The sequence below is a fragment of the Streptomyces sp. NPDC006140 genome (assembly GCF_040628815.1).
Classification (GTDB): Bacteria; Actinomycetota; Actinomycetes; order Streptomycetales; family Streptomycetaceae; genus Streptomyces.
On the sequence record NZ_JBEXTS010000004.1, the window covers coordinates 1 to 461,373 of the forward strand.

At 72.2% G+C, this 461,373-nt stretch carries 361 protein-coding genes and 8 pseudogenes (1 of these 369 only partly in view); 175 read left to right on the forward strand and 194 right to left on the reverse strand.

All coding sequences use genetic code 11. The features are described 5' to 3' along the window. The 6 genes and pseudogenes from ABZ386_RS12845 to argG form a co-directional block, all read left to right on the forward strand. Positions 1 to 330 (forward strand): annotated as a pseudogene (locus ABZ386_RS12845) (ABC transporter); the annotation flags it as partial. Further along, positions 327 to 1,139: an ABC transporter permease gene (locus ABZ386_RS12850; RefSeq protein WP_358964727.1), complete on the forward strand. Its 813-nt coding sequence runs from the start codon at positions 327 to 329 to the stop codon at positions 1,137 to 1,139. The pseudogene ABZ386_RS12845 and the gene ABZ386_RS12850, both read left to right, overlap by 4 nt. A gap of 166 nt (positions 1,140 to 1,305) precedes the next feature. Then, on the forward strand, positions 1,306 to 3,117 hold the full coding sequence (locus tag ABZ386_RS12855; protein WP_358964728.1) for a methylmalonyl-CoA mutase subunit beta: 1,812 nt from the start codon (positions 1,306 to 1,308) through the stop codon (positions 3,115 to 3,117). Further along, positions 3,114 to 5,306, forward strand: coding sequence for a methylmalonyl-CoA mutase (scpA, locus tag ABZ386_RS12860; protein ID WP_358964729.1), 2,193 nt, complete (start codon positions 3,114 to 3,116; stop codon positions 5,304 to 5,306). The genes ABZ386_RS12855 and scpA overlap by 4 nt, the downstream gene beginning before the upstream one ends. Continuing rightward, positions 5,303 to 6,298 carry a methylmalonyl Co-A mutase-associated GTPase MeaB gene (meaB, locus tag ABZ386_RS12865; RefSeq protein ID WP_358964730.1) on the forward strand — a complete coding sequence of 332 codons (996 nt, stop codon included), beginning with the start codon at positions 5,303 to 5,305 and terminating at the stop codon, positions 6,296 to 6,298. Before scpA ends, meaB begins: the two co-directional genes overlap by 4 nt. A 71-nt stretch (positions 6,299 to 6,369) precedes the next feature. Next, positions 6,370 to 7,824, forward strand: coding sequence for an argininosuccinate synthase (argG, locus tag ABZ386_RS12870; RefSeq protein WP_351335195.1), 1,455 nt, complete (start codon positions 6,370 to 6,372; stop codon positions 7,822 to 7,824). A 75-nt stretch (positions 7,825 to 7,899) separates the two neighbouring features. On the opposite strand, the gene pntB is transcribed toward argG, so the two are convergent. Both pntB and ABZ386_RS12880 read right to left on the reverse strand, forming a co-directional pair. Further along, positions 7,900 to 9,333 carry a Re/Si-specific NAD(P)(+) transhydrogenase subunit beta gene (gene pntB, locus ABZ386_RS12875; RefSeq protein ID WP_351335192.1) on the reverse strand — a complete coding sequence of 478 codons (1,434 nt, stop codon included), beginning with the start codon at positions 9,331 to 9,333 and terminating at the stop codon, positions 7,900 to 7,902. 6 nt (positions 9,334 to 9,339) lie between these two features. Further along, the gene (locus ABZ386_RS12880; RefSeq protein WP_351335189.1) at positions 9,340 to 10,896 is read right to left on the reverse strand and encodes a Re/Si-specific NAD(P)(+) transhydrogenase subunit alpha; all 1,557 of its coding nucleotides are present in this window, start codon (positions 10,894 to 10,896) and stop codon (positions 9,340 to 9,342) included. A 297-nt stretch (positions 10,897 to 11,193) separates the two neighbouring features. On the opposite strand from ABZ386_RS12880, the gene ABZ386_RS12885 reads away from it, so the two are divergent. After that, positions 11,194 to 12,723: an MFS transporter gene (locus ABZ386_RS12885; RefSeq protein WP_358964897.1), complete on the forward strand. Its 1,530-nt coding sequence runs from the start codon at positions 11,194 to 11,196 to the stop codon at positions 12,721 to 12,723. A 134-nt stretch (positions 12,724 to 12,857) separates the two neighbouring features. After that, positions 12,858 to 13,847 (forward strand): Lrp/AsnC family transcriptional regulator, encoded by a 990-nt coding sequence (locus ABZ386_RS12890; RefSeq protein WP_358964731.1) that lies wholly within the window; start codon positions 12,858 to 12,860, stop codon positions 13,845 to 13,847. Here the strand turns inward: ABZ386_RS12890 and ABZ386_RS12895 are convergent. Genes ABZ386_RS12895 through ABZ386_RS12910 form a run of 4 tightly spaced genes read right to left on the reverse strand, consistent with a single transcriptional unit; the run spans position 13,844 to position 18,717 of the window. Further along, complete coding sequence (locus ABZ386_RS12895; RefSeq protein ID WP_358964732.1) at positions 13,844 to 15,508, reverse strand: alpha-amylase family glycosyl hydrolase; 1,665 nt, start codon at positions 15,506 to 15,508, stop codon at positions 13,844 to 13,846. The two genes, ABZ386_RS12890 and ABZ386_RS12895, sit on opposite strands and share 4 nt — an antisense overlap. Before the next feature lie 31 nt (positions 15,509 to 15,539). Further along, positions 15,540 to 16,373: a carbohydrate ABC transporter permease gene (locus ABZ386_RS12900; RefSeq protein WP_358964733.1), complete on the reverse strand. Its 834-nt coding sequence runs from the start codon at positions 16,371 to 16,373 to the stop codon at positions 15,540 to 15,542. Next, positions 16,370 to 17,404, reverse strand: a complete 1,035-nt coding sequence (locus tag ABZ386_RS12905) for a sugar ABC transporter permease (RefSeq protein WP_351335178.1) — start codon at positions 17,402 to 17,404, stop codon at positions 16,370 to 16,372. The genes ABZ386_RS12900 and ABZ386_RS12905 overlap by 4 nt, the downstream gene beginning before the upstream one ends. Before the next feature lie 11 nt (positions 17,405 to 17,415). Then, positions 17,416 to 18,717 carry an ABC transporter substrate-binding protein gene (locus ABZ386_RS12910; protein WP_351335175.1) on the reverse strand — a complete coding sequence of 434 codons (1,302 nt, stop codon included), beginning with the start codon at positions 18,715 to 18,717 and terminating at the stop codon, positions 17,416 to 17,418. A 286-nt stretch (positions 18,718 to 19,003) separates the two neighbouring features. On the opposite strand from ABZ386_RS12910, the gene ABZ386_RS12915 reads away from it, so the two are divergent. Both ABZ386_RS12915 and ABZ386_RS12920 read left to right on the forward strand, forming a co-directional pair. Then, positions 19,004 to 20,065, forward strand: coding sequence for a LacI family DNA-binding transcriptional regulator (locus ABZ386_RS12915; RefSeq protein WP_358964734.1), 1,062 nt, complete (start codon positions 19,004 to 19,006; stop codon positions 20,063 to 20,065). A gap of 65 nt (positions 20,066 to 20,130) precedes the next feature. Beyond that, the gene (locus ABZ386_RS12920; RefSeq protein WP_351335170.1) at positions 20,131 to 20,943 is read left to right on the forward strand and encodes a class I SAM-dependent methyltransferase; all 813 of its coding nucleotides are present in this window, start codon (positions 20,131 to 20,133) and stop codon (positions 20,941 to 20,943) included. On the opposite strand, the gene ABZ386_RS12925 is transcribed toward ABZ386_RS12920, so the two are convergent. Further along, positions 20,830 to 21,405, reverse strand: a complete 576-nt coding sequence (locus ABZ386_RS12925; RefSeq protein WP_114256113.1) for a transcriptional repressor — start codon at positions 21,403 to 21,405, stop codon at positions 20,830 to 20,832. The genes ABZ386_RS12920 and ABZ386_RS12925 overlap by 114 nt on opposite strands. 261 nt (positions 21,406 to 21,666) lie before the next feature. Here ABZ386_RS12925 and ABZ386_RS12930 point away from each other — a divergent pair, with 261 nt between their 5' ends. The 3 genes from ABZ386_RS12930 (at position 21,667) to ABZ386_RS12940 (ending at position 24,476) form a co-directional block, all read left to right on the forward strand. Beyond that, the gene (locus ABZ386_RS12930) at positions 21,667 to 23,082 is read left to right on the forward strand and encodes a family 43 glycosylhydrolase (RefSeq protein ID WP_351335252.1); all 1,416 of its coding nucleotides are present in this window, start codon (positions 21,667 to 21,669) and stop codon (positions 23,080 to 23,082) included. Positions 23,083 to 23,161: 79 nt separating this feature from the next. Further along, a complete protein-coding gene (locus ABZ386_RS12935) occupies positions 23,162 to 24,070 on the forward strand; it encodes a polysaccharide pyruvyl transferase family protein (RefSeq protein ID WP_351335167.1) in 909 nt (302 codons plus the stop codon). Positions 24,071 to 24,155: 85 nt separating this feature from the next. After that, positions 24,156 to 24,476, forward strand: coding sequence for a DUF3040 domain-containing protein (locus ABZ386_RS12940; RefSeq protein ID WP_114256110.1), 321 nt, complete (start codon positions 24,156 to 24,158; stop codon positions 24,474 to 24,476). 22 nt (positions 24,477 to 24,498) lie between these two features. Here ABZ386_RS12940 and ABZ386_RS12945 read toward each other — a convergent pair. The 11 genes and pseudogenes from ABZ386_RS12945 to ABZ386_RS12995 all read right to left on the reverse strand — a co-directional run. After that, positions 24,499 to 25,101, reverse strand: a pseudogene (locus tag ABZ386_RS12945) (glycosyltransferase family 2 protein); the annotation flags it as partial. A gap of 66 nt (positions 25,102 to 25,167) precedes the next feature. Beyond that, entirely contained in the window at positions 25,168 to 26,145 is a 978-nt protein-coding gene (locus ABZ386_RS12950; protein WP_355725678.1) for a glycosyltransferase family 9 protein, read from the reverse strand. 59 nt (positions 26,146 to 26,204) lie between these two features. Next, complete coding sequence (gene rfaE2, locus ABZ386_RS12955) at positions 26,205 to 27,569, reverse strand: D-glycero-beta-D-manno-heptose 1-phosphate adenylyltransferase (RefSeq protein ID WP_358964735.1); 1,365 nt, start codon at positions 27,567 to 27,569, stop codon at positions 26,205 to 26,207. Position 27,570: 1 nt separating this feature from the next. After that, complete coding sequence (locus tag ABZ386_RS12960; RefSeq protein WP_358964736.1) at positions 27,571 to 28,173, reverse strand: SIS domain-containing protein; 603 nt, start codon at positions 28,171 to 28,173, stop codon at positions 27,571 to 27,573. Then, on the reverse strand, positions 28,173 to 29,390 hold the full coding sequence (locus tag ABZ386_RS12965; RefSeq protein WP_351335155.1) for a glycosyltransferase: 1,218 nt from the start codon (positions 29,388 to 29,390) through the stop codon (positions 28,173 to 28,175). The genes ABZ386_RS12960 and ABZ386_RS12965 overlap by 1 nt, the downstream gene beginning before the upstream one ends. After that, complete coding sequence (locus tag ABZ386_RS12970; RefSeq protein ID WP_358964737.1) at positions 29,387 to 30,337, reverse strand: glycosyltransferase; 951 nt, start codon at positions 30,335 to 30,337, stop codon at positions 29,387 to 29,389. The genes ABZ386_RS12965 and ABZ386_RS12970 overlap by 4 nt, the downstream gene beginning before the upstream one ends. Next, positions 30,334 to 31,323, reverse strand: a complete 990-nt coding sequence (locus tag ABZ386_RS12975; RefSeq protein WP_356499740.1) for a glycosyltransferase family 9 protein — start codon at positions 31,321 to 31,323, stop codon at positions 30,334 to 30,336. Before ABZ386_RS12975 ends, ABZ386_RS12970 begins: the two co-directional genes overlap by 4 nt. After that, positions 31,320 to 31,925 carry an HAD-IIIA family hydrolase gene (locus ABZ386_RS12980; RefSeq protein ID WP_351335147.1) on the reverse strand — a complete coding sequence of 202 codons (606 nt, stop codon included), beginning with the start codon at positions 31,923 to 31,925 and terminating at the stop codon, positions 31,320 to 31,322. The genes ABZ386_RS12975 and ABZ386_RS12980 overlap by 4 nt, the downstream gene beginning before the upstream one ends. After that, the gene (locus ABZ386_RS12985; protein WP_358964738.1) at positions 31,922 to 32,920 is read right to left on the reverse strand and encodes a glycosyltransferase; all 999 of its coding nucleotides are present in this window, start codon (positions 32,918 to 32,920) and stop codon (positions 31,922 to 31,924) included. The genes ABZ386_RS12980 and ABZ386_RS12985 overlap by 4 nt, the downstream gene beginning before the upstream one ends. After that, positions 32,917 to 34,575, reverse strand: a complete 1,659-nt coding sequence (locus tag ABZ386_RS12990) for a carbamoyltransferase C-terminal domain-containing protein (RefSeq protein ID WP_358964739.1) — start codon at positions 34,573 to 34,575, stop codon at positions 32,917 to 32,919. Before ABZ386_RS12990 ends, ABZ386_RS12985 begins: the two co-directional genes overlap by 4 nt. A gap of 148 nt (positions 34,576 to 34,723) precedes the next feature. After that, positions 34,724 to 35,686: an NAD-dependent epimerase/dehydratase family protein gene (locus tag ABZ386_RS12995; protein WP_358964740.1), complete on the reverse strand. Its 963-nt coding sequence runs from the start codon at positions 35,684 to 35,686 to the stop codon at positions 34,724 to 34,726. Between the two features lie 151 nt (positions 35,687 to 35,837). Between ABZ386_RS12995 and ABZ386_RS13000 the strand changes: the two genes are divergently transcribed. The 4 genes from ABZ386_RS13000 to ABZ386_RS13015 all read left to right on the forward strand — a co-directional run bounded on the left by ABZ386_RS13000 (position 35,838) and on the right by ABZ386_RS13015 (position 39,169). Continuing rightward, positions 35,838 to 36,725 carry a virginiamycin B lyase gene (locus ABZ386_RS13000; RefSeq protein ID WP_358964741.1) on the forward strand — a complete coding sequence of 296 codons (888 nt, stop codon included), beginning with the start codon at positions 35,838 to 35,840 and terminating at the stop codon, positions 36,723 to 36,725. A gap of 37 nt (positions 36,726 to 36,762) precedes the next feature. Then, a complete protein-coding gene (locus ABZ386_RS13005) occupies positions 36,763 to 37,203 on the forward strand; it encodes an SRPBCC family protein (RefSeq protein WP_351335134.1) in 441 nt (146 codons plus the stop codon). Positions 37,204 to 37,272: 69 nt separating this feature from the next. Further along, complete coding sequence (locus ABZ386_RS13010) at positions 37,273 to 38,079, forward strand: helix-turn-helix domain-containing protein (protein ID WP_358964742.1); 807 nt, start codon at positions 37,273 to 37,275, stop codon at positions 38,077 to 38,079. A 58-nt stretch (positions 38,080 to 38,137) separates the two neighbouring features. Continuing rightward, positions 38,138 to 39,169 (forward strand): methyltransferase, encoded by a 1,032-nt coding sequence (locus tag ABZ386_RS13015; protein WP_358964898.1) that lies wholly within the window; start codon positions 38,138 to 38,140, stop codon positions 39,167 to 39,169. 7 nt (positions 39,170 to 39,176) lie between these two features. On the opposite strand, the gene ABZ386_RS13020 is transcribed toward ABZ386_RS13015, so the two are convergent. From ABZ386_RS13020 to ABZ386_RS13040, 5 genes are all read right to left on the reverse strand, one after another. Then, the gene (locus tag ABZ386_RS13020; protein ID WP_356499748.1) at positions 39,177 to 40,328 is read right to left on the reverse strand and encodes an XdhC/CoxI family protein; all 1,152 of its coding nucleotides are present in this window, start codon (positions 40,326 to 40,328) and stop codon (positions 39,177 to 39,179) included. 41 nt (positions 40,329 to 40,369) lie between these two features. Further along, on the reverse strand, positions 40,370 to 41,827 hold the full coding sequence (locus ABZ386_RS13025; RefSeq protein WP_351335126.1) for an NCS2 family permease: 1,458 nt from the start codon (positions 41,825 to 41,827) through the stop codon (positions 40,370 to 40,372). A gap of 282 nt (positions 41,828 to 42,109) precedes the next feature. Next, a complete protein-coding gene (locus ABZ386_RS13030; RefSeq protein WP_351335124.1) occupies positions 42,110 to 44,497 on the reverse strand; it encodes a molybdopterin cofactor-binding domain-containing protein in 2,388 nt (795 codons plus the stop codon). 2 nt (positions 44,498 to 44,499) lie between these two features. Next, a complete protein-coding gene (locus ABZ386_RS13035; protein WP_351335121.1) occupies positions 44,500 to 45,081 on the reverse strand; it encodes a (2Fe-2S)-binding protein in 582 nt (193 codons plus the stop codon). Next, positions 45,081 to 45,971 (reverse strand): xanthine dehydrogenase family protein subunit M, encoded by an 891-nt coding sequence (locus tag ABZ386_RS13040; protein ID WP_356669904.1) that lies wholly within the window; start codon positions 45,969 to 45,971, stop codon positions 45,081 to 45,083. The genes ABZ386_RS13035 and ABZ386_RS13040 overlap by 1 nt, the downstream gene beginning before the upstream one ends. Positions 45,972 to 46,347: 376 nt before the next feature. Between ABZ386_RS13040 and ABZ386_RS13045 the strand changes: the two genes are divergently transcribed. Continuing rightward, a complete protein-coding gene (locus ABZ386_RS13045) occupies positions 46,348 to 48,021 on the forward strand; it encodes a PucR family transcriptional regulator ligand-binding domain-containing protein (RefSeq protein ID WP_358964743.1) in 1,674 nt (557 codons plus the stop codon). A 149-nt stretch (positions 48,022 to 48,170) separates the two neighbouring features. After that, positions 48,171 to 48,959: a hypothetical protein gene (locus tag ABZ386_RS13050; protein WP_114257689.1), complete on the forward strand. Its 789-nt coding sequence runs from the start codon at positions 48,171 to 48,173 to the stop codon at positions 48,957 to 48,959. A 64-nt stretch (positions 48,960 to 49,023) separates the two neighbouring features. On the opposite strand, the gene ABZ386_RS13055 is transcribed toward ABZ386_RS13050, so the two are convergent. Beyond that, positions 49,024 to 49,995 carry an SDR family NAD(P)-dependent oxidoreductase gene (locus ABZ386_RS13055; RefSeq protein ID WP_358964744.1) on the reverse strand — a complete coding sequence of 324 codons (972 nt, stop codon included), beginning with the start codon at positions 49,993 to 49,995 and terminating at the stop codon, positions 49,024 to 49,026. 54 nt (positions 49,996 to 50,049) lie between these two features. On the opposite strand from ABZ386_RS13055, the gene ABZ386_RS13060 reads away from it, so the two are divergent. Continuing rightward, positions 50,050 to 50,472 (forward strand): MerR family transcriptional regulator, encoded by a 423-nt coding sequence (locus ABZ386_RS13060; protein ID WP_351335113.1) that lies wholly within the window; start codon positions 50,050 to 50,052, stop codon positions 50,470 to 50,472. 46 nt (positions 50,473 to 50,518) lie between these two features. Here the strand turns inward: ABZ386_RS13060 and ABZ386_RS13065 are convergent, their stop codons facing one another. Beyond that, positions 50,519 to 51,331 carry a GntR family transcriptional regulator gene (locus tag ABZ386_RS13065; protein ID WP_351335110.1) on the reverse strand — a complete coding sequence of 271 codons (813 nt, stop codon included), beginning with the start codon at positions 51,329 to 51,331 and terminating at the stop codon, positions 50,519 to 50,521. Between the two features lie 163 nt (positions 51,332 to 51,494). Here ABZ386_RS13065 and ABZ386_RS13070 point away from each other — a divergent pair, with 163 nt between their 5' ends. Continuing rightward, complete coding sequence (locus ABZ386_RS13070; protein WP_355720777.1) at positions 51,495 to 52,346, forward strand: (2Fe-2S)-binding protein; 852 nt, start codon at positions 51,495 to 51,497, stop codon at positions 52,344 to 52,346. Positions 52,347 to 52,650: 304 nt separating this feature from the next. Beyond that, a complete protein-coding gene (locus ABZ386_RS13075; protein WP_351335105.1) occupies positions 52,651 to 53,691 on the forward strand; it encodes a DUF2637 domain-containing protein in 1,041 nt (346 codons plus the stop codon). A gap of 57 nt (positions 53,692 to 53,748) precedes the next feature. Here ABZ386_RS13075 and ABZ386_RS13080 read toward each other — a convergent pair whose 3' ends face one another. Beyond that, positions 53,749 to 54,180, reverse strand: coding sequence for an ATP-binding protein (locus tag ABZ386_RS13080; RefSeq protein ID WP_355720781.1), 432 nt, complete (start codon positions 54,178 to 54,180; stop codon positions 53,749 to 53,751). A gap of 488 nt (positions 54,181 to 54,668) precedes the next feature. Then, positions 54,669 to 55,292: a hypothetical protein gene (locus tag ABZ386_RS13085; RefSeq protein ID WP_355720784.1), complete on the reverse strand. Its 624-nt coding sequence runs from the start codon at positions 55,290 to 55,292 to the stop codon at positions 54,669 to 54,671. 228 nt (positions 55,293 to 55,520) lie between these two features. Between ABZ386_RS13085 and ABZ386_RS13090 the strand changes: the two genes are divergently transcribed. The 4 genes from ABZ386_RS13090 (at position 55,521) to ABZ386_RS13105 (ending at position 59,521) form a co-directional block, all read left to right on the forward strand. Further along, positions 55,521 to 56,879 (forward strand): helix-turn-helix domain-containing protein, encoded by a 1,359-nt coding sequence (locus ABZ386_RS13090; protein WP_358964745.1) that lies wholly within the window; start codon positions 55,521 to 55,523, stop codon positions 56,877 to 56,879. A gap of 83 nt (positions 56,880 to 56,962) precedes the next feature. Then, positions 56,963 to 57,610 (forward strand): sigma-70 family RNA polymerase sigma factor, encoded by a 648-nt coding sequence (locus ABZ386_RS13095; protein ID WP_351335096.1) that lies wholly within the window; start codon positions 56,963 to 56,965, stop codon positions 57,608 to 57,610. Then, a complete protein-coding gene (locus tag ABZ386_RS13100; protein WP_358964746.1) occupies positions 57,607 to 58,188 on the forward strand; it encodes a hypothetical protein in 582 nt (193 codons plus the stop codon). Before ABZ386_RS13095 ends, ABZ386_RS13100 begins: the two co-directional genes overlap by 4 nt. Before the next feature lie 4 nt (positions 58,189 to 58,192). Then, positions 58,193 to 59,521: an acyltransferase gene (locus ABZ386_RS13105; RefSeq protein ID WP_358964747.1), complete on the forward strand. Its 1,329-nt coding sequence runs from the start codon at positions 58,193 to 58,195 to the stop codon at positions 59,519 to 59,521. Here the strand turns inward: ABZ386_RS13105 and ABZ386_RS13110 are convergent. Both ABZ386_RS13110 and ABZ386_RS13115 read right to left on the reverse strand, forming a co-directional pair. Further along, positions 59,403 to 61,145: a pyruvate dehydrogenase gene (locus ABZ386_RS13110; protein ID WP_358964748.1), complete on the reverse strand. Its 1,743-nt coding sequence runs from the start codon at positions 61,143 to 61,145 to the stop codon at positions 59,403 to 59,405. The genes ABZ386_RS13105 and ABZ386_RS13110 overlap by 119 nt on opposite strands. A gap of 66 nt (positions 61,146 to 61,211) precedes the next feature. Beyond that, the gene (locus tag ABZ386_RS13115; protein ID WP_358964749.1) at positions 61,212 to 62,402 is read right to left on the reverse strand and encodes a protein phosphatase 2C domain-containing protein; all 1,191 of its coding nucleotides are present in this window, start codon (positions 62,400 to 62,402) and stop codon (positions 61,212 to 61,214) included. A gap of 379 nt (positions 62,403 to 62,781) precedes the next feature. Between ABZ386_RS13115 and ABZ386_RS13120 the strand changes: the two genes are divergently transcribed. Together ABZ386_RS13120 and ABZ386_RS13125 are read left to right on the forward strand one after the other, a co-directional pair. Further along, on the forward strand, positions 62,782 to 63,315 hold the full coding sequence (locus ABZ386_RS13120) for a hypothetical protein (protein ID WP_358964750.1): 534 nt from the start codon (positions 62,782 to 62,784) through the stop codon (positions 63,313 to 63,315). A gap of 240 nt (positions 63,316 to 63,555) precedes the next feature. Further along, positions 63,556 to 64,038, forward strand: coding sequence for a DUF456 domain-containing protein (locus ABZ386_RS13125; protein WP_114256071.1), 483 nt, complete (start codon positions 63,556 to 63,558; stop codon positions 64,036 to 64,038). A gap of 22 nt (positions 64,039 to 64,060) precedes the next feature. Here ABZ386_RS13125 and ABZ386_RS13130 read toward each other — a convergent pair whose 3' ends face one another. The 6 genes from ABZ386_RS13130 to ABZ386_RS13155 form a co-directional block, all read right to left on the reverse strand. Next, positions 64,061 to 64,555 (reverse strand): methylated-DNA--[protein]-cysteine S-methyltransferase, encoded by a 495-nt coding sequence (locus tag ABZ386_RS13130; RefSeq protein WP_351335086.1) that lies wholly within the window; start codon positions 64,553 to 64,555, stop codon positions 64,061 to 64,063. Next, the gene (locus ABZ386_RS13135; RefSeq protein WP_351335084.1) at positions 64,555 to 65,967 is read right to left on the reverse strand and encodes an AlkA N-terminal domain-containing protein; all 1,413 of its coding nucleotides are present in this window, start codon (positions 65,965 to 65,967) and stop codon (positions 64,555 to 64,557) included. Before ABZ386_RS13135 ends, ABZ386_RS13130 begins: the two co-directional genes overlap by 1 nt. 74 nt (positions 65,968 to 66,041) lie before the next feature. Then, positions 66,042 to 67,148 carry a ribosome small subunit-dependent GTPase A gene (gene rsgA / locus ABZ386_RS13140; RefSeq protein ID WP_351335081.1) on the reverse strand — a complete coding sequence of 369 codons (1,107 nt, stop codon included), beginning with the start codon at positions 67,146 to 67,148 and terminating at the stop codon, positions 66,042 to 66,044. A 205-nt stretch (positions 67,149 to 67,353) separates the two neighbouring features. After that, complete coding sequence (locus ABZ386_RS13145) at positions 67,354 to 68,847, reverse strand: cellulose-binding domain-containing protein (RefSeq protein WP_358964751.1); 1,494 nt, start codon at positions 68,845 to 68,847, stop codon at positions 67,354 to 67,356. Between the two features lie 231 nt (positions 68,848 to 69,078). Beyond that, positions 69,079 to 70,407: a radical SAM protein gene (locus ABZ386_RS13150; protein ID WP_351335075.1), complete on the reverse strand. Its 1,329-nt coding sequence runs from the start codon at positions 70,405 to 70,407 to the stop codon at positions 69,079 to 69,081. A 138-nt stretch (positions 70,408 to 70,545) separates the two neighbouring features. Next, a complete protein-coding gene (locus ABZ386_RS13155) occupies positions 70,546 to 71,553 on the reverse strand; it encodes a hydroxyacid dehydrogenase (RefSeq protein WP_358964752.1) in 1,008 nt (335 codons plus the stop codon). Positions 71,554 to 71,710: 157 nt separating this feature from the next. On the opposite strand from ABZ386_RS13155, the gene ABZ386_RS13160 reads away from it, so the two are divergent. Next, positions 71,711 to 72,967, forward strand: a complete 1,257-nt coding sequence (locus ABZ386_RS13160) for a D-arabinono-1,4-lactone oxidase (protein WP_358964753.1) — start codon at positions 71,711 to 71,713, stop codon at positions 72,965 to 72,967. A gap of 33 nt (positions 72,968 to 73,000) precedes the next feature. Here ABZ386_RS13160 and ABZ386_RS13165 read toward each other — a convergent pair whose 3' ends face one another. Further along, entirely contained in the window at positions 73,001 to 73,366 is a 366-nt protein-coding gene (locus ABZ386_RS13165; protein WP_355721555.1) for a helix-turn-helix domain-containing protein, read from the reverse strand. A 219-nt stretch (positions 73,367 to 73,585) separates the two neighbouring features. Here ABZ386_RS13165 and ABZ386_RS13170 point away from each other — a divergent pair, with 219 nt between their 5' ends. From ABZ386_RS13170 to ABZ386_RS13215, 10 genes are all read left to right on the forward strand, one after another. Further along, positions 73,586 to 74,329: an ANTAR domain-containing protein gene (locus ABZ386_RS13170; protein ID WP_351335065.1), complete on the forward strand. Its 744-nt coding sequence runs from the start codon at positions 73,586 to 73,588 to the stop codon at positions 74,327 to 74,329. A 204-nt stretch (positions 74,330 to 74,533) separates the two neighbouring features. Further along, complete coding sequence (locus ABZ386_RS13175) at positions 74,534 to 75,781, forward strand: ROK family transcriptional regulator (protein WP_351335062.1); 1,248 nt, start codon at positions 74,534 to 74,536, stop codon at positions 75,779 to 75,781. 220 nt (positions 75,782 to 76,001) lie between these two features. Then, a complete protein-coding gene (locus ABZ386_RS13180) occupies positions 76,002 to 77,267 on the forward strand; it encodes a sugar ABC transporter substrate-binding protein (protein WP_355721560.1) in 1,266 nt (421 codons plus the stop codon). A gap of 20 nt (positions 77,268 to 77,287) precedes the next feature. Continuing rightward, positions 77,288 to 78,253 (forward strand): sugar ABC transporter permease, encoded by a 966-nt coding sequence (locus ABZ386_RS13185; protein WP_351335057.1) that lies wholly within the window; start codon positions 77,288 to 77,290, stop codon positions 78,251 to 78,253. Beyond that, the gene (locus ABZ386_RS13190) at positions 78,250 to 79,131 is read left to right on the forward strand and encodes a carbohydrate ABC transporter permease (protein WP_351335054.1); all 882 of its coding nucleotides are present in this window, start codon (positions 78,250 to 78,252) and stop codon (positions 79,129 to 79,131) included. The genes ABZ386_RS13185 and ABZ386_RS13190 overlap by 4 nt, the downstream gene beginning before the upstream one ends. A gap of 12 nt (positions 79,132 to 79,143) precedes the next feature. Further along, positions 79,144 to 82,017, forward strand: a complete 2,874-nt coding sequence (locus ABZ386_RS13195; RefSeq protein WP_351335052.1) for a glycoside hydrolase family 2 TIM barrel-domain containing protein — start codon at positions 79,144 to 79,146, stop codon at positions 82,015 to 82,017. A 168-nt stretch (positions 82,018 to 82,185) separates the two neighbouring features. Beyond that, entirely contained in the window at positions 82,186 to 83,181 is a 996-nt protein-coding gene (locus tag ABZ386_RS13200) for an ATP-binding cassette domain-containing protein (protein ID WP_358964899.1), read from the forward strand. A gap of 1 nt (position 83,182) precedes the next feature. Then, the gene (locus ABZ386_RS13205; protein ID WP_351335050.1) at positions 83,183 to 83,986 is read left to right on the forward strand and encodes an ABC-2 family transporter protein; all 804 of its coding nucleotides are present in this window, start codon (positions 83,183 to 83,185) and stop codon (positions 83,984 to 83,986) included. 1 nt (position 83,987) lies between these two features. Next, positions 83,988 to 84,794, forward strand: coding sequence for an ABC-2 family transporter protein (locus tag ABZ386_RS13210; protein ID WP_351335047.1), 807 nt, complete (start codon positions 83,988 to 83,990; stop codon positions 84,792 to 84,794). Between the two features lie 379 nt (positions 84,795 to 85,173). After that, entirely contained in the window at positions 85,174 to 86,172 is a 999-nt protein-coding gene (locus tag ABZ386_RS13215) for a helix-turn-helix domain-containing protein (protein ID WP_351335044.1), read from the forward strand. 18 nt (positions 86,173 to 86,190) lie between these two features. Here ABZ386_RS13215 and ABZ386_RS13220 read toward each other — a convergent pair whose 3' ends face one another. Next, positions 86,191 to 87,477, reverse strand: a complete 1,287-nt coding sequence (locus ABZ386_RS13220) for an MFS transporter (protein WP_358964754.1) — start codon at positions 87,475 to 87,477, stop codon at positions 86,191 to 86,193. Between the two features lie 197 nt (positions 87,478 to 87,674). On the opposite strand from ABZ386_RS13220, the gene ABZ386_RS13225 reads away from it, so the two are divergent. Further along, on the forward strand, positions 87,675 to 88,442 hold the full coding sequence (locus ABZ386_RS13225; RefSeq protein ID WP_351335038.1) for a hypothetical protein: 768 nt from the start codon (positions 87,675 to 87,677) through the stop codon (positions 88,440 to 88,442). Positions 88,443 to 88,448: 6 nt separating this feature from the next. Here the strand turns inward: ABZ386_RS13225 and ABZ386_RS13230 are convergent, their stop codons facing one another. Together ABZ386_RS13230 and ABZ386_RS13235 are read right to left on the reverse strand one after the other, a co-directional pair. Further along, the gene (locus ABZ386_RS13230) at positions 88,449 to 88,976 is read right to left on the reverse strand and encodes a hypothetical protein (RefSeq protein WP_351335036.1); all 528 of its coding nucleotides are present in this window, start codon (positions 88,974 to 88,976) and stop codon (positions 88,449 to 88,451) included. Beyond that, on the reverse strand, positions 88,958 to 90,664 hold the full coding sequence (locus ABZ386_RS13235) for a PHP domain-containing protein (protein ID WP_358964755.1): 1,707 nt from the start codon (positions 90,662 to 90,664) through the stop codon (positions 88,958 to 88,960). Before ABZ386_RS13235 ends, ABZ386_RS13230 begins: the two co-directional genes overlap by 19 nt. 247 nt (positions 90,665 to 90,911) lie before the next feature. On the opposite strand from ABZ386_RS13235, the gene ABZ386_RS13240 reads away from it, so the two are divergent. Continuing rightward, positions 90,912 to 92,231: a jacalin-like lectin gene (locus tag ABZ386_RS13240; RefSeq protein ID WP_358964756.1), complete on the forward strand. Its 1,320-nt coding sequence runs from the start codon at positions 90,912 to 90,914 to the stop codon at positions 92,229 to 92,231. Positions 92,232 to 92,236: 5 nt separating this feature from the next. Here ABZ386_RS13240 and ABZ386_RS13245 read toward each other — a convergent pair whose 3' ends face one another. Further along, complete coding sequence (locus ABZ386_RS13245) at positions 92,237 to 92,938, reverse strand: CPBP family intramembrane glutamic endopeptidase (RefSeq protein WP_356616856.1); 702 nt, start codon at positions 92,936 to 92,938, stop codon at positions 92,237 to 92,239. Between the two features lie 102 nt (positions 92,939 to 93,040). Between ABZ386_RS13245 and ABZ386_RS13250 the strand changes: the two genes are divergently transcribed. Continuing rightward, entirely contained in the window at positions 93,041 to 93,628 is a 588-nt protein-coding gene (locus ABZ386_RS13250) for a TetR/AcrR family transcriptional regulator (RefSeq protein ID WP_351335025.1), read from the forward strand. Then, positions 93,621 to 94,607 carry an aminoglycoside phosphotransferase family protein gene (locus ABZ386_RS13255; RefSeq protein ID WP_355726915.1) on the forward strand — a complete coding sequence of 329 codons (987 nt, stop codon included), beginning with the start codon at positions 93,621 to 93,623 and terminating at the stop codon, positions 94,605 to 94,607. The genes ABZ386_RS13250 and ABZ386_RS13255 overlap by 8 nt, the downstream gene beginning before the upstream one ends. Here the strand turns inward: ABZ386_RS13255 and ABZ386_RS13260 are convergent. Together ABZ386_RS13260 and ABZ386_RS13265 are read right to left on the reverse strand one after the other, a co-directional pair. After that, positions 94,604 to 95,095, reverse strand: coding sequence for a nitroreductase/quinone reductase family protein (locus tag ABZ386_RS13260; RefSeq protein WP_351335019.1), 492 nt, complete (start codon positions 95,093 to 95,095; stop codon positions 94,604 to 94,606). The two genes, ABZ386_RS13255 and ABZ386_RS13260, sit on opposite strands and share 4 nt — an antisense overlap. Continuing rightward, positions 95,092 to 96,642, reverse strand: coding sequence for a GMC family oxidoreductase (locus ABZ386_RS13265; RefSeq protein WP_358964757.1), 1,551 nt, complete (start codon positions 96,640 to 96,642; stop codon positions 95,092 to 95,094). The genes ABZ386_RS13260 and ABZ386_RS13265 overlap by 4 nt, the downstream gene beginning before the upstream one ends. Before the next feature lie 55 nt (positions 96,643 to 96,697). Here ABZ386_RS13265 and ABZ386_RS13270 point away from each other — a divergent pair, with 55 nt between their 5' ends. Genes ABZ386_RS13270 through uppS form a run of 4 tightly spaced genes read left to right on the forward strand, consistent with a single transcriptional unit; the run spans position 96,698 to position 100,991 of the window. After that, a complete protein-coding gene (locus tag ABZ386_RS13270) occupies positions 96,698 to 98,143 on the forward strand; it encodes a cytochrome P450 (protein WP_351335013.1) in 1,446 nt (481 codons plus the stop codon). Further along, the gene (locus tag ABZ386_RS13275) at positions 98,133 to 98,735 is read left to right on the forward strand and encodes a DUF6230 family protein (protein ID WP_351335010.1); all 603 of its coding nucleotides are present in this window, start codon (positions 98,133 to 98,135) and stop codon (positions 98,733 to 98,735) included. The genes ABZ386_RS13270 and ABZ386_RS13275 overlap by 11 nt, the downstream gene beginning before the upstream one ends. Continuing rightward, the gene (locus ABZ386_RS13280) at positions 98,732 to 99,124 is read left to right on the forward strand and encodes a DUF6114 domain-containing protein (RefSeq protein WP_358964758.1); all 393 of its coding nucleotides are present in this window, start codon (positions 98,732 to 98,734) and stop codon (positions 99,122 to 99,124) included. Before ABZ386_RS13275 ends, ABZ386_RS13280 begins: the two co-directional genes overlap by 4 nt. A 1-nt stretch (position 99,125) precedes the next feature. Then, positions 99,126 to 100,991, forward strand: coding sequence for a polyprenyl diphosphate synthase (uppS, locus tag ABZ386_RS13285; RefSeq protein WP_358964759.1), 1,866 nt, complete (start codon positions 99,126 to 99,128; stop codon positions 100,989 to 100,991). Positions 100,992 to 101,000: 9 nt separating this feature from the next. On the opposite strand, the gene ABZ386_RS13290 is transcribed toward uppS, so the two are convergent. After that, positions 101,001 to 102,692 carry a DUF2264 domain-containing protein gene (locus tag ABZ386_RS13290; protein WP_358964760.1) on the reverse strand — a complete coding sequence of 564 codons (1,692 nt, stop codon included), beginning with the start codon at positions 102,690 to 102,692 and terminating at the stop codon, positions 101,001 to 101,003. Positions 102,693 to 102,761: 69 nt separating this feature from the next. Further along, the gene (locus ABZ386_RS13295) at positions 102,762 to 103,805 is read right to left on the reverse strand and encodes a rhamnogalacturonan acetylesterase (protein WP_358964761.1); all 1,044 of its coding nucleotides are present in this window, start codon (positions 103,803 to 103,805) and stop codon (positions 102,762 to 102,764) included. A gap of 192 nt (positions 103,806 to 103,997) precedes the next feature. Here ABZ386_RS13295 and ABZ386_RS13300 point away from each other — a divergent pair, with 192 nt between their 5' ends. Next, positions 103,998 to 105,659 carry a rhamnogalacturonan lyase B N-terminal domain-containing protein gene (locus ABZ386_RS13300; RefSeq protein WP_358964762.1) on the forward strand — a complete coding sequence of 554 codons (1,662 nt, stop codon included), beginning with the start codon at positions 103,998 to 104,000 and terminating at the stop codon, positions 105,657 to 105,659. Positions 105,660 to 105,665: 6 nt separating this feature from the next. On the opposite strand, the gene ABZ386_RS13305 is transcribed toward ABZ386_RS13300, so the two are convergent. Then, the gene (locus tag ABZ386_RS13305) at positions 105,666 to 107,078 is read right to left on the reverse strand and encodes an RICIN domain-containing protein (RefSeq protein WP_351334990.1); all 1,413 of its coding nucleotides are present in this window, start codon (positions 107,076 to 107,078) and stop codon (positions 105,666 to 105,668) included. 1 nt (position 107,079) lies between these two features. Continuing rightward, a complete protein-coding gene (locus ABZ386_RS13310) occupies positions 107,080 to 108,177 on the reverse strand; it encodes a glycoside hydrolase family 43 protein (RefSeq protein WP_358964763.1) in 1,098 nt (365 codons plus the stop codon). A 163-nt stretch (positions 108,178 to 108,340) separates the two neighbouring features. Here ABZ386_RS13310 and ABZ386_RS13315 point away from each other — a divergent pair, with 163 nt between their 5' ends. Both ABZ386_RS13315 and ABZ386_RS13320 read left to right on the forward strand, forming a co-directional pair. Further along, positions 108,341 to 108,526: a DUF1737 domain-containing protein gene (locus ABZ386_RS13315; RefSeq protein WP_351334985.1), complete on the forward strand. Its 186-nt coding sequence runs from the start codon at positions 108,341 to 108,343 to the stop codon at positions 108,524 to 108,526. A gap of 46 nt (positions 108,527 to 108,572) precedes the next feature. Further along, entirely contained in the window at positions 108,573 to 110,687 is a 2,115-nt protein-coding gene (locus ABZ386_RS13320; protein WP_356616869.1) for an autotransporter-associated beta strand repeat-containing protein, read from the forward strand. A 66-nt stretch (positions 110,688 to 110,753) separates the two neighbouring features. Here ABZ386_RS13320 and ABZ386_RS13325 read toward each other — a convergent pair whose 3' ends face one another. Continuing rightward, entirely contained in the window at positions 110,754 to 111,872 is a 1,119-nt protein-coding gene (locus tag ABZ386_RS13325; protein WP_358964764.1) for an aminoglycoside phosphotransferase, read from the reverse strand. A gap of 9 nt (positions 111,873 to 111,881) precedes the next feature. Next, the gene (locus ABZ386_RS13330) at positions 111,882 to 113,270 is read right to left on the reverse strand and encodes an amino acid permease (RefSeq protein ID WP_355721131.1); all 1,389 of its coding nucleotides are present in this window, start codon (positions 113,268 to 113,270) and stop codon (positions 111,882 to 111,884) included. Between the two features lie 130 nt (positions 113,271 to 113,400). Between ABZ386_RS13330 and mmuM the strand changes: the two genes are divergently transcribed. Then, the gene (gene mmuM, locus ABZ386_RS13335; protein WP_351334973.1) at positions 113,401 to 114,312 is read left to right on the forward strand and encodes a homocysteine S-methyltransferase; all 912 of its coding nucleotides are present in this window, start codon (positions 113,401 to 113,403) and stop codon (positions 114,310 to 114,312) included. Positions 114,313 to 114,661: 349 nt separating this feature from the next. Then, positions 114,662 to 115,720: a LacI family DNA-binding transcriptional regulator gene (locus ABZ386_RS13340; RefSeq protein ID WP_351334971.1), complete on the forward strand. Its 1,059-nt coding sequence runs from the start codon at positions 114,662 to 114,664 to the stop codon at positions 115,718 to 115,720. An 11-nt stretch (positions 115,721 to 115,731) separates the two neighbouring features. Here ABZ386_RS13340 and ABZ386_RS13345 read toward each other — a convergent pair whose 3' ends face one another. From ABZ386_RS13345 to ABZ386_RS13390, 10 genes are all read right to left on the reverse strand, one after another. Beyond that, positions 115,732 to 116,577, reverse strand: coding sequence for a hypothetical protein (locus ABZ386_RS13345; RefSeq protein ID WP_356616871.1), 846 nt, complete (start codon positions 116,575 to 116,577; stop codon positions 115,732 to 115,734). 473 nt (positions 116,578 to 117,050) lie between these two features. Further along, positions 117,051 to 118,196 (reverse strand): FAD-dependent monooxygenase, encoded by a 1,146-nt coding sequence (locus ABZ386_RS13350; protein ID WP_356499805.1) that lies wholly within the window; start codon positions 118,194 to 118,196, stop codon positions 117,051 to 117,053. Between the two features lie 7 nt (positions 118,197 to 118,203). After that, a complete protein-coding gene (locus ABZ386_RS13355; protein WP_355719987.1) occupies positions 118,204 to 121,206 on the reverse strand; it encodes a LodA/GoxA family CTQ-dependent oxidase in 3,003 nt (1,000 codons plus the stop codon). A gap of 108 nt (positions 121,207 to 121,314) precedes the next feature. Next, positions 121,315 to 122,898, reverse strand: coding sequence for a carboxylesterase family protein (locus ABZ386_RS13360; protein ID WP_358964765.1), 1,584 nt, complete (start codon positions 122,896 to 122,898; stop codon positions 121,315 to 121,317). 138 nt (positions 122,899 to 123,036) lie between these two features. Then, positions 123,037 to 124,287, reverse strand: coding sequence for an alginate lyase family protein (locus tag ABZ386_RS13365; RefSeq protein WP_351334958.1), 1,251 nt, complete (start codon positions 124,285 to 124,287; stop codon positions 123,037 to 123,039). 25 nt (positions 124,288 to 124,312) lie between these two features. Continuing rightward, positions 124,313 to 127,654 carry an alginate lyase family protein gene (locus tag ABZ386_RS13370; protein ID WP_358964766.1) on the reverse strand — a complete coding sequence of 1,114 codons (3,342 nt, stop codon included), beginning with the start codon at positions 127,652 to 127,654 and terminating at the stop codon, positions 124,313 to 124,315. A gap of 26 nt (positions 127,655 to 127,680) precedes the next feature. Next, positions 127,681 to 129,213 (reverse strand): glycosyl hydrolase family 28 protein, encoded by a 1,533-nt coding sequence (locus tag ABZ386_RS13375; RefSeq protein WP_356499809.1) that lies wholly within the window; start codon positions 129,211 to 129,213, stop codon positions 127,681 to 127,683. A gap of 34 nt (positions 129,214 to 129,247) precedes the next feature. Then, positions 129,248 to 130,111 (reverse strand): carbohydrate ABC transporter permease, encoded by an 864-nt coding sequence (locus ABZ386_RS13380; RefSeq protein WP_351334949.1) that lies wholly within the window; start codon positions 130,109 to 130,111, stop codon positions 129,248 to 129,250. Further along, positions 130,108 to 131,103, reverse strand: a complete 996-nt coding sequence (locus ABZ386_RS13385) for a sugar ABC transporter permease (RefSeq protein ID WP_351334946.1) — start codon at positions 131,101 to 131,103, stop codon at positions 130,108 to 130,110. Before ABZ386_RS13385 ends, ABZ386_RS13380 begins: the two co-directional genes overlap by 4 nt. After that, positions 131,100 to 132,449, reverse strand: a complete 1,350-nt coding sequence (locus tag ABZ386_RS13390) for an extracellular solute-binding protein (protein ID WP_358964767.1) — start codon at positions 132,447 to 132,449, stop codon at positions 131,100 to 131,102. The genes ABZ386_RS13385 and ABZ386_RS13390 overlap by 4 nt, the downstream gene beginning before the upstream one ends. A gap of 631 nt (positions 132,450 to 133,080) precedes the next feature. Between ABZ386_RS13390 and ABZ386_RS13395 the strand changes: the two genes are divergently transcribed. The 10 genes from ABZ386_RS13395 to ABZ386_RS13440 all read left to right on the forward strand — a co-directional run bounded on the left by ABZ386_RS13395 (position 133,081) and on the right by ABZ386_RS13440 (position 144,814). Beyond that, a complete protein-coding gene (locus ABZ386_RS13395; protein WP_351334940.1) occupies positions 133,081 to 134,094 on the forward strand; it encodes a hydroxyacid dehydrogenase in 1,014 nt (337 codons plus the stop codon). Positions 134,095 to 134,541: 447 nt separating this feature from the next. Further along, on the forward strand, positions 134,542 to 135,630 hold the full coding sequence (locus tag ABZ386_RS13400; protein ID WP_114256024.1) for a LacI family DNA-binding transcriptional regulator: 1,089 nt from the start codon (positions 134,542 to 134,544) through the stop codon (positions 135,628 to 135,630). A gap of 383 nt (positions 135,631 to 136,013) precedes the next feature. After that, a complete protein-coding gene (locus ABZ386_RS13405; protein ID WP_355725315.1) occupies positions 136,014 to 137,351 on the forward strand; it encodes an extracellular solute-binding protein in 1,338 nt (445 codons plus the stop codon). 8 nt (positions 137,352 to 137,359) lie between these two features. After that, positions 137,360 to 138,244, forward strand: a complete 885-nt coding sequence (locus ABZ386_RS13410; RefSeq protein WP_351334934.1) for a sugar ABC transporter permease — start codon at positions 137,360 to 137,362, stop codon at positions 138,242 to 138,244. Continuing rightward, positions 138,244 to 139,158, forward strand: a complete 915-nt coding sequence (locus ABZ386_RS13415; RefSeq protein WP_351334931.1) for a carbohydrate ABC transporter permease — start codon at positions 138,244 to 138,246, stop codon at positions 139,156 to 139,158. Before ABZ386_RS13410 ends, ABZ386_RS13415 begins: the two co-directional genes overlap by 1 nt. A 90-nt stretch (positions 139,159 to 139,248) precedes the next feature. Continuing rightward, entirely contained in the window at positions 139,249 to 140,850 is a 1,602-nt protein-coding gene (locus ABZ386_RS13420) for a glycoside hydrolase family 43 protein (protein ID WP_356671905.1), read from the forward strand. A gap of 185 nt (positions 140,851 to 141,035) precedes the next feature. Further along, entirely contained in the window at positions 141,036 to 142,079 is a 1,044-nt protein-coding gene (locus ABZ386_RS13425) for a substrate-binding domain-containing protein (RefSeq protein WP_351334926.1), read from the forward strand. A gap of 186 nt (positions 142,080 to 142,265) precedes the next feature. Beyond that, on the forward strand, positions 142,266 to 143,522 hold the full coding sequence (locus ABZ386_RS13430; protein WP_358964768.1) for a hypothetical protein: 1,257 nt from the start codon (positions 142,266 to 142,268) through the stop codon (positions 143,520 to 143,522). A 106-nt stretch (positions 143,523 to 143,628) separates the two neighbouring features. Further along, complete coding sequence (locus tag ABZ386_RS13435) at positions 143,629 to 144,051, forward strand: Rid family hydrolase (protein ID WP_358964769.1); 423 nt, start codon at positions 143,629 to 143,631, stop codon at positions 144,049 to 144,051. A gap of 343 nt (positions 144,052 to 144,394) precedes the next feature. Beyond that, complete coding sequence (locus ABZ386_RS13440; RefSeq protein WP_351334918.1) at positions 144,395 to 144,814, forward strand: helix-turn-helix transcriptional regulator; 420 nt, start codon at positions 144,395 to 144,397, stop codon at positions 144,812 to 144,814. A 38-nt stretch (positions 144,815 to 144,852) separates the two neighbouring features. Here ABZ386_RS13440 and ABZ386_RS13445 read toward each other — a convergent pair whose 3' ends face one another. From ABZ386_RS13445 to ABZ386_RS13485, 9 genes are all read right to left on the reverse strand, one after another. Next, entirely contained in the window at positions 144,853 to 145,392 is a 540-nt protein-coding gene (locus tag ABZ386_RS13445; protein ID WP_358964770.1) for a peptidoglycan-binding domain-containing protein, read from the reverse strand. 219 nt (positions 145,393 to 145,611) lie between these two features. After that, entirely contained in the window at positions 145,612 to 146,289 is a 678-nt protein-coding gene (locus tag ABZ386_RS13450) for a ThuA domain-containing protein (RefSeq protein WP_355714317.1), read from the reverse strand. 141 nt (positions 146,290 to 146,430) lie between these two features. Next, positions 146,431 to 149,769 carry an aminotransferase class III-fold pyridoxal phosphate-dependent enzyme gene (locus ABZ386_RS13455; protein WP_358964771.1) on the reverse strand — a complete coding sequence of 1,113 codons (3,339 nt, stop codon included), beginning with the start codon at positions 149,767 to 149,769 and terminating at the stop codon, positions 146,431 to 146,433. Positions 149,770 to 149,987: 218 nt separating this feature from the next. Then, positions 149,988 to 154,052, reverse strand: a complete 4,065-nt coding sequence (locus ABZ386_RS13460) for an SDR family oxidoreductase (RefSeq protein WP_358964772.1) — start codon at positions 154,050 to 154,052, stop codon at positions 149,988 to 149,990. Then, on the reverse strand, positions 154,045 to 155,895 hold the full coding sequence (locus ABZ386_RS13465; protein ID WP_358964773.1) for a condensation domain-containing protein: 1,851 nt from the start codon (positions 155,893 to 155,895) through the stop codon (positions 154,045 to 154,047). Before ABZ386_RS13465 ends, ABZ386_RS13460 begins: the two co-directional genes overlap by 8 nt. Further along, positions 155,892 to 161,246 carry a type I polyketide synthase gene (locus ABZ386_RS13470; protein ID WP_358964774.1) on the reverse strand — a complete coding sequence of 1,785 codons (5,355 nt, stop codon included), beginning with the start codon at positions 161,244 to 161,246 and terminating at the stop codon, positions 155,892 to 155,894. The genes ABZ386_RS13465 and ABZ386_RS13470 overlap by 4 nt, the downstream gene beginning before the upstream one ends. Then, complete coding sequence (locus tag ABZ386_RS13475) at positions 161,243 to 161,518, reverse strand: phosphopantetheine-binding protein (protein WP_086558383.1); 276 nt, start codon at positions 161,516 to 161,518, stop codon at positions 161,243 to 161,245. Before ABZ386_RS13475 ends, ABZ386_RS13470 begins: the two co-directional genes overlap by 4 nt. 47 nt (positions 161,519 to 161,565) lie before the next feature. Continuing rightward, positions 161,566 to 162,312, reverse strand: coding sequence for an SDR family oxidoreductase (locus ABZ386_RS13480; protein ID WP_351334896.1), 747 nt, complete (start codon positions 162,310 to 162,312; stop codon positions 161,566 to 161,568). Beyond that, positions 162,309 to 163,664, reverse strand: coding sequence for a class I adenylate-forming enzyme family protein (locus tag ABZ386_RS13485; RefSeq protein ID WP_351334893.1), 1,356 nt, complete (start codon positions 163,662 to 163,664; stop codon positions 162,309 to 162,311). Before ABZ386_RS13485 ends, ABZ386_RS13480 begins: the two co-directional genes overlap by 4 nt. Before the next feature lie 254 nt (positions 163,665 to 163,918). On the opposite strand from ABZ386_RS13485, the gene ABZ386_RS13490 reads away from it, so the two are divergent. Next, the gene (locus ABZ386_RS13490; protein ID WP_351334888.1) at positions 163,919 to 164,650 is read left to right on the forward strand and encodes a class I SAM-dependent methyltransferase; all 732 of its coding nucleotides are present in this window, start codon (positions 163,919 to 163,921) and stop codon (positions 164,648 to 164,650) included. A 146-nt stretch (positions 164,651 to 164,796) separates the two neighbouring features. On the opposite strand, the gene ABZ386_RS13495 is transcribed toward ABZ386_RS13490, so the two are convergent. From ABZ386_RS13495 to ABZ386_RS13505, 3 genes are all read right to left on the reverse strand, one after another. Beyond that, the gene (locus tag ABZ386_RS13495; RefSeq protein WP_358964775.1) at positions 164,797 to 165,510 is read right to left on the reverse strand and encodes an LmbU family transcriptional regulator; all 714 of its coding nucleotides are present in this window, start codon (positions 165,508 to 165,510) and stop codon (positions 164,797 to 164,799) included. A 435-nt stretch (positions 165,511 to 165,945) separates the two neighbouring features. Continuing rightward, a complete protein-coding gene (locus tag ABZ386_RS13500) occupies positions 165,946 to 170,283 on the reverse strand; it encodes an amino acid adenylation domain-containing protein (protein ID WP_358964776.1) in 4,338 nt (1,445 codons plus the stop codon). Next, positions 170,283 to 172,754 carry a beta-ketoacyl synthase N-terminal-like domain-containing protein gene (locus ABZ386_RS13505; RefSeq protein ID WP_358964777.1) on the reverse strand — a complete coding sequence of 824 codons (2,472 nt, stop codon included), beginning with the start codon at positions 172,752 to 172,754 and terminating at the stop codon, positions 170,283 to 170,285. The genes ABZ386_RS13500 and ABZ386_RS13505 overlap by 1 nt, the downstream gene beginning before the upstream one ends. Before the next feature lie 278 nt (positions 172,755 to 173,032). On the opposite strand from ABZ386_RS13505, the gene ABZ386_RS13510 reads away from it, so the two are divergent. Beyond that, complete coding sequence (locus tag ABZ386_RS13510) at positions 173,033 to 173,665, forward strand: class I SAM-dependent methyltransferase (RefSeq protein ID WP_351334878.1); 633 nt, start codon at positions 173,033 to 173,035, stop codon at positions 173,663 to 173,665. A 38-nt stretch (positions 173,666 to 173,703) separates the two neighbouring features. After that, on the forward strand, positions 173,704 to 173,976 hold the full coding sequence (locus ABZ386_RS13515) for a phosphopantetheine-binding protein (RefSeq protein ID WP_355714344.1): 273 nt from the start codon (positions 173,704 to 173,706) through the stop codon (positions 173,974 to 173,976). Positions 173,977 to 174,049: 73 nt separating this feature from the next. On the opposite strand, the gene ABZ386_RS13520 is transcribed toward ABZ386_RS13515, so the two are convergent. Further along, a complete protein-coding gene (locus ABZ386_RS13520; RefSeq protein ID WP_358964778.1) occupies positions 174,050 to 175,873 on the reverse strand; it encodes a condensation domain-containing protein in 1,824 nt (607 codons plus the stop codon). A 517-nt stretch (positions 175,874 to 176,390) separates the two neighbouring features. Here ABZ386_RS13520 and ABZ386_RS13525 point away from each other — a divergent pair. Then, entirely contained in the window at positions 176,391 to 178,250 is a 1,860-nt protein-coding gene (locus ABZ386_RS13525) for an ABC transporter ATP-binding protein (protein ID WP_351334870.1), read from the forward strand. After that, positions 178,247 to 180,073: an ABC transporter ATP-binding protein gene (locus tag ABZ386_RS13530; RefSeq protein ID WP_358964779.1), complete on the forward strand. Its 1,827-nt coding sequence runs from the start codon at positions 178,247 to 178,249 to the stop codon at positions 180,071 to 180,073. Before ABZ386_RS13525 ends, ABZ386_RS13530 begins: the two co-directional genes overlap by 4 nt. On the opposite strand, the pseudogene ABZ386_RS13535 reads toward ABZ386_RS13530, so the two are convergent. Together ABZ386_RS13535 and ABZ386_RS13540 are read right to left on the reverse strand one after the other, a co-directional pair. Then, positions 180,061 to 180,340, reverse strand: a pseudogene (locus ABZ386_RS13535) (hypothetical protein); the annotation flags it as partial. The gene ABZ386_RS13530 and the pseudogene ABZ386_RS13535 overlap by 13 nt on opposite strands. Before the next feature lie 72 nt (positions 180,341 to 180,412). Next, entirely contained in the window at positions 180,413 to 181,354 is a 942-nt protein-coding gene (locus ABZ386_RS13540; RefSeq protein ID WP_351334864.1) for an AraC family transcriptional regulator, read from the reverse strand. A gap of 81 nt (positions 181,355 to 181,435) precedes the next feature. On the opposite strand from ABZ386_RS13540, the gene ABZ386_RS13545 reads away from it, so the two are divergent. Further along, entirely contained in the window at positions 181,436 to 182,335 is a 900-nt protein-coding gene (locus ABZ386_RS13545) for an NmrA family transcriptional regulator (RefSeq protein ID WP_355725302.1), read from the forward strand. 12 nt (positions 182,336 to 182,347) lie between these two features. Here ABZ386_RS13545 and ABZ386_RS13550 read toward each other — a convergent pair whose 3' ends face one another. Then, positions 182,348 to 183,499, reverse strand: a complete 1,152-nt coding sequence (locus ABZ386_RS13550) for a YihY/virulence factor BrkB family protein (RefSeq protein ID WP_114256000.1) — start codon at positions 183,497 to 183,499, stop codon at positions 182,348 to 182,350. Between the two features lie 109 nt (positions 183,500 to 183,608). Between ABZ386_RS13550 and ABZ386_RS13555 the strand changes: the two genes are divergently transcribed. From ABZ386_RS13555 to ABZ386_RS13625, 15 genes are all read left to right on the forward strand, one after another. Next, entirely contained in the window at positions 183,609 to 185,243 is a 1,635-nt protein-coding gene (locus tag ABZ386_RS13555) for an acyl-CoA dehydrogenase family protein (RefSeq protein ID WP_355725299.1), read from the forward strand. Between the two features lie 246 nt (positions 185,244 to 185,489). After that, complete coding sequence (locus tag ABZ386_RS13560; RefSeq protein ID WP_356616896.1) at positions 185,490 to 186,767, forward strand: GAF domain-containing protein; 1,278 nt, start codon at positions 185,490 to 185,492, stop codon at positions 186,765 to 186,767. Positions 186,768 to 186,998: 231 nt separating this feature from the next. Further along, positions 186,999 to 188,312, forward strand: a complete 1,314-nt coding sequence (locus tag ABZ386_RS13565; RefSeq protein WP_358964780.1) for a hypothetical protein — start codon at positions 186,999 to 187,001, stop codon at positions 188,310 to 188,312. A 271-nt stretch (positions 188,313 to 188,583) separates the two neighbouring features. Beyond that, a complete protein-coding gene (locus tag ABZ386_RS13570) occupies positions 188,584 to 189,156 on the forward strand; it encodes a GNAT family N-acetyltransferase (protein ID WP_351334849.1) in 573 nt (190 codons plus the stop codon). Positions 189,157 to 189,282: 126 nt separating this feature from the next. Next, positions 189,283 to 189,366 (forward strand): putative leader peptide, encoded by an 84-nt coding sequence (locus tag ABZ386_RS13575; protein WP_311241247.1) that lies wholly within the window; start codon positions 189,283 to 189,285, stop codon positions 189,364 to 189,366. Positions 189,367 to 189,497: 131 nt separating this feature from the next. Beyond that, entirely contained in the window at positions 189,498 to 191,195 is a 1,698-nt protein-coding gene (locus ABZ386_RS13580) for a nitrite/sulfite reductase (protein WP_356520046.1), read from the forward strand. Beyond that, on the forward strand, positions 191,192 to 191,371 hold the full coding sequence (locus ABZ386_RS13585; protein ID WP_351334843.1) for a hypothetical protein: 180 nt from the start codon (positions 191,192 to 191,194) through the stop codon (positions 191,369 to 191,371). Before ABZ386_RS13580 ends, ABZ386_RS13585 begins: the two co-directional genes overlap by 4 nt. Continuing rightward, positions 191,368 to 192,078, forward strand: coding sequence for a phosphoadenylyl-sulfate reductase (locus tag ABZ386_RS13590; RefSeq protein WP_358964781.1), 711 nt, complete (start codon positions 191,368 to 191,370; stop codon positions 192,076 to 192,078). Before ABZ386_RS13585 ends, ABZ386_RS13590 begins: the two co-directional genes overlap by 4 nt. Positions 192,079 to 192,104: 26 nt before the next feature. Continuing rightward, positions 192,105 to 192,641, forward strand: a complete 537-nt coding sequence (cysC, locus tag ABZ386_RS13595; RefSeq protein WP_351334837.1) for an adenylyl-sulfate kinase — start codon at positions 192,105 to 192,107, stop codon at positions 192,639 to 192,641. Then, the gene (gene cysD, locus ABZ386_RS13600) at positions 192,638 to 193,576 is read left to right on the forward strand and encodes a sulfate adenylyltransferase subunit CysD (protein ID WP_351334835.1); all 939 of its coding nucleotides are present in this window, start codon (positions 192,638 to 192,640) and stop codon (positions 193,574 to 193,576) included. The genes cysC and cysD overlap by 4 nt, the downstream gene beginning before the upstream one ends. A gap of 2 nt (positions 193,577 to 193,578) precedes the next feature. After that, entirely contained in the window at positions 193,579 to 194,913 is a 1,335-nt protein-coding gene (locus ABZ386_RS13605) for a GTP-binding protein (protein ID WP_351334833.1), read from the forward strand. A 222-nt stretch (positions 194,914 to 195,135) separates the two neighbouring features. Further along, positions 195,136 to 196,239: an aliphatic sulfonate ABC transporter substrate-binding protein gene (locus ABZ386_RS13610; protein WP_356669728.1), complete on the forward strand. Its 1,104-nt coding sequence runs from the start codon at positions 195,136 to 195,138 to the stop codon at positions 196,237 to 196,239. A gap of 36 nt (positions 196,240 to 196,275) precedes the next feature. Further along, the gene (locus ABZ386_RS13615; RefSeq protein ID WP_355715567.1) at positions 196,276 to 197,064 is read left to right on the forward strand and encodes an ABC transporter ATP-binding protein; all 789 of its coding nucleotides are present in this window, start codon (positions 196,276 to 196,278) and stop codon (positions 197,062 to 197,064) included. Beyond that, positions 197,051 to 197,944, forward strand: a complete 894-nt coding sequence (locus ABZ386_RS13620; protein ID WP_351334825.1) for an ABC transporter permease — start codon at positions 197,051 to 197,053, stop codon at positions 197,942 to 197,944. The genes ABZ386_RS13615 and ABZ386_RS13620 overlap by 14 nt, the downstream gene beginning before the upstream one ends. Positions 197,945 to 197,947: 3 nt before the next feature. Further along, the gene (locus tag ABZ386_RS13625) at positions 197,948 to 198,688 is read left to right on the forward strand and encodes a sirohydrochlorin chelatase (protein ID WP_351334822.1); all 741 of its coding nucleotides are present in this window, start codon (positions 197,948 to 197,950) and stop codon (positions 198,686 to 198,688) included. Between the two features lie 40 nt (positions 198,689 to 198,728). Here ABZ386_RS13625 and ABZ386_RS13630 read toward each other — a convergent pair whose 3' ends face one another. The 4 genes from ABZ386_RS13630 to ABZ386_RS13645 form a co-directional block, all read right to left on the reverse strand. Then, positions 198,729 to 199,553, reverse strand: a complete 825-nt coding sequence (locus ABZ386_RS13630; protein WP_358964782.1) for a GvpL/GvpF family gas vesicle protein — start codon at positions 199,551 to 199,553, stop codon at positions 198,729 to 198,731. Positions 199,554 to 199,795: 242 nt separating this feature from the next. After that, on the reverse strand, positions 199,796 to 200,170 hold the full coding sequence (locus tag ABZ386_RS13635; protein ID WP_355715560.1) for a DUF4440 domain-containing protein: 375 nt from the start codon (positions 200,168 to 200,170) through the stop codon (positions 199,796 to 199,798). Next, the gene (locus ABZ386_RS13640) at positions 200,163 to 200,711 is read right to left on the reverse strand and encodes a DUF1697 domain-containing protein (RefSeq protein ID WP_358964783.1); all 549 of its coding nucleotides are present in this window, start codon (positions 200,709 to 200,711) and stop codon (positions 200,163 to 200,165) included. The genes ABZ386_RS13635 and ABZ386_RS13640 overlap by 8 nt, the downstream gene beginning before the upstream one ends. A gap of 197 nt (positions 200,712 to 200,908) precedes the next feature. Beyond that, a complete protein-coding gene (locus tag ABZ386_RS13645; RefSeq protein ID WP_157993187.1) occupies positions 200,909 to 201,229 on the reverse strand; it encodes a hypothetical protein in 321 nt (106 codons plus the stop codon). Positions 201,230 to 201,432: 203 nt separating this feature from the next. Here ABZ386_RS13645 and ABZ386_RS13650 point away from each other — a divergent pair, with 203 nt between their 5' ends. Continuing rightward, positions 201,433 to 202,383: a zinc metalloprotease gene (locus ABZ386_RS13650; RefSeq protein ID WP_358964784.1), complete on the forward strand. Its 951-nt coding sequence runs from the start codon at positions 201,433 to 201,435 to the stop codon at positions 202,381 to 202,383. Positions 202,384 to 202,398: 15 nt separating this feature from the next. Here the strand turns inward: ABZ386_RS13650 and mgt are convergent. The 4 genes and pseudogenes from mgt to ABZ386_RS13670 form a co-directional block, all read right to left on the reverse strand. Continuing rightward, positions 202,399 to 203,668 (reverse strand): annotated as a pseudogene (gene mgt, locus ABZ386_RS13655) (macrolide-inactivating glycosyltransferase). Further along, positions 203,658 to 204,950 (reverse strand): sugar ABC transporter substrate-binding protein, encoded by a 1,293-nt coding sequence (locus tag ABZ386_RS13660; RefSeq protein ID WP_356616902.1) that lies wholly within the window; start codon positions 204,948 to 204,950, stop codon positions 203,658 to 203,660. Before ABZ386_RS13660 ends, mgt begins: the two are co-directional and overlap by 11 nt. Next, positions 204,950 to 205,783, reverse strand: coding sequence for a carbohydrate ABC transporter permease (locus ABZ386_RS13665; RefSeq protein ID WP_351334805.1), 834 nt, complete (start codon positions 205,781 to 205,783; stop codon positions 204,950 to 204,952). The genes ABZ386_RS13660 and ABZ386_RS13665 overlap by 1 nt, the downstream gene beginning before the upstream one ends. Beyond that, positions 205,780 to 206,733 (reverse strand): sugar ABC transporter permease, encoded by a 954-nt coding sequence (locus ABZ386_RS13670; RefSeq protein WP_358964785.1) that lies wholly within the window; start codon positions 206,731 to 206,733, stop codon positions 205,780 to 205,782. Before ABZ386_RS13670 ends, ABZ386_RS13665 begins: the two co-directional genes overlap by 4 nt. A 160-nt stretch (positions 206,734 to 206,893) precedes the next feature. Between ABZ386_RS13670 and ABZ386_RS13675 the strand changes: the two genes are divergently transcribed. Continuing rightward, positions 206,894 to 207,757, forward strand: coding sequence for an aminoglycoside phosphotransferase family protein (locus ABZ386_RS13675; RefSeq protein ID WP_358964786.1), 864 nt, complete (start codon positions 206,894 to 206,896; stop codon positions 207,755 to 207,757). Positions 207,758 to 207,775: 18 nt separating this feature from the next. Here ABZ386_RS13675 and ABZ386_RS13680 read toward each other — a convergent pair whose 3' ends face one another. From ABZ386_RS13680 to ABZ386_RS13695, 4 genes are all read right to left on the reverse strand, one after another. After that, positions 207,776 to 208,501, reverse strand: coding sequence for a 3'-5' exonuclease (locus ABZ386_RS13680; RefSeq protein WP_351334797.1), 726 nt, complete (start codon positions 208,499 to 208,501; stop codon positions 207,776 to 207,778). A 131-nt stretch (positions 208,502 to 208,632) separates the two neighbouring features. Next, positions 208,633 to 209,904 (reverse strand): SAV2148 family HEPN domain-containing protein, encoded by a 1,272-nt coding sequence (locus tag ABZ386_RS13685; protein WP_355715583.1) that lies wholly within the window; start codon positions 209,902 to 209,904, stop codon positions 208,633 to 208,635. Positions 209,905 to 209,976: 72 nt separating this feature from the next. Further along, on the reverse strand, positions 209,977 to 211,311 hold the full coding sequence (locus ABZ386_RS13690; RefSeq protein WP_358964787.1) for a copper amine oxidase: 1,335 nt from the start codon (positions 211,309 to 211,311) through the stop codon (positions 209,977 to 209,979). A 61-nt stretch (positions 211,312 to 211,372) separates the two neighbouring features. After that, positions 211,373 to 212,173 carry a Tat pathway signal sequence domain protein gene (locus tag ABZ386_RS13695; RefSeq protein ID WP_355715537.1) on the reverse strand — a complete coding sequence of 267 codons (801 nt, stop codon included), beginning with the start codon at positions 212,171 to 212,173 and terminating at the stop codon, positions 211,373 to 211,375. Between the two features lie 181 nt (positions 212,174 to 212,354). On the opposite strand from ABZ386_RS13695, the gene glgX reads away from it, so the two are divergent. Both glgX and treY read left to right on the forward strand, forming a co-directional pair. After that, a complete protein-coding gene (gene glgX, locus ABZ386_RS13700) occupies positions 212,355 to 214,496 on the forward strand; it encodes a glycogen debranching protein GlgX (RefSeq protein WP_358964788.1) in 2,142 nt (713 codons plus the stop codon). 115 nt (positions 214,497 to 214,611) lie between these two features. Further along, complete coding sequence (gene treY, locus ABZ386_RS13705; RefSeq protein ID WP_356673195.1) at positions 214,612 to 216,981, forward strand: malto-oligosyltrehalose synthase; 2,370 nt, start codon at positions 214,612 to 214,614, stop codon at positions 216,979 to 216,981. 2 nt (positions 216,982 to 216,983) lie between these two features. Here the strand turns inward: treY and ABZ386_RS13710 are convergent, their stop codons facing one another. Continuing rightward, positions 216,984 to 217,922, reverse strand: coding sequence for a LysR family transcriptional regulator (locus ABZ386_RS13710; RefSeq protein ID WP_358964789.1), 939 nt, complete (start codon positions 217,920 to 217,922; stop codon positions 216,984 to 216,986). Between the two features lie 111 nt (positions 217,923 to 218,033). On the opposite strand from ABZ386_RS13710, the gene lpdA reads away from it, so the two are divergent. After that, positions 218,034 to 219,452 carry a dihydrolipoyl dehydrogenase gene (lpdA, locus tag ABZ386_RS13715; RefSeq protein ID WP_351334781.1) on the forward strand — a complete coding sequence of 473 codons (1,419 nt, stop codon included), beginning with the start codon at positions 218,034 to 218,036 and terminating at the stop codon, positions 219,450 to 219,452. A gap of 185 nt (positions 219,453 to 219,637) precedes the next feature. Continuing rightward, the gene (locus ABZ386_RS13720; RefSeq protein ID WP_351334778.1) at positions 219,638 to 220,888 is read left to right on the forward strand and encodes a M14 family zinc carboxypeptidase; all 1,251 of its coding nucleotides are present in this window, start codon (positions 219,638 to 219,640) and stop codon (positions 220,886 to 220,888) included. Between the two features lie 46 nt (positions 220,889 to 220,934). On the opposite strand, the pseudogene ABZ386_RS13725 reads toward ABZ386_RS13720, so the two are convergent. Both ABZ386_RS13725 and ABZ386_RS13730 read right to left on the reverse strand, forming a co-directional pair. After that, positions 220,935 to 222,288, reverse strand: a pseudogene (locus tag ABZ386_RS13725) (M14 family zinc carboxypeptidase). Between the two features lie 176 nt (positions 222,289 to 222,464). Further along, complete coding sequence (locus tag ABZ386_RS13730) at positions 222,465 to 223,016, reverse strand: DUF1707 and FHA domain-containing protein (RefSeq protein WP_351334775.1); 552 nt, start codon at positions 223,014 to 223,016, stop codon at positions 222,465 to 222,467. A gap of 173 nt (positions 223,017 to 223,189) precedes the next feature. Here ABZ386_RS13730 and treZ point away from each other — a divergent pair, with 173 nt between their 5' ends. Continuing rightward, complete coding sequence (treZ, locus tag ABZ386_RS13735) at positions 223,190 to 224,935, forward strand: malto-oligosyltrehalose trehalohydrolase (RefSeq protein ID WP_356499854.1); 1,746 nt, start codon at positions 223,190 to 223,192, stop codon at positions 224,933 to 224,935. A 31-nt stretch (positions 224,936 to 224,966) separates the two neighbouring features. Here the strand turns inward: treZ and ABZ386_RS13740 are convergent, their stop codons facing one another. Both ABZ386_RS13740 and ABZ386_RS13745 read right to left on the reverse strand, forming a co-directional pair. Further along, positions 224,967 to 225,959 carry an aminoglycoside phosphotransferase family protein gene (locus tag ABZ386_RS13740; RefSeq protein WP_358964900.1) on the reverse strand — a complete coding sequence of 331 codons (993 nt, stop codon included), beginning with the start codon at positions 225,957 to 225,959 and terminating at the stop codon, positions 224,967 to 224,969. A 47-nt stretch (positions 225,960 to 226,006) separates the two neighbouring features. After that, positions 226,007 to 227,134 (reverse strand): aminopeptidase P family protein, encoded by a 1,128-nt coding sequence (locus ABZ386_RS13745; RefSeq protein WP_356499856.1) that lies wholly within the window; start codon positions 227,132 to 227,134, stop codon positions 226,007 to 226,009. Positions 227,135 to 227,318: 184 nt separating this feature from the next. On the opposite strand from ABZ386_RS13745, the gene ABZ386_RS13750 reads away from it, so the two are divergent. After that, positions 227,319 to 228,074 carry a phosphodiesterase gene (locus tag ABZ386_RS13750; RefSeq protein ID WP_356670725.1) on the forward strand — a complete coding sequence of 252 codons (756 nt, stop codon included), beginning with the start codon at positions 227,319 to 227,321 and terminating at the stop codon, positions 228,072 to 228,074. Here ABZ386_RS13750 and ABZ386_RS13755 read toward each other — a convergent pair. From ABZ386_RS13755 to ABZ386_RS13780, 6 genes are all read right to left on the reverse strand, one after another. Next, positions 228,067 to 228,630, reverse strand: a complete 564-nt coding sequence (locus tag ABZ386_RS13755) for a PDZ domain-containing protein (protein WP_351334766.1) — start codon at positions 228,628 to 228,630, stop codon at positions 228,067 to 228,069. The two genes, ABZ386_RS13750 and ABZ386_RS13755, sit on opposite strands and share 8 nt — an antisense overlap. 184 nt (positions 228,631 to 228,814) lie before the next feature. Then, positions 228,815 to 230,683, reverse strand: coding sequence for an O-aminophenol oxidase PhsA (gene phsA, locus ABZ386_RS13760; protein WP_356670074.1), 1,869 nt, complete (start codon positions 230,681 to 230,683; stop codon positions 228,815 to 228,817). A 124-nt stretch (positions 230,684 to 230,807) separates the two neighbouring features. Next, positions 230,808 to 232,973, reverse strand: a complete 2,166-nt coding sequence (gene cyc2, locus ABZ386_RS13765) for a germacradienol/geosmin synthase Cyc2 (protein ID WP_351334763.1) — start codon at positions 232,971 to 232,973, stop codon at positions 230,808 to 230,810. A gap of 106 nt (positions 232,974 to 233,079) precedes the next feature. After that, on the reverse strand, positions 233,080 to 234,270 hold the full coding sequence (locus tag ABZ386_RS13770; protein WP_351334760.1) for a damage-control phosphatase ARMT1 family protein: 1,191 nt from the start codon (positions 234,268 to 234,270) through the stop codon (positions 233,080 to 233,082). Positions 234,271 to 234,320: 50 nt separating this feature from the next. Then, the gene (locus ABZ386_RS13775; protein ID WP_037759049.1) at positions 234,321 to 234,968 is read right to left on the reverse strand and encodes a ScbR family autoregulator-binding transcription factor; all 648 of its coding nucleotides are present in this window, start codon (positions 234,966 to 234,968) and stop codon (positions 234,321 to 234,323) included. A gap of 300 nt (positions 234,969 to 235,268) precedes the next feature. After that, on the reverse strand, positions 235,269 to 237,068 hold the full coding sequence (locus tag ABZ386_RS13780; RefSeq protein ID WP_351334755.1) for a S8 family serine peptidase: 1,800 nt from the start codon (positions 237,066 to 237,068) through the stop codon (positions 235,269 to 235,271). Between the two features lie 360 nt (positions 237,069 to 237,428). Here ABZ386_RS13780 and ABZ386_RS13785 point away from each other — a divergent pair, with 360 nt between their 5' ends. Beyond that, positions 237,429 to 238,253, forward strand: coding sequence for a lytic polysaccharide monooxygenase (locus tag ABZ386_RS13785; RefSeq protein ID WP_351334753.1), 825 nt, complete (start codon positions 237,429 to 237,431; stop codon positions 238,251 to 238,253). Positions 238,254 to 238,271: 18 nt separating this feature from the next. Here ABZ386_RS13785 and ABZ386_RS13790 read toward each other — a convergent pair whose 3' ends face one another. Further along, positions 238,272 to 238,913 carry a Tat pathway signal sequence domain protein gene (locus tag ABZ386_RS13790; protein WP_351334751.1) on the reverse strand — a complete coding sequence of 214 codons (642 nt, stop codon included), beginning with the start codon at positions 238,911 to 238,913 and terminating at the stop codon, positions 238,272 to 238,274. 621 nt (positions 238,914 to 239,534) lie between these two features. Between ABZ386_RS13790 and ABZ386_RS13795 the strand changes: the two genes are divergently transcribed. Both ABZ386_RS13795 and ABZ386_RS13800 read left to right on the forward strand, forming a co-directional pair. Continuing rightward, positions 239,535 to 240,206 carry a DUF6230 family protein gene (locus ABZ386_RS13795; RefSeq protein WP_351334748.1) on the forward strand — a complete coding sequence of 224 codons (672 nt, stop codon included), beginning with the start codon at positions 239,535 to 239,537 and terminating at the stop codon, positions 240,204 to 240,206. Continuing rightward, positions 240,206 to 240,646: a DUF6114 domain-containing protein gene (locus ABZ386_RS13800; RefSeq protein WP_351334746.1), complete on the forward strand. Its 441-nt coding sequence runs from the start codon at positions 240,206 to 240,208 to the stop codon at positions 240,644 to 240,646. Before ABZ386_RS13795 ends, ABZ386_RS13800 begins: the two co-directional genes overlap by 1 nt. A 43-nt stretch (positions 240,647 to 240,689) precedes the next feature. On the opposite strand, the gene tatA is transcribed toward ABZ386_RS13800, so the two are convergent. Beyond that, positions 240,690 to 240,905, reverse strand: a complete 216-nt coding sequence (tatA, locus tag ABZ386_RS13805; RefSeq protein ID WP_351334743.1) for a Sec-independent protein translocase subunit TatA — start codon at positions 240,903 to 240,905, stop codon at positions 240,690 to 240,692. Between the two features lie 78 nt (positions 240,906 to 240,983). Here tatA and ABZ386_RS13810 point away from each other — a divergent pair, with 78 nt between their 5' ends. Next, entirely contained in the window at positions 240,984 to 242,540 is a 1,557-nt protein-coding gene (locus tag ABZ386_RS13810; protein WP_351334740.1) for an LCP family protein, read from the forward strand. On the opposite strand, the gene mgtA is transcribed toward ABZ386_RS13810, so the two are convergent. Together mgtA and ABZ386_RS13820 are read right to left on the reverse strand one after the other, a co-directional pair. Beyond that, on the reverse strand, positions 242,531 to 245,011 hold the full coding sequence (gene mgtA / locus ABZ386_RS13815; RefSeq protein ID WP_351334738.1) for a magnesium-translocating P-type ATPase: 2,481 nt from the start codon (positions 245,009 to 245,011) through the stop codon (positions 242,531 to 242,533). The two genes, ABZ386_RS13810 and mgtA, sit on opposite strands and share 10 nt — an antisense overlap. After that, the gene (locus ABZ386_RS13820; RefSeq protein ID WP_351334736.1) at positions 245,001 to 245,348 is read right to left on the reverse strand and encodes a metalloregulator ArsR/SmtB family transcription factor; all 348 of its coding nucleotides are present in this window, start codon (positions 245,346 to 245,348) and stop codon (positions 245,001 to 245,003) included. Before ABZ386_RS13820 ends, mgtA begins: the two co-directional genes overlap by 11 nt. Positions 245,349 to 245,741: 393 nt before the next feature. Here ABZ386_RS13820 and ABZ386_RS13825 point away from each other — a divergent pair, with 393 nt between their 5' ends. The 5 genes from ABZ386_RS13825 (at position 245,742) to ABZ386_RS13845 (ending at position 250,700) form a co-directional block, all read left to right on the forward strand. Further along, complete coding sequence (locus ABZ386_RS13825; protein ID WP_351334733.1) at positions 245,742 to 246,746, forward strand: substrate-binding domain-containing protein; 1,005 nt, start codon at positions 245,742 to 245,744, stop codon at positions 246,744 to 246,746. Positions 246,747 to 246,937: 191 nt separating this feature from the next. Continuing rightward, a complete protein-coding gene (locus ABZ386_RS13830) occupies positions 246,938 to 249,322 on the forward strand; it encodes a nitrate- and nitrite sensing domain-containing protein (RefSeq protein ID WP_351334731.1) in 2,385 nt (794 codons plus the stop codon). Positions 249,323 to 249,336: 14 nt separating this feature from the next. Then, positions 249,337 to 249,768, forward strand: a complete 432-nt coding sequence (locus ABZ386_RS13835; protein WP_010034179.1) for a roadblock/LC7 domain-containing protein — start codon at positions 249,337 to 249,339, stop codon at positions 249,766 to 249,768. A gap of 1 nt (position 249,769) precedes the next feature. Next, entirely contained in the window at positions 249,770 to 250,129 is a 360-nt protein-coding gene (locus tag ABZ386_RS13840; RefSeq protein ID WP_114257676.1) for a DUF742 domain-containing protein, read from the forward strand. Then, on the forward strand, positions 250,116 to 250,700 hold the full coding sequence (locus tag ABZ386_RS13845; protein ID WP_351334726.1) for an ATP/GTP-binding protein: 585 nt from the start codon (positions 250,116 to 250,118) through the stop codon (positions 250,698 to 250,700). The genes ABZ386_RS13840 and ABZ386_RS13845 overlap by 14 nt, the downstream gene beginning before the upstream one ends. A gap of 10 nt (positions 250,701 to 250,710) precedes the next feature. Here ABZ386_RS13845 and ABZ386_RS13850 read toward each other — a convergent pair whose 3' ends face one another. The 7 genes from ABZ386_RS13850 to ABZ386_RS13880 all read right to left on the reverse strand — a co-directional run bounded on the left by ABZ386_RS13850 (position 250,711) and on the right by ABZ386_RS13880 (position 257,534). Beyond that, entirely contained in the window at positions 250,711 to 251,637 is a 927-nt protein-coding gene (locus tag ABZ386_RS13850) for a hypothetical protein (RefSeq protein ID WP_356672594.1), read from the reverse strand. Between the two features lie 124 nt (positions 251,638 to 251,761). Further along, a complete protein-coding gene (locus tag ABZ386_RS13855; protein WP_355723712.1) occupies positions 251,762 to 252,718 on the reverse strand; it encodes an ABC transporter substrate-binding protein in 957 nt (318 codons plus the stop codon). Positions 252,719 to 252,797: 79 nt separating this feature from the next. Beyond that, on the reverse strand, positions 252,798 to 253,463 hold the full coding sequence (locus ABZ386_RS13860; protein WP_358964790.1) for an ABC transporter permease: 666 nt from the start codon (positions 253,461 to 253,463) through the stop codon (positions 252,798 to 252,800). Beyond that, a complete protein-coding gene (locus ABZ386_RS13865; RefSeq protein ID WP_358964791.1) occupies positions 253,460 to 254,173 on the reverse strand; it encodes an ABC transporter permease subunit in 714 nt (237 codons plus the stop codon). Before ABZ386_RS13865 ends, ABZ386_RS13860 begins: the two co-directional genes overlap by 4 nt. Then, on the reverse strand, positions 254,170 to 255,300 hold the full coding sequence (locus tag ABZ386_RS13870; RefSeq protein ID WP_358964792.1) for an ABC transporter ATP-binding protein: 1,131 nt from the start codon (positions 255,298 to 255,300) through the stop codon (positions 254,170 to 254,172). Before ABZ386_RS13870 ends, ABZ386_RS13865 begins: the two co-directional genes overlap by 4 nt. A gap of 81 nt (positions 255,301 to 255,381) precedes the next feature. Beyond that, entirely contained in the window at positions 255,382 to 256,839 is a 1,458-nt protein-coding gene (locus ABZ386_RS13875; RefSeq protein ID WP_356673507.1) for a HAMP domain-containing sensor histidine kinase, read from the reverse strand. Further along, complete coding sequence (locus ABZ386_RS13880) at positions 256,836 to 257,534, reverse strand: response regulator transcription factor (RefSeq protein ID WP_355723719.1); 699 nt, start codon at positions 257,532 to 257,534, stop codon at positions 256,836 to 256,838. Before ABZ386_RS13880 ends, ABZ386_RS13875 begins: the two co-directional genes overlap by 4 nt. A gap of 206 nt (positions 257,535 to 257,740) precedes the next feature. Here ABZ386_RS13880 and ABZ386_RS13885 point away from each other — a divergent pair, with 206 nt between their 5' ends. The 4 genes from ABZ386_RS13885 (at position 257,741) to ABZ386_RS13900 (ending at position 261,571) form a co-directional block, all read left to right on the forward strand. Further along, a complete protein-coding gene (locus ABZ386_RS13885) occupies positions 257,741 to 259,027 on the forward strand; it encodes a ferredoxin reductase family protein (RefSeq protein WP_358964901.1) in 1,287 nt (428 codons plus the stop codon). A 13-nt stretch (positions 259,028 to 259,040) separates the two neighbouring features. Beyond that, entirely contained in the window at positions 259,041 to 259,463 is a 423-nt protein-coding gene (locus ABZ386_RS13890) for an FMN-binding protein (protein ID WP_351334706.1), read from the forward strand. Between the two features lie 3 nt (positions 259,464 to 259,466). Then, positions 259,467 to 260,195, forward strand: coding sequence for an FAD:protein FMN transferase (locus tag ABZ386_RS13895; protein WP_358964793.1), 729 nt, complete (start codon positions 259,467 to 259,469; stop codon positions 260,193 to 260,195). A gap of 365 nt (positions 260,196 to 260,560) precedes the next feature. Continuing rightward, positions 260,561 to 261,571 (forward strand): lysylphosphatidylglycerol synthase transmembrane domain-containing protein, encoded by a 1,011-nt coding sequence (locus tag ABZ386_RS13900; RefSeq protein ID WP_351334700.1) that lies wholly within the window; start codon positions 260,561 to 260,563, stop codon positions 261,569 to 261,571. A 3-nt stretch (positions 261,572 to 261,574) separates the two neighbouring features. Here the strand turns inward: ABZ386_RS13900 and ABZ386_RS13905 are convergent, their stop codons facing one another. The 4 genes from ABZ386_RS13905 to ABZ386_RS13920 all read right to left on the reverse strand — a co-directional run bounded on the left by ABZ386_RS13905 (position 261,575) and on the right by ABZ386_RS13920 (position 266,708). Next, positions 261,575 to 263,149, reverse strand: coding sequence for an ATP-binding cassette domain-containing protein (locus ABZ386_RS13905; RefSeq protein WP_358964794.1), 1,575 nt, complete (start codon positions 263,147 to 263,149; stop codon positions 261,575 to 261,577). Beyond that, positions 263,146 to 263,961, reverse strand: coding sequence for an ABC transporter permease subunit (locus ABZ386_RS13910; RefSeq protein WP_351335231.1), 816 nt, complete (start codon positions 263,959 to 263,961; stop codon positions 263,146 to 263,148). Before ABZ386_RS13910 ends, ABZ386_RS13905 begins: the two co-directional genes overlap by 4 nt. Positions 263,962 to 264,171: 210 nt before the next feature. After that, entirely contained in the window at positions 264,172 to 265,170 is a 999-nt protein-coding gene (locus ABZ386_RS13915) for an ABC transporter permease (RefSeq protein ID WP_358964795.1), read from the reverse strand. After that, a complete protein-coding gene (locus tag ABZ386_RS13920; protein ID WP_358964796.1) occupies positions 265,155 to 266,708 on the reverse strand; it encodes an ABC transporter substrate-binding protein in 1,554 nt (517 codons plus the stop codon). Before ABZ386_RS13920 ends, ABZ386_RS13915 begins: the two co-directional genes overlap by 16 nt. Before the next feature lie 312 nt (positions 266,709 to 267,020). On the opposite strand from ABZ386_RS13920, the gene ABZ386_RS13925 reads away from it, so the two are divergent. From ABZ386_RS13925 to ABZ386_RS13945, 5 genes are read left to right on the forward strand one after another with little or no spacing between them, the layout of a single operon-like run. Then, positions 267,021 to 268,010 (forward strand): TauD/TfdA family dioxygenase, encoded by a 990-nt coding sequence (locus ABZ386_RS13925; protein WP_351334688.1) that lies wholly within the window; start codon positions 267,021 to 267,023, stop codon positions 268,008 to 268,010. Between the two features lie 37 nt (positions 268,011 to 268,047). After that, positions 268,048 to 269,037 (forward strand): ornithine cyclodeaminase family protein, encoded by a 990-nt coding sequence (locus tag ABZ386_RS13930; RefSeq protein WP_358964797.1) that lies wholly within the window; start codon positions 268,048 to 268,050, stop codon positions 269,035 to 269,037. Beyond that, positions 269,028 to 270,386: a Y4yA family PLP-dependent enzyme gene (locus tag ABZ386_RS13935; protein WP_358964798.1), complete on the forward strand. Its 1,359-nt coding sequence runs from the start codon at positions 269,028 to 269,030 to the stop codon at positions 270,384 to 270,386. Before ABZ386_RS13930 ends, ABZ386_RS13935 begins: the two co-directional genes overlap by 10 nt. A 26-nt stretch (positions 270,387 to 270,412) precedes the next feature. Then, positions 270,413 to 271,441: a cysteine synthase family protein gene (locus ABZ386_RS13940; RefSeq protein WP_351334682.1), complete on the forward strand. Its 1,029-nt coding sequence runs from the start codon at positions 270,413 to 270,415 to the stop codon at positions 271,439 to 271,441. A 14-nt stretch (positions 271,442 to 271,455) separates the two neighbouring features. Continuing rightward, complete coding sequence (locus ABZ386_RS13945; protein ID WP_358964799.1) at positions 271,456 to 272,862, forward strand: MATE family efflux transporter; 1,407 nt, start codon at positions 271,456 to 271,458, stop codon at positions 272,860 to 272,862. Between the two features lie 7 nt (positions 272,863 to 272,869). Here ABZ386_RS13945 and ABZ386_RS13950 read toward each other — a convergent pair whose 3' ends face one another. From ABZ386_RS13950 to ABZ386_RS13975, 6 genes are all read right to left on the reverse strand, one after another. Beyond that, on the reverse strand, positions 272,870 to 273,808 hold the full coding sequence (locus ABZ386_RS13950; protein ID WP_351334677.1) for a Dyp-type peroxidase: 939 nt from the start codon (positions 273,806 to 273,808) through the stop codon (positions 272,870 to 272,872). A 127-nt stretch (positions 273,809 to 273,935) separates the two neighbouring features. Next, entirely contained in the window at positions 273,936 to 275,996 is a 2,061-nt protein-coding gene (locus ABZ386_RS13955) for a beta-galactosidase (protein WP_356499888.1), read from the reverse strand. Positions 275,997 to 276,024: 28 nt separating this feature from the next. Next, on the reverse strand, positions 276,025 to 276,843 hold the full coding sequence (locus tag ABZ386_RS13960; RefSeq protein WP_358964800.1) for a carbohydrate ABC transporter permease: 819 nt from the start codon (positions 276,841 to 276,843) through the stop codon (positions 276,025 to 276,027). Continuing rightward, the gene (locus tag ABZ386_RS13965; RefSeq protein ID WP_358964801.1) at positions 276,843 to 277,781 is read right to left on the reverse strand and encodes a sugar ABC transporter permease; all 939 of its coding nucleotides are present in this window, start codon (positions 277,779 to 277,781) and stop codon (positions 276,843 to 276,845) included. Before ABZ386_RS13965 ends, ABZ386_RS13960 begins: the two co-directional genes overlap by 1 nt. A 115-nt stretch (positions 277,782 to 277,896) precedes the next feature. Next, positions 277,897 to 279,246, reverse strand: coding sequence for an extracellular solute-binding protein (locus ABZ386_RS13970; RefSeq protein WP_356615383.1), 1,350 nt, complete (start codon positions 279,244 to 279,246; stop codon positions 277,897 to 277,899). 180 nt (positions 279,247 to 279,426) lie between these two features. Further along, complete coding sequence (locus tag ABZ386_RS13975) at positions 279,427 to 280,446, reverse strand: LacI family DNA-binding transcriptional regulator (protein ID WP_358964902.1); 1,020 nt, start codon at positions 280,444 to 280,446, stop codon at positions 279,427 to 279,429. 325 nt (positions 280,447 to 280,771) lie between these two features. On the opposite strand from ABZ386_RS13975, the gene ABZ386_RS13980 reads away from it, so the two are divergent. After that, positions 280,772 to 283,873: a beta-N-acetylglucosaminidase domain-containing protein gene (locus tag ABZ386_RS13980; protein WP_358964802.1), complete on the forward strand. Its 3,102-nt coding sequence runs from the start codon at positions 280,772 to 280,774 to the stop codon at positions 283,871 to 283,873. 59 nt (positions 283,874 to 283,932) lie between these two features. Here the strand turns inward: ABZ386_RS13980 and ABZ386_RS13985 are convergent, their stop codons facing one another. After that, a complete protein-coding gene (locus tag ABZ386_RS13985) occupies positions 283,933 to 284,697 on the reverse strand; it encodes an SIS domain-containing protein (protein ID WP_351334660.1) in 765 nt (254 codons plus the stop codon). A 137-nt stretch (positions 284,698 to 284,834) separates the two neighbouring features. Here ABZ386_RS13985 and ABZ386_RS13990 point away from each other — a divergent pair, with 137 nt between their 5' ends. From ABZ386_RS13990 to ABZ386_RS14015, 6 genes are all read left to right on the forward strand, one after another. Further along, entirely contained in the window at positions 284,835 to 285,719 is an 885-nt protein-coding gene (locus tag ABZ386_RS13990; protein WP_351334658.1) for a MurR/RpiR family transcriptional regulator, read from the forward strand. 108 nt (positions 285,720 to 285,827) lie between these two features. Beyond that, positions 285,828 to 290,039, forward strand: a complete 4,212-nt coding sequence (locus tag ABZ386_RS13995; RefSeq protein ID WP_358964803.1) for an NEW3 domain-containing protein — start codon at positions 285,828 to 285,830, stop codon at positions 290,037 to 290,039. Continuing rightward, entirely contained in the window at positions 290,036 to 290,674 is a 639-nt protein-coding gene (locus ABZ386_RS14000; protein ID WP_358964804.1) for a peptidyl-prolyl cis-trans isomerase, read from the forward strand. The genes ABZ386_RS13995 and ABZ386_RS14000 overlap by 4 nt, the downstream gene beginning before the upstream one ends. A 155-nt stretch (positions 290,675 to 290,829) precedes the next feature. Beyond that, positions 290,830 to 292,203, forward strand: coding sequence for a sugar ABC transporter substrate-binding protein (locus ABZ386_RS14005; RefSeq protein ID WP_358964805.1), 1,374 nt, complete (start codon positions 290,830 to 290,832; stop codon positions 292,201 to 292,203). A gap of 2 nt (positions 292,204 to 292,205) precedes the next feature. After that, positions 292,206 to 293,240 (forward strand): sugar ABC transporter permease, encoded by a 1,035-nt coding sequence (locus tag ABZ386_RS14010; RefSeq protein ID WP_358964806.1) that lies wholly within the window; start codon positions 292,206 to 292,208, stop codon positions 293,238 to 293,240. Next, entirely contained in the window at positions 293,237 to 294,115 is an 879-nt protein-coding gene (locus ABZ386_RS14015; protein WP_114255918.1) for a carbohydrate ABC transporter permease, read from the forward strand. Before ABZ386_RS14010 ends, ABZ386_RS14015 begins: the two co-directional genes overlap by 4 nt. On the opposite strand, the gene ABZ386_RS14020 is transcribed toward ABZ386_RS14015, so the two are convergent. Next, complete coding sequence (locus ABZ386_RS14020) at positions 294,079 to 296,370, reverse strand: glycoside hydrolase family 3 N-terminal domain-containing protein (RefSeq protein ID WP_358964807.1); 2,292 nt, start codon at positions 296,368 to 296,370, stop codon at positions 294,079 to 294,081. The two genes, ABZ386_RS14015 and ABZ386_RS14020, sit on opposite strands and share 37 nt — an antisense overlap. After that, positions 296,367 to 297,686: a BadF/BadG/BcrA/BcrD ATPase family protein gene (locus tag ABZ386_RS14025; RefSeq protein WP_358964808.1), complete on the reverse strand. Its 1,320-nt coding sequence runs from the start codon at positions 297,684 to 297,686 to the stop codon at positions 296,367 to 296,369. Before ABZ386_RS14025 ends, ABZ386_RS14020 begins: the two co-directional genes overlap by 4 nt. An 8-nt stretch (positions 297,687 to 297,694) precedes the next feature. Between ABZ386_RS14025 and ABZ386_RS14030 the strand changes: the two genes are divergently transcribed. Then, positions 297,695 to 298,963, forward strand: coding sequence for a glycosyl hydrolase (locus ABZ386_RS14030; protein ID WP_358964809.1), 1,269 nt, complete (start codon positions 297,695 to 297,697; stop codon positions 298,961 to 298,963). A 4-nt stretch (positions 298,964 to 298,967) separates the two neighbouring features. Here the strand turns inward: ABZ386_RS14030 and ABZ386_RS14035 are convergent, their stop codons facing one another. From ABZ386_RS14035 to ABZ386_RS14055, 5 genes are all read right to left on the reverse strand, one after another. After that, positions 298,968 to 300,431 (reverse strand): glycoside hydrolase family 3 N-terminal domain-containing protein, encoded by a 1,464-nt coding sequence (locus ABZ386_RS14035; RefSeq protein WP_358964810.1) that lies wholly within the window; start codon positions 300,429 to 300,431, stop codon positions 298,968 to 298,970. Positions 300,432 to 300,487: 56 nt separating this feature from the next. Next, positions 300,488 to 300,898, reverse strand: coding sequence for a peptide-methionine (R)-S-oxide reductase MsrB (gene msrB, locus ABZ386_RS14040; RefSeq protein WP_351334633.1), 411 nt, complete (start codon positions 300,896 to 300,898; stop codon positions 300,488 to 300,490). A gap of 14 nt (positions 300,899 to 300,912) precedes the next feature. After that, a complete protein-coding gene (gene murC, locus ABZ386_RS14045) occupies positions 300,913 to 302,304 on the reverse strand; it encodes a UDP-N-acetylmuramate--L-alanine ligase (protein ID WP_351334630.1) in 1,392 nt (463 codons plus the stop codon). Positions 302,305 to 302,385: 81 nt separating this feature from the next. Beyond that, positions 302,386 to 302,859 (reverse strand): indole-3-glycerol phosphate synthase, encoded by a 474-nt coding sequence (locus ABZ386_RS14050; protein WP_198678320.1) that lies wholly within the window; start codon positions 302,857 to 302,859, stop codon positions 302,386 to 302,388. Between the two features lie 138 nt (positions 302,860 to 302,997). Continuing rightward, positions 302,998 to 303,828 carry a pyrimidine reductase family protein gene (locus ABZ386_RS14055; RefSeq protein ID WP_358964811.1) on the reverse strand — a complete coding sequence of 277 codons (831 nt, stop codon included), beginning with the start codon at positions 303,826 to 303,828 and terminating at the stop codon, positions 302,998 to 303,000. A gap of 37 nt (positions 303,829 to 303,865) precedes the next feature. Here ABZ386_RS14055 and zapE point away from each other — a divergent pair, with 37 nt between their 5' ends. The 11 genes from zapE (at position 303,866) to ABZ386_RS14110 (ending at position 314,258) form a co-directional block, all read left to right on the forward strand. Then, on the forward strand, positions 303,866 to 304,963 hold the full coding sequence (gene zapE / locus ABZ386_RS14060) for a cell division protein ZapE (protein ID WP_351334624.1): 1,098 nt from the start codon (positions 303,866 to 303,868) through the stop codon (positions 304,961 to 304,963). 197 nt (positions 304,964 to 305,160) lie between these two features. Then, positions 305,161 to 305,589, forward strand: coding sequence for a hypothetical protein (locus ABZ386_RS14065; protein ID WP_114255911.1), 429 nt, complete (start codon positions 305,161 to 305,163; stop codon positions 305,587 to 305,589). Between the two features lie 77 nt (positions 305,590 to 305,666). Then, positions 305,667 to 306,248, forward strand: a complete 582-nt coding sequence (locus tag ABZ386_RS14070) for a carbonic anhydrase (protein WP_351334620.1) — start codon at positions 305,667 to 305,669, stop codon at positions 306,246 to 306,248. A 14-nt stretch (positions 306,249 to 306,262) separates the two neighbouring features. Further along, entirely contained in the window at positions 306,263 to 307,756 is a 1,494-nt protein-coding gene (locus ABZ386_RS14075) for a SulP family inorganic anion transporter (protein WP_358964812.1), read from the forward strand. A 166-nt stretch (positions 307,757 to 307,922) separates the two neighbouring features. After that, entirely contained in the window at positions 307,923 to 308,798 is an 876-nt protein-coding gene (locus ABZ386_RS14080; protein ID WP_351334614.1) for a slipin family protein, read from the forward strand. A 90-nt stretch (positions 308,799 to 308,888) separates the two neighbouring features. After that, the gene (locus ABZ386_RS14085; RefSeq protein ID WP_358964813.1) at positions 308,889 to 310,271 is read left to right on the forward strand and encodes a PhoX family protein; all 1,383 of its coding nucleotides are present in this window, start codon (positions 308,889 to 308,891) and stop codon (positions 310,269 to 310,271) included. Between the two features lie 89 nt (positions 310,272 to 310,360). Further along, the gene (locus ABZ386_RS14090; protein ID WP_358964814.1) at positions 310,361 to 311,065 is read left to right on the forward strand and encodes a polyphosphate kinase 2 family protein; all 705 of its coding nucleotides are present in this window, start codon (positions 310,361 to 310,363) and stop codon (positions 311,063 to 311,065) included. A gap of 68 nt (positions 311,066 to 311,133) precedes the next feature. Next, positions 311,134 to 312,651 (forward strand): FAD-dependent oxidoreductase, encoded by a 1,518-nt coding sequence (locus ABZ386_RS14095; protein ID WP_351334606.1) that lies wholly within the window; start codon positions 311,134 to 311,136, stop codon positions 312,649 to 312,651. An 80-nt stretch (positions 312,652 to 312,731) separates the two neighbouring features. Continuing rightward, positions 312,732 to 312,911 (forward strand): hypothetical protein, encoded by a 180-nt coding sequence (locus tag ABZ386_RS14100; protein WP_114255905.1) that lies wholly within the window; start codon positions 312,732 to 312,734, stop codon positions 312,909 to 312,911. A 53-nt stretch (positions 312,912 to 312,964) separates the two neighbouring features. Next, positions 312,965 to 313,726, forward strand: a complete 762-nt coding sequence (locus tag ABZ386_RS14105; RefSeq protein ID WP_358964815.1) for a peptidyl-tRNA hydrolase — start codon at positions 312,965 to 312,967, stop codon at positions 313,724 to 313,726. 70 nt (positions 313,727 to 313,796) lie between these two features. Then, a complete protein-coding gene (locus tag ABZ386_RS14110; RefSeq protein ID WP_351334600.1) occupies positions 313,797 to 314,258 on the forward strand; it encodes a hypothetical protein in 462 nt (153 codons plus the stop codon). Positions 314,259 to 314,275: 17 nt separating this feature from the next. On the opposite strand, the gene ABZ386_RS14115 is transcribed toward ABZ386_RS14110, so the two are convergent. Further along, the gene (locus ABZ386_RS14115) at positions 314,276 to 314,851 is read right to left on the reverse strand and encodes a potassium channel family protein (protein ID WP_358964816.1); all 576 of its coding nucleotides are present in this window, start codon (positions 314,849 to 314,851) and stop codon (positions 314,276 to 314,278) included. Positions 314,852 to 315,017: 166 nt separating this feature from the next. Here ABZ386_RS14115 and ABZ386_RS14120 point away from each other — a divergent pair, with 166 nt between their 5' ends. Continuing rightward, positions 315,018 to 316,409, forward strand: coding sequence for a DUF692 domain-containing protein (locus tag ABZ386_RS14120; protein WP_358964817.1), 1,392 nt, complete (start codon positions 315,018 to 315,020; stop codon positions 316,407 to 316,409). A gap of 138 nt (positions 316,410 to 316,547) precedes the next feature. On the opposite strand, the gene ABZ386_RS14125 is transcribed toward ABZ386_RS14120, so the two are convergent. After that, positions 316,548 to 316,733 carry an aldehyde dehydrogenase family protein gene (locus tag ABZ386_RS14125; protein WP_351334594.1) on the reverse strand — a complete coding sequence of 62 codons (186 nt, stop codon included), beginning with the start codon at positions 316,731 to 316,733 and terminating at the stop codon, positions 316,548 to 316,550. Positions 316,734 to 316,937: 204 nt separating this feature from the next. Between ABZ386_RS14125 and ABZ386_RS14130 the strand changes: the two genes are divergently transcribed. The 3 genes from ABZ386_RS14130 (at position 316,938) to ABZ386_RS14140 (ending at position 320,294) form a co-directional block, all read left to right on the forward strand. After that, positions 316,938 to 317,678: a DUF4142 domain-containing protein gene (locus tag ABZ386_RS14130; RefSeq protein WP_351334591.1), complete on the forward strand. Its 741-nt coding sequence runs from the start codon at positions 316,938 to 316,940 to the stop codon at positions 317,676 to 317,678. Between the two features lie 86 nt (positions 317,679 to 317,764). After that, positions 317,765 to 318,535: a TIGR04222 domain-containing membrane protein gene (locus ABZ386_RS14135; protein ID WP_351334589.1), complete on the forward strand. Its 771-nt coding sequence runs from the start codon at positions 317,765 to 317,767 to the stop codon at positions 318,533 to 318,535. Between the two features lie 115 nt (positions 318,536 to 318,650). After that, positions 318,651 to 320,294, forward strand: a complete 1,644-nt coding sequence (locus ABZ386_RS14140; RefSeq protein WP_356615405.1) for an alpha/beta hydrolase — start codon at positions 318,651 to 318,653, stop codon at positions 320,292 to 320,294. Here ABZ386_RS14140 and hemQ read toward each other — a convergent pair whose 3' ends face one another. Together hemQ and hemG are read right to left on the reverse strand one after the other, a co-directional pair. Further along, positions 320,295 to 321,038 (reverse strand): hydrogen peroxide-dependent heme synthase, encoded by a 744-nt coding sequence (hemQ, locus tag ABZ386_RS14145; protein WP_351334584.1) that lies wholly within the window; start codon positions 321,036 to 321,038, stop codon positions 320,295 to 320,297. A 5-nt stretch (positions 321,039 to 321,043) separates the two neighbouring features. Next, complete coding sequence (gene hemG, locus ABZ386_RS14150) at positions 321,044 to 322,519, reverse strand: protoporphyrinogen oxidase (protein WP_358964818.1); 1,476 nt, start codon at positions 322,517 to 322,519, stop codon at positions 321,044 to 321,046. Positions 322,520 to 322,675: 156 nt separating this feature from the next. On the opposite strand from hemG, the gene ABZ386_RS14155 reads away from it, so the two are divergent. Next, positions 322,676 to 323,713, forward strand: a complete 1,038-nt coding sequence (locus ABZ386_RS14155) for a DUF4349 domain-containing protein (protein ID WP_358964819.1) — start codon at positions 322,676 to 322,678, stop codon at positions 323,711 to 323,713. A 27-nt stretch (positions 323,714 to 323,740) separates the two neighbouring features. Next, the gene (locus tag ABZ386_RS14160; RefSeq protein WP_358964820.1) at positions 323,741 to 325,132 is read left to right on the forward strand and encodes an FAD-dependent oxidoreductase; all 1,392 of its coding nucleotides are present in this window, start codon (positions 323,741 to 323,743) and stop codon (positions 325,130 to 325,132) included. 103 nt (positions 325,133 to 325,235) lie between these two features. Here the strand turns inward: ABZ386_RS14160 and ABZ386_RS14165 are convergent, their stop codons facing one another. Beyond that, positions 325,236 to 325,565, reverse strand: coding sequence for a hypothetical protein (locus ABZ386_RS14165; protein ID WP_114255892.1), 330 nt, complete (start codon positions 325,563 to 325,565; stop codon positions 325,236 to 325,238). 134 nt (positions 325,566 to 325,699) lie between these two features. Here ABZ386_RS14165 and ABZ386_RS14170 point away from each other — a divergent pair, with 134 nt between their 5' ends. Then, positions 325,700 to 326,524 carry a rhomboid family intramembrane serine protease gene (locus ABZ386_RS14170; RefSeq protein WP_355717932.1) on the forward strand — a complete coding sequence of 275 codons (825 nt, stop codon included), beginning with the start codon at positions 325,700 to 325,702 and terminating at the stop codon, positions 326,522 to 326,524. Between the two features lie 83 nt (positions 326,525 to 326,607). Here the strand turns inward: ABZ386_RS14170 and ABZ386_RS14175 are convergent, their stop codons facing one another. From ABZ386_RS14175 to ABZ386_RS14185, 3 genes are all read right to left on the reverse strand, one after another. Beyond that, entirely contained in the window at positions 326,608 to 327,252 is a 645-nt protein-coding gene (locus tag ABZ386_RS14175) for a response regulator transcription factor (protein WP_358964821.1), read from the reverse strand. Beyond that, a complete protein-coding gene (locus ABZ386_RS14180) occupies positions 327,243 to 328,328 on the reverse strand; it encodes a sensor histidine kinase (protein ID WP_356615415.1) in 1,086 nt (361 codons plus the stop codon). Before ABZ386_RS14180 ends, ABZ386_RS14175 begins: the two co-directional genes overlap by 10 nt. Before the next feature lie 230 nt (positions 328,329 to 328,558). Next, the gene (locus ABZ386_RS14185; RefSeq protein WP_351334561.1) at positions 328,559 to 329,221 is read right to left on the reverse strand and encodes a DedA family protein; all 663 of its coding nucleotides are present in this window, start codon (positions 329,219 to 329,221) and stop codon (positions 328,559 to 328,561) included. Positions 329,222 to 329,531: 310 nt separating this feature from the next. On the opposite strand from ABZ386_RS14185, the gene ABZ386_RS14190 reads away from it, so the two are divergent. Further along, positions 329,532 to 330,722, forward strand: coding sequence for an AAA family ATPase (locus tag ABZ386_RS14190; protein ID WP_358964822.1), 1,191 nt, complete (start codon positions 329,532 to 329,534; stop codon positions 330,720 to 330,722). Between the two features lie 220 nt (positions 330,723 to 330,942). On the opposite strand, the gene ABZ386_RS14195 is transcribed toward ABZ386_RS14190, so the two are convergent. From ABZ386_RS14195 to ABZ386_RS14210, 4 genes and pseudogenes are all read right to left on the reverse strand, one after another. After that, entirely contained in the window at positions 330,943 to 331,164 is a 222-nt protein-coding gene (locus tag ABZ386_RS14195) for a hypothetical protein (protein WP_355717948.1), read from the reverse strand. 624 nt (positions 331,165 to 331,788) lie between these two features. Next, entirely contained in the window at positions 331,789 to 332,025 is a 237-nt protein-coding gene (locus ABZ386_RS14200) for a hypothetical protein (protein ID WP_358964910.1), read from the reverse strand. Between the two features lie 6 nt (positions 332,026 to 332,031). Beyond that, positions 332,032 to 334,120 (reverse strand): annotated as a pseudogene (locus tag ABZ386_RS14205) (RHS repeat-associated core domain-containing protein); the annotation flags it as partial. A 457-nt stretch (positions 334,121 to 334,577) separates the two neighbouring features. Continuing rightward, positions 334,578 to 335,747 (reverse strand): helix-turn-helix domain-containing protein, encoded by a 1,170-nt coding sequence (locus ABZ386_RS14210; protein ID WP_358964903.1) that lies wholly within the window; start codon positions 335,745 to 335,747, stop codon positions 334,578 to 334,580. Between ABZ386_RS14210 and ABZ386_RS14215 the strand changes: the two genes are divergently transcribed. From ABZ386_RS14215 to ABZ386_RS14230, 4 genes are read left to right on the forward strand one after another with little or no spacing between them, the layout of a single operon-like run. After that, positions 335,746 to 337,122 (forward strand): DegT/DnrJ/EryC1/StrS family aminotransferase, encoded by a 1,377-nt coding sequence (locus tag ABZ386_RS14215; protein ID WP_358964823.1) that lies wholly within the window; start codon positions 335,746 to 335,748, stop codon positions 337,120 to 337,122. The genes ABZ386_RS14210 and ABZ386_RS14215 overlap by 2 nt on opposite strands. A gap of 4 nt (positions 337,123 to 337,126) precedes the next feature. Continuing rightward, complete coding sequence (locus ABZ386_RS14220) at positions 337,127 to 337,990, forward strand: HAD-IIB family hydrolase (RefSeq protein WP_351334553.1); 864 nt, start codon at positions 337,127 to 337,129, stop codon at positions 337,988 to 337,990. A 58-nt stretch (positions 337,991 to 338,048) separates the two neighbouring features. Further along, on the forward strand, positions 338,049 to 339,122 hold the full coding sequence (locus tag ABZ386_RS14225) for a Gfo/Idh/MocA family oxidoreductase (protein ID WP_358964824.1): 1,074 nt from the start codon (positions 338,049 to 338,051) through the stop codon (positions 339,120 to 339,122). A gap of 49 nt (positions 339,123 to 339,171) precedes the next feature. After that, a complete protein-coding gene (locus tag ABZ386_RS14230; RefSeq protein WP_358964825.1) occupies positions 339,172 to 340,380 on the forward strand; it encodes an MFS transporter in 1,209 nt (402 codons plus the stop codon). A 13-nt stretch (positions 340,381 to 340,393) separates the two neighbouring features. On the opposite strand, the gene hemE is transcribed toward ABZ386_RS14230, so the two are convergent. After that, on the reverse strand, positions 340,394 to 341,461 hold the full coding sequence (gene hemE / locus ABZ386_RS14235; protein WP_351334545.1) for a uroporphyrinogen decarboxylase: 1,068 nt from the start codon (positions 341,459 to 341,461) through the stop codon (positions 340,394 to 340,396). Between the two features lie 102 nt (positions 341,462 to 341,563). Here hemE and ABZ386_RS14240 point away from each other — a divergent pair, with 102 nt between their 5' ends. The 3 genes from ABZ386_RS14240 to ABZ386_RS14250 all read left to right on the forward strand — a co-directional run bounded on the left by ABZ386_RS14240 (position 341,564) and on the right by ABZ386_RS14250 (position 344,701). Then, complete coding sequence (locus ABZ386_RS14240) at positions 341,564 to 342,238, forward strand: DUF3000 domain-containing protein (protein WP_114255884.1); 675 nt, start codon at positions 341,564 to 341,566, stop codon at positions 342,236 to 342,238. A 324-nt stretch (positions 342,239 to 342,562) separates the two neighbouring features. Next, positions 342,563 to 343,225, forward strand: coding sequence for a response regulator transcription factor (locus ABZ386_RS14245; RefSeq protein ID WP_003993737.1), 663 nt, complete (start codon positions 342,563 to 342,565; stop codon positions 343,223 to 343,225). A 186-nt stretch (positions 343,226 to 343,411) separates the two neighbouring features. Next, on the forward strand, positions 343,412 to 344,701 hold the full coding sequence (locus tag ABZ386_RS14250; RefSeq protein ID WP_351334541.1) for a ribonuclease D: 1,290 nt from the start codon (positions 343,412 to 343,414) through the stop codon (positions 344,699 to 344,701). 70 nt (positions 344,702 to 344,771) lie between these two features. On the opposite strand, the gene ABZ386_RS14255 is transcribed toward ABZ386_RS14250, so the two are convergent. The 3 genes from ABZ386_RS14255 to ABZ386_RS14265 are packed head-to-tail and all read right to left on the reverse strand — an operon-like array spanning position 344,772 to position 347,853. Continuing rightward, positions 344,772 to 345,602 (reverse strand): carbohydrate ABC transporter permease, encoded by an 831-nt coding sequence (locus ABZ386_RS14255; protein ID WP_355728311.1) that lies wholly within the window; start codon positions 345,600 to 345,602, stop codon positions 344,772 to 344,774. Then, on the reverse strand, positions 345,599 to 346,540 hold the full coding sequence (locus ABZ386_RS14260; RefSeq protein WP_351334536.1) for a sugar ABC transporter permease: 942 nt from the start codon (positions 346,538 to 346,540) through the stop codon (positions 345,599 to 345,601). Before ABZ386_RS14260 ends, ABZ386_RS14255 begins: the two co-directional genes overlap by 4 nt. Beyond that, the gene (locus ABZ386_RS14265; protein ID WP_358964826.1) at positions 346,540 to 347,853 is read right to left on the reverse strand and encodes an ABC transporter substrate-binding protein; all 1,314 of its coding nucleotides are present in this window, start codon (positions 347,851 to 347,853) and stop codon (positions 346,540 to 346,542) included. Before ABZ386_RS14265 ends, ABZ386_RS14260 begins: the two co-directional genes overlap by 1 nt. 164 nt (positions 347,854 to 348,017) lie before the next feature. On the opposite strand from ABZ386_RS14265, the gene ABZ386_RS14270 reads away from it, so the two are divergent. From ABZ386_RS14270 to ABZ386_RS14295, 6 genes are all read left to right on the forward strand, one after another. After that, a complete protein-coding gene (locus ABZ386_RS14270; RefSeq protein ID WP_358964827.1) occupies positions 348,018 to 350,390 on the forward strand; it encodes a glycoside hydrolase family 2 protein in 2,373 nt (790 codons plus the stop codon). Next, positions 350,387 to 351,433 (forward strand): LacI family DNA-binding transcriptional regulator, encoded by a 1,047-nt coding sequence (locus tag ABZ386_RS14275; protein WP_351334527.1) that lies wholly within the window; start codon positions 350,387 to 350,389, stop codon positions 351,431 to 351,433. The genes ABZ386_RS14270 and ABZ386_RS14275 overlap by 4 nt, the downstream gene beginning before the upstream one ends. A 100-nt stretch (positions 351,434 to 351,533) precedes the next feature. Then, positions 351,534 to 352,751, forward strand: a complete 1,218-nt coding sequence (locus tag ABZ386_RS14280; RefSeq protein ID WP_358964828.1) for an acetyl-CoA C-acyltransferase — start codon at positions 351,534 to 351,536, stop codon at positions 352,749 to 352,751. Then, positions 352,748 to 354,877, forward strand: coding sequence for a 3-hydroxyacyl-CoA dehydrogenase NAD-binding domain-containing protein (locus tag ABZ386_RS14285; RefSeq protein ID WP_351334521.1), 2,130 nt, complete (start codon positions 352,748 to 352,750; stop codon positions 354,875 to 354,877). The genes ABZ386_RS14280 and ABZ386_RS14285 overlap by 4 nt, the downstream gene beginning before the upstream one ends. A 162-nt stretch (positions 354,878 to 355,039) precedes the next feature. Then, positions 355,040 to 356,491: a cellulose binding domain-containing protein gene (locus ABZ386_RS14290; protein ID WP_358964829.1), complete on the forward strand. Its 1,452-nt coding sequence runs from the start codon at positions 355,040 to 355,042 to the stop codon at positions 356,489 to 356,491. Between the two features lie 17 nt (positions 356,492 to 356,508). Then, entirely contained in the window at positions 356,509 to 357,933 is a 1,425-nt protein-coding gene (locus tag ABZ386_RS14295; protein WP_351334516.1) for a polysaccharide deacetylase family protein, read from the forward strand. Between the two features lie 101 nt (positions 357,934 to 358,034). Here ABZ386_RS14295 and ABZ386_RS14300 read toward each other — a convergent pair whose 3' ends face one another. From ABZ386_RS14300 to ABZ386_RS14310, 3 genes are all read right to left on the reverse strand, one after another. Next, entirely contained in the window at positions 358,035 to 359,795 is a 1,761-nt protein-coding gene (locus tag ABZ386_RS14300; protein ID WP_358964830.1) for a glycosyltransferase, read from the reverse strand. Then, positions 359,792 to 361,063 carry a nucleotide sugar dehydrogenase gene (locus ABZ386_RS14305; RefSeq protein ID WP_358964831.1) on the reverse strand — a complete coding sequence of 424 codons (1,272 nt, stop codon included), beginning with the start codon at positions 361,061 to 361,063 and terminating at the stop codon, positions 359,792 to 359,794. The genes ABZ386_RS14300 and ABZ386_RS14305 overlap by 4 nt, the downstream gene beginning before the upstream one ends. A gap of 209 nt (positions 361,064 to 361,272) precedes the next feature. Beyond that, positions 361,273 to 362,292 (reverse strand): hypothetical protein, encoded by a 1,020-nt coding sequence (locus tag ABZ386_RS14310; protein WP_351334506.1) that lies wholly within the window; start codon positions 362,290 to 362,292, stop codon positions 361,273 to 361,275. 81 nt (positions 362,293 to 362,373) lie between these two features. Here ABZ386_RS14310 and ABZ386_RS14315 point away from each other — a divergent pair, with 81 nt between their 5' ends. Beyond that, the gene (locus tag ABZ386_RS14315; RefSeq protein WP_351334503.1) at positions 362,374 to 362,745 is read left to right on the forward strand and encodes an NTP pyrophosphohydrolase; all 372 of its coding nucleotides are present in this window, start codon (positions 362,374 to 362,376) and stop codon (positions 362,743 to 362,745) included. Between the two features lie 58 nt (positions 362,746 to 362,803). Here the strand turns inward: ABZ386_RS14315 and ABZ386_RS14320 are convergent, their stop codons facing one another. From ABZ386_RS14320 to ngcE, 9 genes are all read right to left on the reverse strand, one after another. Further along, a complete protein-coding gene (locus ABZ386_RS14320; RefSeq protein ID WP_351334501.1) occupies positions 362,804 to 364,303 on the reverse strand; it encodes an amino acid permease in 1,500 nt (499 codons plus the stop codon). Positions 364,304 to 364,450: 147 nt separating this feature from the next. Then, on the reverse strand, positions 364,451 to 366,382 hold the full coding sequence (gene dxs, locus ABZ386_RS14325) for a 1-deoxy-D-xylulose-5-phosphate synthase (RefSeq protein WP_355716497.1): 1,932 nt from the start codon (positions 366,380 to 366,382) through the stop codon (positions 364,451 to 364,453). Positions 366,383 to 366,571: 189 nt separating this feature from the next. Beyond that, entirely contained in the window at positions 366,572 to 367,870 is a 1,299-nt protein-coding gene (locus tag ABZ386_RS14330; protein WP_351334495.1) for a sugar ABC transporter permease, read from the reverse strand. After that, positions 367,867 to 368,658 carry an ATP-binding cassette domain-containing protein gene (locus ABZ386_RS14335; RefSeq protein ID WP_010033972.1) on the reverse strand — a complete coding sequence of 264 codons (792 nt, stop codon included), beginning with the start codon at positions 368,656 to 368,658 and terminating at the stop codon, positions 367,867 to 367,869. Before ABZ386_RS14335 ends, ABZ386_RS14330 begins: the two co-directional genes overlap by 4 nt. 184 nt (positions 368,659 to 368,842) lie before the next feature. Beyond that, entirely contained in the window at positions 368,843 to 369,943 is a 1,101-nt protein-coding gene (locus tag ABZ386_RS14340) for a sugar ABC transporter substrate-binding protein (RefSeq protein ID WP_351335224.1), read from the reverse strand. Between the two features lie 133 nt (positions 369,944 to 370,076). Continuing rightward, positions 370,077 to 371,288, reverse strand: coding sequence for an ROK family transcriptional regulator (locus ABZ386_RS14345; RefSeq protein WP_351334491.1), 1,212 nt, complete (start codon positions 371,286 to 371,288; stop codon positions 370,077 to 370,079). A gap of 541 nt (positions 371,289 to 371,829) precedes the next feature. Beyond that, on the reverse strand, positions 371,830 to 372,753 hold the full coding sequence (locus ABZ386_RS14350; RefSeq protein WP_351334489.1) for a carbohydrate ABC transporter permease: 924 nt from the start codon (positions 372,751 to 372,753) through the stop codon (positions 371,830 to 371,832). A 5-nt stretch (positions 372,754 to 372,758) separates the two neighbouring features. After that, on the reverse strand, positions 372,759 to 373,685 hold the full coding sequence (locus ABZ386_RS14355; RefSeq protein WP_355719541.1) for a sugar ABC transporter permease: 927 nt from the start codon (positions 373,683 to 373,685) through the stop codon (positions 372,759 to 372,761). 42 nt (positions 373,686 to 373,727) lie between these two features. Further along, complete coding sequence (gene ngcE / locus ABZ386_RS14360) at positions 373,728 to 375,182, reverse strand: N-acetylglucosamine/diacetylchitobiose ABC transporter substrate-binding protein (protein WP_351334483.1); 1,455 nt, start codon at positions 375,180 to 375,182, stop codon at positions 373,728 to 373,730. 406 nt (positions 375,183 to 375,588) lie between these two features. Here ngcE and ABZ386_RS14365 point away from each other — a divergent pair, with 406 nt between their 5' ends. Both ABZ386_RS14365 and ABZ386_RS14370 read left to right on the forward strand, forming a co-directional pair. Continuing rightward, positions 375,589 to 379,386, forward strand: a complete 3,798-nt coding sequence (locus ABZ386_RS14365) for a GH92 family glycosyl hydrolase (protein ID WP_358964832.1) — start codon at positions 375,589 to 375,591, stop codon at positions 379,384 to 379,386. 20 nt (positions 379,387 to 379,406) lie between these two features. Beyond that, positions 379,407 to 381,380: an alpha-glucuronidase gene (locus ABZ386_RS14370; protein ID WP_358964833.1), complete on the forward strand. Its 1,974-nt coding sequence runs from the start codon at positions 379,407 to 379,409 to the stop codon at positions 381,378 to 381,380. On the opposite strand, the gene ABZ386_RS14375 is transcribed toward ABZ386_RS14370, so the two are convergent. Genes ABZ386_RS14375 through ABZ386_RS14395 form a run of 5 tightly spaced genes read right to left on the reverse strand, consistent with a single transcriptional unit; the run spans position 381,374 to position 387,634 of the window. Next, on the reverse strand, positions 381,374 to 383,380 hold the full coding sequence (locus ABZ386_RS14375; protein WP_358964834.1) for a beta-galactosidase: 2,007 nt from the start codon (positions 383,378 to 383,380) through the stop codon (positions 381,374 to 381,376). The genes ABZ386_RS14370 and ABZ386_RS14375 overlap by 7 nt on opposite strands. After that, entirely contained in the window at positions 383,377 to 384,060 is a 684-nt protein-coding gene (locus ABZ386_RS14380; RefSeq protein WP_356499965.1) for a hypothetical protein, read from the reverse strand. The genes ABZ386_RS14375 and ABZ386_RS14380 overlap by 4 nt, the downstream gene beginning before the upstream one ends. Before the next feature lie 34 nt (positions 384,061 to 384,094). Continuing rightward, complete coding sequence (locus ABZ386_RS14385; RefSeq protein ID WP_351335221.1) at positions 384,095 to 385,750, reverse strand: extracellular solute-binding protein; 1,656 nt, start codon at positions 385,748 to 385,750, stop codon at positions 384,095 to 384,097. A 22-nt stretch (positions 385,751 to 385,772) separates the two neighbouring features. Continuing rightward, entirely contained in the window at positions 385,773 to 386,645 is an 873-nt protein-coding gene (locus ABZ386_RS14390) for a carbohydrate ABC transporter permease (RefSeq protein ID WP_351334470.1), read from the reverse strand. Beyond that, positions 386,639 to 387,634, reverse strand: a complete 996-nt coding sequence (locus tag ABZ386_RS14395) for an ABC transporter permease subunit (RefSeq protein ID WP_351334467.1) — start codon at positions 387,632 to 387,634, stop codon at positions 386,639 to 386,641. The genes ABZ386_RS14390 and ABZ386_RS14395 overlap by 7 nt, the downstream gene beginning before the upstream one ends. A 231-nt stretch (positions 387,635 to 387,865) precedes the next feature. Between ABZ386_RS14395 and ABZ386_RS14400 the strand changes: the two genes are divergently transcribed. After that, a complete protein-coding gene (locus ABZ386_RS14400) occupies positions 387,866 to 388,867 on the forward strand; it encodes an acetylxylan esterase (RefSeq protein WP_358964835.1) in 1,002 nt (333 codons plus the stop codon). Positions 388,868 to 389,023: 156 nt separating this feature from the next. Here ABZ386_RS14400 and ABZ386_RS14405 read toward each other — a convergent pair whose 3' ends face one another. Further along, positions 389,024 to 389,434 carry an MmpS family transport accessory protein gene (locus ABZ386_RS14405; RefSeq protein ID WP_356615442.1) on the reverse strand — a complete coding sequence of 137 codons (411 nt, stop codon included), beginning with the start codon at positions 389,432 to 389,434 and terminating at the stop codon, positions 389,024 to 389,026. 124 nt (positions 389,435 to 389,558) lie between these two features. Beyond that, positions 389,559 to 389,828 carry a hypothetical protein gene (locus ABZ386_RS14410; protein ID WP_351334458.1) on the reverse strand — a complete coding sequence of 90 codons (270 nt, stop codon included), beginning with the start codon at positions 389,826 to 389,828 and terminating at the stop codon, positions 389,559 to 389,561. Positions 389,829 to 390,173: 345 nt separating this feature from the next. Here ABZ386_RS14410 and ABZ386_RS14415 point away from each other — a divergent pair, with 345 nt between their 5' ends. Continuing rightward, the gene (locus tag ABZ386_RS14415; RefSeq protein WP_355726877.1) at positions 390,174 to 391,259 is read left to right on the forward strand and encodes a lytic polysaccharide monooxygenase; all 1,086 of its coding nucleotides are present in this window, start codon (positions 390,174 to 390,176) and stop codon (positions 391,257 to 391,259) included. A 170-nt stretch (positions 391,260 to 391,429) separates the two neighbouring features. On the opposite strand, the pseudogene ABZ386_RS14420 reads toward ABZ386_RS14415, so the two are convergent. After that, positions 391,430 to 391,586: pseudogene (locus ABZ386_RS14420) on the reverse strand (aminoglycoside phosphotransferase); the annotation flags it as partial. A 252-nt stretch (positions 391,587 to 391,838) separates the two neighbouring features. On the opposite strand from ABZ386_RS14420, the gene ABZ386_RS14425 reads away from it, so the two are divergent. The 5 genes from ABZ386_RS14425 to ABZ386_RS14445 all read left to right on the forward strand — a co-directional run bounded on the left by ABZ386_RS14425 (position 391,839) and on the right by ABZ386_RS14445 (position 399,319). After that, positions 391,839 to 394,670 (forward strand): SpoIIE family protein phosphatase, encoded by a 2,832-nt coding sequence (locus ABZ386_RS14425; protein ID WP_358964836.1) that lies wholly within the window; start codon positions 391,839 to 391,841, stop codon positions 394,668 to 394,670. An 86-nt stretch (positions 394,671 to 394,756) separates the two neighbouring features. Beyond that, entirely contained in the window at positions 394,757 to 395,839 is a 1,083-nt protein-coding gene (locus ABZ386_RS14430) for a substrate-binding domain-containing protein (RefSeq protein WP_358964837.1), read from the forward strand. 14 nt (positions 395,840 to 395,853) lie between these two features. Beyond that, a complete protein-coding gene (locus ABZ386_RS14435) occupies positions 395,854 to 396,633 on the forward strand; it encodes an ATP-binding cassette domain-containing protein (protein WP_351334451.1) in 780 nt (259 codons plus the stop codon). Further along, the gene (locus tag ABZ386_RS14440; RefSeq protein WP_351334449.1) at positions 396,630 to 397,901 is read left to right on the forward strand and encodes a sugar ABC transporter permease; all 1,272 of its coding nucleotides are present in this window, start codon (positions 396,630 to 396,632) and stop codon (positions 397,899 to 397,901) included. Before ABZ386_RS14435 ends, ABZ386_RS14440 begins: the two co-directional genes overlap by 4 nt. A 62-nt stretch (positions 397,902 to 397,963) precedes the next feature. Next, positions 397,964 to 399,319 (forward strand): sugar ABC transporter substrate-binding protein, encoded by a 1,356-nt coding sequence (locus tag ABZ386_RS14445; RefSeq protein WP_351334447.1) that lies wholly within the window; start codon positions 397,964 to 397,966, stop codon positions 399,317 to 399,319. Between the two features lie 113 nt (positions 399,320 to 399,432). On the opposite strand, the gene acnA is transcribed toward ABZ386_RS14445, so the two are convergent. Beyond that, the gene (gene acnA / locus ABZ386_RS14450; protein WP_356499975.1) at positions 399,433 to 402,150 is read right to left on the reverse strand and encodes an aconitate hydratase AcnA; all 2,718 of its coding nucleotides are present in this window, start codon (positions 402,148 to 402,150) and stop codon (positions 399,433 to 399,435) included. A gap of 264 nt (positions 402,151 to 402,414) precedes the next feature. Between acnA and ABZ386_RS14455 the strand changes: the two genes are divergently transcribed. Both ABZ386_RS14455 and ABZ386_RS14460 read left to right on the forward strand, forming a co-directional pair. Continuing rightward, the gene (locus ABZ386_RS14455; protein WP_114255848.1) at positions 402,415 to 402,615 is read left to right on the forward strand and encodes a DUF4236 domain-containing protein; all 201 of its coding nucleotides are present in this window, start codon (positions 402,415 to 402,417) and stop codon (positions 402,613 to 402,615) included. Positions 402,616 to 402,679: 64 nt separating this feature from the next. After that, a complete protein-coding gene (locus ABZ386_RS14460) occupies positions 402,680 to 404,209 on the forward strand; it encodes a UDP-N-acetylglucosamine 1-carboxyvinyltransferase (protein WP_355719217.1) in 1,530 nt (509 codons plus the stop codon). A 48-nt stretch (positions 404,210 to 404,257) separates the two neighbouring features. On the opposite strand, the gene ABZ386_RS14465 is transcribed toward ABZ386_RS14460, so the two are convergent. Together ABZ386_RS14465 and ABZ386_RS14470 are read right to left on the reverse strand one after the other, a co-directional pair. Beyond that, entirely contained in the window at positions 404,258 to 404,734 is a 477-nt protein-coding gene (locus ABZ386_RS14465; RefSeq protein ID WP_356499979.1) for a hypothetical protein, read from the reverse strand. 230 nt (positions 404,735 to 404,964) lie between these two features. Continuing rightward, positions 404,965 to 405,435 carry a cupin domain-containing protein gene (locus tag ABZ386_RS14470; protein ID WP_356499981.1) on the reverse strand — a complete coding sequence of 157 codons (471 nt, stop codon included), beginning with the start codon at positions 405,433 to 405,435 and terminating at the stop codon, positions 404,965 to 404,967. A 187-nt stretch (positions 405,436 to 405,622) separates the two neighbouring features. Between ABZ386_RS14470 and ABZ386_RS14475 the strand changes: the two genes are divergently transcribed. After that, a complete protein-coding gene (locus tag ABZ386_RS14475) occupies positions 405,623 to 406,210 on the forward strand; it encodes a DUF488 domain-containing protein (protein ID WP_358964838.1) in 588 nt (195 codons plus the stop codon). Between the two features lie 5 nt (positions 406,211 to 406,215). Here ABZ386_RS14475 and ABZ386_RS14480 read toward each other — a convergent pair whose 3' ends face one another. After that, a complete protein-coding gene (locus ABZ386_RS14480) occupies positions 406,216 to 406,854 on the reverse strand; it encodes a hypothetical protein (RefSeq protein WP_351334430.1) in 639 nt (212 codons plus the stop codon). A gap of 304 nt (positions 406,855 to 407,158) precedes the next feature. Between ABZ386_RS14480 and ABZ386_RS14485 the strand changes: the two genes are divergently transcribed. The 3 genes from ABZ386_RS14485 (at position 407,159) to ABZ386_RS14495 (ending at position 411,701) form a co-directional block, all read left to right on the forward strand. Continuing rightward, positions 407,159 to 409,105: a serine/threonine-protein kinase gene (locus tag ABZ386_RS14485; RefSeq protein WP_358964839.1), complete on the forward strand. Its 1,947-nt coding sequence runs from the start codon at positions 407,159 to 407,161 to the stop codon at positions 409,103 to 409,105. Between the two features lie 128 nt (positions 409,106 to 409,233). Beyond that, complete coding sequence (locus ABZ386_RS14490) at positions 409,234 to 410,016, forward strand: FHA domain-containing protein (protein ID WP_351334425.1); 783 nt, start codon at positions 409,234 to 409,236, stop codon at positions 410,014 to 410,016. A 2-nt stretch (positions 410,017 to 410,018) separates the two neighbouring features. Further along, complete coding sequence (locus ABZ386_RS14495) at positions 410,019 to 411,701, forward strand: hypothetical protein (RefSeq protein WP_358964840.1); 1,683 nt, start codon at positions 410,019 to 410,021, stop codon at positions 411,699 to 411,701. On the opposite strand, the gene ABZ386_RS14500 is transcribed toward ABZ386_RS14495, so the two are convergent. From ABZ386_RS14500 to ABZ386_RS14525, 6 genes and pseudogenes are all read right to left on the reverse strand, one after another. Further along, a complete protein-coding gene (locus tag ABZ386_RS14500) occupies positions 411,698 to 412,705 on the reverse strand; it encodes a tetratricopeptide repeat protein (protein WP_356499987.1) in 1,008 nt (335 codons plus the stop codon). The two genes, ABZ386_RS14495 and ABZ386_RS14500, sit on opposite strands and share 4 nt — an antisense overlap. Positions 412,706 to 412,731: 26 nt before the next feature. Continuing rightward, positions 412,732 to 415,236: an Hsp70 family protein gene (locus ABZ386_RS14505; RefSeq protein WP_356615457.1), complete on the reverse strand. Its 2,505-nt coding sequence runs from the start codon at positions 415,234 to 415,236 to the stop codon at positions 412,732 to 412,734. A 22-nt stretch (positions 415,237 to 415,258) separates the two neighbouring features. Then, on the reverse strand, positions 415,259 to 415,789 hold the full coding sequence (locus ABZ386_RS14510) for a hypothetical protein (RefSeq protein WP_351334414.1): 531 nt from the start codon (positions 415,787 to 415,789) through the stop codon (positions 415,259 to 415,261). Next, positions 415,786 to 417,057: a hypothetical protein gene (locus ABZ386_RS14515; RefSeq protein WP_358964841.1), complete on the reverse strand. Its 1,272-nt coding sequence runs from the start codon at positions 417,055 to 417,057 to the stop codon at positions 415,786 to 415,788. Before ABZ386_RS14515 ends, ABZ386_RS14510 begins: the two co-directional genes overlap by 4 nt. After that, complete coding sequence (locus tag ABZ386_RS14520) at positions 417,054 to 418,142, reverse strand: serine/threonine-protein kinase (protein ID WP_358964842.1); 1,089 nt, start codon at positions 418,140 to 418,142, stop codon at positions 417,054 to 417,056. Before ABZ386_RS14520 ends, ABZ386_RS14515 begins: the two co-directional genes overlap by 4 nt. Before the next feature lie 141 nt (positions 418,143 to 418,283). Continuing rightward, positions 418,284 to 418,355, reverse strand: a pseudogene (locus tag ABZ386_RS14525) (DNA-binding response regulator); the annotation flags it as partial. Between the two features lie 227 nt (positions 418,356 to 418,582). On the opposite strand from ABZ386_RS14525, the gene ABZ386_RS14530 reads away from it, so the two are divergent. The 6 genes from ABZ386_RS14530 to ABZ386_RS14555 all read left to right on the forward strand — a co-directional run bounded on the left by ABZ386_RS14530 (position 418,583) and on the right by ABZ386_RS14555 (position 424,245). Continuing rightward, on the forward strand, positions 418,583 to 420,049 hold the full coding sequence (locus ABZ386_RS14530) for a Y4yA family PLP-dependent enzyme (protein ID WP_351334408.1): 1,467 nt from the start codon (positions 418,583 to 418,585) through the stop codon (positions 420,047 to 420,049). After that, positions 420,046 to 421,365 (forward strand): pyridoxal-phosphate dependent enzyme, encoded by a 1,320-nt coding sequence (locus ABZ386_RS14535; protein ID WP_355725841.1) that lies wholly within the window; start codon positions 420,046 to 420,048, stop codon positions 421,363 to 421,365. Before ABZ386_RS14530 ends, ABZ386_RS14535 begins: the two co-directional genes overlap by 4 nt. A 5-nt stretch (positions 421,366 to 421,370) precedes the next feature. Further along, the gene (locus ABZ386_RS14540; protein ID WP_355725838.1) at positions 421,371 to 422,567 is read left to right on the forward strand and encodes an aminotransferase class V-fold PLP-dependent enzyme; all 1,197 of its coding nucleotides are present in this window, start codon (positions 421,371 to 421,373) and stop codon (positions 422,565 to 422,567) included. Between the two features lie 90 nt (positions 422,568 to 422,657). Then, a complete protein-coding gene (locus ABZ386_RS14545) occupies positions 422,658 to 423,422 on the forward strand; it encodes a class I SAM-dependent methyltransferase (protein WP_351334401.1) in 765 nt (254 codons plus the stop codon). Positions 423,423 to 423,569: 147 nt separating this feature from the next. Further along, a complete protein-coding gene (locus ABZ386_RS14550; RefSeq protein WP_114255832.1) occupies positions 423,570 to 423,869 on the forward strand; it encodes a hypothetical protein in 300 nt (99 codons plus the stop codon). Positions 423,870 to 423,933: 64 nt separating this feature from the next. Continuing rightward, positions 423,934 to 424,245, forward strand: a complete 312-nt coding sequence (locus ABZ386_RS14555; RefSeq protein WP_114255831.1) for a metalloregulator ArsR/SmtB family transcription factor — start codon at positions 423,934 to 423,936, stop codon at positions 424,243 to 424,245. A 6-nt stretch (positions 424,246 to 424,251) separates the two neighbouring features. Here ABZ386_RS14555 and ABZ386_RS14560 read toward each other — a convergent pair whose 3' ends face one another. The 8 genes from ABZ386_RS14560 to ABZ386_RS14595 form a co-directional block, all read right to left on the reverse strand. Continuing rightward, entirely contained in the window at positions 424,252 to 424,905 is a 654-nt protein-coding gene (locus ABZ386_RS14560; RefSeq protein ID WP_351334397.1) for an ATP-binding cassette domain-containing protein, read from the reverse strand. Continuing rightward, positions 424,898 to 425,824 carry an ABC transporter ATP-binding protein gene (locus ABZ386_RS14565; protein WP_356500160.1) on the reverse strand — a complete coding sequence of 309 codons (927 nt, stop codon included), beginning with the start codon at positions 425,822 to 425,824 and terminating at the stop codon, positions 424,898 to 424,900. The genes ABZ386_RS14560 and ABZ386_RS14565 overlap by 8 nt, the downstream gene beginning before the upstream one ends. A 62-nt stretch (positions 425,825 to 425,886) precedes the next feature. Next, positions 425,887 to 426,786, reverse strand: coding sequence for an ABC transporter permease (locus ABZ386_RS14570; RefSeq protein WP_356499995.1), 900 nt, complete (start codon positions 426,784 to 426,786; stop codon positions 425,887 to 425,889). Further along, complete coding sequence (locus ABZ386_RS14575; RefSeq protein WP_355725624.1) at positions 426,776 to 427,744, reverse strand: ABC transporter permease; 969 nt, start codon at positions 427,742 to 427,744, stop codon at positions 426,776 to 426,778. Before ABZ386_RS14575 ends, ABZ386_RS14570 begins: the two co-directional genes overlap by 11 nt. A gap of 20 nt (positions 427,745 to 427,764) precedes the next feature. Beyond that, positions 427,765 to 429,354 (reverse strand): ABC transporter substrate-binding protein, encoded by a 1,590-nt coding sequence (locus ABZ386_RS14580; RefSeq protein ID WP_355725627.1) that lies wholly within the window; start codon positions 429,352 to 429,354, stop codon positions 427,765 to 427,767. A 174-nt stretch (positions 429,355 to 429,528) separates the two neighbouring features. Then, complete coding sequence (locus ABZ386_RS14585) at positions 429,529 to 429,969, reverse strand: DUF6299 family protein (RefSeq protein ID WP_351334386.1); 441 nt, start codon at positions 429,967 to 429,969, stop codon at positions 429,529 to 429,531. A 105-nt stretch (positions 429,970 to 430,074) separates the two neighbouring features. After that, entirely contained in the window at positions 430,075 to 430,473 is a 399-nt protein-coding gene (locus ABZ386_RS14590; protein ID WP_351334384.1) for a RidA family protein, read from the reverse strand. Then, positions 430,470 to 431,597 (reverse strand): acyl-CoA dehydrogenase family protein, encoded by a 1,128-nt coding sequence (locus ABZ386_RS14595; protein ID WP_351334381.1) that lies wholly within the window; start codon positions 431,595 to 431,597, stop codon positions 430,470 to 430,472. The genes ABZ386_RS14590 and ABZ386_RS14595 overlap by 4 nt, the downstream gene beginning before the upstream one ends. Before the next feature lie 126 nt (positions 431,598 to 431,723). On the opposite strand from ABZ386_RS14595, the gene ABZ386_RS14600 reads away from it, so the two are divergent. Both ABZ386_RS14600 and ABZ386_RS14605 read left to right on the forward strand, forming a co-directional pair. Then, positions 431,724 to 433,322 (forward strand): AMP-binding protein, encoded by a 1,599-nt coding sequence (locus ABZ386_RS14600; RefSeq protein ID WP_358964843.1) that lies wholly within the window; start codon positions 431,724 to 431,726, stop codon positions 433,320 to 433,322. Positions 433,323 to 433,337: 15 nt separating this feature from the next. Continuing rightward, positions 433,338 to 434,150, forward strand: coding sequence for a PaaX family transcriptional regulator C-terminal domain-containing protein (locus tag ABZ386_RS14605; RefSeq protein WP_114255822.1), 813 nt, complete (start codon positions 433,338 to 433,340; stop codon positions 434,148 to 434,150). Positions 434,151 to 434,175: 25 nt separating this feature from the next. Here ABZ386_RS14605 and ABZ386_RS14610 read toward each other — a convergent pair whose 3' ends face one another. The 4 genes from ABZ386_RS14610 to ABZ386_RS14625 form a co-directional block, all read right to left on the reverse strand. Beyond that, a complete protein-coding gene (locus tag ABZ386_RS14610; protein WP_358964844.1) occupies positions 434,176 to 438,486 on the reverse strand; it encodes a trypsin-like peptidase domain-containing protein in 4,311 nt (1,436 codons plus the stop codon). Further along, a complete protein-coding gene (locus ABZ386_RS14615; RefSeq protein ID WP_351334372.1) occupies positions 438,476 to 438,847 on the reverse strand; it encodes a CU044_2847 family protein in 372 nt (123 codons plus the stop codon). The genes ABZ386_RS14610 and ABZ386_RS14615 overlap by 11 nt, the downstream gene beginning before the upstream one ends. A gap of 139 nt (positions 438,848 to 438,986) precedes the next feature. Then, positions 438,987 to 441,338 carry a bifunctional salicylyl-CoA 5-hydroxylase/oxidoreductase gene (locus ABZ386_RS14620; RefSeq protein ID WP_358964845.1) on the reverse strand — a complete coding sequence of 784 codons (2,352 nt, stop codon included), beginning with the start codon at positions 441,336 to 441,338 and terminating at the stop codon, positions 438,987 to 438,989. Beyond that, positions 441,323 to 442,150: an enoyl-CoA hydratase family protein gene (locus tag ABZ386_RS14625; RefSeq protein ID WP_356500009.1), complete on the reverse strand. Its 828-nt coding sequence runs from the start codon at positions 442,148 to 442,150 to the stop codon at positions 441,323 to 441,325. Before ABZ386_RS14625 ends, ABZ386_RS14620 begins: the two co-directional genes overlap by 16 nt. A gap of 320 nt (positions 442,151 to 442,470) precedes the next feature. Between ABZ386_RS14625 and ABZ386_RS14630 the strand changes: the two genes are divergently transcribed. Continuing rightward, the gene (locus tag ABZ386_RS14630) at positions 442,471 to 442,926 is read left to right on the forward strand and encodes an ATP-binding protein (RefSeq protein WP_356615470.1); all 456 of its coding nucleotides are present in this window, start codon (positions 442,471 to 442,473) and stop codon (positions 442,924 to 442,926) included. Here the strand turns inward: ABZ386_RS14630 and ABZ386_RS14635 are convergent. From ABZ386_RS14635 to ABZ386_RS14660, 6 genes are all read right to left on the reverse strand, one after another. Next, positions 442,883 to 444,313 carry an amino acid permease gene (locus ABZ386_RS14635; protein ID WP_355724094.1) on the reverse strand — a complete coding sequence of 477 codons (1,431 nt, stop codon included), beginning with the start codon at positions 444,311 to 444,313 and terminating at the stop codon, positions 442,883 to 442,885. The genes ABZ386_RS14630 and ABZ386_RS14635 overlap by 44 nt on opposite strands. 104 nt (positions 444,314 to 444,417) lie before the next feature. Continuing rightward, on the reverse strand, positions 444,418 to 445,425 hold the full coding sequence (gene argF / locus ABZ386_RS14640; RefSeq protein ID WP_351334359.1) for an ornithine carbamoyltransferase: 1,008 nt from the start codon (positions 445,423 to 445,425) through the stop codon (positions 444,418 to 444,420). An 86-nt stretch (positions 445,426 to 445,511) separates the two neighbouring features. After that, positions 445,512 to 446,735, reverse strand: coding sequence for an arginine deiminase (locus ABZ386_RS14645; RefSeq protein ID WP_351334356.1), 1,224 nt, complete (start codon positions 446,733 to 446,735; stop codon positions 445,512 to 445,514). A gap of 98 nt (positions 446,736 to 446,833) precedes the next feature. Beyond that, positions 446,834 to 448,531 carry an HEXXH motif domain-containing protein gene (locus ABZ386_RS14650; RefSeq protein WP_358964846.1) on the reverse strand — a complete coding sequence of 566 codons (1,698 nt, stop codon included), beginning with the start codon at positions 448,529 to 448,531 and terminating at the stop codon, positions 446,834 to 446,836. A gap of 424 nt (positions 448,532 to 448,955) precedes the next feature. Then, a complete protein-coding gene (locus ABZ386_RS14655; RefSeq protein ID WP_351334351.1) occupies positions 448,956 to 450,062 on the reverse strand; it encodes a caspase family protein in 1,107 nt (368 codons plus the stop codon). Continuing rightward, on the reverse strand, positions 450,059 to 451,156 hold the full coding sequence (locus ABZ386_RS14660; protein WP_358964847.1) for a hypothetical protein: 1,098 nt from the start codon (positions 451,154 to 451,156) through the stop codon (positions 450,059 to 450,061). Before ABZ386_RS14660 ends, ABZ386_RS14655 begins: the two co-directional genes overlap by 4 nt. Before the next feature lie 221 nt (positions 451,157 to 451,377). Between ABZ386_RS14660 and ABZ386_RS14665 the strand changes: the two genes are divergently transcribed. After that, positions 451,378 to 452,712, forward strand: a complete 1,335-nt coding sequence (locus ABZ386_RS14665; protein ID WP_351334345.1) for a cation:proton antiporter — start codon at positions 451,378 to 451,380, stop codon at positions 452,710 to 452,712. A 47-nt stretch (positions 452,713 to 452,759) separates the two neighbouring features. Here the strand turns inward: ABZ386_RS14665 and fxsT are convergent, their stop codons facing one another. The 4 genes from fxsT to ABZ386_RS14685 form a co-directional block, all read right to left on the reverse strand. Then, positions 452,760 to 457,328 carry an FxSxx-COOH system tetratricopeptide repeat protein gene (gene fxsT / locus ABZ386_RS14670; RefSeq protein ID WP_358964848.1) on the reverse strand — a complete coding sequence of 1,523 codons (4,569 nt, stop codon included), beginning with the start codon at positions 457,326 to 457,328 and terminating at the stop codon, positions 452,760 to 452,762. Further along, on the reverse strand, positions 457,329 to 458,471 hold the full coding sequence (locus tag ABZ386_RS14675; protein WP_356500019.1) for an AAA family ATPase: 1,143 nt from the start codon (positions 458,469 to 458,471) through the stop codon (positions 457,329 to 457,331). After that, positions 458,468 to 460,021: a hypothetical protein gene (locus tag ABZ386_RS14680; RefSeq protein WP_356669308.1), complete on the reverse strand. Its 1,554-nt coding sequence runs from the start codon at positions 460,019 to 460,021 to the stop codon at positions 458,468 to 458,470. The genes ABZ386_RS14675 and ABZ386_RS14680 overlap by 4 nt, the downstream gene beginning before the upstream one ends. A gap of 137 nt (positions 460,022 to 460,158) precedes the next feature. Next, a protein-coding gene (locus tag ABZ386_RS14685; RefSeq protein WP_358964849.1) for a polynucleotide kinase-phosphatase crosses the window boundary here: on the reverse strand, positions 460,159 to 461,373 show its final stretch. Its footprint extends 1,350 nt past the window's final position; only the last 1,215 of its 2,565 coding nucleotides appear in the window; its start codon lies off the right edge, out of view — the gene reads right to left on this strand; its stop codon occupies positions 460,159 to 460,161.

The following is a 461,373-nucleotide window of genomic DNA, read 5'->3' on the forward strand; positions in this document are numbered from 1 at the left end:
GACCAGCTCGCCGACCGCATCGCCGTCCTGCACGACGGAAAGATCGCCGCCGAGGGCACCGCCGAGGAACTGAAGCGCATCGTGCCCGGCGGACACGTCCGGCTCCGCTTCACCGACCCCGCCGCCTACCGCGCCGCCGCCTCCGCCCTGCGCGAGGCCACGAGGGACGACGACGCCCTCGCCCTGCACATCCCCAGCGACGGCAGCCAGCGCGAACTGCGCTCCCTCCTCGACTGGCTCGACGCCGCCGGCATCGAGGCCGACGAACTCACCCTGCACACCCCCGACCTCGACGACGTCTTCTTCGCCCTGACGGAGGCTGCCCGATGAGCACACCCACCGCCCCCGCCCGCCCGGCCCGGATCTCCCTCGCCGTGCGCGACTCCTCCACCATGCTGCGCCGCAACCTCCTGCACGCCCGGCGCTACCCGTCGATGACCCTGAACCTGCTGCTCACGCCGATCATGCTGTTACTGCTGTTCGTCTACATCTTCGGCGACACCATGAGCGCGGGCATCGGCGGCGGAGACCGCTCCGACTACATCGCCTACATCGTCCCCGGCCTGCTGCTGATGACCATCGGCAGCACCACGATCGGCACCGCGGTCTCCATCACCAACGACATGACCGAGGGCATCATCGCCCGCTTCCGTACGATGGCGATCCACCGCCCCTCGGTGCTCGTCGGGCACGTCGTCGGCAGCGTGCTCCAGTCGGTCATGAGCGTGGTCCTCGTCGGCGCCGTCGCCGTGGCCATCGGCTTCCGGTCCACCGACGCCAACGCCCTGGAGTGGCTCGCGGCCTTCGGACTGCTCGTGCTCTTCGCCCTGGCGCTCACCTGGATCGCGGTCGGCATGGGCCTGTCCAGCCCGAACGCCGAGGCCGCCGGCAACAACGCGATGCCGCTGATCCTGCTGCCGCTGCTGTCCAGCGCCTTCGTCCCGGTCGACGCGATGCCGGGCTGGTTCCGGCCGGTCGCCGAGTACCAGCCGTTCACCCCGGCCATCGAGACCCTGCGCGGCCTGCTGCTCGGCACCGGGATCGGCCACAACGGATGGCTCGCCGTGGCCTGGTGCCTGGGTCTCGCGGTGCTCGGCTGCTTCTGGTCGACCTCGAAGTTCAACGCCGACCCGAAGTGACCACCACGACGGCACGGACCGCTCCACGCCCGAGGGCGGCGCACACCGACATCCCGTCGGCGTACGCCGCCCCGGCGGCGTGTCGGCGAGGTCACATTCAGGGGGAGGGCAAGGTCACAGCCGCGCCCTCTGCTGCTCCTTCGTGCTCGTGTCCTAGCATCCGAGCATGACGGTCCTGCCTGACGACGGGCTTGAGCTGGCCGGCGAGTTCCCTGACGTTCCCCACGAGCAGTGGCAGCGCCTGGTTGCGGGTGTGCTGCGCAAGTCGGGCAAGGACGTCGAGGGGGCCGAGGCCGAGGAAGCCCTGTCCACCGCGTTGGAGGACGGGTTGCGCACCCGGCCCCTCTACACCTCGCACGACGCCGCGCCCGAGCCGGGGCTGCCCGGGTTCGCGCCCTTTGTGCGGGGCGGCCGGGCCGAGGGGAACACCGTCGGCGGCTGGGACGTACGGCAGCGGCACACGACGGCCGACCGCGACGCGGTCCTCGCGGACCTGGAGAACGGCGTCTCTTCGCTCTGGCTGACGGTCGGGGACGGCGGAATCCCGGTCGCGGAACTGGGCCGGGTCCTCGACGGCGTCTACCTCGATCTGGCCCCCGTCGCCCTCGACGCGGGACGCGAAACCGGGTCCGCCGCACGGGAGTTGCTGCGGCTGTACGAGGAGCGGGGAGTCGCCCGGGACGCGGCGCGCGGCAGTCTGGGCGCGGATCCCCTCGGGTACGAGGCCCGGACCGGGCAGCGGGCCGAGGCCGCGCCGGCCACGGAGCTGGCGCGGCTGTGCGCCGCGGAGTACCCGGGGCTGCGGGCGCTGACCGTGGACGCGCTGCCGTACCACGAGGCCGGTGGTTCGGCCGCGCAGGAGCTGGGCGCCTCGCTGGCGACGGCGGTGGCGTACCTGCGGGAGCTGACCGAGGCGGGCCTGAGCGTCGAACAGGCCTGTGGACAGCTGGAGTTCCGGTACGCGGCGACCGCCGACCAGTTCCTCACGATCGCCAAGCTGCGGGCCGCGCGCCGGCTGTGGGCCCGGGTCGCCGAGGTCTGCGGCGCCCCGCGCGCGGGAGCGCAGCTCCAGCACGTCGTCACCTCGCCGGTGATGATGACCCGGCGCGACCCGTGGGTGAACATGCTGCGCACCACCATCGCCACGCTCGCCGCGGGCGCGGGCGGGGCCGACGCGGTGACCGTGCTGCCCTTCGACCACGCCCTCGGCCTGCCCGACGCGTTCGCGCGCCGCATCGCCCGCAACACCTCGACGATCCTCATCGAGGAGTCGCACCTGGCCCGGGTGATCGACCCGGCGGGCGGCTCCTGGTACGTGGAGCGGCTGACGGACGAACTCGCCCACGCGGGCTGGGAGTTCTTCCAGCGCGTCGAGCGGCTCGGCGGCATGGCGGCCGCCCTGCGCTCGGGTGAGGTCGAGCGGGACCTCGCCGAGACCTGGCGGGCGCGGACCGCCAGGCTGGCCAAGCGGCGCGAACCCGTCACCGGTGTCAGCGAGTTCCCGTTCCTGGCGGAGAAGCCCGTGCTGCGCGAGAGCGCGCCGGAGCAGCCGTCCGGCGGGCTGCCGCGGGTGCGCCGTGACGAGGCCTTCGAGGCGCTGCGCGCCCGCTCGGACGCGCACCTGGCCGCGACCGGCTCCCGGCCCCGGATCTACCTGGCCGCGCTCGGCCCGGCCGCCGCCCACACCGCGCGTCTCACCTTCGCCTCGAACCTGTTCCAGGCGGGCGGCATCGAGCCGGTCACCGAGGGCACGTTCGCGGAGAGCGGCGCGAGCGAGGCCGTGCTGTGCTCCAGTGACGCCCTGTACGAGGAGCAGGCGGTGGTCCGGGCCGCGGAACTCAAGGAGGCGGGCGCCTCGCACGTGTTCCTCGCCGGGCGGCCCGGGGAGTATCCGGGTGTCGACGCGTACGTCTTCGCGGGCTGCGACGCCGTGGCCGTGCTGTCCGCGACCCTCGACCGCATGGGAGTGTCCCGATGACCGCCCCTTCCGGCCCGTCCGTCCCCGACTTCTCCGGGATCGAGCTGGGCGTCCCGGCCGCCGACGGCACGCCCGACGAGTGGCGCGCGGCGGTCAAGAACGCCTCCGGCGGGGACGACCTGCTGTGGGAGACCCCGGAGGGCATCGCGGTCAAGCCGCTGTACACCGGCCGTGACCTGGAGGGCCTGGACTTCCTGGACACGTACCCGGGAGCGGCGCCGTACCTGCGCGGCCCGTACCCGACGATGTACGTCAACCAGCCCTGGACGATCCGCCAGTACGCCGGTTTCTCCACGGCCGAGGAGTCCAACGCCTTCTACCGGCGCAACCTCGCGGCCGGGCAGAAGGGCCTGTCGGTCGCCTTCGACCTGCCCACGCACCGGGGTTACGACAGCGACCACCCGCGCGTGACCGGTGACGTCGGCATGGCGGGCGTGGCCATCGACTCGATCCTCGACATGCGGCAGCTGTTCGACGGGATCCCCCTCGACAAGATGACGGTGTCGATGACGATGAACGGCGCCGTGCTGCCGGTGCTGGCGCTGTACATCGTCGCCGCCGAGGAGCAGGGCGTACCGCCGGAGAAGCTGGCGGGGACCATCCAGAACGACATCCTCAAGGAGTTCATGGTCCGCAACACCTACATCTATCCGCCGAAGCCGTCGATGCGGATCATCTCCGACATCTTCGCCTTCACCTCCCAGCGGATGCCCCGCTACAACTCCATCTCCATCTCCGGCTACCACATCCAGGAGGCCGGTGCGACGGCGGACCTGGAGCTGGCGTACACGCTCGCGGACGGCGTGGAGTACATCCGGGCGGGCCGTGAAGCGGGCCTGGACGTGGACGCGTTCGCGCCGCGGCTGTCGTTCTTCTGGGCGATCGGCATGAACTTCTTCATGGAGGTCGCCAAGCTGCGGGCGGCGCGCCTGCTGTGGGCGAAGCTGGTGAAGCAGTTCGACCCGCGGAACGCCAAGTCCCTTTCCCTGCGTACCCATTCGCAGACCTCGGGCTGGTCGCTCACCGCGCAGGACGTGTTCAACAACGTCACGCGCACCTGTGTCGAGGCCATGGCGGCCACCCAGGGCCACACGCAGTCGCTGCACACCAACGCCCTCGACGAGGCGCTCGCCCTGCCCACCGATTTCTCGGCGCGCATCGCCCGCAACACCCAGTTGCTGCTCCAGCAGGAGTCCGGCACGACCCGGGTCATCGACCCGTGGGGCGGCAGCGCGTACGTGGAGAGGCTGACGTACGACCTGGCGCGGCGGGCCTGGCAGCACATCCAGGAGGTCGAGCAGGCGGGCGGCATGGCCAAGGCCATCGACGCGGGCATCCCGAAGCTGCGCATCGAGGAGGCCGCGGCCCGTACGCAGGCCCGGATCGACTCGGGCCGTCAGCCGGTCATCGGCGTCAACAAGTACCGCGTGGAGACCGACGAGCAGATCGACGTGCTGAAGGTCGACAACTCCTCGGTGCGCGCCCAGCAGATCGAGAAGCTGCGGCGGCTGCGCGCGGAGCGCGACGAGACGGCCTGCCGGGACGCGCTGGACGCGCTGACCCGGGCCGCCGCCGGCGAGGGCAACCTGCTGGAGCTGGCCGTGCACGCGGCCCGCGCCAAGGCCACGGTCGGGGAGATCTCCGACGCCCTGGAGAAGGTGTACGGCCGGCACGCGAGCCAGATCCGTACGATCACCGGCGTGTACCGCAACGAGACGGGAGAGTCCCCGAGCGTGGACCGCACCCGCACCCTGGTGTCCGCTTTCGAGGAGGCCGAGGGCCGACGCCCGCGCATCCTGGTCGCCAAGATGGGCCAGGACGGCCACGACCGCGGCCAGAAGGTGATCGCCACGGCCTTCGCCGACCTCGGTTTCGACGTGGACGTCGGCCCGCTGTTCCAGACGCCGGCCGAGGTGGCCCGGCAGGCCGTCGAGGCGGACGTGCACATCGTCGGCGTCTCCTCGCTGGCGGCCGGTCACCTCACCCTCGTCCCGGCGCTGCGCGAGGCGCTGGCCGGGGAGGGCCGGGAGGACATCATGGTCGTGGTCGGCGGGGTGATCCCGCCGCAGGACGTGCCGACGCTGCTGGAGATGGGCGCGGCGACCGTGTTCCCGCCCGGGACGGTGATCCCGGACGCGGCGTACGACCTGGTGAAGCGGCTGTCGGACGACCTCGGGCACGACCTGTGATCGATGTCGACGCGTATGTGAAGGGCGTGCTCGACGGGAAGCGGGCGATCATCGCCCGCGCGATCACGCTCGTCGAGTCGACCCGGCCGCAACACCGCGCGCTGGCCCAGGAGTTGCTGACGGCCCTGCTGCCGCACAGCGGCCGGGCCCGGCGCATCGGGATCAGCGGGGTGCCCGGCGTGGGCAAGTCGACGTTCATCGACGCCTTCGGCACGCTGCTGACCTCCCTCGGGCACCGGGTCGCGGTGCTGGCCGTCGACCCGTCCTCCAGCCGTACGGGCGGCTCCATCCTGGGCGACAAGACCCGCATGGAGCGCCTGGCGGTGGACCCGGCGGCGTTCGTGCGCCCCTCCCCCACGGCCGGGACGCTGGGCGGGGTCGCCAAGGCCACCCGCGAGTCGATCGTGGTGATGGAGGCGGCCGGCTACGACGTGATCCTGGTGGAGACGGTCGGTGTCGGCCAGTCGGAGACGGCCGTCGCCAACATGGTCGACTCGTTCCTGCTGCTCACCCTCGCGCGTACCGGCGACCAGCTGCAGGGCATCAAGAAGGGCGTGCTGGAGCTGGCGGACGTGATCGCCGTCAACAAGGCGGACGGGCCGCACGAGCGTGACGCCCGGGCCGCCGCGCGGGAACTGGCCGGCGCGCTGCGGCTGATGCACGGCAAGGACGCGTTCTGGACGCCGCCAGTGCTGCACTGCAGCGCCCGCGAGTCGACCGGCCTGGACGCGGTGTGGGAGCGCCTGGAGCAGCACCGCACGCTGCTGGACTCCACGGGCCGGCTCACCGCCAAGCGGCGCGACCAGCAGGTCGACTGGACGTGGGGCATGGTCCGCGACGAACTCCTCGGCCGGCTGCACGCCGACCCGGCGGTGCGGGCCCTGGCGCCCGTGCTGGAGCAGCGGGTACGGGACGGCGAGCTGACGCCGACGCTGGCGGCCGAGCGGATCCTCGGCGCGTTCGGCGGCGGCTCAAAGGCGGCGGATTCCTGAAGCGCAAGCGGTCCGAGCGCCGATTTCGCATACGGCTTGCATGACTATGCAAAGTGATACATACTCTTTCTATGTCCAAGGTCCTCACCTCCCTGCCCGCCGGCGAGCGCGTCGGCATCGCCTTCTCGGGCGGTCTCGACACCTCCGTCGCGGTCGCGTGGATGCGCGACAAGGGCGCCGTCCCGTGCACCTACACCGCCGACATCGGCCAGTACGACGAGCCCGACATCGCCTCGGTGCCCGGCCGTGCCAAGACCTACGGCGCGGAGATCGCGCGCCTGGTCGACTGCCGCGCGGCACTGGTCGAGGAGGGCCTGGCCGCGCTGACCTGCGGCGCGTTCCACATCCGCTCGGGCGGGCGGGCGTACTTCAACACCACCCCGCTGGGCCGCGCCGTCACCGGCACGCTGCTGGTGCGGGCGATGCTGGAGGACAACGTCCAGATCTGGGGCGACGGCTCCACCTTCAAGGGCAACGACATCGAGCGGTTCTACCGCTACGGCCTGCTCGCCAACCCCCACCTGCGGATCTACAAGCCCTGGCTGGACGCGGCGTTCGTGACCGAGCTGGGCGGCCGCAAGGAGATGTCGGAGTGGCTGGTCGCCCACGGCCTGCCCTACCGCGACAGCACGGAGAAGGCGTACTCCACCGACGCCAACATCTGGGGCGCCACGCACGAGGCCAAGACCCTGGAGCACCTGGACACCGGCATCGAGACGGTCGAGCCCATCATGGGCGTCAAGTTCTGGGACCCCGAGGTCGAGATCGCCACCGAGGACGTGACGATCGGCTTCGACCAGGGCCGCCCCGTGACGATCAACGGCAAGGAGTTCGCCTCCGCCGTCGACCTGGTCATGGAGGCCAACGCCATCGGCGGCCGGCACGGCCTCGGCATGTCCGACCAGATCGAGAACCGGATCATCGAGGCCAAGAGCCGCGGCATCTACGAGGCCCCCGGCATGGCCCTGCTGCACGCCGCCTACGAGCGCCTCGTCAACGCCATCCACAACGAGGACACCCTCGCCCAGTACCACACCGAGGGCCGGCGCCTCGGGCGGCTGATGTACGAGGGCCGCTGGCTGGACCCCCAGGCGCTGATGATCCGCGAGTCGCTCCAGCGGTGGGTCGGCGCGGCCGTCACCGGCGAGGTCACGCTGCGGCTACGGCGCGGCGAGGACTACTCGATCCTCGACACGACCGGCCCGGCGTTCAGCTACCACCCGGACAAGCTGTCCATGGAGCGCACCGAGGACTCCGCGTTCGGCCCGGTGGACCGGATCGGCCAGCTCACCATGCGCAACCTGGACATCGCCGACTCGCGCGCCAAGCTGGAGCAGTACGCCGGCATCGGCCTGATCGGCACCGGCAGCCCCACCATCGGCGCCTCCCAGGCCGCCGCGACCGGCCTGATCGGCACCATGCCGGAGCTGCCCGAGGGCGGCGCCGAGGCCATCGCCTCCCGGGGCGCGGTCTCGGAGGAGGACGCCTGGCTGGACCGCGCGGCGATGGAGTCGGGCAACGACTGACCTGTCCCGGTGACCACGGCGGAAGGGCCGGCCCGACAGTGTCGGGCCGGCCCTTCCCCTTGCGCGGCCGGTGGTTCAGCGGGAGGTGCCCGCCATCTCCGGGACCGGCGCGTCGAGGGCGTCCAGGCCGCGCAGGATGTCCTCCACCCGCTGCTTGGCGTCGCCGAAGAGCATCTGGGTGTTCTCGCGGAAGAACAGCGGGTTCTGCACGCCCGCGTACCCGGCGGCCATCGACCGCTTGAAGACGACCACGTTCGCCGCCTCCCACACATGCAGCACCGGCATGCCCGCGATGGGGCTCGACGGGTTGTCGGTGGCGGCCGGGTTGACCGTGTCGTTGGCGCCGATGACCAGGACGACCGAGGTGGCGGCGAAGTCGTCGTTGATCTCGTCCATCTCCAGGACGATGTCGTACGGCACGTTCGCCTCGGCCAGCAGCACGTTCATGTGCCCGGGCAGCCGGCCGGCGACCGGGTGGATGCCGAACCGTACCTCGACGCCCCGCTCGCGCAGCTTGCGGGCGAGTTCGGCGACCGGGTACTGCGCCTGGGCGACGGCCATGCCGTAGCCCGGGGTGATGATCACCGAGGAGGCGTTGCCGAGGAGTTCCGCGGTCTCCTCGGCGCTGATCTCGCGGTGCTCGCCCTGCTCGCCCTCGTCGGCCGCGGCGGCGGGAGTGCCGAAGCCGCCGGCGATCACCGAGATGAAGGACCGGTTCATCGCCTTGCACATGATGTACGACAGGTAGGCACCGGAGGAGCCGACCAGCGCGCCGGTGACGATGAGCAGGTTGTTGGCGAGCAGGAAGCCCGAGGCGGCCGCCGCCCAGCCGGAGTAGCTGTTCAGCATGGAGACCACCACCGGCATGTCACCGCCGCCGATCGAGGCGACCAGGTGCGCGCCCAGGGCGAGCGCGATCACGGTGACGGCGATGAGCAGGCCCATGTTCGGGCGGGCGACGAACGCGATGGTCAGCCCCACGAAGGCGACCAGCGCGCCGATGTTCAGCACGTGCTTGCCCGGCAGGGTCAGCGGGCGGGAGGCGATGCGCGCCGAGAGCTTCAGGTAGGCGACGACCGAGCCGGTGAAGGTGACGGCGCCGATGAACACGCCGATGAACACCTCGGCGTGGTGGATGCCGAGCAGCGAGCCGGAGAGTTCGGCGTCGACGTCGAGGTAGCCGTTCCAGCCGACGAACGCGGCGGCCAGGCCGACGAGGCTGTGCATGATGGCGATCAGCTCGGGCATACCGGTCATCTCGACGACCCGGGCCCGCCAGAGCCCGATGCCGGCGCCGACGGCGGTCGCGACGGCGATCAGCACCAGCCCGGTGGCGGAGATGCTGCGCGAGGCGAGACCGACGGTGGCGGCCAGCGCGACGACCATGCCGGCGATGCCCCAGACGACTCCGGAGCGGGAGGTGCGGTGCTGCGAGAGGCCGGCGAGGCTGAGGATGAACAGCAGCGCGGCGACGACGTAGGCGGCCTGGGCGGCCGTGTCTGTGGTCATCCCTGATCAGCCCTTCGAGAACATGCCGAGCATGCGGCGGGTGACGGCGAATCCGCCGAAGATGTTGATGCTCGCCAGCAGGATCGCGGCGAACGACAGCACGGTGACGGCGGTGTCCCCCTGCCCGATCTGGAGCAGCGCGCCGACCACGACGATCCCGGAGATGGCGTTGGTGACCGACATCAGCGGGGTGTGCAGGGCGTGGTGCACGTTGCCGATGACGTAGAAGCCGATGACGATCGCCAGGACGAACACCGTGAAGTGGCCGAGGAGTTCGCCGGGTGAGAAGGCCGTCACGAGGAACAGCGCGAGCGCCCCGGCGGCGACCAGGGCGTAGGAGGCCCACGCGGGCCGGGCGGGCTTGGCCGCCGCCTCGGGGGCGGGCGCCGCGGTGTCCTTCGCGGGGGCGGGGGCCGGTGCGGCGGACACCTGCACCGGGGGCGGCGGCCAGGTCTTCTCGCCCTCGCGGACCACGGTGATCGAGCGCTGCACCACGTCGTCGAAGTCGAGGACGAGCCGGCCGTCCTTGCCGGGCGTGAGGAGCTTCATCAGGTTGACGACGTTGGTGCCGTACAGCTGCGAGGCCTGGGCGGGGAGCCGGCCGGGCAGGTCGGTGTAGCCGATGATCGTCACGTCGTTGTCGGTGACGACGGCCTTGCCCGGGACCGTGCCCTCGACGTTGCCGCCCTGGGCCGCGGCCATGTCGACGATGACGCTGCCGGGCTTCATGCGCGCCACGTCCTCGGCGGTGATCAGCCTCGGCGCCGGGCGGCCGGGGATGAGCGCGGTGGTGATGATGATGTCGACGTCGGCGGCCTGCTCGGCGTAGAGCTGCGCGGCGAGCCGGTCGTAGTCCTCGGAGGTGGCCTTGGCATAGCCGTCGGTGCTCACCTCCTGCTCGGCGGAGACCGTCAGGAACTCGCCGCCCAGGGAGCGGACCTGCTCGGCGACCTCGGGCCGGGGGTCGGTGGCGCGGACCACGGCGCCGAGGCTGCGGGCCGCGCCGATCGCCGCGAGTCCGGCCACACCGGCCCCGGCCACCAGGACCTTCGCGGGCGGCACCTTGCCGGCGGCGGTGACCTGGCCGGTGAAGAACCGGCCGAAGGCGTGCGCGGCCTCGACCACGGCCCGGTAGCCGGCGATGTTCGCCATCGAGCTGAGGACGTCCAGGGACTGGGCGCGCGAGATGCGCGGCACGGCGTCCATGGCGAGCACGGTGATCGGCCGCCGGGCCAGCTCCTCGACCAGTTCCGGGTTGAGCGCGGGGCTGATCAGCGCGATCAGGGTCGCCCCGTCGCGCAGCCGGCCGATCTCCTCGCGGGAGGGCCCGTTCACCTTGAGCACGATCTCCGCCTGCCACGGGTCGCCGAGCCGGGCTCCCGCCTCCTCGTAGGCCTCGTCGGAGAAGCGGGACGAGGCCCCCGCTCCCGGTTCGACCACCACGTCGTACCCGAGTGCGGCAAGTCTCCCCACGGTGGCCGGCGTGGCCGCCACCCTGGTCTCGCCCGCAGTGGACTCGGCCGGTATGCCGATCCGCTGGGGTTCCGGTTCCGCTGGGACCATCGTCTGCCTCTCTCGTCGTTCGGGTGCCTGTTCTCCATCGGTGCCCGCATCCTGCACGCTCGACGCGGTATTGGCGGCGGGCCGTGGTCACATGGCCGAGGAGGTCGTCCTCACACCACCGAGGGGTTGCCGCGAGAGGCGTACGGGGGTATCGGTGTGCCGCCCGGGACGAGAGTGTGCTGTGATGCGGCCCGACAGGGCCGGGCGCAGACTGGGTTTGTGAGCAGCACGCGCCTGGGGCGCGGGACCGCGTCCCCTTCCCGAACCGCTCCGCAGCAGACCGTGGCGCTGGCGGCGATGATGTTCGCCGTCGCCATGACCTTCATCGACCAGACCATCGTGTCCATCGCGGCTCCGGACATCGTCCGCGAACTGGGCCTGTCGTCCTCCGGCATGCAGTGGGTGGTCAACGCCTACCTGCTGGTCCTCGCGGCGTTCTTCGCCCTCGGGGGGCGCCTCGCGGACCTCTACGGGCCGCGCCGGGTCGTCGTGACCGGCACGCTGGTGTTCGTCGTCTCGTCGGTGCTGTGCGGCTGCGTCCCCGCGGGCGGTGCGGCGCAGACCTGGCTCATCGTGTTCCGCGCCGTCCAGGGGTTCGGGGCGGCCCTGCTCTTCCCGGCGGCCCTCGCCGTGGTGGTGGCGGTCTTCCCGGTCGAGCGGCGCGGCCGCGCCCTCGCCCTGTTCTTCGGCGTCACCGGCGCGCTGACCGCCCTCGGCCCGCTGCTGGGCGGCTGGCTGACGAGCTGGACGTGGCGGGCCGTCTTCTGGGTCAACGTCCCGGTCGCGATCGTGGCGCTGGTGCTCACGGCCCTGGCGCACATTCCCGACCGGCGGCGGCCGGGCACGCTGGACGTGCGGGGCGCCGTCCTCGTCGCGGCCGGCATGGGCCTGAGCGTCCTGGGCTTCCAGCAGGCCTGGTCCTGGGGGTGGGACAGCTGGGCGACCTGGGTGTGCGTGGTGGGCGGCCTCGTGGTGCTCCACGGGTTCGTCCGCTACGAGCGGCAGCAGGCGCATCCGCTGATCGACCTGCGGGTCTTCCGGGACCGGGCGTTCACCGTGGACGCGGCGGTGCTGTTCTTCGCGATGCTCGCCTTCGTCCCGCTGTTCTTCTTCGCCTCCGTGTACGCGCAGGTGTCCCTGAGCGCCTCGCCGAACCAGGCGGCGCTGTTCCTGCTGTACTTCTTCGCGGGCTTCGCGATCGCCTCGCAGTGGGGCGGCCGGATCCTGGACAAGCAGGGCGCGCGCCCGGCCCTGAAACTCGGCACGGCGGTGGGCGCCGCCGGGTTCGCGCTGTGGGCGGGCGAGCTCACCGACCTGTCCATGCACGACCAGTGGCCGTACGCGGCCCTGGCCGGGGCAGGTATCGGCCTCGTCCTCGCGCCCGCCTCGACGGACGCCGTCAACCGGGCCATCGGGGCGTCCTACGGCGAGGTCACCGGCATCACCCAGACCGTGCGCAACTACGCGGCCAGCGTGGGCCTGGCCGTCTACGGCACGATCCTCACGCACGTCACGACCCGCAACGTGGTGAGCACCCTGGAGTCCCGGGGCGTGCCCGCCGGCGACGCGGACACCGTGGCACGTGACGTCACCGAGTCCGTCACGGGCAACGGCGACTCCCGGCCGCCCACCGGCACCGGCACCGCCGCCGAGGCGACGCGGGACGCGATGGCCGCCGTCCGCATGGACTTCGCCGAGGCCAACCAGTGGGTGTTCTACGGCATGGCCGTCGCCCTGGGCCTCGGTTTCCTGTGCGCCCTGCGCCACCCGGGCGGCAGGGCGGACGCGGCCTCGCGGGCGGCCGAACCGGCCGTGCGGGCCCACTGACCGCCGGACGAAGGCTCGTCGCGGAACCGCCCGGGCGTGCCGTGCGTCCAGCCCGCGGCCGGCTGCGCCACGACAGCCGCCGACGTGGTCTCCTTGCAGTCCGTGCGTGATCACGAGGCGAGGAGGAGACAGCGATGGAACCGGGCGCCGCCCTCGATCCGCTCGACCTGAAGCTGCTGCAGGCGCTCCAACTGGACGGGCGGGCGCCGTTCAGCCGGATCGCGCACGTGCTCGGCGTCTCCGACCAGACCGTCGCCCGGCGGTACCGGCGGCTGCACACCCGCGCCCGCCTGAAGGTGCTCGGTGTGGCCGACGAGAACCGCCTCGGCCGCAGCAGCTGGATCGTCCGGCTGCGCTGCACCCCGGACGTGGCCGAGCAACTGGCGGGCGGGCTCGCCCGGCGCCCGGACACCTCCTACGTCAGCCTGAACTCCGGCGGCACGGAGGTGATGTGCATGATGAAGCCGCGCAACCGGGAGGCCCGCGACGAACTCCTCCTCGACCGGCTCCAGCGCACCCCGCGCGTCACGTCGGTCAGCGCCCACTGCGTGCTGCACCCGTTCTACGGCGGCGCGCTCGGCTGGCTGAACAAGGCCGACGCCCTCTCCCCCGACGAGCAGGCGGCGCTGCGCCCGCCGCCCGTCGCGGCGCCCGCGGGCCCGGTCGCCCTGGACGCGGACGACGAGTCGCTGATCGACGTCCTGCGGCACGACGGCCGCGCCACGCTCACCGAACTGCAGTCGGCCACCGGCCAGTCGGAGTCCGTGGTCAAGCGGCGCCTGGAGTGGCTGCGGTCCACCGGCGTGCTCTACTTCCGCGTCCAGCACGACACGAGCCTGCTCGGCCACGAGGTGGAGTCCATCCTGTGGCTGACGGTGGCCCCGGCCGCCCTCGCTTCCGTGGGCCGCGCCCTCGCCGAGCACCCCCAGGTCCCCTTCGCCGCGGCCGTCACCGGCCAGGCCAACATCTTCGCCGCCAGCCTGCACCGCAGCGCCGGGGACCTGTACACGTACCTGAGCGAGAAGATCGGCGCCCTCGAAGGCGTCCAGTCCGTCGAGACCGCGCTGACCCTGCGCCGCATCAAGCAGCTCTCCTACGAACCCAGGCGCACCGGCTCCGCCTAGTGTTCGTCCACCGCCAGCCACACCGCCCGGTCCGGCTCCAGCACACCGTCCACCAGCGGGCCGCTGGAGAGGAGGACCGCGGAGTGGGCGGGCAGCGCGTACGGCTCGGGCGAGAGGTTGACCACGCAGGCGAAGCCCGGGTCGCGGCCGAAGGACAGGACCCCCTCCGGGGCGTCCCGCCAGGTCATGGTGCCGTCGCCGAGGGCGGGGTGGTCGCGGCGGACGCGCAGGGCCGTGCGGTACAGCTCCAGCATGGAGTCCGGGTCGCCGGTCTGCGCCTCGACGCTCAGCCCGGCCCAGTCGGCCGGCTGGGGCAGCCAGGGGGTGGCGCCGGCGGGGCCGAAGCCGTACGGGGGTGCCTGGCCGGACCAGGGGATCGGGACGCGGCAGCCGTCGCGGCCCCGGTCGGTGTGGCCGGAGCGTTCCCAGATCGGGTCCTGGAGGGCGGACTCGGGCAGGTCCTCGACCTCGGGCAGGCCGAGTTCCTCGCCCTGGTAGACGTAGGCGCCGCCGGGCAGGGCGAGCATCAGCAGGGCGGCGGCGCGGGCCCGCCGGGTGCCGAGTTCGAGGTCGAGGGGGCCTTCGGGTTCGTACCGCGCGTTGGCGAGCCAGCTCCGCGCGGCGCTGCGGCCGTAGCGGCTGGGGTGGCGCATCACGTCGTGGTTGGACAGGACCCAGGTGGCGGGTGCGCCCACCGCGCCGAGCATGGCGAGGGAGTCGTCGATGACGGCGCGCAGGTCCTTGGCGTCCCAGCCGCACATCAGGAAGTCGAAGTTGAAGGCCGTGTGCAGGCCGTCCCGGCGGACGTAGGCGGCGAGGCGTTCGGGGGTGTCCGCCCAGGCCTCGGCGACGAAGGAGCGGTCGCCGGGGAACTCGTCGGCGACCTTGCGCCAGGCGCGGTAGATCTCGTGCACCTCGTCCCGGTCCCAGTGCGGATGGTCCAGGTGCGGGCGGACCTCGTCGCGGCGGGTGAGCGGTCCCGCCACCGCCGGTTCCGCGCGGGGCGGCAGGTCGGGCAGCTCCGGGTGTTTGACCAGGCCGTGGGCGACGTCGATGCGGAAGCCGTCGACGCCCCGGGCGAACCAGAACCGCAGGATCGACTCGAACTCGGTCCGCACCTCGGGGTGCTGCCAGTTGAGGTCGGGCTGCTGGGGTGCGAAGAGGTGGAGGTACCAGTCGCCGTCGGGCAGCCGGGTCCAGGCCGGGCCGCCGAAGCAGGAGACCCAGTCGTTCGGGGGCTGCGCCCCGTCGGGGCCGCGCCCGGGCCGGAAGACGTAGCGCTCGCGTTCGGGGCTGCCGGGTCCGGCCGCCAGGGCCGCCCGGAACCAGGCGTGCTGGTCGGAGGTGTGGTTGGGCACGATGTCGGGGATGACGCGGATCCCGTGCGCGTGCGCTTCCTCGATGAGCCGCTCGGCGTCGGACAGGGTCCCGAACAGCGGGTCGATGTCCCGGAAGTCGGCGACGTCGTAGCCGTGGTCGGCCATGGGCGACCGGTACCAGGGGTTGATCCAGATGGCGTCCACGCCCAGCGACTTGAGATGGGACAGGCGGGCGCGCAGGCCGGCGATGTCGCCGACACCGTCGCCGTCGCCGTCGGCGAAGCTGCGGATGTAGACCTGGTAGATGACGGCGCTGCGCCACCAGGGTGCGGGACGGGGCATGGCACTCCTCACAAGAGGACGGGGGCGGTGGCTACTTGGCCGCGCCGGCGGTGAGCCCGGCGACGATCCGGCGCTGGAAGAGCAGCACCATGACCACCAGCGGGATGGTCACGACGACGCCCGCGGCCATCTGACTGCCGAACGGCGTCTGGTAGGTGGTGGCGCCGGAGAACTTGGAGATGGCGACGGTCGCGGTCTGCATGCCGGGCTTGTTGGTCATCGACAGGGCGATGAGGAACTCGTTCCAGGCGGCGATGAACGTGATGATCGCGGTGGTGAAGATGCCCGGCGCGGCGAGCGGCACGATGACCTTGCGGAATGCCTGGCCGCGGGTGCAGCCGTCGACCATGGCGGCGTGCTCCAGCTCGTCCGGCATCTGCCGGAAGAACGTGGTCAGGTTCCACACCGCGAGCGGCAGCGTGAAGGACATGCTGGGCACGATCATCGCCTGGTAGGTGTTGATCCAGCCGATGTCCGTGAACAGCTTCAGCAGCGGCACGACGATCGACACCACCGGGAACATCGAGGTGGCGATGATCAGCGTGAGGATCAGTCGCTTGCAGCGGAACTCCAGCCGGGCCATCGCGTAGGCGGTGAAGGTCGCCAGCAGCAGGGACAGCGCGGTGGTGACGCCCGCGACGATCAGGCTGTTGAGCAGTGCCCGGGTGAAGCCCTGGGCGGGGCTGAAGACCGAGCGGTAGTTCTCCAGGGACAGCGGGGAGGGCAGCAGCGAGGTGCTGAAGATGTCGCTGCTGCGGCGGAGGCTGGAGACCAGCATCCAGTAGAACGGGGCGAGGCAGTAGGCCACCACCGCGGCGATGCCCAGGTACGGCAGCCACTGCCGCCACTTGGCCGTGAGGATCATGCCGTCACCTCCCGTGCCTTGCGCGGCCTGCTCTTTCTCGCGCCGCCCACTTCTCCGATGAGGTCGGCGCCGAGCAGCCGGACGAAGGCGAGCGCGATGAGGAAGACGTAGAGGAAGAGCAGGACCGCGTAGGCGGAGGCCGGTCCGAAGCGGACGTTGGAGGCCTCGTTCTGGGCGAGCATGGACAGGGTCTCCACGGAGCCCTTCTGGGCGCCGATGAGGATGTAGGGCAGGTCGAACATCCGCAGTGCGTCCAGGCAGCGGAAGAGCACCGCGACCAGCAGGGCGGGTTTCACCAGTGGCAGGGTGATGCGCCAGAACTGCTGGAGGGCGCTCGCCCCGTCGAGCCGGGCCGCCTCGTAGACCTCCTTGGGGACGACCTGGAGGCCGGCCAGGACGAGCAGTCCGATGAAGGGGGCGGTCTTCCACACGTCGGCGATGACGACGGCGACCTTGGCGGAGAAGCCGTCGGCGGTCCACAGCACCTGGTGGCCGAGGAGGACGTTGGCGATGCCGTCGGCGTTGAAGATCCACTTCCAGAGGAGTCCGGAGATGGCGGTGGGGATGGCCCAGGGCACGAGGATGCTCGCCCGCACCAGGCCGCGGCCCCGGAACGCCTTGTGCATGATGAGCGCCATGGCCACGCCGATCACGGTCTCCAGCGACACCGTGACGACGGTGAAGAACGTGGTGTTCCAGAAGGCGTTCCAGAAGCGGTCGCCGGCCTGGGTGAAGATGTCGGTGTAGTTCTTCAGGCCGACGAACGGCTCGGTGTCGCTGATGAATCCGGTCCTGGGGTCCAGTCCCTTGGGCCCGTAGAGGGACTCGTCGAGCGCCATGAGCGTCGGGTAGAGGACGACGATCGTCAGTACGAGCAGGGTCGGGGAGACCAGCAGTGCCGCCAGCCGTCCGGAGCCGGCGGTGGCGCGGGAGCGGGGGCGCCGCGTGGCCGGGGACCGCCCGGCGCGGCGGGTGGCCGCCGCCCCGGGCACGGTCGCGGTGGCATCGAGCGGGATCGTGGTGTCGGCCATGATCCGCGCCCTCACTGGGCCGTCAGCTTCTGCAGGTCGGCCTGCAGGTCCTTGAGCGCCTGGGCACTGCTCTTCTTGCCGGTGAGGGCGGCGTAGACCTCGTTCTGGATCGCGGCGGTGACGTCGCCGTACTGCACGACGCGGGGGCGGGGTACGGCCTTGGTGATGGACTGCTTGAGGTCGGGCAGGTACGGATACTGCTTGTCCAGCGCGGCGTTGTCGTACAGGTCGGCGTAGGGCGGGGCGAGGGAGGCGTTCTTGAGGAAGTAGGTGGCGCTCTCCTCGCTGGTGAAGAACTTCATGAAGTCCAGGGCCGTGGCCTTGTGCTGGGCGAAGGACGACAGGGCCAGGTTCGAGCCGCCGAGGCTGGAGGCGCCGGGGCCGTTCAGGCCGGGCAGGGGCGCGACGGCGAACTTGCCCTTGATGGCGCTCTTCTGGGCCAAGGAGTACACGTAGGGCCAGTTGTTGAGGAAGACCAGCTTGCCGGACTGGAAGGCCTGGCGGCCGTCCTCCTCCTGGTAGGTGATGGCCTCCTTGGGGATCGTGCCGTCCTTGAAGGACTTGACGAGGAAGTCGAGGCCCTTCTTCGCCTGCGGGGTGTCGACGTCGGGCTTGCCGTTCGCGTCGGTGATCCGGCCGCCCGCGGAGTTCACGGCCTCGGCGAAGTTCACCGTGAGTCCCTCGTACTTCTGGAACTGCCCGGCGTAGCAGGACATGTTCTTCGCCTCGGGCAGCTTCTTCACCTTGGCGCAGTCGGCGGTCATCTGCGCCCAGGTGGCGGGGGGTTGCGTGATGCCGGCCTTCTTCAGCAGGTCGGTGCGGTAGAAGAGCAGGCCGCCGTTGGAGCTGGCGGGGACGGCGTAGAGCTTGCCGCGGTACTTGCCGGTCTCCACGACGGGCTGGAGCATCTTGCCGAGCGGGAACTGGTTCGCGGGCAGCGGCTCGATCCACTGGTGGGCGGCGAACTCCGACGTCCACACGACGTCGGTGGCGAGGACCGTGTAGGCGTCGGACTTCGTCTCCGCGTTCTGGATCATCTGCTGGCGCTGCGAGTCGGCGTCCGTGGGCAGCTGGATGAAGGTGACCTTCTCCTTGGGGTGGGCCTTGTTCCAGCGGTCGATGATGGTCTGGACGGTGCCCGTGGTGTCCTTGCCCGCGACGTAGGTGATGGGGCCGCGGCCGTTGAACTTCGCCGGCGCGGGCTGCGCGGAGCCGGAGCCGCTGCCGCCGGACGAGCCGCAGGCGGTGAGGAGGAGCCCGGCGGCGGTGAGCGCTGCGGAACACTGGATCGCTCTGGCGGTGCTGGTCTTCACTGTCTCTCCTGGTCGTGACGTACCGAAGTCGTGACGGTTCCCCCGGGATGGCTTTGGTCATGAGATTGCGTTGCCACGGCATTCCGCTGATAAAAAACGCAGGTCACAGCGGATGAGAGGCGTCCCTCCGGGGCGACTTCGATCCTGTCGAGACAACGTTTGCACGCTAGGAGCGCCCCGTCGGGAAGTCAATGTGCTCCAACGCCCCAAGAAGGCAAGAATCAGGTGAGACAGCGCTACCAGCACGAGCCGCGGAGCGCAGGGTGGCTGTGCTAGCGTCCGGCACATGTCACCAGGTCAGCGGCACCCCACGATGGCCGACGTCGCCGAGCGGGCCGGGGTCTCCGTCTCCACCGTCTCGCGCACCCTGCGCGGTCTGACCACCGTCTCGCCGGACGTCCGCGCCCGGGTCGAACAGGCCGCGCGGGAGCTGGACTTCGCGGCCTCCCGGCATGCCGCGAGCCTGGTCACGGGCAGGACGGGCAGCGTCGCGGTGCTGGTGCCCACGCTCTCCTCGTGGTTCGTGGGCGCGGCCCTGTCCGGTCTGGGTCTCGTCCTGCGGGCGGCCGGCATGGACCTGACGGTGTACGTGATCCCCGGCATGGCGGAGCGCAGGGCGTTCTTCGAGCATCTCCCGGCCCGGCGCAACGCGGACGCGCTGCTGGTGTTCTCCTTCGACCTCACCGAGGAGGAGACCGGGCGGCTGGACAAGCTCGGCATGCCGGTCGTCTACGTCAGCCAGCACGTCGACGGACGCCCGAGCGTCTACGTCGACGACGTGGCCGGCGCGCTGCGCGGCACCCGGCACCTCATCAACCTCGGCCACCGCCGGATCGCCTATGTGCAGACGGTGGGCACCGGCGGTTTCTCCTTCAGCTCGCAGGAACGGCTGGTCGGGTACCGGCAGGCCCTCACCGAGGCGGGCATCCCGCCGGACGAGGACCTGGTGGTGGCCACCCCGGCGGGCGACAAGCGGGGCGCCGCCGAGGCGGTCGGCAGGCTGCTGGGGCTGCGGGAGCCGCCCACCGCGGTCTTCGCCGAGCAGGACGAGGTGGCGGTCGCCGTGATCTGGACCCTGCGGGCGACGCGGATCGACGTGCCCGGGCAGGTGTCGGTCGTCGGCTTCGACGACCAGCCGGTGGCGCAGTGGTTCGATCTGACCACCGTGGCACAGTCGCCCTCGCGGATCGGCCGGGAGGCCGGCGAGCTGGCCCTGTCGCTCATCAACGACCCGGGCGCGGACCGCGAACGGCACCTCGTGCTGCCGACCCAGGTGATCCCCCGGGCCACGACCGCGCCGCCCCCTGCCCCACGCAGTGCGCCGGATCGCCAACTGCCGCCCGACTGAGGGAAATCACCACGCCCCGGGTGCGCCTGCTGCCTAGACTCGGCCGAAAACGAGGGGGCTGCCGTATGACCACCGGTCAGAACACCGTCGGAGACGTCTTCAGCGCGGGAGCGGAGGAGTTCCACCGCTGGTCCGGGGCGCTGTGGGACCCGGTCGGCGAGGCCACGGCGGAGGTGGCCGCCCCGGCCGTCGGGGAGTCGGTGCTGGACGCCTGCTGCGGGGCCGGGGCGTCGGCGCTGCCGGCCGCGCGGGCCGTGGGGCCGGCGGGCCGGGTGGACGCCGTGGACCTCGCGGAGGGGCTGCTGGCGATCGGCGAGCGCCGGGCGCGGGAGGAGGGCCTGGCCAACATCCGCTTCCACCACCACGAGGTGACCTCGTGGCCCGCGCCCGGCGACGGTTACGACGTCGTGCAGTGCGCGCTCGGGGTGTTCTTCTTCCCGGACATGGACCGGGACTCGGCCGCGCTTGCCGGGATGGTGCGCCCCGGGGGCAGGTTCGTCGTGACGGTCTGGGAGAAGGGCGCCCTCGGCGGCTGGCAGTCGGCGTTGTGGGACGCGGTCCGCACGGAGCGCGACCTGCCGCGTCCGCCGCAGCGGGAGCAGCTGGCCCGGATCGACTCCACCGACACCCTCGCGGCCTGGCTGACGGACCTCGGCGGCGGCGAACCCCGGGTCGTCCGGCGGCGGTTCGACACGCCGCTGACCCCGGAGACGGCCTGGGTCCTGGCCACCGGCAGCGGTACGCGCGGGATGTTCGCCGGGCTGTCACCGGCGGCCGTCGAGCGGGTGCGCGCCGAGTTCACCGCCCGGCTCACGGCGGACGCGGTCACCGACCTCGACGTACGCGTCCTCGTGGGCACGGCCCGCTTCACCGGCTGACCGGGCCGGCGGGCAGGCGGCCGGGGCCGGCTCGCGCCCGCACGGCCCGCAGACGCCGGTGAGTTCGAGGGTGTGCTCCAGTTCCGAGAAGCCCGTGATCTCGGCGAGCCGGGCGGCCCACTCCTCGACCGTCTCCGCGTCCACGGGCCGGCTGCGCCCGCAGCGGCGGCAGATGAGGTAGTGGCGGTGCTCACCGGTCGGCCGCCCCAGGTACAGCCGCTCACCGCCCTCGTCGCGTACGACGTCGACGAACCCGGCGCGGTCCAGTTCGCGCAGGGTGCGGTAGACGGTGGTGAGGCCGACGGTGCTGCCGGAGTCGGCCAGCAGGGCGTGCAGTTCCTGCGCGGAGACGAACTCGCGGCAGCGGCCCAGGGCGTCGAGCACGGCCCGGCGCTGCCGGGTGCTGCGCAGGCCCGGGGCGGGGACACGTCCCGCCGCCGGGCCCTGCTCCGCTTCGCCCATCAGGGGACTCCTAGGTCGACCGGGGTCTTCGTCGGCACCCCATGCTAGATGAACATGGTTTTCACGTCGATGAGCGACCCGGCCGTCTCGCGCGCCCTGCCTGTCCAAACCGTTGACGAGGGTAAGAGCCCCACTTATCTTCTGACCGAATTCATGGCCGAATTCACGAACTACGTTCGATATCACGGACAGAGGCGGCTCGCCCCACCTCCTGATCCCCTCCGGAGAGCTCCCTTGAGACGCACTGCCGTACGGCTCCTCATGGCCGTCCTGGTCGCCCTCGCGACCTGCCTCGCGGGCGCGCCCGCGCAGGCCGCCGTGCCCGACTCCCCCGCCGTCACGTACACCAACCCGATCGCGGAGAAGCGGGCCGACCCGCACATCTTCAAGCACACCGACGGCTACTACTACTTCACCGCGACCGTCCCCGAGTACGACCGCATCGTGCTGCGCCGGGCGACCACCATCCAGGGGCTGAGGACGGCCCCCGAGACCACCATCTGGACCAAGCACGCCAGCGGTGTGATGGGGGCCCACATCTGGGCGCCGGAGATCCACTTCATCGACGGCAAGTGGTACGTGTACTTCGCCGCCGGCGCCACGAACGACATCTGGGCGATCCGGATGTACGTCCTGGAGGGCACCGGCGCCAACCCCCTCACCGCCGCCTGGACGGAGAAGGGGCAGATCAAGACCCAGTGGGAGAGCTTCTCCCTGGACGCCACCACCTTCGTGGTCAACGGGGTGCGCTACCTGGCCTGGGCGCAGCGCGACCCGTCCGTGAACAACAACACCGACATCTACCTGGCGAGGATGGCCAACCCCTGGACGATCACCGGCACCCCGGTGATGCTGTCGCGGCCCACCTACTCCTGGGAGACCGTCGGCTACAAGGTCAACGAGGGCCCGGCCGTCATCCAGCGCGGCGGCAAGGTGTTCATGACCTACTCCGCGAGCGCCACCGACAGCAACTACTGCCTGGGCATGCTCACCGCCTCCGCGAGCGCGAACCTGCTCAGCCAGGCCTCCTGGAGCAAGAGCGCCACCCCGGTCTTCGCCAGCAGCGCCGCGACCAGCCAGTACGGCCCGGGCCACAACTCCTTCACCGTCTCCGAGGACGGCAGGAGCGACATCCTCGTCTACCACGACCGCAGCTACAAGGACATCAGCGGCGACCCGCTCAACGACCCCAACCGCCGCACCCGCGTGCAGAAGGTGTACTGGAACGCCGACGGCACCCCGAACTTCGGCATCCCGGTCGCCGACGGGGTCACCCCGCAGCGCTTCTCCTCGTACAACTTCCCGGACCGGTACATCCGCCACTGGGACTACCGGGCCCGGATCGAGGCGAACGTCACCAAGCTCGCCGACTCGCAGTTCCGCGTCGTGCCCGGTCTCGCCGGCAGCGGCACCGTCTCGCTGGAGTCGGCCAACTTCCCCGGCTCCTACCTGCGGCACAAGAACTTCGAGGTGTGGCTGGAGCGCGATGACGGCAGCGCCCAGTTCGCGGCCGACGCCACCTTCCACCGGCGCGCCGGGCTGGCCGACTCCGCGGGGGTGTCGTACGAGTCGTACAACTACCCCGGGCGATACGTCCGCCACTGGGAGTACCTGCTGAGCGTGCAGGCGGTGAGCACGGCCACCGACCGGGCGGACGCCACCTTCTACGCCCAGTGACCGAAGAGTAAATGCACGTAATGCCCTGATTGTCTCGCCGGTGGGCGGGCACTCAGGGCATGTGCAGACACGAGAGGGCATGCGACCGCGCAAGGTGCTGCTGACCGGGTGGTTCAGCTTCCGGGACGGGGAGGCGACCGCCGGGGACGTGCTGGCCCTGCGCCGGGTGGAGGACGTACTGCGGGGGACGGGCATCCCCTACGACATCGCCTGGAGTCCCGGCTTCCGTCCGGAGGCGCTGCATCTGGACCGGCTGTGGCCGAAGGACTACTCCCACCTGGTGTTCGTGTGCGGCCCGCTGCACGGGCCGCAGGTCGAGGAGCTGCACCGGCGGTTCGCGCACTGCGTGCGGATCGCCGTCGGCACCTCGGTGATCGACCCCGCCAGCGCGGCCGTGACCGGCTTCCACCGGGTGCTGCCCCGGGACGCGCCGGACAGCGAGCCGGTGGAGGACCTGGCGGCCCGCGCCCCCGAGGTGCCGGCCCGGCCGGTCGTCGGGGTGATCCTCACGCACGGGCAGGAGGAGTACGGCACGCTGCGGCGGCACGGGCAGGTCGCCGAGGAGGTGACGCGCTGGCTGGCCGGGAAGGACTGCGCCCGGCTGGAGCTGGAGACGCGGCTGGACACCCACGACTGGCATCTGAGCGCCACGCCCGCGCAGTTGCAGTCGGTGCTGGCCCGGCTGGACCTCGTCGTCACCGACCGGCTGCACGGGCTGGTGATCGCGCTGCGGGTCGGCACCCCGGTGCTGGCCGTCGACCCCGTCGAGGGCGGCGCGAAGATGACCGCGCAGGCCCGCGCCTGCGGCTGGCCCGCGCTGGTGCCCGCCGAGCGGCTGGACGTGCGGCAGTTGGACCGCTGGTGGGACTGGTGCCTGACCGGCGGCCGGGTGACCGCCCGGCAGATCCGCGACGGGTTCCGCGAGGGCACCGTCCCGGACAGCGCGGACCGGCTCGTGGAGGCGCTGGCGCGGCCCGTCCCCGGTTAGCTCCCGGGCCCCACGGGGCACCCGCTCTTACGTCCCCCCCTCCCCCGGAAGAGTGAGACGCTCCGGCCGCCCGGAAGGAGAGAGCGTGTCCATCGGCCGACTCCCCGAGAACGAGCAGCGCATCCTCGACGAGATGGAACGCGCCCTGCGCCGCGACCGCCGCCTCGACCGCCGGCTGCGCACGCTGCGGCTGAGCCGCCTTCCCGACCCGGCCCGTGTCCTGGCCCGGTTGGGCTCCTACCGTCCCCGGGGCTGGACCGTGGCGGTGCTGCTCGCGGTCTCGGTCGCCCTGATGGTGGCCGGGATCGTCACCTCCGAGCCGGGGGTGATCTGGGCGTTCGCCGCCGTCTGGCCGCTGACGCTGTTCGCGGTGTTCCGGCTGATGTGCCGGTGGTGCGGGAGCTGAGCGCCGGCCGCCCCGGAGCGCGTCAGCCGGTGTAGCGGCGGGCCTTCGAGGCCCGCTGGGCCGGTTCGAGCAGGCGCAGCCGGGACTCCACCCGGCGCGGGAGGACCCGGCGTTCGCGCAGCACCCAGGGGAGGGCGACCGCCGCCTCGGCGAAGGCGCGCAGGGACGCGGTGTCGCGCGGGACCGTGCGGGCCAGGTTCACGGTCCGGCGCAGCGCGGGACCGGCCGGGCGGCGCAGCCAGGTGAACCACAGGGTGTTGCGGATGCCGTGGGTCCGGCGCAGGGTGGCGTCCCGGGCGACGGACGGATGGTGGTGCACCGCCAGGTGGTCTGCGTACGTCAGCCACCAGCCGTCGGCCGCGAGGTCCGCGGCGAGCAACTCCTCCTCGCCGCCGAGCCACAGCCGGGGATGGAAGCCGCCCGCGGCCCGGAAGGCGTCGGTGCGCAGCACGGTCGCCGCCGCCAGGAACGAGCCCAGGGCCGGTCCCGGCAGCCAATCCGGCCCGGGCACGGGCGAGTTGCGCAGCTCCTCGACGATCGGGTCGTCGCCGCCGTCGGGTTCGACGACGATCCGGGCCGTGACCGAGCCCAGCGCCGGATGCCGGTCCAGCAGGTCGGCGGCCCCGACGATGCCGACGGGGCTCGGGTCCGGGTTCGGGACGGTCATCGTGGTCATCGTGCGGGGTGCCCCTCACGGGTGTCGGATGCCGGGCAGTTCGTCGACGGCGTTCAGGACGTCGTCGGGGGTGATGCGCAGCAGCGCGGGGTCGGGGCGGCGGCCGTGCGGGTCGCCCTCCGGGCCGTACCACAGCGCGCGGTGGCGCGGGCCGGGCGGCGGGCCCCAGCGGCTGGGGGCGACCGGGCCGAAGAGGGTGACGGAGCACGTGGCGTGGGCGACCGCCAGGTGGGCGATGCCGGTGTCGCCGCTGATCACGACGTGGGCGTCGGCGACGAGCGCGGACAGCCGGCCGAAGGGGAGGCCGCCGCCGAACACGTCGGTGTCGGGCAGGCCGGCCTGCTTGGCGAGCCGGGCCACGAGATCCCCCTCGTCGGCGCCGCCGGTCACCACGACGCGCAGGCCCCGGGCGCGCAGCCCGGCCGCGACGTCCGCGTAGCGCTCGACGGGCCAGCAGCGGGCCGGGGACCCCGCGCCGGGGTGCAGTACGGCCGCGCCGGGTGCCGGGGAGGCGGTGTGCGGGCGGGGCAGGAGCAGGTCGCCGGGGTCGGCGTCGATGCCGTACGCCTGGAGCAGGCGGCACCAGCGGTCGCGTTCGTGTTCCTCCGCGTACCAGGGCGGGCCGTCGACCTCCGGCGTGTCCGGATGGGCGAAGGCGAGCAGCTTCAGCGGACGCAGGTCCATGAGCAGCCGGTGGCTGGGCGGGCCGTTGCCGTGCAGGTCGACGGCGATCTCCGGGGGCGACCCGGTCCAGTCGAGCGACCGCGGCACGGCCCGCCCCGGCGCGGCGGCGGGCAGCAGCCGGTCCACGGCCCCCGTCACCGCGGCGACGGGCTCCAGTTCGGCGGGCGCGGCCAGCACGATCTCATGCCCCGGGTAGGCCCGCCGCAGGGCGCGCAGGGCGGGGACACCGGCGAGCAGGTCACCGAGGCCCAGGGCACGCAGGACGAGGAGGCGGGGTGTCGTCGCGTCGGGTGCCGTGTCCGGTGTCATGGCAGCAGACTGCCGCGTGCCCTCGGTGTCCGCCCCCGCGAGCGGGCTCATCGGGTGGGTCACCGCGCTCCCTCCGCCGCCCTTTCCAGCAGGGCCGTCGAGGAGCGGCCGTCGAGGTAGGGCAGCAGGACCGCCTGGCCGCCCCACTCCTGGAGGAGGGCGGCTTCGCGGAGGTCGGCGGCCGCGTAGTCGCCGCCCTTGACCCACACGTCGGGACGCAGGTCGGCCAGGAGCCGTTCGGGGGTGTCCTCGTCGAAGACGGCGACCGCGTCCACGCAGGCCAGGGCGCGCAGGACCCGGAGCCGGTCGGTGAGCGGGTTGACCGGGCGGCCGCCGCCCTTGCGGCGCCGTACCGAGGCGTCGGAGTTGACGCAGACGACGAGGCAGTCGCCGAGCCGCCGGGCGGCCTGGAGCAGGCCGACGTGGCCGGCGTGCAGCAGGTCGAAGCAGCCGCCGGCGGCGACGACGGTGCCGTGCGCGGCGCGGACCCGGGCGGCCAGGGCGTTCGGGTCGTCCTCGTCGGGCGGGAGTACCGGCGGGGTGTCCGCGCTCGGCAGCGCCGCCGCGCCGCCCGCCGCGACGAAGCCGGTCGCGGCGGCCACGGCGCCCTCGACGGCCTCGGCGGTCAGGACACCGTCGGCGAGCAGCCCGGCCGCCGTGGCGGCGAACCGGTCGCCGGCCCCGCAGCTGTCACCCGGGTGCGCGGCGGGGGCGGGGAGGAGCAACGGGTGCTCGCCGTAGGAGAGGAGGGCGCCGCGTGCGCCGAGGGTCACCGCGACGGCGGCGGCCCGCCAGTGCCGTACGAGGGCGGCGGCGCTGTGGGCGGCGGCGTGCAGGTCCCGGCGCGGTGTGCCGTCCTGCGGGGCGAGACCGTGGGCCTCCTTCTCGGCCGGGGTGACCAGCCGGGTGCCCGGCACGGGCGGGCCGCCGCGCGGGTGCGGGTCCCAGACCAGGGGCGGGCGGGCGGCGAGGTCGTCGCGCAGGGCGTCGGCGGCGCCGCGGCCGTAGTCGGAGACGAGAACGGCGGGCGCGGCGCGGACGGCCGCGCGGGCGGCGTCCGTGGCCTCGCGGGTGCGGCCGGCTCCCCGGTCCAGGCGGACCACCGGGCGGTCGTGTGCCAGGACCCGCGTCTTCTCGGACAGAGGGCCGGTCAGGGGCAGCGGGATCAGGGTGAGCCAGGGTTCCAGGAGGCGGCGCAGTTCGCGGCTCGCGGGGTCGTCGCCCACGCCCGCCACCAGCGTGACGTCCCGGCCGTCGCGGGCCGCGAGGTACGCGGCGAGGGCGGCGCCGCCGGGCCGGGTCCGCTCCCCGCAGTCGTCGACGACCGGCACGGGCGCGTCGGGCGCGAGCCGTTCGGCGCGGCCGGTCAGGTCCCGGTCCAGCAGGGCGTCACCGACGACGACCAGGGGTGCCTTGCCGCTCATGTCACCTCCCGCCGTCGCCGTCGCGCCGGCCACCGCGTGCCACCGCCGCGTCGAACGCCGCGCACACCATGTGCACCGCGACCAGGTGCAGTTCCTGCACGGTCGCCGCCGTCGGCGCCTCGACGCACAGGTACTCGTCGCTGCCCGCCATCAGCGGGTTGGGGGCGCAGCCGGTGAGGGCCCACACGCGCATCCCGGCAGCCCGGGCGGCGTCCGCCGCGGACAGCAGGTTGGCGCTGGCGCCGGAGGTGGACAGCAGCATCAGGACGTCGCCCGGGCGGCCGTGGGCGCGGACCTGGCGGGCGAACACCTCGTCCACGCCGTAGTCGTTGGCGATCGCGGTGGTGCTGGAGGTGTCGGCGTGCAGGGCCAGCGCGGAGAACGGCGGCCGGTCGTCGCGGTAGCGGCCGACGAGTTCGGCGGTCAGGTGCTGGGCCTGGGCGGCGCTGCCGCCGTTGCCCGCGGCGAGCAGCCGGCCGCCGCCGGTGAGGACGTCCGCCAGGCGCTCGCCCCACCGCTCGGTGATGTGCGCCGAGTCGCGGAACGCGGTCAGGGCGTCCGGGAGTTCGTCGCAGTGCCCGGTGACGGGCGGGTGCACGGTCATCACGCCACCTCCTTCTGCTGTGCGTGTCCGGCGAGGACCTGGCGGTGGACCCGCTCGACTCCGTCGGCGACGCGCCGCCAGGTGTAGTGGGTGAGGACGCGTGCGCGGCCGGCGCTGCCGTAGCGGCGGCGCAGGGCGTCGTCGGTGAGGAGTTCGCGTACGGTGGCCGCGACCGCCTCGGGGTCCTGCGGCGGGACGAGCCGGCCCGTGATGCCGTCGGCGACGCTGTCGCGGTGGCCGCCGACGTCGGTGGCGACGACGGGCACGCCGCAGGCCATGGCCTCCAGCGGCACGATCCCGAACGGCTCGTAGACGGGGGTGCACAGCACCAGGTCCGCGCTGCCGATGAGGGCGGGCATGGCGGCCGGGTCGACCGCGCCGAGCAGCCGCACCCGGTCGGCGACGCCGGTGCGTTCGGCGAGCCGCCGCAGCCGCCGGGCCTCCGGGTCGTCGTCCAGCAGGCCGGCCGCGGGGCCGCCCGCGATGAGGAGTTCGGCGTCGGGGACGCGGGCGAGGGCCCGTACGGCCTGGTCGTAGCCCTTGCGCGGGACGAGCCGGCCGCAGGCGAGGAGCCGGTGGGGCCGCCGGCGGGCCGGGACGCCGCCGGGCGGGACCCCGGGCCGGAACTGCTCCGCGTCCACCCCGCAGGGCACCACCGACACCCGCGAGCGCGGCACGCCCATCTCGGCCAGTTCGTGCACCTCGTCGCCGCAGGTGGCCAGGACGCGGGCGCAGCCGCGGCCGATCTGCCGCTCGATGCCGACCCGTTCGGGCGGGCTGGTGTCGCGCCGGCCCTGGTGGCGGCGCTTGACGGTGCCCAGGGCGTGGAAGGTCTGCACGACGGGCACGCCGTGCGGGTGGGCGCCGATCCGGGAGGCCATGCCGGACATCCAGAAGTGGGCGTGCACCACGTCCGGCCGCTCGCGGGCCCAGGCCCGGGCCAGCCAGGCGCCGAAGGCGGGCATGTGCGGGAACAGTTCGTCCTTGGGTACGGGGGCGGCCGGTCCGGCGGGCACGTGCTCGACGACGGCGCCGCCGGGCAGCGGTACGCGGTCGGGCAGGCCGGCCGCGTCGCGGCGGGTGTAGACTGTGACGTCGTGGCCGCGGCGGGCCAGTTCCTCGCTCAGGCGGGCCACGTACACGTTCTGGCCGCCGGCGTCGACGCCGCCGAGCGCGGCGAGCGGGCTCGCGTGCTCGGAGACCATGGCGATCCTCATCGGGCCACCTCCTTCAGCAGCCGCTCCCAGTCGTCCAGGAAGCGGGACAGCCCGTAGCGGGCGAGCGCCGCCGCCCGCGCTCCCTCGCCGACCATCCGCGCGTGCAGCGGGTCGACCATGAAGTCCCGTACGGCACCGGTCAGTTCCTCGATCCGGTTGGAGACCACTCCGGCGCCGGGCGGTACGGCTTCGGTGACCTCGGTGGTGGCGAGCGCGACCACGGGCATGCCCAGGTGCATCGCCTCCAGCAGGGACAGGCCGAGGGAGGTCCAGCGCACCGGGTGGACGTAGACGCGACGCCGGGCCATCGCCGTGTGCAGCCCGGCCTGGGTGAGTTCATGGCTGCGGCAGCGGTCGGCGGGGATGCCGAGCCGGTCCGCGAGGCCCTCGGTGCCCATGCCGAAGACGTCCAGCGGGGCGGCCTCGGCGAAGGCGGGCAGCAGGTCGGTTCCGGTGGTGCGGCCGCGCCGCAGGGGTTCGTTGACGGCGACGGCGGCGCGTTCCAGCTCCCCGGTCCACAGCGGGCCGGGGTCCACGATGCCGTGCTCGATGACGGTGCTGGGCGTCGAACCGGCGTCCCACATCAGCCGGTTGAAGTGCGTGACGTGGACGAGGGTGGCGCCGGGGATGTCCGCTGCGGGGTGGCGGGTGTCGGGTACCGAGCCGTGCGGGGCGTTGTGCTCCAGGTACACCAGCGGCGGGCGGCGGCCCAGCCACTCGTCGACGAGGGCGAGTTCGTGCGGGCGCTGCAGCACGACGGCGTCGATGTGCTCCTCGCGCAGCCGCTCGGGCGGCACTTCGACGACGGAGTCGGGCCAGTCCCAGGTGCGGGCGCGGCCGAGGCCGTCGGGGCCGCGGTCGGGGGTGACGGGGACGACGTAGGTGTGCGGGCCCTGCACGAAGGCCGTGGTCCACGATCCGTGCACGTGCCAGAGCAGGATCCTCATGCCTCCCCCCGCAGCTTCTCGACGGCGGTCACCACGTCGTGCGCGGTGACGGTGTCCAGGCAGGGGTGGCCGGGCACGGGGCACTGCCTGGCCCTGCTGTCCGCGCACGGCGCGTCCTGGTCGCCGAGCAGCACGTAGGGGACGCCGTACGGCCGCCAGCGTTCGGCGGGCACGACCGGCGCGAACAGGGACGCGACCGGGGTGCCGACGGCGGCGGCGAGGTGGGCGGGCCCGGTGTTGCCGGTGACGACGGCGTCGGCGCCCGCGAGGACGCCGGAGAGTTCGGCCGCGCCGGTGCGGCCGCCGAGGTCGAGGGCGTGCTCGCCCGCGACGTACGCGGTCAGGTCGCTCTCTCCCGCGTCGCCGGTCACCACCACGCGGTGCCCGGCGGCGGCCAGTTCGCGCACCGCCTCGGCGCAGCGCTCGGGGCTCCAGGCGCGGGCGGGGACGCTGGCGCCGGGGTGCAGGACGACGTACGGTCCCGGGCCGGTGAGTCCGGCGGTGGCGGGCGGCGGCAGCACCCGGAGCCGGGGGTCGTCGGCGGGCGGGAATCCGGCGGCCTCGGCGAGGTCGAGGGCGGCCTCGGCCTCGTGGGCGTGCGGGGCGCGGTGGTGGCGTACGTCGAGGAGGGAGCCGGGGTGGTCTTCGCTGTCGGCGGCGATGAAGCCGACGCCGGCCAGGCGCAGCAGCAGGGCGGCGGGCAGCGGCGACTGGTGGAAGGAGGTGAGGATCAGCGCGGTGTCGGCGTCGATGGTGTCGATGAGCTGCTCGACCTCGCCGCGGCCGACGGGCGGGGGTGCGAAGCCCACCCAGGGGGCGTCCCAGACGAGGATGTCGTCGACGCCGGGCAGCAGCCGGGCGGCGGGGGCGCCGCGCGGCCCGCACAGCAGGGTGACGGTGTCGGCGCGGGCGGCGACCGCGCGGATCGCGGGTCCGGCGAGCAGCACGTCGCCGAAGCTGTCGAGGCGGGTGACGAGGGCCTTCACCGGCACCTCCCCCGTCCCGGTCCGGGGCCGGTGGTGAAGGCCTCCTGAATGGGGCGTTCGTCGGCGAGGACGCGGCCCCGCGGCGGTCCGTCCAGCACCGCGCGGACGGCGGTGAGCAGGTCGGGGGCGACATGGTCGGCCGCCGCGGTCTCCTCGGGGCGGGTCTGCGCGGTGGGGACGAGGATGCCGTGGGCGCCGGCCCGGCGGGCGGCCTCCACGTCGGCGCCGATGTCGCCGATGACGACGAGGTCGGCGGGTGCGGTGCAGATCCGTCCGGCCGCCCACAGCACCATGCCGGGCTGGGGTTTGCGGCAGTGGCAGCCGTCGTCGGGGCCGTGCGGGCAGACGGCGAACACGTCGAAGGGGCCGAGGAGTTCGTCGACGCGGTGGTTGACGTGCCGCACGTCGGCGTCGGTGAGCAGGCCGCGTGCGACGCCGGACTGGTTGGTGACGACGCCGGTGCGGATGCCGCGTTCGCGCAGCAGGGCGAGGGCCTCGCGGGCGCCGTCGACGGGGCGTACGCGGTCGGGGTCGGCGTTGTAGGGGACGTCTTCGACGAGGGTGCCGTCGCGGTCGAACAGCACGGCCTTGACCGGGCTCATCGTGTCTCCTCCTGCCAGGCGTGGGCGTGGCGGTGGCGCCATTCGCCGGTCAGCCGGTGCCAGGTCGCGGCGGGTGGGATGAGCACGCTGGTCGCCAGCATGGTCGTCACCTCGCGGCGGGTGCGGGGGCCGGGGGCGATGCGGGCCCGGGCGAACTCGGCGGTGCCGGCGGCCCAGCCGAGCGCGCAGGCCGTGGCGGCCCGGGCGTGGCCGGTGGCGGCGAGGGCGCACGCGGCGACGCCCGCGGTGGTGATCGCGGCGTGCTTGCGGATCCGGCCGCGCGGCGCGACCGCCTTGTCCCACCAGTCGGGTCCGTGGAGGTGCCGCATGAGGGCGTCGTCGGCGTTGCCGCGCTGCTGGCGCACGGACACCCAGCGGTCGGCGGGGCGTACGGGGTGGCGGGTGGTGCGGCGGCCCTGGCGGATGCGCCAGCCTGCGTCGAGGACGCGCAGCGCGAGGTCGGCGTCCTCGCGGAAGGCCCGTCGGAAGCGTTCGTCGAAGCCGCCGACCTGTTTGAGGGCGTCCGTGCGGTAGGCCATGTCGGCGGTGATCCAGTGGGCCCGGGCGAGTCCGGCGGTGCCGCGTTCGAAGTCGGTGGGGCGGCGTTCGCCGGGCAGGGGCACGGCGATGACGCCCTGGACGCCCGCGATGTCGGGGGTCGTCTCGGCGAGGTCCTCGGCCAGCTGGTCGCACCAGTGGGGCCCGACCTGGACGTCGTCGTCGAGGAACACGGTCCACGGCGCGGTCACGGCCCGCAGCCCGGTGTTGCGGGCGGCGGCGGGCCCACGACCGCCGCCGCCCAGCACGGTGGTGCGCTCCCGCAGATCGCCGAGGACGCTCAACGGGTGCTCCAGCTTCCCGGGTTCGGGGTCGAGCCGGTCGTCGACGAGGACGATCTCCTCGGGGCGCGGCCCGGTCGCGGCGGCGAGGGCCGCGAGGCAGTCGGCGAGGGTGTCCCGCACGAGGGTGGGGATCACCACGGCGTACGGGGTCATGCGGCGGTCCTCCCTGCGTCGAACGCGCGGCCGCGGCGGACCGCGTAGGGCCCGATGGCCAGCAGGTCGACGGGCGCGGAGCCGAAGCACTCCAGGGCGTCGCGCGGGTCGTCGACCATGGGCCGTCCGGCGGTGTTGAGGCTGGTGTTGACGACGACGGGCAGTCCGGTGCGCCGTTCGAAGGCGCGCAGCATCCGCGCCACGAGGGGTTCCCGTCGTTCCTCGACGGTCTGGATGCGGGCGGTGCCGTCGACGTGCACGACGGCCGGGACGCGCTCGCGCCACCGCTCGGCGACGTCGTGCACGAACAGCATGTACGGGCTGGGGATCGGGCCGCCGGAGAACAGGTCGGCGGCGCGGTCGGCCAGCACCATGGGGGCGACGGGCCGGAACTCCTCGCGTCCCTTGACGTGGTTGAGGCGTTCGAGGTTCTCGGCGCGGCCGGGGTGGGCGAGCAGGGAGCGGTGGCCGAGGGCGCGCGGGCCGTACTCGCTGCGGCCCTGGAACCAGGCGACGACGCCGTCCTCGGCCAGTACCTCGGCGACGGTCTCGGCGATGTCGTCGGGCTTCTCGTACGGGATCGCCGCGGTGTCCAGCCGGGCGCGCAGTTCGTCGTCGCTCCAGCCGCGGCCGAGGTCGGCGCCGGGCATGGGGTCGGGCCGCCCGTCCCGCGTGGCGGCGAGGTGCAGGGCTCCGCCGAGGGCGGTGCCGGCGTCACCGGCGGCGGGCTGCACCCAGACGTCCCGGTAGGGCCCCTTGGCGGCGATCTTGGAGTTGGCGACGCAGTTGAGGGCGACGCCCCCGGCCATCGCCAGTGCCTCGCCGCCGGCCTCGCGGTGCAGCCAGTCGACGAGTTCCAGCAGGACCTCCTCCAGGACGGCCTGGGTGCCGGCGGCGAGGTCGGCGTGGTCCTGCGTCCAGGGCTCGCCCGGGGCACGGGGCGGGGCGAAGGACGCCCAGTCGACGCCGTGGGCGCGGAAGCCGCCGTGGCCGGTGGGGTGGACGTACTGGCGCAGCCCGGGCAGGAAGCGCGGGGTGCCGTAGGAGGCGAGGGCCATCACCTTGTACTCGTCGCTGCTGCGCAGGAAGCCGAGGTGGGCGGTGAGCTCCTCGTAGACCAGGCCGAGGGAGTCGGGCAGCGCCTGGGTGGCGAGGGTGTCGAGCGTGCCGTCGTGGTAGCGGCCGGCCAGGTGGGAGGCGGCCTCGCCGCGGCCGTCGAGGACGAGCACGGCGCTGTCGGGGTGGGGTGAGGCGGGCCCGGCGGAGGCGGCGTGGGCGACGTGGTGGGGGACGAAGACGACCCGTTCGGGGTCGAGGCCGGGCAGGGCCTCGGCGAGGAACTCGGGGGCGCGGCGGGCGTACTCCAGCCGCAGCGGGTCCCAGGGGTCGTCCAGGCCCATGTCGCGGGCGGGCCGGGCGAGCGCCGGGTCGAAGGAGTAGGTGACGGCGTCCAGGTCCTGGGGCCTGAGGCCCGCGTGCTCCAGGCACCAGCGGGCGGACAGCTCGGGCAGCTCCCACGCGGAGAACGGCAGCGGGCGCTTGCCGTGCTTGCGACGGCTGAAGCGCTCCTCCTCGGCGGCCGCCACCGTACGGCCGTCGATGACGAGAGCGGCGGCCGGGTCGTGGAACAGGGCGTTGATACCGAGGATGCGCATGGGGGCTGTGCTCCGTCCCGACGGCTGTGAGGACTACGGTGCTGGCGAGTGCCGCGGTGCAGCTGTCTCAAACACTTGGAGCCAACTGTCACCACAAGGCCGGATTTTTCACTTTATGTCGGGCGGAGATGACCGCTCGGTGACCGGCTCAGGCGGCGATGGCCCGCGAGAACCAGCCAATGGTGCGTTCCAGGCCTTCGCTCCAGCCGATCCGGGGGTGCCAGCCGAGCCGTTCCCGGGCCAGCCGGGTGTCGGGGCGGCGCCGGGCGGGGTCGTCGACGGGGCGGTCCACGAACCGGATGCGCGAGGCGGAGCCGGTGAGCCCGACGATCCGGCGGGCCAGCTCCAGCACGGTGATCTCGTCGCCGCCGCCGATGTTCACGGGGCCGGTCTCGGTGGAGGCGGCCAGTGCGAGCACGCCCGCCACGGTGTCGTCGACGTAGCACAGGGAGCGGGTCTGCCCGCCGTCGCCGGCGACGGTCAGGGGCATGCCGTCGAGGGCCTGCGCGACGAAGGTGGGGACGGCGCGGCCGTCGCCGGTGCGCATGCGGGGTCCGTAGGTGTTGAAGATGCGGACGATGGCGGCGTCGGTGCCGTGCACGCCGCGGTGGGCGGTGACCAGGGCCTCCGCGAAGCGCTTGGACTCGTCGTAGACGCTGCGCGGGCCGACCGGGTTGACGTTGCCCCAGTAGCCCTCGTGCTGCGGGTGCTCCAGCGGGTCGCCGTAGACCTCGGAGGTGGAGGCGAGGACGAGGCGGGCGCCGTCGGCGCGGGCCCGGTCCAGCGCGAGGCGGGTGCCCGTGCTGCCGACGTCGAGGGTCTCCAGCGGCAGCCGCAGGTAGTCGGCCGGCGAGGCGGGGCAGGCGAAGTGCAGCACGAGGTCGTACCGGCCGGGCAGGGCGCGCCACAGGGCCGGGTCGGTGGCGTCGCCGGGCACGAAGCGGAAGCCGCGCCGCTGCTCCGGTTCGGCCACGTTGGCGCGGGAGCCGGTGGCCAGGTTGTCCAGGCACACGACCTCCGTACCGGCGTCGAGCAGCCGCGCGCACAGATGGGACCCCACGAATCCGGCGCCACCGGTCACCAGGGCCCGGCGCCAGGCGTGACCGCCCACGGGGCTCTCCCTCCACTCGCTGTCACTTGCCTGACGGCGCGAGTAGCCAGAGGGGGAGCGGAGACACCAGGAACAGCACGCACAGTGCCGAAAAGGAGTTGCGTCCGCCGTCGGGCGCGGGGAGGGTGCGAGGGCGTCGAAGGGAGAACGCGTGTCCGACATCCCCGCCGTCCAGGAGTTCGCCGTCGCGGACCGGGACGCCGGCCCCTACGGCATCACGACCGGGCCCGACGGGGCCCTGTGGCTGACCTTCGTGCACGGCGGACGGATCGGGCGCCTCACCGTGGACGGCGGGCTCACGGAGTACCCGCTGGACTCGCCGTCCTGCCGCCCCGCGGTCATCACGCCCGGCCCGGACGGCGCCCTGTGGTTCACCCGCCTCGGAGACCACCGCATCGGGCGCGTCACGGTCGGCGGCGAGGCGGAGTCGTTCCGGCCGCCGACACCCGACTGCGGGCCCTACGGCATCACCGCGGGCCCGGACGGCGCGCTGTGGTTCACGCAGATGAACCGGGACCGCATCGGGCGGATCACGACGGAGGGCGAGTTCACCGAGTTCGCCCTGCCGGTGACGGGCGCCTACCCCTCGGCGATCACCACCGGCCCCGACGGCGCCCTGTGGTTCACCCTCAACCAGGCCGGCGCCATCGGCCGCATCACCGTCGAGGGCTCCGTCGACCTGCACCCCCTGCCCACCCCGGACGCCGCACCGGTCGGCATCACCAGCGACGGCACGGACCTGTGGTTCGTGGAGATCGCGGCGGGCCGGCTGGGCCGCATCTCACCGGCCGGCCGCATCGAGGAGTTCCCCCTCCCCGACCCCGCGTCCCGCCCCCACGCCCTCACCACCACCGGTCCCGGAGACTGCTGGATCACCCTGTGGGCCACCGGCCGCGTCGCCCACCGCACCCCCTCCGGCACCCTCACCGAACACGCCCTGCCGACCCCCTCCTGCGAACCCCACGGCATCACGGTGGGCCCGGACGGCGCCCTGTGGGTGGCCCTGGAGACGGGGGCGGTGGCCCGGGTGGCTCCGTAGGCGTCCCGGCCGTCGACCGGTTCCTTACGATCGTGGCGTGGTGGACATCCTGCTCGAACGTACGGTCCCGCTGCCCCTCGACGAGGCGTGGCGGCGGGTCACGCAGTGGCGGCGGCACGGGGACGTGGTGCCGTTGACGAGGGTCAGGGTGGAGCCGCCCGCGCCGACCCGCAGGGGCACGCTCGTCGTGGCCCGGTCGGGTGTCGGGCCGCTGGCCTTCGACGATCCGATGGAGATCACGGTCTGGCAGCCGCCGCAGGACGGGGCCGCGGGACTGTGCCGGCTGGAGAAGCGGGGGCGTGTCGTACGGGGCTGGGCGGAGCTGGAGGTGCGCCCGGGGCCGGGAGGCCGGGCCCGTGTGGTGTGGCGGGAGGAGATCCGGGTGCGTCCGCTGCCGTCGCTCTTCGACGGCGTGCTGCGGCGCTCGGCCCGGTATGTGTTCGGGCGGGCACTGAACCGCCTGCTCAGACAGGCCTGACGGCCCGGCCGCCGTTGGCGCGGAACTTTCTTCCAAGACAGCACCGCCGAAGTCGGCGACCGTGGACGCATGCGCAGTGACGAAGCGGAGGCCCGGCTCGGCTGGGAAGTCGCCCTCCCCCAGAGCGGCACGTCGCTCCACGGCGTCCGGATGGCCGGGTTCCGGGACCGGGCCGCCGTCGGACTGGACATGCACGTGCTCCCGCAGCCGGCGGTGATCGTCGTGCTCGGGCTCGGAGAGGAGCCGCTCTCGGTCGAGGACGCCACCGGCCACCGCCCCTTGCGGAGCCTCGTCGCCGCGCTGTCCCCGGGACCGGCCCGGATCCGCGGCGAGGGCGTCGAGTGCGTCGAATTGCGCCTGTCGCCCCGGGCCGCCTACGCCCTGCTGGGCGTGAGCCCGCGCGAGCTGGACGGATCCGTCACCGACCTGGAGGACCTCTGGGACCGGGACGGGCGGCGGCTGTGCGAGCGGCTGGCCGACGCCCCGGCCTGGCAGGAACGCCTCACGCTGGTGGACGCGTTCCTCACCGGACGGGCCGCGCGGGCACCGGCGATGGCGCCCGAGGTCGCCGCCGCCTGGAACACCATCGTGGCCCGCCGCGGCCGGGTACGGGTCGCCGACCTCGCCGCCTCCTGCGGCTGGAGCCGCAAGCGGCTGTGGGCACGGTTCGGCGACCAGATCGGCCTCACCCCGAAGCGCGCCGCCATGCTGGTCCGCTTCGACCACGCCGCCCGTGCGCTCAGCGCGGGCGCCCACCCCGTCGACGTGGCCCTGGAGTGCGGCTACGTCGACCAGCCCCATCTCCACCGCGACATCCTGGCGTTCGCGGGATGCACGCCCACCGCCCTGGCCGGCCGCGCCACCACCGCCGGCTGACCGGACCACACACCACAGGAGAAGCCCCGTGGCGAACACCCCTGCCCTGGCACCGGACATGACCGACCGCGACCTGCTCGTGCGCCTCGTCTTCGGCGGCATGGCCGCGCAGACCGTACGTGCGGCCGTCCGGCTGAGGATCGTCGAACTGATCGGCGACACCCCCCGCCCGGCCGCCGACGTCGCCATCGACGCCGGTGCCGAACCCCAGCCCATGACCCGGCTGTTGCGCGCCCTGGCGGGCCTCGGCCTGCTGCGGGAACACAGCTTCGGCACCTTCGCGGTGGCCCCGGCGGGCGCCCTCCTCGACCCGGCCCGCCCCGGCTCCCTCACGTCGTTCGTGCGGATGTTCACCGAACCGGAGATCACCCGCGCCTGGGAGCACCTGGACGACAGCGTCCGCACCGGCGACGTGGCGTTCGACGCCGTCTTCGGCACGGACTTCTTCAGCCATCTCGCCCGGCGGCCGGAGCTGTCCGCCGAGTTCAACGCGGCGATGAGCCAGGCCACCGGGGAGGCCGCGGCCGTCCTGCCGGGCGCCTTCGACTTCGGCCGGTTCGCCGCGGTCACGGACGTCGGCGGCGGAGACGGCACCCTCCTGGCCGCCGTGCTCGCCGCGTTCCCGGATCTCCGGGGCGTCGTCCTCGACACGGCCGACGGCCTCGCCCAGGCACCGGAGACCCTGCGCCGGCACGGGCTGGCGGACCGCTGCTCCCTGGTCGCCGGGGACTTCTTCCACTCGGTACCGGAGGGCTCGGACCTCTATCTCATGAAGAGCATCCTGCACGACTGGCCGGACGACCGGGCCGTCGCGATCCTGCGCCACTGCCGCGCGGCCCTGCCCCCGGGCGGACGGGTCCTGATCCTGGAACCGGTGCTGCCCGAGGCCGTGGCCGGCGGCTCCGGGGGCGTCGACGCGGCGGCCATCTACCTCAGCGACCTCAACATGCTGGTGAACGTGGGCGGCCAGGAACGCACCCGCCGGGACTTCGAGGACCTGTGCCGGGCCGCCGGCCTGTCGCTGCTCTCGGTCACCCCGCTCCCGGAGGCCGAGCCGTTCTCACTGCTGGAGGCCGCCGCGGCCGGCTGACTGGGTGTCAGGCCACCGACCCGATCCGCCCGACCTGCCGGGACTCCGGGTCGTGGTGGATCGGCGTGTGGGCCCCGGTCAGCGGCACCCCGCTGCCGCCGCGCCGGGCCGCGACGATCTCCGCCGCGATCGACAGGGCCGTCTCCTCGGGCGTACGGGCCCCGAGGTCGAGGCCGATCGGCGAGTGCAGGCGGCTCAACTCCAGGTCGGTGACGCCGACGTCGCGCAGCCGGGCGTTGCGGTCCAGGTGGGTGCGCCGGGAGCCCATGGCGCCGACGTACGCCACCGGCAGGCGCAGTGCGAGCCGCAGCAGCGGGACGTCGAACTTGGCGTCGTGGGTCAGCACGCACAGCACCGTGCGCGCGTCGACGTCGGTGCGCTCCAGGTACCGGTGGGGCCATTCGACGACGATCTCGTCGGCCTCGGGGAAGCGGGTCCGGGTCGCGAAGACGGGCCGCGCGTCGCACACCGTGACGTGGTAGCCGAGGAACTTGCCGACGCGGACCAGGGCGGAGGCGAAGTCGATCGCGCCGAACACGATCATGCGGGGCGCGGGGACCGAGGACTCGACCAGGACCGTGAGCGGTGCTCCGCAGCGAGAGCCCTGCTCCCCGATCTCCAGGGTGCCGGTGCGCCCGGCGTCCAGGAAGGCGCCCGCCTCGGCCGCGACCGTGCGGTCCAGTTCCGGGTGGCCGCCGAAGCCGCCCTCCCAGGAGCCGTCGGGGCGGACCAGCAGGGCGCGGCCCGTGAGGTCGCGCGGGCCCGACACGATCCGCGCCACCGCCGCCGCCTCCCCTCGGGCGGCGGCGGTGAGCGCGGACGCGACCACCGGGCGGACCGGATCGGCGGCCCGTACCGGGGTGACCAGGATGTCGATGACGCCGCCGCAGGTCAGGCCCACGGCGAAGGCGTCGTCGTCGCTGTAGCCGAAGCGCTCCAGGACGGTCTCGCCGTCGCGCAGCGCCTGCTCGCACAGTTCGTAGACCGCGCCCTCCACGCAGCCGCCGGAGACCGAGCCGATCGCCGTGCCGTCGGCGTCCACCGCGAGCGCGGCGCCGGGCTGCCGGGGCGCGCTGCCGCCGACGGCCACCACGGTGGCCACGGCGAAGTCACGGCCCTGCCCGACCCACCGGTTCAGCTCCTCGGCGATGTCCAGCATCTGTCTCGGTCTCCTTAAGGCTGCGGCGACAAGGCGGGGCGTCAGTGGACGCCCAGCCAGCTCTCGATCGGGTGGAGGGCGAAGTACACGAGGAACACCGCCGTGAGCACCCACATGAAGGCGCCGATCTCGCGCCACTTGCCCTGGGCGGTCTTGATGGCGACGTAGGAGATGACGCCCGCGGCGACACCGGTGGTGATGGTGTAGGTGAACGGCATCAGCACGACCGTGAGGAACACCGGGACGGCGGTGGCGCGGTCGGCCCAGTCCACGTGCCGGGCGTTCATCAGCATCATCGCGCCTATGACGACGAGGGCGGCGGACGCCACCTCCTGCGGCACGATCGCGGTGAGCGGGGTGAAGAACAGGCAGGCCGCGAAGAACAGTCCGGTGACGACCGAGGCGAGGCCCGTGCGCGCGCCCTCGCCGACACCCGTCGCCGACTCGATGAACACCGTCTGGCCGGAGCCGCCGGACACACCGCCGATCGCGCCGCCGGCCCCGTCGATGAACAGTGCCTTGGACAGGCCCGGCATGCGGCCCTTGTCGTCGGCGAGTTTCGCCTCGGTGCCGACGCCGATGATGGTGGCCATCGCGTCGAAGAACCCGGCCAGCACCAGCGTGAAGACGATCATGCCGACGGTCATCGCGCCGACCTCGCCCCAGCCGCCGAACTCGACGTCGCCGAAGAGCGAGAAGTCGGGCATGGACACCGCGCTGCCGTGCAGCTCGGGTGCCCCGGCCGCCCACTGCTTGGGGTCGACGACCCCGGCGGCGTTCAGGGCCGCGGCCACGACCGTGCCGCTGACGATGCCGATCAGGATGGCGCCCGGGATGTTCCGGGCCTGGAGCATGAAGATCAGCAGCAGCGTGCCGGCGAAGAGCAGGACCGGCCAGCCGGCCAGTTCGCCCGCCGGGCCGAGCGTGACGGGAGTGGCCTTCCCCTGGTGCACGAAACCGGACTTGTAGAAGCCGATGAGGGCGATGAACAGGCCGATGCCCATGGTGATGGCGTGCTTGAGCGCGAGCGGGATCGCGTTCATGATCATCTCGCGCAGGCCGGTGACGACCAGCAGCATGATGACGACGCCGTACATCACGCACATGCCCATCGCCTGCGGCCAGGTCATCTCGGGCGCGACCTGGGAGGCGAGGACCCCGGAGACGGACAGGCCCGCGGCCAGGGCGAGCGGCACCTTGCCGACGAAGCCCATCAGCAGGGTGGTGAGGGCCGCCGCGAACGCGGTCGCGGTGATCAGCGCCTGCTGGGCGAGCGTGGCCCCGGCCGCGTCCTTGCCGGACAGGATCAGGGGGTTGAGCAGAAGGATGTACGCCATCGCCATGAAGGTCGTGACGCCGCCGCGCACTTCGCGGGCGACCGTGGACCCTCTGTGGGATATGTGGAAGTACCGGTCGAGCCAGGACCGTCCGGCCGGGACGCGGGTGCCTTCGCCCGCGTCTTCGGCTGTGGTCCTCGGCTCTACTGACTGCTGGGTCATGTGGGCCTACTCCCAAGGTTCATAGGGGCACCCGCGGCTCGTCGGGACGACGTGCGGGATTTGGGAAGGTGCTGGGTCCTGTCGTCACATTCCTGTCGTCCGCCCGAAGGGCGGGCGCCGCCGGGCAGGCGGGAATGTGACGACAGGGCCTACAGGCCGCACGACCCGGGGGACGGCCCGAGACGAACGATCAGTCGGTCACCGGGGACCGCGAGCGGTGCGGTGCCCGGTCCTCCGGGCGGCGCGGAAGTGTGACGTTCCGGTGCGCCGCCCGGAGAGCTCTCACGCGGTGCCGGTCAAGTGCTCGGGGCGGACCGGCGTCCTGTTCAGCTCCAGCCCGGTCGCCGCGCGGATCGCCGCGAGCACGGCCGGCGTCGACGACAGGGTGGGTGCCTCGCCGATGCCGCGCAGCCCGTACGGGGCGTGCTCGTCGGCGAGTTCGAGCACGTCGACGGGGATGGTCGGCGTGTCGAGGATGGTGGGGATCAGGTAGTCGGTGAAGGAGGGGTTCTTGACCTTCGCCGTCTTGGGGTCGACGACGATCTCCTCCATGACCGCCACGCCCAGGCCCTGCGTGGTGCCGCCCTGGATCTGGCCGATGACGGAGAGCGGGTTGAGCGCCTTGCCGACGTCCTGGGCGCAGGCCAGCTCGATCACCTTCACCAGGCCGAGTTCGGTGTCGACCTCGACGACGGCGCGGTGCGCGGCGAAGGAGTACTGCACGTGCCCGTTGCCCTGGCCGGTGCGCAGGTCGAAGGGCTCGGTCGGCCGGTGCCGCCACTCCTCCTCGACCTCGACGGCGTCCTCGCCGAGGACGTCCACCAGGTCGGCCAGCACCTCGCCGCCGTCGGTGACGACCTTGCCGCCTTCCAGCAGCAGTTCGGCCGTCGCCCAGGCCGGGTGGTAGGAGCCGAACTTGCGGCGGCCGATCTCCAGCACCTTCTCCCGCACCAGCTCACAGGCGTTCTTGACCGCGCCGCCGGTGACGTACGTCTGCCGGGAGGCCGACGTCGAACCGGCGCTGCCCACCTGGGTGTCGGCCGGGTGGATCGTCACCTGCGTGACGCCCAGCTCCGTGCGGGCGATCTGCGCGTGGACGGTGACGCCGCCCTGCCCGACCTCCGCCATGGCCGTGTGGACGGTGGCGACGGGCTCGCCGCCCACGACCTCCATGCGGACCTTGGCGGTGGAGTAGTCGTCGAAGCCCTCGGAGAAGCCGACGTTCTTGATGCCGACGGCGTAGCCGACCCCGCGGACGACGCCCTCGCCGTGCGTGGTGTTGGACAGGCCGCCCGGCAGCTGCCGTACGTCGGCGCCCTCGCTGGACTCCCACTGGCGCTCCGGCGGCATCGGCATCGCCTTGACGCGGCGCAGCAGTTCGGCGACCGGGGCCGGGGAGTCGACCGGCTGGCCGGTGGGCATGAGCGTGCCCTGTTCCATGGCGTTGAGCTGCCGGAACTCCACCGGATCCATGCCGAGCTTCGCGGCGAGCTTGTCCATCTGCGCCTCGTAGGCGAAGCACGCCTGGACCGCGCCGAAGCCGCGCATGGCGCCGCAGGGCGGGTTGTTGGTGTAGAGGGCGATGGCCTCGATGTCCACGTCGTCGATCACGTACGGGCCGACGGACAGGGAGGAGGCGTTGCCGACGACGGCCGGGGAGGCGGAGGCGTAGGCGCCGCCGTCCAGGACGATCCGGCACTTCATGTGGGTGAGCTTGCCGTCCCTGGTGGCCCCGTGCTCGTAGTACAGCTTCGCGGGGTGGCGGTGGACGTGCCCGAAGAAGGACTCGAACCGGTTGTAGACGATCTTGACGGGCTTGCCGGTGCGCAGGGCCAGCAGGCAGGCGTGGATCTGCATCGACAGGTCCTCGCGGCCGCCGAACGCGCCGCCGACGCCGGACAGCGTCATCCGCACCTTGTCCTCGGGCAGGCCGAGCACGGGCGCGATCTGGCGCAGGTCGCTGTGCAGCCACTGGGTGGCGATGTAGAGGTGGACGCCGCCGTCCTCCTCCGGCACGGCGAGCCCGGACTCGGGGCCGAGGAAGGCCTGGTCCTGCATGCCGAAGGTGTACTCGCCCTCGACGATCACGTCCGCCCGCCTGCGGGCCTCCGCCACGTCGCCGCGGACGATCGGCTGGCGGTGCACGATGTTGGGGTGCGGGACGTGCCCGGCGTGGTGGTCGTCGCGGTTCTCGTGGACGAGGATCGCGTCGGGCGCGGTGGCGGAGGCCTCGTCGGTGACGACGGGCAGCTCGCGGTAGTCGACCTTGATCTTCGCGGCGGCGCGGCGCGCGGTCTCCGGGTGGTCGGCGGCGACGATCGCGACCGGCTCCCCGTGGTGACGGACCTTGCCGTGGGCGAGGACCGGGGTGTCCTGGATCTCCAGCCCGTAGTTCTTCACGTCGGTCGGCAGGTCGTCGTACGTCAGCACGGCGTAGACGCCCGGCAGGGCCAGGGCCTCGCTCGTGTCGATGGACACGATCTCGGCGTGCGCGACGGTCGACCGGAGGATCTGCCCCCACAGCATGTCCTCGTGCCACATGTCGGACGAGTACGCGAACTCGCCGGTGACCTTGAGGGTGCCGTCCGGGCGGAGCGTGGACTCGCCGATGCCGCCCTTGGTCTGCGAGCCCTGGGTGATCTTGGTGGGGGTTCCGTTGGGGGACGCCATGATCAGACCGCCTCTCCCTGCCGGGCGGCCGCCAGGCGGACCGCGTCCATGATCTTCTCGTAGCCGGTGCAGCGGCACAGGTTGCCCGAGAGGGCCTCGCGGATGTCCGCGTCGGTCGGGTTGGGGTTGCGCTCCAGCATCTCGTCGGCGGCGACCAGCAGGCCGGGTGTGCAGAAGCCGCACTGGACGGCGCCGGCGTCGATGAACGCCTGCTGGATCGGGGACAGCTCGGTGCCCTCGCCGGTCTGGGAGTCGGTGCTCTTGGCTTCCCACTGCTGCGCGTTCTGCAGGGACGTACCGCAGGCGCCGGACGCGCAGCCGCCCTCGGCGCGCTGCCTGGCGTAGTCGGCGAGGCCCTCGACGGTGACGACCTCGCGGCCCTCCACCTGCCCGGCCGCGACCAGGCACGAGCACACCGGCACACCGTCCAGGCGGACCGTGCACGAGCCGCACTCGCCCTGCTCGCAGGCGTTCTTGGAACCCGGCAGCCCGAGCCGCTCGCGCAGCACGTACAGCAGGGACTCGCCCTCCCACACGTCGTCGGCTTCCTGCGGACGGCCGTTGACCGTGAAGTTGACGCGCATCAGGCAGCTCCCTCGGTGGTGCGGCGGGCGCCGCGGTAGGACTCCCAGGTCCAGGTCAGCGTGCGGCGGGCCATGACGCCGACCGCGTGGCGGCGGTAGCTCGCGGTGCCCCGGACGTCGTCGATCGGGTTGCAGGCGGCGGAGCACAGGTCCGCGAACTGCTTGGCGACCGACGGGGTGATGATCTTCCCGTTTTCCCAGAAGCCGCCCTCCTCCAGCGCGGCGTTCAGGAACTCCTCGGCGGCCTTGGCCCGGACGGGTGTCGGGGCGGCGGAACCGATCCCGGTCCGCACGGTCCGCGACTCCGGGTGCAGGGCGAGCCCGAAGGCACACACGGCGATCACCATCGCGTTCCGGGTGCCCACCTTGGAGAACTGCTGCGGCCCGTCGGCCTTCTTCACGTGCACGGCCCGGATCAGCTCGTCGGGCTCCAGCGCGTTGCGCTTCACACCCGTGTAGAACGCGTCGATCGGGATGCGGCGCGAGCCGCGCACCGACTCGACCTCCACCTCGGCGCCCGCGGCGAGCAGGGCGGGGTGGGCGTCGCCCGCCGGGGAGGCGGTGCCGAGGTTGCCGCCGACGCCGCCGCGGTTGCGGATCTGCGGGGAGGCGACCGTGTGCGAGGCGAGGGCGAGCCCCGGCAGCTCGGCGCGGAGGTTCTCCATGATCTTCGTGTAGGGCACGGAGGCACCCAGCCGCACGCTCTCCTCGCCGACCTCCCACTCGGAGAGGTCGCCGATGCGGTTCAGGTCCATGAGGTACTCGGGCCGGCGGTGGTCGAAGTTGATCTCGACCATCACGTCGGTGCCACCCGCAATCGGCACAGCTGCGGGGTGCTCGGCCTTCGCGGCGAGCGCCTCCTCCCAGCTGGCGGGGCGAAGGAAGTCCATGACCGGCTCTCTTCTTCGTCTTCTCGTGGGGCGTTCAGATTGAGCCAATCCGTGTGCGGCGGTCCCGGCTCGTTCATGTGCTGTTCACGCGTAATGGACTCAGTACACAGCGCCGTGCTCCGCCGGGTCAGTCACGGAAACCATGAAGGAGTTGGCTGGCCAGGAGAGGCATCTTGTAGATTCGTATGAACGGAGGCCATCGGAAACCTCCTCGTTTTCCTGTGGAAACGCGCGACACAGCCGCGTGACCTGGGACACAGCCGGGACACATCCCGGGGACGGCGAGCCTCGCTCACCAGCCCCCCGAACAGGCGTTCACCCCGCGCCCCACCAAGATCCACCATAGATTTCGAGACAAAGAACGGCGGCGACGAGAATGCGGCTGCGCGCACTGCTGGACACGGACGCGCTGGGCCTCAAGCTGCTCGGCGGCGAGGACGAACTGGATCGCGCCGTGCGCGGTGTGATGACCACCGACCTGCGCGACCCCAGCCGCTACCTCTCGGGCGGCGAGCTGGTGCTCACCGGCCTGGCCTGGCGCCGGGACGCCGCGGACTCGGAGCCGTTCGTCCGCATCCTGGTGCAGGCGGGGGTGGCGGCCCTCGCCGCGGGCGAGGCGGAACTCGGCGACGTGCCCGACGACCTGGTCGCGGCCTGTGCCCGCCACCGCCTCCCGCTCTTCGCGGTGCACGAGTCGGTGGCCTTCGCGACGATCACCGAGCACGTCGTACGGCAGGTCTCCGGCGAGCGCGCCGGAGACCTCGCGGCGGTGGTCGACCGGCACCGCCGGATGATGACCTCGGGCCCGGCGGGCGGCGGCCCCGACGTGGTGCTGGACCTCCTGGGCTCGGACCTGGACCTGCGCGCCTGGGTCCTCTCCCCCACCGGCCGCCTGATCGCGGGCCCGAAGACATCGGGCCCGGCCCTGCCCCCCGAGGCCTGCGGCAGACTCGCGGCGGAACACCTGACCGCCACCCGCACGGGCCGCCGCGGCCCCCACCGCGTCATCCTGGGCGCCACCACCTACTCGCTCTTCCCGGTCCGCTCGACCGGCCGCTCCCCACAGACGCCCCGGGACACCCGCGAGACCGTCCTCTCCGACTGGCTGCTCGCCGTCGAGGCGGACGCCGGCGACTGGGCCGAGGAGCGCCTCGACCTGCTGCACGGCGTCACCCAGCTGATCGCCGTCGAGCGGGACCGCCGGGACGCGGCCCGCACGGTCCGCCGCCGCCTCGCCCAGGAGGTCCTGGAACTCGTCCAGGCGGGCGCGGCCCCCGCCGAGATCGCCGCGCGCCTGCGCGTGGCCGCCCCCGTCCTGCTGCCCGGCCTCGGCGCGGCGCCGCACTGGCAGGTGGTCGTGGCCCGCGTCGACTGGGACGGCGGCGACATCGAGGGCGGCCCGGTCGCCCAGGCCCTGCTGGAGGAGATCCTGGTCGACCCCCGGTCCGCCGGGCCGGAGCACTCCGACCGCATCGCGGTCGCCCACACCGGCGACGAGGCCGTCGCCCTGGTCCCCCTGCCCGCCGTCTCCGCGGAGCACGACGGCTCGGAGACCGGCGTCCTCGCGGACGCGCTCCTGGAGTCCGTACGGGCCCCCCTCACGGCCGGCCTCGACGGCGACGGCCGCCTCACCCTCGGCGTCAGCGCGGCCGTCCACTCGGCCGAGGGCCTGCGCGGCGCCCTGGAGGAGGCCCGGCACGCCCGCCGCGTCGCCGCGGCCAGGCCGGGCCGGGTCTGCGCGGCGGGCCACCAGGAACTGGCCTCCCACGTCCTGCTGCTCCCCTTCGTCCCCGACGACGTCCGCCGCGCCTTCACGGCGAGGCTGCTCGACCCCCTGCGGGACTACGACCGCCGCCACCGGGCCGAGCTCATCCCCACCCTGGAGGCCTTCCTCGACTGCGACGGCTCCTGGACCCGCTGCGCCACCCGCCTCCACCTGCACGTCAACACGCTGCGCTACCGGGTGGGCCGGATCGAGCAGTTGACGGGCCGTGACCTGTCGCGGCTGGAGGACAAGCTGGACTTCTTCCTGGCCCTGCGGATGAGCTGAGACCCGGGGTGTCCCGGCCCGAACACGGGGCGCCCCGGAGTCCCACGACTTTGTGAAATCCTTCACCCAGCCTCTTGGCCCGGCCCGCCGATTCATGCTGAGATGCCGCCACCACTCAACAGCTCGATGGCGTGCTCGGGGAGGGCAACGTGGCGCATACCGCCATGTCTGGTAACGGAACGACCGCCGGTGACGATCCCCTCCAGACCGCGGTATGGCGGCTGCGCTCGCGCGGGTGCTGGTCCGACGCGGCCGCCCTGCTGCTGCCGGACACCCCCGCGGCGGCGCTGCAACGCGCCGCGCTGCTGGTGGAACGGTGTCTCTACACCGAGCAGGGCTGGGAGGAGACCGAGGACGCGCTGCGCACGGCCGAGGCGCTGGCGCACAGCGACGACGAGCGGGGCGCGGCCGCTTGTGAACGCGGGTACTTGGCCTACGCGGCGACGCTGCTGGCGGTGCGCGACCGTGCCGACGAGGCGCGGGCGGCGCTGGGCCGGGCGGCGGCGCTCATCCCTCCGGGGGCTCCGGCCCGTGCCCTGCTGGACTTCCGGCGCGGCCTCCTGGCGGAGAACCTGACGCGCTCGCCCCAGGCCGCGCGCGCCGCATACCGCCGCGCCCACGCCGGGGCGACGGCCCACGCCGACCCGCTGCTGCTCTCTTTCACATGGCGGCACCTGGCGGGACTCGCCCTCCGGGACGGGGAGTTGGCGGAGGCACGGCACGGCTTCACCGAGTCCCTGCGGATCCGGGAGGAGCTGGGCTACCTGGTGGGCACGGCCCCGGCGCTGGTCTCCCTGGCCGACACGGAGACGGAACCGGAGGCGTCCCGGCTGCGGGAGGAGGCACGCCGGCTGTTCCGGCTGCTCGGAGGCGTGCCCACGTGGCTGGCCCGGCAGTTGACCCCGATGCCTCCGGCGGCGGGGGCGGCGACGGCGTAGCGGCGGATCGCGTTGCCGAGCCGGGTCGGGGCGAGCTGGTCGTCGTCCGCCGGGCAGCGGACCATCATCGCGGGACCGGGACGGCGCCGGTCGCCGCGACGGACAGGTCCCACAACCGTTCCGCTGCGCCGGAGTCGATGGCGTAGGCGCGCACTCCGCCGTCGTCCATGGGCGCGCCGGGGGCGGAGACGCGTGCGACGTCGCAGTCCTCGAGGTAGAGCCCGCCGCGGCCGTCGAGGAGGGGAGACGTGGCGGCCCACAGGCCGGTGGCGGCGCCTTGGGACGGTGTCTTGAAGCCGGCGCCGATGACGTCGCCGTGCTCGTCCACCCACCCGCGTTCGATCTGCTCCTGGAGCGTCATCTCCCGCTGGAGGCCGGTGATGATCTTGCCCGGGTGGAGGGCGAACGCCCGGACGCCGTCAGTGCGGCCGAGGGCGTCGAGCTGCACGGCGAACAGCGCGTTGGCGGTCTTGGCCTGGCCGTAGGCCAGCCACTTGTCGTAGCCGGTGCGGAAGTGCGGGTCGTGCCAGCGGATGTCGGTCAGGGCGTGCCCGGCGGAGCTGTTGACGACGACGCGCGCACCGCCGGCGGCGGCCAGCAGCGGGTAGAGCTCGCAGGCGAGGGCGAAGTGTCCGAAGTGGTTGACGGCGAGCTGGCTTTCCCAGCCGGGTCCCACGCGTCGCTCAGGGGTGGCCATGACGCCGGCGACGGCCATGAGGAGGTCGAGCCTGTCGAGGGAGTTGTTGAGCTGTACGGCGGCGGCGCGCACGCTGTCGAGGTCCGCCAGGTCCATGGGGATGACGTCACAACCGTCCACATCCGCGAGAGCGGCGCGGGCGACGCCGAGCCGACGTGCCGGAACGATGACCCGGGCCCCGGCGGCCGCGAGGCCCCGGGCGGTTTCCAGGCCGAGTCCGGAATACCCCCCGGTCACGAGGGCGGTCCTGCCCGAGAGGTCGAAGCCGGCCAGGACGTCCTCGGCGGTGCCGGCGGCCGAGAAGGGCGAGTCGAACGGCTGCTGATCAGAGATGGTCATGCCGACGACGCTAGAAGCTGGAGCGAGGTCTAGATCAAGTCCTAGGCTGGCGGCATGGCGACCACCGAATCCCGTGCGGAGTCACTGAGCATCGGCGAAGTGGCCGAGCGCACCGGACTCAGCGTGCACGCGCTGCGCTTCTACGAGCGCGAGGGCCTGCTGGTCGGGCCGGTCCGGCGCACCGCGGGCGGCCGACGGCGATATACGGCGGCCGATGTCGAATGGCTCCTGATCTGCGTCAAGCTGCGGGAATCCGGGATGCCGCTGGCCGACCTCAAGCGGTTCGCCGAGTTGGTGCGGCAGGGCCCCGGCAACGAAGCCGAACGGCTGCGGCTCCTCGACGCCCATCAACGGCGCGTCGAGGTGCAGATCCAGGCGCTGGAGGAGTGCCGCTCGCTCATCGCCTGGAAGGTCGGCGTCTACGCCGAGCACCTCGCCCGCGGCGAGGCCGGCGGACTGTGGGACCCGACGGCCTGAGGCAGCGCCCCGCTCAGCTACCCGACGGCCCGAGGCAGGGCCCCGCTCAGCCGCCCGCCGCCCCCGCGAAGTGCTCCCCCACCAGCACCCGCACCACCTCCAGATCCCGGGCGATCAACGCGTCCAGCAACGCCGTGTGCTCATGCGCGTCCGCCACCAGGTCCGCCCGCCCCCGCGCTCCCGGCCCACCCCCGACCAGCGGCCACTGCGCCCTGCGGTGCAGATCCTCCGCGATCTGGACCAGCTGCTCGTTCCCGGAGAGGGACAGCACGGCCCGGTGGAACCTCCGGTCGGTCTCCGCGTACGTGGCCCGGCAGCCGGTGGACGCCGCGCGGACCGTCGCCTCGGCGAGGGGGCGCAGCTCGGCCCAGCGCTCGGCGGGGACCGTACGGGCCAGCCGCAGCATCACCGGGACCTCGATTAACGCCCGCACCTCGGCCAGTTCCGCCAGCTCCCGCGCCCCCCGCTCGACCACCCGGAACCCACGGTTCGGCACGACCTCGACGGCCCCCTCCAGGGCCAGCTGCTGCATCGCCTCCCGTACGGGCGTCGCCGAGACCCCGAACCGCTCGCCCAGCACCGGCGCCGAGTACACCTCCCCGGGCTTGAGATCCCCCGCCACCAGCGCGGCCCGCAGCGCGTCCACGATCTGCCCGCGCACGGAGGCCCGCTGGACGACGGCCCGGACCCGCGGCGCGCACGGCGCGGACGGCTCGCTGTGCGTGTGCTCCCCCCGCACGGCCCCCGCCTGCTCCGGCACCCGGGCCTGCCCGGCCGGCACACCCGCCCCGGCACCGGCACCCGCCCCGGCACCTCGTGGAACCCCCGTCCCGGCGGAGCCCTGCGCGCCCTGCTTCAAGGGTCCTCCTCCGGACGTATCAGTACTTGGCGTCATTACGGCGGCTTGTTACTCGCCCGTCAAGCACCATAAGCGCACCGACCGTCAGTTCAAATCCCAGCGATCTTGGGTAAGGTAAGGCTTACCTCCAAACGCCCCTCAACAGACGTGGATCGGTGATCGCATGCCCGTGCCCCGTTCGGCCGTCTCCGGCGCCTACGCCCGCCTGGCCGAGATCCTCCCGGGGCTCGCCGTCACCGAACTGACCCCCGAAGAGGAGACCCCGCGCGGCGGCGGCTGGGTCACGGCCGCCGACCTCGCGGCCGCCGGCCCCGCCCTGGACGCGTACCTGGCCTGGGACGACGCCCAGATCGAACGGGACTACGACCAGCGGGCCCGCCCCGACGTCGTCGCCAGCTTCGGCCTGCACCGCTACGCCTGGCCCGCCTGCCTCCTGATCACCGCGCCCTGGTTCCTGCACCGCAGGGTCCCGCGCTACCCCGTGACGCACGTCTCGTACGACCGCACGGCCCCCGGCCACGCCCTCGGCCGCATGGCGGTCCGGCCGACCGGTTTCGCCTGCCTGCCCGACGACGAGGCCGCCGCGCTGCCCGGCGCCCGGGTCGTCCCGGACGAGGAGGCGCTGCGGGCCGAGGTGCGGTCGGCGGTCGCCGAGCACCTGGAGCCGGTCCTGACGGGTTTCGGCCCAAGAATGCGGCGCCGCGGCCGGGCCCTGTGGGGCATGGCGACCGACGAGATCGTCGAGGGCCTGTGGTACGTCGCCCAGCTGCTCGGCGGGATCGAGGAGCGGCGCGCCATGCGGGAGCTGGAGCTGCTCCTGCCGGGCGCGACGAAGCCGTACGTCGGCACGGCCGCGTTCCGGGAGCTGACCGGCCCGGGCGGGGAACCCCTGCGCACCCGGGACCGCGCGAGCTGCTGCATGTTCTACACCCTGCGCCCGGAGGACACCTGCGCCACCTGCCCGCGCACCTGTGACGCGGACCGGGTCACCAAGCTCCTGGCCACGGCCAGTTGACACTCTGTCGGACAACGCGCCTCCCGGCGTCCCGTAGGATCATCACGGAACCGGACACCCACACGCCCACAGGCGATTCACAACTTCCTCACGCGTCACGGGAACTTTCCGGAGAACCACCCGTACGGGTACTCTTGCTCGAACTCAACTCCCGCCCCTCAAGCGGCAGTTCGAGCAGAACGCCGCCCTGGGCATTCCCTTGCACTTCCTTGGCGGCCTCTTGCCCCGAAACCCCCTGAGGGCCGGTGGGATTGGGCCACTATGGCGGGCGTTACGCCCTATCCCAATGCAAGGGACCACCCAGATGAGACTGACCGACATATCGCTGAACTGGCTGCTTCCGGGCGCCGTGCTTCTCCTGGGCATGCTGGCGGCGGTGGCGGTGCTCGCGCGCGGCAAGCGCTCCTCGGTCAAGGACACGAGCGCGGACGATTCCTGGGAGCGCAGCGAGGAACGCCGCAGACGCAAAGAGGCCCTTTACGGCACCGTTTCCTACGTCCTCCTGTTCTGCTGCGCGGCCGTCGCCGCCGCCCTCTCCTTCCACGGCCTGGTCGGCTTCGGCGAGCAGAACCTCGGCCTGTCCGGCGGCTGGCAGTACCTCGTCCCGTTCGGCCTGGACGGCGCGGCGATGTTCTGCTCCGTGCTCGCGGTGCGCGAGGCCAGCCATGGTGACGCCGCGCTCGGCTCCCGGATACTGGTCTGGACGTTCGCGCTCGCCGCGGCCTGGTTCAACTGGGTGCACGCACCCAGGGGCGTCGGCCACGACGGCGCCCCCCACTTCTTCGCCGGCATGTCCCTCTCCGCGGCGGTCCTGTTCGACCGCGCGCTGAAGCAGACCCGCCGGGCCGCCCTGCGCGAGCAGGGCCTGGTGCCGCGCCCGCTGCCGCAGATCCGTATCGTGCGCTGGCTGCGGGCCCCCCGCGAGACGTACAAGGCCTGGTCGCTGATGCTGCTGGAGGGTGTGCGCAGCCTCGACGAGGCGGTCGACGAGGTCCGCGAGGACAAGCGCAAGAAGGACGCGGACCGGCAGCGCCGCCGCGACCAGCAGCGCGTGGAGCGGGCCCAGCTGAAGGCGATCAGCCGCGGTCACCGCGGCTACCTCGGCCGCGGCGGCGGCCGGCAGCTGGAGGTGCAGGTGGAGCGCGGCTCCTCGCAGGTCTCCGCGGAGCCTGCCATATCCGCGCCGGAACAACTGCCCGTCCGCTCGCGTCCCTCCCTGCAGCCCGTTCGCCACGGAGCTGACCCGGTGACCGTCGACCTCACCGCGGAGGACGACACCATGGCGCTGCCGCGCCTCGACTCCCTGGAGCGCAAGCTCAAGGACCTGGAGCAGCAGTTCGGCTGAGCGAGCCGCAGCGGAAGCGGAGGGGGCGTGGCCTGCGGGCCGCGCCCCCTTCGGTGTTCACGCCGCCTCGGCCGCCAGCTCGAACCAGACGGCCTTGCCCACCCCGTGGGCCCTGACCCCCCAGGCGTCCGCGAGGGACTGCACGAGGAACAGGCCCCGGCCGTTCGTGCCGTCGTCGGTGACCGGCAGGCGCAGCCGGGGTCTGCGGGCCACGAAGTCCCGCACCTCCACGCGCAGTCCGCGGGGGCCGACGGTGGCCGTCAGGACCGCGTCGTGGTCGGTGTGGACGATCGCGTTGGTGACGAGTTCGCTGGTGAGCAGTTCCGCTATGTCGGGAAGATCGGATCGCCCGGGCCTGCCCCACTGCCGGAGCAACTCCCGCAGGGCCCTGCGGGCTTCCGGTACGGCCCTGAGGTCCGCCCGCCCGAGTCTGCGCCTCAGCTGTGGCGCCGGCACCTGCTCCGTGACGTCGTCGGCCCTGTCCTCCACCGTTTTCGCCGAGAAGGCCCCTATCGCTACGGGACCGCCTCCTCGTGCCTGCCTCTCCATGACCCCCGCCCGCGCGCCGATGTCGGTTCCCCTCCTGCTCGAACACGTTCACGGGGATCCATGCCCCATCGGACACGCGACAGTCATGTCGAATTGTCAACGACCAGGTGTTCGGCCACGGGAACGGGGCCGACGGGCCGGGCGGAAGGCCCTTGAGCAGGACGACGGCACGGAGGAGGGGGACAAGAGGGTAGCCGGTGGGTGCCGTGCGGCGGATCCTGACCGCCGGAGATCGGACGATGGGCCGACGGCCGACTGCCGATCCCTGCGTACGCGGTGAAGGGCTGGGGCGGCGGGGCGGAGTGCGCGGTGCCGCGGTGAAGTTGGCCGAAGTACGACGGTCCGCAAGGCCGTCATGAGCAGGACGGGGCCGCCCTCCCCCACCCCCGTGGCGGGAGGACGGCCCCGGTCTTCCGGCGGACGCGCGGTCAGTACAGCTTGTTGACGGCGGTGGTCGTCGTCTTCTTGAAGGCCGCCACGGGAGCGTCGTCGAAGTCGCCCATCTGGCCCCACGACACGACGGTGACGGTCCTGCCGTCCCGTCCGACGGACAGCAGCGAGATGTCGGTGGCGCCCCAGGACGTCTCGGTGTGGAGGCCGCGGACGCGCGCGCCCTCCTCGACGGGCAGCGACCCGTAGTCGCGGCCCTCGGCCTCGACGACGTCCGGGTCGTTCTTCTCGATGCGGTCGGCGCAGGTGCGGATCAGGTCGTCGTAGTGCTTCGCCAGGGCCTTGGCCAGGGCGGGCGTGTCCGCCACGACGGTCAGCTGCACGGCGCTGGTCTCCAGGTCGGTCCGGAACTCCCGGTGCCGGTAGTCGTAGGAGGTCACGCCCTCCGTGTCGACGCAGCCGAGTCCCTCCGGGAACCCCTCGGTGACCGGGCCGGCCGTCCAGGCCGAGGTGGGGTGCGGCGGCAGCTCGGACGCCGACAGGAACGTGGGCGAGGCGGCCTTCGGTGCGGCACCGGCCGCCGGTGCCGTGAACATCGTGCCGGCCGTGAGGGCGGCGACGGCGAGTGCGGTGAGCGCGCCTGCTCGGATGCGCATGGACATGAGTGTTCCCCCGTGGGTGAGTGCGTGGATACCGGATGCCGCGGCGACGCCGGTGGTCGTCCGGCCTGGTCGGCGCGGCACCAGAAGCATCAGCCGTCACGGCAGGCGTGCGCAACAGCCGGCGCCCGGTCCGGCGGGGTGGAACCATCCCAGCCCCTCTGACGTGCAGGTACATGGGTGCCTGGGATGCCGTCCCGGGCGGGGGGACCACACGAGGACGGGGGAACGGTGCCGGCACACGACGAGGTCGACGACGTCGGGGAGTTCGCGGCGCGGTTGCGGGCGCTGAAGGAGCGCACGGACCGCAGTTACGGCTCGCTGGCCCGCCGTCTGGCCATGAACACCTCGACCCTGCACCGCTACTGCGCGGGCGATGCGGTCCCGCTCGACTTCGCCCCCGTGGAGCGTTTCGCGGCCCTCTGCGGGGCGTCCCCCGAGGAACGCCTGGACCTCCACCGCCGCTGGCTCCTGGCGGTGGCAGCGCGGCAACGGCCCCGCACGGCAAGCGCGACGGGCACGGCGGACACGGCGGGCACGGCCGAGGAGGGCGTGAGCGCCGCCGAGGCGGAGGAGGAAGCCCCGACCGGCACGACAGGCACGGCGGGTGACACCGCGCTCGGGCAGGAGACGGGCCCCTCCGGCGAGACCCCGCTCCCCCGTCGCCCCTGGTACCGCCGCAGACGCATCGCGGTCGGGCTGGCGGCCGCCTGCGCGTTGCTCGCGGCCCTCGGCAGCCTCTCCGCGCTGCCGGACGGCCGCCGGACACCCGCCGACGACCGTGCCCGTGCCGTCGGCCCGTCCGCGACCGGCACGCCGGAGGCCGGGGCAGCGGACCGCCGCACCGCCTCGCCCACGCCGGACAACTCGTCCACCACGGAACGGCCTTCACCGTCCGCCACCCCCAAGAAGAAGGAGCCCTCCCCCGCCCCCTCCTCCCGCACCACCCCGCCCACCGGCAAGGCGCCCTCCGGCCCGCCCCTCACCTGGTCCGCCGACTCCCAGGCCTGGAAGCTCGGCTGCGGTCACGACTACGTCGTCGCCAGGCCGCCGAGCCGGGTAGCCCCGCCCCCGCCCCCGCAGGACGCCGGCGCCTGGGCGGCGGCCCACGGCGCGGTGCACGGTGGTGAGACGCTCGTCGAACTGTCGGTGCAGGGGCGGTCGGACACGGCCGTGGTGCTGCACGCGCTGCGCGTGCGCGTGGTGGGGCGCTCGGCACCCGTCCAGGGCAACGCCTACGCCATGGACCAGGGCTGCGGCGGCTCCGTCACCCCGCGCCACTTCGCCGTGGACCTGGACAAGGACCGTCCCCTCGCCCACGCGGTCCCCGGCAGCGACGCCGGCACGCCGATCCCGGCCGTGCGCATGCCGTACCGCGTCTCGGCGCAGGACCCGGAGGTGCTGCTGGTCACCGCCCGGACGGCAGGCTGCGACTGCCGCTGGTACCTGGAGCTGGACTGGTCCTCCCAGGGCCGCCGGGGCACGGTCCGCATCGACGACGACGGCCGCCCGTTCCGCACCAGCGGCATCGAGGGCCTGCCCCGCTACATGTACGACACGTCCGCGCGCCAGTGGACGCCGTACAGCTGACCGCCTCCGCTGTCTCCCCTGTAACGCTTTCCGCGCCTCGTTCCAAGAACAGGTGACGTGCCTTCGACGACAAGGTGACACCTGTGGATGACGCGGAACGGTTACGGGGCGGGCCCGCCGCGGCGGTGCGGGACCCGCGGCTCTTCGAGGAGTTCTACCGGCGCCACGTTGACGCGGTGATGCGTTTCGTGGCCCGGCGGGTGGACGATCCGCACACGGCGGCCGACCTGACGGCCGAGATCTTCCTCGCCGTCCTCGACTCGGCCCACACCTACCGGCCGCGCCTCGGCAGCGAGACCGCCTGGCTGTACGGCATCGCACGCAACGTCGTGTCGTCGGAGCGCCGCCGGGTCGCCCGGGAGACCGAGCGCGATCTGCGCATCACCGGGCGGCGGTTGCTGGAGCCGGACGACATCACCCGCATCGAGGACAGACTCGACGCGGAGAGCCCGGGGCGGCGCGCGCTGGCCGCCCTGGCGAGACTCCCCGAGGGCGAGCGGGCCGTCATGGAACTGATCGCGGTGGACCAGCTGACGGTCACCGAAGCGGCGGCCGCGCTGGGCATCCGCCAGGTCACCGCCCGGGTCCGGTTGCACCGGGCGCGCAAGGCGCTGCGGGAGGAGTCCGCCGCCCGGGCAGCCGAGACGCCCCCTCCGGCCGTACCGGCACGTCCCACGGGGCCGGAGGCGCCGGACCCATCGCTGCTGCGCGTCGCAAGGGGAGAAGCATGAGCACGAGGACGACGTTCGAGGACCGGCTGCTGGACGGGCTGAAGCGGGAGATCGAGCAGCGCGGGGCCGGAACCGGGCGGGGCGGGGCGGGAGTTTCCCGGCGGCCCGGGTTCGCCCCGCGCCGGATCGCCGTCGTCGCGCTGGCCTGTGCGGCGGCCTGGCTCGCCACGGTGGCCGTGCCCGGCTCGCCGGCCGAGTCGACGGCGTACGCGGTGGCACCCCGCGGCGACGGCAGCGTCAGGCTCACCGTCAGGGACCAGGACATGAGTGTCGAGGCCCAGCGGGAACTCGCGCGGAAGGTGCGCGCGTGGGGCGTTCACGTGACGGTCGACGTGCTCCCCTCCGGCCACGTCTGCGAGCGCAGCAACGTCACGGGGATCCCGGCAGTCGACGAGCAGGGCAACCGCGTTGTCCTCATCCCCCTGAAGGCGCGCTGGGACGTCACCTTGCGTCGGGGCAACGTCCTGGCCTTCGAGAACATCAGGGGCGAATCCCGACCGCGCGCGGTCGAGTTCTACCGGACCAGGGCCGAGGCCGAGCCCTGCGTTCCGGTGCGGGTCGAGCTGCCGAAGGACTAGCCGCATGACCATCGCCACCGCCGGTCCGGCGCGGCTGGGCTGGCTGGACGCGCTGCGCGGCCTCGCGGCGCTCGTCGTGGTGTTCGACCACTCGGCGTACACCTTCCTGGCGGACTTCCGGCGGGAGCTGATGCCGCAGTTCAACACCAGTCGCTACGGCATCATGGTGTTCTTCCTGGTGAGCGGCTACATCATCCCCGCGTCGCTGGAACGCCGGGGCTGCGTCCGGACGTTCTGGATCGGACGGGTCTTCCGGGTGTACCCGCTGTGGGCGGCCGTCGTCACCGTGTACCTCGCCGTCGTTCTCCTGGGCCTCGCGGAGGGGCGTGACCTCGGCGGGCAGAGCGCGGCCGCGGTGGCCGTCGCCCATGTCACGCTGCTGCAGGAGCTGCTGGGGACGCCCAGTGTGCTGCTCGTCCTGTGGACCCTCTCGTACGAGATGTGCTTCTACCTGCTGGTCGTCGCCCTGTTCACGGTCCGTCGGCATCGCGGGTCCGCGTCCGCCGCCGTCGTCCTGGCCGTGCTCGCCGCGGTGAGCGTGGCGGTGGGAGCGGTGCCGCCGGCCTCCGCTCTGTCCGGCAGGGCCGGCACCGGCCCGCTGATCGCGTGCGCGTCGGTCGCCATGGTGGTCGCCATCGGCTGCGCGAGTTCCAGGTCTCCCGTGCTGCGGGCGTTCGGGGGCGTGCTGGGCGGGGTGCCGGCGCTGGTCCTGGTCCCGTTCAACGGCACGATCCCGCTGTGGGAGGGTCTGGTGATCCTCGCCGTGATGTTCCTCGGCACCGCCGTGCACCGTGCCGAGCACGGTCAGATCACCTGGCGGCGTGCGGCGGGCGCCGCCCTCGTGGTGGTCGCGTGTGCCGTGGCGAGTGCCTACCGGTACGGCGACGGCGACCACTTCACGCGGCGCGGCTGGATCACGGCGTTCCTGCCGGCCGTGCTCACCTTCGGCGCCGGGCTGGCCGCGCGCCGCCGGCGGATCCCGCGGGTGCTGACCGGCCTGGGAACGATCAGCTACTCGGTCTATCTGGTGCACCCGGTGCTGCTGGCGGTGATCGACGGCACGGTCGGCCGCCGCCGGCCGGACCAGCTCGCACTGCTGGTGGCGTTCTTCGCCGTCCTGCTGCCCCTGTGCGTGCTGACCCACCGGTACGTCGAGGCGCCGGGCCAGAACTGGGGCCGCAGGCTGGCCCACCGCCTGCGGGACCGCGACGCTCCTAAGGCCGCGGCACGTTGCGCAGGTTGGAGCGGGCCATCTGGAGCATGCGGCCCACGCCGCCGTCCAGGACGATCTTGGAGGCGGACAGGGCGAACCCGGTCACCATCTCGGCCTTGATCTTCGGCGGGATGGACAGGGCGTTGGGGTCGGTGACGACGTCGACGAGGGCCGGGCCCTTGTGTGTGAAGGCGTCCTTCAGCGCACCGGCGAGGTCCTTGGGCTTCTCGACGCGTACGCCGTAGGCGCCGCAGGCGCGGGCGACGGCGGCGAAGTCGGGGTTCTTGTTGGCGGTGCCGTAGGACGGGAGCCCGGCGACCAGCATCTCCAACTCGACCATGCCGAGGGAGGAGTTGTTGAAGAGGACAACCTTGACCGGGAGGTCGTACTGCACGAGCGTCAGGAAGTCGCCCATCAACATGGAGAAGCCGCCGTCGCCGGACATCGACACGACCTGCCGTTCTCGGTCGGTGAACTGCGCGCCGATCGCCATGGGCAGCGCGTTGGCCATCGAGCCGTGGGAGAAGGAGCCGATGACGCGGCGGCGGCCGTTGGGTGAGATGTAGCGGGCGGCCCAGACGTTGCACATGCCGGTGTCGACGGTGAACACGGCGTCGTCGGAGGCGACTTCGTCGAGCACGGACGCCACGTACTCGGGGTGGATCGGCACGTGCTTGTCGACCTTGCGGGTGTACGCCTTCACCACCCCCTCCAGCGCGTCCGCGTGCTTCTTCAGCATCCGGTCGAGGAAGCGCCGGTTCTTCTTCTCCTGGACGCGCGGGATCAGGCAGCGCAGCGTCTCCCGTACGTCGCCCCACACCGCGAGGTCCAGTTTCGAGCGGCGGCCCAGGTGTTCGGGCCGGATGTCGACCTGGACGATCTTCACGTCGTCGGGGAGGAAGGCGTTGTACGGGAAGTCGGTGCCGAGCAGGATCAGCAGGTCGCACTCGTGGGTGGCCTCGTACGCGGCGCCGTAGCCGAGCAGTCCGCTCATCCCGACGTCGAAGGGGTTGTCGTACTGGATCCACTCCTTGCCGCGCAGCGCGTGCCCGACCGGGGACTTGATCTTCGCGGCGAACTCCATGACCTCGGCGTGCGCGCCGGCCGTGCCGCTGCCGCAGAAGAGGGTGACCTTGCCGGCCTCGTCGATCATCTCGACGAGCCGGTCGATCTCTGCGTCGCCGGGGCGGACGGTCGGCCGGGAGGTGACGAGGGCGGTCTCGGCTGCCTGCTCCGGGGCGGGCCGGTCGGCGATGTCACCGGGCAGGGTGACGACGCTGACGCCGCTGCGGCCGACGGCGTTCTGGATGGCCGTCTGCAGCAGCCGCGGCATCTGCTCCGGGCTGGAGATCATCTCGCTGTAGTGGCTGCACTCGGCGAACAGCCGGTCGGGGTGGGTCTCCTGGAAGTAGCCGAGGCCGATCTCGCTGGAGGGGATGTGCGAGGCGAGGGCGAGGACCGGGGCCATGGAGCGGTGGGCGTCGTAGAGGCCGTTGATGAGATGGAGGTTGCCGGGGCCGCAGGAGCCGGCGCAGGCGGCGAGGCCGCCGGTGATCTGGGCCTCGGCGCTGGCGGCGAAGGCGGCGGTCTCCTCGTGCCGGACGTGGATCCAGTCGATGGCGGAGTTGCGGCGGACGGCGTCGACGACGGGGTTGAGGCTGTCGCCGACGACGCCGTAGAGGCGTTTGACGCCGGCGCGGGTGAGGATGTCGACGAACTGTTCCGCGACGTTCTGTTTGGCCATGGTTCTCGTCTGCCCCTTCGGTCTCCTGGGATCCCTCCGGGTTCCATCAAGTCACACCGGGCGCGGTCACGCCTCCCACACCGCCGCGGCTGTACGGTCGTCGGCATATCCCTTGACCCGGACTTGGGAGTCGGCGAGGAAGGCCGCGAGACCGGGCGGTTCGGGGCGGGACCACCGGTCGCCGAGGTACTCGCACAGTTCGGGTTCGCCGCGCAGCGGGTCGGCGAGGCCGCTGCTGCACATCAGGAGCGTGTCGCCCGGGCGGGCGACGGAGGTGCGGAAGCGGAAGGGTTCGCGGGGTGGTTCCGGGGCCGGTTCGTAGGGGCTCGGCGGGGTCGGGATGCCCAGGTCCATGGTGAGCCGGTCGCCCTCGGGGGTCTCGGAGGGCGGCGAGCCGAAGCCCAGGACCGGTTCGCCCTTGATGTCGGTGACCTGCGGTTCGATGTCCTGCCACTCGCCTTCGCGCAGCCGGAACAACCCGCCGGGTCCGACGCCGAAGAACACGCGCGTACGGCACTCGGGGTCGGCCGGCAGCAGCAGGCAGCGCAGGCCGGCCGCGTACTCCTCCGGGTCGACGCCCTGTTCGGCGGCGCTGGCGCGGAGTTTGCCGAGGCTGCGGTCGGTGAGGCGGTGCAGGCCGGACTTGAGGTCGCCCCGCCGGCCGGCCCTTATGTCCTCGACGAGCCGGGAGTGACTGCGCCCGACGGCCCGCCCGATCCAGTGGCAGGCCTCGGCGGCCGCCCGGTGCGCGCCCGGCGTGGCGCGGGCCCCGGTCGCCATCGCCACCAGCAGCAACGCGTGCTCGCCCGTCCCGAAGCGGGCGGTGAGCAGCGAGTCCCGGCGGGGCTCCCCGCGATACCGCGCGGAGTCCCCGCGCACCGACACGGCCCGCAGGGTGCAGGCCCCGTACCGCGCCCCGTCGAGCACGGTGTCCGCGACGAGGTCATCGAGATCATCGGGATCCGCGACCGGCAGGGCGGTGGGTTCGGCGTCGTAGGTGGGGGGCCGCGAACCGACGTACCCACGGGGCCGGGGGCCGGTCGCGGGGGGCTCGATCCGGGGGGTGGGGGCGTCGGACGGGGGCTCGGTGGGGGGCTGGGTGCCGAGGTACCCACCGGGCGGTGGGTCGGTCGCGGGGGGCTCGATCCGGGGGGTGGGGGTGTCGGACGGGGGCTCGGTGGGGGGCCGGGAGCCGACGTACCCGCCGGGCTGAGGGTCGGGGCGGTCGGACGGGGGCTCGGTGGGGGGCAGGGGCATGGGTGGCGGTGCCGCGGGCGGTGGGCCGGCGGCTGTGAGGAACGCGCTGCTGCCGGGCTCGGCGGCGGCCGTCGGCGGCGCGACCTTGTCAGACGGCGTCGGCGGCGCGCCCCCCTCGGGCCTTTCCTCCACCGCACCCGAGGGGTCCTCCCGGACCGGCCAGGACGGGGGGAGGGCGGGCGGCGGGGGCGTCCGCGGGGCGGGGGGCGTCGTCGCGGCGGTCTGCCTCGGGCTCTCCGAGGGCCTGGGGGGCTCGGGCGGCGGGGCGGGAGCCGGCGCCCCGGGCGCCTGCGGCGGTCCGCCCGCAGCATCGGACGGCGACTCGGGAACCCTGCCCCCGGGCGCCTCCCCCGGGCTCCCCGAAGGCCCAGGAGCCCCGGTGCCCGCCGACGAGGAGACGGAAGCCGCCCCCGCCGACGTCGCCCCCGGGTTCCCGGAAGGCCCGGGAGACCCTGAAGGCCCGGGCCGTGAGGACGTGCCGCCGGTGGGCGGGGGCTCGGGACGCCGCTCGGCGCGTCCCGGTGGCTTCGCGGGGGTCGGGAAGGTCACGGGGCCCGTCGGACGACCCGGCGGCGGTTCCCACGGCGCGCGCCAAGGAGCCCGGTCCGAGGGCCGGTCACGGGCCTGGTCGGGGGCCCGGTCGGCGGGACGCGCCCCCGGCGGCGTCTCCCTCGCCTCGTCCGCCCCGGCCCTCGGCATCGGGACGACCCGGTCCGTGTCCCTCCGGTACGGCCGGTCCGTCACCATGTCCGTGCCGGGAGCGGGCCGCTCGTCGCTCGCCGGGGAAACGCCCTGGTCACCCACCGCCCCCGCCGCCGAGGCGAAACGGTCGTCCAGGGAATCGGGGGCCGGTGCGGGGCCCGTGTCGCCGGTGGAGTCGTCGTACAACTGCCCCCACCAGTCGTCCTCGTGACCGGTGGGCCTTCCCCCCTGCTGGCTCATGCCCCTAATTGTCCACCGCACGAGCCGGATGAAAACGGTGCTTGGGGAAAAACCGGCCCGCCACCCCGAGACGAACGGCGCGTCGAGTGAGCCGTAGAACGGCCATGCGATACCGGGACGCCCCGGGTGCCGCACCCGGCTGACCTGCGCGTCTGGGCCGCCGCCACGCTCCTGACCTGCGTCTTCTCCCGGCTTCCGGCAGTCTGGTCAGATGGGAGTGTGGGACCTCCTGCTGGTCGGGCTGGTCATCCTGCTCGGTCTCTGCGGAGTGCTGGTGCCCGCGGTGCCCGGGTCACTGCTGGTGTGGGCCGCGGTGATGTGGTGGGCGCTGCAGGACCCGCAGCCCGTCGCCTGGTGGGTCCTGGTGGGTGCCACGGCCCTGATGTTCGTCTCCCAGGCCGTGCGCTGGGCGCTGCCGCCCCGGCGGCTGCGGGCGAGCGGCGCCAACCGCCGCATGCTGGCGTACGCCGGAGCGGGCTCCACCCTCGGCTTCGTCCTGCTGCCCGTGCTCGGCGCGATCCCCGGCTTCCTGGCCGGCATCTACCTCTACGAGCGTCTCCGCCTCGGCCGGCACACCGACGCTGTCGCCGCCCTGCGCACGGTGATGCGCGCGGGCGGCTCCAGCATCCTGGCCGAACTGTTCACCTGCCAGCTGATCGCGGCGACCTGGGTGGGCGCGGTCTTCTGGGGATGAGCCCTCACCGGCGACAGGGCCCTCAGGGGCGCAGCACACCCTCGTGCGTCAGCAGCCGCACCTTGCGGTCCAGTCCCCCCGCGTATCCCGTCAGCGCGCCGTCCGCCCCGATCACCCGGTGGCACGGCCGCACCACCAGCAGCGGATTGGCCCCGATCGCACCGCCGACGGCCCGTACCGCCGCCCGGGGGGCTCCGATCCGCGCGGCGATCTCGCCGTAGGTCGTGGTCGCCCCGTAGGGGATGTCGTCGAGGGCGGCCCAGACCTTCTCCCGGAAGGCGGTGCCCTCCGTGCGCCAGGTCAGCCGGAACTCCTTCAGCTCCCCGGCGAAGTAGGCGGCGAGTTGCTCCTCGGCCTCGCGGAACGGCCCGGGGTCCCGCCGCCAGTCGTCCCGCACCTCGCGCCCGCCCTTCTGCCCGGGCACGGACAGCGAGGTCAACTCGCCGCTCGGGGCGGCGGTGAGGAGCAGCGGCCCGAGGGGGCTGGGGACGCTCGTCCAGTAGGCCGGAGGGTTCATCAAAGCTCCAACTCCCCTGCTGCGCGCAGGTGGTTCAGGGCGTACGAGCGCCAGGGGCGCCAGCTGTCGGGGACGTCCGTGCCGGGCGGGGCCACGTCCGGGTCGCCGAGGGCGCGGGTGCGGATCGCGGCGACCGTACGGGCGTCCAGGCCGGGCACGGCACGCAGGGCGTCCTGCGCGTCGTCCCGGTCGGCGCCCGGGTCCAGGCGGACGGCGTGGTCGGCGAGGGCGGTGGCGAGCGCGCCGAGGGTGCCGTCGGGCTCGGCCCCGGCGAGGAGGGCCGGCTCGGGGAAGAGGTGGGTGAGGCCGCCGCAGGGGGCGTCGAGGGCCTTGCCGTAGCGGCGGACGAGCCGTTCCGCCTCCGCCCGGCCGACCAGGGCGCGCACGGCGAGTTCCTCCGGGTCGGCGGCGCCCGGCGAGCGCAGCCCGGGGCGGGCGGCGACCAGGGGCGCGAGGCGCGGGTCGGCGGCGAGGCGCTCGTCGACGGCGTAGGGGTCGGCGTCCAGGTCGAACAGCCGCCGCAGCCGCTGGACGGCGGTGGTCAGGTCGCGGGGGTCGGTGAGGTGCAGCCGGGCGTCGAGCCAGCCGCCGGGGTGGGCGCCGAGCCCGGTGCGCGCGCTGCCGGGCCGTTCCTCGACGGCGGCGATGCCGGTGCCGTACGGCAGGCGGAGCGTACGCCGGTAGGTGCGGGCTCCTGGTGGGCCGGTGACCTCCTCGATGCCGGGTACGGCCTCGCGTTCCAGCAGGTCGAAGACGGGGCCGGCCTGGTAGGGGCCGCGGTGGGCGAGCCGGAGCGGGATGCCGGCGCCCGGGGTGGCCGTGCGGCGGCCCCGGCCGGTCTTCGGCGCGGCGGCGCGCAGCTCGCTCGGGGTGGAGTCGTACACGGCGCGGATCGTGTCGTTGAACTGCCGCACGCTGGCGAAGCCCGACGCGAACGCGATCTCGGTGACCGGCAGCGCGGTGGTCTGGAGCAGGACGCGCGCGGTGTGCGCCCGCTGTGCCCGGGCGAGGGCGACCGGCCCGGCGCCGAGTTCGGCGGTGAGCTGCCGCTGCACCTGCCGGGCGCTGTAGCCGAGCCGGGCGGCGAGACCGGCGACTCCCTCGCGGTCGACGACGCCGTCGGCGATCAGCCGCATGGCCCGGCCCACCACGTCCGCGCGGACGTTCCACTCGGCGGAGCCGGGCACGGCGTCCGGGCGGCACCGCCGGCAGGCCCTGAAGCCCGAGCCCTGCGCGGCGGCGGCCGTGGCGAAGAACCGTACGTTGGCCCGCTTCGGGGTCACCGCGGGGCAGCTCGGCCGGCAGTAGATGCCGGTCGTTTCGACGGCGAAGAAGAAGGCGCCGTCGAAACGACCGTCACGGCTGCGTACGGCCTCGTACCTGGGGTCTTCCCTCGTGTCCTGGTCCCTCACGGTGTCCAGTCTCCGCCGTCGGCGGGGATGCCGCTGGCGGAAATCGGACACGGCGCTCGCGGGACACCGCGCGGTTACGAACGCCAGTGCGGGCCGCGCTTGGCCTCCATCGCGGCCCTGCCGATCGCCCCCTTCCGCTTCCAGTCCTTGCGGATCTCGGCCCGGAGCCGGGCGTCGGTCTTGGCGACGATGCGCTGGTTCTCCCGCAGCAGCTTGCGGTAGCTGTGCAGCCGCCGCTGCGGCAGCTCACCGGATGCGACGGCGGCCTGCACGGCGCACCCCGGCTCGGCCTCGTGGGCGCAGTCGTGGAAGCGGCACCGCTCGGCCAGTTCCTCGATCTCGGAGAACACCTGCCCGACGCCGCTCTCGGCGTCCCACAGGCCCACGCCCCGCAGTCCGGGCGTGTCGATGAGGACGCCCCCGCCGGGCAGCGCGAGCAGGTTGCGGGTGGTGGTGGTGTGGCGGCCCTTGCCGTCGACGTCGCGGGTGGCCTGGACGTCCATGACGTCCTCGCCGAGGAGCGCGTTGGCGAGGGTCGACTTGCCCGCGCCGGACTGGCCGAGCAGGACGGACGTACCGCCGCCGACGATCGCCGCGACCACCTCGAGCCCCTCCCCGTCCCGCGCGCTGACGGTCACCACCGGCACGCCGGGCGCGCTGGTCTCCACGTCCTGGACGAGGTGGGAGCGGGTGACGGCGTCCGGCACGAGGTCGGCCTTGGTGAGGACGACGACGGGCTGCGCCCCGGACTCCCAGGCGAGCGCGAGGAACCGCTCAATGCGGCCGAGGTCGAGTTCGAGGGCGAGGGACACGGCGACGACGGCGTGGTCGACGTTGGCCGCGAGGATCTGCCCCTCGGACCGCTGGGAGGAGGTGGAGCGGACGAACGCGGTGCGGCGCGGCAGGTACGCGCGGACGTAGCGCGGGTTCCCGCCGGGCTCGACGGCGACCCAGTCGCCGGTGCAGACGACCCGCATCGGGTCGTGCGGCGTGACGAACGCGGTGTCGGCGCGCAGCACCCCGCCGGCGGTGACGACGTCGCACTGCCCGCGGTCGACCCGGATGACGCGTCCGGGCAGGAGTCCTTCGGTGGCGTACGGGGCGAACGCGTCCGCCCATGCGTCGTCCCAGCCGTAGGGAGCGAGCGCGGAGAAAGCGGATGCGGCGGAGCTGGAAGTCAAGGGTGACCCTTTCCAAGGTCGGCCCCCGGCCCGACGGTCGGTCGGATCAGCCGGCGGCCATGGAGGTGGACGTGATGATCTGGATGCGGGCAGCGCTCATCGCAATGACAGCCATCGGTCAACACCTCCTCGATCCTCGACTCTTCGGGACGCCCCGGCACTCGGGGGAACCTCCGTCACGGTATCCCGTCACGGCACAGTCGCGTCAACCGCTTTTCGCGCAGTCGTCCCCGTTCAGCGCGAAGTCGTACGGCGGGGAGTTCTTGCCGCGCCAGGAGGCCAGGAAGCCGAAGGCCAGATTGCCGCCGGCGGGGACCGACTTGTTGTAGTCAGCGGCGGTGGCGGTGACGCGGGAGCCGTCCTGGGAGACGGAGGCGTCCCACATCTGGCCGACGTGCTGGCCGTCCCGGAAGGACCAGGACACCCGCCAGGAGTCGAGGGCCTTGCTGCTGGTGACGGTGACGGTGGCCTGGAAGCCGTCGGGCCACTGGTTGACCAGGTCGTACTCGACCCGGCAGGTGGGATCCGCGCTCTCGTCGGCTCCGGACCGGCCGGCGGGCGAGGAGGTGCCCTGCGGTGCGGTCCGGCGGCTGCTGCCCTCCGGCTTGCCGGGCTCGTCCGGCTGCTCCGTGTCCCCGGTGGCCCGGTCGGCCGGCTTCGAGGTCGCGGGCGGCAGGGAGGGAGCGGACGGCAGGGACGGGCCGGGGCCGGCCACCGGCTGCCGGCCGGCGTCGTCGCGGGCCCCGAGATCGCCGCCGGAGCCACCGAAGGGCATCATCGAGACGCCGAGGGCCAGGAGGGAGACCAGGACGGCGGCGACGAGCAGGCCGCTGCGGGCGACGCGCGCCTTCTGCGCCCCGTCCTCCTCTTCCGCGGCCGCCTGGTCCGGCCGGCCGGGCCGGCCGGCGCCGAGGCGCACCTCGGCGGCGCGGCGGCGGCGCTCCAGGTAGGCGAGACCGCCCCAGCCGATCACCCCGCCGGCCAGCGCCCCGGGCAGTCCGCCGCCGTGCAGGCGCAGGCAGGCGGCGGCCTCGGCGCACTGCACGCAGGTGGCGAGGTGCCGGGAGAGGTCGCCGGGGGTGTCGGCGGCGGAGGAGCGGGTGACGGCGTCCAGCAGCCGGGCGTAGCTGCGGCACCCGGCGTCCATCGGCGTGTCGAGGTGGTTGCGGTGGCAGCGGTCCCGGAACAGGGTGCGCACCTGCTGGAGTTCCTCGGCGGCGGTGGCCGGGTCGAGGCCCAGGCGGCGGGCGACCAGGGACAGCGGCAGCGCCTCCACCTCGGCGAGCCACAGCAGTTCGGCGTCCGCCTGCTGGAGGTCGCGCAGGCCGCGCAGCGCGAGCGGGCGCCGCAGCGGCGGGCCGGTGTAGCGGGCGGCCTTGTCCGAGTTGAGCCACAGGCGCAGGTCGGGGTCGAGTTTGTGGCCCTGCCCCTCCTCCTCCCAGGCCGCGGCCGTGGTGCGCACGGCGGTCAGCAGCAGGGGTATGCGGGGCAGCCGGGCGGGGCGGCGGCCGGTGGCGCGGACCGGCCCGGTCTCGGCGGCGCGGGCCTCGCGTATGCCGTGTGCGAACGCCTCGCGGCCGAGCTGTGCGGCGGCGGTGGAGCCGGACGTGCACAGGTCGGCGTACGCGAGGACCGCGTCCCAGCACTCGGAGAACAGCGCGGCCTCGGTGGCGTCCTGAGGGGTCGGCAGGTCGGGCATGGGTCTCCTGCATCCACAAGCGAGGTCAACTCACCGAATTGGCAGTGGAGTTGGGGGGAACCTCGGGGCAGGGCCAGAGCTTTTCACGCCTCCCACACAACTGACAAGCGCCCTGTTCAGATATCAGGACAGGGCGGCGCGCCCCCTGGTTCCGGCCTCCGTATGCCGTACGGACGCGGCCGCCCTGTGACTCAACGCCGTACCGCAATGATGGACGACGTCACCGAAGCGTTATACAAGCGGGGTGGGTTCGTCCGCCGGGAGGCTGTCCATGAAGGAGCTGACCGAGAAGACCGCGTTGCCGGCTCCGGGCGGGCCGTAGCCGGGGGGCGAGGAGAGGCCGAAGTCCTCCATCGTCTGCCGGTACGCCTGGAGCAGGCGGATGTGGTACTCCAGGGGCGCGCCCTGCGGGTTGGCCTTGCCGAGCGGGGTCGTGGGCTCCGGGCACCAGGTGGTGAAGCGGGGCGTGATGCCGTGCGACATGAAGAAGCGCAGGCCCTCGGTGGTGGAGGCGATGGCCTCGTCGACCGTCTTGAAGCCGAAGGGCTCGGCCATCTCGACTCCGGCGACGAAGTTCGGGATGACATTGCGCGCGCCGAAGACCTCGGCGGAGTCCAGGATGCGCTTGTGCCACTCGTCGCGGCCGACGTACCGCTCCTTGCCGGGGCAGTACATCTTGAACAGGTACTCGTCCCACACCTCGTAGTTGGGGTGGTAGATCTGCACGCCGTAGTCCTTGAACCGCTGGACGTCGTCGCGCGGGAGGGCCTGGGCGACGACCTTGCCGATCCAGCGGCCGGGGAAGCGCTCCTCGATGGCCTTGGCGTAGTGGCCGTAGAAGTCGGCCTCGTCGCGGCCGGAGACCGTCTTGGTGATGGCGCCGCCGGTGAGGGTGTAGGCGGTGGAGGCCTTGGCGGTGTCGTAGCGGTCGATGATCTCCAGGGCCTCGAGGACCTCCTCGACGTCCTTCACGCCCGTGTAGGGCCGGCCGGCGGCCTTGTGCTGGCGCCAGTTGTGGTTGATGTCGCAGTACTGGCACTCCTCCTTGGCGCCGAAGTACTGGCAGACCCGGAAGACGGTCAGGTAGATCAGGTAGCCCCACTGGATGGTGGGGGCGACCTCCATGACCGACTTCCCGTTGGACAGGGTGTGCCGGTAGTACTCGGGCATCGGCGGCACGCCGACGTCGGAGATCCGCCTGCCGTCGAGGTAGAGGCCGAGGACGCCGTCCTCGTTCGCGGCGACGCGGTAGGGCGAGGCGGGGTTCACCCGGACCGAGACGACCGTGCGGCGCAGGTCGTAGGGGCCGCCGGTGAGGATGATCTCCTCGGGCGGGCGGCGCAGCGCGGCCTCGCCCAGCTCGGGCAGGGTGCCGTGGTCGAAGGAGAAGATGAAGTACGACTTCGGCTTGACCTCGCCGCCCTCGTTGTCGCTGAGCGCGGACGGGTCGAAGGCCACGCCGCCGCGGAGCAGGTCCTCCTTGAAGACGGCCTCCCGCGGGACGTGCGGGAACCGCTCCATCAGATCCTCGACCAGCGCGGTACGGCTGCCGCTGCCCATCCCGTCTCTCCTCCCGGCTCGGACGTACGACTCCTCACGGTATGCCCATGGGTGCGCGGGGGCGGTACCGGGTCCCCCCGAGCCGGGGGAATGACGGGATCGTGGCGGTTTGCCGGGTTGCGGGTGGCGGTCGTCGCGTCAGGCCGCGTGCTCCAGCGCCGCCGGGTCGACGGCGTGCGCCAGTTCTCCCCCGGCCAGCAGCCGTTCGGCCTCCTCGGCGACCGCCAGGCCGAGCCGGGCCAGCTCGTTGCCCTGGGAGCCCGCGAGGTGCGGGGTGACGAAGGCCCCGGGCAGGTCGTAGAGGGGCGAGTCGGCGGGGAGCGGCTCGGGGTCGGTGACGTCGAGGACCGCGGTCAGGCGCCCCGAGCGCAGTTCGGCCACGAGGGCGTCGTGGTCGACCAGCGCGCCCCGGGCGGTGTTGATGAGCACCGCCCCGTCGGGCATCAGGGCGAGTTCGCGGCGGCCGATCATGCGGTGGGTCTCGGGTGTCTCGGGGGCGTGCACGGTGACGATGTCGCAGGTGCGCAGCAGTTCCTCGAGCGGCAGCAGGGGCACGCCCAGCGCGGCGGCCTCCTTCTCGTCGACGTACGGGTCGGTGAGCACCGGCCGCAGGTCGAAGGGGCGCAGCAGTTCCAGGACGCGGCGGCCGATGCGGGAGGCGCCGATGACGCCGACCCGGCGGCCGTGGTTGCCGATGCCGGGGATGACGCCCCAGCCGGCGGAGGCCCGGGTCGCGCGCAGCCGCTCGCGGGCGGCGAAGACGTCCTTCCCGGCGAGCAGGATCACGGCGAGGGTGTACTCGGCCACCGGCAGCGCGTTGGCGGCGGCGGCCGAGGAGACGGCGATGCCGCGCCGCCAGATCCCTGGCGTGGCGAAGGACTTGACCGAGCCGGCCGAGTGCAGCACCGCCCGCAGCCGGGGAGCCGCGTCGAGGACCGTCCCGTCGAGCCGGGGGCAGCCCCAGCCGGTCACCAGGATCTCGGCCCGGGCGAGCGCGTCGCGCACACGCGGGTCGGTGAAGTCCCCGGCCACGAGGGCCGGGTCGATGTCCACGGACGCCCGCAGCCGCGCCAGCACCTCGGGCGGGAAGACCTGCGGCACGTGCTCGGCTGCCATGGCGAACAGTGCCTGGGGGCGCTGGCTCAAGGAGGTGACCTTCCGGCTCGGCGAGACAGGTAGTAACCGCTCTCTACAGGGCGTCCACGGTATGCGGCCGGGGCGGCGACGGCAATGGACGAGAGGCCGGGGTAGGTTCCGGCGGGGGGCTCTGCCGGTCCCCGCTGCCTCGGGGAAGGACGACGCGATGAACGGCACCGTGACCAACTGGGCGGGCAACATCACCTACGCGGCCAAGGAGGTGCACCGGCCGGATTCGCTCGCCGCGCTGCGGGCGCTCGTCGCGGGCAGCGGCCGGGTGCGGGTGCTGGGCAGCGGGCACTCGTTCAACGGGATCGCCGATCCGGGCGCCGAGGGCGTCCTGTTGTCGCTGGCCGGCCTGCCCCCGGAGGTGGAGGTCGACACGGCGGCCCGTACGGTCCGGGTCGGCGGTGGCGTGCGCTACGCGGAACTGGCCCGCCGGGTGCACGCGCACGGTCTCGCGCTGCCCAACATGGCGTCCCTGCCGCACATCTCGGTCGCGGGGTCGGTCGCGACCGGCACCCACGGCTCGGGCGTGCTCAACGGCCCGCTCTCGACGCCCGTGCGCGAGGTGGAGCTGATCACGGCGGACGGCCGGGCGGTGGTCATAGGCCGGGACGAGGAGCGGTTCGGCGGGGCCGTCACCTCCCTGGGCGCGCTCGGTGTCGTCACCGCGCTCACCCTCGACCTGGAGCCCGCTTACGAGGTCGAGCAGTACGTCTTCACCGAATTGCCGTTCCACGGGCTGGACTCCGGCACGTTCGAGACGGTGATGGCGACGGCGTACAGCGTCAGCCTGTTCACCGACTGGCGGGCGCCGGGCTTCCGGCAGGTGTGGCTCAAGCGGCGCACCGACCAGCCGCTGCCCGCCTTCCCCTGGGCCGCCGCGGCCACCGAGAAGATGCATCCGGTGCCGGGCATGCCCGCGGTCAACTGCACCGAGCAGTTCGGGGTGCCGGGGCCGTGGCACGAGCGGCTGCCGCACTTCCGGGCCGAGTTCGTCCCGAGCAGCGGGGCGGAGCTGCAGTCGGAGTACCTGCTGCCGCGCGAGCACGCCGTGGGGATGCTGCACGCGCTCGACGCGATCCGGGAGACGATCGCCCCTGTCCTGCAGACCTGCGAGGTGCGCACGGTCGCCGGCGACGACCAGTGGCTGAGCCCGTCCCACGGCCGGGACACCGTGGCCGCGCACTTCACCTGGGTCGAGGACACCCGGGCGGTGCTGCCGGTGGTGCGGGAGGTGGAGGCGGCGCTGGCGCCGTTCGAGGCGCGCCCGCACTGGGGGAAGGTGTTCACCGTGCCGGCGACGGTACTGCGGGGGCTGTATCCGCGACTGGACGACTTCCGGGCGCTGGTGTCGGAACTGGACCCCGACGGGACGTTCGCCAACGCGTTCGTGCGGGATGTGCTGACCCGGGCGTGAAGGCGAGGCCGACCGGAGCGGACGGCCGGGCGGTCAGGTCGTGGCGTGCGGCCGGGCGGGGGGCGTGGTCTGCGGCCGGGCGGGGGGCAGAGTGCGGTCGGCCTCGTCCTGGACGAGCAGGGAGAGCAGCGCCGCCACCGTCAGACCGGCCTCGGCGGGGTGGCGCAGCACCTTGGCCGGGTCGATCCGGTAGGTGTTGGTGCGGCCCTCCCGGGTGTGCGAGAGATAGCCGTCCTGCTCCAGGTCGGCGATGATCTTCTGAACGGCGCGTTCGGTGAGCCTGCAGTGTGCGGCTATGTCCCGGATGCGGGCGCTGTGATTGTCGGCGATGGCCGCCAGCACCCGGGCATGGTTGGTGAGGAACGTCCATCCGGTGTGTGGCTCAGGCACTCCATCCATGGTCCCACTTTAGCGACCGGGCATTCACGCAATCAAAAACACGTACTGCGTTTCATGTATTGATTGACGTGTGTGGGGTAGAGGGGCAAGGCTTGAACCGGAGGCGGGCCGACAGACAGGGAGATCAGAGCCATGCCGGAGCCTGCGTACTCTGCGCCTCGGACGCAGGAGGGCGCCGCGCCCGCGGTGACGGACGCCGCACCGGCGGTTCCGCCCTGCATGGCGACCTTGGACGTCCTGCCGGACGGCGACCGGATGACCGTGACCCTGTGGGGCGAACTCGACCTGGGCAGCCGACGGCTCCTGCCCGACCTGTACGACGTCCTCGCGCTGTCGGGCAGCGGCGTCGACCTGCGCCTGGACTCGGTCGGCTTCTGCGACTGCTCGGGTGTCAACGTCCTGCTCGACCTGCGCGTGCGCGCCCTCGACCAGGGCAAGACGGTCGTGATCCGCTCCGCCGGCCTCGCGGTCGAACGCCTCCTCGACCTGACGGGCACGCGGGAGCTGTTCACGGACGCCGCACACACGGACGGCGGCACCCCTCGGACGGACACCCGACGAACGGACGGCGACGCCCCTCGGACAGACGCCGAAGACGCCGCACACGAAGACGCCACACACGCGGACGCCGAGCCCACCGACACCGACCGCGACCACCTGCTCGCCGAAGTCGCCCAGCTGCGGCGCGCGATGCAGACGCGGCCGACCATCGATCTGGCCCGCGGCATCCTGATGGCCTCCTTCAGCCTGAGCCCCGAGGCGGCCTGGAGCGTGCTCGTCAGGACCTCCCAGAACACCAACACCAAGCTGCACCAGCTGGCCCGGGAACTGGTCGGCACCGTGCACGGCAGCACGCTGCCGGAACAGGTGCAGCGACAGCTCGCCGCGGCGGTCGCCGGCGCGGGCGCCCAGGGCGGGGCGGCCCTGTGCCACACGGCCGGCGCGGCCGAGGACGAGGGCTGACGCACCCCGCTCACCCGTTCCGGGGCATCTCCGGGGCATCATGGTCCGGCCACGGCCGGGCACCACCGGTCCCCACCAGCGGCGCACTTTATAAAGCCCCTTTCCTAACCCCTTGTCGAAAGTCCCGGGAGCCCATAGCCTTGCGCCGCGCCGGTGCCGATGTCGACCCGGCCCTGGCCGGCCTGGGAAAGGATGGGCACTCCGGTGAAGCGCACATCACGTGACATCCGCACCGCGAACCGCTACGAGGTGCTGCGCCAGATCATCGCCGCGTCGCCCACCTCCCGGCAGGAGCTGGCCGCCGCCACCGGCCTCAGCCTCGCCACGGTCGCGACCCTCGTGGGCGAGCTGCTCGACCTCCGCATGATCACGGAGGTCGGCTTCGAGGACTCGGCCGGCGGCCGCCCCCGCGGCCTGGTGGCGGTCAACGCCTCGGGCGGCGCGCTGATCGGCGTCGACATCGCCGAGACGTACGTCCACGTCGAGCTGTTCGACCTGGGACTGAACGTCCTGGCCCGGGCCGAGGAGGACGTCCGGCCCAGCGAGAGCCTGCCCGAGCAGGTGGTCGCCCATGTCGCCACCGCCGTCGGCTCGGTGGTCGCCCAGGCCGGCATCGAGGGCGCCCGGGTGCTCGGGGTCGGCGTGAGCGTGCCGGGGCAGGTCGACCGGGCCACCGGCGTCTCGGAGTACGCGCCCAACTGGGACTGGCACGAGGTACCGCTGCTGGACCTGCTCACCGAGCACATCGCCTACCCGCTGTACCTGGACAACCCGCTGCGCGCCAGCGCGGTGGCCGAGCTGTGGTTCGGGGCCGCGCGCGGGCGCGGGAACGCCGTGGTGGTCAACCTCGGGACCGGGGTGGGCGCGGGGCTCGTCCTCGGCGGCGGGCTGCACCGCGGGGTGAGCAACAGCGCCGGGGAGTGGGGCCACACCACGATGGTGCTGGACGGGCGGCTGTGCCGCTGCGGCAACCACGGCTGCGTGGAGGCCTACGTCGGCGCGCGCGGCATCATGATGAACCTGCGCGAGGTCAGCCCCGACAGCGCCCTGCTGCACCCCGAGGACCAGACGGCGACCATCGGCGCCCTGGCGCGCGGCGTCGCGGCGGGCGACCCCGTGGCGCGCCGGGCCGTCCACGAGACCGCCCGCTACCTGGGTGCGGGCGTGGCCGACCTGGTCAATCTGTTCAACCCCGAGATCGTCGTGCTGAGCAGCTGGGTCGCCCTCGCCCTGGGCGAACCGCTGCTGCACGAGGTGCGCGAGGCCGTGACCCGGCACGCGCTGCCGCGGCCGCTGGCCGCCACCGAGATCGTCCTCTCCCCGATCCCCACCGATCCGGTGTGCCTGGGCGCGGCGACGTTCGCGCTGGAGGGCGCGCTCCAGATCGTCGGGCAGAAGAACGGCAAACGCACCACACCCGTGAGGAGCCGCACCGCCGCACCACCCTCGTGACGGCGGAAGCAACTCCTCCGCGAGACCCGCGTGTTCGAAATGACGAACCGGACGCAACGCTTCGAACAGACTTCGTCCAACCCCTTGCCGAAGCCTTAGTCGAAGCTCTAGCGTCCCGCACCGCACCTCTCTTTGAGCCAACCGGCGCGAGCCACCGGGCCCCGCGCCCTCAGGCAGTGAGCCGCAGAGCCGCAGCCGCACTCGAGACAAGGACGTCAGCATGTCGGCATCGAGCAACATGAACTGGGACCGCCGTACCGTACTGCGGGCCGCGATGGGCCTGGCCGCCGCCGGTGGACTGGCCGCGTGCGGCAGCAACACCGGCCGGGGCGGCGGCTCCGGGTCGGGCAAGGGCCTCGTCCAGTACTTCCACGCGTACGGCGAGGCCGGCGTGGAGCAGGCCGTCAAGCGTTACGCGAAGGCCTACAAGGAAGCCAACGTCACGACCCAGTGGATCACCGGCAACAACTTCGAGCAGAAGCTCTTCGCCGCGCTGCTCACCGAGAACGCGCCGGACGTCTTCGAGTTCCACCCGCAGATCCAGATGGTGAAGAGCGGTCAGGTGGCGGACCTGACCGACATCATCGACCCGGTCAAGGACGACTTCAACCCGGCCGACATCAAGTCGCACACGGTCGACGGCAAGATATACGGCGTCCGCATGATCGACGACCCGCAGTTCCTCTTCTACCGGCCCTCGCTGTTCGAGAAGGCGAAGATCGAGGTCCCCACCACGCTGGAGGAGCTGATCGAGGCCGCCGACAAGCTGACCACCAACAAGGTCAAGGGCATCTTCCTCGGTAACGACCTGACCTCGATCGACCGCCCGCTGATCTGGTCCGCCGGCGCCGACACCCTCACCGCGGACAACAAGCCCGCCTTCAACACCGACGCCGTCGCCGACGGCCTCAAGCAGCTGCGGGGCCTCTTCACCAGCGGCAACCTGCTCCTCGACGCCCCCGCCGACTCGTGGGACCCGTCGGCCTTCATCCAGGGCCTCACCGCGATCCAGTGGTGCGGCATGTGGGCCATGCCGGCCATGCAGAAGGCGCTCGGCGACGACATCGGCATCTTCCCGTTCCCGAAGGTCGGCTCGGCCGGCAAGCAGTCGGTCTACAACGGCGGCTGGTCGATGTTCGTCAACGCCAAGGGCAAGAACGTCGACGCGGCCAAGGAATACGTGAAGTGGCTGTGGATCGACCAGAAGCAGTACCAGGAGGACTTCGCCACCTCCTACGGCTTCCACATCCCGCCGCGCCTCTCGCTCGCGCAGTCCGCGGACAAGCTGAAGTCCGGCCTGCCGGCCGAGGGCGTCAAGCTCTTCAACGAGTTCGGCCACTTCGACAACATCGGCTGGACGCAGTCCATGATCGCCGCGTTCTGGGACGTGATCGCCAACACCGTCCGCAAGAACGGCGACCCGAAGGCCGCGCTCGACGCGTGTGAGAAGAAGGTCGACGCCGAGCTCAAGAAGCTCTTCGGATAGACCACCGGACGGATCTCGACATGTCGACCACCACCACACGCGGGGTCGCCTCCCCCGCCCCGGCCAAGGTCTCCAAGACCCGGCCGCGGCGGGGCCTGAGGGCGAACAGCACCTTCAACTTCTGGCTCTTCACCGGGCCGTTCCTCATCGGCCTGGTGATCTTCGTCTTCGTGCCCATCGGCTGGAGCATCTGGCTCAGCTTCTTCGAGGCACGCTTCACCGTCACACCGAGCGAGTTCGTCGGCCTCGAGAACTACAAGTCGATCCTGACGGACAAGGACTTCCTGAACTCGCTCGTCACCTTCACCGTGTTCGCCGCGTTCATCGTGCCCGCCACCTGGGCGATGTCCCTGGGACTCGCGCTCCTGGTGAACCGGCTGACGTTCATGCGGGCGTTCTTCCGGTCGGTGTTCTTCCTGCCCACCGCGGTCAGCTATGTCGCCGCCGCGCTGATCTGGAAGATGTCCATCTTCAACGGCGTCCGCTTCGGCATGGCCAACACCTTCCTCGGCTGGTTCGGCGTCGAGAACATCGCCTGGCTGGCCAACCCGGACCCGCCCTGGTATTGGCTGGTCATCGTGACCGTCCGCCTGTGGCTGCAGTCGGGCTTCTACATGATCCTGTTCCTGGCGGCGCTGCAGAACATCCCGCGGGAGCTGTACGAGGCCGCCGCCATCGACGGCGCCAAGCCGGGCTGGCAGACCTTCCGGCACATCACGCTGCCGCAGCTGCGGGCCACCTCCACCGCGGTGATCCTGCTCCTGCTGATCGCCGCCTACCAGGCCTTCGACGAGTTCTGGAACCTGCTGCCCAAGGCCACCTGGGGTCAGCCGCCGCTGGTCGAGCTGTACAAGATGGCCCTCGGCGAGAACCAGAACTACGGCGTCGGCAGCGCGGGCGCGGTCGTCCTGACCCTGCTCATCTGCGTCGTCACGCTGTTCCAGGGCAAGATCATGGGCTTCGGAAGGGGTGAGGAGTCCAAGTGACCACCACAGCACCCGACCTCGGGAAGGTCACCGAGCCGGCCAAGGCCAAGCGCGGCGGCGTGATGAGCAGCACCGGCCTGTACATCGCGACCGGCATCGCGGCCCTGCTCTTCCTGATCCCCTTCTACCTCATCGTCCGCAACGCGCTGATGACGGACCCGGAGATCACCGGGGAGAACTGGAAGTGGTTCCCCACCACCATCCAGTGGGGCAACTTCGCCGAGCCCTTCAACGACGTCACGGTCGACTTCGCCCGTTCCCTGTGGAACTCCGTGGTCGTCGCCGTCCTGCACACCGCCGGCATCCTGCTGATCTGCTCGCTCGCCGGGTACGGGCTCGCCCGCATCCCGTACAAGCACGCCAACAAGGTCTTCTACGCCGTCCTGGCCACCCTGATGGTTCCCACGGCAGTCACCTTCGTGCCGAGCTTCGTGCTGGTCTCGTCCCTCGGCTGGGTCGACAGTTACCGGGGTCTCATCATCCCGGGCCTCTTCAGTGGTTTCACCTGCTTCCTGTTCCGGCAGTACTTCCTCGGGTTCCCGAAGGAGCTGGAGGAGGCGGCACGCGTGGACGGGCTCGGCTACTGGGGCGCGTACTGGCGGATCGTCGTACCCAACTCGCTGAACTTCTTCGCGGCGATGGCCACGATCACCTTCATCAACGGCTGGAACTCCTTCCTGTGGCCGCTGGTCATCGGCCAGGACCCGAGCGCCTGGACGGTCCAGGTGGCACTGTCGTCGTACATGACCAACCAGACCGTCAACTACCACCTGATCTTCATGGCCACCGCCATCTCGATCCTGCCCCTGGTCTTCGTCTTCCTCTTCCTCCAGCGCTGGCTGGTGCAGGGGATCGCGCAGACCGGCATCAAGGGCTGAGCTAGGAGACCGATGTCTTTCCGCACCTCCCCATCCGCCGACTACGTCGAGGACGTCTCACCCGGCCGCGGGACCCTCCCGCCGCGGGCCTGGTACGCGACCTCGGACGCGCAGTCCCTGTCGCTGAACGGCACCTGGCGCTTCCGGCTGTCGGCCACGGCCGACGCCGAGGACGACTCGTTCGCCGAGGAGGGCTACGACGCCGGGGGCTGGGCCGAGGTCGCGGTCCCCGGCCACTGGGTCCTCCAGGGCGACGGGGCGTTCGGATCCCCCATCTACACCAACCACCTCTACCCCTTCCCGGTGGACCCGCCGCACGTGCCGACGGAGAACCCGACCGGTGACCACCTGCGCGTCTTCGACCTGCCGTCCGACTGGCCGTCGGACGGCGGGGCGGTGCTGCGCTTCGACGGCGTCGAGTCCTGTGCCCGGGTGTGGCTCAACGGCACGGAACTCGGCGAGTTCAAGGGCTCCCGGCTGCCGCACGAGTTCGCGGTCGGGCACCTGCTGAAGCCGGGCGGCAACGTGCTGGCCGTGCGCGTGCACCAGTGGTCGGCCGGGTCGTACCTGGAGGACCAGGACCAGTGGTGGCTGCCGGGCATCTTCCGTGACGTCACCCTGCTGCACCGCCCGGCGGGCGGCGTGGGCGACTTCTTCGTGCACGCCTCCTACGACCACACCACCGGCGAGGGCACCCTGCGCGTCGACTCCGACGTCGACGGGCGGGTGACCGTCCCGGCCCTGGGCATCGACGTCGCCACCGGCGAGTCGGTGACGGTCGCGGTCGAGCCGTGGACCGCCGAGACGCCGACGCTGTACGACGGCGTGCTGGCCACCGAGGGCGAGCGGGTGCCGCTGCGGATCGGCTTCCGCACGGTCGTCCTGGAGGACGGGCTCATCAAGGTCAACGGCAGGGCCGTCCTCTTCAAGGGCGTCAACCGGCACGAGTGGCACCACGAGCGGGGCCGCGCCCTCGACCTGGAGACCATGCGCGAGGACGTGCTGCTGATGAAGCGGCACAACCTCAACGCCGTGCGCACCTCGCACTACCCGCCGCACCCGGCCTTCCTCGACCTGTGCGACGAGTACGGGCTGTGGGTCATCGACGAGTGCGACCTGGAGACCCACGGCTTCACCGAGCAGGACTGGCGGGACAACCCGGTCGACGACGACCGCTGGACCCCGGCCCTGCTGGACCGGGCCGCGCGGATGGTCGAGCGGGACAAGAACCACCCGTCGATCGTCTTCTGGTCGCTGGGCAACGAGGCCGGCACCGGCCGCGGGCTCACCGCCATGGCCGAGTGGATCCACCAGCGCGACCCCGAGCGGCTGGTGCACTACGAGGGCGACTGGAACTGCCGCGACACCGACGTCTACTCGCGGATGTACGCCTTCCACGACGAGGTCGACAAGATCGGGCAGAAGCTCGACGGCGGCACGCACAAGCGCCGCGAGCTGCCGTTCATCCAGTGCGAGTACGGCCACGCGATGGGCAACGGCCCGGGCGGGCTCGCCGACTACCAGGAGCTGTTCGAGAAGCACGAGCGGCTCCAGGGCGGGTTCATCTGGGAGTGGATCGACCACGGCGTCAAGCACCCCGAGCTGGGCTACGCCTACGGCGGCGACTTCGGCGAGGAACTGCACGACGGCAACTTCGTCTGCGACGGGCTGGTCTTCCCGGACCGGACGCCGTCGCCGGGCCTGGTCGAGTACAAGAAGGTCATCGAGCCGGTCCACATCGAGGGCGACGGCGCCAACGGCATCGTCCGCGTCACCAACAAGCAGGACTTCGCCGACCTGTCCGCGCTGGCCTTCGAGTGGTCCTGCCAGGTGGACGGCGAGACCGTCGAGTCCGGCTCGCTCGCGGTGCCGGCGCTCGCGCCGGGCGAGAGCGCCGAGGTGAAGCTGCCCGAGCCGCCCGCCGACGGCCGCGGCGGCGAGCGGCAGTGGACGGTGCGGGCGCTGCTCGCGGACGACACGTCCTGGGCGCCCAAGGGCCACGTCGTGGCCTGGGGGCAGTTCGCCGCCGGGGCGCGGCCGCTGCCGACCTTCCCGGCCACCGACCGTCCGGTGCGCGAGGCGGACCGGGTCACGCTCGGCCCGGCCGCGTTCGACGCCCGGACCGGGGCGCTGCTCTCGATCGGCGGGGTGCCGGTCGGCGCGACGCCGCGGCTGGACGTGTGGCGGGCGCCGACCGACAACGACGACGGCGCCGAGTGGCAGACCGACACCCGCTACGGGATGCTGTGGCGCACGCTCGGCCTGCACCGCATGCGGCACCGCCTGGTCTCGGTCGAGGCCGGCGACGACGCGCTGACGGTCCGCACCCGGGTGGCGCCCGCCGCCCGCGAGGTCGGCCTGGACACGGTGTACCGCTGGACGTCCGACGGGGAGCGGCTGCGGCTGGCCGTGTCCGTGACGCCTCAGGGCGACTGGACGGTGCCGCTGCCCCGGCTCGGCGTCCGCTTCGGTCTGACGGAGGCCGACCGGGTGGAGTGGTTCGGCGGCGGTCCCGGCGAGGCGTACCCGGACACCAGGGCGGCGTCCATGATCGGCCGCTGGCAGTCCACGGTGGACGAGCTGCAGACGCCGTACCTCCGCCCGCAGGAGAACGGCGCCCGTGCCGACGTCCGCTGGGTGGAGCTCGGCGGGCTCAGGATCGAGGGCGACCCGGAGTTCTGGTTCACCGCGCGGCGCTGGACGTCCGAGCAGCTGGACGCGGCCCGGCACCGCACCGACCTCACGCCCGGCGACACGGTGTGGGTCAACCTCGACCACGGGCAGCACGGCATCGGCTCGCAGTCCTGCGGCCCGGGCCCGCTGCCGCAGTACTTCCTGAAGGCCGAGCCGGCTCAGTTCGCGTTCGTGTTCTCGACCACCGGCTGAGAAACCAAGGTGAGAAACCGAGGTAAGAAACCGAGGTAAGAAACCGATTTAATCGATTGACCGATTGATCGACATTCCGACAGTGTCGGGACGTCATCCGCGGCCGGTCGGCCCTCGTAGCCGACCGGCCGCAACTGCGTTCACCACGCACGGAAGTTGGTGGGTCAGTTGAGTGCCGCCATCGAGGTCCGCGGGCTGTCCCGCACCTTCCACACCACCGTCCGCCGCCCCGGGTTCCTGGGCGCCGTCCGCTCCCTGGTCAACCCCGAGCGAGTCGCCAAGCACGCCGTCACCGACATCACCTTCGACGTGGCCCCGGGCGAACTCCTCGCCCTGCTCGGCCCGAACGGCGCCGGCAAGTCCACCACCATCAAGATGCTGACCGGCATCCTCACCCCCACCTCCGGCGAGGCCCGGGTCGCGGGCGTGGTGCCGTACCGGGAGCGCGAGCGCAACGCCCGCAACGTCGGCGCGGTGTTCGGGCAGCGCACCCAGCTGTGGTGGGACCTGCCGGTGCGCGAGTCCTTCGCCATCCTGCGGGACATCTACGAGGTGCCGAAGGCCGAACACGCGGCCCGGCTGAAGGAGTTCGACGGCATCCTGGACCTGTCGTCGTTCTGGGACACCCGGGTCCGCCATCTCTCCCTCGGCCAGCGCGTGCGCAGCGATCTGGCCGCCGCTCTGCTGCACGACCCGCCGGTGGTCTTCCTCGACGAGCCGACGATCGGCATGGACGTGGTGGTGAAGGAGCAGGTGCGGGAGTTCCTGCGCCATCAGGTGGAGCAGCGCGGCCGTACGGTGCTGCTGACCACGCACGACATGACGGAGGTCGAGCGGCTCGCCGAGCGGGTCGTGCTGGTCAACCACGGCCGGCTGATGCTGGACGGCACCCTCGACGAGATTCGCCGGAAGTTCGGCTCGACCTGGCAGGTGCGGGCCACGCTCGCCGACCCGAACGCCGAGGTGGTGCCGCCGCCCGGCACCACGCTGCTGCGGCACACCGGCGCGCAGGTCGTCTTCGGCCCCGACGGGGCCGACGCCCCCACCGTCCACCAGGCGCTGAAGGCGGTGATCGAGCGGTTCGAGGTCACCGACATCGCCCTGGAGGAGGCGGACCTGGAGGACGTGATGCGGGCCGCGTACGTGCATTCCGGGGAGGTCTGAGGTGGCCGCCCCGCACGCCTGGCGCGCCGCCCGCGTCACCCCGCTGGGCGAGCTGAACGCCCCGCCCCGCATGACCGCCGTCGCGCTGCGGCTGGCCGTTCAGGTGGTGCTGGTCTGGTCGCTGTGGCGCGGCCTGTACGCGCAGACCGGCACGACGGCCGGCCTGAGCCGCGACCAGGCGGTCACCTACGCCGTGCTGGCCGTACTGGCGTCCCGGCTGCGGGAGCTGGACCAGTACGCGGGCCGGGACACGGTCCTGCAGCACATGCACTTCGGCACCATCGTCTACTGGTACCTGCGTCCGCTGCCGCCGCAGCGCTACTACGCCCTGCGGGCCGCCGGCGAGCAGTTGTACGGGCTGGCGTGGGCGCTGACGGGGTACGTGATCTGCCTGGCCGCGGGAGTCGTCGAGCCGCCCGGTTCGGCCGCCGTGGCCGGGGTGTTCGCGCTCAGCATGCTGCTCGGGCAGTGGGTGCTGTACTACGTGATGCTGGTGCTCGACCAGTTGTGCTTCTGGACGATCCGCAACACCGCCGCGATGCTGATCCTGCTGTTCGCGCAGAACCTGCTGTCCGGGGTGTACGCGCCGCTGTGGTTCTTCCCGGACTGGTTCGTGACGATGAGCGCCTTCCTGCCCTTCCAGGCCACGCTGAGCGTGCCGCTGTCGCTGTACGTGGGGCGGATCCCCCTGTCCGACGCGGCCTTCCAGCTGTCCGTCCAGGCCGCGTGGGTCGTGGTGCTGGCGCTGTTCACCCGGCTGCTGTGGCGGCGGGCCGCCCGGCGCGTGATCTCGCAGGGAGGCTGAGATGTCGCTGAAGGCACTGCGGATCGTGTGGCGCGTCACGGCGCTCAACTTCCGTGCGCAGATGGAGTACCGCACCGAGTTCCTGCTGATGATCGCGATCGGGGCGATCTGGCAGGTGTCGGTGATCGTGTTCGCGACGGTGCTGCTGTCCCGGTTCGCCGGGATGGGCGGCTGGGACAGCTCGGACGTGCTGCTGATCCCGGCGACGCGGATGCTGGCGCACGGTCTCTTCGTGCTGTTCCTGGGGCGGATGCACTGGGCGGGCCGGCAGATCCAGGAGGGCCGGATCGACATCTACCTGATGCGTCCGATGCCCGTCCACCGGCAGATCCAGCTGGCGTTCTTCCCCACCAACGCCATCGGGGACCTGACGGTCGCGGCCGGCCTGATGGTGGGGGCGCTGTCCCGCAGCGACCTGGACTGGACGGCGGGCCGGATCTCGTACCTGGTCGCGGCCGTCCTCGGCGGCATGCTGCTGGAGGCGGCCCTGTTCACGCTGGTGGCCTCCGCGGGTCTGCGGTTCCCCGCCGCCGACTACTGGGGCCGCTGGCTGGAGGAACTCCTCGGCACGTTCGGCAGCTACCCGCTGAACGTCCTGCCCCGGGCCGTGGGCGGCTTCCTGACGTACGGCCTTCCCCTCGCGTTCGTCGCCTACTTCCCGGCGGCGGTCCTGACCGGCCACGGCCACACCACCGGCGTGCCCTACTGGCTGGCGGCGTCCGCGCCGCTGCTCGGGCTGCTGGCGTACCTGGGGGCGCGGCTGGTGTGGCGGTGGAGTCTGCGGCACTACACCGGGATCAACGGCTGACGGTGGGAGATCCCGCCGATCGCCTGGAGGGCCCGCAGCCACCTGCGGGCCCTCCCTCCCGCGTGCCGGCACGCCCCCGCACAGCCTCCCCCGCGGCTGTGCCCCGGGTGTCGACGCGTCGGCCCCCCCGTCGGCCGACGCGTCGCCACTGCCCCTGCCCCTCGAGGGCGGTGGCGCGTCGGCACGCGGTATCAGCATGCCGCCGGGCCGCGGCCCTGTCGTTAGCGCTCAGTGCCTCCCTTCTTGGCGCTCAGCGCCAAGAAGGCTGACTTCCGACGGTTCTGCTCGGTGTAACCTCCGGCCGGCCGGGGATAGTTGACGCAGATGGTGCCTTTCCGTGCGATTGTGGTGACGCGGGCCGGGGATCGGCCCTGGGCTGTTGGGGACTGACCGGGGGCTGCTGGTGTTCAGGACGGTGCTGGATACGGACGGCCTGCTGCGGGACGAGAAGACCGCGGCGTGGATGGAGGCCGCGGCGCTGGCCTTGGTGCCGAAGCGCTGCCGGGTCGCCGAGCCCGAACGCTTCGCGGCGCGCATCTCTGTCATGGAGCTGGGGCCGGCCCAGCTCTCCGCGAACGTGTTCGCCCCCTTCTCCTGCTACCGCTCGCCCCGCCTGGTCCGGCAGTCGGACCCGGAGCTGTACCAGCTCGCCGTGATCACCACTGGGCGGCAGGGCATGGAACAGGCCGGTCACCGCACGTCCCTCGAACCGGGCGAGATGATCTTCTACGACAGTTCCCGGCCCTTCGAAGCCTCGGTCGGAACCGACGGGCGGGCAGGCGGCTCGCTCCTGGTGCAGTTTCCCCGGGAACTGATGCCGCTCCCCGAGAAGACGGTCGCCCCCTTGTGCGGGTCGAGCCTGTCAGCATCCGGCATCGGTCATGTCTTCCGGCAGACACTCAGAGCCCTGGCCGACACGGAGACCGACCTCACCGACCGGGATCGCGCCAGGCTCGGCACGACGATCGTGGATCTCGCGGCCGCTGTCGTCGCCCGGCAGTGCGAGCAGACGTCCGCGCTGACGCCGGAGGCACGCACCGAAGCCCTCTACCACGAGATCGTCGCGTTCATCCGCCGCCATGTGGACGACCCCGACCTCACGCCGCCCGCTGTCGCCGCGGCACACTGCATCTCCACGCGAACCCTGCACCGCATCTTCCAGGCGCGCGGTGAGACCGTGAGCGGAATGATCCGCGGCGAACGGATCAACCGCTGCCGCAGGGATCTGGCCGACCCCGGCCTGCGCGCCGTACCGGTCGGCAGTGTCGGTGCCCGATGGGGCTTTCCGCGGGCCTCGGACTTCACCCGCGCCTTCAAGGCCGCGACAGGCGTGACACCGACCGTGTACCGGGCCCGTCTGCTGGAACAGGGTTCCTGACCGCACCGGTGCGGTCCGTCAGCCCCGGCCCGCCCCCCGGACGGGGGTGAACAGCGCGGCCACGGCGATCAGGACGCAGGTCGCCCCGGCGGCCAGGGCGACCGGTGCCGTGCCCCGCTCCTCGGCGGCCCAGGTGAGCAGGGCCGCGCCGAGGGGTGCCGCCGCGTACTGGAGGGTCCAGAAGGCGGAGGTGACCCGGCCCAGGAGGTGTTCCGGGGTGACCTCCTGACGGAGCGACATCGAGCAGGTGCCCGCCATGCCGGCGCAGGCCAGGAAGGCGGCGCTCAGGGCGGCCACCACCGGCACGTCACGGGCCCAGCCGAGACCGGCGAAGGCGAGGCCGCACACCGCGACCGAGCCGGTCCACGTCGGTCCGAAGCCGAGACGGCGACGGACCCGGGCCACCAGCAGGGCGCCGGTGATGGTGCCGAGCGCGCCGACCGCCATGACGGTGCCGACCGTGCCGTCGTCATGGCCGAGGTCGTGCTTGAGGTGGTAGATGACCAGGTCGTTCAGGCCCAGGGTGAGGAAGCTGAACCCGAACAGCAGGACGGTGAGGGAGCGCAGGACGGGGTGGCCGTTGAGGAAGGCGATGCCGGTGCGCAGGTCCTGCCACAGTCCGGCGCGCTTGTCCGTCCGCTCGTCGCCCGGGCGGGCGCGGAACCGTACGAAGCACAGGCACAGGGCCGACACCCCGAAGCTGGCCGCGTCCACGCCGACCGCGGCGGCCGGGCCGGACCAGGCGGCGACCAGCCCCGCGCACAGGGGCCCGAGGACGCCCGCCGCCGCGGCGGTGGCGTTGAGGCGCCCGTTGGCCTCGGTGAGCCGCTCGGTGCCGACCAGGCCGCGCACGACCGTGACGTAGCCGACCGCGAAGAGCATGCCGAGGGCCTCGCACAGCGGCAGCACCGCGTACAGCAGCCAGGTCTGCGGGCCGAACAGCCACACCAGCGGGATCACCCCGTAGAGCCCCATGCGCGCCAGGTCGCAGGCGATGAGCAGCCGGCGCCGGTCCACCCGGTCCACCACCGCCCCGGCGAACACGGCCGCGACGACCGCGGCGGCCCCGCCCACCGCCGTCAGCAGGCCCATGCGGGCGACCGAGCCCGTGGCCTGAAGGACCAGCAGGGGCAGGGCGATCAGCGCGAAGGAGTCGCCGAGCACGGAGAGGGTCTGCGCGACCCAGAACATCCCGAAGTCCCGCTGCCGCCACAGCGGCCGGGCGCCGGGTAAGCCGCCGCCGGCACGGTCCGGGGCGGTGCCGCCGCCCGGCTCGTCCCCGCGCCGCGCCGCCTCGTGGCTCATGCCGCCTCCCCCGCGTCCCGAGTCCCGAGTCCCCGGCAACCTTATGGCGCGCTGCGCACCGAGCAGGCGTAATTCGTTACCGGTGGGCGGTGCGGGCGCAGTAGCGTCGGCACCGTGAGGTGGTCTCTCCCGCGGTGCCCGGACACCGCAGACGCGAACCCGATCCGCACCTTGACCTTCCGCACGGAGAGATCACCATGCACATCACCTTGGGCAGTACCCCCGACGACACCCTGGCCGCCTTCACCGCACGGGCGGCCGCCGACCCCGGCGTCGCCGGGCTGGTCCTCAGCGGCTCCCGGGTGCACGAGGGCATGCCGACGGTCCACTCCGACTACGACCTGCACGTGATCCTGAGCGACCGGCACGCCTCGCCGATCGCCGAGTTGGACTGGTTCCGTTCCGCTCACCTGGACCTCGTGGTCATCCCGCTGGCGGAGTTCCGCACGCGCGGGATGCCGGGCCGCCCGGACAGCTTCGCGCGGTACTCGTACGTCCACGCCGAGGTGCTGCTCGACCGGCTGGGCGGGGAGATCGCCCGGATCCTCGACGAGAAGCGGACGCTGGACGCCGAAGAGGCCCGGACCGCCGTCGACGGCTGGCTCGACGCGTACGTGAACCAGACCTACCGCTCCCTGAAGAGCTACCGCGACGGCCGCCCCGCCATGGGCCACCTGGACGCCGCCGAGACCGTCCCGTACGCCCTGGAGGTGCTCTTCGCGCTGCACCGCCGGGTCCGGCCGTACAACAAGTACCTCCAGTGGGAGCTGGAGCGGCAGCCGCTGGGCGAGCCCCGGTGGGACGCGAGCCGGCTCCTGCCGGTCCTGCGCCGCATCCTGGCCGACGGCGACCCGCCCACCCAGCGCGCGCTCTTCGCCGGCGTCGAGGAAGGGGCGCGCCGGGCCGGCCACGACCGGGTCCTCGACGCCTGGGGCGAGGACCTGAAGCTGCTGCGGCGGTCCTGACCGGCGTCAGTGGTCCGCGCAGCACGGTGTCGGGTTTGGGACCTCGAAGGGGACGAGGGCGCCGCCCGCGGCGGGCATCGCCGTCAGGACGAGCGCGCCGTCCTGCCACTGCGGACGTACGTGGTCCCGTGTCGCCAGCGGCGTGTCCGGGGCGGGTGGCTCCGGCGTGCCGAGGACGCTCACGCGGTCGATCGCGGACCGGGACAGCGTGTCCCCGACCGTCAGCGTGCCGGTGAGCGACGCGGCGCCCGGGTAGAGCACCGCGCGCCCCACCGGGTCCGGCACGCCGTACGCCACCCCGTGTCCCAGGGCCGCGAGCCGCTCCACGGCGGTGCGCTGGAGCGGCTCCGACGGCAGGGTGAGGGACACGACGACCCGCGGGCGTTCGCCGCGCACGAGGTGCGTGCAGCCGAACACGTCCTCGGGGAGGGCGAGTTCGGCGGCCAGGGTGTGCAGCAGGTGGTCGGCCGCGCGCAGTTCCCTGGTCCCCGTGTCCACGGTGAGGGCGTACGGCGTCACGAGGGCAGGACCCACACCGGGTTGGTGTAGAACCACAGGTCGCGCCATGGGTCGGCGTCGCCGGCGACGTCGAGTGCGGGGCCCGCCGGGTCGACGGCCGCGCCCATCGCGCCGACGGCGGAGCGGTTGCCGTCGGTGCCGCGCAGCCGGAGGTACACCGGCCGTTCCACGCGCCCGAGTTCGAAGGTGAGGCGGATGACGCCGGTGGCCTTGCCGACGTCGTACGCCTTGACGACCCTCGCGGTCGGGGCCGTGAAGGTGTCCCGGTCGGTGACCGGGCCCGTCACATCGCCCTGGATGACGTCCACCCGGGCCAGTTCGGGGACGAACCCGGCCCAGTTGGGGCCGCCGGCGGGGGCGACGTCGACGGTCAGCGTGACCTTGGTGCCCTTCCTCACGTGCAGCGCGCCGCCGAGCGTGGCCCAGCGGCCGCCGCCCGTCACGCGGACGTCCAGGGCGCTGACGAGCTGCCCGTGGTCGACCCAGATCCGGCCGGCGCGGATGCCGTCCATGACGGCGGCGTACGAGAAGCCGTCCGCGCCCACGTGGGTGCGGCTGTACTGGCCGGGCCAGTAGTCGCCCTGGGTGAGGTCGATCTTCCCGCCGTAGACCGGGTCGGTGTGCCTGCCGTTGGCGGCGTAGTCGCCGTCGGGGCCGCCGCGCACGGCCGTGTCGGCGTAGACCTGGTGGGAGTCGGAGTTGGCGGTGATCCACCAGGGCCTGCCCTCGGCGAGGAGGCTGTCCCACAGGCCGCCGACGGTGGCGGTCATCCAGTCGAATCCGCCCCAGGTGCGGTAGCTCTCCGGCGGGTAGCCGGGGAAGGAGTTGGCGCCGGGGTTGTTGTCGTAGAGGCCGCGGGAGCGGGCCATGCCGAGCGGGGCGGGCAGGCCGGCGGCCTGGTGGCCGGGGGCGCCCTCGAAGCCGACGGCGATCCGGTGCCGGGTGCCGGTGGCGTCGCGCCAGGCGCGGATCTCGTGCGGGGAGTCGACGCCGCGCCGCGCCGGGTGGTTGGCGAGCATCAGGGCGTCCTTGACCTTGCGCCGCCGGACCTGGTCGGCGAGGAAGTTCAGGCCCGCGACGGCCAGTGCCTCGTTGGCGGGCGTGGAGTCGGAGGCGCCCTTGACGCTGCCGTCGTAGTCGGTCTCGAACTGCTTGAGGACGGCGACCTCGTTCTTGCCGGGGTGCACGAAGACCGTGCCGTGTTCGGCGGCCGGGATGTTCCACTCCAGGCCCTGGAAGACGAGGGTGTCCTGGTAGGCCGACCGGGCGTCGCGGATGTCCGGGTTGACCTTCTCCACGCCGATCTTCGCGTGGGTGGCGTTGCCGTGGTCGGTGATGACCAGCCAGTCCATGCCGTGCCTGGCGCCCTGGCGGACCTGGTCGACGACGCGGTACTTGCCGTCGTTGCTGTACTGGGTGTGGATGTGGTGGTCGCCGGCCAGCCAGAGGAAGCCGTCCCGGCGTCGGCCGGAGGCGGAGGAGGCGGCGGCCGCGGCGGGCGTCGCCTGGCCGAGGACGCTCCCGGCCGCCAGGCCCGCGCCGAGCAGGCCGGCGCGGCGCAGCAGCGAGCGGCGCGAGCGCTGCTCCGGGGTGAGGGCCTCGTCGGGTACGGAGGTGTCGAAGGCGGCGGGCAGGGCCGGCGCGGCCTCGTGCTCGTGGTCGTGCCCGTGGTGGTGATGGCCGTGTGCGTGCCCGTGTCCCATGAAGCGCCTCCTGAGTGCCGCTGCCGTCCGCGGCCGCCTTCCGCGACGCGTGAACCGCGCCGCGTGTGGAGGATCAGGGCGAAACATGAACGTTGAACGACCAAGGGGTGATCGGCGGACGGCCCGGGCGCGGCAGCTCGCCTCATCTCTCACTGTTTCCTCAACTGACCTTGTCCGTCACACTCGTTGACATCGAATCTGAGCACCGTTCATGTTCTCGCCGCCTCCTCCGACCGGAGACACCCCCATGAGACGACTCCTCGGCACCCTCGCCGCTGCCACCCTGACCCTGACCGGACTGACCGCGGCCTCCTCGGCACCCGCGGCGGCCGCGGACTCCGGCTCCTTCGACGTCCTGACGTACAACATCGCGGGCCTGCCGCTCGGCCTCGGCGACAGCGACCCGGAGACCAACACCCCGCTGATCGGGCAGCGGCTCGGGCCCTACGACATCGTCAACGTGCAGGAGGACTTCAACTACCACGCCTCGCTGTACGCCAACGACAAGCACCCGTACCGCACGGCGACCAGCGGCGGCGCGGCCTTCGGCGACGGCCTCAACACCCTCTCGAACCACTCCTTCGAGGACTTCCAGCGGGTCAAGTGGAACCAGTGCACCGGCACCAACTGCCTGACACCGAAGGGCTTCTCGCTGGCCCGGGTGCGCCTGGCCGAGGGCGTGTTCGTCGACCTCTACAACGTCCACACCAACGCCGACTCGGACGACGCGGCCCTCGCCGCCCGCCGGGCCAACATCGAGCAGCTGTCCGACTTCATCCAGGCCAACTCCGCGGGCAACGCTGTGATCGTCATGGGCGACACGAACACCCGGTACACGCGCGCCGGCGACAACATCCGCACCCTGCTGGCGGAGAACGGCCTGAAGGACCCGTGGGTGGACCTGGTCAAGGGCGGCAGGCCGCCCGCGCAGGGCAGTGACGCGCTGGTCTGCGACGCGGCGGCGCCGACGAACGACTGCGAGGTCGTGGACAAGGTCCTCTACCGGGGCAGCAAGCTCGTGAACCTCACCGCCACCCGCTACAACAACGACTGGGCGTCCTTCCTCCGCTCCGACGGCAAGCACCTCTCCGACCACTTCCCGCACCGGGTCGACTTCTCCTACACGCTCGACTCCGCCCTGCGCGCGAGCGACTTCTTCGGCGGCCCGCACGGCACCGCGTTCAACGACGCGGACGACCTGCCGGCGACGCCCTCGCCCCGCACCCTCACACTGCGCGGCAGCGCCCGCCTGGACGGCGTGTCCCTCACCCACGACGGCGGCCCGACCCTGACCCACGGCGGCACCGGCGGCACGGCGACGTCCCTCACGCTGGCCCCCGGGGAGCACCTGACCTCGGTGAAACTGACGCAGGGCCAGAAGGACGGCCGCACGCGGATCTTCTCGGCGTCCTTCACCACCGACAAGGGCCGCACCCTGTCCGCGGGCACGCCCACGTCCGACGCGAAGACCTTCACAGCCCCGGCCGGCCGGCAGATCGCGGGCTTCACCGGCCGCGCGGGCGACGAGATCGACAAGCTGGGGGTGGTGTACGCGCCGATCCGCTGAACCGTTCAGCCGGCGAGCCACCACCGGTTCGCCGCCCAGGTGAAGGCGTAGCCGAAGCCGTTGACCGCCCAGTGCAGCGCCGCGGGCGCCAGCAGGCTGCCGGACCGGCGTCGCAGCTCGCACAGGACCGCCCCGGCGGCGATCATCGCCACGATCGCCGCCGTGACGGCCGGCGCGACACCCGCCGAACCGCCGCCGAAGACCTCGCCGACGGCGGCGTTGGAGCGGTTGAGGCCGCGCGAGGGCATGAGGTGCCACAGGCCGAACAGCAGCGACGACACGGCGGTGGCCCAGCCCGTTCCCCGCCGCCGCCGGATCATGGCCCAGAGCACACCGCGGAAGGCGGTCTCCTCCAGCAGCACGGTGCCGAGGGGCACCCGTACCAGCGCCCGCCACAGCACCTGTCCCAGGGACAGGCCGACCGCTCTGGCATCCCGGAACACGTCCTGGCCGGCCGGGACGGCGAGGAGGAGCACGAGGACGAGGAGGACGGCACCGGTCAGCAACGGCACCCACCGCAGCCCCCGGCGCACACCCGCCGCGTCCAGTCCCAGATCGGCCAGGGTGAGACCGTCCCACCGGGCGAGCAGCAGCAGGACGCCCGTGGCGGCCACACAGACGACGACGTACGCGACCTGCCCGCGCAGCAGCCAGTTGGTGAGCAGGTTCACGGCGGCCAGGACGGCGATGACGCAGACGATGGGCATGGTCGTTCCAGGATCCCTCTCGCGGGCAGCCGGGGGCTCACGGGACACGTACTAGGATTCCGCCTGGAAGTCCCAGGTCCGGCCGTGACGGAGGCGGATGCCATGCCGAGAGCCGGTCTCACGGCCGAGCGGGTCGTCGCGGCCGCCGCCGGCCTCGCCGACGAGATCGGTTTCGAGAAGGTCACCATCTCCGCGCTGGCACGGCACTTCGGCGTCAAGGACGCGAGCCTGTACTCGCACGTCCGCAGCCTCCAGGACCTGCGCACCCGCGTCGCTCTGCTGGCCGGGGGCGAGCTGATCGACCGCATCGCGGTCGCCGTCGCCGGGCGGTCCGGCAAGGACGCGCTGGCCGCCTTCGCCGCCGCCTACCGGGGTTACGCCCTGGAGCACCCGGGCCGGTACGCGGCCACCCAGATCCGCGTCGACCAGTCCCTTCTCGCCGATGCCCCCGCCCTGCGCCGCACCGCCGAGGTCACCTACGGTCTGCTCCGCGCCTACGGCCTGGAGGAACCGGACCTGACCGACGCCGTCCGCCTGCTGCGCAGCAGCTTCCACGGCTACTGCGCCCTGGAGTCCACGGGCGCCTTCGGCGCGCCCCGCGACGTGCAGGCGTCCTGGGACCGGGCGATCGACGCCCTGCACGTCCTGCTCCAGAACTGGCCCCGCGAAACGAGGACCTCCGATGCCTGACCCCGCACGCCCCGACGCCACCGCCCGCTCCATAGCGGAGGCCTACGCGCTCGGCGCCGGCCCCTGGACCATGGTGCCCGTCACCCGGGGCGCCCTGGGCCAGATCTGGAAGCTCTCCGGGAACGGCTCCTCCTGGGCCGTGAAGGAACTCCTCTTCGGCTGCGACGAGGACCAGGTCGACCGCGAGGCCGCGTTACGGGACACCGCCGCCGCGCTGGGCATCGCCTCCCCCCGGCTCTTCCGCGACCGGCGCGGCGCACCCGTGTGCCGGCCCCTCCCGGGCGGCTCCTGGGTGAAGCTGTACGACTGGGTCGACGGCACCCCCGCGGACCCTTCCGATCCGGACGTCCTGGACTGGTTCGGCCGGACCATGGCGCTGCTGCACCAGGCCGGCGAAGGGGCGGCCGGGACGCCGAACGACTGGTACGAGCGGTGTCCGGACGACTCCGACTGGGAGAAGCTGCTCCAGCGGGTGCGGGACGCCGGCCCGCCGTGGGCCGACGAACTGGGCCGGTTCGTCGCCGCGTCCGCGCCGCGGCTCGCGCGGTGGGTGTCCCCGTCCCCGCCGGGCGGCCTGGTGACCTCGCACCTCGACCTCCAGCCCCAGAACGTGCTGGTCGGCCCGGACGGCCCGGTCCTCCTCGACTGGGACAACGCCGGGCCGGTGGCGGCGGAACGGGAGTTCGCGCGTGCCGTCCACGTGTGGTCGGGCGGCAACGAGGTGAACGTCGACGCGGCCCGGCGCCTGGCACGGGCCTACCGCGAGGCCGGGGGGCCGGCCGTCGTCACGGGTCCCGAGTCGTTCTCGATGCTCTTCGCCACGGCCCTCAACTACATCCAGGTGCAGGCCGAGACGGCTGTCGATCCGGCCGTCACCGCCGCGCAGCGCGCGTTCGCGGGCGACGAGACCGTCAGGTGCCTGCGGACCGTACCGGACCTTGCCGGCGTCGCCCTGCTGGTCGAGGCGCTCGACATCTAAGGGCTGCCGTCCGGATCACGCCGCGGGCGCGGGGTGAGGCGGAAGACTCGGATGTCCCGGCCGGCCCGGGCGGCGTAGGTGTCGTAGAAGGGCACGGCCAGCAGGATGCGGTGGCGCTGCCGCTCCTTTTCCCGGGCGGTGAGTTGGCGGGCTGTGACCTGCCAGGACAGGCCTCGTGCGGTGACCGTGGCGTGGGGGCGGTGCAGGAGGTTGGTGCTCCAGGCCGGGTGCCGGGGCCGGCCGAAGTTGCTGCCGACCACCAGCCAGGTGCCGTCCGCCGCGCGGTGCGCGGCCAGGGGGGTGGCGCGTGGGGTTCCGCTGCGGTGACCGATGGTGCCCAGCACGATCGTGTCCAGGACGAGTCCGCTCGGCAGCAGCCGGCCCCGGGTCAGGCGGTGGACGAACAGGTCGCAGCGCGGCAGCACATGGGGGGCGATCCGGAGAACGGCACGGCTGGTGGCGAAGCGGACGAGCAGGGGGTGGGTCACAGGGCGTCCTCCGGCGTCGGGAGCGGTACGCGCCGGTACGGCTCGCCCTGGGCGGGGCGCCGGTCGGCGCGGCCGGCGGCGGGCCAGGCGGCGCAGGCCCGTTCGGCCATCGCGGTCACGGTGAGGGCGGGATTGACGCCGAGGTTGCCGGGGACGGCGGAGGCGTCGGCGATGTGCAGGGTCGGGTAGCCGTGGACGCGGTGGTAGAGGTCGGCGACGCCGGTGGCGGGGTCGCCGCCGATCGGGCAGCCGCCCAGCAGGTGGGCGGTGACCGGCAGGCGCAGGGTGGTGTTCCACGGCAGCGCGGCCCGGCCGCCGATGTGCCGGGCGTAGTGGTGCGCCACCGCCTCGGCGGCGGCGAGCCGCAGGGGTTCGGGCCGCGGGCTTCCCGGGTGGAGGGTCAGTCTTCCGCGCCGGTAGCGGCTGGTCAGGTGGGAGTCGCCCCGCTCCATGGCGAAGAGTACGGCGGTACGACGGCCGAAGTCCCGCCAGGAGAGGCGGGCCGTCGGTGTGAGCAGCGCGGCCGGATGGGAGCCCGGCCCGAGCCGGCACAGCTGGACCAGGAGGTCCGGGTGCGGTCGCAGCGCGGAGCTGATGGCGACGCCGGGCCCGACGTCGAAGCCGGCCGCGGACACGGCGGCGAACACTTCGCGGTTGGTGCGGGTGCGCGTGCCCAGCGCGGGTGACAGCCCGGGCAGGTGCGGCCGGGAGCGGTGCAGGAGTTCCGCGGTGCCCCAGGCCCCGGCCGCGAGCACGACCTGGTGCGCCGACAGCACGGCCCGGCGCCGGGCGGTGCCGGTGCCGTCGCGCGTGTGCACCTGCCAGGTGCCGTCGGGCTGCGGCACCAGTTCCCGGGCTTCGCACAGGGGCCGGATGTCGGCTCCGGCCCGTTCGGCGAGGTGCAGGTAGTTGTGGTCGAGGGAGTTCTTCGCGCCGGCCCGGCAGCCGAGGGTGCACCGGCCGCACTCCGAGCAGCCGGCGCGGGCCGGGCCCCGGCCGCCGAAGAAGGGGTCCGGCAGGGCCCGGCCGGGCGGGCCGAAGTGGATGCCGACCCGGGTGGCGTGGATGCCCCCGGGCACCCCGAGGGTGTCGGCCGCACGGCGCAGGGCGTCGTCCCCCGCCGCCTGCCGCGGGACGGGTGTGGTGCCCAGTATCCGTTCCGCCGACGCGTAAGCGGCGGCGAGTTCGCCCTCCCAGTCCACGGACGGATCCCAGCAGGGGTCGCGGAACACGCCCGCGTCGGGCCGGTAGTGCACCCCCGCGTAGACGAGGGAGCCGCCGCCGACCCCGATGCCCGTCAGCGCGGTCAGCCGGCGCCGTACCCGCAGGCGGACGATGCCGCGCCAGCCGAGCCAGGGCGCCCACAGCAGGCGGTGCGCCTGCCACGGGGAGGTGGCGAACTCCTCGGGCCGCCAGCGCCGCCCGGCCTCGACGACCGTGACGCGGTAGCCCTTCTCCGCCAGCCGCAGCGCCGCGACGCTCCCGCCGAACCCGGAGCCCACGACGAGCACCTCGTGCAGCACCACCCCACCCCAACCTTCCGTCACCGCAGGTACATTGGCGATCACAGTATGTGCACATGATCCGATGCAGAGAGGGCCCGTGGCTGCTTCCGTGCCTCCCCCCGCCGTCCCCACCGCCCCCGGAGCACTGCCCCTGCTCGGGCACGGCCTGAAGCTCCTGCGTGACCCGCTCGGCTTCATGGCGTCGCTCAACGAACTGGGGCCCCTGGTGCGGATGCGGGGCCCCGCCTTCACGCCCGACGTCTATCTGGTCAACTCGCCGGACCTCCTGCACCAGCTCCTGGTGACCGACGCCCGCAGCTACTCCCAGGCCCGGATCACCGCCGGAATCGGCTCCCAGTTCGGCATCAGCCTGGTGATGGACATGAGCTTCGAGGGGTTGACGCTCTTCGCCTCGCACCTGAGGCACCGTCGTGCCGTGCAACCGGCGTTCCACCCCCGCCGGATCGCCGCCTGGACACCGGCGCTCCGGCATGCCGTGCACGAGGCCGTCGCCGGCTGGACGCCCGGCACCACCCTCCGCGTGGACCAGGAGATGGCCCGCCTCGCCTACCGCGTCAACGCCCGCGCCGTCTGCGGCGACACACCGGCACTCGACCGGGTGACGGCCGGGCTCGCGGCCCTGAGCGCCCGCACCACCCCCGGGATGTACTGGCGCCTCGCCCTCCCGGGACTCGCCCACCTCCGGCACGTACCGGGCACCGGCGGGTTCCGGCGGGCGCTGTCCGGTCTGCGCGCCGCCGTCGCCGCCTCCCTCGCCCACCTCCGCGGCCAGGGCGCGACCGGCGACGACGTCCTCTCCCAGCTGCTGAGGGCCCGCTACTCCGACACGGACGAGCCGCTCGGCGACCGGCAGATCATCGCCGACACGCTGTTCCTGCTCTGGGCCGCCACCCACGGCCTGAAGGACGTACTGCCGCACGTCTTCCACGAGTTGGCGCTCCACCCCGACGTCGAGCGGCGGGTGCACGAGGAGATCGGCTCCGTCCTGCGGGGGCGGCCCGTGCGGGCCGAGGACCTGCCCGCGCTCGACTACACGCGGCGGGTCGTCAAGGAGACGCTGCGCCTGCACCCCGCCCCCTGGATGCTGGGCCGGCGCGCCCTCGTCCCCGTACGCCTCGGCACCACCGAACTCCCGGCCGGCACCGAACTCGCCTACTGCACCTACGCGCTGCACCGCAATCCCGAAGTCCACCCCGATCCGCTGCGTTTCGACCCGGACCGCTGGCTGCCCGAGCGCGCGAGGAGCCTGGCCCGCTGCTCCGACGTCGCCTTCGGCACGGGGGTACGCAAGTGCGTCGGCGACGCGCTGACCATGAACCAGATCCTCACGGCCGTGGCCACCATCGCCGCCCGCTGGCAACTGCGCGCCGTCCCCGGTCACCGCTACCGGCCGCGCGCCCGCATCGTCATCTCCCCCGGCCCGCTGCCCATGACGTGCCATCCCCGCGAGGTCCTATCAGCCGATGGTGAGCTTGGCGGTACTTCGGCCCGGGACGATCGTTGGGCCGGTCGTGATCGATGACGACGTCCCCATGAGGACATGCGGCGGGCGGACGAGCCGCCGACGGTTCGCTCTGGCGCTGGCTCCCCTGCTCGTCGGCGCGTGCGTCCTGCTGGCCGGGAGCGCCGCGGGCGCCGTCTCCGTGGCGTTCGCGGGAGAGGTTCCCGTCACGGTCCGTGCCGCGCGGGTCTCCGGGTCGGGCGTGTCGGCCTCCCCGGCCGCCTCGGGCCATGGCGGGCTGCTGCCCGCGCTGGCCACGCGGCTGGACCGGGCGACCGTGGAGGACGCCTGCGTCACCTCCACGGCCCGGCTGCCGCTCGTCGGAGCGGTGACGGCCGTCGTGCGGATCGAGCACGCCTCGGCCACGGGCCTGACGGTGGAGGCGGGCAAGGCCACGGCCGGGTCGGTGAAGCTCTCCGGCGCGACGTTCGGCACCCCGCGGGTCTCCCTGGACCGGCCCACGGGCCTGTTCACCGTCGGCGCGCGGGAGGTCAGCGGCAGCGAGGTGACCACGCAGCCGCACGCCTTCACGGCCGGGACGATCACGACCCGGGGTGTCGCCATCGACATGCGCCGGGGGAAGGGCGGCTGCGCGCCGGGGACCACCCGATGACGACGGCGGTGCGACCCGGTCGGCGCTCCGGGTGGCGGGGATGGCGCCGGAGCCGCCCGTTCACGGCGGGGCTGCTGCTGGGCCTCGGCGGACTCGAACTGATCTGCGTCTCCTGGGTGGGGCTGGGCTTCCTGCGGTTCACCGGCACCGCGGGCGCCGCCTCGTGGATCCTGGGCGCCCTGTTCGTGGTCGCCGGTGTGACGACGTGGCGCAACCCGGCCCTGCGCTACTTCTCCGGCGTCCTGGCCGCCGTGCTGTCCCTGGTCAGCCTGATCGCCGCCAACCTCGGCGGCCTGCTGCTGGGCTTCCTGCTCACCGCCGTCGGCAGCGCCCTGGCCCTGGCCTGGATCCCCCGGCAAGCACCTTCGAACCCGGAAGAGGAGGCGTGAGGTGAGTTCTCCCGCCGTGCCCCCCACCTGTGTCTACCGGCGCAGCGGCATCCACGACGCGGCCCTGCGCCGCGGCTACGAGGCGTGCCGCCGCGCCACCCGCGCGACGGGCGAGATCGAGTACGCCGTCTCGCTGCTGCTGCCACCGCCGCTGCGGATCGCCACCTGGGCGCTGTACGGCGCCGTCCGGGCCGTGGACGACCTGGCCGACGCGGTCGGGCCCGACGGCGCGGCGGACCCGGGGCGGGCCGGGCGGCTGGAGGCGTGGATCGCGGCGTTCGACGCGGACCTGCGCGCGGGACGCGGCAGCGACCCGGTGCGGCAGGCGCTGATCCACACCATGCTGACCTGGAACCTGCCGCCGGGGTTCCTGCACACGCTGTTCGAGGAGCTGCGCCAGGACGTGCACGGACGGCAGTTCGCCACCTGGCAGGAGTGGCGGCGCTACAACAGCCTGATCAACACCCCGCTCGTGCTGCGCGCCGGCTCGCTGCTGTTGCGGGCCGCGGGCGTGTCCGCCGAGCCGGAGGCGATCGCCGCGAACGTGCCGGACGTGGCCGTGCTGTGGCAGACCGCCGTGGAGGCGATCTACCTCACCGACGCCCTCGTCGACCTCTCCGACGACCTCGGCCGCGGCCATGTGCCGCTGCCGCAGGAGGCCCTGGACGAGGCCGGGGTGTGCCGGACGGACCTGCTGGCCCGGCGCACCACCCCGGAGTTCGAGGACCTCGCGCGCCGCCTGGCCGAGCAGGCGCGCACCTGGCTGGACCGCATGGCACTGCCGCCCGTGCTACACCCGGCGGTCGGTGTCGCGCTCGGCGCCTACACCGACCTGTACCGGCTGCGTCTGAAGGCCGCGGCCGATGCCCCCGCCGCGCTGCTGCACCGCCGCCCGGCCCTGCCGCGCGGCGCCCGGCTGCGCCTGCTGCTGCCGGCCCGGGCGAAGGCCGCGCTGTCCTGGGGCCTGTTCCCCTTCCCCGTCCAGCCCTGCCCGCCGGAACCCGCGCCGGCCGAGACGCCCGACGGTCCCGAGGAGGAGCGGCTGCAGGCCGCGCGGCGGCGCCCGGTCGTCCCTCCCCCTCCCCACCCCTCGGGCGCCCGCCCGCCCCGGCTGCCCGCCGAGGCCATGCCCCGCCACGTCGCGATCGTCATGGACGGCAACGGCCGCTGGGCCACCGCCCGCGGCCTGCCCCGCACCGACGGCCACCGGCGGGGCGTCGAGGCGCTGGTCGACGTCGTCCACGGCGCCCTGGAGATCGGCCTGGAGCACCTGACCCTGTACGCGTTCTCCACCGAGAACTGGAAACGCCCCGCCGACGAACTCCAGACCCTGATGTACGAGATCCCCCAGGTGGTACATCGTCTGGTGACCGAGAAAGTGGACGTCCGGGTGCGCTGGGCCGGCACGCCTTCCCGCCTCCCGGCCGACGTCGTCGAGAGACTCCTCGACGCCGAACGGGAAACCCGCGACCACACCGGACTGACCCTGACCATGTGCGTGAACTACGGCGGCCGCGCCGAGATCACGGCAGCCGCGGCGAAACTCGCCCAGGAAGCGGTCGCCGGGCGGGTCGACCCCGGCTCCCTCTCCGAGCACGCCTTCGCCCGCTGCCTGCACGTCCCCGAACTGCCCGACGTCGACCTGCTGGTGCGTACCGGCGGCGACCAGCGGACCTCCAACTTCCTTCCCTGGCAGGCCACCTACGCCGAGCTGCTGTTCCTCGACACCCCCTGGCCCGCGGTGGACCGCCGCACCCTGTGGGACTCGATGGAGCAGTACGCCCGCCGCACCCGCCGCTACGGCTCGGTCGCCCGCATCCCCGCCCAGGCATCCCCCTTGAGCGGCCGGGGAGCGCCGACGACGTGAGCCGGCCCGTCACTCCCCGGCCGTGACGTCCACCCCCGAACCGTCCAGCCGGACCCGAACCCCGGCCCCGTCGCTCCAGCGGACCTCCAGCTCCCCGGTCCCCTCCGCCCGTACGGAGACCAAGTCCGCGAGCGGGGCGGGGGCCGGGTCCGCCGTCAGGCGGGCGAGGGCGGCGAACAGGGTCGGGCCGCCGGTGGTGACGCCGGTGAGGTCGTCCCCGAGTCCGAGGGCGGGCAGCAGTTCCGCGCGGACGCCTTCCGCCGCGCTCCACCCGGTCACCCGCACCCGCGTCCCGGGCTCCGCCCCGGACACCAGATGCACGCGCACCTCCGCCGCCCCGCGCGCCAGCACGACACTCGTCACCCGCGCTCCCCCGCCCGCCGCATGCCGCGAGGCCACCCAGCCCTCGCCCGCGCCGAGCGGTTCGATGCCGGTGCGGCTCGGGTCGCCGCCCACGATCACGCTGTTGTCGTACGACGGCGCGGGCGCCGTGACCGTCGAGTAGGCGAGGCGCGTGTAGTACGGGTCGTAGCGGACGTCCTCGCTGCCGTGGTTGTGGAGGCGGACCACGCCGTCGGAACGGGTGGACTGCAGCAGCCAGTTGGGCGGGCCGAGCGGGGTGACGGCGTCCGCGCGTTCGGCCGGTCCGGGCTCCTCCGGCGCCGTCCACACCTCGTGGTCCGGCGGCAGGAGCAGGCCGAGGAAGCCCTTGCTCGCCCAGTACGGGGAGGCCGGGCCCGAGTAGCCCTGAAGGACGGACGCGTCGGGGCCGTGCCAGCCCAGGGAGAGCAGGCCCCGCTCGTCGACCGCGCCCCGGTCGAGGAAGTACCGCAGGGCCCCGGAGGCCAGGCGCCGCGTCTCCCCGGGCGCGAGGGGCGTACGGCCGGTCAGCGCGCCGAGCCACAGCGGGGCCGTGGTCGCGAAGCGGTAGGTCAGGGAACGTCCCTGGTGCATCGGGGCACCGTCGCCGCCGAAGAGCCGGGCGTAGTCGGCGAGATGCCGCTCCAGGCGGCCCCCGTACAGCTCCAGCAGCCGCTCGTCCCGTTCCAGCCAGGCGTGCAGCACCGGGTAGAGGTGCATCGCCCAGCCGTTGTAGTAGTCGTACTTGCGGCCGTCGCCGTCGGTGTACCAGCCGTCGCCGACGTACCACTGCTCGATCCGTTCCAGGCCGCGGTCGATCGCCGCGCGGGACGCGTCCGGCTCGTGGCCGATCTCGGCGAGGAAACCGCCCACGGTGACCGGGAACAGCTCCCAGTTGCAGGGCCAGGGTTCGGCCGTGAGCGCATCGGCCAGCCAGGCCGCCGCGCGCTGCCGTACGGCGTCGTCCAGGCGGTCCCACAGCAGGTCGCGGGTGAGCCGCAGGGCCAGGGCGACGGACGCGGCCTCGACCAGGGGCTGGCTGCGGTCCTCGATGCGGGGCCAGACGCCCGATACTCCGGCGGCCAGCCCGTCGGCATAACGCTCCAGGGCCTTCTCGTCGCGGCGGAAGGCGGCCAGCAGCAGGGTGCGGGCGTACCCCTCCAGGCCGTCGGAGAGGCGGCCCGACCAGCTGGTCCGGTCACCGGGCAGGTGGTACAGGGCGCGGTCGTCGCTCGCGTAGGGCTCGACGGCGGCGAGCAGGGCGTCGGCCGCCGCCTCCCAGTGGGCGCGGGTGTAGCCGGTGAAGGGGCTGGTCGTGCGGTCGGCGGGCGGCAGCTGCATCGGGTCTCTTTCGTGCTCGGACGGTTCGGACCTGAGGCGCCCCGGTTCCGGTCGGGGCGCCCCAGGGGCTCATCCCACCCGCACCTTGCCCTTCGGCACCAGATGCCGGGTGACGAGTTCGTCGCGGACCAGGCCCGCGTAGACGGTCGCACCGCGCACGGAGGTATGGGTGTTGTCCCGCGCCTCGTTGGTGAGGTAGAGCGCCTTGGAGCCTTCCACGCCCAGGGACTCCACCAGCGCCTTGGTCTTCGCCGTGAGGTCGATCAGCGGGACGCCCCGCGCGGCGGCGACGGAGCGGATGACCGCCGGGTGGTCGACGCCCAGGCCGTTGACCAGGAGCGCGGTTCCGTTGTTCAGGGTGCCGTCGGCGCTGAACCAGCGCCGCACGATGGGAGTGACAAGGACCGGCTGTCCGCCCCGCTCCCGGACGCCCGCCACGAGCTTCTCCAGGTTGGCCCGGTAGGTGGCCCCGTCCGTGGTCTTGTCGTTGTGGGCGAGTTGGACGAGGACCAGGTCACCGGGGCGGATCAGGGGCCGTACGGTGGCCCACAGTCGCGGGTTCCCCAGATACGAGACCGTACTCTCGCCGGAGTCGGCGTAGTTGGCGACGGACAGGCCCTTGCCGAGGTACTGGGGCAGCTGCTGGCCCCAGCCGGAGTAGGGGTCGCCGGGCTGGTCGCAGACGGTGGAGTCGCCGACCAGGAAGATCTGGCGGGCCTGCCGTGCCGGGGTGACCCGGATGTCGGCGAGGGCGGGCGCGGAGCCGCCGATCCGCAGGTCGAGGCCGGGGGTGCCCGCGGGGCCGGTGGGCTCGCCCTCGGGCGTGCGGACGTTCACGGTGAAGGTGCGGGTGACGCGCTCGCCCGCCGGTGCGGCCGTCTCCGGCAGGAGGGAGCGGCGGGTCTCGCCGCTGATGCTCGTGCGCGACGCGGCCGGCCCGCCGAGCGTGACCTGGACGTCGTACGTGCCGAGCGGCACGTCGAAGTGGCAGGTGCCGGCGGTGCAGCTCGCGAGGCCCAGGGCCGGGCGGCCCTGGTGTGCCTGCGCCGGTACGGACGACAACGCCGTTCCCAGGGTCACCGCCGCGACGACGGCGATGCTGAAACGTCTCACTCCGGGCTCCTCCCAGCGGACGACAAGACCTGGAGGGGGACCGTACCGCTCCGGACAAGCGCTTTCTAGACCTTCAGCAGCATTCACCAGATCTCCCGCCGCACATCGGTGAAAGCCCTTTCGCGAAATCGATTCAACTGTCACTCTCGCTCCCACCCGCGATTCCCCCCACCCTCGGCAGGAGGCACCCCCATGCCCGGACCCGCGACCGGATCCGTCGGCCGCCGCGCCGTCGTCCTCGGCGCCACCGCCGCCGTCGGCGCGGCCCTCACCGGCACGGCGCGCGCCGCCGGTTTCGGCTGGACCGACGACGGCTCGAACTACGTCATCGACACCGGCGCCCAGCTGGTCCTCAAGGTGAGCAAGTCCACCGGCGACCTGACGTCCCTGGTCCACCGGGGCACGGAGTACCAGGGCTACGGCGGCATGAACTCGCACATCGAGTCCGGCCTCGGCGCCTCCACGGTGGGCATCAGACAGTCCGGTTCGACGATCCTGGTCTCCGTCACGCACGGCACGCTGCGGCACTACTACGCGGCCCGCAGCGGCGAGAACAACGTCTACCTGTGGACGCACAAGGCCGACACGTCCGTCCCCGCGAGCCGGTACATCGTGCGCGTGAAGAAGGGCGCCTTCCTCAACGACGAGCCCGACTCCTACGCGTACGCGCCCACCGCCATCGAGGCCTCGGACGTGTTCCGGAAGTCCGACGGCCAGACCCGCTCGAAGCACTACGCCCGGCGGCGCGTCATGGACTACGACTACGTCGGCTGGTCGGCGGGCGGCGTCGGCCTGTGGATGGTGCGCAGCAACCACGAGAAGGCCGCCGGCGGCCCCTTCTACCGCTCCCTGCTGCGCCACCAGAGCGCGGACGGCGGCGGCCTGTACGAGATCCTCCATTATGGCCAGAACCAGACGGAGGCCCAGCGGTTCGGCCTCCAGGGGCCGTACGTCATCGCCTTCACGGACGGCGGGGCGCCCTCCTCGGCCCTGTACCCGGGCACGCTGACCACGCCGTGGGCCGACTCGCTCGGCATCGCCGGGTACGTGCCGGCGAGCGGCCGGGGCAAGGTGGCGGGCGTCGGGATCTCCGGGCGGGACACGGCGTACCCGTACACGGTCGGGCTGGCCAACTCCGCGGCCCAGTACTGGGGGGCGGCGCGTTCCTCGGACGGCTGGTTCTCCCTCACGGGTGTGCTGCCGGGGACGTACACGCTGACCGTCTTCAAGGGCGAACTGGCCGTGTACACCACGTCGGTGAGCGTGTCGGCGGGTGCGACCACCACCCTGAACACGATCGCGATCCCGTCCTCCAACGACCCCTCGAACGCGAGCGCGATCTGGCGGATCGGCGACTGGAACGGCACACCGGCCGGGTTCAAGAACGCGGACCTGATGACGTACGCGCATCCGTCCGACGTGCGCGCCGCGCCCTGGACCGGGAACGTCGTCATCGGCGACGGCGAGACGGCGGCCTTCCCCTGCTACCTCTGGAAGGACGTCAACAGCGGCATCCTCGTGTACTTCCGGCTGACCGCCGCGCAGGCCGCGGCCGCGCACACCCTGCGCATCGGCGTGACGACGGCGTACGCGAACGGCCGGCCGCAGGTCACCGTGAACGACACCTGGACCTCGGCCATCCCCTCCCCGCCGACCCAGTCGGACACCCGGTCGCTGACCAACGGTTCCTACCGCGGCAACAACCACACGTTCACGTACAGCGTCCCCGCGTCCGCCTGGAAGACGGACACGGGGCAGTACAACGTGCTCAGGATCGACGTGGTGAGCGGGTCGGGGACGACCGGGTTCCTCAGCGCGGGGACCGCGGTCGACGCGATCGACCTGCTGGCGTAGCGCCGGTCAGGTCCCGCGCGTCCACTGCTGGTTGGTTCCGCCGTTGCACGTGTACGTGATGAGCGCGGCGCCGTTGGCGGTGGACGCGCCGTTCACGTCCAGGCACTCGCCGGACGCGCGGGACTTGACGTTCACGTACGAGCCGGTGGTGGTGAGCGACCACTGCTGGCTCGTGGCGGAGGCGTTGCAGTTCTCCTGCGTGACCGTGCTCGCGTTCTCCTGCACGCACAGCGAGCTGTTCCTGACCATCAGCTGGTAGTAACCGCTTCCGACGGACTTGAACCAGTACTTCTGGTTGGCGCCGCCGTTGCAGTCGTACTGCTTGATCTGGGCGCCCGGCCAGAGCGACTGACTCGTGACGTCCGCGCACTTGGCGGAGTGGCGGGCGATGAGCGTGTTGTACGTGGCGTTCGTGCCGCCGATGGTCCCGGCGGCCGTGTCGATGGTGACCTCCGGCGACCAGGACATGGACATGGTGGTCGAGTTGGAGAAGGTCAGCGGCAGCCACACGTACCGGGAGTCGTTGACGGTGCCGCCGAAGGAGTTGCCCCAGCGGTCGCCCATGTACAGGTACGAGGTGCCGGAACTGCCCTGCACCGGCAGGACGTAGGCGGTCTGCGAGCCGAACGTGGTCGAGTCGCCGATGTTCTTCATGGCCGACCAGGGGCCGGCGATGTTCGTGGCGGTGGCGTACTGCTGCTGGTTGGGGTTCCAGCCCGTGGCGCCCGAGGTCAGCATGAAGTACACGCCGTTCCGCTTGAACAGGGCGGGGGCCTCGCGGTGGCCGCTGGGCCAGGGGTTGGCGACCAGGCTCGCGATGCCGGTGTAGTCGGCGGTGAGGCGGTAGATCTGCAGGTCGTAGTTCTCCCGGGCGGCGGAGATCATGTAGCCGGCGCCGTCGGTGTCGGTGAAGACCGTGATGTCACGGGACATGTGCTGGCCGAGCGGCCGGAAGCTGCCCTTCCAGGTGTAGTTCCCGTCGACGGTGTCGGAGACGGCGACCGCGGCGCGGGCCTGGCTGTAGTCGACGCCGTTCTCCTTGTGCATCCACATCACGAACTTGCCGGTGGACGCGTTGTACATGACCTTCGGCCGCTCGATGTTGGCGGTCGCCAGCTCCGGGTCGCTGGCCTCGGTCAGGACGTGGTTGCGGAACTCCCAGTTCTTCAGGTCGGTCGAGCGGTAGGCGTCGACGTACCGGAAGGTGTTGTCGGCGTTGCGGTGCTCGCCGAACCAGTAGTAGTACGAGCCGACCTTGATGACCCCGCCGCCGTGGGCGTGGACGGGGTTGCCCGAGGTGTCCGTGAACTGGGTGCCGTTGGTGATGGTCTGGGGCGCGGCCTGGGCGGGCCCGGCGGTGGCGAGGGCGCCGAACACGCCCAGGCACAGGGCGAGGAGGATGGCGTACGCACGTCTCATGTCAGTCACCTGCCGTGGCCGTGTCGGCGACCGGTATGCCGAAGTCGGGGGTGCCGTCCGGCTTCCAGCCGAGCTTCTGGACGCGGGTGTGGCGGTTGGGGTCGTTCAGCGGGTCGCCGTTGATCTCCTTGTACTGGCGGGCGTGATAGACGAGGACGTCGGTGCGGCCGTCCTCGGCGACCGTGAAGCAGTTGTGGCCGGGGCCGTACTGCTGGGTGGTGTCGTTGCTGGTGAAGACCGGGGTCGGCGACTTGGACCAGCTCATGGGGTCCAGGAGGTGGCTGTCGGCGTCGGCCGTCAGCAGGCCCATGCAGTAGTTGGAGTCGGTGGCGCTGGCCGAGTACGTCATGAACAGGCGGCCGTTGCGCTTGAGGACGTACGGGCCCTCGTTGACCTTGAAGCCGATGCGCTCCCAGTCGTACTCGGGGGTGGAGAGCCGCACCTGCGGGCCCTTCAGGGTCCAGGGGTTCGCCATCTCGGACAGGAAGATGCCGGTGTTGTTGTCCATCCCGGGCTCGTGCTGCGCCCAGGCCAGGTAGCGCTTGCCCCGGTGGGTGAAGGTGGTGGCGTCCAGGGAGAAGGTCTCCCAGGCCGTCTTGACCTGGCCCTTCTCCACCCAGGTGCCCTTGAAGGGGTTGGGGTGGGCGTTCTCCAGCACCCAGATGCGGATCGCCCAGACGTCCTCGGCGGGCGCGGAGGCGAAGTAGATGTACCACTTGCCGCCGATGCGGTGCAGTTCCGGCGCCCAGATGTGCGCGCCCATCGGGCCCGTGGGGTGGGCCCGCCAGATCACCGACTCGGCGGCGGTGCCCAGGCCGTTCAGGGTGCGGGAGCGGCGCAGGATGATGCGGTCGTACTCGGGGGCGGTGGCCGTGAAGTAGTAGAAGCCGTCCTTGTGCCGGTGGATGTGCGGGTCGGCGCGGTTGCGGACGAGCGGGTTCACGAAGGGGGCCGGCTTCGGGCGCCCGGCCGGGACGGCCGCCTGGGCCACGCCCGGGGCGGCGGGGATGGCGGCGAGGGCACCGGCGGCTGCGGCGCCCTTCAGCAGCAGTCTGCGACTGGGGGGTTCGGGCAGAGCGGGGTCGCGGTCGCGGCTCATGCGGAGGGGCCTGCCTCTCACTGGGGGACACACGGCGTCATCTGATGCGTCGTCTGACATCTCGAACACCATCTGTCATTACGAACGCCGAAAAAGGTAAGGGGGTGGCACGGGGAGGTCAACGGGTCTGACGGGACCAACAGACTCTGCGATCCTGCTCCTTATGAGCACACCACCCGACGACCTGCCCCGTTACCGCGTCCTGACCGGACCGGACGACGCCGCGTTCTGCCGGCGGGTGAGCGAGGCGCTCGACCTCGGCTACGAGCTGCACGGCGGCCCCGCCGTCACCTTCGACGGGGAGCGCGTCATCGTCGCCCAGGCACTGCTCCGGCCGAGGCGGCCGTAGCGAGTTTTTCTGTTATCGGCGGACCTCGCGATCCGTCTCCGGTCACGTGCGCAGCCTCACCCACACCACAGCAGCGGCCGCGGGCGTCCTCGCGGCGGTCGCGTCCCTGCTCGCCGCTCCCCCGGCGGTGGCCGCCGGGCCCCGGGACGTCACGGCCGACGTGCTCGCCGACCGGGACGTGACCCTCGCCGGCGACACGGTCGTCACCGTGCCGCCCGGGACGACGACGTACGACGGCGTCTTCCGGGGCGAGGGCACGCTCACGGTACGCGGCACCGGGACCCTGGTCCTCACCAAGGACAGCGACTTCACCCTTCCCCGGTCCCGGCAGCGGCAGCAGGTGCGGACACGGGGCGGCAACCACCCGTACGTCACGGTCACCCGCCCCGACCCGCCCGCGGTCACGGTCGAGCACGGGGCGACGCTCCAGTACGGCAACGGCGGTACGACGGGCCTGATCGGCCACTTCCCGTACGACACCCCGGCGTTCCGCCTCAACCAGGACAACATCCGGGTCGACGGCACCCTCCGGCTGTCCCTCAGGAGCGCCTACAACCTCGGCACCATCAGCGGCTCGGGGCTGATCACCCAGCCGAGGTTCCTGTGGGGCACCTGGGACCTGTCGGGCACCCACCCCTTCTCCGGCGTCATCGACAACGGCACGCAGCTGAACGCCGGCCGCCCGGAGTACGCGACCTCCCTGCCCCGCGTCCGCAAGGTGCTCAACCAGGGCACCTGGACCGTCGACACCCCGCTGGGGCAGACCGTCACCCTGGGCATGGACTTCTACCAGCGCGAGTACGGCAGCGACATCAACGTGCAGTCCAGGCCGGGCGGCAAGGTGGTCCTGACCGGGCAGTACAGCTGGTCGGACCGGGGCGGCGACACCGACCCCTCGCTCAGCGACCCGGCTCTGAACTGGACGCCCGCGCGGAAGAACGTCAACAAGCGCGGCACCAACATCAAGGGCGCCGACGTCCGGTGGGGCGACGGCACCACGGACCGGATCTTCATGCCGGGCACCGCGGAAACCGTCTACATCAACCTGCTGGCGGCCCGCTCCCGGTCGCGCCTCACCTTCGACTACAACGGCCCGGTGACCCTGGGCGCCCCCATCGGCGGCGGCAGGTTCCACGACACGCTCTCGGCCCCCGGCGCCGGCGACGTCGTCATCGCCGGCACCCCCGGCAACGACGTGACCTTCGCGGCCGTGCAGTACTACGACGGCTCGACGACGGTCGAGAAGGGCGCGGTGCTGCGGCTCGGCAGCGGGAAGCGGGGCGGCGACGGCGGGCTGTACACCGCGGGCCCCCACTACAAGGTCGTCAACAACGGCTCCCTGGTGCTGCGCAACACCGGCCGGCCCCTCACCCTGTCCCGGATCGGCGGCAGCGGCTCGCTCACCCAGTCGGGAGCCGCCACGACGACGCTGACGGGCCGCGCGGTGACGTACACCGGGACGACCACGGTCGCCCGGGGCACGCTGGCCCTGCGCCGGGGCGCCACGCTCGACCGCAGCGAGGCGGTCCGGCTCACGTCGGCCGCGGCCCGGCTGGACACGGGCCGGGCAGGCCTGCACGTGGCGAAGTCCCTCACCGGCAAGGGCACGGTGCGCGGCCCGGTCACCAGCGACGGCACGGTCACCACCGGACTCACCGTGGACGGCGCCTACACGCAGAGCGCGCGGGGCTCGCTGGTGCTGCGGGACGGGCCGTTGAAGGTGACGGGGGCGGTACGGCTGGCCGGAGACCTCGACCTGTCGGCCGCCGGGGCGCCCGGCCGGAAACGACCCGCCCGTGAGATCACCGTGATCGACCACACGGGCCGCGGCGCACCGGCGGGGACCTTCACCGGTCTGGCGGAGGGCGCCCGACTGAAACTGGCCGACACGACCTACCGCATCAGCTACCGGGCCGGCGACGGCAACGACGTCGCCCTGACGGCGGTCACCGCCCCGGGCCCCTCCCCCACCGCACCGGCGGTGTCCGGGTCCGGCGGGGTGGCGCCCCGCAGCGCCGGCGCGTCGGCGGGCGTCGGCTTCGGCTGGTGGCCCTACGCCCTCGGTCTCGCCCTCGCCGTCAGCCTCGCCGTACCGGTGGCGACCCGGCGGGGCCGGGGAGGGCGGCGGGGCGGACGCCACGCGGTCCGGGCCCGGCGGTGAGCATCGGGGAACCCGGGCGCCGGTGTCCGGCCGCCGTCCCCACGCAGGTGTGAGCCCCGGCGGCGGTCAGCGGCCGCTCGGTGCCTCGGGGAAGCCGAGTTGCGGGGCCAGCAGCCGGGCCTCGGCGGCCCACTCGGCGAGGAAGGCGAGGGTCAGGCCCCGTTCGCGGTAGCGGACGGCGGCGGCGACCGTGCCCGTACCGCCGTAGCCGACCGGCTCCTCGTCCGCCCTGGCCAGCAGCAGCGCGGTGAGCCAGTCGTACTTCACCGCGGAGGCGCACACGGCGAGGCGTACGAGGCGTTCGTCGCCGTGCCAGCCGCTCTCGCGCAGGCCGTGGACGTAGGCGTCGTAGGCCGACTTCGCCAGGCCGTGCAGCTCGGCGGCGGGGACGAAGTGGTCGAGGACGGTGTCGGGGAGGTAGTTGCCGAGGTCCTCGCCGAGGGCGCCGTCACCGGCGAAGGCCCAGTCGAGCAGGGCGCCGGTGTCGGGGCCGTCGGAACGGAGGTTCGCCGGCCACTGGTCGAGGTGGCAGAAGGCGCGGGGCAGGGACTCCATGACCGTGAGGAGCCACTCGCGGTCGTGATGGAGACGGACCATGTCCTCGCGCAGGCCGGGCCGGAAGTGGGACCGGACCAGGGGGTGCCGCCAGGCCTCGTCGTCGTCGAGCAGGGCCGCGCCCGTCGTCTTCCCCGCCGTGTAGTCGCGCAGGAACCGCCGGGACAGCCACGGCCGGTCCTCCCCCGCGCCGACCGCGCCCTGCGCCGCGCCGAGGCGCCGGGCGTGCTCGACGTGCCGGGCCAGGGGCCAGGTCGTCGCCGGTTCGCCCGGCACGTCCTCCAGCCACAGCGCCACGTCGCCGCCGGGGCGTTCGGCGCACTCCAGCAGCCGGGGCGCCCGGATGCCGTGCCGCTCCCAGACCCGGGCGAGCCCGGACCGGTAGACGTACGCCTCGCGGCGCCAGAAGTTCCAGTGGCGGGGGTCGTTGGACGCCGCCCAGGAGACGCCGGTCTCCTTCGTCCGCGTCAGCACCTTCAGCACGGCCGAGCGCCCGCCGCCGGTGACGCGCCACACCCCCGCCGTGACACCGTTCAGCGGGTTGTGCGGCAGCGGCTCGAACACCGCCTCGTCCGCCGGGACTCCCAGGACTTCACGTACTTCGGCTTGCGGGGCAGCGACCTCGGGCATCCCCCGATGCTATGCCGACGCCTCGGTCCTGTCCCCGCGTCCCCGCAGCCACACGTACACCGGGATCCCGGCGAACAGGAACAGCACGCCCTGGTAGACGGCCGCGTACCCGGCGCCCGCGATCAGCCAGAAGGAGAAGCCGAACGACAGCACGGCGACGGTGAGGTCGCGGGCGAGTCCGGCGGGGCGGACCCGGTCGCGGGTGCCGCGCGCCAGCCAGTACAGCTGGGCCGCCGCCGACAGCAGGTACGGCACGCAGCCGGTGAACGTGGTGATCAGGACGAGGACACGGAAGGTGGTGTCCGGGCCGGCCGTGTAGTTGAGGGCGATGAGAAGCGTGCCGAGCACGGCGCACGCCCAGACGCCGAAGCCGGGGACGCCGCCCTTGCCGACGCGGGCGAACGGCGCGGGGAAGAGGCCGTCCCGGGCGGCGGCGTACGGCATCTGCGCGGCCATGAGGATCCAGCCGTTGAGGCAGCCGGTGATCGAGGCGACCGCGACCAGGGCGATGGCGGTGCCGCCCCAGCCGCCGCCCGTGATGGCGTTGACGGCGTCGGCGAACGGGGCGCCGGAGTCGACCAGTTCGCGGTGCGGGACGAGGCCGAAGACGGCGACCGTGCCGAGGATGTAGACCAGGGCGGAGGCGAGGGTGCCGAGGACGCTCGCCCGGCCGACCGTGCGCTCCGGGTCGCGGACCTCGCCCGCGCTGACCGCCGCCGACTCCACCCCGAGGAAGCTGTAGAGCAGCAGCGCGGCGGAGGCGGCCAGCGCGCCGGAGACGCTCTGCCCGGAGGCGTTGAACGGGCCGAAGTTGTCCGCGTCGACGAAGAAGAGGCCGACCGTGGCGAGCAGGAGCAGCGGCACGAACTTCAGGACGGTGGAGACGACCTGCACCGCGCCGACCCAGCGGGTGCCCGCGAAGTTGGCGGCGGCGGGCAGCCACAGGGCAGCCATGGCGACGGCGGCCTGGAGGGCGTGGTTGCCGTGCAGGGGTATCAGGACGTCGACGTAGCCGACGACCGCGACGGCCAGGGCGGCGATGCTGACCCAGCACATCGTCCAGTACGACCAGGCCGACAGGAACCCGGCGAACTCGCCGAAGGCGTCCCGGGGGTAGACGTACAGCCCGCCGGTGACCGGGCTGCGCCGGGCCAGCCGGCCGAAGAGCAGCGCGAGCAGCACGGCTCCGACGGAGAGCACGAGGAAGGCGAGCAGGCTGACCGTGCCGTAGGGGGCGACGGTGGCGGGCAGGGCGAAGATGCCGCCGCCGATGATGTTGCCCATGACGAGGGCCGTGGCGGCGGCGAGGCCGAAGGTGCGGCGGGGGGCGGGCGCGGCGGCCGTGGCGGGGGCCGGCCCGGTGGGTTCGGCGGCCTCGGCGGGGCGGGGGACGGTCATGAGTGTTCCTGTACGGGCGGAGGGGGAGGGCCGTGATCGTAACCCGCCATCCCACATGTTGGGCGACCTGTTCATGTACTGGACACATTCGACTGGGGTCCGCCACCGGACGTCGACTACCGTCACCCCTATGACGAGCACCCTCACCCTCGCCGAAGCCCTCGCCGCCGGGACGGTCGTCCTGGACGGCGGCATGTCCAACCAGCTCGAGTCGGCCGGGCACGACCTGAGCGACGAGCTGTGGTCGGCGCGGCTGCTCGCCGAACAGCCGGAGGCGGTCACCGAGGCGCACCTCGCCTACTTCCGGGCGGGCGCCGACGTGGCGATCACCTCCAGCTACCAGGCCACGTTCGAGGGCTTCGCGAAGCGCGGGATCGACCACGACCGGGCGGCCGAACTCATGGCGCTGAGCGTGGAGTTGGCCCGGGAGGCGGCCCGCCGCGCGCGCGTGGCCCGGCCCCTGTGGGTGGCGGCGTCGGCCGGGCCGTACGGGGCGATGCTCGCGGACGGCTCGGAGTACCGGGGCCGCTACGGGCTGACGGTGGAGGAGCTGGAGCGTTTCCACCGGCCCCGCCTGGAGGTGCTGGCCTCGGCCCGCCCCGACGTCCTCGCCCTGGAGACGGTCCCGGACGCCGACGAGGCCGCGGCCCTGCTGCGGGCGGTGCGCGGGCTCGGGGTGCCGGCCTGGCTGACGTACTCCGTCGCGGGCGGCCGCACCCGGGCCGGGCAGCCGCTGGAGGAGGCCTTCGCCCTGGCGGCCGACGCGGACGAGGTGATCGCGGTGGGCGTGAACTGCTGCGCGCCCGAGGACGTGGACGCCGCTGCGGCGACCGCGGCGCGGGTCACCGGCAAGCCGGTCGTCGTCTACCCCAACAGCGGCGAGACCTGGGACGCCGAGGCACGCACCTGGACCGGCCACTCCTCCTTCACCACCGACCAGGTGCGCGGCTGGCAGCAGGCGGGGGCCCGACTGATCGGCGGCTGCTGCCGGGTGGGACCGGAGGCGATCACGGGGATCGCCGGGGCGTTGAGCGCGGCCTAGACGAGGCCGACGCGGGGCCGCCGGCGGGGACGCGCCCGCTCGGCGACGCCCGGCACTCCCATCCGCCGCGCTGGGCGGACGCCGCGGCCTCACGGGCACCCCGTGGGGCCGCCGCCGACGGCCCACCTCGGCGACGCCCGGCACACCCGCTCTCGCCCCACCAGGCGGACGACGCAGCCGCGCGGACACCCCTCCGGCCGCCCCGGCCGGCCCCTCACCAGTCCGCGCACACCCCTCCTCCCCTCCCCTCTCCGCTGCTAGCCTCCGTGATGGGAACCGGTTGCTACGGCGTTGCCGCAGTTCCCGAGGGGGTGGGCGCGGACCGGTGCCCGGGAGAGACGAGGCAGGCATGACGAGGAAGAGCGGGGACGCGAGCCGCAGCACCATCCGGGACGTGGCGGCCCGCGCGGGGGTCTCGGCGTCGACGGTGTCCCGGGTGCTCGGCGGCGTCTACCCGGTGAGCGCGGCGACGCGCGGCCGGGTGATGCGGGCGGTCCGGGACCTGGACTACGTGGCCGACGCGCGGGCGAAGGCGATCGCGGGCGTCGGCACGCCCACCCTCGCCTTCGTCCTGGAGGACATCACCGGCCCGTCGTTCGCGCACATGGCGCACGGCGTGGAGCGCGAGGCGACCCGGCTCGGTCACCTCTGCCTGGTGTGCAGTACGGAGGGCGACGTCCGGCACGAGCTGGAGTTCGTCGAGATGATGCGGGCCCAGCGGGCCGCCGCCGTGATCCTGGTCGGCGGCACGGCCGACACCCCCGAGTACCGCGAACGCACCCACCGCATGGCCGACTCCCTCGCCTCGGCCGGTTCCCGCCTGGTCCTCTGCGGCCGGCCGCCGCTGGACCCCGGCGCCCCGGTGACGGTCATCGAGTACGACAACGAGGGCGGCGCCTACACGCTCGTCGCGCACGTCCTCGCCCAGGGCCACCGCCGGGTGCTGTTCCTCGGCGGCCGGGCGGACCACACCACGGCCCTGGGCCGCGAGCGCGGCTACCTCGCGGCTCACCGGGCCCGCGGCCTCACCCCCGACCCGTCGCTCCTGCTGCACGGCGACTTCACGCGCGACGCGGGCCACCGCCTGATGCAGCAAGCCCTCAAGGAGGGGCTGGAGTTCACGGCGGTGGTGGCCGCCACGGACATGGTCGCGGCCGGTGCCCTCACCGCCCTGCACGAGGCGGGCCTGACGGTGCCGGGCGACGTCTCCCTCGCCGGCTACGACGACATCCCCTTCGCCCGCGACCTGCACCCCGCCCTGACGACGGTCCACGTCCCCTACGAGGAACTGGGCCGCCTCGCCGTCCGCACGGCCCTGGAGCACACGCCGGGCGCGGCGGACGAGCATCTGCTGCTGGGCACGCATGTGGTGGTGCGGGACTCGGTGGCGGCGCCCGCGGCGCGGTAGTCCCGCTCCGCTCAGACGGGTTCCTGCTCGCCCGGAGTCAGGCCGATCCACGTGTTCGCGTCCTCGATGACGACGTAGATGGGGTCCCTGCGGGCGTCCCAGTCCGTCGGCACGACGAGGTAGCGGCCGTCGCGTTCCAGGAGCAGCCGCAGGTTGGTGTAGCGGTAGCGGTGACGCCAGCCCTCCCGCAGGTCCTCCGGCTGCACCGACCGGGTGGGGAAGGACAGTCGCTCGGTGCTGAGGATGACGACACCGGTCCAGCTGACGACGTCGCGCGCGTGCGTCCTCGCGTCGCGGTCGCCCAACTGCCAGGCGGCCTGGGTCAGGGTCCAGAACAGGAACGCCGCGGCCGCCAGGATCACCACGGACCGGCTGCCGGCCTGCCACGGCCGGCCGTCCCGGGCCGGTCGGGTCTGTCCGAGCAGGAGTCCCACCGCGATGGTGAGCGGGGCCGTCCACGCATAGGGGTGAATGCGCGACCACATCAACAGCAGAGCCAGCCCGGCCGCGACGACGACCAGGTGCCACCGCGCCAGCGCCTCCCCCGCCGTCCGCAGACCCCGCCGCAGCGCACCGGGAACGGGCAGGTGCCCGGGGTTCCTCGACGCCTCGAGGACGAGCAGCCCCACGACCACGACGACCAGGACCTCGAACCGCAGCAGATGGAGGCTCTGCAGCACCAGTTGGGCGAAACCGAAGCCGAGGAAGCTGAGCGAGATGTGGTAGTAGGCGTAGTAGGCACTGGTGTAGATCGCCCCCAGGTAGAACATCAGGGCGGCGATGAAGGACGCCTGGGCCACGACGGCCTTGCCCAGCGTCAGCGCGTCGGCGCCGGGCTTGTCCCACGGCTCCGTCATGTGGTCATGGGGCCCGGAGGCGAGTCGGGCACCGCCGGTGGAGGGGCGGTCTGGGTCGGGGCCAGAGAAGGTCCTGGAGTCGCCCTGCGCGTACGCGTCGGCGGAGGCGGGGGCGGCGGAAGCTCCGAGCTGCCGGAATCCGCCGTGGCGTTGGGACCGGTGGTCGCGGACGCGGAACCGGAGACCGTCGCCTCGGGGGTGCCGGAGGTCGTGGACGCGGTCGGGAGTGTCTCCGAAGGCGACACCGTCGACCGCGTCGGTGTGGGGGACGTGTCGCCGCCGGGTTCGGACGAGTCGCCGCACGAAACGAGGAGCAGAACGCTCCCCCACACACCGGCACCGGCGAGCAGTCGCCGCGTTCGTCCACGCATGTCGCACCTCCGTGGACACGGAGCGTAATCCCGCCCCCGCTGACGACCGGATTCCACACGCCGGGCGCGCGAGACCGCCCTCGAACGGCCGAACGGCGGTGGTCACACCCGGGTGCGGGCCTCGGCGGTGGCCGACGGCTCCCGGGGCGTGGGGCGCCGGCGTTCCCAGAAGGGGTCTTCCGGCCAGCGCCGCTCCTGGCCGTAGGTCTCGGTGTGATGCCGCTCGTAGGCGTCCGTGATCCGGTCCAGGAACAGGGCGTAGTCCGCGAGGGCGGACGTCTCGCCGGACAGGCACCGGTCGACGGTCCGGCCGGCGCGGGCTCCGGAGTGCAGGGCCGTGAGGATGCCCTGGGAGGAGAGCGGGTCGAAGGCGACGGCGGCGTCTCCGGCGGCGATCCAGCCGGGGCCCGACGCCGGGTGCAGACGCAGCCCGTGGGCCGCGGTCCAGCGGGGTGCCGGGGCGTGGGCCGGGTCGTAGCCGTCGAGGCGGGTACGGACGTGGCGGGTGTCCCGGGCCGCGCGGAGGAATCCCTCCGGGGTGCGCAGCGCGGAGTCGGTGAGGTCGGAGTCGGTGAGATGCGCGACCAGCCGCCCGGCCGGCACTTTGGCCGTGTACCACCAGCCGCCGGGGACCGCCTCCACGAGCGTGCGGAGTTCCGCGTCCGGGGTGGGCCGGCCGGGGAGCCGTCGTCCGAACAGGGCGTAGACGGCCGTGAGCCGGTCCTGCTTGCGGCGCCGGCCCCGGCGACGGCCGATCACGGCGCGGCGGCCGGTGGCGTCCACGACCCAGTCGCAGCGCACCTCTTCGGGCCGGCCGTCGCCGCGGATCAGTACGCAACGGTCGCCCGCGTGCGCGGGGCGCGGCACGGCCTCGGCCCGGCGCAGCTCGGCCCCCGCGGCTTCGGCAGCGCTCCGCAGGAACGCGTCGAACCGGGCCCGGTCGAGGTGCCAGCCGGGTCCGTGCGGGTCGTGGAGGTGGCTTCGGCCGTGGAGCCGCTCCGATCCCCAGGAGGCGTACGTCCCCACGCACCGCAGGTGCGGCCCCGCGGCGAACCCTGGCCACAGGCCCAGGTCCTGGAGCAGCGGCCTGGCCGCGGGCGGCAGGGTCTCGCCGACCCGGAACGGGGACGGCCCGGGGCCGTCCGCGCCCTTGTCGACCAGCAGGACCCGGCGGCCGGCCCGTGCCAGGACCAGCGCCGCGACGGCGCCCGCCGGGCCGCCCCCGGCCACGATCACCTCGTAGGTCACCGCTCGGTCACCGCTCCTCCGGGAAGCGGTCGACCTTCTCGAAGTAGCCCGCCATGACCTGCTCCTGAGGTACGTCCGTCCGGGCCACGGCCGCGGCCAGGGCGCCGCCGTCCGGCTCGGGATCCGCCGCCTCCGGCACATGCAGGCACCGCAGGTGCCGCAGGGCGGGCGGAGGCTGTTCGGGATGGAAGCCCACCGCGGTCTCCACGAACATCGTGGCGGGCAGCTCCGGGTCGTCGTCGGCACCCGGGCGCCGTTCGACGAGGCCCAGCCGGCCGAAGTCCTTGACCATGGCGTTCATCTGCTCGATACGGTCCTCGGGCAGCCAACGGTCCCACACGGCCCGGCGCTCGAAGGCGGCCCGGCGCTCCTCGGCGGGCCTGCCGGGGTCGACCGCCTCCTCGTAGTCCTGCTCCGTCAGGACGTGGTTCGGCACGCGCGCCGGCCAGAAGGTGGGCAGGTAGGGGTCGTAGCGCGGGCCGTACCCGAGGTAGTAGCCGGAGCGGCAGCGGGCGGTGTCGGTCTGCCAGGGCACCGCCATCCAGCGCGTCAGATCGCCCGGTCCCTGCCCGTAGAGGGGGCCGTCGACGCCGAGCGCCGTCTGCGGGGTGAGCACGCTGCCGTAGTCGGGTTCGGGTGTGCCAGGTGCGCGGTGCCGAACCCGGAACGGTGCCGCGTACAGGGTGCTGTGGCGCATCGGCCAGGACAGTTCGCACCCGGGGTGGAACGCGTCGGCCAGGCAGAACGACAGGGCCGCGCGGTCGAGCATGGCCGGCCGCTGCGGCAGCGGCACCTCGTCGAGGCTCCCGGGGGGCACTGCCACCGGGTCGTGGTCGGCGTCGAAGTCCCCCGCCGCCCACCGGGCCAGTGACCGGTACTGCGTCGGGGTCAGTGTCAGGTGCTGCCGCGCGGAGACCGGCCGCACGCTCATCGAGTCGCCGTAGAGCGGGGGCCACGGCACCGGTGAGAGCCCGTCACGGTCGAGGTCGCGCATCGTGGCCCAGATCTGCTGGCGCAGTTCCGCGTTGCGCGGCCCGGGGTCGGCCAGCCGGGCGAGCCGCCCGGGCGCCAGGAAGTGCTCCCGCCCGCCGTGCCCGAACAGCGTGGCGATGCCGCGGTTGACCCACTGGAGGTCGCACAGGCGCCGCAGGACCGGCAGGACGTCGCGGGTGAACGAGACGGTGTCCGGCGGCGGCAGGGTTCCGGCGGACACGAAGACGTCGCGCATCAGGTCGTACATCGTGCGTACGGACTTCAGCTCCGGCGCGAAGTTCGGCGGCGCCACCACGACCCAGGCCGGTTCGACGGGGACGGAACGGCCGCCGACACGGACGTGCGCGGTGACCGGGCCGTCGCAGATGTCGTCGTGCCAGCCGTCGTTGTTGGCGAAGTGCATGGCCTGGGCGTGTTCCACCGAGGCCGAGACGCCGTGCCCGCCGAGGAACACCAGTCGGCCGGCGCCGTCGGTGCGCACCTCGCCCAGCGGGACGGGCCTGCCGAGGAAGCAGCCGGTGTCGAACCGGTACTCGGGCCGGCCCGCGCGGTCCCGGCCTCGGATCGAGCGCGGGCCGGGGTCGATGACCAGCCGGCCCCGCTCCTCGGGGGGCACTTTGGCGTTGCGCAGCGCGCTGGCGGGGGCGCCGGCCGCCTCGGGGATGTCCAGGGCCAGCTGGAACTGGTACCAGGCGGCCTTCTTGTTGGCCACGTGCACGGTCCACCGGATGTCCGCGTTGTCCGCGGTCAGCTCGGCGACGGCCTCCCCGGCGGCGTTGTAGCCGTAGACGCGGAAGCGCGCCGCCTGCCGCTTCAGGGCGCCGGTCGCGTCCTTGTACGAGCCGGCGGGCAGCGGCGGTGGGTCGTCGACCTCGGGGGCGAGGAAGAACTCGTCGGCGCTGTCGCCGACGCGGGCCACTCCGATGGCGGGATGGATCGCGGCGCGCACGATCCGGGTGTCCCGCCCGTGGGGTTCGCCGGACGGCGGCCGTGCGGGGCCGGGTTCCGCGGCGGGGACGCCGTTCGCGTCGCGGCGCCGTGCGGCCGACGCGCGGTACACGGCCTTGCGGGCCTCGGCCATGCTGCCGACGGGCCGGTGTTCGGCCAGGCAGTGCCAGGGGTTGTAGGCCAGATTCTCGCCGTAGGCGTCCTGGCCGCGTGCCCTGACGTCCTGCTGATGCAGGGTCAGTCTCGCCACGCGGACGGGGGCGCTCAGCGACTCCTCCCAGCGGACAGTGGCGCGGTCCAGGGGCATCCGGTCCGCGTCCGTGCGGAACTGCACCGTCAGGTCGAAGGCGGCCTCACCCTCAACCAGCCGGTGCCGCAGGTCCTCCCGGAAGAAGGAGGGGTCCTCGTCCGGGGGCGTCGCCGCCGGGTCGCCGGGCGGGCAGGAGACCGGCACGAGCGAGTACTTCACATGGCGGTCGGGCCCGAACGCGTACGGCAGCACGCCCCAGTACCTGGCCGTCAGCGCGCTCTCCTCGGGCTTGCGCATGGCTTGCAGGATGGCGCGGGTCTCCGGATGCGCGTTCTGGTACGCGACCGGGTCCTGCTGGAACTCGCACATGTCCCGGGCGGTGTCGACGAAGAACACGTCGTGGTTCTGCAGCACGAGGTCCTGTGTGTCCGCCTGGCCCTCGTCCTCCAGCAGTTTCGGGCCGGGGACGCCGAACAGCTTGACGCCGATGCCGAGAGTGCGACGGAAGTCCGGACGGTCCGGCTGCGTGTCACTGGAGAAACGGACCCAGGCGGTCAGGCCGCCCTGACGGTCCCGGGCGGCCTTGAGGAAACCGATGCAGAGGTCCTCCGGCAGACCGGGGTCGACCGTGAGCACGCCCCGGGCGGTGCCGTGGTACTTGACGAAGACCGGCCGCAGCACCGGGTCCTGGCCCTGGGCGATCCGCTGTCCCATCCGCTTGTCCACGAATTCGGCCAGGATGCCGGCGATCGGCTCGGCCGCGCAGTCGGGCCGGGCCGCTCGCGAAGAGTTCTGGTGGGGGTCGGCTGTCCCGGTCATGGGCGCGCTCTCCTGCTGGTCGAGCTGATAGGGCGTTCCCTGCCATAGGTGGAGCAAGCCGGGAGAAAATATGCCTGAGTCGCCCGTTCGGAGGACCGCCCGCCGTGGTCAGTACCGGCGCAGTGCCCCGGATCGGCGCAGTCGGCGTACGACCGTGCGCACTTCGGTGGGTGACTCTTCGCGCGGGAGCTGAGGGTCCGGGGGGCGGGCGGCATCGGCGTGCCAGAGGGCGAGTTCGCGGTCTCGGGGGCCGTGGGCCGTGTAGGCGAGGCCGTCCTGCGCGTCCTCGGCGCGGTCTCCGAAGATCCGTACCGGGTGGTGGGCGTCCCAGCGTTCCCAGCCCGGGTCGCCGTCCGTGGCGAAGCGCACCCAGGCGGCGTGCATCTCGTCGGCCAGTTCCTGCGGGGCGCCCTCTCCGGCCAGTTTGCGGGCCTCCGGGACGTCCCCGGTGTCGAAGACGAAGCCGAGTTCCAGCGCGTGGCAGGCGCCGAGGCCGGGGAGGTTCGAGGGCCACGCGAACTCGTAGACGTACGACCGTTCCGGGCGGGCGTCGGCCAGGTGGTGCAGGGGGATGCGCAGGAGGTGGTCGGTGACGAGCTGGCCGACGATCTCCGCCGCCCCGGCCTCGGGGTGCAGGGCGCGGTAGCCGCGCGGCACCTCGCTGCCGCAGTGGCAGCGGGCCATGGCACCGGCCAGGGCGACGGCTCCGAGGCGGTCCACGCGGTCCAGCAGGCCGCCCGGGACCAGCCAGAGCCGGTACTCGTCTCGGGTCCAGCCCATCAGCAGGTCCACGCCCGGAGCGGCGCCCTCGACGAGCGCGTCCAGGGGGTCGCGGGGGACGACGTCGCCGTCGACGACGATGCCGAAGGCGGGGCCGCCGACCACCGGGCTGCTGAGCCGGCCCACCTCGGCCTGGGTGCGCAGCAGCAGGTCGCGGTCGACGGCGGCGAAGGCCTCGGCGGTGGCGGGGATCTTCAGCCGGCTGGCCATCCGGCGCACCATCCGCCGCACCTTGGCCCGCTCGGACGCCTCGGGCGGCCCGCTCTGCAGGACCGCCCGCCGGACCAGCCCCTGCGTCTGCGGGGCGGCGAGGAGGGCGCCGATGCTGATCGCCCCGGCGGACTGGCCGAAGAGGGTGATGCGGCCGGGGTCGCCGCCGAAGGCCTCGATGGCCTCGTGCACCCAGGTGAGGGCGGCGATCTGGTCGCGCAGGCCCGGGTTCGGGGGCGTGTCCGGGAACAGGCCGTAGCCCTCGACCCCGAGCCGGTAGTTGACCGACACGCAGACCACGCCGTCCCGGGCGAAGGCGTGCCCGTCGTAGACGGGGACGGCCGAGGAGCCCCGGGTCAGGGCGCCGCCGTGCAGCCAGACCAGGACGGGCAGGCGGGCCGCGGGGTCCGGGTCGGGGGTCCAGACGTTGAGGTTGAGGCAGTCGTCGCCGGGCACGACCGGGTCGGACAGGTAGTGGGCGAAGGCGTCGGAGTACGGGGGTTTGGGCGGGGTGGGGCCGAAGGCGCCCGCGTCGCGGACGCCTTCCCAGGGCTTGAGGGGCACGGGCGGGCGGAAGCGGCGGGGGCCGAAGGGAGGCGCCGCGTAGGGGATGCCGCGGAAGACCGCGACGCCGCGTTCGTAGCGGCCGCGCACGGCCCCGTACGGGCTCGTGACCACGGGGTCCGCCTGGTCTGCCGTCATCGCCCACCAGCCCTTCGCCGCGCTCGTGCACCGGGAACACCAGAGCACCACATCGCTCGCCGGTATTCCGGTGCACGAGCCGACTTGGCCGCTATTTGGCAGACACTTGGAACACGGGGCCCGCTATGTGGCGTACGTCTATTTGGCGTACATCAGCGTGCCGAAGCCGAGCTGGTCGAAGCCGCCGCTGGTGGTGCCGTAGTCACCTCCTCCGCCCTCGGGGGCGACGGAGAAGCACATCTGGGCGATGTACTTGTCGTCGAGGAGCAGGCGCCGCCCGTAGTGGTAGTGGAGCATCGCCCAGACCGGGCGGACCTGGCCGCGGGAGATGGAGCTGATCGCGGTGTGCGACTGCTGGGAGCAGTTCTGGCCGCTGCCCCAGGTGTAGGTGGTGAAGGGCACGTTCATGTTCAGGTTGTACTTGGCGACGTACTGGGCGGCCTTCATGAAGCGGCGGCCGTCGTAGGAGTACAGGTCGTCTCCCTGGTTCCAGGCCATCTCGCACAGGGCGCCCATCTGGCCCATGCCCATGACGGTGTGGCCCTGGTCGCGGCCGGACTCCTGCCACTGGCCTAGGTCGTAGCCCTCGACGCCCGGGTACAGGAACGGCACCGCCCGCTGGATCTGGCCGTTGCCGCCGCCGTTCTTGAAGTAGTTGACGGCCTGGTCGTACTTGGCGCCGTCGTCGCACAGGATCCCGATGGCCATGACCGAGGCCATGTTGCACAGGTCCCAGTTGGCCCAGTAGTTGGTGATGCAGGCGTCGTTGTGGTTCGTCAGGAAGCTGTTGTTCATGGGGTAGAACACGTTCAGCATCATCTGCTTGAACTTGTTCAGGTCGAAGCCGGCGTAGCCGCGCATGAGTTCGGCGGCGTTGGCGAACTGCCAGCCGTAGATGCCCGCGGCGAGGAACCGGTCGGCGGTGCCCTGGATGGACGTGAGCGTGTTCGCCCAGGCGTTGAGGATGCGCACGGCGCAGTCGCCGTTCGCGGCGGTGCCGGCGATCTGCCAGCGCAGGGCGTTCTGGTAGGCGGCGGCGATGTCGTTGTAGAGGAGCTGGTAGTTCTCGGGGAAGCCCGTTCCCCGGTAGACGACGGACTGGGGCCTGGCCGTCCAGGTGGACGCCGAGTGGGAGTTGGCGGTCAGTCTGCGCCAGCCGGAGGCCCAGGGGTCGTCGCCCGCGGCGACCCTGACCTTGGCGCGGTTGATGTCGCCGGCGTTGTGCAGCATGCCGGGGTGGGTGAAGGTCGCCGGGGCCGCGTCCGCCGTGGTGGCGGTGGCGGTGGCGCCGAGGGCGAGGGCCGCGGTGAGGCCGCCGGCGGTCTTGAGCAGACCGCGGCGGCTCACCTGGCCGCCCTCGTGGTGCGTGTGGGGGGAAGTGCGGCTCATGCGTGCTTCTCCGATCCGTGAAGTGCTACATGGGGGTGATGCTCACCTCGTCGAACTCGGTGGTGCTGCGGGCCAGGGGGTCGCGGGAGCAGACCACGAGGCCCACGTAGTAGGGGGCGTCACCGAAGCCGGGGATGTCTCCCTCGGCGAGGGGGGTCCAGGTGGCGCCGTCGTCGGTCGAGGCGAATGCGGTGAAGTGCGTCCCGGTGCGCTTCAGCCGCAGCAGGCAGCCGGCGGTGACCGCCGCGTTGCCCGTGAACGTGGACTTGCCGGCGACGGTCGGGCGCAGCATCAGCTGGGCGCTCGTGCCGCCGGTGACGATCGTCCCGGCCGCCTGGTCGAACGGGGACAGGGACTTGGCCATGAGCAGGCCGACCCGGTCGCCGGTGGCTCCGGCGCGGGAGAGCAGACGGGCGGTGACCTCGCAGTCACCGGTGACGGGCCGTCGGACGAACTGGCCGGTCATGCCCTGGTTGTTGACGGTGAGGTCGGTTCCGGCGCCCCGCACCACGAAGGTCCCGTCCTGGTGGGCGGTGCTGCCGGGGGTGCGGACGGCGACGACGCCGAGGGTGCCGTAGGCGCGGTCGTCGAGGACGACGTCGCCGAGGTCGCCGTAGGTCCAGGGCGCGGGCGGCGGCGTGCCGACGGTGAGGGTCAGGGTGCCGTTGGCGTCTCCGGCGGCGTTGCCCGCGGTGGTGGTGACCTTGAACTGGCCCGTCCGGGTGGGGGTTCCGGAGATCAGGCCGGTGCGCTTGTCGACGCGCAGGCCGTCGGGCAGTCCGTCCGCGGCGAACCGCACGGGTTCGTGCGTGGCGCGCAGGAGGTGCTTGAAGGGCACGCCCTGGTTGGCGAACGCCTCGGTGGGAGAGGTGAGTTGGGGCTTCGACGGCGTCGGCATCGGCGACGCGGCGGACGGCGACAGGGGGCCGCGTCCGGCGCGGTTGGTCTTGGCGACGGCGTAGTGGTACGTCGTGCCGGGGGTGCCGGTGGCGTCGGCGTACCGGATGCGGGTGCCGAAGCCGACCGGGCCGATGCCGGTGGCGATGGTCTCGTACGGGCCGTCGGCGGCGGTGGCGCGCAGCACCTTGTAGCGGGCCGCGAGGTCCGGATCGGTCCAGGCCAGTTCGACCGCGTCCGCTCCCGCGGTGGCCCGCAGGTCACCGGCGGCGCGGGCCGGGCGCGGCACGGACCAGATCTCGCCGGCGGTGCGGGAGACCACGCTGACGTTGTCGAAGGCGCCCGTGCCGGTCTCGGCGTACTCCTCGTCGACGCCGAGGCAGGAGGTGAGGGTGAGGCCGACGTACGCCGTGGCGCCGAGGTCGACGTCGGTGGAGCCGACCTCGGTCCAGCGGACGCCGTCCGGGGAGATGGCGCCGGTGCAGCGGTCGCCCCGGCGGGTGACGCGCACCCAGTAGGGCATGCGCAGCCGGTAGCCGTCGCCCGCGCCCTCGACGTACGGGGCCTGAAGCGGGGTCGCCGACTCGGGCAGCGCGCCGAGGGAGGAGATCGGGAAGGCCGCGCTCGTGGTGATCGTCTGCTGCTGGGAGGGCGGTACCGGGGTGCTGCCGGTCCCCCGCACCCGCTCCCCCGCCCTGGCCCGGACGGACCACACACCGCTCCAGGTGTGCAGCGGCAGGCCCTGGATCAGCATGGCGGCGTGGGCGGCGTCCGCGTCCAGGCCGGCCCGTACGGTGACGCCGATCTTCGAGTACTGGGAGCTGAGCGGATGGACGATCCGCGCGGTGATCGTGCCGTCGCCGCGCAGCGGCAGGTAGGCCAGGCGGTGGGTGTCGGCGGTGCCGGACGCCTCCAGCAGGAACCGTTCGCCGTCGAAGACCGCCGAGCCGGGGACGCGCACGTCCCCGACGTCCCGCGTCGCCCAGGGGTCGGGCAGCCCGGGGACCGCCGCCGCCCAGGGCGAAGGGGCGCTGGTGCCCTGGGCGTTGGTGGCGGTGACCCGGTAGTACGCCGCCTTGCCCGGGCGGGCGTCGCGGTCGGTGTACCCCGGGTCGCCGAGACCGGTCGCGATCTTCTCGTAAGGGCCGTCGGCGCTGCCGGCCCGCAGCACGGTGTACGACTCGGCCCACGCCGAGGGCAGCCAGGCCAGGGTGACGGACTTGCCGGTGCCGACCGCCGTGACACCGGCCGGTGCCGTGGGTACGGCCGGGGCCGGGGCCTTCGTGCCGGCGAAGGTGAGGGTGCCCCAGCTGGGCAGGTCGTCGTTGCTGCCCTCGACGACCCGGGCGCCGCCGGTGCCGCGGAAGACAGCCGCCTTGGTGTAGGGGGTGTCGAGGCCGCGGACGCCGGCGTAGTGCGCGTACGCCATCTCGTAGATCGGCGGGAGGTTGCCGCGTCCGACGGCCGACACGGTCTTCTTGACGTACTTGCCGGTGCGGTCGAGGTCGGGCACGAAGGGGACGTCGCCGCCGAGGTTGTAGCGGGCGGCGTACTCGACGTTCTTCAGCAGCCGGTTGTCGTCGAAGGCGTACAGGTCGACGCCCTGGTTCCAGGCGACCTGGGCGGCGTCCGCGAGCAGGCCGACGGCGAGCTGCTCGTGGCCCTGGTCGCGGCCGGACTCCTGGCCCTGTCCCGCGTCGGTGACGATGCGGTGGCGGACGCTGCCGTTGCCCGCGCCGGCGGCGGCGAAGCGGAGCGCGTCCTCGAAGAGGGTGGGCTCCTCGCAGAACACGCCGATGGCGAGGATCGACTGGACGGAGGTCAGGTCCCAGTTGCCGTTGGCGTAGAGCATGTAGCCGGAGATCGCCGGATACCAGACGCGCAGGAACGACTCCTCGCAGCGGGCGATGTCCTCCTTCGCCCAGCCGTCGTAGCCGCTGTGCCGGAGGAGTTCGGCGGCGTTGACGAACTTGAAGGCCTGGAGCCCGGCGCCGAGCGGCCCGTCCGCCCCGGTGACGGCTTTCAGGGACGCCGACCAGGCGTTGAGGATGTCCCGGGACTTGTCGGCGTACGCCCGTTCGCCGGTGACGCACCACATCAGCGCGGTCTGGTAGGCGGCGGCCGAGTCGGCGACGGCCTGGTTCTGGAAGTTGGTGGGGCCGCGGCCCCAGGAGGTGATCTGGCCGGTGTTCTGCACGGTGTACGTCGCCTTGGAGCGCGCGTGGGCGGCGAGGGCGAGGAAACCGTCGTAGACCGGGGACTCCTTCGCTGCGACCGCGGCCTTCATCCGGGCCAGGTCGTCGGCGCTGTGCAGCAGCCCGGGGTGGGTGAAGGCACGTGCCCCGGTGAGGTCCTGGGCGGCGGCCCGGGCGGTGCCGGACGCGAGCAGTCCGCTCGCGCCCGAGACCAGCAGCAGGGCGGCCGCGCCGCCGAGGAAGCCCCGGCGGCTGGGGGCGGATGTCGTTCTCATGGGCGTTGCTCTCAGGGGGTCGGCGCTCATGACGCGGCGGCCGCCGCGGCCTCGGCGGTGGTGAGGAACTTGAGGTTCGTCACGTGCTCGTTGACGAACATGGGCACGCCGTCCGAGGCCAGATACCACTTCGGCTTGCCCGTGCTGTCGGCGATCACCCTGCCGTTGACGCGGAGGTTCTCGAAGGTGACGTCCTTGATCGCGTGCTCCGCGTCGAGGCCCGCGATGATCGAGAGGTCGGCGTTCTTGCCGTTGTAGCTGAGGTCCTTGACGTAGACGGACTCGATGCCGCGGCCGGCCGACGTGTTGTACTTCGGGTTGTACTCGACCCGCATGTGGATGAGCTGGCCCCAGCGGAAGTCCTCCACCCGGATGTCGTCGAACCTGACGTCCCGGACGAGGTTGCTGTCGCCGACCATGAAGGCGATGGCGCCCTGGTAGGTCACCTGCGGCTCGCGGTGGTCGAGGATGTCGATGTTCTCGTAGCGCAGGTTCTCCAGCATCTCCGGGTTCTCGGAGTTGCCGTGCACGCCGATGTTGATCGGGTGGGCGACGTCGGCCCAGAGGGAGCAGTTCTTGACGGTGATGTTGCGGGTGTCGCCGTAGAAGTCCCAGCGGTGGGTGTAGAGGGCGACGCAGTCGTCGGAGGTGCGCAGGAAGCAGCCGTCGACCGTGACGTTCTCGGAGCAGTAGAGCTGGATGCCGTCACCCCAGCCCTGGTGGCTGAAGGCGCGCAGGTTCTTGATGGTGAGGTTCTGCGACTCGGCGACCCGGACGTTCTCGTACCGCGGGTTGAGGATCGTGATGCCGTCGATGGTGACGTTCTCGGTCTTGCGGATGAAGAGCGCCCCGTTGGGAGAGTTGTAGAGCACGCCGCGGCCGGTCAGCCGGGAGTTCTCCACGTTCTCGAAGATCACCTGCGAGGTGAGGACGGCGCCGGGGGCCAGGTAGACGGTGGTGCCGCTGGGCACCTTCAGCGTCCCGTCGGGGGTGGTGTGCAGACCGGGCCCGAAGTACATGACCTTCTTGTCGCCCTCGGCGGGCACGTCCTGCTCGATCGGGTTCGCGAACAGGTGCAGGCAGTCGAAGATCTTGTCGTCGATCTGGACGACGAGGTTGCGGGGCCGGTCCAGGGTGAAGCGCGCGGTGCTGCCGAGCACCTCGGGCTTGATGCCGTACGAGTCGGGGCGGATGCGGACCTGCTCGCCGCCGCCCGGGTTGTAGGTGACCTCGACCTCGACCGTGCCGGAGAAGTCGAAGGCGGCCCAGGAGGAGTTCTGGGCTCTGTTGCTGCCGGTGGTCGGGTCGATCAGTGCGAGCTTGGCGAGGTAGACGCCGAGCTTCTGCCAGGTGCCGCCGAGCGGCCGGACCTTGACGGTGAAGGAGTTGTTGACAGGCACCTTCGGAAGCGTCGGGTGGACGACCACGCTGTCGCCGGCGGTGCCGGTCTCCTCCGCCGCGGCGGCCTGTGCGGTTCCCGCGATGCTGCCGGCCAGGCCGGCGGCGGCGATGACACCGGCGGCCTGGAGGGTGGTCCGGCGTGACAGGGGCGTGTTCATGCGTAACTCCTTGCGGAAGGTTCGGTAAGAGGGGTCACTTCAGACCTGTGGTGGACATTCCGGCGACGAACCCGCGCTGGGCGATCAGGAAGATCAGCAGGATCGGCACGACGTACATCACGGAGGCCGCGGCCTGGAGGTTGGCGACGGGCGTGCCGGCCGACGTCACATAGGTGGTCATGACGGCGACGGCCAGCGTCGACTTGTCGGTCGACAGCAGCAGTTGCGGGGCGATGTAGTCGCCCCAGGACCAGGTGAAGGCGATCACGAAGCTCGCGGAGAGCACGGGCCAGGACTGCGGCAGGAAGATCCGCCAGAAGATCGTTCCGTAGCCGCAGCCGTCGACGATCGCCGCCTCCTCCAGCTCCCGGGGCAGGCCGGCGAAGAACTGCCGGAAGAGGAAGACCAGATAGGGGGCGGCGGCCAGCCCCCACAGCACCCATGGCCAGTACGTGTCGACCATGCCGAGCTTGGCGAAGATCAGGTAGGTCGGCAGCAGGGTGATCATCTGCGGCAGCATCATCGAGCCGATGAGGATGCCGAACAGCGTCTTCTTGCCGGGGGCGTCCAGCCGGGCGAAGCCGAAGCCGACCCAGGCCGAGCTGAGGGTGACGAGCGTGGCGTAGATGAGCGCGATGATCAGCGAGTTGCGGGCGTAGCCGAGGAAGTCGATCAGGTTGAAGGCGTCGGCGAAGTTGTGCCACTGGAAGTCGGCGGGCAGCCAGTGCACGGGCGAGGCGGCCAGCTCCGCCGGGGTCTTCAGACCGCTGAGGACCAGCCAGCCGAAGGGCCCGAGGAACAGCCCGGTGATGACGACGAGGACCGTGTAGAGGACCAGGCGGTTGACGCGGATCCGCACCCGGGGCGCGGAGTCGGGGAGCGGACTGGTCGCGGTCACTTCTTCGCCTCCGGGTCGACGTTGTAGAACACCACGCCGGACGTGAACCTGAAGATGAGCCCGGTGGCGATGAGGATCAGCACGAAGAGCACCCACAGCAGCGCGGAGGCGTAGCCGTAACGGCCGAGCGCGAAGTACTGCGAGAACACGTGCATCATGTAGAGGTAGTTCGACTGCGGCAGCGCGGTGACGCCGGCCGTGGTGCCGTCGGGGGTGAGCAGCAGCGGCATGATGGTCTGCACGGACGCGATCACGCCGGTGACCGTCTGGAACAGCAGCACCGGCGACAGCAGCGGCACGGTGATGCTGCGGAAGGTCCGCCAGGCGCTCGCCCCGTCGATCCGGGCGGCCTCGTGCAGTTCGCGGGGCACGTCCTGGAGCCCCGCCAGCGAGATGATCATGACGTTTCCGGCGGCCCACAGCACGCTCATCAGCAGCACGTAGCGGGCGTAGGGGTCGGCGAGCCAGCCGAGCGCGTCGAAGCCGAAGAGGGTGATGACGCCGTTGGCGGCACCGGAGTTCTGGTCGAAGAGTGCCTTGAAGGTGAGGCCGACGCCCACCGGCGGCACCACGGCCGGCAGGTAGAGCAGGGTGCGGAACAGCCCGCGCGCCTTGAGCGGCCGGTTGACCAGCACGGCGAGCCCCAGCCCGGCGACGATCGACAGCGGTACCGAGGTGAGCGCGAACAGGCCGGTGCGGCCCAGGGATCTCCAGGTCTGCGGATCGGCGAACAGCTCGCTGTAGTTGCCGAGACCGACGTACTTCCAGTGCGGGGAGATCCCGTCGTACGTGGTGAAGCTCAGCCACAGCGCGTACGCCATCGGAACGACGGTCAGCAGCAGGAAACCGATGATCCAGGGCGAGGTGAACAGGTAGAAGGCGCGATGCCTGCGACCGGTCATGGAGATCCCGGGCCGCCGTTCCGGCGTGGTGCGTCCGGTGCTCGCGGCCGGGCCGGTCCGGCCCGCGACGGATAGCTGGTCGACCGTCATCCCACCTGCTCCTTACCGCGCTTGAGCTGCTCGTTCATCAGCGAGTTCAGGCGGCCCGCCAGGGTGTCGACGGACATCCGGCCGTTCATCGCGGCCGGGGCCTCCTGGTTGAACAGGGCGTAGAGCGAGTCCGCCGTCGCGTACGGGGTGTAGGCGATCACCGAGAAGTGCTTCAGCTCGGCGTTCTGCACCTTCAGCACCCGCTTCTGGTAGTCCTCCTGGGCGGGCATCAGCGGGCGCAGCGACTTCAGGCTGGGGATGCCCCAGCCGCTGGAGGCGCGGGCCCTGGCCGGTCCCTCGCCGAAGAACCACTCGAAGACCCGCCAGGCGGCGTCCTTGTTCCGCGCCTTCTTCGGCATCCACAGGCCGGTGCCCGCCTGGCAGGGGCTGACCCGCCGGCCGCCCTCGAAGACCGGGGCCGGGGCGAGCCGGGCGTGCGGCGCCAGCTTCTTGTCGGCGTTGATCAGGCCGCCGAGCCAGTAGCCCGAGTTGGACATGGCCATCCGGTTCGCCTGGAAGGTGGGGCCGTCCCAGGTGTTGGGGTCCGGCTGGACGATGCTCGGGCCGACCCTGCTGCGGCCGTACTCGATGTACCAGGCCAGGGCCTTGCGGGCCTCGGGGGTGGTGAAGTCGATCCGGGAGAAGTCGTCGTTGAAGAGGCTGCCTCCGGCGGCGGCCGTCAGGCTCGCCAGGAGGTTCGGGGTGGACACGCCGTTGTAGCTGCCGCCGAAGACGGTCGTCTGGCCGCTCTTGCGCCGCGTGAGCCGCTTGGCGTTCTCCAGCCACTCCTCGTAGGTGACGGGCTCGGTCTCCGACGGGTGGTCGACACCGGCCCCGTCGAAGAGCGCGGTGTTGTACCAGTACATGGAGTCCTGGGAGAAGTCCTTGGCCATGCCGTAGCGGGGGCCCTTGCCCTGGGTGCGGCCGTCGTAGCGCCACAGGTCGTTGACCGGGTCGAGGTCGTCGGCCTTGAGGACGGTGCTCCGGGCGAAGTAGGGGTCCAGGTCCTCCATCACGTCCCGCGCCGCGAAGTAGGGCGCGTCCGTGGCGCCGACGCCGCGGACCAGGTCGGGCGGGGCGCCGTTGGTCATCATGCCGATCAGCTTGGTGATGTCGTACCGCACCGTGGTGATCTTGACGCCGATGTCCTTCTGGGCCTGCTGGACCAGCTCCGGGGAGATGTCGTCGGGCTTGACCATCAGCGTGACGGTCTCCCCGCCGCCGCTGACGCCGCTGGAGACCTGCATCGCGCAGCCGCTCAGCGACGCCGCGCCCGTGGCGGCGCCGGCGGCCGAGAGGGCGAGGAATCGGCGGCGGCTCAGGGAAGCACCAGCACGTGGGTGCATGAACGCACCACCTCCTGCTCTGCTGTTCGAAATACCGGCTCTGCGCCGGAGTGCCGACCGCGGGAGTCGGCTGGGCAACCGGTTGTTGTGCGTGGGGCAGAGCTTCTTCCGGTCAGGATGGCGCGTCAAGAGCCTCGGCGAACTTTCGAAAAACCTGTGTAACCTCGACTTCACGGGCCGAGCATCCGGAAAATCCTGGTTTCGGCTGCGGTAATCGGGCCGTGGGGCGGCAGCCGGACCGGCCGCGACCAGGGGCGAGCCAGGAGTTCGTTCGGCAACAGATGTGGGAACCGGTTGCTGAACTGGCCATCCGGGCAGTGATACCCCCGCGACGGCACCCGCCGGGCCGACTCCAAGCCGTCGAAACATCAGTAATCGATTTCCAGGAGGAGGGCAGGTCGAGGCCCCTCCACCCGGCCCCCGGCTGTCAGCGCCTGGCGACGGGCCAGGTGCCCCGCACGACCGCCCCGGCCTGCTTTCTCCCGCCACTACGTGCTCTTCAAGAGGTCGTTGCGCTGATCCGGCGGCTTCGGAGTTACCCCCGGCCCTGGCGATTGACCGCCGCTTCCCGACGGATCTACGGTAGAAGGCGCTTTCTGAAACAGTTTCCGTCCACAGCTCCAGGAGAGTCATGCCCAGCCCCCAGCTGCCGCGGGCCGTGTTCGCGATGGACCCGGTGCACCTCCCGCTGCTCTTTCCTCCGCCGCTGATGGAGCGGTTGAGGCGCACGGCCGACATCGACCCCGGGTTGGTGGTGCGGGACTTCGCCGACCCGGCCGCGGCCGCCACCCTGGCCTCCGCCGAGATGCTGATCACCGGCTGGGGCTGCCCGCACCTGGACGCCGGCGTCCTCGCCGTGGCCCCGAAGCTCGGCGCCGTCCTGCACGCGGCCGGGTCCGTCCGCTCCCTGGTCGGCGAGGCCCTGTGGGAACGCGGGGTCACCGTCTCCAGCGCGGTGACGGGCAACGCCCTGCCGGTCGCCGAATACACGCTCGCGATGATCCTGCTCGTCGGCAAGGACGCCTTCGACCACCGCGAGCGCTTCCGCCGCACCCACGCCTACCCGGGCCCCGCCGAGACCGCGTCGACCGGGAACCTCGGCCGCCGCGTCGGCGTCATCGGCGCCTCGCGCGTGGGCCGCAGACTGCTGGAGCTGCTGCGGCCGTTCGACCTCACCGTCCTGCTGCACGACCCGTACGTCAGCCCCGCCGAGGCCGCCGCCCTCGGCGCCGAGTCGCTGTCGCTGGAGGACCTGCTCCGGCACAGCGACATCGTGAGCCTGCACGCCCCCGACATCCCCGAGACCCACCACATGCTCGACCGCGACCGGCTCGCCCTGGTCCGGGACGGCGGCGTGCTCATCAACACCGCCCGCGGCGCGCTGGTCGACCACGAGGCGCTCACCGACGAGCTGGTGTCCGGCCGGCTGAGCGCGGTCCTCGACGTCACCGACCCGGAGCCGCTGCCCGCGGGATCGCCGCTCTACCACCTGCCCAACGTGTTCCTCACCCCGCACATCGCCGGGTCCCTCGGCAACGAACTGGAGCGGCTCGGCCGCATCGTCGTGGAGGAGCTGGAGCGCCTGGTGGCGGGCCTGCCGGCGGTGCACGAGGTGCGGCACGCGGACCTCGCGCGGGTGGCGTGACCCCGGGACGGACGGGCCGTCCGGCCCGGCGGCACGCGCGATCGGTCCCGACGGCGGGCCGGTGCCCCGGACCGTTGTCCACAGGCCCTCCGGCCTGGAGTGACGATGGGATACGGTTTCCGCACCGGCGCGGGCGCAGCCCCGGCAGCCGGCGCGACCGGGCAGGGAACTCCCGGACCGCGGCGGACCGGCGCACGACCGGACCGGGCGGCGCGGCGGACCGGCCCACAACCGGACCGGACGGCGCGGCGGAACCGGGCCACGCACCGGGTCGCGACGGGCCGGACCGCAACGGGTCGGACCGCCACGGTCCGGACCCGAAGGACCGGACCGTGGTCCGTCGGCGACGGTCCACCGGCCGCGACGGACCGGGGGCCTTGCCACCGGCCGGACCGCCACCGACCGGACCCCGACGGGCCGGGCCACTACCGTGAAGGAGCCGCAAGGGTGAGTCAGCGCAAGGCGACGAACGACGCCGGCCGGGCGACCATCCGCGACGTCGCGGAGCGCGCGGGCGTCTCCGTGGCCAGCGTCTCGCGGGTGCTGTCCGGCAACTACCCGGTGTCGGAGGAGCTGCGCCGCCGGGTGATGAAGGTGGTCCGGGACCTGGACTACGTCACCAACGCCCACGCCCGCTCCCTGGCCGGCGGCGGCACACCGACGGTGGCGATCCTCATCAACAACATCACCGGCGCCGCGTTCGCGCACGTCGCGAAGGGCGTGGAGGGCGCCGCCACGCTGCGCGGCTGGCTCTCCCTGGTCGGCACGACCGGCGACGACCCGGAGCGGGAGCTGGCCCTGGTCAACCTCATGCGCCAGCAGGGCGTGGCCGCCGTGATCCTGCTCGGCGGCGCCTACGACTACGACGAGTACCAGCTGCGCATGGCCCGCTTCGCCCGCTCCCTGGACGCGGCCGGCTCGCATCTGGTCCTGGTGGGCAGGCCCCCGCTGGAGGGCGACGTCCCGGCGACGACCGTCGACTACGACAACGAGGGCGGCGCCTACGCGATGGCCAGCCATCTGCTCTCGGCCGGCCACCGACGCGTCCTCGTCCTGCCCGGGCACGCCGAACTGACCACCGCCCAGGGCCGGTTGCGGGGCGCCCAGCGGGCGTTCGAGGCGTACGGGGTGCCGTTCGACCCGGGCCTGGTGCGGCACGGTCACTACGACTACGAGCACGGCTACGAGGCCGTCGAGACGGCGCTGCACGAGACGCCGGACTTCACCGCGGTGCTCGCCGGGACGGACGTCGTCGCCGCGGGCGCCATGCAGGCCCTGCGCGCGGCGGGCCTGCGGGTGCCGGAGGACGTCTCGATCGTCGGCTACGACGACATCCCGCTGGCCTCCCAGCTCACCCCCCAACTGACCACCGTGCACGTGCCGTACGAGGAGATGGGCCGGGTGGCGCTGCGGGCGGTGGCCGACCGGCGTGAGGGCGGCGCGGGCCGCCGCAAGAGCGCCGACGGCGACCACCTGGTGCTGGGCACGCATGTCGTGGTCCGCAACTCGGTCCGGCCGCCGGCTCAGCACGGATAACGGGCAGCGGTCGTTACGTAACCGTTTTCCGAGGTCTTTGCCGCCTGTTCGGGGTTTCGTCGCCGCGCCCGCCGAGCCCCGGGCCGACCCGCCTGACACCGCGTTGACCTGCACGTATACGGCCGCTCGTGCGTGAGTCCGCCGCATCCCCGCCGATAACCCGGCGGACAATCCGCCGTAACAAATTGCTGCGCACCTCTTGCTAAGAGCCGAGCTGCCCGCCTACCGTCCCAGCAACCGCTTACTACAGCTTCTGCTTCCGCTTGGCCGAACCCCCCGCAACCGCGAGCCGACGGTTTCCGGCCGCCGTTCCTGGCCAGCACCACCGAGCCGTCGCCGTCCTCTCGTCCTGAGAACGCCCTATTCCGAAGGATCACGGTCAGATGAACTTCACCAGCCCCCGGAGAAGGTTCGCCTCCGCCGCTGTCGCGGGTATCGCGCTGACAGGTCTGCTCTCCGCCTGCGGCGGATCCGGCTCGGGTGACGACGCCGCCGCGAACTCGGGCCCGGTCACCCTCCCCTTCTGGGGCTGGGCCAACGGCCAGGAGGCGGTCGTCAAGGCGTTCAACGCCTCGCACAAGGACATCCAGCTGAAGTACACCAAGGTCACCGACCAGCTGACCATGCAGAAGCAGCTGACCAACGCGGTGAAGGCGGGCAACGCCCCCTGCCTGGTGCAGAACACCGCCGAGTACGTCACCAGCTGGGTCTCGCAGGGCGCGCTCGCCGACATCACGCAGTACGTGGAGGGCGAGAAGGACAAGTTCAACACCGGCTCGTGGGCGAGCGCGCAGGTGCAGGGCAAGATGTACGGCGTTCCCACCAGCTCGGCGCCCCAGTTCACGATCTACCGCACGGACATCTTCCAGAAGTACGGCCTGAAGCCCCCGGCCACCTGGGACGAGTTCATCGCCGCGGGCAAGGAGCTGAAGAAGCACGGCATCAAGATCACCAACTACGCCGGTGAGGACCCGAGCACCCTGGAGGTGCTCGCCATGCAGGCCGGGGCCCACTGGTACTCGATCGACGGCGACGCCTGGAAGGTGAACTTCCAGGACGAGGGCACGCTGAAGGCCGCCAAGGTGATCCAGGAGATCATCGACAACGACCTGAACGCCAAGCTGTCCTTCGCCGACTACGCGGCCGTGCAGCGCAGCTACGACACCGGCGCCACCGCGACCCGGCAGATCTCCACCTGGCAGATGGCCGGCATGGTGCAGAACTTCACCAAGTCCTTCGGCGACTGGGCGCTGGCCCCGTGGCCGACGTACAAGGGGGAGCCCGCCAAGACGCCGGCCGGCACCAACCTGACCGGCAGCGTGACCCTGGTGACCAAGCAGTGCAAGAACCAGGAGCAGGCGGCCCGGGCGGCGCTGTGGATGTCGACGAACCAGGACGCGGTCAAGACGATGGCGAGCCCGGAGACCGGCAACGGCGTGATGCCGGCGCTGAAGGACAGCGACTCCTACGTGGGTGAGTCGATCTCGCAGAAGCTGCTCGGCAAGAACTACGAGCCGGCGCAGAAGGTCGTGACGGACAGCCTGGGCACCGTCACCACCGACTGGACCTTCGGCCCCAACTGGACCGCGATGTTCACCGAGCTGCAGGCGGGCTGGGCCAAGGTCGTCAGCAAGGAGCAGAAGGTCACCGACCTGCTCGCGCACATGCAGGAGTGGACGGTCAAGGACCTGAAGTCCCGCGGTATCAGCGTCAAGGGCTGAGGCATTCGATGATTCGCTCCATGCGCTGGAAGGGTGCCGCGTTCACGGTGCCCTTCCAGCTCGGCTTCGTCTTTCTCTATCTGCTACCCATCGGTTACGCCGTCTACGAGTCGCTGTACACGGAGAAGCAGTCCGGGCTGGGGCTCGGCGGCGCGACGACGGAGTTCGTCGGGCTCGACAACTACACCCAGGGGCTGACGGACTCGGCGTTCATGAACTCCATCCTGCGGGTGGTGCTCTTCGCCTGTGTGCAGATCCCGTTCATGCTGCTGATCAGCCTGCTGCTGGCGCTGTTCCTGGACGCGCTCACCTCCAGGGTGGCGAGCCGGTTCCGGATCCTGCTGCTGGTGCCGTACATGATCCCGGGCGTGGTCGCGGCGATCGTGTGGGTCAACCTCTACAGCCCGGACGTCGGCCCGCTCACCCCGATCGGCAAGGCGCTCGGCTTCGACTGGAACTTCTTCGCGCCGTCGATGGTGTGGCCGTCCATCGGCAACCTGCTGACCTGGCACGGCATCGGCTACAACATGGTGATCATCTACTCGGCGCTGCAGGGCGTGCCCCGCGAGCTGTTCGAGGCGGCCCGGCTGGACGGCGCCTCGGAGCTGCGGATCGCGCGCAGCATCAAGATCCCGTACGTGCGCGGGGCGCTGGTGCTGACGGGGCTGCTGTCGATCATCCAGATGCTGCAGATCTTCAACGAGCCGGCGCTGTTCCGGAACATCACCCCGCAGACGGTCAGCGACAGCTTCACCCCGATCATGATCATCTACAACCAGGCGTTCAACGCGGGCAACTACAACTACGCGGCCGCCCTGTCCGTGCTGCTGGCGTTGATCCTCGGCGTGGCCTCCTTCCTCTTCTACCGGCTCACCTCGAAGGAGGCCGACTGATGGTGCTGACCGAGCACACCACCGAGCGGCCCCCCGTCCGCAGCGTCCGGCGCCTGCACCGCCCGGACGCCGCCTCCCGCGGGCGGGGCGGCCAGCGCTTCCTGCTGGTCGGGCTGGTCCTGGCCAGCGTCTACAGCCTGTTCCCGGTGTGGTGGCTGATCGTCGCCGCGACCAAGGACCGCACGGCGCTGTACCAGAGCAACGGCCTGTGGTTCTCCGGCTGGCACCTGTGGGACAACCTGGAGCAGGTGTTCACCTACCAGGACGGCATCTTCCTGCGGTGGACGGCCAACTCGTTCCTGTACGCGGGCGTCGGTTCGCTGGGCGGCACGCTGATCGCGCTCGCAACCGGTTACGGCCTGGCCCGCTTCGACTTCCCCGGCCGGAACGTCATCTTCGCGTGTGTCGTCGGCTCGTTCCTCATCCCGATCGCGCTGCTCACGCTGCCGCTGTACCTGCTGTTCTCCGCGCTCGGCATGGTCGACACCCCGTGGGCGATGCTGATCCCCTGCCTGATCAACCCGTTCAGCGTGTACCTGGCCAAGGTGTACACCGAGGCGACGATCCCCTACGAGCTGCTGGAGGCGGCCCGGATCGACGGCGCCGGTGAGCTGCGGATCTTCTTCAGCATCGTGCTGCGGATGATGACGACGGGCGGCGCGACGGTGTTCCTGCTGGCGTTCGTGAACACCTGGAACGCCTTCTTCCTGCCGCTGACCGTGCTGCGCGGCAAGGAGAACTGGACGCTCAACCTGGGCCTGTACAACTGGACCGGCACCCGCCTGGAGTCCGGCATCGACCTGACGGGCCTGGTGCTGACCGGTGCGCTGCTGTCCATCGTGCCGATGGCGATCATGATGGTCGCGATGCGCCGCTACTGGCGGACCGGTGTGACGCTCGGCGCCCTCAAGTGATCCTCCTCGCCCTTCCCTGACTCCTGGGGGCCGCGGGTGCTCCTGACTCCCCGCGGCCCCCAGGGCGCCCACCTCCCCGGGAGTCCCCGCGTGACCGTCCTGCGCAACCCCGTCCTCCGCGGCTTCGCCCCCGACCCTTCCCTGATCCGGGTCGGCGACTGGTACTACGTGGCGACCAGTTCCTTCGAGTGGTTCCCGACGATCCCGCTGCACCGCTCCCGCGATCTGGCCCACTGGGAGTACGCGGGGCACGTCCAGGGGGCCGTCCCCGGGAACTCGCTGGCCGGGGTGCCCGACTCGGGCGGCGTCTGGGCGCCGTCGCTGAGCTGGGACGGGGAGCGGTTCTGGGTGACGTACACCGTCGTGCGCTCGGTCGGCACGCCCTACTTCGACCTGGACACGTACGTCTCGACGGCCGGCGCCATCGGCGGCGAGTGGAGCGCGCCGCGCCGGGTCGCGAGCCACGGTTTCGACCCGGCCCTGTTCCACGAGGACGGCCGGCTGTGGCTGCTGAACCTGCAGAACGACCACCGGCCGGGCGGTGCGCGGTTCGCCGGGATCGTCCTCACCGAGCTGGACCGGGAGACGCTGGAAACCGTGGGGGAAACGCACCTGCTGCTCCAGCACGACCGGCTGGTCGAGGGGCCGAAGCTGCTGCGGCGCGACGGCTGGTACTACCTGGTGCTCGCGGAGGGCGGCACGGGCTGGGAGCACGGGGTGCGGGTGGCCCGCGCCAAGGAGCTGACCGGGCCGTACGAACTCGACGAACTGCCCTTGCTGACGACCCGGGACGACCCGGGCGTGCCGTTGCAGAAGGCCGGGCACGGCGAGCTGGTCGAGACGCCGGACGGGCAGTGGCTGCTCGGTCATCTGACGGCCCGTCCGCTGCGCACCCCGCGGGGCCGCCGCTGCACTCTCGGCCGGGAGACCGCGGTCCAGGCCGTGACCTGGGACGCGGACGGCTGGCCCCGGCTGCGGCACGGGAGCTGGCATCCGGCCGTCGAGGTCGACGTCCCGACGAGTTGGCACCCCCTGCCGCCCGCCGGGCCGCCGGCGGAGCTGACCTGGCCGTGGAGCACCCTGCGCGAGCCGCCGGACCCGTCCTGGGCCGACACGGCGGTCCGCCCCGGCTGGATCCGGTTGCGCGGCCGGCACGGGCCGGAGTCCCGCTGGGCGGCGAGCCTGCTGGCCCAGCGCGTCACCGAGCACCGCGCGGAGGCCGAAGTGACCGTCGAGGCGCGGCCGGTCACCTTCACGCAGGCCGCCGGGCTGGTGCTCTGGTACAACCCCGAGGCGTATCTGAGTCTGGACCTGACGTGGGCGGAGCCCTGGGGCGAGCCGCAGCGCGGTCAGCAGTGGCGGGGCGCGGCGGGCGGGGGCGGCCGTACGGTGCTCAGTCTCGTGGAGCGGGACGAGGGGGGCCTGCGGCAGGTGGCGGTCGTGGACGTGGTGGCGGACGCGCCGGTGACGCTGGGGGTGACGGTCGAGGGCGCCGACGCCCGGTTCTGGTACATACGCGACGGGGCGCGCACCGCCGTCGGTCCGGCGCTCGACTTCAGCCGGCTGTCCGACGACCACGGCTCCCGGCTGCGGTTCACCGGCGCCATGGCGGGCATCCACGCCCGGGACCTCGTCGACGCGGCGTTCACGGCGGACTTCACGGGTTTTCGGCTGACCTGCACCCCCGACTGAGCCCGTTGTTCGGGGTTTCGAAAGTTTTGACCGGCGTGAACCCGTGAATTCATTTGTCTTCCCGCCGTCCTGCGCCCCACCTACAGTAGGAAGCGCTTTCTGTCCGGTCGGGCTTCGCGCCGCCGCGGGAAGCGCTGGTCGAAACTTTCCACGGCCCTCGGGCGGGCCGGAGAGGTGGGTTCCCGATGGTCCGTACGGCGAGTGCGAGCGCGGCGGCCGGTCCGACGCTGGCGGTCGTGGCCCGCGAGGCGGGGGTGTCGGTGCCGACCGCGTCGAAGGTGGTCAACGGCCGCGAGGACGTGGCGCCCGAGACGCGCCGCCGGGTCACCGAGGCGCTCGACCGGCTCGGTTACGTCCGCAGACCCCGCTTCGACGCGGCCAAGGCGCCCCGGCTGGTGGACCTGGTCGTGCACTCGCTGGAGAGCTCCTGGTCGGGCGCGGTGCTGCACGGGGTGGAGGAGGCGGCGCACGACGCGGGGCTGGAGGTCGTGGTGTCGGCGGCGCTGACCCGCTCCCGGGTGGGCCGCCCGGAGCGCGGCTGGCTGGACAAGCTGGTCGCGCGGGGGTCCTCCGGGGTGCTGTTCAACCTGGCCGAGCTGAGCGAGTCGCAGTACGCCTGGCTGGAGCAGCACCGCATCCCGTTCGTGATGATCGACCCCGTGCAGGAGCCGCCGGAGGGGGTGGCGTCGGTGGGCGCGGCGAACTGGCAGGGCGGTCTGACGGCCACCGAGCATCTGCTGTCCCTGGGCCATGAGCGCGTCGCCGTCATCGCCGGTCCCCGGCGCACGATGTGCAGCAGCGCGCGGGTCGCCGGGTACCGCTCGGCGCTCGCGTCCGCCGGGATCCGGCACCGCGCCGAGTACGTCCGGCACGCCGGCTTCGACGAGAGCCTGGCCCAGCGCCGCATGCTGGAGCTCCTCGACCTGCCCGAGCCGCCGACGGCGGTGTTCGTCTGCTCGGACCGGATGGCGCTGGGGGTGTACCAGGCCCTGGCCGAGCGGGGGTTGCGGGTCCCGGACGACGTGAGTGTGGTGGGCTTCGACGACCTGCCCGAGGCCCGCTGGGCCTCCCCCGCCCTGACCACCGTCCGCCAGCCGCTGTCGGAGATGGCCGCGACGGCCCTGCGGTCACTGCTGCGCATGATGGACGGCCACCACCCGGAGAGCACGCGGACGGAGTTGTCGACGCGGCTGGTGGAACGGGCGAGTACGGCGGCGCCGCGCTCGTAGCCCGCGAACGGGGGCCGCGCGGGCGCGGACGGTCGTAGCTCGCGGACGGGGCCCGCGCGGGCGCGGACGGTCGATCGCGCGTGCGGGTTGTACGGCGATGGGCCCATTGACCCGGGCCGGACGGGACCGTTGCATGGGTGCGGGCCCCTTGCCGCAGGGGCGGGGGACATTCGACCGGGGGGAAGAATGCGTTCTGCGTTACGGGCGGCCGTCGCCGCCGTGGTGGCATCGGTGTGCGCGGCGGCGGGTGCCGTGCCCGCCGGGGCGGCCGAGCCCAGACCGGGGCTGGAGTTCGTCGACGTCACGGCCGACGGCGTGAAGGGGAACGGCCATTCGGCGTACCCCGTGGTCAGCGCCGGCGGCAGGCATGTGGCGTTCCTGTCGTGGGCCACGAATCTGGCGCCCGGGGACACCGACAGCACCGCCGACGTCTATGTGAAGGACCTGCGGACCGGGGAACTCCGCTGGGTCAGCGACGTTCCCGGCGGCCAGGGCGAGGGGGTTGCGTTCGGGACGCCGTCGATCAGCGCCGACGGCACCCGGGTGGCGTTCGCGGCGCTGCCGCCCGACACCTGGCCGCCGCGTGATGTGAAGCTCCCGGCCTTCGTGTTCGACAGCCGGACGGGCCGGACCGAGCAGTTCGACGAGCGGACCGACCCCGCCCTGCGCAAGGTGTCGGCACCGGCCCTCAGCGGCAACGGACGGTACGTGGCCTTCACCGGCCGGCCGGCGGGCGAGCAGGGCGCGGGCTCCCGGGTCTACGTACGGGACCTGCGGCGCGACACGGGTTCCTGGATCGACCATCCGCTGCCCAGCGGTGAACAGGACCTCGGCTTCCCCACGTTGAGCCACGACGGCAGCCGGGTCGCCTACGGCGTGTGGGACACGGGCAACGATTCCGGCGAGGAGCACGAGGGCGTGTACGTGCTGGACCGGCGGACGGGCGAGCGGACGCGCGCGGACGCCGACTGCGCCGGGGACCCGGCGGAGAACTGGGTCGGCGACCCGGTGATCAGCGCCGACGGCCGGCATGTCGCGTTCCGCTGGAAGTGCCTCACGCGGCCGGAGGGGAGCACCAGCGACACCGGGGACGTGTTCGTCCGTGATGTGCGGCGGGGCACGCTGCTCCACATCCAGGGCTCGAAGGCCGGCTACGCCACGCACAGCGGCCAGCCGAGCGCGGACGCCCACCGGATCGTCTTCGCCGCGTTCGAATCGGGCGCCGATCACCCTCCGCGCCAGGTGGTGTACCTGCGTGATCTGCGCACCGGCCGGGTGGAGCTGGTCAGCGCGCGCCCCGACGGCACGGTGAACCGGCGGCCCGCGGCCCATCCGACCCTCGACGCCCGCGGCCGCGTCGTGGCCTTCGACGCCGACCGGCTGGACCTCCAGGGCGAGGACGGCCTCGGCGAGCGGCAGGCGTTCGTCATGCGCGTGCGCTGACGGGGCCGGCGTGCGGAATGCGCGTACGGGCGTGGGGAGTTGGCAATGGCGTCCGGGTCGTCGCCAGTGGGGCGGCGGCCGTACTCCGTGAAAGGACTGCCCGGTCATGACGCGCGACCCGCGCACGATCACCAACCCGGCCACGTTGCACGACCCCACGCCGTTCGGCTACAGCCACGCCGTGTCGGCCCCCGGCGAAACCGTCTACATCGGCGGCCAGTACGCCTCCGACGCCACGGGCACGCCCGTGCCGGGCGACTTCGCCGCGCAGGTGGAACTCGCCTTCGACCGGCTGCGGTCGGCGCTGGAGGGGGTCGGGCTCGGCTACGAGCACGTCGTACGCCTCGGCACGTTCATCGTCGACCACGACCTCGACAAACTGCAGACCCTGGGCAAGGCCCTGCACGCCCGCTTCGGAGACCGCCTCCCGGCCCAGACCCTGAGCGGGGTCGCTGCGCTGGCCCTCCCCGGGATGCTGTTCGAGGTCGACGCGATCGTGGTACGGCCCGCCGGGGCGGCCTCGGCCTGAGGGCCGGGGGCGGGTGGGGGCCGCGCGCCGACCGGAGGTCCGCGCGCCGGTAAGGGCCGGGCGCAGAGCGCGTGGCTGCGGCCCGCGGTCGCGGTCGCCGAGCGCCCCTGCGCTCGCGCCCTGGCGCCCCGCGCCCCGGGGTGCCGTCGTACACCTGCCGGCCGCCCACCGGGCGCGCCCCACGCCACCCCACCCCGCCCCAACCCCCGGCGCTGGCCCTTGGTTTCGCGCTCCTTGTGCGCGTCGCGCGCCCGGCCCGGGTGGGAACTGGCCGTGGCGGTGCGGCGTCGAACGATGCGGCGGGGCGGGGCGGGGCCCAGGGGTGGGCAGTTGGGGGACGACCATGACACGCTGGCGGCCGCTTCCGGACGTACTGCCGAGGGAGGCGCGGCACCTGGTCGAGCAGCTGCGGGCGCTGAAGGACCGCACGGGTCTGAGCCTCGCCGAGCTGGCGCGACGGACGGCGTACAGCAAGTCGTCGTGGCAGCGGTACCTCAGCGGGGCCAAGCAGCCGCCGCGAGGGGCGGTGCAGGCGCTGTGCCGGGTGGCGGGGGCGGACCAGGCGCGGCTGCTGGCGCTGTGGGACCTGGCCGACCCGACGTGGCCACGCGGCCTGCCGGATCCGGCCGGGCAGGCGGTGGACGCCGCGGCCCGCCCCGCCGCCGACTACCGGCGCTGGCGTGCGGCGGCGCTGGTCTCCTTCGCGGTCATCGCCGTGCTGCTGGCGGGGCTGCTGTGGGTGCTGCCCGCGCGGAGCGGGTGACCGCGACGGCCACCCGCTCCCGACGGACCCCGGCGGGCTCAGCCGACCGTGCGGTAGTGCGCGTACTTCCAGGGCCCGACCTTCTTGAGCTTCACCTGGTACTTGCCGCTCACGCGTTTGAAGTTGACGTTCCGGGCGATGCCCTTGTACTGGACGATGTTGGCCGGGAGGAGCTGCAGCCGGGTCTGCGCGAAGTCCCAGCTCTCGCTGACGACGGTGCCGTCGGTCTCGGGCAGGTTGTGCCGGCTCTGCCACCACTGCGTGGCCGACTCCGTCTCCGGCCCGAACGACCCGTCGATCTGGCTCTTCTTGAAGGGCCGCCACTCCCCCTCGTCGTCCTCCCACAGGGCGCCGTCCGCCCACAGGACGGTCTCCCACAGGGCGATGGCGTTGCCCTTGGAGTACGCCTCCACGCCGAGGTTCTCCTCGTCCTCCCAGTCGTTGGTCACGGCACCGCCGCCGTCGATGCCGAAGTACGCGGGAGCGGCGTTCGCGGACGGCGCCAGGGCGATGCCGGTGCCCCCGGCCCCCAGCAGCGCGGCCGTCACCATCGCCGTGGCCCGATTGCGCATGTTCATGCGGTCTTCCTTTCCGAACCGCCGTCCCCCGCGGGTCGCCCCTGGGGCGGCTCGTCTCGTCTGGCTCGGCACAGCCTCACGGCCCGGCGACACCCACGGCGAGCCCTGCCGCCGTACACGGACCGCCCAGGGACGGCTCAGGCCCGGGCCACCGGCGTCCCGGCCGCGGGTGGGTCGCGCCGGGCCCGCGTGGGCCGGGCGGCCGTGCGCGCCGGGGCGTCACGAGGTCCGGGGGCGGTGGTGCAGGGGCAGCGGGAGCGCGGCCGCCCAGAGGACGCCGCCCAGGAGGTGCGCCCGGAACGCCGGATCCGCGTAGGCCTCGGGGGCGTGGCCGAGCGCCGTGTAGAAGACGCGTCCCTCGCCGTGGTCGCGGCACCAGACCAGGGGGTGGTCGGCGCCCATGCCGCCGCCCTCGTAGGAGGACTCGTCGGCGGTGGCCAGGACGCGGACGCGGCCGCGCGGGTTGGTGCGGAAGTCGTACCACTCGTCGGTGAAGTCCCAGACGGCGGGCAGGTGCCCTGTCGCCGGATGGTCGTGGTCCTCGACGACGGCCTTGCCGGGCTGGTGGAGGGGGTGCCGGGCGAACCACGTGCCCAGCAGCTCGCCGTAGTACGGCCAGTCGTACTCCGTGCAGGCCGCCGCGTGGACGCCGACGAAGCCGCCGCCCGACTCCACGTACGCGGCGAGCCGCTCCCGGCCGGCCGGGGTGAGGACCTCGCCGCTGGTGGAGAGGAACACCACCGCCGCGTACCCGCCGAGGGACTGCTCCAGGGCCGCCGGGTCCTCGGTGGCGTGGACGTCGAAGTCGCCGAGGGTGCGCAGGGCGGCGACGCCGGCCGGGATGGACTCGTGCCGGTAGCCGGTGGTGCGGGTGTAGACGAGCAGTCGTGGTGCCATGGCATCCGACCCTAGGAGACCGGGGGCCGCCCCGGAGGAACCTCCAGTGACCGAAAAATTTCGGTCACCGTCCCCGGGGGAACCGCCCCCGACGGTGTTCCGCGGACGGGGGGGATGCCGCACGGCCTCGGCCCTTGAAGGTCAGTAGCTCCCGTCCAGGCCTTCTTCGCCTTCGTGGTCCAGCTCTCCCAACGGGCGCTCGTTGTTGGCGACCATAGCGCTGAGCAGGTTTCGGTAGTACCGCGGAAGGCGCTCGACGAGGTCGGGATCGACGATATCGACTGCGGCATCGAATTCACACCGGAACCCGTCCGCACTGTCCACGATGTTCAGCGCCAAGGGATTTCCAGTGTGGGTGATCGGCAACGAGTCGGCTTCTGAGACCGTGAGTCCGTCCATGGGGGGTACCGCAACCTGGCGGTAAAACGACATTGCCGTTGTGAACAACTTGCTTCGCAAGCCCGCCCCCGGCGGCGCAAAGTCCGTGATCAGTTCCGCGAAGGGGTAGTCCTGGCGCTCGAGCCCGGTGACCAATTGCATCAACACCCCGCCCACGTAGTCCGCGACCAACGTGTCATCAGGTCGGCGAAAGACCAACGGCAGCAGATTCGAGCAATATCCGACAGTCCGGTCCAGTTCCTGCGGGCGCCGGGCGGACGCGACCGGTACCAGAATTTTGTCCTGCCCCGTCAGTCGCTGTAGCAAGGCCCCCCAGGCCGCCACCAGATAGGCGAAGACCGTGACCCCCTCGTTGCGGGCGGTATCGCGCATCTGCCCGCAGAACTCGGGGTCGAGGAGAATACGGTGACGTACCGCGCGGTAAGGGAATTGGCTCAGCTTTCCCAACGACGGCAATTCCGGCGCGGGAACATCCTCCAGGAGAGAATGCCAGAAGTCACGGTGCTTGGCGGCGGTGGGTCCGGCAGTGATGCGCTCGTGCCAGGTGACATAGTCTCGGAACTGCACGGCCGGGGGCAGTTCGGGACTCGTGCCGCGGCACCTGGCGTTGTACATCGCGGCGAGGTCATCGAGCAGGACGCTGTAGGACCAGCCGTCCACTGCCGCGTGATGCACCGTTACCAGCAGCAGGTGCCGTTGGGGGTTGACCTCCACCACGGCGGCGCGGAACACCTCACCGTCCACCGGGTCGAGCGGTCGTTCGGCCCAGGTCCGCAGGAAGCGGCTGAGGTCGTCCTCGTCCCCACAGGTGTACTCGGTCAGGACGTCGCTCAGCGGCATCTCCCGTACGGGGTGGACGACAAGCGTGTCCCCGTCCGAACCGAACGTGGTCCTCAGCGTCTCGTGGCGGGCGACCAGGTCCTGCACGGCGGCACGCAGTGCAACGCGGTTGAGTGAGCCGTCCAGCCAGAACCCGACAGACATCTCGAAGGCGGGCACGCCGCCCCGGTCGAGGGCCCGTAGCTGCCGCTGCGCGTGGGTGCTGCGAGGCGCTGCCGCACGGGGCAGAGGGCCGGCTGGTTCGGTACGGCTGCTGCCGAGCATGCCGTGGTCCCGCAATTCTTCGACCGATTCACGCACCGCGGTGCGGATATGGTCGAGATCGTCCTGCTCATGCGCGGTGGAGAGGAAAAAGTTGCGCAACTCCCAGACGAACACACCACGGACGAGCAGATTGAAATAGAACGGATCCATGTTCGCCTGGTGCTCGAACTTGAACATCGAGGAGAACCGGTGGGCTTCGATCGGCACTTCGAGCTCGCGGAAGTCGGCGTTCAGCTGGTCCGTGAACATCGCAGTCTTACGGTCGAGGTTCCGTTGCAGATCGGGTCCCTCTGCACGGAGGTGGTCAAGGACCGCCTTGGCCGTCGCCATGGTGAGTGGATGCTGGTTGAACGTGCCGCCGAAGAAGGTGGATTCCACCCTCGGGCCGGAATCGTCACCGAAGTTCCAGACGCCGCCGTCGATCGAGTCCATGACGCCGCCGCGTCCGGCAATCACGCCGATCGGCATGCCGCCTCCTACGATTTTGCCGTAGGTGGCCAGGTCGGCCTCGATGCCGTACAGCCCCTGAACGCCTGCCGGATGACAACGGAAACCTGTCACCATCTCGTCGAAGATGAGTTTCGTACCGTGGGCCCTTGTGACCTCCCGGACCGCGCGCAGGAAATCAGGCTTCTGCACACCAGGAGTGCGCAGGGTCACCGGCTCGGTCAGAACTGCTGCGAGGTCCGCACCGTGCTTGTTGATGAAGTCGAGTGCCTCGTCCGTGCCGAACTCGAGTACGTATACGTTTTCCACCGCATGCGGGGAGATGCCGGGTGCGAGCGGCCGGGTGCCGAATACGCCGTTCTCATGGGCCGGCACAGCGAGCACACTGTCGAAGTGACCGTGGTATGCGGTGGAAAAGACCACTATCTTGTCGCGGCCGGTTGCTGCCCGTGCAAGCCGAACCGCAGTCATGACCGCTTCTGTGCCGCTGTTGAGGAAGGCGACGCGCTCCATGCCGGTGAGTTCGAGTACTCCGGCGGCGACTTCCTCGACCAGTTGAGTGCGCGGCCCGAGGCTGAAACCGACGTCCAGCCGCTCGCGAATTGCCGACATGACAGCCGGCGGATTATGACCGAGGAGGTGGACACCGTATCCCAGGGTGAGGTCGACATACTCGTTTCCATCGATGTCCCACAGCCGTGAGCCCTGCCCGCGTTCGGCGACGATCGGGTACAGCATCTCCTTGATCGAGGGGCGAAAGCCGACAGTGGACCGGCTGTCCGCGACCATCGTCCGGAACCGTTGGGCACATTCCTTCGAGCCCTTGGTCCGGGCACTGAGGCGGTCACCGAGTTTCTTCAGATAGCGGGTGCGCTCCGCGGTCTCCACGGGGCTGATCGCGCTGCTCCGCGCGCCGGGCGCGAGTGGCACCACGCTTCTCGCCGGCACCGGCCGCACCGGGGAGAGCGCCACAGGCGGCGAAGCACCGGCCCCGGACCCGGACCCCATGGCCGGGTCAGCCGCGGAGCCCGGCCCGCTGCCCGCCAGCAGCTGAAGCTGACGCTGCATGACCACGAGCTGTTCCTTGATCAGGTCCTGCACGGCCGTCGAGGCTCCTGGCGACAAGGCACTGTCCATCGACAACTCGGTTGACGGCGCTGCTGTGACGGGTGGCCGGCTGTCAATCGACTGCGGCAAGACCGGGGCCGGCGCCGAGCTCGCTACGGCATCGGTGCTGGAGGCAGTGGTGGTGGCCGTGGTGGCGGGCGATATGGCCTCTCCTCGCGGCAGCTTCTCCGTCGATGCGTGTGCGAGAAGATACGCAGCCAGATCAGGCAGAGTCTGGACGTCAGTGAAGAGTTGCCGAAGCGGCACTTTGCAGCCGTAGCGGTCCTCCAGACGCTGCGCCATGCCGAGCAGCGACATCGAGTCCCCGAGGTCCGCGAACGCGACGTCGGGGTACAGCCGTTCGGGCTGAACGTCGAAGTAGTCACCGACGATTGCGGCGATTTCCTGGAGCAGGGGTTCCACGGCGCTCTCCTCGTGGTCGAACAGTCGGGTAGCCGCCTCAGAACCGGACGTGCGGGTTGTCCCCGCGTCCGGCTCAAGCGGACCCCTCGGGCTGCTAGGGACGGTCATGCGTTCTTGGCCCTTTCGTGATCACCAGCGTGGTGCCGGCGGTGGCATGCGGCGTGTACGAGGCGAAGACTCAGCAACGCCGAGGAGTTGGCCCGCGCACGAAAAGGGCGTCACGAGAAGGCACTCCGCAGGCCACCGCCGTGAACGATCGAGACGGGGCCCAGGCTCGCCGCCAGGCGATCGATGGTCGGGTTCGCGAGGAGTTCGACAGCCGACAGCGGCACACCGAGCTCTTCCTCGATTCGCCGGGCGAGCCTGACCACGAGCAGCTCGTCGCCACCCACGTCGAGAATGCTCACGTCGTAACGGTTGATCTCCGTCCGCAGCACTTCGGACCACAGTTTCGCCAGAGCCGCCTTCAGCTCATTCCCGCGGAGCTGCTGCCTGGGGGAGGCGAGGGCGGGGCGGACTGGTTCCGGGAGAGCCCACTGCCCCTGGATGCGGTCTTCCGGGTTGGTGAGGGACACCGAGAGCAGAGACGGCATATCGGAGCGCAGTACAAAGTCGAGGACATCAGCGCGCTGCCCTGGTGACAGGGACTCGTCCCAGGTGACGGTGATCAGTCCGTCCACGCCCGACGCCTGTGCGTGAAGGAAGCCGTCGGCTGCCGAACGGCACGGGTCGCCTCCGCCCTGCACCGAGGTGAGTGAGCACATCATGACGCCGAAATCGACGAGGGTGTCACCGAAGATCTCGGCCAGCACCAGCGCTCCGCGGACCTTGGGAGCCAGGGCCTGCCGCCACGCGGCCCGGTCAGTGCGGTCGACCCGGCAAGGGGCCTGGTCGTGTGGTGCGTCGGCGCAGTGGAACCATCCGTCGATCCGGCCGAACCGCTGACGGGCGGTGCCGACCAGCTGCTGCATCGCTCCCGCGTCGGTAACGTCGACGGATTCCGCCATGACAGTGCCGCCGAGACGTTCGATGTCGCGGACGGCCTCGATCTTTCGGCTGACCGGGTGGGCTGTTCCGTACTCGGTGATCCATCGGTCGAACTCGCCGGGTCGCGGAAGCGGGGAGTCGCTGGTGAGTACCAGCTTGGCCCCGGCGACGCGGGCCAGGTGGCCGGCGAGGGCCAGCCCCATCCCTCCAAGACCGCCGGTGACAAGGTACACGCCACCGGGCCGCAGCCGACTGGCCGGGATCGACGGGCCGGGGGCAGCCGCTGCGGGAACGAACCGTTGCGTCCAACGGCGCCCGTTCCGGAACGCGATCGGCACGCCGGTCGGGGCGACGATCTCCGCGAGGAGGGCTTCCGGTGCGAGGGCGCTCCTGCCGATGTCGATGCTTCGGCAACGGAGCCCGGCGCATTCCTGGGAGACGAGGTTCAGTGCGGCGCCGGTCATCGCGGCGGCAGGCGCAAGGACTTCACCGCCTGTGATGTCGTGCACGTCACGGGCCACCACCGCGAGGTGCGCGCCTTTGCAGCCCGGACTGCGGCCGAGTTGCCTGGCGACGTCGAGCACGGAGAACAGCCCGATACCGCAGGCGTGATCCAGGCTGTCGGTTGCAAGGTGCCCTGGAGCGATGTCAAGGGACCAGAGGTGTACGACCCGCTCAGGAGTCAGCCCGTCCGTGGCCAGCGCGTCGAACAACTTCTCGTAGTCGCCGGAATCCACGGGATCGACGATGAAGGAAGTGGCGTCGGCTCGGCTGAAAGCACCGCCCTGACGCACCACCACCACCTCGGCGCCCTGTTCGCGCAAAGAGTCCGCCAGCGAGTCGCCGACCCCGCCGGAGTCCCCGAACAACAGCCATGGGCCGATGGGCAAGGCGCGCTCCGGGTGCCCGCCCGTCCCTGGGCCGAGGCGCTGCCATGACGGTGTATACAGCCACTCGGAGGGGTTCTGCCCACGGCTCTGCTCTTCCTGGACGGAGGCAGATGGCGGTTCGAGACGGAGGAAGGTGCGCTCCAGCGGGTGCACCGGCAGGGGGACGCGGTACTGATGCCCTCCGTACCAGGCAGACCAGTCCACCGGCACGCCTTCGGTCCACAGCCGTCCCGCGGCGGTCAGCAGCCGTTCCAAGGGTGGCAGGCCTTGTTCGTCGTCGAGGCCGGAGCCTGCCGGGAGCACTGGGGGGTTTCCTATGGCCACCACGGCCGCACCCTGCGCTGCCCGGCCGGAGAACGCCTCGGCCAGCCGGTCGCCCTCCCATATGTCTCGGGTCCAGTGCAGCGGGTCGAGCACCCGCGTCTGCGGCAGTTCGCCGCCCACGACGGCCGACAGGATGGGAATGTCCGGAACTCTCGGGCGCACTTCGGGGACCTGCGCGGCCATTCCTGCTCGCCAGGACAGCAGTGCCAGCGCGTCAGACGGTTCGAAGACCCCGGCGAAGCAAGCTGCGAGGAGTTCGCCCACCCCGGTTCCCCCGACCGCCGCCGGCCGAACGCCGGACTCCGTCCACAGCGTCGCGAGCGCCCGGCTCGCGGTCAGCAGAGCCGCCGACGGGTCGTCCGCGCTCGGGACGGCGCTCCCGGTGGACCGCTCCGCTATGTCGGCGACTGCGGACAGCCGTGCGGACAGCACACTGAATTCCTCGGCCGGGACGTCGCCGAACAGGAACGATACGGTCGGGGTGGTCTCTGCCACCCGTACGCCGGTGCTCTTGCCGTCGGTGAGCGCACGCAATCCGGCCGCGGCGCCGGCGCGGTCTGCCGCGGTGACGGCGTAGCGGTGCGAAGAGCCGCGTCGGCCCTGCCGCAGCGTGAAGGCCACGTCCACGAGGTCGGGCGCGTCCGGCTCCTCCAGTGCATCGGCCAACTGACGGGCCAGCTCGCGCAGGGCCATGTCGCTGTGGGCACTCACAGCAAGTGTCTGCGGGCCGCCGGGCCTCGCCGGCCGATCGGAGGGGGGAGGAGCCTCCTCGAGGACCACATGAGCGTTGGTGCCACCGATGCCGAACGAACTCACTCCGGCCCGACGGGGGGTTTCACCCGCCGGCCAGGCCATCGGCACGGTGTTGATGTAGAAGGGGCTGCCCACCAGGTCGATCTGGGAGTTGGGCCGGGTGAATGCTGGGTGCCCGGGGATTTCCCGGTGCCGCAGCGCCAGCACCGCCTTGATGAAGCCGGCGATTCCCGCCGCGGCGGCGACGTGCCCGATATTCGCCTTCACCGAGCCCAAGGCGCACTGGCCCGGCCGGGCACCTCCGTCGGCGAAGGCCTCGCTCAACGCGGCGAACTCGATGGGGTCGCCCAGAGCCGTGGCGGTGCCGTGGGCTTCGATGTAGGTGATGGTGCCGGCGTCCACCTCGGCCACCGCCTGCGCTTCGGCGATCACGGCCCGTTGCCCGCCGATGCTCGGGGCGGTGTATCCGATCTTGTCGGAGCCGTCGTTGTTGATCGCCGAGCCCTTCACCACCGCGAGGATCTGATCGCCGTCCTCGATCGCCTCGGCCAGCCGCTTCAAAGCGACGAGACCCACCCCGTCACCGAATGTCGTCCCTGCTCCGTCGGCATCGAACGGTCGGCACCGCCCGTCCGGGGAGAGGATCATTCCTTCGCTGAAGACGTAGCCCGGATAGTCGTTGGCGATGACCGACACTCCACCTGCCAGGGCGATGTCACATTCACCTGTGAGAAGGCTCTGCACGGCCATATGCACCGCGACCAGTGACGTCGAACAGGCGGTCTGCACATTGATGCTCGGCCCGGTGAGGCCCAGTTTGTACGAGATCCTGGTGGTCAGGTAGTCCTTGTCGTTGGCGATCATGAGTTCGGTTCCGTCGTAGCCCAGCGGGTCACAGGAACGAGCCACGACATTGGTCAGATACGTGTTCATCGACGCACCTGCGAACACACCGATGCCCTGAGCGTCCGTTCCCCCGGAGTAGCCGATGGTCTCGAGCAGCTCCCATGCGACCTCGAGCAGTATTCGCTGCTGCGGATCGAGCAGCTTCGCCTCGCGCTTGGTGAAGCCGAAGAACTCGTGGTCGAAGTCGAACGCGTCCGGCAGGGATGCGGCTCGCTTGACGTAGCCGGGATCGCGCAACACCTGCTCCGGCACCCCGGCGGCCGCGAGTTCGGCGTCTGTGAACGTGGTCAGCATGTCGTCTCCGGCACGCAGCCGGTTCCAGAACTGAGCCACACTCCCGGCGCCGGGGAACCGGCCGCACATGCCGATCACGGCCACGTCATTCGGCCGAGCCGTCGGATTGACCACGCTCCCGTCAGTCATCGTTGCCCCTGTCGGTATCCAGTTGGCGACGTTCTCGTGCGCGCAGGCGTGCGCTGCGGGCCGTTCCGTCCGCCAGTTGTGCCCGCCTGCTTGACGCCCGGCCTCGGTCAGGGGCCGGACCGGCCCCGGCGGCGGTCTGGCCGAGGCGTCGGGCCAGACTGGCCACGGTCGGGTAGCGGAACAATTCGTTGATCTTCAGCGGAGTGCCCGCGGTTTCGTCGGCGAGCATCTCGTGCACCCGCACCAGCAGCATGGAGTTGCCACCAAGGTCGAAGAAGTTGTCATCCCGTCCGATCCGCTCGCGCCCGAGCGCTTGCCGCCAGATGGCCGTGATCCGCTGCTCGATCCCCCGCAGCGCGGTGCCGCTCCGAGGGGCCGCGCCGGCGGACTCAGGGACCGCGGCCGTGCGCCGACTGGTGCCGGGGGTGACTTCGGACGCCATCGGCAGTTCCGCCACACTGCGGCCAGGGTCCGCGAGCGCGGCTTGCAGCAGTGCCAGATAGTTCTCGGCCACCTGACGAGCCGCCTGAGCCGAGAAGACGGACTTGCGGTACTTGAGCAGCCCGACGAGCCGGTCGCCGTCGTGCACGACCTCGAGTACGAGCTCGAGCTGGTCGTCCTGCTGGTCCAGCCGGAACGGCACCGCGGTCAGCCCCGCCCAGCCGACCGGGGCCGCGCCGTCGTCAGCCACGTAGAGACCGGCCAGCGCCGGGTACCGGCTGGGTTTCTGGTAGCTGAACATCGCCTGGAAGATCGGGTTACGGTCGTCCACCCGGCGCGGCGCCAGCTCGCCGACAAGCAACTCGAACGGGTAGTCCTGGTGCTCGAGCGCGTCGGTGACGGTACGGCGAGTACGGTCCAGCTGCTCCCGGAACGCCACCGCGTCGCTCAGATCGGCACGCAGCACGACGGGGTTGACGAAGTTGCCGACGCACTCGGCCATCGCCGGACTGGTCCGGCCGGCGAAGGGAGACCCCACCAGGACGTCGTGCCGCCCGGTGTAGCGGCCGATGAGGACCTGAAAGACGGTCAGCAAGACGCCGTAAGGCGTGGCCCCTTCCTCCTTGGCCAGCGCGAGCACACCGTCGACGAGCTCTGGGGCGATGGGGAACACGATCGATCCGCCCCCGTCGGTATCCGGGCCGAGTTCGCAGGGGGGCCATTCGGCCGGCTCGAGCCGGCCGGCGAGCTGAGCATGCCAATAGGCACGCGCTCTGCTGCCCTTCTCCCCTTGGATCAGCTCCTGCTGAGAGGCGACGAAATCGCTGTAGGGGACATTGCCTCCCGGCAGCTGGGACGGCCTCCGTTCCGCCTCCGCCAGGTAGAGCTGCTCGAGTTCCGCCACCATGACGCCGAGTGACCAGAAGTCGCACACCACATGGTGCACAGCCAGCAGCACCACGGCCTCTCCTGGCGCCACCGAATACGTCCGCACCCGGACCAGTGGTCCCGCTGACAGTTCGAACGGAGCGAGATAGGCACGGCGTATCGCGTCCTCGATCTGCTGCTGGTTCCACTGGCGGGCGTCCAGTTCGGCGAAATCGGGTTCGAGCCAACCGTGCACTGTCTGGCCGTCGGTGCCGCTGAAGGTGGTGCGCAGGGCCGCGTGCCGCCCGACCAGAGACGCGACCGCGCTGCCGAACGTGGCGGAGTCGAACCCGCCGGTGAACCGGGCGGTGAACCCGACGTTGTAGGACGCGCTGTCCGGATTCATCCGATGCAGCAACACAAGCGGGCGCTGGGCGTACGAGAGAGGATATTCGGTCCGCGCCTGACTGGCGCGCGACCGGAGTGTTGCCTCCAGCCTCTTCCGTATGCCCCAGTTCTGGATGTCGTCGGTCATGAGGGTCCGTCCTGATCGGCCAGCCAGGGCAGCAGTGCCTGGATCTGGTCCTCAGTCAGCGAGTCAAGGTTGGCCAGGAGGCGTGCCGCCTCCTCTGGTGAAAAGGGCTCCACGACGGTCGGCACGGCAGTGGGCACGACAGCTTGGACCGGGGCGTCGAGCGTCAGGCGTTCCGCCAGCTCATCGACGAGCAGGCGCAGGGCCTTGCCTTGGAGGAGACCAGTGAGCGGCAGGTCGACGTCCAGGTCGCGGAAGATCTGGCCGCGTACTTCGACAGCCACCAGCGAATCGAGCCCGGCTTGGTGGAGCAGGAGGTCCTCGTCGATGGCGGCCTCGGACATCCCGAGTCGCGTAGCCAGCATGGAGCGCAGGTATGCGAGCACCAGCTCTCGGCGACGTTCCGGCGTGGCGCCGAGCCAGTCCCGCCGCAGCCGCCTGCCCGCCTCTGCCCCGTCCCCGGCAGGCATTCCCTCGCCCATGACGACTGCTCGCCCGGTGGGAAACCGGTTCAGGTAGCGGGACCAGTCCACGGAGAAGACACCGTACTGACCACCGGGGCCGGCCAGGAGCCGGTCGAGTGCGGCGAATGCCGGACCGGCTTCCAGCGGAGTCAACCCGCCTTCCACGAGCCGGGTCTGCAGGCGTTCGCTCAGTTGCGCCGCCATACCCGCCTCCCACGGCCCCCAGCCGACACTGAGGGCGGGGAGTCCCAACCCGCGCCGGTAGTGGGCGAGTCCGTCGAGGAAGGCGTTGGCAGCCGCGTAATGGGCCTGCCCAGGCGCACCGAGCAGAGCAGCCGTGGAGGAGAAGAGGATGAAGTGCTCAAGGTCGAGATCCAGAGTGGCGCGGTGCAGGTGCCAACCACCGGCGACCTTCGGGTCCAGTACCGACCGGAAGCGGTCCCAGCTCAGCTGCGACAGCACCGCGTCATCGAGCACACCGGCCGCGTGGACGACCCCCCTGAGGCCGCCCGGCTCCCGGTGCACACGCTCGACGAGCCGGTTGACCGCGGCCTCGTCCGTGACATCCAGGCCGACCAGGGTGACCTTCGCCCCTGCCTGCTCCAGCTCGCGGATCTGTTCCTCGATCCGTACCTCATGTGCACGCCGCGAGGCGAGCACGAGGTGACGCACCCCGCGTCTGGCCAGCCACGCCGCGGTACGCAGACCGAGCGCTCCGGTCCCCCCGGTGATCAGGTAGCACCCGTGGGCGGCGAGCCGGCCAGGGCCTGTCGGCAGTGCCGACTCGCGGTGCAGCGTGGGCCGGTAGAGCTGTCCGTTGCGGATCGCGGCTTCGACGCCGGGCCATTCGGGCGGGACAACCGGCGCGCCGGTGAGGTCGCGTGGGTCCGCGTCGAGCAACCGCAGGTTCAGCTGAGGTGCTTCCATCGCAGCGCTCCGGCCAAGGCCCCACAGCATCGCCCCGTAAGGGTCGCTGACCTCCCCGGGCCCGTGCACGGCCACCGCTCCGCGGGTCAGCAGTACTACGGAATCGGGCGTCCGGTCCGCGCGCTCGGTGGCCTGCACGAGTGCGGGCACGCTGCCACAGGCGGTCCGTGTCTGCTGTGCGTCCAGGCCGAGGCAATGCAGTACGCTCGCCGGCCCGGTGTCGCGGAACAGTTGCGCCAGGTGTTCCGCGTCGGCGGGATCCAGCACGTATCGGTGATCGCCGAGGCGGGTGAAGGCCGTGCCCACCTCGGCGATCACACACCGGTTGCCGCTTGCCTCCAGTGCTGTGACCGCGGGACGCCAGTGACCCTGACGGTCGGCGAGCACAATCCACGTTCCGGTGGTGGGCGACGTGTCACCGGCCGCCTGGGCCAACTCCCATTTGTCCACGTGGATCTCGGCCTCGGGCGAACGGAAGGAGACCGCTCTCAGCTGGAGGCCGAACAGCTCGAGCAGCGGGTTTCCCTCGTGGTCGGTCAGGGAGACATCGGCAAGTGCTCCCGAGGCATCGGCCTCGCGGTGCCGGATGCGCGCGACTCCTGATTCCACCGCGTTGCGGGACGGGTGGAACACGGCCCGCTCGATCCGGAACGGCAGCAGCACGCCGTCCTCGGGGGCAGCGCGGACGATCCGTGCCGCGATGGCCAGCTGAACGCAGGAGTCAAGCAGTGCCATGGTGCGCTCCCGAGGCGAGTCTGCCGCGAAGCCGAGGTCGCCGGAGCTGTCCTCGCCGTCCAGCCGCAGCTCGTCGATCCACTGGAACGCCGGGCCGAACCGGAAGCCCGCCGCCTCGAACTGCGGGTAGAGCTCAGCCGGGGAAACCGGCCGGCCTGCGCGGTAGACAGACGGGTCCAGCGGCTGCGCGAGGGCGTCAGTCCGCTGGATCCGTCCCTCAGCGTGCACCTGCCAGGACTCGTCGGCCAGTGGATCGTCCGCATTCGCCAGACTGAGCGACTGTGCGACGAACCTGTGGTCCCCGGCCGGAGTGAGCACGAGCTGGAGCCGGTGTCGCGCCTCGTCGACCTCCAGCGCTCGCGGGAAGACCAGATCTTCGACAACCGCGGCGGAGTCGGCGGCCACAGCCTCCACCAAGCAGGCGGTGTGGTACGCCCCGGGCACGACGAGGCGGCCGGAGATCTCGTGATCGGCGAGCGCACGCGGAGCCCTCGCGGCCACCGTGGTCTCGTAGCGCCGCTGCGTGGACTGCGGCAGCGCGAGTCGGCTCAGCTCGGGCAGGTCTCCGGCCGGTTGCGCGGGCGGCTCTGCGCCGGAAGGCGCCGGTGCGGTCCAGTGCCGGGCCCGTGTGAAGGGATAGAGAGGAGCGGAAGCCCTGACCGCTTGCAAGGGCGCGTAGTACTCCGCCCAGTCGACCGGTATTCCTGCCCTGTCCAAACGCGCCAGGCGGGCGAGCACCGTGACGGGATCCGGGGTCCTGGGCTCCAGCCCGGGCAGCCAGACAACATCACCGTCGGACTGAGTACGGCCAGCGGTGGTAAGCGTCCGGCCTGGGCCGATTTCGAGGAAGACCGTGCATCCCCCGCCGAGGAGTTCGCGGATGCCGGGCGTGAACCTGACCGGTGAAGTGAGCTGCCGTCCCCAGTACTCCGCACCGATCTCCGCACGGCCCGCCCATGTGCCGGTGAGGTTCAGTGCCATCGGCAGGACAGGCTGCCGGTGGGTGATCCGGTCTGCGGCCTGGACGAGTGCGGGGACAGCCGGAGCGACCAACGGTGAGTGGAAGGCATGCGTCGTCTCCAGAGGGACGGTGACCCAGCCCCGCTGTCGGAACTCGGCTTCCAACTCGCCTGTCTCGGTGTCCGATCCGGAGACCGTGAACCGTTCCGGCGCGTTGTACGCGGCGATTGCCGCCGAACCGCCCTTGGCCCTGACCAGCCGTTCCAGCTCGGCCCCGTCGGTGCAGCCGACGGCGACCATCCGGCCGCTGCCAGGAACAGCCGCGAAGGCACGGCCGCGCGCGCAGACCAGCTCCAGTCCCTCTTCCACGCTGAACACGCCGGCCACGCAGGCGGCCGCATACTCGCCGAGGCTGTGACCGACCACTGCGTCCGGCCGCACCCCACACGAGGCCCAGAATTCCGCCAGCGTCACTTGCAGGAGGAAAACCGCCGGCTGAAGCAGTTCCGCCCGCAGCTGCGCCGTAGGGTCGGCGAACACCTCGAGGGGGCCGACTCCGGTGAGGCGGCGGAAGGTTTCCGCGTGCCGGTCCAGTGCGGCGCGGAACAGCGGATGCGCACGGTGGAGTTCGACGGCCATCCCGGCGTACTCGGAGCTCTGACCGGGAAAGAGGAACCCGACCCTCGGCTTGGCCCGCGCGGATTCCCCCTCGTCCGCTGCCCCGGTCCCATCCCTCAGCCACGCTTCGACGCGCTCGGCTGCCGCATCGCCGGTGTCGGCGATGACGCTGAGCCGGTGTCGCAGCGCGCGGCGACCGACCTGACTGGTATAGGCCAGATCTCCCAGGACCGCGTCCGGCTCGCGCAGGCGGTTCGCCCACCGGTCCGCCAGTCCCCGCAACGCGTCCGCGGTCTTGGCGCTGATCGTGACGAGCTCGTACCCCGGACGCCGATCCGCCCGTGTGAGTTCCGGTGCCTGTTCCAGCACGGCGAAGGCATTGGTGCCGCCGATGCCGAGGGAATTGACCGCGGCCCGGCGGGGAGATCCGGGCCAGGGCAGCGGCGCCGTATTGACGAACAAGCCTGTGTCGTCCAGTTTCAGCCGAGGACTCGGCGCCGTGAAATACGGGCTGGGCGGGATCTGTCCCCGATGCAGGGACAGAGCAGCCTTGATCAGGCCTGCTATGCCCGATGCCGCCTCCATATGCCCGATCAGCGCCTTCACCGACCCGATGGCGCAGGCATCGGCTCGTCCGAAGATCTGCTTGAGCGCGCCGATCTCGGTGGGATCACCGAGCGGTACCCCGGTTCCGTGCGCCTCGACGTAGCCGATCGTGGCGGGATCGACTCCGGATACCTGGAGCGCCTGACGCATCGCGGCCAGCTGGCCGGACAGGCTCGCGGCGCCGTAACTCGATTTGCCGCCACCGTCGTTGTTGACAGCGGTTCCAAGGACGGTGGCGTAGACGGTGTCCCCGTCTCGCAGCGCGTCGGCCAGGGGCTTGAGGACGACGGCGCCCACGCCGCTGCCGAAGATCGTTCCCTGCGAACTGACGTCGAACGGGCGGCAGCGCCCGTCCGGCGACAGGATGCCGCCCCGGCGGTGCCAGTACCCCGCGGCCTGGGGGAGCCTGATGTTCACGCCGCCGGCCAGTGCGGCGTCACACTCGCCGCGCAACAGGCTCTGGACGGCGAGGTGCACCGCGACCAGCGAGGTGGAGCAAGCCGTCTGCACCGTCAGACTGGGCCCGGTCAGATTGAACTTGTACGACACCCGGGTGGCGAGAAAATCCTTGTCGGTCCCGAGCTGCTCGAGGGAGGCTGTGGGATCTTCCAGTGGCCCGGCGCTGCTCAATACCTCGGGAAGGTAACTGGTGAGAACACCGCCGCTGCCGGCGAAGACACCGACCGACGTCCCGGTCCCGGCCGCTGTGCGCAGACCCGCGTTCTCGAGAGCATGCCAGCAGGTCTCCAGGAAGATCCGCTGCTGAGGGTCCATGACGGCGGCCTCGCGGCCGGAGATGTCGAAGAAGGCCGCGTCGAAGAGGTCGACGTCGTCGATCGAGGCGGTCGCCTTCACGTAATCAGGGTTCTTCAGCCACTCCGGGTTCGCACCACCACGGAGCAACTCCTCGTCAGCGAGGTCGCGTATCGCCTCGCGTCCGGCCACGATCGCGTCCCAGAACTGGTCCACGTCCGTGGCTCCGGGGAAACGGGCGGCCATGCCCACGATAGCGATCGGTTGCCCGTCTGGTTCGTGCTGTGTCATGACGGCTCGCCGGCACCGAGGCGAGGCAGGACGACCGGGTCGTACGCCTGCAGCAGGTCACCGACCGTGCGCACACTGGTGATGGGCAACGTGTCGGAGAACGGGTCGGTGTCCAGCTCCATCTCCAGTACGGCGACGAGCCGCGCGAGGTGCAGCGATTCCAGACCGAGCTGATCGACAAGGAGCTGGTCCTCGTCCAGGTGCTCGACCGGACCGGCCACCTCGTTCACGATCTCGAGCAGTGCGGCCTTGACCGTGTCCCGCTTGTTCATTGAAATCACACTCCGTTCGTACGCACACCGGCCCCCGTAACAGGGGTTCAGCAGGTGTAGCCACCGTCGACGGTGATGGTCTGGCCGGTGATGAAACTCGCCCCGGGCGAGGTGAGAAACCTGATGACGCCGAGCACGTCCTCTGTGGACCCGAGTCGGCCCAACGGTGTCCGGCGCTCGATGCGGCGGCGTTGGGCCTGGCTGATGCCCGCGGTCATCTCGCTGTCGAAATAGCCGGGAGCGACACTGATCACCCGGACCCCGGCAGGGCCGACCTCACGGGCAAGACCTCGAGTAAGCCCGTCGAGTGCCGCTTTCGCCGCTCCGTACACGGCGACGCCGGTCTGCCCGCGCAACGCGTTGATGGAGGACAGATTGATCACCACACCGGTCCGGCGGGCAAGCATGGGCTTGAGGCAGGCCCGGGTGAGCAGAACCGGCAGTGTCACGTTGGTCTGCAGTGCCGTGTCGATGGCCGTCGGGGCGGTCAGGGTCAGCAGGCCCTCGAGCCCGATCGCCGCGTTGTTCACCAGCACGTCGATGCGCCGGTGGCGACGCACGGCTGCACGGGCGAACTCTTCGACCGCCTCGGCGTTCGTTCCGTCGACCGAGGACCAGAACAGCGCGTCGGAAGAGGTCGATTCACGAAGCGCGGTGAGCTCGGCGGACTCGGTCCGGCTGAAGGTCTCCACGCGGTAACCGCGCTCCAGGAAGTCAGTCACCAGAGCCAGTCCCAGACCTCGGCTGCCTCCGCTGACGACCGCCACCGGACGCTGATCCATGGTGCGGTTCACACGGCACCCCCCATGCGCTTGAATCGCTCGCCGTGCAACGGAGCGTCCGAGACGGTGATGACGGCCGGAACCTTGTGAGGCGGTAGGTGTTCGGCACAGAACTGGCGCAGCCGACGGTTCAGCGCCCTCTTCTCCTCCGGCTCGACCAGCTCGACCGTGGCCGTGACGATCTGCCCGGTGACGGCGTTCGACCGTCCGGTCACGATGACGTCGGCGACATTGCCGGCCCGGAGCAGCACATCCTCGACCTCGGCCGGAGACACCTTCTCTCCACCTACGTTGATCAGCGTCGACAGCCGCCCGAGTACGCGGAGAGTCCCGTCCTCGGCCACTTCGACCGCGTCTCCGGTGTTGAGCCACCCTTCCTCGTCGAACGGACTGGGCGCGTTGAGATACCCGAGCATGGCGCTCGGCGATTTGATCCAGAGCACCCCGTCACGCACCTTCGTCCGGAATCCCCGCCCTCCGACGTCCATCTGCAACGAGTTCGACGAAAGCGATCGCGTGGGCAAGATGCCGGTCTCGGTGAGTCCGTAGGTCTGCTTGAACTGCACATGAGGGAACACTCGGGCCGCGTGCGCGAGGGTGATCTCGCGCATGGGCTCCGTGCCGTAGGTGATCAGCTCGAGCGAGGACAGGTCGTGATTCCGGTAAGCGCCGGAAAGCAGCAACATGTTGAGGAAGGTCGGCGTGGTCGGCAGAACCTGCACTCCATGACGCTGAATGGCCTCACACGCGTGCTGAGGGGTGCGTTGCGGCTCGGTGACCACCGTGCCGCCGCCGACGAGCGAGCGGAACAACGTATTGACTCCACCGATGTGGTCGAGCGCCATGAACTGCAGCGTTCGCCGAGGGCGCGACGACGCACGGAAGCCGTCGAGCAGCCGCGGAAGCGAGAGCAGGACAGCCTTGCTCTCGCCCGTCGAGCCTGAGGAGAACAGCAGCAGCCCAGCCTCTCCGCTGCCGGCGAGTTCGGCCAGAAGGCGTGGCGTTGGCGCGTCCGGTGCCACTACGGTCCGAACCATCCACTCATCAGGACCGCTGAACTCGACGACACGGGTCGCATGCGCAGCCGCGATCCGGCGCTCCCGCTGCTCCCTCGGCGGATCGGCGGGGGCGAGGGGAACCACGACAGCGCCTCGGACGGCGAGTGCCACGAAGAGCGCGACCATGTTCGGTGAGGCGTTCCCGACGACTGCCACACTCTCGCCTGCCGCCACTCCGAGCCGGGTCAGCTCGGCCAGCCAGCAGGCGGTCCGCTCCGCGAGTTCGGCGTACGTGACCCTACCGCCGTGCCCGACCATGGCCTCAGCGTCAGATCGACCCTGAAGTTGCGACAACAGCCAGTCCATCGCGCCTCCCCCATTGCCCGCCACCATCCAAAGCTGAAAATTTGCACGCCGTGTTCGAGGCATGAAATCGCTCCAGCAGAGCGGACATATCTAAGCGCGAACCGGCAGCGGAGGCTACAACTTGACACCATCACGCAGGGAGCGGCATGCCGAGCTTGTCCCGCCGGCGAGACAGCGATGAAGCGTGTTCATGCCGTCGGTTCAGGTCCATACTCGCCTTACCTTGCTCTGGGCGCGGACAGCAGGAGAGTGCAGTGACCGACAAAGACAAGCAGCAGAACTTCCTCGATTACCTGAAAACCAAGGAAGCATTCGACGCCAAGGTCGCCGAGATCGACCAGGTCGACAAATTCGACACTTCTTTCGGAGTTGAAACAAGCACTCCCTTCGAAAGCTGGGACGCCGGCAAGACCGATAATTTCGACCTGCTGAACAACTACCGATACTCCCCATCGCCCACCGGAACCCTAAGGGCGGTGATATCGCAGGTTCCCGTCGACTACGAGGAGGTGACGTTCATCGACTTCGGCTCCGGTAAGGGCCGTGCGCTTCTCGTGGCTTCTGAATTTCCATTCAAGAAGATCATCGGAGTCGAGCTTTCCGGGCACCTCTGCAATATTGCCACACAAAATGTGAGGCAATATGACTCCACTTCAAAGAGGTGCAACGACATCGAAATACGCCACCAGAGTGCCGAAGAATTTGAAATCCCGGACGATTCAGGCGTGTTCTACTTCTATGAGCCTTTTAGTTCGACTGTGACAGAACGGGTGCTGGAAAATATCGAGCGCTCCATCAGGCGCGTCCCGCGAGCGGCCGTCATCTGTCTGGTGGGGCGGGCTCTCGTTCCCGTCGTCGAAGGGCGAGCGCCGTGGGTGCCCTTCGGCCCCGTGGTGCAATCACCAGATGACCACTATTTCGACGCGCGCCTTTTCGCGGTCCACGTCGGTGGCGCGCATACATCTGGATCCGGCTCCGCTTCCTGAAACATCGGACACCCACCGGTCGACGATCGGTCCGCTGGTCGAGCGGACCGAGAACGGACCTGCGATGGCCGGCTACAGCGCCCCGGAGAACACCAATGGGCTTCTCCGCCAGCGCTTCCCCTGCGCCCCGGCAGTGGGTCAGAGCCTCAGGAACAGTCGATGGCGCGCCGTACGACCTTCGCCACCCAGGCCTCGACCGACTCACTGTCCCTCCTGGCGGCCCTCCCCATACCCGCCAGCTCATCGGCTGAGAATTGAAGTATCAGCGAGCGAGCTTCGGCCGTGGAGGTGGCGTCACGCCGGAGCAGCGTCGACGTCGACCCGGCTGCCGTCCGGGCGACGGCACTTGACTCCTCGTCACCCCCGGCGCCCGACTGCGTCAGCTCGCTCTGCCGCATGAGCAGACTGCTGCGAACTTCCCGACGCAGCTTGTTTCTGCTCCAGCCCAGTTCTTCCGCCTTCCGCAGCCAGTAGTCCTGCTCCGGTTCCTCCAGTGCCACAACTTCGAGGTGGTGGCTGAAGCTCAGACCTTGACGCCTGCGGGACAACGGAAACGCGCGCGCAACCCAGCTGTAGTTGCGCAGAGTCTGGTAACTGAGCGAGGTCCGCTTGATGGCTTCCTCGTAGCGGTCCTGGAATACGGACTCTCCATAGACCAGCCAATCGGCGATCCACCAGGTGGAGGAGTCGGCAAAAGAGAACAGTTCGGTACCGAGCTCTTCCCAGGTTCTGAAGCTCTGCTTGGCCGTGAACAGCAAGCCGGACTTGTACAGCTGAACACCTGAGCCTCGCGGCTGCCGCGCGGCTCCCGCTGCCATATGCCGCGCGGTCCGGCCTGCCGGACTGACCGTCTTACGCATTGCTACCCCCTGGGCTCTCTCCATGCATCGTCCGACTTTCGGGTGTCATTCAGAGCAGAGCGTTCGACCTCCGTACCGACAGGTCCGCACCTTTCGCCGCTCGAACTCCTGGCCACCGCGAGCCGTCGACCACCAGCCCTGCAACGGCCTCGTTCCCCGGGCTCGCAAGCGCTTGAATAGTGAAGCGGAGCCAGATTCACACCGAGGTTCAGGCTTGTCAAGGGGGACATTGCAGGCTTAACCGCCCAGTCTCACCACGCAAGTTGAACGACACGATCCTCAACTATCGATCAGTGTCGAAGCGCTTCAACTGGGGCAGGAATGAGCACCGGACGTGGGCGCGGCATCGTGCCGGCCATCGCCTGCCGTGGCACCCGCCGCGGCACTGGGTTGGCTACCTACTGCCGGGCGATCCGACTCGCCTGCTGCGCGCTCTCACTGCCGGCGGCGCTGCCGGCGACGCGCAGCTGTGGCATTTTGCGCACGAGGGCTTGCAGGCCGACCGTCGGAGTAGTGACGTTCCATATCCGGGTCGAGAGTTTGAGCGAGTGACGAGATCGTCGGATAGGCGAAGAAGGAAGTCAGTGGGATGTCGATGCCATGCCGATCACGGAGTTCCTGGCGTATCCGCACCACGAGCAGGGATGTGGTGCCGGCGTCGAATATGTTCTCCACGGCGCTGACTCGAGAGACGTTCAGCACTTCACACCAGATCTCGTGCAGAAGATTCTGAACAGGTCCACTCGGAAGGACGTGATCCGTACTGGATACCTGCTGTCGAGCGATGGCCTTCAAGGCGTTCCGGTCGGTCTTCCCGTTCGGGGTCAGCGGAAATTCCGGCAGGGTCAGCACCCGGTTCGGCACCATGTATTCGGGCAGGTTCTGCCGAAGGAAGGCTCGTGCACTGTGCTTCAGCACCTGCAGCCGAGCTCCCTGCCCAGGGTCGTTGCTCGTCGGCCCGTCGATCGTCGGCCGCTCGTGAACGAAGTGTCCGCTCCACCGGCTGCGGTGAGTGAAGCTCGTCCGAATGCGTCCTTGCTGCGGGAAGCGAGAGGACCAGGCGTGCCGAGTGTCCCAGCCGTGCCGAGCCGCCACTTCGTCAAGTTCCTCCGGCAAGCACACGAAGGGGGGCATCTCATCACCCGACGCGAGGTGGGCGAAGCGTGCGACGCGGGCATTCGGAATGCCGTCGACGACGACCGCGGCGGAACTCGACGCGCCGAGCAGTCTGTCCAGGCCCTCAAGGTCGGAGACCTCCTCCCAGCCGAGGTACTCACAGGGCTGTGGCCGATCCGGTACCTCCCCACCGATCTTCAGCAGGACGTCGTAGCGGAAACGCGTCAGCTCGTTGTCGTATCCGGGGGCCTTGAGCGATCCCTGAATCCCGGTCACCGCAGGAAGCGCGTCTTGAAGCTCTGCGAAGTACCCGGGGTCGATGAGGAGTTCATCGTCCTCCAGTGCGTGCCGTGCAGCGAGGGCGCGCAATTCTTCGGTTCCCAGTCGGTCATCCATTTCCAGCACACTGATATGGAACGCCTCTGCGAGTTTCAGGCTCCGCAGGTCGCCGACGTAGATATGTCCGCCAGGAACAACGATCTTGCTCGCTTCGGTCAGGACTTCCGTGAGATAGTCCCGGCCAGGGAAGTACTGGGCGACAGAGTTGATCACTACGCAGTCGAAGAGCTCCCCGTCGGCGACGTCCCCGATGTCCTGGGCAGCTGCCGTGGCCAACCGCACCCGGCCGGTGAGCCCTCGCCGGGCGACCGCGCTCTTCACATGACCAATGGCCTCTGCGGAGAAGTCGATACCCAGATAGCGGTCGGCCGCAGGAGCCAGGCGCAGCAGCAGCAGTCCGGTGCCGCAGCCGATCTCCGCGAAGGTGCGAGCGCCCGTTCCGGCGATTCTGTCAACGGTCTGCGTCACCCAGTCCCGCATCTCCGCCTCTGGCAGTGGCTGTTTGGAGTAGCTGCTCTGCCAGCCCTTCAGATTGAAGTCATCTTCTGCGGCGGGTTCGCCTTCGGCATAGGTGTTCTCCCAGATGGCACGCCAGTCTTCTGTGGTGCTATCGGCTTGATCCGCGCCCTTCTCCGGCGTCACGAAGGTGACCAGCTGCTCCTCTCCTGCGGAGGTCGTCACGGCCAGCGTGCCGGCGTCCCGGACGCCAGGGCACGCTCGGGCCACGGCATCGACTTCCCCGGGTTCCACTCGGTGCCCACGGATCTTCACCTGGTCGTCGAGACGCCCGAGAAACTCCAGATTCCCGTCGGACCGCCACCTGACGAGGTCTCCGGTGCGGTAGACGGGCAGCCCTTCGATATCGACAAACCGCTGTGCGGTCAGATCGGGGCGGCCGAGGTAGCCCAGCGCCAGCCCCGCACCGCCGATGCACAACTCTCCAGGTATCCCCATGGGAACCTGCAGGCCATCGGCATTGACGACGAACAGGCGAGTGTTGGAGATGGGCCGCCCGATTCCGGTGACGCTGTCGAGCCGCCGCAGCACTGCACGCGTCGACCATATGGTGGTCTCCGTCGGTCCATAGAGGTTGTGTACTTCAGGCCCCATCGCGGTCAGCGCCCGGGCGAGCGAGTGCGGCAAGTGCTCGCCACCACTCCATATCTGCCGTAGCGCAGGCGGCGCGACGCGGTGGGACGAGGCGTAGAGCTTCCAGGTCGCTGGAGTGGCCTGCACCACCGTGACTTTCTCGTCCGAGAGAAGTCGGTGCAGCCGCTCCGGGTCGCCGCCGACACCTGGCGGCCCGATGACCAGTGTTCCTCCGGCCAGCAGCGGGAGCCAGAGTTCCAGCCCTGCGATGTCGAAGGACAAGGATGTCAGTGCAAGCATCCGGTCGCGCGTGCCGAACCCGGACTCGGACATGAAGTCGTCCAGAAGGTTCCCGAGGCTCTTATGGCTGACCATCACCCCCTTGGGGCGGCCGGTCGAGCCGGAAGTGTAAATCACGTAGGCCACGTGATCGCCGCATGTCACGGGGGCCGGCTCCTCGGCTGGGAGCGGGAGAGCAGGTCCGTCCAACACCAGCACTTCGGTATCTGGGGGCACGGGGATGCGGTCCGCGAGGTCGCAAGTGCTCAGCAGGACCTTGATGCCCGCGTCCTGCGTCATGTGCTCCAGCCGGGCTCTGGGGTACGCAGGGTCAAGTGGTACGTAGGATCCTCCCGCGGCCCAGACGCCGAGCAGACCTGCCGGCAGGTCGCGGCCACGCGGCAGAGCTACGCCGACCAGATCGCCCGGCCGCAGCCCACGGGCCGTCAGCGCCGCACCGATCGCCTCCGCTCGCTCGATGAGCTGCGCGTAGGTGTAGGTGCCGTCGGATGCCTTCACCGCGACGGCGTCCGGTCGACTGTGCGCGGTCTCGGACAGCCTGGCGGGGAGCGCGCGGGGATCGACCGGGCGCGTGGGGCCCGTGCCGAGTGTGGAGAGCACGGCCCGCTCCTCCAGGTCTGCCAGGTCGATGCTCCCGACACCGGCATCCGGTCTGGCGGCGACAACCTCCCACAGCCGCCGCAGATGCCTGATGAACCGCTCCGCTGTGTCCTGGTCGAAGAGGTCGGTCGCATACTGAAGCCGGCAGTCCAGGCCGCCGCCGAGCGGGGTGACTTTGAGTACCAGGTCGAACTGCGAGGTTCCCGTCTGATGGTCGATCAGTTCCAGTTCGGCCTGGGGAAGTTCCGTATGAAGCACGGAGGCTTCCTCGAATGCGGCCATCACCTGCACCAGCGGGTTATAAGACAGGCTGCGCTCGGGCGCAACACCGTCGATAACCTCCTCGAACGGGACGTTCTCTGACGCAACTCTCCGGTGCGCGTCACGTACGCGCTCGAGGTACCCGGCGAAAGACGGGTCTCCAGCCATGTCTGCCGGGATCACGAGGGTGTTCTCGAAGGGGCCGACCAGCCGCTCGGTTTCGACCGACGAGCGGTTGGCCACCGGGGTCGCGACCAGTAGCCGTGACTGCCTCGACCAGAGACTCACCACTGCCGAGAACGAAGCCAGAACCATCGTCTCGAGGGTTGCTCCGTGCTCTCGCGTCACCTTCTCGAGCTCGCGTACCAGAGATGACGAGGCACGCCAGTGCGAAGACGCCACTGCAAACGTCTGCACGGCCGGCCGAGGGCGGTCGGCCGGGAGGTCGACCACCGCGGGGAATTCCGAAAGCTCGCGTATCTGTGCGGCCCGTCGTTCGATGGCCTGCGGCGTATTCACCCACTCACGCTGCCATGCCGCGAAGTCGACATAGCGGGTCGGCGGCAGATCAAGCAGGTCCGGGACGCCGCCCGCCCTGTCCTTTCGGTAAATCTCCATGACCTCACGCAGAAGGATGCCCAGAGACCGGACGTCAGCCACGACGTGGTGCAGCGCGAACACCAGAATCCTGGTGCCGCTGCCGCACTGCACCAGGCCTGCACGCACCAAAGGCGCGTCGCTCAGATCGAATGGCTCTCGGGCAAGTTCCGCGGCTTTGGCGAAGACAGACTCTTCGTCGGCTGCGTCAAGCTGTTGCACAGTGACCCGGGCCTGGTCCAGCACATCCTGGACGAGGGCATCACCCAGGATCCCGAATCTGGTCCTCAGGACCTCATGCCGTTCGATGACGTCGTTGACCGCGCGCTCGAGAGTCGGCACATCCAGCTCGCCGTGTACGACGAACTGCACACACAGGTTGTTCCTGGAGGTCCCGGGCAGCAACTGTTCAGTAAACCAAATCCGCTGCTGTGACAGAGAGGCCGGGTTTGCACTTCCCTGGAACGTCATCAGCTGACCCGCTTTCCCGAAAGTTCCGCCGGGTCGATCCCGGGGCAATGCTCCAGCAGTGAAGGGTGCACGTACGGGATCCGCCCGAAGGTCCGTGGCGCCACGTCGGCCCGGAGTGCGTGATCGCGCTCGGCATAGGCCTGCCAGTTGATCCGCACACCCTGTTCCCAGAGAGTTCCGACAGCCTGGAGCAGCGAGCACCAGCTGTCCGAGGCTTCTCCACCGGATGCCAGGGCCACGGCAGCGTCTTCAGGCACTCCCCCACGCTGTGCGGCCCGCAGCAGATTCGTTCCGCTGTTCAGCTGCAGATACACAGCCGCAGGGTGCTCGGACACCACAGAGCGCAGGGCCTCGTCGAAGGGGCCATGCTCACCCAGTTGCGCTCCCCAGTACCCAGGATCACACGCCTCCTCGCTGGTCAGCCATGCCCCCGAAACGCATGACAGCGTCGGCGTGGCAGGAGAGGTCAGCCGAACGTCGCGCATCCGGCGGGTGAAGCGGACAACGGCTTCGGTGTGTTCCGAAGGGGCTGCCATGGCCTGGCTGCGCCAGCACACCGCCCGCGCTGCGTCCTCGAACGAGAGGACACCGCTCAGCTGAGCGGCGGTCAGCTCGCCGACGCCCTGACCCACGAGCAAGTCCGGCCCGACTTCCAGGTCGCTGAGGAATGCGTGCTGTCCGAGGCCGAGCAGGTGCAGCACCGGCTGAAGCGCATGCGTTGCGACCGGATACCTACCGTGCAGGAACGCGTCGCGCACAGCCGAGAACATCTCAGGAGCCAGCACCTGTTTCATGATTGCGAGGCCCTCGTCCACGGTCGACCGGAAAGCCGGCTCTGCCCGGTAGAGAGCGAGCGCCACATCCGGTGCTCTCACCGCTTCGCCGGGGAGCAGGAAGACGAGTGTCGGCGGCACTTCGGGAACCGTGTGGAACTGCTCTGGCGACGGCCACTTCCCGCCGGCCGACCCGGCGTCGACCGGGATCAGCGCAGCTGCGCGTGTGGTGAGCTCCGGGCGACCGGTGCGCAGTGTGTGGCCAATGTCCTGACGAACCTCGGCCGAGGTTCCGTCCACTGCCACACGCACGGCATCGACGGTTCCGGAAAGGCGTTCCGGGTCGTCCGCGGACAGCGGAAGCAGTTGCCAGTACCGCCCCTTGCGGGAGGCAAGCCGCACATCCCGCTCGGCATCGCCGATGATGACATGCGCATTTGTTCCGCCCAACCCGAACGAACTGACCGCTGCATACCGGCCCTGGTCCGAACGCTGCCAGGCGATCGGCGTATCTGCCAGCTTGAACGGCGTGCCTACCAGATCGGTTGGCGGGGCTCCTTCCACCAGGGGAGCGTTGGGAGGAATCTGTCCATGCTGTAGGGCCAGTAGACAGCCGATGATGCTTGCTGCACCAGCCGCCGCGGTCAGATTCCCGATGTTCGCCTTGACGGAGTGGAGCCGACACTCATCGGCACTGGCTCCAGTGGATCGAAAGGCCTGGGTCGCGGCATCGATCTCCAGTGCGTCCCCGATGCTCGTGCCCGCACCGTGCCCCTCGAGCAGACCGATACTGGAGGCGCTCAACTCGGCGATGTCGAGGGCCTCTTCGATCAATTCGGACTGGCCGGCAACCCCTGGCGCCGTAAAGCCTGCACGCTCTCGGCCATCGTTGTTCACCGCGGTACCGGCGATGACGCCAAGGATCGGGTTGCCCTCGGCCAACGCCACATCCAACCGCCGCAGGAAAAGGACAGCGACGCCATTTCCCTCCACGGTGCCGTCGGCTGAGGCCATGTAGGGCTCGCACCGGCCTCGTGGCGAGTAAATTCCGCCTGCGGTGAACGTATAGCCCGCGTCCGTTACGTCCAAAGCGACACCGCCCGCCAGCGCCGAATCGCACTCACCTGCAAGGATTGCCTGGCAGGCAAGGTGCACCGCCACGCTCGAGGATGAACAGGCGGTCAGGACAGTCATCGACGGACCGGTAAGACCGTAGGTGTAGGAAATTCTGCTGGACAAGTAGTCGGGATCGTTCCCTATGGCAAGCCCGGCGAGATCCACATTTCTGCCGGCTGCGGCCGAGAGGTATTCGATCTGTGTACCGTAGCCACTCTTCCGCGATCCAACGAATACCCCGACGCGATCAGGCAGTGAACCGATGAAACATCCTGAGCTTTCCACTGCCCGGTAGCAGGCTTCCAACACTGCGCGATGCTGTGGATCGGTCAACTCTGCCTCGGATCCACCGAATCCGAATGCTTGAGGGTCGAACCCGAGGCAGTCATCCATGGAATACGTGACAGGCACATACGCCGGATCTTTATATGTGCGACTCGGAACCCGTCGCCGCACCAATTCCGTGGGATCGATTTCACGCCGTCCGGAACGTCCTGTGATCAGGAGACGCCAAAAGTCCGCCGCGCTCTGCACCTTGGCCGCGCGAATGGACATCCCGACCACGGCAACACGATCAGACATTGAACTGCCACCTCACACATAGCATCGACCAGGTTGGCTATACGGACAACTGCCGGTCCGGCTTGCGAGCTTGTCTCGCCAGCGAGACAAACGCAATAATCATCCCGCCGAGGAGCTCGGCTCGCGACAGTCACACCTGCGCCCCATTTCGGCGCTTTGCCGCCATGCCATGACCACGGCACGGCGACTGCTTGAGAATCTGTCCACGGGGTGTTGACAGTGCCGGCCAGGGCACGCTACCCCATGATTTGGAGACCGACATGGAAGAACGTCACTCAGTGAGCCTGCCCGACACGATCCGCACTTTCACGAAGGAAATCTGGGATCACGTACTGGCCAGCGACATATCGATCTCCGAGCTGTCATCGAGTGTGCCACAGCTGACATATCTCATGGAGCTGGTCCATACGGCCGAGGTGCGCACCGTCCTCGAGATCGGATTCAATGTCGGCTTCTCCAGCCACGCTTTCCTGTCCGCCTCGGACAACGTTCAGGTGGTGTCCTTCGATCTGCCGGAGAACAAGGCGGCATGGATCGGAAAGGAATTCATCGACCAGCGGTTCCCCGGCCGCCATCAGCTGATCATGGAGGACTCCCGCACCGCCCTGCCGAAATTCATCGAGGAGCACGGTGAGTCCCTGTTCGACCTTGCTTTCGTGGACGGCGGGCACGAGTACGAGGCCGTCAAGTCCGACATCGACTACTGCCGTGTGCTGTGCCGCCCCGGAAGCCTCATCGTCGTGGACGACCTGACCCCCTGGGTGCCTTGGGGGACGGGCCCCACCCGCGCCTGGACCGAGGTGTTGGAGACCGGGGACATCAAGCAGGAGCAGATCTACCGGGACGGCATCCTGGCCGACCGCATCGAAGGCCCCGCCGACCGTGTGTGGGCTCAGGGCCGTGTCAGGTAGGCAGGAGGCACAGGGGCGGATCCGGCCGGCAGGGAGACATGGTGACCAAGACCGACAGTGACATCCGCGGCACCGTCGAAGAGGCGTGGTACGCAGCACTCGGAGCGCAGGCCGCCGGCGACGAGGGAAACTTCTTCGCGCTCGGTGGCACCTCGCTGTCCGCGGTCGAATTCATGACCCGCGTGGAATCGCACCTGGGGATCGACTTCCCTCTGGAACTGCTGTTCCGCAGACGGGCCTTGCCCGAGATCATCGACGAATGCACGAGCAGGTACCGTGACCTCCATTCCCGTGGTGGCCCCTCTTCCTGACGCGGAGCCCCGGCGACAGCCGGGGTCGCCCGATCCTGGATGGACAGGACAGCGGCCCCCCTCCGGCTTGCGGTCACTCCTGGCTGCGGTGCAGCCGTCGGCCCAGACTGCGCAAGGACATCGGCAGGGTGAAGTCGTGCGGCCCGAGGCCGGTGCAGCCCTGTTCGGCGAGGTGATCGATGATCGCGGGGACGGCACCCAGCGCGCCGCCGTTCTCCGCGTAACTCCGGCCTTCGTCGACCGTGGACATCCCGTTGACTTCCAGGACCGCGGCGACCAGGGCGAGGACCGGCGGCTCGGTCCGGCCGGCTTCCTCTTCCGCCTGGCCCTCGATCAGGAAGCGAAGAGGGGCCACCGTCACCGCCCCGGGCCGCACCTGGCAGAGCAGATGCTCCCTCAACTCGGCCTCGCTGAATGGCTCTCCGCTCCCAGGTTCGCGGATCACCCGGCACTCGAGCCCCACCGTGCCATCGGTGCCGGGGGTCACGGCGGTGGAGGAGTCCCGCACCGCGGGGTGCGAGGCGAGCGCCTCGTCGACCCGCTCGGGCAGCACCAGATCGACTCCCACCACCGGGACGGCGGGCGGCGTCGGCGCGTAGGGGGCGCCGCTACGGGCAATCCGGCATATTCCGTCCCAGTCGAGGTCTCCTTGCAGGTGGGCGGCGAGCAGCTGTTCCGGGCCTATCAGCAAGGCCCGCATCTGCGGAGCGGTGAACACCGCGCCGTTGAAAGTGGCGGAGGTCACCGTGACGCCATCGGTGATCCGGGTCATGAGATAGGAGTCCAGCCCACGGTGGTCGGGCGTGGTTTCGTTACGGCCCATCAGCAGTTCGAGTTCACCGACGGCGGCGTCGGCCGCCGCCAGCAACTCCTCCTCGGAGCTGTGCTGCAGAGACGTGAAACCTTCATCGAAGGAGAAATTGACAATGGTGCCGTCGGCGATGGAAACCCCTCGTCGACGTTCTTCCGCCGAGATGAGCTGTCGAAGGGTCAGATAGCCGATCCGGTAACGGCTCTGAGCGCGCAGCGTCTGCATTGCCACCCGTTCGATGAGCGCGCCGAAACCGGGCCGGTCGGAGGTCGCCACGACCACGGGCAGGATGCAGTGAAAGCAGCCGATGGTCTCCGCCTCGGCATCCGTCCGGCCGGCGAAGTGACTACGCACGACACTGTGCGGTGCAGCGGAGAGCGCGGCGAGCAGCGCGTGCACGGTGGCGGCGTGGACGACGGCCGGGGTGGTCCGATGGCGCCTCGCGGCGAGTGCCAGGAGCGGCGCCAGGCGGTCCGTGCGGTACGTCGCCCCGTAGTGGTGCATCAGGTCGTCCTGGGCGGGGACGAACATACGGTTCGGGATTTCACGAACAGCCCTCGCCCAATGGGCAGTCGAGGCGGCTCGATGCTGCGCGAGCGGTCCGCTCTGCTCGGCGAGGGCAGAGTCGAGCGGCTGGTGCCGACGGCGGGGCGCTGCCGGCTCCGCGCCGAGTGCGACCTCGCGGACGGCGAGCGCGAACTCCGCCTGGAGCAGCGGGATGCTGTGCCCGTCGAAGACACAGTGGGAGATCACGAAGAGGAGTTCGGTCACCCGCTCCCCTGCGCGCACCGCCCCGACTCTCAGCGGGCCCTCCTGGGACAGGTCGAACTCGGTCTCACCGATGGCGAGTTCGAGGCTCCTGCGGCTGTCGGGCACTTCGTCCAGGACATGGAGGCCGTCCGGCGCAGGCGCATCGGTCCGCTGTTCGGGCAGGCCGTCGGGGCCTCGGACGATCAGCGTACGGAAGGCCTCGTGGCGGTGGACCAGAAGTTCGACGACTCGGCGGGCCTGGCCGAGCTCAAGGGGGCACTCGGGCGTCAGCCAGACCAGGGCGTTCGACCCCGCGCGCAGGCGGGTGTCCTGCATCTTCCACCATTCAAACTCCTGCGCGCCACCGAGCGGGCCCCTGCGAGCCGTCGACTTCCCACCGTCCAACGGTCCCGCTCCCCTTACTGCGCAAGCGCTTCAACAGTGAATCGGTGCCAGATTCACACCGGGATTCAGGCCTGTCAAGGTGGAACTCCATGCCGTCCCCGCCATGCTCCCCCCTCGATACGTCGAGTGCGTTGAAGCGCTTCGAATATGAGGAAGCACTCATGGGCCAAGCAATCAACGCCTGGCCATAGAAGGTCAGTTGTGCCGTATATGTGCCTTGTCGCGGAAGGGCTTTGGTGTTAGCTTCAGCGATCATTGGAGTCGAAGCGATTCGACGAAACAGACAATCCGCGCCCCGTTCCGCACTCCGTGCGCAGGTGCGACTGGAGTCGACGGCGTCTCTCACACCCACCGCGAGCGGTTCTCGAGAACGAGTTGCACCAAGCCTGGTCCTGGGCCACTCAGGGACCACCTCGGCCATGACCGGGCCGCACGGAGAGAGGATCACGTGACCCCCCTTGCCGACGGGCTCCACTTGTTGCGGACTCTCAGCTCCGCCAAGCGGTCCCACATCTGGCTGCTGGCCGTGCTGATGGGGCTGAGCAGGCTGCTCCCGGCCGCGACAGCCGTCATTCTGGCGGTATTGGTGCGGCGCTTCGAGACGGGGGGTACGACGCTGCCACCACTGACCGCGGCCCTGGCCCCGCTGGTGGCGTTTGTCGCTGTCCTCCTGCTCGGGCACGTCATGGACACCGTGCTGGAGCCACTGGGCTTCCTGGTCCAGGCCACCATCGACGGCGTACACAGGGCGTCGATCACCGAGCTGGTTTCGTCCACCCCGACGATCGACCGGTTGGAGACCCCGCAGGCGCGCACCCTGATCCGCGCGGCCAAGGCGGATCCGGAGAACTGGACGGAACACACTCCGGGTGAGGGCGCCGTGGCCCTCCTCCGCATCCTCACGGGCTTCCTCGGCGTCGCCGGATCCTGTGTGGTCCTCGCGGGGTACGCCTGGTGGCTCGTCCCAGTTGTGCTCGTGCCCGCTTTGATCAATTGGGCGCTGCGGCAGAGACAGGCGCTGCGGTATGTCGGGACGTGGCGCTCCGGCACTGTGGAGGGCGCGAAGGCGCAGATGTGGCAGGACTCGGCGATCTCCCCGGCCGAGGGCAAGGACATCCGTGTCTTCGGACTGGGTGGTTGGTCGGTCGAGCAGATTCAGCGGCACAGCCTGGCCATGGAGAAACCCATCTGGGCGGCGATCGGGCGGATGCTGCGCGCCGAGTGGAGCCAGCTTCTGCTCGTCGGCATCCCGCTGTGCGCCGTGTACGCCCTGGTGGCGCACAGCGCGGTGCGGGGGGAGACGACCATCGCGGTGGAAACGGCGGTACTCGTCACCGGGTGGACGGTGTTCCAGGCGCTTGGCTGGAGCGAGGAACTCAGGAGCGCGGCAGCTTCCGCCGAGTGCCTGCGCGCCACGCGGGAGCTGCGCGAGCTGCTCGCCCCGGAGGGAGCGGCGGTGCCCAGCCCCGACGGCCGTGGGGTACGGGAACCCGAGGACCTCGAGCGTCCACCGCTCATCCGGTTCGAGCAGGTCTCCTTCGCCTATCCGAAGACAGAACGCCAGGTTCTGGACCGTCTGGATCTGGAGATCCGTCCGGGCGAACTGCTGGCCGTCGTCGGACTCAACGGAGCGGGCAAGTCGACCCTGATCAAACTGCTCTGCGGGCTCTACCGGCCGACAGGCGGGGCCATCACCGCGGACGGGCGGGACATCGCCACGCTCGCCCCGGACGCATGGCGCCGCCGGATCGCGGTGGCCTTCCAGGACTTCGTGCGGTACCCCCTGTCCGTCCACGGCAACGTGGTCATCGGCAGGGCGGGCGGGCTCGCGGAACGGGCGGACGCCGAGGCCGCCGCCCGGGAAGCGGGGCTGGAAGCGGTGCTGGACGGTCTTCCGTCCGGCTGGGAGACCCCGCTGACCCGCGCCGCCAAGGGGGGCGTCGACCTCTCGGGCGGGCAGTGGCAGCATGTCGTCCTGGCCCGCGTCCTCTACGCGGTGCGCCGGGGAGCGAGGATTCTGGTTCTTGACGAACCCACCGCCCACCTCGACGTACGGACGGAGTTCGACGTCTTCGCAAGGCTCGGCGAGCGCAGGTCGGGTGCGAGCGTCGTCCTGATCTCGCACCGGCTGTCCACCGTGCGACAGGCCGACCGGATCGTCCTGCTGGAGGACGGCCGTATCACGGAGACGGGCACGCACGACGAGCTCATGGCGGCCGACGGCCGGTACGCGGCCATGTTCACGATCCAGGCCGCGCGGTTCAGGCGCGGCTTCGAGGACCGGCTGGAGGAGGACCAGTACCCATGACCGAGCTGGCCAGTGAGCAACCGATTCGCCGTCGGCGGTACTTCTCCCTCTGGTACGAACTGCTACGGCTGTCCTGGCGCCGTTCGCCGTTGCTGACGTCCCTGCAGTTCGTCATCCCCGCCCTGATGGTGGCGTCCGTCACGGGCAACGCCCTGGCCCTGCGCGGCGCGGTGGACGCGACGCTTCGCGGAGAGGTCTGGCCCGCTGTGGCCTGGGCGGCCGGGGCGGGACTCGCCGGCACCATGTTGATGGTGCTGGGGGCACTCGACGGCAACACCGCCGGCATCCTCATCGGCAAGGTCGCGGTGCTCGATGTGAATCCCGGTATCTACAGCGACATCGCGACCCTCGAAGGCCTGGAACACCTGGAGCGCACGGACTACCTCGACCGGCTGACCGTAGTACGCAATTCCGCGTGGGAAATCGTGCTCAGCCTGTGGTCGGCGACCGGTGTCCTCTTCATCGTCATCGAACTGGTCGTGGCCCTCTTCCTGCTGGGCACGATCAACCCCTGGCTGCTGTTGCTGCTCGTATGCGCGGCGCTGCCGCTCTGGTTCGACCAGAAGGGCAGCAACGCCATCATCCGCGCCGAAACCGCCACGGCCGAACCCTTCCGTCTCCAGCGCCAGCTCTTCGACCTCGGTACGGACGGAGCCGCGGGCAAGGAGATCCGCGTGTCGGGGGCGGGAACCGAGCTGGCCCGCAGACAGGCCGCCGCGTGGGACACAGCCATGGCCGGCCGCTACCGGGCGCGGCTTGTCGCGGCGGCCTGGAAGCTCGGCGGCTGGACCATCTTCACGCTCGGCTTCGGCGCCGGGCTGGCTCTGATCGTCGTTCAGGTGCTGCGTGGGCACGGCTCGGCCGGAGACATCGTGCTGGCGATCACCGTGGCGAGCAGCCTGCGCCAGTCGGTGTTCACGGGCGTGCACTACGCGGCGAACGTCGTCCGGGCAGGACGGCTCATCGAGCCCTACTTGTGGATGCGCGACTACACCGCGGCCGCACGGTCCGACGCGGCCGGAACGGAATCTCCGCCCCAGGTCCTGCGCGAGGGAATCACCTTCGAGAACGTCACCTACCGGTATCCCGGCTCTCGACGCCCCGCCCTGCACGACATCAGTGTCCATCTGCCGGCGGGCTCGGTGATCGCGCTGGTCGGCGAGTACGGGTCGGGCAAGACGACACTGGTCAAGCTCCTCTGCAAGTTCTACAGGCCCAGCGGTGGCCGCATTCTCGTCGACGGCGTGGACCTCGCCACCCTGGACACGGAGGGCTGGCGTGCGCGGTCGAGCGCGGCGTTCCAGGACTTCGGCCGGTTCCGTACGACCTTCGGGCAGAGCGTCGGCCTGGGTGACCTGCCGCACGCCAAGGATGCCCGAAGGGTCGGCCGGGCCGTGGCGGCAGCCGACGCCGAGCAGTTGGTCGAGGCGCTTCCCGACGGGCTGGAGACACAGCTCAGCCGGGACTTCGGGGGCGTCGATCTGTCCGAGGGACAGTGGCAGAAGGTCGCCCTCGCCCGGGCGTCGATGCGCCCCGGCCCCCTGCTGTTGATGCTGGACGAACCCACGGCATCTCTCGACGCCCCGAGCGAACAGCAGATCTTCGAGCGCTACATGGCCCGTGCCCGGGAGGTCGCCGGGCGGACAGGCGCCATCACGGTGATCGTCACCCACCGGTTCTCGACCGCCACCGGGGCGGACCTCATCCTCACCCTCGACAAGGGCCGGCTGATCGAGGCGGGCACCCATGACGAACTGGTCAGCATCGTGGGAGGCCGATACGCCGATCTCTACGGCATCCAGGCCGATGCCTACTCCGCATGACCGACCGGTGACGGGTCATCAGACGCCGCGACGGCGCCGCCGGCTCGGGCCGGCGCGAGGGCGCGGCGCAGCCGCAGGATGCGGGCCGGGGGCTTGGGGCCGTAGCCGAAGGCGGCGCGGCTCGCGCGGATGCGCCAGTGAGGGCGGTGCAACCGGCGGGCACCGAGGCCGAGTTGGTCGGCGATCGAGCAGCTCGTGCGCCGGTACGCCCAGGAGCGCCGGGGCCGTGCCCGGGCAGAAGCGGACCCCGGCCCACCGCCGCCCCGGCGAGCCGCGGCGCCCGCTCCGCGTACACAGGTACCGGGCTACGCCGCCGGGGGCCGGGGACGTGTGCGGGCGTCAGGCCCGGGCCGCCCGCCCCCGGTACTCCACGGGGCTCACCCCGTACACCCGCTTGAACGCCGTGGACAGGGCGAACGCGCTGCCGTAGCCCACCCTGCGGGCCACCGCTTCGAGGGTGTCGTCGGAGTCGCGCAGGCGGTCGGCGGCGAGGGCGAGGCGCCAGCCGGTGAGGTACGTCATCGGGGGCTCGCCCACCAGGGCGGTGAAGCGGCGGGCCAGCGCGGCCCGGGACACCCCCGCCTTCGCGGCGAGCGCGGCGACCGTCCACGGGTGGGCCGGGTCGTCCTGGAGCAGGCGCAGCACGCCGCCCACGACCGGGTCAGCCAGGGCCCGGTACCAGGCCGGCGCCTCCGCCTCCGGGCGGGCGAACCAGGCCCGCAGCGCGGCGATGACCAGCAGGTCCAGCATCCGGTCCAGGACGACCTCCTGGCCGGGGGCGTCCCGCACGATCTCCTCGGAGACGTACGGCGTGAGCGGGCAGTCCCACACGTCGGGGGTGAGGGTGAGCAGCGGCGGCAGGGCGTCCAGCAGCCGCCCGCCGATCTCGCCCCGCATCGGGTACGTGCCGATGAGCAGCACCGTCGCGCCGTCGGGCCGGTCGCCCCAGGTGCGGACGCCCAGGTCCATGGAGCCGTTGAGGGGCCGGCCGTCGGGGTAGCGGCACTCCTGGTCCGGCAGGATCAGCGCCTGCGGTGCCGTTCCGGGGTCGTCGGCGCAGGTGTACGGGTCGGGGCCGCGGGCGATGGCGAGGTCTCCGGCGCGCAGCCGCGTCCGCTCGCCCCCGTCGGGCAGGACCCAGGCGTCGCCGCGGACGACGAGCATCACGGTGAGCGGGGCCCGGTCCTCCACGCGGACCGCCCAGGGCGGGTCGAAACAGGCCCTGATCATGAACGCGCCGCGCGCGCGGGGGCCCTCCAGCAGGCCTGCGAGAGCGTCCATGGGACCAGCGTAGACGCGGTCGTATGGGAATGAGCCGTTCGGCGATGGTTCCGTGCCGCGCACGGCAGTTGACTCGACGGCATGACGAACACGACAGAGAAGACGAGCACGACAGAGAACACGACAGCGATCCCGGCAGGAAACACGACACGGGACACGCGGCACCTCACGGTGGTGGTGACGGGCGCCTCCGGCCGTACGGGTAGCCGGGTGGCGCGGGCCGCTCAGGCTGCCGGGCTCACGGTGCGGGCGGCGTCACGCGCGACCGGTTTCGACTTCCGGGACAGCTCGACCTGGGCCGGCACCCTGCGCGGCGCCGACGCGGCCTACCTGGCCCACCCCATGGACGTCGGCGCGCCGGGCGCCGCCGAGGTGATCGGCGCGGTCGCGCGGGAGGCGGTCCGGCTCGGCGTGCGGCGGCTGGTGCTGCTGTCCGCGCGGGGCGAGGACCAGGCCCTGCCCACCGAGGAGGCGCTGCACGCCTCGGGCGCCGACTGGACGGTCGTCCGGGCCGCCTGGTTCGCGCAGAACTTCAGCGAGGGGCCGCTGGTGGCGGAGCTGCGGGAGCGCGGGGAGCTGGTGTTCCCGGCCGACGGGGTGCGCGAGCCGTTCCTCGACGTGCGGGACATCGCGGACGTGGTGGTGACCGCGCTGACGGCCGGCGACCGGTACGCGGGACGGACGCTCGACCTCTCCGGGCCGCGGCTGCTGACCTTCGGGGAGGCGGTCGCGGAGATCGCCGGCGCGACGGGCCGCCCGCTGCGGTACCGGGCCGTGTCGACGCGGGACTACGGCGAGGCGCTGGCCGGCTTCGGGGTGCCCCGGGAGGAGGTCGCGGCCCTCACCGCGATCTTCGACACGCTCCTCGACGGCCGCAACGCGCACCTGTCCGACGGGGTGCGGGAGGTCCTGGGGCGTGCGCCCCGGGACTTCGCGGACTTCGTCCGGGAGGAGGCGGCGGCCGGCACCTGGACGGCGTGAGACGGACGCCGGTCACTTCTCGCCGGGCGGCTGTGTCTCCCCGTTGGTCTGGCCGCTCTTCGCGTGGGTGGACTTCACGTGCGTGCGCAGCCGGGCCGTGACGTCCTCCGGCGGCAGGAAGCGGGACCAGCGTTCCGGGAACTCCGAGGGCATGTCGGGGTCGGCCTCGCCCCGGGCGGCGGCGCGGGCCACGTACTCGGCGACCTGCGCCTGCCGCAGCCGCTCGTTGGCCTCGCGGGCCGCGGCCGTCGCGGCGGCCGGCCAGACCCGGTCGATGGCGGCGTTCACCGCGGCCCCGACGAGCACGGCGAACGCGGACACGCCGATCCACAGCAGCACGGCGACGGGCGCCGCGAGGGAGCCGTAGATCGTCGGGCCCTCGACCGTGCTGGTCAGGTAGATCCGCAGCAGGAAGCTGCCCAGCACCCACATGCCGAGGGCGACCAGCGCGCCGGGCACGTCCTCGATCCACGGGGAGCGGACCGGGACGGACACGTGGTACAGCGTCGTCAGGAAGGCGATCGACAGCAGGATGACCACGGGCCAGTACAGGACCTGCACGACCGTCGTCGACCAGGGCACGATCCGCACCACCGCGTCCGGCCCGGCCACCATCAGCGGCAGGGCGACGGAGCCGATCAGCAGGGCGACGATGAACAGCAGGAAGGCCAGCAGACGGGTCTTGACGATGCCGCGGACGCCGTCGAGGCCGTACATCACGGTGATGGTGTCGATGAACACGTTCACCGCGCGGGAGCCGGACCACAGGGCGAACAGGAAGCCGATGGAGATGACGTCGGGCCGGCCGCCCTTCATGACGTCGTGCAGGATCGGCTCCGCCATCTCCTTGACGCCCCGGTCGGACAGCACCGTGCGGGAGGCCTCCAGGATGTTGGTCTGGAGGCTCTGGATGGTGTCGGCGCCGGTCCAGGCGTCGACGTAGCCGAGCAGTCCGATCATGCTCAGCAGCAGCGGCGGCACCGACAGCAGCGTGAAGAACGCGGCCTCTGCCGCCAGGCCGAGGATGCGGTACTCGATGCAGGAGTTGACGGTGTCCTTGAGCAACAGCCAGGCGGTCCTGCGCTTGGAGACGTTCCGGTAGAGGGCACGCGCCCGGTGGAGGCGCCCGGAGGGTGTGTCGGGGGTTTCACTTGCTGGCTGCACCCCCTAACGGTATCCGTCGTGCCCGGCCCCACTCACCCACAGGCCGTCTCCGCGGCGCCCGGCCCGGTCCGCTGGTGACCGAGGTGGTACCGCGGGGTACGTTCGCAGCATGGCAGGCAGCACCCACTCCGTGACGAACCAGGTCCCGCCGCTGGTCGGGTACGACGTCTTCTCCGCCGACCGGGCCCTGGCCGCCGCGGTCGAACGGCATCTCGAACCGGATCTGCGGCCGGAGGTGCTCGGCGAGCTGTCGGCCCTCGGGCGGACCTCCGGCTCGGCCCAGGTGCAGGAGTGGGGCGCACAGGCCAACGACAACCCGCCCCGGCTGCGCACCCACGACCGGTACGGCCACCGCCTCGACGAGGTGGAGTTCCATCCGGCCTGGCACCGGCTGCTCGGCAAGGGCGTCTCGGCCGGCCTGACCGCGGCCTGGGGACGGCCGGCCGGGCATCTGCGGCGGGCCGCCGCCTTCGTGGTGTGGACGCAGGTCGAGGCCGGCAACGGCTGCCCGCTGTCGATGACGCACGCGGCCGTGCCCGCCCTGCGCGCGGATCCGGACCTGGCCGCCGAGTGGGAGCCGCGGCTGACGTCCATGGTCTACGACCGTGAGCTCAGGCCCGCGCACCTCAAGGCCGGAGCGCTGTTCGGGATGGGCATGACGGAGAAGCAGGGCGGCAGCGACGTACGGGCGAACACCACGGCGGCGCGGCCCCTCGCCGAGGCCGGGGCGTACGAGCTGACCGGGCACAAGTGGTTCTGCTCGGCGCCGATGTCCGACGGTTTCCTGGTGCTGGCGCAGGCCCCGGGCGGGCTGACCTGTTTCCTGGTGCCGCGGGTGCTTCCGGACGGCACGCGCAACGTGTTCCTGATCCAGCGGCTCAAGGACAAGCTCGGCAACCGGTCGAACGCCTCCGCCGAGGTCGAGTTCGCCGGCACCTGGGCGCGCCGGGTCGGCGAGGAGGGGCGCGGGGTGCGCACCATCATCGAGATGGTCGCGGCGACCCGGCTCGACTGCGTGCTGGGCTCCGCCGGGCTGATGCGCCAGGCCGTGGCGCAGGCGGTGCACCACTGCACCTACCGTGAGGCGTTCGGCGGGAAGCTCGTCGACAAGCCCCTGATGCGCAACGTCCTCGCCGACCTGGCGCTGGAGTCGGAGGCGGCGACCACGCTGGCGCTGCGGCTGGCGGCGGCGTACGACGACGACGGCGAGCAGGAGCGGGCGCTGCTGCGGATCGCGGTGCCGGCCGCCAAGTACTGGGTGACCAAGCGGTGTCCGGCGGTCGCGGTGGAGGCGGCGGAGTGCCTGGGCGGCAACGGGTACGTCGAGGAGTCCGGGATGCCCAGGCTGGTGCGGGAGTCGCCGCTCAACTCGATCTGGGAGGGCGCGGGCAACGTCCAGGCGCTCGACGTACTGCGGGCGTTGCAGCGGGAACCGGGCGCGCTGGACGCGTACCTGCGGGAGGTCGGACAGGCGCGCGGCGCCGATCACCGGCTCGACGGGGCCATCAAGAACCTGCTGACCGAACTGGCCGATCTGGAGGGCGTGGAGGGCCGGGCGCGGCGGCTCGCGGAGCGGCTCGCGCTGGTGCTCCAGGGGTCGCTGCTCGTCAGGTTCGCGCCACCGCAGGTCGCCGACGCGTTCTGCGCGGCCCGGCTGGGCGGCGACGGGGGCGCGGCCTTCGGGACACTGCCGCACACGCTGGACCTGGCGTCGGTGGTGGAGCGGGCCCGGCCGGTGGCCTGATCCGGGCAGGCGGGAGCGGGGGTGGTGCTGCGCCGACACGGCACCACCCCCGCCGCACTGGCCCGTTCGAGCCACTGAACGCCGCTCGGGACGGCGCCGCTCAAGTTTCAGCCACAGCCGGGCCGTCCACCAGGGTTGCAGGGGGTTGCAACTTGCTGCTGACTGTGGGCGGACTGTGGCACGCCTCCGCGGGGCAGGCGGCACTATGAGACACACAGTCAGAATCCAGTCGGGGGGCGCACGCGTATGGACGTCACGCACCTGGCCGCCGTGGACACCTCGCGGGCGGCCCGGGTCCTCAGCGAGGTCCGTTCCGCCCGGCTCTCCGGGCAGCCCGCCCCGGTGCGGCCGCGCCCCGTGATCGAGCAGTCCTGGGAGCGGATGCTGCGCAGCGGCGTCGACCCGGACCACGACTTCCGGGCGGATCTGCTCTCCCGCGAGGAGGTGCAGCGGCGGCGCGAGACGTCGGCGCTGCGCCATGTGCTGCCGGTGCTGCGGGAGGGGCTGCTGGCGGCCGCGGACATCGCCCACCACATCATGGTCGTGGCCGACGAGGAGGGCCGGGTGCTGTGGCGTGAGGGCAGTGCGCCGGTGCTGCGCAGGGCCGACGGGCTCGGGTTCGAACTCGGCGCGGACTGGCGTGAGGACGTCGTCGGCACGAACGGCCTGGGCACCCCGGCGGTGGTGCGCCGGCCCGTGCAGGTCTTCGCCTCCGAGCACTTCGTGCGCTCCCAGGCCGGCTGGACGTGCGCGGGCGCTCCGCTGACGGATCCGCGGGACGGGCGGCTGCTCGGCGTGGTGGACGTGAGCGGTCCGCTGGAGACGATGCATCCGGCCACGCTCGCCTGGGTCGACTCGGTGGCCAAGCTGGCCGAGGCCCGGCTGCGGGAGATGCACCTGGAGTCGCTGGAGCGGCTGCGCGCGGTGGCGACGCCGGTGCTGGCCCGTCTCGACGGGCGCGCCCTGGTCGTCGACCCGGACGGCTGGACCGCCGCGGTCAGCGGGATGCCGTACCTGCGACGCGTCGCCCTGCCGAAGTCGCTGTCGCCGGGGCGGAGATGGCTGCCGGGGCTCGGGGTGTGCTCGCTGGAGCCGCTGGCCGGGGGCTGGCTGGTGCGGGCCGCCGCCGACGAGCCGGCGCCGTGCCGGGCGACCAGGATCGTGCTGGACCTCAGACAGGCGCGCCGCTGGTCCGTGGCGGTCACCGGCGGGGCGGGCTCCTGGGCGCGGGAACTGAGCCCGCGGCACGCCGAGTTGCTGTACCTCCTCGCCCTCCACCCCGCCGGCCGCAGCGCGGCGGGCCTGGCCGCGGACCTGTTCGGGGACCCCGCCCGCACGGTCACCGTGCGGGCCGAGATGTCCCGGGTCCGGCGGTATCTGGGGGCGTTCCTGGAGCACCGGCCCTACCGGTTCGCCGAGGACGCCGAGGTCGAGGTGCTGCTCCCGGACGACCCGCGCGATCTGCTGCCGCACTCGACGGCCCCGGCGGTGACCCGGCAGCGCACGTCCGCACCGGCGACCTGAGGTTCCCGGAGCACCGCCCGCGCCTGCACCCCGAAGTCACTCCAGCCGTGCCCTGAAGGTCACCCGGCGTGCAGTTCGAGCCACTCCGCAGGGTGCGTCTTTCGCATATTTGCGGGGTCTTCGTCCGCCACCCCGCCCACCTGCCGTAGCATCCCCCTACGGGCCACCCCACCTGCTCCTCCGTCAACGTACGGACCAACAGGCGCAGTTGACCCGCCTCGGGAGGACGGTATGAAGCATCGCGGCAGACACCGGCGGCGCAGGCGGGGCAGGGCGCTGCGCGCGACCCTGGCCGGGACGGCCCTCGCGCTCACCGTCGCCGCCACCGCGATCAGCGCCTCGCAGGCCACCGTCGCCGACGCCGACGGGGCGCTGCAGCCGATCGGTGTGTCCACCGCGGCCGGGCGGCTGCCGCTGACCGAGCACCGGGTGCCCGAGCGGTGGCTGGACCGGCTGGCGTCGCAGATGGGCCGGCCCGTCGGCGTGGACGCGGTACTGGACGACGCCGACCGCCCGCTGCGGGACGCGGCCGACTGCCCGGCCGCCGACAAGCACACCCTGCCGGTCGAACCGGCGGCCACGCGGGCGTACTGCTTCGACGCCGCCGACACCCGGGGCTGGCGGCCCGGCGCGGTCACGACCTCGGGGGACGCGGACGACGACGGCCGCTGGGGCGAGCACCGCGTGATCCTGTCCGGCTGGACCCGCGGCGGCACCGGGGGCGGCTCGATGGACGGCCCGGCCCCCGAGCGGGGCCTGGCCAAGGTCGCCTTCGTCGACGCGGACGACTCCGCCCGGCTCCGCTACAGCTGGGCCCTGCTGGCCGTCCCGGTGGACGGCGGGCGGGACTACCGGGGGCTGGTGTCCCCGCTGTCCGGGATGGTCTGGTACCAGGACAAGCTGCTGGTGACGACCCGCGAGGGCGACCGGGACGCGCTGTACGTGTACGACATGGACCGCATCCAGCGCGCCACCGTCCAGTCCGACGCGGTCGGCCGGGTGCGCGGCGGCTGGGCGGCACACGGTTCCCGGTACGTGCTGCCCGCCGTGGGCTCCTACACCCTGCCCGGCGGCGACGGCGTGCCCCGCCCGGCGACCGTCTCCCTGGACCGCAGCACCTCCCCCGACAGCCTGGTCGCGAGCGAGTGGGTGCCCGCCGACGCCGACCGGCGCACCCGGCTGTGGCGCTACCCGCTGAGCCGGGACCCGGCCCGGGCCGGCCTGCTCGCCACCGGCTCCGGCGGCCGGGCGGAGCCGGTCGAGGCGTACGAGACGGGCACGGCCGATGTCCGGGGCGTGCTGGCGTACCGCTCGGGCTGGTACCTCGACCGCGCCCCGGGCACCCCGGACGGGCACGGGACGCTGTGGCGCCAGGACGCCGGGAGCGCGCGGGCGACGGAGTGCGGGACCGACGGCACCCGCCACTGTTGGAGCGACGGGTCCGGCTCCCTGTCCTACTGGGAGGAGACCGGGGAGGTCTGGTCCCAGTCCGGGCGGATGCTGTTCGCGCTGCCGCTGGCCTCGATCGACAGGGCGCTGGGCTGACCGGCGGCTGGACCGACCATCGGCAGACCGACGGCGGACCGGACCCCGGCAGACCAGCGGCAGGCCGGACCACCGGCAGACCGACGGCGGACCGGACCCCGGCAGACCAGCGGCAGGCCGGACCACCGGCAGACCGACGGCGGACCGGACCACCGGCAGACCAGCGGCAGGCCGGACCACCGGCAGACCGACGGCGGACCGGACCACCGGCAGACCGGCGGTGGGCCGGACCGATCGACAGACCGGTGGACCGGATGATTGTCTGACCCGCATGACCACCATCGCCGTGACCACTTGGTCCCTGGAGCAGACCGCCCCGACCGACCTGCTGCCGGCCGCCGCGCCGGAGGGGGACGTCCGGATCGTCCGCTCCGAGGTGCCCTCGCCCGAGTTCAGCCGGTTCCTGTACGCGTCGGTGGGCGGCGACATCCACTGGACGGACCGGCTCACCTGGTCGTACACCCGCTGGCTTGAGCACCTGCGGCGGCCGGGCGTGGAGACGTGGGTGGCCTACGACCGGGGCACGCCCGCCGGGTACGTGGAGCTGGAGGCGCAGGACGACGCGGTCGTGGAGATCGTCTACTTCGGGCTGGTCCCCGCCTTCCGGGGCCGGCGCATCGGCGGGCACCTGTTGTCGTACGGCACGGCCCGGGCCTGGGACCTCGCCGACCGGTGGGCGGGACTGACCCCGACGAAGCGGGTCTGGCTGCATACGTGCAGCAAGGACGGCGAGCACGCGATGGACAACTACCTGCGCCGCGGCTTCAAGCTGTTCGACACCAAGGTCGAGGAGGAGCCGGAGGCCGCCGCTCCGGGGCCGTGGCCTGGGGCGTTCCCTGCCTGACCTGCTCGGACACCCCTGAGCCGCCCAATGTGACCAAGGACACCCTTGTCTTGCTCTACGAGACAAGGGTGTCCGCATCTTGGACGAAGCTGGACTCTGTCCAGATCGCCGTGCCACGCTTCCGTCATGTCTGGAACTGGAATCGCCTTGGTGAGTCGACGGCACGTCGACCTCGGCCGCATGTCCAGCGCCATCTGTCCGGCGCACTGAGCACACTCAGCACGCGCCCGGCATCCCCCTTATCTCGCCTCATTCCCGCGCGATGACGCGCATGTATGCCCATGCGCCCGCACGCGCAGGTCAGAGCCGCTTTCCCGCCTGTCCCGAAGGACGTATCAACCATGGCCGCCACCCCGCAGAAGCCTGCCGCCGCGACTCCCCGCCGCAAGGTGAGCCGTCACCGCGGTGAGGGCCAGTGGGCCGCGGGGCACTTCACCCCGCTGAACGGCAACGAGCAGTTCAAGAAGGACGACGACGGTCTCAATGTGCGGACACGCATTGAGACGATCTACTCCAAGCGGGGCTTCGACTCGATCGACCCGAACGACCTGCGCGGCCGGATGCGCTGGTGGGGTCTGTACACCCAGCGCAAGCCCGGGATCGACGGCGGCAAGACGGCGATCCTGGAGCCGGAGGAGCTGGACGACGAGTACTTCATGCTGCGCGTCCGCATCGACGGCGGGGCGCTGACCACGCGGCAGCTTCGGGTCATCGGCGAGATCTCGCAGGAGTTCGCGCGCGGCACGGCCGACATCACCGACCGGCAGAACGTCCAGTACCACTGGATCCGGATCGAGGACGTGCCCGAGATCTGGAACCGGCTGGAGGGCGTCGGCCTGTCCACCACCGAGGCCTGCGGTGACACGCCCCGTGTGGTCATCGGCTCGCCGGTCGCGGGCATCGCCGAGGACGAGATCGTCGACGGCACCCCCGCCATCGAGGAGATCAACCGGCGGTTCATCGGCAGCAAGGAGTTCTCCAACCTGCCGCGCAAGTTCAAGACGGCGATCTCCGGCTCCCCCCTCCTCGACGTCGCGCACGAGATCAACGACGTCGCCTTCGTGGGCGTCCACCACCCCGAGCACGGCCCCGGTTTCGACCTGTGGGTCGGCGGCGGCCTGTCCACCAACCCCAAGATCGGCGTCCGGCTCGGCGCCTGGGTGCCGCTGGACGAGGTCCCGGACGTGTGGGCGGGCGTGATCGGCATCTTCCGCGACTACGGCTACCGGCGGCTGCGCACCCGCGCCCGCCTGAAGTTCCTGGTCGCCGACTGGGGCGCGGAGAAGTTCCGCCAGGTGCTGGAGGACGAGTACCTCAAGCGCAAGCTGGTCGACGGCCCGGCCCCCGCCCAGCCGCTCCAGCGCTGGCGCGACCACATCGGTGTGCACCGGCAGAAGGACGGCCGCTTCTACGTCGGGTTCGCCCCGCGCGTCGGCCGCGTGGACGGCACGACCCTGACGAAGATCGCCGACCTCGCCGAGGCGCACGGCTCGGGCCGGGTGCGGACCACCGTCGAGCAGAAGATGATCATCCTCGACGTCGAGGAGGCGCAGGTCGACTCCCTCGTCGAGTCCCTGGAGGCGCTGGACCTCACGGCCAAGCCCTCCCCGTTCCGGCGCGGCACCATGGCCTGCACCGGCATCGAGTACTGCAAGCTCGCCATCGTCGAGACCAAGGCGCGCGGCTCCCAGCTGATCGACGAACTCGAGCGCCGCATCCCGGACTTCGACGAGCCGATCACCATCAACATCAACGGCTGCCCGAACGCCTGCGCCCGTATCCAGGTCGCGGACATCGGTCTCAAGGGCCAGCTGGTCCTGAACGACCAGGGCGAGCAGGTCGAGGGCTACCAGGTGCACCTGGGCGGCGCCCTGGGTCTGGAGGCCGGCTTCGGCCGCAAGGTGCGCGGCCTGAAGGTCACCTCGGACGAACTGCCGGACTACGTCGAGCGCGTCCTGAAGCGGTTCCAGGCCGAGCGCGAGGACGGCGAGCGGTTCGCCACCTGGGCGGCGCGTGCCGACGAGGAGGCGCTGTCGTGAGCGAGCGCGCGGCCCCCTTCTACTGCCCCTACTGCGGCGACGAGGACCTGCGTCCCAGCGAGCAGGGGCACGGCGCGTGGGAATGCGCGGCGTGCAGTCGAGCCTTTCAGCTGAAGTTCCTGGGGCTGCTGGCCCAGGGAGTGAAGCGATCCGAGACCGGAGGGGCCCAGATATGACGACGGTTCAGCAAGAGCGCACCACCGGCGATCTGAAGGCGCTCGCCGAGCAGGCGGGCCGCGACCTGGAGGACGCCTCCGCGCTGGAGATCCTCCAGTGGGCGACCGAGACGTTCGGCAAGCGCTTCTGCGTGACCTCCTCGATGGAGGACGCGGTGGTCGCCCACCTCGCCTCCCGCGCGATGCCCGGCGTCGACGTCGTCTTCCTCGACACCGGCTACCACTTCGAGGAGACGATCGGCACCCGCGACGCGGTCGACGCCGTGATGGACGTCAACGTCATCACGCTCACCCCGCGCCAGACCGTCGCCGAGCAGGACGCGGAGTACGGGCCGAAGCTGCACGACCGGAACCCGGACCTGTGCTGCAAGCTGCGCAAGGTCCAGCCGCTGGAAGAGGGCCTGAAGGACTACCAGGCCTGGGCGACCGGCCTGCGCCGCGACGAGTCCCCGACCCGGGCGAACACCCCGGTGGTCGGCTGGGACGAGAAGCGGCAGAAGGTCAAGATCTCCCCCATCGCCCGCTGGACGCAGGACGACGTGGACGCCTACGTCGCCGAGCACGGCGTCCTGACGAACCCGCTGCTGATGGACGGCTACGCCTCCGTCGGCTGCGCCCCCTGCACCCGCCGGGTCCTGGAGGGCGAGGACGCCCGGGCCGGCCGCTGGGCGGGCCGGGCCAAGACCGAGTGCGGGCTGCACGGATGACGACTCAGACGATTCAGGAGACTCACGTGACGACCGGAGCCACCGTCTGGCTCACGGGTCTGCCGAGCGCGGGCAAGACCACCATCGCCCACGAGCTGGCCGGCCGGCTGCGCGCCGAGGGCCACCGCGTCGAGGTCCTCGACGGCGACGAGATCCGCGAGTTCATCTCGGCGGGCCTCGGCTTCAGCCGCGAGGACCGGCACACCAACGTGCAGCGCATCGGCTTCGTCGCCGAACTGCTCGCCCGCAACGGCGTGCTCACCCTCGTGCCGGTCATCGCGCCCTACCAGGACAGCCGCGAGGCGGTGCGCAAGCGTCACCAGGCGAATGGCACGCCGTACCTGGAGATCCACGTGGCGACGCCGGTCGAGGTGTGCAGCGAGCGGGACGTGAAGGGCCTGTACGCCAAGCAGGCCGCGGGCGAGCTGACGGGCCTCACCGGGGTCGACGACCCGTACGAGGCGCCCGCGTCGCCCGATCTGCGCATCGAGTCGCAGCACCAGACCGTGCAGGAGTCCGCGGCGTCGGTGTACGCCCTGCTCACCGAAAGGGGACTGGCATGACGACGACCGTCGCCACCGTGTCCGAGGAGACCGGCAGCCCGTACGCGCTGTCCCACCTCGACGCCCTGGAGTCCGAGGCCGTGCACATCTTCCGCGAGGTGGCGGGCGAGTTCGAGCGGCCGGTGATCCTCTTCTCCGGCGGCAAGGACTCCATCGTCATGCTGCACCTCGCGCTGAAGGCGTTCCGCCCGGCGGCGGTGCCGTTCTCGCTGCTGCACGTGGACACCGGGCACAACTTCCCCGAGGTCCTCGACTACCGCGACCGCACGGTCGCCCGGCACGGGCTGCGGCTGCACGTCGCCTCCGTGCAGGACTACATCGACCGCGGTGTGCTCAAGGAGCGCCCGGACGGCACCCGCAACCCGCTGCAGACGCTGCCGCTCACCGAGAAGATCCAGGCGGAGAAGTTCGACGCCGTCTTCGGCGGCGGGCGCCGCGACGAGGAGAAGGCCCGGGCCAAGGAGCGGGTGTTCTCGCTGCGCGACGAGTTCTCCCAGTGGGACCCGCGCCGGCAGCGCCCGGAGCTGTGGAACCTCTACAACGGCCGGCACGCCCCCGGCGAGCACGTGCGCGTGTTCCCGCTGTCCAACTGGACCGAGCTGGACGTGTGGCAGTACATCGCCCGCGAGGGCATCGAGCTGCCGGAGATCTACTACGCGCACGAGCGCGAGGTGTTCCGACGCGGCGGCATGTGGCTGACGGCCGGCGAGTGGGGCGGGCCGAAGGACGGCGAGACCGTCGAGAAGCGGCTGGTGCGCTACCGGACCGTGGGTGACATGTCCTGCACCGGCGCGGTGGACTCCGACGCCGACACCATCGAGAAGGTGATCGTGGAGATCGCCGCCTCCCGCCTCACCGAGCGCGGCGCCACCCGCGCCGACGACAAGATGTCCGAGGCCGCGATGGAAGACCGCAAGCGCGAGGGGTACTTCTAGAGATGAGCACGATCACGACCGAGGAGCTCTCGGCCACCACCCTGCTGCGGTTCGCCACCGCCGGCTCCGTCGACGACGGCAAGTCCACCCTGGTGGGCCGGCTGCTGCACGACTCCAAGTCGGTCCTCACCGACCAGCTGGAGGCCGTGGAGCGCGCCTCCGCGAGCCGCGGCCAGGACGCGCCGGACCTCGCGCTGCTGACGGACGGCCTGCGCGCCGAGCGGGAGCAGGGCATCACCATCGACGTGGCCTACCGCTACTTCGCCACGCCCCGGCGGCGGTTCATCCTCGCCGACACCCCCGGCCATGTGCAGTACACGCGGAACATGGTCACCGGCGCCTCCACGGCCGAGCTGACGGTGATCCTGGTCGACGCCCGCAACGGCGTCGTCGAGCAGACCCGCCGGCACGCCGCCATCGCCGCCCTGCTGCGCGTCCCGCACGTGGTCCTCGCGGTCAACAAGATGGACCTCGTCGGCTACGAGGAGAAGGTCTTCGCGGGCATCGCCGAGGAGTTCACGGCGTACGCGACCGAGCTGGGCGTCCCCGAGGTCACCGCGATCCCGATCTCGGCGCTGGTCGGCGACAACGTCGTGGAGCCTTCCTCGCACATGGACTGGTACGGCGGCCCGACCGTGCTGGAGCACCTGGAGACGGTGCCGGTCAGCCACGACCTGAGCCACTGCCACGCCCGGCTGCCCGTGCAGTACGTGATCCGGCCGCAGAGCGCGGACCACCCGGACTACCGGGGCTACGCCGGTCAGATCGCCGCCGGTTCCTTCCACGTCGGCGAGCAGGTCACGGTGCTGCCGTCGGGCCGCTCCACGAAGATCTCCGGCATCGACCTGCTGGGCGAGCCGGTCGACGTCGCCTGGACGACGCAGTCGGTGACCCTCCTGCTGGAGGACGACATCGACATCTCGCGCGGCGACCTGATCGTGCCCAGCAAGGACGCGCCGCCCACCACCCAGGACATCGAGGCGACCGTCTGCCACGTCGCGGACGCGCCGCTGACCGTCGGCCACCGGGTGCTGCTCAAGCACGGCACGCGCACGGTCAAGGCGATCGTCAAGGACATCCCGTCCCGGCTCACGCTCGACGACCTGTCCCTGCACCCGCACCCGGGACAGCTCGTCGCCAACGACATCGGCCGGGTGAAGGTCCGTACCGCCGAGCCGCTGCCGGTCGACTCCTACGCCGACTCGCGGCGCACCGGCTCGTTCATCCTGATCGACCCGAACGACGGCACGACCCTGACCGCGGGCATGGTCGGCGAGTCCTTCGCCGCCCCCGAGCCGGTCAAGGACGAGTCGGACGACGACGGGTGGGACTTCTGACATGACGTCCCCCGACTTCTACTCCATGTTCGCGAAGGAGGGCGGCCGCGTCGGCAGCGGTGCGCTCGGCAGCGGGCAGGGCGGAGTGGCGCGATGTGCGCGCTGACGTACGCGCACCGCTCGCGCGCCCGCACCCCCCACCGCCGTAGACGAAAACCCGCCGACCACCCGGCCACGGCCTGATCGGACCGTGACCGCCGGGCCTGTGAGAGGAACCCCTCCGTGCCTGCATCATCCGCCCTCCGCCGCGGCCTCGCGGTCGTGACCGCGCTGCCCCTGCTCACGCTGGCCGCCTGCGGCTACGGCTCCCAGGCCAAGGACGACGGCACCGCCAAGGTCGCCGCCGGGGCGAAGAAGATCGAGGGTCTCGACAAGGTCAAGATCGGCTACTTCGGGAACCTCACCCATGGCACGGCGCTGGTGGGCATGGAGAAGGGCTTCTTCCAGAAGGCCCTGGGCGCCACCGAGGTCGAGCCGGCCGTCTTCAACGCCGGTCCCTCGGAGATCGAGGCGCTCAACTCCGGTTCCATCGACATCGGCTGGATCGGCCCGTCCCCGGCGATCAACGGCTACGTCAAGTCGGACGGCAAGAACCTGCGCATCATCGGCGGTTCGGCCTCCGGCGGCGTGAAGCTCGTGGTGAACCCGGACAAGATCAAGTCGCTGAAGGACGTCAAGGGCAAGCGGATCGCGACCCCGCAGCTCGGCAACACGCAGGACGTGGCGTTCCTCAACTGGGCCGCCGAGCAGGGCTGGAAGGTCGACCCGCAGAGCGGCAAGGGCGACGTCACCGTCGTCCGCAGTGACAACAAGGTCACCCCGGACGCCTTCAAGGCCGGGTCGGTCGACGGCGCGTGGGTGCCGGAGCCGACCGCGTCGAAGCTGGTCGCCGAGGGCGGCAAGGTGCTGCTCGACGAGTCGACGCTGTGGCCGGACAAGAAGTTCGTGATCACGAACATCATCGTGCGGCAGGAGTTCCTGAAGAAGTACCCGAAGGTCGTCGAGGCCGTGCTCAAGGGCTCGGTCGAGACCAACAAGTGGATCAACGCCAACCCGGACGCGGCGAGGGAAGCGGCGAACAAGCAGCTGGAGCAGGTCTCCGGCAAGGCGCTGCCGGCCGACGTGCTGGACCCGGCGTGGAAGTCGATCCGGTTCACCGACGACCCGCTGGCCTCCACCCTCAACACCGAGGCGGAGCACGCGGTGAAGGCGGGGCTGCTGCAGAAGCCGGACCTGAAGGGCATCTACGACCTCGCCCCGCTGAACAAGGTCCTCAAGGCCGAGGGCGAGCCCACGGTCGACGACGCCGGTCTCGGCACCCGTTAAGCCCGCATCCCGATCAGTTCCCAGGAGGTGACGACCATGGCCACGACTCTCGCCAAGGCCGCCGACGGCACGGCGGCGGCCACGCACGCCGCCCGGATCGAGCACGTCTCGAAGTCGTTCGCGGGCCCCGCCGGGCAGCAGCTCGTCCTGGACGACATCACTCTCGATGTCGCGCCCGGCGAGTTCGTCACCCTGCTGGGGGCCTCGGGCTGCGGCAAGTCCACGCTGCTCAACCTGGTGGCGGGCCTGGACCGGCCGACCGCCGGCGAGATCACCACGGACGGCCGCCCGGCGCTGATGTTCCAGGAGCACGCGCTGTTCCCGTGGCTGACCGCGGGCAAGAACATCGAACTCGCCCTGAAGCTGCGCGGCGTGCCGAAGTCCGAGCGCCGGGAGCGGGCCGAGGAGCTGCTCGAACTCGTCCGGCTGAAGGGCGCGTACGGCAAGCGGGTGCACGAGCTGTCCGGCGGTATGCGCCAGCGGGTCGCGCTGGCCCGGGCGCTCGCCCAGGAGAGCCGGCTGCTGCTGATGGACGAGCCGTTCGCGGCGCTCGACGCCATCACGCGGGACGTGCTGCACGACGAGCTGACCCGCATCTGGCGCGAGACGCAGCTGTCCGTCCTGTTCGTCACGCACAACGTGCGCGAGGCGGTCCGGCTGGCGCAGCGCGTGGTGCTGCTGTCCTCCCGCCCCGGGCGCATCGCGCGCGAGTGGAGGGTGGACATCCCGCATCCGCGCCGTATCGAGGACACCGCGGTCGCGGAGCTGTCCGTCGAGATCACCGAAGAACTGCGTGGGGAGATCCGCCGTCATGGCCAGCACTGATTCGACGACCGTCGCCAAGGACGGCAACGATCTCGCCGGGCTGGAGGCGGGCCTCGACGCGCTGGAGACGCGGCAGACGAGCCGCAAGCCGTTCCGGCAGACCTTCACCGAGAAGATCCTGCCGCCCGTCCTCGCCGTCGCGCTGGTGCTGGCGGTCTGGCAGGCCCTGGTCTCGTTCAAGGTCGTCACCGACCCGACGAAGCTGCCCGCGCCGTCGGCCGTCTGGGACGTCGTCCACACGGCGTGGCTCCAGGGCGAGCTGCTCGGCTACATCTGGACCAGCGTCTCGCGCGGCCTGCTCGGCTTCTGCTTCGCGCTGCTGATCGGCACGCCGCTGGGCCTGATCGTGGCCCGCGTGAAGTTCGTCCGGGCGGCGCTCGGCCCGATCCTGTCGGGGCTGCAGTCGCTGCCGTCGGTCGCCTGGGTGCCGCCCGCGGTGATCTGGCTGGGCCTGAACAACTCGATGATGTACGCGGTCATCCTCCTCGGCGCGGTCCCCTCGATCGCCAACGGCCTGGTGTCCGGCGTCGACCAGGTGCCGCCGCTGTTCCTGCGCGCGGGCCGCACGCTGGGCGCCACGGGCCTGAAGGGCACCTGGCACATCGTGCTCCCCGCCGCCCTGCCCGGTTACGTGGCGGGCCTGAAGCAGGGCTGGGCCTTCTCCTGGCGCTCCCTGATGGCCGCCGAGATCATCGCGTCCTTCCCCGACCTCGGCGTCGGCCTCGGCCAGTTGCTGGAGAACGGCCGCAACGCCAGCGACATGGCGATGGTCTTCGAGGCGATCCTGCTGATCCTCATCGTCGGCATCGCCATCGACCTGCTGATCTTCAGCCCGCTGGAGCGGTGGGTGCTGCGCAGCCGTGGCCTGCTGGTGAAGTGACCCATGGTCCACAAGCCCGTTCTCCTCGTCATCGCCCACGGCAGCCGTGACCCGCGGCACGCCGCGACGGTGCACGCCCTGGTGCGCCGGGTGCGCTCACTGCGCCCCGACGTCCGGGTGGAGACGGGCTTCCTGGACTTCAACGTGCCGTCCGTGCACGGCGTGCTGGAGTCCCTGGCGGTGCAGGGCGTCCGCGACGTGGTCGCCCTCCCCCTCCTGCTCACCCGGGCGTTCCACGCGAAGGCGGACATCCCGGCGGTCCTCGCGGACGCGCCCCCGCAGCTGCGGATCCGTCAGGCGGAGGTCCTGGGCCCGTCCCCGCTGCTGCTGGCGGCCCTGGAACGGCGCCTGTACGAGGCGGGTCTGACACCCGCCGACAAGTCCTCGACCGGGGTCGTCCTGGCCTCGGCGGGATCCACCGACCCGGAGGCGATCGCAGTGATCGCAGAAATCGCGCGGGAGTGGCGGCACACCGGTTGGTGCGCCGTGCGACCTGCGTTCGCCTCCGCATCCCTTCCCCGCACGGAGGACGCCGTCCGCGAACTCCGCGCCCTCGGCTGCTCCCGCGTCGCCGTCGCCCCCTACGTCCTCGCCCCCGGCTTCCTGCCCGACCGCATCGCCCGGGGCGCGGCGGAGGCGGACGTCCTGGCGGACGTGCTGGGGGCGGCACCGGAGGTGGCGCGGGTGGTGCTGGAGCGGTACGAGGCGGCGGGGGTACCGGCGTTGGCGGCTGTGAGCGCCTGAACGCACGGCCGTCGCGGCGGGCATCGGGACGCGGTGACGGTCAGGCGGCGGGCTCCTCGTGCGGTTCCGGTTGGAGGGCGAAGGAGTACGGGGCCCAGGGGCCGGTGACCTCCACGCGGAGGCCGGGGACGCCCCGGGCTGCCGCCAGCAGGCCCGTGCGGAAGGCGTCGACGCGGTCGGCGCGGACGAGGTACGCGTCGTTGCCCACGTTGGTGCCGGGGGCCGAGCCGGCCAGGCTGCCGCGTTCGAGGGTGTGGGCGACACGGTCGACGGAGAGGGCGCCGGCGGTCTCGGTGAGGCGGACGGCGGCCTGGGCGACCGTACGCCAGGCTTCCTCGTTCCTGCGTTGTCTGCGGCGGCGGATCGACAGGTAGGCGCGGCCCGCACCGAGGCCGGTGGCCGGGTCCGGTGCGCTCTCTGTGCCGGGTTCGGGCGGGATGATGTCCGGGGTGGCGTAGATCTTGACGCCGAGTTCCACGTGGCCGGTGAGGCGGTCCAGCAGGGAGAGGAAGTACCCGCGGCGGGTGTCGAGGGCCCGGCGGGCGCTGTCCTCGTCGGGGTAGACGGTGGCGAGGCGCAGGGGCAGGACGGCGGCGCCGGAGGCGACCAGGGCGGCCACCACGGCGTGGTGGGAGCGGACCGTGGTCTCCAGCCAGTCCAGGTCGGCGAGGTGGGCCTCGAGGGGTGCCTCGTCGTAATCGGTGGCCGGGACGTGGCCGACGGCGAAGGCGAGTTGCGGCGTGGTCGTGGCGGGGTCCACCAGGCGGACGGGTTCTCCGGCGACCCCGCGCAGGGGCCCCACCGCCGCGCCGGCCTCGGGGGTGCGGCGCAGGACCGCGTAGGCGTAGACGAGGTCGACCGTCACGGTGCGTTCCTCTCGCGAGACTGCGTGCTCGTGCCTCCGGTAGGTACGGGCGCGGCGGCGGGAACGTTCAGCGAGGGGTTGGCCTTGCTGTCAGGGCAGGAGCGAGCGCCACGGGCTGGTCGCGAGCGCGGGGAAGGCCCGCTGACCGAACAGGGGGGCGCCCGAGGGGCGGTTCGTGGGGACGTGCCGGGACTTCTCGCTCCTGATCACCTCGTACTCGCCCTTCCTGGGCGAGCACCGGGTCACGTTGCCGGGTCGGTGAACGGCGTCGCCTGGTGGAAGTAGAGCAGCCAGGCGCCGTGCGTCCGCCGCCACAGTGAACTGCGGTGGGCGCGGCTGCCGTCGCGCTCCGTGTCGTAGGTGAGGTGGATCAGGTCGGGTGCGAGCTGTACGCCGCGCATCCCGGAGGCGACGGCGGGCGTCCCGTCCGGGTCGGTGGCCGTGGCCAGGAGGGCGATGATGCCGGCCCGGTCCCAGTGCCGCCCCGAGGCGCCGAACTCGTGGAAGTCGGGGTGCAGCAGTGCCGCGACCCGTTCGGGCGAGCGGCGGATCTCCGGGTCCAGCAGGGCCAGTTCGCCCTCGACGGCGGAGTCGACGTCTCGGCTGTGCTCAGGCACCGGTCATCTCCTTCAGCTTGACCACGGTGTTCCAGTTGCGGGTGGTGGCGATCACGCCCTTGGTGACGCGCGGCTTCGACAGCTGCTCGGCCAGCTTGGAGCGGCCGACGCCGTCGGGGGCGTACAGGTACAGGGCGCGGTCGCCGAGGCGGAACTCCTCGGGGAGGAAGGCCGCCTGGTCGATCGCCGCGAAGCGGTCGGGGGTGACGGGCGCGGAGAAGTAGGTGACGTGGAGCTGCTTGGGCTCCAGGTCGGCGGCCGGGAACGGGCACGCGTCGACGATCGACTCCAGGTAGGCGTGGTCGCGCACGATCACGTCGACGCCGAAGCCGAAGTGCTGCTCGACGGCGTGCGCGATCTCGGCGGCCAGGGACTCCTCGTCGCCGTGGTCCGAGGAGAAGACGGCCTGGCCGCTCTGGAGGTAGGTGCGTACCTTGTTGTAGCGGAGGTCCGTCAGGAGCGTGCGCAGGTCGGCCATGGGGACCTTTCTGCTGCCGCCCACGTTGATCCCGCGCAGCAGGGCCGCGTATGTGGTCGTCATCCGCTCACCCTAAGGCGGCCGTCGTGCCCCGTGGGGGTGGGCACGACGGCCGGTGGGCGGCTGCCCGGCCCCGTAAATTACTCATCGGTCATCGCGGGGCACAAGCGTCTGCTCAGGATCCACACACCGGGGAGTCCGCTATGTCTCTCGACAGGTGTAAGGACCACGGTCGGCGGGGCTCAGGCCCCGACAGGGCTTCAGGCGTGGGGCGAGCGCACGTGCAGCACGTCCTCGTCGCAGCGCAGGATTTCCAGCTCCCGGTCCGGGCGGGCGCCTTCGAAGGTGAGCACGACGTGACGGTCCGGGACGAACCGCCAGCGGCCGGGCACGGAGTCCGGGGCGTCACCGCGTCCGATGGGCTGGTCGACGAAGGTGCCGTCGGGCCGGAACTCCATGCCGCGGCGTCCGCGCGCCGGCGGGAAGGGGAAGTCGTCCGGCCGGTACACCCGTACGTCCTCGTGGTCCTCCTCGTGGGAGTGGACCCATGCGCGGAACAGCTCCGACGGGGGCTCTCGCATCGACCCGGCCACCTCGCTCCCCCAGCGTCATCCAAATTGCCGGTCTTATACCAGCATGACTAGGATTATCAGTGTATGGGTTCGGAGGGAACGGGCAACCGGCCGATCCGCCCGGTGCCGCCCGGCCCTCGCGGCGCGTCCCAGAGCGCGCAGTTCCGCCGCCGTGTCGCGCGGCACTCCCCCAGCTCCCCCGAGGGGCCGTCATGTCCGATGCGCAGTCCTATCTCCGTGCCACCTCCGCCGACTACAGCCGCTGGTGCGGTGCCATGGAGGTCGACCGCAGACTCCTCACCCTGAACCCCGAGTACGCCGAGAACCGGGCGCAGATCGAGAACACCGCCTTCACCTACGAGCAGTTGGAGCACGTCACCGGTCGGCAAAGTCTCGTCGACATCCCCGTCGTCGTGCACGTCGTGCACCACACCCCCGAGCAGAACGTGAGCGAGGCCCAGATCCACAGTCAGATCGAGGTGCTGAACCAGGACTTCCGCGCGAGCAACCCGGACGTCAACAAGGTGCCCGCGGTCTGGCAGGACCTGGTGGCCGACGCACGCCTACAGTTCCACCTCGCCCGCACCGACCCGCTGGGGCGCCCCACGGACGGCATCACGCGCACGGAGACCTCGGTCGTCGAGTGGGACACGGACGACCTGGTCAAGTTCACCCTGAGCGGCGGCCAGGACGCCTGGCCCGCCGACACCTACCTGAACATCTGGGTCTGCCGGCTGCGCCGGGGGCTGCTGGGCTACGCCCAGTTCCCGGGCGGCGCCGCCTCCACGGACGGGGTGGTCATCACCCCCACCGCCTTCGGCACCACCGGAACCGCCGCCGCGCCGTTCGACGGCGGCCGCACGACCGTGCACGAGATCGGGCACTGGCTGAACCTGCGGCACATCTGGGGCGACGACCAGGAGGGGTGCAGCGGCAGCGACTTCGTGGCGGACACCCCCAACCAGGCGGGGGCGAACCTCGGTTCACCCGACTTCCCCCATGTGACGTGCGGCAACGGACCGAACGGCGACATGTTCATGAACTACATGGACTACACCGACGACGCCGCGATGTTCATGTTCACCAAGGGCCAGTCGGCACGCATGGACGCCACGCTCGACAACGCCCGGCTGACCCTGACCCGCCAGGCCGTCGCCGTATGACGACGGCCCGGCGAACTAGCACTGACGGGATGACAGTTCGGCCTCGATGAGGTCGGCCGCGCGCCGGGTGCCGCCCTCCTGGGCCATCCCCGCCTGGATCTCCTTCAGGCGGCGGGCCACCTCGGGGTCGGCGACCAGGGCGAGAGCCGCCTCGCGCAGGGCTTCGGCGGTCGCTTCCTCCGTGGGCAGCAGCCGGGCGACACCGAGGCCCTGGAGCATGTCCGCGTTGCCGAACTGGTCGGCGGCCTGCGGTACGGCGATCATCGGCGTGGCCGTGGCCAGTCCCTCCTGGCTGCCGCCCGCGCCGGCGTGCGTGACGAACAGGTCGGCCTGCCTCAGGATGGCCTGTTGCGGCACCCAGGAGCGCACCTCGACGTTCGCCGGAACCTCCCCGAGTCCGGCCGGGTCGACGTGCTTGCCGACCGAGAGCACCAGGTGCCAGCCGGGCAGGTCGCCGAAGGCCTGCACGCACTCCCGGTAGAAGCCCGGCTGCTTGGTGAAGGCGGATCCGAGCGAGACCAGCGCGACCTTCTCGGCACCGGCCGGCCGCCGCCAGTCGCCCTCGGCGGCGCGGTCGCCCTGGCAGGTGCCGACGAAGGAGTACACGCTCTCGTCGACCCGGTCCGCGTTCGGCTGGAGCGCCCTGGGGATCAGGACGATCGAGCGGTCGGGCCGGCCCCCGAACGCGTCGGGGTGCAGGGTGATGCCGTTCTCCTCCAGCCAGGCGTGGAAGCGGGCGTAGTAGGCGCGGCCGCGCTCGGTCTTCTTCGGCTCCTCCCACAGGGGCCGGGCGACCTCCTCCTCGAACCCCTCCCAGGCGACCATGGCCGGTGAGAGGGAGATCGCGGGCACGCCCCAGCGGTGGGCGAGGACCCGGCCCGGATAGGAGGCGATGTCGTGCAGCACGAGGTCCGGCTCGTCGCCCTCGTACGCCTCGATCAGCTGCGGGAGGGCCTGGATCGCGTCGTCGAGGAACGGCTCCACGTTGTCCAGCAGCGTGCTCCCCCACGCCTCCGGGTCGTCGTCGGGCGAGGGCAGCGTCGAGGTCCAGGGCTTCACCTCCGCCCCGGTCTCCGCCACCTTGTCGGCGAGGACCGGCGGGATCGCGTAGGTCACCCGGTGGCCGCGCGCGACGAGCTCGCGGATCACCTCGAGACTCGGGTTCACATGGCCGTGGGCGGCGATGGAGAACATGGCGATGTGCGCGCGACTGGTCATGCACCCGACCCTACGCGAGACGAGACGTCTCGTGCAACTTGTTCGTCTGTGCGAGGTCAGCGCTGATAGCGGGCCAGCACCAGGTTGCCGTCCTCCTCCAGCCGTTCCCGCAGGTCCTGGAGGCCGATGGCGCCGCTGTAGTACTCCTGGAGGGCCGGCGTCGCCACCTTGTCCTTCCACTCGGGGTAGCCCCGCACCGTCTGCGCGGGTGCCGGGCGCAGGTGCTGCGCGAGGGCGGTGCCGGTCGCCCAGCCGTGGCGCGCGGTGTGCAGGGCGGGGTCCTTCAGCGCCTGGACGCCGGTGGGGAGCATCCAGTCGCCGAGGGCGAGTCGGACCATGTTCTTCGGTCTGAGGAGGAAGTCGATGAAGGCCACGGCCTCCTTCTTGTGCGGGCTGTCCTCGGCGACGGAGAGCGTCTGCGGACTGACGCCCTGGGCCAGGCCGCCGGTGCCCGCCGGGGCGGGCAGCACCCGCCAGTCGAAGCCCTCCGGGGCCTGCTGCACGATCTGCTGGCGGTAGGAGAAGCCGAGCGGGACCATCGCGTATCTGCCGCCGAAGAACCCGGGCAGGGTGTCGGAGCCGCCGCTGCCCAGGGTGGTGGGCGAGGCGCTGCGGTCGGTGCCCACCTGGTCGTGAATCGTGCGGGGCACCACCTGGTCGGCCGCCTCGAACCGGACCGTCACCTTGCCGTCCGCCCCGCGGTGGAAGAGCTGCCCGCCCGCCGACAGGGAGAGGTTGAGGGTGGCGGAGACCGGTTCCTTCAGGGGCCAGGCGACGCCGTACTTCCCCCGGCCGCTGAGGCGTTCGGTGATCCGGCGGAACTCGCTCCAGCTCCACGGCTGCTCCGGTGTCGGGATCCGCACGCCGGAGCGCTCCAGCCAGGTCGCGTTGGCGATCAGCACGCGCGGCTCCTGGAGGAACGGCACGCCGTAGACGCCGTCGCCGAAGGTGGTGGTCTCCCAACTGCGCCGCGGGATGTCCGCCTTGAGGCGCGCGGGCAGCAGGTCGGTGAGATCGGCGAGGTAGCCGCCGTAGGCGAAGTCCGCGAGGTCGTCGGAGGCGTCGTGGATGATGTCGGGTGCCTCGCCGCCCTCGAAGGCGGTGAGGAGCTGGTCGTGGACGCTGTCCCAGCTGCCCTGGACGTACTCGACCCGGACGTCCGGGTGGGTGGCGTTCCACTCCGCCACCAGCTCCCTGTTGGCCCGGACGGACTCCTCCTGCCAGGCCAGGGACTGGAAGCGCAGGGTGACGCGGCCGTCGTCGCGGATGCCGCCGGAGGAGCAGCCGGCGAGGAGCAGCAGGAGGATCAGGCCCAGCAGGCGGGCCCGCACCGGCTTTTCACGGCGCATCAGCTCTTCACCGCCCCGGTCAGCATGCCGCCCGTGATGCGCCGCTGGATGAGGGCGAAGACGACCAGCGAGGGCAGGGTGGCGAGGAACGCGGCCGCCGCGAGCGGGCCGAGGTCGGCGACGCCCTCGGCGCCGATGAAGTGGGTGAGCACCACGGGAAGGGTCTGTTTCTCCGGGGTCTTGAGCAGCACGAGCGCGAAGAAGAACTCGTTCCACGCGGTGATGAAGGCGAACAGCCCGGTCGCCACGATGCCCGGCGCGAGCAGCGGCGCGGTCACCGACACCAGCGTCCGCACCCGGCCCGCCCCGTCGACCGCCGCGGCCTCCTCCAGCTCGCGCGGCACGGCCCGTACGTATCCGGCGAGCATCCACAGCGCGAAGGGCAGCGCCCACACCACGTACACCAGCACCAGCCCGGTCACGGAGTTGATCAGCCGGAGGTTCTTCAGCACCAGGAACAGCGGGATGATCAGCAGCACGAACGGGAACGCCTGGCTGACCACCACCCAGCCCGTCACCGCCTTCGCGAGCCGGGTGCGGCGCCGGGCGACGACGTAGGCCGTCGGCGTGGCGATGAGCACGGCGATGAGGGCCGCTGCGAGCGCGGCCAGCAGGGAGTTGAGGGCCGCGTGCAGCAGCGGCTGCTCGTCGAAGGCCTGCCGGAAGTTGGCGAGGGTGGGGTTCTCGGGGATCCACGTCGGATGCAGGCTGCCCAGCTCGCGCGGCGGCTTGAACGCGGTGGAGACCAGCCAGAGGAACGGGAAGGCGAGGAAGACGAGGTAGGCGAGCAGCGCGGTGTACTGGCCGACGCGGGCCGGGGTGCTTGTCCTCACGCGTCGTCACCTCCCTTCAGGCGGCCGGCGAGGAACACGGCCAGCGCGATCGAGATCACGGCGACCATGACGCATCCCATCGCAGCCGCGTAGCCGAACTGCCCGTAGCGGAAGGCCTCTTCGTAGGCGAAGAGCATGGGCAGGCGGGTCCGGCCGCCGGGGCCGCCGTTGGTGAGCACGTAGACCAGGGCGAAGGAGTTGAAGTTCCAGATGAGGTTGAGCGCGGTGATGGCGAGGGCGATGGGCCGCAGGGCGGGCCAGGTGACCGTGCGGAAGCGGCGCCAGGCGCCCGCGCCGTCGACCGCCGCGGCCTCGTGGAGTTCGCGCGGGGTGTTCTGCAGCCCGGCGAGCAGCGCGACCGTCGTCTGGGGCATGCCCGCCCAGACGCCGACGAGGATCACGGCGGGCAGCGCGGTGGCCAGCCCGCTGAGCCAGTCCCTGCCGCTGCCCAGGCCCAGGTCGCGCAGGGTCTCGTTGAGGATGCCCGCGTCCGGGTTGTAGGCGAGCCGCCACATGATGCCGACGACGACCTCGGGCATGGCCCACGGGATGATCGCCAGGGCCCGGGCCAGCCAGCGCAGCCGCAGGTCCTGGTTGAGCAGCAGGGCGAGGCCGAGGGCGAGCAGGAACTGCGGCACGGTCACGCCGACCGCCCACACCAGGCCGATCCGGAACGACTCCCAGAACAGCGTGTCGTGCAGCAGGTCCCGGAAGTTGAGGCCGCCGATCCACTGGGTGGGCTCGGTGCGGCCCGACTGGGCGTCGGTGAAGGCCAGCAGGATGCCGTAGAGCAGCGGGCCGACGCTGAGGACGAGGATGGGGATCAGGGCGGGCAGCACCAGGAACCAGGCGCCGTGGTCGACGGCTCGCCGGGGCCGGTCCCCGCCGGGCTTCCGGCCGGCCGGTCTTCTCGGTGGCGAAGGTGGCGAGGCCTCGGTCACCCATGTCACGGAATCAGCCCCTTTGCACGGCTCGGGTGGCCACGTCATGCTCGTGAAGGGGGTGTGCCTCGTCAAGGCACCGCGCACGCACCGCGACCTGTGCCGATGCGACACTGACCGGCGGATGGCCGGAACACGACGGCACGGGCCGGGACGACGGAGGCGGACGATGGACGAGGCACGGGCGCGGGACGTACTGGCGGTGGCGGGGGTGCTGCCCGGCGCCGCCCGGGAGGCGCGGCTGCTCGCCCTGGGCGAGAACGCGGTGTTCGCCGCCGGTGACCTGGTCGTGAAGGTGGGCCGTGATGCCGAACTCCTCGACCGGGCGCGCCGCGAGCTGAACATCGCGGAGTGGCTCGCCGAGGCCGGGGTGCCGGCGGTGCGGGCGGCCGAGCCGAAGGCGCTGCTGGTGGACGGGCACCCGGTGACGGTCTGGCACCGGCTGCCGGAGGCCGTACGGCCCGCGGAGCCGCGGGATTTGGCCGAACTGCTACGGGTCGTGCACGCCACTCCTCTTCCCCCCTTCGAACTGCCGCCCCGCGATCTGCTGGGCGGTGTGGAGCGCTGGCTGCGGCTCGCGGGTGATGCGATCGATCCGGCGGACGCGGCGTATCTGCGCGCCCGGCGGGACGGGTTCGCCGCGCAGGCCGCCGCGCTGACGCCGCACCTGCCGCCGGGGCCGATCCACGGCGACGCGCTGCCGCGCAATGTGCACGTCGGGCCGGACGGGCCGGTGCTGGTCGACCTGGAGACCGTCTCCTCGGACCTGCGTGAGCACGATCTGGTGGTGATGGCCCTCTCCCACGACCGGTACGGGCTCCCCGAAGAGGCTTACGCGTCCTTCACCGAGGCCTACGGGTGGGACGTACGGGTGTGGGAGGGGTGCTCGGTACTGCGCGGGGCGCGGGAGACGGCCAGTTGTGCGTGGGTGGCCCAGCACGCGCCGGGCAACCCGAAGGCGCTGGCCGAGTTCGAGCGGCGGGTGAAGTCCTTGCAGGACGGGGACGAGTCGGTGCGCTGGTATCCGTTCTGAAGGCCGGGAAGCCCGCCGCTAGCGGACCGGCTCGTCCGCCCACTCCCGCAGCGGCCAGACCCCGTCGACCAGGGCCGTCGCGTCGCCCTTGCCGCGCAGGAAGCTCTGGAAGTCCGCCGCCCACTGCGCGTACCACTCGATCTGGCGGCGGTGCAGGGCCGCCGGGCCGAGGGAGGCGATCTTGGGGTGGCGGTCGGCTATCGCGGAGGCCAGGCGGGCCGCCGCGAGGGCGTCGGCCATGGCGTCGTGGGCGGATTCGAGGACCACGCCGTACTCGGCGCAGACCGCTTCGAGGTTGCGTTTGCCGCGGCGGTAGCGGTCGACCCAGCGGTCGATCGTGTACGGGTCGATGACCGGGGCGGGGTCCATGCCGCCCAGGCGGTCGCGCAGGGACGGCAGGCCGTACCTGCGCAGCTCGGCGGAGAGGAGGGTCAGGTCGAAGGCCGCGTTGTAGGCGACGACCGGTACGCCCGTCTTCCAGTAGGAGGTGAGGACGTCGGCGAGGGCGTCCGCCACCTGGTCGGCGGGCCTGCCCTCGGCCGCCGCCCGCTCGTTGCTGATGCCGTGCACCGCCACCGCGTCCTCGGGGATCGGCACCCCCGGGTCGGCCAGCCACTCCCGGCGCCCTATCGGCTTTCCGTCCCTGACCTCGATCACGGCGCCCGTGACGATGCGCGCCTCGCGCGGATCGGTGCCCGTCGTCTCCAGGTCGAAGCCGATCAGCAGCTCCCGGTGCCAGCCCATGGGCGGGCCCCCCTTCTTGTGGTGCGTTCCCCCAGTGGTCTCCACCCTCCCACGCACCACTGACAATCAGAGGATCGCGTTCCGCTTGTCCGCGACGCCGGCCGCGGAAGCACCGCCTGTCCGGGCACAGTTCACGACACCGGCCGCGAATCCGCCCACATCACCTCGAACTCCTCGCGATACGTGGGAAAGAGGCCACTTTCATCCACCTCGCCCGACTTGACCACCTTGCCGCTGTTGCGCAGGACGAACACCGGCGCCTCCATCCCGCGCGTCCGGCGCAGGTAGTTCTGCACGACCGCGATGCCGTCCGCGCCGTCGCCGTCGACCAGGTAGGCCGTGAAGCGGGGGGTCTCGTCGAAGACCTGGATCTCGAAGGCGCCCGGGTCGCGCAGCCGGGCCCGCACCCGGCGCATGTGCAGGATGTTCATCTCGACGGCCCGGCTCAGCTCGCCGCGCTTGATGCCGAGTTCGCGCTCGCGCCGCTTGACCGCGCTGGAGGCCGGGTTGAGGAACAGCAGCCGCACCCGGCAGCCCGACTCGGCCAGCCGCACCAGGCGGCGGCCGGAGAAGTTCTGCACGAGCAGGTTCAGGCCGATGCCGATGGCGTCGAGGCGGCGGGCGCCGCCGAAGATGTCCTCGGCCGGGAACTGCCGCATCAGCCGCACCCGGTCCGAGTGGACGGCGACCACGTCGGCGTACCGGTCGCCCACCAGGTCCTCGACCGCGTCGACGGGCAGCCGCCGCGCGGACGGCACGTCACCGCCCGCGCCGAGCATCTCCAGCAGCCGGGCGGAGGCCCGCTCGGCCTGGTTCAGCACGGCCTCGGACAGGGCCCGGTTGCGGGAGACCACGTTCCGGGTGACCTCCAGCTCGTCCAGGGCGAGTTCGACGTCGCGGCGGTCGTCGAAGTAGGGCTCGAAGCAGGGCCAGTGCTGCACCATCAGCTCGCGCAGTTGGGGCAGGGTGAGGAAGGACAGGACGTTGTCGTCGGCCGGGTCGAGCAGATAGCCCTTGCGGCGGCTGACCTCGCGCACCGCGACCGCGCGCTGCACCCACTCCTGCCCGGCGGGTCCGGCGGCGGCCACCACCCAGTCGTCGCCGTGGACGGGTTCGTAGACGGGGCGCAGTACGGCCGCCACGACCGCGCGCAGCCGCTGCTCGACGAGGTTCAGCCAGATGTAGGCCCGGCCGGCCCGCTGCGCGCGGGTGCGCACCTCGCGCCAGGCGTCGGCGCCCCAGTCCAGTTCCGGACCGATCGAGCCCGACGCGTCCATCGGCCGTGCCAGGGACACGGCACCGGTCGGGACGTCTGTGGAGTTCCCCTCGTGACCCTCGTCACCAGGGGGCAGCTCCAGCCCTCCCGAGCCCACCCGCGCACCGCCTTCCGCTCCCCTGAGCACTCCCCTTGTCAACGATCAAGGAAGGGTACTCCGGGAGCGGTCGGCGGTGCAGCCGGATGGGCAGGGTCGATCTCAACGGCGCGGCTCCCAGTGGCCGTTCTGCCAGCCGAGCCCGGCCGGAGTGAGCGGATTCATAGCGGTGACGTCGCGCGGGGCGATGGAGAATCCCTGCCAGTGCACGGGCATGGGCTGCTGGTCCTCGTCCCGGGCTATGTGGTGGAAGCCGATGTTCATCCAGACCACGGGGTGCTTGAGGGCCTGTCCGTTCACCCACTTGTCGACGGAGGTGCCGGCTCCGCGCCCGCAGTCGCCGGGGTTGTTGCTGGCGAACAGCTCGCACTTGTCGTACTGGGTGACGTACAGGTCGTGCTTGGTGAAGCCGCGGCCCGGGTACTTGGTGGTCGGTCCGGGGACGATCTCGTAGGAGCGGGGGTGCCCGTCCTTGTTCTTGCCGGCCGCGCTGACCACGCGCCACCAGCGGTAGTTCCTGCTGTCCCCGGCGAGTTCCCTGGTGATCCTGGTGCGGGTGGTCTTCGTGGTGGGGGCCTGCCGGCCCCGGGCGGGCGCGGTGACGGTGGAGTCGTACTGCTCGACGGTGTTCTTCGTGGAGCCGTCCAGTGCGAAGTCGAGCCGCCAGAAGGCGTTGTGGCTGTGGCTGGTGGCCTGGGCCTTCGCGCCCTTGCCGATCGGCCAGCCGCGGCCGTCGCCGGCGTCGTAGTCGTCCCAGGACAGGCTGCCGGTGGCGCCGACGTTCATGGTGATCGCGCCGTCGTCCTGGAAGCGCCACTCGGTCATGTACTCGTACCAGCCGACCTGGTTCACGGTGTAGACGAGGAGGTCCTTGCCCGCGGCCTGGTAGACCTGGTTCGCGGTGTCGCCCTGCATGCGGTAGGCGTGGCCGCGGGAGCGGGTGGTGGTGCACAGGCCCTTGATCGTCGGGGTCCCGTTGACGGAGTCGGGGACCTTGACCGTCTTGATGGTGCCGCCGGGGCACTCGCCGGGTGCCAGGTTCATCAGGCCCTGGGCGAAGTCGAAGCCGGTGAGGTCGTCGTATTCGATGGTGCCGTCGTCGTAGGGGACGTGGATCTGGCCGAGCCGGGCGCTGTTGAGGATCTTGATCGGCCTGCGTTCGCCCTTGGGCTGGTAGGAGATGTCCTCCAGGACGAGGCCGGCCTTGCTGTCGTGGCGCCAGCACATCCGCCAGGTGGTGCCGGTGGAGAGCTTCTGTTCGATGCGGTGGGCGGCGCCGCAGTAGGCCGCGGCCGCCGCGGGGGCGGCCTGCGGCCGGGCGGGGGCAGGTCCGGCGGTGGCCGGTCCGGCGCCGGCCGTGGCGCCGGCGGCGAGCGCGGCCACGGTCAGGCCCACGGCCGCCCGGGTGCGGGTCGTGCTGGTGCTGTTCACGCGCATGGCGAGGTGACTCCCTGACAGGAGGAGCGAGCGAGGTGGACTGGTGAGCGCAGGGGGCCGGTCAGCCGAGGCGGGCGACCTTGCGGGCGCTCAGGTCGATCACCAGCGACCTGGCGTCGACCCACGGCCCGTTCTTGATCTTCGGGAACAGCCGCACGCAACGGTGCTCGCCGCAGCGGTCGAGGGCGGCGGGCTGGGCGCCCGGCGCGGCCCGGTAGACGGCGCCGCTGAGCCGCAACTGGTCCGGGGAGGTGAGCTCCTTGCCGGTGGCGTCCCGGTAGTCGGCCTTCAGGTCGGTGCCCAGCGGGTCGGCGATCAGCAGGGCGGCCGCCTCGGCCTTCTCGGCACGGCTGAGGGGCGGCTGGACACCGCGCTGGGTGCCGGTCCGCACCACCTTGCCGGTGCCGAGGTCGACGGTCCGGGTGACGAGGGTGTCGTCCCGGTAGTCGTAGAACGTCACGTCGGCGCGCCGGGGCGCGTCCGGGTCGCCGACCTCGTCGGACTCCGGTTCGGCGAGGTCGACGCCGAGGCGCTGCGGGCCGCGGTCCCCGTCGACGCTCTCGCCGGCCTGGAAGAGCTGCCGGCTGAGGGCGATCTTCGCGGCCCGCTCCAGCTCGTCGTCGGTGAGCGGATCCCGGCCCTCGCCCTTCTCCTGGTCGGCCGGAGCCTGCTCGACGACCCCCGGGGCCACCGCCCGGCCCGGCGCGTCCTGCTGCCGGACGGACCGCGCCGCCCCGGTCCCCGTGTCGTCCGCCCCCGCCGTGCCCGGCAGGGTGATCCCTACCATCACGGCGGTCCCGGCCACCGCGACGGCCGTACCGGCCACCACCTTGCCCAGGTGGCGGTGCACTATGTTGCGCACAACTTCCCCCTGCTCCCCCAACAGCCCCGGGAGTGCGTGTTTGCCCCACTGGTTCGGCATACCGCGTATGCACTGGTCACTCGGTAAGAGGGAGATAAGTCATAGGAGGTTCCCTCACTTTCGGGGAGACTCGGGGCCCAGGCGTCCCCACCGGCGCCGCACACCTGAAAGAGTCGTATCCATGCAGGTCTGGCCTGGCGAGGCGTATCCACTCGGTGCCACGTACGACGGCGCCGGTACCAACTTCGCGGTCTTCACGGAGGCCGCGGACCGAGTAGAGCTGTGTCTGCTGCACGACGACGGCTCGGAGACGGCGATCGAGCTCCGCGAGAGCGACGCGTTCGTCCGGCACGCGTACGTGCCGGGCATCATGCCCGGGCAGCGGTACGGGTTCCGGGTGCACGGCCCGTACGCACCGGAGCACGGGCTGCGGTGCAACTCCGCGAAGCTGCTGCTCGACCCGTACGCGCGTGCGATCAGCGGCTCGATCCACTGGGGCGAGGAGGTCTACGGCTACCACTTCGACGATCCCGGCCGGCGCAACGATCTCGACTCGGCGCCGCACACCATGACCTCGGTCGTGGTCAACCCCTACTTCGACTGGGGCGACGACCGGCGCCCGCGCACCGAGTACCACCACACGGTGATCTACGAGGCCCACGTCAAGGGCCTCACCATGCGCCACCCGGGGCTCCCGGAGGAGCTGCGGGGCACCTACGCGGCCCTCGCGCACCCGGCGATCATCGAGCACCTCACCGAGCTCGGGGTCACCGCCCTGGAGCTGATGCCCGTACACCAGTTCGTGAACGACCACCGCCTGGTCGACATGGGCCTGAACAACTACTGGGGCTACAACACCATCGGCTTCTTCGCCCCGCACAACGCCTACGCCTCCTGGGGCGACCGGGGCCAGCAGGTGCTGGAGTTCAAGTCGGCGGTGAAGGCGCTGCACGAGGCCGGGATCGAGGTGATCCTCGACGTGGTCTACAACCACACGGCCGAGGGCAACCACCTGGGCCCGACCCTGTCCTTCAAGGGCCTGGACAACCCGCGCTACTACCGGCTGACCGACGACCCCCGCTACTACATGGACACGACAGGGACCGGGAACTCCCTGCTCATGCGCTCCCCGCACGTGCTCCAGCTGATCATGGACTCGCTGCGGTACTGGGTCACGGACATGCACGTGGACGGGTTCCGCTTCGACCTCGCTGCGACGCTCGCCCGGCAGTTCCACGAGGTGGACCGGCTGTCGTCGTTCTTCGACCTGGTGCAGCAGGACCCGGTGGTCTCCCAGGTGAAGCTGATCGCCGAGCCGTGGGACGTGGGCGAGGGCGGCTACCAGGTGGGCAACTTCCCGCCGCTGTGGACCGAGTGGAACGGCAAGTACCGGGACACCGTGCGGGACCTGTGGCGGGGCGAGCAGCGCACGCTCGCGGAGTTCGCCTCGCGGCTGACCGGCTCGTCCGACCTGTACCAGGACGACGGGCGCCGGCCGCTGGCCTCCATCAACTTCGTGACCTGCCACGACGGCTTCACGCTGCACGATCTGGTGGCGTACAACGACAAGCACAACGAGGCCAACGGCGAGGACAACCGGGACGGCGAGAGCCACAACCGGTCCTGGAACTGCGGGGTCGAGGGCGAGACCGACGACCCGGACGTGCTGCGGCTGCGGGCCCGGCAGATGCGGAACTTCATCGCGACGCTGATGCTGTCCCAGGGCGTGCCCATGATCAGCCACGGCGACGAGTTCGCCCGCACCCAGCGCGGCAACAACAACGCCTACTGCCAGGACAACGAACTGGCCTGGGTGGAGTGGCCGGAGGACGGCGAGGACGGCGAGGACGCCCAGGGGAGTCCGAGCCGGGAGCTGCTGGCCTTCACGCGCGCGATGGTGTGGCTGCGCAGGGACCACCCGGTCTTCCGCAGGCGGCGCTTCTTCCACGGACGGCCCGTGGAGGGCACCCACGACGACCTGTCCGACATCGCCTGGTTCACCCCGGAGGGCCGGGAGATGACCCAGCGGGACTGGGACTCGGCGCAGGCCTCGGCGCTGACGGTGTTCCTCAACGGCAACGCGATCTCCGAGCCGGACGCGCGCGGGGAGCGCATCACCGACGACTCGTTCCTGCTGATGTTCAACGCCTCGCCCAAGCCGCTGGAGTTCGTGGTGCCGGTCGACCACGGGCGGCAGTGGGAGGTCGTCGTGGACACGGCGCTCCCGGAGGGCGTGCCGGCGGACACCGGCCCGAAGGTGCAGGCCGGGGACCGGCTGACCCTGGCGGACCGGAGCCTGACGGTGCTCCAGCGGCCCGTGTGACCACCTCCTCGTGAGCCGTCGCGTCGTCCGGAAAGAGCCACTCGTCCGGGCGACGCGCGGCGCACCTGGCGCGAGGGATGACACGAACGGCGGTGGGGCGGGTACGTACGTTTCCATGACACCTGAGCGACCTGACCCGGTGGTGCCCACGGCCACGTACCGGCTGCAGCTGCAGCCCGAGTTCCCGTTCGGAGCAGCCGCGGCCGTCGTGCCGTACCTGGCCTCGCTCGGCGTCTCGCACCTGCACCTGTCCCCCGTCCTGGAGGCGGTGCCGGGCTCGACGCACGGCTACGACGTCGTCGACCACGCGCGCGTGCGCGAGGAGCTGGGCGGCGAGGAGGGGCTTCGGGCGCTGGCGCGCACCGCGCGCGGGCACGGACTCGGGCTGGTGGTGGACATCGTCCCGAACCACATGGCCATGTCCCCGCGCCACAACCGGGCCCTGTGGGAGGTGCTGCGCGAGGGCCCGAAGTCGCCGTACGCGCGCTGGTTCGACATCGACTGGGAGGCCCAGGACGGCCAGGTGCTGGTGCCGGTCCTCGGCGGACCGCTGGGCGACGTGCTCGGCGACCTGCGCGTCGACGGGGACGTCCTGCGCTACCACGACCACGTGTTCCCGCTGCGCGAGGGCACCGAGGACCTGCCGCTGCCGCATCTGCTGGACGCTCAGTGGTACCGGCCCGTGTGGTGGCGGCTGGCCCGGACCGAGCTGAACTACCGGCGGTTCTTCAGCATCTCGGAACTCATCGGGGTGCGGGTGGAGGACCCCGAGGTGTTCGAGGCCACCCACGACAAGATCCTCCAGCTCCTGCACGAGGGCGTGATCGACGGGCTGCGCATCGACCACCCCGACGGGCTGGCCGACCCCGACGGCTACCTCACGCGGCTGCACGAGGCGACGGGGGGCCGCTGGACGGTCGTGGAGAAGATCCTGGCCGACGGCGAGCACCTGCCGGCCTCCTGGCCCGTCGCGGGCACCACCGGCTACGACGCCCTGCGGCACGTGGACGGGGTCTTCACCGACCCGGCCGGATTCGGGGACCTCCTGGGGCAGTACCGGCGGTTCGCGGCCCCCCAGACGGACCGGGGCGGGCAGTGGGCGGCGACGGTGCGGCGGGCGGCGTACAAGGTCCTCACGCACGAGCTGGCGACCGAGACGGACCGGCTGGTGCGGGTGGTGGCCCGGCTGTGCGCGGCCTCGCCGGAGCCGGCGCTGCGCGACCGCGCGCCCTGGGCGCTGCGGACCGCGCTCCAGGAGCTGCTGGTGCGCCTGGAGGTCTACCGGCCCTACGAGTCGGTCGACGCGGCGGCCGTGGTCACCGAGGAGGCCGCGGCCGAGGCCCGGCTCGCCTTCGCCGTGCCCGAGGAGGCCGGCGCGGTGGACGTCGTACGGGACCTGGTACTGGGGCGGTACGGCGACGGGCCCGCGCAGGTGGAGTTCCGGACGCGGTTCGCGCAGACGTCGTCGGCGCTGCGGGCGAAGTCCGTGGAGGACACGGCGTTCTACCGCTATGTGCCGCTGCTGTCGGCCACCGAGGTGGGCGGCAACCCGGGGAGCCCCGCCCTGTCGCCGGAGGAGTTCCACGCGTACTGCGCGCGCGTGCAGCGGGACTGGCCGGTGACCGGGACGGTGGCCTCGACGCACGACACCAAGCGCAGCGCGGACGTCCGGGCGGCGCTGCACGTGCTCACCGAGTGCCCGGACCGCTGGGCGGACGTGCTCGCCGAGGTGACGCGCACCGGCGAGGGCGTGCCGGACGCGCAACTGGCGTGGGCGGCCTGGCAGACGGTGTTCGGGCTCGGCCCGGCGTCCGGGTCCGCCGAGCGGGTACAGGGCGCGCTGCTGAAGCACGTGCGCGAGGCGGGCCTGTACACGAGCTGGACCGAGCAGGAGCCGTCGTACGAGGAGGCGGTGGCGCGGTTCGTGGCGGCCGGTCCGTGCGGGGCGCCGGGTGAGCGGATCGCCGCGTTCCGGGACTCCCTGGAGCCGCACATCCGGGCCAACGTGCTGGGCACGGCCCTGGTGCAGCTGACGATGCCGGGGGTGCCGGACGTCTACCAGGGGACGGAGGCCGAGTACCGGGCGCTGGTCGACCCGGACAACCGGCGGGCGGTGGGCTTCCCGCCCGAGGAGGCCGGGGGCGGCTCCGCGGAGAAGGCGGCGGTGACGCGGGCGGCGCTCGGGCTGCGGGCCCGGCGGCCGGACGCGTTCGGCGACACGGCGACCTACATGGCGCTGCCGGCGGAGGGCGCGGCGGCTCGGCACTGCCTGGCGTTCGCCCGGTCCGGGGAGGTCGTGACGGCCGTGACCCGCCTGTCGCTGCGGCTCGCCGAGGCGGGCGGCTGGCGGGACACCGTGCTGCCCCTGCCGCCGGGCCGCTGGGCGGACGTGCTGGAGCCGGGCCGGGAGTTCACGGGGCACGCGCGCGTGGCGGAGCTGTTCGCGGGTCTCCCCGTGGCGCTGCTGGAGAGGGCGGGCGACTGAGCTCAGGCGACAGCCGGGCCGTCCTGGGGGCAGTCCTCGTACTCCCTCAGGGGGACGGGAAGGCGCGGCCACGCCGAGCGCAGCAGGTCCACGAACGCCTCCGCCGCGCCCGTCGGGGGGACGCGCGAGAAGACCGTGACCGTGCGCCGCCACGCCGGGTCGGGGGTGAGGACGACACCGCCCTCGCCGACCGCGTCCCGGACGAGGGGCGCGGGCGCGGCGCAGACGCCGACGCCCGCCGCTGCCATCCGTACCGCCGTCGAGGTGTGCTCGGTGAACACGGCGGTGCGCGGGGAGAAACCGGCGCGTCCGCACGCCCAGTCGAGGAAGCGCTCGCCGTGGACGACCGGTTCCATGGCGCAGCGCACCCAGGGGCGGTCGGCCAGCTCCGGCAGCGTCACCGTCGTACGGCCCGCGAAGCGGTCGTCGAAGGGCACCACGAGGACGATGTCCTCCTCGCCGACGGGTATGACGGTGCCCGGCCAGTCCACGGGCGCCGGGCCGACGGCGAGGTCGGCGGTGCCGCGCTCGACCTGCTCCTCCAGTGCCTGCGAGGTGGCGTACTCGTGGAGGTGCAGCAGCACGCGCGGGTGGGCGGCGCGCCAGCGCGCGAAGACGTCCGGGAGGACGCCGACGGCCACGGAGTGCACGGCGGCGACATGGAGTTCGCCGCCCTCCGCGCCGGCGGCGGCCCGGGCCGCGCGGCGGGCCTGGACGGCGCTGCGCACGGCCAGCTCGGCGTGCGGCCGGAAGGCGCGTCCCATCGGGGTCAGGCGCACGCCGCGCGGCATGCGCTCCAGGAGCGCGCCGCCGACCGCCCGCTCCAGGGCCTTGATCTGGTGGGACAGCGCGGGCTGCGAGACGTGCAGGACCTCCGCCGCGCGGGTGAAGGACGCCTCCTGAAGGACCGTCAGGAAGTACTCCATCTGCCGCAGGCTCAAGGCCCCTCCCCCAAGAACGCCTTCAAGGCCCCTCCCCCATAAACGCCCTGCATCGGTTCCACAAGAACATTGCCTTGGACTCATGGCAAGGGCCGGGCGGAGGCTGTGGGCATGGACTCACCCGACGTCATCGTCATCGGCGGCGGCACCGGCGGTTACAGCACCGCCCTGCGCGCCGCGGCCCTCGGTCTGCAGGTCGTGCTCGTCGAGCGGGACAAGGTCGGCGGGACCTGTCTGCACCGCGGCTGCATCCCGAGCAAGGCGATGCTGCACGCGGCCGAACTCGTCGACGGCATCGCCGAGGCGCGTGAACGCTGGGGCGTGAAGGCGACCCTGGACGCCGTGGACTGGCCGGCGCTGGTGGCCACCCGGGACGACATCGTGGCCCGCAACCACCGAGGGGTGGAGGCGCATCTCGGGCACGCGGGCGTGCGGGTGATCGCGGGGAGCGCCCGGCTGACGGGGCCGCGGTCCGTGCGCGTGGCGGGTGCGCACGGCGAACCCGGCGTGCAGGACCTCTCCGCGCGCCGTGGGCTGGTGCTCGCGACCGGCTCACGACCGCGCACGCTCCCGGGGCTCGAACCGGACGGGCGGCGCGTGGTGACAAGCGACGACGCCCTCTTCGCGCCCGGGCTCCCGGCGTCCGTGCTGGTGCTCGGCGGGGGCGCGATCGGCGTGGAGTACGCCTCCTTCCACCGCTCCCTGGGCGCCGAGGTCACCCTCGTGGAGGCAGCGGAGCGGATCGTGCCGCTGGAGGACGCCGAGGTGAGCCGTCATCTGACCCGCGGTCTGAAGAAGCGCGGCATCGACGTCCGGGCCGGTGCACGGCTGCTGGACGCCGAGGTCCTCGACGACGGGGTGCGCGCCCGGGTGCGCACGGACCGGGGCGAGACGCTCACGGTCGCGGCGGAGCGGCTGCTGGTGGCGGTCGGCCGGGCCCCGGTCACCGACGGCCTGGACGTGGCAGCCGCGGGCCTCGCCACGGACGGGCGCGGTTTCGTCGTGCCGGCCGACTGGGACCGGCTGGAGACGGCCGTGCCCGGCGTCCACGTCGTGGGCGACCTGCTGCCGCCGCCGTCGCTCGGACTGGCCCACGCCTCGTTCGCGGAGGGGCTGCTGGTGGCCGAGACGCTGGCCGGTGTGCCCTCCGCTCCGGTGGACTACGCGGCGGTGCCCCGTGTCACGTACTCGTCGCCGCAGACCGCGGCCGTGGGGCTGACCGAGGCCGAGGCACGCGCGCGTGGGCACGAGGTGGTGACCAACAGCATGCCGCTGACCGCCGTGGCGAAGGGCATGGTGCACGGGCGGGGCGGCCTGGTGAAGGTCGTCGCCGAGGCCGGCGGACGCGTGCTGGGCGTGCACCTGGTGGGCCCGCACGTGTCGGAGATGATCGCCGAGAGCCAGCTGGTCGTCGGCTGGGACGCGGAGCCGTCCGACGTGGCCCGGCACGTCCACCCGCACCCCACCCTGTCCGAGGCGGTCGGCGAGGCGTTCCTGACCCTGGCGGGACGGGGGCTGCACCAGCGGTAGTCGTCCCGTGCCGGTGGCGCGTCCGGTGCCGGTGGCGCGTCCCGTGCCGCCCGGGCCGGTCGCGCCGCCCGTGCCGCCCGGGCCAGTGCTTCCGGGCGCCCCCTGGAGCCTCCCCCGTCGCGCCCTTGACACCGCCCCATGGCCGTGGGGTACTGCGATTGCGAACTCGGGCGGATGTGACGGGGGTGAGTGTCCTGCCGGAGCTGCGCTACCCGACGGTGACCGAACTGGTCTCTGCTGCCCGGGCGTTGACCGCCCACCGCCCCGGTGTGTGCACCCTGCGGCAGGTGGGTTCCTCGCGGGCGGGCAGACCTCTGCACCTGCTGTCCGTGGGCCGGGCCCGCCGCGCGGTGCTGGTGGTCGCCGGCGCCCACGCCAACGAGCCGACCGGATCCTGCACCCTGCTCGCGGTCGCCCGGCGGGTGCTGGAGCAGCGGGAGCTGCGCGACGGCATCTCCTGGCACTTCCTGCTGTGCGCGGACCCGGACGGGGCGAGCCTGCATGTGACGCCGGCGCCGCGCAGCCTGTTCGACTACCACCTCGGCTTCTTCCGCCCCGCAGGGCCCGAGCAGCCGGAGTGGGCCCCGTCCGTGCTGCCGCCGGACCGGCTGCCGCCCGAGACCCGGGCCCTGACCGGCGTCATCGACGAGCTGCGCCCCTACCTCCAGGTGACCCTGCACGGCACGGACCTGGGCGGCAGCTGGGTGCAGCTGACGAAGGACGTGCCCGGGCTCGCCGAGCCGTTCGCCAAGTCCGCGGCCGAGCTGCACATCCCGGTGGAGACCGGCGCGTCGGACGCCGCGGGCTGGCCGGCGTCCGGGCCGGGCGTGCACGTGATGCCCGCGCCGGAGGCCGGACCGGCGTACCCGAGCCTGCCCGACGACGCGCGGCACAGCACCTGGTACCACGCCCACCGGTACGGCGGGCTGACCGCCGTGGTCGAGGTGCCGATGTGGGCGAGCGACCTGGTGGACGATCCGGCTCCGCATCCGGCTCCGGCGGCGGCGATCGGCCGGCTCGCGCGCCGGCTGCAGCGCGACGCGCTGGAGGTGACGCGCGTGCTCGACGGCGCGCTGCCCCGGCTGGCGGACCTGGACGGGCCGTTGCTGCGGGCCGCCCGGTGGGGGCTGGAGCTGGTGCCGGGGCTGGCCGCCGACTTGGTCCACACCCCGCCCGCCGACCGCACCCGGGCGTACGTGGGCAGCGTGGACGCGTTCGCGCGGCGGGTGCCGCTGCGGGCGGCGGCCATGCTGCGGCGGGCGCTGCGCGGGACCGACGACCGGGCGGCGGAACAGCTCGAGGAACTCGTCGCGATGTGGAGCGATGCTTTCGCGGAACGTTTCCGCGCCCGCTGGGTGCCCTTGCAGCACCAGGTCGAGCACCAGTCCCGCACGGTGGTCGCGGCGGCGCTGCACGCGCGCGAGGAGGCCGAATAGGGAGAGCCGGCCGTAGGAAGCCGAAGAGACGGGCCCCGTCAGGGCGTCATCCCCGCCGCGTCGGCGCCGCCGCCCCGCACCCCCACCCCGGGCTCCGCCGCACCGGAGCCCGCGCGCGGGTGCCGTCCGGCCAGCTCGAACGCGGAGAGCACCACGCGCGCCTGGTACTCCGCCTGGCGGGCCACCGGGATCCAGCGCGCCCCGCAGCCGTCGCGGTAGTCGGCGCACCACTCGTCGATCAGCAGGTCCAGCTCCGGCAGGGCCCCGGCCGGGTCGCGCCCGGCGGCCCGCACGAGCTGGTGCAGCAGTCCCGCGGTGCGCAGCGCCAGCCGTCGCCCGGAGATGCGCAGGGCGGCCAGGTGGGCGCTGCTCAGGGGCGGGAGGGGGTGGGCCGCGCCGTCGCCGGTGTCCGGGTCCCAGGCGTCGGCGAGGCCGGGGCAGACCAGTAAATAGTCGTCGACCGGGGCGAGCAGGCGCGCCGCGTCGGGCACGCCGGTGAGATGCGGCCGGATCCTGGTCAGCACCTGCCGCAGGAGGGCCGTGTCGCGGCGCAGGGCGCGGCTGACGGACCGCAGCACCGCGTCCCGGTCCGCGGACGGGGAGCCGTCCGAGACGGCCGCCACGCCCCACATGGGCGCCTCGACGACCGCGGTGACGGTGCCGTGCCGGTCCGGGTGGAACCACGTCGACTCGACGGCGGCCTCCGTGATGGCCGCCGCCAGGCCGGCCCGGCGCGGCGGCGGGATCAGGTAGACGGCGGGTCCGAGGCCGGGCCAGTACAGGGCGTCGTAGGCGCCGAGTTCGCGGGGGATGCCGAGCCGGGCGGCGATGCGGGTCAGGCGCCGGTCGAGTCCGGGCAGGTCGTGGGTGAGTTCGACGAAGCCGCCGCCGACGTCGACGCCGTGCAGGGAGCACTGGAGGAACGGCCGCAGTTCGTCCTGGACGTCGAGGAGGGCACGGGTCTCCGGCAGGGCGGCGCCGGCCGCGCCGTCGGGCAGCCACTCGGGCTGTTCCAGGAAGCCGGGCCGGAAGAAGTTCCGGAAGTACCGGCCGAGCGTGTAGGGGCCGGTCAGCCAGCCCTCGTTGCGGCGCGAGCCGTCCGGGTCGAGGCACAGCAGCAGGTTCCAGGTGGCGTCGGCGGCCTCGGTGAGCCGCGGGTCGGCCAGGGCCCGCTCGGCCAGGCGCAGCACGGTGGCACCGCCCACGGGTTCGTTGGCGTGGGGGCCCGCGACGACCAGGGCCTGGCGGCTGCCGTGGCCGACGGAGAGCAGCCACAGCGGTGTGCCCGCGCGGGAGGTGCCGACCCGGCGCAGCCGGGCGTCACGGGGACGGCGGGCGACGAGGGCGGCGGCCCGGGCGCCCAGTTCGTCGACGGTCGGGTAGCGCGGCAGGGGCGGCAGGGCACACCTCCCCCATGCGATGCCGTCGGTTCACCAGGTGTAGATGGCGTACGCACAGTCAGTCACGACTTCAGGGGTACGTCAACACCATGGAGGGCAAAGGCATTTGAGCCACGCCCCGGGCATCGACACCTGGTAATCCCCAGGCCAGGGCTGAGGTGGGGCTCACTTTCCGGTCAGTCGGCCGACAGCCGGAACATCATCCGCCCGAAGCCCACCTGGTCGCCCTCGCGGACGACGGCGGCGCCGACGACCCGCCGTCCGTTGACCGTCGTGCCGTTGGTGGAGCCGAGGTCCCGCAGGACCCACATGCCGCCCTGGTGGCGCAGTTCGGCGTGCACGCGGGAGACCGTCTCGTGGTTGAGGCGCAGTCCGCTGGCGGGGTCGCGGCCTATGCGCAGCGGGTGGCCGTGGGCCGGGTGGGGCAGCAGCAGTTTGGGCAGCTTCTCGGCCTGCCACGCCCTGCGCAGCCGTACGGTGAACCCGGAGACCGCCTCGACGGTGCCGAACACCACGCGGGAGAACCGGCTCTCCGTGGGCAGGTCGGCGGTGAGCACCGCCAGCTCGTCCGCGCGGCGGGCGGCGAGCGCCAGTTCCATGCGGCGGATGAACGTGTCGTGGGACAGGCGGCCCAGGGCGACGCCGTCGCGGAGCACCTGCAGCGCCCTGTCGCGCTCCGCGTCGGAGAGCCGCGCGGGGTACGTGTTGAACTCGAAGGACGACGTCACGCTCGTGATTGTCGGGCAGCGCGGCCGGGCTGTCCAGGAAACGGGAAAACGCCCGCCACGCACGCGTACCCGGCGAGACCCGCCGCAAATGGGTGGATGCGCCAGCGGATTGATCGCGTTTGACGCACCATGGACGGGCTACATCACGGTGAGCAGACGAAGGGGAACCGTCCGTGCAGTTCGAGGTGTGGGCACCGCAGGCCGGCCGAGTGACGCTCGAGTGCGACGGCGTCACGCGCGCGTTGGAGCGCGATCCGGAACGGGTGGGGTGGTGGCGGGGCGAGGCCGAGGCGCGCGACGGGTCCCGGTACGGTTTCGCGCTCGACGACGGTCCCGTGCTGCCCGATCCGCGCTCGCGCCGGCAGCCCGACGGCCCGGACGGGCTGAGCGCGGTCGTCGACCACGAGCGGTACGCGTGGCGCGCGGCGTGGCAGGGGCGGCCGCTGGCCGGGGCGGTGCTGTACGAGCTGCACGTGGGCACGTACACGCCCGAGGGCACCCTGGACGCGGCGGCCGAGCGGCTCGGCCATCTCGCCGAACTGGGCGTCACGCACGTGCAGCTGATGCCGCTGTGCCCCTTCCCGGGCACGCACGGCTGGGGCTACGAGGGCGTCTCGCTGTGGGCGGTGCACGAGCCGTACGGCGGGCCCGAGGCGCTGAAACGCTTCGTCGACCGGGCCCACGAACTCGGTCTGGGCGTGGTGCTCGACGTGGTGCACAACCACTTCGGCCCGTCCGGCAACTACCTGCCGGTCTTCGGCCCGTACCTCACGGACACGCACCACACGCCCTGGGGGGCCGCGGTCAACCTGGACGCGCCCGGCTCGGACGAGGTGCGCGGGTATCTGATCGGCAGCGCGCTGGCGTGGCTGCGGGACTACCGGCTCGACGGGCTGCGCCTGGACGCCGTGCACGCGCTGGTGGACACGCGCGCGTGCCACTTCCTGGAGGAGCTGTCGGCGGCCGTGGACGCCCAGGCCGCGGAGGTGGGCCGGCCGCTGTTCCTGGTCGCCGAGTCGGATCTGAACGACCCGCGGCTCATCACCTCCCGCGCGGAGGGGGGCCTCGGGCTGCACGCGCAGTGGAACGACGACTTCCACCACGCCCTGCACACCACGCTGACGGGCGAGTCGCAGGGCTACTACGCCGACTTCGCGCGCGCTCCCCTCGCCGGGCTCGCCAAGACCCTCACCGGCGGCTACTTCCACGACGGGACGTACTCCAGTTTCCGCCGGCGGCACCACGGACGCCCGCTGGACCGCACGCGCGTGGCCGGGCACCGGCTGCTCGGCTACAGCCAGACCCACGACCAGGTCGGCAACCGCGCCCAGGGAGACCGGCTTTCGGCCCTGGTCTCCCCCGGGCTGCTCGCCTGCGCGGCCACGCTGATCCTGACGGCGCCGTTCACGCCGATGCTGTTCATGGGCGAGGAGTGGGCGGCCGGCACACCCTGGCAGTTCTTCACCGACCACACCGACCCGGAGCTGGCGGACGCCGTACGGCGGGGCAGGCGGCGGGAGTTCGCCGCGCACGGCTGGAAGGAGGAGGACGTTCCCGACCCGCAGGACCCGGCGACCCGGGACCGCTCCTGCCTGGACTGGTCCGAGCCGGAACGCGAGCCCCACGCGCGCGTGCTGGCCTGGTACCGGCGGCTCCTCGCCCTGCGCCACGAGCAGGCCGACCTGACCGATCCCGACCTCGCCGACACCAAGGTCGCCTACGACGAGGAGCGCCGCTGGATCGCCTTCCGGCGCGGGGACGTCCTCGTGGCGGTGAACCTGGCGCCGGAGCCGGCCGCGCTGTCGCTCGGCGTGCCCCGCGCGCGCGTGCTGGCCGCCTGGGAGCCCGTCGAGACACCCGGGGACGACGGGGTGCTGCACCTTCCCGGCGAGTCGGGCGTGGTGCTCGTCCAGGACTGAGGCGTGTCACGGTGTTCCGCCGCCCGCCCCGCTACAGGGCGTCGTCGGTGTCCCTCAGGTCCGTCACCCGTTCCAGCAGGATCGGCTCCCAGGCGCGGCGCAGCCGGGTCCGCTGCAGGGTGGCGTCCTTGCCGGTGGTGAGGGCCTCGGCGAGGTGGACGACGGTGTCGCAGCGGGCGAGCCACAGGCCGCGCAGGCACGGCCGGGCGCCGTAGCCGGCGAGGGTGGCGGCGCGTACGGCGGCGGGTGAGCCGACGGCGAGGGCGAGGCCCGCGATGTCCTCGGCCGGGTCGCCGACGACCGCGCGGGCCCAGCCGAGGACGCCGCGCACCCGCCCGTCGGCGCTGACCACGAGGTGGCCGCCCGTCAGGGCGTGGTGGGTGAGGACGGCCGAGCCGGGCTGGGCGGCGAGCTGGGCCGCGCCGGGCGGGGTGAGCTGGTGCAGGCGGGCGGCGTCGAACTCGTCGGCCTCGGCGAGGCGTTCGGCGGCGCGTACGGCGGCCCGGCGCAGCGCCTCCAGGGACCGCGGCACGACGCGCGGCACGCCGAGGGTCTCGGCCTGCCGTACCGGCACCTCGCGCAGGCCGGTGAGCAGTCCGGCGAGGTCGGCCTCGCCGAGGGCGGACACGTCGTGCTCCTCGCCCGAGCCGCCCGGCACCTTGGTGTCCAGGGTGTAGCTCAGCCCGGTGGCCCACTCGCCGTGCGCCACGCTGGCCGGCACGGCCACCGGGACGTGCGGGCGGACGAGGTCGCGCAGGCGCAGTTCGCGGCGCTGGCGTGCGGTGGCCTCGCGGTCGGGGGCGAGGCGCAGCACGTGGCGGGTGCCGACCCACCAGGTGGCGGGTTCGGCGCCCTCGGTGGCGGGCCGGACGTCGGGGCCGCCGCTCGTCGCGGTCTCCCCGCCGCCCGCGCCGCGCTTGCCGTTCCTGCCGTTCCTGCCGTCCTTGCCGTCCTTGCTGTCTTTGAGCAGGGAGCGGACCAGTCGGCGGACGGTGTCCTCGGTGGGTGTGGGTGCCTGGGTCATGGTCGCGCCGTTGCCGTTCGGGAGGCGTGGTGGGGACATCGGTGGCGTCACTCCACTATGACCAGCTCGCGGGTGGTGGTGTTCAGGCGCCGCCCGCCGTCCTCGGTGACGGTCACGATGTCCTCGATGCGTACGCCGAACCGGCCGGGCAGGTAGATGCCGGGTTCCACGGAGAAGCACATGCCGGGGACGAGGGGCCGCTCCTCGCCCTCGATCATGTACGGCGGCTCGTGGGTGGTGACGCCGATGCCGTGCCCGGTGCGGTGGATGAAGTACGCGCCGTACCCGGCGTCCGCGATGACCGCGCGGGCGGCCCGGTCGACGTCCTGGCAGGCGGCGCCCGGGCGCACGGCGCGGAAACCGGCCTCCTGGGCGGCGCGCACGATGTCGTGGACACGGCGTTCCTCGTCGGTGGGTTCGCCGACGTGGACCGTGCGGGAGGTGTCGGAGCCGTAGCCGTCCTTCAGGCCGCCGAAGTCGAGGACGACCATGTCGCCGCGCTCGATGACGCGGTCGCCGGCCTCGTGGTGCGGGTTGGCGCCGTTCGGGCCCGAGGCGACGATGGTGAAGTCGACCTGCTCGTGGCCGTGCCGGCGCAGCAGCCGGTCGAGGTCCGCGGCCACCTCGGACTCCCGGCGGCCCGCGAAGGGGACGTTCCGGATCTCCTCGAAGGCCGCGTCGGCGGCGGCTCCCGCGGCCGTCATGAGCTCCAGTTCGGCCGCGTCCTTGACGGCGCGCAGCATGGGCAGGGCCTCGGTGAGCGAGGCGTACGAACTGCCGGGCAGGGCCTGCTGGAGGGCCAGCAGGTGCAGGGCCCAGGCGTTGTCGCTGATGCCGAACCGGCCGCGGGGGTCGAGGAGTGCGGCGGTCGCGGCGTAGGGGTCCTTGCCGTCGGTCCAGTCGCGCAGGGTCAGTGCGGGTGCCCCGGCCGCCTGCTGCGCGTCCGGGGCCTCCAGGGCGGGGACGACGAGGACGGGGTCCTGCCCGGCGGCGAGGACCAGCAGGGTGAGCCGCTCGGTGACCGCCGGTGGCGTGTAGCCGGTGAGCCACACCAGGTCGGGGCCGGGGGCCACCAGCAGGCCCGCGAGACCGGCCTCGGCGGCCGCCCGCGCGGCGCGCTCCAGGCGGGCCCGGTAGTCGTCGGCGGTGAAGGACGCGGCCGTGCTTCCGGTCATCCGGGCCTCCCAGGACGGACGAAGGGCTACGGGCAGCATCCTGCCCGGCCGGAGGGGGCGGCGCGAGCCGTCTGCGGGGATCACCCCCGCCTCTCCACGGACGGAAGAGGATTGCCCGGACGGCAAGGCTAATGCTTAGATTCCCTTCATTCATTAGATCCTCGAATCGAGAGGGCGTGCGACCGTGCTCGTACTCGCACACATCAGCGATCTGCATCTCGACGGGAGCGCGCGGGCGACGGAACGCGCCGAGCGGGTGCGCGACCGGCTGTGGGAGCTGCCGGGGCAGGTGGACGCGCTGCTGGTGACGGGCGACATCGCGGACCACGGCACGGAACCGGAGTACGAGGAGGCCGCCCGCATCCTGGGGCTGCGCGAGGGCGACGCGCCGTTCCCGGTGCTCACCTGCCCGGGCAACCACGACAGCCGCGCGCCCTACCGCAAGGGGCTGCTGGGGCTGCCGGGGACCGAGGAGCCGGTCAACAGTGTGCAGGTCTTCGACGACGGTGCCGTGCTGATGTGCGACTCCAGCGTCCCGGGCCGCGACGACGGGGAGCTGGACGCGGCGACGTACGACTGGATCGAGACGACCCTCGACGAACTCGACGGCAGCCTTCCGGCCCTGCTCGCCTTCCACCACCCGCCGGTGGCGCTGCACCACCCCCTGCCCGACGCCTACCCGCTGCGGGACCCCGGCCGGCTGGCCGGGCTGCTGGAGCGCCGGCCCGAGATCGTCGGGCTGGTCACCGGCCACGCGCACACCGCCGCCGCCACCTCGTTCGCGGGCCGGCCGCTGGTCGTCGGACCCGGTGTGACCTGGACGCTGCGGCTGCCCTGGGAGGGCGAGCAGGCCGCGGACCGGGAGGCGCCGCCAGGGCTGGCCTTCCACGTCCTGGACGACGCGGGGCGGCTCACGAGCCACTTCCGCGTGGTCACGTGACGACGGCGGGGACGACCGTCAGCTGCCGGTAGCCGCCGCTGCGGTGCCGCACCGTCAGCTTCACCTCCCGGCCCGGACGGGCCCGGGCGACGGCTCGCACCAGGTCGGCGGCCGTGTCGATACGGGTCGTGCCGAAGTTCAGCAGGACGTCGCCGCGCACCAGGCCCGCCTGCTGCGCCGGCCCGGGGACGTGCAGCCCGACCACCACGGCCCCGGGCTTGCGGGCGTCCATGACCTGCACGCCGAGGGTCACGGCGACGGGCGCGTGCCCGGACGCGGCGGCGGACGGCGAGGGACGGGTGAGCGGGGGCGTGTGCCACCCGCGCGGGTCGAGGACCGCCCTCTGGCCGGCCACCGTGGCGCCCATCGCTCCCAGGCCGATGCCGGACAGCACCAGGACGGCGCCGGCGAACCCGGCGAGCAGCACGTTGAGCAGCCGCCGCCCGCGCCGCCGGGCGGCGTGCGGGCGGCGGCGAGGCGGTCCGGACCCCGCCGCCGACGACGACTCGGGCTCCTGGCCCGGCATCGGCTTGGGTCGCAGCGCGGTCTGTTCCATGGCTCGCCTCCGGGTGGTGCCGATCGCCTCCGGCGGATGCCGGAACGATCTCGGCAGGTGCTCTACCCGGCCCGTCGGCGGCCGACGAGCCACGAACGAGTGAGACTGCGCGGCCCCGGACGAGTGACCCCGGGCCGGTGACCCCGGGACAGTGGCCCCAGGACAGTGGCCCCGGACGAGCGCTTCAGCCCGAATGCCCCTCCCCGTGCCCGCCGTGGGCCCCGCCGTGGTCGAACTTCAGCACCTGGGCGGGCATCACGACGAAGGGCCGCATCATGCCCATGTCCTCGTGCTCCAGCAGGTGGCAGTGGTACATGAACCGGCCGTGCGCGCCGTCGAACTTCCCCATGACGCGCAGCATCTGGTTCCCGGGCACCCGGAAGACGTCCTTCCAGCCGAGTTCGTTGGGCGCGAGGGGCAGCGGTGTGCCCGCGTCGTACCGGATCGGCGTGCGCGTGCCGCCCACCTCCGGGTCGAAGCCGGACACGTCGTACGCGTCGCGGCCGAGGAGCTGGAAGTCGGCCAGGTGGATGTGCATGGGGTGGACGATGGGCGCGAGGTTGAGGAAGCTCCACTGCTCGTGGCTGCCCTCGGCGAGGGTGTAGCCGAGGGCGTCGTTGAACGTCCGGGCCGTGCGCCGGTACGTCCGGGTCTTGTCGTCCGGGCCGGTGATCTGGATGATCCCGTCCGTCGGGACCCGGATGCCGCCCGCGTGCTTGACCTCGGTCATCTCCCACATCTCCGGGTGCCCGCCGGCGCCCTTGGTGGTGGGCGGCGTGAGGACGACCAGGCGGTGGCCGTGCCGGATGTCGTGGGTGAGGCGGCGGAAGGAGCCGGACAGCACCGTGGGCAGTTCGAAGGTGTCCGGCTCGCAGGACTCGCCGATCCGGAACTCCATGACGGCCGGGTACGGCACGTCACCCTGCGGGTCCGGCACGCCCGGCGGCTGGTTGCGGCCCTTGTTGACCAGGCGCAGCGTGCGGCCCGCCAGGCCCCGGAAGTCGGCCAGCAGGTCGAAGCGTTCGGCCGGGGCCGCGGTCAGGGCCGGCAGCGCCTCGTCGAAGTCGAGCGGGACGGGGCGCGGCAGCAGCCCGCCGTCGCTGCCGATCTGGCGCAGCACCCCCGGCACCGGGTTGTTCTCCTCGTCGACGAGGACGAGGTCGTAGATGCGCGCGTTGGAGGCGTTGACCAGCCGGAACCGGTACCAGCCGGCGTCCGCGTCGAGGTAGGGCCAGATACGGCCGTTGACCGTGCTGTACGGGCCGGTGAACGGGATGGAGACCGGCTTGCCCGTCTCCGGGTTCGCGTCCTGGACGATGACCGTCTTGTGCAGCAGCCGGCCGTTGAGCCGGCCGTCCTCGTCGGTGTCGAGGTTGCGGTCGGCGAGCAGCAGCGGGATCTCCCGCTTCCCGGACGGGAGGTGGAGGGCGTCCTCCTCGTCGTCGCGCACGAGGTAGGTGCCGTACAGGCCCGCCATCACGTTCCACCGGGTGATGTTCATGGCGTGGTCGTGGTACCACCACTGCACCGCCTGGTGGTCGTTCGGGTACTCGGAGAGCTGGGCGTCGCCGAAGGCGACCGCGTTGTCGGCCCAGCCGTCGTTGCCGCCGCCCGTCTGGGCGCCGTGCAGGTGGGTGACGGACCAGGCGGGCAGGGCGGCGACGTCCTTGTTCGGTTCGACTCCGCCGCGCCCCGGCTCGGTGTTCGCCTGGGGGCGGCCGTCCCGGCGCAGCTTCACCTCGACGGAGGTCACCGGGTACGCGCTGTCCTCGGGGATGCGGTTGGTCCAGGCGATGCGCACGCGCTGCCCGCGCCGGACCTCGATGGTCGGGCCCGGCACCTGGCCGTCGTAGCCCCACATCAGGGTCGGCGGGAGCTGCGGGTGCAGGCGCACCCAGGCAGGGCGCAGGGCGATCTCGGTCTCCCGCAGCACGTCGCCGGACGCGGGGCGCAGGACGGGCGGGACGGGCAGCGGCGCGACGTACGGCGCCAGTTCGGCCGGTGCGGGTGTCTGTGCTCGCGGCTCTGTGAGGTCGTCGGGCCTTTCGATGATGTCGGTCACAGTGTTCCCCCGTGTGGTGCGGTGTCTTTCTCTCCTCACCCTGGAAGACCCCCGGCTCGCCGCCGGGGGTTCCGTCCTGTCCCGTTCCGGGGTGATTTGGCTGGAAGTTGCGGTCTCAGCCGAGCGCGGGCACGGGTACGGCCGGCGGGCGGTCCGGCAGGAAGCCGTGGGCGCGCCGGGACAGCCAGGCGTCCTTGTAGCGGTCGACCTCGCGGTGCCAGTTCAGGATGCCGGACAGCCAGTTCCGCAGGTCCGCCACGTAGGTCGCCATGGCGGCCCGCGCCTCCTGCGTGAGCTGGAAGTCGTCGTACAGGATGGGCAGTTCATGCTCGACGACGTGCTCGAACTGCCGCATGCGCTGGCTCATCAGGTCGTGCACGATGCCGAGGCCGGTCGGGTAGTCGCAGCCGAAGAAGTTCTGCACGACGAGGATCGCGTTGTGGATCTCGCCCTCGAACTCGATCTCCTTCTGGTAGGAGAAGACGTCGTTGAGCAGGCACGCGAAGTCCATCGCGGCGTTCTCCAGCGACCGGACCGGGCCGCTGCGGTAGACCTCCGGCGGGATCGCCGGGCCGTGACCCAGCCGGCACAGGCTGAGGGTGAGGTCGGAGCCGAAGGTGGCCCGGCGCATCTCCAGGTAGTCGACCGGGTCGGGGATGCGGTTCTGGAGCTGGTTGGACAGCTCCCACACCCAGCTCTCGGTCATGACATTGATGGCGTCCTTGAGGGTGCGCCGCGCCGCGGGCGTCATCTCCGCGGTGGTGCGCAGCCACAGGTCGATCAGGCTGCGTTCCATGGCGTTGACCGGGACCGGCGGCTCGGCACCGTCGACCGGCATGCAGTCGGACAGGCGGGCCGTGGTCAGCCGGGCGGCGGCCAGGTCGCGGCGGTGGCCGTAGACCAGCGGGTAGTAGTCGTCGCCGTAGGTGCCCCAAGCGAGCCACTGGGAGCTGAGGTCGAGGGCCTCGGGGGTGGCGTCCGGGTCGAGGCCCGCGGCGCAGAGCGGCAGGTCGTAGGCCCTGAGCTTGTCCGCGTCCCAGACGCCCTCGGCGAGGATGCCCATCCGGGTCACCCAGTCGGTCAGGTTCCGGCGGGAGTTGTCGAGGTGCGGGCTGAGCTCCAGCGGGAACGGCATGCGGATGTCGGGGATCCGCGACGGTCCGACCTTCTGGTAGGGCACGTGCGTGTAGGAACGCAGCCGCTCGGCGCCGGCCGAGGCCAGCAGGGCGCGGACGTCGGTGCCCGAGGTGCCCATGCCGGTGAAGCCGGGCCAGGGGTTGCCCCCGCGCACGGCGTTCTCGTTCATGTAGCGGCTGGAGCGCAGATGCCATTCGTGGCCGCCGGACTGCCAGTCCTGCAGCCCCTTGGTGTACGCCGCCACGGCCGCGACCTCGTCCGGCCTCAGGCCCTTCTCCACGGCCAGCGCGGGCACTTCGGTGAACGCCGTGTGCTCGAACTGGTGGAGCCGGGAGGTGAGGACGTCGTTGACGATGTCGGCGGCCTCCTGGGTGGTGCAGCCGAAGAAGGTCTCCAGGACGAGCACGCCGTTGCTGTTCTCACCCTCCTCCTCGACCTCGCGCTGGTAGGAGAACAGGTCGTTGCGCAGGTGCACGGCGTCGGAGAACGTCTCCATCAGCACCCTGAGCGGCCTGGATCCGGCGACGGCGGCGGGCACTTCGGCGGTCGCGTACTCCACGAGCCCCGCCGACCAGGGGGCGCCGCCGACCTTGCGGCGCATCTCGATGTACTCGACGGGGTTGGCGATCCGCCCCTCGTTGATGTTGGACAGCTCCCACATCGACTCGTTCAGCAGGTGCTCGGTGGCCACGGCGAAGCGGCGGCGCCAGTCCTCGGACATCGCGGGCACCGTACGCGCCCACAGGTCGGCGAGGCCCGCCTCGACCGGGTTCTCCGGTTCCGGTACGGGGGTCGCGAGGTCCAGCGGCATGAACAGGGGCAGCCGGTCCAGGTGGGCCTTTCCGGCGGCGCGGTCCTGGCTGCGCTTGTACATCTCCAGGAAGTGGTCGTCGAAGAAGAAGACCCACACGTACCAGTCGGTGATGAGGGAGAGGGCGGGGCCGTCGCAGTCGGGGTGGGTGTAGGCGCAGAGCAGGCCGTAGTCGTGCGCGTCGAGGTCGGCCTGCTCCCAGACGCCGGATCCCTCCAGCATGCCCATCTCGCGCGCCCACTCGGTCGAGTGCGCACGGGCCTCCTCGACATGGGGGTTCAGCCGCGCGGGGTGCGGCATGTAGAAGTGCGGGAGTTCGAACGGCTGCGTCATGGCCGGGGCCCTACCCGGCACCCCGCGTCGGCATCCACGAGCCGGGACATGATCACACCATCGCGTGAATCGACGGCGTATGGCAGGACGCGCAGGTGGTCTGGCCCTAGCCAGGGGTGCTCACCTGGATCAGCGCGTGTGTGCCGCTGGTGCGCCAGCGCTGGTCCTCCGCCGCGACCAGGTCCGCCTCGACACGGCTGTCGAGGCCGGTGATCACGTCGGACTTCAGGGTGCGCAGGGCGGCCACCGGGCCGGGGAAGTACGCGGTGACGTCCGGGAACGGCGTGGTCGGCGCCCAGAGCCGGTCGCCCACCAGGCGACGGTAGTTGAGGTCGCCCTTGAGGAGGGTGAGGGTGGCCGAGGCGAACTCGGCGCGCAGATCGCCGGGCATGTCCGCGTAGGGCAGCGGGGCGCTGGAGAAGGGGTGGGCGCGCAGGGCGAGGCGGCCGTCGGCCAGGGCGGACCACAACTGCCGTCCGTACGCGGCGGCCGCTCCCCCGGCGGCGGTGAGCCGGCGCAGCGCGTCGACGACGTCGGCGGTCGTGGCGTCGGAGACGTAGTAGGGGTACGGCTTGACGTGCAGGACGGCCTGTCCGATGCGGCCGCTCGCCAGGAGGTGGGCGACGAGGAGCAGGTCGGGGACGAGTTCGCGGCCCGCGTTGTCCGCGACCAGGCACAGGGTGCCCGGGCTTCGGCCCGCGGTGTCGAGCAGTGACCAGAGCAGGTCGCTGTCGTCGGCCACGAGGCCGGGGGCGGCGTCCGCGTCCCGGGCGCCTTCGGCGGAGAGGCGGAAGCCGAGGTCGGCGCGGTTGCCCCAGAGGGAGCCGTGCAGCAGGGCCTGTTCCTGTTCGGCGGCGGGCCGGCCGGCGAGGTCGTCGAGCGCGGCCAGTTCCTCGTCGGTCTCGGCGGAGTCGAGTTCGGCCAGCTTGAAGGGGCGGAAGGGGTCGATGTCCTGCCAGGGGCCGGGGCCGAAGTAGCCGACGGCCTGGAGCAGTCGGCGGTAGAACCAGCTCTCGGCCCACAGCCACGGCACGTCGAACCAGGACCGGCCGGCGTACGCGCGCATCCCCCAGCTGTCCCAGCGGTCCCGGTCGTGCGCGTCGGCGGGGAGCGGTTCGATCTCGCCCTCGGTGCAGTTGGCCAGCAGCTCGTCGAGCGCGCGGTGCTGCCCGGGTTCGTACGGGAAGGCGTCGCGGACCTGGCGGATGATCGCGGGGTGCCGCTCGGCCAGCACGCTGTGGGGGAAGGAGCCCGGCCGGTTGCCGAGGAGCACGGGCGCGGAAGGGGTGTCGGGCATGTGCCTCACCGTAACGGGCGCGCCCCTCACCCCGACGGGAGCGCCCCCGGTCACACGGGCGCGATCTCCCGCTCCAGGCGGGCCGCCAGGCTGAGGTAGCGGGCGCGGCGGGTCACCGGGACCAGCCCGCGGATGAGTATGTTCCACATCTCGGCCGTCCGGCGGGGCTGGCGGGCGACGGGCTCGCGGGAGCGGCCCACGACCCGGGTGCCGACGAAGAAGCAGACCAGCGAGTGGGCCACGACGTCGATGTCGATGTCCGGGTGGACGTCGGACTCCTTGACCGCGCCGACGAGCCGGGCCGTGACGATGTCCAGCCACTCCGTGAACGGATGGCTCAGCGGCGGCCGGGGCCGGATGCCGCCGGTGGCGAGCCGCAGGCCGGCCCGCAGCACCGGGTCCTCGACGGACATGCGGGTGATGCCGAACGTGAGGCGCATCAGCGCCTCCAGGGACGTGTGGCCGCGGTTGTCCGTCTCCGTCGCCAGCCGACGGGCCGTATGCGACTGGAGTTCGAGGATCGCGTGGGCGAGATCCTCCTTCGCCGCGAAGTGGAAGTAGAGGGCGCCCTTGGTGACCTGGGCGTGCTCCACGATGTCGCTGAGACTGGTCGATTCGTAGCCGCGACGGTCGAACAGGTCAGCGGCGGCCGTGATGATCGTCGAGCGGGTCTGCTCGGCTCGCAACTGCCTCGCCATCGACTGAACTCTCCCGGGACAGAAATGAACGGGTCATGCCGTTTGTTTTTACCCCCCGTACACGATAACTCACCCTCAGACGGCGCTCACCACACCAGTGTGCCGGAGTGCGGGTGCACATCCGGCAAAACAAGCGCAACTGGTGAAAGAAAACAGCGCGTTCGGTATCTAACTGTGGGGGTTGTAGGGGCAGACGTGAAGGCGGGCCGGCCGGTGCCCCATCCGCACCGGCCGGCCCGCCCGTTCGCGGCCTGCCCCGTTCAGCGTTCCCGAGGGAGGATCAGACGACTCGGAAAGTCATCAGAAGGTCAGCTTCCAGCTGTTGAGCGTGCCCGTGTCCTGCGCCGCGGTGTCCTGGACGCGCAGCTTCCAGGTGCCGTTGGCGACCTCGCTGGAGGCGTTCACGGTGTACGTGGTGTTCACGTTGTCGGCGGAGTCCGACGCGGCCGACTTCAGGCGGTACGCCGAACCGTCCGGCGCGACCAGGTCGATGACGAGGTCACCGCGGTAGGTGTGGGTGATGTCCACGCCGACCTGGAGGGCCGAGGGGGCGTTGCCGCTGCGGCCGGTGACGCTGATCGGCGACTCGATCGCGGCGCCGTTGTCCGGGATGGCCACGGCGGTGGTGCTGGAGAAGGTCGTGCCGGTGGACGAACCGCCCTTGACGGCCTGGACCGTCTTGGCGGCGTCCGCGAGGCCGGCGCCGCAGCCGCCGGAGCAGGTGCCGGGCAGCGGACGGGCGTTGGCCTTGATGGCCGACTCGATCTGCGCCGGGGTGAGGGCCGAGTTGGCCGACTTCATCAGGGCGGCGAGGCCCGCGACGTGCGGGGTGGCCATGCTGGTGCCCTGGTAGTAGGTGTAGTTCTCGGTCGACGGCGTCTTCGTGCCGGAGTTCAGCGTGGAGAGGATGCCGTTGGCGGTCGTGGTGCGGGTCTCGCCGCCGGGGGCGGAGATGTCGACGACCGTGCCGTAGTTGGAGTACGAGGCGCGGCTGCCGGCGCGGTTGGTGGCGGCGACGGTGATGACGTTGCTGCAGTTCGCCGGGGACGAGCTGGAGGCGTTGGTGTTCTCGTTGCCGGCCGCGACGACGACCGAGGTGCCGCGGTTCACGGCGCCGTTGATGGCGCTCTGGGTGGCGGTGGAGCAGGCGCCGCCCCCGCCGAGGCTCATGTTGATGACCTTGGCGACGTTGGTGTTGGCGGGCACGCCGGAGACGGTGCCGCCGGACGCCCAGGTGATGGCGTCGATGATGTCGGAGTCGTAGCCGCCGCACTTGCCGAGGACGCGGACCGGGGAGATCTTCGCGCCGTAGGCGATGCCGGCGACGCCCTTGCCGTTGTTGGTGGCGGCGGCGATGGTGCCGGCCACGTGCGTGCCGTGCCAGGAGGAGGTGGACGCCGGGATGCCCGCGCCGCACTCGTTGGCGTTGTACCAGTCGCCCGGGTCGGCCGGGTTGCTGTCGCGGCCGTTGCCGTCGACGGAGACGGCCGTGTCGGAGATGAAGTCGTAGCCGCCGACGATGTTCGCCGCCAGGTCGGAGTGGGCGACGTAGCCGGTGTCGATGACGGCGACGGTGACGCCGGTGCCGGTGGTGGTGTCCCAGGCGGCCGGGACGTTCATGCCCGCGGTGGACTCGAACAGGTCCCACTGCTTGCTGTACTCGGTGTCGTTCGGAGTGACGGCCGTCGGCTTGTTCAGACGGTCCGGAACGACGTAGGCGACCTGCGGGTCAGCCTGGTACGCGGCGACCACGTCGGCGACGGACGCCCGGCTGGGGTCGGCGCCCAGCTCGACGAGGGCGGCACCGGTGCCGAGGCGGCGCTGGAAGTCGACGTCCTCGCCGGTCTTGTCGGCCTTGGCCGCGGCGTCGGCGGCGGCCGCCTTGTTGGACTTGGCCTCGGTGGCGCCCGACTTGTAGCCGACGATGAGCCGCTCGGCCGTGGTGCCGGGGGCGGCCTCGGTCTGCGCGGCCGGGACGGCGGCGGGGCTGGGCGCGGACTCCTGGGCGACGGCGACCGAGGCGGGTGCGGCGGTCAGCAGGGCGACGGAGACGGCGGCGACGGATATCAGCTTCCGTCTGAGCTCTGGGGAGGTACGCACGGTCGTTGCCTTTCGTGGCCGGACTCCGGGCTGGGCGGAGCGGCGGTGGAGTCGCTTCGTCGTCGAAGCGGAGGGGGGTGGTTCGAAAAGCGAAGAGCGACGCGATGGCCGGCCAGGCGCGAGTGGGGAGCGGACCGTTCGGGGTTACCTGTGGGTCAGCTGTGGTCGAACGATAGGCAAAGGGAAGGTCATCGGGATACGGGGGAAACCCTCGATCCGGCCGGCGTCCCACCCTCTATGGCGGGGGCGCCGGGCGTGAATGGCCCCTTTTCGAACGGCTCGTGGCGAGGTGAACGCGCCGGGCCGGTTTCCCGTACTGCATGACCGACTGCCCCATCCCGGCCGAGGAGACGCAGAGGCATGCCCCGTACGACCGCACACCGCACCGCGCTCGCGGCCGCCCTGCTGACTCCGCTGCTGCTGCCGCTGTGGGCGGCGGGCCCGGCAAGCGCGCACGGCGCGCCGACGGATCCGGTGAGCCGAGTGGTGGCCTGCTCCCCGGAGGGCGGTGACCGCGCCGACTCGGCGGCGTGCCGCGCGGCCGTCGCCGCGAACGGCGCGCCCTTCACGGCGTGGGACAACCTGCGGGTGGCGAACGTGGCCGGCCGGGACCGGCAGACGATCCCCGACGGCGAGCTGTGCAGCGGCGGCCTGCCCGCCTACCGGGGTCTCGACCTCGCCCGCGCCGACTGGCCGGCGACCGAGGTGGCGCCCGGCGCGACGCTGACCCTGCGGTACGTCTCGACGATCCCGCACAAGGGCACGTTCCGGATGTACCTGACGAAGCCGGGATACGACCCGGCCGGTCCGCTGTCCTGGGCCGACCTGCCCGAGAAGCCGTTCGCGGAGGTGACGGACCCGGCGTTGACGGACGGCGCGTACCGCATGGAGGTGACCCTGCCGTCCGACCGCGCCGGGCGGCACGTGCTGTACACGGTCTGGCAGAACAGCAGCACGCCGGACACCTATTACTCGTGTTCGGACGTGGTGTTCCCGGACACGGAGGACGAGAAGAAGAGGGAGAAGGAGGAGGCGGACGGGGCGGCTGCCCCTCCGTCGCCGCCGGCCTCCGCGCCCGGCCGTCCGGCCTCCGGTCCGTCCACGCCCATGCTGGCGGGCGGCGCCGCGGCGGTGCTGGTGCTCACCGGCGGCGCCGCCCTGGCCGTCCGTCTGCGACGGCGCTGAACTGTCCCTCCAGGACGGTCAGTTGACGTTGACGGCGACGCCGCCCTTCGTCACCGGGGCGTACTTGGCGGTGAAGAAGGCGTTGCTGAAGCACAGCGACGAACCGGACACCTTGGTGAACTGCTGGTTGCTGAAGGAGATGCTGTTGTCGGCGTTGTTGGCCGTGCCGGTGAGGCCGGGGGCCTGGTAGACGCAGGTGATCGTGCCGAGCAGGGTGCGCAGCTTGACCGTGGACTGGACGGTGGAGCCGGCGGCCGGGGTCACGGAGACGGTGCCGTCGGAGGACACGCTCGTGGTGTAGGGCAGGTTGTCGACGGTGATGCCGCTGACGCCGAGGACGCCCACGACGTTGGCGGTGCAGCCACTGGTGTCGAAGCTGTGCGAGGTGAGGGACTCGGTGGCGGTGCCGGGCGCGGCCGGGTTGTCGGTGACGGTGGCGGCGAACGCCGACTTGGTGCAGGAGATGCCGCTGGTGCCGGTCGCGCTGGAGTAGAAGGTGGCGGCGCTGCCGCTCGCCAGGGACGCGTCGAGGACGTCGCCGACCGCGACGGCCGCGCCGTCGGCGGTGGTCAGGACGGGGGTGTCGGCCGCCGAGGCGGGGGCGGCGAAGCCCAGGGCGGCCACGGTGGCGGCGAGAGCGACGAGGGTGCGCGTGCGCATGCGGGTGTACCTCTTCTCTGAAGCGGGGGGTGAGGGTGGCGGACGCGCGTCGGCGTCCGCCGTTGCCGGCCCGTCACGCCTTCTCCGTACGTGACGGGCCGGCAACGGCAGGCCGGTGACCGGCCGGAGGCAGGCACGGGGGCATGCCTCCGGCCGGGCCGGGCGGGGGGTGGCTGATGGCACGGTTTCCGTGCCCTGGAAGGGGACGCGGGCGAGGGAAAGCCCGTGCGGACGCAGCGGATTGCGAGAGGCCCGTGCGGGACGGGCGGTCCGGGACACGCGGACGGTGCCGCGCGGCGGATCCGGCGCCACGGATCCGGTGGAACGAGGAGAGTTGTAGACCTCGGCGTCCGTCAACGTCAAGACTCCGCAATGGAGTTGTGCATGTGGTGAGCCTTTCCGGGTGACGGCGACTCACATGCGGCGCACAATCGACACTCTTTGTTCACACTTCTCTTGACCCTTCATGTAACCCCCGGTAACTTCCTGGACGGCTACTGCGGCGTAGCGAGAAAGCCCTTGCGACCACCGGGAGTTGCGAGGAGACGTACGCCCGCGGTCGGTGTCCGCGCCAGGGCAACGTGCCACCCCGATCCGCACTCATATGCACCTGGAGCAGACATGACCTCCTCCGCCGAGCACACCTCCGAAAGACCGGAAGGCCCCGCCGCCACGGACGCCGGTGGCGCCCCCGCGCGGCGCGGGCGGGTCCGGGCGCGCCGGGCCGCGGTGATGGCGGTGCCGGCCGCCGCGGTCGCCGCGGGCCTCGCGGTCCTCACCGCCGAGGGGGCGCTGGGTGTGCAGTTCGCCATCTCCGGCATGCCGTTCACGGTCACCGCGACCGAGCTGAACGGCACCGGCTTCGCCCAGTTCGGCGGTCTGGACGAGATGGCCGAGGGCAGCCCGAACGCGGGTGACACCGGCGGTCAGGTGCTGGTCGTCACGTCCGTGATCAAGAACGCGACGCTCACCAAGCTGTGCCAGAGCGTGGACCTGGGCGGTACGAACCTGGTCATCCGGGCGGGAGAGGGCGCGCAGAAGGTCACCGCCAGCGATCTGACGACCGACTCGACCCAGCTGTCCGGCGACGCGGCGTTCAACAACATCGAGATCGGTAACGACGCCAGCACCCTCGACAAGGCCGGGCCGTTGGGCCGCGGCCCCAAGGGCGTCTTCAGCCAGCAGTCCGACACCGTGCACATCGCCAACCTGCGGCAGACCAACTACGCCACGACCGCCGGTGTGTTCAAGCTGCCCGGGCTGAAACTGGGCTTCAGCGGGTCGGGTTGCTGATGCCGCGCGGTCCGCGCGAGGGAGTCCGGCCCGCATTCCGGCAGTGGCGGGCCGGCCGGCCGTTCTGGGGCGGGCTACTGCTCGCCCTGGGCGGGACCGAGATCCTGCTCACCCTGAAGGCGTCCCTGGACGTCATCCTGCACGTCGGCATGCAGGGCCTGGCCGGCTATCTGCTCCCCGCCGTGATGCTGCTGTGCGGGCTGCTGGTCCTCTTCAACCCCGCCCAGCGCCTGTTCTACTCGGTCATCGGGGTGCTGGTCTCCCTGGGCACCTGGCTGACCTCCAACCTGGGCGGCTTCTTCGTCGGCCTGCTCCTGGGCGTGGTCGGCAGCTGCCTGACCTTCGGCTGGCTCCCGGACCAGAAGCCCCGCGTCAGCCGCCGACAGCGCCGGAAGGCGCCCCCGGCACCGCAGACCGCGACCCCCGCGCCGCAGCCCTAGGTGTATTGATCACGAGCGTTTACAACGCTCGTGATCAATACACCTAGTCGGCATCGACGGGCGCTGCGGACCGGGCCTGCCCCCCGGGTGCCGTGTCCGCAGCGCTCTCCTCCTTCAGTGCCCTGGCCTCGCTCTTGAGGATCCGCATCGAGCGGCCCAGCGAACGTGCCGTGTCCGGCAGTTTCTTCGAGCCGAACAGGACGATCACGACGATCGCCAGGATCAGCAGGTGCCAGGGCTCCAGTCCGTTGCGCAGCACGTCACTGCTCTCCCTCGTCTCGACAGTTGCTACATTGCGCAACTGTACAACCCCCGGGCGAGAGGCGAGCAGACGCCGATGACGGTGACCAGCAACCGCAGGACACAACCGCCGCGGCACCGGAACGGGGGTGCGGGCCGGGGCAGCCGGGCCGCACCCCGCGACCGGAGGCGGCGGCGCGGTCGCCGCAGCGGCGTGCGCACCGCGCTGCTGGTCTGCCTGGCGCTGCTGGTGCTCGTCGCGGGCGGCGCCGGCTGGCTGTACCTGAAGCTGGACGGCGACATCAGCACGTTCGACTCCGGGGGCCTGTCCGACAACCGCCCCGAGGCCGGCTCGTCGACCGGCGAGAACGTCCTGGTGATCGGCTCCGACACCCGCACCGGCGGCAACGAGGCCCTCGGCGGCGGCGACAAGGACGACGTCGGCCGCTCCGACACGGCGTTCCTGCTCCATGTCTACGCGGACCACCGGCACGCGATCGCCGTCTCCATCCCCCGCGACACCCTGGTCACCATCCCGCCCTGTCGGCTGCCCGACGGCAGTTGGACCAAGGCCCAGCCGGACACGATGTTCAACGCGGCGTACTCGGTCGGCCAGACCGCCAAGGGCAACCCCGCCTGCACCCAGAACACGGTCGAGCAGCTCACCGGGCTGCGCGTCGACCACACCGTGGTCGTCGACTTCAAGGGCTTCGCCCGGCTGACGGACGTGGTGGGCGGAGTGAAGGTGTGCCTGCCGCAGGACGTCTACGAGAACGACCTCAACCCGCACCTCACGGCTCCGGGCAAGCTGCTGTTCCACAAGGGCGAGCAGACGGTGTCGGGCCAGAAGGCCCTGGACTACGTGCGGATCCGGCACGGCATCGGCGACGGGTCCGACATCGGCCGGATCAAGCGCCAGCAGGCGTTCGTGGCGAGCCTGCTGAAAGAGGTGAAGAGCAAGGGCCTCACCCCGACGAACCTGCTGCCCCTGGCCGAGGCCGCCACGCAGTCGCTCACCGTCGACCCCGGCCTCGGCTCCGCCGACAAGCTGATCTCCTTCGCGATGTCCCTGAAGGACATCGACCTGCACAACACCGAGTTCGTCACCGTCCCCTGGCGCTACGAGGGGTCCCGGGTGGCGCTCGTGCAGCCGGACGCCGACGCGCTGTGGGCCGCGCTGCGGGCCGACCGCACCATCGACGGCAAGAACGCCGGCGGGAAGAAAACCGGATCGGCCGGTTCCAGCACGCCTTCCGCCTCTTCCGGGCCGGTCTCCGGCGACGGCATCGACGTCGCCGTCTACAACGGCACGTCGGTCCCGGGCCTGGCCGCCCGTGCCGCCGCCGCCCTCACCGCGGACGGCTTCACCGTCACGGGGACGGCGACGGCGTCCACCCAGGACCACACCACCACGCTGGTCGAGTACGGCCCCGGCCTGGAGGACGAGGCCCGGACCGTGGCGCGGGCCTTCCCCGGCGCCGCGCTCCAGTCGGTGACCGGCAGCGGGGTCAGCGTCGTCCTGGGCCGGTCCTACGCCGACACCCCGGCGGCCGGCGCGTCGGCGTCCCCCACCCCGACCGCGGTACCGTCCGAGGTCGCCGACGGGGCCCGGTCCGCGGCCGACAACCCCTGCTCGAACCTCACCTACGGCTGACGCCGCCGGTAGGCGGCCCGGGCCGCCGTCAGGGCCAGCGCGTACAGCCCCGGGACCACCGCCAGCAGCAGGTAGTACGCGGCGGGCAGGGCCGTCATGCCGAGGGCCCCGCCGAGGGGGCTCGGCGGGAGCAGCAGTCCGACGACGGCGAGTCCGGCCGCCGCCAGGGCGACCGGGCCCGGCGCGCGGCTGCCCCCGGCGCGCGGGCCGGTGCGCAGCAGCAGCATCACCACGGCCTGGGTGAGCAGGTTCTCGGTGAACCAGGCGGAGTGGAACACGGCCTCGTCGTCGACGGCGTCGGGGCCGTGCAGCGCGAGGGCGAGGACGGCGAAGGTGGCGAGGTCGGCGACCGCGTTGAGCACGCCGAAGGCGGTGACGAACTTCAGGAAGGAACGCGGCCGCAGCCCGGCCGGGCCGCGCAGCGCCGCCGCGCCGGGACGGTCGTGGGCGAAGGCGAGCTGGGCCGCGTCGAAGCACAGGTTCTGCGCGAGGACCTGGGCCGGGAGCATCGGCAGGAAGGGCAGCAGCAGGCCCGCGGCGAGCATGGCGACGACGTTGCCCAGGTTCGAGGAGAGCGTGACGCGCAGGTACGAGGCGATGTTGCCGCTCGCGTGCCGGCCGGAGGTGATCGCGTGGCCGATCGCCGTGAGGTCCTTCTCGGCGAGCACGACGTCGGCGCTGTCCCGTGCCACGCCGACGGCGGAGCGGGGCGCGATGCCCACGTCGGCCGTACGCAGCGCGGCCACGTCGTTCACGCCGTCGCCGAGGAAGCCGACGGTGTGCCCGGCGGCGCGCAGGGCGGCGACCACCCGGGCCTTGTCCTCCGGGGTGCAGCGGGCGACGACGGTCGCCGCGCCGGCGTCGTCCAGCTGTCCGGCGGTGCGTACCTCGCCCGGGTCCAGGCCCAGTTCCCGGCAGGCCCGGGCCGCCGTGGCCGGGTGGTCGCCGGTGAGGACCTTCACGGTGACGCCCCGGTCGGCAAGGCCCCGCAGGGCCGCGGCGGCGGTCGGGGCGAGGGCGTCCCGGAAGGCCACCAGGCCCCGGAAGGCCAGCCCGCGGGGGTCGGCCGGCGCGCCCGGGCCGGCGGGGCGGTCGGCCGTGGCGACGGCGAGCACCCGCAGCCCGGCGTCCGCCTCCCGGGCGGCGAGCGACAGCAGCCGGCCGTGCTCACCCGGCCGGGTCGCGCAGCGCTCCAGGACGGCCTCGACGGCACCCGTGACGACGACGGTGTGCCGCCCCAGGCCGCCTCGGACCACCGCCGTGGAGATCCGCCGTACGGGGTCGAAGGGCACGGCGTCCACCCCGTCGTACTCCTCGCCCACCGGGCCGGCCGCCTCCAGCAGGGCCTCGTCGAGGGCGTCGGGGGTGGGCAGTTCGGCGAGCTGGAGGGTCCACCAGGCGCCGACGGCGGCCCAGCGCAGCACCTCCGGGTCGTCCCGGCCGGCCGGGTCGAGGGACCGTTCGACGACCGGCCGGTCCTGGGTGAGGGTGCCGGTCTTGTCGACGCACAGCACGTCGACGGCGCCCAGGTCGTGCAGCGCGGGCAGCCGCTTGACGATCACGCCGTGGGTGCGGGCGAGGAGGGCGGCGCCCCGGGCCAGGCACGTCGTGACGATCACGGGCAGCATCTCGGGCGTCAGTCCGACGGCGACCGCGACGGCGAAGGGCAGTGTCTCCAGGCCGCGGTCGCGCAGCGTGGCGTTGGCCATGAGCACGAGCGGCGGCGTCAGCAGCATGAACCGGATCAGCACCCACGAGATCCCGTGCACGGACCGGTCGAAGGCCCCGCCCTCCCGGCGCGCGTCCGGCACCCGGTGGGCGGCGGCGAAGCGGGTCCCGGCGCCGGTCGCGACGACGACGGCGGTGGCGCTGCCGGAGGCGACGGTGCTGCCCTGGAAGCAGAGGTGCGACTCGTCGGCGGCACCGGAGTCGGCCGCCGTCTTCCCCACCGGCGCCGACTCCCCCGTCAGGGCGCCCTGGTGCACGGTGAGCCCCCGCGACCGGAGCAGGCGGACGTCGGCCGGGACCAGGTCGCCGGGGCCGAGGCGGAGGACGTCGCCGGGGACCAGTTCGGCGACCGGCACCTCCCGGGGCTCCGGCGGATCCGCCGCGTCGGCGCGGCGCAGCACCGTGGCGGTGCCGGCGACCAGTTCGCGCAGCCCGGCCAGGGACCGGTCGGCTGCGTGCTCCCCGCTCGCGCGCAGCACGCAGCTGACCGCGACGAGGGCGAGGATCACGACGGCGGTGCCCCAGGAGGCGACGGCGGCGGAGACCAGGCCGAGGCAGAGCAGGACGGCGGTGAAGGGGTCACGCAGGGCCCGGACGCACCGGCGGGGCCAGCCCGGCGTCCGCTCCTGGGGCAGGGTGTTCTCGCCGCAGGCGGCCAGCCGGGACGCGGCGTCCGTGTCGGTCAGCCCGCGCGGGCCCGACTCCAGCCGCCGCAGCACCCCCAGGGTGGTCTCAGAGGCCATGGAGGCGGCGGGGCGCGGGTGCGGCGCGGTCGGTGAGCCGGCCGACCAGGAGCCGTACGACGTCGACGACGTCCGGGTCGTCGACGTAGTACACCTGCCGGCGGCCTTCGCGGCGGGAGCGGACGAGCCCGGCCAGCTTCAGCTTGGTGAGGTGCTGGCTGACCGCGGGCAGCGCGCCGCCGACCCGCTCGGCGAGCCCGGTGACGTCGCTCTCGCCCTGGGCCAGCGCCCAGACGATGTGCAGCCGGGCGGGCGAGGCCAGCAGCCCGAAGGCCGCGGCCGCCTGGGCGAGCACGTCGGCGGACGGGTCCTCGAAGCCACTGCCGGCTGCCGCCACCGTCGCCGCCCTCCTGTCACCGCGCCCTGCCGTCCCGTGAGCCGCACCAGTCTAGACGCGGCCTTGTGGAGCCCGCGTCGGTCAGCCGCACAGGTGGCGTCCGAACCGCACGGACGGTATGGAAAGCGCAGGCCAGACCGTCCGTGACGAGGACATCGCGAGGTACGGGGCGGTGCCGCGCAAGCCGCAAGCGGAACCTCGCTGTTCGGCCGGTCGGACAGATCATCACGATGCGGCAGCATCAACTCACGGCATGTGGCCGCTCACTTGACGACCAGTGGTCACACACGGTTGGCTCCGGGCCAGCGAGAGTCATCCGGCCGGCGCCCACCCCGCGGCCCGCCCGCACTCTCCTCCTGCTCTTGCTCGGCCGCACAGCGAGGTCCGCCCCTCATGAACACTCCTCCCCCGCCGCACGCCTCCGGGAGACTCGCCCGTCTCGCGGCCCTGGCGTCCGCCGTGTGCCTGCTCGTGTCCGGCTGCTCCTTCCTCGGCACGGCCGGGGACGACGCGGACCCGGCCGGCGCGTCCGGCGCCGGGATGAAGGTCGCCCTGATCACGCACGGCGGCAAGGGCGACGCGTTCTGGGACCTGGTGCGCCGGGGCGCCGAGGCGGCGGCCGCCAAGGACGGCATCGACCTGACGTACGCCGGCGACGCCGACCCGCTCGCACAGGCCGACCTGGTGCGGGACGCCGTCCGCGACAAGGTCGACGGCATCGCGGTGACGCTGGCCAAGCCGGCGGCGATGCGCGGCCCGGTCGCCCAGGCCAAGGCGGCCGGCATACCCGTCGTCGGGCTCAACTCCGGTATCGACGCCTGGCGGCCGACCGGGCTCCTGGAGTACTTCGGGCAGGACGAGTCCGTCGCGGGCCGGGCCGTCGGCGACAAGCTGGACGGCCTGAGGGCCCAGCACGCCCTGTGCGTGGTGCACGAGCGGGGCAACGTGGCGCTGGAGGCCCGCTGCGCCGGAGTGCGCAAGACGTTCCGCGGCGACACCGACAACCTGTACGTGGACGGCAGCGACATGAACGCGGTGACCGCCACCATCGCGTCCCGGCTGCGGCAGGACTCGAGCATCGACGAGGTCGTCACCCTGGGCGCCCAGTACGGGCTCAGCGCCGTCGAGGCGGTGCGGCAGGCCGGCAGCAGGGCCAAGGTCGCCACCTTCGACCTCGACAAGGACGTGGTGCAGGCGGTCCGGCGCGGGCAGGTGCAGTTCGCCGTGGACCAGCAGCCGTATCTGCAGGGCTATCTGGCGGTGGACGCCCTGTGGCTGTACCGGACCAACGGCAACATCAGCGGCGGCGGGGTGTCGCCGGTGCTCACCGGTCCGGCCTTCGTGACCCGGTCGAACGTGTCCGCTGTGGCCCGGTTCGCCGCCGCCGGGACCCGGTGACCGGATCCTTCCTGTGACGGTGTCGCCAAAGATTCGGTCAGGCCCGGCCCGTACGTCCACTTGTACGGATAACATCCTGCGCATCCCATGTGCCGCGCCCGGCACGCCACCACCCCCGCGCCCGTCTCCCAGCCCGCACGACCGTTCCGCTTCCCCGTTCCTCGCTCCCCGCTGATCGCCCTAGGACGACGATGTCTCGACGGACAGGTGCCCGGCGCCGTCTCGGTTCCATACGGCTCTCCCTGGTCCTCCTGGCCCTGGTGCCCAGCGTCACCCTCGCCGCGATGTGGGGCGTGACGACGATCCAGATGTTCTCGGAGGGCCTCAGGCTGCGTGACCAGACGGAGCTGAGCCGGTCGACGGGTGCCATGGGCACCGACGCCACGCTCGCGCTGCAGCGGGAGCGCAGCCTGTCGGCGGCCTGGCTGGCCTCGCCGCACGGCTCCCGGGCCGCGCTCGACGCGCAGCGCGAGGAGACCGACAAGGCCGTCGCGAAGCTGGTCGGGCAGGCGGACGCGATCGAGAAGGCGCCCTCGCGCATCTCCGACCGGCTGTACTCGGTGCTGGGCTCGGTGGGCAGCCTGGAGTACTACCGGGACCAGGTCGACGACCCCACGGACATCACCCCGCAGCAGGCGCTCGACCAGTACTCCTCGATCGTCGACGACCAGATCCACGCCTTCCAGGAGCTCTCCCAGGTCGACGACGGCGACCTCACCTCGCAGGCCGGCCCGCTGGTCGCGCTGGAGCACGCGGCGGAGCTGGTCTCCCGGGAGGACGCCCAGCTCACCCTGGCCTGGCCGTCGGGGCATCTGGACGACGCGGCCTGGGTGCAGTTCGCCGAGCTGGTCAACACGCGGCGCTGGCTGGTCCAGGACCAGGTCGTGCCGCAGCTGACGGGCAGCGCCAAGACACAGACCGAGCGGATCCTGGCGAGCCGGGATTGGCAGACGCTCCAGTCCGTCGAGGACCAGGTGCTGGCGGCCCGCAACTCCAGTGCCGACGCGGACAAGATCGCCCTGCCGGACGCGCAGAAGCGGTGGAACGCCGCCATGGACAAGCTGTCCGAGCAGTACGCGGGCCTCATCCAGCAGCAGACGACGGCACTGCTCGAACGCAGCGCCGACAAGGCCGACGCCCTGCTGCTCAAGGCGGCGCTGCTGAGCGCCGGCGGGCTGCTCGCGCTGCTGCTGTGCGTCGGCATGTCCTGGCGGATCACCCGCTCGCTGTCCCGGCGGCTGCGCGGCCTGCGCCGGGCCGCCGTCAGCCTCGCGCAGGAGCGGCTGCCCGACGTGGTGGCCCGGCTGGAGCGGGGCGAGACGGTCGACCCGGAGTCGGCGACGACCCCGCTGGACTACGGGCACGACGAACTCGGGCAGGTGGCCCAGGCGTTCAACACCGCCCAGCGCACGGCCGTGCACACCGCGGTCGAACTCGCCGACACCCGGCGCGGCTTCCAGAAGATCATCCTGGGCATAGCGCGGCAGAGCCAGAACCTGGTCAACCTCCAGCTGAGCAAGCTCGACACGCTGGAGCGCGAGCACACCGACCCGGACATCCTCAAGGGCCTGTACGAACTGGACTCCACGGCCAGCCAGTTGCGCCGCTACGAGGAGAACCTCGTCATCGTCAGCGGCGAACGGCCGGGCCGCAGCTGGACCGAGCCGGTCGCGCTGATCGACATCCTGCGCGGCGCGGTCGGCGAGGTCGCCGAGTACCAGCGGGTGGAGGTGCACACCGAGGAGGAGGTGTACGTCGCCCCGCCCGCGGTGGCCGACGTCATCCACCTGCTGGCCGAGCTCATCGACAACGCGACCGCCTACTCGCCCGCCCCGAGCCCCGTCACCGTGCGGGCCGGGATGGTGGCCAAGGGCCTGGCCGTCGAGGTCGAGGACCGGGGCCTGGGGATGTCGGAGGAGGACTACGCGTCCTTCAACGAACAGCTGGCGGTGCCCCCGCAGTTCGACGTGGTGGCGCTCGCCGACGACCTGCGCCTCGGCATGTTCGTGATCGCCCAACTGGCCCACCGGCACGGCATCGCCGTCACCCTGCGCGCGTCGCCGTACGGCGGGACCACGGCGATCGTGCTGATCCCGCACGAGATCGTGGTCCGGGAGGTCCCGGACACCAGTGCGCCCGAGGCGCGGAACACGGAACCCATGACAGACACCGACGCCCCGCGGGGCACGGCCGTCGCCGGGGACGCCGAAGCCGCGGAGGGCGGCCCGGCGTCCGCCCGCGAGCCCCGGCCGCTCGTCACGGCCCGCACGGCCGCCGCCGCGCCCGTCGCCCGCACGGTCATCCCCCGCCGCGACGGCCTCGCCCCGCTCCCCCGCCGGGTGCCGCAGACCAGCCTGGTGGAGGAGCTGCGCGAGGAGGCCGCGCCCGCGGGCGACGACGGTTCCCTCGACGACTTCACCGCGGAAGCCGCCGCCTCCTCCCTGGCCGGCTTCCAGCGGGGCACGCTCCGGGCCCGTGACGACGACGCCGAGCCGCCGTCCGGTCAGGAGACGGCCGCACCACCCCGGCAGGCCGCCGCCGATCCGGCCCCCTCGACTCCGCCCGCCGACCGCTGACGAAGGACACCGCAATGACACGCCCCATCCCCGCCACGCACACCCAGCTCGACCAGCTGCTGACCGGACTCGTGGAGCGGGTCGCCGACGTGAACCAGGCCGTGGTGCTCTCCGAGGACGGCCTGGTGGTCAGCAAGTCCACCGGGTTCCTGCGCGACGACGCCGAGCGGCTCGCGGCGACCGCGTCCGGGCTGATGAGCCTCAGCAAGGGCGTCAGCATGGACTTCCGGGGCGGTCCGGTGCGCCAGGCGCTCATCGAGATGGCCAACAGCTACCTGATCCTGACCTCCGCCGGTCCGGGCGCCCATCTGGTCGTGCTGACCGGGCCGGGCGCGGACGTGGGCGTGGTGGCGTACCAGATGAACATGCTGGTGAAGAAGATCGGCGAGCACCTCAGCGCGGCACCGCGGGGTGTGGCCGGACCCGTCGTCGACCCCGGCGTGTGAGGTGGGCGGAGGCGATTCGGCGGGTCGGCTCGTACGGCCGTTCGCGCTGACCGGTGGCCGGACCCGGCCCAGCCGTGCCGACTTCACGCTCATCGCGACGGTGACCGCGGTCGATCCGCCGCCCGACACGGCGGCCCGGCCGCAGCCCGAGCACAACCGGATCCTCCGGCTGTGCGCCGAGCCGGTCGCGGTGGCGGAGCTGGCCGCCCGGCTCGACCTTCCGGTCAGCGTGGTCGTCATCCTGCTCTGCGACCTGCTGGAGGCGGGCCGGATCACCGTCCGCCCGCCGCGCCCCGTTTCCCGTACCGCTCCGGACCTGGACCTGCTGCAGAAAGTGAGGGACGGCCTTGGCCGGCTCTGACCCCGCCACTGACGCGCATTCGGCACCCGACACGGTCAAGATCCTCATCGCCGGGGGCTTCGGCGTCGGCAAGACCACCCTGGTCGGGTCGGTCAGCGAGATCGTCCCGCTGCGCACCGAGGAACCCCTGACCATGGCCGGTCTGGGCGTCGACGACCTCGACGGCATCGAGGAGAAGCGGGCCACCACCGTGGCCCTGGACTTCGGCCGCATCACCATCAGCCAGGACCTGGTGCTCTACCTGTTCGGTACGCCGGGCCAGCAGCGGTTCTGGTTCATGTGGAACGACCTGGCCCTCGGCGCGCTCGGCGCGGTGGTCCTGGTCGACGTGCGCAGACCCGAGTCCAGCTTCGCCGCGATCGACTTCTTCGAGCGCCGGGGCATCCCGTTCGTCGTGGGCGTCAACGGCTTCCACGGCGAACACCCCTACCCGCCCGAGGACATCCGGGAGGCGCTCGCCGTGCCGGAGCACGTACAGGTGCTGCTGTGCGACGCGCGGGACCGGGAGTCGTGCCGGGACGTGCTGATCGCCCTGATCGACCAGTTGATCGCGTCGGCGGTGCAGGCCTGAGCCGAGGGCGTCAGCTCCCGGGCCGGTCGGTGTACGGCACGGGGCGGCCCGTGAACGCGTCCAGGACGACGCGGTCACCGACCGGCCCGGCCAGCTTCACCGTCACCTCCTTGCCGCGCAGTTCACTTGTGCAGGGACCGTCCTCGACGCCGGTCACGGCGGCGGACAGCACGACGCTGCCGTCCGTCTCCAGCACGTCCACGACGGGGCCGTCGTCGCAGGAGCCGTGGTGGGCCAGCACGGTGACGGACCGGCCGTCGGCGGCGACCTCGGTCAGGCCGCCGAGCGGCGCCAGCACGTCGGTGGGCACGTTCTGCCCGAGCGGCCGGATCGGCGGCCTCGGGAGCTCGGACGGGCTCACGGCGGCGCGTTCGAGCGGGCTGTCGTAGCCCTCCAGTGTGAACAGCCAGGCGGGGACGGTCGCCGGGCCGCGGCTGGTGGCCACGGTCATCTCGCCCAGCTTCGCCCCCGTCACGGTCAGGCGCGGTCCGGGGCTGTCGGCGGTGTCCAGGGTCTCGTAGACCTGCTCGGCGTCTCTCAGCGGCATCGTGAGGGAGCCCCCGCTCCGCCAGGTCACTCGTCCGCTCCCGCCCGGCGCGGCGGGGAGCTTCCCCCGCAGGTCGAAGTTGCCGATGTCGTAGGCGCGCCGGTCGGCGGCGTCGCGCAGGGCGCCGTTCCCGGGCAGGTGGACGACCGGCCCCATGGGGTGGTAGCCCGCGCGCCACCGCGCGGCCGCCGGGGAGCCGTCCCAGGCCTCGGCGACCTGCTGGGCACGGTCGTCGGAGCGCGGGGTGCGGTCGTCGGAGCGCGGGGAGCGCGGGGCCGGTTGCGTGCCGCCGGTCTCCCCCGCGCCGCACCCCGCGGCGGCACCGGCTGCGGCGGCGGACAGGGCGAGGACGAGGAGGAGGCGGGCCGTGCGGGTCATGTCGGTGCGCATGACGCTCCCAGGGGTTCGCGGTGACCGGGGATGGTTCCGTCCCTGTGACGCCCCACCCCCGGCCCGCGTTCGGTCCCCTCAGGATCCGGCCGGGCCCGTTACCGCATCGTGACGGGCGGCGCGGTCAGGCCAGACCCGCCGACTTCAGCCACGCCTTGGCCACGTCCAGCGGGTCCTTCTTCTCCAACTGCACCTGCGCGTCCAGCTCCAGGAGCGTCTTCGTGTCCAGCTTGGCGGAGACGGCGTCGAGCGCGTCGGCGCCTTCCTTCGGCAGGCCGTCCTTGTGGACCAGCGGGGTCACGTTGGCGAACCCGAAGAGGTTCTCCGGGTCCTTCAGGACGACGAACTTCTCCTTCACGATGGTCGGGTCCGTGGTGAAGATGTCCGCGGCCTGCACGGTGTTCCGGGTCAGCGCCGCCTGGGTCAGCGGGCCGCCCGCGTCGAGCGCCTTGAAGGACTTGAACTCCAGGCCGTACACGGACTTCAGGCCCTCCAGGCCCTGGTGCCGGGTCTGGAACTCGGGCGAACCGCCGATCACCAGGTCCGGCGCGGCGTCCTTGAGGTCGGCGAGGGTGGAGGAGGACGTCAGCTTGTACTTCTTCGCGGTCTGCGCGTTGACCGTGACCGAGTCCTTGTCCTCGGCGGGCGAGGACCGCAGCAGCGTCAGGTTCTTGTCCAGCTTGGCCTTGACGGCCTCGTTGACCGCCTCGGCGGACTTCTGCTCGGCCTTGGGGTCCAGGTAGGCCAGCAGCGAGCCGTTGTACTCCGGCAGCACGGTGACGGAGCCGTTCTTCATCAGGCCGTACGTCGTCTCGCGGCTGCCGATGTTGTGCTTGTAGGTGACCTTGAGGCCCTTGGCCTTGAGGGCCTCGCCGTAGATGTCGGCGAGCAGGGTGCTCTCGGCGAAGTTGTTGGAGCCGACGACGACGGTGCCGGCCTTCGCCTCCTCGCCCGCCAGGGGGTTGTCGGAGGTGTCGCCGGACGAACAGCCCGCGAGCAGCGCCGCCGCGGCGGTGAGCGCGACGGCCGCCGCGCCGGTGTGCCTCGTCCTGGACCAGCTGCTCTTCGCGGTAGAAGTCATCCACCGATCCAATCCAGCCGCTTCACGGTCAGTCAAGGGCAGCCTGGTCACGGTTTCTTACAGACCTGCCCGGGTGGTCTCAGCGTCGGCGTACGCCCGGTGACACGGCCAGGCGGCCCGCCGCCCAGAACACCGCGAGCGTCACGAGCGCCAGGACGGCGACCAGGGTGGCGCCGCCGACGACCTTCTCGTAGTCGCGTTGGTAGAGCCCGTCGACGATGTACCGGCCGAGGCCGCCGAGGCTGACGTACGCGGCGATGGTGGCCGTCGACGCGATCTGGATGGCCGCCGAGCGCAGGCCGCTCAGGATCAGCGGCAGGGCGACGGGCAGTTCGACCTGGAAGAGGATCCGCGACTCGCGCATGCCCATGCCGCGTGCGGCGTCCACCGGGGACGGGTCGACGGAGCGGACCGCCTCGTAGGTGGTCACCAGGATCGGCGGGACGGCGAGGATGACCAGCGGGATCATCACGGGCATGAGGCCGAATCCCATGAGGATGACGATGAGCACCAGCAGGCCGAAACTGGGCAGCGCGCGGGCGGCGGTGGCGATGAACGCCAGCGCGTTGCCGCCCCGCCCGGTGTGCCCGGTCAGCAGCCCGACGGGCAGGCCGATCGCGGCGGCGAGGGCCAGCGCCAGAGCGGAGTACTGAACGTGTTCGAGGAGGCGTTGGGGGATGCCGTCGTAGCCGTGCCAGTGGGCGCTGTCGCTGAAGAAGGCGTTGACGAAGTTCAGTACGTTCACCGGATCACGTCCTCGGGCACGGGCCGTTGCCGCGCGGCCGTCCTCGGGCGCCGGCGGGTGCCGTTCGGCATCCAGGGGGTCAGCGCGACGCGGAGCAGGACCAGCAGGGCGTCGCAGAGGATCGCCAGGGCGGCCGTGGTGAGCACGGAGTTCACGGCCAGCTCGGGCCGGTCGTACTTCTGCGCGGCGGCGAGCAGGTTGCCGAGCGCGCCCTGGTTGCCGATCAGGGCGCCGACGCTGACCAGGGAGATGCTGGAGGCGGTGGCGACCCTGAGCCCGGCGAGGATGGCGGGCACGGCGATGGGCAACTGCACCTGGAGATAGCGGCGTATTGGCCCGAAGCCCATGGCGGTGGCGGCGGCCAGGGTCTCCTGCGGCACGGACCGCACCCCGTCGACGATGGCCGGGACGAGCACCACCAGGCTGTACACGGCCAGCGGGATCATCACGGTCAGCTCGGTCTGGCCGGTGTAGTCGATGAGGACGACGAAGAACGCCAGCGACGGCACGGCGTAGAAGACGGTGGTGGCGCCGAGGACGGGCGGGTACAGCCAGCGGAACCGGACGCACAGCTGGGCGAGCGGCAGCGCGAGCAGCAGCCCGGCCAGGACCGGCAGCAGCGCCTCGCGCAGGTGCAGCCCGATCAGGCCGAGCCAGCTGTGCTGGAGGTCGCTCGGGAGGTCGAAGAAGCCGTCGAGGAAGCCGTTCACGACGAGGCCCTGGCCGCGTCGGCGCCGGCCCCGGCGACGGCGTGGGCGCTGCGGATCGCCTCCCCGATGGTCTGCTGCGAGACCACTCCGGTCACCCGCCCGTCGGCGTCCACGGCGACGGCCCAGCCGGTCGGGGAGAGCACGGCGCAGTCGAGGGCGGCCCGCAGCGAGTCGGTGCCCGGCACGAACGGCCGCCCGTGGGGCAGCAGTTCAGTGGGCCGGATGGCGCCGGCCGTCAGGTCGCGGGGCGCGCCCCAGCCGAGCGGGCGGCCGTCCGCGTCGGTCACCAGGAGGTGGTCGGCGCCGGGGGCGGCGATCTGCTCGGCGGTGGCGTCGAGCGCGATCACCGGGGCGGTCGTCAACTCCAGCCGCGCGGACGGGAAGAACGACAGCCGCCGGATGCCGCGGTCGGCGCCGAGGAAGTCCTCGACGAAGGCGTCGGCGGGGGCGGCCAGCAGCTCGGCGGGCGGCGCGTACTGGGCGAGGTGCCCGCCGGTGCGCAGCACGGCGACCATCGTGCCGAGTTTGATCGCCTCGTCGATGTCGTGCGTGACGAAGACGATGGTCTTGCCCAACTCGTCCTGGATGCGCAGCAGTTCGTCCTGGAGTCCCTTGCGCACCACCGGGTCGACGGCGGAGAACGGCTCGTCCATGAGCAGCACCGGCGGGTCGGCGGCGAGCGCCCGGGCCACGCCGACGCGCTGCTGCTGGCCGCCGGAGAGCTGGTACGGGTACCGCTTGGCGAGCGCGGCGTCCAGGCCCACGCGCTCCATCAGCTCGGCGGCTCGCGCCCGGGCCTTCTGCTTGCCCCAGCCGAGCATGCGGGGCACGGTGGCGATGTTGTCGACGATCGTGCGGTGCTGGAAGAGGCCGGCGTTCTGGATGACGTAACCCATGGAGCGGCGCAGGGTGGTGACGGGCTGTCGCTGGATGTCCTCACCGTCGAGGAGGATCGTTCCCTCGGTCGGTTCGACCATCCGGTTGATCATGCGCAGGGTGGTCGTCTTGCCGCAGCCCGACGGTCCGACGAGGACGGTGATCGAGCGGTCGGGTATCTCCAGCGAGAGCCGGTCGACCGCCACCGTGCCGTCCGGGTACCGCTTGGTGACTGATTCCATCCGTATCAAGACGCCGGAGCCCTTCGGTGTGGCGGAGACTTTTGGCCATGGTCGTACGGGCTGTCGCCGGTCGAGTCTAGAGGGCCGTCGTCACCGGTCCGCAGGGCCCACACCGTTCCGGGGCAGGCACACGGTGAACACGGTCGCGCCCGGCTCGCTGTGCAGCTCGATGCGGCCGTCGTGGGCCCGGACCAGGGACTGGGCGACCGCCAAGCCCAGTCCGCTGCCGCCGCGGTCGCGGCTGCGGGCCTTGTCGACGCGGTAGAAGCGGTCGAAGACGCGGTCCCGGTCGTCGGGCGGGATGCCAGGGCCGGTGTCGGTGACCCGGACCTCGGCCGTGCCGGGCGTGACACGCACCTCGACGGACACCTTCGTACCGGCGGGGGTGTGCACGGCGGCGTTGGTCAGGAGGTTGTCGACGACCTGGCGGATGCGCAGCGGGTCCATCCGCAGCCGCACGGGACGCGGGCCCGCCTGCACGGTCAGCGGATGGTCGGGGCGGCCGGCGCGGAAGGCGTCGGCGGCCTGGCGCACCAGCTCCACCAGGTCGGCGTCCTGGAGCCGCAGCGGCGCCTCCACCTCGGCCGCGTCCAGCCGGGCGAGCAGCAGCAGGTCGTCCAGGAGGACGCCCATCCGGGCGGCCTCGGCGCGCAGCCGGGCCAGGTGCCGTTCGCGTTCCTCGGGGGCGTTGGCTGCGGCGTACTGGAAGAGGTCGGCGTAGCCGCGCACCGACATCAGCGGGGTGCGCAGTTCGTGGGAGGCGTCGGCGACGAACCGGCGCAGCCGCTGCTCGGCCTCGGCGCGCACGGCGAGGGAGTCGTCGATGTGCTCCAGCATGGTGTTGAAGGCGGTCCGCAGCTCGTCCACCTCGGGCCCGCCGTCCCGGCCGTCGGCGCGCAGCGGGAGCCGGGCGGCCGACTCGGTCAGGTCGTGCGAGGCGATGCCGTGCGCGGTGGTCGCCATGTCGCTGAGCGGTTTCAGGCCGCGGCGCAGCATCCGGCGGCCGAAGACGACCAGGGCGAGCAGCGCGAGCGCGAAGGTGACGACCTGGATGGTGATCAGCTGCCCGACCGTGTCCTCGATGTCCGCCATGGGTGCGGCGCTGACCAGGACCACCCCGGGCTCGACCTCGCAGGCGCGCAGCCGGTAGGTGCCGGCGCCCCTGAGGTGCTCGGTGCGCAGCAGCTCGGTGTGCGCGGCGGTCTGCGCGGAGGCCAGGGCGGTGAAGTCGTCGACGTCCTTCGGCAGGTCGGCCGGATCCTCGGGCCGGCGCAGCTCGGGCGGGCCGTCCTTCACGTCGTACACGGCGTAGAACCAGCTGTAGTACTTCTTGCCCGAGAGGGTGCCGTAGTCCGCGATGCTCTTGGACTGGGCGATCTGGGCCTGCGCCAGCTGCGTGTCGAGCTGGGCCGACAGGTAGTCCCGCATGTACGTGGTCAGGGCGGTGCCGACCACGGCGAACACGACCAGCGCCAGGGCGCCGAGGCCCAGGGCCAGCCGGGTGCCCAGGCGCATCCTGCGGTAGGTCCGCCTCAGCCGGGCGATCACTCGGAGGCCTGTCGCAGCACGTACCCGAAGCCGCGCACGGTGTGGATCAGCGGGGCGGCGCCGTCGTCGGTCTCGTCGAGCTTGCGGCGCAGCCGGCTCACGACCAGCTCGACGACGTTGGAGCGGCCGCCGAAGCCGTACTCCCACACGTGGTCGAGGATCTGCGCCTTGGTGAGCACGGTGGGCGACTTGCGCATCAGGTAGCGCAGCACCTCGTACTCGGTCGGGGTCAGCGACAGCAGCCGCTCGCCGCGCCGCACCTCGCGGGTGTCCTCGTCCATGGTGAGGTCGCCGACCTGGAGCACGGACCGCTGGAAGGCGGGTCCGGCGCTGCGCCGCAGCACGGTCCGCAGCCGGGCCATCAGCTCCTCCACGGCGAACGGCTTGACCAGGTAGTCGTCGCCGCCCCGGGTGAGGCCGGCGACCCGGTCGGCGACGCCGTCGCGGGCGGTCAGGAACACCACGGGCACCATCGTGCCGGAGGCGCGCAGCCGGTCCAGGACACCGAAGCCGTCCACGCCGGGCAGCATCAGGTCGAGCACCACGATGTCCGGGTGGAACTCGGCGGCCCGCTTCAGCGCGTCCTCGCCGGTGTACGCGGTGACCGCCTCCCAGCCCTCGTAGCGGGCGACGGTCGCGACGAGGTCGGCGATCGGCGGGTCGTCGTCGACGACGAGCAGTCGTACTTTTTCCACCCGCTCATAGTGCTTCACCTGTGCTGCCTCCCCCTAGCCGTCCGGCCCTCCGCCGCGGGATCGATAAACACTTGAAAGTTGAGCGACAGTATTCCGACAGCTCCCCGAGGCCAAGCTCGGTATCCCAGGATCCGATCAAGGAGCTGCCGACCGTGACGACCCTCCATCAACCTCCCGCGGCGACCCGCCCGGCGGTGCGGCCCAGAGTGGTGGGCCGCACCGGCCTGTACGCGGTGCTGCTCGCCAACGCGGTCGTGGTGACCGTCTTCTTCGTCCAGGCCGGTTTCGCGTCGAACGCGCTGATCGTGCTGGGCCGGCTGACGGGCCTGTTCGGGGCGCTGCTCATGGCGTTCCAGCTGCTGCTGGTGGCGCGGCTGCCGTGGTTCGACCGGCGGATCGGCATGGACCGGCTGACGTCCTGGCACCGCTGGACGGGCTTCTCGGTGCTGTGGCTGCTGCTGGCGCACGTCGTGTTCATCGTCTTCGGCTACGCCCAGGCCTCGTCCCTGGACCCGGTGAACCAGCTGGTGGACCTCGCCGAGACGGTCGAGGGCGTGCTGCGGGCGATCGTCGCGCTGGGGATCATCATCGTGGTCGGGGTGGTCTCGGCCCGCTCCGCCCGGCGCCGGCTGGCCTACGAGACCTGGCACTTCATCCACCTGTACACCTATGGGGCGGTGGTGCTGGCGTTCACGCACCAGGTCGCGGCGGGCACGACGTTCACCTCCTCGGCGGCGGCGAAGACGTACTGGTACGCCGTGTGGGGCGTGGCCCTCGCCTCGGTGTTCACGGGCCGGCTTGTGCTGCCGCTGTGGCGGAACTGGCGCCACCGGTTCCGTGTGACGGCCGTCGTCCCGGAGAACGACGACGTCGTCTCGATCTACGTCACGGGCCGCGACCTGGACCGGCTGCCCGCCCGGGCCGGGCAGTTCTTCCTGTGGCGGTTCCTGACGAAGGACCGCTGGTGGCAGGCGAACCCGTTCTCCCTGTCCGCCGCCCCCGACGGCCGTACGCTCCGGCTCACCGCCAAGCGGGCGGGCGACGGCAGCGCCGCCCTGCGGCACCTCAAGGTCGGCACGCGCGTCTTCGCCGAGGGCCCCTACGGCGCCTTCACCACCCTGCACCGCACCCGCCCGGACGCCCTGCTCATCGCCGGCGGCGTCGGTGTCACCCCGATCCGGGCCCTGCTGGAGGAACTGCACGGCCACGCGGTCGTGATCTACCGGGTCGCCACGGACCAGGACGCGGTCCTCTACGACGAGCTGCGCGATCTCGCCGTCGCCAAGGGCGCCGAACTGCACCTGGTCACGGGCCCGCCCGTGCCCGACCGGCTGGCGCCGGGGGAGCTGGCGCGGCTGGTGCCGGACATCGCCGAGCGGGACGTCTACCTGTGCGGTCCGCCGCCGATGATGAACGCGGTGCTCGGCAGCCTGCGCGAGCTGGGCGTGCCCAAGCCGCAGGTCCACTTCGAACGCTTCAGCCTGGCCGGATGACGAGGAGACTGTCGTGAAGCGAGCCCTACCCGTCCTCGTCCTCAGCGTCGCGGGCCTGATCCCGGTCTGGCGGTACGCGCCGTCGCACGACACCGGGTCGTCGTCGACCGCCACGGAGGCCGCCGCGCCGGCCTCGACGCCCTCGGTCTCCTCGTCCGGAGGGCCCGGCGGCACGACGTCCACGGTCGTGTCGGGGCCGACGATCGACACGGAGAAGGGGCCGGTGCAGGTCGAGGTCACCTTCTCCGGCGACAGAATCGCCGCGGTGCGGATGCTCCGGCAGCCGAACCATCCGCAGACCACGGCCGCCGTGCCGAAGCTGATCGAGGAGACGCTCCAGGCGCAGAGCGCCGACATCGACACGGTGTCCGGTGCCACGATCACCAGCGACGGCTACAAGGAGTCGCTCCAGGCCGCGATCGACGCGAAGGGCTGACGGATGCGGCGCGTCGAACACGTCATGGGGTTCCCGGTGTCGGTCCGGATCGACGACGAGGGCTTCCCCGGGGCGCCGGTGGACGATCTGTTCGCCTGGCTGCGGGAGGTCGACGCGCGGTTCAGCCCGTTCCGGCCGGACAGCGAGGTGTCGCGGCTGGCCCGCGGGGAGGTGACGGCACCGAGCCCGGACCTCCGCGAGGTCCTGGAGCTGTGCGAGGAGTACCGGACCGCGACCGGAGGCGCCTTCGACGTCCGGCTGCCCGGCCGGGGCCTGGACCCCTGCGCCGTGGTGAAGGGCTGGTCGGTACAGAAGGGGGCGGAGCTGCTGTCGGCGGCCGGGGCGCGGCGCTTCTGCCTCAACGCGGGCGGCGACGTGATCGCCGCCGGCGGTCCCTGGCGGGTGGGCGTCCGCCACCCGGAGCACGCCGACCGGCTGTGCGCGGTCCTGGACCTCACGGACCGGGCCGTCGCCACGTCCGCCCGCTACGAGCGCGGCGACCACATCCTCGACGGCCGCACGGGCCGCCCGGCGACCGGCCTGCTCAGCATGACCGTCGTGGCCCCGACCCTGACCGAGGCCGACTCGGCCGCCACGGCGGCGTTCGCCCTCGGCACGGAGGGCGTGCAGTGGGCGGCGGCCCGCCGGCACTGCGAGGTGTTCGCGGTGGACGCGGAGCGACGGGTCCTGCGCAGTCCCGGGTTTCCGGTGGTGGGGGTGGAGACGGCGTAGGGCCTGCGGGGCCCGGGGTTCCCGGCGGAGGCGGCGGAGGCCCTACGGAGCCCAGGCTGCCCGGCGGAGGCGGCGGAGGCCGTGCGTGGCGGTGCGGGGCGCCGGGGTGCGCATCGGTCCGGGCGGTGGCACGCGCCGGGCGGAGGGCGCAGCAGGGCGCCGGTGGTGTGTCGCGGCCGACCGGACCGCGTTTCCTCGGGCCCGGGCCCGCCCCGGATCGCGCCGTGTCGTTCTCCCGCCCGCCTCGCTTTTTCTGCCGGACACCGAGTCGTCACACCGGACGGGCACGTTTCCGCCGTCCCCCTGCCTCGCCCTGCATCCGTCCGCCCCGTCCCCGGGCGTGACGCGGAAGGACGACGTACGCCGTGTCCCAGCTCCAGCTCGAAACACTCCCCGCACCGCTCCCCGCCACCCCCTGCCCCGCCACCCCGCGCCGCTCCCCCGCCGCCCGCCTCGTCCGCCCGGCCCTGGTCCTGCTCCCGCTGCTGCTGGTCGGGGGGTGGGCCCTGGTCGACCGGCGGGCCGCCTACGCGGGTGCCGCGCGGCTGGCCGCCGCCGACCCCTGGTGGCTGCTCGCCGCGCTCTGCTTCACCTGCCTGACCTGGGTGGCCGCCGCCTGCGTCCGGCAGGGCGCCCTGCCGGAGCGGCTGCCGCCCGGCCCGCTGGTGGCCTCGCAGTTCGCCGCCGGTGCCGCGAACCAGGTGCTGCCGGCGGGCCTCGGCGCGCACGCCGTGACGCTGCGCTTCCTGCAGCGCCGCGGCATCGCCCTCCCCCGGGCCACCGCGTCGCTCGCCCTGTACTCCCTGGTCAGGCCGGTCGCCAGGACGCTGGTGCTGCTGGTGTTCCTGGTGGCGTTCCCGGACGTCCTGCGGCTCGGCGCGCTCCTCCCCGACGACCGCACGCTGGTCCTGGCGGCGGGCGCTGCCGTGCTCGCGCTCGCCGCGGGCACCGGGCTGCTGGTGACCGTACCGGCACTGCGCCGTCCCGCCCTCGGCTTCCTGCGCACCGCCCTGACCGACGCCCGCGAGCTGCACACCCGCCCCGCCCGCGTGCTCGCCCTGTGGGGCGGTGCGGCGGCCACCCCGCTGCTCCAGGGCAGTGTGATCGCCACGGTCGGATTCTCGCTCGGGCTGCCGCTGTCCTGGGCGCAGGTGGTCCTCGCGCTGCTGGTGGCGGGCACCGCGGCCGGGGCCGTGCCCGCGCCGGGCGGGATCGGCCCCGTGGACGCGGCGCTGGTGTTCACCATGGCCGCGTTCGGGGCGCCCGTGGGCACGGCCACGGCCACCGTCATCGGCTACCGCGTCCTGACGGTGTGGCTGCCGCTGCTGCCGGGCGCCCTCGTGCTGTCGGCGCTCCTGCACCGCAAGGTGCTCTGACCGCTATTCGACCCCCGCCGCCGAGGGGCTGGCGAGCCCCTCCTCCGGCGTACCGAGCAACCGCCGCGTGGGGCCGGCCTCGGTCACCCGGCCCTCGGACATGACGATCAGCTCCTCGGTGCGGTCGGCGACCAGGCGCAGGTCGTGGCTGACGAGCACCAGGGCCAGGCCGCGCCGGTCCCGCAGCTCCGTCAGCAGGTCCATCACGGCGACGGCCGTCTCCGCGTCGAGCGCGGAGGTGACCTCGTCGCAGAACAGCACGTCGGGGTCGGCGGCCAGGGCGCGCGCGATGGCGACGCGCTGGCGCTGCCCGCCGGACAGCTCGTGGGGGTAGCGGTCGGCGGCCGTCGCGGGCAGGCCGACCTGGTCCAGGAGTTCCCGCACCCGGGCGGGAGCCTCCGCGCGGCCGGTCCTGCGGTGCAGCAGGAGCGGGCGCCGCAGGGCGGCACCGACCGTGCGGCCCGGGTTGAGGGTGCCGAGCGGGTCCTGCGGCACCAGTTGGAGGCGGCGGCGCTGGTCGCGTGAGCGGCGGGACGCGCCGGGGGCGAGCGGCGTGCCGTGCAGGCTGACCGTGCCGGCCGTGGGGCGGTGCAGCCCTACTAGGGTGCGCAGCAGGGTCGTCTTGCCCGAGCCGGAGGCCCCGACGACGCCCAGGCTGCCCCCGGCGGCTAGCCCGAGATCGATGCCGTGCAGCACGGGGGCGCGCCGGCCGCGGTGGGTGTGGGCGGCGTGGAGGCCGGTCGCGGTGAGCAGGGGCGCGCCCCGGCCGGGGGCGGCCCCACCCCCCGCCGCAGATGACGCCCCGCCGGAATCGGGCCCCGTCGAGGACGACGCCTCTTCGACGGCCGGGCCGCTGCCCGCGGTCGGCCGGGGGCTCGTGCCCGTCAGGTCCACGACGTCGTCGGCGAGCCGGGTGACCAGGTCGGTGTCGTGGCAGGACAGCGCGACGGCGATCCGGTGCCGTTCGGCGAGGTGGCGCAGCAGGTCGGCGATCTCGTCGCGCAGCGCGGGGTCGAGCCCGGCGGTGGGTTCGTCGAGGAGCAGGACGGCGGGGCGGCGGGCCAGCGCGCGGGCGAGCGCCACGCGGCGTTGCTGACCGCCGGACAGCGCGCCGATCCGGCGGTCCGGCAGGCCGTCGCCGGTGGGCAGCCGCACCTCGTCGAGCTGCCGGAGAATCGCCCCGGGGCTCGGGTCGACGGCGACCTCGGCGAGCAGACGGCGCACCTTCATGCGGGGGTTGAGGGCGGAGCCCGGGTCCTGGGCGACGTAGGCGAGCCGGTCGCGGCGCAGGGCGCGCAGGGCGGGTGCGGGCAGGGTGAGCGGGTCCTGGCCGAGGACGGTGACGGTGCCCGCGGTGCGCCCGGTGCCCGGCGGCAGCGCACCGGTGACGGCCCGCAGCAGGGTCGTCTTGCCGCAGCCGGAGGGTCCGACGACGGCCGTGACACGGCCGGGGGCCAGCTCCAGGCCGGCCCCGTCCAGCAGGAGCCGGCCGCCGGGGGCGGAGACGGTCAGCCCGTGGATCCGTACCGTGTGCTCTCCCTCCGCCACGTCGCTCTGAGAGGTCCAGTGCTGGTTCACAGCGTGGGCACCGCCTTCCGGCCGGTCGCGGGGACGAGGGCGGCGGCCGCGAGGTTGACGCTCATGGCGAGCAGGCCCACGGCGACGCTGGGGGCGAGGACGGCCCAGGGGTTGAGGAGGATGCCGCCGGAGTTCTCCCGGATCATCAGCGCCCAGTCCGCGGCCGGGGGTTGCGGCCCGACCTGGAGGAAACCGGCGGTGGCGACGAGGTAGACGGCGGCGACGAAACGCAGCCCGAACAGGGCGAGGAGGGTGGCCCGCAGGTTGGGCAGCACCTCCCGGGCCACCAGGTACCACAGGCGTTCGCCGCCGACGGCCGCCGCCTCCACGTACCCGGAGGCCGCCACGGGCGCCGCCGCGCCGGCCACCAGACGCACCGCGTAGGGCACGCCGAGGACGACGGAGGCGGTGACGACGGCGAGCCGTCCGCCGTCCGGCCAGGACAGGGTGACGAGGAGGATGCCGAGCACGGCGGGCAGCAGCATCAGCACGTCACAGGTGCGCTCCACGATCCGCCCGACGGCCGGGCGCAGGGCGCTGACCGCGCCGAGGACGGCGGCCAGGGCGGTCACCAGGACGGCCACCAGCAGGGAGGTGACGACGAGTTCGCGCCCTCCGGCGAGGAGCCGGCTGAGGACGTCCCGGCCGAGCTGGTCCCCGCCGAGCGGGGCGCCGCCGCCGGGTTCCGCGTAGGGCGCGGCGACGGGGGCGTCGATGGCGTGCGGGGCGAGCCAGGGACCGGCCAGGGCGAGGGCGGTGAGCAGCAGGGCGGGCAGCACCCGCACGGCGACCCGGAGCCGGGCCCGCCCCACCCGCGCGACCGGAGCCGGCTCGATGGCGTCGACGACCGGGGTCACGTCCGGCCTCCCGGAATCCGGGCGCGTACGGCACCGGCGGTGTTCGGCATCATGCCCGGCCTCCCGTGGCCTTCCAGGTCCCAAGCGCGCACAGCGCCGACGAGGTTCGCCATCACGTCCGCCCTCCCGGGCCCCAAGCGCGAACAAAACCCATGAAGTCGGGCATCACGTCCGCCCTCCCGAAGCCCAGGTCCGTACGAGGTCGGCGAGCAGCAGCACTCCGGTGATCACGGCTCCCGTCACGGCGACGACCCCGGCGATGACCGGGCTGTCCCGGTCGGCGACCGCGCCCGCGAGGACGGAGCCGATGCCGGGGTAGTTGAAGATGGTCTCGACGACGACCGCGCCGCCGAGGAGCATGCCCGTGGAGGTGGCGACACCGGCCGCGATGGTCGGCAGGGCGCCGGGCAGCAGGTGGTGGACGAGGATCCGGTGCCGGGGCAGACCGTCGAGGACGGCGGTGTCGATGTGCGGTGCCCTGGCCTCGTCGGCGAGGGCGGCCCGCACGATCCGCGTGTTCCAGCCGATCTGCGGGACGGCCAGGGCGAGGACGGGCAGCACGAGCATCCGCCAGGAGGCGGGCGAGCCGTCCGAGTCGGTGAGGGTGACCGCGGGCAGCCAGCCGGTCCACAGCGCGAACACGAGGACGAGGGCCACCGCGACGACGAACTCGGGCAGCGCGAGGATGCCGGTGGCGCTCGCCGACACGGCCCGGTCGAGCGGGCCGCCGGGCCGGGCCGCCGCCCAGCAGCCGAGGGCGATCGAGGCGACGAGGGTGAGCAGCAGCGCGAGTCCGCCGAGCAGCAGGGTGTTGGGGAACGGCCGGGCGAGCAGGTCGGCGACCTGCTCACCGCGCGCCGAGGTGCCGAGGTCGCCGGTGGGCAAGCCGGTCATCCAGTCCCAGAACCGTTCCGCCACGGGCCGGTCCAGGCCCAGCAGATGGCGCCGCCGGTCGAGGTCGGCCGCGCTCTCCCCGCGTTCGGAGGTGGCGTCGGCGGCGTCCCCCGGCAGCAGCTCCACGGCGGCGAAGACGGCGGCGAGCAGCCCGGCCAGCAGCAGGAACCGGCGCGCGAGCACCCCGGCCGCGTACAGGGCGGTACGCCCCTGCCTCCGGGAGTCCGCCGCCGGTTCGTGCCGTGCCGTCGGGGTCAGCGTGCCAGCCATGCCCGCTCGAGCTGGACGCGCCCGTAGCCGGGCAGGGTGGGCAGGTTGCGCACGGCGGCGCCGGCCAGGTCGATGCCGTCGGCCATGCCCCACAGCAGGTAGCCGGACGCGTCGTGCTCGATCTGCTGGAGCTGGTGCAGGACCTTGGCGCGCTCCGCGGCGTCCTTGGTGGCCATGGCCTTGCGGTAGGCGGTGTCGAACTCCTTGTTCTTCCAGCCGGCCTCGTTCTGCCCGGAGTCGGAGACCATGGTCTTGCTGGCGAAGAACACCACGGAGTCGTTGGTGCCCCAGTAGGTGGTGTAGAGGTCGCCCTTGAGCCAGGTCTTGTCCCAGAAGGTCGCCGACTCCTGCCGGACGACCTCGACCTTCACGCCGGCCTCGCGGACCTGGGAGGCGAACAGCGTGGCCGACTCGGCGAGCCCGGCGATGTCCTCCGTGGTCAGCAGCTTGTACGTCTTCGAGGTGTCGAAGCCGGCCTCCTTCAGCAGCTGCTTGGCCTTGGCCAGGTCGCGGGTGCGCTGCGGGAGGTCCTTGGCGTAGGCGGGGTCGCCGGTGCCGAGGATGTCGTTGGCGACCGTGCCGTAGCCGGAGAGGACCTGCTTGACCATGGCCTCGCGGTCCACGGCCAGCCGCAGCGCCTCCCGTACCTTCACGTCCGCGAACGGTCCGTCGGCGGTGCGCATGACGATCGGCATCGCCATGTCGTTGGGGCGGCGCACGACCTGGACGTCGCCGCGCTTCTCGGCCGTACGGGCCGCCACCGCGCCGACGTTGGAGGCGACGTCGATCTGCCCGGCCAGCAGGGCGTTGGCCATCGCCTGGGGGCTTTCGAAGATCTTGACCTCGATGGCGTCGAGGTGCACGTCGCCGCCGTACCAGTCGGCGTTGCGGACCAGGCGGGCGTTGCCGGAGCGGAACCAGTCGAGCTTGAAGGGGCCGGTGCCGGGCGCCTTGCCGAGGTCGGAGTCCTTGGTGTCCTTCTTCAGCACGAACGTCGTCAGCCGGGTCAGCTGGGGCAGTTCGGCGTTGGGGTAGTCGGAGACCAGGACGACGGTGTCCGTGCCCTCGGCCTTGATGTTCCCGGCCTTGATGCCGGGCAGCCGGGAGGCGCCGGAGGGGGTGGCCCGCAGCCGCTTCAGGGACCAGACGACGTCCTCGGCGGTGACCGGGGTGCCGTCGTGGAACTTCGCACCCTTCGCGAGGGTGAAGCGCCAGGTCTTGAGGTCGTCCGAGGCCTGCCAGCTCGCGGCGAGGCGGGGGACGGTGTTGGGCTTGGCGCCGGGGACGGTCAGCGTGTCGTACACCAGCGAGATGATCAGGTAGTCGCTCTCGTTGGCCTGCGTGCCGTGCGGGTCGCGGGTGATGGCCGAGGCGCGGCCCAGGGCGCCGACCCGGAGGGTGCCGCCGCGGCGCGGCTTCTCGCCCTTGCCCGCCGGCGACTTGGCCGAGGTCTCGTCACCGCTGCCGCAGGCGGCGAGGAGCGCGGAAGCGCCTATCGCACCGCCGGCCCACAGCACTTGGCGTCTGTTCACGTTCACGTACGACCTCTTTCAGCCACGCGGGAGCATATTGCTTAGGCGTGCCTACCCTAAGAAGATCCCTCAGCGCAATGCCTGAGCGTTCACTGCCGGGGCGTCAAAGGGCGCACAGGCGCACGCATCACCCCTCTTGTTGCAAGAGATTCGCAACAGGAGCTGTTCGTTCTGGTGAGGATTGCCTTACCTAAATTCGCCTGTTAGGTTTCGGCAGCGATCACCGGCCGTCCCACAGGCACCACACAGGGTCGGCACTCCGAGCTCCATTCACCCCGCACCCGCACTCGCACCCGCCCCGGAACGGATGTCTGCGCCATGCCCACGGGAGCCGTACCCCTCCGCCAGTTCGCCCCGCACGACGTCGACGAGCTGACCGACACCGCCCACAAGATCCTTGCCGAGTCCGGCAGTTCGGCCGCACGGCCCGAGCTGCTCCGCCGGGTCGCGACCGCCGCGGCCCGCCTTGACGAAACGATCCTGCACATCTGCCGCCCCGTCGACACGGACGACGGCCTGTACGTCCTGCGCGGACTGCCCGTCGACGACGCCGGCATCGGCCCCACGCCCTCCGGCTGGGACACCGCCGGCGACCGTGCCGCCGCCTGGGACGTGCTCCTGCTGCTGCTCGCCACGGCCATGGGCCACCCCATCGCCTGGGAGGGCCAGCAGGAGGGCCGGTTCGTGCACAACATCGTGCCCTCGCCCGGCCACGAGCAGGAGCAGACGGGTGCCAGCAGCACCGTGCTGCTCAGCCCGCACACCGAGGACGCCTTCCACCCCGGCCGCGCCCATCTGCTGCTGCTCGCCTGCATGCGCAACCACGACGCCGTCGCCACCACCGCCGCCAGCATCCGCAAGGTGCGCCTCTCCGCGGACGACCTGGCGCTGCTGTCCCGCCCGGTCCTGCCGATCCTCCCGGACGACGCCTACGCCGAGGCGCGTTCCTTCGCCGGAGCACCTCCGAAGGTCCCGGCCCTGTGGCAGACCCAGGCCGGCCCCACCCTGCGCTACGACCCCGCCTACACCCCGCTCGACGAGGCACCGGCCGACTACCGCGCCGCCTACGACCGGCTCACCGCCGAACTGGAACGCGTCTCGGTCGCCGTCGCCCTGGAACCCGGTGACGTCCTGGTCGTCGACAACGACCTGGTCGTGCACGGCCGCGTGCCGTTCAAGGCCCGCTACGACGGCACCGACCGCTGGCTCAAGCGCGCCTCGGTGCGCGTGCCCGGCCGCCGCAGCCGCCCCCTGTCCGAGGCGGACGAGCACGGTTACGGGCAGGCCGCGCTGGTGGCCCACATCTGATCCGCCGCCCACCCACCCGCATTCGAAGGGAACAGCCGTGACCGCGGACGACAGGACCCTGCGCATCCTCAGCACCAGCGACATCGCCGGCATCGAGATATCACTGAAAGACGTGGTGGACGTCGTCGAGCAGGCCTACCGCACGCTCGCCGACGGCCGGTCGGCCAACCCCCGCAAGCTCACCGTCAAACCGGAGGACGGCCACTCCGTCTCGTACGCCATGCTCGGCCGGGACGGCGTCCGCGAGGTCGTCGCGATCAAGACCTCGTACAAGCACGGCCTGGACAAGTCGCGCGACGAGCAGCACTACTACACGACGCTCACGATCTACGACGACGTCACCGGGCTGCCGGTCGCGATGATGGACTGCGGCCGGATCGGTTCGCTGCGCACCCCGGCCGTCTCGGCGCTGCTGGCCCGGGAGTGCGCGCGGCCCGGCGCCCGCAGCGCGCTCGTCATCGGCACCGGCACCCAGGGCCGCCTGGCGCTGCCCTTCCTGCTCACCACGCTGCCGGACCTGGACCGGCTCATGGTGTACGGCACGCACCCGGACGGCCTCGCCGCGGTGCGCGAGCGGCTCCACCACTACTTCCCCGGGCGGGAGGTGGAGGTCGTGGACGACGTACGGGCCGCCGCAGCGGACGCCGACGTGGTGGTCGCCACGGCCGGACAGCACACGCCCGCCGCCGTCGAGGCCGCCGATCTGAAGCCGGGCGCGCTGTCGATCCTGGTCGGCCACGGCATCGCCCCGTCGACCCTGCACGAGGCGGACCGCGTGGTCGCCACCAGCGAGGCGCAGATGAAGGTCACCGGCACCGACATGGCCGACGCGGACGGCACCTTCCCGCCGGTGGACGCGGAGTTCCCCGAGGTCGTGGCGGGCCGGGTCGAGGGCCGGCGCTCCGCCGACGAGCGGATCTTCGCCTACAACAGCGGTCTGGTCGTCACCGACATCGCGCTCGGGCACCGCTTCGCGCAACTGGCCGTCGAACAGGGCCTGGGAACGCGGGTGTCGCTGTGGCAGTGACCCGCACGACCGCCGCCCCGCCGCTGCCCGCCCACCCGGATCCACGGCTCGAGGCGATCCTGGGCAGCGAACTGCCGCAGGAGCTGTCGTACGCGCTCGGCGGCCCCTTCCACCTGCTGCTGCCCGACCGCTTCGACGCCAACCTGGCCGCGTTCACCGAGGTGTTGCGCGAGGCCGGTGTGGACGGCCGCGTGTACTACGCGAAGAAGGCCAACAAGGCCGCCGTCTGGATGGACCGCTGTGCGCTGTCCGGCGCGGGCGTGGACGTGGCCAGCGCCGGTGAGCTGCGGGACGCGCTCGGTCACGGGGTGCGCGGCGAAAACATCGTGGTCACCGGGCCCGCCAAGGCCGAGGGGCTGCTGCGGGTGGCCGTGCTGCAGGGCTGCCTGATCGCCGTGGACGCGGCCGACGAACTGGAGCGGGTGATCGCCCTGGCGCAGGCGACGGCGCGCCCGGCGCGGGTGCTGCTGCGGCGCCTGCCGCCCGCCCAGCCGCACAGCCGCTTCGGCCTCGACGACGAGCAGCTGGAGTCGGCCCTCGCCCGCTGCGCGGAGGCCGGGCAGGCCGTGGACATGGAGGGCTTCTCCTTCCATCTGTCCGGCTACGACACCGGGCAGCGCGCCGAGTCGGCGGCCGAACTCGTCGAGCTGTGTCTGAAGGCACGGGCGCGGGGGCTGCGCGCGGACCGGATCAGCATCGGCGGCGGATTCGCCGTCGACTACACCGACGCCGGGCACTGGGCGCGCTTCCTGCGGGAGCAGCGGCCCGAGCAGTACCACGCGGGCAAGTCCTTCGCCCCGGCGGACTTCTACCCGTACCACTCCCCCGTCGCGGGCGCCGGCGCCCTGCGGGCCGTCCTGGCGGCGCACGACCTCGCCGGGCGGCTGCGCACGGCCGGGGTGCGGCTCCTGCTGGAGCCCGGCCGGGCGCTGCTGGACCGGGCCGGGTGCACGGTGTTCCGCGTCCAGGGCGTCAAGGACCGGCCCTCCGGATACGGCGTCGTCACCGTCGACGGCAGCAGCCTCAGCCTGTCCGAGCAGTGGTTCAGCAGCGAGTACCTGCCGGATCCGGTGCTGCTGCCCGCGCGGCCGGACGGCGCCGCCGGGCCGTACGCGGCCTGCGTCGGCGGCGCCACCTGCCTGGAGTCCGACATGCTCACCTGGCGCAAGGTGCTGCTGCCCGCCCGCCCGGCCCCCGGTGACCTGCTCGTCTACCCCAACACCGCCGGATACCAGATGGACTCCAACGAGTCCCCGTTCCACGAGCTGCCGCTCCCCCCGAAGGTCGTCGTCGACACCGACGGCGACGGCCGCACCCGCTGGCGGCTCGACCGCCACCCCCTCGCCTGACTCCCCACCTCCCCTGGAGCCATCCGATGGACAAGACGCTCACGCGTCCCGCCGTGGTCAGCCGCGTCTCCGACCTCATAGGCCACACGCCCCTGTTCGAGCTGTGCCGCACCGAGACGGGCAGCCGGCTGCTGCTGAAACTGGAGCAGTTCAACCCGACCGGCACCGCCAAGATCCGTATGGCCCGCCAGATGGTCCTCGACGCCGAGGAGCGCGGCCTGCTGCCCCCGGGCGGCCGGATCGTCGAGTCGACCTCCGGCAACACCGGGCTCGGCCTCGCCGTCATCGCCGCCGAGCGTGGCTACACCTTCACCGCGGTCGTCGACCACCACGCCTGCGCCGACAAGCTGCGCGGCATGAAGGCGCTGGGCGCCGAACTCCTCTACGTCGCCGAGGAGGGCGACGAGGAGCTGGCCACCGCCGCCCGCGAGGAGTTCGCCGAGAAACTGGCCGCCGAGGACGACACCGCCTTCTTCACCGAGCAGCACAACAACCCGGCCAACGCGGTCGGTTATTACGCCGTGGCCCATGAGCTGGACGCCGCCCTGGAGGGCCGTATCGACGTCCTGGTCGGTGCCGTGGGCACGGGCGGCGGGCTGTGCGGGACCGGGCGGGAGCTGCGGAAGACCGTGCCGGACGTGCGGATCGTGGGCGTCGAGCCGAAGGGGTCCATCGCGTTCGGCGGGCCCGCGCACGACTACTACCAGTCCGGCACCGGCACCCCTGAGGGCGCCACGATCGGCCTGCTCGTGGACTTCGACCTGATCGACGAGGGCGTGAAGGTCGGTGACGTGGAGGCGTTCGCGACCGCCCGGGTCGTCGCGCGCCGCACCGGGCTGCTGATCGGCGGCTCGGCGGGCGGGGTCGTGCACGAGGCGCTGACCCGCATGTCCGCGCTGCCGCCGGGCACGACTATGGTCGCCCTGGTCAACGACGGAGGCGAGAAGTACATGGACACGGTCTTCGACGACGACTGGATGACCGCCCGATCCCTCATCGACCCGGCCGTGGAGCGCGAGGTCGACGAGCTGCTGACGAAACTCCGCGAGAACTGACGAGACGCCCTCAGATGCCGACACCGCTCACCACCCTGCTCCGGGACAGCCGGGCCCTTGCCACCCTGGCCGTCCCGCTCGCCCTGACCCAGCTCGCCCAGGTCGCCCTCACCACCACCGACACGGTGATGATGGGCCTGATGGGCGCCGAGGCGCTGGCCGGCGGCGGCCTGGCGATGGTCGTGTTCAACCAGCTGCGGACCATGGGCGTCGGCCTGGTCACCGCGGTCGGCAACCAGGTCTCCGCCGCCTCCGCCCGCGACGACGACGAGGCGGAACTGTCCGAGGAGGCCGCCGAGGAGGTCCGGGACGTGGTCCGCGCCGCCCTGGCGCTGGCCACCCTGGCCGGCGTCGCCGGCGCCCTGGTCATCCTGCTGATCGGGCGCGCCCTCACCTACCTCGGTCAGGACCCCGAGGTGGTGGACACGGCCTGGCCGCTGCTGCTCGCGCTCGCCCCCGGCCTGGTCCCCTGCCTGTGGTTCCAGGCGATCCGCCAGTTCACCGTCGGCATGCGCCGCCCGCAGGCGCTGCTCCAGATCACGATCGCGTCGGTCGCCGTCAACGCGGGCCTCAACTGGGTCCTCATCCACGGCACCTGGGGCCTGCCGAAGCTGGGTCTGCCCGGCATCGGGCTCGCCACCTCGCTGGTGTACGCGCTGACCTGCGTGGCCCTGTACGTCTCCGCGCGCCGCGACCCCCGGCTCGCCCCGCTCCTGGACATCCGGTTCTGGAAGGCCCGCCCGGCGACCCTGCGCCGGCTGACCGGCCTGGGCGTGCCCATCGCCGCCACCTACGGCTCCGAGGCGGGCTTCTTCTCCGTCGTCGCCCTGCTCATCGGCACGTTCGGCAGTGCGGCGCTGGCCGCGCACACGGCCGTCAACCAACTCATCTACATCGTGTTCCAGGTCGCGGTCGGCCTGTCCCACGCCGCGTCCCTCAACGTCAGCCGGGAACTCGCCCTGGACCGGATCGCCGCCGCGCGGCGCATCAAGAACACGGCGCTGGCGTGCGCCGCGGCCGTGATGGCGGTGGTCGGGGTCGTCTACCTGACCGTGCCCGGACTGGTGCTGCGCCCGTTCATCGACCCGTCCGGGGCGGACGGGCACAGCGCGACGGACATCGCCACCGGCCTGCTGCTGGTCGCCGCCGTGCTCCAGTTCTTCGACTGCGCGCAGAACATCGGCGTCGGCCTGCTGCGCGGCCTCGACGACACGAAGAGCGGCTTCCGGATCACCCTCGTCGGCTACTGGCTGATCGGGCTGCCCGCCGCCTGGCTCCTCGGGCACCTCGCCGGCCTGGAGACCCTGGGCGTCTGGCTCGGCCTGCTCACCGGCCTCGCCGCGACCGCCCTGCTCCTGCTGCGCCGTTACGGCCGGGCGCTGTCCCTGCGGGCGGCGGACCGGCCGGCGGCCGTGGCCTGAGCGGGGGTCAGCCCTCGGGCAGCGAATCCAGGAAGTCCGCCGGCGGCACGAAGAACAGGCTGCCGGTGACGGCCCGCGAGTAGTCCAGCAGCGGGTCGGGTCCCGAGCCCGGCCCGCCCAGGAACATCTTGCGCAGCATCGTCTCGGGTATCTCCGGGGTGCGCGCGTAGGCCACGAAGTACGTGCCGAACTCCCCGTGCCCGGGCCGGCCGAACGGCATCGCCGAGCGCAGTATCTTCTGCTCGGAGCCGTCCGGGCCGAGGACGGTGTTGACGTCCTTGTGGGAGCCGGGCGCGTCCAGTTCGAGGTTGGTGAGCTTGGTGCGGCCTATCACCTTCTCCTGCGCCTCGACGGCGAGGGCCTCCCAGGCGTCCACGTCGTGCAGGTACTTCTGCACGAGCGCGTAACTGCCGCCGCGGAAGCCGGGATCCTCCTCGCCCACCAGGGCCGCGTCCGCCGCGGCCGGGCCGACGGGGTTCTCGGTGCCGTCGACGAAGCCGAGGAGATTGCGCGAGTCGAAGTAGGAGAACGCCTGCGTCTCGTCCCGCACGGTGACCGCGCCGCGCAGCCGCCGCACGATCTCGGCGGCGAGGGCGAAGCACAGGTCGGTGCGGGCGGCCTTGAGGTGGAAGAACAGGTCGCCCGGCGTGGCCGGGGCGTGGTGCCGGGGGCCGGCCAGTTCGCGGAAGGGGTGCAGTTCGGCGGGCCGCGGCCCGCCGAACACCCGGCCCCAGGCCCGGGACCCGACCCCGGCGACGCAGCCGAGACCGCCGTCGGGGCTGGGGAAGCCGACGGAGCGCACCAGGCCCGCGAGGGAGCCCAGCACCTCCCGGACGGCGGCCTCCCCGCCGGGGTCGATCGTGGCGACCAGGAACACCGCGACCGACGCCGGCGGGTTCAGCACCGGCTGCGACAGCGTCTCTCCCGAGGGCAGCGGTGACGTCATGGCTTCCCATCCCTTCGCCCGGCCCGTACGGCCCGCCCGCTCCCCCTCCGGGACGGCGCGGCCCACGCCCCTGACACGATGCCCAGCGAAGGGGCGGCCGGAACTCGACCGGCGGAACGGATGGTTGCTACTCGGCCTCCTCGCGGAGCACCTTGACGTCCCAGGGCCCGAGCGGCACCGCGTCGGCGTACACCGTCTCCGACAGCACGTCCCGCAGGGGGGAGGGCACCGGCACGGACACCTCCTGCCAGGACCAGTTGTGCAGGAACCGCACGCGGCGGCCGTCCCGGGCGGTCGCCGAGGCGGCCGTGACGCTCGGGTGCGCCGGGCGCCAGGCGCCGTCGGGCGCGTACCGGTCGAACAGGGCCCGGGCGAGGACCGGGTCGGGCACGGTCCCCACGTAGGTGACGCGCCCGGCACCGTGGCGGTGGGTGGTGACGGCGGGCCAGCGGCCGAAGTGCGGGTGCGCGTACGCCGCCAGCGTCTCGGCGCCCCGCGGCCGCAGCCCGTCCGCCCAGTGCAGGGCGTGCGCGTCGGCCGGCAGGGGGAGGGACTCCGTGCCGGTGACGGGCAGCGGGTCGCGCAGGTTGCTGAATTCGTCGTACGTCACCCCGGCCGCCTCCGTGAGCCGCCCCGGCTGGAGGTCGGTGCGGGCCCGGGCCTCGGTGTCGCCGTAGCCGGTGCGGGGGCCGAGGACGAGGTGGCCGCCGGCCTCGGCGTAGGCGCGCAGCCGGTCGAGGACGGTGTCGTCGGCGGCGTAGTAGGCGGGGACGACCAGGAGCGGCGGCAGTTCGGTGTCCGGGAGCTGCCCGGGGTGCAGCACGCGCGCCTGGAGCCCCGCGTCGAAGGCCCCTCGGTAGAAGGCGTCGAAGATCCTCTCGTACGACCGCCCGTCCGGGTTCCCGTCGGCGTCGGCCAGCGGCGGCTGCCCCTGGAGCGCCCACTTGCTGGGGCCGTCGTACAGGAACGCGACGTCGGCGTCCGGGGTGAGGGCCGCCACGAGACCCCCGGCCTTCTCCAACTCGGAGCCCAGATCGGACAGTTCGCGGTAGACGCGGCCGGGGCGCCCGTTGTGCGGGAGGATGCCGCCCCAGTAGGTCTCGGCGCCGAAGTGCAGGGTGTGCCAGTGCCAGTACTCGATCATCGACGCGCCCCGGGAGATCAGCGCCCAGGCGGCCTGGCGCCACTGGCCGTCGTAGGCGGGCCGGTTGTCCCAGGATCCGCTGATGGCCTGGGCGTTGGTCTCCGTCACCAGGAAGGGTTCCTGGCGGGAGGAGTACATGCGGTCGGCGCTGCGGTACAGCGCCCAGGTGCCGTTGGTCGTCCAGTTCTGGCCGTCGCCGCCGGTGTCCGGGAGGGCGAGGGCGTCCTGCATCGTGTAGTACGGGTTGCCGGCGGTGACGTCGAGGTGCTCGGTGAGCCGGTCGTCCTCGACGCCCTGGCGGTCGTAGGAGATGCAGGTGGTGACGAACTGGCCGGGGCGGGCGTACTCGCGCACGATGTCCGCCTGCCAGGCGATGAACTCGGTGACGAGCCGGGCCTGGAAGCGCCGCCACGCCAGGTCGTACTGCGGCTGGGCGTTGCCGTCCGGGGTCCACAGGTCGGCCCAGGTGGACAGCCGGTGCGACCAGTAGACCAGGCCCCACTCTCGGTTGAGGGTCTCCACGTCGCCGTACCGGGCGCGCAGTTCGTCGGTGAAGCGCTGGAAGACGCCGTGGTTGTGCAGCAGGTGCAGGCCGGGCTCGTTGTCGACCTGGTAGCCGATGACCGCGGGGTGGTCGGCGTACCGTTCGGTGATCCTGCGGATGATCCGCTCGGCGTGGAAGCGGAACGCCGGGTGGGTGAGGTCGACCTCCTGCCGGGCGCCCCAGCCGAGCCGCTCGCCGGTGCGGGTCTCTCCCGTGATCTCCGGGTACAGGCGGGCCAGCCACGGCGGCACCGCGTACGTCGGCGTGCCGAGGATCACCGAGATGCCCCGCTCGTGGGCGCCGTCCAGGACCGGCTGGAGCCAGTCGAGGTCGAAGCGGCCGTTCTCGGGCTCCCAGGTGGACCACACGGACTCGCCGACGCGGATCACCGTGAAGCGGGCCTCGGCCATCAGGTCGAGGTCGTCCTTGAGGCGGTCGTACGGCTGGTACTCGTGGTAGTAGGCGGCACCGAACAGGACACGTCGGGGCGGCTCGAACATGCTTCTCCTTCAGCTGAGTCGGCGGGTGTCAGCCCTTGACCGCGCCCGTGGACAGGCCTTCGAGGAGCTGCTTGCGCAGCAGCACGAAGAGGGCGACGGCGGGCAGGACGGCGAGGACGGATCCGGCGAGCACGAGGTCGTACTGCCGCTGCTCCGACACGAACAGCGTCTGCAGGCCCAGCGGCAGGGTGTACTGGGAGCTGTCGGAGACCAGCACCAGCGGCCACAGGAAGCTGTTGTAGCTCTGCAGGAACTGCCAGACGGCCAGGGCGCCCAGCGAGGGCCGCAGCAGGGGCAGCACGATGGTCCGGAAGATGCCGAACTCGCTCGCCCCGTCGATCCGGGCGGCCTCCAGCACCGAGTCCGGGATGGCCTGCACGATGTACTGCTGCATCATGAAGATCCCGAAGGCGGGCGCCACCCAGGGCACGATCAGCGCGAACCAGGGGCTGCCGAGGCCGGTCTTGACGAGGATCACGAACAGCGGCACGAGGATCACCGCGAACGGGATCGACAGCGAGCTGAACATGACGTCGAACAGCAGCCGCCTGCCGGCGAAGCGGAACTTGGCGAAGCCGTAGCCGGCGAGCGCGCAGACGAAGACGGACACGGTGGTGGCGACGACGGCGACGACCGTGCTCATCAGGAACCAGCGGCCGAAGGGCTGGTCGGTGAGCAGGGCGCGGTAGTTGTCGAGGGTGAAGGGGTCCGGGACGAGTTCCGGCGGGTAGCCGAAGATGTCGCTGCGCGGCTTGAGCGAGCCGCTCAGCGCCCACACCAGCGGGGCGAGGAAGCCCACGAACAGCAGGACCAGGAAGACGTACAGGGGCAGGCGGGCGCGGGTCATCAGGCGGCCCTCCCGATGCCGAGGAGACGGTTGACGAGCCGGCTGAGGCCGAAGACGACGACGAAGAGGACGACGGCGGCGGCCGCCGCGTAGCCGAACTGCTGGCGCTGGAAGGCGGCCCGGTAGATGAACATGGTCACCGAGAGGGTCGACTCGGCCGGCCCGCCGCCGGTCAGCAGGTAGGGCTCCTCGAAGATCTGGGCCGCGCCGATGAAGGACGTCACGACGACGAACGCCGTCACCGGCTTCAGCGCCGGCAGGGTGACGGTGGTGAAGGTGCGCAGCCGCCCGGCCCCGTCGAGGGCGGCGGCCTCGTACAGCTCCCGGGGCACGTTCTGGAGCCCGGCGAGGAAGAAGACCGTGAGGTAGCCGGTCCAGCGCCACAGCATGACCAGGGCGATGCTCACCTTGGCCAGGTCCGGATCGCCCAGCCAGTCCACGCCGCCGGTTCCGAACAGGGAGCGCAGCACCGCGTTCGCCAGTCCGAACTGCCGGTCGAAGATCAGGCCGAAGATCAGGGCGACCAGGATCGGGGAGACCACGATCGGCACGAAGTAGGCGGTGCGCCACAGGTCGCGCACGCGCAGGCCGCGGGTGCTGAGGGCCTGGGCGATCAGCAGCGCGAGCGGGACGACGAGGCAGGCCGCGACCAGCACGAAGACGGCGGTGTTGCCGAGCGCCCGGTGGAAGCTTATGTCGGTGGCGAGGAGCCGGTAGTTGCGCAGCCCCACCCAGTGCGGGGTACCGAGCCCGACCCACTCGGTGAGGCTCAGCCACAGCGAGACACCGACCGGGACCAGCATGAACAGGACGTAGAGGAGGTAGAAGGGCGAAATGAAGAGGTAAGGCGCCCAGACCTTGCGGGGGCGGTGTTCCTCCCGGCCCGGGGCGCTGTGCGCACGGGCGGCGCCGGGCGGCCCGGTGACGGTGGTGGTCATGATGGGTTCCTCCTGAACCGCTGGGTTCGGCAGCGCTTCCTCAGGGGCGCGGGGCTGTATCGATGTGCGGCTCCGCCGCGTGGGCGCGACACGCCACGACGCCGCCGCAGACGAACTACCGCCCGGCCTGATCACGAAAATCGGCCGCTGTCTGCTTCAACGCCTGACGTGGGGTCAGGTCGCCGTGGTAGGCGCGCAGCAGGTTCCCCCCGAGCACGTCGTAGAGGATCGACTGGTCGGGGCTCTGGTGGAACGGCGGCACGTCGGGCAGCAGGGAGCGGTAGAGGCGGAAGAGCCGCTGCCCGCCGCAGAAGTCGTCCGTGTAGGCGCCCAGGCGGGGATCGTCGAAGACCGAGCGGCGGGTGGGCAGATAGCCGGTCTCGGTGAAGCGGCGGACCTGGCCGTCGTGGGTGAGCCACGTCCGGAAGAGGAACTCCCTGGCCGCGCGGGTGTTGGCCTTGTCCTTGACGACGCCGAAGCCGGTGCCGCCCAGTGCCGCGGTCACCCCGCCGCCGCCTGCGAAGCGGGGCAGGGCGCGGACCCGCCATCTGCCCTTCTGCTCGGGCACGTTGGTGACCAGGCCGTAGTTCTTGTACCAGATGGCCATGGGCAGGCCGATGACCCGGCCCCGTTTCAGCGCGGTCTGCATGCCGGCCCCGTAGTAGTCGGAGACCTCGACGACGAAGCCGCTGCGCAGCCCCTCGCAGAGGAACCGCAGCACCTCCTCGGCCTCGGGCGAGTCCAGGCGCAGGTTCCCGGCGGCGTCGAAGAAGGTGCCGCCGCGCTGGTAGAGCAGCATCTGGAAGGACTGCACGACCTGGGCCGGGTCGCTGCCGACCGTGGAGACCACGCACATCGAGGCCCCGTGGTCCCGGTGCGCCCGGGCGCCGGCCTCGGCGAACTCCTCCCAGGTCGCCACGTCTTCGGGGAGGCCGTACTCCTCGAAGAGGTCGTGGCGGTAGAAGTAGACGACCATCGGGGTGTCCGAGTCGAAGGCGTAGACGCTGCCGTCCTTGCTGAAGGGGGCGGTCCGGGCCGGCAGCAGGTCGTCCTTGAGGCCGGGTACGGCCTCGATGTCGGGGGTGAAGTCGTACAGCAGCCGCTCGGCGATGTCGCCGCGCAGCATGCGCGGGAAGCTGGCGATCTCGAAGCCGACGAGGTCGGGGGTGCCGCGGCCGGCGACGGCCTGGGCGAGCAGCTTGGTGACGATGTCCGGGGCGCCGGCGCGGGTGACCTTCAGGTGGTAGCGGAAGGCGGTGGCGCGGTCGGCCTCCGGGACGCCCTTGGCGAAGAACGCCTCGTAGCCCGGGTCGTGGGTCCACAGGGAGAGGGTGACGTCGCCGGAGGTGCGGGGCGTGGTGCTGCCCCCGCCGCAGGCGGCGAGTGCGGCGGTGGTGCCGAGGCCGAGGGCTCCGCGCAGCAGGGCGCGGCGGGTCGGCGGGGCGGGGGGCGGTGGGGTGTACACACGTGGCTCCTCACGTGGTGCGGCTCGGGCCGGTGGGCGCCCGACGGGCGGGCGGCGCGTGCGGCGGCGGTCCCGGACGGCGCACGCGGGCAGGGCGCGCCGGGCCGGCGGCGGGTGCCGTGGCGGCCGTGGCGTCAACGGTCGGTGGGGGCGGGGCGGGGCGGTCGGGAGTGGAAGGGGTCAGGGGGCCGGGGCGGGGTGGGGCGCGGGGCCGGGGTCGCGTGCCGGCCCGGTCGAGGCCCGTACGGTCAGTTCGACCGCCAGGCCGGCCGGTGCGGCCGGTGCGGGGCGGCCCTCGATCAGGGCGATCAGTACGTCGACGGCGCGGTCGGCGACGGCGGCGAAGTTCTGCCGGACGGTGGTCAGCGGTGGGGAGAGGTAGGCGGCGGCGGGGATGTCGTCGTAGCCGACGACACTCACGTCGCCGGGGACGGCCCGTCCCGCGTCGGCGAACGCGCGCAGCGCGCCGATGGCCATGTCGTCGTTGGCCGCGAACACGGCTGTGACGTCGGAGAGTCCGGCGAGCTGCCGCCCCGCGGCGTAGCCGGAGGCCGGGCTCCAGTCGCCCGGTGACGGCAGGGGCGGCTCCGGAGCGCCGGCGGCGGCGAGGGCCTCCCGCCAGCCGCGCAGGCGGTCGCGGGCGGCCCACCAGTCCTGCGGCCCGGGGAGGTGCCAGACCGTGCGGTGGCCCAGGGAGAGCAGGTGCTCGGTGGCGATCCGGGCGGCCGTGACGCCGTCGGCGCCGACCACCGCGCTCGTGCCCGGTGTCAGCTCCACGCCCTCGCCGAGGCTGACCACCGGCACGTCCGCGCTCAGTCTCAACGGCGTGCCGTCGTCGATGGGCTCGGACAGCACGATCCCGTCCACGCCCTGTTCCAGCAGCGCGTCCACGGCCACCGAGACGCGCTGCCCCTCCAGGGTGCTGGCGAGGGCGACGGAGTACCCGGCGCGCTGCATGGCCCGCTCCAGGGCGATGAGCAGGGTCGACGGGCCGTAGAGCGAACTGCCGAGCGAGACCACGCCGATCCGGCGGTAGCGGCCGAGGAGCAGGGCACGGGCCGCGGTGTTGGGACGGTAGTCCAGGTCGCGGACGGCCCTGAGGACGCGGTCGCGCACCTCCGGGCTGACGTGCGGCTCGCCGTTGACCACTCGGGACACGGTCTTCTGCGACACCCCGGCGGCCCGGGCGACCTCGGTCATGCCGGGCCCGCGGCGACGACGCCCGCCGGCGGCCGGGCTGCCGTCGGCTCCGCTCGCGGTCATGGGCGCTCCCAGGAGATTCGGCGGGTCCGTCGATGTCGCTGTCCGACTACGTAGTCAGGCGCAGCTCGAAGAAGTTGCGGCCTCTGATGACTACGTAGTCAAGCCAGTCTGTGAGCCGGTGCGGGCCGCGTCAAGAGGCGCGGCGCGGACGATCCTCCGAACAGGCGGCATTGATTGATGCATTCAGCATATCTAGCATCACTCGGTGGCTCCATTCACCTCTTCCCTCACGGGCCGTTGACCCCGGCCGGAAGGAGCATCCGTGTTCCCAGCCACTCGTTTCAGACGGCTCGCCGTCGTGCCGCTGCTGGCCCTGGGCCTCACGCTCACGCCGGTGCCGCCCGCGGCCGCCGCACCGAACGAGCCCCCGAAGGGCCATCCGCCCCAGGTGTGGCCGCAACCGAAGAGCATGCACACCGGGCGCGGCCGGCTCACGGTCCCCGAGCGGGTCGTGGCGGTCGTCGGGCGCGGGACCGACCCGTCGGCCCGGCGGGTCGTCGAGGCCGTACTGCGTGACGCCGGCGCCCGGCGGATCGACACGGTCACCCGGCCGCCGGCCCGGGCCGCCTTCACGGTCTTCCTCGGCGGACCGGAGGAGAACACCGCGACGGCTCCGGCCCTGAGGCGCCTGAAGGCCCCGTCCCCGGCCGGACTGCCCTCCGGCGGTTACGTCCTCGCCTCCGGCCGCAGCGACGGCCGGACCCTCCTCGCCCTGTCCGGCACCGATCGCACCGGCACCTTCTACGCCGCCCAGACCCTGCGCCAACTGGTCACCCGGACCGTGCCCGAGGTGAGCGTCCGGGACTGGCCGACGGCGGCGCTGCGCGGCGTGATCGAGGGCTTCTACGGCACCCCCTGGTCGCACGCCGAACGCCTGAGACAGCTCGACTTCTACGGCCGCACCAAGCAGAACGTGTACGTCTACTCCCCCAAGGACGACCCGTACCTGCGCGAACGCTGGCGCGACGCGTACCCGCCCGCCGAACTGGGGCGGTTGAAGGAACTGGCCGACCGGGCCGCCGCCAACCACGTCCGCCTCACCTACGCCCTCTCCCCGGGCCTGTCCGTCTGCTACTCCTCGGACGCCGACCTCCAGGCCCTCCTGCGCAAGCTGGACTCGCTGTACGCGATCGGCGTGCGCTCCTTCGCGATCCCGCTGGACGACATCAGCTACACCAAGTGGAACTGCGCCGCCGACGAGCGGGAGTTCGGCACGGGAGGCGGCGCCGCCGGGACGGCCCAGGCCCAGCTGCTCAACCGGGTGTGGCGGGACTTCTCGGCCGGCCACCCGGGTCTGGAGCCGCTGGAGATGGTCCCCACCGAGTACTCCGACCTCGCCGACTCCCCCTACAAGAAGGCACTCCGGGAGAAACTCGACCCGTCCGTGGTCGTGGAGTGGACCGGCGTCGGTGTGATCGCCCCGGCCATCACCGCCGAGCAGGTCGCGCGGGCCCGCGAGGTCTACGGGCATCCGATCCTGATCTGGGACAACTACCCGGTGAACGACTACGTCACCAGCCGTCTGCTCCTCGGCCCCTACACCGGCCGCGAGCCCGGCGTGGCGAAGGCGGCGACCGGTGTGACCGCCAACCCGATGGTGCAGGGCGAGGCCAGCCGCATCGCCCTGTTCACCTCCGCCGCCTACCTGTGGAACCCGGACGCCTACGACCCGCGGGCCGCCTTCCTCGCCTCTGTCCGGGATCTCGCCGGGGCGGACGCCGCCCCGTGGCTGCGGATCTTCGCGGAGAACAACCACTCGTCCCAGCTCGACCCGACCGAGTCCCCCACGCTGAGCGCGCTGATCGCCCGGTTCCGCACGGCCTACGACGGCGGCTCCGGCCTGGACCGCGCCGCCGCCGCGCTCCGCTCGTACTTCGCCGGCATGGCGGCCACGCCCGCCGAACTCCGCGCCCGCCTCGACAACCCGGGCTTCCTCACGGAGACCGCGCCCTGGCTGGACAAGCTGGGCCGCTACGGCACCGCCGGGCAGACGGCCGTGGATCTGCTGCTCGCCGGCAGGCGGGGCGACACCGACGCCGTCACCACGTATTGGAACCGGCTCCGGGCCCAGCGCAAGGAGCTGGACGCGATACCCCAGCAGGTGGCCCCGGGCGTGATGGACCAGTTCCTGTACTCGGCGATGACCGAGAACGCGCCCGACCCGGGCGTGGACGCCGCGTTCGCGCCGGGATCCGTCAGCCTGAAGCCGGGCGGTTCCGCGCAGGTGACCCTCTCCTTCTCCGACGACGCCGACACCGACGCCCGGACGGTCGCCTGGAGACTGAGCGCCCCCGGCGGCGTCACCGTCTCGCCCGCCGAGGGGACCGTGACCGTCCCGGCCGGGGGCAGCTCGTCCGCGACGGTGACCGTGACCGCCGCGGCCGGTGCGTCCGCCGGTGTGCGCTCCGTCGTGGTGTCCGGCGACGGACTCGTCGGCCGCGCGCTGCCCGTCCAGGTCACCGACGGCACCGGCACGACGAGAGCGCTGACCGCCAACTTCAGTGGCGCGTCCGTCACTTCGATCGACCTGGGCTCGAAGCACACCACGGAGATCCCCGTGGGCGCCAACCCCGGCGAGGTGGTGACGAGTGCCGACGGGCGCACCGCCTACGCGGCCAACCAGGGCTCGAACGCGGTCAGCGTGATCGACGTGGCGCAGGGGAAGGTCACCGCCTCCGTCCCGGTCGGCAAGGTCCCCGCCGGGCTCGCCCTCACCCCGGACGGCGGCACCCTCTGGGTCGCCAACTACGGGGACGGCACGGTCCAGCCCGTCGACACGGCCTCCAACACCCCGGGCCCGCCCGTCCGGGTCGGCAACGGGCCCGAGAACATGGCCGTCACCCCCGACGGCCGCACCCTCTACGTGCCCAACATCAAGGACAACACCGTCACGCCGGTCGACCTGACCACCCGCAAGGCCCGGGCCGCCGTCCCGGTGGGCCCGAGCCCCTTCAACATCGTCGCCGCGCCCGACGGGAAGCGGGTGTACGTGTCCAACTCCGGTGGCTCGACGGTCACTCCGATCGACACGGCCACGCAGGACACCGAGCCGACGCTCCTGGTCTCCGGCCAGGCCTACGGTCTCGCCCTGTCGCCGGACGGCCGGACCCTGTGGGTCAGCCCGAGCACCGGCGACACCGTCACGCCCGTCGACACCGTCACCGGCGTCCCGGGCAAGAGGGTGACGGTCGGCAGGTCGGCCTTCGACGTCGCCCTGGACTGGAACGGCTCCACGGCGTACGTCACCACGGCCGACGCGGGCGAACTCGTCCCGGTCCACACGGGCTCCGGCACCGTCGGGACACCGCTGGCGACCGGCGCCTATCCGCTGGCCGTGGCGCTGACGCCCGTACCGGTGGGGTGACATGCAGCGGCCGGGGCCCCGACGAGGAGCCCCGGCCGTCCGGTCCGGGCGGGTCCGGCTCAGCTCGCCGTGCGGCGGATCCGGCCCGCGTACTTCTTCTCCAGCTCCAGGTTGCCCTCGAACCCGCCGGGCACGTTGGCCGAGACGTAGACCGGGGGGCGCTCCCCGGCGGCGAGGAGGCGGCCGGCCGCCTCGGCGACCGTCATCTGGACCAGCATCACGCCGGTGAGCGTGGACAGGGCGCAGACCGAGCCGCCGCCGGGCAGTTCGAGCAGGGAGTCGCCGCGCGGGGCCGCGTTGTCGAGGACGACGTCGGCGATGTCGGCCAGCTTCCGGCCGCTGGGATGGGCGGCGGGGACGGCCCGGGTGTGGGTGAGGGAGGTGAGGGCCAGGACGCGGTGGCCGCGCTCCTTGGCGTGCAGGGCCATCTCCACGATCACGTTGTTGACACCGGAGTTGGAGATGACGACGAACAGGTCCTCGGGGCGCGGGGCGGCGAGGTCGTAGAGCCGCGCGGCCACCCCGGCCCGGCGTTCGAGGAGCGGGTCGTCGAGGACGGACGGGTCCTCACCGCCGTAGAGGACGAGGTCGGCGATGCTCAGCCGGTTGGTGGGGACCAGTCCGCCGGCGCGGCCGGCGAGTTCGAGGACGAGGGCCTGCGAGTGGCCGGTGCCGAAGGCCTGGACGACCCCGTCGGAGCGCACGCACGCGGCGACCAGCTCGGCGGCGGCGGCCACGTCGTCGCGGGAGGACTCGATGACCTTCTGCAGGACGGCGAGGCTCTCCCGCGCGAACCCCTGGGCGCTCACAGACTCGACGGACACGCGACACTCCCCACTGATGGATTGAACCACCCTATACTTCTCCATCGATGAATCAATAAATCACAGCCCTCGGCCTGCGGGCAATCGGGTCCTGGTATTCAATCCGCGCCCCGAAGGGTGGCTGGTACCTTCTCCCCATGCCTCCCACGGACGTCACCACACTGATCCGCACCGAGCTGCCCCGGCTGGCGGGGTCCCTGCGGAAGGTCGGCGAGCTGATCCTGGAGGATCCGGCCGCCGTCACCCACTGCTCGGCCGCCGAGCTGGGCCGCCGCACCGGCACCTCCCAGGCGACGGTGACCCGTTTCTGCCGCGCCATCGGGCTCGACTCCTACCAGCACCTGCTGATCGAACTGGCCCAGGAGCGCGGCCGCGGCGAGGCCTCCGACTGGGGCACCGCCGAGATCGGCCCGGACATCTCGCCCGACGACAGCCTGGAGCGGGTCGTGCAGGTCGTCGGCACCGCGGACCTGCGGGCGGTACAGCAGACCATCGACCGGATCGACCTCGACGCGGTCGAGCGCGCGGCGCAGGCGACGGCCCGGGCCCGCCGGATCGACGTCTACGGTGTCGGCGGCAGCGGGGCCGTGGCCCAGGAGACCGAGACCCGGCTGTTCCGGATCGGCTGCGCGGTGCGCGGCTGGACCGAGGTGCACGCCGCGACGACCTCCGCCGCCCTGCTCACCCCGGCGGACGTGGCGATCGGCATCTCCCACTCGGGGGTGACGCGCGAGACCATCGAGCCGTTCGAGCTGGCCAAGGAGCGCGGCGCCACCACCGTCGCGATCACCGCCGACCCGCGCTCGCCGCTGGCCCGGGCCGCCGATGTCCGGCTCGTCTCCTCGTCCTCCGAGACCAGCTTCCGCACCGGCAGCATCGGCGCCCGCCACAGCGTGCTGGTGCTCATCGACTGCCTGTACGTCCGGGTCGCCCAGCTCTCCTACCAGCGGGCGAGCGCCTCGCTGGCGCTGACCGACCACATCGCCGGGCAGCATGCCGTGAGGTCCCGGCGGGGCAGGTGACCCTGGCCGGGCATGCATGGATGAACCACCAAGTTGACGCGAAGGTGGTTGTTTGAATCACTCCTGCCGTGCAGGATGGGGCTCCCCCAGAGCACTCGTAGGAGCCCCATGCGCGTCACCTCTGTCGAGTCGACCGAGCTCTTCACCGGGACCACCGAGCAGCCGCGCCAGGTGGTCGCCGTCGAGCTGAGCCACACGCCGGGCCGGACCGTCCGGCTCACCGTCGAGGGCCCGGGCCTCACCGGCACCACCGAGGCCACCGTCGGCGACGACGGCACGGCACGCGCCGAGATACCCGTGACCGGCGAGGACCTGGTCCCCGGCGACCGGCGGGAGATCACGGTCACCGCCACCGACGGCGACGAGTCCGCCTCCCGCACGGGCCTGTTCACGGCGGCCGAACCCGGCTGGACCATGTTCATGGTCAGCCACTTCCACTACGACCCCGTCTGGTGGAACACCCAGGGCGCCTACACCGAGACCTGGGACGTCGCCGACGACCCCGCCGCCACCGGCCTGCCCGCCCGGACCTTCGACTCGCGCGGCCAGTCCGGCATGAGCCTCGTGCGGGCCCACTGCGACCTGGCCCGGCGCGACCCGGCGTACACCTTCGTGCTCGCCGAGGTCGACTACCTCAAGCCCTACTGGGACGCCTTCCCGGAGGAGCGCGCCTTCCTGCGGCAGCTGATCCGCACCGGCCGCGTGGAGATCATGGGCGGCACCTACAACGAGCCCAACACCAACCTCACCGGCGCCGAGGCCACCATCCGCAACGCCCTGTACGGCGACGGCTTCCAGCGCGGCATCATCGGCGCGTCCCCGGAGACCGCCTGGCAGCTGGACGCCTTCGGGCACGACCCGCAGTTCCCGGGACTGATGGCGGACGCGGGGGTGAGCTCCAGCTCGTGGGCGCGCGGGCCGTTCCACCAGTGGGGGCCGACGCTGTCGGTCTTCGGCGAGGAGCCCCGGGACCCGAACCGGATGCAGTTCCCGGCCGAGTTCGACTGGATCGCCCCGTCGGGCCGCGGGCTGCTGACGGCGTACATGGTCAACCACTACGGCGCCGGCTGGGCGATCGACAACGCGCCCACCCTGCCCGCTGCGGAGGCCGCCGCGTACCAGCTCTTCCAGCGGCTCAAGCAGGTCGCCCTCACCCGCAACGTGCTGCTCCCGGTCGGCGGGGACTACGCGCCGCCGTGCCGCTGGGTGATGGACATCCACCGCGACTGGAACGCCCGCTACGTCTGGCCGCGGTTCATCAGCGCGATCCCCCGGGACTTCTTCGCCGCCGTCCGCGCGGAACTGGCGGCGGAGGGCCGCAGGGCATCGCCCCAGACCCGCGACATGAACCCGATCTACACCGGCAAGGACGTCTCCTACATCGACACCAAGCAGGCCCAGCGGTACGGCGAGACCCTCCTCGCCGACGCCGAGGCCTGGGCGACCCTCGCCTCGCTCGTCACCGGCCGGCCGTACCCCGACGCGGCCCTCGACAAGGCCTGGCGGCAACTCGTCTACGGCGCCCACCACGACGCCATCACCGGCTCCGAGTCGGACCAGGTCTACATCGACCTGATGACCGGCTGGCGGGAACTGCACGACCTGGCCGTGAGCGTGCACGCCGACGCCACCCAGGCCCTCGCCGACCAGGTCACCCCGGGCGACGGCCCCGACCTGGTCGTGTTCAACTCCGCGACCTGGACGCGGCAGGACGTGCTCACGATCGACGACCCGGGGCTCGTACCGGACGGGCTGCCCGCGGTCCGGGAGGACGGCCGGCTCCACGTCGTCGTCCCGGAATCGCCCGGCATGGGCCTCAAGGCGCTCCCGCTCACCGAGGGGACCGCCCCCGGCTGGACGCCCGGCGAGGGCCTCACCATCCGCAACGAGTTCTACGAGGTGACGGTCGACCCGGCGCGCGGCGGCGGCGTCAGCAGTCTGCGCGCGCTCACCGAGGGCGGCCGGGAACTGCTCCGGGACGGGGACATCGGCAACGAGATCGTCGTCCAGGAGGAGTACCCGAGGCACCCGCGCTTCGGGGAGGGCCCCTGGCACCTCACCCCGACCGGCACGACCGCCGCCCGCAGCCGGGACGTGACCGCCGAGGTACAGGTCGAGCACTCCCCCGCCGGTTCCCGCATCACCGTCACCGCCGACCTCGGCCTCTTCCGCTGCACCCAGCGGCTGACGCTGTGGCAGGGCGTCGACCGGCTCGACGTCACCACGACCGTCGACGGGTACGACGGCGCCGACCGGCTGATCCGGGTGCGGTGGCCGTCGGACGTGCGGGGCGGGCTGCCGGTGCACGAGGTGGCGGACGCGGTGATCGGGCGCGGCTTCGGGTTCGTGGAGGTGGACAGCGAGCGGTTCCCGTGGACGCTGGACAACCCGGCGAACACCTGGTTCGGCCTCGGCTGCACCGCCCGAGTCGCCGTCCACGACGACTCCGGCGCGCTCCTCGGGCATCGCGCGATCGGCGTCGCCGAACTCGTCTACCCCGACTGGGACAGCGCGGGCGACCTCGGCGCGCCGCTGGCGGCGGCACTGGTCCGCGCCGGGGTCACGGCGACCTCGACCGTCGCGGGCGGCCCCCGCTACGGCGACCTGGAGGTCGACTCCAACCTGCCCGACATCCGGATCGCCGTCGGCGGCCCCGACCGCAACGCCGTGGTCGCCGAGGCGCTCGGCTGGGACCCGGCGGCCGGCCGGGAACTGAAGCGCCAGCTCGCCGAGCGGGGCGTGGCCGCCGTGTGGGTCGCGCCGCGCGCCTGCCTGCGCGAGGAGTGGATCCCCGGAGCCGACCTGCGCGATCTGGAACGGCTGCCGCTGCTGGTGGTGGCGGGCGCCCGCCCCGAGGACGACGCCAAGGCGGTCGACGCGGTCGTCGCCGAACTGGACGACTTCACGGTGACGGCCACGGCCGCAGGCGGCGGCGAGGCCCTGCCGCCCGGCGACGCCTGGGACGGCCGGAGCTTCGCCATCCTCAACCGCGGCACGCCCGGCTGCGTGGTCACCGCCTCCGGCGACCTCTACATGTCCCTGATGCGCTCCTGCACCGGCTGGCCGTCCGGCATCTGGATCGACCCGCCGCGCCGGACCGCCCCGGACGGCTCGGGCTTCCAGCTCCAGCGCTGGTCGCACACCTTCGAGTACGCGGTCGTCGCGGGCACCGGCGACTGGCGCGACCTGCGGCTGCCGCAGGCGGGCCACGCGTACAACCACCCGCTCACGGCACGCGTCCGCCGTTCCTCCGACGGCTCGCTCCCCCGCAGCTCGGCCCTGCTGCGGCTGGAGCCCGCCGGCGAGGTGCTCCTCGACGCGCTCAAGCCGGCCGGGTCCCCGCTGGCCCGGGGCAGCGAGGCCGGCGTCGATCCGGGGCAGGGCGTCGTGGTCCGTGTGCACGAGGCGGCCGGCCGGCCCGCGACGGCACGGGTGACCGGGCCGGTGCCCTGGACGGCCGGCGCCCGCGCCGACGTCCTGGAGAGGCCCGGGGCGCCCCTCGCCCCGGAGGAGACCGGCGGCCTCGAAGCCGACCTGACCGGCTTCGAGGTCGCCACCCTCCTCGCCACGCCCGCCCGGCCGCCCCGACGGATGTCCGGGCCCGGCGTCGCCGCCCACGAGCCCGCCCAGCCGGTCGCCACCCGCTACTGGCTCCACAACTCCGGCCCCGCCCCGCGCGGCAACATGCCGGTCGCCGTGTACCTCTCCCCCACCACCCTCACCGCCGACGGCCCGGTCACCGCGACGGTCCGGGTCTCCTCGGAGCTGACCGACGCCCCGGCCTCCGGCACGGTCACCTTCGAGACACCTCCCGGCTGGACCGCCGAACCCGCCGAACTGCCCTACGCCCTCGCCCCCGGCGGCTTCACCCTCACGGACATCACGGTGACCCCGCCCCCGGACGCGACGCCCGGCCGCCACTGGCTCGCCGCGCGACTGTCGTACGGCGGCCAGACGTTCGAGGACGTGGTGGCCCTGGACGTGCCGGCCGGTCACACCGGCCCGACGCTCGTGGCGGACCTGGGAACCGACCGGATCTCCGTCCGCCGCGGCGAACGGGCCCGGGTCCCCGTGACCCTGCGCAACACCACCCAGGGCCCCGTCAACGGCACCCTGTGGGCCGTCTCCTCCTGGGGCACCTGGCCCGGCGTCACACCAGGCTGCCAGGGCTTCACGGTGCCCGGCGGGGAGCAGGTGGAGTCCGTGATCGAGGTGGACGGCACCGCGATCCCACCGGGTTCGTACTGGCTGCTGGCGAAGGTGGCTTGGCACGGCTGCGTGGCCTATACGAAGGCCATCGAGCTGGAGGTGACGCCATGACGGAGGACTACGCGGCAAGAGTCCGAGGCAAACCGATCCCCAAGCAGCACGTGGAAACGTTCCTCGGCACCAGTTCCCCTAGGGGCGCGGGGAACTGCGCGACCAGCCACGACGCAGCCGCACAAGCAAGACGACACCGCCAACAACGGCGCTGGGCGACGCAGGTCATCGTCACCGACGAACTCGCCCGCCGAGCCTGCGCGGAACGCGGCCTCACCCCACCACCCGACGCCCGGCCGATGCACCTCCTCACCATCCCCGAAACCGACGTCGCAGACCTCGGCAGCATCGTCGCGGCAGCCCTCGCCCACTCCCCCGCCGCCCAAGCCCTCCTCACCGCCCTGGAACGCGAACAGGAGGTCCCGGAGACGGCCGTACGGGACTACTACGACCGCAACCGGGACCGCTTCCTCACCCCCGACGCCCTGCGCAGAGGCGCGGACCCCTACGCGGAGCCCGCGGACATCCAGCCGTACGAGCACGTCCGCGACGGCATCGCCCAGGAACTACGCCACGCCGCGGCCCGCCGCGCGTTCTTCGACTGGCTGGACGCGGCCCGAGCCGATGTCGAGTACGCCGAAGGCCACGAACACCCCGGCGACCCGACCCACCAGGACCACGAACACCGGCACTGATCCACCCGCGCTGATCGCCGTACGCAATCGCCGTACGCAATCGAACAGCAACACGGCAAACCATTGACCTCCGATGAATTCTGGTCCACCTTTTCATCAATCGAAGTCCAACTTGGTGATTTGAGCCAGCACCGACTGGTCCCAGGAGGGCAGCAATGCACGCAAGAAGACTCACCGGATCCCTGACCTGTCTGGTCGTCCTGACGCTGACGGCCGCCGGCTGCGGCCTGTCCGGCGGCGGATCCGGCGGCGGTGACGCCACGGCCGGCGGCTGCAAGGTCGACAAGGGCAACGTCGGCTCCGGCAAGCTCTCCGGCGAGGTCAAGGGGAAGATCACCTTCCAGACCACCAACCTGAAGAAGGACTTCGGGAAGTACTTCAACGGCGTCATCGACGCCTTCGAGCAGGCGCACCCCGGCACCAAGGTCAACTGGATCGACGACCCGGGCGACGCCACCTTCACCCAGCGCCTGGTCGCCGACGCGCAGGGCTGCACGCTGCCCGACGTGGTGAACATCAACGTCAACACGGCGGTGGCGCTGACGAAGAACGGCTACCTGCTGAACCTGGACGACAAGGCCCCGGACGCGGGCAAGCCGTTCGTGCCCGCCTTGTGGAAGTCGAGCATGTACGCCGACGCGGACGGCAAGAAGGTGCACAGCGTCCTGCCCTGGTACTCCGGCGGCATCGTGCAGACCTTCAACACCGACCTGATGAAGAAGGCGGGCCTGGACCCGGCCAAACCTCCGACGACCGTCCTCGGGCTCTTCGACGACGCGGAGAAGATAGCCAAGGTCTCCGGCGGCAAGTACTACGCGTTCCTCGCCAACCCGCAGCTGCGCATCCCCGCCGACTGGCAGCAGATGGGCGTCAAGGTCCTGTCCGAGGACGGCAAGAAGTTCACCTTCGCCGACGACCCGAAGACGGTCCAGTGGGTGGAGGCGATGACGAAGCTGTACAAGGCCGGCGGCATGCCCCGCGACTCGCTGTCCTCCACGCAGGACCCGGCCAACGTCTACGGCCAGGGCAAGCTGGTCTACGGGCCCACCAACCCCAACTTCCTGCGGTTCATCCAGCAGAACAACCCGAGCGTCTACAAGAAGACCGGCGTGGCCCGCTACATGCTGGACGCCCTCGGTCACACCGTCGGCGCCCCGCAGTACATCGGCGTCGCTTCCACCAGCAAGAACGCGGCGACCGCGCTGGCCTTCGCGCGGTTCCTGACCAACACGGAGAACCAGCTGGAGTGGGCGAAGGACCCGAACGTCGTCATCTTCCCCTCCACCACGGCCTCCCTGAACGACCCGTTCTTCCAGTCGGTCAAGGGCGACGACCCCTTCGCCGAGGCCCGCAAGATCGTCGCCAGTGACCGCAAGACCGCCACGGCCGACGAGATCGCCCTGACGCCGGGCGAGCTGAACGCCATCTCGGCCCAGATCCAGCTGGCCATGCAGGGCAAGAAGAGCGCCGCGGACGCTCTGAAGGAGGCGCAGTCCAAGGCCAACCAGCTGATCGAGCAGGGCAGTTGAGGATGACCCAGCCGACCGTGCGCCAGGCGCCCGTCCCCGCTCCCCCGGGTGCGGGCGCCCGCCGCCCCGGCGCTTCCCCGTCGCCCGCGCCGGGGCTCCTGCGCCGCGCCCTCCGCTCCGTGACGCCCGGCCCGAGCGCGGACGCGGGGGGCGCGGCGCTCTACCGCCGCTGGTGGCTGCCCTGGCTGTGGATGACCCCGGCGATCATCGGCGCGACCGTGTTCGGGGTCTTCCCGTTCCTCAACACCGTCGTCGTCTCCTTCACCGACGCCAAGCCGCTCGGCGGCGCCTACGACGTCGTCGGCCTGGAGAACTACCGGCGGATGCTGAGCGACCCGGACTTCTGGCTCGCCACCCGCAACAGCCTGCTGTACGCGCTGATCGTCGTCCCGCTGATGGTCCTGCTGCCGCTGCTCCTCGCGATCCTGGTGGAGAAGAACCTGCCGGGCATCGGCTTCTTCCGCTCCGCGTTCTACACGCCGGTCCTCGCCTCCAGCGTGGTCGTCGGCCTGAGCTGGCAGTGGCTGCTGAGCGACCAGGGGCTGGTCAACACCTGGCTCCAGAAGGCCCACCTCATCCGCGACGCCATCCCGTTCCTGTCGGACTCGTGGCTGATCCTGCTCTCGGCGATGGGCCTGACGCTGTGGAAGGGCCTCGGCTGGTACATGATCTTCTACCTGGCCGCGCTCGGGAACGTCCCCAGGGAGCTGCACGAGGCGGCGGCCGTGGACGGGGCGGGCGCCGTGCGCCGCTTCTGGCACATCACCGTGCCCGGCGTCCGCCAGTCGATGATGCTGGTCGGCACCCTGACCGGCATCGGCTCGCTCAGGGTCTTCACCGAGATCTACATGCTCGGCGGGTCCACCGGCGGCCCCGGCGGCGCCGACCGCACGCTCCCCTTCTACATCCGCGACGTCGGCCTCGACCCGCTCACGGGCAACGCCGGCTACGGCGCCGCGGTCAGCGTCGCCCTGTTCGCCCTGACCCTTGGCCTCACGCTGCTCGCCCAGCGCCTGACGAAGGAGGACGAGGCATGACGACCGCCGTCGACAAGCGCCGCCGCCTGATGCCCCGCTGGCGCGACTACGGCCGCCCCCGCGAACTCGTCGTCCGCTACCTGCTGCTGGTGTTCGTCCTCTTCATCACCATCGGCCCGCTGCTGTGGCAGCTGCTGTCGTCCCTCAAGGGCGCGGGCGAGGACGTCTTCGGCGCGGGCGCCTCCCTGTTCCCGCACCACCCGTCGCTGCGCGCCTACCGCGAGGTCTTCGACCAGGTGCCGGTGTGGACGTACATCCGCAACAGCGTGTTCGTCGCCGCGCTGTCCATCACCAGCCAGCTCGTCTTCTCCACCATGGCGGGCTACATGCTCTCCAAGCCCGGCTGGAAGGGCCGCAAGCTGGTGTGGATCGTGCTGCTGGCGTCCATGATGTTCCCCTTCGAGTCGATCATGGTGTCGCTGTTCCTCAGCATCCGGGACATGGGCCTGGTCGACAACCTGGTCGGGGTGTGGCTGCCCGGCTTCGTCGCCGCGATCAACGTCCTGATCATGCGGGCCGCGTTCCTCGCCGTGCCGCGCGAGATCGAGGACGCGGCGATGCTGGACGGGGCGGGCGAGTGGAAACGCTTCCGGTACCTGTACCTGCCCTCCGCCTACGGCGCGATCCTCGTCGTCACCATCAACACCTTCATCAGCGCCTGGGACGACTTCCTGTGGCCGCTGATCGTGCTGCGCACCGAGGACCACTTCACGCTGACGCTGGGTCTGGCGCGGCTGCAGACATCGTCGTTCGGCTACGACCAGCGGATGGTGATGGCCGGTTCGGTGATCTCCGTGATCCCGGTGCTGGTGCTGTTCGTCATCACCCAGCGGTGGTTCTACAAGGGCGTCTCGTCCGGTGCCGTGAAGCTCTGACCGACGCGGAGCCCGACCGGTACGGCGGTCAGGGCCCGGCGCGCCGACTCCGCCACGCGGATCTCGACCGTGCCGGGCAGCACCGCCGTCTCCAGGTCCGCTCCCACCTGGGCGAGTTGCTCCGCCCCGAGCGGGAACACGACCGTGCGGCACTCGCCCGGGGCCAGGTCGACGGCCTGGAAACCCCGGAGTTCGAGCGTGCGCGGCCAGACGGGGGTGACGAGCCGGCGCAGGTACAGCTGCGCGACCGTACGCCCCCGCCGCTCGCCCGTGTTGGTCACGTCGACCTCGACGGTCCGCCCCGACAGCCGCGGCGGGCCGTAGGCGAAGCTCGTGTACGACAGCCCGTGCCCGAAGGAGTAGAGCGGTTCGGCGCTGTCGTCGGCGTAGCCGCCGTACTCGGTGTCCTTGTGGTTGTAGTGGACGGGCAGTTGCCCGGCCGAGCGCGGTACGGAGACCGGCAGGCGGCCCAGGGGTTCGGCCCGGCCGAGCAGCACGTCGGCGACCGCCTCGCCGCCCCAGGGGCCCGGGTACCAGGCGGTGAGCAGCGCGGCCGCGCGTTCGGCGGCCTCGGGGACGGCGTGCGGGCGCCCCTGCATCAGGACGACGACCGTGGGGGTGCCGGTCGCGGTCACGGCGTCGAGCAGGGCGTGCTGGGCGGCGCCGAGCCGCAGCCCGGCGAGGTCGACGCCCTCGCCGCAGGTCATCTCGGACACGACGGTGCGCGCGGCCCCGTTGGCGTCGAACTCCGTGTCCGGCGTCCGGGCGCTGCTGCCGCCCAGCACCAGCACGGCCGCGTCGCAGGCGGCGGCCTCGGCGACCGCCTCGGGGATGCCGGACAGGTCGTCGCCGGTGAGGGCGCAGCCGCGGGCGTGGCGTACGTCGGCGCCGGTGTGCCGGAGCGCGTCGAGGACGCTGGTGCCGGTGCCGGGGCGTTGCGGGGCGGTGTAGTCGCCGAGGTGGTGGGCGACGGTGTCGGCGTGCGGGCCCAGGACGGCGATCCGTGCGGCGCCCGGCAGGGGCAGCACGCCCTGGTCGTCGTGGAGGAGGGTGACGGCGGCGCGGGCGAGGGCGGTGCTCAGGTCGCGTCCGGCGGCGGGGTCCGGGAACGGGCCCGCGTCGTAGGGCCGTTCGAACAGCCCGAGGCGGAACTTGAGCCGCAGCACGCGTGCGACGGCCTCGTCCAGGGCCTCCTCGCTCACCAGGCCCCGCTCGACCGCCTCCTCCAGGCGGGTGAAGCCCTCGTCCCACAGGCTGAGGTCGACGCCGGCGTGGAGGGCGAGGGCGCCGGCGGAGACCGTGTCGCCGGTGACGCGGGCCAGCCGGTCCACGGCCAGTCCGTCCGCCATGACGAGCCCGTCGAAGCCCCAGCGCTCCCGCAGGAGCCCGGTGAGCAGGGCGCGGTTGCCCGAGCAGGGCATGCCGTCGACCTCGTTGTAGGCGGCCATGACGGCGGCGGCCCCGGCCCGGACACCGGCACGGGCGGCGGGCAGGTGGATCTCGTGCAGTTCGCGCGGCCCGAGTTCGGACTCGGCGGAGTTGCGTCCGCCGACGGTCGCGCCCTGCCCGGCGAAGTGCTTGAGGACGACGGGGGCCTTGTCGGGGGCGAAGAGCCCGTCCGGGCCCGGCTCCCCCTGCATGCCGCGGACGAGGGCCTCGGTGAGCCGGGCGGCCAGGTACGGGTCCTCGCCGAAGCACTCCTCGGTCCGGCCCCAGCGCGGGTCGCGGGCGATGTCCAGGGCGGAGACGAGCGCGACATGGCCGCCGCGGGCGCGCAGTTCGGCGGCGGCGTGGGCGGCGGCCCGCTCGTACAGTGCGGGGTCCCAGGTGGCGCCGACGGCCAGGTTGACGGGCAGGACCGTGCCGTCGAGGGCCATGTGGCCGTGCGGCACCTCCTCGACGAACAGCGCCGGTATGCCGAGCCGGCTGGTCTCGATGACGTGCCGCTGCACGAGGTGGGCCAGTTCCGCGCCGTCGGCGGCGCCGGACCCGCGGGCGTGGTCGACACCGGACCAGGCGTCGGCGCGCAGCAGCCCGTACAGGGCGCCGAGTCCGGCGAACCGCTCGGTCTCGGCGTACAGGGCGTCGGTGAGCTCGAAGCGGCCGTCGGGGGTGCGGCGGTAGGCGTCCCAGCCGTACATGCGCTGGTTGAGCTGGCCGGCCTTCTCGCGCAGGGTCATCCGGGAGAGCAGGTCGCGGACGCGGGCCTCGACGGGGGCTGCGGGGTCCCGGTAGAGGAGCGTGGTGACGGTCATGTGCGGTCCCGGTGGGCGAGGCGGGCCAGGGCGACGGCGCCCCGGCAGCCGTCGGGGACCCAGTCGAGGGTCAGGCCGAGGGCGTGCAGGCGCGCTTCGAGCCGGGAGGTGAGGGGCCCGTCGGGGCCGAGCAGTCCGCCGGTGGCGACGACCCGTTCCCCGGGGCGGGGCTCCAGGGCCCGGACCGTCTCGGTGAGATGGTCGGCGGCCTCGTCCAGGATGGCCAGGGCAACGGCGTCCCCGACCGCCCCGGCGACGAGCGGCGCGAGCCGCGCCAGCCGGACCGGGGGCTCGGCCATGACGGCGGGCAGCAGATGCCGTCGGTATGCCTCGCGGTGCGGGCGGGACCAGGGGGCGCCGGTGTGGGGCGGGATGCCGTACGCGGCGGCGCCCGGGGAGTCGCCCGGGCCACCGGCACGGGACGGGAGGCCGTACGCGGTGGGGCCGTGGGAGCCGCCCGGACCGCCGGTGCCGTGCGGACCGCCGGTGCCGTGCGGACCGCCGGTGCGCGTGGAGTCACCCGGGCCGCCAGTGCCCGGGGAGTCACCCGGGCCACCGGTCCCGTGCAGGCCGCCGGTCCCCGGGGGGTCTCCCGGGCCGCCGGTCCCGTGCGGGGCGTCCTCGCCGAGCGGCCGGACCACGACACCGCCGGCCGCGGCGAGTGACGGCCCGCCGGGCAGTACCTCTTCCGGCACCCCCAGCTCCCGCCCCACCGTCGCCGCGAGCACCGTCGCCGCTCCCCTGCCGTCGGCCATCCGCAGGGCGGCCCGTACCGCCGCCCGGCCGATCCAGAAGCCGCTGCCGTCGTCGCCGAGGAGCCAGCCGTCGCCGTCCACGGTGGCGGTGCCGCGGCGGCCGGTGATGCGCATGGCGACCGCGCCGGTGCCCGCCACCAGGGCGAGACCGTCGGCCGGTGCTCCGGGTGCGGAGGCGAAGGCCGCCTCGATGTCGCTGCTGATGGCGGGCGGACCGGCGTCGATGCCGAGCCGGCGCAGGGCGGCCGTGAGGGCGGCCAGGGCGTTGCGCCGCCCCGGCTCGTCGGCGGCGGCGTCCGTCGCGCCCGCGAAACCACCGGCCACGGCCACGACCCTGCCCCGGCACGGCTCGGGCACGGCCCGCGCGAGCGCCTCGGCGAGGTGCTCGGTGAGCCGCGGCCCGGGCACGGTCAGGGCGTTGCCCGGCCCGGCGGCGCCCTCGCCCAGCGGACGTCCGTCCCCGGCGTCCGCCAGGACCGCCCGGGTGCGCGTGCCGCCCGCGTCGAGACCGATCACCAAGGAGACGGCGCCTTGACACTCCTGGTTCAATTCATTACCCATCGCCGACTATGGTGATTGATGCATTCACGCAGGGCAAGACTCGACCCGGGGAGGATCCCATCCCTACACTCCGCTTCGGCGTCAACTACACGCCCCGCCGCGGCTGGTTCCACGCCTGGCACGACTTCGACCCGGCGCACGCCCGCGAGGACCTGGACCAGATCGCCGCCCTCGGCCTCGACCACGTCCGGGTCTTCCACCTCTGGCCGCTGCTCCAGCCCAACCGAACGTTCATCCGCCCCGCGGCGGTGGACCAGCTGGCCCGCCTGGTCGACCTGGCGGGCAAGGCCGGCCTCGACGTCCTGGTGGACGGCGTCCAGGGCCATCTGTCCAGCTTCGACTTCTACCCGGAGTGGACCCGCAGCTGGCACCACCGCAACGTGTTCACCGATCCGGAGGCCGTCGCCGCCCAGGCCGAGCTCATGCGGACCCTCTCCCGCGCCCTCGCCGGCCGTCCCAACCTCATCGGGCTCCAGCTCGGCAACGAGCTCAACAACCTGGTCGAGCACAACCCGGTGACCCCGGCCGAGGTCGACCACTACCTCGACACCCTGCTGGCCGCCGCCCGCGAGCACCTGCCCGAGGGCCGGCTCGCGACCCACTCCGCCTACGACGCCGCCTGGTACGGCGACGACCACCCCTTCACCCCCGAGGCCTCCGCCCGCAAGGGCGATGTGACGACCGTCCACCCCTGGGTGTTCTCCGGCGACTGCGCCCGCCGCTACGGCCCCCGCTCCCCACAGGTGCTGCACCTCGCCGAGTACGGCACGGAACTCGCCAAGGCCTACGCCGAGGACCCGGCCCGTCCGGTCTGGGTCCAGGAGATTGGCGCCCCGGAGCCCCACATCCCGGCGGCCGACGCCCCGGACTTCGCCCGGGCGACCGTGCGGAACGCGGCCGGGTGCGAGGGGCTGTGGGGCGTGACGTGGTGGTGCTCCCACGACGTGGACCGGTCCCTCGCCGACTACCCGGAACTGGAGTACACCCTGGGCCTGTTCGACTCCCGGGGCCGCGCCAAGCCGATCGCGACCGCGCTCGCCGAGACCGTCGCCGAGGTGCGCGCCGGGCAGCACCCGGCCCACCCCCGCGACACGGCCCTGGTCCTGGACTGCACGCCCTCCACCCGCTCCGTCTCCGGCCCGGGCGGCGCGTACTTCGAGGCGTGGATGGACCTGCGCGCGGCCGGTACGCGCCCGGCGGTGGTCCTGGCCGAACGGGCGGACGACGCCGCGTACCTGGCGGCGCGCGGCGTCAAGGAAGTCGTACGGCTGCCGTGAGCGGTCAGGCTCCGGCCAGCACCTCGGCGACGGCCCGCAGGTTCGCCCGCCCCCGCCCGTAGGAGCACAGCGCGCCGCCCTCCGGCAGCCCGGTGTCCACCGTCACGGCATCGGGCCGCCGGGCCAGCAGGGCGGCGCGCAGCTGCTCCTGCCAGGGGTGCAGTCCGGCGTCACAGGTGGCGACGACCAGCGGCGCCGCGCCCGAGGCGCGCAGGATCTCTTCGGCGACGGCGGCCGGTTCCGCCGGCTCCCCGGTGACCGCGGTCCCGGTGGCGGTGGGGTCGAGGGCGCGCACCTCGGTCAGCAGGTCCTCGCCGCCCCAGTTGAGGGCGGGGTGCGGCGGTGGGAACAGGTCGACGACGTGGGCGCCGCGCACGGCCGGCGGCACCGGACGCGAACGGACGGCCCGGCGCGCCGCCTCCAGCCCGGCTCCCGCGTCCCAGCCGTCGACCGTCCCGGCCGGGGCGGCGTACCGCTCGGCGAGGCGCCGCACCCGCCCGGCGGCCTCCCGCACCCGCTCCTCGGCGAGCACCCCGGAACGCAGCGCGTCGAGCACCGCGTCCCGGCAGGCCAGGGTGGTCTCCAGCTCCGGCACGGCGACGATGACCTGGTCGGCGCCCGCGGCGAGGGCGATCCGCGCCCCGCCGGCCTCGCCGTAGCGGTCGGCGATCGCCTTCATCTCCAGCGCGTCGCTGACCAGGACGCCGTCGAAGTCCAGTTCGTGCCGGAGCAGATCGCCGAGGATGCGGCGGCTCAGGGTGGCGGGCCGCTCGGGGTCCAGGGCCGGGAAGACGACATGGGCGCTCATGATCATCGGCACGCCCGCGCCGACGGCCGCGCGGAACGGTTCGAGGTCGGCGCGCAGTTCGTCGTACGGCCGGGGGTCGACGGCGACGTCGTGGTGGCTGTCCGTCTCGGTGCCGCCGTGCCCGGGGAAGTGCTTGGCGCAGGAGGCCACGCCCCGCCGTTCGGTGGCGGCGATCCAGGTCCGCAGGTGCCGGGCGGCCAGGGCGGGCTCGGCGCCGAAGGACCGGGTGCGCACGATCGGGTTGCGCGGGTGGTGCTGGAGGTCGGCGACGGGGGCGTAGGAGGCGGTGATGCCGAGGGTGGCCAGGTGCCCGGCGAGGGCGTCGGCGCAGCGGGCGGTGAGCGCCGGGTCGTCGGCGACGCCGAGGGCGTAGGAGCCGGGCACCTCGGGCGCGCCCGCGCCGACCAGGTGGCCGATGCCGCCGCCCTCGTTGTCGATGGCCACGATCAGGTCCGGCCGCAGGGCGCGCAGCGTGTCGGTGAGCTGTCGCACCTGCTGCGCGTCGCGCACGTTCCGGGTGAAGAGGATGACCCCGCCGAGCCCCCGGTCGATGAGCCGCTTGAGGGTGTCAGGGACGGTCGCGGTGCCGGCGAAACCGGCGACGAGGCAGCGGTGCGCGGCCTCGTCGAGGCCGGGGGGCAGGTGCGCGGAGTGGGTCACTCCGGGAATCCTCTGGCTCGTTGAGCCAAATGTCAACCGATTGCTGGATCAGCCATTCATCCAGTCTCCTCGGGCGTCAGCCGCAGCGCGATGCTGTTGATGCAGTACCGCTGGTCCGTGGGCGTCGGATACCCCTCGCCCGCGAAGACGTGCCCGAGGTGCGAGCCGCAGCGCGCGCACCGCACCTCGGTCCGCACCATGCCGTGCGAACGGTCCTCGATCAGCTCCACCGCGTCGGAGTCCTTCGGGTCGAAGAAGGACGGCCAGCCGCAGTGCGACTCGAACTTGGTGTCCGAGGTGAACAGCTCCGCGCCGCAGGCGCGGCAGGAGTAGACCCCCTGGGTCTTGGTGTCGGTGTACTCACCGGTGAAGGCGGGCTCCGTGGCCGCCTGCCGCAGGACGGCGTACTCGCTCGGGGTCAGCTCCGCGCGCCACTGTTCGTCCGGCTTCTCCACGTCGTACGGCATGAGCCTCCAGCCCCTCAGTTCGACAGACGGTCCAGGATCCGCGGGCCGAGGTCGGTGACGTCGCCCGCTCCCATCGTGAGAACGAGATCCCCCGGCTTCGCCATTCCCGCGATCACCGCGGGGGCGTCCGCCTTGTCGTGCACCGGCGTCACGTCCGCGCCCGCCGCCCGGGCCGCTTCGATGATCAGCTCGCTCGTCACACCCGGGATCGGGTCCTCACGCGCCGGGTAGATGTCCAGCACCACCGAGGCGTCCGCCAGGGCCAGCGACGCGCCCATCTCCTTGCCCAGCTCCTGCGTCCGCGAGAACAGGTGCGGCTGGAAGACGACCAGGATCCGGGCCTCGCCCGCCGCGGCGCGCATCGCCTCCAGGTCGGCGGTCATCTCGGTGGGGTGGTGCGCGTAGGAGTCGATGACCTGGACACCCGCGGCCTCGCCCGTCAGCTGGAGCCGCCGCTTCACACCCGTGTACGCCGCGAGCGCCCGGGCCAGCTCGGCCGCCGGGACGCCGAGGGCCACGCCCGCCGCCAGGGCGGCGACGGCGTTGTGCGCGTAGTGCCGGCCGGGGACGGAGACCGTGAAGGTCAGCTCCTCGCCCTCCAGCACCACGGTGACCTCGCTCTTCAGCCCCTGCGGCACGACCGACAGGACGCGCACGGCGGCGTCCTCCGACTCGCCGTACGTCACCACCCGCACCCCGCGCCCCGCGACCCGCCGGGTCAGCTCGCGCGCGCCCTCGTGGTCGGCGGCGATCACCAGCGTGCCGCCCTCGGTGATCCGGTCCACGAACGTCTCGAAGGACTCGTAGATCTCGTCCATGGACGCGTAGTTCGCGTGGTGGTCGAGTTCGACGTTGAGGACGATGGCGACCTCGGGCGCGTACTTGTGGAAGCTGCGGTCCGACTCGTCCGCCTCGGCGACGAAGATCTCGCCCTCGCCGTGCAGCGCGTTGGAGCCGGGCGCGTCCAGGTCGCCGCCGATCGCGTACGACGGCTTCAGCCCCAGCTCGCTCAGCGACACGGCGAGCATCGAGGTGGTGGTCGTCTTGCCGTGCGTACCGGCGACCGCGATCGGCCGCAGTCCCTCCATCAGGGCGGCGAGCGCGTCCGACCGGTGCACGACGGGAACGCCCAGCTCGGCCGCGCGGGCCAGCTCGGGGTTGTCCCGCCGGATCGCCGACGACACGACCACACAGCTGGCGTCGTCGGCCAGGTGCTCCGCGGCGTGCCCGATGTGCACGGTCACGCCCAGCGCCCGCAGCGCCTCGGCCGTCGCCGACTCCTTGGCGTCACTGCCCGCCACGACGGCCCCGCGCTGCGCGAGGATCTTCGCGATCCCCGACATCCCCGCCCCACCGATCCCGATGAAGTGCGGTCGGTCCATGGCGGAGGGAAGGCCGGGTGCCATGCGTGTCTCCCTGTGGGTGTGCGGAACGTTCAGCGGCACAGCCTATGCCGAAGCGTTTACAGACGTTGACACCGCCGACCGTCACGCCTTGCTGTGCGAGAACAGCTTCAGCACCGGCACCCCCACCTTGTGCCGAGCCCGGGAAGCCCAGTCCCGATGGAAGAACTCCTCCACGTAGTGGGGATCGGTCAGCACGATGACCTCGTCCGCGTCGACCTCCTCCACCAGCGACTTCAGCGCGTCCAGCGGATGATCCTCGATCAACCGCCCCTCGGCCCGGCTCCCGGAGGCCCGCAGCGCGGCGAGGGACACCTCCAGCGCCCGCTGCCCCACGCTCAGCGCCTCCTCCCCCTCCGGCGTCTCCCCCTCCCGCACGGCCTCGTCCAGTTCACCGAGGGCGACGTCGTCGATGGCCCGCAGCAGCCGGTCCGCCTGCTCGCCCCGCGGCTGGAGCAGCACCTCGAAGGAGACCGGCTCCTCCCCGTGCAAGGTCGTGACGAACTCCACGTCGGCGGACGTCAGGGCCTTCTCGATCATCAATACGCTTGTGAACACCAGGCGCCCCTTCTGCTCCGGGGGCCCGCGGCCCCACTCGTCCGTGGGCCGCGCCGGCCCTGCGGAAACCATCCTGCCCCGCGTTCGCACGGGTACAGCCGGATCCAGTGTGCCCTCATGTACCCCGCCGCCGCCGGTTCAGTGATCAGGCCCCCCGGGCCCCCCGTGCCGCCCGTACCGCGTGAAGAGGAAACCGTCCTCCTCCAGCATCGACAGCAGTGTGAAGCGGTGCGGGACCGTGACGGCGGGCCCCCCGGCGATGCGCTGCGCGTCACCCGCCGTGAGCATCGGGGAGACGGTCAGGCACAGCTCGTCGAGCACGCCGGCCGCCACCAGCTGGCCCAGCAGCCGCGGGCCGCCCTCGGTCAGCAGCCGGGTGTGGCCGAGGCCGGCGAGGGCCTGGACGGCGCGGACGGGGTCCACGCCGATGCCGTCCCCGGCGATCACGACCCGCGCGCCCGACTTCTCCGCGGTGGCGACGCGGTCCGGGGCGGCCGCGGCGCCCGTGAGGACCAGGGTGGGCACCAGGGGCGAGGTGAACAGCGGGAGCGAGAAGTCGAGGTCGAGGCTGGCGGTGACGACCGCGATCGCGGGGGCGGGCGCCTGCCCGGCCGCCTCCCGCAGCGCCGCGAAGTCGTCCCGCGCGCGGGCCGGCCGGTACCCCTCCCGGCGCACCGTCTCCGCCCCGACGACCACGACGTCCGCCAGGGCCCGCAGCGTGCCGAAGATCCGCATGTCGGTCGCGTTGGAGATGGGCTGCGACCGGCCGTCGTGCTGGGCGGCCCCGTCCAGCGTGGAGACCATGTTGGCCCGCAGATACGGACCGGACCGCCCGGGCCCCGGCTCTGGATAGGCGTACGCGGCGGCCAGCTCGGCGAGGCTCCACTCCCGCCCCGCGGCGCCCTCACCGGGCTCGCCGCCCGGGGCCGGAGCTGCTGTTTCATCGGTCACAGGGAACAGACGTCGCATGCCGTGCAGTGTTCCACGCGCCGTAGCATGGTGAACCGTGTCCTCTTCCCCCGCTCCCTCCGGTACCGGCCCCATGACCGACGCGGCCCCGCTCTCCCTGTGCGCGCGTGAGCCGCACGTCCCCGCGGACCGGCTGGTGGCCGAGATGGTGCCGCCGCCGCGGTTCGACTCCGTGCGGTTCAGCACGTACCTACCCGATCCGAACCAGCCGAGCCAGACCGAGGCCGTCGAGGTCCTGGAGGGCTTCGCGGCGGGGCTCGGCGGGCCGGCCGGCTCGGGCAGGCGGCGGCTGTTCGGTTTCGGCAGGCCGGCGAAGAAGGCCCCCTCCGGTCCACGCGGCGTCTACCTCGACGGCGGCTACGGCGTCGGCAAGACGCACCTGCTGGCCTCCCTCTGGCACGCCACCCCGGCCGAGCCCGCGCTCAAGGCGTTCGGCACGTTCGTGGAGCTGACCAACCTGGTCGGCGCCCTCGGGTTCCAGCAGACCGTGCAGACCCTTTCCGGCCACCGCCTGCTGTGCATCGACGAGTTCGAGCTCGACGACCCGGGCGACACCGTCCTGGTCTCCACCCTGCTCGGCAAGCTCGTCGACGCGGGCGTCGCGCTCGCCGCCACCTCGAACACGCTGCCCGGCAAGCTCGGCGAGGGCCGGTTCGCCGCGGCCGACTTCCTGCGCGAGATCCAGGGCCTGTCGGCGCACTTCCGCGCCCTGCGCATCGACGGCGAGGACTACCGCCACCGCGGCCTGCCCGAGGCACCGCCGCCCTACTCCGACGAACAGGTGACGCGGACGGCGCACGCCACCGAGGGCGCTTCCCTCGACGCGTTCTCGCCCCTCCTGGCGCATCTCGCCCGGGTCCACCCCAGCCGGTACGGCGCTCTGACCGACGGGATCAAGGCGGTGTGCCTCACCGGAGTGCGGCCGGTTCCCGACCAGTCGACGGCGCTGCGGCTCGTCGTCCTCGCGGACCGGCTCTACGACCGCGAAGTGCCCGTCATGGCCTCCGGCCTGCCCTTCGACCAGTTGTTCAGCGAGGAGATGCTGAACGGCGGCTACCGCAAGAAGTACTTCCGGGCCATCTCCCGGCTCACCGCCCTGGCCCGCGACGCGGGAAACCTGGCGAACGCCCGGTAACCACAACCCAATACCGCGCCGACTGCCGTACCGCAAGGACTGTTTCCAGCCACCGTGCCTACGGTTTTCAGGCTCTCTTCAGCTTGAAACGTTAAGTTAACCCTGCAAATGGCTTTGCAGGGTTAACGTGTTTCTTGACCAGCCATTGACCAACAGTTGGTCAGCGCTAGACGTGTCAATCACCTGAAGGGGGGCGCATGTTCCGAGGTACGAAGGCACGGACCGTGGTTTCGCTCCTCGCCGGCGTCCTGCTCGCCCTTCAGTTCTTCGCACCGACGGCATCCTTCGCATCCGCGCACACGCCCAGTCAAGCCGAGGCCAAGGCTCAGCCCGGAACCAAGCCCTCCGGCAAGTCCTCGCGCCCCGGTACCAAGTTCTCCGGCAAGGCACTGCGCGACGAGATCGCCACATGCCGCGCCGGTCACCACGGGGGCCCGACCGGTCCCCTGCGGACCCGCGACCGGTCCCACGCCGCCGACTCCGCGCCCTCAGCGCCCGAGCGGCCGCTGCTGAGGCACATCCAGCCGACGGCAGACGACTCGGTCAGACACGGCACCGCGCACCAACGCACGTCGAGATCCTCGGCGTCGCACACGCCGGCAGCACTGCAGGTCTTCCGCTGCTGAGCATCAGAGCAGTACCCCCCACCTCTGTCATGCCCGTCCGACGCGCCCCCACGCGCGCCAGGAGGAGTCACCACATCATGCAGCCCCTCATCGACAACGCCCGCATGTTCGGACAGCGCCCTGAGGAGTTCGCCCACCTCGCCAAGGGACAGTCCCCCGAGGTCCTGTTCATCACCTGCGCCGACTCCAGGGTCGTACCGGCCCTGATCACGGGCGCCCGTCCCGGCGAGCTCTTCGAGCTGCGCACCGCGGGCAACGTCGTCCCGCCGTACGCCTCCACCACCCCCACCGGTGAGGCGGCCACGATCGAGTACGCCGTGCAGGTGCTCGGCGTCCAGCACATCGTGGTCTGCGGCCACTCCCACTGCGGCGCCGTCGGCGCGGTCGTGCGCCACGACGACCTCTCCGCAGTACCCGCCGTGCGCGACTGGCTCGCGCACGCCTGTGACGAGCCCAAGTGCTCCGACCCCGCCGACCCGACGGTCGCCGAGGCCGTGCAGAACCACGTCCTCGCCCAGCTGGAGCGGCTGCGTTCCTACCCGTGCATCGAGAAGCGCCTCGAGGCGGGTGAACTCCAGCTGCACGGCTGGTACTACGAGATCCACACCGGCGTCGTGCGGGAACACCGCGCGCAGTCCGACACGTTCGAGACGCTCTGAGGGGGCTGGTGACCATGCTGTCCAAGTTCCCTTACCTGAGGCAGGACTTCCTCGCCTCGATCGTCGTCTTCCTGGTCGCCGTGCCGCTGTGCGTCGGCGTGGCGGTCGCCTCCGGCGTCCCCGCGGAGCTGGGTCTGATCACCGGCATCGTCGGCGGCATCGTCACCGGGATGATGCGCGGCAGCAGCCTTCAGGTCTCCGGGCCCGCCGCCGGTCTCACCGTGCTGGTCTTCGAGGCCGTCAGCGAGTTCGGGGTGGCCACGCTCGGCGTGATCGTGCTGTTCGCCGGTCTGCTCCAGCTCGCCATGGGCTTCTTCGGGATAGGCCGCTGGTTCCGGGCGATATCCGTGTCCGTGGTCGAGGGCATGCTCTGCGGCATCGGCCTGGTGATCATCGCCGGGCAGATCTACGCGGCGGCGGGCCTGAAGGCCCCGGAGTCCGGGATCGGCAAGATCGCGGGCCTGCCCGGGGCGTTCGCCGACGCCCTCGGCAACACCACGGCCCTGACCTCCCTCGCGATCGGCGCGGGCACCATCGCCGTCATCGTGCTGTGGAAGAAGCTGCCCAAGGCCGTCCAGACCGTGCCCGGCGCCCTCGCCGCGGTCGTCCTGGCGACGGTCGCCGCGCTCGCCTTCAGCCTGCCGGTCGCCACCGTCCAGGTGGAGGGTCTGCTCGGCGTCATCCAGGTGCCCGGGGCCGACGCCTTCGGCGAGCTGGCCAGCCCGGCCATCTGGGGCACCATCATCGCCTTCGCGCTGATCGCCTCCGCCGAGTCCCTGTTCAGCGCGGCCGCCGTGGACCGGCTGCACGACGGTCCGCGCACCGAGTACAACAAGGAGATGATCGCCCAGGGCGCGGGCAACACCCTGTGCGGTCTGCTCGGCGCGCTGCCGATGACCGCGGTCATCGTGCGCAGCTCCGCCAACGTGAGCGCGGGCGCCAAGACCAAGGCGTCCCGGGTGCTGCACGGCGTCTGGCTGCTGCTCTTCGCCGCCGCGATGCCGTGGGCCCTGGCCCTGATCCCGATCCCCGCCCTGGCGGGCATCCTGGTGCACGCCGGCTTCAAGCTGATCCCGTTCCGCCAGATCACGGCGCTGTGGCGGGCGCACAAGGGTGAGGCGCTCATCCTGGTCGTCACGGCCGTGTCGATCGTCGCGGTCAACATGTTCGAGGGCGTGCTCATCGGTCTGGCCCTGTCGGTCGTCAAGACCGCCTGGGAGGCCTCGCACGTCAAGCTGGAGGTCATCGACAAGGGCGCCGGTCCGATCCAGGTGTACCTGGCGGGCAACGCCACCTTCCTGCGGCTGCCGAAGATCCTCGACAGCCTGGAGGCGCTGCCCCAGGACCGCCCGGTCGAGCTGGACCTGTCGGGCCTGCACCACCTCGACCACGCCTGCCGTACGGCCCTGGAGAGCTGGGCCGAACGCCACAGCGCGACGGGCACCGAGCCGGTGAAGGTCACGGAGTCCGAGGCGTCGCCGGAGGGCGAGAAGGTCACCGCCGCCTAGCCGGACCACGAACAGGCGGCACCATCAGGGCCGGGGCGCGCACACCATGCGCGCCCCGGCCCTCGTGCGTCCGGCCCTCCCGGTCCCAGGGCATGGCCCCACACCCTGATCCAGGCATATCGTTACAGGAACAGACGAAACGGGACCTCTGGACGGGGAGGTCGGCATGGTCGAAGAGCTGATCGGGGCGGTGGCGGCGGTCGGCGCCGGCGGCCTGATGTATCTGGCCGCGGCGGCACGGGTCGTCAAGCAGTACGAACGCGGGGTCGTCTTCCGGCTCGGGCGCCTGCACGGGGAGGTGCGGCGGCCCGGGTTCAACCTCGTCGTCCCGGCCGTCGACCGGATGCGCAAGGTCAACCTGCAGATCGTGACCATGCCCATCCCCGCCCAGGAGGGCATCACCCGCGACAACGTGACCGTGCGGGTCGACGCGGTGGTGTACTTCAAGGTCGTGGACCCGGCGGCCGCGGTCGTCAACGTCGAGGACTACCGCTTCGCCGTCTCGCAGATGGCGCAGACCTCCCTGCGCTCGATCATCGGCAAGAGCGAGCTGGACGACCTGCTGTCCAACCGGGAGAAGCTCAACCAGGGCCTGGAGCTGATGATCGACAGCCCGGCCGTGGAATGGGGCGTGACCATCGACCGCGTGGAGATCAAGGACGTGTCCCTGCCGGACACCATGAAGCGCTCCATGGCCCGCCAGGCCGAGGCCGACCGCGAGCGGCGGGCCCGGCTGATCAACGCCGACGCGGAGTACCAGGCCTCGAAGAAGCTGGCCCAGGCCGCCCACCAGATGGCGGACACGCCCTCGGCGCTCCAGCTGCGGCTGCTGCAGACCGTGATGGCCGTGGCGGCGGAGAAGAACTCCACGCTGGTGCTGCCCATCCCGGTGGAGCTGCTCCGGTTCCTGGAGAGGGGCCCCGAGGCCCGCCGGCAGACCTCCCCGGAACACGCCGTCGCCGACTCCGCCGAACACGCCGTCGCCGACGCGGCACAGGCCAAGGAGGCCCTGGAGGAGCTGCGGCACGCCGTGGAGCAGTGACGCGTGCTACGCGCGTGGTTCACGCCATCCGCGCCAGGTGGTAGACACAGCGGGATCACAGTTCCTGTCCGCCAGCAGGAAGGTTTCCGCATGACCACGACCGGTCGTTCCGCCACACGACGTGAGGCCCTCGCCGGGGCAGGCGCCCTGGGCATCGGGATCGCGTTCTCCGGTGCCCTGTCCGAACTCTTCGCCGGTACCGCCGCCGCACAGGACCTCGGCCGCACCGGCTACGGCCCGCTCGTCCCCGACCCGAAGGGACTGCTCGACCTGCCGGAAGGTTTCTGCTACCGGGTCCTCTCCCGCGAGGGCGACCCGCTCCGCTCCGGCGAGGGCAAGGTCCCCTCCAACCACGACGGCATGTCGGCCTTCGCGGGCAGAGGCGGCCGGGTCCACCTGGTCCGCAACCACGAGAACCGCGCCGACGGCAAGGTCCCGGTCCCGGTGGTCGAGGGCCTCACGTACGACCCGGCGGGCAAGGGCGGCTGCACGGCCCTGACGCTGGACTCCCGCAACCACGTCCTGTCGGAACGCGTCGCGATCGCCGGCACGGCCGTCAACTGCGCGGGCGGGCCCACCCCGTGGGGCACCTGGCTGACCTGCGAGGAGACCGAGGACAAGGCGGGCACCAACGGCTACGCCAAGGACCACGGCTTCATCTTCGAGGTCGACCCGGTCGACCCGCGCCGCACCGGAGCCGTGCCGCTGACCGCGATGGGCCGCTTCCAGCACGAGGCGATCGCCGTCGACCCGCGGCGGGGCGTGGTGTACGAGACGGAGGACGCCTTCCAGAAGCCGTTCGGCCTCTTCTACCGCTTCCTGCCGGACCGGCCGCTGGGCGGCCGGGGTTCGCTGCGCGCGGGCGGCCGGCTCCAGGCCATGCGCGTGCCCGGCGTACCGGACCTGTCCTCGATCCAGGAGACCGGCGCCGCGTTCGACGGCGTCGAGTGGGTGGACGTACCGGACCCGCAGGCGGCGCGGACGCCGATCCGGCTGCAGGACTTCGGCCGCCGGGGCATCACGCACGCGCAGAAGCTGGAGGGCTGCTACTGGGGCGGCCGGTCGGTGTACTTCGTGTCGTCCTTCGCCCGCAGCGCGGAGGGCTCGGCGGCGGACCACTTCGGGCAGGTCTGGCGCTACGACCCGGACCGGCGGCGGCTGACCCTGGTGATCGTCTTCGGGCCGGACACCGACGTGCAACTGCCGGGCGAGTCGCCGGACAACATCTGCCTGGCCCCCAGCGGCGGCCTCATGGTCTGCGAGGACGGCGAGGGCGCCCAGCACCTGTACGGCGTGACCCGGCGCGGCGAGGTGTACGCGATGGCCCGCAACCGCCAGAACATCGGCACCCCGGAGGAGCCCGAGTGGGGTGAGTTCGCCGGGGTGGCCTTCTCCCCCGACGGCGACACGATGTACGTCAACTGCTACCGGCCCGGCACCACGTTCGCGGTGACGGGCCCCTGGCGCCGGTAGGCGCGAAGCCGCTGCCGGCGGGGCGCCGGGTGCGCGACCCGGCGCCCCGCCGGACCATCGAGGCACAGGCATCGGAAGGGGGCCCGGCGGTGCGGAAGGACAGGACCTCACTGCGGAAGCGGCTGCGCGTCCCCGTCGGCGAGCCGGTCGACCTGTCCGCCCAGGACGCCGCCGCCACCCCCGGCGGCCCGGACGGCAAAGCGGCGGGCAAGGCCGCCACGGCCAGGATCGGCGAGCGCCTCGCCGGCCTCCAGGAACGGCTGTGGGCCGCGAGCACCGCGGGCGACCGGCGCCGCGTCCTGCTGGTCCTGCAGGGCATGGACACCAGCGGAAAGGGCGGCACGGTCAAGCACGTCATCGGGCTGCTCAACCCGTCCGGCTGCCGGATCACCGCGTTCCGGGCGCCCACCGCCGAGGAGCGCGCGCACCCCTTCCCGTGGCGCGTCGAGAAGGCGCTTCCGCTCCCCGGCGAACTGGGCATCTTCGACCGCTCGCACTACGAGGACGTCCTCGTGGCCCGCGTCCGCGGCCTCGCCGACGACGGCGTGACCCTGGTCAAGTACTTCCTGCACCTCTCCTGCGAGGAGCAGCGCCGCCGGCTGCTCAAGCGCCTCGACAGGCCGGAGAAGCGCTGGAAGTTCGCGCCGTCCGACATCGACGACCGCGCCCTGTGGCCCGCCTACCAGGAGGCCTACGAGATCGCCCTGGAGCGGCTGCGGGAGCTGGACCCGCGGTATCCGGAGCCGGACTTCGACGTGGCGGAGTGCCGGAAGCGGCTGCTGCGGCAGTCCTGAACGCCGGTCCCCCTGCTCGGTGGGCATGCCGGACACTGAAGCGGTCGCACGGGGGTACTCGGTGGCCCATGAGCGAGAAGCAGCAGGTCAGCAGCTCGTACTGGCTTGAGACCGCCCCGGACGGCCACCACCCCGCGCTGGCGGAGGACCTGGATGTCGACGTGGCGGTGATCGGCGGCGGGATCGCCGGGCTGTGCACGGCGTGGGAGCTGACGCGGGCCGGCCGCAGCGTGGCGGTGCTGGAGGCCGGGCGAGTCGCGGCCGGGGTCACCGGGCACACCACCGCCAAGGTCACCGCCCTGCACACGCTCGTCTACGACAAGCTGCGGCGCACCCGCGGCCCCGAGGGCGCCCGGCTGTACGCCCGTTCGCAGTCCGAGGCGATCGAGCGCGCCGCCGGGATCGTCGAGGAGCTGGGCATCGACTGCGACTGGGAGACCCGGAGCGCCTACACGTACGCCTGCGATCCGGGCCGGGTCGACGAACTGCGCGCCGAGGCACGGGCCGCCGCCGAGGCCGGGCTGCCCGCCTCGTTCGTGGCGGAGACCGGGCTGCCCTTCCCGGTGGCGGGCGCGGTCCGGGTCACCGGGCAGGCCCAGTTCCACCCGCGCAAGTACCTGCTGGCCCTCGCCGCCGACCTGGCCGGACGCGGCGGGCGGATCTTCGAGGACACCACCGTCCTCGGCCTGGACGAGGGCGAGCCGTGCCGGCTGTCGACCACCACCGGGGCGACGGTCCGGGCCCGGGACGTGGTCGTCGCGACGCACTACCCGATCTTCGACCGGGCCCTGCTCTTCACCCGGCTGTCCCCGCGCCGCGAGCTGGTGGTCGCCGGGACGATCCCGGCGGAGCAGGACCCGGACGGCATGTTCATCACGCCCGACGAGGGCATCCGCTCGGTGCGCACCGCGCCCCACGAGGGAGACCGGCGCCTGCTCATCGTCACGGGCGAGCACTTCACGCCCGGCACGGGCGACCCGCGCGCCCGCTTCGAGCACCTCACCGCCTGGGCCACCGAGCACTTCCCCGACCTGGACGTCACCCACCGCTGGGCCACGCAGGACAACGACCCGACCGACACCGTGCCGATGGTCGGCCCCCTGCACCCGGGCGCCCGGCACGCCTACGTGGCCACCGGCTTCGGCGGCTGGGGCATGAGCGGCGGCATGATGGCGGGCCGCCTCCTCGCCGCGCAGATCACCGGCGAGGAGTGCGCGTGGAGCGGGCTGTACGACCCGCGCCGGCTGAAGCCCGCCGTGCGTGAGGCGCCGTCGTTCCTCAAGACCCAGGCCAAGGTCGCCGGGCACTTCGTGGGCGACCGGCTGCGGCCCTCACCGCCGGTGGAGTCCCTGCCGCCCGGCGAGGGCGCCGTGGTCCGCGCCGACGGCCACCGCCTCGCGGTCTACCGGGACGACGACGGCGCCCTGCACGCCGTCTCCGCCCGCTGCACCCACCTGGGCTGCCTGGTCGCGTTCAACAGCGCCGAGCGCGCCTGGGAGTGCCCCTGCCACGGCTCCCGTTTCGACACCGACGGCAAGGTGATCCAGGGCCCGGCGACCAAGCCGCTGGAGCAGCGGGACATCTGACGGCCGGGTGCCGCCTGCGCCCCCACGACGCCCGTTGCCCGGCCGTGGGCGATCGGCCCTGGCCGTCCTACGCTGGACATATGAGCGAGGACGACTACTGCCTGATCGACGCGGCGAGGCCGCCCCGGGCGGACGGACCTCCGTACGCGGAGTGCGTGCTGTGCCGGGAGCCGACGGAGTACCCGGAGTCGTACCGGGGCATCACGCTCTGCCCGGTCTGCGAGTGGCGGGAGGCGGAACGCACGTCCTGCTCGGGCTGACCGGCGGGGACGGGCCCGGTCCGGGCGATCTTCCGGCTGGCACACTGGGAGCCGTGAGCGCAGACCCCACACCCGTGAGTGACAGCCCCTTCCGGTCCGAGCCCTCGGCGCGCGACACGGCGCCGCAGTTCGTGCTGCCGCTGGTCGTGCGGATCGAGCGGGGTGCCCCGCCGGCGCGCACGGACGCGCTGGAGACGGCCGCCCGGGCCGTGCTGACGATCCTGGGCGACGAGCGGTCGGCCGGCGAGGGCGCGTGGGCGGGGGCGATGCGGGACTGGCAGGACGCCCGGATCCGCAAGGTGGTGCGGCGGGCCCGGGGCGCCGAGTGGCGGCGGGCCGAGGCCCTGCCCGGCATCACGGTCACCGGCAAGTCGGCCGAGGTGCGGGTCTACCCGCCCGTCCCGCTCGACGGCTGGCCCAAGGACCTCGCCCGGCTCCAGGTCTCCGGCACCGACCTGGACGACCCGGAACCGCCGCTGGACGCCGACTCGGCCGCCGCCGTGCTGTGGCTGAACCCCGACCTCGGCATGTCGGCCGGCAAGGCGATGGCCCAGGCGGGGCACGCCGCCCAACTGGCCTGGTGGGAGCTGTCCGACGCGGAGCGGACCGCCTGGCAGGAGGCGGGCTTCCCGCTCGCCGTACGGACGGCCGACCCGGCCCGCTGGTCCGCACTGACCGGCTCCGGGCTGCCGCTGGTCCGCGACGCGGGGTTCACGGAGATCGCGCCCGGCTCGTGCACGGTCGTCGCGGACCACCCGGCGCTGCGCCGGGAGCCGTACCGGAGCGGCGGCCCGGCGGCCACCCGTTCGGAGTAGCCGCGGGCGCGCCGGGCGTGGACGGGTGCTCCAGTGGGGTTACCGGACAACCTCGACCCAGGAGGCAGCCATGACCAGCGCCGCGCCCCCTCCCCCCGCCCCGCCCGCCCCCGACGACCGGTCGCCCGGCGACCGCGGCCCGGGCGGTCCCGGCGACACGTGGGCGGCCGGGGGCCTCGCTCTCGGCGGCACCCTGATGGTCGTCTACGGCCTCTTCGCGGTGCTCCAGGGCATCACGGCGATCGCCGACGACGAGGTGTACACGAGCTTCGGCGACTACGTCTTCGAGTTCGACCTGACCGCGTGGGGCTGGATCCACCTGGTCGTCGGCGTGCTCGTGGTGGTGGCCGGGTTCGGCCTGTTCAGCGGGGCGACCTGGGCCCGGATGGTGGGCGCGGTCGTGGTCGGACTGGCGCTGATCGCGAACTTCATGTGGCTGCCGTACCAGCCGTTCTGGTCGATCATCATGATCGTGACCGGCCTGTTCGTTCTGTGGTCGGTGTTCAACTACCGCTCCACCCGCGCGATGTAGGCGCCGCCCGGGGTCCGTCAGGACGGCGGCGGGCGCCGGTCGCGCGCGGCGACGACCGTGTGCAGCCGGCGCGTCAGCGCCGTGGCCGCCGCCGTGAGGAACACGAGCGTGTACAGGATCTGCACGACGGTCACCACGCGGGCCTCCTGCCCGCGCGGGGTGATGTCGCCGTAGCCGACGGTCGCCAGTGTGACGACGGTGAAGTACAGCGCGTCGACGCGGGTGCGCAGGCCCGTGAACTGGCCCGGCTGCTGGGCGAGTGCGTAGTAGCCGGACGAGAAGACCAGCACGGCCAGGCACATCAGCAGCGCGATCATGAGGCCCGAGCGGGTGTGCGGTTTCTCCAGCACGACGTCGCGCACCTGGCGCAGCAGCAGCGCGGCGACCAGTGCGAGGCACAGCACGAACAGCGGCCAGCCCAGCCAGGGGCGGTCGGCGCCGAGCCCCTCCAGGGGGAACAGGAAGTAGGCCGCGCCGACGGCCACGACCAGCGCCCCGGCACCGGCCCACAGCCGACGGACCGCGGCCGGAGCCCCCGGCTCCGGTCGCTGCTTCCGCGCGGGGCGGTGCGCCTGCTCGCTGCCTTCGCGCATAGGTCCGGTCTACGACGCATCGGGGGGCGGCGCGAGCCCGGCGCCTCCGTCGGTGGGGCCGAACCTCAAATGTTGCTCTGAAGGCGCCCCCCGCGGGGTTCGCGGGCGGGCGGCTGGGCCATACCCCCCTCACGTTCGAGGATCGCGCCGTGCGGAGGAGGGGACGATGGAGCGACTGGGGACGGGCATCGGGTGGCGACCGGAGATCGCGGACGCCGTGGAGCGCATGCCGGGCATCGACTGGGTCGAGGCGGTGGCCGAGAACGTCTGCCCCGGGCATCTGCCCGAGTCGCTGCGGCGGCTGCGCGAGCGCGGCATCACGGTCGTGCCGCACGGCGTCTCGCTCGGTCTCGGCGGCGCGGACCGGCCCGACGAGGGCCGCCTGGCCGCGCTCACCGAGCGGGTGGAGGCGCTGGGTTCGCCGCTGGTCACCGAGCACATCGCGTTCGTACGGGCGGGCGGCGCCCTGACCGCGTCCCCGCGCCTGGAGGCGGGTCACCTGCTGCCCGTCCCCCGGACCCGGGACGCCCTCGACGTGCTGTGCGAGAACGTGCGCATCGCGCAGGAGGCGCTGCCCGTGCCGCTGGCCGTGGAGAACATCGCCGCGCTGATCTCCTGGCCGGGCGAGGAGATGACGGAGGGCCAGTTCCTGTACGAGCTGGCCGACCGCACGGGCGTCCGCCTCCTCATCGACGTGGCCAACCTGCACACCAACCACGTCAACCGCGGCGAGGACCCGGCCAAGGCCCTCGCCGAGCTGCCGCTGGAGGCCATCGCGTACGTCCATGTCGCGGGCGGCTTCGAGCGCGACGGCGTCTGGCACGACAGCCACGCCCACCCCGTGCCCGCGCCGGTCCTCGACATCCTGACCGACCTCGCCTCCCGCGTGTCCCCGCCGGGTGTCCTCCTGGAACGCGACGAGAACTTCCCCGAACCGGCCGAGCTGGAGGGCGAGCTGGCCGCGATCCGGCGGGCCCTGGAGGCGGGAGCCGTCGAGCGCGTGAAGACGGAACTCCGTTCGGCGGGCCGGGCGGCCGTCCGAGGGGAGACGGACCTGCCCGGGGCATCGCGGGAGGGCGACGAGACCGGGGCGGCCGGGGCGACACGGGGCGCCTCCGGCCTGCCCCACCCGGAGGACGCCGGTGCCGCCCGGCAGCGGCTCGGGCTCGCGCAGGCCGCGCTGCTGTCGGCGCTGGTCGCCGGGACGCCCGTGCCCGAGGGGTTCGACCGGGTGCGGGTCGGCGTCCAGGCGCGGGCGCTCGCCGCGAAGCGGGCCGACGTCGTGGCGAAGGTCGCGCCCGAACTGCCGGAGATCCTCGGGGCGGACTACCGCCCGGCGTTCCTCGGCTACGCCCAGACCCATCCGATGACCGGCGGCTACCGCCGCGACGCCCTCACCTTCGCCGAGCACCTGCTGCACGCAGGACGGCCTCAGGACGCCCGGGTACGGCGGGCCCTGCGCCAGTGGTGGCAGGAGCGCTCGGGCCCCACCCCACGCTCCCAGCGCCCCACCCACCGCCTGGCCCACGCCACACGCAGGGCACTGCTCCGGCGTTGAGGACGTGACGTCCGAGGCGTGGCTGGAGCCTCACCGCAGGCCGGCCGTACCGCGCTCACCCTCGCCGGCCGCGCTCGGCTCCCGTCGGCCGCGTTCGCCCTCGTCGACGGCGGCCGTCGGACCGCGGTCGGGCAGTCGTCAAACGACGGTCACCCCGCGCGCCTCGGTGAAGGCGCGGCGGGCGGCGCGCACGGCGCGGTCCACGTCGGTGGCGTCGGCCTCGTCGACGGTGGTGACGACGGACGCGTCGTAGGGGTTGATCACGTCCCGGCGCCCGCCGGCCGCCACCGCTGTCCCCGTACCGTCGATGTACAGCTCATCCACCGCGAGGCCTCCTTCGCTTCCGGCCCGGGCCGATCGGCCCGACGGCGCCCGGCGAGTCCCCCTTCGCGTCTCCCCCAATCGTCCCGCCCTGCCCCCGATGCCACCCTTTGGTTCTGTACGGCAGTTGACGTAGACCGCCCAGTAACATGTCAACTCCGCACCCGAAGCGCACTAGCGTGCGGTGCCGTACCAGGAGGCACCACCATGCGACCGCGACCCCCCGTCAAGGGCCGAGGCATCGTCAGCGGCACCGGGCTCATCGTCACGTGCCTGACGGCGACGCTCGCCGCGCTGGTCTTCTCCCTCTGGTCCTTCACCGACCGGCCGGGAGCGGCACCGAGCGTGCTCAGCGCCCAGACACTGCAGACGAGTTACGGGCCCTTGTCCGCCCTCGACCAGGAATTCCTCGTCAAGGTGCGGCTGGCCGGGCTGTGGGAGCTGCCCGCGGGGCGGCAGGCGCGGGCGAAGGGGACCACGCCGGCCGTCCGGACGGCGGGCCGGCACCTCGTCGAGGGGCACCGGTTCCTGGACGAGCGGGTCCTCGACGTCGCCTCCCGGCTGGACCTCGCCCTGCCCGAGGAGCCCAGCGACGAGCAGAAGCAGTGGCTGGCCACCCTGGACGCGGCGCGGGGCGCGGAGTACGACCGCCGGTTCGCCAACATCCTGCGCATCGCCCACGGCAGGGTGTTCTCGGTCGTCGCGCAGGTCCGCGCGAGCACCCGCAACTCCCTCGTGCGGCAACTCGCCGACGACGCCAACACCACCGTCCTCGACCACATCAAGGTCCTGGAGGCCACGGGCTACGTCGACTTCGACTCGGTGGCCCGCGACCTGGCCGGCCAGAGCACGTCCGCGCCTGCGGCCCCGGTCCCGCCCGCCGGCCCGCTCCCCGGCTCGACCTATCCGCTCCCGCCGCCCGCCTACAGCCCGCCCCCGGAGCGGTGAAGCGGAACGTCACATACCGACAACACTCCGTCCGGATCGTGAACGAGGCATGGTGCTTTCACGACCGTGTCACATACAAACAACATATGCTCTGGGTTCTTTTCCTGCTGGCCGCCTGGGCCGTGGCTGGCACGGCGTGCACGCGCCTGTGCCTGGCGGCCGTGCGTGCCGCGGCCATCGACGCGGATACCGGCCGCGTCCGTGAACTCACGCTGTACGAGGCCGCGTTCCTCTCCGGCGGCCCCCGGCGGGTCGCCGACGTGACGCTCGTCGCCATGGCGCGCCAGCGCCGTCTGCTCCTGGCGCACACCGGCTGGGCGACGGTCGTCGATCCGCGCGGGCGGGACGAGATGGAGCGGTCGGTCATAGGGGCCATCGGCCCCGAGGGGCAGTCCCGTATCGCGCCGGTGCGGACCACCGCCGCCGCGGCGGACGCGGTGCGCGGGATCGCCGACGGGCTGGTGCGCGCGGGCCTGGCGGTGCCGGACAGCGCCCGTACGACGGTCGCGGCGGCGGTCCGGCAGGTGCGCGGGGCGGCGCTCGCCGTCCTCGGGCTGGGCGGGGCCGCGTTGCTGACGCCCCTCTCGCCGGACATGCCGCGGCACCTGGTCGCCCTGTGGTTCGCGCTGCCGCTCGCCCTGGCCCTGAGCTGCCTGGCGGTCGCGCGGATCGAGATCCACCCGTACTCGCGCTGGGCCTCCCCGACCGGTCAGCGGCTGCTCGGCGCGCTGACCCGGGACGCGGACGGCGCCGCCGACGACCGTACGTACCTCACCTCCGTGGCCGTGCGCGGCGTCAGCGCGATCGGCGAACCGGACCTGCGCGCCGCCTTCACGCACCGCGAGGCGCACGACTGACAGACCGGGGGCGCACTCGGGGCATTGGCGCCGACACCGGCGGACAGTGCTTGCCTTCCCCCTCCGCCGGACGAAGCATCCCTTCCGTCGCCACCGTGCACCGAAGGGATACGCGATGAGAGCCGCCCTCCTCTACTCGGCCGCCGGGTCCTTGCTGCTGAGCGCCCTCACCGCCGCCCCCGATGCCGCCCCGGGCGCCGCAGCGGACCGGTCGGGGGCGGCCGAGATGCGCGGCACCGCCGTGGCCGCGGCCCGCGCCAAGGCGGCCGGTGTCGACTTCGGCCCGTGCCCGGACGCGCAGGACCTGCCGGGCAGCATGCGCTGCGGCACGGTGACCGTCCCGCTGGACTACGCCCGCCCGGACGGCAGGCAGATCGAACTGACCGTCAGCCGGGCCCGGGCCACGCGCAAGGACCCGCACCACGGCACGCGCGAGGTCCCCCGGCAGGGCGCCCTCGTGTACAACCCCGGCGGACCGGGCGCCACCGGGCTGTACTTCCCGCTCATCGGGCTGCTCCCGGAGTGGAAGCGGATCGCGGCCGCGTACGACCTCGTCGGCTACGCCCCGCGCGGGGTGGGCCGTTCGGCGCCGCTGTCCTGCACGGACCCGAAGCAGTTCTTCAAGGGGCCCACGCAGGCGCCGACACATCCTTCCGAGGCGTACAAGAAGGAACGGATCGCGCAGGCGCGGGCGTATGCGCGCGGCTGCGCCGAGCGGGCCGGCGAGGCGCTGCGGCACTACCACTCGCTGAACAACGCCCGCGACCTCGACGTGCTGCGCGCCGCGCTCGGCGAGGAGCGGCTGACCTTCCTCGGCTCGTCGTACGGCACGTACTTCGGCGCCCTCTACGCGACGCTGTTCCCCGCGCACGTACGGCGGATGGTGTTCGACTCGGCCGTCGACCCCGACCCGGAGCGGATCTGGTACCGCAACAACCTCGGCCAGTCGGCGGCGTTCGAGGGCCGCTGGCTCGACTTCCGGAGGTGGATCGCCCGGCACCACGCCGTGTACGGGCTGGGCAGGACCGCGCGGGAGGTGCGGCGCAGCTACGAGCGGGCGATGGCACGGCTGGCCGCCGAACCCGCGGGCGGGAAGGTCGGACCGGGCCAGTTGCAGGGGGCGTTCCTCCAGGCCGGGTACTACGACGACCAGTGGCCGCACCGGGCGCACGCGCTGTCGGCGTATCTGAAGGGCGACCCCGGGCCGCTGGTCGAGCAGGCGGCCCGGCATCCGGAGGCCGCCGCCGAGGCGGAGAACGCGCGCGCGGTCTACGTGGCCGTCGAGTGCAACGACGCGCCCTGGCCGACGGACTGGGCGGTGTGGGACCGGGACAACACCCGGCTCGCGCGGGTGGCGCCCTTCGAGACCTGGCACAACGTGTGGACGAACCTGCCGTGCGCCTACTGGCGGGCGCCCCGGCAGCGGCCGCTGGACGTCTTCGCCGGGCCGGGCGAGCTGCCGCCGACGCTGATCCTGGCCGCCGAGCGGGACGCCGCCACGCCCTACGACGGCGCCCTGGAACTCCACCGCCGTCTCGCGGGCTCGGTCCTGGTGACGGAGCGGGACGCCGGCGCCCACGGCCTGGCGGGCGGGCCGAACGCCTGCGTCAACGGGCACATGGAGGCGTATCTGCTGCAGGGCCGGCTGCCGGGGCGGCGCGCGGAGTGCGCGCCGCACGCCGAGCCGAAGCCGGCTCCCGCGGCCGAGCCGCGACCGGCGGCCCCGGAGCGGGCCGGGACGGCCGGGGCGGCGCGCTGATCAGGCCAGACCGGCGACCAGCTCGGCGATGTCCTTGCGGCGGCCCGTGAAGAAGGGGACCTCCTCGCGGACGTGCCGGCGGGCCTCCGAGGCGCGCAGGTGGCGCATGAGGTCGACGATGCGGTACAGCTCGTCGGCCTCGAAGGCGAGGATCCACTCGTAGTCGCCGAGGGAGAAGGAGGCGACCGTGTTGGCGCGCACGTCGGGGAAGCCGCGGGCCATCTTGCCGTGGTCTGCGAGCATGCGGCGGCGGTCCTCGTCGGGCAGCAGGTACCAGTCGTAGGAGCGCACGAAGGGGTAGACGCTCACGTAGTTGCGCGGCGTCTCGTCGGCGAGGAACGCCGGGATGTGCGAGCGGTTGAACTCGGCGGGGCGGTGCAGCGCCATGTTCGACCAGACCGGCTCCAGGGCGCGGCCCAGCCGGGTGCGGCGGAAGAGGTTGTACGCCTCCTGCAGCGCGTCGCTGGTCTCCGCGTGCCACCAGATCATGAGGTCGGCGTCGGCGCGCAGGCCCGACACGTCGTACGTGCCGCGGATCGTCACGTCCTTCGCGGCGAGCTGGTCGAACAGCTCCTGGACCTCGTCGGCGTACCCGGCGCGGTCCTCGGGGAGCACGTCCTTCAGCTTGAAGACGGACCAGAGCGTGTAGCGGATGACCTCGTTGAGGTCCTTGGCCAGCTTGCCCTTGTTCGGGATGCGGTCGGGCGCGGTACCGGAGGGGGTGGTGGAGGCGTCGTCACTCATGCTCCTCATTCTCCCGCTCCGCCGTGCAGGCTCTGCACCGGGTGGGCGGTGAGTTCCTCCACACCGCGCAGGTCGCCCTGGATCTGGTCGACGGCGGCGTACGCGCTCGCGATGCAGGCCGGGATGCCGACGCCGTCGTACGGGGCGCCGCAGACGGCGAGCCCGGGCAGCCGGGCGACGTGCTCCCGGACACGGGCCACGCGCGCGTGGTGGCCGACCGGGTACTGGGGCAGGCCGTCGTCCCAGCGGGTGACGCGGGTGGCGACGGGGGTGGCGTCCAGGCCGGTCGCCGCCTTCAGGTCGTGCCGGGACACCTCCACCAGCTCTTCGTCGTCGCGCCGGAGGATGTCCGTCTCGCCGTACCGCCCGACGGAGGTGCGCAGGACGAGCAGGTCCGGGTTCTCCTCGGCGATCCAGCCCCACTTCCGGGAGGCGAAGGTGGAGGCCTTGATGGTGCGCCCGTCGACCGGCGGCACCAGGAAGCCGCTGCCGTCGGGCAGGGCCGTCCCGGCGCGGCGGTAGGCGAGGGTGACCAGGGCCATGGAGGCGTACTCGACGGTGTCGAGCTCGGCGGCGGCCCCGGGGCTCTCGGCGCGCAGCAGCCGGGCGGCGGCGGGCGCGGGGACGGCGAGGACCACCGCGTCGGCGTGCAGCACCCGGTCGCCGGCGATCACGCGCCAGGCCTCGCCGGCCGCGTCCTGCCGGGCCGCTCGGCGCAGCTCCGTCACCGGGGCGCCGGTGAGGATCTCGCCCCCGCGGGCGCGGACCGACTCCGCCACGGCGAGCGGCAGGGTGCCCACGCCGCCCTGGATGCCCATGAACACCGGGCCGGTCTGCCGGGCGGCGGCCGCGTTGGCCTGGATCTCGCGGACGCCCTCCGTCAGGGAGGCGTGGGAGCGGGCGGCCTGGTAGAGCTGCGGCACGGCCGAGCGCATCGAGATGCGGTAGGCGTCGCCCGCGTACACGCCGCCCAGCAAGGGCTCCACCAGGCGGTCGACGACCTCGCGGCCGAGGCGCGCCGCCACGTACTCCCCGACGGCCACGTCGTCGCCGACCTCCGTGCGGGGCAGCTCGGCGTCGCGCTCGATGCGGGCGAGGCCCTCGTCGGACAGCACGCCGGACAGGGCGGCGGCCGTCCCGGGCACGCCCATGACATGGCCCTTGGGCATGGGGCGCAGGGCGCCGCGCGTCCAGATCGAGGCCGTCGCGGTCGCGGGCGGCTGGAGGCGGTCGGCGAGGCCCGCCGCACGCGCGAGCGCCACCGCCTCGGGGCGGCGGGCCAGCATCGACTCGGCGCCGAGGTCCACGCGCGCGCCCGCGATCTCCCCGGGCAGCAGCTTGCCGCCGACCCGGTCGGAGGCCTCCAGCACGGTCACCCGCGCCCCGCGCTCCAGCAGCCGGTGAGCGGCGGCCAGGCCCGCGATGCCCGCCCCGATGACGACGACCTGCCCCGTGCCCGCACGGGCTTGAACTTCGCGCATGGCCCCAGCCTCTCAGACCCCACTGACAGCGCCGCCGCGGCCCGGTGTCCCGGCCGAGTCCCGACCGTGACCGCATCGGAACCGTCCTGGGCCAAACGTCCGGCGCCGCCCGGGCGTCGAAGAAGCGACAGCTGAATCGACCTGCGGGGGATGCCCATGCGCACACGACGATCCGTACGACGCCCCGTCCCGGCCCTGGCCGCGCTCTTCCTGGCCGCGTCCCTCGCCCTCACGGGGTGCAGCGCCGGGGGCGAGGACTCCGCCGGCAGCACCGCGGCCGACCGCGGCTACGCCGGCCCCGAGGCGGGGGCGAAGGAGGCCGCCCCGGGCAGCGCCGGAAGCGGGACCGGCAGCGGGGCCCGCAGTGGCTCCCGGGCGACCGCGCCGCCGAAGCTCACCGCGAGCATCATCCGCACGGCCTCGCTGACCGTGCAGGTCAAGGACGTCCCGAAGGCCCTGGAGGAGGCCCGCACCCGCACCGAGAACGCGGGCGGCTATGTCGGCAACGAGACCACCACCCGGGACGCGGAGGGCCGCGAACGCACCCGGGTCGTGCTGCGCGTGCCCGTCGAGAAGTACGACGAGGTCCTCGCCGAGCTGGAGGGCGCGGGCAAGCTCCTCGACCGCAGCGCGAAGGCGGAGGACGTCACCGACCAGGTCGTGGACGTGGAGAGCCGGATCACCTCGCAGCGCGCCAGCGTGGCCCGGATCCGCGAGCTGATGGACCGGGCCACCAAGCTCAGCGACGTGGTGACGCTGGAGGGCGAGCTGAGTTCCCGCCAGGCCGACCTGGAGGCGCTGCTGGCCCGGCAGGCGTCCCTGAAGGACCGCACGAGCATGGCCACCATCACGCTGTCGCTGTCCGAGACACCGGTGAAGAAGCCGGAGAAGAAGGAGGAGGGCGACCCGGGGTTCCTGGACGCGCTCGCGGGCGGCTGGAACGCGTTCGTGACGATGCTGCGCTGGCTCGCGGTGGTGCTCGGCGCGGTCCTGCCGTTCGCGGCGGTGGCGGCCGTGATCGTCCTGCTGTGGCTGCGTGTCGTACGGCCCCGCCTGCCGCGCCGCCCGCGACCCGCTTCCGCATCGGCTTCCGCTCCCGGTTCCGGTTCCGCCGGGAGCGCGCTGGGCCCGTTGCCGGTGGCCCGGAGCGCCCCGGAGTCCGCCCCTGCCCGGGAGTCCGGCGAGGAGGACTGAAGTGCCCTGCTCCCGTAGCGTGTTCGCATGAACATGAGCCGTACGCGCGGGGAGCGACTGGTCGTGATCGGCGGCGACGCCGCGGGGATGTCCGCGGCCTCGCAGGCGCGCCGTCTGAAGGGCCCCGACGAACTGGAGATCGTGGCGTTCGAACGGGGCCACTTCACGTCGTACTCGGCATGCGGCATCCCGTACTGGGTGGGCGGCCACGTCACCGACCGGGACCGGCTCATCGCCCGCACGCCCGAGGAGCACCGCGCGCGGGACATCGACCTGCGGCTGCGCACCGAGGTCACGGAGCTCGACCTCGACGGGCGGCGGGTCCGCGCCCGGGACCTCGACTCCGGCGCCGAGTCCTGGACGTCGTACGACAAGCTCGTGATCGCGACCGGGGCCCGGCCGATCCGGCCGGACATGCCGGGCATGGACGCCCCCGGGGTGCACGGCGTGCAGACGCTGGACGACGGCCAGCAGCTGCTCGACTCGCTGGCACGCACGCGTGGCCGTCGCGCGGTGGTCGTGGGGGCCGGCTACATCGGCGTGGAGATGGCCGAGGCGCTCATCAGCCGGGGCTACGAGGTGACGGTCGTCAACCGGGGCAGCGAGCCCATGTCGACCCTCGACCCCGACATGGGGCGCCTGGTGCACGAGGCCATGGAGGGCCTGGGCATCACGATGGTGAACGACGCCGAGGTCACGAAGATCCTCACGGGGGACGACGGCCGGGTCAGGGCGGTGGCCACCCAGGACCGCGACTTCCCGGCGGACGTGGTCGTGCTGGGCATCGGCGTGCGCCCCGAGACGGCCCTCGCGAGGGCCGCCGGCCTCCCGCTCGGCACCCACGGCGGGCTCCTCACGGACCGCTCGATGCGGGTGCGCGGCCACGAGAACATCTGGGCCGGGGGTGACTGCGTGGAGGTCCTCGACCTGGTCTCCGGCCAGGAGCGGCACATCGCCCTCGGCACCCACGCCAACAAGCACGGCCAGGTCATCGGCACCAACGTCGGCGGCGGCTACGCCACGTTCCCGGGCGTGGTCGGCACGGCGGTCAGCAAGGTCTGCGACCTGGAGATCGCGCGCACGGGCCTGCGCGAGAAGGACGCCCACCGCGTCGGGCTCCGCTTCGAGGCGGTCACCATCGAGTCGACCAGCCGCGCCGGCTACTACCCGAACGCCTCCCCCATGACGGTGAAGATGCTCGCCGAACTCCGTACGGGCCGACTCCTGGGCGTCCAGATCGTGGGCCGGGAGGGCGCGGGCAAGCGGGTCGACATCGCGGCGGTCGCCCTCACGGCGGGCATGACGGCGGAACAGATGACGACCCTGGACCTGGGCTACGCCCCGCCGTTCTCCCCGGTCTGGGACCCGGTGCTGGTGGCGGCCCGCAAGGCGGCGGCGAAGGTGCGCGGTTCTTCGTAAGGAACGGTCGGGCGTCAGGGGCGCGGGGCTGTATCGATGTGCGGCCCGCCGCGTGGGCGCGAACGGCCACAACGAGCCGCACCCGCGCCCCTGCGGCGAGACCCTACGCTGTCCCGGCCGTGCCGGTGATCCGGTCGATCGCCTGCCGCGCCTGCTCCGCCGGCGGCCGGGACGGCAACGACGAAACCGACGCCGAAGACGTCACGGCCGGCGGCTGCTCCCCCGCCGGCTTCGCATGCGCGGCCACCCGCGACGAACGCAGCCGATGGCTCACCGCCTCCTCCAGCGTCACCGGCCGCCGCATCTGGGACGCCAGCCGCCCGGCCTCCTGGCCGAGGCGCGCCACGTCCTCCCAGGGAAGCCGCACCACCAGCGTCAGCTCCGCCTCACCGTCCGGCAGCGCGTGCATCGGAGGAGTAACTCGGTCGTTCATCGCCTGATCCTCACGTCGGCCCCGCGACCCGCCTTCCCCGCGCCGCGGGCGGTTGCCGACACATACGCACGCCCGGACGGCTGCGTTCACCGGCCCCGCCGATTCACCGGCGGCGCTCGGGGCACAGGTGTGATGTGGTCATCCCCGTTCACGATGTCAACCCGGTGCGGCGTACCCCGTGGGTGACGTACGCCCTGATCGCGGCCAACTTCGTCGTGTTCCTGCGCACCCCGGGCCTGGCGGGCTCCCTCGCGGGCGAGAGCAGTCTGGCCCAGCTCTGCCACCTCCAGGCGTTCCTGGACCACTACGCGGCGGTACCCCAGGAGCTGATCCACCATCAGCTGCCGCGGCTGGTGCCCACGGGCGACATCGGCGTGGGCCCGCGGGGAGCGGGCTGCGTGGTCGGCCCGCCGCCCTACGACAAGTCCCCGGAGCTGAGCGTCCTGACGGCGATGTTCCTGCACGGCAGCTGGCTGCACCTGCTGGGCAACATGCTGTTCCTGTGGATCTTCGGCAACAACATCGAGGACCGCATGGGCCACATCCGCTTCCTGCTCTTCTACGCGGTCTGCGGCTACGCGTCCGCGTACGCCTTCGCCCTCGCGAACTCCGACTCGGGCGCCCCGTTGATCGGCGCCTCCGGGGCGATCGCCGGTGTCCTCGGCGCCTACCTCGTGCTGTACCCGAAGGCCCGCGTCTGGGTCCTGGTGCCCTTCCTGATCTTCCTGCCGCTCAGGCTGCCCGCGTGGATCGTCCTGGGGCTGTGGTTCGCCCTCCAGGCCGTGTACTCGTCCGGAGAGGCCGTCTCCGCCGCCGGCGACGTGGCCTATCTGGCGCACGTCGCGGGCTTCCTGGCGGGCATGCTGATCGCCTGGCCGCTGCGCCCCGGCACACCACCGCCCCCTGAACCGCGCGGCCTGCTGCTCGGCAGGCGGGCCCGGCCCCAGCGGCCGTGGTGAGAGCGCCTGCCTCACTGCCAGGAGGGTGCGTCAGCCAGGCTCGCAGCGGACTCAGTCGATCGTCTTGATGACGCCCGGCGTCCCTACGACTTCAGATACCTCAGGACCGCCAGAATCCGCCGGCTGTAACCGGTGGTACGGGTCAACTCCAGCTTGTCGAAGATCGCGTTGAGGTTCTTCTCCACCGCACTCAGTGAGATGTGCAGCTTCTGCGCGATCGCCGTGTTGGTATGCCCCTGGGCCAGGGTCTCGAGAACGCTGCGTTCGCGGGGCGTGAGACGGGTCAGCGGATCTGCGTGTGTCGTGCGGAGGACCAGTTGTCGCACCACCTCGGGGTCGATGGCAGCGCCCCCCGCCTGGATGCGTTCCAACGCGTCCAGGAACTCCTCCACCTGAGCGACGCGGTCCTTGAGGAGGTATCCCACCCGTTCAGCGTGGGAGGCCAGCAATTGCACCGCATAGTTGCGCTCGATGTGCTGAGACAGCACCAGCACGCCGACCTCCGGCCACCGCTCGCGGATCTCCAGCGCCGCGCGCAGCCCCTCGTCGGTGTGCGTCGGAGGCATCCGGATGTCGAGGACGATGACGTCGGGTCGCCGCGAGGCCACCTCCGCGAGCAGGAGATCGGCGTCGCCGAACGCGCCCAGGACCTCGTGCCCCTCCTCGACGAGGAGCCGGACCAGCCCCTCGCGCAGCAGGGTCGAGTCCTCGGCGATCATCAGGCGCATGGCAGCTCCGCGGTGATGGTGGTGGGTCCCCCTTCAGGGCTGTCGACGTGCAGGACGCCGTCGAGCGCGGCCGTCCTGCTGCGCAGTCCGCCCAGCCCACTGCCCGCAGGGTTCGCGCCGCCCTTGCCGTTGTCCTGGACCCGCACCGTGAGCACGCTGCCGCGGAGCACCACCCGCACGGAGACGGCCGTGGCACGGGAGTGCTTGGCCGCGTTGGTCACGGATTCCGACACCACGAAGTACGCCGCGGTTTCCACCGGTTGTGGCAGTGGCCCACCGACGTCGAACTCGATACGGACGGGGATGCCGCACCGCTCGGACACTCCTCCCAGCGCCTCCTCGAGCCCCAGACTGTCCAACGCCGAGGGGTAGACCCGCCAGGTCACCTCGCGGAGTTCCGCGAGGAGGTCCCGGGACTCCTCGTGCGCCTGGCGCAGCAGGGCGTCTGCTTGCTCGGGGCTGCGTCCCCGGCGTGCCCGTCCGAGCAGCATGCCCAGCGCCACCAGCCGCTGCTGGATGCCGTCGTGGAGGTCCCGCTCGATGCGCCGGCGTTCGGCATCCACCGCCTGCACGACCGCTGCCCGGCTGGTGGCCAGTTCATGGATGCGCCGCTCCAGCCGTTCCCGCTCGGAGGGGCCGAAACACTCGCGGGCGATGCGCGCGTCCAGGGTTGCGAGTGAGTGGAGCCCCTGGACGTCGAGGAAGAGCAGCACACTGCCGAGGAGCACCTGCATCACCAACTCGTCCCAGAGGACGGTTCCCTGCGCCAGCCCCCGCACGAGCAGCCCCGCCAGGACGATGCCGAAACCCAGCAGCCCGAGCACGACGCCGCACAGCAGTCCCGTGTAGCTGCGGACCGCCAGATAGCGAAGCAGCTTCGGGTCGGACGCCTTGTAGTGCTCGGGGAAGCGGTCGCCGAAGAAGACGGCCCGGCGGGTCCGCTCCAGGGCCGTCAGCCGACGGGCCCCGGTCATGAGGATGCCGAGGGCACTGGCGCGGGTGAGCGGCCACAGCAGGAAAGGGCCGAGGGCGGTGCCTACGAGGAGGAAGTAGAGGAAGCCGAGCCAGGCCGTCACGCAGCCGAGGAACGTACCGACGCTCCGACGCGGCCAGGAGGCCGACGGGACCGCTGCGTCGTCGCCCCCTCCGGCGTCGTCCTGGACCGGTAAGCGCGGCAGGTGATCGGCGGTGCTGCCTGCGGAATCCCCCTGCACGAGGGGAGAGCCTAGTGAGGCCGCACAGCCGGAGCAAGATCGCTCAGGCTGTGCGCTGGGCGGGGACACTGGGCGAGCCTGCCTTCGGCGGGTCAGGAAGTGCGGCGGTGCTGGGCCTGGTTGCGGCCCCGCAGCCGTACAGCCACGTAGCCCGCACAGGCGACGACCACCAGGACCAGCACCGCCTTGGAGAGGATCCCGACGTAGGTCTCCACCACCTCCCACTGGTCGCCCAGCCAGTAACCGGCCATCACCAGGACGGAGTTCCAGATCAGGCTGCCGAGCGTGGTCAGCATGACGAACACGGCCAGGGGCATGCGCTCCACCCCGGCGGGGACGGAGATGAGGCTGCGGAAGATCGGCACCATGCGGCCGAGGAAGACCGCCTTGGTTCCGTGCTTCACGAACCACCGCTCCGTGCGCTCCAGGTCGGAAGCCTTCACCAGCGGCAGCTTCGCCCAGATCGCGTGCATGCGTTCACGGCCGAAGAGCATGCCGACCCAGTAGAGGACCACGGCTCCTGCCACCGAGCCGAGCGTGGTCCAGAACAGCGCTGAGGCCAGGGTGAGAACTCCCTGCCCGGCGGCGAACCCGGTCAGCGGCAGGATCACCTCGCTCGGCAGCGGCGGGAAGAGGTTCTCCAGCGCGATCGCCAGGCCGGCTCCCGGACCGCCCAGGGCGTCGACGAGATCGGCGGCCCAGCCCGCGATGCCGTCGGCGGGCTCCTGCGGCAGGGCCAAGGACATGAGGCGCATACGAGTCTCCCAACTGGCGGGTGGGCCGGGGCAGGCACCCCGACTGCCCTCCAAGCTAGAAATCGCAGCTCAGCGGCGGTATGCGGATTGCCGTCCGGTCCGGTGGTGTTTTCCGCACCACTCACCCTGCGGAAAACCGCACCCGTGCGGACCGGGCGCGGCGCCGGCTGATCCTCGTGGGGGCGTTCGCGGGCGCCAAAATCTGTCGACAAGCACGGGCGCGACGGAGAGAATCCCGGGCCATGGTCTCTGTCAGCGAACTCGCGCTTCGCCGGCTCACGGCGCATCGCCCCGATCTGGCGGCAAGCCGGTGAAGGACGCTGTGTTCCCCGTGCTGTGGCTCTGCGGGCCGCCGGGAGTCGGTAAGACCACGGTCGCCTGGGAGATGTACTCCCACCTCATACGGACCGGGATCGAGAGCGGTTTCGTCGACATCGACCAGTTGGGGATCTGCTACCCCGAGCCTGCGGGGGATCCGGGGCGGCACCGGATGAAGGCACGCAATGTCGATGCGGTGCTGGCCGGTTTCCGCGCGGCCGGCGCCCGGTGTCTCATCGTTTCGGGTGTCGTCGATCCCGCGTGCGGAGTGCACGTCGACCAGATCCCGCAGGCCGCGGTGACGGTCTGCCGCCTGCGTGCCGACCGGGAGGTGCTTCGGCAGCGGTTCACCGGTCGCGGAGGGCCTGCCGAGTTGGTCGACGAGGTGCTGCGGGAAGCCGACGCCCTGGACGCGAGCACCTTCGCGGACGCCTGCGTCGACACCAGCGGACTGCTGGTGGACGAGGTGGCGCGGCGTGTCGGGGAGCGAACCGGCGGATGGCCGGCCTCGGCTCTCGACCGGTCGGCTGACGCGCCCGAGCCGTCGGCGGTCACCGCCGCGGGCAGGAGCGCGGCCTCGGCGCAGGCGGAGCCTTCCGCCGATCTTCCGGTTCTGTGGCTGTGCGGCGCGACCGGCGTCGGCAAGTCGACGGTCGGCTTCGAGGTCTACCGAAGAGTCCTGGGCGCTGGTGCCACCGCCGCGTATCTCGACCTCGACCAGCTCGGCTTCTGCGGTCCGATTCCGGATGCTCCCGCCGACCATCGGGTCAAGGCCCGCAATCTGGCCGCGGTGTGGCGGACTTACCGTGCGGCCGGGGCACAGTGCCTGATCATGTCCGGCCCGGTCGAGGACGAGGCCACGGTCAAGGCGTACGCCGAGGCGCTGCCCGCAACCGAGCTCACGCTGTGCCGACTGCACGCCAGACGGCAGCACCTGACGGAACGCATCATGTCCCGTGGCCAAGGCGGCAGTTGGACCCAACCGGGCGACCCGTTGCGGGGGCAGTCCGTCACACACCTGCGCCACGTCGCCGACCGGGCGGTGGCATCGGCCGCCGGCCTCGAAGACGCCGGGATCGGTGATCTGCGCATCGACACCGACGGACGTACCGTCGAACAGGTAGCCGACGCGATCACCGCCAATGCCGCCTTGTCGGGGCGGTTTCCCTTCGCGCCGTCATAGCCGCACGAGTCGCGACCGCCGGGGACCCACTGGTGTTGTCACGCCACTTCGTCCGTCACTTCTGCCGATCACGGAGCCGCCCTTTGACGACGAACTCCTTGCTTCTCCTAGCTGTTACGCCGCACCAGAAGAATCGTGATGATGATCGCGAAGAGCACCACCATTCCTATCGCCAGAATCGGGCTCCATGAGGGCCCTTTCGGCTTTGCCAGGAGGGCGGCTACTGGACTCCCAGGACACCCGTGAGTACGAGCACTCCGCACAGCGTCATACCGGCTCCGACCACCACGGGCATGACTCTGGCCATAGCGGGCTTTTCGCGATTGGCCCTACCGAAGACGTTCTCGTTCTTCATCGAGCGCCTGGCAAGGGCCTGACTTCCGAGCATCAGCACACTTCCGATGATCACCGCGCCGATTCCTACCAGGGTGCGCTCATTCATCGGTTTCTCCCATCGCCAGTAATAGTAATTCACCTCTTACGCAGGCGCCGTACAGCGATGATCACGGCGAAGAGCACTGCGACACCGATGAGGAAATACAGCAACGGCCCGGTCACCGGCTCCTTGCCCTCCGCAGCCAGCGTCCTGATGTCCCTTCTCTTTTCCTTTCACCGAAGGCCGTGGGTGGCCGGTGGCCGCCCACGGCAAAGTTGAAAGTGTCTTGCAGACCCGAACAACTTGCTGGCGACGCCGGCCTTCCCGCCGACGAAGCGGACTACGCCGGTCATCGCGATCTTCGACCCGCTTTAGCCGTTAGCCGTTGCTCCCGCCATCTCCAGCCCTGCCGAGGAGGCCGCGAGGCCACCCACTACGAGGGCGCCGCCGGAGATGAAGACAGAGGCGAGCCAAGCGGTAGAGGCCGGTGGCGTCGTGGTAGCCGCTGGCGAACTGCTACGCCTGCGGCTACTTCCTCTTCCGCGCTTGCGCGATGGCGAAGACAACGAAGGCGAGGATGGCTATTCCGAACAACAGCCACAGAGGGACACCATCAAGCCCCTTGTAGGCCATCACCGTCTTATCAGTAGCTGATCGCACGAGAAATCCTTCGGTAGAGGTTGTCTTGGTTCAGCTTGTTGCGTCTTCGTAGGCCGCCTCAGTTGCTTCGCCGACCGCCATTCCACCGACCGCGCAGGGGATCGCACCGGCGCCTCCGGTCAGGTAAGTGCAGCCGGCGGTGAACGCCTTGTCAGCGGCGAAGCTGAGCGCTGTTCCAGCTGCTGCCTTGTAGTCACCTGTCACCCACTGACCGGCGAATTCACCGACGGCTATAGCGTCCCCAGCCTTGCCGACGGCGTCCATCACGCCGTTGAGGCTGAGGGTGCCGTTCGGGTCGATGCGGTTGACGGGGTCGCCTTCGGCGTAGAGGTAGGGGTTCTTCTCCTGGCCGGAGGGGTCGGGGCTGGTGAAGCGGCCGATGTTGGGTCGTAGTAGCGGGCCGAGAAGTGGTACAGGCCGGTCGGGTCCTGGAAGCCGCCGGCGAACCGGTAGGGCTGGGAGACCTTTTCGGTGGTGGTGCCGCGTTCGACGCCGCGCGGGCTGTAGCCGTAGGTGTTCACCTTGGTGCCGGTCTCGTCGGCGAGCGCGACGACGGAGCCGATCGCGTCGGTGAGGTAGTAGTACGACTTACCCCCGGTCGTCATGGAGTTCAAGGTGCCCCCGGGTTCCCGGTTGAATCCCATGTCGACGCCGGCCGTGGTCTTGGCCGAAAGGCCGAGCGGACCGTTGTGGAAGAAGGTGTCACCGAGTTTGACGCGCTCGCTCTGGTCGGTGGAGCCGTACTGCCCGGCGTATGTCTTGCCGGCGACGGTGATCGACGTCAACTGGCTGTAGTCGGACCAGGTTTCCCCGGTCCGGGTGCCCTCGGGGGTCGAGGCACCGGCGGTCTCGTTGCCGGTCTTGTCGTAGGACCAGTTGGTGGTGGAGCCGTTCTTGGCGGTGATCTGCTGGGCGTCGTTGACGGTGTAGGTGGTGCCGCGCGGGCAGCCCTGCTCGACGCCCTGGCTGGTGAGGTTGCCGGCCTGGTCGTAGCAGTAACTGCCAGGAGGAGTTCAGCGTGGTGCCCTTCTCCTCCTTGGCGTAGGAGAAGCGGCCGGCGCTGTCGTAGGTGTACGTGGTCTTCAGTCCGGTGACGGCGTCGGTCCGGGTGCGGATCTTGGCGCCGTCCGTACCGGCGTGGGAGTAGGAGTAGGCGAGGTCGACCAGGGTGCCCTTGGGTGAGGTCGCCTTGATCTTCTCGGGCCGGCTGGACTTGTCCGGGGTGACCTCCTGAACCGTGCCGCCCGGGTAGGTCGCCGTGGTCCGGAAGTCGTTGGCGTTGTACTTGTACGTGGTGGTCCTGCCGGTCGGGTCCTTCAGCTCGGCGAGCTTGTTGACCTCGTTCCAGGTGAAGTCGGTGACGCCGGCCGGGTCCTCGTAGGTGTCGACGTTGCCGGCCGGGGTGTAGGTGAGCTTGGTCTGCGAGCCGTTCTGCAGGGTGCGGACCGTCTCCCTGGACAGCGGGTCGAAGTCGTACGTGGTCACGCCCGTGCCGTCGTCGCGCTGTCTGGTCGTCGTAGGTGAAGACCGTGACCCGTCCCTTAGGTGTCGTGATCTTCGTCAGGCGGCGGGAGGAGTCGTAGCCGAAGACGGTCGGCTTGCCCTCGGTGTCGGTGGACTTGGCCAGGTCGCCGGCCTCATTGAGGTCGAAGACGGCGGTGCGGCCGGTGTGGTCCTTGGCCTGCCACTGGCTCGCGTCCGTCCTGACCAGGTCGATCCAGCGGCCGGAGCGGGTCTCGGTGAGCTTGAAGCCCCTGTGCTCGGCTCCCTCGTCGTGCTGGTCGACGGTGATGGTGCCCTTGTTCCTGTCCGTGACCTTGGTCAGCGTGCCGTGCGCGTCGTAGGTGTCCTTCGAGCCGGACTTGCGGTCGGTCAGCGTGTAGGTGCCGTCGGCGTTCTCGGTGAAGCGGACCGTGGCCCCGGTGGCGTCGTAGAGGACGACCTCGTCGGTGAACAGGTGCAGACAGCGCTCGTACTCGTGCCACCACCGCTGGGACACCTTGCCCCACGGTGCGTCGAAGGAGTTGTACGTCCGCGCCAGACGCAGTTTCTTGCCCACACCCTCGATCTCGAAGTCGGTGGCGGCGAGCATCAGGTTGCCGGTGGAGAGATTGATCCTCGCCACCAGGGAGTCGGTGATCCGGAAGTCCGAGATCTTGTGCCAGGGCACCGCGCCCTGGTCCTCCGGGACGTACACGGTCGCCGCCGCAGCGGCCCCCGCCGAAGCGGACGGCGCCTTCGGCGGCTCGGGTGTCTCACCGGTACGCGCGCGTTCCTTCTGTTCCGCCCGCCACGCGGCCTGCTCCTTCGTCGGTTCGGCCTCAGCCACGCCGGGCACGGGCTGGGTCTTGCCGACCTTCACCGGCGGAACCTGGAAGTCGGTCTTCTTGCCCCACACCGACGTGGGCCCCGGATCCGCCGGCGACGGCGCGGCGAACACCGGCGAGGCCGGAGCGAGCAGCGACAGCGTTGCCAGCGCGGCTAAAAGTCAGTAGCGCACCGGTCTGCGGGCACGCCGGACAGGCGTGCCGGAAGCACGTGAGTGCATGCATTCCCCCACAGGAAGTCAGACCCGGAGACCCCTACGGTCACCGGGGCCCCACAACCTGTCACGAGAAGCACACAAACAGGCGTGCTGTGCCCGGAAAGTGCCGTCGCATGCGACGCGGAATCAGCCGCACCCCTTCCCCTGGTGCGCGCCCCCGCAGGTGTGAGAAAGGAACTGATTCCGGTGCGTTCCGGGGCTGTCCCGCGTCCGTCCACGCCTTGCGGATCGCCCGAAAGGGCTCACAAGTTGTCTCACGGCAAGGAAAACGGGTTCAGCTACCGTCCGGTTCGTCCTCCGTGGGCAGCAGCAGGACGTAGCGGAGTTCCTGTCGGTACGCGGGGAGCAGCACCTGCGACGTGACCTTGATGGTCTCCGGGCTGACGTGCGGCAGGCGCAGTTCGTAGCGGTGGCCGTGCCGGTAGGCGAGGACCTTGGCGCCGCGGTCCCACAGGTCGCGGCAGGCGCGGTCGGCCAGCACGGCGTCGCGCAGGGCGCCGAGGGCGGTGTCGTCGGGCCGGGTCACCAGCGCGAACCGCAGCAGGGCGAGGTACTGCGCGGCGTGCCGGGGCCAGTCCACGATCTGTTCGCGGGCCGCGTTCGTGGTCAGGGCCCAGCGCATCAGGTTGGCGTCCGGTTCCCGCACCCAGGGGAACCAACGGGCCATGGCGGCGTTGTGGTCGAGGACGTTCCACGCCTGGTCGGTCAGATAGCTGGGGAAGCCGATCCGCGCCGAGGTGAGGGCGGCCAACTCCTCGGTGGCGCCGCGCGGGTCCTGCTCACCGGGCTGCCGTCCGCCGGCACCGCCGAGGGCGTGGCCGTGCAGGGCCATGCGTTCGTCGGAGCCGAGCAGCAGGGCCCGGGAAAGACGTTCGAGGATTTCCATGGAAAGCGGGACGTGCGCCCCGGTCTCGAGATTCCGGTACCACCGCTCACTCACCCCCATCCGACGCGCCACCTCTTTTTGAGGTAACTGTCTTCCCCTGTTCATTTTGTTTCCCGCATCCATCCGCCAAGCGCGCAGCAGATCCGGCAGGGCTTCACGTGACACGGCTCGCACCCACTCCCTCTGCGTATCACCGGGGAAACACACCGTAACAAGGCCCGGCGGGGCCTGCGAAAGGGGGTGACATATGCCCTGGTCGCCGGGGTGGAGCTGGGGAACCGGCAGAATTATGCCGGTTGTCGACCGGTTGTCCGCCCCGTTTCCCAGGGACGGTTCCCGGGGTTTCCTGGGATTTCCGGGGGCTCCGGGCGCGGCAAAAAGATGCCGGTTGACGGAGCTTGTCGACCGCTGCCAGCATCGCCGACGTGTGCCGCCCCCCCATCCCTCGCGGAAATAGATTCGAGCACTATTCGGCAGCCATTCCCTCCGTATTCCCGATGCCCCTGCGCACGCGTCGGCGCAGTTTTTCTCCGCTCTTCGAACGCAAGGAGTACGCATGACCGTCTCCACCGCCGACCCCGCCACGACCACCGGCTCCACAGCCACCGGCTCCGCCCTCCTCGGGGACAGCCGCAGCCTGCACCGGGTGGTCGAGGACCTCGCCGGCGGCGTGCGGATCACCCACCCCGTGCGGGAGGCCCTCGCCAACCGGGAGCTGGCGAGCACCCTGTCGGCGTGGAACTCCGCTCCCGGGGACCCCGACCTGTTCGTCGCCTCCCTGTTCCCGGAGCCGGCGCAGGTCTCGCACGTCCCGTTCCTGCCGAAGGAACGGCTGCTGTCGCCCCGGGAGAAGAGCGCCGCCGCCGAGGCGTTCGCGCAGGTCCTGGAGAGCTGTGAGTTCACGAGCGGTCCGGCGGTCACCGCGTTCGAGGACGCCGTCGCCGACCTCGCGGGCATGAACTGCGCGGTCGCGACCGGCAGCGGGACCGACGCGCTCGTCCTCGCCCTGCGCGCGGTGGGCGTCGAACCGGGCGACGAGGTGATCCTCCCGGCCAACAGCTTCGCCGCCACCGAGAACGCGGTCTTCGCCTGCGGCGCGGTCCCCGTCCTCGCCGACGTGACCACCGACGGCAACCTGGACCCGGTGTCGGTGGCGGAGCAGGTCACCCCGCGCACCGTGGCGGTCCTGCCCGTCCACCTCTACGGCAAGCTCGCCGACATGGCCGGGCTGCGGGCCGTCGCGGACCGGTACGCGCTGCGGATCGTCGAGGACGCCTGCCAGGCGATCGGGGTGACCGGTGTCGGGCGGTACTCCGACGCGGCGGCCCTCAGCTTCAACCCGTACAAGAACGTCGGCCTGTGCGGGAAGGCCGGTGCCGTCGTCACCGACACGGCCGAGATCGCCGAGCGCTGCCGGGTGGCCGGCTACCACGGCTTCGCGCCGGGGCGGAAGAACGTCAAGTGCGAGGCGTACGGCCTCAACGCGCGCGTCGACAACACCATGGCCGCGATCGGCCTGGCCCTGCTGCCGTGGACGGGTCTGCGGGGGCTGCGGCGGACGTATCTCGCCCGGCGTTACGTGGAGGCGCTGCGCCCGCTGGCCGAGGAGAGCGTGCTGGAGACGCCCGTCTTCGCGCCCGACCACTCCTGGCACCTGTTCCCGGTGCTGGTGGACGGCGGTGCGCCGGCCCGCGACGCCCTGCTGGACGAGCTGGCGCGGCGGAACAGGGTGGAGACGGACGTCTACTACCCGGTACTGACCCACCGCCAGCAGACCCCGGTGCGCGAGCGGTTCTTCGGGCGGGCGCGGCTGCCGCGGACCGAGTGGCTGCACGACCGGGTGCTGCACCTTCCGCTGCACGCGGGGCTGTCCCTCGGCGAGCAGGACCGCGTGGTCGAGGCCCTGTACGCGGCGACGCGCCCGGGCCGGTGACGCCGTGACCGACACCCTGCCCCTCGACGGCGCTCCCGCCCCGTCGCCCGCGCTGCGGCTGCCGGACCGTGTCGGCTGGGCCGCGTTCTCCGACTTCGACGAGACCTACCTGGCCCACGCCGCCACCCCCGAACAGCGCGCCCACCTGGCCGCGTTGGAGGAGTACCTGCTGACCGACGCCGTGCGGCACGGTCTGCTGTTCGGCTGGGTCACCGGCAGCTCGGCGGCCTCCGTGCGGGAGAAGATGGCGCGCTGCGGCGCCCGCGTCCTGCCGCACTTCGTGGCCGGCGCCCTGGGCACCGAGCTGACGTTCTTCCCCGACGGCGTCGCCCGCCCCGACCCCGAGTGGCGGCAGGTGCTGCGGGACAGCGGCTTCGACCGGGCCCGGGTCGAACGGGCCGTGGAGCGGCTCGCCCGGCACGGCGTCGAACTGTTCCCGCAGGACACCGGCCACCGCACCGAGTTCCTCGTCAACTACTACTTCCGCTCCCTCGGCGACCCGCGGCGCGACGAACAGGGCCTCGGCCTGGTGCGCGAACTGGCCGCCGAGTACGGCATCGGCCTCAACATCAGCCGCTGCAACCCGGCCACCGGAGATCCCGCCGACTGCTACGACGTCGACTTCCTGCCGGCGGTGTGCGGCAAGCGCAACGTCGTGCGGCACCTGTGCGCCCGCTTCGGCGTCGACCCGGAGCGCACCCTCGCGTTCGGCGACAGCGGCAACGACCTGGAGATGCTGGGCGCCGTGCGGCACGGCTACCTCGTCGCCAACTGCACACCGGAGGCCCGGGACCGCTTCCCGCGGGTCTCGCCCCACCCGCACACCCAGGCCCTCCTGCACGCCTTCCGTCACCACCTCGGCCACTGAACCGCTCCTCGGGCCCGGCCGTTCCGGGCCCGAGGGCCGTCCCTGAAAGAGGAAGACCATGAAGATCGGAATCATCGGCGCCGGCGGCATAGCCCTCGCCCATCTGCGGGCCGCCGAAACTGTTACCGGCGTCGAGGCCGCCGGTGTGTACGACGTGATGCCCGACAAGGCCGCGGAGCTGGCCGGCCGCTTCGGCTGCGCCGCCTTCTCCTCCACGACCGAGCTGTACGAGCGGGTGGACGCGGTCGTCATCGCCTCCCCCAACCACACGCACGCCGACTACGCCGAGGACGCCGTCCGGCACGGCCGGCACGTGCTGTGCGAGAAGCCGATGACGACGACGGTGGCGGAGGCCGAGCGGATCACCGCGCTGGCCGAGGAGAGCGGCCTGGTGTGCGCCATGGGCTTCAACTACCGCTACCTGGACGCCATCGGCGAGATCCGGAACCTGGTGCGCGGCGGGGAGCTGGGCTCCGTCCTCTTCGCCGAGGCCGGTTTCCGGCGCGGCAGCGCCCTGACCCGCTCCCGCTTCACCTGGCGGGACAGCGCCCTGGGCCGGTCGACCAGCGGCTCCCTGGGTGATCTGGGCGTGCACCTGGTCGACATGCTGGACCGGCTCTTCGACAGCCCGGTCGACAGCACGAGCTGCCGCACCAAGCTCCAGGTGAACGTGCCGCAGAAGGAGGGCCAGGACGTCCAGGTCGACGACTACGCCTTCGTCAGCGGCCTGCTGGAGAACGGCACCTTCTTCAACCTGACGACCTCCAAGTCCTCGCTGCCGGAGGAGCTCGGCTTCTCCCTGAAGATCATCGGTGACCGCAAGGAGCTGTACTACCACTCCAAGGACGACACGACGTACTTCCTGAAGTCCCGTGTCACCTGGGAGCAGGGCACCTTCGCCCGCGAGGAGGTGCTCGCCTCGCCGCCGGGCGAGGTGCCCGGCTGGAGCGACACCTTCCGGCACCAGCTGCGGGAGTGGCGCGACGCGGTAACCGCCCGGGACGGCGGCGCCGGGCGGAGTGCCGACAGCGCCCTGGCCGGCTTCGGTGACGGGCTGCGCAGCCAGCGCGTCCTGGAACGCCTGCTGACCGGCGACCAGCGGTACGCGCTCGCCGCCCCGGTGAGCCGGTGACCCGGCGGCAGCGGCCCGTCGCACGCGACGCAGGGAAGAGGAACGCCCCTTGACCGGCACCTCCACGCAGGCCGCGCCGCCGGACACCACCGTGGCGCGGCCCCTGTTCAGCCCGTTCGCCGTCGTCGCGTCCTGCGTGGGCTTCGCCCTGATCGGGGCCCTCCAGGCGCTGTACGGCCCGGCGATCCCCGCGTTCCGCACGGAGTTCGGCCTGTCGCCGGCCGCCGCCGGGCTGAGTCTGAGCGCTCACTTCGTCGGCGGGGTGGCCGGGGTGCTGCTGCTGAACCGGGTGCACGGGCGGCTGGGCAACAGAACGCTGCTGTCCGCCAGTTACGCGCTGATGGCCCTCGGCGGGACCGGCTTCGCGCTGGCCCCCGCCTGGGAGTGGGCGCTGGCCTGCGCGATGGTGACCGGGGTGGGCTTCGGCGGCATCGACTACGGCCTCAACCAGCTGTTCTCGGTGGGGTTCGGCCGCCGCAGCCCGGCGATGCTCAACATCATCGGCGCCGCCTACGGACTCGGTGCCGTGGGCGGCCCGGCGCTCCTGGGTCTGCTCGGCCCGGGACGTTATCCCGCCGTCTTCGCGGGGTTCGCCGCGCTGTCCGCCGTCCTGGTGCTGGCGCAGCGCGGCGTCCGCGAGGGCGGGGAGACACCCGCCGAACCCGCCGAGGAGGCGGAGGAGACCGATGGGCGGGCGCCCGGTGTGCGCGCCTCGGCGGCCCTGGTCGTCACCGTCTTCATCGTGCTGTACGTCCTGATGGTGGCGGTGGAGACGGGGGTCGGCGGCTGGGAGCCGACGCATCTGGAGTCCGTCGGGCACGACGCGGCGACGGTGGCCACGGCCACCTCGGCGTTCTGGCTGATGGTGACGGTGGGACGGCTGCTGGTCGCACCGCTGACGCTGCGCTGGTCCGTGCAGACGATCATGGTGGTCAGCTCCGTCGGCATGGTGGCCTGCCTGCTGCTGGCCCTGATCCCGGCGGCGGCCCCGTACGCGTACGCCGGCGTCGGCCTCTTCCACGCGCCGATCTTCCCCACGGGCCTGCCGTGGCTGTCCCGGGCGGTGCCCCGGGCACGACGGGCGGGGGCCTACGTCATCGCCGCCTCGATGATCGGCGGGGTCGCCGCAGGGCCGGTCCTGGGCAAGGGCATCGAACTGGCCGGCGTCGACGCCGTGCCGGTGCTGCTGGCCCTGCCCGCGGCCGGCTGCCTGGCGGCGACCTGGTGGCTGATCCGGGCGACCCGCGTGAGGCCCTGAGACCAGGGAGCCGTCAGCGGGCGGTGCGCGTGTGGACGTACTCCACGAGCCGCGTCAGCGCGTCCGGGTCGGTGGACGGCATGACGCCGTGGCCGAGGTTGAAGACGTGGCCCTCCAGGCCCGCCGCCGAGTCCAGGACCTCCCGGGTCTTGGCCTCGACGGCCTCGGTGCCGGCGAACAGCACGGTCGGGTCGAGGTTGCCCTGGAGCGCCTTGCCCGGGCCGACGCGCCGGACGGCCTCGTCGAGCGGGACGCGCCAGTCGACGCCGACGACGTCCGCCCCGGCCTCGCCCATCAGGCCCAGCAGCTCGCCGGTGCCGACGCCGAAGTGGATGCGCGGGACGCCGTAGCCGGCCACGGCCTCGAAGACCTTCGCCGACGCCGGCAGCACCGAGCGCCGGTAGTCGGCGGGGGCCAGGGCACCGGCCCAGGAGTCGAAGAGCTGGACCGCCGAGGCGCCCGCCTCGATCTGCACCTTGAGGAACGCGGCCGTGATGTCGGCGAGGCGGTCGAGCAGGTCGGCCCAGAGCCCGGGGTCGCCGTACATCATCGCCTTGGCGTTCTCGTACGTGCGGGACGGGCCGCCCTCGACGAGGTAGCTGGCGAGGGTGAAGGGCGCGCCGGCGAAGCCGATCAGGGGCGTGGCGCCGAGCTCGCGGACGAGCAGGCCGATGGCCTCGGTGACGTAGGAGACGTCCTCGGGGGTCAGGTCACGGAGCTGCGCGAGGTCGGCGCGGGTACGGATCGGGCGCTCCACGACCGGGCCGACGCCGGGCTTGATGTCGAGGTCGACGCCGATGGCCTTGAGCGGGACGACGATGTCGCTGAAGTAGATCGCGGCGTCCACGCCGTGCCGGCGGACCGGCTGGAGGGTGATCTCGGTGACCAGTTCGGGCCGCATGCAGGATTCCAGCATCGGGACGCCCTCGCGCACCTTGCGGTACTCCGGCAGTGAGCGCCCGGCCTGCCGCATGAACCACACCGGTGTGTGCGGGACGGGCTCGCGCCGGCAGGCCTTGAGGAAGGCGGAGTCGTACGGGGCGGACGGCTGCGGGGCCCGGGGGGCGTCGTTGGCACTCACGGGCCCAAGTTTCGCACGCCGCCGGACAGCCCGATTCAGCCCCTGGGCAGGCGCGGGGTGTCTAGCCCGGCACCCGGGCTCCGGTCCCCGTAATCTTCCCGCATGGCTGCGGCTCAGGGACGACTGTCGGACGGCGCTGGCGGAATGGACGAAGCGAAGGACACCGAGAACGACCGGCGGGAGGCGGACTCCGCCCCGCTGCCCTTCCGGGCCGCCGTCGACGCGCTCAGGGCGGCGCGGCTGCGGCCCCAGATCGAGGTGGAGCCGACGCCGGCGCCCAAGCGGCTCGCCCCGTACTCCCACGCGCTGGAGGCCGCGGTCGTCGACGGCGACCAGGACCTGGCCGACGGCCGGCTGGTGCTGCTGCACGACCCGGCCGGGCACGACGCCTGGCAGGGCACGTTCCGGCTGGTGACGCTGGTGCGCGCGGAGCTGGAGCCGGAGATGGCCGCGGATCCGCTGCTGCCGGAGGTGTGCTGGTCCTGGCTGACCGGCGCGCTCCAGACGCGCGGGCTGACGTACGGGGAGCCGAGCGGCACGGTCACGCGTGCGAGCTCGCACTACTTCGGTGGGCTGTCGGCGCGGCCGGCCGCCTCGCAGATCGAGATCCGCGCGTCCTGGACGCCGCGCGAGGGCCTGGGCGGGGTCCCTGACACCGCCGCGCACCTCGCGTCCTGGTGCGATCTGCTCGCCCAGGTCGCGGGGCTGCCGCCGGCCGGGCCCGGGGACGCGTCGGTGGTCACGCTGCCGCAGCGGCGGGGGCCGCAGTCCCGCTGATCGAACCCGTTCCGACCCCGTACTGATCGAACCTGTACGGGGCGGTCAACCATGCCCTGTCGACGATCACACCTGCGTCCCCCTCTTGGCCGAATCACTTTGTCGATACGGCCACTTTCGACCGCGTAGCGACGCAGACCGAAACCGTTCGACCTTCGAATGATCGACCGCGTGTCCGAATTGCACGGATTGTTATCACCGAATCGTGATCATTCTCTAAAGGCGGACGGGTTCGGTGCCGAAGACGACTGTGACCTTGAAAGCACGGTTCGTCCCAGCTTCACCCCCCACGAGCCGGCCCCGTCCCGCACCCCAGGAGGCCTGGTGTCCGTTCTCCTCGAGCAGCCCGCAAGCCTGGTCGCCTACCGCCCGAACAAGCCGACCGCCATGGTGGTCGTGGCCGACCCCCGCGTCCGCTCCACCGTCACCCGCCACCTGTGGGCGCTCGGTGTGCGCGATGTCATCGAGGCCTCGTCCATCGCGGAGGCTCGTCCCCGCATCGGCAACCCCCGCGACATCTGCGTCGCCGACGTCCACCTGCCGGATGGCTCCGGCCTCACCCTGCTGTCCGAGACCCGCGCCGCGGGCTGGCCCAACGGACTCGCCCTCTCCGCCGCCGACGACATCGGCGCCGTGCGCAACGCGCTCGCCGGAGGTGTGAAGGGCTACGTCGTCACCGGCACCCGTACCAACGTCGGGCTCCCCACCCGGCCGGGCGCCGCCCCCATCGGCGCCGCCGCCGCGCGGCTGCACCGCCGCCCCCCGGGTGCCCCGAGCCACCCGGGCGGCTACCGCGAGCTGTCCGGCCGCGAGGTGGAGGTGCTGCGGCTGGTCGCGGAGGGCCAGTCGAACAAGGCGATCGGCGTCTCGATGGGCCTGTCCGCGCTGACCGTCAAGAGCCACCTCGCCCGCATCGCGCGCAAGCTCGGCACGGGCGACCGTGCCGGCATGGTCGCGGTGGCGCTGCGGACCGGGATCATCCACTGACCCGCCCCGCCATGAACCCAGCTGATCGTCCACTCATGTGAACGGGTCCGGCCGCCGGTCCCGTTCACGACACTCACGGCTCGCGAATCCGCCACTTCCCCGACATGACTGGTTTGCGACCCCCGGGCGCCCGTCGACGGAACGTTCCGTCGGCGGGCGCTGTCCATACATGGATACCCTTGACAGGTGACCGACGCCCACGACACCGCAGCAGACAGCTCACTGCGAACCACCGGAGGCGCCCCTCCGGACGACGGCGGATCTTCTGCTACGGAGGCGCCGATCCCCTTGTTGGAGCCGCGTGAGGGCATTCCGCCCGTGATCGCGGACGAGGCCGCCCTGGCCCGGACGATCGCCGCCTTCGAGGCGGGTTCCGGCCCCGTCGCCGTCGACGCCGAGCGGGCGTCCGGCTACCGCTACGGCCAGCGCGCCTACCTCGTGCAGCTGCGCCGCGAAGGCGCCGGGACGGCGCTGATCGACCCCGTGGCCTGCCCCGACCTGTCCGCGCTGGGCGAGGCCCTCTCCGGCGTCGAGTGGGTGCTGCACGCCGCCACCCAGGACCTGCCGTGCCTGCGCGAGATAGGCATGGTGCCGACGCGGCTGTTCGACACGGAGCTGGCCGGGCGGCTCGCCGGGTTCCCCCGGGTCGGCCTCGGCGCGATGGTCGAGGGCGTGCTGGGCTTCGTCCTGGAGAAGGGGCACTCCGCCGTCGACTGGTCGACCCGGCCGCTGCCCGAGCCCTGGCTGCGGTACGCGGCGCTGGACGTCGAGCTGCTCGTCGACCTGCGCGACGCGCTGGAGAAGGAGCTGGACCGGCAGGGCAAGCTGGAGTGGGCCCGGCAGGAGTTCGACGCGATCGCCTCGGCCCCGCCGCCCGAGCCCCGCAAGGACCCCTGGCGGCGCACGTCCGGCATGCACAAGGTGCGCAGGCGGCGGCAGCTGGCCGTCGTCCGGGAGCTGTGGCAGACCCGGGACCGGATCGCGCAGCGGCGGGACGTCTCGCCGGGCAAGGTGCTCGGGGACGCGGCCATCGTGGAGGCCGCGCTGGCCCTTCCGGCCAACGTGCACGCGCTGGCCGCGCTGAACGGTTTCGGGCACCGGATGGGCAAGCGGCAGCTGGAGCAGTGGCAGGCGGCGGTGGACCGGGCGAAGGTGCTGAGCGAGGCGCAGTTGCCGCAGCCGGGGCAGCCGGTGGCGGGACCGCCGCCGCCGCGGGCCTGGGCGGACAAGGATCCCGCGGCGGCGGCTCGGCTCTCCGCGGCACGGGCGGCGGTTTCGGCTCTGGCCGAGGAGCTCAACATGCCGCAGGAGAACCTGATCGCGCCGGACACCGTGCGGCGGGTGTGCTGGGAGCCGCCGGCGGTGGTGGACGCGGAGTCTGTCGCGGAGGCGCTGGCTGGTCATGGGGCCCGGGGCTGGCAGGTCGAGCAGGTCACGCCTGTTCTGGTGACTGCTTTGTCCGCCGAGGCGCCGTAGAGGGTCTTCTCGTGCGGCGGGTGCAGGTGGTTCGTGGTGGTTCGCGCAGTTCCCCGCGCCCCTCAGGTCCTCACCTGGTGGCCCCTCGGGTGAAGCCGTTGTAGATGTAGCGCTGGAGGCACAGGAAGACGATCAAAGTGGGGAGGATCACCAGGATCGCTCCCGCCGAGATGGTTTCCCAGTGGGCGCCGAAGGGGCCCTTGAAGCGGAACAGGGACGTCGAGATCACGCCAAGATCTTCCGACGGCATGTAGAGGAACGGAATGTAGAAGTCGTTGTAGGTGGTGATGCCCTTGACGATCACCACCGTGGCGACCGCCGGCCGCAGCAAGGGGAAGATGATCTTGCGGTAGATCGTGAACGCGTTGGCGCCGTCCAGGCGGGCCGCCTCGTCCAGCGAGGTCGGGATGGAGCGGACGAACTGCAGGAAGATGTAGATCGAGACGATGTCCGTGCCCATGTAGAGGGCGATCGGCGCCCAGAGGCTGTCGAACATGCCGAAGCTGTTGACGATCTGGAAGGTCGCCACCTGCGTGGTGACGCCGGGGACCAGCGCGGCGACCAGGAACAGCGCCACGACCAGCTTCCGGAAGCGGAAGGTGAACCGGTCGATCGCGTACGCCGTCATCGAGCCGATGAGGACCGTGCCGCCGATGGCGAAGAGCAGGATCACCGCCGTGTTGGCGAACGCCGGGAGCATCCGGCCGTCCTGGAACGCCGTGACGTAGTTGCCGAAGTTCAGCGGGTCGTCGGGGAGCGCGAGGGCTCCGCTGTCGTCCGCCATCTCCCGCTCGGACTTCAGGGAGGTCAGGAGCACGGCGGCCAGCGGGAGCAGGACCACCACCGTCGCGGCGATCAGGGACAGGTACACCAGGGCGCGGGCGACTGCGCGGCGTGTCATGCGAGGTCCACCTTGTCGTCGGGGACGAGGCGGCGCTGCACCCAGGTCACCGCCAGGACGATCAGCAGCAGCACGATCGCGGCCGCCGAGGCGAGCCCCGTCTTGTTGAACTGGAAGGCCAGCTTCACGGTCTGGATCACGAAGGTCTCCGTGCCGGTCGCGCCGCCGGTCATGATGTACGGGATCTCGAAGACCGACAGGGAACCCGAGATCGACAGGATCACGGTGAGGGACAGCACCGGCTTGATGCCCGGCGCGATGATGTGGCGGAACTGGTGCCAGCGGTTCGCTCCGTCCAGTTCGGCCGCCTCGTACAGCTCCCCGGGGATGGACTGGATGGCGCCCAGGAAGAGGACGAAGTTCAGGCCGAGGTAGCGCCAGACCGAGACGGCGGCGAGGGAGGTGTTCGCCGACTCCGGGGTGCCCAGCCAGGCGCGGTCCGTCTCCACGCCGAACAGGCCCAGCACCGAGTCGAGGGTGCCGCCGTCCTGGAAGAAGTAGAGGAAGACGAAGCCGATCGCGACCCCGTTGATCAGGTACGGGAAGAACAGCACGCCCTTGAAGAAGTTCCGGAAGCGGACGTTGAAGCTCAGGATCGTCGCGAAGTACAGCGCGGCGACGATCTGGACGACCGAGGCGACCAGGTAGTAGCCGCTGACCCAGAAGACCTCGAACAGATCGGGGCGGGTGAAGAGTTCGGTGTAGTTCTCGGCGCCCGTGTAGCGCAGCTCGGGGCTCACGCCGTCCCAGTCGGTGAAGCTGTACGCGACCATGTTGGCGATCGGCGCGTAGGTGAAGACGATCAGGAGTGTGAGCGGGGCCAGCAGGAAGAGCCAGGGGGTGGCCCCGCGCCACAGACGGGTCCGGCGCGGGGCGGGGGCGGCGGCCCCCGGCCCCGCGGCGGCCTGCACGGCCGCCGTCTCGGTCGTGCTGGCCATCAGTACCCCAGCGCCTTCTGGGTCTCGGTCCACTTCTCACCGAGGCCGTCCAGGTAGTCGTCCGGGTCGCCCTTCCTGGCGCCGCGGGCCATGTCGACGAGTTCCTTGCGGTAGTCGGGCGTGTTGATGCCGACCTCGGACTGGTTCTCGAGGGTCTTCAGCTCGGCGCCCTTGCTGTCGTCGAGGTCGAGGAACTTGACGCCCGCCTCCTCGTACGGCTTCAGGACGTCGGGCAGCGGGCCGTCCTTGAGCGGCGACAGCGCCAGGTTGTCCTCGGCGTAGCCGGACTTGTCGGTGAACCAGTCGATCCAGGCGCGGGCGGCTTCCTTGTGGTCGGAGTGGATGTTGACGGCCTGCTGGTAATCGGGCGACGTCACCGCGCAGAACGTGCCGTCCTTCTGGGCGGGGAAGGGCATGAACCCGATGTCGTCCGGGTCGGCGCCGGCCTGCTTCGCCGCGCCCTGCATCTGGATGACCGCCCAGGAGCCGAGCCACATGGTGGCGATCTCGCCCTTGGCCAGCCTGGGCTTGGACGCCTCCCAGTTGGTGGTCGTCGGGTCCTTCTCGGAGAGCCCCTCGTGCACGATGTCGTACAGCAGGCTGTCCGCCACCCGCAGTTCGCCGCCCTCGGCCCAGGGGTTGCCCTCGACCCATCTGGTGGTGGCCTGCTCGTCGCAGCTCACCGAGCCCTTGACCCCGGTCCACTGGCTGAGCGGCCAGCCGTCCTTGAAGTTGGTGTAGTAGGGCACCGCGTCGGTCTTCGCCTTGATGGCCTTGAGGCCGGCGAGGAACTCGGCCGGTGTCGTGGGCCAGTCGGTGACCCCGGCCCGGCTCCACACCTTCTTGTTGTAGATGAACCCCGGGACCGCGCCGAGCGGGCTCTGGCCGTAGACCTTGCCGTCGACTGCCGTGTAGTCGGTGAAGCGGTACTTCTTGCCCCGCTCCTCCTTGCCGCCCAGCGAGGCGAAGAACTTGGGGTAGTCCTTCTTCTCGATCACCGCGGGGATCATGAGGACGTCCCCGTAGTTCTCCGTGTTCATACGGATCTTGACTTCGCCCTCGTAGTCGGTGATGCCGTCGAACTCGACCTTCACCTTGGGGTACGTCTTGTTGAACTCGGCGACGTACTTCTTCATCGTCCCGTCCTGCACGAGGTCGGTCCGGTGGGTGAGGACGGTGATGGTTCCGCTGACCTTGGCGGGGTCGTCGGGCGCCTCGGCGTCGGCGCCCTTGGTGGCGCCCCCGCTTCCGGTACAGCCGGAAGCCAGCAGGGCGGCCCCCACGGCGAGGGCCAGGACGATACGGCGGTTCATGTGCATCAGCTCCGTTCGCGGAGAGGAACTCGGGACGGACGAGCACGTGCGGTATGGCTGGTTCGGCACTCTGACAGCGCTTTCTCAACCGGTAAAGTCCCATTCCCGCCAAGGATGCGAAAACCCGTACACGGCTCTTCACTACACCGGTTAAGGGAGTGGGCATGCTGGAGGCCACACCGCTCGGCGACGGATGGATCCTGCGGCACGGGTCGGAGACGCTGCCGGCCTCGGTGCCGGGCTGCGTGCACACCGACCTGATGGCGGCCGGGGTCATCCCGGACCCCTTCCTGGGCCGGAACGAGACGGACGTGGCCTGGGTGGGGCGCCGGGACTGGACGTACGAGCGGGAGCTGCCCGCCCCGTCGTCCGCGCAGGAGCAGACCGACCTGGTCTTCGACGGGCTCGACACCGTCGCCGAGATCTCCCTGGACGGGCGGCTGCTGGGCACGGTGCGGAACATGCACCGCTCCTACCGGTTCGACGTGACGGGCCTGTCCGGGCGGCTGTCGGTACGGTTCGTCTCCGCGTACGCCGAGGCCGAGGCCGTCCGGGGACGCCTGGGCGAACGGCCCGCCGCCTACGCCGAGCCCTACCAGTACCTGCGCAAGATGGCCTGCTCCTTCGGCTGGGACTGGGGGCCGACCCTGGTGACGGCCGGGATCTGGCGTCCGGTGCGCCTGGAGCGCTGGTCGACGGCCCGGATCGCCCGGGTGCGGCCCCTGGTGAGCGTCGAGGAGGGCACCGGGGTCGTCGAGCTGGCCGTCGAGGTCGAGCGGACCCGGGTCGAGGCGCCGCTCGCCGTGGAGGCGACCGTCGCCGGGGTGCGGGCCCGCGCGGAGATCGAGGGGGCGGGCGGGACCGTACGGCTGCGGGTGCCGGACCCGGAGCTGTGGTGGCCGCGCGGGTACGGCGGACAGCCGCTGTACGACGTGGAGTTGACCCTGCTGCACGGGGACGACGCGCTGGACGTGTGGCGGCGGCGGATCGGCTTCCGCAGCGTGGAGCTGGACCGGCGGCCCGACGCGCACGGCACCGGCTTCACGCTCGTCGTCAACGGCGAGCGGCTCTTCGCGCGGGGCGTCAACTGGATCCCCGACGACGTCTTCCCGTCCCGGATCACCCGCGCGCGCTACCGGGAGCGGCTGGAGCAGGCCGTCGGCGCCGGTGTGGACCTCGTCCGGATCTGGGGCGGCGGGATCTACGAGAGCGAGGACTTCTACGACGCCTGCGACGAGCTGGGGCTGCTGGTCTGGCAGGACTTCCCGTTCGCGTGCGCGGCCTACCCGGAGGAGCAGCCGCTGCGCGGCGAGGTGGAGGCCGAGGCGCGGGAGAACGTCGTACGGCTGATGCCGCATCCCTCGCTGGTGCTGTGGAACGGCAATAACGAGAACCTGTGGGGGTTCCGGGACTGGGGGTGGGAGCCGAGGCTGGCCGGGGACTCCTGGGGCGAGGGCTACTACCTGGGCGTGCTGCCGCGTGTCGTGGCCGAGTTGGACCCGACCCGGCCGTACACGGCGGGCAGTCCGTGGTCCGGGTCGTGGCGGCACCATCCGAACGACCCGGCGCACGGCACGCACCACTCCTGGGAGGTTTGGAACCGCGAGGACTACGCCGACTACCGGCTGAGCGTGCCGCGGTTCGTCGCCGAGTTCGGCTGGCAGGCCCCGCCCGCGTACGCCACGCTGCGCCGCGCCCTGCCCGGGGAGGAGCTCGCGCCGGACTCCCCCGGCATGCTGCACCACCAGAAGGCGGACGACGGCAACGGGAAGCTGGCGCGCGGGCTGGCCCGGCACTTCGCCGTGCCGGACGGGGACTTCGACCGGTGGCACTACCTGACGCAGGTCAACCAGGCGCGTGCGGTCGCGGCCGGGATCGAGCACTGGCGCGCGCACTGGCCGGTGTGCGCGGGCACGGTCGTCTGGCAGCTCAACGACTGCTGGCCGGTGACCTCCTGGGCGGCGATCGACGGGGACGGGCGGGAGAAGCCGCTGTACCACGAGCTGAAGCGGCTGTACGCCGACCGGTTGCTGACGCTGCACACGCGCGACGGCGCGCTGGAGGTGGCCGCCGTCAACCAGGGCGCCGGGGACTGGACGGGGACGCTGACCCTGCGCCGGATGTCCGTCGGGGGCGAGGCGCTGGCGCGGGCAGAGGTGGAACTGTCGGCCGGGAGGCGGAGCGTGGCGCGGGTCGGGGTGCCGGGCGAGCTGGCGCCCGCCGGGCCGAAGGAGTTCCTGGTCGCGGACCTGGACGGGCTGCGGGCGCTGCACTTCCCGGTGCCCGACCGCGAAGTCGACTACCCACGGCCGGAGTTCGAGGTGGCCCTCGCCCCGGGCGGGATCAGGGTGACCGCCCGCACGCTGGTACGGGACCTGCTCCTGCAGGCCGACCGGCTGGATCCGGCGGCGCGGGCCGACCGGGGTCTGGTCACGCTGCTGCCGGGCGAAGAGGTGACGATCGGGGTGCGCGGCTGGCGGACTCCGGACCCGGAGGCCGCCCGATCGGCCCTGTACTGCGTGGAGCCCACCCGATGACGGCGACGCCGGCCCCCCGCGTCACCATCAAGGACGTCGCCGCCCGGGCCGGGGTGTCCAAGGGGGCCGTGTCGCTCGCCTTCAACCACAAGCCGGGGCTGTCCGAGGCGACCCGGGAGCGGATCTTCCGGGCGGCGCGGGAGCTGGGCTGGGCACCGAACCTCACGGCACGGACGCTGGCCGGGTCACGCGTGGACGTGGTGGGGCTCGCGGTCTGCCGGCCGGCGCGGGTGCTGGGCCTGGAGCCCTGGTACATGGAGTTCGTCTCGGGCGTGGAGGGCGTGCTGGCCGAGCACTCCTGCTCGCTGCTGCTGAGGCTCGTGCGGAGCCTGGACGAGGAGGTGGGCGTCCAGGGGGCGTGGTGGAGGGGGCGGCAGGTCGGCGGGTCGATCCTGGTCGACTTCCGGGCCGACGACCCCCGGGTGGACCTGGTGCGACGGCTGGGGCTGCCCGCGGTCGCCGTCGGGCACCCGTCGCTGACCGGGGGGCTGACCTCGGTGTGGACCGACGACGCCACGGCCGTGACGGAGGCGGTGCGGTACCTGGCCGCGCTCGGGCACCGGCGGATCGCCCGGGTGGGCGGGGCGGCGGACCTCGGGCACACGGCCATCCGGACGGCGGCGTTCGACGAGGCCGCGGGGGCGCTGGCACTGGCCGGGGCGTGGCAGGTGGCGACGGACTTCTCGGGGGACGCGGGGGCACGGGCGACGCGGTCGCTGCTGACGGCCGCGCCGCCGGACCGGCCGACGGCGATCGTGTACGACAACGACATCATGGCGGTGGCCGGGCTGTCGGTGGCGGCGGAGATGGGGCTGCGGGTGCCGGAGGACGTGTCGCTGCTGGCGTGGGACGACTCGCAGCTGTGCCGGCTGACGCATCCGACGCTGTCGGCGATGAGCCATGATGTGCACGGGTTCGGGGCAGAGGTCGCCCGGACCCTGTTCTCGGTGATCACGGCAGGCGGTGAGGCCGAGTCGCATCCCGTGCCCACGCCTGTGCTGACGCCCCGGGGGTCCACTGCCCCGCCCGGCATTCGTGTGTGACCTTCACCGCTTGGGGCCACGGGACTGGGCAGCTACGTTACTCATAAGTAGCATGGGGTGAGCAAGCGCTCAGCGTCCTGGACCCTGGAGGAGAGCCATCGTGCCTCGTACCGTCAGGGACGTCGTCTTCGTCGACGGCGTCCGCACCCCGTTCGGCAAGGCGGGCCCGAAGGGCATCTACCACGAGACCCGTGCCGACGACCTCGTCGTGAAGGCGATCCGGGAGCTGCTGCGCCGCAACCCCGGACTCGACCCGAAGAAGATCGACGAGGTCGCCATCGCCGCGACCACGCAGATCGGCGACCAGGGCCTGACCATCGGCCGCACGGCGGCCATCCTCGCCGGGCTGCCGCAGTCCGTGCCCGGTTACTCCATCGACCGCATGTGCGCCGGCGCGCTGACCGCCGTCACCACGGTGGCCGGATCGGTCGCCTTCGGCGCGTACGACATCGCCATCGCCGGTGGTGTCGAGCACATGGGCCGCCACCCCATGGGTGAGGGCGTCGACCCGAACCCGCGGTTCGTCTCCGAGAAGCTGGTCGACGAGTCGGCCCTGTTCATGGGCATGACCGCGGAGAACCTGCACGACCGGTACCCGCAGATCACCAAGCTGCGCGCCGACGAGTACGCGGTGCGCTCCCAGGAGAAGGCCGCCAAGGCGTACGCCAACGGCAAGATCCAGGCCGACCTGGTCCCGATCTCCGTGCGCCGCACCAACCCCGAGGGCGGCGAGACCGGCTGGGGCCTGGTCACCGCCGACGAGCCGATGCGCCCGGGCACGACCCTGGAGAACCTCTCCGGTCTGAAGACCCCGTTCCGCGTGCACGGCCGGGTCACCGCCGGCAACGCGGCCGGTCTGAACGACGGCGCCACCGCCTCCCTCATCGCCTCCGAGGAGTTCGCGCGGGAGAACGACCTCCCCGTGAAGATGCGCCTGGTCTCCTACTCCTTCGCGGGCGTGGAGCCGGAGGTCATGGGCTACGGCCCGATCCCGGCGACGGAGAAGGCGCTGGCCCAGGCCGGCCTGTCGATCTCCGACATCGGCCTGTTCGAGATCAACGAGGCCTTCGCCGTCCAGGTCCTGGCCTTCCTCGACCACTACGGCATCGCCGACGACGACGAGCGCGTCAACCAGTACGGCGGCGCCATCGCCTTCGGCCACCCGCTGGCCTCCTCCGGCGTCCGTCTGATGACGCAGCTGGCCCGCCAGTTCGAGGAGCAGCCGCACGTCCGCTACGGCCTGACCACCATGTGCGTCGGCTTCGGCATGGGCGCGACGGTCATCTGGGAGAACCCGCACTTCGAGGGGGACAAGTGAGCACCACCGCCGAGCTTCTCAAGCAGGCTTCCGAGCTGTTCCCGGACGAGGTCGTCACAGTTGCGCACGTACGCCACTTCGACCTCCCCCTGGGTGCGGGCCGTTTCGCCCTGATCACCCTGGACAACGGCCACGACCACACCAAGCCGACCACCTTCGGCCCGGCCTCGCTGGCGAACCTGAACGCCGCGATCGACCAGGTCGAGAAGGAGGCGGCGGACGGCGAGATCGTCGGCGTCGGCATCACCGGCAAGCCGTTCATCTTCGCGGTCGGCGCCGACCTCAAGGGCGTGGAGATCCTCAAGGAGTACGAGCACGCGCTCGCCATCGGCAAGGGCGGCCACGAGGTCTTCAAGCGGCTGTCCAAGCTGGCCGTGCCGACCTTCGCGTACTACAACGGCGCCGCGATGGGCGGCGGTGTCGAGGTCGGTCTGCACTGCACCTACCGCACCGTCTCCGCGGCCGTGCCGGCGTTCTCCCTGCCCGAGGTCTTCCTCGGCCTGGTCCCGGGCTGGGGCGGCTGCACGCTGCTGCCGAACCTGATCGGCCCCGAGAAGGCCGTCTCGGTGATCATCGAGAACAGCCTCAACCAGAACAAGCAGCTCAAGGGCAAGCAGGTCTACGAGCTCGGGATCGCCGACGCGATCTTCGAGGGCGCGGACTTCCTGGAGCAGTCGCTGATCTGGACCGCCTCCGTCCTCAAGGGCGAGCTGGAGATCGAGCGCCCGGTGATCGACCGGGGCGAGGGCTGGGACCAGGCCGTCGCCAAGGGCCGCTTCATCGCGGACTCCAAGGTGCACGGCGCCGCTCCGGCCGCCTACCGCGCCCTGGACATCATCGCCGCCGCCAAGAACGGCGACCTCCAGCAGGGCTACGACGCCGAGGACAAGGCGCTCGCCGACCTCATCATGGGCGGTGAACTGCGCGCCGGCATCTACGCCTTCAACCTGGTGCAGAAGCGCGGCAAGCGCCCGGCCGGTGCCCCGGACAAGTCCCTGGCCCGCCCGGTCACCAAGGTCGGTGTCGTCGGCGCCGGTCTGATGGCCTCCCAGCTCGCGCTGCTGTTCCTGCGCCGCCTGGAGGTGCCGGTCGTGCTGACCGACATCGACCAGGAGCGCGTCGACAAGGGTGTGGGCTACGTCCACGCCGAGATCGACAAGCTGCTCGGCAAGGGCCGCATCAACCAGGACAAGGCCAACCGCCTCAAGGCGCTGGTGACCGGTGTCCTGGACAAGGCCGAGGGCTTCGCGGACGCGGACTTCATCATCGAGGCCGTGTTCGAGGAGATGGGCGTCAAGCAGAAGGTTTTCGCGGAGGTCGAGGCGGTCGCCCCGGCGCACGCGATCCTCGCCACCAACACCTCCTCGCTGTCGGTGTCGGAGATGGCGTCGAAGCTGAAGCACCCCGAGCGGGTCGTCGGCTTCCACTTCTTCAACCCGGTCGCCGTGCTGCCGCTGCTGGAGATCGTCCGCGGCGAGCAGACCGACGACGCCTCCCTCGCCACGGCGTTCGGCGTCGCCAAGAAGCTGAAGAAGACCGCGGTCCTCGTGAAGGACGCCCCGGCGTTCGTCGTGAACCGCATCCTGACCCGCTTCATGGGCGAGATCCAGAACATCATCGACGAGGGCACGCCGGTCGAGGTCGCCGAGAAGGGCGTCGAGCCGCTCGGTCTGCCGATGTCGCCGCTGGTCCTGCTGGAGCTGGTCGGCCCGGCGATCGGCCTGCACGTCTCCGAGACGCTCAACAGGGCGTTCCCGGACCGCTTCACGGTCTCCCCGAACCTCAAGGCGGTCGTCGAGGCGGGCAAGCGCGGCTTCTACGTCTACGACAGCGGCAAGCCCGAGCTGGACCCCGAGGTCGCCGCGCTGCTGAAGCAGGGCGACAGCGTCCTGACGGAGGAGCAGGTCCGCGAGCGCGTCCTGGACGCGGTGGCGCAGGAGATCGGGCTCATGCTCGACGAGGGCGTCGTCGCCGAGGCGCAGGACATCGACCTCTGCCTCATCACGGGCGCCGGCTGGCCCTTCCACCTGGGCGGCATCACGCCGTACCTGGACCGCGAGGGTGTCTCCGAGCGCGTGAACGGCAAGAAGTTCCTGGCTCCGGGCGTCGCGAGCGTCCCGGCGTAACGCGTTACCCCTGAGGGGGGTGGGGCGTGCGGTAACAATCCGCACACCCGCCCCCCTTTGTGCATGCCGCCACGGATAGGATCCTCACACAATCCGACCATTGTTTACCTGGCTCTGACGCTCTCCACCAGAGACCGCCGGATGTCCTCGAAGGAGTCTTCCGTGGCGTCCTCCCGTCGCCGAACACCCCGACGCCGGGTCTGGCCCAAGATCAGGCTCCTGCTCCTCGTGGCCGTGGTCGCGGCCGGCGGCACCGCCCTGTATCCCGTGTGGAAGGCCGCGAACCCGGACCCGCCCGAGCTGACGGTCCGCTACCGGACCGACACCCCGGCCACGGCCGCGGCGGCCAAGCCGTCGCTGGAAGTCTTCAACGACACGGACAGGCCCCTGCCGTTGAGCGAGGTGACGCTCCGGTACTGGTTCACCGCCGACGGCGCCGACAGCCCCTCGTCGTACGCCTTCAACTGCGTCAACGCCGTCTTCGGCTGCTCGAACGTCGCCGGGCGGGTCGTCGCGATGGACCAGCCCACCGACACCGCCGACCACTACCTGGAGCTGCGGTTCACCGAGGGCGCCGGCGACCTGAAGCCCGGCGCCAACAGCAAGGGCATCGACGTCCAGCTGTTCCGCACCGACCACAAGAAGCTGAAGCAGTCCGACGACCGCTCCTTCGACGCCGGGATGACGTCCTACAAGGCGGCCGAGAAGGTCACCGCGTACAAGCGGGGCGTCCTCGCCTGGGGCGAGGAGCCGGACGGCACCAAGGCGAGCGACGAGAAGAAGGCGACGGCGAAGGCCGCGGCACCCGACCCGCTGCCCGCACCGCCGGCCGACGTGCTGTTCGACGACTTCTCCTACCAGGGCCCCAAGGACCCCGCCCTGTTCAAGCACGGCTGGCTGGTCCGCACCAGCAAGGGCGGCCCCGGCATCGAGAACACCTGGTCGGCGGAAGGCGTCAGCTTCCCCACCGCCGAGGGCTCCCACGCGGACGGCCAGGTGCTCAACCTGCGGGCGAGCACGGACGGCACCAAGGCCGGGACCAAGCAGGCGAGCCTCGGCACGGCCGCGGCCAAGTTCCGCGACGGCACCTACGCGGCCCGCATCCACCTCAGCGACAAGCCGGCCACCGGTGACCGCGGCGACCACGTCAACCAGACCTTCTACACCATCGGCGGCAAGGGCTCGACGTACAGCGAGCTGGACAACGAGTACATGCCGAACGGCGGCTGGGGCCGGCCCGGGCCCAAGCTCGACACGGTGACCTGGTACGACCACAAGACGAACGACCGCGTCTACGAGACCACGAACAAGAGCCTCGACGCCTGGCACACCATGCTGATCAGGGTCAAGGACGGGGTCGTCGCCTACTGGCTCGACGGCAAGAAGCTCTTCGTCAGCAGCGGGAAGTACGCCCCGCGCGCGGACATGTCCGTGAACTTCAACCACTGGTTCATCGATCTGCCGTTCAAGGGGGAACGCGCCTGGGACATGAAAGTCGACTGGCTGTACTACAACGCGAACGAAACGCTGTCGGCGAAGGAAGTCCAGTCCCAGATCGAGGGCTTCACGAACGACGGCATGCACTACTTCGACACGGTCCGGGGGTCCCGGTGAGGAAGAAACAACCAGTGGTGAGCCGGCGCAGGGCGCTGCTCCTGGGCGGAACGGGCGGGGCCGCCCTGGCGGGCGGGGGTGCCTGGCTGGGGAACGTGGCGGCGCAGCCCGCCGCAGCCGAGGCGGTCGAGGCCGCCATCGGCGGACTGACCACTCCGCCGGCCTACGCCCCGTCGGGCCGCCGTCCCAAATACCGCCGGGCCAGTTGGTCCCAGCAGTTCCAGTCCGGCCACGGCTGGACCCCCGGCGGCGCGGGCACCGCGTCGGCCGAGGCGAACGACAAGTCCGTCTTCGTCCGCGGCACCCAGTCGGTCCGGGTGACCACCAACGGCACCGGCAAGCAGTCGTACGTCCGTAAGACCGGCCTGCCCGCGATGAGCCTGAGCGGCAAGATGATCCGCCTGGTCTTCCGCGTCGACGACGTGACGAACCTGGCCAAGATGGTGTTCTACCTGGGCAGCGGCTCCCTCGCGAACCACTTCTCCTGGGCATTCCACGCGCACTCCAAGACGGCGGCCAACTACGTCCAGTCCGGGGAGTGGGTGACGGTCCACCTCCAGTGGGCGGACGTCAGCGGGGCGGCCGGCACGTACTCCATCGGCGCCGGCGGCAAGCCGTCCACGAAGACCGGCTTCACCGACCTGTCGTTCGCCGTGTACGACAACGCGGGCGGCCCGGTCACCTACCGCCTCCAGGCCGTGGAGCTGATCCCGGACACCGTCTCGGTCTTCCCCAAGGGCGTCGTCTCCATCACCTTCGACGACTCCCACAAGTCCATCCACGACCTGGCCCGGCCGGTCATGGACCGCTTCGGCTTCCCCGGCACGGTCTACAACATCGCCGACGCCATCGGCACCGGCAGCTTCCTGACCGTGGGCCAGATGCGGTCCATGCAGGACTTCTCCGGCTGGGAGATGGCGGGCCACTCGTACGCGAACGCCGTCCACACGGCCAGCTACCCCAAGCTCACCGCCGAGCAGGCCGACGACGACTTCCGCAAGCTGCGCGAGTGGCTGGTGTCCAACGGCTTCACCAGCGAGCACTTCGCCTATCCGCACGGGGCGTTCCAGAAGACGACCGACGGCGTCCCGGTCGACCAGATCGCGAGCCGGCACTTCACCACGGCCCGCTCGATCATCTCCGAGACCATCGAGTCCTTCGCCCCGGCGATGCCCTACCGCCTCAAGGCGCTGACCGGTATCAACGACGGCACGGGCATCGGCGGTACGGCGCTGTCGAAGCTGACGGGCGCGGGCGGCCGGCTCGACCGGTGCGTGAACAGCGGCGACTGGCTGATCCTCTGCCTGCACAAGGTCGTCGACGGCGCCCCCGCGACGAGCACCGAGATCGGCAAGGCGGGCCTGGAGACGCTGATGAAGGCGATCGACGACCGGGACATCCCGGTGCTGACGGTCGAGGAGGCGATGGCCTCGTACACCTGAGGCCCGGGACCACGGGAGCACGAGAGACGGGACCACGGGAGCACGAGAGAGGGGCGGCCTCCCGGCCGCCCCTCTCTTCGTCTCTTCGTGCCGCCGCGGCGCTACCAGCCGCCGCCCTGCCCGTAGCCATGGCCCTGGCCTTGTCCCTGACCCTGCGGCCAGGAGGGGTCCGGGTACGGATGGCCGCCCTGCTGCGGGTACTGCTGCTGGTACGGGTCGTGGTACCCGGGCTGTCCGGCGTATTCGCCCTGCCACTGCTGCTGGCCGGCCGGTTCCGGCGTCCCCCAGCTCACGCGCTGCTGCGGGACCGCCGCGTGCTGCTCCTCGTCGTAGCCGGGGATCGGCTGCGGCTGGGAGGGGATGCCGCCCGCCGGGCGGGGCCGGGTGCGCAGCGCCACGCCCTCCAGACGCATCAACTGGAGCGTCTCGGTGACCTTCTTGTCGGAGTACGGGTCCTCTTCCTCGAAGATCTCCGTCACGTCGTGCTCGTGGTCGCCCGCCACGGACACCTCGACACCGCCCTGGCGGGTGCCCCAGCTGCCCTTGTGGAGGGTGAACAGGGCGTAGAAGCGCAGCGGCGTCAGCAGCGTCAGCTGGATGACGCCGTAGATCGGCGCGAGCAGGAACATGCCGAAGCGCTTGACGAAGCCCATGCCGCGGCGCGGGAAGTCCAGGTAGCGCACATTGCGGAGGTAGCCCATCAGGACCATGAAGACCAGGTAGTCGCCGATGTGGTTGACGAACTGCGCGGGCTTGATGATGGGCAGGATGACCATCGAGTAGAACATCGCCGAGCCGAAGACCAGCCACAGCGCGAGTTCCATGCAGGTCAGCCAGAAGGCCGGGCGGTACTTCTTCTGGTGCCGGAACGCCCACAGCGACTCGCGGAAGAAGGACTTGTTCCAGCGGACCTGCTGGCGCAGGAAGTGCGGCAGCTTCTCGGGGACGGCGGTGTAGCCGACGGCGGTCTCCTGGAAGACGACCTGGCCTTCCATCAGGCAGTAGTTGGTCATGCGGCGGTCGTCGCCGAAGACGGCCGGCTTGCCCAGGAACTGCTGGTTGAGGAAGTCCGGCAGGTACTTGCGCACCAGCGTGCCGCGGTAGGCGGACAGGGCGCCGCAGCAGCACAGCACCGACTTCAGCCGCGAGTACGCGGCCCGCTCGAAGAGGAAGGAGTTGCCGTAGCGCAGGTCCTGCAGGCGCGTGAAGATGTTGCTGTCGTGGTTGAGCGCCAGCACCATGCCGGTGGAGGCCATGATCTTCTCGTCGGCCAGCGGCAGCAGCAGCTCGCGCACGGTGTCCCGGGAGAGCACGGTGTCCGAGTCGACGCAGAGGAAGATGTCGGAGTAGGGCGCGGCCTCGAAGCCCAGCGCCAGCGCCTCGCGCTTGCCCTTGTTCTCGGGCTGCACGCTGACGGTGTACTTGACGCCCTTGGCCTCGAACTCGCGGCGCAGCTTCTTCGCCGCCTTGATGCCGGAGTCGTTGGCACTGGCGTCGTCGATGATGTGGATCTCGTTCGGCAGGCGGCTCTGCGCGAGGAGGCTGCGCATGCCCTGCTCGAACATCACCGGGTCCTCGTTGTAGATCGGGATGACCGCGGTGACCCAGGCGTTCTCCAGGTACTCCAGCTCCTCCCGCCCGGCCTTGGCCGGACGGTAGAAGAGGGCGCCGAACATCTTCAGGGACAGCAGGCCCATGGCACCCATCGAGTACAGGTGCAGGGAGCCGGCGTCGAGCCGGGTGGCGATCAGCGCGGCCAGGCCCAGGAAGACGAAGTACGAGACCTTCAGGTGCCGCCGCTTGCGGTGCGCGCGGCGGCCGGAATCGACGGCCCCGGGTATGTACGTGTCTTCGGAAGTCACAGCTTGACCACCCGCGGGTGGTCGGCGGACTTGCCCCGGGTGTCGAACAGCGCCCGGGCCCGGTCGGCGAGCTCCTCCACGTCGATCTCGCGGTGCGGCTGGAGCAGGATGGTGAGGTCGGCGGCCTCGGCGGCGGCGAGGTAGTCCCCGGCCCGTTCGACGGGCGCGCCGCCGACCTGCCAGTCCTCGACCCGCGGGTCGAAGTAGACCAGTTCGGCGCCGCGCGCGAGGAGGTTCTCGGCGACGGCCATCGCGGGGCTCTCCCGCTGGTCCGAGATGTCGGGCTTGTACGTGACACCGAGGAGCAGCACGCGGGATCCGCGCACGGCCTTGCCCTGGTCGTTGAGGAGATCGGCCGCGCGGTTCACCACGTGCACGGGCATGCGCTGGTTGATCTCCTGCGCCAGCTCCACGAACCGGAACGGGATGCCCAGCGAACGCACCTTGTACGACAGGTAGTTGGGGTCGATCGGGATGCAGTGTCCGCCGACGCCGGGGCCGGGGTAGAAGGGTGCGAACCCGAACGGCTTGGTGGAGGCGCACCGGATGGCGTCCCAGAGGTCGACGCCGATCTCGCGGCAGAACATCGACATCTCGTTGACGAGCGCGATGTTGACGTGCCGGTAGGTGTTCTCCAGGAGCTTGGCCATCTCGGCCTCGCGGGTGCCCTTGGCCTCGACGACGCGGTTCACGAAACGCTCGTAGAGGGCGCGGGCTGCCTTGGTGCAGTCGGCCGTGATGCCGCCGACGACCTTGGGGGTGTTCTCCAGGCCGAAGGAGGCGTTGCCCGGGTCGATGCGCTCCGGGGAGAAGGCGAGGTGGAAGTCGGCGCCGACGCGCAGCGCGCCGGCCTCCAGGCGCGGGCGGACGACCTCGTCGGTCGTGCCGGGGTACGTCGTGGACTCCAGCACGACGAGCGTGCCGGCCCTGAGGTGGGCGGCGATGTCGTCGACGGCGGCGTGCACCGCGCCGAGGTCGGGGGCCCCGTGCTCGGTGAGCGGCGTCGGGACGCACACGACCACCGCGGCGGCCTCGGCGATGACCTCCGGCCGGTCGGTGGCCTCGAAGCCCCGCTCCCGCATGGCGCGGACATCGGCGTCGCTGATGTCGTCCACATGCGACCGGCCGGCGTTCAGCCCGTCGACGACCCGTCGGCTGCGGTCGAGACCGACCACCTTCAGGCCTGCGGCGGCCGCGGACCTGGCCAGCGGCAGCCCCACGTAACCGAGTCCGACCACGACAAGATCCACCGTGGAGGATCTGCTCACGACATCATTCCCAACCCCGGTTGCCACGGCCCCGGCCAGACGCACAGCAACCGGCCCCCCGAGCAAATTCGAACAAGTCCGAGGAGGTTAACAAGACCTTCACTTTTTGACCACGTTCACCCGAGGTGCGTCTCGTCACGCACACATCCGTACAACCCTTGACACATTTCGTGTGTCTGGAGCGACGGGAGCCTCAGGAAGAACGGGTGTCAGACCTCCCGCCAGGCCTCCAGCGCGAGCCCCGGCTCGTCCTTGCGACGGGTGAGCAGCAGCGTGCCGGTCGACGGGGAGAGGGAGGCGGCGACGACCTCGTCGTGCTCGTCGAGCGCCAGGGACACCATGGCGTCGGCGGGCAGCTGGGGGCCGGACTCGGTCCACCAGGCGCCGGCCGACTCCTGCTCGGTCGGATAGGCGGCGAAGGCGACCCGGCCGCTCGCCGACCGCTGGGCGAGCACGGTGCAGTCGTGCCCCTCGATGTCGCAGCGCACGGCGGAGACCGGGCCCGGTCCGGCGGACGCGAGGAGGGTCACCGGCTTCTCGCCCGGCCGCCAGGCGCACAGGTCACCGGACGTGTCCGTGAAGAAGACGGTGGTGTGCTCGGCGGACGTGGCGAGCGCGCGCAGGGTCCCCGGACGGACGGGGACATCGACGCCCTCGGTCTGCACGGGCTTCTTGCCGTCCCCCTCCTGCCGCCAGTGCAGGATCCCGCCGGGCACGCAGGCGTACAGCTCCACGTACCCCGACTCCCCCGTCACGGCGGCCAGTTCCCCGTCGACGTCGTGCCCTTCGAGGTCCAGCCAGCCGCCCCAGCCGCCCTTGACCTTCTGGTTGCGCAGGCTCACCCCGCCGGCCGCGTTCCGGACGAAGACATAGCCGCGCCCCGCGCCGTCGACGGCTACGGCCGGCGGCCCCGTCCGGTCGCCCTTCTTGTCCGGGTGCCCGATCGGGATCCAGTCCAGGGGCGCGAGCCCGGGCCGGAAGTGCGTGGAGTGCACCAGCCCCGACTCCCCGGGCACGGTGGGCCGCCAGGCGGCCAGGTGGGCGTACCCGTCGGCGCCCTGGCCGACCGCCGGGCCCGGGTGCAGCTTCTGGTCGCCGCCGACCCTGCGGGGGGTGTCCTCCCAAGGGCCCGCGGGGCCGCGCTCCGCGCGGCACAGGACGGCGTCGCCGGAGGGCAGATAGACGCTGAGGCGGCCGTCGCGGCCGCGGAGGAGCCAGTCGCCGTTCACCAGTTCACTTTATGCGGGCCGGACCGCTCGGCGCGCGGCCCGCCCCTGCCGGGGCGTCATCCCGCGTGCGACCCTGGCCACATGAACGACACCCTGCCTCTCCTTGTCGTCGTCGACGCCGCGAACGTCGTCGGGTCGGTGCCCGACGGGTGGTGGCGGGACCGGCGCGGGGCCGCGGAGCGGTTGCGGGACCGGCTGGCGGCGGACGGGGTGCCGGGGCAGGACGGGCCGGTGGAGGTCGTGCTCGTGGTGGAGGGGGCGGCGCGGGGGGTGGAGTCCGTGCCCGGGGTGCGGGTCTCGTCGGCGCCGGGCAGTGGGGACGATCACATCGTGGAGGTGGTCGCGGAGGCCGGGGCGCGGCCGGTGCTGGTGGTGACGGCGGACCGGGAGCTGCGCAGGCGGGTCGCGGAGCTGGGGGCGGAGGTGGCCGGGCCCCGTACGGTGCGTCCGTAGGGGCCCGGTGCCGGCAACCAGGGCCAGGGCGTTGGGCAACCCGGTAAAGCCATCAGAGCTAGAGCGTTTGCCCGGGCTTTGTTTCCTCTCCCTGGGCGAGGCGGCTGTGGGTGCGGCCATAGAGGAAGTAGAGGACGAATCCGGCGGCCATCCAGATGCCGAACCGTACCCACGTCTCGGCGGGCAGATTGATCATCAGCCACAGGGAGGCGCACACCGACAGGATCGGGATGACCGGCACCCACGGGGTGCGGAAGGACCGGGGCAGGTCGGGGCGGGTGCGGCGCAGGACGATCACGCCGATCGCGACGACCACGAAGGCGAACAGCGTGCCGATGTTCACCAGGGCGGCCAGCTCGGTCAGCGGCGTGAAGCCGGCGAGGATCGCGATGACCACGCCGAGCAGGATGGTCGGCCGGTGCGGGGTCTTGAAGCGCGGGTGGACGCGGGAGAAGAACCGCGGCAGCAGCCCGTCGCGGCTCATCGCGAAGAAGACACGGGTCTGGCCGAGCAGCAGGATCATGCACACCGTCGTCAGGCCGACCGCGGCCCCGAAGCTGATGAAGCCCGCGTACCACGGGTGCCCCGTCGCCTTGAACGCGTCGGCGAGCGGTGCGTCCACGGACAGTCGGCTGTAGTGCTGCATGCCCGTGACGACGATCGACACGAGGACGTACAGCGTGGTGCAGATCAGCAGCGAGCCGAGGATGCCGCGCGGCATGTCACGCTGCGGGTTCCTGGTCTCCTCCGCGGCCGTCGCCACCACATCGAAGCCGATGAAGGCGAAGAACACGACGGAGGCGGCGGTGAAGATGCCCATGACGCCGAAGTTGGACGGCGCCCAGCCGAACATGAGCTGGATCAGTGGCGAGTCCAGACTGGACCCGGCCTCCACCGGCTTCTCCTTCGGGATGAACGGGTCGTAGTTCTCGCCCTTGATGAGGAACGCGCCCGCGATGATCACGACGAGGACGACCGTCACCTTGATGGCCACGACCAGCGAGGTGATGCGCGCGGACAGCTTCATGCCGAGCACGAGGATGACGGTGAGGACGAGGACGAGCGCGGCGGCGAGGATGTCGAAGCCGAAGACGTCCGAGCCCTCTCTGCTGCCCAGGGCCGCCGGCATCTCCCAGCCCGCGTTGTCCATGAGCGACTGGATGTACCCGGACCAGCCGACGGCCACCACCGCCGTCCCGAGCGCGAACTCCAGGACCAGGTCCCAGCCGATGATCCAGGCGGGCAGTTCGCCGAGGGAGGCGTAGGAGAACGTGTAGGCGGACCCGGCGACCGGGACCGTGGAGGCGAACTCGGCGTAGCAGAGCGCGGCCAGCGCACAGGCGACGCCGGCCGCCACGAACGCCAGGGCCACCGCGGGTCCGGCGTTGTTCTTGGCGACCGTGCCGGTGAGAACGAAGATGCCGGTGCCGATGATCACACCGACGCCGAAGACGGTCAGATCCAGCGCGGACAAGGACTTCTTGAGCGCGTGCTCTGGCTCCTCGGTATCGAGGATGGACTGCTCGACCTTCTTCGTCCGGAAGAGGGTGCTGCTCACGGGGTACCTCCCACGCTTGTCGTCCTCGACATGATCGAGAGGGGGCACCGTTCGTATGCCCCGGCGGGGAAGGATTCACGCCAATGGGCCGGTTTCACCACCCTCATGGTGGTGAGACCGGCCCATTCGGCGGTGCCTGGGTGGGCGTCAGTCGCGCGCGGGCTCCACGGCGTCGACGGCGTCCGCGGTGCTGCGCTCGTACCGCCCGTCCAGCTTGGCGACCAGGCCGGTCACCTGCCGGGCGATGTCCGGCGCGGTGAGGCCGATCTCGGCGAGGACCTCGGCGCGCGAGGCGTGGTCGAGGAAGCGCGGCGGGATGCCGAAGTCGCGCAGCGGCACGTCGACGCCCGCGTCGCGCAGCGCCTGCGCGATCGCCGATCCGACACCGCCGACCCGGCTGTTGTCCTCGACGGTGACGACGACGCGGTGCCGCTCGGCGAGCGGGGCCATGGCCTCGTCGACGGGTTTGACCCAGCGCGGGTCGACGACGGTGGTGGAGATGCCCTGCTTGTCGAGGAGGCCGGCGATCTCCAGGCACATCGGCGCGAGGGCGCCGACCGAGACCAGCAGCACGTCCGGCCGGTCGGTGCCGGGCTCGCGCAGCACGTCCATGCCGCCGACGTGGCCCACGGCGGGTACGGCGGGACCGACGGCGCCCTTGGAGAAGCGGACCACGGTCGGCGCGTCGTCGACGGCGACGGCCTCGCGCAGCTGGGCGCGGACCTGGTCGGCGTCGCGCGGCGCGGCCAGCCGCAGCCCGGGCACGACCTGAAGGATCGACATGTCCCACATGCCGTTGTGGGAGGCGCCGTCGGTGCCGGTGACACCGGCCCGGTCGAGGACGAAGGTGACACCGCACTTGTGCAGGGCCACGTCCATCAGCACCTGGTCGAAGGCCCGGTTGAGGAAGGTGGCGTACACCGCGAACACCGGGTGCACACCGCCCGTCGCCAGGCCGGCCGCGGAGACGGCGCCGTGCTGCTCGGCGATGCCGACGTCGTAGACCCGCTCGGGGAAGCGCTTGGCGAACCGGTCCAGGCCCACCGGCTGGAGCATGGCGGCCGTGATGGCGACGATGTCCTCGCGCTCCTCGCCGAGCTTGACCATCTCGTCGCCGAAGACGGAGGTCCAGTCGGCGCCGGAGGTGGCGATCGGCAGGCCCGTGTCGGGGTGGATCTTGCCGACGGCGTGGAAGCGGTCGGCCTCGTCCTGGAGGGCGGGCTGGTAGCCGCGGCCCTTCTCGGTGAGGCAGTGCACGATGACGGGCCCGCCGAACCGCTTGGCCCGGGCGAGCGCGGACTCCAGCGCCTCGATGTCGTGGCCGTCGATCGGGCCGACGTACTTCAGGCCGAGGTCCTCGAACATGCCCTGCGGGGCGATGAAGTCCTTCAGGCCCTTCTTCGCGCCGTGCAGGGTGTCGTAGAGCGGCCTGCCGACGACCGGGGTGCGCTCCAGGACCTCCTTGGTGCGGGCGAGGAACCGCTCGTAGCCGTCGGTGGTGCGCAGGGTCGCCAGGTGGTTGGCGAGGCCGCCGATGGTCGGCGCGTAGGAACGCTCGTTGTCGTTGACGACGATGACGAGCGGGCGGTCCTTGGCGTCGGCGATGTTGTTCAGCGCCTCCCAGGCCATGCCGCCGGTCAGGGCGCCGTCACCGATGACGGCCACCACGTGGTCGTCGCGCTTCATGAGCTGGTTGGCCTTGGCGATGCCGTCGGCCCAGCCGAGGACGGTCGAGGCGTGCGAGTTCTCGATGACGTCGTGCTCGGACTCGGCCTGCGAGGGGTAGCCGGACAGGCCGCCCTTCATCTTCAGCTTGGAGAAGTCCTGGCGGCCGGTGAGCAGCTTGTGGACGTAGGACTGGTGGCCGGTGTCCCAGAGCACCTTGTCCTTGGGGGATTCGAAGACCCGGTGCAGGGCGATGGTGAGCTCCACCACGCCGAGGTTGGGGCCGAGGTGACCGCCGGTCTTGGAGACCGCTTCGACAAGGAAGGTCCGGATCTCCTCCGCCAGCTGGTTCAGCTCCTCCAGGCTGAGCCGGTCCAGATCGCGCGGTCCCCTGATACGGGTCAGCAGCGGCACCCGTGCCTCCTTGCAGTAGAGCTGATCGAGCTGTTGCCGGGCGTGTCGAGTCTAATGTTCCGCCCCTGCGGACCGTGCCGAGGCCGTGCGTCATACGTCACGCATTCGGCTGTACCCAACTTGTGCCCCACCTACGACACGACTGTGCCCGGCACCTGTCGATGCCGGGCACAGCGAGGGTCTTCGGCGCTACGCGCGACCCGCGGTCTTCTGGGTCTTGCGCGTCACCGCGTCGATGACGACCGTGGCGAGGAGCACACCACCGGTGATCATGTACTGCACCGGGGAGGCGATGCCCTCCAGCGCGAGCCCGTACTGGATCGACACGATCACCAGCACACCGAGCAGCGCGTTCCACGTGCGGCCGCGGCCGCCGAAGAGGGACGTGCCACCGATCACCGCCGCGGCGATCGCGTTCATCAGCAGGTCACCACCGCCGGCGCCCTGGTTGGCCGCCGCGATCTTCGAGGCGATGAACAGACCGCCCACCGCGGCGAAGGTGCCGGAGATCGCGAACACCGAGATCCGGACCCTCTCCACGTTGATGCCGGCGCGGCGCGAGGCCTCGACGCTGCCGCCGAGCGCGAACACCTTGCGGCCGTACGCGGTGCGCCGCAGCACGAAGTCCGTCACCAGCAGCACCACGATGAAGATCACCACGGCCAGCGGCAGGCCCTTGTACTGGTTGAAGACGATCGCGACGGCGAAGGCCACGATCGCCAGCAGCACCGTGCGCAGCACGGTCTCGCTCAGCGGCCGCGACGGCACGCCCGCGGCCTCACGGCGCCGGTTGCCGAGGAAGGAGCTGAGGAAGTACCCGGCGGTCACCACGGCGGCCAGCCCGTACGCGGCGGCCACGTCGGAGAAGTAGTAGCTGGTCAGCTGGGCCACGACCCCGTCCGGGTCGAGGTTGATCGTGCCGTTGTCGCCCAGGATCTGGAGCATGAAGCCGTTCCAGAACAGCAGACCGGCCAGGGTGACGGCGAACGCGGGGACGCCGATCTTCGCGAAGAAGAAGCCGTGCAGCACGCCGGCGACCGTGCCGGTGAGGATGGCCAGCACGAAGGCGAGCCACTCGTTCATGCCGTTGGTGACGTTCAGCACCGCGAAGCTGGCGCCGGCCACACCGGACACCGAGCCGACCGACAGGTCGATCTCGCCGAGCAGCAGCACGAACACGATGCCGACGGCGATCATGCCCGTGCCGACCATGGCGACGGACATGTCGGACAGGTTGCCCGCGGTGAGGAAGTTGGAGTTCAGGCTCGTGAAGATGATCCAGATGACCGCCAGGCCGATGACGACCGGGATGGAACCCAGGTCACCGGACTTCATCTTCCGCTTGAACTCGGTGACGTATCCGGCGAGGCCCTGCTCGCGCACCAGCAGCCGGGGGTCGACGACCGTGACGGCGGCCTTGGCCGCCTCGGGGTTCTCCACGACGTGCTCTTCGGATCCCGGAGCCGCGGAGGTCTTGTCGATGCTCACTTGGAAACCTCCCCGTTCGTGCGCGCCGCACGGCGGGTCACGGCGTTGTCGGTGGCGCCGGTGATGGCGGAGATGATCTCTTCCTGCGAGGTCGACTTGACCTCGAAGACGCCGTTGTTGCGCCCGAGGCGCAGCACGGCGACCTTGTCCGCGACGGCCTTGACGTCGGCCATGTTGTGGCTGATGAGGATCACCGCGTGGCCGCGCTCGCGCAGCCGCTCGACCAGGTCGAGGACCTGGGCGGTCTGCTCGACGCCGAGCGCGGCGGTGGGCTCGTCGAGGATGACCAGCTTCGGCTCGCCGAGCATGGACCGGGCGATGGCCACGGTCTGGCGCTGGCCGCCGGAGAGCGAGGCGATCGGGATGCGGACGCTGGGGATGCGGATCGACAGCGTGTCGAGGAGCTCGCGGGAGCGGCGCTCCATCTCCACCTCGTCCAGGACGCCGCGCTTGCGGATCTCCCGGCCCAGGTAGAGGTTGCCGACGACGTCGATGTTGTCGCAGAGCGCGAGGTCCTGGTAGACGGTCGCGATGCCCAGGTTCTGGGCGTCGTGCGGCTTGTTGATCTGGACGGACCTGCCGTCCCATTCGATGACGCCCTCATCGATGGGGTGCACGCCGGCGATCGTCTTGACCAGCGTGGACTTTCCGGCGCCGTTGTCGCCCACCAGGGCGACCACCTCACCGGCGTGGACCTCAAGCTCTACGTCGGTGAGCGCCTGAACGGCACCGAACCGCTTGGAGACCCCGCGCAACGCCAGCACGGGCGTAGCGGACACGTGAACCATCTCCTTCGCCGCCTGACCCGGCGGGAGGTTGTGCAGAAGTGTGGGAGGAGTGGTCACTCCGGCGCCCCGCGGAGCTTGCGGGGCTGTGTGGCGGGGCGCCGGAGGAACTCGGGACAGCCGGTCCGCGCGGAGCCACGGGAGTCCGGGGCGGACTCCCGTGGTCGTCGGCGGACCTGACGGCTGCTTACTTGAGACCGATCTTGTCGCAGGCGGCCTTGTACTTGCCCGCGCAGATCTCGTTCACCGTGTAGATGCCGTCCTTGATGACGGTGTCCTTGATGTTGTCCTTGGTCAGCGAGACGACCGGGACCAGGACGGAGGGGATGGCCTTGGTGGTCGGGCTGTCGACCTTGTCCTTGGCGATCGAGTCGAGCGACTTGCCCTGGGCGAGGGCGACGGCCATCTCGGCCGCGACGTCCGCCTCCTGCGGGTAGGGCTTGTAGACGCTCATGTACTGCTCACCGGTGACGATGCGCTGCACACCCGCGAGCTCGGCGTCCTGGCCGGTGACGGGGATGTCGGCGATGCCGGCCGCCTTCAGGGCGGTGATGATGCCGCCCGCCATGCCGTCGTTGGCGGAGTAGACGCCGACGATCTTGTCCTTGCCGAGGGCGGAGATGGCACCCTCCATGTTGGAGTTGGCGTTCTCCGGCTTCCACTCCTTGGTGTCGTACTCGCGGCCGATCTTCACCTTGCCGTCGAGCACGGAGTGCGCGCCCTGCTTGAACTGGGCGGCGTTCGGGTCGGTGGCAGACCCGTTCATCATGACGATCTGGCCGTCCTTGGCCTTGTCGCCCAGCGCCTTCAGCAGGGCCTCGCCCTGGGTCTTGCCGACGGTGACGTTGTCGAACGAGGTGTAGGCGTCGATCGGGCCCTCGGCCAGGCGGTCGTAGGCGACGACGGGGATGCCCGCGTCCTTGGCCTTCTTCACCGAGCCGGCGATGGCCTTGGAGTCCACCGCGTCCACGATCAGCACGTCGACCTTGTTGGACACCATGGTGTCCACCTGCTGGTTCTGCTTGGCCGCGTCCTGGTTGGCGTTGGCGTAGACGACCTCGCCCTTGCCGCTCGTGAGCTCCTTGACCTTCTTCTCGATGAGCGGCCGGTCGAACTTCTCGTAGCGCGCGGTCGCGTTCTCCGGAAGGAGCAGGCCGACCTTGATGTCGTCGCCCTTCTTGGCGGACCCGGTGGAGTCGGCCTTGTCGCCGGACTCCTTGGCGCTGCCACAGGCAGCAAGCGAAACGGCCATCGCACCGGCGGCAATAGCAACGGCGGCGCGACGCATACGCGTGTTCACTTCAGAAACCTCCCTGACGAGGCCGCGACATTGCGGCCGAGGTGGCTGGAAGTCAACTCGGCCACACGTGCGACGTCAAGAAGTAAATCCTTAACGAGATGGCAACGGTGCCATCCGTTCTCTAAGTGAAGGCAGGGGTCGACGCCTGCAGCGCCCCGACGGCAGTCCCGTCCAAAAGTGTTGAATCACCCATCTCGCTGAGTGCGAGGGCGAGCGCTCCGAGCACCTCCGCACGGCCGCCGAGTGCCCCGGGGAGAACGGACAGCTGGCGCGCCGCGCTGGGGATGGCGTAGCGGCCGACGGACTCCCGGATCGGCCCGAGCACCAGCTCACCGGCCTCGGCGAGATCACCGCCGAGGACCACCCGGCTCGGGTTCAGAAGGTTGCAGAGATTGGCCACTCCACTGCCGATGTGGCGGCCGACGTCGGCGATCACCCGACGGCAGCCCGGGTCTCCGTCCCGGGCGAGCCGTACGACGCCTTCCATGGTCAGGTCGGTGCCGTGGCTGGACTGGAGGAGCGGGAGCACGTAGCGCGCGGCCGCGAAGGTCTCCAGGCAGCCGCGGTTGCCGCAGCGGCAGACCGGGCCGGATTCGTCGAGTGTAATATGTCCGATTTCTCCGGCGGTGCCGCCGGGGCCTCGGTAGATCTTTCCGCTGATCACCAGGCCGGCGCCGACGCCGCTGGCGACCTTGATGTAGGCCAGGTCGCGGACGCCCCGGCCGCTGCCCCAGACCATCTCGCCGAGGGCGCCGAGGTTGGCGTCGTTGTCGACGTGCACGGGGACGCCGAGGCGGCCGCGGAGTTCCTCGGCGGGCTTGGTGCCGGTCCAGCCGGGGAGAATGGCCGTCGAGCCGAGGGTGCCGGACTCCACGTCGATCGGGCCGGGGACGCCGAGGCCGACGCCGGCGATCTTGGAGCGGTCGACGCCGGTGGCCTCGACGAGGCGGGTGACCAGCTGTTCCGCGCGGTCGAAGCCCTGGGTGGACGAGGCGTCCACGTCCAGGGGCTCGGACTCCTCCGCCAGGACCTGGTGGGCGAGGTTGCCGATGGCGACGCGGAGGTGGGTGTGACCGAAGTCGACGCCTATGACGATGCCGGCGTCGCCGCTCAGCGACACGCTGCGGGCCCTGCGGCCGCCTGCCGAGGTGGGGGTGACCTCGACGGTTCCGCTGTCCTTCAACTCACGGACGATGTTGGAGACCGTCGCCGCGGACAGGCCTGTCGTCCGCGCGATCTCGGCCTGGGTGAGGGAGCCCGCCAGGCGCACGGCTCGTACGACCCGCTCCAGGTTGGCTCGGTGCAGTGACGACTGCGACCCCGGAGTCTCCACGACGACCTCCTGCGCACGGGGCCGCTTCGATGAGACCCCGTCTATGTCCAACTAGTGAACTCTAAGCTGAGCCGTTCGGGTTGCCTCCCGTCAAGAGGTTGAACTGATTCCGGGGGGTGCGCGGGTGGTTGCGCAGGGCTACGTGATGGTTCGCGCTTTCTATCGGCCGAGGTGGGCGGGGGTGCGGGTGCTTGCTCCTGCCGCCGGGTGTGGGTCGGGGACGTGTCGGGGGGTGTCCGTCCTCGGAACGGCGCGATGGGGTCGAATACCGACGAACCGCCCGTTGACGCGCCAACCGCTGCGGGCGGACACCCCCCGACACGTCCCCTTCCGTAGGACGGCGCGTGCGGGCGCGTCGTGGCTGCTCGCCCAGCCGCCCGGGCCGCGGCGCGGGCTCCGCCGCCCTGACGCCGGGTGTGGGTGCGCAATCGCTTCACCCAGCTGCGGGCAATCGTGCCGCCAAGGGCGGCACGGGTGGGCGCAGCGGTACCCCGTTTCGCCGGGTTGCGGGTCCACCCGGCGGTGGAGAAACCGGCTCGGGCTACTTCAGCGCGCCCGCCGTCAAGCCCTGCACCACCTGCCGTTGGAAGATGATGTACGCCGCCAGCACCGGCAGCATCGCCATCACCAAGCCCGCGAACAGGCCCGACCAGTCGCCCTTGTAGCCCTGGCTCACGGCCAGCTGGACCAGGCCCTGGGTGAGGACCCGCTTGTCGGGGTCCGTGTTGAGGACCGTGGGGAGCATGTACTGGTTCCACTGGCCCAGGAAGTTGAAGATGCCGACGCTGACCAGGCCGGGCTTGGCCATGGGCAGCATGATCTGGAAGAACGTGCGGCTGTGGGACGCCCCGTCGACGAAGGCCGCTTCCGCGATGGACGTCGGCAGCGTGCGGAAGAACGCCGTCAGGAAGAACACCGTGAACGGCAGCGAGTACGCGATGTAGACCAGGATCAGGCCGTGGATGGTGTTCAGCAGGCCCATGTTGTTCACGACGTAGAACAGCGGGACCAGCGCGAGCATGATCGGGAAGCTCATGCCGCCGATGAACAGGTAGTAGACGAACCGGTTGCCCGGGAAGTCGAAGCGGGCCAGGACGTAGGCCGCCATCGAGCCGAGGACGAGCGTGCCGACGAGCGAACCGCCCACCACCAGGACGGTGTTGAGGAAGTAGTCGCTCATGTTGGCCTGGGTCCACGCCCGCGACCAGTTGTCGAAGTGCAGGGAGTCGGGGAGCGACCAGGGCGAGCTGAAGATGGAGCGGTCGTCCTTGAAGGACGTCATGACCGCCCAGAGCAGCGGCATGACCACCATGACCGCCCAGATGACGAGGACGCCGTGGGAGAAGACGTTGAGGACCGTGCCCTCTTTCTTCTCCTTCGGGGACGGAGGCGGGGGCGTGTCCGTCTTGGTGATCGGCGCGCCGGACTCGGCCGGGAGGGGAGCGGGGGTTTCGGTCGTCTTCATCTGCGTCAGTACTCCAGCCGCTCGCGACGGCCCAGCCGCATCACCACGGCGGCGAAGGCCAGCGTGACGACGAGCAGGGCGACACCGATGGTGGTGGCGTAGGCGGCCTGCCCGTCCCGGAACGCCTTCTGGTACACGTACAGGACCATGACGGTGGTCGAGTAGTCGGGGCCGCCCGGCCCGGTCGTCATGATCTGCACGACCGCGAACGACTCGGCGCCCAGGGCGAGGATGCCCATGTAGACCCAGCCGGACTGCACCGTGTCCCAGAGGAGGGGCAGGGTGACCCGGAAGAACGTGGTGAAGCGGTTCGCGCCGTCCAGCAGCGCCGCCTCGTACATCTCCGCCGGGATGGAGGCCATGCCGGCGGAGAAGAGGACGACGAAGAAGCCGACCGTCGACCAGACGAGGACCGCCATCACCGCCCAGAGGGCCAGATCGGGGTCGCCCAGCCACAGGGGCTGGACGTTGTCGAGGCCGATGCCGCGCAGCACCGAGTTGATCGCGCCGCTGTCCGGGTTGTACGCGAACGCGAACAGCAGCGCGACGATGGCGATCGAGAGGACCTGCGGGAAGAAATAGACGATCTTGTAGAAGGAGGAGCCGCGGACGCCGGAGACGGCCGGGCCGTTCTTCCGCTTTCTTCCGCCTACGTTGATCATGAATGCGAAGAACAGCGCCAGACTGATCGTCACCACCGGCAGCAGGAGCGCGAACAGCAGGCTGTGCTGCAACGACTTCCAGAAGATCTCGTCGTCGAGCATCCGGCTGTAGTTGTCGAAACCGACCATCTTGAATTCGGGACTCAGGCCGGTCCAGTCCGTGAACGAGTAGTAGATGGACTGGATGAACGGCCAGATCACGAAGAGCGCGTACAGTCCCAGGGGCAGCGCGAGGAAGCCCACGATGAACCGGTACTTGCCGTGCTGCATCGCCACTCCGGTGCCGTTGCGGAAAATGGGTTTCCGGTGCTGTTACTGGTGTTTGTAGTGCTTGATCGAGGTGTCCTTGGCGGTCTCGTCGGCGAAGGCCTGGATCTTCTTGATGGCCTCGGCGGGGGTGAGGCGGCCGGCCATCATCTCGCCCAGGCCGGAGACGCCGATCTTCTCCTTCTGCAACTGCACGTACCAGTCCTGCATTCGGGGGTTCACGACGTTCTCGCCGGCCTTCTCCAGGGCCGCGACGCCCGACTTCAGACCGGGGGTGAGGGTGATGCCGTCGGTGCCGCCGTTGTACGCGGTCAGTGACTTCACCTTGCTGGTGAAGTTCTTCGAGGACGCCTCACTGAGCATGATGCGCAGTTGTTCCATGCCGCCCTCGGCGTTCTTCGCCTTGGCCGGGACGATGAAGGGCTCGCCGCCGGAGGCCCAGATCGTGCCGAAGGGCAGCTTGTCGGAGGAGTCGATGCCGGTGGGTGCGGAGACCGCGAGGTCGAAGTCCTCCGGGATGACGTTGGCCGACTCGTTCTCCACCCAGGAGCCGTTCGGGATGAACAGCGCCTTGCCCTCGGCCCAGGCGGTCTGCGACTGGATGTGGTCCAGGCCCGGGGTGCCCTTGAGGACGTAGCCCTTCTTGTAGAGCTCGTAGTACGCGTCGAAGCAGGCCTTGACGGCCGGGTGCTTCCAGGCGTTCGGCTCCAGGTTGTCGATGGCGTCGAGGACCTCGCGGCCGCCGACCTTGCCGATCATCGGATAGAGGGAGAAGGGGAGGTAGTACGGGTATTTGCCCGCGTACGTCCAGCCCGCCATGCCCTTCTTCTTGGCCTTCTCGCAGACCGCGAGCATCTGGTCCCAGGTCTCCGGGTACTGCTCGTCGAGCGAGTCGAGGGCCTTCCGCGAGTACCAGACGCCGTAGACGGTGTAGGCGTAGTACATGATCCAGACCGGATCGCCGTCGAGTTGGCCCATCTCCACGATGCCGGGGCGCAGCGTGTCGCGGACCTTCTTGGCCGGGTCGTCGTAGGACGGGGCGTCCAGCAGCGGGGTGAGGTCGGTGAGCTGCCGCTTGCTCGCGAGGACGCCCATGTCCATCTGCTCGGCGCCGGAGTTGTCGATGAGGTCCGGCGGGGTGCCCTGGTTGAAGCGGGGCTGGAGCGTGGACTGGATCTTCTGGGTGGCGGAGAACTTCACCTTCACCTTGGGGAAGTTCTTCTCGTAGATCTTCACGGCGTCCTCGGCGTACTCCTTGCCGAAACCGCCGTCGAACAGCACGAATTCCATGCCCGCGGTGTCGTTGACGCCGAGCGGGTTCTTCTCGGTCTTCTTGCCTGCCTTGGCCTTGTCACCGCTGTCGCCGCCGCCGCTGCTGGCGCAGGCGGACAGGAAACTCATCGTGGGGACGGAGATCAGCCCGAGCGCGGCGGACCGTTTGATCAGATCACGGCGGCCGACACCCTCGGTGCCATGGTTCTCGGCGGAAGTGGATCCCATGCTCAAGTCCTCGCCTTCTCCAGGACTCAGGCGGTGAACCGGATCCTTCCCGGCACCGCGATCGGGTCAAGCTGGGTCGTGCAGGAAAGTGCGGGTGCTGACATGCGGGCACTGACGGGCGCTGACGTACGGGCGCTGACGTGCGGATCGTGTGAAGCGTCCGACAGGTATAGTCCACTTCCCGCCAGCGGATCAAGATCGAACACAAGGTTGGCCGTGGGTCTTATCCGAGTTGAGACCTCGCGGAAGTATGAGCGGCCTGTGTGTTCTCCGGCGGAAAAATCCCGGTCGTCGCCCCCGAATGCCACAGGCAACACCCTTGACACTCCTCACCACTTGGGCAACTACTGGTCCTTGCGCATCGAAGGTGACAACGTTGTCCACTGCGCAGGGAGGGTACCCGTTGATGCAGCGGAAAGCTCGGCACAGATGGGGTGCGGCGGTCGTGTCGGCGGCCGCCTTCGCTTTGGCCCTGAACTCACAGGGCGTTGCGGTCGCACTGCCCGAAGCCCCCGAGGCCCCGGACCGGAAGTTCGCGTCCTCCTTCGAGGCGGATGACCCGGTTCCGGACTGGCAGAGCACCGTCGACACCGCTCCGGACGGCAGCAAGCGGGCCTCGGGCGTGGACGGCGGCTACAGCAGCGGCATACCGGGCAATGTGACGGATCAGGTCACGGACGTCCGGGCCAGTGCCGAGAACACGGGCGGCGGCGAGGTGAAGGAGAACCTCGTCGACGGCGAGCCGAGCACCAAGTGGCTCACCTTCGAACCCACCGGCTGGGCCGAGTTAGACCTGGACAAGCCGGTCAAACTGGTGCGTTACGCGCTGACGTCGGCCAACGACCACGACGAGCGCGACCCCGCGGACTGGACCCTGAAGGGCTCGGCCGACGGCACGGACTGGAAGACCCTCGACACCCGCTCGGGTGAATCCTTCGCCGAGCGGTTCCAGACGAAGACGTACGACCTGGCGGAGCCCGCCGAGTACCGGCACTTCCGGCTCGACGTCACCGGCAACAACGGCGGCGACATCCTCCAGCTCGCCGACCTCCAGCTGTCCACCGGCGGCGGTGCCGGGCCCGTCCCGCAGGACATGCTCTCCCTCGTCGACCGCGGCCCGAGCGGCTCCCCCACCGCCAAGGCGGGCGCCGGGTTCACCGGAAAGCGGGCCCTGCGTTACGCCGGCCGGCACATCGCCGACGGGCGGGCGTACTCGTACAACAAGGTGTTCGACGTGAACGTGGCCGTCGGCCGGAACACACGGTTGTCGTACCGGATCTTCCCGTCGATGGCGGACGGTGACCTCTACTACGACGCGACGAACGTCTCCGTCGACCTCGTCTTCACCGACGGCACCCAGCTGAGCGAGCTGCGCGCCACCGACCAGCACGGCTACCCGCTGACCCCGCGGGGGCAGGGCGCCGCGAAGATCCTCTACGTCAACCAGTGGAACAACGTCGTGTCGCGGGTCGGGTCGGTGGCCGCCGGGAAGACCGTGGACCGGATCCTGGTGGCGTACGACTCGCCGAAGGGGCCGGCGAAGTTCCGGGGGTGGCTGGACGACGTGAGCATCGAGTCCGTCGCTCCCGAGCGGCCGAAGGCGCACCTGTCGGACTACGCGGTGACCACGCGCGGCACCAACTCCAGCGGCGGCTTCTCGCGGGGCAACAACTTCCCGGCGACGGCCGTGCCGCATGGCTTCAACTTCTGGACGCCGGTGACCAACGCGGGTTCGCTGAGCTGGCTGTACGACTACGCGCGAGCGAACAACGCGGACAACCTGCCGACGATCCAGGCGTTCAGCGCGAGCCACGAGCCGAGCCCGTGGATGGGTGACCGGCAGACCTTCCAGGTGATGCCGTCCGTGGCCGGCGGGACCCCGGAGTACGGGCGGGAGGCGCGGGAGCTGGCCTTCCGGCACGAGAACGAGATCGCGCGGCCGTACTACTACGGGGTGCGGTTCGAGAACGGGCTGAAGGCCGAGATGGCGCCGACCGATCATGCGGCGGCCCTCCGCTTCACCTACCCGGGCGATGACGCGAGCGTCCTGTTCGACAATGTGACCGACCAGGCGGGGCTCACGCTCGACCAGGAGAACGGGGTTGTCACCGGCTACTCGGACGTGAAGTCCGGGCTGTCGACCGGCGCGACCCGGCTCTTCGTCTACGGCGAGTTCGACAAGCCGGTGACCGACGGGGACTCCAGCGGCGTCAAGGGCTATCTGCGCTTCAAGGCCGACGACCGGACCGTCACCCTGCGCCTGGCGACCTCGCTCATCAGCCTCGACCAGGCCAGGGACAACCTCCGCCAGGAGATCCCGGAGGGCCGGTCCTTCGAGGCGGTGAAGAGGAGCGCCCAGCGGCAGTGGGACCGGCTGCTCGGCAAGGTCGAGGTGGAGGGCGCGACGCCCGACCAGCTGACGACGCTGTACTCCAGCCTGTATCGGCTGTACCTGTACCCGAACTCCGGCTTCGAGAAGGTCGGGGGCAAGTACCGGTACGCCTCGCCGTTCTCCCCTATGCCGAACCCGGACACCCCGACGCACACCGGCGCGAAGATCGTCGACGGCAAGGTGTACGTCAACAACGGTTTCTGGGACACCTACCGGACGACCTGGCCCGCGTACGCGTTCCTGACCCCGTCGCGGGCGGGTGAGCTGGTCGACGGGTTCGTGCAGCAGTACAAGGACGGCGGCTGGACCTCGCGCTGGTCCTCCCCCGGCTACGCGGACCTGATGACGGGCACCTCCTCGGACGTGGCGTTCGCGGACGCGTACGTCAAGGGCGTCGGCTTCGACGCGAAGGCGGCGTACGACGCGGCCGTGAAGAACGCGACGGTCGTCCCGCCGAACTCGGGCGTCGGCCGCAAGGGCATGGCCACCTCCCCCTTCCTCGGCTACACGAGCACCGACACCCACGAGGGCCTGTCCTGGGCGCTGGAGGGCTACCTCAACGACTACGGCATCTCCCGCATGGGCCTCAAGCTGTACGAGGAGACCGGTGAGCGGCGCTACGAGGAGGAGTCGGAGTACTTCCTGAACCGCGCCCGGGACTACGTGAACCTCTTCGACAAGAAGGCCGGGTTCTTCCAGGGCCGGGACGCGAAGGGCGACTGGCGGGTCGAGTCGTCAAAGTACGACCCGCGGGTGTGGGGCCACGACTACACCGAGACCAACGGCTGGGGCTACGCCTTCACCGCCCCGCAGGACAGCCGGGGTCTGGCCAACCTCTACGGCGGGCGCAAGGGCCTCGCCGACAAGCTCGACGAGTACCTGTCCACCCCCGAGACGGCCTCCCCCGAGTTCGTCGGCTCCTACGGTGGGGTCATCCATGAGATGACCGAGGCGCGGGACGTGCGGATGGGCATGTACGGGCACTCCAACCAGGTCGCCCACCACGCCCTGTACATGTACGACGCGGCCGGGCAGCCCTGGAAGACGCAGAAGAACGTCCGCGAGGTGCTGTCGCGGCTGTACACCGGCAGCGAGATCGGGCAGGGCTACCACGGTGACGAGGACAACGGGGAGCAGTCGGCCTGGTTCCTGTTCTCCGCGCTCGGCTTCTACCCGCTGGTGATGGGCAGCGGCGAGTACGCGATCGGCTCGCCCCTGTTCACCAAGGCGACCGTGCACCTGGAGAACGGGCGCGAGCTGGTGGTGAAGGCGCCGCGCAACAGCGCGAGGAACGTCTATGTGCAGGGGCTGAAGGTCAACGGCCGTACCTGGTCGAAGACTTCGCTGCCGCACTCGCTGGTCGCCAAGGGTGGTGTCCTGGAGTTCGACATGGGTCCGAGGCCGTCGTCGTGGGGCACGGGCGAGGACGCGGCGCCCGTGTCGATCACGCAGGACGACGAGGTGCCGGCGCCCCGGGCGGACCTGCTGAGGGGTGAGGGCGCCCTGTTCGACGACACGTCGGCGACGGACGCGGCGGTGACGTCCGTGGACCTGCCGGTCCGCGAGGGTGCGAAGGCCGTCCAGTACACCCTGACGTCGTCGGCGGACCGGGCGAAGGCACCGGTCGGCTGGACGCTCCAGGGCTCCACGGACGGCGAGACCTGGCGGACGCTGGACCGGCGCTCCGGGGAGGCCTTCGCCTGGGACCGGCAGACCCGCGCTTTCTCGGTGAAGACGCCGGGTACGTACGAGAGGTACCGCCTGGTCCTCGACGGCGAGGCGACGCTGGCGGAGGTCGAACTGCTCGGCTGACCAGATGAGTTGGGGGTCTCATGCCGCTTCCCGTGCCCGTCCTGCCCGAGGGTGTCGACCCGGCCTGGCTGCCGCCCGCCGCCTTCCGGGCGGTCGGCGGGCGGCGGACGCTGATCCGAGGATCGGGGCCGCTGGTGGAGACGGTGCACGGGGAGCTGGCCGAGGCCTGCCGGCGGTTCGGCGGCCGAGTGGTGCGGGACGCGTCGGACGACGGCCCGTACGACCTGGTCCTCGGCCTCGGTGCGGACGGTCCCGGCGACGAGGGCTTCACCGTCGCCCGCGAGGGCGGCACGACGACCGTCACCGCCTCCGGTGGGCGCGGGCTGCTGTACGGGCTGTTCCACGTGGTGCGGCTCGGCGAGGACGCCTTCTCCGGTGAGCGGGTCCGCGAGGCCCACCGCCCCGCGCTCGCCCTGCGCATGCTCGACCACTGGGACAACGTGGCCGTGCACCCGGTCATGGGGCAGGTGGAGCGCGGGTACGCGGGTGGCTCGCTGTTCTGGCAGGACGGCCGGGCGCGCGGCGACCTGGAGCGGGTGCGGGCGTACGGCAGGCTGCTGGCGGCGTGCGGGATCAACGCGCTCTCCGTGAACAACGTCAACGTGCACGCGACCGAGGCGCGGCTGCTGACCGACCGGATCGGTGACGTGGCCGCGATCGCCGGGGCGTTGCGGCCGTACGGCATCCGCACCCACCTGTCGGTCTCCTTCGCCGCGCCGCTCCTGCTCGGCGGGCTGCCCACGGCCGATCCGCTGGACGCGGCCGTGCGCGCCTGGTGGGCCGAGGTGACGCGGCGGGTGTACGAGGCGATCCCCGACTTCGGCGGGTACGTGGTGAAGGCCGACTCGGAGGGGCAGCCGGGGCCGTTCGCGTACGGCCGCAGCCACGCCGACGGCGCCAACCTGCTGGCGGCGGCGCTGGAGCCGTTCGGCGGCACCGTGCACTGGCGGGCGTTCGTCTACGACCACCGACAGGACTGGCGGGACCGCACGACCGACCGGGCGCGGGCCGCGTACGACCATTTCGTGCCGCTGGACGGGGAGTTCGCCCCGAACGCAGTGCTCCAGGTCAAGCACGGGCCGATGGACTTCCAGGTGCGGGAGCCCGTCTCGCCGCTGATCGGCGCGATGCCGCGCACCCGGCTCGCGGTGGAGCTGCAGGCCACGCAGGAGTACACCGGGCAGCAGCGGCATGTGTGCTGGCTGGGGCCGATGTGGAGCGAGGTGCTGCGGTTTCCGCTCGAACAGGGCGTGCCCGTCGGGGAGTTGGCGCGTGGCGGGCTGGTCGCCGTGTCCAACGCCGGTGACGATCCGTTCTGGACGGGGCATCCGCTCGCCCAGGCCAACCTGTACACCTTCGGACGGCTCGCCTGGCGGCCGGACGCCGATCCGGGGGCCGTCCTCGACGAGTGGATCCGGCTCACCTTCGGGCCGGGACCGGCGGCCGGGCTGCACGCGGTCCTGGACGGCTCGTGGCGGACGTACGAGAAGTACACCGCGCCCTTGGGCGTGGGATTCATGGTGCAGCCGGGGCACCACTACGGACCGAGCGTGGACGGCTACGAGTACAGCCCCTGGGGGACGTACCACTTCGCCGACCGGGACGGGGTCGGCGTCGACCGCAGCGTGGCGACCGGCACCGGGTACGCCGGGCAGTACGGCAAGCCCTGGGCCGAGGTCTACGAGTCCGCGGACAGCTGCCCCGACGAGCTGCTGCTGTTCTTCCACCACGTGTCGTACTCACACATGCTGAAGAGCGGGAAGACGGTGATCCAGCACATCTACGACACGCACTTCGAAGGCGTTGAGGAGGTGGAGGCGGCCCGGGAGGTGTGGGCCGGGCTCGTGGACCTCGTCGACCCCGCGCGCCACACGCGGGTGACGGAACTCCTCGAGGAGCAGCTCCGCTGCGCCCGCGAGTGGCGCGATCAGGTCAACAGCTACTTCTTCCGGAAGTCGGGTGTGCCGGACGCACACGGTCGGCGCGTCTACTGAAGGATCGCCACGCCCAGGGGGTCGAGGACCAGGGGTTCGCCCCGGTCCACCCGCTTGCCGGTGAGCAGGTCGGTGGTGGTGGCGTGGGCGGTCAGGCGGGCGGGTGCGGGGGCGTGGTTGAGGAGGAAGAGCAGGGGGGTGCCGTCGGTGGCGATCCGGGTCGCCGTCTCCACCGCCGGGTGGCCGGCGTAGGGGCCGAGCAGGTCGTGGCGGGTCAGGATCCGGCGTACGACCTGGTCGACGCCCGGCTGGTCGAGGGCGGTGGCGACGTACCAGCCCTCGCCGGCGCCGAACGGGTGGCGGGTCACGGCCGGGGTGCCGGCGTAGAAGTCGGTGCCGTAGGTGGCGACCGGTTCGGCGCCGCGCGGCAGCACGATCTCGAAGACGAGCCGGGCCTCGGTGCCCAGCTCGGGGACGGGTTGGGTGAACTCCGGTGGGCGGGCGTCCCATTCGTCCACGCGGATGCCCATGAGCGGGGCGAGCGGGCCGGGGACGTCGGTGCGGAAGGCCCGGTCGTGCTGGTCGACGCGGCCGGAGAGGAAGGTGGTCAGGACCGTGCCGCCGCGTGCGGCCACGGCTTCGAGGCGGGTGGCGAGGTCGCCCTTGACCATGTGGAGGGCGGGGGCGAGGACCACGTCGTAGGGGGTGAGGCCGGCGGTCTGCGGGACGACGTCCACGTCGGCACCGGCCGCGCGGGCGGCCCGGTAGTAGGCGTGGACCACGTCCGGGTACTTGACCAGCCGGGACGGGCCGTCGGAGATCTCCAGGGCCCACCAGCTGTCCCAGTCGAAGAGGAGGGCGGTGCGGGCCGGGGTGCGGGCGCCGAGGGTGCGGTCCCCCAGGATCTCCAGTTCCCGCCCCAGTTCGGCGACTTCGCGGAAGACGCGGGTGTCGTCGCGGCCCGCGTGGCCGATGACCGCCCCGTGGTACTTCTCGCAGGCGCCGCGTGAGGCGCGCAGCTGGAAGTAGAGGGCGGCGTCCGCGCCGTGGGCGATCGCCTGGAAGGTGGCGAGGCGGAGTTCGCCGGGGCGCCGGAGCGGGTTGACGTCCCGGCACGCGGTGGTGGAGGGGGTCTGCTCCATCAGCCAGAAGGGGGCGCCGTCCTTCAGGCCGCGCATCAGGTCGTGGGCGAGGGCGGGCCGGGTCGGCGGGGCGTCCAGGGGCGGGTAGTTGTCCCAGGAGGCGAAGTCGAGGTGGGGCGCCCAGCGGTGGTAGTCGAGGGGGCGAAAGGTGCCCATGAGGTTGGTGGTGACGGGCGTGTCCGGGTCGTGGGCGCGGATCACCTCCTTCTCGGCCAGGAAGCAGCCGAGGAGGGCGTCGGTGGTGAACCGGTGGTAGTCGAGGGTGATGCCCTGGAAGGCGGTGTGGTCCGGGCCGCGCCAGTGCTCGGTGAGGGCGTTCGGCGGCTCGATCTGGTCCCAGTCGGTGTAGCGGTGCGACCAGAAGGTGGTCCACCATGCGTCGTTGAGGGCGTCGAGGCTGCCGTGCCGGTCCCGGAGCCACTCGCGGAACGCCTCGGCGCACAGGTCGCAGTAGCAGGCGCCGCCGTACTCGTTGTTGATGTGCCAGGCGAGCAGGGCCGGGTGGTGCGCGTACCGTTCGGCGAGGCGGGCGGCGAGCGCGGTGGCGTGCTCGCGGTACGCCGGGGAGCTGGGGCAGAAGTTGTGGCGCTGGCCGTAGCGGTGGCGGCGGCCCTCGAAGTCGGTGCGGTTGACCTCGGGGTGACGCTTGGCGAGCCAGGGCGGGAGGGCGGCGGTGCCGGTGGCCAGGCAGACCTGCCGGCCCTCGGCGGCGGTCCGGTCGAGGATGCGGTCCAGCACGGTGAAGTCGTAGGTGTCGGGGGCGGGTTGGGTGAGGGACCAGCTGAAGACGCCGACGGTGAGGGTGTCGACGCCGGCCCGGGTGAACAGGCGGTGGTCCTCGTCCCAGACCTCCTCGGGCCACTGCTCGGGGTTGTAGTCGCCGCCGTACGGGATCTTCGGGGTGCGGGGCGCGCTCATGCGGTGAACTCCTCCCGGGTCTCGGTGATCACCGAGCGGCTGCCGTGCAGCAGGGACAGCAGCAGCGGGGCGGCCAGCAGGGCGGGCGCGGCCTCCGTCAGCAGGGCGGTCAGCGCGGCCGTCAGGACGAGCAGGGAGGCGGCGGCGAGGGTGGCGCGGCCGTGCCGGAGCAGGAAGTACCCGGCGAGGCGGGCGGTGTCCCGGGCGCGGAACGCGAAGAGCGAGGTGAGGACGAGGGCGTGCGCGCCCCAGAGGAGGGAGCCGGCACCGATCACCGCGAGCAGGACCGCCCACCAGCCGGGCAGGCCGGTGGCGGCGAAGTGGGTGAGGGTGAAGGCGATCACCGTCAGCCAGGCCAGCAGCGGGGTCCACAGTTTCAGCGCCGGCAGGGCGTTGAGCCGCCAGCCGCGCAGGTAGGCGCGGGCCGGGTGCAGTTCGGTGAGGTCGCGGCTGCGGTGGTGGAGGGCGTAGAGCGCGGCGGACAGGGCCGGTCCGAGGGGCAGCAGGCACAGCGCAGCGAGGGGGAGGTTGGCCGGGTCGGGGCCGAGCAGGAGCAGTCCGGCCAGGCCCGGGGCGGCGGCCAGGAGCAGCAGCGCCTCGACGGTGAGGACGGTGTGGATCAGGGCGGAGGCGCGGGAGAGGGTTCCGGTGCCGAAGCCGGAGGTCCGTACGGTGCTCATGCGGGGGCTCCGGTGTCGGAGCCGGGGACGCGGATCACCCGTTCTCCTTCTTGAACCGCTCGTACGCCTTGTTGTGCAGGTCGACGAACTGCTGCATGTTCTTCGACTTCAGCTCCGAGACGTAGGCATCCCACTCGGACAGCGGGCGCTTGCCGAGGACGAACCGGAGGGTGTTCTGGATGACGGTGTCCTTCAGCGGGGTCTCCCAGAGGGTCGCCTGCTCCTGCTCGAAGGACTGCAGCGGGTGGGCCGGGGCGATGGGCGTCTGTCGGCGCTGGGACATCGCGTCCTGGAACTTCTTCTCGTCGGGGCTGAACATGGAGGAGACCAGCTCCCAGCTGCCGCCGTAGGCGAAGACGCCGTTGTAGAAGCCGAAGTCCTTCTGCATGTCCTTCGGCGCGTCCGGGTCGGAACCCATGAGGCTGATGCCGGGCTTCAGCCTGTACCGGCTTCCGGAGCGGGTGTAGGTGACGCCCTCGACGCCCCAGCGGGCCAGTCGCTGGCCCTCGTCCGAGTACCAGAGCCAGTCCACGAACTGCATCATGGCGACGAAGTTGTCGCTCTTCAGGGCCTTGCTGGAGATCATCACGCCGTTCTCCAGCCGGACGCCGCCCAGCACGACCGGGCCGGCCGGCCCGAGCGGCACCGGGATCATCTCGATCTTCGCTCCCTTGACCTGCTTCTCCAGGTTGTACCGGTATTCCTGCACCAGTACCTGCGGGTTGGCGCTGATCGCGAACGACTTCTCGCCCAGCAGCTTCTGCGCGGCCTCGTCGTCGGTCTGGGTGAAGCTCTCCGGGTCCACCAGTTTCTCGGCGACCAGTTTCCGCACGAACTCGATCATCTGCCGGTAGGCGTCCGTGGCTCCGGTGAAGACGAACTTCCCGGCGTTCGCGTCCCAGTCGATGGGGTTGTGCGTCCATCCGGCCCGGACTCCGTACGCCTGGCCCAGGTAGCTGAAGAGGGCGGCGGCGGGGTAGGGCGTGTTCTTGCTCCAGCGGTCGGAGAACGGGTAGCGGTCCGGGTACTCCTCCCTGATCGCCCTGAAGACCTCGTACACCTCGTCCCAGGTGGTGGGCGGGTTCAGCCCGAGCCGGTCGAGGATGTCCGTGCGCAGCGCCAGCGAGTAGCCGGATCTGGCCTTCTCGTGCAGGCCGGGCAGCAGATAGAACTTGCCGTCGGACTGCCGGATGGAGTCGATCTCCGGCTCCAGCTTCCAGCGCCTCACCTTGTCCCGGAAGTTGGGCATCAGATGCACGTAGTCGCTGACCGGGAGGATCGCGCCCGACGACACGAACGCGACCTCCGAGGGGTGGTACGTCTTGGGGATCAGGAACGGGGCGTCACCCGAGCCGATCAGGACGCTGCGCTTCTTCTCGTAGTCGACCAGGGGGACGGCGACGGGTTCGAGGGTGACGCCGGTGCGCCGGGAGAGCTCCTTCCAGAACAGCCAGTCGTTCTTCATCGGGTAGACGGGGTTGTTGTTGTGCAGGACCGAGAAGGACAGCGGCTTGGCCGCCTTGAACTGCTGGCCGACGCGGTACTCCTTCATCGCGCCGTCCCTCTTCTTCGACAGGTCCTTGGAGTCCCCGCCGCCGTCGCCGCTGCCGCAGCCGGTGAGGGTGGCCAGGCCGATGAAACCGGCGGCGGACAGGATCTGACGCCGCGACAGCTGTCCTGCGTTGTTCAGGGATGACACGGGCACTCCTTTGTTAGCCCTTGACCGCGCCGAGCATCACGCCCGAGACGAAGTAGCGCTGGACGAACGGATAGACACAGAGGATGGGCAGCGAGGTCAGCACGATCGTGACCGCCTGGATGTTCGCCCCCACCTGGCTGAGCTGCGCGTCGGCGGCACCGGCGTTGCCGCCCGTCGTGGCGCCGGAGATGAGGTTGCGCAGATAGACGGTGACCGGCATCAGCTCGGATTTGTCCATGTACAGGAAGGCGCTGAACCAGGAGTTCCAGAAGGACACCGAGTAGAACAGCACCATCGTCGCGACGACCGCCTTCGACAGGGGCAGCACGATCCGCAGCAGAACGCCGTACGTGCTCAGGCCGTCGATCTGCGCGGCCTCCTCCAGTTCCGTCGGCAGGTTCTCGAAGAACGCCTTCATCACCAGCAGGTTGAACACGCTGATGGCGTTGGGGAGCGCGATGGCCCAGACGCTGTTCTTCAGGCCGAGGCTCGTGACGAGGACGTAGTTGGGGATCAGGCCCCCGGTGAAGAACATGGTGAACACGGCGACGCCGACCAGGACGCCGCGTCCCTTGAGGTGCTTCTTGGACAGGACGTAGGCGTAACAGGTGGTCAGGACCATGGCCACGACGGTCGCGACGACCGTGTACAGCACGGTGTTGCCGTAGTTGCGCCAGAACATCGAGTCCTCGAACACGATCTTGTACGTGGTGAGGTTGAACCCCTTGGGCCACAGCGTCACTTCACCGGCCCGGATGTGCCGCTCCGCACTGAACGAGCGGGCGATGATGTTGGCGAACGGGTACAGGGTGACGATCACGACCAGGGTGAGGACGACCCCGTTGACGCCCTGGAAGACCCGGTAGGAGCGGCTCGGCTTCACCACAGGCTCGTCCCCACTGTGCGGCGCGAGAGCTGGTTCGCGGACGTGATCAGGACCAGGCCGATGATCGCCTCGAACAGCCCGATGGCGGCGGCGTAGCTGAAGCTGTTGGACTCGACACCGGCCCGGTAGACGTAGGTCGAGATGACGTCGGCGGTGGGATACGTCAGCGGGTTGTACAGCAGCAGGACCTTCTCGAAGCCGACCGCCATGAACGTGCCGATGTTGAGGATCAGCAGCGTGACCATGGTGGGCCGGATGCCGGGCAGGGTGACGTGCCAGATCTGCTGCCAGCGGTTGGCACCGTCGATGCGCGCGGCCTCGTACAGGTCCTCGTCGATGGTGGTGAGCGCGGCGAGGTAGAGGATCGTGCCCCAGCCGGCGGTCTGCCAGACCTCCGAGCCGACGTAGATCGTGCGGAACCACTCGGGTTCCTGGATGAAGCGGATCGGTTCGTGCCCGAACCAGCCGAGGACGTGGTTGACCGGGCCGTCACTGGCCAGCATCTGCATCGTGATGCCCGCGACGATCACGATCGACAGGAAGTGCGGGAGGTACGACACGGACTGCACGAACCGCTTCAGGGAGCGCCGGCGGACCTCGTTCAGCAGCAGCGCCAGCACGATCGGGACCGGGAAGCAGAACAGCAGCGTGAGCCCGCCGATCCACAGGGTGTTGCGGAAGACCTGCCAGAAGGTGGGGTCGCTGAGGAACATCTGCACATAGCGCAGGCCCACCCACTCCTCGCCGAAGATCGACCCGCCCGGCTCGAAGCGCCGGAAGGCGATCACGTTGCCGAGCATCGGCAGATAGCGGAAGACCAGGAAGAACAGCAGCGGCAGGATCGCCAGCGAGTACAGCTGCCAGTCGCGGCGCAGCGCCCGCCGCCAGCCGGTCCGGGCGGGCGTCCGGTTCCCGCGTCGTCGGGGTGCGGCCCGGGCCGGAGGCGGGTCCTCGGTGCCCGGCGGGGCCGGCGTGGTGGACGTGCTCATTGCTCGGGCCTCCCGTGGGCATGGGACGCGGAACCGAAACTTTCGAGCGCTTACCGGTAACTTCGCGGCAACTTAAGGGCAGGAGAAAGCGCTGTCAATGGGTGCTGCGGGAGTCGGCCGGGGCGCCTGTGCCGCGTTGGAAACCCGTCGAACCTGGGTAGACCCCTGGGGCCCACCCTCGTCCATCGTCGCAAGTTTCTGGATGACCACCGACTCCTGCGAGGTGCCGCCGTGCCCGCGTTCGACCTGCCGCTGACGGAACTGGAGCGCCATCGCCCGGAGGTCGGGGAGCCCGCCGACTTCGACGCGTTCTGGCTGAGCACGCTGAAGGAGGCCGGGCAGGCGGACCCGCTGGTGTCGGTGCGGCCGGTGGAGACGGGCCTGCGGCTGACCCGGACCTGGGACGTGACGTTCCGGGGCTTCGCGGGCGACCCGGTGCGCGCCTGGTTCAGCAGGCCGGCCGGGGCCGGTGGTGAACTCCTGCCCGCCGTCGTCGAGTTCGCCGGGTACGGGCGCGGCCGGGGCCTCCCGCACGAGCGCCTGACCTGGGTGAACGCCGGGTACGCGCATCTGCTCATGGACAACCGCGGCCAGGGCGACCAGTACGGCTGTGGCGGAGACACGCCCGACCCGCACGGCACCGCGCCCGGCGGTCCGGGGCCGGCGGTGCGTGGGCTGCTCGCCCCCGAGGACTACCACTACCGGCGCCTGATCACGGACGCGGTGCGCGCGATCGCGGCGGTGCGGGCACTGCCCGGCGTCGACCCCGCCCGGACCGTGGCCGTCGGCAACAGCCAGGGCGGCGGGCTGGCCCTTGCGGTCGCCGGGCTCGTTCCCGATCTGGCGGCGCTGCTGGTCACGGCCCCGCTGCTGTGCGGGATCCGCCGCGCCCTCGACCTCACCGACGCGGGCCCGTACGGCGAGATCGCCGCCTACCTCTCCGTCCACCGGGGCGCCGAGCACGCCGCCTACCGCACGCTGTCCTACGTCGAGGGCGTCTCCTTCGCCCGCCGCGCCCAGGCCCCGGCCCACTTCGGCGTCGGCCTGCGCGACACGGTCTGCCCGCCGAGCGGGGCGTACGCGGCGTTCAACCGCTACGCCGAACTGACCGACGCGGATCCGGAGAAGGAGATCCACGCCTATCCGTTCAACGGCCACGAGGGCGGTGACGCGGTACAGGTGCGCCGCCAACTGGGGTGGCTGTCGGTGGTGTTGGCTGCCGGGGGGCGATGACCGTAGGGCGCCGTCGTAGAGGGTCGTCGTAGGGGCTCGTCGAGCGTCGGCTGCCTTCCCGAGGGGCCGTTCGAGTCCGCTCGGAGTGCGGCCGGTTGAACCCGGCCGGCCGGACGCGGCCGCCGGGCCGCGCCGCCCCGGCCGGGCGGCCCGGGGTCAGCCCGTGATCGGAGACTCCGCGGTGCAGCCCCCGGCGGTCACCAGGCCGCCGGCGCTCTGCTCCTCGAGCACCTTGCCCTTGTGGATGATCTTGCAGGTGACCTGGGCGCCCTCGGGGTCCGCGGCGACCGGCATGACCGCCGCGGGCATGATGCCGCGCAGCGTGACCGTCTTCTTCCACGGCAGCTCCGGCTTCGACACCGACTCGACCTTCGGCTCCATGGCCTTGCCGCCCCCGCCGTGGAACTCGATCGAGTCGACGTTCTTCCCGGTGACCTCGTAGGTGACCTCGTACGTCTCGTCCACCGCCTTGTCGACCTGGTCGACCGCCTCGGAGCAGGAGCTGAGGCCGAGCGCGAGACCGGTGACGGCGATGGTGCAGACGGCTGCGCGGATGGTGCGGTTCAAGGATCCCCCCGGATCGTGAAAGGTCGGAGCCGCAGCCAATCCCAAAGGGAAAGCAAAGTCAACTTGGTTCCGCACGAGGCCCGTTCCGGCCCCCGTCACCCACCCGGCCGGGGGGAGGGCGGTGTCACTCCGGCGCCTCGATCCAGTTGAGGCATTCGGTGTAATCGAAATTCCACTTCAGGCAGAGCTGCATCCGGATCACCGATTTCCGGTCCACGAACTCGGTGATGATCTTCCGGTCTTCGATCCGCGAGACCCCGACCTCGTTTTCCCAGTCGATCTCCATCTCGTTTTCCAGCTGGAGGCTGGACAGCGCGTATTTCCCCTGCGCCTCCGGATACTTGAGGAAGACTTCCTTGATCGCGTTGTGGAACTCCGCGTCTTCGTTCGGCATGCACGTCATGACTGCCTCCTGGTGTCGGGTCGGCACACCGACCGTTCACCCGAAGTCTGCGGGGAGGGCGGGGAAAGCGCGCGTCGTCCGTCACCTGAACGGCCCTTGCGCCGTGCCGCGAGAGGACGCCGGCTCCTTTCGCCGAGGCGCCGAGGCGCCGAGCGGTCCCGTCGTGCCACGACCGTTTACAACTGCGCCGCGCGGCGCTAACTTCCGCAACAGCGGGGTGGGAGCGCTCCCATGACGGTGGACCGGAACCCGCCCTCGAGTCGCTCCCACTCCGCGCATCCCCGCACACGCATCCGCAGACCCGGACCCGAAGAAACGGATGATGCTGTCATGATCATGACAACACCGTCGGGGGGCGCTCCGACGCCTCGATCAGCACTCCACACCCGGGCCAGAGCCCTGTTCCTGGTCCTGCTCTCCCTCGTCATCACCGTCCCCGCCCTCGGCCTGGTCATGACGGCGGGCGGTGAGGCGGAGGCCCACGGCACCCCCATGAAGCCCGGCAGCCGCACCTTCCTGTGCTGGCAGGACGGCTTGACCGACACCGGTGAGATCAAGCCGGTCAACCCGGCATGCCGGGCCGCGCAGCAGGTCAGCGGCACCACGCCGTTCTACAACTGGTTCTCGGTGCTCCGCTCGGACGGCGCCGGCCGCACCCGGGGCTTCGTGCCCGACGGCGAGCTGTGCAGCGGCGGCAACACCAACTTCACCGGGTTCAACACGCCCAGCAAGGACTGGCCGCTGACCCATCTCACCTCGGGCGCGACGGTCGACTTCTCGTACAACGCCTGGGCGGCGCACCCGGGTTGGTTCTACGTCTACATCACCAAGGACGGCTTCGACCCGACGAAGAGGCTCACCTGGAACGACATGGAGGAGAAGCCGTTCCTGAGCGTCGACCACCCGCCGCTGAACGGCTCCCCGGGCACGGTCGAGGCCAACTACTCCTGGACCGGCAAGCTCCCCGAGGGCAAGTCGGGCCGCCACATCATCTACATGGTCTGGCAGCGCTCCGACAGCCAGGAGACCTTCTACTCCTGCTCCGACGTCGTCTTCGACGGCGGCAAGGGCGAGGTGACCGGCATCAAGCAGCCGGGCAACCCGACCGAGCCGGTGCCCGGGACGTGCACGGCCACCCGGAAGACGACCGGTACCTGGAACGGCGGCTACCAGTCGGAGGTGACCGTCACCAACACCGGTACCGTCCCGATGCTCGGCTGGATGGTCGACTGGACGCTGCCGGCCGGCCAGAAGGTCGACAGCCTGTGGAGCGGCAACGCGACGTACAACGGCCAGGCGGTGATGGTCCACAACGCCGGCTGGAACGGCTCCCTCGCACCAGGCAGAAGCACGACGTTCGGTTACGTCGTCTCCGGTGCCGGGGGTGACAGTACGACGAGTCTGCCCTGCCGGGTGGGCTGAACCGTCACTCGGGGCGGGCCCGGTTGCCGGTTGCCGTGAGGCTCCGGCCACCGGGCCCGTCGCGCGTGCCGCCGGTTCTGGCGGGGGCGGGGTCTGGTCCGGGGTCCTGCGTGGGCTGGTCGTGGCGGGTCGCGGTGAGGGCGTCGCAGGGGCCCGGGCCGGTGGGCCCCAGCTGGGTCGTCACCGAGCCGCCGGAGCTGTTGTCCCAGCCGCGCGCCCAGCTCCAGGGGGCGGTCGGCCAGGTCGGGGTGCTGGTCGCGCAGCAGGTCCCGGACTCAGTTCCGCCGTGATCTCGATGTCGGTGGGGGCCGTGCGGGGCGACGTCAGCGGGGGTCGCGGGTCTGGTCGTCGACCGTGTGCTGTCGACCCTGGACCTGGTCGGGCCATACGCCCCATATGTCGCTGTTATCCAGGTGTGCGATTCTGTTGTGTGGGTGCCCTGCCGCTCATGTGCGGCGTGGCTTCGCCATGGGAGGCGTGACCCGGTACCGCCGGACTCGTGCCCGCGTCGTCGTCGCCTGGGTTCCGGGGACTCCCACCTGCCGGTGGCTGCGGCGTGGACGGGAGGTGGACGCGGACATGCCCCATGACGGCGATGCCCGGGCCGCGGCCCCCGGTCTGCGGGCGCCCGGGAACGGGGACTCCGGCCCGTCGCGCCCCACGCCCGAACCGGCCGCGCGGGAGCGGGTCCTGGCGTTCGCCGGGGTGGTGCTGGCGGCGGTGTACGTACGGAGCGAGGACGGTGCGGAGCTCCGGCGGGTGGAGGCGGCCGGGCTTGAACCCGAGCGGTACGGGCTGGCGGGGCGCGTACGGGTCTCGACGGGCTCAACGGGCTCGCCGGTGACGGGGGCCGACGACAGTGCGGCCGGGGCGGGGACCGACCAGGGCGGTCCGGGGACTGGCCCGGGCAGGGCGGAGACCGACCAGGGCAGGGCGGAGACCGACCAGGGCAGGCCGGAGGCAGCGCCCCCGGCCCGAGCCGCAGGGGCGGGAGGCGGTGGGTCCGTCGTCGTCGAGGCCTATCGGGGTGGTCGGGCCGTGTGGGTGCGGGGGGCGGTGGCCGGCGGTCGGGAGGGCGGCGGAGGCGTCTCCGTGCCGCTCGGGGCGCTGCCCCTGGGGGCGGCGGGTGGATGGCTGGGGTGCCTGGTCGTGGTGGGCGAGGCCGGGGAGGGGTTCGGGAGCGAGCAGCGGGAGTTCCTGGAGCGGTACGCCGAGGCCGTCGCCGGGCGGCTGCGGGGCGAGGCCGACCGGTCGGCGCCCTCGCCCCTGCTGGATTCGGCCCTGCGGGCCATGGGCGTGGGCTCCTTCGCCCTGACGCCGGGCACCGGCCTGGTCGAGACGGACCCGGCCCTGCTCGAACTCATCGGCATCCCCGAGGACGGTTTCGACGGCAAGACCGACACCCTGCTCTCCTACAGCGTCCCGGAGGACGTCCCGGCCCTGATGTCGGTGATCGAACCGTCCGCGCAGACCCCGGGGCGCCGGGAGCTGGAGTTCCGTATCCGCCGGCCGACCGGTGAACTGTGCTGGCTGCGCCTGGGCTGCCGCCTGCTCAAGGCCCCCGACGGCGCTCCCCAGCGGGTGCTGGGCGTCGTCACCGCGGCCCCCGTGCTGCGGCGCGGCGCCAGCGACGTCGCCCGGATCCAGTGGCTGACGGCGGCGCTCGACGACGCGACGACGGTGCGGGACGTCAGCCGCGTGGTGGTGGCCGCGCTGCGCGAGCCGCTGGGCGCCGACCGGGTCGCGCTCGCCGAACTGCTGGAGGACCGGCTCGCGGTCACCGTGCTCGATCCGCCGGCCGCCGCGGCCTGGCCGGAGCTGTGGCGTTCGGAGTGGCGCTCGGAGTGGCCCGACGCGCCGGTCGGCGCCCTGCCCACGCTGCAGGCGGCGCTGCGGGACGGGCGGATGAGCCTGTGGCCGGCCGGCGCCGTGCTGGAACCGGGCCTCGCGGGGATCGGCCCCGGCGGGCTCGCGGTCCTGCCGCTGCCCGCGAAGAGCAGGGTGGCCGGGGTGTGTCTGGTCGGCTGGGACGCCCCGCACGAGTTCGCCCCGGAGGAGCGGGCCCTGCTCACCGCGACGGCGGGCCTGGTGGGGCAGGCCCTGAAGCGCGCGCACGCCTACGACGCCGAGCAGGAACTCGCGACGATGCTCCAGCGCAGCCTGCTGCCCCGCCGGCTCCCCCGGCTGCCCGGGGGAACCGCCGTGGCCCGCTACCTGCCCGCCCGGCGCGGGCTGCAGGTGGGCGGCGACTGGTACGACGTGATCGCGCTGTCGGAGGGGAAGGTGGCCCTGGTCATCGGGGACGTGCAGGGGCACAGCGCCGGGGCCGCGACGATCATGGGCCAGATGCGTACCGCGGTCCGGGCCTACGCCGTCGAGGGCCATCCGCCGGACGTGGTCGTCGCGCACGCCAACCGGCTGCTCGTCGGCATGGAGACCGACCTGTTCGCCACCTGCTGCTACGTCGAGCTGGACATGGAGGAGGGCAACGCGCTGTTCGTGCGGGCCGGGCACCTGTCCCCGCTGGTGCGCCATCCCGACGGGGGCACCGAGGAGATCGCGGTCGAGGGCGGCCTGCCGCTCGGTGTCCTCGCGGAGGCCGACTTCCCGCTGACGGCGCTCGCGCTGGCCCCGGGCTCGGTGCTCGCGCTGGTGACGGACGGCCTGGTCGAGTCGGCCGAGCTGCACCTGGACGAGGGCATGCGGCTCGTGCGGGAGGCGCTCGCCGCCGCCGACCCCGCCGACCCGGGGCGGATGGCCGACGAGCTGCTCGGCGAGGCCGGCCGCCGGGAGGACGACGTGGCGTTGCTGCTGCTGCGCTACGACGGGATGCGCGTGCGGCCCGTGCGGGCGGGCTGGGTGGTGTGGCGGCTGCCGGACGCGGTCATGCACGCCCGCCGGTTCTGCGCGCGCACGCTGCGGTCGTGGGACCTCGTGGCCGAGGCCGACACCGTCCTGCTGGTGGTGTCGGAGCTGGTCACCAACGCGCTGGTGCACACCCAGGGCCCGGTCCGGGTCGACCTGACGCTGGCGGCGGACCGGCTCAGGGTGACCGTGAGCGACTCCTCGCCCCGCTCCCCCGCCAAGCCGGTGGTCGTGGACTGGGAGTCGACGGGCGGCCGGGGCCTCTTCCTCGTCGAGGCGCTCTCGACGGCCTGGGGCTCGGTGCCGGTCGGCGGCGGCAAGCAGGTGTGGAGCGAGATCGTCGTGTCCCGTCCGCAGCCGGAGCCGGACCCCCCGAAGGAAGCGGAACCGGCGCCGCGGGCCGAGCCGGAGCGGGAGCGGCAGTCGGGCTGGGGCCTGGGCTGGGGCATCAGCCGGAACCGTGACCGCAATCGGGACCGCAGTCGTGACCGGAGCAGAGGCCGGGGCCCGGGCCGCGGCCGGTCCGAGGAGAGGGGGCCGCGATGAGAGCCCCGAGGTGGCGGGGGGCCGCGACGAGGAGCCCGAGCCGGCGGGTGGCCGCGACGAGGAGCCCGAGGTGGCGGGGGGCCGCGATGAGAGCCCCGAGCCGGCGGGTGGCCGCCGGGCTGCTGGCGGTCGTGCTGGCGGTGTCCCTGGCCGGGTGCACCGGCGACGGCGAGGGCGGCGGGGACGGGCTGACCGTCGGGCTGCTGCTGCCGAGCCGTGCGGTGCCGCGCTGGGAGCAGTCCGACAAGCCCTTGATCGAGAAGCGGGTGAAGGAGCTGTGCTCCGAGTGCACGGTGGTGTACGCCAACGCCGAGAACGACGCGGCGAGCCAGCGCCGGCAGATGAACTCCATGATCACCAGGGGTGTGTCGGTCCTGATCCTGGACGTCGTCGACCCCAGGGCCCTGCGCTCCTCGGTCCGGGCGGCCGAGCGGGCGGGCATCCCGGTCGTCGCCTACGACCGGCTCGCCGAGGGCCCCATCTCGGGGTTCGTCAGTTTCGACGGCGGCGAGGTCGGCAGGCTCCAGGGGGAGGCGCTGCTGCGGGGCATGGGCGCCAGGGCCGAGGGCGGCACCGTGGTGATGATGAACGGCGACCCGTCCAGCCCCAACGCCGCCTGGTACGAGGGCGGGGCCCGGTCCGTCCTCCAGGACCGGGTGCGGATCGCCAAGTCGTACAACACCCTCGGATGGCGTACGGAGAACGCGCACGACCACATGTCCGCCGCGATCGACGCCCTCGGCCCGGACGGGATCGACGGGGTGCTGGCGGCCAACGACTCGATCGCCGCCGGTGTCGTCGCGGCGCTCAAGAGCGCCCGGGTCTCGCCGCTGCCCGCGGTCACCGGCCAGGACGCCGACCTCGACGCCGTGCGGCGCATCGTCGGGGGCGAGCAGTACATGACCGTCTACAAGCCCTTCCGGCTGGAGACCGACGCGGCCTCCGCGCTGGCCGTCGCCCTGGCGCGCGGCAACGACGTCGACGCCCTCGTCACGACGAGCGTCGACAGCCCCACCACCCGAGACGTCCCGTCGATCCTGCTCCGCCCGATCACCGTGACGCGGGAGAACATCGGCCGGACGCTCGTCCAGGACGGCATCTACACCATCGACCAGATCTGCACTCCGAAGCTCCGGCCGGACTGCGACCGGGCCGGACTCACCCGGTGAGGGAGGTGGTCCCCGTGGCCCATCCGCCGGTGCTGGCGTTGCGCGGCATCTCCAAGCGGTTCGGGGGCGTCCAGGCCCTGGTTGACGTGGACCTCCAGGTCCGGGCCGGCGAGGTGGTGGCCCTGGCGGGCGACAACGGGGCCGGCAAGTCCACGCTCGTCAAGGTGATCTCCGGGGTCAGCCCCGCCGACCGGGGCGTCATCGAGTGGGAGGGGCGGCTGGTGCAGATCAAACGGCCGCACGACGCCCACGCCCTGGGCATCGCGACCGTCTACCAGGACCTCGCCATGTGCGACAACCTGGACGTCGTCGGCAACCTCTTCCTCGGCCGGGAGATCGACCGGGTGGGCATCCTCGACGAGGTGGAGATGGAGCGCCGGGCCCGCGACCTGATGCGTGCCCTGTCGATCCGCATCCCCGACGTGCGCATGCCGGTCGCGGCGCTCTCCGCCGGGCAGCGGCAGGCCGTCGCGATCTCCCGTTCGCTGATGGGCTCCCCCAAGGTGCTGCTCCTCGACGAGCCCACCGCGGCCCTGGGCGTGGAGCAGACCAGCCATCTGCTCGACCTCATCGAGCACGTGCGCGACCGGGGCATGGGGATCATCCTCATCAGTCACAACATGGGCGACATCAAGGCCGTCGCGGACCGGGTCGCGGTGCTGCGGCTGGGCCGCAACAACGGCCTGTTCGACGTGAGCACGGTGACGCAGGAGCAGATCATCTCCTCGGTCACGGGCGCCGCGGACAACGCCGTGGCCCATCGCGCGAGGGGCGACGAGGAGGCGTGGCCGTGAGCCGTGGCGGACCGCACCGGGACGGCGGGCCGGTCGCGACCGGCCGGGGGCCGCGCGCCCGCGCCTGGCAGGAGAACCTGCGGGAGTACGCGCTGGAGGTGCGCGGCAGCGTCCGGGACGGCGAGCGGGGGCCGCTCCTGGTCGTCGCGGGCCTGATCGTGATCTGCGTCGTCTTCCAGGCGCTGGACGACAAGTTCCTCTCGCCGCGCAACCTGTCCAACCTCGGCGTGGACATCGTCGGGACCGGGCTGGTCGCCGTCGGCATCGTGTTCGTGCTGCTGATCCGGGAGATCGACCTGTCGGTGGGTTCCGTCAGCGGACTGGCGGGGGCGGCGTTCGCCGTGCTGAACGTGAACCACGGGGTGCCGGAGTGGCTCGCGGTGATCGTGGCGGTCGTCGCGGGGACGGCCGTGGGCGCCTTCCACGGGTTCTTCTTCGCCTGGCTCGGCGTGCCCGCGTTCGTCGTCACGCTCGCGGGGCTGCTGGTGTGGAACGGTCTGACGCTCTACCTGCTGGGCGCGAGCGGCACGATCAACATCGACGAGGAGGGGCTGGTCGCGTCCCTGACCAGCCGGCACTTCGGGGCCGACGTGGCGGCGTACGCGGTCGCGGCGGTGGGCACGGCCGGGTACCTGCTGACCACCCGCCGCCGGCGCAGCCGCCACCGGGCCGCCGGGATGCCGTACCGGCCGATGGGCGAGATCTGGCTGCGCACGGCTCTCCTCGCGGTGGTCGCCTTCGCCGCGGCGCACACCCTGAACCGGTTCCAGGGGCTGCCGCTGGCGCTGCTGATCTTCCTGGTGGTCCTGGTCGTCTCGGACTACGTGCTGCGCCGCACCCGCTACGGGCGGCGGGTGTACGCGCTCGGCGGCGGGGTCGAGGCGGCGCGGCGGGCGGGCATCGCCGTGGAGCGGGTGCGGGTCGCGATGTTCATGGTGTCGGGGACGCTCGCGGCGGTCGGCGGGCTGTTCGTGGCGTCGGGACTGACCTCGGCGAGCCCCACGACGGCCCGGGCCGCCGGTTCCGGGATGCTGCTGATCAACGCGATCGCGGCGGCCGTCATCGGCGGGACGAGTCTGTTCGGCGGGCGGGGTTCGCCCTGGTCCGTGCTGCTCGGGGTGCTGGTCATCCAGTCGATCGCCTCCGGCATGGGTCTGCTCGGGGTGGAGGACGCCGTGCAGTTCATGATCACCGGTGGGGTGCTGCTGGCGGCCGTCGCGGCCGACGCGCTGTCCAGACGGGTGGAGACCCGGCTGGGCCGCCCCTGAGCCATGCCCGTTCAGCCCGTTATGCCTAAGAAATGACAAAGATGGGTAGGGGCCGGAGTGCGATGAAACGGAGCCGCCTCATCAGGGCGGCCGTGGCCGCCGCGGTCGCCGCGGGCCTGGCCCTCGCCGGGTGCGGTGACACCGATCAGCCCGGTGTCGAGGAGCGGGCCGATCTCAGCGTGCTCGCGATGGACGCGCCCCAGATGCAGAACCTCCGCAAGCTCACCAAGGAGTACTTCACGGCGGAGACGGGCATCACGGTCGACTACACCCTGCTCCCGGAGAACGAGGCGCGGGAGCGGATGAACCGCGAGTTCGCGACCCAGGCGGGGAACCACGACGTGGCGAGCGTCAGCGCGTACGAGGTGCCGATCTACTCGCAGCAGGGCTGGCTCGCCCCGCTGGACTCCTATGTGAAGGCGGACGAGGACTTCGACCAGGGCGACGTCTTCCCCAACCTGCTGGCGTCGCTGACCGGGGAGGACGGCCGGCTCTACGCCGAGCCGTTCTACGGCGAGGGCTCCTTCCTGATGTACCGCAAGGACCTCTTCCGCAAGGACGGGCTGACCATGCCGCCGAACCCGACCTGGGAGCAGGTCGCCGACCTCGCCGCCCGGGTCGACGGCACCGACGGCGCGAGCGGCATCTGCCTGCGCGGCCTGCCCGGCTGGGGGCAGAACCTCGCCCCGATCAACACGGTCGTCAACACCTTCGGCGGCGCCTGGTACGACATGGACTGGAACGCCCGACTGACCTCACCGGAGTTCAGGAGGGCCGTCGGGTTCTACGTCGACCTGCTCCGCTCCCACGGGCAGCCCGGCGCCGAGCGGATGGGTGTGCTGGAGATCCTCGACCGCTTCGTCGCGGGCGAGTGCGCCATGATGTACGACGCCACGTCGCTGGCGTCGTCGGTCGAGGCCGACGGTTCCGCCGTCAAGGGCAAGGTGGGTTACGTCCCGGCCCCGCACGACCGGACCGAGAAGGCCGGCTGGCTGTGGACCTGGGCGTGGGGCGTCCAGCAGGCCTCCGAGAACAAGGACGCCGCCTGGGAGTTCATCTCCTGGGCCTCCTCCAAGGAGTACCAGGAGCAGGTCGGCCAGGAGCTGGGCTGGACCGCGGCGCCCGCCGGGAACCGCAGGTCGCTCTACGCCAACCCGGAGTACCAGCAGGCGGCCGCCGCCTGGTACCGGCAGGAGTACACGGCGGCGACGGACTCCGCCGACCCGAGGAACCCCGGCGTCGCGCCCCGCCCCTACACCGGCATCGGCTTCGTCGGCATCCCCGAGTTCGCCGTGCTCGGTACGGCGGTCTCCCAGCAGATCGCCGCGGCCATCGCCGGACAGCAGTCGGTGGACGCGGCCCTGGACAAGTCCCAGGACCTCGCCCAGGCCGCGGCGGCGAAGTACCGCGGCGAGTGAACCGCCTCCGATGCGCAGGCCGGGCGATGACGTGCCCGCAACGGCGCGGGCCGCGCCCCCGGTCACCCGGGAACGCGGCCCTCGAACTGCCCTGAACTGCCCTGCCGGTCCGCTTACTTGCGGATCAGGCTGCGCAGCACGTACTGCATGATGCCGCCGTTGCGGTAGTAGTCGGCCTCACCCGGGGTGTCGATGCGGACGACCGCGTCGAACTCGACGCCGGTGTCGGTGGTGACCTTCACCGTGCGCGGGGTGGTGCCCTCGTTCAGCTCGGTCACGCCGGAGATGGAGAAGGTCTCCTCGCCGGTCAGACCGAGGGACGACGCGGACTGGCCCTCCGGGAACTGCAGCGGAAGGACGCCCATGCCGATGAGGTTCGAGCGGTGGATGCGCTCGTACGACTCGGCGATGACGGCCTTGACGCCGAGGAGCGCGGTGCCCTTGGCCGCCCAGTCGCGGGACGAGCCGGAGCCGTACTCCTTGCCGGCCAGGACGACCAGCGGGATGCCGGCGGCCTGGTAGTTCTGCGAGGCGTCGTAGATGAAGGAGACCGGGCCGCCGTCCTGCGTGAAGTCGCGGGTGTAGCCGCCCTCGGTGCCCGGCGCGATCTGGTTGCGCAGGCGGATGTTGGCGAACGTGCCGCGGATCATGACCTCGTGGTTGCCCCGGCGCGAGCCGTAGGAGTTGAAGTCGCGACGCTCCACACCGTGCTCGGTGAGGTACTTGCCGGCCGGGGTGTCGGCCTTGATGGCGCCGGCCGGGGAGATGTGGTCGGTGGTGACCGAGTCGCCCAGCTTGGCGAGGACGCGCGCGCCGGAGATGTCGGAGACCGGGGTGGTCTCCATCGTCATGCCCTCGAAGTACGGGGGCTTGCGGACGTACGTCGACTGCGGGTCCCACTCGAAGGTGTTGCCGGTCGGGATCGGCAGCGCCTGCCACTGGGCGTCGCCCGCGAAGACGTCCGCGTAGGACTTGGCGAACATGTCCTCGCCGATGGCGTTGGCGACGACGTCGTTCACCTCGGCCTCGGAGGGCCAGATGTCCTTCAGGAAGACCGGGTTGCCGTCCTGGTCGGTGCCCAGGGCGTCACGCGTGATGTCGACCTTCATCGAACCGGCGATCGCGTAGGCCACGACCAGCGGCGGGGACGCCAGGTAGTTCATCTTGACGTCGGGGTTGATCCGGCCCTCGAAGTTCCGGTTGCCGGAGAGGACCGAGGTGACGGCGAGGTCGTGGTCGTTGACGGCCTTGGAGACCTCCTCCGGCAGCGGGCCGGAGTTGCCGATGCAGGTGGTGCAGCCGTAGCCGACGAGGTTGAAGCCGACCTTGTCGAGGTACGGGGTCAGGCCCGCCTTCTCGAAGTAGTCGGTGACGACCTTGGAGCCCGGGGCGAGGGTGGTCTTGACCCACGGCTTGCGGGTCAGGCCCTTCTCCACCGCCTTCTTGGCCACCAGGGCGGCGGCGACCATGACGTACGGGTTGGAGGTGTTGGTGCAGGAGGTGATGGCCGCGACCGTCACCGCGCCGTGGTCGATCTCGTACGAGGTGCCGTCGGGGGCGGTCACGGTGACCGGGTTGGACGGGGCGCCGTTCGGGGCGACGGCCGGGGCGTCGGAGGCCGGGAAGGACTCCTGGCCCGCCTCGTCCACGGAGTCGACGTAGTTGCGCACGTCCTGCTTGAACTGCTCGGCGGCGTTCGCGAGGACGATGCGGTCCTGCGGGCGCTTCGGGCCGGCGATGGAGGGGACGACCGTCGACAGGTCGAGCTCGAGCTTCTCGGAGAAGTCCGGCTCGGCCTTCGGGTCCAGCCAGAGGCCCTGCTCCTTGGCGTACGCCTCGACCAGCGCGAGCTGCTGCTCGCTGCGGCCGGTGAGCCGCATGTAGTTGATCGTTTCGTCGTCGATCGGGAAGATCGCGGCGGTGGAGCCGAACTCCGGCGACATGTTGCCGATGGTGGCGCGGTTGGCGAGGCTCGTGGCCGCCACACCCTCGCCGTAGAACTCCACGAACTTGCCGACGACGCCGTGCTTGCGCAGCATCTCGGTGATGGTGAGCACCAGGTCGGTGGCGGTGGTGCCGGGCGTGAGCTCGCCGGTCAGCTTGAAGCCGACGACGCGCGGGATCAGCATGGAGACCGGCTGGCCGAGCATGGCGGCCTCGGCCTCGATGCCGCCGACGCCCCAGCCGAGGACGCCGAGGCCGTTGACCATGGTGGTGTGCGAGTCGGTGCCGACCAGGGTGTCGGGGTACGCCTTGCCGTCGCGGACCATGACGACACGGGCCAGGTGCTCGATGTTCACCTGGTGGACGATGCCGGTGCCGGGCGGGACGACCTTGAACTCGTCGAAGGCGGTCTGGCCCCAGCGCAGGAACTGGTAGCGCTCCTTGTTGCGGCCGTACTCCAGGTCGACGTTCTGCTTGAAGGCGTCGTTCGTGCCGAACTTGTCGGCGATGACGGAGTGGTCGATCACCAGCTCGGCCGGGGCCAGCGGGTTGATCTTGGCCGGGTCGCCGCCCAGCTCCTTGACGGCCTCACGCATGGTCGCGAGGTCCACGACGCAGGGGACGCCGGTGAAGTCCTGCATGATCACGCGGGCCGGCGTGAACTGGATCTCCTGGCTGGGCTGCGCCTGGGAGTCCCAGCCGCCGAGGGCACGGATGTGGTCGGCGGTGATGTTCGCGCCGTCCTCGGTGCGGAGCAGGTTCTCCAGCAGGACCTTGAGGCTGTACGGAAGGCGGGCCGAGCCCTCCACCTTGTCCAGCCGGAAGATCTCGTACGACTCGTCGCCCACCTGCAGCGTGCTGCGGGCGTCGAAGCTGTTCGCCGACACGACAGTCTCCTTCATTGATGTGCGCGTACCACCACGATCCTGCCGCCACGGCATCTCGGCCGATCCGCTAAGGTAAGGCTTAGTTAGGCTTGCCTTACCGGGGCTGGCGGCTGCGGTGCTCCCCGGCAGATATCTCGATGTCGAGATAACTCTAGTACACCGGGGCCGGTAGGTCATGCCCCGGCGTCCGCCACGCGGTCATGCGCATCCCTCTCCGGGGTATCCGAACCAGGTATCCACACCGCAAACGGAGAGGAGACAGGCATGCCGCTCACGTTCCGCAAGAGTTTCCGGATCCTTCCGGGGGTGCGGCTGAACATCAACAAGCGCTCCTGGTCCATCACGACCGGCGGCGGAAAGAACGGCCCGCGATACACCCGCAGCAGTACGGGACGCCGTACGACATCGATGGATCTGCCCGGGCCTTTCGGGTGGCGTCGTACCCGTACCACCGGGCGTCGTTGACGCCCCGTCACCCGAACGGACCCCCCGTCGGGCGGCATCTCATATGTGAGATAACCTCAACCTCATGGCAGACGACTACCTCGTACGCATCGGCAAGCTCATCCGTGACGCCCGGCAGCACCGGGGCTGGACGCAGTCGCAGCTGGCCGAGGCGCTCGGAACCAGCCAGAGCGCCGTCAACCGGATCGAGCGCGGCAATCAGAACATCAGCCTTGAGATGATCGCGCGCATCGGGGAGGCCCTCGACAGCGAGATCGTGTCCCTCGGCTATGCCGGTCCGATGCATCTGCGGGTCGTCGGCGGGCGCCGGCTGTCCGGTGCCATCGACGTGAAGACGAGCAAGAACGCGTGCGTCGCGCTGCTGTGCGCCTCGCTGCTCAACCAGGGGCGCACGGTGCTGCGCCGCGTCGCCCGCATCGAGGAGGTGTACCGGCTCCTGGAGGTGCTGGGCTCCATCGGCGTGCGCACCCGGTGGATCAACGACGGTGTCGACCTGGAGATCGTGCCGTCGGCCGAGCTGGACCTGGCGGCGATCGACGCGGACGCGGCCCGCCGCACCCGGTCGATCATCATGTTCCTCGGTCCGCTGCTGCACCGCATGGACCACTTCAAGCTGCCCTACGCCGGCGGCTGCGACCTCGGCACCCGCACGGTCGAGCCGCACATGATCGCGCTGCGCCGGTTCGGCCTGGACATCGCCGCCACCGAGGGCCAGTACCACGCCCAGGTCGACCGCTCGGTCAGCCCCGACCGCCCGATCGTGCTGACCGAGCGCGGGGACACGGTCACCGAGAACGCGCTGCTCGCCGCCGCCCGGCACGACGGCATCACCGTCATCCGCAACGCCTCCTCCAACTACATGGTCCAGGACCTGTGCTTCTTCCTGGAGGCGCTCGGCGTCAAGGTCGACGGCATCGGCACCACCACGCTCACCGTGCACGGCGTGCCGACCATCGACGTCGACGTGGACTACTCCCCCTCCGAGGACCCGGTCGAGGCGATGAGCCTGGTCGCGGCGGCCGTCGTCACCGAGTCGGAGCTGACGGTGCGCCGGGTGCCGATCGAGTTCCTGGAGATCGAGCTGGCGGTCCTGGAGGAGATGGGCCTCGACCACGACCGCACGCCCGAGTACTTCGCGGACAACGGCCGCACCCGGCTGGTGGACCTCACCGTCCGGCCCTCCAAACTGGAGGCGCCGATCGACAAGATCCACCCCATGCCGTTCCCCGGCCTGAACATCGACAACGTCCCGTTCTTCGCGGCCATCGCGGCGGTCGCCCAGGGCAAGACCCTCATCCACGACTGGGTCTACGACAACCGCGCGATCTACCTGACCGACCTGAACCGCCTCGGCGGGCGCCTGCAGTTGCTCGACCCCCACCGCGTCCTGGTCGAGGGCCCGACCCGCTGGCGTGCCGCCGAGATGATGTGCCCGCCCGCCCTGCGCCCCGCCGTGGTCGTCCTGCTGGCGATGATGGCGGCCGAGGGCACGTCGGTGCTGCGCAACGTGTACGTCATCAACCGGGGCTACGAGGACCTCGCGGAGCGGCTGAACTCCATCGGGGCTCAGATCGAGACGTTCCGGGACATCTGATCGAGACGGCCCGGGACATCTGACCGGGCCCGCCGCCGGCGCGGGGGATCACGACCGGTCGACGAGCGGCGTGAACTCGTCGACGTAGATCTTCGGAGTGCGCGGAGCCGGGCCCATGTCCGCCGAGCCGATCACCGCTTCGTCCCGGCCGGTCTTGCCCGGAGGGACGTCCTGGAGCCAGAACCGGTCGTACGCGGTCCAGCCCGCACCGTCAGCGATGCTGATCTGGACCGAGTACGTCGTTTTCCGCTCGTTGGTGTTGACCACCGCGATCTCGGTCCGCACGCCGCTCCTCTCCGGCGTGGCGCGCACGGTGAGGTCTCCGTACTCAAGGACCCTTGTGCGGCCTTCGGAGTGCACCGAGGGCACAGGTGAGGGACGTGCCTGGGGACTGCTCTGCTCGGCGCTCGGAGTGGCCGGCCGCTGGGAGGCGGGGGCCGGGCCGGTGCCGGTGTCCGTACACCCGGCGGCCAGGACGCATGCCGCCATCAGGGACAGTGCGCGGACCAGGCTCGGTCCGGGCACGACCGCACGCGCCTTCACCGGGCGGAGGCGGTCAGTTGCTCGCGCGCGGTGGCCATCACATCCGCCACCGCCGCGAATGACGTGGCGCAGGCGGCCATCCTCTTCCCGACGCGGGAGCCCCTCATCACATCTCCATCGGTAGGTCATCAGTGCGAGGGAGATCTTCACACCGGGGTTGCCGGCATGACCATGAAAGATGCCTGATCGAGACCCGCCCGGGCCGGCGCGTGCTACGACGGCCGCGGCGGCGGGGTGTCCAGGAGTGTCACCCCGTAGCGGGCCAAGGAGTCGGCGTGGTCCGCGTCCTGGCGCGCGTCGGCGGGGCCGATCGACCGGAAGTAGCCTTCGATGGCGCCGGGGTTGTTGATCACCAGCATGTCCGCCGTCGCGGTGAGCGGCCGGAAGGTGTGGGGGACCGTCCGTGGGCCGAAGACGTAGGCGCCCGGCTCGGCGTCATGGACGTCGCACGCGTCGAGCGAGGCCGAGCCGACCCAGAACCGGACGCGGCCGGAGAGGACGACCCAGCTCTCGTCCTCACGGCTGTGGACGTGCAGGGGCGGCGCGTCGGTCTGACGCATGGTCAGCCGCAGGACACTGACCACGCCTTGCGTCTCGGCGTGCGACACGACCTGCTCCTGGACGCTGTCGTAGTAGCGGTAGAGGGTGCCTTCGCCCGGGTTGCGCACCAGCGCCACGCTCATCCGACTCCTCCTCCATATTTAGTTCACTGTTCAATCATCTCTTGGGTGGAGGGGCCCCGCCAGAGGGCGGAGGCGCTTTGGCTTGTTCATGTGCGGGGCGGGCGGCGATCACGGACCGGGCCGGTGACGATGTCGGCGGTGGTCGCGGCGCAGGTGTGGGGCCGTGGAAACGGGAAAGTCCGAAGCTGTGGACGCGCTTCTGCTGACCTTCGGGCACAGCACCGCCGGGCGGGAGCGGATCACCGAGCTGCTGCGGCACGCCGGTGTCACGGCCGTCGTCGATGTGCGGACCGCTCCCGGCAGCCGCCGCGACCCCGACCTGTCGCGGCGGCGGCTCGCCGAGTGGCTGCCGGGCGGCGGCATCGCCTACCGGTGGGAGCCCGCCCTCGGCGGATTCCGTACCGCGCCCGCGGACAGCCCGGACGTCGTCTGGCGCAATGCCTCCTTCCGCGGTTACGCCGCCCACACCCGCTCCCCCGGCTTCGTCACCGCGATGGACCGCCTGCTGCGCGAGGCCGCGGACGCGCGGACGGCCGTGATGTGCAGCGAGGCGGTCTGGTGGCGCTGCCACCGTCGCCTGATCGCCGACTTCGCGGTGCTCGCCCGCGGCGTACCGGCGCACCACCTCATGCACGACGGGCGTCTCACCGCGCATACGCCGACGCCCGGCGCGCGCCTGCGGGAGGACGGGCTCCTCGTGTACGACGACTACGACGGCGGCGACGACGGCGACGGCGACGGCGGCGACGGCCGCAGCGGGCCGGACGGTGGCTGAGCCCGTCAGTACAGCTTGTTCACGGCCGTGACGGTCGTCTTCTTGAAGTCGGCCACCTGCGCGTGCTGGAAGGTGCCCATCTGGCCCCAGCGGACGATCGTCACGGTCGTGCCGTCGCGTCCGACCGAGAACAGGTTGATGTCGGAGGAGCCCCACGCCGAGGCGGTGTGGAGGCCGTAGACGTGGGCGCCCTCCTCGACGTTCAGCCGGCCGTAGTTCTTGCCCGTGGCCGTCAGGTCGGGATCCTTCTCCATCAGCTTCTTCGCGCAGTCGGCGAGGTCGCGGCGGAGCAGGGCCGCGAAGTCCTCGGCCCGGCGTTCGCTGCGCTCCACGACGGTGATCTGCTGGGCGCTGGTGTCGAACTCGGTCCAGTACGAGCGGTGCGTGGCGATGGACGGCAGCGCGTCGCCCACACAGACGGGCAGCGGGTCGGGCTGACCGGCGGTGACGGGGCCGGCGTACCAGGCCGAGGCCGGGTGCGGCGGCAGGTCGGCCGGCTCCAGGAACCGGGGTTCGGCGGAGACCGGCGCGGTGGCGGCGGCGGCCGGGACGGCGACGGCGGCGACACCGGCCGCTGCGGCCAGCGCGGCGACGGTGGTACGGATGCCTCGGATACCAAGGATGCCTCGGGCACGGATGTTCATGTTTTTCCCCCTGGTGAGCGCGCGGGTCTGCGCGGTTCTCGGTCTGCGCGGTTCTCGGTCTGTGCATGTCGTACGACCCGTCATCGCCCGCATACGTTGCCCTGCGGGGCTGCTACGGATCCGTCCCGAATGTCACGGGCGGTGTTACGGGGGGTCGAGAACCCCCGGGGCGAGAGGCGCGTGCGTGCGGCTGATGGAGGCTCTGGGGAGACTGTGAGTAACGTCTCCGGTACGCACTAGGTTCGACCCACGCGCGCGTAGAGTGCCCGCGCGCGTTCTGGGCCGATGCGAGGGGGAGAAGAACGTGCGTCCCGGAGACGAGTTCGCCGGCCGCTATGTCCTCAAGGAGGTCATCGGCACAGGGCGGGGCGGTGAGGTGTGGCTGGCCCACGACACGGTGGTGGGCCAGGACGTCGCGCTGAAGCGCGAGCGGGTCGAGGGCGAGCGGGAGACCGCCGTGCGGCGGCTGCTGGGCGAGCCGCGCGCCCTGGCCAAGTTCCGGGACCATCCCCATGTCGTGACGCTGTTCGATGTCCTGACCGTGCCGCCGGACGGGGACGGGAACGGGGACGCCGCCGAGGCGTACTGGTTCGTCATGGAGTACGTGCCCGGCGGCGGTCTCGACCGGCACCCGCCCATGAGCCACGGGCGGGCGGCCCGGGTCGGAGCCCAACTCGCCGACGCCCTTGCCGCGTTGCACCGGGCGGGCATCGTCCACTGCGACGTCAAGCCCGCCAACGTCGGCCTCACCGGGCGCGGTACCGCGAAGCTGCTGGACTTCGGTGCCGCGTACCGGGCCGGCGGCACCGAGACCATCACGGCCAACGGCCCCTACAGCTTCACCCCGGACTACGCCGCCCCCGAGCTGGCCCGCGGGAACGTGCCCCGGCCCGCCTCGGACGTGTTCTGCCTGGCCGCCACGCTCCACGCCCTGGTCACCGGTTCCCCGCCGCGCGGCGGGGACGACGGGGAGGGCGCCGGTGAGGACACCGCCCGGTTGACGCACTGGAAGGCCGAGCAGGGCGTCGTCGAGCTGGACGCCGAGGCCGTGGGGCCGCTGTATCCCGTGCTCGCTGCGATGCTGCGGCGCGACCCGGCGCAGCGCCCCGACGCGGCCGAGGCCGGGCGGCTCCTGGCGGCCGTCGCCGCATCCGGAACGCAGGTCCCGGGTGGGCGGCCCGCCGAACCCGGCGGCGGACGGCGGCGCCGCCGGGTGTTGTTCGCCGGGGCCCTCGGCGTCTGCGCCGCACTCGCGCTGGGCCTCGTCGTCCTGCCCGGCGGCGACGCCGGCGACGGCACCGGGACCAGCACCGGCACCCGTGACTCCGTCGGGCGGCAGCTGCCGGAGGACCCCGGGCAGGGCGGTACGCGGTCCCTGATCGGGGATCCGCGCACCGCCGACGTCTGCGCCCTGACCGACCCGGCCGCGCTCGACCGGTTCGGCAGGAGCGAAGTCGACGTGGACTACGGCAACTTCGACCGCTGCGACGTGCTCGTCCACACCGACGACAGCACCCGGATCGACGTCTCCCTCCAACTGCGCCGGGGCGCGCCGCCCGAGGCGTCGGAGCCCGTCCGGACCATCGGGAGCATCGCCGTCCGGGAGCAGCCGGCCGAGCCGGACGAGTGCGGGCTGCTGCTGTCCCGCGACGCGGGCGACGACCAGGACGGCGACGCCGGTGACGGCATGTACGTCGGGGTCCGCGTCGACGTGGGCCACGGCGAGGTCGCGGGCGGTGCCGCCGTGCTGTGCGCCGTCGCCGACACGGCCGCCCGCAGCGCGGCCGGGGTGCTGAACCGCGGCCCGCTCCCCCGCCGTTCCCCGGGCTACCCGGCCGCCTCGCTGGCCTGGGCGGACGCCTGCGCGCTGCTCGACGCCAGGGCGCTGTCCGTCGTCCCCGGGGTCAAGGCGGACGTACCGGAGGCGGGGGTCGCGAACTGGGAGTGCGAGTGGTTCAGCGACGTCGACGACCTGGAGGCGGACATCGCCTTCTTCCGCGACGAGCCCAAGTCCGCCCGGGACGGCCGGACGGTCGAACTCAGCGGATACCAGGCCGTCGTCGAGCCGGAGGGCAACGGGGCGGACACCTGCACGGTGTTCGTCGCCTACCGCGCGTACGGCGGGCGGGACGCCGAGACGGCCATGGAGATGGTGCGCCTGTACGTCGGCGGGCAGCGGCCGATGGGGCAGCTCTGCGGGATGGCCACCGACCTGGCCGCCTCCGCCGCCGCGCGACTGCGCGCCCGCTGAAGCCACCGCGGCACTCGCCCTGGGAGGGGTCCCGGGCAGGTGGGCCCATGCTGGTCCGCAGGTCCGGCGGGCCCGCCCGCGCCGGGCCCCACCGTGCCGATTCCGCCCCCGCATCGAGGAGCCCAGCGATGTCCTTCTCCGCCAGCCTCGCGCGCGGTGTCGCGCCCACCAAGCCCGGGACCCTGCACGCCCGCACGGTCACCGGCGACCTGTGCGCCCCGCCCCGTACGGGACTGACCGTCCGCTTCGGCCGGGGCGAGCGGCCGGACGTGGACCTGGAGGTCGGCGTGGACGACCTGCGGGTGAGCCGCCGGCACGGGGAGCTGACGTACCGTCAGGGGCAGTGGTGGCTGCGCAACACCGGGCGGCAGCTGGTGCGGCTGCCGCGCGGCCGGATGATGCACACCAGCACCGAGCCGGTCCCCCTCGCCACCGGCTACACGCCGCTGTTCGTGAAGGGCTCCGGCTACCGCGAGCACCTGATCGAGCTGTACGTGGCCGACCACGACGACCAGGGGCCGGTCTCGCGCCGCCGGGCGGAGACCCTGCGCCCGGAGGTCTGGGCGCTCGACGACGACGAGCGGCTGCTGCTGGTCGTCCTCGGCCAGCGGTACCTGCTGTACGAGGAGGACCCGCGGCCCCTGACGTACTCCATGGCCGCCCGGCAACTCGTCCATCTGCGCCCGGACGGCAACTGGACGGACCGCAGGATCGAGCACCGCATCGAGGCGGTCCGCAAGCGCCTGCACGGCACCGGCTTCCGGTACCCGCTGCTGCACGACCCGTCCGAGGAGCGGCGGCCCTCCGACAACCGCCTGCTGCACAACCTCCTCAAGGGGCTGGTGGAGTCGACGACGCTGGTGCCACCGGACCTGAACCTGATGGACGAGGCGCCCGCGGGACAGCCGTAGCCGTGGGCGGGGACGCGCCCCTGGTCCGGGAGCGGCTGCGTGAGCTGAGCGGCCCGGACCTCTACCGCCGCAACGCCTTCCGGGTCACCGGGGCGAGCACCTGCGCCGCCCGCCGTGCGCTCGTGCGGCGCCGGCAGCAGATCGCCACGGCCGCGAAGGCCGGGGTCGCCGTCGGCTCCGCGGACGCCGGGCCCGAGGACCTCCGCGCGGCCTTCGACGTGCTGGACCACCCGCAGCGCCGGATCGTCGACGAGCTGTTCTGGCTCTGGGACGCGCCGGACGCCACCTGCCCGTGCGAGCCGGAGCTGCACCGGCAGCACGACGCGGCGGTACGGGCGCACGCCCGGGCGCTGGAGGGGGAGGTGCGGGGCCCCGATGCGGCGCGGCGGCCGGCCGGGGGACCGAAGCAGCACCCGGCCGGCGGGAAGAAGCGCGGACCGAAGCGCCCCGGCCGCGGGCCGCGGCGCGCCGCCGGTGAGCCACAGCGCGCCGCCGCTGAGCGGCGGGACCAGCTCTGGCACTCCGCGGCACAGCTGTGGCGCAAGCTGCTCGGGCAGCGCGCGGTGTGGGCGCATCTGCGGCACCGGGTCGCGGCCCTCGACGACAAGCGGCTGACCGAGACCGCGGTGACGGTCCTGGAGGCCGAGGTGCGCCGGGTGCTCGTCTCGGCCGTCACCGGACTGGCCGCGCGCACCGAGGACCCCGCCCGGCTGGCCCGGTACTGCGCCCAGTGGAGGTGGACCGGCCCGGGCCTGCTCGGGGAGGCGCTGGAGGAGCAGTTGACGCCGCTGTACGAGGCGGCGGCGGACGAGCTGCGCGAGGCGGGCGACCGACTCGCCGGCGCTTTCCCGGACGGCGGCGGGAAGACGGCCGCGACCGCGGTGGCCGGGGACCTGCGCGCCCGGGTCGTGCCGGTGGTGGAGCGGCTCGGCGCCTTCACCGGGCTCGGGATGTCGCTGAGTGTGGGACAACTCGCCGACACCACCGCCCTGTTGCTCAACAACTGCGCGGTGGCCCTGTCCCCCGCCTCGGACACGGCCCCGCCCGACCGGGAGAGCTTCGGCCTGCTGGACCTGGCGCTGCGGCTGAAGCCGTACGAGGAGACGCGGCGGACGATCGCGCGGAACCGGGCGCGGCTGGCGGAGGCCGGTGTCTGGTTCTCGACGGCCAAGCCGGCCTTCGACCCGGTCGTCGCCGCGCTGGAGACGGCAGCGCGGCAACTCGGCCGGAAGGACGCGCGGGGCGCGGCCGGCACCCTGGAGGCCGCCCTGCCGTCGCTGCACGAACTGCGCCGCCTGAGCCGGGGCGCGTTCGCCGCCCTGCCGGACGTCCCGCAGGCCGTCGACCGGCTCTGCGACTCGACGGCGATCCTGCTCAACAACTGCGCGCTCGCCCTCGGCTCGCGTGCCGGCGGTGAGGACCTGCGGCTGCTGGAGCTGGCCGAGGGGCTCTGCACGACCGAGGAGTCACGGGCGCGGATCGCCGCCAACCGGGCGCTGGTCGATCAGGCACGCCGGTCGGGGTACGGCTACGGCACCCCGTACCCGGTGCGGCGGCCGCCGCGCAAGAGCGTGCGGACGCACCTGGAGGAGATCTACTACGGGGAGTCGCCCGTGGCCGCCAAGGTGTGGGCGTGGTTGGTTGCGCTGCTGATCCTCGGTGCCGTCCTGGTCCTGTTCGGCTAGCGCGGGGTGAGCACCACCGTGACCGTGCGGTTGCGGGCGGGGTCGTCCGGGTAGGGGGCGTCGCGCTGGTCGGCGCTGTCGGTGGTGAACGCGGTGAGGGGCTTGCCGGCGGCGGCGCTCAGCTCGCGGGCGGCGACGAGGGCCCGCCACAGCGCGACGACGGAGCCGCCGCTGCGGGGGGCGCCGGGGACGACGGCCGCGTGCCCGTGCACCGTGATGGCCGGCTGTTCCCCAGGCCCGGCCGGCCGTTCCCCGAGCGCGGCGAGCCGTTCCCCGAGAGCGGCCAGCCGCTGGGCTCCTGCCGGGGTCAGCCGGGTGCCCTCGGAGAACAGTCCTTCGGTGAAGGCGACTTCGACGGAGTCCGGGTGGGTGGTGATGCGCAGGCCCGGGGCGCGCAGGTCGCGGGCGAGGGCGGCGAGGGCGGTGGAGCGCCGGGCCTCCTCAGGGTCCTGCCGCCCGGGGGCGGGGGTGGCGCTCGTGCCGGGGGTTTCCGGGCCGGCCGCGCGGTCGGTGTCCGTCCGGGCGGGCCGGGGTCCGTCCAGGGTGGTGACCACGCCGGTGGCGGCGGTCACCACGCACACCGCCGCCACCAGGGCCGTACGGGTGCGGTGGCGGCCGAGCGCCGCCGCCGGGCCCGTGCGGCCCAGCCGGGCGAGTCCGGCCCTGGCCTCCGGGTCCCCGGGCCACCGGGCCAGGACCTGCCGCCAGCACTCGGCCGCCTCGGCCGTCTCCCCGCGCTGGGCGTGCACGCGGGCCCGCAGATCGAGCACGTCCCGGTGCCCGCCCAGTCTCTCGTCGTCCCGCAGCAACTCCAGAGCGCCGCTCAGATCGCCGGAGCGTGCGAGGTCCCGGGCCCGCGACACGAGCAGGACGGCGTCCAGTTCGTCCAGGGGCCGGGGGGCGACCGGGTCGGGGGCGACGGGGCCGTCCGCGCCGAGTCCGGCACGGGGTCCCTCACGAGACGGCACACCGCCGGCCCGTTCGTCCCTGTCCGTCACCCGCATGTCGGCTCCCCTCCGGCCCGGGCCTCTCACCGGCTCTCCTGGACCCCGCCGATCCGCCGCTCCTCGGACACCCCGGGCGGGAGCAGGCGGCGAAGGCGCTGGTTGACGGCGGACAGGGCGGTGCGGTCGCCCGCGGCGACGGCCCGGCGGCCGTCGGCGATCGCCGCGTCCGCCTGGGCACGGGAGGTCATCTCGTCGCGCAGGTCGACCAGGGAGTGGAAGACGAGGAAGTCCCACTGGTCGCTGCGGCGGAGCAGGTCGACCTGGAAGTCGCGCACCCGGTCGGCGAGGCGGCGCAGCCCGGCCGGGGTGCCGTCCTCGCCGGCACTGGTCGCGCGGGTGCGCAGGCTCTCCAGTTCGCGGCGCTCGGCCGGCCCGCCGCCGACCTGCTCGATGAGGTCCTCGCAGCTGTTGAGGAGGTCCCACAGCTCGTGCTGGAGGCCGGGGATGTCGATGGCCTCCTCGACGTCGTCGAGCTGGGCCTCCAGATCGCGGATGCGCCGGTCGCTGGTGCCGGCCGCGCCCGTGTCGACGGCCGCCGCGTCGACCTCCTTGCGCAGGTGGGTGAGCGCCTTCTGGTCGGACAGTTCGTCGAGCCGGGACAGGGCCTGCTCGGAGTGGACGTCCTCGGCGCGTTCGCGCAGGGCGTGCGCGCGCTGCTCCAGGTCGTGCAGCCGGTCGGCGAGTTCGTCGTGCGTGGGCGCCACCAGCCGGGAGCGGTCGATGGTCGCCTCGAACTGCGCGTCGGCGACGGGGATGTCGGCGGTGACGGTGACTTCCCGGTTGGTGGCGTTGATCTCGAAGGTCACCTCGACGGGCGTCTGCGCCGGCAGGTCGAAGCGGATGTCCCGGGGCCGGATCTCCAGCAGGCCGACCCGGGTGTTGCGGTCGGCGCGGCGGCGCTCGCCCTCCAGCAGCGGGATGCGGATGACGGCCTCCGGCTGGGAGCGGCGCAGCGGGATGGAGGTCTCGAACGTCCTGGTGATCGAGGTCGGCAGGGCGGTGCCCTTGCGCAGCATCGGCGCGAAGGAGCCGTCGGCCTTGCCGATGCCGAGGGTGCTGGTGAGCACGGCGTCGCCGGGCAGGACCTGGGCGTGCGTGATCGACAGGGTGTCGGGGGCGAGGGTCTGCCGGGTGCCGGAGTCGTCGGAGAGTTCCACGGTGAAGTGGGACCGGGTGCCGGAGTCGATGGTCACCTCGGTGTAGAAGGCGCCGTCGGGGGTGAGGGTGGTGCGCGGTCCGCGGAAGGGCGGGCGGCCTTCGGGGTTGGTCAGGGTGACGGTGTAGCGGGTCCAGTCGGGGACGGCGGTGCCGCCGGTGACCCGGCCGGAGACGGGGATGCCGGTGGTCTCCAGCGACTGGGGTTCGTAGTGGAGTTCCACGGTGAACTCGCCCGGTGCCGCCGTGCGGGGCTTGCTCGGCGTGCGGACCGTGCGGGCGAAGACGGCCGCTCCGCGCGCGACGACGGTGGTGGGGTCCTGGGTGTGGTCGAGGGGGATGCCCAGGCCCTCGACGGGATCGGCCAGCAGTTCGCGCAGTCCCGGGGCGAGGGTGGCGCCGCCGACGAGCAGCAGCCGGTCGATGTGGTCGGGCCGCAGGGAGCTTTCGGCGAGGGCGTCCCGGCACAGTTTGACCGCCCGGGCGTAGAAGGGCTGCGCGAGGTCGTCGAGGGCGCCCCGGGTGAGGGTGTACTCGAAGGGCGCCGTACCGCCGTCGCCGTCGGCGAGGTCGAGGACGATGTCGTAGGAGCCGCGCCGGGACAGCTCGATCTTGGCGTCCTCGGCGGCCAGTTTGAGCTTGGCGAAGTTGGCCCGCCACCGGTGGTTGCGCCGGGCGAAGTCGGGCAGCCGGAGGTCGTTCCGGACGGCGGGGGCGAGGAGTTCCTCGACGATCGCCCAGTCGATGAGCTTGCCGCCCAGGTGCGGGTCGCCGGCGTGCTGGAGCAGTTGCAGTTCGCCGTCGCGCTTGCTCATCACGGCCGCGTCGAAGGTGCCCCCGCCCAGGTCGAACACCATCCAGTGGGTGGACTCCGAGGCGTCCTGCACGCCGTACGCGAAGGCCGCCGCGGTGGGTTCCTGGACCAGCGGGCAGTGCTCGCCGAGCCCGGCGAGGGCCGCGGCGGCGGAGGTGGCGCTGTTCTGGTGCAGCGCGAAGGAGGCGGGCACGGTGATCACCGCCGCCTCGGGCGGGCCGCCGGTGTCGTGTGCGGCGTCCTGGCGCAGGGACTTGAGGACCTCGGCGGAGAGCTGTTCGGGGGTGAGGGCCGTTCCGGCGCGGGCGAAGCGCCGCAGGGCGCCCGCCACGCCCATCTCCAGCTTGAACTCGGCGTGGGCGTCGTCGGGCTGGGTATCGGTGCGTTCCCGGGCGCGGCGGCCCACGTGGATCACGTCCGGCTTGGGCATCCACACGGCGGACGGGGTGTAGTCCCAGCCGTCGTTGTTCTTGATGACGCGCACGCCGTCGTCGTCCGCCACGGCGATGGCGCTGTTGGTGGTGCCGAGGTCGATACCGAAGTCGATGGTCTCGCGCATTTGCGGTCGTCTCCTTGGTCGTTCACATGCCGGGTGCGGGCCGGCCGACGACGACCTGCCCCATCTGGATCCGCTCGCCGCGGTAGTAGACGCTGGGCCGGAGGGTCTCCAGCACCACCTCGCGGGTCAGGCCCGGTTCGTCCTGGAAGGCGAGGACTTCGAGGGACTGGCCCGGGTCGAAGGGTTCGCCGTCGTGCTCCTGGATCTCCAGGCCGCCGTCGGCGAGGGCCTGCCGGCCGGCCTGGACGTAGCGCCGGACCTGCCTCAGGTCGGCGGCCGACAGGTCGCCGGCGCGCTGGTTCAGCTTGCGCTGGGCGCGCCAGAGGCCGGTGGCGGCGGCGAGCAGCGTGCCGGCGTCGGCCCCCTGCGCACGGTCCGCGGCGGGTTCCCCGGCCGTGGCGGTCCTGACGTCGTCGAGGACGGCCGTGACCCAGTCGGCCTGTCCGGTGTCGAGGAACGGCGGCGGGACGCGGAACTCGGGCGGGTGCCGCAACTGGCCGAGCGCGGCCCGCATCCGGCCGGTCCGGCCGCCCCGGCGGGAGTGGTGGCTCATGTTCTTCTCCGTCCGTTGCGCACGCCGTCCGCCAGCCACCACAGGAACCGCACGATGTACCCGACGACACCGAGGACGGCGACCCCGACGAAGAGCACGGGGAGGAAGCCGAAGGCCTCGATCAGGTAGGAGAGCGTGCCTCCGATGAAGGCGAGCACCAGGAGGAACCCGAACCAGGGGAACGGCTTCCTGGCCCGCGCGGGGTGGCGGCCGGTACCCGTGACGTGGTCGTAGATGGTCTCCCAGTTCTCCTTCAGCCCGGCCGAGTCGCGGTCGGGGCCGATCTCGTAGGCCTTCTCGGCGAGCCAGACCATCTCCTCGCGGCGGGAGGCGCTCGGCGGGCGGTACACGGAGACGCCGAGGAGTTCCACCGCGAGGTTGTTGAGCCCGACGGCGACGACGTGGGCGATCTCGTCGTACCGCCAGTCGGAGACGAACGGCCGGAGCGGGGCCAGGTCCTCGAAGCCGGGCACGACCCGGTCGCGCAGGAGCAGGAACGCCTCGCGGTAGTGGGCGGCCTCGCGTTCCCGCTCGGCCGTCAGCAGGTCGGCGTGGATCTTCTCGTACGCGTCCTCCACCGCGCGCTCGAACAGCTCGGCGAACAGGCCCGCGAAGGGCGGGAAGCCGGTCCAGGCCGAGCAGACCGGGGTCAGCCGGGCCGCGGTGGCGCGGTCGGCGAAGAGCTGTGGGAAGGGGGACACGAGCAGCTTGGGCAGGCCGGCCAGGAGGTCGTCGGCCGCGTCCTCGTCGAGCCGGGGGTCGCCGAGCGCCCGGATGCGGTGCCGCACGTGCTGGCGCAGCGCCCCGTCGGTGAGCAGGTGGCCCCAGGCGGACACCGCGTGCTCCCACGGGGAGGCCCGCATGTCGAGGGGCAGATCCAGGTCCCCCGTCTCCGCCCGCAGGGCCCTGGCGTGCAGCAGCACGGCGGAGTCGTGCAGTTCGTGCACGTCCGCGGGGCAGCCGCAGCCGGAGTCCGCGGAGCCCCACAGCCACAGCACCTCGTCGACCATGCGCCGGCGCGGGTCCTGGAGGCCCTCGAAGGCGGCGCGGACCTCGTCCTTGCCGTAGCCGCCGGCCGGGGCCATGTCCCGGGCTCCGGGCCAGCGGTCCTCGACGGCGAGGCGCGCCTCCAGTTTCTGCCGGTGCCGCCGCACGGCCGGCCCGCTCGCGTGGGTGGGCAGGCCGGTGACGGCGAAGGCGTTCCTGCGGTACAGCTGTGGGCCCGCCAGTTCCTCGAAGCGGTCGAACTCCCGCACCGGCGTGGTCACATGATCACCCCCCGGCGCCAGGTCATGAGCCGTGTCAGATGCCTCTCCCGCAGCTGCGGGTAGCGGCTGATGGTCTCCTCCAGCAGGTCGGCGGCCTCGCCGAGCTTCCCGGGCACCCGGGAGAGTGCGGTGGCCTCCCGCACCAGCGCGTCGGCGGATTCGGCCGGCTCGGCCGGGTCCGCCGGGCCGGGGCCGGGCGAGGGGCGCAGGCCGGCGGCGCGGTCGGCGACGGCACGGGCCGTGGCGGGCCGCTCGGCCGGGTCGATCCGCAGCATGTCGGTGACCAGCCGGTCCAGTTCGGGTCCCACGTCGTCGTTGAAGGCGCGGGGCGGCTGGAGCGGCCGGGTGAACCGCTCCAGGGAGAAGGACTGCACCGGGTCGCCGCCGTCGTAGGGGAAGTGCCCGGTGAGCAGGAAGTAGACGATGGTGCCGAGGGCCCAGACGTCCCCGGGGCAGCCGTAGCCCTTGCCGCGACGCAGCACCTCGGGTGGCATGTAGGCGACGGTGCCCTGGGCGCTGGCCGCCATGGTGCCGGGGTCGGTCTCCTTGGCGAGGCCGAAGTCGCTCACCTTCACGCGCAGCCCGGTCTCGTCGTAGCCGACGAGCACGTTGGCGAGGGACAGGTCGCGGTGGACGATCGGATGCGGGCGTTCATGGGCGACGGCGAGTCCCTCGGCGGCCTGCCGGAGCACGGCGGTCACCTCGCCGACGGGCACCACGCCCGCGTGGGATTCCATCAGCCGCTCCAGGCTGCCGCCCGCCACGTACTCCATGGTGATGTAGCCGCGCACGCCCTCGGAGGTCTGCACGGTGCCGGCGTCGAAGACCCGGATGATGTTGGGGTGTCCCAGGGTGGACAGGATCCGGGCCTCGTCGAGCATCCGGGACGTCGCCTCCAGCGAGGCCACGTGCTTGAACAGCTTCAGCGCCTGCCAGCCGAGGATGTGGTGCCGTACCCGGTACACCTCGGCGAAGGCGCCCTCCCCCAGCCGGCGGTCCACGACGAGTGCCGAGTTGATCCGCCGGCCCTGCCGGAGCAGGGCGCTGCCCACGCCCGTCGCCGTGTCCCGCGTGCCGTCGAGCACGTGCGCACGCACCTCCCCCCACTGGTGGAACCGCCCGCGACGACGCCGGTCCGGCGCGGCGGGCCGCGCCCTGCCGCGGCGCGGGCCGCCATGCTAGGAAGACCCCGCCGGGACCGGTCCCGGCGCCCGGGGCGCCTGACGGTCGGGCGCCTCCCCCACGACGTCGATGTCGCTCTGCGGGGACAGCAGCGCGGCGAATCCCGAGCGCACCATGTCCTGGTCGTCGACGACGAGCACCCGTACGGATGCCGCCGTCTCGCGCCCGGCGCGCGCCGCGGGTCCGGCCCGTGATCCGCTTCACACCCTCGCGAGGGCAGGCCTGGGCCTTACAGGGCGTAAAGCGACCGAAGAATGGATATGGGTCATACGGCGAAACGCGGGGAGTGTCCGACGTGCCCGGATGGACGGCGGACACGTCGGGCACAGGGGAAGGAGTGCGCATGGACGACCGGCCCTTGTATCTCGAACCGCGGCTGGAGCCACGGCTGAGGTCGCTCGTGGCGGCGCACGGCACGCTGCACTCGCTCACCGACGCGCTCGGCTCGCCCCTGCACGTGGTGGTGCCGGACCAGATCGCCGAGAACCTGGAGCGGTTCCGGTCCGTGTACCGCGCGCACCATCTGTCGGGGCAGGTCTTCTACGCCCACAAGGCCAACCGGTCCAGCGCGCTGCTGCGCCGGCTCGCCGCCACGGACGCGGGCGTGGACGTCGCGTCACTGGGCGAGTTGCAGCACGCGCTGGGGGCCGGTTTCACCGCCGACCGGATCACGGCCACGGGTCCGAAGAACCCCGAGTTCCTGTGGCTCGCGGCCCGTACGGGGGTCACGGTCGGCGTGGACTCCGCCGGCGAACTGGACCAACTCGCCGCGCTGGTCCGCAAGCACGCCCTCGCCCGGGTGCGGGTGCTGCTGCGGCTGTCGGGGTTCGAGGCGTCGGGGGTGAAGGTGCTGAGCCGGCGCAGCCGTTTCGGCACGCCCGTACGGGAGTTGGAGCGGCTGCTGGAGGCGGTCGAGCGGCACGGCGACGTGGTCGAGCCGACCGGGGCGGCCTTCCACCTGGACACGACGAGCGTCACGGAGAAGGCGACCGCCCTCGAAGGGTGCCTGGCCGCCCTGGAGTTGTGCCGGAGCCGGGGGCTGCGGCCCCGGGCCGTGGACGTGGGCGGCGGGTTCGGCGTCAGCTACCTCGCCGAGCGCGAGCAGTGGGAGGCGTACACGACCGGGCTCACGAACGCCGTGCTCGGCCGGCGCCCGCCGCTGACCTGGGGCGGGCACGGCTACGGGCTGCGCAACGAGTCCGGCACCCTGCGCGGGAGCCTCGGCCTCTACCCCGCCCACCGGTCCGTCGCCGGCGCGGCCTACTTGGACGAGCTGCTGGCCCAGCCCGCCCCCTCGCTGGGCGGCCGTCCGCTGGCCGCGCTGCTGCTGGAGCACCTGTACGACCTGTACACCGAGCCGGGCCGGGCCCTGCTGGACCAGTGCGGGCTGACGCTGGCGAAGGTGCTGGAGGTCCGCGACCAGGGGCCCGGTGAGGAACTGCTCGTGCGGCTGGCGGCGAAGGCGGACGACATCGCCCTGGAGGACCACGGCGTGCTGGTGGACCCGGTCGTCGTCCCCGCGAGGGGAGCCGGGCCCGGCGAGGGGCCCGTCGCCGTCCACCTCTTCGGCGGCCTGTGCCTGGAGACCGACCTGATCACCCGGCGCACGGTGTTCCTGCCGCGCCGCCCGGCCCCCGGCGACCTGCTGGCCTTCGCCAACACCGCCGGCTACGCCATGGACTTCCACGCCACCCGCGCCCAGCACCAGCCGGCCGCCCGCAAGGTCGCCGCCTGGCAGGACGGCGAGGAGTGGCGCTGGTGCCTGGACGACCAGTTCTGGCCGATCACGCCCTTGAGGGGAGCCCAGTGAGGTACGACAGCATCACCGAGGCGATAGGCAACACCCCTCTGGTGCGGATAGACCCAGCGGTGCACGGCCTGCGCAACATCGATCTGTACGCCAAGCTCGAAATGCTCAACCCCTTCGGCTCGGTCAAGGACCGGGCCGCCTGGAACATGGCCCGTCCGCTGCTGCCCGAGGCGGTCGAACAGGGCAGCCAGGTGGTGGAGTTGTCCAGCGGCAACACCGCGAAGGCCCTGGCGGTCGTCGCGGGCATGCACGGCCTGGGCTTCAAGAGCGTCACCAACCGGATGCGGGTCCCGGAGATCAAGGACCTCCTGCTGCTGCTCGGCGCGGAGATCGAGGAGTTGCCGGGCCAGAGCGAGTGCCTGGACCCGACCGCGACGGACGACCCGCTGACCCTGTTCCACCGGACCCTGTCGGCGTCCGGCGGCGCCTATCTGCACACCGACCAGTACTTCAACCCGCGCAACACCGAGGCCCATCTCACCGGCACCGGCCCGGAGATCGTCAAGGACCTGGACGGCCGGGTCCCGGACTGGTTCGTGGCCTGCGTGGGCACGGCCGGCTCCTCCACGGGCGTGGCCCGCGCGCTGCGGGAGGAGGACCCGTCGGTGCGGGTGGTCGGGCTGGTCGCGGCCAAGTCCGACTTCATCCCCGGGATCCGCACCATCGACGAGGTGCAGGAGGTCGGCCTGTTCGACCCGGAGACGTACGACACGATGGAGTCGGTGAGCGCCGACGAGGCGATCGAGGGCATGCTGACCCTGAACCGCCGCTGCGGCATCCTGGGCGGACCCACCGGAGGAGCCGCCTACTTCGGGGCGGTCCGCCATCTGCGGCCCCTGGACGAGGAGTTGACCGAGCGGCGGACGGCGGTGTTCATCGTCTGCGACCGCGTCGAGAGCTATCTGAGCTACGTCCGGCAGCGGCGGCCCGACCTGCTGGGCCGGCCGCCTCGGAAGAACTCGCCGGCCGACCTCTCGGCGGCGGAGGTCGGCCGGGCCCCGTCGGTCACGGTGGCCGAGGCCCGGCGCTGGATCGACACCGAGCAGCCGCTCGTGGTCGACCTGCGCAGTCCGTACGCGTACGCGGCGCTGCACATCGACGGGTCGGTCAACATCGTCGACGAGGTGTTCGCCGAACTCGTCCGAGGCGGCCTGCCGTTCAGCCGGAGCCGGCCGGTGCTGCTGGCGTGCCCGGTGGGCGAGCAGTCCGCCCGGTACGCGGCGCTGCTCACGCGGATGGGCCACCCGGACGTGCGCAGCCTCACCGGCGGCATCATCGCCTGGCGGGACGCGGGCGCGCCCCTGGTGCGGGACTGACCGCCATGACCGCACCCGTGACCGGCGACGACCTGCACCCGTGGCAGCAGGCGCTGCGCGCCCAGTTCCCCATCGTCACCCAGCACCCCGAGCTGGCCTACCTGGACAGCGCGGCCACGGCGCAGAAGCCGCAGGCCGTCCTGGACACCGTGCAGAGCTACCTCACGACGTCCAACGCCAATGCCGCGCGCGGCACCTATCCCTGGGCCAACCGGACCACGGAGCTGGTCGAGCGGACGCGTGAGCGCGTCGCCCGGTTCCTCGGGGACACCGAACCGGACCGCTCCGCCGTGCACTTCACCAGCGGCACGACCGAGGGGCTGCGCGTGATCGCCCGCGACTGGCTGCCGGGCTTCCTGCGCGACGGCGACGAGATCGTCGTGCCGGACGCCGACCACCAGGCCAACATCACGCCCTGGCTGGAGGCGCAGCAGCTGCTGGCCCGGCAGGGCGTGCACGTGCGGGTCGTGCCGATGCCGTATCAGAGCGGTTCCGGGGACTACGACCACCGGGCGCTGGCCGAACGGGCCGGGCCGCGCACGCGGTTCGTCGCCACCACCCATGTGCACCACGTGTACGGCGGCGACATGAACGTGCAGCGGATCCGCCGGGCCGTGGGCCCGGACGCGGTGATCTGTCTGGACGCGGCGCAGAGCGTGGGTCATCTGCCGGTCTCGGTGGCCGAGCTGGACGTCGACTTCGTGGTCTTCTCCGGGCACAAGGCCCTGGCCCTGCCGGGGTCGGGGGCGGTGTGGGCGCGGCAGGAGCGGGGCCCCGCGTTCGCGCCCGGCGGCTGGAGCGGCACCCCCAACACCGTGGGCATCGCCTCCCTGGAGGCGGCGTTGGACTGGCTGGACGCCGCCGGGGTCGAGCGCATCGAGCGCTGGACGGCCGACCTCGCCTCCCGGCTCACCGACGGGCTGCGCCGGCTGGACGCCTACGAGGTCCTCGGCTGCCCGCTCAGTCTGGCCGCCGACTCGACCGTGCAGCGGCGCCTGGGCATCGTGACGCTGCGGCACCGCGTGATCGACTCGGGGGATCTGGGCTTCATCCTGTTCAGCCACGGTTTCATGGTCCGCTCCGACCACCACTGCCAGGGCGACGCGGGCGAGAAGACCGGTTCGGTGCGGGTGAGTCTGCACGTGTACAACACCGTTGAGGAGGTCGACCGGTTGCTGTCCGTTCTCGCGTCACTCTCCTGACTCCACCCACTAGGCGTAATGAGAACCGTTTCCACCTGTAGGCTCGGAGGAGCAAGAACCAGGTGCGAGACGACGAGGTGGCGCGACCGGATGGGGCTGAGTCTGGCGACTGCGGAGCGATGGGTGGAGCGCTGGGAGCTCCAGCAGCAGCGGTACGCCGTCGACCGCGAGGAGCGGTTCACGGTGATCGCCGATGTCGTCGAACACGTCACGGCGGGCCGTGCGGCCCGGCCGCTCGTGGTCGACCTGGGCTGCGGGCCCGGCTCGCTCGCGGCCCGGCTGGTCAGGCGGCTGCCGGAGGCGGAGATCGTGGCGGTGGACCGGGACCCCCTCCTGCTGGAGCTGGGCCGCACCCACCACCCGGACGCGGCCCGTTACGTCGACGCGGAGATCGGCGCGCCGGGCTGGACCGGGGCGCTGGGTCTCGACCGGCCCCTGGACGCGGCCGTCTCCACGACGGCCCTGCACTACCTCGACCGGGACACCCTGCTGCGCACCTACCGGCAGCTCGCCGCGCTGCTGCGACCGGGCGGCGTCCTCGTCAACGGCGACCACCTCCCGCAGGACGAGACAGGCCCGGCCGGGATCGCCGCCCATGTCGGGCAGTGCCGGGCCGGCCGGCAGCGGGCGTTCGCCCATGAGGACTGGGGGTCCTGGTGGGCCGCCGTCGCGGACGACCCGGAACTGGCCGACCTCCTCGCCGAGCGCCGCGACCGCGAGGCGTCCCCCGACACCGGCAGCCCCGCCGAACTCCCCCTCTCCGCCCATCTGGACCTGCTCCGGCAGGCGGGCTTCCGCAAGGCGGGCCCGGTCTGGCAGTACGGCGACAGCTGTGTCGTCGTGGCGGTCCGCTAGCGCGGCGTTCACCCGTGCGCCCCCGCCGGATGGCGGGGCGCGGTGGGACCCCGGACAATACATGCAGGAATCGCTATATGTTAATGTCGCCATGCACGCCCCGGCCAAGGAACCGCGGGACGTCACGAGCACACGCAAGGAGCCCCCATGACCACCGCCGAGCACCTCACCCACCAGGACCACGCGCACACCCACGGCGACGACTGCGGCCACGTCGCCTTCCCCCACGGCGACCACACGGACTACGCCCACGACGGCCACATCCACCGGGTCCACGAGGACCACGTCGACGAGTGCGCGAACGGCGGCCACACGGTGCACCAGAACCACGACCACCAGCACGGCGACGACTGCGGCCACCTGGCCGTGCGCCACGGCGACCACACCGACTACGTCCACGACGGCCACCGGCACGCCGCCCACGAGGGACACTGGGACGACCACTGACGGGGATTCACCCCGGCAGGGCGGAACGGATTTGGAAATCGTTGTCATATGCTAATGTGTGCATATGACAACGACGCCCTCTCCCCCGACGGACGACCCGGACCGGACGCTGCAAGCGGCCAGTGAGCTGCTGCGCGCCCTGGCCTCGCCCGTACGGCTGGGCATCGTGCGCGAGTTGTCCGTCGGGGGGAAGTACGTCCACGAACTGGTGACGGCCCTGGGCGTGAGCCAGCCCCTCGTCTCCCAGCACCTGAGGGTGCTGCGCACCTCCCGGATCGTCACCGCCCGCCGTGAGGCCCGCGAGACGCGGTACACCCTCACCGACGACCACGTGGCGCACATCGTGCTGGACGCCATCCGGCACGCCCAGGAGTAGCCCGCCTCAGGACAGGCTGTCCCAGTGGACCGCGCGGTCGCACCAGCGCTCGAGCAGCGTGCGGTCGTGACCGACGGCCAGCAGGGCCGCGCCGGTCGCGGCCCGGTAGTCCTCGACGGCCGCCACCAGCGCGGCGGCCGTCGAGGCGTCGAGCATGGCGGTCATCTCGTCGCACACCAGCAGGCGGGGGCGCAGCACCAGGGCGCGGGCGAGGCAGGCGCGTTGCAGCTGGCCGTCGCTGACCTCGTGCGGCCGCCTGGTGAGCAGGTCCGGGGTGAGGCCGACGGCCGGGGCCAGCTCGGCGACGCGGTCCGGGACGTCCTTGCCGCGGCCGGTGGCCCGCAGGGGCTCGGCGATCAGGTCGGTGAGCGGCAGCCGGGGGTCCGCGGAGAGCCTGGCCTGCTGGAAGACGACCCCGAAGGCGGTGCGCAGCGCGCGCGGGGCGCGGTGGCGCCAGCGCCGTACGGGTTCGCCGTCGAGGAGCAGGGTGCCGGAGTCGGGCCGGTGCAGCAGCGCGGCGACGCGGGCCAGGGTGGACTTGCCGCAGCCGCTCGGGCCGAGCAGGCCGACGGACTCGCCCGCCGCCACGGCCAGGGAGACGCCCCGGACGACCGGGGCGTTCGCGGTGTATCCGGCGGTGATGGAGCGCAGTTCAAGCACGGACGTCCTCCGGCACGTGCGGGTGGTGGCAGGCGAGCGTGCCGGGCGGCGGCTGGGTGGCGCAGGTGTCGGTGGCCCGGTCGCAGCGGGCGGCGAAGGCGCAGCCCTCGGGGAGGTCGCCGAGTTCGGGCGGCATGCCGGGGATGGGCGTGAAGGCGCGGTCGGGCAGGGCCTGGAGCAGGCCGCGGCTGTAGGGGTGGCGGGGGCCGGGCGCGCCGAAGAAGGCGGTGGCGTCGGCGAGTTCGACGATCCGGCCCGCGTACATGACCGCGACCCGGTCGGCGACGCGTTCGGCGGCGGCCAGGTCGTGGGTGATCATCAGCAGGGCCCGTCCGCCGGGGTTCGCCGTGCTCGGTTCGTCGACGTGCCGCCGGAGTTCGTCGACCGTACGGTCCACCAGATCGCGGTCGAGTCCGGTGGTCGGCTCGTCGGCGAGCAGCAGGGGCGCGTCGCCGACCAGGGCGAGAGCGGTGGCGGCGCGCTGGGCGAGGCCGCCGGACAGCTCGTGGGGGTGGCGGTCGAGGTGGTCCGCGGGGAACGCGGCCCGTGCGGCGGCGGCCTCGGCGGCGGCGCGCAGGGCGGCGCGTGACCGGGTCGCGGTCAGCGCGGCGACGGTCTCCTCCAGTTGCGAGCGGACGGTGCGCACGGGCGTGAGATGGGCGGCCGGGCTCTGCGGCACGAGTCCGACGAGCCGGCCCCGTACGGTACGGGCGAGGGTCCGCTCGTCGGCGGCGAGCAGGTCCAGGTCGCCGAGCAGGGCCGAGCCGGCGGTCTGCGCGTTGCCGGGGAGCAGCCCGAGCAGGGCGGAGGCCAGCACGGACTTGCCGCAGCCGCTCTCCCCGATCAGCGCCAGGCACTCCCCCGCCGCCACGTCGAACCGGGCACCGGTGACGGCCGCGACCCGCCGCCCGCCGGGCATGAGGAACCGCACGGACAGGCCCCGGACGGACAGCACGGGAGCCGGGGGATCGATACCAGCGCTCACAGCATCAGCTCCGATCGGTGCCGGGGATGGAGCCGCTCCCGCCACGCCCCCGCGAGACCGGCGATGGCCAGGGTCGGGACGATGAGGAACAGGCCCGGGAAGAGGGTCGGCCACCACTGGCCGGCGAGCAGGGAGCCGCGGGCGGTCTGGATCAGGGTGCCGAGGCTCGCCGTGTGCGTGGGCAGTCCGAGGCCGAGGAAGGACAGCGCCGACTCGTGCCACATGGCGTGCGGCACCATCAGGACGGCCGCGAGGGCCGCTTGGGGAAGCACGGCGGGCAGCAGGTGCCGTACGGCCACCCGCCACCGGGACGCCCCGCCGGACACGGCGGCGTCGACGTACGGCCGCGACCGCAGCGACAGCACCTCGGCGCGGACGATCCGCGCGGTGGACAGCCAGTGGGTGAGCGCCACGGAGATCACCACGGGCCAGACCCCGGGCCGGAACATCGCGACGATGAAGATGCCGAGCAGCAGGTGCGGCACGGCGGAGAACGTGTCGACCACCCGCATCAGCGCACGGTCGGCCCAGCCGCCCAGGGCCCCGGCCGCCGCGCCCACGGCCGTGCCGACCAGGGTCGCCGTCAGCGCCGCGGCCACCCCGACGAGCAGCGACACGCGCAGTCCGTAGACGCAGCGCAGCAGCAGGTCGCGGCCGACGTCGTCGGTGCCGAAGGGGTGGGCCCACGAGGGCGGTCGCAGCTTGGCCGCGAGGTCGACGGCCTGCTGGTCGAGCTGGACCAGCGGCGGTACGAGCAGTACGGCCAGGACGGTCGCGGCCACCAGCACCGCGGAGGTGCGTACGCGCAGGGCGCGGGTGGAGCGGCGCTTCGGGCCGTACGACCGCCACTCGGTCGCCTCGGCGGCGCCTACGGGCGCCGGTGCGTCACATGTCACTGAGCTTCACCCTCGGGTCGAACAGTCCGTAGAGCAGGTCGGCGAGCAGGTTGCCGGCGAGGACGGCGGCGGTGGCCAGGGTCGTCAGGGCGGCGAGCAGCGGGAAGTCGACGGCGGTGGCCGCCTCGACGGTGGCCGCGGCGATGCCCGGCCAGCTGAAGACGCTCTCCACCAGCAGCGCCCCGGTGATGAGTTCGGGCACGCGGGAGCCGATGAGCGTGAGCACCGGCAGCAGCCCGGAGCGCAGGGCGTGCCCGAGCAGGACGGTGCGTTCGCTCAGGCCTCGCGCCCGGGCTCCGCGTACGGGGTCCTCGGCGAGGGCGTCGCCGACTCCCTGGCGCACGTACAGCGTGAACCACGGCAGTTGGGACACCGCGAGGACGCCCGCGGGCAGCACGAGGTGGCTGGTGACCTGCCCGAAGCTGACGTGTTCGCTGCCGGTGTCGGTCAGGCCGCCCGCCGGCAGGACGTCCCACTGGAGGGCGAACAGCCAGACGGCGAGCAGCGCGATCCAGAAGACCGGGGCCGCCTCCAGGGTGTAGGCGAGGGAGGTGACGGCGCGGTCGACGGCCGAGCCGGGGCGGCGGGCGGCGAGCACGCCGAGCAGCGTGCCCAGCAGCACGGCGACGGCGAAGGCGACCGCGCAGAGCAGCGCGGACCACACGAGCCGTTCGCCGATCACCTGGGCGACCGGCTGCCGCAGCACGGTGGAGTGGCCGAGGTCGCCGGTGAGCGCGGAGGTCAGCCAGTCCCACCAGCGGACGGCGAACGGCCGGTCCACGCCGAGGTTCTCGCGCAGCCGGTCCAGGGTCTCCTGGTCGGCGCCGAGCGCGGCGGTGCCGGCGTAGGCCTTGACGGGGTCGAAGGGGGAGGCGGCGGCGATGGCGAACACGCCGAACGTGACGACGAGCAGGACGGGGACGGCGAACAGCGCCCGCCGTCCCGCCAGCCGTGCCATCGCTCCCCAGGGCGGGCGGGTCACTGCTTCGGCTGCCAGTCCTCGATGTTCCACCAGGGGCCGCTGGCGAAGCCGTGCTCGTGCGGCTCCAGCTGGGTGGTCAGGCCGTCCCAGCGGTCGGCCAGCACGTAGAGGTGGTCGATGTGGGTGAGGAAGGTGTAGCCGGGGTCCTGGACCAGGGCGCGCTGCAGCGTGTCGTAGGCGGCCTTGCGTGCGGCCGGGTCCTGGCTGCGGCGGCCGGTGTCGAGGGCGCGGTCCACGGCCGGGTTGTCGTAGCGGGCCATGTTGTTGAAGCCGTCGCCGGCGAGGGAGGAGTGCAGCAGGGTGTAGAGGCCGAAGTCGGGATCGCCGGTGCTGCCGAAGCCGGCGAGGACGGCGGTGTCCTTCATGCGCGGCTCGATGACCTCCCAGGTGGCGCTCTCCACCTTCACCTCGATGCCGGCCTTCTTGGCGTCGGAGGCGTAGGCGAGGGCGTGGTCCTGGCGGACCTTGTCGCCGGAGGGGTAGAGGAGGCTGAACGAGGCGCGCTTGCCGTCCTTGGCGCGGATGCCGTCCTCGCCGGGCTTCCAGCCGGCCTCGTCCAGGATCCGGCCGGCCTTGCCGAGGTCCTTGGCGCGCTCGATGTCCTCGGTGAAGGCGGGGTCGTCGACGGGCAGCGGCCCGTAGGCCGGGCGGCCCGCGCCGTCGAGGATCTTGTCGACCATGGCCCGGCGGTCCACGGCGGCGTCCAGTGCCCGGCGGATGGCGCGGTCGCCGGTGACCTGGTGCGCGGTGGGCAGGGTGACGGCCCGGAAGTCGTAGGAGCGGGCCTCGTAGGTGCGTTTGGCGTCGTCGCCCTTGAAGGTGGCGGCCAGGTTAGGCGGCAGGACCGCGCCGTCGAGGTCGCCGGAGCGCAGCCGGGTGGCGCGGACGTCGTCGTCGGCGATGACCGCCATGGTGAACGTCCTCACCTTCGGCTTGCCGCCCCAGTAGTGGGGGTTGGCCTTGAAGGTGAGCTTCTCGCCCTTGCTCCACGTGCTGAGGACGTACGGCCCGGTGCCGACCGGCTTCGTGTTGAAGGAGCCGGTGTTGGGGTCCTGCTTCCCGGCCACGTGCTCGGGGACGATGGGCAGGACCGTGCGGGCGGCGAAGGGGGCGTAGGGGTACTTGAGGGTGAAGACGACCTTGTCGTCACCGCTCGCCCGGACCTCCTTCACGGCGTCCAGCTCGCTCTTGAAGGTGTTGTTGGTCTTCGGGTCGAGGACGGTCCGGTAGGTGTAGACGACGTCGTCGGCCGTAAGGGGCTCGCCGTCGCTGAACTCGACGCCGTCGCGCAGGGTGTAGGTGTAGGTGCGGCCGCCGTCGGTGATCTCGGGGAGCGCGGCCGCCAGCGCGGGCTTCAGCTTCAGGTCGGCGTCGTGGGCGAGCAGCCCGTCGAAGATCTTGGAGTTGCCGTCCTTGCCGTAGCCGAGGAGCGGGCTGAGGGTGTCGGGCTCGGAGGCCACGCCGATCACCACGGATCCGGCGGACTTGGCGTCGCCCGGCCCGCCGCTGCCGGGAGCGGAGCAGGCGGTGACCGCCGCGGCCAGCGCCGCCGTGGCGGCGGCCCCTCGTATCCGACGGGTCGACATGTGACCTCACACCCTTGTTGCTCTAGTCAGGTTGTTGCATAGACCTCGCAATTAAACAGTCAAGGAGGCGGATCGCGCACCATCGCGGTGTGAAAGGCCCAGGTCGTCGGGGAGGGCCGGGACCGGCGGACCCCTCGCATCCGGGGGTGTCCGCCGGTCCGTTCGGGCCCTGGCTCAGCTCTGGGTCAGGGTGATGTCCTGCCCCGAGGTCGCGTGGAAGCTGGGCAGCGGCAGGCCGCTGAAGGTGCGCAGCTCCATGAGGGTGGCCTCGACGTGGGCCGCGCCGGGCGTGAGCGCGCCGGGCATGGGACGGCCCGTGTTCACCCAGCGGTGCACCGCCCCGTCGCACACGGCCCGGGTGCCGCCGATGCCGTAGCGGGTGGTGGAGACGCCCTGGCTCACGGAGGAGCTGACGAAGACGGGGCCGCTGGAGCCGACGCAGCGGTAGGTGCCGGACAGGGTGACGGTGCCGTCGGCGGCGATCCGGCCCACCGCGTCGACCGTCACGGACTCGGAGGGGGCGAGGAGCGACGCGGCGGCGGGTGGCGCGCCGGCGCCGGTCAGCAGGAGCAGCGCGGCACCGGCCGCCGCGCCGAGGAGGGGACGTACACGCATGAGGGGAACCTCCCGGAAGGAGTGAAATGGCGGTTTCCACTCGTACCGGCCCTCCGGGCCGCCGTCCGTGATCCTCACCCCTTCGGTGGCGAGTCCGCCGCCCCCCTACGGCAGCACCGCGAACCCGTCCAGTTCCACCAGCGCCTCCTCGTCCCACAGCCGGACGACCTGGACGACCGCCATGGCCGGGTAGTCCCGGCCGGCCAGCCGGCGCCACAGCCGGCCCAGTTCGCGCGCGTGGGCGCGGTACGCCGGGACGTCCGTGGCGTAGACGGTGACGCGGGCGAGGTCGGCGGGGCTGCCGCCGGCCGCGGTGAGGGCGGCCAGCAGGTTGGCGAGGGCCTTCTCGAACTGCTCGGGCAGGGTCCGGCCCACCACCTTGCCGTCGGCGTCGAGGGCGGTCTGCCCCGCCAGGAACACCACGCGGGAGCCGGAGGCGACGACGGCGTGGGAGAAGCCGGCCGGCGGGGACAGGCCGGGCGGGTTGACGCGCTCGGTGGTCACCGGGCCTCCTGGTGGGCGTACAACTCCTTGGCGATGATGCCGCGCTGGACCTCGCTGGCGCCCTCGTAGATGCGCGGGGCGCGCACTTCGCGGTAGAGGTGTTCGAGCAGCTGACCGCGTTGCAGCGCGCGGGCGCCGTGCAGTTGGACGGCCGTGTCGACGACGTACTGGGCGGTCTCGGTGGCGAGCAGTTTCGCCATGGCGGAGCGCCCGGGCACGTCCGGGGCGCCCGTGTCGTACGCGGTCGCCGCCGCGTAGACCATCAGGCGGGCCGCCTCCGTGCGCAGGGCCATCTCGGCGACCTGGTGGGATACGGCCTGGAGGTCGCGCAGCTTGCCGCCGAAGGCGTCGCGGCGGGCGGTGTGGGCGAGGGTCGCGTCGAGGGCCGCCTGCGCCATGCCGACGGCGAAGGCGCCGACGCTGGGCCGGAACAGGTTGAGGGTGCCCATGGCGACCCGGAAGCCGCGGTCGACCTCGCCCAGCACGTCGTCGGCCGTCACCGGTACGCCGTCGAAGTCGAGGGCGCCGATGGGGTGCGGCGCGAGCATGTCGAGCCCCCGCCCGGTCAGCCCCGGGCGGTCGGCGGGCAGGAGGAACGCCGTGACCCCGCGGGCGCCGGCACCCGGGGTGGTCCGTGCGAAGACGGTGTAGAAGTCAGCCTCGGGGGCGTTGGAGATCCAGCACTTCTCGCCGGTGAGGCGCCAGCGGGCGGGGCCGTCGGGGCGGGCGGTCAGTTCCAGGGCCGCCGCGTCCGAACCCGCCCCGGGCTCGCTCAGGGCGAAGGCCGCGACGGCCGTGCCGTCGCTCACCGCGGGGAGCCAGCGGGCGCGTTGGGTGTCGGTGCCGTGGGCGTGGACCGGGTGGGCGCCGAGGCCCTGGAGGGCCAGGGCCGTCTCGGCCTCCGTGCAGGCCTGGGCCAGGGACTCGCGCATCAGGCACAGGTCGAGCGCGCCCGAGGTGAACAGGCGCCCGAGCAGGCCCAGTCGGCCCAGTTCGGCGACCAGGGCCCGGTTCACCCGGCCAGGCTCGCCCTTCTCGGCCAGGGGGCGCAGCCGCTCCGCGGCCAGGGCGCGCAGCTCGGCGCACCAGGCGAGTTGTGCCGGTTCGAGCGAGAATGCGGTCATCGCCGGTCCCTTCTGCGCCGCCCTGCGTCCGGCCGGGCCACTCCGAGGTTATCGCGGACCGTTGACTGCCGTCACCAACACGATACGCTCCAGGGGCGAGCCCACCACGCCAAGGGGGCGAACCGTATGAATCCACGGGACACGGCGCACGTCGACACCTTCACCCGCGACCATCTGCCACCCCCGGACCAATGGCCCGAACTCCGCTTCGACCTGCCGGAGCTGCGCTACCCCGAACGGCTCAACTGCGCCGCCGAACTGCTGACCGGCCAGCCCGGCGACCGCCCCGCGTTCCTCACCCCCACCGGTGAGCCGTGGACGTACGCCGAGCTGCGCGCCCGCGTCGACCGTCTCGCCCACCTGCTCACCGGCGAACTCGGCGTCGTCCCCGGCAACCGGGTGCTGCTGCGCGGCCCCACCACGCCCTGGCTCGCGGCCTGCTGGCTGGCGGTGCTGAAGGCGGGGGCCGTCGCGGTCACCGTGCTCGCCCAGCAGCGCCCGCACGAGCTGAGCACCATGTGCGAGATCGCCCGAGTGCGGCACGCGCTGTGCGACATCCGCGCCGTCGACGACCTCGCCAAGGCCGAGATCCCCGGCCTGCGGATCACGACCTACGGCGGTGACGCACCCGACGACCTGCTGAACCGCCCGGCGCCCGAGGCCCCGTTCGAGGCCGTCCCGACGGCGGCCGACGACGTGGCGCTGATCGCCTTCACCTCCGGCACCACCGGCCGCCCCAAGGGCTGCATGCACTTCCACCGGGACGTGCTGGCGATCGCCGACACCTTCTCCCGGCACGTCCTGCGGCCCCGCGCCGACGACGTGTTCACGGGCAGTCCCCCGCTCGGTTTCACCTTCGGCCTCGGCGGACTCGTCGTCTTCCCGCTGCGGGCCGGGGCGAGCGCGCTGCTGCTGGAGCAGGCGGGCCCGAGGCAACTGCTGCCGGCCATCGCCCGGCACCGGGTCTCCGTGCTGTTCACCGCCCCGACGGCGTACCGCGCGATGCTCGGCGAGCTGGACGGCCACGACCTCACGTCCCTGCGCCGCTGCGTCTCGGCCGGCGAGAACCTGCCCGCCGCCACCTGGCGGGCCTGGCACGAACGCACCGGGCTGCGCCTCATCAACGGCATCGGCGCCACCGAACTGCTGCACATCTTCATCTCCGCCGCCGACGAGCACATCCGCCCGGGCACCACGGGCGTCCCCGTGCCGGGCTGGCAGGCGCGCGTGCAGGACGCGGACGGCGCGCCGGTGCCCGACGGGCGGCCCGGGCTGCTCGCGGTGCGCGGACCGGTCGGCTGCCGCTACCTCGCCGACCCGCGGCAGCGCGTGTACGTGCGCGACGGCTGGAACATCACCGGCGACACCTACGTCCGCGAACCCGACGGCTTCTTCCGGTACGTCGCCCGCGCCGACGACATGATCATCTCGGCCGGGTACAACATCGCGGGCCCCGAGGTCGAGGACGCGCTGCTGCGCCACCCGGACGTGGTGGAGGCGGCGGTCGTCGGGCGGCCCGACGAGGCACGCGGCCAGGTCGTGGTGGCCTTCGCCGTGCTGAAGGAGGGCGCCGAACGGGACGCCGGGGCGCTGCGCGCCTTCGTCAAGACGGAACTGGCCCCGTACAAGTGCCCACGCGAGATCGTCTTCCTCGACGCGCTGCCGCGCACGGCCACCGGCAAGCTCCAGCGGTTCCGACTGCGCACCACAGGCGGCCGGGACTGATCCGCACGACCTAAGATGATCAACGTGTCCGACCAGCATGCACCACGGTCTCTCATCGTCACGCTCTACGGCGCGTACGGTCGCTTCGTGCCGGGCCCCGTGCCCGTCGCCGAACTGATCCGGCTGCTGGCCGCGGTCGGCGTCGACGCCCCGTCCGTACGCTCCTCGGTGTCGCGGCTCAAGAGACGCGGACTGCTCGTGCCCGCCCGCACCGCCCAGGGCGCGGCCGGGTACGAACTGTCCCCGGACGCCCGCCAGTTGCTCGACGACGGCGACCGGCGCATCTACGCCACCGCTCCGCCCGAGGACGAGGGCTGGGTGCTCGCGGTGTTCTCCGTGCCGGAGTCGGAGCGGCAGAAGCGGCACGTGCTGCGCTCCCGCCTGTCCGGCCTCGGCTTCGGCACGGCCGCCCCGGGCGTGTGGATCGCGCCCGCCCGGCTCTACGAGGAGACCCGGCACACCCTGCAGCGGCTGCGGCTCGACTCGTACGTCGACTTCTTCCGCGGCGACCACCTCGGCTTCGCCCCGACCGCGGAGGCCGTCGCCCGCTGGTGGGACCTGGCCGCCATCGCCAAGGAGCACGAGGCGTTCCTCGACCGCCACGAGCGCGTCCTGCGCGACTGGGAGAAGCGCGAGGACACCCCGCCCGAGGAGGCCTACCGCGACTACCTCCTCGCTCTGGACTCCTGGCGCCACCTCCCCTACACCGACCCGGGCCTGCCCTCCGAGCTGCTCCCCCGGGACTGGCCGGGGGTCCGCTCGTCGGCGGTGTTCCGGGGGCTGCACGAGCGGCTGCGTGAGGCGGGGGCGGAGTTCGTGGGGGTGTGACACCGCCCCCGGGCGCTCGTCGCGTTCAGGTGGACGGGCACGGCGGTGTGTTCCTGGCCGCCTCCAGGACCGGACGGCCGCGCTGCGCACGGCTGTTGGGGCCGTCAAGGGCCGCGCACAGGGTGGCCTGCCAGGCAGAGGGCGAGAGGCGGAGCGTCCGGGCGCCCTTCTCCGTGACCAGGTGCAGGGTGTCGCCGTCGATGCGGACCGCGTGCAGGTTCTCGTCCCCGCCGTTCAGTTGTCCGAGCGGCTCGGCGTCGTCAGGCGAGACCAGGCTGACGCCCGAGCTGACGACGAGGAGCGTCCCGTCGGGTGCCACTCCCAGGAAGCCGGTGGCGTCGTCGATGGCACGGGTCGGCTCCTCCGGGCGCTCGCCGTCCACGTCCCACCACACCACGCGTCGCTCCTCGTCGAACGCGGCGAGCCGGTTCCCATCGGGCGTGAAGACCACCCACCGTTCCACGTCGTCGTCGAGGAACGACCCGTTCGGCAGCGGCCCGCCCTCCAGCCGGGCCACACGGGTGCCGCGCCGGACGTCCCACAGCTCGATCCTGCCGCTGGCGCGCCAGGGGCCGGTGACCACCGCCACTTGGTGGGGGTGGCCCGGCCTGGTGGTCAGCCGGCCGGTGTCCTGGAACATCCCCCGGCCGGCCGGAGTGTGCTCCAGCCGGACCGGGCCGCCGCTCTGCACCCCGGAGCGCGGGTCCAGCCGGACCAGCGTGTCGCCCAGGCACAGCAGCACGAGGTCCCCGTCGCCCGTCTGCACGATGTCCTGCGGCTGGTTCGCGGTCGGGTCGCCGGACCGGCCGCAATCCCAGGTGACCCCGCGGGAACGCAGGGTGTCGGCGTCGTAGAGGCGGGCGTAGGTGAAGTAGTCCGACCAGACGAGCAGCGCGTCCCCGCCTTTGCGGGTGACCCAGGTCAGGTGCAGCTTCCATCCGTCGACTTCACGCATCTTCCCCGGCAGCAGGGTGTGGCGCGTACGGACCCCCGGCCCGGTGACCTCCAGCCGGCCCGCCCGCAACCGCGCGGTGCGCGAGCCGTCGGGCGAGAGGGCGGCGGCGTCACCGGAACGCGAGAAGAGCTCGTTCGCCACCGCGGACACGGGCTCGGGGCGGGAACGGAGCAGGGTGTCCCCCTCGACGGCCAGGACGGTGCGGGGGCCGGAGCCCTCTCCGACGACCCCGAGCGCTCTGGAGCCGTCCCGGCCGGGGAGCGTGAGGGACCAGAAGCGGTCGCGTTCCCTCGGGTCGCGAACCGTCACGCGCCGGTAGTCCCCCGTCTCTCCGGACACGGGGGTGGCATCGCGGTAGAGGTGCGTGCCCGTCAGGTCCCGGAAGGTCACACCTCCGGAATAGGTGCGGACCGGCTGCCGCGCCTCGGGATACAGGGAGTACCAGCGGACACCGCCCGCCACGTCCAGCCAGACGCCCCGGCCGGCCGGCTCCTGGTTCACGGCGGGCTGCGGACCGTAGACGCGGCGGACCCGCTCGCCGGAGGCGGTGTCGTGGAGGTCCAGATAGCGCTGCTCTCCCTTGGCACGGCTGCCGGCGACCGCGACGCGCTCCCCGTCTCCCGGCAGCCACGCCATGGTCGGGTTCTGCTGTTCCACGACCCGCTGGGACACGGGCAGAGCACGGCCGCTGTCCGTGTCCCAGAGCCGGACGAGCGCCTTGCGGCCGTCGTCCTCGGGGCGCGGTTCGTTGAAGGGGAAGAAGTGCAGCAGCCGGGTTCCGTCATCGGAGAAGTCGACGTGCGGGAACTCGACGCCGCCTCGGGCGGGCAGAGCCGCGGACAACTGCCGCGGGCGGGCTCCGGCCGCGCTCAGGTCCCACAGCAGCACCCTGCCGTCCAGGGTGACCAGCGCGTAGCGGCGGCCGTCGGCGCTGATCGCGTCCCGGAAGTCCTGGACGCGCAGGCCGGTGGGGACGCCCCGGAGCGGAGTGGCCCGGGGACGGCCGTCGACGGCGCCGGTCACGACGGTCGCCGTCAGATCCACGGCACCGTCCCGGCGCGAAAGCACCACCACGGTGCGGCCGTCCGGGGACATCGACGTCCACTGCGCGCTGCCCGGCCACAGCCCGCTGTGCGAGGACGTCACGTCCGCGGCGCGGACGTACTGCGCGAACAGGGCCTGCTGGGACTGCGGGGTGTGGCGGGCGGTCCAGGCGCCGGCCGCGTAGCGGAACGCGCTGTCCGGCGAGCGGTCGGCCACATCGGCGGCGAGCGTGCCCAGTTCGGCGGCGGCAGCCGTGCGCAACTGTGCCCGGTCCCGCTGGAGAGCGCGGTACGTGCTCACCGCGAGGGTCGACGCCAGCACCGCGAGCACGGTCACCAGAGCGGTCACGCCCCAGAGCCGGCGCAGCCCGCGCCGCTGCCGCCGCCGGCCCGCCTCCAGGTAGGCCCGCTCGGTGTCGGTGAGGTCGTCCGGCCGGTCGGCGAGCCACTGCAACCCCTCGGCCAGACGGGCCCCGTGCGGCAGCAGTCCGTCGGGGCGGCCCGCGCCGTCCCACTCCGCCGCGTCCCGCGCCGTGCGTTCGTGCCATTCGAGGAAGTCGGCGCCCTCGTGCAGCCAGGCCGCCGGCCGCTCCCACTCGCGCAGCAGTGCTTCGTGCACCACCTGCACGGTGCCGGCCCGCACGGACGGATCGGGCCGCTCCACGACGTCCCAGACCAGCAGCCGGCGCCCGGCCAGGGCGCGGGCCAGCGCGGCCTGGCCGGACGACAGCTGCCGGATGGGCGCGGCACGCCGGGTGAAGCCGCCCTGGCCGTCGGGCCGGGCCAGTTGCTGGAACAGCCTCCGGGCGGTGTCCTCGGAGGCCTTGGTCGAGGCGAGGCAGTCCCGGAGCGCCTCGTCGGCGTACTCGGCCAGGGCCTTGACGACACCGCCGGTCCGCTCGTAGGCGGCGTGGGTCATGGTGTGCGCCTTGCGCTGCTCCCACAGCCGGGTCAGGGCGAACTGCAGCAGCGGCAGGCAGCCCGGCTCGTCCACGGCGTCGGACACCAGACGACGGGCCAGCCCCTCTTCCAGACGCAGGCCGGCGACGGCCCGCACCGGTTCCTGCACGGCCCGGGTCAGGGCTTCGGCGGTCATCGGCGCCAGGAACTGCACCGCACCGTCCAGCCGGGCCGAGGTGTCGGCGGCGGTGAGGGCCTCCAGCGTCGTGGAGCGCGCCGTCAGCACGGCCCGCAGTCCGCCGCCCTGGGCCGGGTCCGGCGCCTGGGCCAGCGCCGACAGGGCACGGAAGGCGCGCAATGCTCCCTGCGGGCAGGCCACGGCGTACTCCTCGAACTGGTCGAGGAGCAACACGGCGCCGCGTGGGCCGAGTTCGTGGGTGAGCCGGCCGCGCAGGACACGCAGCCGGGCCTCGTCGCCGGCGCACGCCGCACGCACCTCCTCGAAGCGGTCGCTCCGGGCTGCGTCGTCCGGTACGGCGCTGTGCCAGGCCGCCGCGACCGCTTCGGCGACCCAGGCGTCGGCGTCCTCGGCCGGTGCCCCGGCCGCGTCAACGGGCTCGGGCACCCGCAACGCCCAGGGCGTCCCCTGTGTGCGGACCGCTGCCAGCAGGCCCGCTCTCAGCAGGGAGGACTTGCCGCTCCCGGACGGGCCGACGAGGACGGTGACGGGACGGGTCTCCAGCGCCCGCACCAGCTTGCGCACCTCGTCCTCACGGCCGTGGAAGTACCGGGCGTGCTCGCTCTCGAACCGGGCCAGGCCCCGGAACGGGCACGGCAGCACGTCGGGGTCGGTCAGCCGGTCCGCGGCCAGCAGATACGCGGTGTCGCTGACCGGCCCTCTGCCCCGGGTGGTGAGCATGCCGACTACGGCCTCTTCCGCCGGGTCCCAGACGGCGGCGCCGCTGAACCCCGGGCCGATGCGGACGCCCGGTGCCGTCAGGTCGAGCTGGATGAGGTCGGCGCGCTGCCGGCCGCGCATGGTGCCGGTCGCGTTGACCCCGCGGGGCACCCCTTCGGGAAAGCCGAAGGCCCGGATGTCCCGGTTCCACTCGCCCTCGGAGCCGTCCGCGAGAGGCAACGGCTCCGTTCCGTCCGCCCTCGTGGTCAGACGCAGGTGCGCGATGTCGTCCTCGGGCCACCAGGACTCCACCACGGCGGACACCCGTGGGCCCGGTTCGGCACCGGCGAGCAGCGGGAAGTCGACCACGACCGGCTGCACGGGGCGGCTGCCGTCCGGCTCGGCCACGACGTGGGCGCAGGTGCACAGCAGGTCGTCGTCCAGCAGGAAACCCGCGCCGACCGGTTCGCCGTCCGGGGCGAACACCCGGGCGGCACCGCGTTCGTACCGTGCCCGGCGCGGCAGGGAGCTAGCCGGCATCGGTGGTTCCGGCGACGCTCGCGGCGTCCCATTCGACACCGACCGTGAAGTGGGCCTCGGCCGCGGTCCGGGCGACGACCACGCCTGCCTCGGCGGTCACCTTGACCCCGAACTCCAGCGTGATCCGGTCCGGCCGGCGAGGCATGGAGCGGAGCGAGTCCACGATGTCCGAGACCGCCGGGCGGACCCGGTCGACGGCGCTGCGCAGGGTGTCGGCCGCGCTCGCCACGTCGTCCGCCGGGCGCGGCCGGCGGATGGGTTCGTAGGGGTCCTCGACCACGGGGCGCGGCGAAGCCGGTTCGGTGGTCTCGACGCGCAGCAGCGAGCCGTCGTCGAGTCGGATGCTGGTGATGGCCGTCATCGGTGGCTGTCTGTCCTCTGATGTCGTGGTGAACGAACGTCGTAGTGAACGAACGACAACAGAGCGTAGTCAATCGTGGGACAGCACGTGCCCGAAGTTCCGCCTTGCGGCGGGGAGTTCGGCCGGAACCTGCGTCATCTCACAGGCTCAGCCGCGGCTTGGGCGCGTCCGTGCGGCCCGTCCGGGGGCGGCGGCTGCCCGCGCGGTACGGGGCCGGCCAGGTCGCGCCGGGGCCCGTGTAGCCCTGTTCGGCCGCCGCGTGCAGGGTCCAGTGCGGGTCGTAGAGGTGCGGGCGGGCCAGGGCGCACAGGTCCGTGCGGCCGGCGAGGACCAGGGAGTTGACGTCGTCCCAGGAGGAGATCGCGCCGACCGCGATCACGGGGATGCCGGTGGCGTTGCGGATGCGGTCCGCGAACGGCGTCTGGTACGACCGCCCGTACTCGGGCCGCTCGTCCGCCACGACCTGCCCCGTCGACACGTCGATCGCGTCGGCGCCATGCGCGGCGAAGGCCCGGGCGATCTCCACGGCCTCCTCGGCGGTCGTCCCGCCCTCGGCCCAGTCGGTGGCGGAGACGCGGACGGTCATGGGCCGCTCCCCCGGCCAGACGTTGCGTACGGCGTCGAAGACCTCCAGCGGGAAGCGGAGCCGCTTCTCCAGGGTGCCGCCGTAGGCGTCGGTGCGGCGGTTGGTCAGCGGGGAGAGGAAGCCGGAGAGCAGGTAGCCGTGGGCGCAGTGCAGTTCGAGCAGGTCGAAACCGGCCCGCGCGGCACGCACGGCGGCGGCCGCGAACTGCTCACGGATGTCGGTGAGCTGGGCACGGGACAGCGCACGGGGGGTCTGGCTGAACCGCTGGTACGGCAGTGCCGACGCGGCCACGAGCGGCCAGTTGTCCTCCTCCAGCGGCTCGTCCATGCCCTCCCACATCCGTTTCGTCGAGCCCTTGCGGCCGCTGTGGCCGAGTTGCACGCCGATCGCGGTGCCCGGGGCCTGCGCGTGCACGAAGCCGGTGATCCGCTTCCAGGCCTCGGCCTGCCGGCCGGTGTAGAGGCCGGCGCAGCCGGGCGTGATCCTGCCCTCCTCGCTGACGCACACCATCTCCGTCATCACCAGCCCGGCCCCGCCCAGCGCCCGCGCGCCCAGATGGACGAGGTGGAAGTCGCCGGGGACGCCGTCGACCGCCGAGTACATGTCCATGGGCGAGACGACGACCCGGTTGCGCAGGGTCAGGCCGCGCAGCCGGAACGGGGTGAACATGGGCGGTGTGCCGGGCGGGCAGCCGAACTCGCGCTCCACGGCCTCCGTGAAGCGCGCGTCGCGCAGGCGGAGGTTGTCGTGGGTGACGCGGCGGCTGCGGGTGAGCAGGTTGAAGGCGAACTGGCGGGGCGGCTGGTCCAGGTAGAGGGCGAGGTTCTCGAACCACTCCAGGCTGGCCCGTGCCGCGCGCTGTGTGGAGGCGACGACCGGGCGCCGCTCCGCCTCGTAGGCGGCCAGGGCCTCGGGCAGGGAGTCCTGCTCCGCCAGGCAGGCCGCGAGCGTCAGGGCGTCCTCGACGGCCAGTTTGGTGCCGGAGCCGATGGAGAAGTGGGCGGTGTGGGCGGCGTCGCCGAGGAGGACGACGTTGCCGTGCGACCAGCGCTCGTTGACGACCGTGCGGAACGTCGTCCACGTCGAGTTGTTCGACTTCAGGGGGCGGCCGTGGAGCGCCTCGGCGAAGATCTTGGCGCAGCGCTCGATGGACTCCGCTTCGCCGAGCTCGTCGAAACCGGCCGCGCGCCAGACCTCTTCGCGCATCTCGACGATCACGGTGGAGGCGTCCGGCGCGTAGGGGTAGGCGTGGAGCTGCATCACGCCGTGCTCGGTCTCGGCGATCTCGAAGCGGAAGGAGCCGAAGGCGAAGTCGGCGGCGAGCCAGATGTAGCGGCAGCGGTGGGTGGTCAGGCGGGGGCGGAACGCGTCCGCGTACCTCTCGCGGGTGGTGCTGTGGACGCCGTCCGCGGCGATGACCAGGTCGTGGGTCCGCGGGAGGTCGTCGGGGGCCTCGGTGTGGAAGCGGAGGTTCACGCCGAGTTCCCGGCAGCGGGCGTGGAGGATCTCCAGCAGGCGGTGGCGGCCCAGTGCGGCGAATCCGTGGCCGCCGGAGGTGTGGCGTACGCCGCGGTGGACGATGTCGATGTCGTCCCAGCGGACGAAGTCCCTGCGGAGGGCCTCGTAGACCGCGGGGTCGGCGTGTTCTATGCCGCCGAGGGTCTCGTCGGAGAGGACCACGCCGAAGCCGAAGGTGTCGTCGGGGGCGTTGCGTTCCCAGACGGTGATGTCGCGGGTGGGGTCGAGGCGTTTGAGGAGGGCGGCGGCGTAGAGGCCGCCCGGGCCTCCGCCGATCACTGCGACGCGCAGGGGGTTGTTCGGCTGGGTGTGCGAGTGCGGGTTGTCGGTGGCTGGTCTCACAGTTCCCCGCGCCCCTGAGGGAGATGCGCTCACCGTCCGCTCCATTTCGGGGGGCGCTTTTCTGTGAAAGCCGCGTGGAACTCCGCGTAGTCCTCTCCTGTCATCAGGAGAGCCTGCGTCGAGGCGTCGAGTTCCACCGAGGCCGCCAGGGGCATGTCCAGCTCGGCCGTGAGGAGGGCCTTCGTCTGGGCGTACGCGAGGGCCGGGCCCTCCGCCAGGCGGCGGGCCAGCTGCTGGGACGTCTCGTCCGCCCGGCCCTCCTCCGTCAGTTCGCTGATCAGGCCGATGCGCTCGGCCTCCGGGGCGCGGACCGGGTCGCCCAGCATCAGCAGGCGGGTCGCGTGGCCCAGGCCGACGACCCGGGGCAGCAGGTAGGCCGCGCCCATGTCGCCGCCGGAGAGGCCGACGCGGGTGAAGAGGAAGGCGAAGCGGGTGGTGGGGTCGGCGACGCGGAAGTCGGCGGCCAGGGCGAGGACCGCTCCGGCGCCGGCCGCCACGCCGTGCAGCGAGGCGATCACCGGGAACGGGCACTCGCGGAGCGCGCGGACCACCTGGCCGGTCATCCGGTTGAAGTCGAGGAGCTGGGCGGTGTCCAGGGCGAGCGTGGCGCCGATGATCTCGTCGACGTCGCCGCCGGAGCAGAAGCCGCGGCCTTCGCCGGCCAGTACCAGGGCCCGTACGGACCGCTCCCGGGACAGCTCCGCGAGCAGGTCGCGCAGGTCGGCGTAGGCGCCGAAGGTGAGCGCGTTGAGCTTGGCGGGGCGGGCCAGGGTGACGGTCGCGACGCCGTCGGCGATCTCGACGCGCAGATGCTCCCAGCTCGGGGTGGGGGCGGCGGAGCCGGTGAAGGGACTCATGACGGGCGGCCTCCTCGGGCGGGCACTGCCTCACTGAGCTCTACCCCACGAAGCTATCACTCATTCGTGACTGTCGTCATGAGTGCGCGATAGGCCGTCCGGGTAGGACTCCGGTGTGGATCCGGGCGTGACCCGGGCCGGTCACATCCGTCACAGATCGTCCACACCGGCGTAACGGCGGGAGCAGCTGTGCGCGGCACCGCGTTCACCTGGGTAAGCCGTCGGCAAGGGGGCGAAGGTGCCCCCGACGGTGCCCCTCGGACGCCTCGGAAGAGCGGCGCCGTACCATTCATCAGGTTGAAAGCAGGACGTCCTGCTCCATGAACGGACCCGCCTTGTACGAACTCCCCTCAGCCCCCGCCTCCTGGCGCATCGCGCTGCCGCACACCGCGGCGGCGGTGCCGGTGGCCCGTGCCCTGGTCCGTACGGCGCTGACCGAGTTGGAGCACGGGGCGGACTGCGACACCGCCGAGCTGCTCACGGCGGAGCTGGTGGCGAACGCCGTGGAGCACACCTCGGGCGAGACGCCGATAGAGCTGGTCGTGGAGCTGATGCCGTCGGGCTGCCAGGTCGAGGTGCACGACACCGACCCGGCGCCGCCCGGCGACCTCACCCGTCCGGCCGGCGGGCCGCCCGACCCCTGGCAGGAGCACGGGCGCGGTCTGCTGCTGATCCGCACCCTCAGCTCCTCCTGCGGCCACCGGCCCACCGAGTCCGGCAAGGCCGTGTGGTTCAGACTGCCTGTGGTGCCGGCTCAGCGGCGTCCGTCGGCGTGAGGCGGGCGAGCCGGGAGTTCCGGCGTCCGTAGAGCAGGTACAGCGCGACGCCGGCCGCCAGGAACACCGCGAACTGGAGCCAGGTCGCCGCGCCCGTCTCGTACATCAGGTACAGGCAGAAGCCGACGCCGAGCAGCGGGGTGACCGGGTAGAGCGGCACGCGGAAGGTGCGGGCGAGGCCCGGTTCGCGGCGGCGCAGGGCGATGACCGCGACGTTGACGGCGGCCATGGTGGCGAGCGTGCCGATGGTGCACAGGTTGACCACCGCGTCCAGCGGCGCGAAGGCCGCGGGGAGCGCGAAGACGACCGCCACGATCAGGGTGCCGGCGACCGGCGTGGAGGTCCTCGGCGAGACCTTCTCGAAGACGCGCGGGACGAGCCCGTCACGGGACATCGACATCAGGATCCGGGTCTGGCCGTACATCACGGCGAGCACCACCGAGGCGATGGCGACGACCGCGCCGAAGGCGATCACGCCGCCGCCGACGGTCGAGCCGGTGACCTGGTTGACGACGTAGGAGAGGGCCGCGGGCCTGCCGCCGACCGCGTCACCGCCGATGGCGCCGATGGCGGCGAGGGCGACCGCGCAGTAGAGCACCGTGACCAGGCCGATGCAGACGAGGATCGCGACGGGGATGTCCCGGCGCGGGTTCTTCGCCTCCTCGCCGGCCGTGGTGATCGCGTCGAAGCCGATGTACGAGAAGAAGGCGGCGGTGGTGCCCGCGCCGATGCCGGCCAGGCCCTGCGGCGAGAACGGCGTGAGGTTGCCGTCCTCGAAGGCGGTGAGGCCGATCGCGACGAAGGCGACGAGCACGGCGAGCTTGAGGACGGCCATCGCGGCCGTGGCCCGGGCGCTCTCGCGCACCCCGCGCACCAGGAGCACGGCGGCCATGGCGATGACGATCACGGCTGGGAGGTTGACCAGTCCGCCCTCGGCCGGACCGGCCGACAGGGCCGCGGGGAGCCGCAGTCCGACGAGGCTGTCGAGCAGTTCGTTGACGTACTGGCTCCAGCCGACCGCCACGGCCGACACCGACACGCCGTACTCCAGCAGCAGGCACCAGCCGACGAGGAAGGCCGTGCCCTCGCCGAGTCCGGCGTAGGCGAAGGAGTACGAGGAGCCGGAGACCGGGATCGCGCCGCCCAGCTCGGCGAAGGCGAACGCGGTGAGGACGCAGGTGAGCGCGGCCAGGACGAAGGAGACGACGACGGCCGGACCGGCCTGGGCGACCGAGTCGGACAGGCCGACGAAGATGCCGGTGCCGACGATCGCGCCGACGCCGAAGCAGACGAGCTGGAAGAGGCCCATTGTGCGCTTCAGGCCGTGGCCCTCACGGTCGGCGCCGGATTCGGCCACCAGGAGCTGGGGCGACTTGTAGCGAGGCATGCGGGTGGTGCTCGTTTCTGGTGGTGCGGGGATGCGACGGGTGCGTCGCGCGGGCGGCCGCGGAGAAGGGGTGGTTCCGGGCCGCCGGTCAGCATAAGGCCTGTTCAGGCCAGGGTCGCCACCATGATCGCCTTGATGGTGTGCATGCGGTTCTCCGCCTCGTCGAAGACCACCGAGTGGGCCGACTCGAAGACCTCGTCGGAGACCTCCAGGTACTCCAGGCCGTGCGAGGCGTGGATCTCGCGGCCGACCTTGGTGCCGAGGTCGTGGAAGGCGGGCAGGCAGTGCAGGAACTTCACGTCCGGGTTGCCGGTGGCGCGCAGGACGTCCATGGTCACGGCGTACGGGGCGAGGGCGGTGACGCGCTCGTCCCAGACCTCCTTCGGCTCGCCCATGGAGACCCAGACGTCCGTGGCGACGAAGTCCGCGCCGCGGACGCCCTCGTCCAGGGTCTCGGTGAGCGTGATGCGGGCACCGCTGCTCTCGGCGAGCGCCCGGGCCCGGTCGACGACCTCCTCGGCCGGCCAGTAGGCCTTCGGGGCGACGAGCCGGACGTCCATGCCGAGCAGGGCGCCGGTGACCAGGTAGGAGTTGCCCATGTTGAAGCGGGCGTCGCCCAGGTAGGCGAAGGAGATCTCCGTCAGCGGCCTGGCGCAGTGCTCGGTCATGGTGAGCACGTCGGCGAGCATCTGGGTGGGGTGCCAGTCGTCGGTGAGGCCGTTGTAGACGGGGACCCCGGCGAACGCGGCCAGCTCCTCGACCTTCTGGTGGCTGTCGCCCCGGTACTCGATCGCGTCGTACATCCGGCCCAGCACCCGCGCGGTGTCCTTGACCGACTCCTTGTGGCCGATCTGCGAGCCGGAGGGGTCGAGGTACGTCGTCGAGGCGCCCTGGTCGGCGGCCGCGACCTCGAAGGCGCAGCGGGTGCGGGTGGAGGTCTTCTCGAAGATCAGGGCGATGTTCCGGCCGCGCAGGTACTGCTCCTCGGTCCCGGCCTTCTTGGCGGCCTTCAGCTCGGCGGCCAGCTCGACCAGACCGCGGAACTCCTCCTGCGTGAAGTCCAGCTCCTTGAGGAAGTGGCGGCCGGCGAGGGCGGTCGGGACTGTCGCCATGGGGGCGCTCCAGGGATACGGGGGACACAGACTCCTGGAATACTATACGAAACTAAGCATGGGTATACGGGGCCGCGGTCGGTGACCTATACCGCCTCCCGTTCGACGGGGCAGCTCATGCACCGCGGGCCGCCCCTGCCCCGCCCCAGCTCGCTGCCCGGGATCTCTATCACCTCGATGCCCTGTTTGCGCAGGTGGGTGTTGGTGGTGGCGTTCCGCTCGTAGGCGACCACGACGCCCGGCTCGACGGCCAGGACGTTGCAGCCGTCGTCCCACTGCTCGCGCTCGGCCGCGTGCACGTCCTGGGTGGCGGTCAGCACCCGGATCTCGTTCAGGCCGAGCGCGGCGGCGATCGCGCGGTGCATGTGCTCCGGCGGATGGTCGGTGACCTTCAGCTCCTTCTCGCCGACGCCCGGCTCGATGGTGTACGAGCGGAGCATGCCGAGGCCCGCGTACTGGGTGAAGGTGTCGCCGTCGACCATCGTCATCACGGTGTCGAGGTGCATGAAGGCGCGCCGCTTCGGCATGTCCAGGGCCACGATCGTCTCGGCGGAACCGGCCGCGAACAGCTTGTGCGCGAGCATCTCGACGGCCTGGGGCGTGGTCCGCTCGCTCATGCCGATGAGCACCGCGCCGTTGCCGATGACCAGGACGTCCCCGCCCTCGATGGTCGACGGGTAGTCGGGCTGCCCCTCGGACCAGACGTGGAAGTCCTCGTCCCGGAACAGCGGGTGGTGCCGGTAGATCGCCTCGAAGTGCACGGTCTCGCGCTGCCGGGCGGGCCAGCGCATGGCGTTGATGGAGACACCGTCGTAGATCCAGGCGGAGGTGTCGCGGGTGAAGAGGTGGTTGGGCAGGGGGCCCAGCAGGAAGTCGTCCAGTTCCATGACGTGGAAGCGCACGGAGGCCGGCTCCGGGTGCACGTCCAGGAACTCGCGTTTCGTCATGCCGCCGACCAGCACCTCGGCCAGCTCCCGGGCGGGCAGCGTCTCGAAGGCGGCTCTGAGGTGGTCGGTGGCGAGGGGGCCGTACTCCTTCTCGTCGAAGACCCGGTCCAGGACGAGGGACCTGGCCGCCGGGACCTCGAGCGTCTCGGCCAGCAGGTCACCGAAGAGGTGGACGGTGACGCCCCGGTCGCGCAGCACGTCGGCGAACCCGTCGTGCTCGGCGCGGGCCCTGCGCACCCACAGCACGTCGTCGAAGAGCAGCGAGGTCTTGTTGCTGGGGGTGAGCCTTTTGAGCTCGAGATCGGGCCGGTGCAGGATGACACGGCGCAGCCGCCCGGCCTCGGAGTGGACGTGGTATGCCATGCCTCCATCCTGACCACCGCGGGCCGACTTGACTCGCTTGTCGCCCGTTTCCGCCGACTCTTGTTCGCGTCTGCGTGACGACAACGGGCCGCTCCCGGTCATCCGCTCGGCAGCGGCTGAAGCAGCTCCGGCCGCGCCAGCATGCGCCGCGTCTCCCGCCCCGGGGCGAGCACGGACCGGGCGACGATCCAGCCGGCCAGGGCGTGCGGCTCGGCGGGGTCGGCGGCCAGTTGCTCGGCGTAACGGGCGAGCGCGGCGGCCGCGTCCCCGGCGGCGAGGTGCTCGTCGGCGGTGTGCGGGGTGACGGGCCGGACGGCGAAGGCGTGGCTGCGGACGTCGGGCCAGGAGGTGCGGTCGGGGCGGAAGCGGGGACCGTCCGACGGTGACTCCCCCACGGGGTCGACGTTGCGCAGCCGCCACTCGGTGCGGTGCAGCGCGGCCGCCGCCCGGGCCCGGGCGAGGGCGGGGTGCGGGACCGGCTCGCGCAGCCAGCCGTCGAGGGTACGGGCGAGGCCCGACACGAGGGCCCGGCCCTGCGGGGTGAGTCGGCCCTCCGCCAGCAGGGTGCGCACGACCAGCCGGCTCTGCAGCCGGCGCAGCGCGAAGTGGTACCCGGCGGTGTCGGCCGCCCGTTCGTCCGCCGCCACGGCCAGGCGGTCCCGCCAGAAGCCCGCGACGCCGGTGAAGGCGTAGGCGCCGTGCAGCAGGCCGGTGAGGTGGCGCGGGTCGGGCCGCCACGGGGCGTAGTAGCGCTCCTGCCGGTCGTCGTCGAGCAGCGGGAAGAGGTGCAGGAGGGCGGCGAGCTTGCTGTGCTGGAACTCGTGCACCAGCGTCTCGGCGAGGGCCAGGGCGGACGACGGGCGGGCGATCACCATCGCCCCGAAGGAGTCACCGCTGGAGGCGGAGACCAGGACGGTGGGCGGGGCGGGCGGCAGGGTGCCGGTGCGGCCCCAGGGCACCACGGCCCGGATGGCGCCGGGGTCGAACCGGCCCGGCCCGTCGCCGCCCGGCGCGGCGAGCAGGGCGGCGGCCTCCTCGAACAGCCGCTGCCAGGCCTCGGCTTCGGCCGGGTCCAGCCGTGCGGGCGGGAGGGGATCGTCCAGGTCGCGGTAGGGGTCGAGGTCGTCCAGGGGGATGGCGACGGGGCCGGTGGGGGTCCGGTGGGTGAGGGTGCGCAGGGGCAGCCACGTCGGGGTCGGGGTCTCCGGTGCCGGCAAGGGGTGGGGGGCCGGGCGCAGTGTCACCGACACGGTGCCGCCGTCGCGGCCCGGGCCGGAGAGGGTGAGTTCACCGTCCCTGGTTCTGGCCTGACCGGTCGTCAGTCCCGCTGCCGGGTCGGTGAGCCGGGCCAGTCCCAGTCCCGGTAAGGGCAGGGCGCCGTCGGTCAGGGGCACTTCAAGGTCCGCCCGGGTGCCGGCGTGCAGGGACGCCGCTACGGCCAGGGTGCACAGGTGCCCGGCCTCGGCCCACAGCGGCGGGCCCGACGCCGTGCCGTGCAGCCGGCGGAGCAGGTGGGCGATCCAGCCGCCGGTCGCCGGGGCGAGCAGCAGCCGGTCGACCGGTCCGGGCGCGGCCGCGGCGGCGTCCTTGAGGACACCCCAGGCTTCGGCCGCCGGGCTCAGCGGCGTGCGCAGCGCGTCGAGACCGTCCAGCAGGGTCCGCAGGAGCAGCAGCCGACGCGCCCGCTCGGCCCGTTCGAGGAAGGCGACGGCCTCCGCGGAACCGCCTCCCGCGGCCAGTTCCGCGAAGATCCGCTCGGGCATGCGGAACGGGGCGGGGCGCGGCTCGCTGGGCATGCGGGACCTCCGGTCGGGGGTGCGGGCGTAAGGGGGCCCCGGCGGGTCTTCGCGGCCAGGGGAGGCCCGCCTGCCGTCGGGGAGTGAGGGCTATTCGGCCCGGGCGGTCCCCTCGTTGCCCCCCTTTATGCTGTCGCGTGCGCGCAGGACCTCGCCGAGGAGACGGGCGGAGGGAGGCAGCGGGGCGAGACCGTCCACCGCGGTCAGGGGCAACCCCGCCAGGTCGGCAAGATCCGACTCCCAGACGTCGGTACCCGCAGCGGTGGCCTGCTCACGAACGGCGGCTCCGGCGTGGCACAGAGCGGGCGGCTGGTCCAAGATGCTCCCCCTTCTCGCACGGGGGCACGCGTCGCCCCGTGCCCGTGTCCTTTTCCATCATGGCCATTCCTGCCCGGGTCGAAAACCGTACGATCACGCCACTCGATCATTTCTGATCGCCCGGGCGTTGCAGCGAGGCGGCGAACTCGCCCAGAGCGGCGCTGAGTTGCTTCCTGAGGTCCGGGTCGTCGTCGAGGGCGACCACGGCGTCGAACAGGTCCCACAGTGCCTTCGGCCGACGCCGGGCGAGCCCGTTGAGGACGCCGACGACATCCGTACGCGCCTTGGGGTGACGGGACAGCGTGGCAGTGACCCGCGGGTCCAAGGAGGCGACCACGGCCTGCCGTTCGACGGGATCCTGCATCAGCGGATAGGCGAGGAGGGCGTCCACGGCCCGCTGCAGCGGTGACGCCGGACGCGCCCCGGCGTCCGCCCGCGCCGGCGCCACGATCTCGGTGCGCTCGGGGCTCTGCAGCCGAATCTCCGGATACTGCAGAGTACGTCCCGCTTCCCTGAGGGCCGCGATACGTGCCCGTACGGCCGGAAACAGTCCCTCCGGATCGGGCGGCGCGGGCAGGACGGCGGCCCCGTCGGTGAGCAGCCCGAGCAGGATCTCGGAGAACAGCCCCGTACCGCGCTCGGGGTCGTTGGCGGCGGTCCGCCCCCGCCCGGCCGCCCGCAGCAGTGTCTGCCGGTGGGCGAGGTTGCGCCGCCCCGCCGGCAGGGCGTCCGGCGGCAGCGGCTCCCGCAGGGCGAGGTCCTCCTCGAAGGTCTCGCAGGCGTCCACGATCCAGAACTGCTCGCCGAAGGAGGGCACGGCGTCCCCGGCGTACCGGTCGAGCGCGGAGTCCAGGTCGATGCCCAGCTTGTCGGCGGCACTGGCGTCGGCGCAGAACAACCGCAGGTGCCCGGCCCGGTCGAGGGCCCCGTGCCCGCCCCACCACACCCAGAGGACGTCGCCCTGCTCCAGGGGCAGTTCCCGCACGAGGACGCGGCGCAGGGTGGCGTGGTCGGCGGGCCGGTGGGCGACCTCGGGGACGTACGGCGGGAGCGGGGCGAGGTGGAGCCGGAGCTGCGCGTCGGGCACCCCGGCCGCCCGCAGCAGCCGGTGGAAGGCGACGGCGTCCCGGGCCGGGCCGGGCAGGTCCCAGCCGGGCCCGGCGTCGTACCGCTCGACGCCGACGATCAGCGCGTGCACCCGGGCGGGGTTCACGGCAGCCGCTCCACGATGTGCCGGTACACCTCGGGGTTCGTCCAGTAGGCGCTGTGGGCGGCCGGGAAGGGCTGGCGGCTGTCGACCGGGACGTCCGTGACGCGCCCGGGGAACAGGCCCGCGCCGAGGTAGGAGAGCAGGTCGCGGCGGTCGTACAGGTTCAGCCACTGCGGCACGTGCGGCGGGAGCGGGGCGGGGTGTTCCAGGGACGGCAGCGATCCGGACTCGTAGAGGAAGGGCCCCTGGGAGCCCGCCGTCACCAGGAGCCGGACCTGGGGCAGCGGGGCGGAGACCAGCGTGTCCAGGGCGATGATGCCGCCCAGGCTGTGGCCGACGAGGGTGACGGGCGGCTCCAGGCCGCTCACCAGGTCGCGCAGGCCGGCGCGGGCCGCCTCGCCGCGGCTGAGGTAGCGCAGGATGTCGCCGGCGGCGGGGTGCGCGGCCTCGGTGAGGGCGCGCCGACGGCGCACGGCGGCACGGGATGCCGCGGAACCCGCCACTCGCAGCACCAGGGAGCGCAGGCCGCGTTCCGTGCCCCGGGGCGGTGCACCGAGTGCCTCGGCGAGCCGGTCGGCGACGGCGTCACGGCTGTCGCCGACCGGGACGAGCGGGGCGTCGGAGTCCAGGGCCTCGGCGATCACCCGGGCGGTCAGGCTGCGGGCGGCGAGGGCCGCGAGGTCGTCGTGAGCGAGAGCCGCCGCGGCCGGGCCGAGCAGCGGATGGGCGGCCAGGTCCGCGGCGGCACGGGCCAGCCCGGGGCCCAACTCTGCGGCGGGGGTGTCGCCTTGGCCCGCGAGGGCGGTCAGTCGGGCCCGGACCGCCTGATCCGGGGGCAGGGAACCGGGCGCCCGCTCGGTGACCTGCGGCGTTCCGGCCGCGGCCAGGGCGAGTTCGGCGTACGGGTCGGCGTAGAGGGCGGCCCAGGCGGCGGCCGTCTCCTCCTCGCCGTCGGGCCCGGTGAGCGCTCGGGACGTGCCGCCCGGCTCGGCGGGGAGGCTGGCCCCGCCCGCCGCGAGCGTGGCGCCGTGCGTGCCGCCCCAGTAGTACGGCACGATGCGAAGTCCGCCGCGCAGGGCGGTCAGTCCGGCCGCCACGCGCCCCGCAAGCTTCGAGAAGCCTGGTTCGCGCACCCCTGTCCCATGGATGAAGACGACCGTCGCCATGTGCCCCCCGTGACACCGGTACAGAGTTGTGTACGACTGCCGATACGCCGTCAAGTTACCAGTACCATAAGGAGGTTGGGGTTCGAGCACACTTGCGAGAACCCGTCGACGGCCGGCTGGACGGCCATGACAACTGGACACAGGGGGACGCAGTGAGCGCTGACGCGGTGGTCACGCATTTCCTGTTCGCCTCGGCCCTGATCCTGGCGGTCGGCCATGGCGCCGGCTGGCTGGCCCAGCGGCTGAAGCAGCCCTACATCGTGGGCCAGTTGACGGCGGGCATCGCCCTGGGCCCCTCGCTGCTCGGCAGTACGGCGCCGGACGCCTACGCCCTGCTGTTCCCCGACGAGATCGACACCGCGCTGACCGGCCTCGCGCAGTTCGCCCTGGTGGTCTTCCTGTTCGCGGTGGGCTACGAGCTGGACCTGAAGATCCTGGGCGACCGGGCGCGCACGGCGGTGACGGTGGCGCTGGCGGCGTTCGTGGTCCCGATGGCGGTGGGCAGCGGCTGCGCGCTGCTGTTCCGGGAGCAGTTGCGGGCGCTGGACATGCCCGGGCTCACGGTCGGCATGGTGCTGTTCGCCGGGGTCGCCCTGTCGATAACGGCCGTGCCGGTGCTGACGGCCATCGTGCGGGAGAACGGCCTGGCCGACTCGGTGCCGGGCGTCCTCGCGGTGTCCGCCGCCGGGCTGCTCGACGTGATCGGGTGGACGGTGCTGGCCGGGACGATGCTGGACAGCGACAGCGGACACGACGCGCTGGGCTGGCAGTGGCGGGCCCTCGCCGCGGCGGCTTTCGCGGCGGTGATGCTGCTGGCGGCCCGGCCGGTGCTGCGCAGGCTGCTGTGGCGGACCCGGATGGAGCCGTCCCTGCGGCTGGCGCTGCTCATCGGCTTCGCCTGCGCGTCGGCGTCCGTGACGCAGTTCCTCGGGCTGCACGCCATCTGCGGGGCGCTGCTCGCGGGAATCGTCTGCCCCCGCGAGGACAACGGCACGCTGGACCCGGACCTGCTGCGGCCGCTGCACGTCGTCAGCTCGCTGCTGGTGCCCTACTTCTTCGTCTTCTCGGGGCAGTCCGTCACGCTGAACGGCATGACCGCCACGGGATGGCTCACCCTGCTGGTGGTGACGGTGCTGGCGGTCACCACGAAGGTCGCCAGCGGCACGGTCGCGGCCCGGCTGGGCGGGCTGGACCGCGACGACGCGCGGACCGTCGGTGTCCTGCTGAGCGCCCGCGGCCTGACGGAGCTGATCGCCCTCAACGCGGGTCTGCAGGCGGGCCTGGTGAGCAAGCCCCTCTACACGGTGCTGGTCTTCATGGCGCTGGCCACGACGCTGCTCACCCAGCCCTTGCTCCTCCTGGTCCGCCGACTGGCCGCGCGCGAGGCGAGCCGCACCGAGGAGGTCCCCGCGCCCCGGCCCCCTACGGAGGCCTTCCCGAAGCCGGCCGACGGCACCTCCACCACGCCCGTGGTGGACGCGGGCTGACCACCCCCGGGGTGGCACACGGGCGCCACCCCGGCCGGGGGCCACCGCTACAGCGGCATCGGGGCCATGTCGCACTCGATACGGCGGCGCTGGCGAGCCGCGAGGAGCCAGGGGTGGTCGGCGCGCACCACGCGGGCGAACCCGTCCGTCGCCTTGCGCTGGAGCTCGTCGGCCTCCGCCCCGCGCCCCAGGCCCCGCAGGTCGAGCCCGAGGTTCGCCATGCAGGAGAGCGTCAGCGGGTGCTCCTCGCCGGCCACCTCGGCGAGCAGCGGCAGATTGGCCTGGTCGATCTCGTGCGCCCGCTCGAAGTCGACCCGCGCGTAGGCCGTGTTGGCCTGGCCGATGGCGACCGTCAGCGTGGTGACGTGCTGTGCTCCCACTCCGTCCGCGAGCCGGCTCGCCGCGTCGTCCTCCAGCTCCTGCGCCTGGTCCAGGGCACCGAGCGTGCGCAGGGTGGTGGCCAGGTTCGCCTTGGTCAGCAGCGTGTACGCGTGGTTCTCGCCGAGGCGCTGCTCGAACCGCCGCAGCGTCACCTCGGCCAGCTGGCGGGAGCTTTCGAGGTCGCCGGCCAGCCGCTGGTCGACGGACACGTTGGTCGCCGACGACATGGCGTCGAAGTGGTCCGGCCCGTAGCGGGCGACGAAGCGCCGCAGCGTCTCCTCCGAGAGCTTGGCCGCCTCGGTGTACGCCCCGTCACGGCGCCGGCAGACCGCGAGGTTCCGGGCGATGCGCAGCGTGAGCGGGTGCTCCTCGCCGAGTTCACTGCGCGCCCGGCGGTACGCGTCCTCCTGGAAGTCGCGGGCGCCGGGGTAGTCCCCGCTCTCGCGCATGTCGATGGAGAGGGCGTTGAGGGTGTTGAGGGTGAAGAAACTGGCCGGGCCGAACAGCAGCTCACGCTGCTGGGCGTTCTCCTGGTCGAGCGGCAGGGCCTCCCTGAACCGGCCGCACAACCGCAGGGCGACGCCCCAGGAGTGGGTGGCGCGCAGGGTCATCGGATCGTCCGGCCCGAACAGGGACCGGGCCAGCTCGGTGGCCTCCTGGGTCAGGGCCCGGGCCTCGTCGAACCGGCCCTGGTAGCCGTGGGCGTCGGCCATCTCGCACAGCGAGTCGATCAGGTTCTCCGGGTCGACGTCGGTGCGGCGGGAGATCTCCAGGGCCTTCTCGGTGAGCGGGATGGACTCGGGGACCTGGCCGATCTGCCGGAGCAGGAAGCCGAGGCTCTTCATCATCCGGATGACGTGGATGTCCTCCTCGCCCGAGGCCGCGAGCCAGGCGCTCCAGGCCTGGCGGGCCAGGTCGGCGGCGCCCACGTGGTCTCCCCAGTAGTAGAGGAACCACACGGTGTCGAAGACCAGCTCCCGCACGTAGGTGTCGGTGCTGCTCACGGCCTGGGAGGTGAGCACGTGCGGCAGCAGCGCCTGGTAGGCCCGCCATTCCAGCGACGAGCCGTAGGGGCCGGGCTTCGCGGCCGACAGCAGCTGGTGGGCGGCGTCCCGCATCCGCTCCCGCTCTTCGGTGCTCAGCTTGGCCAGGAGCACGGTCTGGAGCAGACGGTGCATCTGGAGGGTGTCGGACCGCGGGTCGACCTTGACCAGGGAGAACTGGCTGAGGTCGCGGACGGCGCGGTTCAGTTTGATCGACTCGCGCAGCAGCGGGTCGACCTCGGGCGTGACGTTGACCCCGCGGCTGCCGCGCAGCATCGCCCGGGGAATGGGCTCGGGCGCCATGCTGGCGCAGATGTCGAGCAGCTGCCGGGCGCCGGGGTTGTTCTGCTGGATCCGCTCCAGCGAGATGTCCCAGGCGGCGGCGACGGAGACCGGGTAGTCGGGAGCCGGGTCGAGCTCCAGGATCTCGGGGCTGCGCTGCGCCAGCAGATCGAGGTACTCGTCGACCTGCATGCCGGTGACCGCCCGCCAGGCTCCCGCCTGCTCCACCGCGAGCGGCAGGTCGCCCAGCGCCTCGGCCAGCCGGTCGGCGTCCTCGGTGGACAGGTCGGGTGACCGCTTCTGGAGGAGCTCGATGGACTCCTCGCGCTCGAACACGTTGACGGGCAACGACGTGGCCACCCGCTCCCAGGCGCGGTTCCGGGAGGTGACGATGACCTTGCCCGGTCCGTTCGTCGGGAAGTACTGGCGCACCGCTTCGACGTCCTCCGCGTTGTCGAACACCAGCAGCCAGTTGTCGTACGGCGTCCCGGTGCGCAGGGCTTCCAGGACGGCCGGGACGGCCGTGTTGGCGGCGGGCGCGCCGAGGCTGTCCTGTCCGGTGGGGGCGACGCCCAGCTGTGCCGCCAGCTGGGCCAGGGCGGCGAGGATGAGGCTCTCACGCTCGGCGGGGATCCAGCAGATCACCCGGTAGTCGTGCTGGTGGGTGTAGACGTACTCCAGTGCCAGCTGAGACTTGCCGACCCCGCCGAGGCCGTGCAGGGCGTTGGGCAGCACCGCCGCCGTGTCCTGGGCCCCCAGCTGCTCCTCCACGGCACTCAGCAGCGCCTGCCGGCCGACGAACGAGGTGTTGCGCAGGGGCACGTTCACCAGGAGGGCGGGCGTTGCGGTCGTGGTGCTCGGCATGAGGGGCTCAGCCTCCGAGGGATCTTGTGGGACGGCGTCGGTTACCAGGGGTGGCACGGGTGGTTCTCCAGGTTCTTCGGGTCCGTTCGACGGAGGCAGACTTCCCGTTCCGTCGGACAATCCCCAATGAGCCGCGCGGTTCACCTCAGAGGGTGCAGCTCCGGACATTCCCGAACTCACTCGTTCGGCGGCACCGGGCCCGCGGGCCCGGGAGAGTCCGGGCTCGATCCGGCGGGCCCGCTCGGAGTACGGCCCCGAGAGCGCCCGCATCACGGCCAGCTCGCTGCGCACCCAGCCCCGCTCGGAGGGGTCGGGCAGCGTCGCGCCCAGGGGGTCGCGCAGGGCGGCGCGCAGCGCGATCCCCCGGGCGCCCGCGGCGGGCAGCTCACCCACCAGGCTGACGGTGTGGGCGAGTTGACTGCGGGTGGTGGTGGCGAGCAGTTCCTCGCGGACTCCGTCGGCGAACTCGGGGTGTCCCTCGCCGCCGCTGTCCCAGTCGATCAGCCCGCCCATCAGGATCTCGGCGAGGTGGTCCGGGCCGGTCTCCGGCATCGTGCGCCGGCGCAGCTGCTCCACGAGGTCGAACTCGAAGGGGATGGCGGCCAGTTGGGTGGCGAGCCGGCGCGCGGCCGGGGTGGCGAGCGTGAAGAAGCGGCGCACGGCGGCTTTGGCGGCACGCGGGAAGCGCGGGGCGCGCAGGCCGGGCGCGGGAGAGCCCTTGGTGAGGGTGCCGGCCAGGACGACCGGCAGGGGGCGGCGCACACCGCGCTCCCCGGTGACCAGATCGGCCCAGGCCGCGAGGGAGCCGGGCTTCAGGGAGAGCACCGGCACGGGGACCGAGCCGTCGCCCGCGTCGGGCAGCGGCCGCAGGGGGTCGGGCCCGCCGGGCGGCGCCCAGTGCTCCAGCCCGTCGTTGGCGGCGCCGAACCCGCCGGCCTCCAGAACGGCCGGATACGGGTAGAGCGAGGTGCGGTGGCGCAGGTGCGGCGGCAGCAGATGGACCAGGGCGGTGGGGCCGGCGTGGGCGAGACGGCCGAGCAGGTCGTCGGCGGCGGGCGCGGCCCAGCCGTGCGCGAGCCCGTCGGTGACGACGAGGAAGACCCGGTCGCCGCGGCCGTCGAGGAGTTCGGCGGGGTCGGCGGCGGCCCGGCCGGTGGTCCAGCGCAGGGTGGCGGTCCCGGTGCGCGGCACGTGCACCCGGACCGTGCGCACGGCCCGGAAGGCGCCGCTGTGCTCGGCGGCCTGGGCGAGGCGGGCGGTGGACTCGTCCCAGATGCGCAGGGTGGGGGCGTCATCGACGAGCAGGACCAGGTCGAAGGCGGCGGTGCGGGCGGGCCGCAGGAAGGGCATCCACATGCCGTCCACGACTCCCTGTTCGGCGGTGGTCTCCTCGTCGAGTTCCAGGGTGTCGCGGGAGGGCACGCGCCGGGCCAGCTGGTGCAGGGCGCGGGCGAACAGGGCGGTGGTGCGGGCCGGGGCCTGCCGCGGGCGGTCGTCGGCGGGCAGCAGCGGCTGCCCGAGGCGCAGGGTGAACCGGCCTTCGGCGTCGGGTAACAGGCGGGCCGCGGCGGCGGCTTCGCCGGGCAGCGCGGGGGTCGCCCACTGCCGCGGCCGGTCGTCGGCACCCTCCGGCGGGGCCGGTGTGCCGGGCGTGGCGGGCGGCTGCGGGGGGTGTACGGCGTCGGGGGCGCTGTCGGCGGGGCGGGGCCTGCCGGCCGGGGGCGTGTCCGGTGGGTCCGCCGGGTTGGCGTCCTGGGCGCCCGGTGGGCGTACGGGAGTCGGGGCCGGGCGCGGGGCCGTCCGGGCGGGCGCGGGGTCCTGGCCGGGTGCGGCCGGGCCGCCGTGGCGGTTCCAGTACGCGGCGAGCCAGACCGCGTCGGCGACGTCCTGCCAGCGCGGGACGGGCTGTTCCAGGGCGCCCGGGACCGTTGCTCCGTGCTCTGCCGCCTGGTCGGCGGACTCGGGGAACGCCGAAGGGGGCGACGACCCCGAAACGGGGAATCCGTCGCCGAGCCCGGATGCGTGCTCCCTGGGATAGCCCTTCATTCAGCGGCCCTTCGCGAGGTCGCGTAGGAGCATTTCCACGAGCTTACGCCCGTCACCATCCGCCTGGAAACCACCCGCGGTAGTCATCTGGACCGCGTTCAGCAACTGGTCCAGGGAGTGGGTGCCGCCGGCCTGGACGCGCTGGACGAACAGGTCGACCAGGTCTTCCGTGCCCCGCGGGCGGGTTCCGAGGTGGCCTTCGACCATGGCCAGGAGTTGCTCCCGGGTGGGCGTGCGCATCTCCAGCGGCAGGCAGCGCCGGCGGAAGGCCGCGGGGAACTCGCGCTCTCCGTTGCTGGTGATCACCACGACCGGGAACTCCCGGCACTCGACCCGCCCGTCGCGCACCTCGGCGCGGCCCCCGGGGTCGCTGGTGTGGACGCGCGCGGTGTCCGCGGCGTCGCGCACCAGCTCCGGGACGTCATAGCTTCCGTTCTCCAGGACGTGCAGCAGGTCGTTCGGCAGGTCGATGTCGCTCTTGTCGAGCTCGTCGACGAGAAGCACACGGGGACGATCGTAGGGCAGCAGCGCCGTCCCCAGGGGGCCCAGTGTGATGAAGTCGCCCAGAACCGGGGGAAGTTGACGAGGATTTTGAGGTAGCGCCATGTTGACGCCCTCGGCGGGCGCGGCGTCGCCCGGCACCGCCTCGTCCGGCTCCGCGTCGTGCGGTACCGCCTCGCCCGGCTCCGGCTCCCAGGTCGCCGCCTGGCGCAGCCCGGCCCGCCAGGCGGCGATGGCCTGGGCCCGGCCCATCGCGTCGTGCGCGTAGAGGCCGTCGCGCAGGGTGGTGCGGCTGACGATGTTCCATTCGAGGACCCGGCCGAGGCCGAGCTCGCGGGAGATGAGGTAGGCCAGGGTGGACTTGCCGACGCCGGGCGGTCCCGTGATCAGCAGGGGGCGGCGCAGCAGCAGCGCGGCGTTGACGACGTCGATCTCTTCCTCGCCCAGCTGCGGTGTCACGTCGCCGGGGCCCAGGCGGCGCAGCGCGGCCTGGGGGTCGGCCGGCGGCACGGGCCGGGGCGGGTCGCCGCGGAACATGCGCCAGGGCGGCGGCGCGGGCAGTGCGGGCGGGACGGCGGGGGCGCTGCCCGTGCCGTGGAATATCCGCCAGCCGTTCGGGGCCGTCTGCTCCTGCGCGCTCATGCCGGTGCCTCCTCGCTGGCGAGATCGCCTGGGTCGGTGGGCTGGAAGTCGACGGGACGCGTCGGATCGTCCCAGAAAAAACCGATGTGTCTGCCGAGGAGTTCGCCGGGCCCCCGGCCCTCGCTCTCGGCGTTCCTGCGCAGCAGGTGGACGGCGACCGGGATCCTCGCCGGTGTGGGTGCCGCGGCGAACAGGGCGGTCACCACCTCGCGGCGCTCCTCGCGGAAGACACCTCTGCGGTCCCAGATGGCGAGCCCTATCCCTTCCGCTATGGCGGCCTTGAGGGCCTCCAGTGCCAGGACGTCGGTCGGGGCGTCGAGCACCACCGCCGTATGTCTGGGTTCCCCGGCGAGCCCGGCCTGCCACGCGCCGAGCCGGACGCCGTCCGGTTCGCGCCAGCCGTGCACCAGTACGCCGTGTTCGCGCAGGGTGCGCCAGCGCTCCCGCCACTGGTCCCGGACCAGGGCGTCGTCCGTGCGCATCCGCTCCAGACTGCGCAGGTGCACCCCGTACTTCAGGCTGAGCGGCAGCGGCTGTCCGTCGCCGACGCGGAAGGTCAGGCCCGCCACATCGTGGTTGAGGAGGTCGTACGGAAGGATGAACTCGATGTACGGCGGTGGCTGGCTGCGTCCACTCGTGTCGGGGTCGAGGGGCGCCGACCAGAGGCGGGCGCCCTGCCGTAACGCGCCCTGGACGGCCGTGCCGAGTTCGTCGAGGGTGGTCGTGGCGGGCTCGCCGGGCTGGGGGTCCCAGCGGCCGGGGACGGTGTTGAGCCAGGGACGGACGACGATCTCGCCGGTGCCGTCCCGCGCGGGTTCGACGGCGACGACCAGGCAGCGCGGGATGTCCGGATCGCTCGTCACCGCGCCGCGCGCCCGCCGGCGTTCCTCCAGCGGCGCGGTCAGTCCCGCGCGGCGGGCCCAGTCGTCGACCCAGCCGGACAGGGCGGCGCGGTGCCCCGGGGTGGCGGCGAGCCGGGCGGCGTGGTCGATCAGCAGGACGGCGGGGGGAAGTCCGTCCGGCTGCGCGTTCCGGTCCAGGAGGTGGGCGAGGAGTTGCTCCGGGGTGAGTCCGGTGGGCAGGTCGAGGCCGTTGAGTTCCTCCACCAGGGCGTCACGCAGCCGGGCCGCCGGGAGTTCGCCCTGGGCGAGGACGGCGCGGGCGCCGGTCTCGTCGCCGCGGGAGAGGGGACCCTCGAGGGCGGGCGGCGGGGCGGGCGCGAGCCACTGGTCGAGCAGCCGGTCGAGTTCGTCGCCCGCCATGTCCCCTTCGAGGATCCGCACCACCTCGACCAGTACGCGCTCGCCGCCCGGCATGTTCAGCGCCGCCCGCACCAGCAGCACCACGTCCTCGCGCAACTTCACGCCACGTAAGTCGACCTGACGGCCCAGCAGGTCGCCCAGGACTGCGCCGAAGTGCAGCCGCCCGTGCGCGTCCTCCATGCAGCCCAGATCGCACAGGGCGTTGGTCAGCCGCCCCAACAGCAGCCGTAAGCCGTCCCCGCGCCCGGACCCGCTCCGGGGTTCACCGAACCCCACGTGTGTCTCCACCGACTTTCCCCCTGAGCCGGTACACCTGCCTGACCGACCAGCGAAGTTAGCACGGCAACCAGCGGTTAACCAGGGACGAATGAGATCGGGCGACCTGGTGGTACACACGTCCTAGGTCTGGCGGTGCGGGCCGGGGTTCACAGCCGCGGGTCCACCGGCTCCGATTCCAGGGCCAGTACTCCGAACACCGCCTCGTGCACCCGCCACAGGGGCTCGCCCTCGGCCAGTCGGTCCAGGGCCTCCAGGCCGAGCGCGTACTCGCGGATCGCCAGGGACCGCTTGTGGTTGAGGAACCGGGAGCGCAGGCGGGCCAGGTTCTCCGGACGGGTGTACTCGGGGCCGTAGATGATCCGCAGGTACTCGCGGCCGCGGCACTTGATGCCCGGCTGGACCAGGCGGCCCTGGCCGTCGCGGACGAGCGCGCCGACCGGTTTGACGACCATGCCCTCGCCGCCGCGGCCGGTCATCTCCAGCCACCAGTCGACGCCGGAGCGGACCGACTCGGGGTCGGCGGTGTCGACGTAGAGCCGGCGGGTGGTCTGGAGCAGGCCGCTGCCGTCGTGCTCGACGAGCCGGTCGATGAGGGCGAGCTGCTCGTCGTGCGGCAGTCCGGCCAGGCTGCGGCCCTGGACCGCGAGGATCTGGAACGGTGCCAGGCGGACGCCGTCCAGGCCGTCGGTGGTCCAGCAGTAGCGGCGGTAGGCGTCGGTGAACGCGGCGGCGTCGGCGGCGCGTTCACCGGTGCGGGCCAGCAGGCCGGACACGTCCACGCCCCGGTCCGCCGCGCCCCGCAGCGCGGCCAGCGCATCCGGGAACACCGCGCCGGACGCGGCACCCACGGCGGCGTACTGCGACCGCAGCAGCCCGGACGCCTTCAGCGACCAGGGCATCAGCTCGGCGTCCAGCAGCAGCCAGTCCGTCTCCAGCTCGTCCCAGAGGCCCGCCTCGCCGATGGCCGTGCGCACCCGGTCGAGGATCTGCTCGGTGAGGGAGGCGTCGTCGAGGAACGGGCGGCCCGTGCGGGTGTAGAGAGACCCCGTGGGGCCGTCCACGCCGAAGCGCCTGCGGGCCGCCTCCGCGTCGCGGCACACCAGGGCCACCGCCCGCGAGCCCATGTGCTTCTCCTCGCACACGACCCGCGCGACACCATCGGCCGCGTACTGGGCGAAGGCCTCGGCAGGGTGCTCCAGGAAGTGTTCATCAGCGGCTCCGCCGCGGGCGTCAATGTGGCTCGTGGCCGTCGGGGCCATGGTCGGCGGGAGGTACGGCAGCAGCCGCGGGTCGACCGCGAAGCGGCTCATGACCTCCAAGGCCGCCGCCGCGTTCTCCTCGCGGATCGAGATCCGGCCCTG

Excerpts from the sequence above, each read along its gene's own strand:
- ABZ386_RS13010 (WP_358964742.1), top strand. The coding sequence starts at position 37,273 with ATGCGCAGTGACGAAGCGGAGGCCCGGCTCGGCTGGGAAGTCGCCCTC.
- ABZ386_RS13795 (WP_351334748.1), top strand. The coding sequence starts at position 239,535 with ATGACCTCCTCCGCCGAGCACACCTCCGAAAGACCGGAAGGCCCCGCC.
- ABZ386_RS13035 (WP_351335121.1), bottom strand. The coding sequence starts at position 45,081 with ATGCGCGTCAACTTCACGGTCAACGGCCGTCCGCAGGAAGCCGACGAC.
- msrB (WP_351334633.1), bottom strand. The coding sequence starts at position 300,898 with ATGCCGTACGACGTGGAGAAGCCGGACGAACAGTGGCGCGCGGAGCTG.
- ABZ386_RS12905 (WP_351335178.1), bottom strand. The coding sequence starts at position 17,404 with ATGGCCGACACCACGATCCCGCTCGATGCCACCGCGACCGTGCCCGGG.
- ABZ386_RS13125 (WP_114256071.1), top strand. The coding sequence starts at position 63,556 with ATGGGAGTGTGGGACCTCCTGCTGGTCGGGCTGGTCATCCTGCTCGGT.
- ABZ386_RS13770 (WP_351334760.1), bottom strand. The coding sequence starts at position 234,270 with ATGCCCGACACCCCTTCCGCGCCCGTGCTCCTCGGCAACCGGCCGGGC.
- ABZ386_RS13955 (WP_356499888.1), bottom strand. The coding sequence starts at position 275,996 with ATGTTCGAGCCGCCCCGACGTGTCCTGTTCGGTGCCGCCTACTACCAC.
- ABZ386_RS13650 (WP_358964784.1), top strand. The coding sequence starts at position 201,433 with ATGTCCGATGCGCAGTCCTATCTCCGTGCCACCTCCGCCGACTACAGC.
- ABZ386_RS12925 (WP_114256113.1), bottom strand. The coding sequence starts at position 21,405 with ATGGGCGAAGCGGAGCAGGGCCCGGCGGCGGGACGTGTCCCCGCCCCG.
- ABZ386_RS13755 (WP_351334766.1), bottom strand. The coding sequence starts at position 228,630 with ATGGAACAGACCGCGCTGCGACCCAAGCCGATGCCGGGCCAGGAGCCC.
- ABZ386_RS13555 (WP_355725299.1), top strand. The coding sequence starts at position 183,609 with ATGGCAGGCAGCACCCACTCCGTGACGAACCAGGTCCCGCCGCTGGTC.
- ABZ386_RS13130 (WP_351335086.1), bottom strand. The coding sequence starts at position 64,555 with ATGAACCCTCCGGCCTACTGGACGAGCGTCCCCAGCCCCCTCGGGCCG.
- ABZ386_RS13325 (WP_358964764.1), bottom strand. The coding sequence starts at position 111,872 with ATGCCCGAGGTCGCTGCCCCGCAAGCCGAAGTACGTGAAGTCCTGGGA.
- ABZ386_RS14490 (WP_351334425.1), top strand. The coding sequence starts at position 409,234 with ATGTCCTTCTCCGCCAGCCTCGCGCGCGGTGTCGCGCCCACCAAGCCC.
- ABZ386_RS14510 (WP_351334414.1), bottom strand. The coding sequence starts at position 415,789 with ATGAGCCACCACTCCCGCCGGGGCGGCCGGACCGGCCGGATGCGGGCC.
- ABZ386_RS13365 (WP_351334958.1), bottom strand. The coding sequence starts at position 124,287 with ATGAGCCGCACTTCCCCCCACACGCACCACGAGGGCGGCCAGGTGAGC.
- ABZ386_RS13305 (WP_351334990.1), bottom strand. The coding sequence starts at position 107,078 with ATGAGACGTGCGTACGCCATCCTCCTCGCCCTGTGCCTGGGCGTGTTC.
- ABZ386_RS13660 (WP_356616902.1), bottom strand. The coding sequence starts at position 204,950 with ATGCGCCGTGAAAAGCCGGTGCGGGCCCGCCTGCTGGGCCTGATCCTC.
- ABZ386_RS13785 (WP_351334753.1), top strand. The coding sequence starts at position 237,429 with ATGCCCCGTACGACCGCACACCGCACCGCGCTCGCGGCCGCCCTGCTG.
- ABZ386_RS12895 (WP_358964732.1), bottom strand. The coding sequence starts at position 15,508 with ATGCCCCGTCCCGCACCCTGGTGGCGCAGCGCCGTCATCTACCAGGTC.
- ABZ386_RS14600 (WP_358964843.1), top strand. The coding sequence starts at position 431,724 with ATGAATCCACGGGACACGGCGCACGTCGACACCTTCACCCGCGACCAT.
- murC (WP_351334630.1), bottom strand. The coding sequence starts at position 302,304 with ATGGCACCCGGCCTTCCCTCCGCCATGGACCGACCGCACTTCATCGGG.
- ABZ386_RS13485 (WP_351334893.1), bottom strand. The coding sequence starts at position 163,664 with ATGGACTGGCTGTTGTCGCAACTTCAGGGTCGATCTGACGCTGAGGCC.
- mmuM (WP_351334973.1), top strand. The coding sequence starts at position 113,401 with ATGACGAGCACCCTCACCCTCGCCGAAGCCCTCGCCGCCGGGACGGTC.
- ABZ386_RS14340 (WP_351335224.1), bottom strand. The coding sequence starts at position 369,943 with ATGCGTCGCGCCGCCGTTGCTATTGCCGCCGGTGCGATGGCCGTTTCG.
- ABZ386_RS14165 (WP_114255892.1), bottom strand. The coding sequence starts at position 325,565 with ATGAACGACCGAGTTACTCCTCCGATGCACGCGCTGCCGGACGGTGAG.
- ABZ386_RS14255 (WP_355728311.1), bottom strand. The coding sequence starts at position 345,602 with ATGACACGCCGCGCAGTCGCCCGCGCCCTGGTGTACCTGTCCCTGATC.
- ABZ386_RS14620 (WP_358964845.1), bottom strand. The coding sequence starts at position 441,338 with ATGGAGCGGACGGTGAGCGCATCTCCCTCAGGGGCGCGGGGAACTGTG.
- ABZ386_RS14625 (WP_356500009.1), bottom strand. The coding sequence starts at position 442,150 with ATGAGTCCCTTCACCGGCTCCGCCGCCCCCACCCCGAGCTGGGAGCAT.
- ABZ386_RS14240 (WP_114255884.1), top strand. The coding sequence starts at position 341,564 with ATGGCTGCGGCTCAGGGACGACTGTCGGACGGCGCTGGCGGAATGGAC.
- ABZ386_RS14585 (WP_351334386.1), bottom strand. The coding sequence starts at position 429,969 with ATGCGTGTACGTCCCCTCCTCGGCGCGGCGGCCGGTGCCGCGCTGCTC.
- ABZ386_RS13850 (WP_356672594.1), bottom strand. The coding sequence starts at position 251,637 with ATGCGCACCGACATGACCCGCACGGCCCGCCTCCTCCTCGTCCTCGCC.
- ABZ386_RS14505 (WP_356615457.1), bottom strand. The coding sequence starts at position 415,236 with ATGCGCGAGACCATCGACTTCGGTATCGACCTCGGCACCACCAACAGC.
- ABZ386_RS13105 (WP_358964747.1), top strand. The coding sequence starts at position 58,193 with ATGACCATCGCCACCGCCGGTCCGGCGCGGCTGGGCTGGCTGGACGCG.
- ABZ386_RS13575 (WP_311241247.1), top strand. The coding sequence starts at position 189,283 with ATGTCTGGAACTGGAATCGCCTTGGTGAGTCGACGGCACGTCGACCTC.
- pntB (WP_351335192.1), bottom strand. The coding sequence starts at position 9,333 with ATGACCACAGACACGGCCGCCCAGGCCGCCTACGTCGTCGCCGCGCTG.
- ABZ386_RS12970 (WP_358964737.1), bottom strand. The coding sequence starts at position 30,337 with ATGAGGATCCTGCTCTGGCACGTGCACGGATCGTGGACCACGGCCTTC.
- ABZ386_RS13160 (WP_358964753.1), top strand. The coding sequence starts at position 71,711 with ATGAACGGCACCGTGACCAACTGGGCGGGCAACATCACCTACGCGGCC.
- ABZ386_RS14365 (WP_358964832.1), top strand. The coding sequence starts at position 375,589 with ATGCAGCGGAAAGCTCGGCACAGATGGGGTGCGGCGGTCGTGTCGGCG.
- ABZ386_RS14555 (WP_114255831.1), top strand. The coding sequence starts at position 423,934 with ATGACAACGACGCCCTCTCCCCCGACGGACGACCCGGACCGGACGCTG.
- ABZ386_RS14055 (WP_358964811.1), bottom strand. The coding sequence starts at position 303,828 with ATGCGACGTCTGTTCCCTGTGACCGATGAAACAGCAGCTCCGGCCCCG.
- ABZ386_RS13515 (WP_355714344.1), top strand. The coding sequence starts at position 173,704 with ATGGTGACCAAGACCGACAGTGACATCCGCGGCACCGTCGAAGAGGCG.
- ABZ386_RS14580 (WP_355725627.1), bottom strand. The coding sequence starts at position 429,354 with ATGTCGACCCGTCGGATACGAGGGGCCGCCGCCACGGCGGCGCTGGCC.
- ABZ386_RS14470 (WP_356499981.1), bottom strand. The coding sequence starts at position 405,435 with ATGAGCGTGGCGCTGGTGCGCAACCCGGGCGAAGGCACCCTCTACCGC.
- ABZ386_RS14530 (WP_351334408.1), top strand. The coding sequence starts at position 418,583 with ATGGACGACCGGCCCTTGTATCTCGAACCGCGGCTGGAGCCACGGCTG.
- ABZ386_RS14550 (WP_114255832.1), top strand. The coding sequence starts at position 423,570 with ATGACCACCGCCGAGCACCTCACCCACCAGGACCACGCGCACACCCAC.
- ABZ386_RS14065 (WP_114255911.1), top strand. The coding sequence starts at position 305,161 with ATGTTCCGAGGTACGAAGGCACGGACCGTGGTTTCGCTCCTCGCCGGC.
- ABZ386_RS14085 (WP_358964813.1), top strand. The coding sequence starts at position 308,889 with ATGACCACGACCGGTCGTTCCGCCACACGACGTGAGGCCCTCGCCGGG.
- ABZ386_RS13740 (WP_358964900.1), bottom strand. The coding sequence starts at position 225,959 with ATGACCCAGGCACCCACACCCACCGAGGACACCGTCCGCCGACTGGTC.
- ABZ386_RS13220 (WP_358964754.1), bottom strand. The coding sequence starts at position 87,477 with ATGAGCCACGAGGCGGCGCGGCGCGGGGACGAGCCGGGCGGCGGCACC.
- ABZ386_RS12890 (WP_358964731.1), top strand. The coding sequence starts at position 12,858 with ATGGAACCGGGCGCCGCCCTCGATCCGCTCGACCTGAAGCTGCTGCAG.
- ABZ386_RS13465 (WP_358964773.1), bottom strand. The coding sequence starts at position 155,895 with ATGACCGACGACATCCAGAACTGGGGCATACGGAAGAGGCTGGAGGCA.
- ngcE (WP_351334483.1), bottom strand. The coding sequence starts at position 375,182 with ATGGGATCCACTTCCGCCGAGAACCATGGCACCGAGGGTGTCGGCCGC.
- ABZ386_RS12885 (WP_358964897.1), top strand. The coding sequence starts at position 11,194 with ATGATGTTCGCCGTCGCCATGACCTTCATCGACCAGACCATCGTGTCC.
- ABZ386_RS13640 (WP_358964783.1), bottom strand. The coding sequence starts at position 200,711 with ATGACGACCACATACGCGGCCCTGCTGCGCGGGATCAACGTGGGCGGC.
- ABZ386_RS14160 (WP_358964820.1), top strand. The coding sequence starts at position 323,741 with ATGAACATGAGCCGTACGCGCGGGGAGCGACTGGTCGTGATCGGCGGC.
- ABZ386_RS13280 (WP_358964758.1), top strand. The coding sequence starts at position 98,732 with ATGACGACGGCGGTGCGACCCGGTCGGCGCTCCGGGTGGCGGGGATGG.
- ABZ386_RS13580 (WP_356520046.1), top strand. The coding sequence starts at position 189,498 with ATGGCCGCCACCCCGCAGAAGCCTGCCGCCGCGACTCCCCGCCGCAAG.
- ABZ386_RS12920 (WP_351335170.1), top strand. The coding sequence starts at position 20,131 with ATGACCACCGGTCAGAACACCGTCGGAGACGTCTTCAGCGCGGGAGCG.
- ABZ386_RS13790 (WP_351334751.1), bottom strand. The coding sequence starts at position 238,913 with ATGCGCACGCGCACCCTCGTCGCTCTCGCCGCCACCGTGGCCGCCCTG.
- ABZ386_RS13895 (WP_358964793.1), top strand. The coding sequence starts at position 259,467 with ATGCGGCGCGTCGAACACGTCATGGGGTTCCCGGTGTCGGTCCGGATC.
- ABZ386_RS14075 (WP_358964812.1), top strand. The coding sequence starts at position 306,263 with ATGCTGTCCAAGTTCCCTTACCTGAGGCAGGACTTCCTCGCCTCGATC.
- ABZ386_RS13615 (WP_355715567.1), top strand. The coding sequence starts at position 196,276 with ATGGCCACGACTCTCGCCAAGGCCGCCGACGGCACGGCGGCGGCCACG.
- ABZ386_RS14095 (WP_351334606.1), top strand. The coding sequence starts at position 311,134 with ATGAGCGAGAAGCAGCAGGTCAGCAGCTCGTACTGGCTTGAGACCGCC.
- ABZ386_RS14185 (WP_351334561.1), bottom strand. The coding sequence starts at position 329,221 with ATGCGCCTCATGTCCTTGGCCCTGCCGCAGGAGCCCGCCGACGGCATC.
- ABZ386_RS13195 (WP_351335052.1), top strand. The coding sequence starts at position 79,144 with ATGTCTTTCCGCACCTCCCCATCCGCCGACTACGTCGAGGACGTCTCA.
- ABZ386_RS14455 (WP_114255848.1), top strand. The coding sequence starts at position 402,415 with ATGCCGCTCACGTTCCGCAAGAGTTTCCGGATCCTTCCGGGGGTGCGG.
- ABZ386_RS13110 (WP_358964748.1), bottom strand. The coding sequence starts at position 61,145 with ATGGCCAAACAGAACGTCGCGGAACAGTTCGTCGACATCCTCACCCGC.
- ABZ386_RS13345 (WP_356616871.1), bottom strand. The coding sequence starts at position 116,577 with ATGACGGAGCCGTGGGACAAGCCCGGCGCCGACGCGCTGACGCTGGGC.
- ABZ386_RS12980 (WP_351335147.1), bottom strand. The coding sequence starts at position 31,925 with ATGAGCCCGGTCAAGGCCGTGCTGTTCGACCGCGACGGCACCCTCGTC.
- ABZ386_RS14140 (WP_356615405.1), top strand. The coding sequence starts at position 318,651 with ATGAGAGCCGCCCTCCTCTACTCGGCCGCCGGGTCCTTGCTGCTGAGC.
- glgX (WP_358964788.1), top strand. The coding sequence starts at position 212,355 with ATGCAGGTCTGGCCTGGCGAGGCGTATCCACTCGGTGCCACGTACGAC.
- ABZ386_RS14630 (WP_356615470.1), top strand. The coding sequence starts at position 442,471 with ATGAACGGACCCGCCTTGTACGAACTCCCCTCAGCCCCCGCCTCCTGG.
- ABZ386_RS13830 (WP_351334731.1), top strand. The coding sequence starts at position 246,938 with ATGTCTCGACGGACAGGTGCCCGGCGCCGTCTCGGTTCCATACGGCTC.
- ABZ386_RS13145 (WP_358964751.1), bottom strand. The coding sequence starts at position 68,847 with ATGCCCGACCTGCCGACCCCTCAGGACGCCACCGAGGCCGCGCTGTTC.
- ABZ386_RS14565 (WP_356500160.1), bottom strand. The coding sequence starts at position 425,824 with ATGCCCGGCGGGCGGCGGGTCGCGGCCGTCACCGGTGCCCGGTTCGAC.
- ABZ386_RS14430 (WP_358964837.1), top strand. The coding sequence starts at position 394,757 with ATGAGAGCCCCGAGCCGGCGGGTGGCCGCCGGGCTGCTGGCGGTCGTG.
- ABZ386_RS13390 (WP_358964767.1), bottom strand. The coding sequence starts at position 132,449 with ATGCACCCACGTGCTGGTGCTTCCCTGAGCCGCCGCCGATTCCTCGCC.
- rfaE2 (WP_358964735.1), bottom strand. The coding sequence starts at position 27,569 with ATGAGCGGCAAGGCACCCCTGGTCGTCGTCGGTGACGCCCTGCTGGAC.
- ABZ386_RS14110 (WP_351334600.1), top strand. The coding sequence starts at position 313,797 with ATGACCAGCGCCGCGCCCCCTCCCCCCGCCCCGCCCGCCCCCGACGAC.
- ABZ386_RS14635 (WP_355724094.1), bottom strand. The coding sequence starts at position 444,313 with ATGCCTCGCTACAAGTCGCCCCAGCTCCTGGTGGCCGAATCCGGCGCC.
- ABZ386_RS13745 (WP_356499856.1), bottom strand. The coding sequence starts at position 227,134 with ATGACCGGAAGCACGGCCGCGTCCTTCACCGCCGACGACTACCGGGCC.
- ABZ386_RS13085 (WP_355720784.1), bottom strand. The coding sequence starts at position 55,292 with ATGTCCATGCGCATCCGAGCAGGCGCGCTCACCGCACTCGCCGTCGCC.
- ABZ386_RS13475 (WP_086558383.1), bottom strand. The coding sequence starts at position 161,518 with ATGAACAAGCGGGACACGGTCAAGGCCGCACTGCTCGAGATCGTGAAC.
- ABZ386_RS12950 (WP_355725678.1), bottom strand. The coding sequence starts at position 26,145 with ATGACACCGGACACGGCACCCGACGCGACGACACCCCGCCTCCTCGTC.
- ABZ386_RS13025 (WP_351335126.1), bottom strand. The coding sequence starts at position 41,827 with ATGACCCAGCAGTCAGTAGAGCCGAGGACCACAGCCGAAGACGCGGGC.
- ABZ386_RS13680 (WP_351334797.1), bottom strand. The coding sequence starts at position 208,501 with ATGGGCTGGCACCGGGAGCTGCTGATCGGCTTCGACCTGGAGACGACG.
- ABZ386_RS13170 (WP_351335065.1), top strand. The coding sequence starts at position 73,586 with ATGGCGACCTTGGACGTCCTGCCGGACGGCGACCGGATGACCGTGACC.
- ABZ386_RS13290 (WP_358964760.1), bottom strand. The coding sequence starts at position 102,692 with ATGCAGCTGCCGCCCGCCGACCGCACGACCAGCCCCTTCACCGGCTAC.
- ABZ386_RS13590 (WP_358964781.1), top strand. The coding sequence starts at position 191,368 with ATGACGACGGTTCAGCAAGAGCGCACCACCGGCGATCTGAAGGCGCTC.
- ABZ386_RS14020 (WP_358964807.1), bottom strand. The coding sequence starts at position 296,370 with ATGACCGTCACCACGCTCCTCTACCGGGACCCCGCAGCCCCCGTCGAG.
- ABZ386_RS13775 (WP_037759049.1), bottom strand. The coding sequence starts at position 234,968 with ATGGCGAGGCAGTTGCGAGCCGAGCAGACCCGCTCGACGATCATCACG.
- ABZ386_RS13470 (WP_358964774.1), bottom strand. The coding sequence starts at position 161,246 with ATGACACAGCACGAACCAGACGGGCAACCGATCGCTATCGTGGGCATG.
- ABZ386_RS14545 (WP_351334401.1), top strand. The coding sequence starts at position 422,658 with ATGGGGCTGAGTCTGGCGACTGCGGAGCGATGGGTGGAGCGCTGGGAG.
- ABZ386_RS14070 (WP_351334620.1), top strand. The coding sequence starts at position 305,667 with ATGCAGCCCCTCATCGACAACGCCCGCATGTTCGGACAGCGCCCTGAG.
- ABZ386_RS14650 (WP_358964846.1), bottom strand. The coding sequence starts at position 448,531 with ATGCCCAGCGAGCCGCGCCCCGCCCCGTTCCGCATGCCCGAGCGGATC.
- ABZ386_RS13435 (WP_358964769.1), top strand. The coding sequence starts at position 143,629 with ATGACGCGCGACCCGCGCACGATCACCAACCCGGCCACGTTGCACGAC.
- ABZ386_RS13415 (WP_351334931.1), top strand. The coding sequence starts at position 138,244 with ATGGTGCTGACCGAGCACACCACCGAGCGGCCCCCCGTCCGCAGCGTC.
- ABZ386_RS13855 (WP_355723712.1), bottom strand. The coding sequence starts at position 252,718 with ATGACTTCTACCGCGAAGAGCAGCTGGTCCAGGACGAGGCACACCGGC.
- ABZ386_RS13395 (WP_351334940.1), top strand. The coding sequence starts at position 133,081 with ATGCCCAGCCCCCAGCTGCCGCGGGCCGTGTTCGCGATGGACCCGGTG.
- ABZ386_RS14215 (WP_358964823.1), top strand. The coding sequence starts at position 335,746 with ATGACCGTCTCCACCGCCGACCCCGCCACGACCACCGGCTCCACAGCC.
- ABZ386_RS14480 (WP_351334430.1), bottom strand. The coding sequence starts at position 406,854 with ATGAACATCCGTGCCCGAGGCATCCTTGGTATCCGAGGCATCCGTACC.
- ABZ386_RS13625 (WP_351334822.1), top strand. The coding sequence starts at position 197,948 with ATGGTCCACAAGCCCGTTCTCCTCGTCATCGCCCACGGCAGCCGTGAC.
- ABZ386_RS13330 (WP_355721131.1), bottom strand. The coding sequence starts at position 113,270 with ATGACCGTCCCCCGCCCCGCCGAGGCCGCCGAACCCACCGGGCCGGCC.
- ABZ386_RS13185 (WP_351335057.1), top strand. The coding sequence starts at position 77,288 with ATGTCGACCACCACCACACGCGGGGTCGCCTCCCCCGCCCCGGCCAAG.
- hemQ (WP_351334584.1), bottom strand. The coding sequence starts at position 321,038 with ATGAGTGACGACGCCTCCACCACCCCCTCCGGTACCGCGCCCGACCGC.
- ABZ386_RS13690 (WP_358964787.1), bottom strand. The coding sequence starts at position 211,311 with ATGCGCGTGAACAGCACCAGCACGACCCGCACCCGGGCGGCCGTGGGC.
- ABZ386_RS14335 (WP_010033972.1), bottom strand. The coding sequence starts at position 368,658 with ATGGTTCACGTGTCCGCTACGCCCGTGCTGGCGTTGCGCGGGGTCTCC.
- ABZ386_RS13975 (WP_358964902.1), bottom strand. The coding sequence starts at position 280,446 with ATGACCGAGGTCGCCCGGGCCGCCGGGGTGTCGCAGAAGACCGTGTCC.
- mgtA (WP_351334738.1), bottom strand. The coding sequence starts at position 245,011 with ATGGCCTCTGAGACCACCCTGGGGGTGCTGCGGCGGCTGGAGTCGGGC.
- ABZ386_RS14460 (WP_355719217.1), top strand. The coding sequence starts at position 402,680 with ATGGCAGACGACTACCTCGTACGCATCGGCAAGCTCATCCGTGACGCC.
- ABZ386_RS12960 (WP_358964736.1), bottom strand. The coding sequence starts at position 28,173 with ATGACCGTGCACCCGCCCGTCACCGGGCACTGCGACGAACTCCCGGAC.
- ABZ386_RS13235 (WP_358964755.1), bottom strand. The coding sequence starts at position 90,664 with ATGGGACACGGGCACGCACACGGCCATCACCACCACGGGCACGACCAC.
- ABZ386_RS13385 (WP_351334946.1), bottom strand. The coding sequence starts at position 131,103 with ATGACGGTCGACCAGCTATCCGTCGCGGGCCGGACCGGCCCGGCCGCG.
- ABZ386_RS13960 (WP_358964800.1), bottom strand. The coding sequence starts at position 276,843 with ATGACCCGCGCCCGCCTGCCCCTGTACGTCTTCCTGGTCCTGCTGTTC.
- ABZ386_RS13990 (WP_351334658.1), top strand. The coding sequence starts at position 284,835 with ATGCCTCCCACGGACGTCACCACACTGATCCGCACCGAGCTGCCCCGG.
- ABZ386_RS14370 (WP_358964833.1), top strand. The coding sequence starts at position 379,407 with ATGCCGCTTCCCGTGCCCGTCCTGCCCGAGGGTGTCGACCCGGCCTGG.
- ABZ386_RS14275 (WP_351334527.1), top strand. The coding sequence starts at position 350,387 with ATGACGGCGACGCCGGCCCCCCGCGTCACCATCAAGGACGTCGCCGCC.
- ABZ386_RS14025 (WP_358964808.1), bottom strand. The coding sequence starts at position 297,686 with ATGGGTAATGAATTGAACCAGGAGTGTCAAGGCGCCGTCTCCTTGGTG.
- ABZ386_RS14425 (WP_358964836.1), top strand. The coding sequence starts at position 391,839 with ATGCCCCATGACGGCGATGCCCGGGCCGCGGCCCCCGGTCTGCGGGCG.
- ABZ386_RS13495 (WP_358964775.1), bottom strand. The coding sequence starts at position 165,510 with ATGCGTAAGACGGTCAGTCCGGCAGGCCGGACCGCGCGGCATATGGCA.
- ABZ386_RS13015 (WP_358964898.1), top strand. The coding sequence starts at position 38,138 with ATGACCGACCGCGACCTGCTCGTGCGCCTCGTCTTCGGCGGCATGGCC.
- ABZ386_RS13315 (WP_351334985.1), top strand. The coding sequence starts at position 108,341 with ATGAGCACACCACCCGACGACCTGCCCCGTTACCGCGTCCTGACCGGA.
- ABZ386_RS14380 (WP_356499965.1), bottom strand. The coding sequence starts at position 384,060 with ATGAGCACCGTACGGACCTCCGGCTTCGGCACCGGAACCCTCTCCCGC.
- cyc2 (WP_351334763.1), bottom strand. The coding sequence starts at position 232,973 with ATGACGCAGCCGTTCGAACTCCCGCACTTCTACATGCCGCACCCCGCG.
- ABZ386_RS13300 (WP_358964762.1), top strand. The coding sequence starts at position 103,998 with ATGCCCGGACCCGCGACCGGATCCGTCGGCCGCCGCGCCGTCGTCCTC.
- ABZ386_RS14100 (WP_114255905.1), top strand. The coding sequence starts at position 312,732 with ATGAGCGAGGACGACTACTGCCTGATCGACGCGGCGAGGCCGCCCCGG.
- ABZ386_RS13210 (WP_351335047.1), top strand. The coding sequence starts at position 83,988 with ATGTCGCTGAAGGCACTGCGGATCGTGTGGCGCGTCACGGCGCTCAAC.
- ABZ386_RS13530 (WP_358964779.1), top strand. The coding sequence starts at position 178,247 with ATGACCGAGCTGGCCAGTGAGCAACCGATTCGCCGTCGGCGGTACTTC.
- ABZ386_RS13115 (WP_358964749.1), bottom strand. The coding sequence starts at position 62,402 with ATGCCCCTGCCCCCCACCGAGCCCCCGTCCGACCGCCCCGACCCTCAG.
- ABZ386_RS14350 (WP_351334489.1), bottom strand. The coding sequence starts at position 372,753 with ATGAAGACGACCGAAACCCCCGCTCCCCTCCCGGCCGAGTCCGGCGCG.
- ABZ386_RS13430 (WP_358964768.1), top strand. The coding sequence starts at position 142,266 with ATGCGTTCTGCGTTACGGGCGGCCGTCGCCGCCGTGGTGGCATCGGTG.
- argF (WP_351334359.1), bottom strand. The coding sequence starts at position 445,425 with ATGGCGACAGTCCCGACCGCCCTCGCCGGCCGCCACTTCCTCAAGGAG.
- hemG (WP_358964818.1), bottom strand. The coding sequence starts at position 322,519 with ATGCGCGAAGTTCAAGCCCGTGCGGGCACGGGGCAGGTCGTCGTCATC.
- ABZ386_RS13245 (WP_356616856.1), bottom strand. The coding sequence starts at position 92,938 with ATGCCCATCGTCTGCGTCATCGCCGTCCTGGCCGCCGTGAACCTGCTC.
- ABZ386_RS13040 (WP_356669904.1), bottom strand. The coding sequence starts at position 45,971 with ATGGACTTCCTTCGCCCCGCCAGCTGGGAGGAGGCGCTCGCCGCGAAG.
- ABZ386_RS14130 (WP_351334591.1), top strand. The coding sequence starts at position 316,938 with ATGCGACCGCGACCCCCCGTCAAGGGCCGAGGCATCGTCAGCGGCACC.
- ABZ386_RS13645 (WP_157993187.1), bottom strand. The coding sequence starts at position 201,229 with ATGCGAGAGCCCCCGTCGGAGCTGTTCCGCGCATGGGTCCACTCCCAC.
- ABZ386_RS14605 (WP_114255822.1), top strand. The coding sequence starts at position 433,338 with ATGATCAACGTGTCCGACCAGCATGCACCACGGTCTCTCATCGTCACG.
- ABZ386_RS13565 (WP_358964780.1), top strand. The coding sequence starts at position 186,999 with ATGAAGCATCGCGGCAGACACCGGCGGCGCAGGCGGGGCAGGGCGCTG.
- ABZ386_RS12930 (WP_351335252.1), top strand. The coding sequence starts at position 21,667 with ATGGCCGTCCTGGTCGCCCTCGCGACCTGCCTCGCGGGCGCGCCCGCG.
- ABZ386_RS13225 (WP_351335038.1), top strand. The coding sequence starts at position 87,675 with ATGCACATCACCTTGGGCAGTACCCCCGACGACACCCTGGCCGCCTTC.
- ABZ386_RS13835 (WP_010034179.1), top strand. The coding sequence starts at position 249,337 with ATGACACGCCCCATCCCCGCCACGCACACCCAGCTCGACCAGCTGCTG.
- ABZ386_RS13950 (WP_351334677.1), bottom strand. The coding sequence starts at position 273,808 with ATGACGTCACCGCTGCCCTCGGGAGAGACGCTGTCGCAGCCGGTGCTG.
- ABZ386_RS14010 (WP_358964806.1), top strand. The coding sequence starts at position 292,206 with ATGACCCAGCCGACCGTGCGCCAGGCGCCCGTCCCCGCTCCCCCGGGT.
- ABZ386_RS13360 (WP_358964765.1), bottom strand. The coding sequence starts at position 122,898 with ATGACGGCAGACCAGGCGGACCCCGTGGTCACGAGCCCGTACGGGGCC.
- lpdA (WP_351334781.1), top strand. The coding sequence starts at position 218,034 with ATGGACTCACCCGACGTCATCGTCATCGGCGGCGGCACCGGCGGTTAC.
- ABZ386_RS13425 (WP_351334926.1), top strand. The coding sequence starts at position 141,036 with ATGGTCCGTACGGCGAGTGCGAGCGCGGCGGCCGGTCCGACGCTGGCG.
- ABZ386_RS12900 (WP_358964733.1), bottom strand. The coding sequence starts at position 16,373 with ATGATCCTCACGGCCAAGTGGCGGCAGTGGCTGCCGTACCTGGGCATC.
- ABZ386_RS14195 (WP_355717948.1), bottom strand. The coding sequence starts at position 331,164 with ATGAATGAGCGCACCCTGGTAGGAATCGGCGCGGTGATCATCGGAAGT.
- treY (WP_356673195.1), top strand. The coding sequence starts at position 214,612 with ATGACACCTGAGCGACCTGACCCGGTGGTGCCCACGGCCACGTACCGG.
- ABZ386_RS13030 (WP_351335124.1), bottom strand. The coding sequence starts at position 44,497 with ATGGCGTCCCCCAACGGAACCCCCACCAAGATCACCCAGGGCTCGCAG.
- ABZ386_RS13075 (WP_351335105.1), top strand. The coding sequence starts at position 52,651 with ATGAGACTGACCGACATATCGCTGAACTGGCTGCTTCCGGGCGCCGTG.
- ABZ386_RS14500 (WP_356499987.1), bottom strand. The coding sequence starts at position 412,705 with ATGCGGGTGACGGACAGGGACGAACGGGCCGGCGGTGTGCCGTCTCGT.
- ABZ386_RS13020 (WP_356499748.1), bottom strand. The coding sequence starts at position 40,328 with ATGCTGGACATCGCCGAGGAGCTGAACCGGTGGGTCGGGCAGGGCCGT.
- ABZ386_RS14645 (WP_351334356.1), bottom strand. The coding sequence starts at position 446,735 with ATGGCATACCACGTCCACTCCGAGGCCGGGCGGCTGCGCCGTGTCATC.
- ABZ386_RS12915 (WP_358964734.1), top strand. The coding sequence starts at position 19,004 with ATGTCACCAGGTCAGCGGCACCCCACGATGGCCGACGTCGCCGAGCGG.
- ABZ386_RS12880 (WP_351335189.1), bottom strand. The coding sequence starts at position 10,896 with ATGGTCCCAGCGGAACCGGAACCCCAGCGGATCGGCATACCGGCCGAG.
- ABZ386_RS14445 (WP_351334447.1), top strand. The coding sequence starts at position 397,964 with ATGAAACGGAGCCGCCTCATCAGGGCGGCCGTGGCCGCCGCGGTCGCC.
- scpA (WP_358964729.1), top strand. The coding sequence starts at position 3,114 with ATGACCGCCCCTTCCGGCCCGTCCGTCCCCGACTTCTCCGGGATCGAG.
- ABZ386_RS14410 (WP_351334458.1), bottom strand. The coding sequence starts at position 389,828 with ATGCCGAACGAAGACGCGGAGTTCCACAACGCGATCAAGGAAGTCTTC.
- ABZ386_RS13310 (WP_358964763.1), bottom strand. The coding sequence starts at position 108,177 with ATGAGCCGCGACCGCGACCCCGCTCTGCCCGAACCCCCCAGTCGCAGA.
- ABZ386_RS14595 (WP_351334381.1), bottom strand. The coding sequence starts at position 431,597 with ATGACCGCATTCTCGCTCGAACCGGCACAACTCGCCTGGTGCGCCGAG.
- ABZ386_RS13340 (WP_351334971.1), top strand. The coding sequence starts at position 114,662 with ATGACGAGGAAGAGCGGGGACGCGAGCCGCAGCACCATCCGGGACGTG.
- ABZ386_RS14005 (WP_358964805.1), top strand. The coding sequence starts at position 290,830 with ATGCACGCAAGAAGACTCACCGGATCCCTGACCTGTCTGGTCGTCCTG.
- ABZ386_RS13070 (WP_355720777.1), top strand. The coding sequence starts at position 51,495 with ATGCCCGTGCCCCGTTCGGCCGTCTCCGGCGCCTACGCCCGCCTGGCC.
- ABZ386_RS13545 (WP_355725302.1), top strand. The coding sequence starts at position 181,436 with ATGACGAACACGACAGAGAAGACGAGCACGACAGAGAACACGACAGCG.
- ABZ386_RS13250 (WP_351335025.1), top strand. The coding sequence starts at position 93,041 with ATGCCGAGAGCCGGTCTCACGGCCGAGCGGGTCGTCGCGGCCGCCGCC.
- ABZ386_RS13045 (WP_358964743.1), top strand. The coding sequence starts at position 46,348 with ATGCGGCTGCGCGCACTGCTGGACACGGACGCGCTGGGCCTCAAGCTG.
- cysD (WP_351334835.1), top strand. The coding sequence starts at position 192,638 with ATGACGACGACCGTCGCCACCGTGTCCGAGGAGACCGGCAGCCCGTAC.
- ABZ386_RS13560 (WP_356616896.1), top strand. The coding sequence starts at position 185,490 with ATGGACGTCACGCACCTGGCCGCCGTGGACACCTCGCGGGCGGCCCGG.
- ABZ386_RS13570 (WP_351334849.1), top strand. The coding sequence starts at position 188,584 with ATGACCACCATCGCCGTGACCACTTGGTCCCTGGAGCAGACCGCCCCG.
- ABZ386_RS14395 (WP_351334467.1), bottom strand. The coding sequence starts at position 387,634 with ATGAGCACGTCCACCACGCCGGCCCCGCCGGGCACCGAGGACCCGCCT.
- ABZ386_RS13100 (WP_358964746.1), top strand. The coding sequence starts at position 57,607 with ATGAGCACGAGGACGACGTTCGAGGACCGGCTGCTGGACGGGCTGAAG.
- ABZ386_RS13375 (WP_356499809.1), bottom strand. The coding sequence starts at position 129,213 with ATGAACACGCCCCTGTCACGCCGGACCACCCTCCAGGCCGCCGGTGTC.
- ABZ386_RS14610 (WP_358964844.1), bottom strand. The coding sequence starts at position 438,486 with ATGCCGGCTAGCTCCCTGCCGCGCCGGGCACGGTACGAACGCGGTGCC.
- ABZ386_RS13945 (WP_358964799.1), top strand. The coding sequence starts at position 271,456 with ATGCCGACACCGCTCACCACCCTGCTCCGGGACAGCCGGGCCCTTGCC.
- ABZ386_RS13180 (WP_355721560.1), top strand. The coding sequence starts at position 76,002 with ATGTCGGCATCGAGCAACATGAACTGGGACCGCCGTACCGTACTGCGG.
- ABZ386_RS13925 (WP_351334688.1), top strand. The coding sequence starts at position 267,021 with ATGCCCACGGGAGCCGTACCCCTCCGCCAGTTCGCCCCGCACGACGTC.
- ABZ386_RS12935 (WP_351335167.1), top strand. The coding sequence starts at position 23,162 with ATGCGACCGCGCAAGGTGCTGCTGACCGGGTGGTTCAGCTTCCGGGAC.
- ABZ386_RS14155 (WP_358964819.1), top strand. The coding sequence starts at position 322,676 with ATGCGCACACGACGATCCGTACGACGCCCCGTCCCGGCCCTGGCCGCG.
- ABZ386_RS14080 (WP_351334614.1), top strand. The coding sequence starts at position 307,923 with ATGGTCGAAGAGCTGATCGGGGCGGTGGCGGCGGTCGGCGCCGGCGGC.
- ABZ386_RS13800 (WP_351334746.1), top strand. The coding sequence starts at position 240,206 with ATGCCGCGCGGTCCGCGCGAGGGAGTCCGGCCCGCATTCCGGCAGTGG.
- ABZ386_RS13405 (WP_355725315.1), top strand. The coding sequence starts at position 136,014 with ATGAACTTCACCAGCCCCCGGAGAAGGTTCGCCTCCGCCGCTGTCGCG.
- argG (WP_351335195.1), top strand. The coding sequence starts at position 6,370 with ATGTCCAAGGTCCTCACCTCCCTGCCCGCCGGCGAGCGCGTCGGCATC.
- ABZ386_RS14260 (WP_351334536.1), bottom strand. The coding sequence starts at position 346,540 with ATGGCCAGCACGACCGAGACGGCGGCCGTGCAGGCCGCCGCGGGGCCG.
- ABZ386_RS14225 (WP_358964824.1), top strand. The coding sequence starts at position 338,049 with ATGAAGATCGGAATCATCGGCGCCGGCGGCATAGCCCTCGCCCATCTG.
- ABZ386_RS13500 (WP_358964776.1), bottom strand. The coding sequence starts at position 170,283 with ATGACGTTCCAGGGAAGTGCAAACCCGGCCTCTCTGTCACAGCAGCGG.
- ABZ386_RS13450 (WP_355714317.1), bottom strand. The coding sequence starts at position 146,289 with ATGGCACCACGACTGCTCGTCTACACCCGCACCACCGGCTACCGGCAC.
- ABZ386_RS14030 (WP_358964809.1), top strand. The coding sequence starts at position 297,695 with ATGGTGATTGATGCATTCACGCAGGGCAAGACTCGACCCGGGGAGGAT.
- ABZ386_RS13520 (WP_358964778.1), bottom strand. The coding sequence starts at position 175,873 with ATGCAGGACACCCGCCTGCGCGCGGGGTCGAACGCCCTGGTCTGGCTG.
- ABZ386_RS13440 (WP_351334918.1), top strand. The coding sequence starts at position 144,395 with ATGACACGCTGGCGGCCGCTTCCGGACGTACTGCCGAGGGAGGCGCGG.
- ABZ386_RS14115 (WP_358964816.1), bottom strand. The coding sequence starts at position 314,851 with ATGCGCGAAGGCAGCGAGCAGGCGCACCGCCCCGCGCGGAAGCAGCGA.
- ABZ386_RS14175 (WP_358964821.1), bottom strand. The coding sequence starts at position 327,252 with ATGCGCCTGATGATCGCCGAGGACTCGACCCTGCTGCGCGAGGGGCTG.
- ABZ386_RS14540 (WP_355725838.1), top strand. The coding sequence starts at position 421,371 with ATGACCGCACCCGTGACCGGCGACGACCTGCACCCGTGGCAGCAGGCG.
- ABZ386_RS13240 (WP_358964756.1), top strand. The coding sequence starts at position 90,912 with ATGAGACGACTCCTCGGCACCCTCGCCGCTGCCACCCTGACCCTGACC.
- ABZ386_RS13445 (WP_358964770.1), bottom strand. The coding sequence starts at position 145,392 with ATGAACATGCGCAATCGGGCCACGGCGATGGTGACGGCCGCGCTGCTG.
- ABZ386_RS13460 (WP_358964772.1), bottom strand. The coding sequence starts at position 154,052 with ATGACTGACGGGAGCGTGGTCAATCCGACGGCTCGGCCGAATGACGTG.
- ABZ386_RS14015 (WP_114255918.1), top strand. The coding sequence starts at position 293,237 with ATGACGACCGCCGTCGACAAGCGCCGCCGCCTGATGCCCCGCTGGCGC.
- ABZ386_RS14615 (WP_351334372.1), bottom strand. The coding sequence starts at position 438,847 with ATGACGGCCATCACCAGCATCCGACTCGACGACGGCTCGCTGCTGCGC.
- ABZ386_RS14265 (WP_358964826.1), bottom strand. The coding sequence starts at position 347,853 with ATGAACCGCCGTATCGTCCTGGCCCTCGCCGTGGGGGCCGCCCTGCTG.
- ABZ386_RS14355 (WP_355719541.1), bottom strand. The coding sequence starts at position 373,685 with ATGCAGCACGGCAAGTACCGGTTCATCGTGGGCTTCCTCGCGCTGCCC.
- ABZ386_RS13255 (WP_355726915.1), top strand. The coding sequence starts at position 93,621 with ATGCCTGACCCCGCACGCCCCGACGCCACCGCCCGCTCCATAGCGGAG.
- ABZ386_RS13410 (WP_351334934.1), top strand. The coding sequence starts at position 137,360 with ATGATTCGCTCCATGCGCTGGAAGGGTGCCGCGTTCACGGTGCCCTTC.
- ABZ386_RS13940 (WP_351334682.1), top strand. The coding sequence starts at position 270,413 with ATGGACAAGACGCTCACGCGTCCCGCCGTGGTCAGCCGCGTCTCCGAC.
- ABZ386_RS14270 (WP_358964827.1), top strand. The coding sequence starts at position 348,018 with ATGCTGGAGGCCACACCGCTCGGCGACGGATGGATCCTGCGGCACGGG.
- ABZ386_RS14135 (WP_351334589.1), top strand. The coding sequence starts at position 317,765 with ATGCTCTGGGTTCTTTTCCTGCTGGCCGCCTGGGCCGTGGCTGGCACG.
- ABZ386_RS12850 (WP_358964727.1), top strand. The coding sequence starts at position 327 with ATGAGCACACCCACCGCCCCCGCCCGCCCGGCCCGGATCTCCCTCGCC.
- ABZ386_RS14000 (WP_358964804.1), top strand. The coding sequence starts at position 290,036 with ATGACGGAGGACTACGCGGCAAGAGTCCGAGGCAAACCGATCCCCAAG.
- ABZ386_RS13995 (WP_358964803.1), top strand. The coding sequence starts at position 285,828 with ATGCGCGTCACCTCTGTCGAGTCGACCGAGCTCTTCACCGGGACCACC.
- ABZ386_RS14315 (WP_351334503.1), top strand. The coding sequence starts at position 362,374 with ATGAACGACACCCTGCCTCTCCTTGTCGTCGTCGACGCCGCGAACGTC.
- ABZ386_RS13150 (WP_351335075.1), bottom strand. The coding sequence starts at position 70,407 with ATGGGCAGCGGCAGCCGTACCGCGCTGGTCGAGGATCTGATGGAGCGG.
- ABZ386_RS13165 (WP_355721555.1), bottom strand. The coding sequence starts at position 73,366 with ATGGATGGAGTGCCTGAGCCACACACCGGATGGACGTTCCTCACCAAC.
- ABZ386_RS13605 (WP_351334833.1), top strand. The coding sequence starts at position 193,579 with ATGAGCACGATCACGACCGAGGAGCTCTCGGCCACCACCCTGCTGCGG.
- ABZ386_RS14415 (WP_355726877.1), top strand. The coding sequence starts at position 390,174 with ATGACAACACCGTCGGGGGGCGCTCCGACGCCTCGATCAGCACTCCAC.
- ABZ386_RS14575 (WP_355725624.1), bottom strand. The coding sequence starts at position 427,744 with ATGGCACGGCTGGCGGGACGGCGGGCGCTGTTCGCCGTCCCCGTCCTG.
- ABZ386_RS13370 (WP_358964766.1), bottom strand. The coding sequence starts at position 127,654 with ATGAGAACGACATCCGCCCCCAGCCGCCGGGGCTTCCTCGGCGGCGCG.
- ABZ386_RS13915 (WP_358964795.1), bottom strand. The coding sequence starts at position 265,170 with ATGGCTGGCACGCTGACCCCGACGGCACGGCACGAACCGGCGGCGGAC.
- fxsT (WP_358964848.1), bottom strand. The coding sequence starts at position 457,328 with ATGAAGGGCTATCCCAGGGAGCACGCATCCGGGCTCGGCGACGGATTC.
- ABZ386_RS13965 (WP_358964801.1), bottom strand. The coding sequence starts at position 277,781 with ATGACCACCACCGTCACCGGGCCGCCCGGCGCCGCCCGTGCGCACAGC.
- ABZ386_RS13060 (WP_351335113.1), top strand. The coding sequence starts at position 50,050 with ATGGCGACCACCGAATCCCGTGCGGAGTCACTGAGCATCGGCGAAGTG.
- ABZ386_RS13620 (WP_351334825.1), top strand. The coding sequence starts at position 197,051 with ATGGCCAGCACTGATTCGACGACCGTCGCCAAGGACGGCAACGATCTC.
- ABZ386_RS13825 (WP_351334733.1), top strand. The coding sequence starts at position 245,742 with ATGAACACTCCTCCCCCGCCGCACGCCTCCGGGAGACTCGCCCGTCTC.
- ABZ386_RS13355 (WP_355719987.1), bottom strand. The coding sequence starts at position 121,206 with ATGACCGGGACAGCCGACCCCCACCAGAACTCTTCGCGAGCGGCCCGG.
- ABZ386_RS14210 (WP_358964903.1), bottom strand. The coding sequence starts at position 335,747 with ATGCGTACTCCTTGCGTTCGAAGAGCGGAGAAAAACTGCGCCGACGCG.
- ABZ386_RS14675 (WP_356500019.1), bottom strand. The coding sequence starts at position 458,471 with ATGAGCGCGCAGGAGCAGACGGCCCCGAACGGCTGGCGGATATTCCAC.
- ABZ386_RS12990 (WP_358964739.1), bottom strand. The coding sequence starts at position 34,575 with ATGCGCATCCTCGGTATCAACGCCCTGTTCCACGACCCGGCCGCCGCT.
- ABZ386_RS13055 (WP_358964744.1), bottom strand. The coding sequence starts at position 49,995 with ATGACCATCTCTGATCAGCAGCCGTTCGACTCGCCCTTCTCGGCCGCC.
- ABZ386_RS13810 (WP_351334740.1), top strand. The coding sequence starts at position 240,984 with ATGACGGTGACCAGCAACCGCAGGACACAACCGCCGCGGCACCGGAAC.
- ABZ386_RS13675 (WP_358964786.1), top strand. The coding sequence starts at position 206,894 with ATGGACGAGGCACGGGCGCGGGACGTACTGGCGGTGGCGGGGGTGCTG.
- ABZ386_RS12965 (WP_351335155.1), bottom strand. The coding sequence starts at position 29,390 with ATGAGGATCGCCATGGTCTCCGAGCACGCGAGCCCGCTCGCCGCGCTC.
- ABZ386_RS12855 (WP_358964728.1), top strand. The coding sequence starts at position 1,306 with ATGACGGTCCTGCCTGACGACGGGCTTGAGCTGGCCGGCGAGTTCCCT.
- ABZ386_RS14375 (WP_358964834.1), bottom strand. The coding sequence starts at position 383,380 with ATGAGCGCGCCCCGCACCCCGAAGATCCCGTACGGCGGCGACTACAAC.
- ABZ386_RS14120 (WP_358964817.1), top strand. The coding sequence starts at position 315,018 with ATGGAGCGACTGGGGACGGGCATCGGGTGGCGACCGGAGATCGCGGAC.
- ABZ386_RS13540 (WP_351334864.1), bottom strand. The coding sequence starts at position 181,354 with ATGGACGCTCTCGCAGGCCTGCTGGAGGGCCCCCGCGCGCGCGGCGCG.
- ABZ386_RS13505 (WP_358964777.1), bottom strand. The coding sequence starts at position 172,754 with ATGTCTGATCGTGTTGCCGTGGTCGGGATGTCCATTCGCGCGGCCAAG.
- ABZ386_RS12985 (WP_358964738.1), bottom strand. The coding sequence starts at position 32,920 with ATGACCCCGTACGCCGTGGTGATCCCCACCCTCGTGCGGGACACCCTC.